General features: G+C 35.2%; 364 protein-coding genes, 8 tRNA genes and 29 pseudogenes (1 of these 401 cut by a window edge). 227 read left to right on the top strand and 174 right to left on the bottom strand.

The window, feature by feature from the left end:
* Nucleotides 1-111: 111 nt before the first annotated feature.
* The 3 pseudogenes from BAR153v2_RS07575 to ssb (BAR153v2_RS05395) form a co-directional block, all read right to left on the bottom strand.
* A pseudogene (locus tag BAR153v2_RS07575) lies at nt 112-474 on the bottom strand (hypothetical protein).
* 900 nt (nt 475-1,374) lie between these two features.
* Nucleotides 1,375-1,925 (bottom strand): annotated as a pseudogene (locus BAR153v2_RS05400) (hypothetical protein).
* A pseudogene (ssb, locus tag BAR153v2_RS05395) lies at nt 1,926-2,376 on the bottom strand (single-stranded DNA-binding protein).
* A gap of 570 nt (nt 2,377-2,946) precedes the next feature.
* Here ssb (BAR153v2_RS05395) and BAR153v2_RS05385 point away from each other — a divergent pair.
* Nucleotides 2,947-3,375 (top strand): type II toxin-antitoxin system HicB family antitoxin, encoded by a 429-nt coding sequence (locus BAR153v2_RS05385; RefSeq protein ID WP_078680637.1) that lies wholly within the window; start codon nt 2,947-2,949, stop codon nt 3,373-3,375.
* Nucleotides 3,376-3,401: 26 nt separating this feature from the next.
* Here BAR153v2_RS05385 and BAR153v2_RS05380 read toward each other — a convergent pair whose 3' ends face one another.
* From BAR153v2_RS05380 to BAR153v2_RS07560, 5 genes and pseudogenes are all read right to left on the bottom strand, one after another.
* Nucleotides 3,402-3,848, bottom strand: a complete 447-nt coding sequence (locus BAR153v2_RS05380; RefSeq protein ID WP_078680969.1) for a hypothetical protein — start codon at nt 3,846-3,848, stop codon at nt 3,402-3,404.
* 178 nt (nt 3,849-4,026) lie between these two features.
* Nucleotides 4,027-4,476, bottom strand: coding sequence for a hypothetical protein (locus tag BAR153v2_RS05375; protein WP_198934313.1), 450 nt, complete (start codon nt 4,474-4,476; stop codon nt 4,027-4,029).
* Nucleotides 4,436-5,511, bottom strand: a pseudogene (locus BAR153v2_RS07565) (YdaU family protein). Before BAR153v2_RS07565 ends, BAR153v2_RS05375 begins: the two are co-directional and overlap by 41 nt.
* Nucleotides 5,504-5,985: pseudogene (locus BAR153v2_RS05360) on the bottom strand (crossover junction endodeoxyribonuclease RuvC). The pseudogenes BAR153v2_RS07565 and BAR153v2_RS05360 overlap by 8 nt, the downstream one beginning before the upstream one ends.
* Nucleotides 5,975-6,145: pseudogene (locus tag BAR153v2_RS07560) on the bottom strand (dATP/dGTP diphosphohydrolase domain-containing protein); the annotation flags it as partial. The pseudogenes BAR153v2_RS07560 and BAR153v2_RS05360, both read right to left, overlap by 11 nt.
* Before the next feature lie 104 nt (nt 6,146-6,249).
* On the opposite strand from BAR153v2_RS07560, the gene BAR153v2_RS05355 reads away from it, so the two are divergent.
* Nucleotides 6,250-6,873, top strand: coding sequence for a lambda exonuclease family protein (locus tag BAR153v2_RS05355; RefSeq protein ID WP_078680635.1), 624 nt, complete (start codon nt 6,250-6,252; stop codon nt 6,871-6,873).
* 70 nt (nt 6,874-6,943) lie between these two features.
* Nucleotides 6,944-7,147: an AlpA family transcriptional regulator gene (locus tag BAR153v2_RS05350; protein ID WP_078680634.1), complete on the top strand. Its 204-nt coding sequence runs from the start codon at nt 6,944-6,946 to the stop codon at nt 7,145-7,147.
* Between the two features lie 98 nt (nt 7,148-7,245).
* On the opposite strand, the gene BAR153v2_RS05345 is transcribed toward BAR153v2_RS05350, so the two are convergent.
* The 8 genes from BAR153v2_RS05345 to rpmH all read right to left on the bottom strand — a co-directional run bounded on the left by BAR153v2_RS05345 (nt 7,246) and on the right by rpmH (nt 13,937).
* Nucleotides 7,246-7,330: transfer RNA gene (locus tag BAR153v2_RS05345), tRNA-Leu, on the bottom strand.
* A 665-nt stretch (nt 7,331-7,995) separates the two neighbouring features.
* On the bottom strand, nt 7,996-8,616 hold the full coding sequence (locus tag BAR153v2_RS05335; RefSeq protein WP_078680632.1) for a 2,3-bisphosphoglycerate-dependent phosphoglycerate mutase: 621 nt from the start codon (nt 8,614-8,616) through the stop codon (nt 7,996-7,998).
* A 35-nt stretch (nt 8,617-8,651) separates the two neighbouring features.
* On the bottom strand, nt 8,652-9,458 hold the full coding sequence (dapB, locus tag BAR153v2_RS05330) for a 4-hydroxy-tetrahydrodipicolinate reductase (RefSeq protein WP_078680631.1): 807 nt from the start codon (nt 9,456-9,458) through the stop codon (nt 8,652-8,654).
* Nucleotides 9,459-10,007: 549 nt separating this feature from the next.
* Complete coding sequence (locus BAR153v2_RS05325) at nt 10,008-10,700, bottom strand: glutathione S-transferase family protein (RefSeq protein ID WP_078680630.1); 693 nt, start codon at nt 10,698-10,700, stop codon at nt 10,008-10,010.
* A 133-nt stretch (nt 10,701-10,833) separates the two neighbouring features.
* The gene (gene yihA / locus BAR153v2_RS05320) at nt 10,834-11,478 is read right to left on the bottom strand and encodes a ribosome biogenesis GTP-binding protein YihA/YsxC (RefSeq protein ID WP_078680629.1); all 645 of its coding nucleotides are present in this window, start codon (nt 11,476-11,478) and stop codon (nt 10,834-10,836) included.
* Entirely contained in the window at nt 11,475-13,313 is a 1,839-nt protein-coding gene (yidC, locus tag BAR153v2_RS05315; RefSeq protein ID WP_078680628.1) for a membrane protein insertase YidC, read from the bottom strand. Before yidC ends, yihA begins: the two co-directional genes overlap by 4 nt.
* Before the next feature lie 5 nt (nt 13,314-13,318).
* Nucleotides 13,319-13,693: a ribonuclease P protein component gene (rnpA, locus tag BAR153v2_RS05310; RefSeq protein WP_078680627.1), complete on the bottom strand. Its 375-nt coding sequence runs from the start codon at nt 13,691-13,693 to the stop codon at nt 13,319-13,321.
* 109 nt (nt 13,694-13,802) lie between these two features.
* A complete protein-coding gene (gene rpmH / locus BAR153v2_RS05305; protein ID WP_078680626.1) occupies nt 13,803-13,937 on the bottom strand; it encodes a 50S ribosomal protein L34 in 135 nt (44 codons plus the stop codon).
* 507 nt (nt 13,938-14,444) lie between these two features.
* On the opposite strand from rpmH, the pseudogene BAR153v2_RS05300 reads away from it, so the two are divergent.
* The 7 genes and pseudogenes from BAR153v2_RS05300 (at nt 14,445) to BAR153v2_RS05270 (ending at nt 20,370) form a co-directional block, all read left to right on the top strand.
* A pseudogene (locus BAR153v2_RS05300) lies at nt 14,445-15,544 on the top strand (P-loop NTPase).
* Between the two features lie 64 nt (nt 15,545-15,608).
* Nucleotides 15,609-16,310 (top strand): orotidine-5'-phosphate decarboxylase, encoded by a 702-nt coding sequence (gene pyrF / locus BAR153v2_RS05295; protein ID WP_078680625.1) that lies wholly within the window; start codon nt 15,609-15,611, stop codon nt 16,308-16,310.
* A 54-nt stretch (nt 16,311-16,364) separates the two neighbouring features.
* Nucleotides 16,365-17,273, top strand: coding sequence for a 16S rRNA (cytidine(1402)-2'-O)-methyltransferase (gene rsmI, locus BAR153v2_RS05290; protein WP_078680624.1), 909 nt, complete (start codon nt 16,365-16,367; stop codon nt 17,271-17,273).
* Nucleotides 17,254-17,625, top strand: coding sequence for a YraN family protein (locus tag BAR153v2_RS05285; RefSeq protein WP_078680623.1), 372 nt, complete (start codon nt 17,254-17,256; stop codon nt 17,623-17,625). The genes rsmI and BAR153v2_RS05285 overlap by 20 nt, the downstream gene beginning before the upstream one ends.
* Before the next feature lie 93 nt (nt 17,626-17,718).
* Nucleotides 17,719-17,964: a hypothetical protein gene (locus BAR153v2_RS05280; protein WP_078680622.1), complete on the top strand. Its 246-nt coding sequence runs from the start codon at nt 17,719-17,721 to the stop codon at nt 17,962-17,964.
* A 264-nt stretch (nt 17,965-18,228) separates the two neighbouring features.
* The gene (locus BAR153v2_RS05275) at nt 18,229-19,023 is read left to right on the top strand and encodes a pyrroline-5-carboxylate reductase (RefSeq protein WP_078680621.1); all 795 of its coding nucleotides are present in this window, start codon (nt 18,229-18,231) and stop codon (nt 19,021-19,023) included.
* 147 nt (nt 19,024-19,170) lie between these two features.
* Nucleotides 19,171-20,370 carry a flagellin gene (locus BAR153v2_RS05270; protein ID WP_078680620.1) on the top strand — a complete coding sequence of 400 codons (1,200 nt, stop codon included), beginning with the start codon at nt 19,171-19,173 and terminating at the stop codon, nt 20,368-20,370.
* A gap of 273 nt (nt 20,371-20,643) precedes the next feature.
* Here BAR153v2_RS05270 and BAR153v2_RS05265 read toward each other — a convergent pair whose 3' ends face one another.
* From BAR153v2_RS05265 to BAR153v2_RS05255, 3 genes are read right to left on the bottom strand one after another with little or no spacing between them, the layout of a single operon-like run.
* Nucleotides 20,644-22,305, bottom strand: coding sequence for an electron transfer flavoprotein-ubiquinone oxidoreductase (locus BAR153v2_RS05265; RefSeq protein ID WP_078680619.1), 1,662 nt, complete (start codon nt 22,303-22,305; stop codon nt 20,644-20,646).
* Nucleotides 22,306-22,308: 3 nt separating this feature from the next.
* Complete coding sequence (locus BAR153v2_RS05260) at nt 22,309-23,238, bottom strand: electron transfer flavoprotein subunit alpha/FixB family protein (RefSeq protein WP_078680618.1); 930 nt, start codon at nt 23,236-23,238, stop codon at nt 22,309-22,311.
* Nucleotides 23,239-23,289: 51 nt separating this feature from the next.
* Nucleotides 23,290-24,036, bottom strand: coding sequence for an electron transfer flavoprotein subunit beta/FixA family protein (locus BAR153v2_RS05255; RefSeq protein WP_078680617.1), 747 nt, complete (start codon nt 24,034-24,036; stop codon nt 23,290-23,292).
* A gap of 327 nt (nt 24,037-24,363) precedes the next feature.
* Here BAR153v2_RS05255 and BAR153v2_RS05250 point away from each other — a divergent pair, with 327 nt between their 5' ends.
* The 11 genes and pseudogenes from BAR153v2_RS05250 to BAR153v2_RS05200 all read left to right on the top strand — a co-directional run bounded on the left by BAR153v2_RS05250 (nt 24,364) and on the right by BAR153v2_RS05200 (nt 36,868).
* The gene (locus BAR153v2_RS05250; protein ID WP_078680616.1) at nt 24,364-25,020 is read left to right on the top strand and encodes a hypothetical protein; all 657 of its coding nucleotides are present in this window, start codon (nt 24,364-24,366) and stop codon (nt 25,018-25,020) included.
* A 217-nt stretch (nt 25,021-25,237) separates the two neighbouring features.
* Nucleotides 25,238-26,152, top strand: coding sequence for a sulfite exporter TauE/SafE family protein (locus BAR153v2_RS05245; RefSeq protein ID WP_078680615.1), 915 nt, complete (start codon nt 25,238-25,240; stop codon nt 26,150-26,152).
* A 7-nt stretch (nt 26,153-26,159) separates the two neighbouring features.
* Nucleotides 26,160-26,960 (top strand): TIGR02186 family protein, encoded by an 801-nt coding sequence (locus BAR153v2_RS05240; protein ID WP_078680614.1) that lies wholly within the window; start codon nt 26,160-26,162, stop codon nt 26,958-26,960.
* A 355-nt stretch (nt 26,961-27,315) separates the two neighbouring features.
* Nucleotides 27,316-28,742: pseudogene (gene xseA / locus BAR153v2_RS05235) on the top strand (exodeoxyribonuclease VII large subunit).
* A 14-nt stretch (nt 28,743-28,756) separates the two neighbouring features.
* Complete coding sequence (locus BAR153v2_RS05230; RefSeq protein ID WP_198934323.1) at nt 28,757-29,347, top strand: DNA-3-methyladenine glycosylase I; 591 nt, start codon at nt 28,757-28,759, stop codon at nt 29,345-29,347.
* A 358-nt stretch (nt 29,348-29,705) separates the two neighbouring features.
* Nucleotides 29,706-31,325 (top strand): ABC transporter substrate-binding protein, encoded by a 1,620-nt coding sequence (locus BAR153v2_RS05225; RefSeq protein WP_078680613.1) that lies wholly within the window; start codon nt 29,706-29,708, stop codon nt 31,323-31,325.
* A 156-nt stretch (nt 31,326-31,481) separates the two neighbouring features.
* Nucleotides 31,482-33,131, top strand: coding sequence for an ABC transporter substrate-binding protein (locus tag BAR153v2_RS05220; protein ID WP_078680612.1), 1,650 nt, complete (start codon nt 31,482-31,484; stop codon nt 33,129-33,131).
* 90 nt (nt 33,132-33,221) lie between these two features.
* Nucleotides 33,222-34,298: an ABC transporter permease gene (locus BAR153v2_RS05215; protein WP_078680611.1), complete on the top strand. Its 1,077-nt coding sequence runs from the start codon at nt 33,222-33,224 to the stop codon at nt 34,296-34,298.
* A 3-nt stretch (nt 34,299-34,301) separates the two neighbouring features.
* Nucleotides 34,302-35,219, top strand: a complete 918-nt coding sequence (locus tag BAR153v2_RS05210; RefSeq protein WP_078680610.1) for an ABC transporter permease — start codon at nt 34,302-34,304, stop codon at nt 35,217-35,219.
* Nucleotides 35,212-36,081 (top strand): ABC transporter ATP-binding protein, encoded by an 870-nt coding sequence (locus BAR153v2_RS05205; protein ID WP_078680609.1) that lies wholly within the window; start codon nt 35,212-35,214, stop codon nt 36,079-36,081. Before BAR153v2_RS05210 ends, BAR153v2_RS05205 begins: the two co-directional genes overlap by 8 nt.
* A 1-nt stretch (nt 36,082) precedes the next feature.
* A complete protein-coding gene (locus BAR153v2_RS05200) occupies nt 36,083-36,868 on the top strand; it encodes an ABC transporter ATP-binding protein (RefSeq protein ID WP_078680608.1) in 786 nt (261 codons plus the stop codon).
* A 482-nt stretch (nt 36,869-37,350) separates the two neighbouring features.
* Here BAR153v2_RS05200 and BAR153v2_RS05195 read toward each other — a convergent pair.
* Nucleotides 37,351-37,424, bottom strand: a tRNA-Met gene (locus BAR153v2_RS05195).
* Nucleotides 37,425-37,593: 169 nt separating this feature from the next.
* Between BAR153v2_RS05195 and BAR153v2_RS05190 the strand changes: the two genes are divergently transcribed.
* Together BAR153v2_RS05190 and BAR153v2_RS05185 are read left to right on the top strand one after the other, a co-directional pair.
* A complete protein-coding gene (locus tag BAR153v2_RS05190; RefSeq protein WP_078680607.1) occupies nt 37,594-38,550 on the top strand; it encodes a Gfo/Idh/MocA family protein in 957 nt (318 codons plus the stop codon).
* Between the two features lie 45 nt (nt 38,551-38,595).
* Nucleotides 38,596-39,714 carry a DegT/DnrJ/EryC1/StrS aminotransferase family protein gene (locus BAR153v2_RS05185; protein ID WP_078680606.1) on the top strand — a complete coding sequence of 373 codons (1,119 nt, stop codon included), beginning with the start codon at nt 38,596-38,598 and terminating at the stop codon, nt 39,712-39,714.
* 480 nt (nt 39,715-40,194) lie between these two features.
* Here the strand turns inward: BAR153v2_RS05185 and BAR153v2_RS05180 are convergent, their stop codons facing one another.
* Nucleotides 40,195-40,851: a hypothetical protein gene (locus tag BAR153v2_RS05180; protein ID WP_078680605.1), complete on the bottom strand. Its 657-nt coding sequence runs from the start codon at nt 40,849-40,851 to the stop codon at nt 40,195-40,197.
* 23 nt (nt 40,852-40,874) lie between these two features.
* Nucleotides 40,875-41,471 (bottom strand): DUF1134 domain-containing protein, encoded by a 597-nt coding sequence (locus tag BAR153v2_RS05175; protein WP_078680604.1) that lies wholly within the window; start codon nt 41,469-41,471, stop codon nt 40,875-40,877.
* A 211-nt stretch (nt 41,472-41,682) separates the two neighbouring features.
* Between BAR153v2_RS05175 and chpT the strand changes: the two genes are divergently transcribed.
* Nucleotides 41,683-42,321: a histidine phosphotransferase ChpT gene (gene chpT / locus BAR153v2_RS05170; protein WP_078680603.1), complete on the top strand. Its 639-nt coding sequence runs from the start codon at nt 41,683-41,685 to the stop codon at nt 42,319-42,321.
* Nucleotides 42,322-42,470: 149 nt separating this feature from the next.
* On the opposite strand, the gene ctrA is transcribed toward chpT, so the two are convergent.
* Entirely contained in the window at nt 42,471-43,172 is a 702-nt protein-coding gene (gene ctrA / locus BAR153v2_RS05165) for a response regulator transcription factor CtrA (RefSeq protein WP_078680602.1), read from the bottom strand.
* A 460-nt stretch (nt 43,173-43,632) separates the two neighbouring features.
* Here ctrA and BAR153v2_RS05160 point away from each other — a divergent pair, with 460 nt between their 5' ends.
* Complete coding sequence (locus BAR153v2_RS05160; protein WP_078680601.1) at nt 43,633-44,019, top strand: flagellar export protein FliJ; 387 nt, start codon at nt 43,633-43,635, stop codon at nt 44,017-44,019.
* A gap of 114 nt (nt 44,020-44,133) precedes the next feature.
* Here the strand turns inward: BAR153v2_RS05160 and BAR153v2_RS05155 are convergent, their stop codons facing one another.
* Nucleotides 44,134-44,409 carry a DUF1153 domain-containing protein gene (locus tag BAR153v2_RS05155; protein ID WP_078680600.1) on the bottom strand — a complete coding sequence of 92 codons (276 nt, stop codon included), beginning with the start codon at nt 44,407-44,409 and terminating at the stop codon, nt 44,134-44,136.
* 309 nt (nt 44,410-44,718) lie between these two features.
* Here BAR153v2_RS05155 and mnmA point away from each other — a divergent pair, with 309 nt between their 5' ends.
* On the top strand, nt 44,719-45,948 hold the full coding sequence (gene mnmA / locus BAR153v2_RS05150) for a tRNA 2-thiouridine(34) synthase MnmA (protein ID WP_078680599.1): 1,230 nt from the start codon (nt 44,719-44,721) through the stop codon (nt 45,946-45,948).
* Between the two features lie 50 nt (nt 45,949-45,998).
* On the opposite strand, the gene BAR153v2_RS05145 is transcribed toward mnmA, so the two are convergent.
* Nucleotides 45,999-46,814 (bottom strand): RNA methyltransferase, encoded by an 816-nt coding sequence (locus BAR153v2_RS05145; protein ID WP_078680598.1) that lies wholly within the window; start codon nt 46,812-46,814, stop codon nt 45,999-46,001.
* Between the two features lie 361 nt (nt 46,815-47,175).
* Between BAR153v2_RS05145 and BAR153v2_RS05140 the strand changes: the two genes are divergently transcribed.
* Entirely contained in the window at nt 47,176-48,084 is a 909-nt protein-coding gene (locus BAR153v2_RS05140) for a cation diffusion facilitator family transporter (protein ID WP_078680597.1), read from the top strand.
* A 290-nt stretch (nt 48,085-48,374) separates the two neighbouring features.
* Here the strand turns inward: BAR153v2_RS05140 and BAR153v2_RS05135 are convergent, their stop codons facing one another.
* The 5 genes from BAR153v2_RS05135 to BAR153v2_RS05110 form a co-directional block, all read right to left on the bottom strand.
* A complete protein-coding gene (locus BAR153v2_RS05135; protein ID WP_078680596.1) occupies nt 48,375-49,271 on the bottom strand; it encodes a metallophosphoesterase in 897 nt (298 codons plus the stop codon).
* Nucleotides 49,272-50,144: 873 nt separating this feature from the next.
* Nucleotides 50,145-52,244, bottom strand: coding sequence for a hypothetical protein (locus BAR153v2_RS05125; RefSeq protein ID WP_078680595.1), 2,100 nt, complete (start codon nt 52,242-52,244; stop codon nt 50,145-50,147).
* Nucleotides 52,241-55,039: a DUF4159 domain-containing protein gene (locus BAR153v2_RS05120; protein ID WP_078680594.1), complete on the bottom strand. Its 2,799-nt coding sequence runs from the start codon at nt 55,037-55,039 to the stop codon at nt 52,241-52,243. Before BAR153v2_RS05120 ends, BAR153v2_RS05125 begins: the two co-directional genes overlap by 4 nt.
* Complete coding sequence (locus tag BAR153v2_RS05115; RefSeq protein WP_078680593.1) at nt 55,036-55,947, bottom strand: DUF58 domain-containing protein; 912 nt, start codon at nt 55,945-55,947, stop codon at nt 55,036-55,038. Before BAR153v2_RS05115 ends, BAR153v2_RS05120 begins: the two co-directional genes overlap by 4 nt.
* Complete coding sequence (locus BAR153v2_RS05110; protein WP_078680592.1) at nt 55,947-56,978, bottom strand: MoxR family ATPase; 1,032 nt, start codon at nt 56,976-56,978, stop codon at nt 55,947-55,949. Before BAR153v2_RS05110 ends, BAR153v2_RS05115 begins: the two co-directional genes overlap by 1 nt.
* Before the next feature lie 248 nt (nt 56,979-57,226).
* Between BAR153v2_RS05110 and BAR153v2_RS05105 the strand changes: the two genes are divergently transcribed.
* Nucleotides 57,227-58,480: a CCA tRNA nucleotidyltransferase gene (locus BAR153v2_RS05105; RefSeq protein ID WP_078680591.1), complete on the top strand. Its 1,254-nt coding sequence runs from the start codon at nt 57,227-57,229 to the stop codon at nt 58,478-58,480.
* 456 nt (nt 58,481-58,936) lie between these two features.
* Here BAR153v2_RS05105 and BAR153v2_RS05100 read toward each other — a convergent pair whose 3' ends face one another.
* Nucleotides 58,937-59,413, bottom strand: coding sequence for a tRNA (cytidine(34)-2'-O)-methyltransferase (locus BAR153v2_RS05100; RefSeq protein ID WP_078680590.1), 477 nt, complete (start codon nt 59,411-59,413; stop codon nt 58,937-58,939).
* A 549-nt stretch (nt 59,414-59,962) separates the two neighbouring features.
* Here BAR153v2_RS05100 and BAR153v2_RS07375 point away from each other — a divergent pair.
* The 4 genes and pseudogenes from BAR153v2_RS07375 to BAR153v2_RS05080 all read left to right on the top strand — a co-directional run.
* Nucleotides 59,963-60,695, top strand: a pseudogene (locus BAR153v2_RS07375) (cytochrome b N-terminal domain-containing protein); the annotation flags it as partial.
* Nucleotides 60,696-60,969: 274 nt separating this feature from the next.
* The gene (locus BAR153v2_RS07700; RefSeq protein ID WP_339373816.1) at nt 60,970-61,218 is read left to right on the top strand and encodes a cytochrome c1; all 249 of its coding nucleotides are present in this window, start codon (nt 60,970-60,972) and stop codon (nt 61,216-61,218) included.
* 182 nt (nt 61,219-61,400) lie between these two features.
* Nucleotides 61,401-61,550, top strand: a complete 150-nt coding sequence (locus tag BAR153v2_RS07695) for a cytochrome c1 (RefSeq protein ID WP_339373808.1) — start codon at nt 61,401-61,403, stop codon at nt 61,548-61,550.
* A gap of 79 nt (nt 61,551-61,629) precedes the next feature.
* The gene (locus tag BAR153v2_RS05080) at nt 61,630-62,076 is read left to right on the top strand and encodes a PRC-barrel domain-containing protein (RefSeq protein ID WP_078680589.1); all 447 of its coding nucleotides are present in this window, start codon (nt 61,630-61,632) and stop codon (nt 62,074-62,076) included.
* A 137-nt stretch (nt 62,077-62,213) separates the two neighbouring features.
* On the opposite strand, the gene ychF is transcribed toward BAR153v2_RS05080, so the two are convergent.
* Nucleotides 62,214-63,317: a redox-regulated ATPase YchF gene (gene ychF, locus BAR153v2_RS05075; protein WP_078680588.1), complete on the bottom strand. Its 1,104-nt coding sequence runs from the start codon at nt 63,315-63,317 to the stop codon at nt 62,214-62,216.
* Nucleotides 63,318-63,576: 259 nt separating this feature from the next.
* Here ychF and BAR153v2_RS05070 point away from each other — a divergent pair, with 259 nt between their 5' ends.
* Nucleotides 63,577-64,260, top strand: a complete 684-nt coding sequence (locus tag BAR153v2_RS05070; protein WP_078680967.1) for a L,D-transpeptidase — start codon at nt 63,577-63,579, stop codon at nt 64,258-64,260.
* Nucleotides 64,261-64,359: 99 nt separating this feature from the next.
* On the opposite strand, the gene pth is transcribed toward BAR153v2_RS05070, so the two are convergent.
* Together pth and BAR153v2_RS05060 are read right to left on the bottom strand one after the other, a co-directional pair.
* Nucleotides 64,360-64,953 (bottom strand): aminoacyl-tRNA hydrolase, encoded by a 594-nt coding sequence (gene pth / locus BAR153v2_RS05065; protein ID WP_078680587.1) that lies wholly within the window; start codon nt 64,951-64,953, stop codon nt 64,360-64,362.
* Between the two features lie 69 nt (nt 64,954-65,022).
* Nucleotides 65,023-65,640: a 50S ribosomal protein L25/general stress protein Ctc gene (locus tag BAR153v2_RS05060; RefSeq protein WP_078680586.1), complete on the bottom strand. Its 618-nt coding sequence runs from the start codon at nt 65,638-65,640 to the stop codon at nt 65,023-65,025.
* A gap of 318 nt (nt 65,641-65,958) precedes the next feature.
* On the opposite strand from BAR153v2_RS05060, the pseudogene BAR153v2_RS07690 reads away from it, so the two are divergent.
* A pseudogene (locus BAR153v2_RS07690) lies at nt 65,959-67,418 on the top strand (ATP-binding protein).
* Here the strand turns inward: BAR153v2_RS07690 and BAR153v2_RS05050 are convergent.
* The 4 genes from BAR153v2_RS05050 to lgt all read right to left on the bottom strand — a co-directional run bounded on the left by BAR153v2_RS05050 (nt 67,415) and on the right by lgt (nt 72,097).
* Complete coding sequence (locus BAR153v2_RS05050; protein WP_078680585.1) at nt 67,415-68,347, bottom strand: ribose-phosphate pyrophosphokinase; 933 nt, start codon at nt 68,345-68,347, stop codon at nt 67,415-67,417. The pseudogene BAR153v2_RS07690 and the gene BAR153v2_RS05050 sit on opposite strands and share 4 nt — an antisense overlap.
* A gap of 969 nt (nt 68,348-69,316) precedes the next feature.
* Nucleotides 69,317-70,099 (bottom strand): peptidoglycan editing factor PgeF, encoded by a 783-nt coding sequence (gene pgeF / locus BAR153v2_RS05040; RefSeq protein WP_078680583.1) that lies wholly within the window; start codon nt 70,097-70,099, stop codon nt 69,317-69,319.
* Between the two features lie 16 nt (nt 70,100-70,115).
* Nucleotides 70,116-71,240 (bottom strand): class I SAM-dependent methyltransferase, encoded by a 1,125-nt coding sequence (locus BAR153v2_RS05035; protein WP_078680582.1) that lies wholly within the window; start codon nt 71,238-71,240, stop codon nt 70,116-70,118.
* Nucleotides 71,240-72,097, bottom strand: coding sequence for a prolipoprotein diacylglyceryl transferase (gene lgt / locus BAR153v2_RS05030; protein ID WP_078680581.1), 858 nt, complete (start codon nt 72,095-72,097; stop codon nt 71,240-71,242). Before lgt ends, BAR153v2_RS05035 begins: the two co-directional genes overlap by 1 nt.
* 219 nt (nt 72,098-72,316) lie before the next feature.
* Here lgt and BAR153v2_RS05025 point away from each other — a divergent pair, with 219 nt between their 5' ends.
* Entirely contained in the window at nt 72,317-72,571 is a 255-nt protein-coding gene (locus tag BAR153v2_RS05025; protein ID WP_078680580.1) for an accessory factor UbiK family protein, read from the top strand.
* 393 nt (nt 72,572-72,964) lie between these two features.
* Nucleotides 72,965-73,465: a YbjN domain-containing protein gene (locus tag BAR153v2_RS05020; RefSeq protein ID WP_078680579.1), complete on the top strand. Its 501-nt coding sequence runs from the start codon at nt 72,965-72,967 to the stop codon at nt 73,463-73,465.
* 50 nt (nt 73,466-73,515) lie between these two features.
* Here BAR153v2_RS05020 and BAR153v2_RS05015 read toward each other — a convergent pair whose 3' ends face one another.
* Entirely contained in the window at nt 73,516-74,856 is a 1,341-nt protein-coding gene (locus tag BAR153v2_RS05015; protein ID WP_078680578.1) for an ATP-binding protein, read from the bottom strand.
* A 7-nt stretch (nt 74,857-74,863) separates the two neighbouring features.
* On the bottom strand, nt 74,864-75,565 hold the full coding sequence (locus tag BAR153v2_RS05010) for a response regulator (RefSeq protein WP_078680577.1): 702 nt from the start codon (nt 75,563-75,565) through the stop codon (nt 74,864-74,866).
* 157 nt (nt 75,566-75,722) lie between these two features.
* On the opposite strand from BAR153v2_RS05010, the gene BAR153v2_RS05005 reads away from it, so the two are divergent.
* Nucleotides 75,723-76,367 carry an MBL fold metallo-hydrolase gene (locus BAR153v2_RS05005; RefSeq protein ID WP_078680576.1) on the top strand — a complete coding sequence of 215 codons (645 nt, stop codon included), beginning with the start codon at nt 75,723-75,725 and terminating at the stop codon, nt 76,365-76,367.
* Between the two features lie 56 nt (nt 76,368-76,423).
* Here the strand turns inward: BAR153v2_RS05005 and BAR153v2_RS05000 are convergent, their stop codons facing one another.
* From BAR153v2_RS05000 to BAR153v2_RS04985, 4 genes are all read right to left on the bottom strand, one after another.
* Nucleotides 76,424-76,954, bottom strand: coding sequence for a BA14K family protein (locus BAR153v2_RS05000; RefSeq protein WP_078680575.1), 531 nt, complete (start codon nt 76,952-76,954; stop codon nt 76,424-76,426).
* A gap of 183 nt (nt 76,955-77,137) precedes the next feature.
* On the bottom strand, nt 77,138-77,353 hold the full coding sequence (locus BAR153v2_RS04995; RefSeq protein WP_078680574.1) for a cold-shock protein: 216 nt from the start codon (nt 77,351-77,353) through the stop codon (nt 77,138-77,140).
* A gap of 477 nt (nt 77,354-77,830) precedes the next feature.
* Nucleotides 77,831-80,254: an excinuclease ABC subunit UvrB gene (gene uvrB / locus BAR153v2_RS04990; RefSeq protein ID WP_078680573.1), complete on the bottom strand. Its 2,424-nt coding sequence runs from the start codon at nt 80,252-80,254 to the stop codon at nt 77,831-77,833.
* Nucleotides 80,255-80,552: 298 nt separating this feature from the next.
* The gene (locus tag BAR153v2_RS04985; protein WP_078680572.1) at nt 80,553-80,870 is read right to left on the bottom strand and encodes an SH3 domain-containing protein; all 318 of its coding nucleotides are present in this window, start codon (nt 80,868-80,870) and stop codon (nt 80,553-80,555) included.
* A gap of 310 nt (nt 80,871-81,180) precedes the next feature.
* On the opposite strand from BAR153v2_RS04985, the gene greA reads away from it, so the two are divergent.
* Nucleotides 81,181-81,654 (top strand): transcription elongation factor GreA, encoded by a 474-nt coding sequence (greA, locus tag BAR153v2_RS04980; protein ID WP_078680571.1) that lies wholly within the window; start codon nt 81,181-81,183, stop codon nt 81,652-81,654.
* Nucleotides 81,655-81,660: 6 nt separating this feature from the next.
* Entirely contained in the window at nt 81,661-82,719 is a 1,059-nt protein-coding gene (locus BAR153v2_RS04975; RefSeq protein WP_078680570.1) for a glycosyltransferase family 4 protein, read from the top strand.
* 202 nt (nt 82,720-82,921) lie between these two features.
* Here BAR153v2_RS04975 and BAR153v2_RS04970 read toward each other — a convergent pair whose 3' ends face one another.
* On the bottom strand, nt 82,922-84,316 hold the full coding sequence (locus tag BAR153v2_RS04970) for a TrkH family potassium uptake protein (RefSeq protein ID WP_078680569.1): 1,395 nt from the start codon (nt 84,314-84,316) through the stop codon (nt 82,922-82,924).
* Between the two features lie 297 nt (nt 84,317-84,613).
* Here BAR153v2_RS04970 and trxB point away from each other — a divergent pair, with 297 nt between their 5' ends.
* Nucleotides 84,614-85,561, top strand: coding sequence for a thioredoxin-disulfide reductase (gene trxB, locus BAR153v2_RS04965; protein WP_078680568.1), 948 nt, complete (start codon nt 84,614-84,616; stop codon nt 85,559-85,561).
* A gap of 58 nt (nt 85,562-85,619) precedes the next feature.
* Nucleotides 85,620-86,525: a LysR family transcriptional regulator gene (locus BAR153v2_RS04960; RefSeq protein ID WP_078680567.1), complete on the top strand. Its 906-nt coding sequence runs from the start codon at nt 85,620-85,622 to the stop codon at nt 86,523-86,525.
* A gap of 670 nt (nt 86,526-87,195) precedes the next feature.
* On the opposite strand, the gene BAR153v2_RS04955 is transcribed toward BAR153v2_RS04960, so the two are convergent.
* The 6 genes and pseudogenes from BAR153v2_RS04955 to BAR153v2_RS04930 all read right to left on the bottom strand — a co-directional run bounded on the left by BAR153v2_RS04955 (nt 87,196) and on the right by BAR153v2_RS04930 (nt 97,070).
* On the bottom strand, nt 87,196-88,398 hold the full coding sequence (locus BAR153v2_RS04955) for a pyridoxal phosphate-dependent aminotransferase (protein ID WP_078680566.1): 1,203 nt from the start codon (nt 88,396-88,398) through the stop codon (nt 87,196-87,198).
* Nucleotides 88,399-88,989: 591 nt separating this feature from the next.
* Nucleotides 88,990-89,199, bottom strand: coding sequence for a cold-shock protein (locus BAR153v2_RS04950; RefSeq protein ID WP_078680565.1), 210 nt, complete (start codon nt 89,197-89,199; stop codon nt 88,990-88,992).
* Nucleotides 89,200-89,458: 259 nt separating this feature from the next.
* Nucleotides 89,459-92,944 (bottom strand): carbamoyl-phosphate synthase large subunit, encoded by a 3,486-nt coding sequence (carB, locus tag BAR153v2_RS04945; protein ID WP_078680564.1) that lies wholly within the window; start codon nt 92,942-92,944, stop codon nt 89,459-89,461.
* Nucleotides 92,945-93,535: 591 nt separating this feature from the next.
* Nucleotides 93,536-94,725, bottom strand: a pseudogene (carA, locus tag BAR153v2_RS04940) (glutamine-hydrolyzing carbamoyl-phosphate synthase small subunit).
* Nucleotides 94,726-95,248: 523 nt separating this feature from the next.
* A complete protein-coding gene (locus BAR153v2_RS04935) occupies nt 95,249-95,500 on the bottom strand; it encodes a GlsB/YeaQ/YmgE family stress response membrane protein (protein WP_078680563.1) in 252 nt (83 codons plus the stop codon).
* Between the two features lie 337 nt (nt 95,501-95,837).
* Nucleotides 95,838-97,070, bottom strand: a complete 1,233-nt coding sequence (locus tag BAR153v2_RS04930; protein WP_078680966.1) for a mechanosensitive ion channel family protein — start codon at nt 97,068-97,070, stop codon at nt 95,838-95,840.
* Nucleotides 97,071-97,205: 135 nt separating this feature from the next.
* Here BAR153v2_RS04930 and dnaG point away from each other — a divergent pair, with 135 nt between their 5' ends.
* From dnaG to BAR153v2_RS04915, 3 genes are all read left to right on the top strand, one after another.
* Complete coding sequence (dnaG, locus tag BAR153v2_RS04925) at nt 97,206-99,113, top strand: DNA primase (protein ID WP_078680562.1); 1,908 nt, start codon at nt 97,206-97,208, stop codon at nt 99,111-99,113.
* 364 nt (nt 99,114-99,477) lie between these two features.
* Nucleotides 99,478-101,487, top strand: coding sequence for an RNA polymerase sigma factor RpoD (rpoD, locus tag BAR153v2_RS04920; protein ID WP_078680561.1), 2,010 nt, complete (start codon nt 99,478-99,480; stop codon nt 101,485-101,487).
* Between the two features lie 110 nt (nt 101,488-101,597).
* A complete protein-coding gene (locus BAR153v2_RS04915) occupies nt 101,598-102,059 on the top strand; it encodes a YcgN family cysteine cluster protein (RefSeq protein ID WP_078680560.1) in 462 nt (153 codons plus the stop codon).
* A 27-nt stretch (nt 102,060-102,086) separates the two neighbouring features.
* On the opposite strand, the gene BAR153v2_RS04910 is transcribed toward BAR153v2_RS04915, so the two are convergent.
* Nucleotides 102,087-102,830 carry an SIMPL domain-containing protein gene (locus BAR153v2_RS04910; protein ID WP_078680559.1) on the bottom strand — a complete coding sequence of 248 codons (744 nt, stop codon included), beginning with the start codon at nt 102,828-102,830 and terminating at the stop codon, nt 102,087-102,089.
* A 168-nt stretch (nt 102,831-102,998) separates the two neighbouring features.
* Here BAR153v2_RS04910 and BAR153v2_RS04905 point away from each other — a divergent pair.
* The 3 genes from BAR153v2_RS04905 (at nt 102,999) to rnhA (ending at nt 105,318) form a co-directional block, all read left to right on the top strand.
* Nucleotides 102,999-103,072 (top strand) — tRNA-Ile (locus BAR153v2_RS04905).
* A gap of 363 nt (nt 103,073-103,435) precedes the next feature.
* The gene (gene ispH / locus BAR153v2_RS04900) at nt 103,436-104,491 is read left to right on the top strand and encodes a 4-hydroxy-3-methylbut-2-enyl diphosphate reductase (protein ID WP_078680558.1); all 1,056 of its coding nucleotides are present in this window, start codon (nt 103,436-103,438) and stop codon (nt 104,489-104,491) included.
* A gap of 359 nt (nt 104,492-104,850) precedes the next feature.
* Complete coding sequence (gene rnhA / locus BAR153v2_RS04895; protein ID WP_078680557.1) at nt 104,851-105,318, top strand: ribonuclease HI; 468 nt, start codon at nt 104,851-104,853, stop codon at nt 105,316-105,318.
* A gap of 9 nt (nt 105,319-105,327) precedes the next feature.
* On the opposite strand, the gene BAR153v2_RS04890 is transcribed toward rnhA, so the two are convergent.
* A complete protein-coding gene (locus tag BAR153v2_RS04890; RefSeq protein ID WP_078680556.1) occupies nt 105,328-106,206 on the bottom strand; it encodes a protein-disulfide reductase DsbD domain-containing protein in 879 nt (292 codons plus the stop codon).
* A 69-nt stretch (nt 106,207-106,275) separates the two neighbouring features.
* Here BAR153v2_RS04890 and BAR153v2_RS04885 point away from each other — a divergent pair, with 69 nt between their 5' ends.
* Nucleotides 106,276-106,860, top strand: coding sequence for a YqgE/AlgH family protein (locus tag BAR153v2_RS04885; protein ID WP_078680555.1), 585 nt, complete (start codon nt 106,276-106,278; stop codon nt 106,858-106,860).
* Nucleotides 106,861-106,886: 26 nt separating this feature from the next.
* On the opposite strand, the gene BAR153v2_RS04880 is transcribed toward BAR153v2_RS04885, so the two are convergent.
* The 3 genes from BAR153v2_RS04880 to BAR153v2_RS04870 form a co-directional block, all read right to left on the bottom strand.
* Nucleotides 106,887-109,760: an EAL domain-containing protein gene (locus BAR153v2_RS04880; RefSeq protein WP_078680554.1), complete on the bottom strand. Its 2,874-nt coding sequence runs from the start codon at nt 109,758-109,760 to the stop codon at nt 106,887-106,889.
* A 473-nt stretch (nt 109,761-110,233) separates the two neighbouring features.
* Complete coding sequence (locus tag BAR153v2_RS04875; protein ID WP_078680553.1) at nt 110,234-111,517, bottom strand: pitrilysin family protein; 1,284 nt, start codon at nt 111,515-111,517, stop codon at nt 110,234-110,236.
* Between the two features lie 825 nt (nt 111,518-112,342).
* Nucleotides 112,343-113,038 carry an HAD family phosphatase gene (locus tag BAR153v2_RS04870; protein WP_078680552.1) on the bottom strand — a complete coding sequence of 232 codons (696 nt, stop codon included), beginning with the start codon at nt 113,036-113,038 and terminating at the stop codon, nt 112,343-112,345.
* A gap of 297 nt (nt 113,039-113,335) precedes the next feature.
* Here BAR153v2_RS04870 and BAR153v2_RS04865 point away from each other — a divergent pair, with 297 nt between their 5' ends.
* Nucleotides 113,336-114,472 carry a site-specific DNA-methyltransferase gene (locus BAR153v2_RS04865; RefSeq protein WP_078680551.1) on the top strand — a complete coding sequence of 379 codons (1,137 nt, stop codon included), beginning with the start codon at nt 113,336-113,338 and terminating at the stop codon, nt 114,470-114,472.
* Between the two features lie 67 nt (nt 114,473-114,539).
* Here the strand turns inward: BAR153v2_RS04865 and mutY are convergent, their stop codons facing one another.
* Entirely contained in the window at nt 114,540-115,598 is a 1,059-nt protein-coding gene (gene mutY / locus BAR153v2_RS04860) for an A/G-specific adenine glycosylase (protein ID WP_078680550.1), read from the bottom strand.
* Between the two features lie 201 nt (nt 115,599-115,799).
* Between mutY and BAR153v2_RS04855 the strand changes: the two genes are divergently transcribed.
* The 3 genes from BAR153v2_RS04855 to ppdK all read left to right on the top strand — a co-directional run bounded on the left by BAR153v2_RS04855 (nt 115,800) and on the right by ppdK (nt 119,901).
* Nucleotides 115,800-116,294 (top strand): DUF721 domain-containing protein, encoded by a 495-nt coding sequence (locus tag BAR153v2_RS04855; protein WP_078680965.1) that lies wholly within the window; start codon nt 115,800-115,802, stop codon nt 116,292-116,294.
* A gap of 89 nt (nt 116,295-116,383) precedes the next feature.
* Nucleotides 116,384-117,034, top strand: coding sequence for a DsbA family protein (locus tag BAR153v2_RS04850; protein ID WP_078680549.1), 651 nt, complete (start codon nt 116,384-116,386; stop codon nt 117,032-117,034).
* Nucleotides 117,035-117,228: 194 nt separating this feature from the next.
* Complete coding sequence (gene ppdK, locus BAR153v2_RS04845; protein ID WP_078680964.1) at nt 117,229-119,901, top strand: pyruvate, phosphate dikinase; 2,673 nt, start codon at nt 117,229-117,231, stop codon at nt 119,899-119,901.
* A gap of 603 nt (nt 119,902-120,504) precedes the next feature.
* On the opposite strand, the gene BAR153v2_RS04840 is transcribed toward ppdK, so the two are convergent.
* Together BAR153v2_RS04840 and BAR153v2_RS04835 are read right to left on the bottom strand one after the other, a co-directional pair.
* Nucleotides 120,505-120,579 (bottom strand) — tRNA-Gln (locus BAR153v2_RS04840).
* 509 nt (nt 120,580-121,088) lie between these two features.
* Nucleotides 121,089-121,874, bottom strand: a complete 786-nt coding sequence (locus BAR153v2_RS04835) for a DUF1499 domain-containing protein (protein WP_078680963.1) — start codon at nt 121,872-121,874, stop codon at nt 121,089-121,091.
* A 272-nt stretch (nt 121,875-122,146) separates the two neighbouring features.
* On the opposite strand from BAR153v2_RS04835, the gene BAR153v2_RS04830 reads away from it, so the two are divergent.
* The 3 genes and pseudogenes from BAR153v2_RS04830 to BAR153v2_RS04825 all read left to right on the top strand — a co-directional run bounded on the left by BAR153v2_RS04830 (nt 122,147) and on the right by BAR153v2_RS04825 (nt 126,073).
* Nucleotides 122,147-123,268: an outer membrane protein gene (locus tag BAR153v2_RS04830; RefSeq protein WP_244548639.1), complete on the top strand. Its 1,122-nt coding sequence runs from the start codon at nt 122,147-122,149 to the stop codon at nt 123,266-123,268.
* A gap of 689 nt (nt 123,269-123,957) precedes the next feature.
* Nucleotides 123,958-124,083, top strand: a pseudogene (locus tag BAR153v2_RS07685) (helicase HerA-like domain-containing protein); the annotation flags it as partial.
* Nucleotides 124,084-125,470: 1,387 nt separating this feature from the next.
* Nucleotides 125,471-126,073, top strand: a complete 603-nt coding sequence (locus BAR153v2_RS04825; RefSeq protein ID WP_078680548.1) for a superoxide dismutase — start codon at nt 125,471-125,473, stop codon at nt 126,071-126,073.
* 84 nt (nt 126,074-126,157) lie between these two features.
* Here BAR153v2_RS04825 and BAR153v2_RS04820 read toward each other — a convergent pair.
* Nucleotides 126,158-128,250: pseudogene (locus BAR153v2_RS04820) on the bottom strand (S9 family peptidase).
* A 516-nt stretch (nt 128,251-128,766) separates the two neighbouring features.
* On the opposite strand from BAR153v2_RS04820, the gene BAR153v2_RS04815 reads away from it, so the two are divergent.
* Nucleotides 128,767-129,204: a MucR family transcriptional regulator gene (locus tag BAR153v2_RS04815; RefSeq protein ID WP_078680547.1), complete on the top strand. Its 438-nt coding sequence runs from the start codon at nt 128,767-128,769 to the stop codon at nt 129,202-129,204.
* Nucleotides 129,205-129,310: 106 nt separating this feature from the next.
* On the opposite strand, the gene BAR153v2_RS04810 is transcribed toward BAR153v2_RS04815, so the two are convergent.
* Together BAR153v2_RS04810 and BAR153v2_RS04805 are read right to left on the bottom strand one after the other, a co-directional pair.
* Nucleotides 129,311-129,721 (bottom strand): SufE family protein, encoded by a 411-nt coding sequence (locus tag BAR153v2_RS04810; RefSeq protein ID WP_078680546.1) that lies wholly within the window; start codon nt 129,719-129,721, stop codon nt 129,311-129,313.
* Nucleotides 129,722-129,849: 128 nt separating this feature from the next.
* Entirely contained in the window at nt 129,850-130,206 is a 357-nt protein-coding gene (locus BAR153v2_RS04805; RefSeq protein ID WP_078680961.1) for a DUF5330 domain-containing protein, read from the bottom strand.
* A gap of 1,129 nt (nt 130,207-131,335) precedes the next feature.
* On the opposite strand from BAR153v2_RS04805, the gene BAR153v2_RS04800 reads away from it, so the two are divergent.
* Complete coding sequence (locus tag BAR153v2_RS04800; protein WP_143245217.1) at nt 131,336-131,689, top strand: hypothetical protein; 354 nt, start codon at nt 131,336-131,338, stop codon at nt 131,687-131,689.
* Nucleotides 131,690-132,188: 499 nt separating this feature from the next.
* Here BAR153v2_RS04800 and BAR153v2_RS04795 read toward each other — a convergent pair whose 3' ends face one another.
* From BAR153v2_RS04795 to BAR153v2_RS04785, 3 genes are read right to left on the bottom strand one after another with little or no spacing between them, the layout of a single operon-like run.
* A complete protein-coding gene (locus BAR153v2_RS04795; RefSeq protein WP_078680544.1) occupies nt 132,189-132,728 on the bottom strand; it encodes a hypothetical protein in 540 nt (179 codons plus the stop codon).
* Nucleotides 132,721-133,314 (bottom strand): DUF1214 domain-containing protein, encoded by a 594-nt coding sequence (locus tag BAR153v2_RS04790; RefSeq protein ID WP_143245216.1) that lies wholly within the window; start codon nt 133,312-133,314, stop codon nt 132,721-132,723. Before BAR153v2_RS04790 ends, BAR153v2_RS04795 begins: the two co-directional genes overlap by 8 nt.
* Nucleotides 133,315-133,324: 10 nt before the next feature.
* Nucleotides 133,325-135,487 carry a transglycosylase domain-containing protein gene (locus tag BAR153v2_RS04785; protein WP_078680542.1) on the bottom strand — a complete coding sequence of 721 codons (2,163 nt, stop codon included), beginning with the start codon at nt 135,485-135,487 and terminating at the stop codon, nt 133,325-133,327.
* 567 nt (nt 135,488-136,054) lie between these two features.
* Between BAR153v2_RS04785 and BAR153v2_RS04780 the strand changes: the two are divergent.
* The 12 genes and pseudogenes from BAR153v2_RS04780 to BAR153v2_RS04725 all read left to right on the top strand — a co-directional run.
* A pseudogene (locus tag BAR153v2_RS04780) lies at nt 136,055-136,498 on the top strand (winged helix-turn-helix domain-containing protein); the annotation flags it as partial.
* Between the two features lie 3 nt (nt 136,499-136,501).
* Nucleotides 136,502-137,905 (top strand): annotated as a pseudogene (locus BAR153v2_RS04775) (ATP-binding protein).
* 209 nt (nt 137,906-138,114) lie between these two features.
* On the top strand, nt 138,115-138,537 hold the full coding sequence (locus BAR153v2_RS04770) for a hypothetical protein (RefSeq protein ID WP_078680541.1): 423 nt from the start codon (nt 138,115-138,117) through the stop codon (nt 138,535-138,537).
* A gap of 74 nt (nt 138,538-138,611) precedes the next feature.
* On the top strand, nt 138,612-139,391 hold the full coding sequence (locus tag BAR153v2_RS04765; protein ID WP_078680540.1) for a tetratricopeptide repeat protein: 780 nt from the start codon (nt 138,612-138,614) through the stop codon (nt 139,389-139,391).
* 151 nt (nt 139,392-139,542) lie between these two features.
* Nucleotides 139,543-140,040, top strand: a complete 498-nt coding sequence (ccmE, locus tag BAR153v2_RS04760) for a cytochrome c maturation protein CcmE (RefSeq protein ID WP_078680539.1) — start codon at nt 139,543-139,545, stop codon at nt 140,038-140,040.
* Nucleotides 140,030-141,994: a heme lyase CcmF/NrfE family subunit gene (locus tag BAR153v2_RS04755; protein WP_078680538.1), complete on the top strand. Its 1,965-nt coding sequence runs from the start codon at nt 140,030-140,032 to the stop codon at nt 141,992-141,994. Before ccmE ends, BAR153v2_RS04755 begins: the two co-directional genes overlap by 11 nt.
* A complete protein-coding gene (locus BAR153v2_RS04750) occupies nt 141,991-142,419 on the top strand; it encodes a cytochrome c-type biogenesis protein (RefSeq protein WP_078680537.1) in 429 nt (142 codons plus the stop codon). Before BAR153v2_RS04755 ends, BAR153v2_RS04750 begins: the two co-directional genes overlap by 4 nt.
* Nucleotides 142,420-142,625: 206 nt before the next feature.
* Nucleotides 142,626-144,131: a Do family serine endopeptidase gene (locus tag BAR153v2_RS04745; RefSeq protein WP_078680536.1), complete on the top strand. Its 1,506-nt coding sequence runs from the start codon at nt 142,626-142,628 to the stop codon at nt 144,129-144,131.
* Between the two features lie 79 nt (nt 144,132-144,210).
* Complete coding sequence (locus BAR153v2_RS04740; protein ID WP_078680535.1) at nt 144,211-144,897, top strand: response regulator transcription factor; 687 nt, start codon at nt 144,211-144,213, stop codon at nt 144,895-144,897.
* Nucleotides 144,894-146,285: a HAMP domain-containing sensor histidine kinase gene (locus BAR153v2_RS04735; RefSeq protein ID WP_078680534.1), complete on the top strand. Its 1,392-nt coding sequence runs from the start codon at nt 144,894-144,896 to the stop codon at nt 146,283-146,285. The genes BAR153v2_RS04740 and BAR153v2_RS04735 overlap by 4 nt, the downstream gene beginning before the upstream one ends.
* Nucleotides 146,286-146,379: 94 nt before the next feature.
* Entirely contained in the window at nt 146,380-149,304 is a 2,925-nt protein-coding gene (locus tag BAR153v2_RS04730) for a bifunctional [glutamine synthetase] adenylyltransferase/[glutamine synthetase]-adenylyl-L-tyrosine phosphorylase (RefSeq protein WP_078680533.1), read from the top strand.
* 356 nt (nt 149,305-149,660) lie between these two features.
* On the top strand, nt 149,661-150,227 hold the full coding sequence (locus BAR153v2_RS04725) for a methylated-DNA--[protein]-cysteine S-methyltransferase (RefSeq protein WP_078680532.1): 567 nt from the start codon (nt 149,661-149,663) through the stop codon (nt 150,225-150,227).
* Here BAR153v2_RS04725 and BAR153v2_RS04720 read toward each other — a convergent pair.
* The 10 genes and pseudogenes from BAR153v2_RS04720 to BAR153v2_RS04675 form a co-directional block, all read right to left on the bottom strand.
* On the bottom strand, nt 150,224-152,533 hold the full coding sequence (locus BAR153v2_RS04720; RefSeq protein ID WP_078680531.1) for an ATP-binding protein: 2,310 nt from the start codon (nt 152,531-152,533) through the stop codon (nt 150,224-150,226). The two genes, BAR153v2_RS04725 and BAR153v2_RS04720, sit on opposite strands and share 4 nt — an antisense overlap.
* A gap of 296 nt (nt 152,534-152,829) precedes the next feature.
* Nucleotides 152,830-155,457, bottom strand: a complete 2,628-nt coding sequence (gene pepN, locus BAR153v2_RS04715; RefSeq protein WP_078680530.1) for an aminopeptidase N — start codon at nt 155,455-155,457, stop codon at nt 152,830-152,832.
* An 83-nt stretch (nt 155,458-155,540) separates the two neighbouring features.
* Nucleotides 155,541-156,362, bottom strand: a complete 822-nt coding sequence (locus BAR153v2_RS04710) for a uracil-DNA glycosylase family protein (protein WP_078680529.1) — start codon at nt 156,360-156,362, stop codon at nt 155,541-155,543.
* 126 nt (nt 156,363-156,488) lie between these two features.
* Nucleotides 156,489-157,247 (bottom strand): hydroxymethylpyrimidine/phosphomethylpyrimidine kinase, encoded by a 759-nt coding sequence (locus BAR153v2_RS04705; RefSeq protein WP_078680528.1) that lies wholly within the window; start codon nt 157,245-157,247, stop codon nt 156,489-156,491.
* On the bottom strand, nt 157,238-157,843 hold the full coding sequence (locus BAR153v2_RS04700) for a thiamine phosphate synthase (protein WP_078680527.1): 606 nt from the start codon (nt 157,841-157,843) through the stop codon (nt 157,238-157,240). The genes BAR153v2_RS04705 and BAR153v2_RS04700 overlap by 10 nt, the downstream gene beginning before the upstream one ends.
* On the bottom strand, nt 157,840-158,613 hold the full coding sequence (locus BAR153v2_RS04695; RefSeq protein ID WP_078680526.1) for a thiazole synthase: 774 nt from the start codon (nt 158,611-158,613) through the stop codon (nt 157,840-157,842). The genes BAR153v2_RS04700 and BAR153v2_RS04695 overlap by 4 nt, the downstream gene beginning before the upstream one ends.
* A gap of 4 nt (nt 158,614-158,617) precedes the next feature.
* The gene (gene thiS, locus BAR153v2_RS04690; protein ID WP_078680525.1) at nt 158,618-158,815 is read right to left on the bottom strand and encodes a sulfur carrier protein ThiS; all 198 of its coding nucleotides are present in this window, start codon (nt 158,813-158,815) and stop codon (nt 158,618-158,620) included.
* A 3-nt stretch (nt 158,816-158,818) separates the two neighbouring features.
* Nucleotides 158,819-159,769, bottom strand: a complete 951-nt coding sequence (locus tag BAR153v2_RS04685) for an FAD-dependent oxidoreductase (protein WP_078680524.1) — start codon at nt 159,767-159,769, stop codon at nt 158,819-158,821.
* A pseudogene (gene thiC, locus BAR153v2_RS04680) lies at nt 159,766-161,591 on the bottom strand (phosphomethylpyrimidine synthase ThiC). Before thiC ends, BAR153v2_RS04685 begins: the two are co-directional and overlap by 4 nt.
* A gap of 575 nt (nt 161,592-162,166) precedes the next feature.
* Entirely contained in the window at nt 162,167-163,402 is a 1,236-nt protein-coding gene (locus tag BAR153v2_RS04675) for a porin (RefSeq protein ID WP_078680523.1), read from the bottom strand.
* A gap of 351 nt (nt 163,403-163,753) precedes the next feature.
* On the opposite strand from BAR153v2_RS04675, the gene BAR153v2_RS04670 reads away from it, so the two are divergent.
* Nucleotides 163,754-163,844 (top strand) — tRNA-Ser (locus BAR153v2_RS04670).
* A gap of 162 nt (nt 163,845-164,006) precedes the next feature.
* Here the strand turns inward: BAR153v2_RS04670 and BAR153v2_RS07270 are convergent.
* The 10 genes from BAR153v2_RS07270 to BAR153v2_RS04625 all read right to left on the bottom strand — a co-directional run bounded on the left by BAR153v2_RS07270 (nt 164,007) and on the right by BAR153v2_RS04625 (nt 173,305).
* Nucleotides 164,007-164,429, bottom strand: a complete 423-nt coding sequence (locus BAR153v2_RS07270; protein WP_244548637.1) for a tyrosine-type recombinase/integrase — start codon at nt 164,427-164,429, stop codon at nt 164,007-164,009.
* Nucleotides 164,422-165,069, bottom strand: a complete 648-nt coding sequence (locus BAR153v2_RS07265) for a lambda exonuclease family protein (protein ID WP_143245215.1) — start codon at nt 165,067-165,069, stop codon at nt 164,422-164,424. The genes BAR153v2_RS07270 and BAR153v2_RS07265 overlap by 8 nt, the downstream gene beginning before the upstream one ends.
* A gap of 37 nt (nt 165,070-165,106) precedes the next feature.
* Nucleotides 165,107-165,862 (bottom strand): phage recombination protein Bet, encoded by a 756-nt coding sequence (gene bet, locus BAR153v2_RS04660; protein WP_078680522.1) that lies wholly within the window; start codon nt 165,860-165,862, stop codon nt 165,107-165,109.
* 131 nt (nt 165,863-165,993) lie between these two features.
* Nucleotides 165,994-166,257 (bottom strand): hypothetical protein, encoded by a 264-nt coding sequence (locus BAR153v2_RS04655; protein ID WP_244548636.1) that lies wholly within the window; start codon nt 166,255-166,257, stop codon nt 165,994-165,996.
* 193 nt (nt 166,258-166,450) lie between these two features.
* Nucleotides 166,451-166,762, bottom strand: a complete 312-nt coding sequence (locus BAR153v2_RS04650) for a transcriptional regulator (protein ID WP_078680521.1) — start codon at nt 166,760-166,762, stop codon at nt 166,451-166,453.
* 240 nt (nt 166,763-167,002) lie between these two features.
* Nucleotides 167,003-167,797, bottom strand: a complete 795-nt coding sequence (locus BAR153v2_RS04645; protein ID WP_078680520.1) for a heme ABC transporter ATP-binding protein — start codon at nt 167,795-167,797, stop codon at nt 167,003-167,005.
* The gene (locus BAR153v2_RS04640) at nt 167,794-168,891 is read right to left on the bottom strand and encodes an iron ABC transporter permease (RefSeq protein ID WP_078680519.1); all 1,098 of its coding nucleotides are present in this window, start codon (nt 168,889-168,891) and stop codon (nt 167,794-167,796) included. The genes BAR153v2_RS04645 and BAR153v2_RS04640 overlap by 4 nt, the downstream gene beginning before the upstream one ends.
* 5 nt (nt 168,892-168,896) lie before the next feature.
* On the bottom strand, nt 168,897-169,799 hold the full coding sequence (locus tag BAR153v2_RS04635; RefSeq protein ID WP_078680518.1) for a hemin ABC transporter substrate-binding protein: 903 nt from the start codon (nt 169,797-169,799) through the stop codon (nt 168,897-168,899).
* 16 nt (nt 169,800-169,815) lie between these two features.
* Nucleotides 169,816-170,859 (bottom strand): hemin-degrading factor, encoded by a 1,044-nt coding sequence (locus BAR153v2_RS04630; RefSeq protein WP_078680517.1) that lies wholly within the window; start codon nt 170,857-170,859, stop codon nt 169,816-169,818.
* A gap of 247 nt (nt 170,860-171,106) precedes the next feature.
* Nucleotides 171,107-173,305, bottom strand: a complete 2,199-nt coding sequence (locus BAR153v2_RS04625; RefSeq protein ID WP_078680960.1) for a TonB-dependent hemoglobin/transferrin/lactoferrin family receptor — start codon at nt 173,303-173,305, stop codon at nt 171,107-171,109.
* 233 nt (nt 173,306-173,538) lie between these two features.
* On the opposite strand from BAR153v2_RS04625, the gene BAR153v2_RS04620 reads away from it, so the two are divergent.
* The 7 genes and pseudogenes from BAR153v2_RS04620 to BAR153v2_RS07680 form a co-directional block, all read left to right on the top strand.
* Nucleotides 173,539-174,294, top strand: coding sequence for an energy transducer TonB (locus BAR153v2_RS04620; RefSeq protein ID WP_078680516.1), 756 nt, complete (start codon nt 173,539-173,541; stop codon nt 174,292-174,294).
* Nucleotides 174,295-174,979: 685 nt separating this feature from the next.
* Nucleotides 174,980-175,618: a ribonuclease HII gene (locus BAR153v2_RS04615; protein ID WP_078680515.1), complete on the top strand. Its 639-nt coding sequence runs from the start codon at nt 174,980-174,982 to the stop codon at nt 175,616-175,618.
* Nucleotides 175,618-176,580, top strand: a complete 963-nt coding sequence (locus BAR153v2_RS04610) for an L-threonylcarbamoyladenylate synthase (RefSeq protein ID WP_078680514.1) — start codon at nt 175,618-175,620, stop codon at nt 176,578-176,580. The genes BAR153v2_RS04615 and BAR153v2_RS04610 overlap by 1 nt, the downstream gene beginning before the upstream one ends.
* 2 nt (nt 176,581-176,582) lie before the next feature.
* Nucleotides 176,583-177,992: an FAD-binding oxidoreductase gene (locus BAR153v2_RS04605; RefSeq protein ID WP_078680513.1), complete on the top strand. Its 1,410-nt coding sequence runs from the start codon at nt 176,583-176,585 to the stop codon at nt 177,990-177,992.
* Between the two features lie 151 nt (nt 177,993-178,143).
* The gene (locus BAR153v2_RS04600; RefSeq protein WP_078680512.1) at nt 178,144-178,674 is read left to right on the top strand and encodes a DUF6101 family protein; all 531 of its coding nucleotides are present in this window, start codon (nt 178,144-178,146) and stop codon (nt 178,672-178,674) included.
* Between the two features lie 257 nt (nt 178,675-178,931).
* A complete protein-coding gene (locus tag BAR153v2_RS04595) occupies nt 178,932-179,114 on the top strand; it encodes a hypothetical protein (RefSeq protein WP_078680511.1) in 183 nt (60 codons plus the stop codon).
* A gap of 39 nt (nt 179,115-179,153) precedes the next feature.
* Nucleotides 179,154-179,354 (top strand): annotated as a pseudogene (locus BAR153v2_RS07680) (YcxB family protein); the annotation flags it as partial.
* A 4-nt stretch (nt 179,355-179,358) separates the two neighbouring features.
* On the opposite strand, the gene purD reads toward BAR153v2_RS07680, so the two are convergent.
* Nucleotides 179,359-180,633: a phosphoribosylamine--glycine ligase gene (purD, locus tag BAR153v2_RS04590; RefSeq protein ID WP_078680510.1), complete on the bottom strand. Its 1,275-nt coding sequence runs from the start codon at nt 180,631-180,633 to the stop codon at nt 179,359-179,361.
* 90 nt (nt 180,634-180,723) lie between these two features.
* Here purD and ubiA point away from each other — a divergent pair, with 90 nt between their 5' ends.
* On the top strand, nt 180,724-181,731 hold the full coding sequence (gene ubiA / locus BAR153v2_RS04585; protein WP_078680509.1) for a 4-hydroxybenzoate octaprenyltransferase: 1,008 nt from the start codon (nt 180,724-180,726) through the stop codon (nt 181,729-181,731).
* A 91-nt stretch (nt 181,732-181,822) separates the two neighbouring features.
* On the opposite strand, the gene pdxH is transcribed toward ubiA, so the two are convergent.
* Complete coding sequence (gene pdxH / locus BAR153v2_RS04580) at nt 181,823-182,446, bottom strand: pyridoxamine 5'-phosphate oxidase (RefSeq protein ID WP_078680508.1); 624 nt, start codon at nt 182,444-182,446, stop codon at nt 181,823-181,825.
* 309 nt (nt 182,447-182,755) lie between these two features.
* On the opposite strand from pdxH, the gene BAR153v2_RS04575 reads away from it, so the two are divergent.
* The 7 genes and pseudogenes from BAR153v2_RS04575 to BAR153v2_RS04540 all read left to right on the top strand — a co-directional run bounded on the left by BAR153v2_RS04575 (nt 182,756) and on the right by BAR153v2_RS04540 (nt 191,376).
* Entirely contained in the window at nt 182,756-183,646 is an 891-nt protein-coding gene (locus BAR153v2_RS04575) for a DnaJ C-terminal domain-containing protein (protein WP_078680507.1), read from the top strand.
* Between the two features lie 131 nt (nt 183,647-183,777).
* Entirely contained in the window at nt 183,778-184,596 is an 819-nt protein-coding gene (gene fabI / locus BAR153v2_RS04570; protein ID WP_078680506.1) for an enoyl-ACP reductase FabI, read from the top strand.
* Between the two features lie 1,056 nt (nt 184,597-185,652).
* Nucleotides 185,653-186,765, top strand: coding sequence for a 3,4-dihydroxy-2-butanone-4-phosphate synthase (ribB, locus tag BAR153v2_RS04560; protein ID WP_078680505.1), 1,113 nt, complete (start codon nt 185,653-185,655; stop codon nt 186,763-186,765).
* 7 nt (nt 186,766-186,772) lie between these two features.
* Nucleotides 186,773-187,027: an exodeoxyribonuclease VII small subunit gene (locus tag BAR153v2_RS04555; RefSeq protein ID WP_078680504.1), complete on the top strand. Its 255-nt coding sequence runs from the start codon at nt 186,773-186,775 to the stop codon at nt 187,025-187,027.
* 437 nt (nt 187,028-187,464) lie between these two features.
* Nucleotides 187,465-189,387: a 1-deoxy-D-xylulose-5-phosphate synthase gene (gene dxs, locus BAR153v2_RS04550; RefSeq protein ID WP_078680503.1), complete on the top strand. Its 1,923-nt coding sequence runs from the start codon at nt 187,465-187,467 to the stop codon at nt 189,385-189,387.
* Nucleotides 189,388-189,389: 2 nt separating this feature from the next.
* Nucleotides 189,390-190,130: pseudogene (locus tag BAR153v2_RS04545) on the top strand (TlyA family RNA methyltransferase).
* Nucleotides 190,123-191,376, top strand: a complete 1,254-nt coding sequence (locus BAR153v2_RS04540) for a class I SAM-dependent RNA methyltransferase (RefSeq protein ID WP_078680502.1) — start codon at nt 190,123-190,125, stop codon at nt 191,374-191,376. Before BAR153v2_RS04545 ends, BAR153v2_RS04540 begins: the two are co-directional and overlap by 8 nt.
* Nucleotides 191,377-191,443: 67 nt before the next feature.
* Here the strand turns inward: BAR153v2_RS04540 and tldD are convergent, their stop codons facing one another.
* Both tldD and BAR153v2_RS04530 read right to left on the bottom strand, forming a co-directional pair.
* Nucleotides 191,444-192,862 carry a metalloprotease TldD gene (gene tldD / locus BAR153v2_RS04535; RefSeq protein WP_078680501.1) on the bottom strand — a complete coding sequence of 473 codons (1,419 nt, stop codon included), beginning with the start codon at nt 192,860-192,862 and terminating at the stop codon, nt 191,444-191,446.
* A gap of 112 nt (nt 192,863-192,974) precedes the next feature.
* A pseudogene (locus BAR153v2_RS04530) lies at nt 192,975-193,507 on the bottom strand (invasion associated locus B family protein).
* A 407-nt stretch (nt 193,508-193,914) separates the two neighbouring features.
* On the opposite strand from BAR153v2_RS04530, the gene cyoE reads away from it, so the two are divergent.
* Nucleotides 193,915-194,835 carry a heme o synthase gene (gene cyoE, locus BAR153v2_RS04525; protein WP_078680500.1) on the top strand — a complete coding sequence of 307 codons (921 nt, stop codon included), beginning with the start codon at nt 193,915-193,917 and terminating at the stop codon, nt 194,833-194,835.
* Nucleotides 194,836-195,362: 527 nt separating this feature from the next.
* Here the strand turns inward: cyoE and BAR153v2_RS04520 are convergent.
* The 4 genes from BAR153v2_RS04520 to murJ all read right to left on the bottom strand — a co-directional run bounded on the left by BAR153v2_RS04520 (nt 195,363) and on the right by murJ (nt 199,238).
* Nucleotides 195,363-195,935 (bottom strand): NifU family protein, encoded by a 573-nt coding sequence (locus BAR153v2_RS04520; RefSeq protein ID WP_078680499.1) that lies wholly within the window; start codon nt 195,933-195,935, stop codon nt 195,363-195,365.
* 57 nt (nt 195,936-195,992) lie between these two features.
* Nucleotides 195,993-196,484 (bottom strand): universal stress protein, encoded by a 492-nt coding sequence (locus tag BAR153v2_RS04515; protein ID WP_078680498.1) that lies wholly within the window; start codon nt 196,482-196,484, stop codon nt 195,993-195,995.
* A gap of 46 nt (nt 196,485-196,530) precedes the next feature.
* Nucleotides 196,531-197,601, bottom strand: coding sequence for a tryptophan--tRNA ligase (gene trpS / locus BAR153v2_RS04510; protein WP_078680497.1), 1,071 nt, complete (start codon nt 197,599-197,601; stop codon nt 196,531-196,533).
* Between the two features lie 74 nt (nt 197,602-197,675).
* Complete coding sequence (murJ, locus tag BAR153v2_RS04505) at nt 197,676-199,238, bottom strand: murein biosynthesis integral membrane protein MurJ (protein ID WP_078680496.1); 1,563 nt, start codon at nt 199,236-199,238, stop codon at nt 197,676-197,678.
* A gap of 884 nt (nt 199,239-200,122) precedes the next feature.
* On the opposite strand from murJ, the gene BAR153v2_RS04500 reads away from it, so the two are divergent.
* From BAR153v2_RS04500 to BAR153v2_RS04465, 8 genes and pseudogenes are all read left to right on the top strand, one after another.
* Nucleotides 200,123-200,968 carry a TIGR01459 family HAD-type hydrolase gene (locus tag BAR153v2_RS04500; RefSeq protein ID WP_078680495.1) on the top strand — a complete coding sequence of 282 codons (846 nt, stop codon included), beginning with the start codon at nt 200,123-200,125 and terminating at the stop codon, nt 200,966-200,968.
* The gene (locus tag BAR153v2_RS04495; protein ID WP_078680494.1) at nt 200,968-201,960 is read left to right on the top strand and encodes a bifunctional riboflavin kinase/FAD synthetase; all 993 of its coding nucleotides are present in this window, start codon (nt 200,968-200,970) and stop codon (nt 201,958-201,960) included. Before BAR153v2_RS04500 ends, BAR153v2_RS04495 begins: the two co-directional genes overlap by 1 nt.
* A 927-nt stretch (nt 201,961-202,887) precedes the next feature.
* Nucleotides 202,888-204,963, top strand: coding sequence for a flagellar biosynthesis protein FlhA (gene flhA / locus BAR153v2_RS04490; protein WP_078680959.1), 2,076 nt, complete (start codon nt 202,888-202,890; stop codon nt 204,961-204,963).
* Between the two features lie 14 nt (nt 204,964-204,977).
* On the top strand, nt 204,978-205,757 hold the full coding sequence (locus tag BAR153v2_RS04485; protein ID WP_078680493.1) for a flagellar biosynthetic protein FliR: 780 nt from the start codon (nt 204,978-204,980) through the stop codon (nt 205,755-205,757).
* Nucleotides 205,754-206,140, top strand: coding sequence for a hypothetical protein (locus BAR153v2_RS04480; RefSeq protein ID WP_198934322.1), 387 nt, complete (start codon nt 205,754-205,756; stop codon nt 206,138-206,140). The genes BAR153v2_RS04485 and BAR153v2_RS04480 overlap by 4 nt, the downstream gene beginning before the upstream one ends.
* A gap of 154 nt (nt 206,141-206,294) precedes the next feature.
* Nucleotides 206,295-206,730, top strand: a pseudogene (locus tag BAR153v2_RS04475) (rod-binding protein); the annotation flags it as partial.
* Between the two features lie 197 nt (nt 206,731-206,927).
* Nucleotides 206,928-207,371: a flagellar protein FlgN gene (locus BAR153v2_RS04470; protein ID WP_078680492.1), complete on the top strand. Its 444-nt coding sequence runs from the start codon at nt 206,928-206,930 to the stop codon at nt 207,369-207,371.
* Nucleotides 207,368-207,835, top strand: a complete 468-nt coding sequence (locus tag BAR153v2_RS04465) for a hypothetical protein (protein WP_078680491.1) — start codon at nt 207,368-207,370, stop codon at nt 207,833-207,835. The genes BAR153v2_RS04470 and BAR153v2_RS04465 overlap by 4 nt, the downstream gene beginning before the upstream one ends.
* Before the next feature lie 616 nt (nt 207,836-208,451).
* On the opposite strand, the gene BAR153v2_RS04460 is transcribed toward BAR153v2_RS04465, so the two are convergent.
* The 7 genes from BAR153v2_RS04460 to motA all read right to left on the bottom strand — a co-directional run bounded on the left by BAR153v2_RS04460 (nt 208,452) and on the right by motA (nt 214,044).
* Nucleotides 208,452-208,877 carry a hypothetical protein gene (locus BAR153v2_RS04460; protein ID WP_078680490.1) on the bottom strand — a complete coding sequence of 142 codons (426 nt, stop codon included), beginning with the start codon at nt 208,875-208,877 and terminating at the stop codon, nt 208,452-208,454.
* Nucleotides 208,878-208,985: 108 nt separating this feature from the next.
* Nucleotides 208,986-210,056, bottom strand: coding sequence for a flagellar type III secretion system protein FlhB (gene flhB, locus BAR153v2_RS04455; protein WP_078680489.1), 1,071 nt, complete (start codon nt 210,054-210,056; stop codon nt 208,986-208,988).
* Nucleotides 210,057-210,074: 18 nt separating this feature from the next.
* A complete protein-coding gene (locus BAR153v2_RS04450; RefSeq protein WP_078680488.1) occupies nt 210,075-211,157 on the bottom strand; it encodes a flagellar motor switch protein FliG in 1,083 nt (360 codons plus the stop codon).
* A gap of 28 nt (nt 211,158-211,185) precedes the next feature.
* Nucleotides 211,186-211,590, bottom strand: a complete 405-nt coding sequence (gene fliN, locus BAR153v2_RS04445) for a flagellar motor switch protein FliN (RefSeq protein WP_339373815.1) — start codon at nt 211,588-211,590, stop codon at nt 211,186-211,188.
* Nucleotides 211,591-211,749: 159 nt separating this feature from the next.
* A complete protein-coding gene (locus BAR153v2_RS04440; RefSeq protein ID WP_078680487.1) occupies nt 211,750-212,205 on the bottom strand; it encodes a BAB2_0123 family type IV secretion system effector in 456 nt (151 codons plus the stop codon).
* The gene (locus tag BAR153v2_RS04435; protein ID WP_078680486.1) at nt 212,198-213,166 is read right to left on the bottom strand and encodes a FliM/FliN family flagellar motor switch protein; all 969 of its coding nucleotides are present in this window, start codon (nt 213,164-213,166) and stop codon (nt 212,198-212,200) included. The genes BAR153v2_RS04440 and BAR153v2_RS04435 overlap by 8 nt, the downstream gene beginning before the upstream one ends.
* A gap of 2 nt (nt 213,167-213,168) precedes the next feature.
* Nucleotides 213,169-214,044 carry a flagellar motor stator protein MotA gene (gene motA / locus BAR153v2_RS04430; RefSeq protein WP_078680956.1) on the bottom strand — a complete coding sequence of 292 codons (876 nt, stop codon included), beginning with the start codon at nt 214,042-214,044 and terminating at the stop codon, nt 213,169-213,171.
* Nucleotides 214,045-214,293: 249 nt separating this feature from the next.
* Here motA and BAR153v2_RS04425 point away from each other — a divergent pair, with 249 nt between their 5' ends.
* From BAR153v2_RS04425 to BAR153v2_RS04360, 14 genes are all read left to right on the top strand, one after another.
* On the top strand, nt 214,294-215,094 hold the full coding sequence (locus BAR153v2_RS04425) for a DUF1217 domain-containing protein (RefSeq protein WP_078680485.1): 801 nt from the start codon (nt 214,294-214,296) through the stop codon (nt 215,092-215,094).
* Nucleotides 215,095-215,133: 39 nt separating this feature from the next.
* Nucleotides 215,134-215,868 (top strand): flagellar basal-body rod protein FlgF, encoded by a 735-nt coding sequence (gene flgF / locus BAR153v2_RS04420; RefSeq protein WP_078680484.1) that lies wholly within the window; start codon nt 215,134-215,136, stop codon nt 215,866-215,868.
* A gap of 40 nt (nt 215,869-215,908) precedes the next feature.
* Complete coding sequence (locus tag BAR153v2_RS04415; protein ID WP_244548635.1) at nt 215,909-217,438, top strand: FliI/YscN family ATPase; 1,530 nt, start codon at nt 215,909-215,911, stop codon at nt 217,436-217,438.
* A gap of 606 nt (nt 217,439-218,044) precedes the next feature.
* A complete protein-coding gene (gene flgB / locus BAR153v2_RS04410; RefSeq protein WP_078680483.1) occupies nt 218,045-218,431 on the top strand; it encodes a flagellar basal body rod protein FlgB in 387 nt (128 codons plus the stop codon).
* Between the two features lie 2 nt (nt 218,432-218,433).
* Nucleotides 218,434-218,850 (top strand): flagellar basal body rod protein FlgC, encoded by a 417-nt coding sequence (flgC, locus tag BAR153v2_RS04405; protein ID WP_078680482.1) that lies wholly within the window; start codon nt 218,434-218,436, stop codon nt 218,848-218,850.
* A 58-nt stretch (nt 218,851-218,908) separates the two neighbouring features.
* Complete coding sequence (locus BAR153v2_RS04400; RefSeq protein WP_078680954.1) at nt 218,909-219,253, top strand: flagellar hook-basal body complex protein FliE; 345 nt, start codon at nt 218,909-218,911, stop codon at nt 219,251-219,253.
* 46 nt (nt 219,254-219,299) lie between these two features.
* Nucleotides 219,300-220,088 carry a flagellar basal-body rod protein FlgG gene (gene flgG / locus BAR153v2_RS04395; protein ID WP_198934333.1) on the top strand — a complete coding sequence of 263 codons (789 nt, stop codon included), beginning with the start codon at nt 219,300-219,302 and terminating at the stop codon, nt 220,086-220,088.
* A gap of 5 nt (nt 220,089-220,093) precedes the next feature.
* Nucleotides 220,094-220,552 (top strand): flagellar basal body P-ring formation chaperone FlgA, encoded by a 459-nt coding sequence (gene flgA, locus BAR153v2_RS04390; protein ID WP_078680480.1) that lies wholly within the window; start codon nt 220,094-220,096, stop codon nt 220,550-220,552.
* A 5-nt stretch (nt 220,553-220,557) separates the two neighbouring features.
* On the top strand, nt 220,558-221,778 hold the full coding sequence (locus BAR153v2_RS04385; protein ID WP_078680479.1) for a flagellar basal body P-ring protein FlgI: 1,221 nt from the start codon (nt 220,558-220,560) through the stop codon (nt 221,776-221,778).
* A 71-nt stretch (nt 221,779-221,849) separates the two neighbouring features.
* Complete coding sequence (locus BAR153v2_RS04380) at nt 221,850-222,482, top strand: MotE family protein (protein ID WP_244548634.1); 633 nt, start codon at nt 221,850-221,852, stop codon at nt 222,480-222,482.
* A 28-nt stretch (nt 222,483-222,510) separates the two neighbouring features.
* The gene (flgH, locus tag BAR153v2_RS04375; protein ID WP_371325861.1) at nt 222,511-223,248 is read left to right on the top strand and encodes a flagellar basal body L-ring protein FlgH; all 738 of its coding nucleotides are present in this window, start codon (nt 222,511-222,513) and stop codon (nt 223,246-223,248) included.
* A gap of 115 nt (nt 223,249-223,363) precedes the next feature.
* Nucleotides 223,364-223,864, top strand: coding sequence for a flagellar basal body-associated FliL family protein (locus BAR153v2_RS04370; RefSeq protein ID WP_078680477.1), 501 nt, complete (start codon nt 223,364-223,366; stop codon nt 223,862-223,864).
* Nucleotides 223,861-224,613 carry a flagellar type III secretion system pore protein FliP gene (gene fliP / locus BAR153v2_RS04365; protein WP_078680476.1) on the top strand — a complete coding sequence of 251 codons (753 nt, stop codon included), beginning with the start codon at nt 223,861-223,863 and terminating at the stop codon, nt 224,611-224,613. Before BAR153v2_RS04370 ends, fliP begins: the two co-directional genes overlap by 4 nt.
* A gap of 561 nt (nt 224,614-225,174) precedes the next feature.
* Nucleotides 225,175-227,439 carry an autotransporter outer membrane beta-barrel domain-containing protein gene (locus BAR153v2_RS04360; protein WP_143245213.1) on the top strand — a complete coding sequence of 755 codons (2,265 nt, stop codon included), beginning with the start codon at nt 225,175-225,177 and terminating at the stop codon, nt 227,437-227,439.
* 145 nt (nt 227,440-227,584) lie between these two features.
* Here the strand turns inward: BAR153v2_RS04360 and BAR153v2_RS04355 are convergent, their stop codons facing one another.
* The 3 genes from BAR153v2_RS04355 to BAR153v2_RS07250 form a co-directional block, all read right to left on the bottom strand.
* Nucleotides 227,585-230,728, bottom strand: a complete 3,144-nt coding sequence (locus BAR153v2_RS04355; RefSeq protein WP_078680475.1) for an autotransporter outer membrane beta-barrel domain-containing protein — start codon at nt 230,726-230,728, stop codon at nt 227,585-227,587.
* Nucleotides 230,729-231,238: 510 nt separating this feature from the next.
* Nucleotides 231,239-232,582: an autotransporter outer membrane beta-barrel domain-containing protein gene (locus BAR153v2_RS07255; RefSeq protein ID WP_143245212.1), complete on the bottom strand. Its 1,344-nt coding sequence runs from the start codon at nt 232,580-232,582 to the stop codon at nt 231,239-231,241.
* A gap of 57 nt (nt 232,583-232,639) precedes the next feature.
* Nucleotides 232,640-233,839, bottom strand: a complete 1,200-nt coding sequence (locus tag BAR153v2_RS07250) for a hypothetical protein (RefSeq protein WP_143245211.1) — start codon at nt 233,837-233,839, stop codon at nt 232,640-232,642.
* 405 nt (nt 233,840-234,244) lie between these two features.
* Between BAR153v2_RS07250 and fliF the strand changes: the two genes are divergently transcribed.
* From fliF to fliQ, 15 genes are all read left to right on the top strand, one after another.
* Nucleotides 234,245-235,909 (top strand): flagellar basal-body MS-ring/collar protein FliF, encoded by a 1,665-nt coding sequence (gene fliF / locus BAR153v2_RS04345; RefSeq protein ID WP_078680474.1) that lies wholly within the window; start codon nt 234,245-234,247, stop codon nt 235,907-235,909.
* Between the two features lie 14 nt (nt 235,910-235,923).
* Nucleotides 235,924-236,685 carry a hypothetical protein gene (locus BAR153v2_RS04340; RefSeq protein WP_078680473.1) on the top strand — a complete coding sequence of 254 codons (762 nt, stop codon included), beginning with the start codon at nt 235,924-235,926 and terminating at the stop codon, nt 236,683-236,685.
* Nucleotides 236,682-237,836, top strand: coding sequence for a flagellar motor protein MotB (locus BAR153v2_RS04335; RefSeq protein WP_078680472.1), 1,155 nt, complete (start codon nt 236,682-236,684; stop codon nt 237,834-237,836). Before BAR153v2_RS04340 ends, BAR153v2_RS04335 begins: the two co-directional genes overlap by 4 nt.
* On the top strand, nt 237,833-239,179 hold the full coding sequence (locus BAR153v2_RS04330) for a chemotaxis protein (RefSeq protein ID WP_244548632.1): 1,347 nt from the start codon (nt 237,833-237,835) through the stop codon (nt 239,177-239,179). The genes BAR153v2_RS04335 and BAR153v2_RS04330 overlap by 4 nt, the downstream gene beginning before the upstream one ends.
* Complete coding sequence (locus tag BAR153v2_RS04325; RefSeq protein WP_078680471.1) at nt 239,163-240,431, top strand: flagellar hook-length control protein FliK; 1,269 nt, start codon at nt 239,163-239,165, stop codon at nt 240,429-240,431. Before BAR153v2_RS04330 ends, BAR153v2_RS04325 begins: the two co-directional genes overlap by 17 nt.
* A 49-nt stretch (nt 240,432-240,480) precedes the next feature.
* On the top strand, nt 240,481-240,957 hold the full coding sequence (locus BAR153v2_RS04320; protein ID WP_244548657.1) for a transglycosylase SLT domain-containing protein: 477 nt from the start codon (nt 240,481-240,483) through the stop codon (nt 240,955-240,957).
* A gap of 261 nt (nt 240,958-241,218) precedes the next feature.
* Nucleotides 241,219-241,914 (top strand): response regulator transcription factor, encoded by a 696-nt coding sequence (locus BAR153v2_RS04315; protein ID WP_078680470.1) that lies wholly within the window; start codon nt 241,219-241,221, stop codon nt 241,912-241,914.
* A gap of 197 nt (nt 241,915-242,111) precedes the next feature.
* The gene (locus BAR153v2_RS04310) at nt 242,112-243,320 is read left to right on the top strand and encodes a flagellar hook protein FlgE (RefSeq protein WP_078680469.1); all 1,209 of its coding nucleotides are present in this window, start codon (nt 242,112-242,114) and stop codon (nt 243,318-243,320) included.
* A 190-nt stretch (nt 243,321-243,510) separates the two neighbouring features.
* On the top strand, nt 243,511-244,278 hold the full coding sequence (locus BAR153v2_RS07545; RefSeq protein WP_244548631.1) for a hypothetical protein: 768 nt from the start codon (nt 243,511-243,513) through the stop codon (nt 244,276-244,278).
* Between the two features lie 197 nt (nt 244,279-244,475).
* The gene (locus BAR153v2_RS07540; protein ID WP_244548630.1) at nt 244,476-244,718 is read left to right on the top strand and encodes a flagellar basal body rod C-terminal domain-containing protein; all 243 of its coding nucleotides are present in this window, start codon (nt 244,476-244,478) and stop codon (nt 244,716-244,718) included.
* A gap of 7 nt (nt 244,719-244,725) precedes the next feature.
* Entirely contained in the window at nt 244,726-245,808 is a 1,083-nt protein-coding gene (locus tag BAR153v2_RS04300) for a flagellar hook-associated family protein (protein WP_078680468.1), read from the top strand.
* Between the two features lie 17 nt (nt 245,809-245,825).
* Complete coding sequence (flaF, locus tag BAR153v2_RS04295) at nt 245,826-246,194, top strand: flagellar biosynthesis regulator FlaF (protein WP_078680467.1); 369 nt, start codon at nt 245,826-245,828, stop codon at nt 246,192-246,194.
* Nucleotides 246,191-246,634: a flagellar biosynthesis repressor FlbT gene (gene flbT / locus BAR153v2_RS04290; RefSeq protein ID WP_198934320.1), complete on the top strand. Its 444-nt coding sequence runs from the start codon at nt 246,191-246,193 to the stop codon at nt 246,632-246,634. The genes flaF and flbT overlap by 4 nt, the downstream gene beginning before the upstream one ends.
* Nucleotides 246,635-246,651: 17 nt before the next feature.
* Complete coding sequence (flgD, locus tag BAR153v2_RS04285; RefSeq protein WP_078680466.1) at nt 246,652-247,161, top strand: flagellar hook assembly protein FlgD; 510 nt, start codon at nt 246,652-246,654, stop codon at nt 247,159-247,161.
* A 3-nt stretch (nt 247,162-247,164) separates the two neighbouring features.
* Complete coding sequence (fliQ, locus tag BAR153v2_RS04280) at nt 247,165-247,431, top strand: flagellar biosynthesis protein FliQ (RefSeq protein WP_078680465.1); 267 nt, start codon at nt 247,165-247,167, stop codon at nt 247,429-247,431.
* A 273-nt stretch (nt 247,432-247,704) separates the two neighbouring features.
* On the opposite strand, the gene BAR153v2_RS04275 is transcribed toward fliQ, so the two are convergent.
* The 6 genes from BAR153v2_RS04275 to BAR153v2_RS04250 all read right to left on the bottom strand — a co-directional run bounded on the left by BAR153v2_RS04275 (nt 247,705) and on the right by BAR153v2_RS04250 (nt 254,212).
* On the bottom strand, nt 247,705-248,067 hold the full coding sequence (locus BAR153v2_RS04275) for a hypothetical protein (protein WP_143245210.1): 363 nt from the start codon (nt 248,065-248,067) through the stop codon (nt 247,705-247,707).
* A 561-nt stretch (nt 248,068-248,628) separates the two neighbouring features.
* A complete protein-coding gene (locus tag BAR153v2_RS04270) occupies nt 248,629-249,387 on the bottom strand; it encodes an ABC transporter ATP-binding protein (protein WP_078680463.1) in 759 nt (252 codons plus the stop codon).
* On the bottom strand, nt 249,384-250,334 hold the full coding sequence (locus BAR153v2_RS04265) for an iron chelate uptake ABC transporter family permease subunit (RefSeq protein WP_078680462.1): 951 nt from the start codon (nt 250,332-250,334) through the stop codon (nt 249,384-249,386). Before BAR153v2_RS04265 ends, BAR153v2_RS04270 begins: the two co-directional genes overlap by 4 nt.
* Complete coding sequence (locus tag BAR153v2_RS04260) at nt 250,327-251,283, bottom strand: ABC transporter permease (RefSeq protein ID WP_078680461.1); 957 nt, start codon at nt 251,281-251,283, stop codon at nt 250,327-250,329. The genes BAR153v2_RS04265 and BAR153v2_RS04260 overlap by 8 nt, the downstream gene beginning before the upstream one ends.
* Before the next feature lie 108 nt (nt 251,284-251,391).
* Complete coding sequence (locus tag BAR153v2_RS04255; RefSeq protein WP_198934319.1) at nt 251,392-252,312, bottom strand: siderophore ABC transporter substrate-binding protein; 921 nt, start codon at nt 252,310-252,312, stop codon at nt 251,392-251,394.
* 586 nt (nt 252,313-252,898) lie between these two features.
* On the bottom strand, nt 252,899-254,212 hold the full coding sequence (locus BAR153v2_RS04250; protein ID WP_078680460.1) for an NAD(P)H-dependent oxidoreductase: 1,314 nt from the start codon (nt 254,210-254,212) through the stop codon (nt 252,899-252,901).
* A 167-nt stretch (nt 254,213-254,379) separates the two neighbouring features.
* On the opposite strand from BAR153v2_RS04250, the gene BAR153v2_RS04245 reads away from it, so the two are divergent.
* The gene (locus BAR153v2_RS04245; protein ID WP_078680459.1) at nt 254,380-254,868 is read left to right on the top strand and encodes a MaoC family dehydratase; all 489 of its coding nucleotides are present in this window, start codon (nt 254,380-254,382) and stop codon (nt 254,866-254,868) included.
* Here BAR153v2_RS04245 and BAR153v2_RS04240 read toward each other — a convergent pair.
* The 3 genes from BAR153v2_RS04240 to BAR153v2_RS04230 are packed head-to-tail and all read right to left on the bottom strand — an operon-like array spanning nt 254,865 to nt 257,376.
* Entirely contained in the window at nt 254,865-255,524 is a 660-nt protein-coding gene (locus BAR153v2_RS04240; RefSeq protein WP_078680458.1) for a methionine ABC transporter permease, read from the bottom strand. The two genes, BAR153v2_RS04245 and BAR153v2_RS04240, sit on opposite strands and share 4 nt — an antisense overlap.
* Complete coding sequence (locus BAR153v2_RS04235) at nt 255,517-256,551, bottom strand: methionine ABC transporter ATP-binding protein (RefSeq protein WP_078680457.1); 1,035 nt, start codon at nt 256,549-256,551, stop codon at nt 255,517-255,519. Before BAR153v2_RS04235 ends, BAR153v2_RS04240 begins: the two co-directional genes overlap by 8 nt.
* Before the next feature lie 6 nt (nt 256,552-256,557).
* Nucleotides 256,558-257,376 carry a MetQ/NlpA family ABC transporter substrate-binding protein gene (locus tag BAR153v2_RS04230; protein ID WP_078680456.1) on the bottom strand — a complete coding sequence of 273 codons (819 nt, stop codon included), beginning with the start codon at nt 257,374-257,376 and terminating at the stop codon, nt 256,558-256,560.
* A 521-nt stretch (nt 257,377-257,897) separates the two neighbouring features.
* Here BAR153v2_RS04230 and BAR153v2_RS04225 point away from each other — a divergent pair.
* Nucleotides 257,898-258,551 (top strand): SH3 domain-containing protein, encoded by a 654-nt coding sequence (locus BAR153v2_RS04225; RefSeq protein ID WP_078680455.1) that lies wholly within the window; start codon nt 257,898-257,900, stop codon nt 258,549-258,551.
* Nucleotides 258,552-258,635: 84 nt separating this feature from the next.
* On the opposite strand, the gene BAR153v2_RS04220 is transcribed toward BAR153v2_RS04225, so the two are convergent.
* From BAR153v2_RS04220 to BAR153v2_RS04210, 3 genes are all read right to left on the bottom strand, one after another.
* Nucleotides 258,636-259,667: an aspartate-semialdehyde dehydrogenase gene (locus BAR153v2_RS04220; protein ID WP_078680454.1), complete on the bottom strand. Its 1,032-nt coding sequence runs from the start codon at nt 259,665-259,667 to the stop codon at nt 258,636-258,638.
* Between the two features lie 537 nt (nt 259,668-260,204).
* The gene (locus BAR153v2_RS04215) at nt 260,205-260,399 is read right to left on the bottom strand and encodes a Trm112 family protein (protein ID WP_078680453.1); all 195 of its coding nucleotides are present in this window, start codon (nt 260,397-260,399) and stop codon (nt 260,205-260,207) included.
* 13 nt (nt 260,400-260,412) lie between these two features.
* On the bottom strand, nt 260,413-261,075 hold the full coding sequence (locus tag BAR153v2_RS04210) for an LON peptidase substrate-binding domain-containing protein (RefSeq protein WP_078680452.1): 663 nt from the start codon (nt 261,073-261,075) through the stop codon (nt 260,413-260,415).
* A gap of 532 nt (nt 261,076-261,607) precedes the next feature.
* Between BAR153v2_RS04210 and gcvT the strand changes: the two genes are divergently transcribed.
* The 3 genes from gcvT to gcvP are packed head-to-tail and all read left to right on the top strand — an operon-like array spanning nt 261,608 to nt 265,904.
* On the top strand, nt 261,608-262,729 hold the full coding sequence (gcvT, locus tag BAR153v2_RS04205; RefSeq protein ID WP_078680451.1) for a glycine cleavage system aminomethyltransferase GcvT: 1,122 nt from the start codon (nt 261,608-261,610) through the stop codon (nt 262,727-262,729).
* A 6-nt stretch (nt 262,730-262,735) separates the two neighbouring features.
* Nucleotides 262,736-263,104 (top strand): glycine cleavage system protein GcvH, encoded by a 369-nt coding sequence (gene gcvH / locus BAR153v2_RS04200; RefSeq protein ID WP_078680450.1) that lies wholly within the window; start codon nt 262,736-262,738, stop codon nt 263,102-263,104.
* A gap of 4 nt (nt 263,105-263,108) precedes the next feature.
* Complete coding sequence (gcvP, locus tag BAR153v2_RS04195; protein WP_078680449.1) at nt 263,109-265,904, top strand: aminomethyl-transferring glycine dehydrogenase; 2,796 nt, start codon at nt 263,109-263,111, stop codon at nt 265,902-265,904.
* Nucleotides 265,905-266,031: 127 nt separating this feature from the next.
* On the opposite strand, the gene alr is transcribed toward gcvP, so the two are convergent.
* On the bottom strand, nt 266,032-267,153 hold the full coding sequence (gene alr, locus BAR153v2_RS04190) for an alanine racemase (protein ID WP_078680448.1): 1,122 nt from the start codon (nt 267,151-267,153) through the stop codon (nt 266,032-266,034).
* A gap of 979 nt (nt 267,154-268,132) precedes the next feature.
* A complete protein-coding gene (locus BAR153v2_RS04185; RefSeq protein ID WP_078680447.1) occupies nt 268,133-270,247 on the bottom strand; it encodes a lytic transglycosylase domain-containing protein in 2,115 nt (704 codons plus the stop codon).
* Nucleotides 270,248-270,501: 254 nt separating this feature from the next.
* Between BAR153v2_RS04185 and dapA the strand changes: the two genes are divergently transcribed.
* Together dapA and smpB are read left to right on the top strand one after the other, a co-directional pair.
* A complete protein-coding gene (gene dapA, locus BAR153v2_RS04180; protein ID WP_078680446.1) occupies nt 270,502-271,386 on the top strand; it encodes a 4-hydroxy-tetrahydrodipicolinate synthase in 885 nt (294 codons plus the stop codon).
* 18 nt (nt 271,387-271,404) lie between these two features.
* A complete protein-coding gene (gene smpB, locus BAR153v2_RS04175) occupies nt 271,405-271,884 on the top strand; it encodes an SsrA-binding protein SmpB (RefSeq protein ID WP_078680445.1) in 480 nt (159 codons plus the stop codon).
* Between the two features lie 36 nt (nt 271,885-271,920).
* Here the strand turns inward: smpB and BAR153v2_RS04170 are convergent, their stop codons facing one another.
* Nucleotides 271,921-272,589 carry a uracil-DNA glycosylase gene (locus BAR153v2_RS04170; RefSeq protein WP_078680444.1) on the bottom strand — a complete coding sequence of 223 codons (669 nt, stop codon included), beginning with the start codon at nt 272,587-272,589 and terminating at the stop codon, nt 271,921-271,923.
* 875 nt (nt 272,590-273,464) lie between these two features.
* Here BAR153v2_RS04170 and rpoZ point away from each other — a divergent pair.
* From rpoZ to panB, 11 genes and pseudogenes are all read left to right on the top strand, one after another.
* A complete protein-coding gene (gene rpoZ / locus BAR153v2_RS04165) occupies nt 273,465-273,863 on the top strand; it encodes a DNA-directed RNA polymerase subunit omega (protein WP_078680443.1) in 399 nt (132 codons plus the stop codon).
* A 118-nt stretch (nt 273,864-273,981) separates the two neighbouring features.
* Nucleotides 273,982-276,210 (top strand): bifunctional (p)ppGpp synthetase/guanosine-3',5'-bis(diphosphate) 3'-pyrophosphohydrolase, encoded by a 2,229-nt coding sequence (locus BAR153v2_RS04160; protein WP_078680442.1) that lies wholly within the window; start codon nt 273,982-273,984, stop codon nt 276,208-276,210.
* A gap of 13 nt (nt 276,211-276,223) precedes the next feature.
* The gene (pyrE, locus tag BAR153v2_RS04155; RefSeq protein WP_078680947.1) at nt 276,224-276,802 is read left to right on the top strand and encodes an orotate phosphoribosyltransferase; all 579 of its coding nucleotides are present in this window, start codon (nt 276,224-276,226) and stop codon (nt 276,800-276,802) included.
* Nucleotides 276,803-276,902: 100 nt separating this feature from the next.
* A pseudogene (locus BAR153v2_RS04150) lies at nt 276,903-277,515 on the top strand (DUF2062 domain-containing protein).
* Nucleotides 277,493-277,894 carry a holo-ACP synthase gene (gene acpS, locus BAR153v2_RS04145; protein ID WP_078680441.1) on the top strand — a complete coding sequence of 134 codons (402 nt, stop codon included), beginning with the start codon at nt 277,493-277,495 and terminating at the stop codon, nt 277,892-277,894. Before BAR153v2_RS04150 ends, acpS begins: the two are co-directional and overlap by 23 nt.
* Nucleotides 277,895-277,973: 79 nt before the next feature.
* On the top strand, nt 277,974-278,756 hold the full coding sequence (gene lepB / locus BAR153v2_RS04140) for a signal peptidase I (RefSeq protein ID WP_078680440.1): 783 nt from the start codon (nt 277,974-277,976) through the stop codon (nt 278,754-278,756).
* 14 nt (nt 278,757-278,770) lie between these two features.
* A complete protein-coding gene (gene rnc, locus BAR153v2_RS04135; RefSeq protein WP_078680439.1) occupies nt 278,771-279,478 on the top strand; it encodes a ribonuclease III in 708 nt (235 codons plus the stop codon).
* Nucleotides 279,471-280,373, top strand: a complete 903-nt coding sequence (gene era, locus BAR153v2_RS04130) for a GTPase Era (protein ID WP_078680438.1) — start codon at nt 279,471-279,473, stop codon at nt 280,371-280,373. Before rnc ends, era begins: the two co-directional genes overlap by 8 nt.
* A 4-nt stretch (nt 280,374-280,377) precedes the next feature.
* On the top strand, nt 280,378-281,124 hold the full coding sequence (gene recO / locus BAR153v2_RS04125) for a DNA repair protein RecO (RefSeq protein WP_078680437.1): 747 nt from the start codon (nt 280,378-280,380) through the stop codon (nt 281,122-281,124).
* A gap of 19 nt (nt 281,125-281,143) precedes the next feature.
* Nucleotides 281,144-281,989 (top strand): pantoate--beta-alanine ligase, encoded by an 846-nt coding sequence (gene panC / locus BAR153v2_RS04120; protein ID WP_078680436.1) that lies wholly within the window; start codon nt 281,144-281,146, stop codon nt 281,987-281,989.
* Nucleotides 281,990-282,001: 12 nt separating this feature from the next.
* Nucleotides 282,002-282,817, top strand: a complete 816-nt coding sequence (gene panB, locus BAR153v2_RS04115; protein WP_078680435.1) for a 3-methyl-2-oxobutanoate hydroxymethyltransferase — start codon at nt 282,002-282,004, stop codon at nt 282,815-282,817.
* A gap of 137 nt (nt 282,818-282,954) precedes the next feature.
* On the opposite strand, the gene BAR153v2_RS04110 is transcribed toward panB, so the two are convergent.
* A complete protein-coding gene (locus tag BAR153v2_RS04110) occupies nt 282,955-283,584 on the bottom strand; it encodes a YfbR-like 5'-deoxynucleotidase (protein WP_078680434.1) in 630 nt (209 codons plus the stop codon).
* Complete coding sequence (locus tag BAR153v2_RS04105) at nt 283,584-284,450, bottom strand: folate-binding protein YgfZ (protein WP_078680433.1); 867 nt, start codon at nt 284,448-284,450, stop codon at nt 283,584-283,586. The genes BAR153v2_RS04110 and BAR153v2_RS04105 overlap by 1 nt, the downstream gene beginning before the upstream one ends.
* Nucleotides 284,451-284,513: 63 nt before the next feature.
* On the opposite strand from BAR153v2_RS04105, the gene BAR153v2_RS04100 reads away from it, so the two are divergent.
* Entirely contained in the window at nt 284,514-285,842 is a 1,329-nt protein-coding gene (locus BAR153v2_RS04100; protein ID WP_078680432.1) for a dihydroorotase, read from the top strand.
* Between the two features lie 686 nt (nt 285,843-286,528).
* On the opposite strand, the gene BAR153v2_RS04095 is transcribed toward BAR153v2_RS04100, so the two are convergent.
* A complete protein-coding gene (locus BAR153v2_RS04095) occupies nt 286,529-286,906 on the bottom strand; it encodes a TIGR02301 family protein (protein WP_078680431.1) in 378 nt (125 codons plus the stop codon).
* An 873-nt stretch (nt 286,907-287,779) separates the two neighbouring features.
* Between BAR153v2_RS04095 and cysS the strand changes: the two genes are divergently transcribed.
* From cysS to pssA, 5 genes and pseudogenes are all read left to right on the top strand, one after another.
* The gene (cysS, locus tag BAR153v2_RS04090; protein ID WP_078680430.1) at nt 287,780-289,288 is read left to right on the top strand and encodes a cysteine--tRNA ligase; all 1,509 of its coding nucleotides are present in this window, start codon (nt 287,780-287,782) and stop codon (nt 289,286-289,288) included.
* A 44-nt stretch (nt 289,289-289,332) separates the two neighbouring features.
* The gene (locus tag BAR153v2_RS04085; protein ID WP_078680429.1) at nt 289,333-290,001 is read left to right on the top strand and encodes a DUF421 domain-containing protein; all 669 of its coding nucleotides are present in this window, start codon (nt 289,333-289,335) and stop codon (nt 289,999-290,001) included.
* Nucleotides 290,002-290,125: 124 nt separating this feature from the next.
* Entirely contained in the window at nt 290,126-292,009 is a 1,884-nt protein-coding gene (locus BAR153v2_RS04080) for an ABC transporter ATP-binding protein/permease (protein WP_078680428.1), read from the top strand.
* A gap of 102 nt (nt 292,010-292,111) precedes the next feature.
* Nucleotides 292,112-292,810, top strand: coding sequence for a phosphatidylserine decarboxylase (locus tag BAR153v2_RS04075; protein ID WP_078680427.1), 699 nt, complete (start codon nt 292,112-292,114; stop codon nt 292,808-292,810).
* An 8-nt stretch (nt 292,811-292,818) separates the two neighbouring features.
* Nucleotides 292,819-293,648, top strand: a pseudogene (pssA, locus tag BAR153v2_RS04070) (CDP-diacylglycerol--serine O-phosphatidyltransferase).
* Nucleotides 293,649-293,742: 94 nt separating this feature from the next.
* Here pssA and BAR153v2_RS04065 read toward each other — a convergent pair.
* The 9 genes from BAR153v2_RS04065 to rpsF all read right to left on the bottom strand — a co-directional run bounded on the left by BAR153v2_RS04065 (nt 293,743) and on the right by rpsF (nt 302,186).
* Complete coding sequence (locus BAR153v2_RS04065; protein WP_078680426.1) at nt 293,743-294,492, bottom strand: SDR family NAD(P)-dependent oxidoreductase; 750 nt, start codon at nt 294,490-294,492, stop codon at nt 293,743-293,745.
* Nucleotides 294,493-294,494: 2 nt separating this feature from the next.
* Nucleotides 294,495-295,988, bottom strand: coding sequence for an amidophosphoribosyltransferase (gene purF / locus BAR153v2_RS04060; RefSeq protein WP_143245209.1), 1,494 nt, complete (start codon nt 295,986-295,988; stop codon nt 294,495-294,497).
* 130 nt (nt 295,989-296,118) lie between these two features.
* Complete coding sequence (locus BAR153v2_RS04055; RefSeq protein ID WP_078680424.1) at nt 296,119-296,658, bottom strand: CvpA family protein; 540 nt, start codon at nt 296,656-296,658, stop codon at nt 296,119-296,121.
* A gap of 92 nt (nt 296,659-296,750) precedes the next feature.
* Nucleotides 296,751-298,184, bottom strand: a complete 1,434-nt coding sequence (gene radA, locus BAR153v2_RS04050) for a DNA repair protein RadA (protein ID WP_244548629.1) — start codon at nt 298,182-298,184, stop codon at nt 296,751-296,753.
* A 6-nt stretch (nt 298,185-298,190) separates the two neighbouring features.
* Entirely contained in the window at nt 298,191-299,690 is a 1,500-nt protein-coding gene (locus BAR153v2_RS04045; RefSeq protein WP_078680423.1) for a replicative DNA helicase, read from the bottom strand.
* 109 nt (nt 299,691-299,799) lie between these two features.
* A complete protein-coding gene (rplI, locus tag BAR153v2_RS04040) occupies nt 299,800-300,381 on the bottom strand; it encodes a 50S ribosomal protein L9 (protein WP_078680422.1) in 582 nt (193 codons plus the stop codon).
* Nucleotides 300,382-300,407: 26 nt separating this feature from the next.
* Nucleotides 300,408-301,385: a hypothetical protein gene (locus tag BAR153v2_RS04035; protein ID WP_078680421.1), complete on the bottom strand. Its 978-nt coding sequence runs from the start codon at nt 301,383-301,385 to the stop codon at nt 300,408-300,410.
* A 145-nt stretch (nt 301,386-301,530) separates the two neighbouring features.
* Nucleotides 301,531-301,779 carry a 30S ribosomal protein S18 gene (rpsR, locus tag BAR153v2_RS04030; protein WP_078680420.1) on the bottom strand — a complete coding sequence of 83 codons (249 nt, stop codon included), beginning with the start codon at nt 301,777-301,779 and terminating at the stop codon, nt 301,531-301,533.
* Nucleotides 301,779-302,186: a 30S ribosomal protein S6 gene (gene rpsF, locus BAR153v2_RS04025; RefSeq protein WP_078680419.1), complete on the bottom strand. Its 408-nt coding sequence runs from the start codon at nt 302,184-302,186 to the stop codon at nt 301,779-301,781. The genes rpsR and rpsF overlap by 1 nt, the downstream gene beginning before the upstream one ends.
* 397 nt (nt 302,187-302,583) lie before the next feature.
* Here rpsF and BAR153v2_RS04015 point away from each other — a divergent pair, with 397 nt between their 5' ends.
* The 7 genes from BAR153v2_RS04015 to gmk all read left to right on the top strand — a co-directional run bounded on the left by BAR153v2_RS04015 (nt 302,584) and on the right by gmk (nt 308,732).
* Nucleotides 302,584-303,168: an undecaprenyl-diphosphatase gene (locus tag BAR153v2_RS04015; RefSeq protein ID WP_078680418.1), complete on the top strand. Its 585-nt coding sequence runs from the start codon at nt 302,584-302,586 to the stop codon at nt 303,166-303,168.
* A gap of 80 nt (nt 303,169-303,248) precedes the next feature.
* Complete coding sequence (gene fabD, locus BAR153v2_RS04010; RefSeq protein ID WP_078680417.1) at nt 303,249-304,193, top strand: ACP S-malonyltransferase; 945 nt, start codon at nt 303,249-303,251, stop codon at nt 304,191-304,193.
* A gap of 18 nt (nt 304,194-304,211) precedes the next feature.
* On the top strand, nt 304,212-304,949 hold the full coding sequence (fabG, locus tag BAR153v2_RS04005) for a 3-oxoacyl-[acyl-carrier-protein] reductase (protein WP_078680416.1): 738 nt from the start codon (nt 304,212-304,214) through the stop codon (nt 304,947-304,949).
* A 254-nt stretch (nt 304,950-305,203) separates the two neighbouring features.
* Complete coding sequence (locus BAR153v2_RS04000) at nt 305,204-305,440, top strand: acyl carrier protein (RefSeq protein ID WP_013544895.1); 237 nt, start codon at nt 305,204-305,206, stop codon at nt 305,438-305,440.
* Nucleotides 305,441-305,543: 103 nt separating this feature from the next.
* Nucleotides 305,544-306,803, top strand: coding sequence for a beta-ketoacyl-ACP synthase II (gene fabF, locus BAR153v2_RS03995; RefSeq protein ID WP_078680415.1), 1,260 nt, complete (start codon nt 305,544-305,546; stop codon nt 306,801-306,803).
* A 107-nt stretch (nt 306,804-306,910) separates the two neighbouring features.
* Complete coding sequence (gene mltG, locus BAR153v2_RS03990; RefSeq protein WP_078680414.1) at nt 306,911-308,014, top strand: endolytic transglycosylase MltG; 1,104 nt, start codon at nt 306,911-306,913, stop codon at nt 308,012-308,014.
* A gap of 52 nt (nt 308,015-308,066) precedes the next feature.
* Complete coding sequence (gene gmk, locus BAR153v2_RS03985; RefSeq protein WP_198934318.1) at nt 308,067-308,732, top strand: guanylate kinase; 666 nt, start codon at nt 308,067-308,069, stop codon at nt 308,730-308,732.
* A 50-nt stretch (nt 308,733-308,782) separates the two neighbouring features.
* Here gmk and rsmA read toward each other — a convergent pair whose 3' ends face one another.
* From rsmA to lptF, 6 genes are all read right to left on the bottom strand, one after another.
* Nucleotides 308,783-309,613, bottom strand: coding sequence for a 16S rRNA (adenine(1518)-N(6)/adenine(1519)-N(6))-dimethyltransferase RsmA (rsmA, locus tag BAR153v2_RS03980; RefSeq protein ID WP_078680412.1), 831 nt, complete (start codon nt 309,611-309,613; stop codon nt 308,783-308,785).
* The gene (gene pdxA / locus BAR153v2_RS03975; protein ID WP_078680411.1) at nt 309,607-310,617 is read right to left on the bottom strand and encodes a 4-hydroxythreonine-4-phosphate dehydrogenase PdxA; all 1,011 of its coding nucleotides are present in this window, start codon (nt 310,615-310,617) and stop codon (nt 309,607-309,609) included. The genes rsmA and pdxA overlap by 7 nt, the downstream gene beginning before the upstream one ends.
* Nucleotides 310,617-311,573 (bottom strand): peptidylprolyl isomerase, encoded by a 957-nt coding sequence (locus tag BAR153v2_RS03970; protein ID WP_078680410.1) that lies wholly within the window; start codon nt 311,571-311,573, stop codon nt 310,617-310,619. Before BAR153v2_RS03970 ends, pdxA begins: the two co-directional genes overlap by 1 nt.
* Nucleotides 311,574-311,665: 92 nt before the next feature.
* Entirely contained in the window at nt 311,666-314,017 is a 2,352-nt protein-coding gene (locus BAR153v2_RS03965) for an LPS-assembly protein LptD (protein ID WP_078680409.1), read from the bottom strand.
* A gap of 6 nt (nt 314,018-314,023) precedes the next feature.
* On the bottom strand, nt 314,024-315,115 hold the full coding sequence (lptG, locus tag BAR153v2_RS03960; RefSeq protein ID WP_078680408.1) for an LPS export ABC transporter permease LptG: 1,092 nt from the start codon (nt 315,113-315,115) through the stop codon (nt 314,024-314,026).
* Nucleotides 315,116-315,640: 525 nt separating this feature from the next.
* Nucleotides 315,641-316,789: an LPS export ABC transporter permease LptF gene (gene lptF, locus BAR153v2_RS03955; protein ID WP_078680946.1), complete on the bottom strand. Its 1,149-nt coding sequence runs from the start codon at nt 316,787-316,789 to the stop codon at nt 315,641-315,643.
* A 771-nt stretch (nt 316,790-317,560) separates the two neighbouring features.
* On the opposite strand from lptF, the gene BAR153v2_RS03950 reads away from it, so the two are divergent.
* Both BAR153v2_RS03950 and BAR153v2_RS03945 read left to right on the top strand, forming a co-directional pair.
* A complete protein-coding gene (locus tag BAR153v2_RS03950; RefSeq protein ID WP_078680407.1) occupies nt 317,561-318,010 on the top strand; it encodes a DNA polymerase III subunit chi in 450 nt (149 codons plus the stop codon).
* 155 nt (nt 318,011-318,165) lie between these two features.
* Nucleotides 318,166-318,432, top strand: coding sequence for a hypothetical protein (locus BAR153v2_RS03945; protein ID WP_078680406.1), 267 nt, complete (start codon nt 318,166-318,168; stop codon nt 318,430-318,432).
* Here the strand turns inward: BAR153v2_RS03945 and BAR153v2_RS03940 are convergent.
* Nucleotides 318,424-319,712 (bottom strand): annotated as a pseudogene (locus BAR153v2_RS03940) (MFS transporter). The gene BAR153v2_RS03945 and the pseudogene BAR153v2_RS03940 sit on opposite strands and share 9 nt — an antisense overlap.
* 534 nt (nt 319,713-320,246) lie before the next feature.
* On the opposite strand from BAR153v2_RS03940, the gene BAR153v2_RS03935 reads away from it, so the two are divergent.
* The 5 genes from BAR153v2_RS03935 (at nt 320,247) to bafA (BAR153v2_RS03915) (ending at nt 330,705) form a co-directional block, all read left to right on the top strand.
* On the top strand, nt 320,247-322,121 hold the full coding sequence (locus BAR153v2_RS03935; RefSeq protein ID WP_078680405.1) for a BID domain-containing T4SS effector: 1,875 nt from the start codon (nt 320,247-320,249) through the stop codon (nt 322,119-322,121).
* Between the two features lie 847 nt (nt 322,122-322,968).
* On the top strand, nt 322,969-325,338 hold the full coding sequence (bafA, locus tag BAR153v2_RS03930; protein WP_078680404.1) for a BafA family autotransporter: 2,370 nt from the start codon (nt 322,969-322,971) through the stop codon (nt 325,336-325,338).
* A 376-nt stretch (nt 325,339-325,714) separates the two neighbouring features.
* Nucleotides 325,715-326,293 (top strand): hypothetical protein, encoded by a 579-nt coding sequence (locus BAR153v2_RS03925; RefSeq protein ID WP_078680403.1) that lies wholly within the window; start codon nt 325,715-325,717, stop codon nt 326,291-326,293.
* Nucleotides 326,179-328,662 (top strand): BafA family autotransporter, encoded by a 2,484-nt coding sequence (gene bafA / locus BAR153v2_RS03920; protein ID WP_244548628.1) that lies wholly within the window; start codon nt 326,179-326,181, stop codon nt 328,660-328,662. Before BAR153v2_RS03925 ends, bafA (BAR153v2_RS03920) begins: the two co-directional genes overlap by 115 nt.
* 90 nt (nt 328,663-328,752) lie before the next feature.
* The gene (gene bafA / locus BAR153v2_RS03915) at nt 328,753-330,705 is read left to right on the top strand and encodes a BafA family autotransporter (RefSeq protein ID WP_078680402.1); all 1,953 of its coding nucleotides are present in this window, start codon (nt 328,753-328,755) and stop codon (nt 330,703-330,705) included.
* Between the two features lie 499 nt (nt 330,706-331,204).
* Here the strand turns inward: bafA (BAR153v2_RS03915) and BAR153v2_RS07535 are convergent, their stop codons facing one another.
* Nucleotides 331,205-331,390: a hypothetical protein gene (locus tag BAR153v2_RS07535; protein ID WP_244548627.1), complete on the bottom strand. Its 186-nt coding sequence runs from the start codon at nt 331,388-331,390 to the stop codon at nt 331,205-331,207.
* Between the two features lie 248 nt (nt 331,391-331,638).
* Nucleotides 331,639-331,839 carry an ATP-binding cassette domain-containing protein gene (locus BAR153v2_RS07530; RefSeq protein ID WP_244548626.1) on the bottom strand — a complete coding sequence of 67 codons (201 nt, stop codon included), beginning with the start codon at nt 331,837-331,839 and terminating at the stop codon, nt 331,639-331,641.
* Between the two features lie 250 nt (nt 331,840-332,089).
* Here BAR153v2_RS07530 and ndk point away from each other — a divergent pair, with 250 nt between their 5' ends.
* Complete coding sequence (gene ndk, locus BAR153v2_RS03905; RefSeq protein ID WP_078680401.1) at nt 332,090-332,512, top strand: nucleoside-diphosphate kinase; 423 nt, start codon at nt 332,090-332,092, stop codon at nt 332,510-332,512.
* Nucleotides 332,513-332,759: 247 nt separating this feature from the next.
* Here ndk and pgsA read toward each other — a convergent pair whose 3' ends face one another.
* From pgsA to BAR153v2_RS03885, 4 genes are all read right to left on the bottom strand, one after another.
* On the bottom strand, nt 332,760-333,341 hold the full coding sequence (pgsA, locus tag BAR153v2_RS03900; RefSeq protein ID WP_078680400.1) for a CDP-diacylglycerol--glycerol-3-phosphate 3-phosphatidyltransferase: 582 nt from the start codon (nt 333,339-333,341) through the stop codon (nt 332,760-332,762).
* 71 nt (nt 333,342-333,412) lie between these two features.
* A complete protein-coding gene (gene uvrC, locus BAR153v2_RS03895; protein WP_078680399.1) occupies nt 333,413-335,392 on the bottom strand; it encodes an excinuclease ABC subunit UvrC in 1,980 nt (659 codons plus the stop codon).
* Between the two features lie 163 nt (nt 335,393-335,555).
* Complete coding sequence (locus BAR153v2_RS03890) at nt 335,556-336,401, bottom strand: 23S rRNA (adenine(2030)-N(6))-methyltransferase RlmJ (protein ID WP_078680398.1); 846 nt, start codon at nt 336,399-336,401, stop codon at nt 335,556-335,558.
* A gap of 420 nt (nt 336,402-336,821) precedes the next feature.
* Nucleotides 336,822-336,897, bottom strand: a tRNA-Lys gene (locus BAR153v2_RS03885).
* Nucleotides 336,898-337,384: 487 nt separating this feature from the next.
* Between BAR153v2_RS03885 and BAR153v2_RS03880 the strand changes: the two genes are divergently transcribed.
* Entirely contained in the window at nt 337,385-338,935 is a 1,551-nt protein-coding gene (locus tag BAR153v2_RS03880; protein WP_078680397.1) for a TerC family protein, read from the top strand.
* A gap of 224 nt (nt 338,936-339,159) precedes the next feature.
* Here the strand turns inward: BAR153v2_RS03880 and BAR153v2_RS03875 are convergent, their stop codons facing one another.
* From BAR153v2_RS03875 to secD, 3 genes are all read right to left on the bottom strand, one after another.
* Nucleotides 339,160-340,113 (bottom strand): YbhN family protein, encoded by a 954-nt coding sequence (locus BAR153v2_RS03875; RefSeq protein ID WP_078680396.1) that lies wholly within the window; start codon nt 340,111-340,113, stop codon nt 339,160-339,162.
* A 27-nt stretch (nt 340,114-340,140) separates the two neighbouring features.
* Nucleotides 340,141-341,895: a YbaL family putative K(+) efflux transporter gene (gene ybaL, locus BAR153v2_RS03870; protein ID WP_078680395.1), complete on the bottom strand. Its 1,755-nt coding sequence runs from the start codon at nt 341,893-341,895 to the stop codon at nt 340,141-340,143.
* A gap of 98 nt (nt 341,896-341,993) precedes the next feature.
* Nucleotides 341,994-344,519, bottom strand: coding sequence for a protein translocase subunit SecD (gene secD / locus BAR153v2_RS03865; RefSeq protein ID WP_078680394.1), 2,526 nt, complete (start codon nt 344,517-344,519; stop codon nt 341,994-341,996).
* A 575-nt stretch (nt 344,520-345,094) separates the two neighbouring features.
* Here secD and BAR153v2_RS03860 point away from each other — a divergent pair.
* Both BAR153v2_RS03860 and ilvC read left to right on the top strand, forming a co-directional pair.
* Entirely contained in the window at nt 345,095-347,479 is a 2,385-nt protein-coding gene (locus BAR153v2_RS03860; RefSeq protein ID WP_244548625.1) for a mechanosensitive ion channel family protein, read from the top strand.
* A gap of 527 nt (nt 347,480-348,006) precedes the next feature.
* Nucleotides 348,007-349,026 carry a ketol-acid reductoisomerase gene (gene ilvC / locus BAR153v2_RS03855; RefSeq protein WP_078680393.1) on the top strand — a complete coding sequence of 340 codons (1,020 nt, stop codon included), beginning with the start codon at nt 348,007-348,009 and terminating at the stop codon, nt 349,024-349,026.
* Between the two features lie 63 nt (nt 349,027-349,089).
* On the opposite strand, the gene BAR153v2_RS03850 is transcribed toward ilvC, so the two are convergent.
* Nucleotides 349,090-350,499: an amino acid permease gene (locus BAR153v2_RS03850; protein ID WP_078680392.1), complete on the bottom strand. Its 1,410-nt coding sequence runs from the start codon at nt 350,497-350,499 to the stop codon at nt 349,090-349,092.
* Between the two features lie 1,728 nt (nt 350,500-352,227).
* The gene (locus BAR153v2_RS03845; protein ID WP_078680391.1) at nt 352,228-354,117 is read right to left on the bottom strand and encodes a peptidyl-prolyl cis-trans isomerase; all 1,890 of its coding nucleotides are present in this window, start codon (nt 354,115-354,117) and stop codon (nt 352,228-352,230) included.
* Between the two features lie 154 nt (nt 354,118-354,271).
* Here BAR153v2_RS03845 and tpiA point away from each other — a divergent pair, with 154 nt between their 5' ends.
* The 13 genes and pseudogenes from tpiA (at nt 354,272) to BAR153v2_RS03780 (ending at nt 367,567) form a co-directional block, all read left to right on the top strand.
* Nucleotides 354,272-355,036, top strand: coding sequence for a triose-phosphate isomerase (tpiA, locus tag BAR153v2_RS03840; protein WP_078680390.1), 765 nt, complete (start codon nt 354,272-354,274; stop codon nt 355,034-355,036).
* 79 nt (nt 355,037-355,115) lie between these two features.
* The gene (secG, locus tag BAR153v2_RS03835; protein WP_078680389.1) at nt 355,116-355,553 is read left to right on the top strand and encodes a preprotein translocase subunit SecG; all 438 of its coding nucleotides are present in this window, start codon (nt 355,116-355,118) and stop codon (nt 355,551-355,553) included.
* Between the two features lie 139 nt (nt 355,554-355,692).
* Nucleotides 355,693-357,321 (top strand): CTP synthase, encoded by a 1,629-nt coding sequence (locus tag BAR153v2_RS03830; protein WP_078680388.1) that lies wholly within the window; start codon nt 355,693-355,695, stop codon nt 357,319-357,321.
* A gap of 35 nt (nt 357,322-357,356) precedes the next feature.
* Complete coding sequence (gene kdsA / locus BAR153v2_RS03825; protein WP_078680387.1) at nt 357,357-358,193, top strand: 3-deoxy-8-phosphooctulonate synthase; 837 nt, start codon at nt 357,357-357,359, stop codon at nt 358,191-358,193.
* 81 nt (nt 358,194-358,274) lie between these two features.
* Nucleotides 358,275-359,552 (top strand): phosphopyruvate hydratase, encoded by a 1,278-nt coding sequence (gene eno / locus BAR153v2_RS03820; RefSeq protein WP_078680386.1) that lies wholly within the window; start codon nt 358,275-358,277, stop codon nt 359,550-359,552.
* A gap of 102 nt (nt 359,553-359,654) precedes the next feature.
* Nucleotides 359,655-360,058, top strand: a pseudogene (locus BAR153v2_RS03815) (hypothetical protein).
* A 124-nt stretch (nt 360,059-360,182) separates the two neighbouring features.
* Entirely contained in the window at nt 360,183-360,524 is a 342-nt protein-coding gene (locus BAR153v2_RS03810; protein ID WP_078680385.1) for a septum formation initiator family protein, read from the top strand.
* Between the two features lie 111 nt (nt 360,525-360,635).
* Nucleotides 360,636-361,676, top strand: a complete 1,041-nt coding sequence (gene pdhA / locus BAR153v2_RS03805; RefSeq protein ID WP_078680384.1) for a pyruvate dehydrogenase (acetyl-transferring) E1 component subunit alpha — start codon at nt 360,636-360,638, stop codon at nt 361,674-361,676.
* Between the two features lie 16 nt (nt 361,677-361,692).
* Nucleotides 361,693-363,045, top strand: coding sequence for a pyruvate dehydrogenase complex E1 component subunit beta (locus BAR153v2_RS03800; RefSeq protein WP_078680383.1), 1,353 nt, complete (start codon nt 361,693-361,695; stop codon nt 363,043-363,045).
* Nucleotides 363,046-363,059: 14 nt separating this feature from the next.
* The gene (locus BAR153v2_RS03795) at nt 363,060-364,382 is read left to right on the top strand and encodes a pyruvate dehydrogenase complex dihydrolipoamide acetyltransferase (protein WP_078680382.1); all 1,323 of its coding nucleotides are present in this window, start codon (nt 363,060-363,062) and stop codon (nt 364,380-364,382) included.
* Between the two features lie 224 nt (nt 364,383-364,606).
* A complete protein-coding gene (lpdA, locus tag BAR153v2_RS03790) occupies nt 364,607-366,067 on the top strand; it encodes a dihydrolipoyl dehydrogenase (RefSeq protein ID WP_078680381.1) in 1,461 nt (486 codons plus the stop codon).
* Between the two features lie 73 nt (nt 366,068-366,140).
* Nucleotides 366,141-367,097, top strand: coding sequence for a lipoyl synthase (lipA, locus tag BAR153v2_RS03785; RefSeq protein WP_078680380.1), 957 nt, complete (start codon nt 366,141-366,143; stop codon nt 367,095-367,097).
* A gap of 8 nt (nt 367,098-367,105) precedes the next feature.
* Nucleotides 367,106-367,567 carry a type II toxin-antitoxin system RatA family toxin gene (locus BAR153v2_RS03780; protein WP_078680379.1) on the top strand — a complete coding sequence of 154 codons (462 nt, stop codon included), beginning with the start codon at nt 367,106-367,108 and terminating at the stop codon, nt 367,565-367,567.
* Nucleotides 367,568-367,590: 23 nt separating this feature from the next.
* Here the strand turns inward: BAR153v2_RS03780 and BAR153v2_RS03775 are convergent, their stop codons facing one another.
* From BAR153v2_RS03775 to rirA, 3 genes are read right to left on the bottom strand one after another with little or no spacing between them, the layout of a single operon-like run.
* Nucleotides 367,591-368,079: a CinA family protein gene (locus BAR153v2_RS03775; protein WP_078680378.1), complete on the bottom strand. Its 489-nt coding sequence runs from the start codon at nt 368,077-368,079 to the stop codon at nt 367,591-367,593.
* Complete coding sequence (locus tag BAR153v2_RS03770) at nt 368,076-369,269, bottom strand: bifunctional 2-C-methyl-D-erythritol 4-phosphate cytidylyltransferase/2-C-methyl-D-erythritol 2,4-cyclodiphosphate synthase (protein WP_078680377.1); 1,194 nt, start codon at nt 369,267-369,269, stop codon at nt 368,076-368,078. The genes BAR153v2_RS03775 and BAR153v2_RS03770 overlap by 4 nt, the downstream gene beginning before the upstream one ends.
* A 28-nt stretch (nt 369,270-369,297) precedes the next feature.
* Nucleotides 369,298-369,753 (bottom strand): iron-responsive transcriptional regulator RirA, encoded by a 456-nt coding sequence (gene rirA / locus BAR153v2_RS03765; RefSeq protein WP_078680376.1) that lies wholly within the window; start codon nt 369,751-369,753, stop codon nt 369,298-369,300.
* Between the two features lie 169 nt (nt 369,754-369,922).
* Between rirA and BAR153v2_RS03760 the strand changes: the two genes are divergently transcribed.
* The 8 genes from BAR153v2_RS03760 (at nt 369,923) to BAR153v2_RS03725 (ending at nt 381,100) form a co-directional block, all read left to right on the top strand.
* Nucleotides 369,923-372,160 carry a PAS domain-containing sensor histidine kinase gene (locus BAR153v2_RS03760; protein ID WP_078680375.1) on the top strand — a complete coding sequence of 746 codons (2,238 nt, stop codon included), beginning with the start codon at nt 369,923-369,925 and terminating at the stop codon, nt 372,158-372,160.
* A 29-nt stretch (nt 372,161-372,189) separates the two neighbouring features.
* A complete protein-coding gene (locus BAR153v2_RS03755; protein WP_078680374.1) occupies nt 372,190-373,548 on the top strand; it encodes a sigma-54 dependent transcriptional regulator in 1,359 nt (452 codons plus the stop codon).
* Between the two features lie 3 nt (nt 373,549-373,551).
* Nucleotides 373,552-374,928 (top strand): Trk system potassium transporter TrkA, encoded by a 1,377-nt coding sequence (gene trkA, locus BAR153v2_RS03750; protein ID WP_078680373.1) that lies wholly within the window; start codon nt 373,552-373,554, stop codon nt 374,926-374,928.
* Between the two features lie 10 nt (nt 374,929-374,938).
* Entirely contained in the window at nt 374,939-375,745 is an 807-nt protein-coding gene (locus BAR153v2_RS03745; RefSeq protein WP_078680372.1) for a hypothetical protein, read from the top strand.
* Between the two features lie 146 nt (nt 375,746-375,891).
* Complete coding sequence (clpP, locus tag BAR153v2_RS03740; protein WP_078680371.1) at nt 375,892-376,524, top strand: ATP-dependent Clp endopeptidase proteolytic subunit ClpP; 633 nt, start codon at nt 375,892-375,894, stop codon at nt 376,522-376,524.
* A 194-nt stretch (nt 376,525-376,718) separates the two neighbouring features.
* Nucleotides 376,719-377,993, top strand: coding sequence for an ATP-dependent Clp protease ATP-binding subunit ClpX (gene clpX / locus BAR153v2_RS03735; protein ID WP_078680370.1), 1,275 nt, complete (start codon nt 376,719-376,721; stop codon nt 377,991-377,993).
* A 171-nt stretch (nt 377,994-378,164) separates the two neighbouring features.
* Entirely contained in the window at nt 378,165-380,588 is a 2,424-nt protein-coding gene (gene lon, locus BAR153v2_RS03730) for an endopeptidase La (RefSeq protein WP_078680369.1), read from the top strand.
* 233 nt (nt 380,589-380,821) lie between these two features.
* Nucleotides 380,822-381,100: an HU family DNA-binding protein gene (locus tag BAR153v2_RS03725; protein WP_078680368.1), complete on the top strand. Its 279-nt coding sequence runs from the start codon at nt 380,822-380,824 to the stop codon at nt 381,098-381,100.
* Between the two features lie 648 nt (nt 381,101-381,748).
* Here BAR153v2_RS03725 and trmFO read toward each other — a convergent pair.
* Nucleotides 381,749-383,131, bottom strand: a complete 1,383-nt coding sequence (trmFO, locus tag BAR153v2_RS03720; RefSeq protein ID WP_078680367.1) for a methylenetetrahydrofolate--tRNA-(uracil(54)-C(5))-methyltransferase (FADH(2)-oxidizing) TrmFO — start codon at nt 383,129-383,131, stop codon at nt 381,749-381,751.
* 178 nt (nt 383,132-383,309) lie between these two features.
* On the opposite strand from trmFO, the gene BAR153v2_RS03715 reads away from it, so the two are divergent.
* From BAR153v2_RS03715 to glnA (BAR153v2_RS03690), 6 genes and pseudogenes are all read left to right on the top strand, one after another.
* Nucleotides 383,310-383,392 (top strand) — tRNA-Leu (locus tag BAR153v2_RS03715).
* A 134-nt stretch (nt 383,393-383,526) separates the two neighbouring features.
* Nucleotides 383,527-384,954, top strand: a complete 1,428-nt coding sequence (gene tig / locus BAR153v2_RS03710) for a trigger factor (protein ID WP_078680366.1) — start codon at nt 383,527-383,529, stop codon at nt 384,952-384,954.
* Between the two features lie 116 nt (nt 384,955-385,070).
* Nucleotides 385,071-386,570 carry an Asp-tRNA(Asn)/Glu-tRNA(Gln) amidotransferase subunit GatB gene (gatB, locus tag BAR153v2_RS03705; RefSeq protein ID WP_078680365.1) on the top strand — a complete coding sequence of 500 codons (1,500 nt, stop codon included), beginning with the start codon at nt 385,071-385,073 and terminating at the stop codon, nt 386,568-386,570.
* A 190-nt stretch (nt 386,571-386,760) separates the two neighbouring features.
* The gene (locus tag BAR153v2_RS03700) at nt 386,761-387,159 is read left to right on the top strand and encodes an NADH:ubiquinone oxidoreductase subunit NDUFA12 (protein WP_078680364.1); all 399 of its coding nucleotides are present in this window, start codon (nt 386,761-386,763) and stop codon (nt 387,157-387,159) included.
* A gap of 52 nt (nt 387,160-387,211) precedes the next feature.
* A complete protein-coding gene (locus tag BAR153v2_RS03695; RefSeq protein ID WP_078680363.1) occupies nt 387,212-387,631 on the top strand; it encodes a DUF2155 domain-containing protein in 420 nt (139 codons plus the stop codon).
* Between the two features lie 145 nt (nt 387,632-387,776).
* Nucleotides 387,777-388,123 (top strand): annotated as a pseudogene (glnA, locus tag BAR153v2_RS03690) (glutamine synthetase); the annotation flags it as partial.
* Between the two features lie 209 nt (nt 388,124-388,332).
* On the opposite strand, the gene BAR153v2_RS03685 reads toward glnA (BAR153v2_RS03690), so the two are convergent.
* Nucleotides 388,333-389,094, bottom strand: a complete 762-nt coding sequence (locus BAR153v2_RS03685) for a thermonuclease family protein (RefSeq protein WP_078680362.1) — start codon at nt 389,092-389,094, stop codon at nt 388,333-388,335.
* Nucleotides 389,095-389,431: 337 nt separating this feature from the next.
* Here BAR153v2_RS03685 and BAR153v2_RS03680 point away from each other — a divergent pair, with 337 nt between their 5' ends.
* The 17 genes from BAR153v2_RS03680 (at nt 389,432) to BAR153v2_RS03600 (ending at nt 410,248) form a co-directional block, all read left to right on the top strand.
* Nucleotides 389,432-389,749, top strand: a complete 318-nt coding sequence (locus BAR153v2_RS03680) for a TrbC/VirB2 family protein (protein WP_078680361.1) — start codon at nt 389,432-389,434, stop codon at nt 389,747-389,749.
* Nucleotides 389,750-390,058: a type IV secretion system protein VirB3 gene (locus tag BAR153v2_RS03675; protein WP_078680347.1), complete on the top strand. Its 309-nt coding sequence runs from the start codon at nt 389,750-389,752 to the stop codon at nt 390,056-390,058.
* Between the two features lie 17 nt (nt 390,059-390,075).
* Nucleotides 390,076-392,433 carry a VirB4 family type IV secretion/conjugal transfer ATPase gene (locus BAR153v2_RS03670; RefSeq protein WP_078680348.1) on the top strand — a complete coding sequence of 786 codons (2,358 nt, stop codon included), beginning with the start codon at nt 390,076-390,078 and terminating at the stop codon, nt 392,431-392,433.
* The gene (locus tag BAR153v2_RS03665) at nt 392,430-392,888 is read left to right on the top strand and encodes a type IV secretion system protein VirB5 (protein WP_198934317.1); all 459 of its coding nucleotides are present in this window, start codon (nt 392,430-392,432) and stop codon (nt 392,886-392,888) included. The genes BAR153v2_RS03670 and BAR153v2_RS03665 overlap by 4 nt, the downstream gene beginning before the upstream one ends.
* 228 nt (nt 392,889-393,116) lie before the next feature.
* A complete protein-coding gene (locus BAR153v2_RS03660) occupies nt 393,117-394,112 on the top strand; it encodes a type IV secretion system protein (RefSeq protein WP_078680943.1) in 996 nt (331 codons plus the stop codon).
* 192 nt (nt 394,113-394,304) lie between these two features.
* Nucleotides 394,305-394,616, top strand: a complete 312-nt coding sequence (locus BAR153v2_RS03655) for a conjugal transfer protein TraJ (protein WP_078680350.1) — start codon at nt 394,305-394,307, stop codon at nt 394,614-394,616.
* Nucleotides 394,606-395,274, top strand: coding sequence for a virB8 family protein (locus tag BAR153v2_RS03650; protein WP_078680351.1), 669 nt, complete (start codon nt 394,606-394,608; stop codon nt 395,272-395,274). Before BAR153v2_RS03655 ends, BAR153v2_RS03650 begins: the two co-directional genes overlap by 11 nt.
* A complete protein-coding gene (virB9, locus tag BAR153v2_RS03645; RefSeq protein WP_078680352.1) occupies nt 395,271-396,134 on the top strand; it encodes a P-type conjugative transfer protein VirB9 in 864 nt (287 codons plus the stop codon). The genes BAR153v2_RS03650 and virB9 (BAR153v2_RS03645) overlap by 4 nt, the downstream gene beginning before the upstream one ends.
* A complete protein-coding gene (virB10, locus tag BAR153v2_RS03640; protein ID WP_078680353.1) occupies nt 396,131-397,354 on the top strand; it encodes a type IV secretion system protein VirB10 in 1,224 nt (407 codons plus the stop codon). Before virB9 (BAR153v2_RS03645) ends, virB10 (BAR153v2_RS03640) begins: the two co-directional genes overlap by 4 nt.
* Entirely contained in the window at nt 397,351-398,421 is a 1,071-nt protein-coding gene (gene virB11 / locus BAR153v2_RS03635) for a P-type DNA transfer ATPase VirB11 (protein WP_078680360.1), read from the top strand. The genes virB10 (BAR153v2_RS03640) and virB11 overlap by 4 nt, the downstream gene beginning before the upstream one ends.
* Nucleotides 398,422-398,547: 126 nt before the next feature.
* Nucleotides 398,548-400,233, top strand: a complete 1,686-nt coding sequence (locus tag BAR153v2_RS03630; RefSeq protein WP_078680942.1) for a BID domain-containing T4SS effector — start codon at nt 398,548-398,550, stop codon at nt 400,231-400,233.
* A gap of 232 nt (nt 400,234-400,465) precedes the next feature.
* Entirely contained in the window at nt 400,466-402,091 is a 1,626-nt protein-coding gene (locus tag BAR153v2_RS03625) for a BID domain-containing T4SS effector (RefSeq protein ID WP_078680359.1), read from the top strand.
* Between the two features lie 164 nt (nt 402,092-402,255).
* Complete coding sequence (locus BAR153v2_RS03620; protein ID WP_078680358.1) at nt 402,256-403,848, top strand: BID domain-containing T4SS effector; 1,593 nt, start codon at nt 402,256-402,258, stop codon at nt 403,846-403,848.
* A gap of 145 nt (nt 403,849-403,993) precedes the next feature.
* Nucleotides 403,994-405,916, top strand: coding sequence for a Ti-type conjugative transfer system protein TraG (traG, locus tag BAR153v2_RS03615; RefSeq protein WP_078680357.1), 1,923 nt, complete (start codon nt 403,994-403,996; stop codon nt 405,914-405,916).
* A 263-nt stretch (nt 405,917-406,179) separates the two neighbouring features.
* On the top strand, nt 406,180-407,790 hold the full coding sequence (locus tag BAR153v2_RS03610; protein WP_244548624.1) for a BID domain-containing T4SS effector: 1,611 nt from the start codon (nt 406,180-406,182) through the stop codon (nt 407,788-407,790).
* Between the two features lie 157 nt (nt 407,791-407,947).
* Nucleotides 407,948-409,861, top strand: coding sequence for a BID domain-containing T4SS effector (locus BAR153v2_RS03605; RefSeq protein WP_158078275.1), 1,914 nt, complete (start codon nt 407,948-407,950; stop codon nt 409,859-409,861).
* Nucleotides 409,862-410,041: 180 nt separating this feature from the next.
* A complete protein-coding gene (locus BAR153v2_RS03600; protein ID WP_078680355.1) occupies nt 410,042-410,248 on the top strand; it encodes an antitoxin VbhA family protein in 207 nt (68 codons plus the stop codon).
* 637 nt (nt 410,249-410,885) lie between these two features.
* Here BAR153v2_RS03600 and BAR153v2_RS03595 read toward each other — a convergent pair.
* The 11 genes and pseudogenes from BAR153v2_RS03595 to BAR153v2_RS03545 all read right to left on the bottom strand — a co-directional run bounded on the left by BAR153v2_RS03595 (nt 410,886) and on the right by BAR153v2_RS03545 (nt 420,841).
* Nucleotides 410,886-412,559, bottom strand: coding sequence for a BID domain-containing T4SS effector (locus tag BAR153v2_RS03595; RefSeq protein ID WP_078680354.1), 1,674 nt, complete (start codon nt 412,557-412,559; stop codon nt 410,886-410,888).
* A gap of 49 nt (nt 412,560-412,608) precedes the next feature.
* Nucleotides 412,609-412,923, bottom strand: a pseudogene (locus tag BAR153v2_RS03590) (ATPase, T2SS/T4P/T4SS family); the annotation flags it as partial.
* Nucleotides 412,920-414,143, bottom strand: a complete 1,224-nt coding sequence (gene virB10 / locus BAR153v2_RS03585; protein WP_078680353.1) for a type IV secretion system protein VirB10 — start codon at nt 414,141-414,143, stop codon at nt 412,920-412,922. The pseudogene BAR153v2_RS03590 and the gene virB10 (BAR153v2_RS03585), both read right to left, overlap by 4 nt.
* On the bottom strand, nt 414,140-415,003 hold the full coding sequence (gene virB9, locus BAR153v2_RS03580) for a P-type conjugative transfer protein VirB9 (RefSeq protein ID WP_078680352.1): 864 nt from the start codon (nt 415,001-415,003) through the stop codon (nt 414,140-414,142). The genes virB10 (BAR153v2_RS03585) and virB9 (BAR153v2_RS03580) overlap by 4 nt, the downstream gene beginning before the upstream one ends.
* The gene (locus tag BAR153v2_RS03575) at nt 415,000-415,668 is read right to left on the bottom strand and encodes a virB8 family protein (protein WP_078680351.1); all 669 of its coding nucleotides are present in this window, start codon (nt 415,666-415,668) and stop codon (nt 415,000-415,002) included. The genes virB9 (BAR153v2_RS03580) and BAR153v2_RS03575 overlap by 4 nt, the downstream gene beginning before the upstream one ends.
* Entirely contained in the window at nt 415,658-415,969 is a 312-nt protein-coding gene (locus tag BAR153v2_RS03570) for a conjugal transfer protein TraJ (RefSeq protein ID WP_078680350.1), read from the bottom strand. The genes BAR153v2_RS03575 and BAR153v2_RS03570 overlap by 11 nt, the downstream gene beginning before the upstream one ends.
* A gap of 192 nt (nt 415,970-416,161) precedes the next feature.
* Nucleotides 416,162-417,156, bottom strand: a pseudogene (locus BAR153v2_RS03565) (type IV secretion system protein).
* A gap of 228 nt (nt 417,157-417,384) precedes the next feature.
* Nucleotides 417,385-417,843: a type IV secretion system protein VirB5 gene (locus BAR153v2_RS03560; RefSeq protein ID WP_198934317.1), complete on the bottom strand. Its 459-nt coding sequence runs from the start codon at nt 417,841-417,843 to the stop codon at nt 417,385-417,387.
* Nucleotides 417,840-420,197: a VirB4 family type IV secretion/conjugal transfer ATPase gene (locus BAR153v2_RS03555; RefSeq protein WP_078680348.1), complete on the bottom strand. Its 2,358-nt coding sequence runs from the start codon at nt 420,195-420,197 to the stop codon at nt 417,840-417,842. Before BAR153v2_RS03555 ends, BAR153v2_RS03560 begins: the two co-directional genes overlap by 4 nt.
* A gap of 17 nt (nt 420,198-420,214) precedes the next feature.
* The gene (locus BAR153v2_RS03550; protein ID WP_078680347.1) at nt 420,215-420,523 is read right to left on the bottom strand and encodes a type IV secretion system protein VirB3; all 309 of its coding nucleotides are present in this window, start codon (nt 420,521-420,523) and stop codon (nt 420,215-420,217) included.
* The gene (locus tag BAR153v2_RS03545; protein WP_078680346.1) at nt 420,524-420,841 is read right to left on the bottom strand and encodes a TrbC/VirB2 family protein; all 318 of its coding nucleotides are present in this window, start codon (nt 420,839-420,841) and stop codon (nt 420,524-420,526) included.
* A 376-nt stretch (nt 420,842-421,217) separates the two neighbouring features.
* Here BAR153v2_RS03545 and BAR153v2_RS03540 point away from each other — a divergent pair.
* Nucleotides 421,218-421,978 (top strand): annotated as a pseudogene (locus tag BAR153v2_RS03540) (hypothetical protein).
* 209 nt (nt 421,979-422,187) lie between these two features.
* Here the strand turns inward: BAR153v2_RS03540 and glnA (BAR153v2_RS03535) are convergent.
* The 3 genes from glnA (BAR153v2_RS03535) to uvrA form a co-directional block, all read right to left on the bottom strand.
* Nucleotides 422,188-423,597, bottom strand: a complete 1,410-nt coding sequence (glnA, locus tag BAR153v2_RS03535) for a type I glutamate--ammonia ligase (protein WP_078680345.1) — start codon at nt 423,595-423,597, stop codon at nt 422,188-422,190.
* A gap of 53 nt (nt 423,598-423,650) precedes the next feature.
* Entirely contained in the window at nt 423,651-423,989 is a 339-nt protein-coding gene (locus BAR153v2_RS03530; RefSeq protein WP_078680344.1) for a P-II family nitrogen regulator, read from the bottom strand.
* 242 nt (nt 423,990-424,231) lie between these two features.
* Nucleotides 424,232-427,144: an excinuclease ABC subunit UvrA gene (gene uvrA / locus BAR153v2_RS03525; RefSeq protein WP_078680343.1), complete on the bottom strand. Its 2,913-nt coding sequence runs from the start codon at nt 427,142-427,144 to the stop codon at nt 424,232-424,234.
* A gap of 225 nt (nt 427,145-427,369) precedes the next feature.
* Between uvrA and ssb (BAR153v2_RS03520) the strand changes: the two genes are divergently transcribed.
* The 7 genes and pseudogenes from ssb (BAR153v2_RS03520) to BAR153v2_RS03490 all read left to right on the top strand — a co-directional run bounded on the left by ssb (BAR153v2_RS03520) (nt 427,370) and on the right by BAR153v2_RS03490 (nt 435,731).
* Nucleotides 427,370-427,858: a single-stranded DNA-binding protein gene (gene ssb, locus BAR153v2_RS03520; protein WP_078680342.1), complete on the top strand. Its 489-nt coding sequence runs from the start codon at nt 427,370-427,372 to the stop codon at nt 427,856-427,858.
* Nucleotides 427,859-428,142: 284 nt separating this feature from the next.
* The gene (gene gyrA / locus BAR153v2_RS03515; RefSeq protein WP_078680341.1) at nt 428,143-430,911 is read left to right on the top strand and encodes a DNA gyrase subunit A; all 2,769 of its coding nucleotides are present in this window, start codon (nt 428,143-428,145) and stop codon (nt 430,909-430,911) included.
* Nucleotides 430,912-430,944: 33 nt separating this feature from the next.
* On the top strand, nt 430,945-431,439 hold the full coding sequence (gene coaD / locus BAR153v2_RS03510) for a pantetheine-phosphate adenylyltransferase (RefSeq protein WP_078680340.1): 495 nt from the start codon (nt 430,945-430,947) through the stop codon (nt 431,437-431,439).
* Nucleotides 431,440-431,447: 8 nt separating this feature from the next.
* Nucleotides 431,448-432,053 (top strand): peptidylprolyl isomerase, encoded by a 606-nt coding sequence (locus tag BAR153v2_RS03505; protein WP_078680339.1) that lies wholly within the window; start codon nt 431,448-431,450, stop codon nt 432,051-432,053.
* A gap of 4 nt (nt 432,054-432,057) precedes the next feature.
* A complete protein-coding gene (locus BAR153v2_RS03500; protein ID WP_078680338.1) occupies nt 432,058-432,570 on the top strand; it encodes a peptidylprolyl isomerase in 513 nt (170 codons plus the stop codon).
* 398 nt (nt 432,571-432,968) lie between these two features.
* Complete coding sequence (gene tgt / locus BAR153v2_RS03495) at nt 432,969-434,087, top strand: tRNA guanosine(34) transglycosylase Tgt (RefSeq protein WP_078680337.1); 1,119 nt, start codon at nt 432,969-432,971, stop codon at nt 434,085-434,087.
* Between the two features lie 455 nt (nt 434,088-434,542).
* A pseudogene (locus BAR153v2_RS03490) lies at nt 434,543-435,731 on the top strand (MFS transporter).
* Between the two features lie 232 nt (nt 435,732-435,963).
* Here the strand turns inward: BAR153v2_RS03490 and BAR153v2_RS03485 are convergent.
* Entirely contained in the window at nt 435,964-437,178 is a 1,215-nt protein-coding gene (locus BAR153v2_RS03485) for an NADP-dependent isocitrate dehydrogenase (protein ID WP_078680336.1), read from the bottom strand.
* Nucleotides 437,179-437,367: 189 nt separating this feature from the next.
* Here BAR153v2_RS03485 and BAR153v2_RS03480 point away from each other — a divergent pair, with 189 nt between their 5' ends.
* Entirely contained in the window at nt 437,368-438,015 is a 648-nt protein-coding gene (locus BAR153v2_RS03480; protein ID WP_078680335.1) for a hypothetical protein, read from the top strand.
* A gap of 607 nt (nt 438,016-438,622) precedes the next feature.
* Nucleotides 438,623-440,539 carry a BID domain-containing T4SS effector gene (locus tag BAR153v2_RS03475; RefSeq protein ID WP_158078274.1) on the top strand — a complete coding sequence of 639 codons (1,917 nt, stop codon included), beginning with the start codon at nt 438,623-438,625 and terminating at the stop codon, nt 440,537-440,539.
* 211 nt (nt 440,540-440,750) lie between these two features.
* Here BAR153v2_RS03475 and BAR153v2_RS03470 read toward each other — a convergent pair.
* Nucleotides 440,751-440,825: transfer RNA gene (locus BAR153v2_RS03470), tRNA-Glu, on the bottom strand.
* Nucleotides 440,826-441,558: 733 nt separating this feature from the next.
* Between BAR153v2_RS03470 and glpX the strand changes: the two genes are divergently transcribed.
* A complete protein-coding gene (gene glpX / locus BAR153v2_RS03465; RefSeq protein ID WP_078680333.1) occupies nt 441,559-442,548 on the top strand; it encodes a class II fructose-bisphosphatase in 990 nt (329 codons plus the stop codon).
* 105 nt (nt 442,549-442,653) lie between these two features.
* On the opposite strand, the gene BAR153v2_RS03460 is transcribed toward glpX, so the two are convergent.
* Nucleotides 442,654-443,760 carry a branched-chain amino acid aminotransferase gene (locus BAR153v2_RS03460; protein ID WP_078680332.1) on the bottom strand — a complete coding sequence of 369 codons (1,107 nt, stop codon included), beginning with the start codon at nt 443,758-443,760 and terminating at the stop codon, nt 442,654-442,656.
* A 284-nt stretch (nt 443,761-444,044) separates the two neighbouring features.
* On the opposite strand from BAR153v2_RS03460, the gene BAR153v2_RS03455 reads away from it, so the two are divergent.
* Nucleotides 444,045-444,296 (top strand): hypothetical protein, encoded by a 252-nt coding sequence (locus BAR153v2_RS03455; protein WP_078680331.1) that lies wholly within the window; start codon nt 444,045-444,047, stop codon nt 444,294-444,296.
* Between the two features lie 180 nt (nt 444,297-444,476).
* Here the strand turns inward: BAR153v2_RS03455 and BAR153v2_RS03450 are convergent, their stop codons facing one another.
* The 3 genes from BAR153v2_RS03450 to BAR153v2_RS03440 all read right to left on the bottom strand — a co-directional run bounded on the left by BAR153v2_RS03450 (nt 444,477) and on the right by BAR153v2_RS03440 (nt 450,110).
* Nucleotides 444,477-446,969, bottom strand: coding sequence for an SPOR domain-containing protein (locus tag BAR153v2_RS03450; protein WP_078680330.1), 2,493 nt, complete (start codon nt 446,967-446,969; stop codon nt 444,477-444,479).
* A 142-nt stretch (nt 446,970-447,111) separates the two neighbouring features.
* A complete protein-coding gene (argS, locus tag BAR153v2_RS03445; RefSeq protein WP_078680329.1) occupies nt 447,112-448,878 on the bottom strand; it encodes an arginine--tRNA ligase in 1,767 nt (588 codons plus the stop codon).
* Between the two features lie 2 nt (nt 448,879-448,880).
* The gene (locus BAR153v2_RS03440; protein ID WP_078680328.1) at nt 448,881-450,110 is read right to left on the bottom strand and encodes a deoxyguanosinetriphosphate triphosphohydrolase; all 1,230 of its coding nucleotides are present in this window, start codon (nt 450,108-450,110) and stop codon (nt 448,881-448,883) included.
* Nucleotides 450,111-450,230: 120 nt separating this feature from the next.
* On the opposite strand from BAR153v2_RS03440, the gene BAR153v2_RS03435 reads away from it, so the two are divergent.
* The 5 genes from BAR153v2_RS03435 (at nt 450,231) to glmS (ending at nt 455,776) form a co-directional block, all read left to right on the top strand.
* The gene (locus BAR153v2_RS03435) at nt 450,231-450,554 is read left to right on the top strand and encodes an iron-sulfur cluster assembly accessory protein (protein ID WP_078680327.1); all 324 of its coding nucleotides are present in this window, start codon (nt 450,231-450,233) and stop codon (nt 450,552-450,554) included.
* Nucleotides 450,555-450,614: 60 nt separating this feature from the next.
* The gene (locus BAR153v2_RS03430; RefSeq protein ID WP_078680326.1) at nt 450,615-451,577 is read left to right on the top strand and encodes a carboxypeptidase-like regulatory domain-containing protein; all 963 of its coding nucleotides are present in this window, start codon (nt 450,615-450,617) and stop codon (nt 451,575-451,577) included.
* Nucleotides 451,578-451,626: 49 nt separating this feature from the next.
* The gene (locus BAR153v2_RS03425; protein ID WP_078680325.1) at nt 451,627-452,415 is read left to right on the top strand and encodes a cytochrome c biogenesis CcdA family protein; all 789 of its coding nucleotides are present in this window, start codon (nt 451,627-451,629) and stop codon (nt 452,413-452,415) included.
* Nucleotides 452,416-452,434: 19 nt separating this feature from the next.
* Nucleotides 452,435-453,784 (top strand): bifunctional UDP-N-acetylglucosamine diphosphorylase/glucosamine-1-phosphate N-acetyltransferase GlmU, encoded by a 1,350-nt coding sequence (gene glmU / locus BAR153v2_RS03420; protein ID WP_078680940.1) that lies wholly within the window; start codon nt 452,435-452,437, stop codon nt 453,782-453,784.
* Between the two features lie 171 nt (nt 453,785-453,955).
* Complete coding sequence (gene glmS / locus BAR153v2_RS03415) at nt 453,956-455,776, top strand: glutamine--fructose-6-phosphate transaminase (isomerizing) (RefSeq protein WP_078680324.1); 1,821 nt, start codon at nt 453,956-453,958, stop codon at nt 455,774-455,776.
* A gap of 213 nt (nt 455,777-455,989) precedes the next feature.
* Here glmS and recG read toward each other — a convergent pair whose 3' ends face one another.
* On the bottom strand, nt 455,990-458,095 hold the full coding sequence (recG, locus tag BAR153v2_RS03410) for an ATP-dependent DNA helicase RecG (protein ID WP_078680323.1): 2,106 nt from the start codon (nt 458,093-458,095) through the stop codon (nt 455,990-455,992).
* A 377-nt stretch (nt 458,096-458,472) separates the two neighbouring features.
* Between recG and dnaE the strand changes: the two genes are divergently transcribed.
* Nucleotides 458,473-461,373, top strand: the 5' portion of a protein-coding gene (gene dnaE / locus BAR153v2_RS03405) for a DNA polymerase III subunit alpha (protein WP_078680322.1). The gene runs 588 nt beyond the window's last position; only the first 2,901 of its 3,489 coding nucleotides appear in the window; it begins with the start codon at nt 458,473-458,475; its stop codon lies off the right edge, out of view.

The following is a 461,373-nucleotide window of genomic DNA, read 5'->3' as shown; positions in this document are numbered from 1 at the left end:
CTCAAACTTATTCCTATTTTTACAGGTAAGGCAGTGGTCCATGTGGCTTGGGGCCGGTAAAGAAGCTGATAAAATAAGATCCTTTGCCTTGATGACTGCTTTAAAGAGCTATCAGTTTGGGGTACGTGGATCTCGAGGATTATTCTGTGCGCTCGTCGGTTTTTGCTCGATGGGTGTTGAAGGCTTAGAAACTTTAGATACTTTTGGCTGTTCAAGTGGAATTTCCTCGGCTGCTGATTCAGTTGATGTTTGTACGGCTTCTTGTTCTATCTGCTTAATTTGTTCAACTGCCTTGTCGGGTGTTGCTGTTGTCTTGACTCCAACAAAAGGTTTGGCAAGCATTAGCACGCTTGAGACGTATGTAGACTTGATTGGAAACTCAACAAATGGGTTATTGGGTGTTGAAGGTTCAAAACGAACGGTGCTTTTATTATCGTCAATAACACATATTGGCTTAGTGATGACAGCTTTCATTTTCGCTCCTTTTGGAGAATTATTTAATGACATAATGAGTCAAATATTGATTTTTACTCTTTGAAAAATAGGTTAGTCCAAGTTAGCAAGAAACAGGGCTTTTCCGCCACGCTTTCAAGAGCTTATATTTTACTGAATTTTGAGGAGATATTTTTGAATTTTGGACACAATTCAACTACTGAAGTGATGTCATTAAATATGACTTTTCACATTTTGATCAAAACCTAGTATTTTAAAAGATGTCTTTTATTTTCTTTTAGAACAACATAATTGCTGTATTGAAACATTTTACATTATTATCAAAAACTGAGAAGATATTTTATAAAGTATGGTTGCAGTTTTACTTCAGGGAAGGGAAGGCATTTGCTTGTAAAGTGTGGTTTTAAAAAGTCCGTTTTATCTATGCATGCTACGCGCAAAGAATTAGGAACAGGATTAGTTCAGAAGATTCTTAAAGACCTTGACCTAAAATAAATCTGAATATGGAGATGTAAATGGAATAGGCAACCAAATTTATCAAAGATAACAATGATACTCTTCTTGTCGTCTCCAAAGACTTTCAGGAATTTATTACTACGGTAACGACGAAAAAGAAGCTTTAGAACAGGCTAAAAATGCACTTTTAACAGTTATTATGGAACGTTTGCAAGATTGTGAAGCTGTTCCCTTTGGACATCGTAATATTGCCTATTCTTTTGTTAAAGCATCTTCATTGATGACTTTTAAAATTGCAATACATAAACTATGATTGAGAAAAACCTACGCAAAGCTGGTCTCGTACGTCTTTTAAAACTTCATCCAGTACAAAGTGACCCGATTTTTGGATTTAAAGCACGCAACAAAATTAGATGCCTTAGAAGCCACTCTCATTGCTCTTGGAAAAGAGGTTGCCGTTGATATTCAAAATGCCGCTTGAAAACTACCGGTTTTCGTAAAATGTTTATAAAGCGCATTAAGAACAGTAGTGAGCACGCAAGACGTGGTAGTGATTGATCTTCTACAACAAGATACTGTAATGCGGTATGCAGGTTGACGGTATAAACATTGAGCCTCTTGAACAACATCTTTTACAGCTGATAGATGTTCTGTTGCCATCTGTGTCCATTTCTCTCTTGCTCCGTTATCAGAAATTGTAAGCGTTTCATCATAAAACAGCGCCAGGCAATCCTTTTGCACAGAGGTAATTGTTTTTCACTTCAAGATACTTTTGTGCAGCATCATACTGATCTTGATTGAGCTCACCTTCCAAACAAAGCCGCCCTATGTAAGTAATGGAAAGCATATTTTTTGTCTCTTCTATGGTCAAGGCAAAGCGTTTGGCACGCATCTCAATTGCCAATTATCCATGGGTTTACGCGGTGTTTTATTCTTGAGATACGTCTACTTTGTTCTCTTGGACGTCTCTTAAGTTGTGGACGTCCACGTTTTTTCTCTTTGTCATATTTTATCAATCAAAATGGCATGCTATCATTAAGAGTTGTATTATAATCAGCAGCTCTTGAAGTGGTGGCATAATTTGGGGAAGTGACAGATGAAGGGACAGGGGATGCAGGTTGATTGTTCTTTGCATCAAGTAAATACAACTCACTTCTGTATTGAGGCAGGATAATCACTGTTGTGGGATGATCTTGTCCATTTTTATCTTACCATTTACGTCTCTGAAGCTGGCCTTCAAGGTAAATTTTACTTTCTTTCTTGAGATATTGAAGAGCGATTTTTGCAAGCTGAGGATTAAAAATCACCACAGAATGCCATTCAGTTTTTTATTTTCTGATTGATTCCTTTGTCTGTATAACTCTGCGAAGTGACCATACGAAAATTCACAATCTCTGAACCAGAAGACATCATTTTTCCTTCTGGATCAGCACCAAGGTGGCTGATTAAAGTCACTTTATTTAGTATGTTTGTAGCCTTTTAAAAGGAAAATAAGTAATGGGTTGAAGCTAATTTTATGCATTAAAATACTTTTTTTACCGGTATTTATTATAGCATGTTTCTCTCTTTCTCTTCAACAGAAAAACATTATAAATAGCTGAAAATAATATATTTTTTCATTTCTTTTTTGTATGTTTTGTATTATTTCATTTTAGCTGATTGTTCTTCAAAAATATCCTCTATAGCAAGGCTGTATCAAACTTTTTTGTTCGACTTATTATTGATTATCGAACCTTTTTGTGCGATGTTTGTTTTATAAAGATGAAGGGGAGGATGAGTTGAAAGGAGAAGCGCTGCTTAGGGAATTGCGTAAAGAAGCCAGAAAAGAGGTGTTCATTACAATGAAGTCCCTGATGCAGGTAAAGGATCACATTATTTGATAACTTTTGGAGACAAAACAACAGTTATAAAATCTGGTGAATTAACTCCACTTTACGTGAAAATAATAAAAAAAAGTTGAGAGTGTAAATATAACCATCTCAAACACTTTCAATTCTTTTTTGTAAACGGATTTTGATAATGGCAAGGAGATTAAATATGGAATATATTTATCAAGCAAAACTGAAATCTGATCCAGATGGTGGTTTTGTAGTAACTTTTCCGGATATACCGGAAGCAGTTACAGCTGGAGAAAATCGAGTTGAAGCGTTAGAAAATGCTACCGAAGCTTTAGCACTAGCATTACGTAGTTATCTTATGCGTGGCCTATCTTTACCAACAGCACAACAATACAAAGATCTTGTCGCAGTAACAGTAGACGCATGGAACGCTCTTAAATTAGCAGTCATAGAAGCTTTTATTGGAGCAGGTATCACAAAAACAGAATTGGCTAATCGTCTTGGCAAAAAAGAAACAGAAGCACGTCGCATTCTTGATCCAAACCATCCAACTAAGCTTCAAACATTAGAGCAAGCGCTAGCTGTACTTGGCAAACGAGTAGTGATTACAATAAAAGATGCGGCTTAAAACCTCTGAACACTGTCAATGTACTGTCAAATTTCTTTTGAAATGCTTTTTTTTGCGGATTTCTTAAATTCTTGATGAAGAGCTTTCTCTATCTCCTTATCCATTTTCTTCAACATGGGTTCATCATCTCGATCGTCCATCACCATCTTTACAGAATGTTTTTTGATATTTTTGTTCACCTCTTCTATGAGAGGCTCGACATTCAGAATATTCCGTGGCACATTTCCACCATAGATCCAAGCCTTTACCTGCGCTTTGGTACTGAAATCCGCATTTTCTGGTATGGTATAATACTGGCCACCATCAAACTTTTCACACTCTCTTGTGCCATCTTCATATTCGTAGAGATTGTAAAAATATTCTGCCACTCCATCTCCCCATGGCACATGACCAATTGCCGTTGCTACAAACTTCTTTTGCATCGGCTGTTGACGGTTTGTTAAGAACAACTGTTTTAAATTTAAAATCTGCATCTTTTTTCCTATTTTTGCATCATGCTCTGTTTGACTCAAATTTGACCACACAGCGACTTGCATGTTTCTCATGTTGAATTCATCAAAAAACTATTAAATCTCTTTCCAAGGTGCCTTTCTATCGATTTAAACACATATCCAATCACAAAACGATCAGCACTTTTCGCTATTTTGCTGTTTATCCTTCAATCCCTTTTAAAACCTCTGCAAGCTCTTTTTGAAACTTTTCTATGCATTCTGATGGTATCGAGGGCTTTTGATAACTTGCCTTTATCTCAGGCTTTTCAAGATTCTTTAGAAGGCGATTAGCTTGCAAGCGAATGCTATTTTCAAGATTTTCGCAATAACGATAAAAATCTGCTGTTGAGGGCATAAAGGTCGGGTTTAAGCCCTCTGCTTTGCCTTTCAAAACTTTCTTTGTTGCTGTTTGCAATACCCAACTGCTTATGCCTTCAAGGGCGTAAAGATACGCAAGCGCTGTTGCTTTTTCGTCCGTTTGTGATTGGTTTTTGAGACCATTCGATAGCACAAGATACGTTGTTTGGATTTCCTCTTCAGTGGCTTTTTTCTCAAGTTTTTTCAATGCGTCATGGACTAATGAAGTAATTCTCTCCGCTTCTGCAATCAAGGGTTTTTGCCCCGTTTTCCAAAGGAATGGTGGTTCGGTTGTCATCCTCGAATAAAAATTTGTACACACTGTCTGAATTTTTGATATCGGACATGTACTGTGCAATTCGATAAGTTTTGCTACGCTGTTCTCCTGTGTGATATCCGTTGCCTTTCCCATAGTTTTTTCCTTTTTCTAAATCGTCGATCGCTTTTCGCACCCAATTACGCCATGTCGCTGGCCAATCAGTTTTACATGCATCCTTGCCTGCTTTAGCTTTCCAAAAATCTCGAAATTTTGCTTTCTCGATGTTCACACGCTCTGGAGGCAAACCTTCTGCAATGGCAAACTCGTAATCAGGCTCAAAATCCTCAGGCAATCGACAGCCTCGATCACTTCTTGACCTTTTTGCTTTTTGGGAAATGTTCTCTTGCTCGTGAATGGGAGGTTGGTTGTCTGATGAGGTTGCGATTTGCTCTGCTTGGTTCTCAACAGCATCAACCTCAATTGGCTCATCAACCAAATCGATAGGTTCTAAACTTTCAGAACCAATTTCTTTTTTTGCTAATACGATAGTATTAGTTTTTTTATATATATCTATATTCTTATTCTTTATAGCTTGATTTTGCTTAGCGTTTGCTTCAGCAAAAAAACGTTTTGCTTGTCATTTGCTTCAGCAAAATTATTAACATGCTGTTTTATAGTGTTTTTTGCTTGCACACCTTTTTTGCCAGCTTCACTACGAACTTGGGATATGTGGTCTTTTTTATCAGAAAAATCTCTCAGCTCCTCTTCACCGCGCATATTCCACAATCCATCATCTGTCTCAATAAGTTTATCATTCCTCATGAGATATTCGACGATAGCTGCAAACTTTTTTTGTGAACAATTACAAACGCGTGCAAGCGTTCCAAAATCTTCTCTAATTGGTGTTTTCTTATCATACATACGAACAAGAAGTGTTATATAAACACCGCGTTGTTCCAATGTCATGCCATCTGTACTGCTTATCCAGTCATCCAAATGGAATCTTATCCATGGCATCGCATTAGACATAGATTTCCCCTTCTTTCTTTAAATATAAAATTGCCAAAGCATCGGCTTCATTATCATCACAAGGCGCATGCCCTTTGGAACACATTGCCTCTATCATCTCTTCTTTCGAAGCATTTCCTTTTCCTGTTGTTGCTTTCTTTATCGTACCAACAGGGATCCCTTCATGCGGGATCTGATGATGTTCACACCACGCCGTTAACGTTGCTAGAAAGCCGCCATAAATATGGGCTGCATCCGTATCCGTACCTACATGACGCCTCACCTCTTAAAATACACCGCGTCAATTCCATCAACGGACCGATTGATTTCCATAAGCCACTGCTTAAAACGCAAATAACGCATTCCACCGCCTTCAAAACAGCGTGATGGAAAATGTTCGGTATCACTTATTATATGACCATCTGCACTACATATTGCCCACCCGGTCTTAGTGCCTAGATCAAGGCATAAAATGTTTTGTGCGTTAGTGATCATGATACTTCAGCCTTTCTTTTGACCGATTATCACAACCAATCTGTTGGGTTTCGTACTCCATGAGAAAAAGAAGACAGCAAGCTGCATGAGCTAAGTGTGGCAATCCGCTTTCAAGATCCTTATCCTCTCCACCAAACCAAGCTAATAAATGATGTAGAGAAAAATAAGCTCTTCAAGAACAACAGCCAGTTGATATTGTCTATGACTATGATGACACCTACAGTTAAGATAGTGTTCATCACCCAGAGAAAAGGGCGGTGTGAAATGAAGCAAAGAACTGCAGAATGGTTTCAAGCACGTTTAGGGAAAGTCACCTCTTCAAATATTTACAACGTCCTTAGTCGAACTCCTAAAAACTTGCCCACAAGCAAATATGAAGAATACAAAATCAAACTCATGACAGAACGTTTAGTCGGTGAAATAAGCCAATCTTATACAACAGCAGCGATGCAATGGGGCATTGAACATGAAGAGAATGCATTGAAAGAATATGCCTTCATTTACGATACAGAGGTCACTCAATGTGGTTTCATCCAACATCCTACCATTCAAATGGCCGGAGCAAGTCCTGATGGGCTCATTGGTGAGGACGGGTTAGTTGAGATTAAATGTCCCCAGTCTGCAAACCACCTTCGTTTCTGGATGACAGAAACAATCAAACCAGAATATTTAGCACAAATGCATTTTCAAATGGCTTGTACAGGACGTCAGTGGTGTGATTTTGTGAGCTATGATCCTCGGTTTGCAGGACAATCGGCTCACTTACGTCTTAAGGTTCAGCGTATTCATCGCAATGATGAGCAGGTTGAAGCCATCAATCAAGCGGTTGAAACCTTTTTAGAAGAAATCGAACAGGACATAAAACAGATTACAGCTCAAGCTGCTTAAAGTTAGGGGGTGCTCTCTCCTCCCAGCACCTCCACCCATTTAATTCATATAAAAAGAGAAAGGTCATGAGATGATATTTGATGATGGTGATAGATATGTAACAACCCGTGAATGCGCACAACTCTTCAGCATATCCAAAACAACGATTCGCAATTGGGTGCTTCAAGGGTTGTTTCCTGAACCCTATAAATTAGGTAGAGCAGTGAGGTGGAGAAAAAAAGAGATTTTAGCATTCACTCCAAAGAAAAGTAAGGAGCAAATAAAAACAAATTAGGTAAAATTGTATAAACTATAGAAGGTGGTCTAAAAGGTGGTCTAAAAATTATTGTTTTAATAAAAATATATATATTTCAATATGTTAAAGACACAAAATGGTGCCCAAAAGAGGATTCGAACCTCCACGCCTTATGGCACAGGTACCTGAAACCTGCGCGTCTACCAATTCCGCCATTTGGGCAATAAAATTCATCTAAGGCTATGAAATACTTCTGTCAATGTAATGACACTTAAATTTTTTTAAAATCTTCAAAATAGTTTTATTTTCAGTTTTTTGATATAATTTTATATATCTTTTGAGATATTTATATCTTGTATGTTCTTGTAAAAATTAACTGAAAGATAATTATTTAACTAATTATACAGTAGAAGGCTATCTCTGTTTCAGAAATCAAATTCTTTAAGAGTTATCAAGGAGAATGAATCTGTGCAGAAGAATGGTAGAAATGATTTGCAAACCGCTACAACATATTCTTCATATATCAGTATCAGAAAATATTGATATGAAAATTTTAAAGTCTTGATCCTTTGTTTTACAAACACTTCCAAGATTTATCATCAAAATAGAACTCATCTTGCACTAAGTAAGCCTAAAGCAATTAATGGTAATAATTGTAGGAACTTACTTAAAATGTTAGCGTATCAATTAAAGAAAGCAAAAGAAATTACAAAAATTATTAAGAAAGCCAAAAAAGTATACCAGAAAGAAAAAATACTCAGAGCTCATTATTCTAAAACGATGATGATGGTTTTTCAAAGTAAGGTTTTAGTTTTTTATATTCATGGAGAGAGCTGTTATTGGACATATTCGTTTGAAATAATTGTTTCTGTATTTATTTTAGTAGTTTAAAGCGCAATGACTTCTTTTGATTTAATTGTTGAATCGGTGTTGAATTCATAAATAATAGGAATTCCAGTTTCTAATTCTTGCGACATAATTTCTTCATTATTTAGGCCTTCAAGTGCCATAATAAGAGCACGAAGAGAATTACCATGCGCCACAACAAGAACAGTCTGAGAACGTAAAATATGAGGTTGAATATGATAAAGATAATAGGGCCAAACACGTGCACCAGTATCACGCAAGCTTTCTCCATTAGGAGGAGCAATTGTGTAAGAACGACGCCAGATATGCACTTGTTTGTCTCCCCATTTTTGACGTGCTTCATCTTTATTTAAACCGGATAAATCACCGTAATCCCGTTCATTCAATGCTGTATTTTTTACTAAGTGAAGATTTGATTGCCCTAACTGCTCTAAAATGTGCTCTGCAGTTTTTTGAGCACGTTGTAAGACAGATGTATAAGCGATATCAAATTTAAATCCGGCTGCTTTTAAATTTTTCCCTGCTGTTATTGCTTCTTTATGGCCTTTTTCTGTTAAAGCTGGATTTTTCCAGCCGGTGAAGCGATTAGCTAGGTTCCATTCGCTTTGTCCATGACGAATTAATACAAGTGTGCGTCTCACGTTGAAGTTCCTATGATCATTGTTGATTATGAAGGTTAATCTTTTAATCCTAGAACATCAAGCATTGAATAGAGGCCATTTTTACGTTCTTTTGCCCATAATGCTGCTTTTAGTGCACCATTAGCAAAGATAGAACGTTTTTGAGCTAAGTGTGAAAGAACAATGCGTTCATTTAAACCTGCAAAAGTAACACTGTGATCGCCAATAACTGTTCCACCTCGCGAGCAGATAAAGCCAATAGTGCCTTTTTTACGTTTACCTGTATGGCCATTGCGTTTGCTAATATTGATATCTTTAAGTATCATGTTACGCCCTTTAGCTGCTGCATTGCCAAGAAGAATGGCTGTACCAGAGGGAGCATCAACTTTTCCAGCATGATGCATTTCATAAATTTCAATATCAAAATCATCAGCCTCTAACGCTTTAGCTGCTTTCTTTACAAGATTAGCTAAAAGATTAATACCAAGACTCATATTGCCAGATTTGACAATAGTTGTGTGTTTCGCAAAAGCAGCAATTTGTCTTTCCTCTTTTTTACTAAATCCAGTCGTTCCAATAATGTGGATAAGGCCTTTTTGGGCTGCATAATCTGCATAAATGATACTAGCTTGGGGTTGAGAAAAGTCTAAAATACACTCTGCATTAGAAAAGGCATCTTCAAAATCATCAGTGATGCAAATTTTCAGTGGATTTGAACCAATCAATATGCTAGCATCTTTTCCTACAAAAGGTGATCCTTTGCGTACAATTGCAGCACTCAGTTTTACGTCTTGTCTATATTGGAGAGCTGTAATCAGTTCTCTTCCCATTTTACCATTAGCACCAACGATTGCAAGGCGCATATTTTTCTCCTTATGACATTTTATTTTAAATTATAGGCAAATTTTCTTTTTTTTTCCAACTGTCCTTTAATTTATATAAGGATTAAGAAACAACCTTAATGCATTGTTTTATTATAAATTACTGCGTTGTTTGTTCTCCTATTTTGTCATTTTAATCGTTATAATGACATTCTAAATTTGCCTTTGAAGATTATTACCTCAGTTGAAGAAGAGGAATCTCCATTTGATATTAAAGAAATAGAAGCACTCAATCTTTCTAGAAAGAATGAGTGCGAAACAATGATTAGATTATCAGATATAAGCATTTGCATAAAAGGTATAGGCTACTTTCAATCAGACAGAACATTTATGTATTAAAACTAATCTAAACAGGAAAGTAATATCTAGTTTAATAATTAATATATATTTTTAATTCTTTATTTAGTTCATACTACTGCTTTCACAGCAGCTTTTATTGGGAAATTGAAGAAAAATTTTATTTGTACGAAAGGCAGTTTTAATCGTATATAGATATCACCTTTAAAATAAAAGATTGAGCTATGCTTCTAGTTAGAAGTCGAGATCAGTATAGTGAGAACTAGGAGCAGTTCCCCGAACACGGTCCATTAAAAGAGGCCGAAAAGAAGGGCGAGATTTAATTCGCATATACCATTCACGGGCAGCAGGAAAAAGCTTCCAATCAATTTCTGCTAAAAAGTCAAGTACAGAAACAGAAGCTGCAGCTGCTAAATCGGCATAAGATAGTTCCGATCCAGCTAGCCAGTTGCGGGATGCACAAAGCCAATCTAGGTAATTCATATGTGGTGCAATATTAGCCCGAGCATTCCGTAAAATTTGCGAATTGGGTGCTCCACCACCAATAGCTAACGGCATTTCACGTTTATAGATACGCTCTCGTACAATATGGCGTGTAGCTTCATTTTCAAATTTATTTAAGAACCAATCAATAAGGCGGCGTACTTCCGCTCGCTCTAAAGAAGTTTCAGGAAAAAATCTCTTTTCTTGCCGTAAACTACCACGTGTTTCATCTAAATACTCGTAGATTACAATGGCACCTGATAATGGAACTTCACGTTCAGCAAGAAGGACGGGTAAATGTCCTGCTGGATTAAGCGTAAGAAACTCATTCCTTCTTGCCCACTCATGTTCTTCAATTAGGTGAGTAGCCGCACTATATTCTTCAAGAACAATGCGTATAAAACGGGAAGCAGAAGAGAGAGGGTAATGAAAAAGTGTTAGCATAATTTATACGATCAAATAGAGACGGTGGATTCTTTTAAATAATAAAACACTTTTATAAAAGTGCTTTGCTATAAGCACAAGACTATTAACAATTACCAGCTATGTTTATAACACATTAATTAAGACGTGTTTGTTATGTAATGGCTTGTATAATAGCTGTGCGTAATTCTTCTAACCCAGAAGCTTTTTCCGCGGAGGTTACTAAAATTTCGGGATAGGCTGCTGAATGTTTAAGAAGTTTGGTTTTTGTCATTATTATTAAAGCTTCAAGCGTATTTAATTTAATTTTATCACTTTTGGTTAAAACAATTTGATAAGAGACTGCTGCTTTGTCAAGAAGATTAAGAGTATCAGTATCGTTCTTTTTAATTCCATGACGTGAATCAATCAAAACATAAACACGTTTGAGTGTTGTACGACCTCGTAAATAGTCAAAAATTAAATGTGTCCACGCATTAATTAGATTTTTTGGAGCTTCAGCAAAACCATAACCTGGCATATCTACAAGTGCGACAGGAGGAAGATGGTGTGTTTGTCCATTAAAACCATCGGGTATGAAATAATTTAATTCTTGGGTACGCCCTGGTGTATTAGAAGTACGTGCCAAATTTTTTTGTTGAACTAACGCATTGATAAGAGAAGATTTTCCAACATTAGAGCGTCCTGCAAATGCAATTTCTGGTGGTCCTTCGGGTGGTAGAAATTTCATTGTAGGTACACCGCGAATGAAAATCCAATTACGGACAAAAAGTCCAGAAAGATCATGATATTGTGTCATTTATGTATTTCTTTTTTAGATTTTTTCTGCACAATAGCTTTCAGATTATCAAAAAATTCAATTTTTACACCCTGACATTTCATTATAATACTTTGCTGAATAATTGATAATATATTGTTCCATGCCCAATAGATCACAAGGCCAGCTGGGAAAGAAGCTAGCATAACGGTGAAGATAACCGGCATCCATCTAAAAACGATAACTTGTGTTGGATCTTGGGGAAGCGGATTCATTTGCATTTGTAGGAACATCGTTATTCCCATAATTAAAGGCCATGCTCCTAGAATAAGAAATGTTGGTACTGCATAAGGTAATAAGCCGAATAAATTAAAAATAGAAGTTGGATCAGGTGCTGCTAAGTCTTGAATCCAACCAAAAAAAGGTGCATGTCGCATTTCAATGGTAATATAAAGAACTTTATAGAGAGCAAAAAATATAGGGAATTGAACGAGTATGGGCCAGCAACCTGCAAAAGGATTAATTTTTTTTGTTTTATACAATTCTATTATTGCTTGTTGTTGTTTATTCCGATCATTTGCGTACTTTTCTTTAATTTCTAGCATCATTGGTTGTATAAGTTTTATACGCGCCATAGATTTATAAGATTTATGGGCAAGTGGAAATAAAAGTATTTTTAAGAGCACTGTAATAAGAAGGATAGCAATACCAAAATTTTCTGTATATTTATAAAGTATGTCAATAAGAGTGAACATCGGTTTGGTAATAAAATCGAACCAACCCCAATCAATGAGAAGACTGAATTTATTAATTTTTAATTGATTTTGATAGTGATTAATGATTTCAACTCGTTTTGCGCCAGCAAAAAAACGGTTGATGATGGTTTTTGTTTCATGGGGAGAAACTGTTAAGAGTGCACTTTGCAAATCGGATTGATAATGGGTGTTCAATCGATCAAAATAAACAAAACGACTTGTATATTCCTTATCTTGTGGAGGAATAACTGCTACAGCCCAATATTTATCGGTTATACCAATCCACCCTCCTGTAATATTGGGAAAAATTATACTTTTCTGACCATTTTGAGGATTAGGGCTAAGTTCTGCTAAGGCTGTATATTTTTCAGTTTTAAGGGAATTACCTGCAATACCAATCATACCTTCATGGAGTAAATAGGTTGCATTTGTATCTTCTGGTGGAGCAGTGCGTGCAACTCGAGCATAAGACGAGATATATATAGGACTACTACTTTCATTGCTAATAGAATCTTTAATGGTAAACATGTAATGGTCATCGACTGAAAAAGTACGATGAAAAATTTGTCCCTGTCCATTATTATAGACTAAGGTTATGGGTGTTGAGGGTGTTAATATTGTATTGTAACCTTCAAGTTGCCATTTTGTATTAGATTGTGGCAAGGCTTTTGCTGGCAAGGATGAACTCGTAAAACCGAATTCAGCAAAATAAGCTGTTGGAAGTCCGCTAGGATTCAATAGTATAATTTCTGGTGATTTTTTATCTACTTTTAGGCGATATTTTTTGAGCAGAAGATCGTCAAATTTCCCACCAACAAGATTAATGGATCCCTCAAGTTCATTGGTTTTGATCAAAATACGGTCTGTTTTGGCTAATTCCGCTTTACGCATTTCAGGTGTTATAGGGCGATTAGTTACAGGTACTGTATCATCTGTTAATGCATTATTAGAAAAATGCATATCATTCGTAGGAAGTGCTGCATTATGATTTGATAATTTTTGCGCTATTATTTTTGATTCTTGTAATTTTGCTTGTTGAGGAATAACGTACAAAAAATGCCATGCAACGAAAACCACAAAAGATAGTCCAATGGCGATAAAAAAATTGCGGTTATATTCCATTTATATTATCCTACTACCGTTGTTTTTTTCGTTTTTGATTTTATTCGTCGGCTTAATTCGCTAATGAGAAGTGTAAAAGGTGCATGAAGAATATTACGGTGGGCGATAATAACATAATCAGTCCCTGCTTCCATCTCATTTGTTAGTCCAACTCGGACAGCTTCACGCAAACGTCTTTTAATACGATTACGTTGAACAGCATTGCCATTTTTTCGTGTTACAGTAAAGCCTACACGTGCAGTAAGAGGATATTTGGTTTTTGCTGTCTGTTCACGGCGCTTTATTTCAAGTAAAAACAAAGGACCACGCCGCTTTTCTCCTGTATGTACAGCCAAAAAATCTACTCTCTTGCGAATGCGACAAGGGTACTTTTGTTTCATATAACAGATTCTTTGCAGTTTTGCTAAATACTTGTTCTATAATTTATATACCTGATACCTGATTTTTATGTACAAAAGCAAATATTTCAGTTTATTATGAAATTTACACTTAAGCAGATAACCGCTTGCGACCACGAGCGCGTCGAGCTGCAATAACTTTACGTCCACCAGCAGTTGCCATACGAGCACGGAAACCATGACGACGTTTACGAATAAGTTTAGAGGGTTGGTAAGTACGTTTCATTTATTTAAAACCGCGGTGTACGGCCCTTCTTGGTTCTATTATATGCTTGATAAGAAAAATTATTTACCAAAAATTTCTAAAGTGAACATTGTTTCCAATAAAAGAAAACATCAAAAAAGTCAATTATAGAGTATTTGTCAGCAATGTGAAAACAAACTGTTATTAATGTGCGTTTAAGTTATTTAATATGCAATTAATTTGTCGCTTTATTGAGAAAAAATGATAATTTACTACATAATTAATTTATCTTCGTTTTTTGCATTATAGTAAATATTAAAAATTGAGATGTAAGATAAATTCTGCATTGCTTTTGCATACGAAAAAGGCTTTCATTTTCATAGTTTTATATTTTTAAATTGTTTTATTTCGAATTATCGGATTTGGATTTATTGTGTTTTTGGGTACAATATCATTGTTTTCACAGGAGAAAATTAGATAAGCAGTTGACTTGAATGTTTTTCATCCTTATTGCTGCATTATCTAGTATTTGTATAGAGAGGAAAGAGCGTGGGTTCTATTACACGCGAGGCTATCCGTCAAGAACTACATAAAGTTAAAAGTCCTAGTTTTGAGAATGATATTGTATCACTAGGGCTTCTTTCAGAAATATTTATTGCTGATGGAAAGGTTTTCTTTTCAATTACTGTTCCTGATGGATGTGTGCAGGAATTTGAACCATTGCGTTGTGCTGCTGAAGAAGTTGTGTCTGCCATAGAAGGAGTTAAAGCCGTTATGGTTACGCTTACGGCAGAAAAAAAACCGAGGGTGTTTTCTTCTCATGTAAATAAAAATACAACTGTTTATACACCAAAACGTAAAGGAGGTGGTGCTTTACTCATGAAGACACCAGTAGAAGGTGTGCGACATGTTCTTGCAGTTGCTTCTGGAAAAGGGGGGTTGGTAAATCTATAATGGCGATAAATATTGCATTAGCTCTACAAGATGCTGGCTTTAAAACGGGTTTAATGGATGCAGATATTTATGGTCCATCTCTACCACGTTTGATAGGACTTATTAATCAAAGAACAAGAATAGTTAATGGTAAAAAGCTACAACCTCTTGAAAAATTTGGTCTCAAATTAATGTCGATGGGTTTTTTGATTGAAGAGGAAAAACCGATAGTCTGGCGTGGTCCTATGGTAATGGCTGCGGTAACTCAATTACTTAGAGATGTTTTATGGGGACCTCTTGATGTTTTGGTGGTTGATATGCCGCCAGGGACAGGAGATACGCAATTAACACTTGTTCAGCAGGTTCAGTTAACAGGTGCATTGATTGTTTCTACACCACAAGATCTTGCTTTGGTTGATGCACGTAAGGCAATAGAAATGTTTATGAAAGTTGAAGTTCCTATTTTGGGGCTTGTTGAGAATATGAGTTATTTTATTGCTCCTGATACTGGAAGACGCTATGATATTTTTGGTTATGGTGGAGTGCGATCAGAAGCAGAAAGTCGGGGAATTCCTTTCTTGGCCGAAATGCCACTTGATGCAATTTTACGGTCTTCTTCAGATGATGGTGTACCAATTTTTGTTGCTGATCCTGAAGGGGAGTATGCCAACCTTTATCGTACAATGATTCAACAGATGAAAAATAAACTTTCTTGAATTTTTATTTTTTTCGTATGGTTCGTTGAGATCAAATGATCATGAAATTTAAGGGAGTATTTTTATGGGAGCGGCAATGAGTGGACGTCTTATTGTTGGATTAGATGTTCCAGATATGAAGCAAGCAGAAAAAATAGTTATACAATTAGGTGATTATATCAGTTTTTATAAAATTGGTTATCAATTTGTTTTTTCCGGAGGAATCGAATTCATTAGAGATCTTATTCAGGCGCGAAAAAAAGTATTTTTTGATATGAAACTATTAGATATTGATCATACGATTGCGAGAGCTGTAGAGAATATTGCAAAATTGGGTGTTTCAATGCTAACGATCCATGCTTATCCAACAGCGATGCAAGCAGCTGTTGCTGCTGCTCAAGGAAGCGACTTATGTTTGTTGGGGGTGACGGTATTGACATCAATGGATGAAGTTGATCTGAAAAATGCCGGTTATAGAGAGAACTTAGCGGATTTAACAGTTAAAAGGGCTGAACAAGCTCGAGAAGCAGGAATGGGTGGAATTGTTGCATCAGCCCGTGAAGCAGCTAATTTGCGGAAGATTATTGGAACTGATATGGCCTTAGTAACGCCAGGGATTCGTCCTACAGGAAGTGATAGAGGTGATCAAAAACGAGTGATGACCCCAAAGGAAGCATTAGATGCTGGTGCAAGCCATCTTGTAGTAGCACGACCGATTATTCAAGCGGTCAATCCCTTAGCTGCAGCAAAAGCGATTTTGGCAGAAATGGCCGATCATCATCAGTGAAGGTTATGGATGTAATCTTGTAGAAAAAGAGAACACCTAGGATAAAGAAAGAGCATGAGTGAAAAAACGTATTTTATAGGTGCTCACGCTTATTCTGCACCTGTTATAGAATTAGGGCTTTATTTGGTAGCAACTCCTATTGGCAATCTAGCAGATATAACTATTCGTGCTTTACAAGTGCTTGCAGGAGTTGATATTTTAGCTTGTGAGGATACGCGAGTAACGCGTGTTTTATTGGATCATTATGGTATTCGGAGAAAACTCTTTCTTTATCATGAACATAATGCACAAAAAGCACGATTGATGTTGTTAGCAGCGTTGGCAGAAAATAAAACAGTGGCACTTGTATCAGATGCTGGAACTCCTCTTATTTCTGATCCTGGATTTAGATTGGTAGAAGAAGCACGGAAAGCAGGTCATAAAATTATCCCGATTCCTGGTGCATCAGCTTTTTTAGCAGCTATTGTAACGACAGGTCTCCCTACGGACAGTTTTTTCTTTGTAGGTTTCTTGAGCGCGAAAAAAGCGCAACGTCGGAAGCAGTTAGAACAATTAAAGGCTGTTCCTGCAACTTTAGTTTTTTATGAATCTCCCCATCGTCTTGTAGAAGCTTTACAAGATATGGTTACTATTTTTACAGCTGATCGTCCGGCGGCAATATGTCGCGAATTAACCAAGAAGTTTGAAACAGTGGATGTTTCTACTTTAGGAAGTTTAGTTGAAAATTATCAAAAAAAAGACCGTATTCGTGGGGAAATTGTTGTACTAGTTAGAGAAGAAATCAATTCTTTCGAGGCAATAGGCTCTCATGAGATTAATAAGATATTGCTAGAGTTAGCAAGTGTTTATCCTGCATCTAAAGCAGCTGCTTTAGCTGCAAAGAAAACAGGATGTAAAAAACAGGAACTTTTTCAGCGTTTAACTCTTTTAAAGGGAAGAAGAGATGAAGCAAAAAAAACGTAAGCAAGTCTCTTTTTATCGGGGTCTTCGTGCGGAAAGGTGGGCAGCTTGGTGGTTGCGTTTGAAAGGGTTTCGTATTGTTAAAAGGCGTTTTAAAACAAAATGTGGTGAAATTGATTTAATAGCAAGACGTGGGAATCTTGTTTTAATTGTTGAAGTAAAAGCACGTTCAACATTGGCAGAAGCAATGACTGCTGTTTGTCGAACAAGTGAAAAACGTATTGAGGCAACAGCTGATATTTGGCTTGCTCAACAAAAGGATCGTTCCCTTTTATGTGTGCGGTTTGATTTGATTGCAATTTTACCATGGTGTTGGCCTCAGCATATTCCGGCATTTTTTGAGCCTTATCAATAAACATATTTCACCCTAGTGGCTAAAGATATTTTGTCTTGTATGCGCATAGATTGAGAGAGAAGAGGAGATATTTTATCAAGATGAGGAAAAAATATGGATGATTATGAAAAGCTTGCAGCAGGATTACTAATTGTTTTTGGAATGCTGATTATTAGTGGTTTAATGGCAGTGCATATTGTGACTATGAATAAACCCGGTTTTTTATTTGCATTATTAGCGGCTATTATTGGTTGGTTTTCTGCTTTCCCAATTTTATTAGATAAACCTAAAATTTATTTAGGAATGATTATTCTTGCCATTTTATCTGTTGCTGCTTCTATCAGCTATTATATTAAATGAAACAGAGCGAGCTAAAGCGATTTTTATTTATATGCGTGCCTATCTGATAAGCGCGCGCTATCCATAGCGTATATGAAGATAAAAGATTTTTAAAGATAAAAACAGAAAAAGCGAATATTTGTTTTTTTATTATGCTATAATGTTAGGACTAAGCTATAGAGATTTTTACAGAACAAAATTTATAAAAAATGTTTTTTTGGAGAGCTTTGTGTTACTATTTAGAGTAATAAGCTTTATTTATGATGATGGGGATGAGAAGTAGAAATGAGAATTGGTTTTCTTGGAACTGGTAAAATTAGTGCTGCAATGGTGGATGGTTTAATGGCCAGCACTTTTGATGTACAGTCAATTATCATTTCTCCGCGTAATGCACAGAGGGCAGAGCATCTTGCGCGTGTATATGAAAAGGTCACCATTGCGGAAAATAACCAAAAATTATTGGACGTGAGTGATTGTGTTTTTCTGTGTTTGCCCAATCAAATTGCAGAAGAGGTATTGCGTTCTCTTTCTTTTCGTTCGGATCAGCTTGTTGTTTCTGTTCTTGCAATGGCACCAACGGTAGAAATTGAGGGATGGATCGACCATAAAGTTTATCGCGCTGTTCCACTGCCTTTTATTGCAGAATGCAAAAATATAACACCAATCTATCCGGATCATCCATTTTTACGTACGATGTTTAATGCATTGGGGGGTGTAGTCATTCTTAATGAAGAAGATCAGTTTAATCTTTTCATGACGGCTGGTTCATTGATGGGGGTTTATTTTAATTTTATAGAAACAGCATATCAGTGGTTGGTCAACAAGGGATTAGATCCAATTTATTCAAGAAATTTTCTTGCTATGATGTTTGGTAATCTTTCCGATGAAATGCGCAAGGAGACAGAAGCCAGTCATTCAACAGCTGTTAATTTTTCTTCTTTTGAAAGAGAATTTTCGACGAAAGGAGGCACCAATGAATTTTTATCAGACTGCTTTTCTCATCAAGGTGGGCAACGTGCTTTAACAATGGCTCTTGAGAAAACTTTGCAAAAAATAAAGGTTTATCCACAGACTGAATAAAAAACTTGATTAATCATTTTTTATTTGATATCGTGGCTCCAGTGATAGGTTGAATTCAATTTTATTCAATAGGCATGATGTCGCTCTATCATTCGCTGCGTAGAACAGCATGTCCCTTTTTTATTTTTTCGTTATAGGGACGATATTATGGGTACAAGTTTACTTACAAATAAATCCGCAATAACTGCATTGCAAACTTTACGTAACATTGATGCTAATTTAGATCGGTCGAAAGATCGTGTTTCGACAGGTTTGCGTATCAATAATGCTTCTGACAATACTGCATATTGGTCAATTTCATCAATGATGAGACATGACAGCAACACAATGAGTGCTATTGTGGATGCAATTAACTTAGGTAAGGAACAGGTTGGTATTGCTGATACGGCAATTGGTCTTACAAAAGAAGCTCTTGATGATATCCAAAAATCAATGGTTTCTGCTCGTGAAAAAGGAAGCGATGACATTGCTAAGATTCAAGACTCCATTCTAGGAAATATGAGAAATATTTCTAATGCAGTTCAATCCGCTTCTTTTGGTGGAAAAAATATTCTCTCCAATGGAGGTCAGACTGTTGGTATGGCAGCAGGGTATCGTCGTGAAGGTACAGCTGTTTATGTTGATATGATTGATGTTGGTGGCCCAGAATTGAACTTTGGTGTTATTGGTCCTGATGGTGCGATTGATATGTCTCAAGGTGTCTTGGGAGGTATCTTTGGCAGCAGTAAAGGAGAGGATGCAGAAGATGTAGTTGCGAAGGGTATTGAGGAATTCAGTACTGCGCATGCTACATATAAGGAACTAGAAGATACTTTAAGGAAGGCAGAAGCTGATTATGCTAAGGCAGTAGCTAAGTATGGTGAGAGTCCTGAAGATGAAGCTGCTAAGGAAATTGTAGACAAAGCTAAAGAAGCTGTAGAAACTGCTAAAAAGGCTGTCGAAGACGGTCAGGAAGCATATGATAAAGCAAAAGGTGAATTCCAAGGTGTGCTTGATGGTATGACTTTGACTGATTTTACTGAATTAAAAGGTGTTGGTGAGTTACATACAGATATACAACGTATGATCATGACAAGTGTTCAGAATACAGTACGTGATGCAGTTAATGTGACTTTGACTGCAGGTTCTAAAATTGGAGCCGCTGTTAATTTGGTAAATATTCAGCTAAACTTTGTTAAAAAGTTACTAGATAATATTGAAGTAGGTATTGGTGCGCTTGTTGATGCTGATATGAATGCAGAATCTGCTAAATTGGCTGCTCTGCAAGTTCAGCAGCAGCTTGGGATTCAGGCTCTTTCTATAGCTAATCAAGGAAGTCAGAATATTCTAGCTTTGTTTCGTAATTAATTTGAGTATAGTTTCAGTAGTAGAGTAGAAGGGCTATGCATTGCGTAGCCTTTTTTTGGTTGTTGCAAATAGAGTAAGTGATGAAATGAGTTAGATAAGAAATTTTACTGTAATTATCCAAAGCTTATATTTTAAGATATAATGTACAATGTTGTTCTTTTTGTTTTAGGAATTGATTACATCAATTATGCAATATTAAATTAAGAATTGTTTTGAATATAATACATTCTTGATTGAATTTATAATATCCAATTTTGTAGCAAAGATGCTTCGTTACATATTTTGATAAACAGGCCCTTCATTTCCCTGCGGACAGATCCAATGAATGTTTTGATTAGGATCTTTTATATCACAAGTTTTGCAATGTATACAGTTTGAAGCATTGATCATATAAGTTTCATGATTATCATGTTTTATCCATTCATAGACAGCAGCAGGACAGTAGCGTGTCGAAGGACCTCCATAGACCGCATATTCAGAGCTTTTTTGTTTTTCTATGGAAATGACTTTGAGATGGCAAGGTTGGTTCTTTTCGTGGTGTGTATTTGAAAGAGCTACACTAGAAAGACGATCAAAGGTTACAACACCATCTGGTTTAGGATAAGCAATAGGATAAAATTTTTCTTCTGGTTCGAGACATTCATAGTCTTCTTTTTCATGAGAAAGTGTTCTAAATAAAGAAAAACGGAAAAATTGTTGCCACCATAAATCAAAACCCGCTAGAATGATACCATATTTGGTACCGTATTTTGCCCAGAGTGGTTTAACATTTCGTACTGTATAAAGATCTTTGCCAATAGGACTTTTGCGCCAGTGGTCTTCAATTTCTGTAACTTCATCATGAGCACGACCTTGGGCAAGGGCTGTGGCGATTTTTTCAGCCGCTAATATGCCAGATAATATAGCATTATGTGAGCCTTTGATACGGGGTACATTGACAAAACCGGCAGAACAGCCAATAAGTGCTCCACCAGGAAAAGTAAGTTTTGGAACAGATTGCCATCCTCCTTCACTGATGGTGCGTGCACCATAAGCAAGGCGTTTTGCGTCTTTAAAGAACTCGTAGAGTTTAGGATGCGTTTTAAAACGTTGAAACTCTTCAAAAGGAGAGAGATAAGGGTTTTTATAGTCCAAATGCACGACAAAACCAACAGAAATCAAATTTTCTGCTTGGTGATAAAGAAAACCTCCACCACCAGTATAATTATCTAATGGCCAACCAGTGAAATGTTGAATTAAACCGAGCTTGTGTTTTTGAGGATTAATTTCCCATAATTCTTTAAGTCCGAGACCAAATTTTTGTGGTTCCCTATCTTTGCTAAGATTAAATTTTTGTATGAGTTGCTTAGCAATGGAGCCACGTGCTCCTTCTGCAATCAAGGTATATTTTGCCAATAAAGCTGTTCCTGGTATATAATTTGTTCCAGGAGTTCCATCTTTTTTAACACCCATATCTCCTGTGAGGACACCAATAACAGCTCCGTGCTCATTGCAGAGAATATCGGATACTGGAAAGCCAGGATAAATTTCAACACCTAATTCTTCAGCTTTTTTGCTTAGCCAACGACAGACGTTTCCGAGAGAAGCAATATAGCAACCATTATTTGATAAAACTGGAGGGCGGAGAATATTAGGAAAAATTTGGGCATTTTGGGGAGTGAGTAGAAAAAGCTGATCGCTACTAACAGGCGTTGTGAAAGGGTGATTTTGCTCATTTTTCCATTTTGGCAAAAGTATATCGATACCAATGGGATCAATAACTGCTCCTGACAGAATATGCGCCCCAATTTCTATGCTTTTTTCTAGTATTATAATAGAAAGTTTAGGATTGATCTGTTTTAAGCGGATAGCAGCAGAAAGCCCTGCTGGCCCTCCACCTACAATGATGATATCGCATTCTATAGTTTCATGCTGGGGATGTATCTCTGCACTCATGTTTTACAAAGCTTTTTCCAGTTCGGGAATAATATGATGAAGATCACCTACAAGGGCGTAATCAGCAATATGCATAATGGGAGCCTCCTTGTCATTATTAATAGCAACAATGGTTTGTGCATCCATTATTCCAGCTAGATGTTGGATAGCACCGGAGATGCCGATAGCAATATAGAGTTTAGGAGCAACCACTTTTCCTGTTTGCCCAATTTGCCAATCATTAGGGGCATAGCCTGCATCGACGGCTGCTCGGCTTGCCCCTAAGGCAGCTCCGAGCTTGGTTGCAAGCGGCAAAAGTAGTGCTTTAAACTGTTCTTCCGAACCGAGACCTCGTCCACCTGATACAATAATGTGTGCTGAAGTAAGATCTGGACGATCACTTTTGTTTGTTTCTTCTTTGACGAAGAAAGAAAGATTTGGGTTAGGAGCTGGTGTTATTGTTTTAATAGGGGCAACATTTCCTTTGGATGTTGGCGGGAAAGAAGCTGTACGTACTGTTATAATTTTTTGACGATCATTTGTACGTACGGTTTCAATAGCATTACCAGCATATATTGGCCGTTTAAAGGTATCAGATGCGACAACATCAATAATGTCTGAAATTTGCATAAGATCAAGAAGAGCAGCGACGCGTGGCATGACATTTTTTCCAGTTGTTGTTGAAGCCGCCATGATCACATCATAAGCGTTCGCTTGTTCAACAATTGTTGCTGCCATGGGCTCGGCTAATTGATGCGCTAAATAATCAGCTTCAGCAACAAGTACCTGCCGAACGCCAACCAGTTGAGCACAGTTTTTAGCAATAGCATGAACCTTCATTCCACAAACGAGAATGTCTATATCATTACCAATTAATTGAGCAGCAGTGAGAGCCTTTTCTGTTTCTTGTGCTAAGGAATGGTTATTGTGTTCCGCTAATAAAAGAATTGCCATAAGTTGTTGCCCTTTTATGCATTATTACTTTTGATTATTTGTTAGCATACTTTAAATGCAATTTATTTTTTTGAGTACATTAATAAGCTCAGTAACATTTGCTACTTTTATACCAGCTTGACGGGGTTGGGGTTCTTCAATACTAAGCATTGTGAGGCGTTTTTGCGTATCAACACAAAGATTAGCAATATCCTTTTGCTCAATGGGTTTCTTTTTAGCTTTTATAATATTAGGAAGAGAGGTATAGCGTGGTTCATTAAGCCGCAAATCAACAGTCATAACCACGGGAAGAGGAAGACAAATAGTTTGTGTGCCGTTATCTACTTCTCGGGTGATTTGAGCTCGTCCATTTTCTATATTTAAACATGAAGCAAAAGTTGCTTGTCCCCAACCAAGAAGACCTGCGAGCATCTGGCCAGTTTGATTGCATTCATCATCAATGGCTTGTTTCCCTAAAAAGACCATATCTGGTTTTTCTTCAAGAATAATAACTTTTAAAGTTTTAGCAATTGCTAAGGGTTCGAGTATTTCATCAGTTTTTACAAGGATAGCGCGATCTGCTCCCATTGCAAGTCCTGTTCGTAAGGTTTCTTGTGCTGCTTCTGGTCCAATTGAGACAAGAATAATTTCTGAAATTTTTCCAGCTTCTTTTTGTCGAATTGCTTCTTCTACAGCGATTTCATCAAAAGGGTTCATAGACATTTTAACATGGGATAAATCAACACCTGTGCTATCAGATTTAACACGTATTTTGATATTGTGATCAATAACACGTTTGACAGCGACAATTATTTTCATGACGATCCTCTTTGTTTATGTGCCTACGAGTTTATAGTAATCATTATAAGAAACCAAATTATTTAAAATTGAATTTTATCATAGTTATTTTTAGTTATATAAGCTTCTCTGTGTTTATTTGTATTATTCTCTTTCTATTTTTAACGCATAATTTTTGTTTAATCTCAATATTTATTATATTTGATTGTAAAAATACGTTTAGCCTACTTAATCTTATACAATTATTTTTAATTTTTTTATTATTTTTAAAGCTCTATTTACTAAAATGGATCACATTTTTCATTAATTAATGTGATTCATATTGAATATAAGTAAGAGGTAAAATCTGTGAATATTAAACATGATGTGCTGAAGCCAGTTAAGCAAAAACATTGTTTTACTTCTACTGTTAATCAAATGCAGGAAATACAAGCACCTTCTGAAATAAGGATGTCAGATATTTCTGCTAAGCTACGTTATGTTTATAAAAAAATGCAGATAAAAAAAAAGCATAGTCAGTTGGCTAAGCAGAGCTCTGTAGATGATAGTCTAAAATCTTATTTAAATGAAATTAGTCGGGCAATTTTAGCTGAGCATTACGCTCGGAAGCAGAAAGAAAAAAAGCTTTTTGAGGATTTAGAGCAGATTAAAACATTAGTTCAGACTCTTCTTTACGAAAAAGAAAGTTCACAAAAAACAATAATAAAACAGTGCAAATCTTCTTCCAAATCAATTAATTCAGCTGTACGCTATCTTGCACATATGGCTTGTGAAGAAAATAAGAATTCTCAATCTTATGCAACATCCAATATTTTGAAAAAAGATAAGATGCAGCCAGTACAAATAAATAACGAGGATACATTAGAACAAGAGAATATAAGCTCCTTATCAACGGATTTTGCAAAAGCATTGAAAAATTCTCTAACAAATAAAAATTCACCTGATGTTCAATTCTTAAGTGGTTTTTTTACAGGGGTTCGGCGTGCATTTTCTTTCAAAGAATAGTCGTTAAAATATACTTTCACGTTATTATGTAATCTTATCTGTTATTAGTTTTTGTATGTTGCTATTCAGTTATATCAAAGGATATAAGAGATGTGTTATGAATATTCATTCATAGCTTGGCGGAAATAGGCACGATGTCAAGATTATATTATAAAAATAAAGAATATTAAAAGAAGAAGTTAAAAACAAATCTTAAATTTTTGAAGATTTTGAATTAGTGAGTATTTATTTACCAATTGCTGAATTGTCATTGAGTATGCTAATTTTAATTGGCATGGGAGCAGTCGTTGGTTTTTTTTCAGGACTTTTTGGAATTGGTGGTGGTTTTTTAATTACGCCTTTATTGATTTTCTATGATATCCCTCCTACCATTGCTGTTGGAACAGGAGCTAATCAGGTAATCGCGTCATCTGTAACGGGGGCAATTACGCATTTTAAAAAACGTACTCTTGATGTTAAACTTGGTATTCTTTTGGTAATTGGAGGGGGAATTGGATCTTTTATCGGTATTCAAGTTTTTTCTCTTCTTAGGAAAGTAGGGCAGTTAGACTTTATTATTTCACTTCTTTACGTCTTGCTTCTTGGAAGTATTGGGAGTTTGATGATGGTTGAAAGTCTATGTACTATGATGCGACAGCACGAAAAAAAAGAAATCACTCCTCATCTTCCTAGTTATTATAATTGGATTGGTCGATTGCCGTTTAAAATTTATTTTCAAACATCGATGATTTGTGTAAGTATTATTCCAGTTTTAGGAATTGGTTTCGTTGTGGGGCTATTATCTTCTATTATGGGCGTTGGTGGGGGATTTATTACGGTGCCAGCACTGATTTATCTTTTACGTGTTCCAACTAGTGTTGTGGTTGGAACTTCACTTTTTCAGATGACATTCGTATCAGCTTTTACTACTGTTTTGCAAAGTGTTAGTAACCAGTCAGTTGATATTGTTTTAGCTCTTTTACTTACAATTGGAGGAGGGATTGGAGCCCAATACGGAGTAAGGGCTGGACAAAAGTTAAAGGCAGAACAATTACGTCTGGCACTCGCTTTTCTTGTCATAATTGTATGTATGCGTTTAGCTTTCCAATTATTTATACGCCCTGATAATCTTTTTTCTCTTGTTATTTTATGAGATGGTAATGGATAAATTATTCCTCTTATTTATAATGACAAGCTGGTTTTGTGTCGTTTCTTTTTCTATAAAGGCACAGGGCAGTGAAGGAGTTATATCAGGAGAGAAGGAAGTTGTTCAAATTATTGTTACAACAAATACGATCACAGTTGGTGCAAATTTTTCTGGTCATGATCTATATATTGCTGGTGTTTTAGAAAATATGAATCCGTTATTTCGTCAACAAGATCGTTACGATGTCATTGTTAGTTTAGAAGGGCAAACTCGATCGATGATTGTGCGAAAAAAGAAACGTAAGGCAGGAATATGGATTAATGCAGATTGCGTAACTTTTAAAAATGCTCCTCTATTTTACTCAGTGGTAACGACGCGTGAAGTTGATGATGTCACTGATGCTGAGAGTTATAAACGTTTAGGTTTAGGATTATCTTATTTTTCTCTTTCAACTGATGAAAAAGATCAAGAAAAAATACAAAGTTTCCGTAATGAGTTGATAAATTTACAGAAAGCTAAGAATCTCTATCATGAAGAAGTGGGTGGTGTTTATTTTGGTTCTGGTTCATTATTTACAGCACATTTTCAATTACCTGCAAATATTCCTGTTGGGCGTTATCATGTGAATGCTTACCTTTTCCGTGATGGACAGTATATAAGTAGTGCGACAACTACTCTTGAAATTGTTAAAGCACATATTGTCTATACAATTTTTCATGAAGCGCGCAAACATAGTTTTTGGTATGGAATAGTTGCAGTGTTTGTTGCTATGGCTACAGGGTTTTTATGCCGTTTTGCTTTTCGGAAAGACTAGAATAAAGAAAAACTCTAAGGTGTTTAATTTTTTGGTTGAATGATTCTATAAAGAAGAAAAATAATATTGTTGTACTGCCTAAATATAAACTTCCCTTTCTGAAAAATTATTCAATAAATCAATATTTATATGCGATAAGTGAATGTGATATTGATGCTAAAATAACACGGAAGAAATTTAAAAAAAAATTATAATTTCCGTTGTCGGTAAAGATTAAAAAGTTTATTTTATTCTAAAATAAGGTGAATAGGTTTTTCTTCAAAAAGATGTGCTATATACAAAAAATAATGACAACATATTTAATCTTATCACTGCACTTTAGTCTATCATCAATATAAGCGAATTGAATAATACGATGGATTTGTTTCTTGAAAAATCAGTAGCAACAAATGTGGCAGAGTTTAGTGTTTCTGAAATAGCAGGAGCTTTAAGACGTATTGTTGAAGAAAAGTTTGGTTATGTACGAGTGCGTGGGGAGATATCAGGTTATCGCGGTGTACACGCTTCAGGACATGCCTATTTTGCTTTAAAAGACGATAAAGCTCGATTAGAAGCTGTTATTTGGCGAGGTGTAATAGAAAAGCTCCAATTTCCTCCTGAGGAAGGAATGGAAGTGGTTGCTGTAGGTAAGTTAACAACTTATCAGGGATCATCAAAATATCAAATTATTATTGACACTCTTGAGCCAACAGGGGTTGGCGCTTTGATGACTCTTTTAGAAAATCGTAAGAAAAAATTTGCAGATGAAGGCTTGTTTGATGATGCGAAGAAGAAAAAATTGCCTTATATGCCTCGAATTATAGGAGTCGTGACATCACCAACAGGAGCTGTTATCCGTGATATTATTCATCGTATATCAGATCGTTTTCCTTTACATATTTTAGTTTGGCCTGTACGGGTTCAGGGAGAGACCAGTGGTCAAGAAGTTGCCGCTGCTATTGCCGGTTTTAATGCATTGCCTTTAGGGAATGTTCTATCTAAACCTGATCTTATTATTGTGGCGCGTGGTGGGGGAGTCTAGAAGATTTATGGGGATTTAATGATGAAGCAGTTGTGCGTGCCGTTAGTGCATCTGCTATTCCAATTATTTCTGCAGTTGGACATGAAACAGATTGGACACTCATTGATTATGTTGCAGATTGGCGAGCACCCACTCCTACAGGAGCAGCAGAAAGAGCTGTACCAGTTAAATTAGATCTTGAAACGCAATTAGCCTCACTTAATTTACGCTTTTTTGTGGGATCAGCGCGTTATTTTAGTTTTTATAAACAAAAATTATCCGCTGTTGTACGAGGTCTTCCTACTGTTGATCAGTTATTTGCTTTGCCGCGGCGTAACTTTGATGAAATTTCGAGTCGGTTGCAACGCGCTCTTTGTGTTAACTATGATAAAAAACGTTTTTGTTTTTATACACTTGTTATCCGGCTTTCCCCACGTTTGTTGAATACTAAAAAAGCCCAACAAAATACAAAAGAGTATACAGTACGTCTTCATCACGCTTTTTTACGTAATGTTGAAAAACAACGTGTCCAAATAGAAATGGCATTTAGACTTTTAAAAAGTACATCTTATCAAAGTATTTTAGAGCGTGGTTTTGTTTTAGCTTTAGGGCAAGAAAACAACCCAATTAAACGATTAGTACAGTTCCCTAGAACAGGACAGATAAGCTTACGATTTTTTGATGGTGAAGTTAATGTTTCAACCTGTAATTCTGTTTCTAAAAATTCTCCCAATTCTAAGCAATTAAAGCGGCAGAAAGATGATCAAGGAACGCTTTTTTGATATGGTGAATGTTCATGCTTGATGAAGGTCTTCTTATGGGGAAGGATGGAAAAATTCGTTGTTCGTGGGTAGGGACTGACCCACTTTATTGCGCTTATCATGATGATATATGGGGTAAACCTGTTTTTGATGATCGTCGTTTGTTTGCACAAATATGTCTTGAAGGTTTTCAAGCAGGACTTTCTTGGTTAACAGTTTTAAGAAAAATATCCAATTTTCATCATGCTTTTGATTATTTTGATTTTGAAAAGATTGCACAGTATGATGAAGAAAAAATAGAAATATTAATGCAAGATAAAGGCATTATTCGCCATCCAGGTAAGATTAGATCAGTTGTCAATAATGCTCTTAAAGCCCAGGAAATTATAGCAGAATGGAATAGTTTATCTAGTTATTTTTGGTCTTTTCAGCCACTACAGTTTGAAAGATATGGAAAGACAGATTTTCAGATATGGAAAACTAATTCTGTAACTCCTACGTCTATTCGTCTTTCTAAAGATTTAAAAAAGCGTGGTTGGACATTTGTTGGTCCTATTACTTGTTACGCTTTTATGCAGGCAGTAGGGATCGTTAATGATCATCTTGAAGGATGTTTTTGTCGATAAATTTGTAAAATATTTAAGTACTGTTGTAAAATTTTTATAATACGAAATAATATGGAGAAACTAATATTGGGCTGTTTATGGAGGGTGTATTAGATCTTAATGATAGAATCTATTTTAAATGAATAAAATGCATTGAGTTGTCTTTTATCTTTTGATTGTGTTAGTCTTGAAAAGTGGTCCGAGGGATTGGTATTCTGTATTTTTATAGAATTTTGAAAACTTTGAATGCAAAGAGGGCTTGCTTTTTTTAGTTTGGTCTTTAAAAGTTAAATAGCTTTTAATCGAAATTTTCTGATGTGAATTCACTGATTTAAAGTAAGTAGCTGATATATATAATAAAATTCTGTAAGGAAAGTCCATGGATGTGAAAAAGAGTGTATTTAAAGCGAGCTGTTTTTTTGTTTCTATTCTTATATTTATGAACATCTTTTGGCAAAAAACACTAGCGAAAGTACCTGTTGATACGTTCATAATGGCATGGAATCTTGATGCAATCAAGACGTTTGATCCAGCACAAATAAATGATGTTTATAGTCACGAAATTATTCTCAATATTTGCTCTAGCTTGGTTGATTCTTCTCCCGATAATGCAACTAAAATTGTCCCTAGTTTAGCAAAGAGTTGGGATGTTTCTGGCGAGAATAATACAGTAATTACTTTTCATTTGCGCGATGATTTAAAGTTTGCTGATGGTCGATCTGCTAGTGCTAGTGATCTTGTTTGGAGTATGAAACGGATTATTAAATTGGATATGGCAGGCGCAACGGCATTTAAAGAGTATGGTATTAACCAAGAAACATTTGATACTGCTATTCAAGCGCTAGATGAAAAAACTGTTGTGATGAAATTTGATAAACCATATCCAGCAGAGCTCATTCTTAATAATATTGCTGCTAATCTTTCTGCTCTTTTACTTGATCGTGAAACAATTATAAAACACGAGAAGAATGGTGATATGGGAAGCCAATATCTAACGACTCATTCTGCTTGTGTTGGACCCTATCAGTTAATAAAGTGGCGTGCAGGGGAAGCAGTGTTGTTGGGGGCTAATCCTCATTATTGGGGAGAAAAGCCGAAACTCAAAAAAGTTCTGATTCGTCATGTTGCTGAGCCAAGTACACAACGTTTGTTACTAGAAAAAAAAGATGTCGATGTAGCACGTGATTTGACGGTAGAGATCTTAGAAGATCTTGAAAAAAAAGCAAATGTTAGGATTGAAAGAAAATTGCAGCCAGGGATGTTTTATTGGGGATTTAATATGACACATCCTATTTTAGCCCATGAAAAAGTGCGTTTGGCTATGCGTTATCTCATCGATTATGAAGGGTTTGGCAAAACAGTGTTGAAGGGTGTTGGTATTCCTCGTGCTAGTTTTATGCCTATCGGAAGTCTAGGTGCTTTAAATGAAAAGGAAGGATTGCCTTTTAAGCTTGATCTTAAGAAAGCTAAACAGCTTTTAACTGAAGCAGGGTATCCAAATGGATTTGAAATAAGTGTTCTTATAGGGTTTTCTAATTCTTTACAGATTATTCAAACTATTCAAGATAATGCAGCAAAAGTTGGTATCCGTCTTAAAATTAATCGTCTTGCAGGAACACAGCTTTTTTCAAAAGTTTCTGCACGTGCTTTTGAAACGGTTATACTGGGATGGAATAGTGAATCTCTAGATCCTCATACGACAGCTTCACGGATTGTTTACAACCCTGATAATCGGTTTGAAGCTAAAAATACAGCTTATCCTAGTTGGCAACATGGGTATTTTGATGAAGAGATGAATCAACAAGTTCAAGACGCTTTATTTGAAAAAGATGAAGCAAAACGAGTGCAAAGATATGTTGATTTACAAAACAAATTTATGCAAAAAGGACCTTATGCTTTTCTATATCAGAAATATAATATAATAGCCATCTCCCCTGTTATTAAAAAATGGGTTTGGAATAGTGCACCGCGCGTTTTCTATCATGCAATTGAAAAATAAATGCATATTGGGTTATGTGAAATATAAAGGACAGGTAATTAGGGAAATGGAGTAAAAGTATATTTCTCTATACATAGGAAAATAAGAATAAAGTGCTGTATTATAATTGAAAAGTCATCATTGGGGTTTGTTTGAAAGGGTGAAGTAAAATACAAAATGGAAACAGAATGGCTATATAAGAAAATATTTAAGAGAATTTGTGCTTTATTAGGATTAATTGTTTTTTTTAGTGGATTAATGCCAATAATGCTGCATGCATCACCTAAAAATACATTGACGATGGCATGGAATATTGATTCAATCACCAGTTTTGATCCAGCACAATCTGTGGAAGTAGTAACGAGTGAATTATTAACTAATATTTGCAGTGCATTGGTACAGTATGATCCACATAACTTTACAGAAATTCAGCCTGCCATGGCCAAATCTTGGGATGTTTTAGATGACGGGAGAAAAATCATTTTTCATCTTCGTGATGATTTAAAATTTGATGATGGAAGATTAGCTACTGCACAAGATCTTGCTTGGTCAATGCAACGGGTTGTTAAGTTAGGATTGGGTTACGCTCAATCTTTAAAAGATTATGGATTTACTAAAGATAATGTTAAAACAAATATCCAAGCTCTTGATGATAAAACGTTACAAATGCAATTTGATAAAGTTTATCCTCTACGTCTTATATTGACTGTAATTGGGCAATCTTATGCCTCTGCTTTGCTTGATCGGCAGAAACTCGAAATGCATGCTGTTAATGATGATATGGGAAATAAATATTTAGCTACTCATTCAGCTTGTGTCGGTCCTTATAAATTAGTGCGTTGGTCTCCTGGAGAGCGGGTTGTTTTACAGGCAGCACAACATTATTGGGGAGAAAAGCCAAAAATTGAGCAGATTTTAATATTTCATGTAGCTGAATCAACGAGTCAGAGATTCCTTTTGGAAAAGGGTGTTGTAGATATATCCCGCGATCTCTCTTCAGAGGATATATTGGATATTGAGAAACAAGAAGGGCCTCTTGCAATTCATCGTGTTTTGCGTCCACAGTCTGTTTATCTTTCATTGAATAATAAGAATGTAATTTTTGCCGATGAAAAAGTACGTTTGGCATTTCGTTATCTAATCGATTATGATATTCTCGGTGAAACTGTTTTAAAAGGAATTGCTATTCCTCGTGCAAGTTATATGCCCTTGGGGATACCAGGCGCTTTAGATGAAAAAGAGGGTGTGCCATTTAAGCTGGATTTGAAAAAAGCAAAACAGTTAATTAATGAGGCGGGCTATGTAAATGGCTTTAAGGCTAATCTTTTAATTGGTAGTTTGTCCTATATGTCATCTGTTGCGCAGATTATTCAAGAAAATGCACATAAAATTGGCATTGAACTTACCATTGAAAAAATGTCACAATCTCAATTATTAAGCCGCGTTCGCGGTGGAAATTATGATATTGCTATTATGAGTTGGAATACAGCTGATCCTGATGGACATGCATCTTCATGGAATCATGTTTTTAACCCTGATCCAACATTCACTAAACCGCATAATATGCATTTGGCTTGGCGGGTTGGATATTATGATGCAAAGGCAAATAAGATGGTGATGGATGCTTTATTCGAAGAAGATAAAAATAAACGCTTTGAACAGTATCGGGAACTACAAAATTATATTTTAAATCACGGTCCTATGGCTTATTTATTCCAGACCTATTATACTATTGGGGTAGGGCCTGCAGTGAAAAAATGGGTCTGGAATAGTTTCAGGCTTTATTATGATAAAGCTGAAAAATATATGCAATCAAATGATGAATGAAGTCATATGTGATGTATGGTTAAAATTTTTTTGACTGTGTGGTGGGAAATATCACCAGACTTATGTCTCATAAGTGAGTAGGGGAATATTATGATAATTTCATCATTGTCAAAAACGGATATAGCAGTATTACCAAATCAGAAAAATTTTTATATATGGGTCTTTTTTTTGAAAATTTTTAAGCTTTTGATTTCGGTATTTATTACGTTAATTGGTTTAATAACAATTACTTTTTTTATTGGTCGCCTTCTTCCTTTAGATCCTGTTATTGCTATTCTTGGAGATAATATCAGTCAAGAAGCTTATGATAAAATGTTCTATCGCTTGGGCCTCGATCAGCCATTGATTATCCAATATTGGACCTATCTTCAAAATATTTTTTTGTTTGATTTTGGGGCTTCTTTGATTTCAGGGCGTCCTATTTTAGCAGATATCATGCACGTATTTCCTCCAACGCTGGAATTAGCAACAGTTGCTATTATTATTGGTACAAGCTTTGGTATTCCATTGGGTATCGTTGCAGCAATGTATCGTAATTCACCCACTGATTATTTTGTACGTCTTTTTACATTGTGTATTTATTCAACGCCAACTTTTTGGCTTGGCTTGATGGCATTATTGGTGTTTTACGCTAAGCTCAATTGGATTGGTGGTCCAGGACGTATTGATTTTATTTATGAATATTCTTTTGAAGTTAAAACGGGATTTTTTCTTTTGGATACTGCAATGCAAGGGCAGTGGGAAGCTTTTGGCAACGTTTTCAGTCATATTATTATGCCTGCTTTAATTTTAGCTTTTGGTGCTATGGCTTATATTAGTCGTATGACTCGTGGATTTATGATTGAACAGCTAAATCAAGAATATATTATTACTGCACGTGTTAAAGGATTATCATGGCGACAAACGGTTTGGAAGCATGCTTTGCGCAATGCTGCTGTTCAAATTGTTACTGTCGTTGGACTTTCTTATGCTTTTTTATTAGAAGGCGCTGTCTTAACAGAAACCGTTTTTGCTTGGCCTGGATTTGGACGTTATTTAACTAATGCCCTTTTAGCAGGTGATATGAATGCGGTTGTAGCCTGTACATTACTTATAGGGTGCTTCTTTATTGTTATTAATTTATTTTCTGATTTACTTTATAATATCTTTGATCCAAGGACACGTTAAATTATGGCAATATTGCACGAGAATAAATCACAATTAAGACATTGGTTAAATGAGCCTGTTCCACATTCAGTTATTCAGGCGAATATACAGAAATTTTATCACTTATTAATTAGGTTTTTTCATAATATTTCTGCTTTATTGGGTTTTGTTATTATTTTTTCTGTTATTTTGTGTGCGATTTTTGCACCTTGGATTGCTACCCATGATATTGTAAACAATGATCTTGCTCATCGACTTCTTCCACCATCTACATCGCATTATTTGGGAACAGATGAGTTAGGACGTGATATTTTTAGTCGCTTAATTTTTGGTATGCGTATTACCCTTTATATTGTTTTTTTAACTACGATTATTGTGGCACCTATAGGCCTCATTGTAGGGACGACAGCTGGATATGTAGGAGGATGGGTTGATACTATTTTGATGCGCATTGTTGATATTTTTCTTGCTTTTCCAAGTTTGATTTTAGCACTTGCTTTTTCAGCTGCTTTAGGGCCAGGTATTGAAAATGCTGCAATTGCGATTTCAATTGCAGCATGGCCACCAATTGCACGCTTAGCACGTGCTGAAACTCTGACAATACGCTCGTCTGATTACGTTTCCGCCGTTCGTCTACAAGGAGCATCTTCTTGTCGAATTATTCTATTCCATATTGCACCAATGTGTATTCCATCTGTAATTGTACGGTTAACATTGAATATGTCTGCGATTATTTTAACGGCTGCAGGTCTTGGTTTTTTAGGATTAGGCGCTCAGCCACCCAGTCCTGAATGGGGGGCTATGCTTTCAACTGGTCGTGAATTTATGATGACAAGTTGGTGGTTGGCAGCAGTTCCTGGTTGTGCAATATTGCTTACAAGCCTTGCTTTTAATCTTTTGGGCGATGGACTTCGTGATATATTGGATCCGCGTAATGGATAAAAAATTATTAGAGATAGAAGATTTATGCATTTCATTTCCTATAACAGGTGGCATTTCAGATGTTGTGCGTGGTGTTAGCTTTTCTGCTGGGAAAGAAAAAATTGGAATTGTTGGAGAATCTGGATCTGGAAAATCAATCACTGGACGTGCGATTTTAAAACTAAATCCGAAGTCAGCAATCGTTAAAGCTAAAAAAATGCGTTTTGATGATATAGACTTATTATCTGCGAATGAATCTCAGATGCGTACTATTCGGGGAAAACGTATTGCAATGATTTTACAAGATCCAAAATATTCACTTAATCCGTTAATACGAATTGGGGATCAGATCATAGAAGCTTACCGTGTTCATTATCGTGTTTCAAAAATGGATGCATGGGAACAGACAATTTCTATGTTAGAATCTGTTCATATTCGTAATCCTGAACATGTTATGCGATTATTTCCTCATGAAATATCAGGTGGAATGGGACAGCGGGTTATGATTGCTATGATGCTTATTTCAAAGCCTGATTTAATTATTGCTGATGAGCCAACATCTGCACTTGATATCACAGTTAGATTGCAAGTTTTAATGGTGTTGGATGAGCTTGTAACAAAATTTGGAATGGGACTTATTTTCATTAGTCATGATTTGAATATGATTGCTAATTTTTGTGATCGCGTTTTAGTAATGTATGCTGGTCGTATATTGGAAGAATTGTCAGCATCTGATTTGTCTCATGCATGTCATCCCTATACAAAAGCTTTGTTAGCAAGTTTGCCACGGCTTGATAATCCAGTTGATGTTTTAGCTGTTCCTGAGAGGGATCCTAGTTGGTTACATGGACCTACGATTGTTAATGGTGTTGAAAGAGGTTAGCATGACCAATTATGAAAATATTGTTGAGGTTTCTGATTTATCTGTGACTTTTGGACGTGGTTATCGAGCAGCGCCGGTTGTAAAAAATGTCAATTTTTATATTAGACGCGGTGAGGCTTATGGTTTGATTGGTGAATCAGGGTGCGGTAAATCAACTATTTTGAATGCATTAGTTGGATTGGTTCCCTGTTCTAGTGGACGTTTCATTTTTGATGGAAAAGAAGTATCACAGAAAAAAGACAAGGCTTTTCTACGTCGTATTCAAATGGTCTTTCAAGATCCTTATGCATCACTTCATCCAAGAAAAATGATTTATACTGCTCTTTCTGAAGCTCTTTCGATCCATAACATGGACAATAAAAAAGAACGGATAAATGATGTTTTGGATTCTGTTGGTTTAGGTTCTTCATTTTTTTATCGTTATCCACACGAGTTATCTGGAGGTCAACGTCAGCGTGTTGCTCTTGCTCGTGCTTTGATTATTGAACCAGCAGTTTTGTTACTTGATGAACCAACATCTGCATTGGATGTATCAGTGCAGGCTGAAATTTTAAATTTATTAAAATCATTACGAAAAGAAAAACGCTTGACTTATTTAATGGTTTCTCATGATCTTGCTGTTATTGCACATATATGTGAACGTGTTGGGATTATGCACAAAGGTATGATTATTGAAGAGCTAAGCAACAACGATTTGCGTCGCTTACACTCAAAAAATGACTATACAACAATGTTTTTTAAATCCAGTATTGAGGTTATTGTTCATAAAGAAGAGAAAACATTATAAGTATTATGAAGAGGCCAACTTTCTTTCTTAGATAGCTCTTTCCAAAGCTCGGTATTTAAAAAATATAGGGTAAGAAGTTACAATTTTAATGATAAGGTTATGTCCTGTGTATACGATTACACATGGCTTTATTACAAATCTAAACAATCAATTCTGAACAACTAGTATTATTATTGTGATGATACTGCTTGTAACAATTTTCTTATTAAAATTGAAAATAAAAAAATGCAAAATAATGATTTATTTTTCTATGATTATGTTTTTGTCATTATCTTTTCTCTAATATAATTACATTAAGTCCTTGAGTGATTAAAGGATAGTATTGCTATAGAATTTTTCTTAGTAATTTTTTTGAGAAGAATTTATATATTTCTTCTTGATTTCTATTCATTGATTATAAAAAGTTATTTATAATATTCAGTAGAATTAATAGAATTATATAATGAAAAATTTTCTAAAAAATGTCATAAAACAAACATCGGTAGCGGAGGAGGGATTCGAACCCCCGACACAAGGATTATGATTCCTCTGCTCTAACCTACTGAGCTACTCCGCCAAAATAGATAAATCTTATAAGTCATTTTATCTTCGGCGGATACTAAAAGGTAGAATAGTGAGATGTCAAGCATCGTTTTTAAGCTTTTCTCTTGTTATTCTATTTCATCCCGGATATGGAATGAGTGAAAGTATGAATCTTATATTATTGACAGAATAAGGCATAAGAAATGGCGCCACGTGTAGCGGTTTTAGGGTGCGGTTATTGGGGTAAAAATCATATACAGACCCTTCAAAATCTTGGAGTTTTAGCAGCGGTTTCTGATGCTGATTTCAATCGCGCTGCGCATTTTGCAAGTACATATGGTGTTCTAGCTATTACACCCGATAAGCTTTTTACTCATAAAGAGATTGATGCGCTTGTTTTAGCTCTACCTCCACAATTTCATACAGAAAATGCACTACGGGCTCTTAAGAATGGTAAGGATGTTTTGGTTGAAAAACCAATTGCTTTGAATGTAGCTGATGCTGAACTTCAAGTTCAGATTGCTAATGAATATGGGCGGGTTTTTATGGTAGGTCATATTTTATGTTTTCACCCTGCCTTTGAAAAATTATGCGAGTTAATAGAGCAAGAAGTGTTAGGGGATATTCGTTATATTTATTCTCATCGGTTAGGCTTTGGTAAATTTCATACACAAAGTAGTGCTTTATGGGACCTTGCACCCCATGATCTTTCAATGATTTTAGCTTTAACAAAATGTGAACCTGCTCAGGTGCATGGAGAAGGATCTGCAGTAATTAACCAGCTTTCTGATTTTGCACATGTTCATATGATATTTCCAAATGGTATACGTAGTCACCTTTTTACTTCACGTCTTAATCCTTACTGTGAAAGGCGCTTAACAGTTGTTGGGACAAAGGCTATGCTTGTATTCGATGATATGGAACCGTGGAATCGCAAATTAGCATTTCACCGTTTTTCTGTTTGGCAGGAGAATAAAAAATGGATTTCTAAGGCTGATAAGATAAATTATATTGATATTTGTGAAGGTTTACCGCTTACCTACGAATTGCAGCATTTTCTAAATTGTATTGAGACACGCCAATCGCCTCGTACAAATGGAAAAGATGCTATCGCTATTTTGAAAGTTTTAACTGCAGCTAGTACCGATCATTATGGATAAAATGAAGTATACTTTCATATTGTTCTGATTATCAACGGAGTTAATATGCAATTCATTGACCTTAGAGCGCAGCATGCGCGCATCGAAGATAAAATTAATGCTGCAATTGCACATGTTATAGCTAGTGGTCAGTATATTTTAGGACCGAAAGTAACAGAATTTGAAGAAAAGTTAGCAGACTATCTTAGTGTTAAACATGTTATTGCTTGTGCTAATGGAACAGATGCATTGATGATGCCTCTTATGGCTAAAAATATTGGTCCAGGTGATGCTGTCTTTTGTCCTAGCTTTACTTTTTCTGCAACTGCAGAAGTTGCGGCTTTGGTGGGAGCAGAGCCTGTGTTTGTTGATGTAAAATCTGATACATTCAATATTGATGTTGATAAACTTTGTGAAGCAATCGAAATGGTTAAACAAGAGGGACGTCTTAAACCAAAAGCTATTATTGCTGTTGATTTATTTGGGCTTCCTGCTGATTATGATCAAATTTCTCTAGTAGCTAAAAAGGAAGATCTTCTTGTTATTGAAGATACTGCTCAGTCGATAGGTGGTAAAAGTGGCAATGTTATGTGTGGGGCTTTTGGTGACGTTGCAGCAACTAGTTTTTATCCAGCAAAACCTCTAGGGTGTTATGGCGATGGGGGAGCTATGATGACCAATGATGATGATATGGCAGCTCTTTTACGTTCAATACTATTTCATGGTAAAGGTAAAACGCAATATGACAATGTACGTATTGGTATAAATTCACGATTAGATACAATTCAAGCCGCAATTTTGTTAGAAAAGCTTGTTATTTTTGAAGATGAGATAGAAAAACGTGCAGCAATTGCACAACGTTATTCTGAGAATTTAAAAGATATTGTGGCAGTTCCAGAAGTGAAAGAAAATATTCGTTGTGTTTATGCACAATACACTATTAAGGTAAAAAATCGCGATCAGTTAAAAGCATATTTACAAAAAAATAGTGTTCCTACAATGATTTATTATAATACTCCATTACATTTACAACCAGCTTATAAAAATTTCTCCTATGTAAAAGATTCTCTTTCTGTTTCTGAATATTTGGGAAGTTGTGTCTTAAGTTTACCTATGCATCCTTATTTATCTCAAAGTAATCAAGATAAAATTATTCAATGTATAAGAGATTTTTATAGTGCGTAAAATCTGTAGAAGAATCGCTCTATTTATATAATATATCATATTATGAGATTTTGATTATTTTAGTCTATATCGTTTTTCATGTTTTACATATCTATTAATGATTTTATACATGCTTCCACTTATGAGGCTGATATCAAGCGGATTATGGAAGTGAGAAGTATAGTATTATTCATAGAAAAAGAAACAACAAATATCTATGTCAGTATGAAGAAAAACATAAACATCTTATTATTATTACTAATATTTTGATAACATTGTATATTCTGAAGGATTGAAAAAAAATTAAAATAAGAAAAAATTATAAAAAAAAATACACTGTTTTGCAGCTAAAACTTGAATAATAAGAGTTTATTATTTGCAAATTGGCTATTGTTGATAGTGCGAGCTCATAATGACAAAGTTTTCATGGCATTTATATTAATCAATTATGTCAGTCGTTGTTCTTTTAGTCATCGGCTTATCAAGGATATCTTTTATTATTTAGCTATGATTTAATTTTTCAATATTAGCAACTTTTTTGCGAATATAAGATGCAAGATCGTTTTTGTTTTTAGAGTCTTTAGTTAATTTATTAATAGATGAGTTTTTACCTTCTTTTACGGCGATATGAGCCGCTAACGTGGCTGCTAATTCTTTTGTTTCTTCGCATAATTCATGCAATAATTGATCTTTAGCAGCAGTATCAAGCTCATCGATTTGAATGTTTTTTAGACGTTTTTTATAATGTGCTATTTTTTCGTGCATAGCTTTAGTTTCCTTTATAAAAGTATTTTTTGCAAGGATGTTGTTTTCTTTTTCTACTGATTCTATTTTAGTAGAGAGAAGAGAAGTACACTGCTCGGAAAAATATGAAGGGCAAAGCTGTTCTTGTTGGGGACTAAGTTGTATTTTTAGTTGAGCATATTTCTTTTGTAAAGAATCATATCTTTGTGTATGACGTGCTAACTCTACAGCATGCTGGGCACAAAGAAAGTTGTGATTTGCTTGTACTTCAATAAGTGATAACGGAATTTTTGCAGAAACAGACTGGTATGCAAAATGAAGCATTTTACGCCAAATGAGAGGGGAAACAAGGACTAACAACCAAGAAATAGTTGCAATTCCGAGAATGAAAAAAAGAATTGATTGGGTAAACATAATGCCTCTTTTCAGTAACAGTTTTAAAATGGGTTCCACGTTGGCGCAGGTGTTAATTTTAAATATCCCATATTGATGCCAAGGCGTGCACCAACGCCTGTGCGTATCGGAATTAACAGAGTATTGTTCCTTTTAAGAACATGAAAGCCGACACCTGCAATTAAATAGGCCGAACCCGAAATACCTCCATAGCGTCCCCATAAATTATTTATCTTATCAAGATCATAAACTAAGATCATTAAACGGGATCCTTGACCGCCAAAATCCCATCCTAAAGATGGACCTTGCCAAAAAATTTTATGTTGGCCATAATTTTTTGTGAAGATTTTTCCTTCACCATAAGTTAATCCAGCAAAAAAAGCTCCAGATGCTTCTTCTCCTAAAATATAAGCATTTGGATGTCCATATCGTGAAAAAATATTTTCAATTGCGGTGGCTATGCTTCCTGTTGTTTTACCAAAAAAATTATGACCAGAAGCAATAATTTCTTGTAATGAGAAATTTTGATTATTCTCTTCTATTGGTGTGAGCTGGGCATTTGCTATATTTGTTATTATAAATAAAAGGGACGTAAAGAATACAATATTCATATACCAACGTGATAAGGGAGAGTGTGCCATGGGATTTATCTCTTTTAATTTTTATTAATTATATACAAGAGGATAGAATTATAATATTTATCCAATAAATAGAAAATAAAGCATAAAGTTATTTAAATTCTTAAATTTATTCCTAAAAAAAGATTTTAATGTGATTGTTAAATTTCTGTACATGCATTAGGTGTTAAAGGTTGCAGTTGAAAAGATTCAGAATTGAGGAGCTATAATAAATATGACGTTAGCTGTTTCTTTGAAGTCGACTGATCTGGCTGCTTTGCTTTGTAGTCGTATTTGTCACGATTTAATTTCTCCTATTGGTGCTATTCAAAATGCTATGGAACTTTATGATGAAGGAAATGCTGATGAAGATGCTTTGCAATTAGTACGTCTATCTGTTGCAAATGCTTCTGCACGTTTACAATTTGCGCGGATGGCTTTTGGATCTATAGGAGGGATAGAGGACAAAATAGATACGAGTTTTGCTGAACAGGTGTCTCAACAATATATGAAAGAAGAAAAAGCAGTTTTGAAGTGGCAAGCTGCTTCTTTTCTTCTACCAAAAGATGAAGTTAAGCTTTTGCTAAATTTATTATTGATTGCAAATGCAACGGTTGTTCAAGGTGGTGAAATAGGTGTTGTAATTTTACAAGATACAGATCAACGTTTATTTCGCTTCAAAATTTGTGGTAAAATGTTACGTGTCCCTTCTCATTTTATTGAATTATATAACGGAACAATGCCGAAAGAGCTAGTTGATGCACGTGTTGCTCAATTATATTATACGGTATTACTTGCTGAGATAACAGCTATGAAAATAAGCATACATGAAACCAGTGACTGCATTATTTTAGAAAGTATAAAGAAATTCTGAATAGAATGAAATTTTTCATTATACTAAAATTAAAATAAGACAGCGAAATGCTGCTTGATAAATGACAATTGTAGAATTTTTCTTGATAGACAACAAAAAAAATCTCAGCATTTGATATCCGAGATTTTAATAGTTATAAGTCTTATCACTTAAGCAGTTTTTCGTATGTTTTCTTTAATGGGATCACGTAATACGTAGCCACGTCCCCAAACTGTATCGATATAATTGACGCCAGAAGATACTGCATCTAGCTTTTTCCGCAGTTTGCAGATAAAGACATCAATAATTTTGAGTTCAGGTTCGTCCATGCCACCATAGAGATGATTGAGAAACATTTCTTTGGTTAGTGTAGTACCTTTGCGTAGAGATAGAAGCTCGAGCATTTGGTATTCTTTTCCTGTGAGATGAACAGGATGACCTGCAACTTCAACTGTTTTAGCATCAAGATTAATAGTAAGATCGCCAGTAGTGATAATTGATTGTGCATGACCTTTAGAGCGGCGTACAACAGCATGAATACGCGCAATTAATTCATCTTTATGGAAAGGTTTAGTCATGTAATCATCAGCACCAAAGCCAAAACCACGAACTTTATCTTTAATATCTCCCATACCAGAAAGAATAAGCACGGGAGTCTTTATTTTTTCTAGTCTTAAGGTTCGTAAGACATCATAGCCTGACATATCAGGAAGATTCAGATCAAGCAAAATGATATCGTAATCATAGAGTTTCCCTAGATCGATACCTTCTTCACCTAGATCAGTAATGTAAACATTAAAGTTTTCTGATTTTAGCATCAATTCGATACTTTTAGTGGTTGTTTTATCATCTTCAATTAATAATACGCGCATTTCATTTCCTCATCTAACTCCTTCCGAATCAAGTGGAGCTTTTTTTATTTCATAACAGTTAGTAAAATTACTGTTCATAAAAAAAATAATTCATAAAATCAGATACCTAATACTGAAGTCCTGATAAATAATTCAGCAGTACGCGTAACAATTGCCGCTGTTTCCCCTACTATCTTAGATAGTGGTTAACAAAATATTTTTGTTTTTGAAAGAGGTTAATGAAATTATTTTAAAATTTTTATATTTATTTACCGAGATTTAAGTCTCTTTGATTTAGTAAAAGCATAATGTGCAAGAATAGTTAGTGCTTTTAAAATAAGGCTCTGTTCCGAGTATTTTAAAAATGCTAAAGAAATTTAAAAACTACTTTTTGTTTTCAATGAAAATAGTGAAAATGAGAGTGTAGAGGGTGTATGTGAGCGCTAATTTGAGTTTTGGTATAGTTAAGGAGTATTTAGGTATGAAATCGCGGCAGAATATGGTGCAATTAAAGATGTTTCAAGTGCGAGAGAAGCGCCGTGAAATTGCACAGCTTGAGATGATGATTACAGAATTTGAACGAATAGTATTAGAACTTGAAGAGCAAATTGTTAGTGAAGAGCGTAGATCTGGAAATAATGACATTCATCATTTCGCTTATTCAGCTTTTGCTCGTGCAGCACGACAGAGGCGTGATAATCTCACAGATTCGATTCGTGATTTAAAGTTGCAGAAAACAAATGCTAAAATTACCTTAAAAGAAATTGATACAGAGCTTCAACGTGCGCAAATGCTTGAAAAGAATGGTGATAGGCCAGTAACAGATGATCAGCACACTTTTTCTGAACTCCACTCGATGGTTGGATAGTTAAAACTAAAGATTCTATACAGATCTTTAAATTTTATATGCTGAAGGAAAAAATAAGCCATGCTTTTTAAGCATGGCTTATTTTGAAATAAAATTTTGGACCGACATTATTCCCTAATGCCTATATTGTTGAGTTTTAGTTGTCCGTAATCCAGCCAAACCGTGCTCATCAATCGAACTTTGCCATGAAAGAAATTCTTCTACGGTTAAAGTATAACGTTGACACGCTTCATCCAGGCTTAATAATCCACCTCTCACAGCTGCAACAACTTCAGCTTTGCGACGGATAACCCAACGCTTTGTTGTTTTGGGTGGTAAGTCAGTAATTGTTAGTGGATTCCCATCCGGACCAATAACATATTTCATTTGTGGTTTTATCAAATCAGTCATTATATTTTCTACTGTAATATTCAAGAGTTAGATACCTTAATATAATACATGAGTTTTAAAAAAGAACTAAACTTGTTAAAAGAGAAAATTAATAAAATCAGTTGTAGATATTATAAATAAACAATGTGCTATAATCTTTATAGTCATTTTTGATAAAAGAACTTTTATTCTAATTGATTGCTTTTTAATTTAAACTCCTTCTGTGACAATCTGATATCACTCGTTAGTTGTAGGAAAGACAAAAAAATAATATAAATGAATTATAATGCATAATATTGAGCAGGCATTTAAAAAATAGAGAGTAAATGTATGCGTTTGAATAGTCTTGATTTGCCAGGGTATCCTGAAAATTCTCGTATTGTTGTTGCGATGTCTGGAGGAGTTGATTCGTCAGTTGTTGCAGGCCTCTTAAAAAAAGAAGGTTATGATGTAGTGGGGATCACATTGCAGTTATATGATCACGGTGCTGCAACACATCGTGTAGGTGCCTGCTGTGCAGGACAAGATATTGAAGATGCGCGTCGTGTAGCAGAAACTTTGGGTGTGCCTCATTATATTCTTGATTATGAAGAACGATTTCGCGAGGCTGTGATTAATCCTTTTGCAGAAAGCTATGCGCATGGAGAAACACCCATTCCATGTGTTGCTTGCAATCAAACTGTTAAATTTGCTGATTTGTTAACAACTGCGTATGAGTTAGGTGCAGATGCTTTAGCAACAGGTCATTATATTCGTAGTCGTCTTCATGGGGCGCATCGGGCATTATTTCGTTCTCTTGATGCTGATCGTGATCAGAGTTATTTTTTGTTTGCTACGACGCAAGAACAAATCGATTATTTACGCTTTCCATTAGGTGATCTTTCAAAGGAGCATGTGCGTGAAATAGCCGCCGAAATGGGTTTAGTTGTTGCTAATAAACATGATAGTCAGGATATTTGTTTCGTTCCACAAGGAAAATATTCTGACGTTATTACAAAGTTACGTCCAGAGGCTGCAAATCCTGGAGTTATTGTGCATATTGATGGACAGATTTTGGGAGAACATTCAGGAATTGTTAATTATACTGTTGGCCAGCGTCGTGGAATTGGCGTTGCAACTGGTGAAGCACTTTACGTAATTTATCTTGATGTAGAAAATGCATGCGTTATTGTCGGCCCACGTGAGATGTTGGAAACACGTAAACTTTTTTTACGTGATGTGAATTGGCTTGGTGATGAACAGTTAGATAATTTTCCTCTTGATGGTATTGATGTCGCAGTAAAGGTTCGTTCGACGTGTCCTCCACGCTCAGCACGTTTACATTATAAACAAGGATTATTTTTTGTGGATTTATTGGAGAGTGAGAGTGGTGTCGCACCAGGTCAAGCTTGCGTTCTTTATAATGATAGTAGCCATGAAGCGCGTGTTCTTGGAGGTGGATTTATTACATGTGCAGAACGTGCAGCTGACACTGAAAAAATGTTGAAGAGAGTTTTATGCAATTTGAAAACGAAAACTTCTCCCTTTTTCAGAGATGAAACGGCCTTTGTCCGTAAATAAATATATAACGATAAACAGAATATCATTTGATAATTTGAAATGTTAATATCTTAATTCAGTTTATCAAAATCAGCAAAATGTGCCAGGGCAAGACCCGATGCTGTGGCAACGTTAATGCTATCAAATCCATAAGCCATAGGAATCCGCAAAGTTTCTGATTTTTGTAGAATATGTGCTGGTAAACCATTGCCTTCTGTTCCAAAAATAAGTGCTGTGTGTTTTGTTGCTTTTGCATCTTTAAGATAACGGGAAGCAGAAGGGGAAAGCGCGTAAAGATGAAAATTCGCATTACTTAAAGCTGTTACAATGCTATCAATATCATCTCCTTGTGTATAGGGTACGTTTAAAGCTGCGCCAGCAGAAACTCTGATTGATTTTCTGTAAAGAGGATCACATGAAGTTTTATCAATGATAATACCAGTACTAGCAAAAGCAGCTGCATTACGAAAAATAGCTCCCATATTATCATGATTAGAGATGCCACATAAAACTGAAATCAAAGCTTTTTCGGGAAGATTTTGTAAAAACTCTTTTAATAATGGCAGTTTTTTACGTTCCCCAATGCCAAGCATACCACGATGAACATGAAAGCCAGCAATATCATCCATGATTTTTTGCGGAACGCAATAAATAGGGCATGTTGGTTTTGTTTCTTTTAAAATGGGCATAATACTTAGAAGGCGTGCTGCAACAACAAGCAATGATAAGGTAGAAAATTCTTTTGAGCGCAGCAATGATAATAATATCACTTTTCCTTCAGCAATAAATTGATGCTGTCGTCCAACGAGATCTTTTTCACGAATATTACGGTAAGCTTCTAAACGTGGATCATCGGCTTCGTGAATTGTAGTGATATTCAAAGTCATGTAGCATCTTTAACATTATTTTTTTGAAATCACCAGATGAAGATAAAAACATTATTTTTTAACGTTAAAGTAGAATTTTATTGACAAAATACAATTAATAGAATATATAGCACATACCGAATGCGGCAAATATATTGTTTTCATGTCGGGTACAGAGCCTTAGGTCCCCGCTATTTCCTAAGCCTGTAAACTCCTATTTAAAAGGGAAAAGAACCTGGGTTCCCAATGCCCAGGTTCTTTTTTTTTTATATTAGGAGATGTTTATAGAACTTATTTCTTATATTTCTTCTTGTTTTCAGAGAGTTTTGGAAGATATATTAAAAATATTGTCGCTCATTATAATCAAAAAGATCATTGAGTTATGGATAAAAAAATACAAATACAGAGATTGACTATATTATCTATTTGGACGGCTTGTATTGTATTTTTTTTGAAATATTGGGCTTATTACATCACTAGTTCAGTTGCTCTTTATTCTGATGTACTAGAATCTATTGTAAATATCCTTGCAGCCTTAGCAGCTTGGTGGGCGGTTAAAATAAGCATGAAGCCAGCTGATCAAGATCACCCCTTTGGACATCATAAGGTAGAGTATTTTTCTGCTCTTCTTGAAGGTGTCTTTATTATTATTGCAGCAATTTTGATTCTAAGAGAAGCATGGCTAGCATTCATAACAGTTGAAGCACCAAAAAAACCTGGAATATGGCTTTATCCTTATTTGATAGCATCTATTATAAATTTTTTTTGGGGATGGCTTCTTATTCGGCAAGGAAAAGTTCACCGTTCTCCTGCTCTTAAAGCTGATGGAATACATTTAATGACAGATGTTTTAACTTCATTTGGCATTTTAATTGGGTTGGTTTCTGCGTTTATAACTGAATGGGCTGTTTTAGATCCAATTTTAGCAATAATCGTCGCTATTAATATTCTTTTGCAGGGAGGCAAGGTGATTTACAATGCTATTCAGGGGCTCATGGATGTTGGGGTTGAATTAAATGAGACTGTTCGGATTCGTGATCTTATTTCAGTTAGTGCACACGGTGCAATTGAAGTCCATGATTTAAGAACGCGTGTTGCTGGTAGGGTTACTTTTATAGAGTTTCATTTAGTTGTACCAACTGTAATGCAAGTAGGAGAGGCGCACCAGATTTGCAATAATATTGAGAGTGCACTTGAAGCAGAATTTAAGAATGCGCGTGTTACTATTCATGTAGAACCTGAAAATGAGGCTAAATTGCCTCTTGGCACAGCGGTTGTTCCTTTTGTGTAAGAATTTTATTATTTTATCAACAGAGAAATTCTCAAAGATAAGGTGAATATATGCTATGTTTATTGATATTGTTTTTGACATTTCTTCATCCAGGCAAACAGTATCACTGGTCATAGCCTATATAAATTAGTAGATTAAGATAGGTATGTTTATGTGTTTCTATTGCTTAATGTTTAGTTATATTTTTATTATTCTCTTCATCGATAATTTACTCAAGGGGAATTTTAATACAATAACTAACTATTATAGAATAGCACATCTGAGTAAAGAACATTTTGTTTTTTGAAATATTAAAGATCAATGGTTTCAATACATGCTATTTCATTATTGTGATTAATAATACCGTAACGCTGCAATTGGCAGTGCCATTGATGATGCAAATATTCAATAGCAAATAAGTTAAAACTTGCAGGGGGTTTTTTGCTTCCGAAAGATTGTGATGCCGAAGAAACACCAACAATAGGAATCTTGCTCATTTCTCCTTCAATGGTATTCAACGTAGGTAAATGAGTATGACCATGGAGAATAAGTTCGCAACCATGTTGCTTAACTACTTTTAGAAAACGCTCTATACCCCATAACTTTTTATGCCAAGAAGTGGCATGGTGAAAAGGAGGATGATGAATTATCACAACACGGAAGAAACCACGTGTTGCTGCTTCAGTTAAGAATTGAGATAAAATTTTTGCTTGTTGCTTATCAAAGTAGCCAGAAGCTTGAAAAAATGGTGTAGCAATGGCTGAAGATGCCCCTATAATCGCTATATTATCACGAATACGCATATAGGGAAAAGGATTTTTTTGTGGGAAATCACTTTTAATCCAAGGTTGGAAGTAAGTACAGGCTTTTTGGAATGCTCCTCGAACGTAAGCATCGTGATTTCCAAATGTTAGGGAAATATTTTGAGGATTATTTTGAGCAAGTAACCAGCTGCGAGCTTGTGTAAATTCTTTTTCCAAAGCAAGATTAACGAGGTCACCAGAAATAACAATATGATCAGGCTTTTTTTGTTTTAATGCACGCATTAACGTTTCTAAAGCGTCTGCTTTCATTTGATTGTTACGTTTTTTTTTCCAATTAAGATACCCAGTTAGACGTTTCCCACAAAGTTCAAATAAGGAAGGCTGTGGCAAGGGTGAAAGATGTACATCTGATATATGAGCAAGATAAAACATAAACGCTAGCATAGCGTTGAAAATAATTTAGGCAATAAAAATGAGCAAGGCAAACCAATTGATTGTTACAGATAATGGAAAATTGTAAAATGCAAAACAGTTCGCTAAGGATATTAGATAGGTTTTGGATATTGATTTTGATAGAAAAAAATATGCAAAATAAATTGTTGCAAGGGGAGGACAATGTTTTATGAAGAACAAGCGATAGCAAATCAAAGCGTTTAAAATGAAACCATTTGGTATTTTTGTTACATATGAATTTTTCTAACTATTCTTCATGATGGATACATCATTTGTTTCTCAATCTTTTTTCCTTTTTCTGCAACTGGTGATATAATTAGTTATTGGTCTGAAACAATGAAACATGAGGTTCAGATTGAAAAAATTAGTCAGACGATTTTGAGTCCAGATTTGTTTTACACGTACAAGTTATTTGCTAAGAGAAGCTGGAAAGCATGATTAGCAGCTTTCTTTCTTACTTGCATGAGAGATTATGTTATTGGTTCAGTGAGGATGATGCCTATATAAAAAAATACATCAACAAACTGCTTATTTGTTAGGGCTTTCTGTTGTACTCTGATTATACAAATATTGGCGTGGGAAATAGCTTAATGCGTTTAATATTAAAAGCAGCAGAAAATTACGCTGTTATTTTGGTGATTTTGATTGGAGATGAAAAATATTATAGTTGTTTTGAATTTCAACAGATAAAATTCAATAGATAAAGCATGAGCCAATACAAATTCTTGTATCCATAAACAAAAACGATTGTCAGGTTTGCAGTTACAAGAAGGTATGTTAGCAAGATATAGAATAAAATATATTATTGTGAGCACTCAATAAATATAAGTTATGTTTAAGTAGTTATAAAGTTGCTCAGAATTTTTAATGATTTTCACGATACCATACGCTGCTCAACAATAAAAGACAGGTAAGTAATGCTAAAAATCCAGAAAAAATAGGGAAGTGAGAGATATTAACCAAACGAGTTTCTGTTGCTTCTTTCAGAACAATGGAATGAGGAGAAGATGATACTTTTCCTGTTTGCGATTGAATTAGTTTAATGGGAGGAAGATGAATATCATTTTTTTCTCTATTCCATAAACGCACAACATGACCACCAGTTTGTTTACTGATAGGAGTCAATTTTTCTTCTGTTGAAATTAAATCAGATAATTCAGGATTATTGACTGATCCTACAGTAGAAAGCACTGTTTGATCACCATTGCGAATAGTGAAAATCCCTGTTTCATCGGTCTGAATATTGCCTGTGAATACACCTTCTTGTTCTTTAGTAAGAGTGATATTCCTTTTTTTGCCAGAGGGAAAAATTACCTCGACTGATTCTGGATGATTTTGGAGCGTTTGTCGACGAATTGTTAAATGATGATGATGATCATTCAAAGCACTTAATTTTTCTTCTTCAAGTTCTGGTTCTTTCATAAGCCAATGGGCAATTCTACGATAAAGAGCTGCATAGGGACCTCCACCTTCAAAACCTCGCGCCCAAAGCCAGCTTTCATCAGAAAGTAACATTCCTACACGACCTTTATCAACATGGGAAAGAAGCAAAAGTGGTTGTTCATCAGCTCCTTTCATGATAGTAATCGCTTTTCCTGTATTGTGGACTACAATTTGTCGCAACCATCGTCCCCATTGATGAGCAGGATGGGTGGGCGTTGCAAGGCCTCGCGTAACAGGATGACGCTCACCTTCTTTAGTTAAGGTAGGGCGAAAAGGTTTTTGAATAATAGTACCATTTGGCAGTGCTGGTAGAACACTTATTAGAGGTGTTTTAGCTAGTGAAAATTCTGTAGTAAATTCAGGCCCTGTTACTATCAGCAATGCTCCACCTTTTTGTACATATTGGGCAATATAATCGTAGTAAATCAATGGAAGAACGTTGGAATATTGGTAGCCATCAAGAATAACAAGATCAAAATTATTGATTTCTTCAACAAATAATTTTGTGGTAGGGAAGACTACAAGTGATAATTGATTGGTAGGTGTATTGTCGGCTTTTTCAGGGGGACGCAGAATAGTGAAATGAATAAGATCAATATTAGAATCACTTTTTAAAAGATCACGCCATGCACGTTCGCCATTATAGGGTGCACCTGAAATTAGAAGAACTCGCAGATTTTCTCTAATGCCTTCAATAACAGTTATGGCACGATTATTATCAAGACTTAGTTCACCTTCATGTGTGTCAGTTGTAACTTGAATGATATTTTTTTCTGCATGAGGTAAGGTGACTTCAGTTTGAAAGATAACACCAGGTGTTATAGAATGATGACTGACTTCTTGACCGTTAATGCTTATGGTAATATTTGCTTGTGCTGGTATGGGCTTTTTAGGATGTCCTTTATCTTCTACTAAAATGGAAAGCATAAATGGCTTATTGACAAGAGCAAAACGGGGCGGAGCAATAAATTTAATTTGGCGGTCAAATTCATCTGCTTTACCCGTTATCAAAGCATTAATTGGAGCATCATGGTTTAGTTTTGATAGCTCTGGTATATCATGCACTTGTCCGTCCGTGATCAAAATCGTTCCTGCATAGCGAGAGGGTGGTATACTGGATATAGCCTGTGTTAAAGCGTGAAATAAATTCGTTGATGGTGCATAATGATTATCAGAAAGCTTTCCAGCTTCAATAAAGCGTGGTTCGAATTGTGGGTAACGTGCTAGCGCATTTATTAGTTGTGTATGTGCTTTATTGCTATCTTCTTCACGTGTTCCAAATGTTTGGCTTTCGCTATGGTCAAGAACAATGCCTACAACACTTTTAACAGGTTCACGTTGTTCTTTTGAGATCATTGGATTAAGTAGTGCAAGGATAAGAGAGATTAATGCGAGAAAGCGTAAAAAAGCTCCGCGGCGTCTTGTAATAAGCCCAATGATTATAAAAAAAGCGGGAAGACCTCCTAAAAAAAGAAGCCAGATATTAGGCAAAAAAGGCTGAAAGATGAGAGATTGTATCATTGCCTTCTTTCTCTATTAAAACGCTCTAATAATGCAGGAACATGAATCTGGTCGGCTTTATAGTTTCCCGTAAGTATATAGATAACAATATTCAATCCTGCGCGAAATGCCCACAGACGTTGCATAGGGTCATTAGGAATAAGAGGATATTTCCATGTGCCTTTTTCGTTTAGCGCCCAAGCAGCAGCAAAGTTATTTGCAGTAATGAAAAGAGAGCTAACATTATCACCTGCAGTGATAGAGTTTTTGTTTTTTTTGTTTGTTGAGGATGATTCAACCCATAAGGGGGAACCACGATAGAGTCCTGGAAAATCAGGCATAATATAAAAAGAGCGGGCAATAACATGTTCAGTTGATACTGGTTCCATTGTTGGAATATTTAATCCGCTTAATATAGTACGCAATCTTTGTATGGCTGGGGTAGCTGTTTCTTCAAGGGTAAGATTAGCGTTTATTTGGTCACGAGTGTCAAATAAAACTGCACCACCATTTTTCATGAAGGCATTGATTTTTTCAAGACTTTTTTGTGTTGGCATAGGACTATTTGTATCAATTGGCCAGTAAATAAGAGGATAGAAAGTGAGCTCATCCTTATCAAGGTCAAGCCCTATAACAGGACCAGGTGAAAGCATTGTACGTTCTGCTATAAATTGGCTGAGTGCTTCTAGTCCGCTTTTACTTGTTGCATCGATTTCATGATTGTTGGTCACGACATAAGCGAGATGAGTAGCCCCTGCTGCTTGTATGATGGTGTTATCATAGTTTTCTATAATTTGTGCCTGCACAGTTGATGGATACGGAAAAGAATCAATAAAAACTGCTATGAACGGGAGAAGAAGTAGCATATTGCTTTGCCTCTTAAAAAGGAAAACTCTACCCGTCCATAGAACTAAAAAGCTATCGAGGGCTAATAATAAACTAGTTATTCCTAACAGAAATCCAGTGAAGTGTTTTTCTTGTGTATTATAAGGTAGAGATTTATCACTCAAGAAGTAAGGTGATGGTGATTGTATCATTAGGCGTGATGCATGATTGAGTAGATTGAGAGCATAGAAGTTGTTTTGAGAACCATAGAGTCCAGGTGGGGTATGGTAGGATGGAAGAGGAGCTTTTTGTTCATCAGTAATGAGTGGAATAACATGAGAGGGAGCTGTTTGTAATTGACCGTTGGCATTAAGTGTTTGCCAAGGATTGTGTATTGTTTTTATGTGCGTTTGAGTTTCTTTTGCATGTGTACTAAGGGTAATAAGTTTTTGTAACATTTGTGTAAAAAAACCAGAAAGAGGAAGATTTGACCATGTAGGATCAGGTGCGGTATGAATAAGAAAGAGCATACCCTTACCTTGGTTGGCAGCAGTAATAAGAGGAGTTCCATCTTCGAGGCTGAGCCATGTTTTTTCAAAAAGATCTGAATTTGGTTCTGCAAGAATTTGGCGCGAAACAGTAATATTTTCTGGAAAAGGAAGGTCAGAAAAGAAGCTATTTTTTGCAAAAGGTGCTAATTTTTGTGGTTTTGTCCACGACATAATACTGCCAAGTAACCGTTCACCAGAACGTAATGATACAGGTAATAAGCTATCATAATGTTTTGTAGCGCTCAGATTTTCTCCAGCAAAACGGATAAGTATCCCTCCTTTATTTACAAAATGAGATAGCTTTTTTTCTGCTTCTTTTGATATATTAACTATGTCACCCATAATGAAAACGGATGGATTTTGGGTAAGTAAACGATCAATATCACTTGAAAGCTCTCCTCCTCCGCTCGTTATAAGTTGTGTGTGGCCTTGTAATGCTTTGATAACGTAGTACATGGGAGAAAGTAAAGGCTGCACCATTTCATTGATGTTGGGTGATAAAAGGGCAACGCGGTTTACTCGGCTGCGGTTATCGATTAAAAAGGTTGCAGCAGCGTGGGCCTGGTCGTCGATTTTAATCCAAGCGATGTGATTACGTAATTCAAGTGGTAGATTAAAAGGAACAAGTGCTGTTGTTTCTCCTTCATGAAAGTTTGTCGTAAAACGAGCAAGGAGTTGATTTTTTAAATCATAAAGGCTGAGTGTTATTGGAGTCTTGCCATAAGTAGTCGTACGAATGACACGTGCTGCCATATTTCCATTATTATTTTCTATGTTTGTTATACCAGTTATGTTGGAAACGTCATTCGCATACCATAAGAATGTTTTCAGCTTTAACTGTTTCATAAGGGTAAAAGCCTGACTATCTTCGTTTGTTTGCAAACCATCACTTAAGTATGCAATATCAAGAGGTTGTTCACCAATCTGTTCTATGAGTTTTTGAAAGGATTGGATGCGGTTAACAGGCCAGGGACGGGCACGCAAATGCAGTAAATGTCGTTTTATGACTTCCGCAGGAAAAGGACCGATATCGTGGGTATTATTTTCAGCTGTTGCAAGAAAATAAATATTTTTTTGTTGTTTCTCTGCTTGTGTAACTAAAGATTTGGCAACTGCAATGCGTTTCTCCCATTCTTCAGCGGATGCCCATCCATTATCAATGATGAGTGCAAGAGGATGGGAGTCAGAAAATACAATCGGTTTTTGAATCCAAGTAGGACGTGCTAATGCTATTATGATCAGTGCGGCTATGGTTAGTCGTAACAATAATAACCACCAGGGCGTATGATTGATAGTTTCCTGTTGATTAGTTTTTTTAAGTAGAAGGCGCAAAGGAGGAAAAAGTTCTTTATGAGGGCTTGGAGGTGTCGTTTTTAACAACCACCAAATAACTGGTAAGGCCAAAAGTCCAAGCAAAAGTAAAGGAGCATCAAAACTCAAAGTGATCTCCTTAGGGAAGATTTAGAATATTTCATTTTGTTTGCGAGGTGTACAATAACTTCTGTTAGGGGACGATCCGTTAAGCTAACTTGGTAAGTCCATCCTTGATGTAAGCAAAATTCTATTAATTTTTGTCGCCTTTCTTGGTAGAGCTTTTGATAATTCTTACGCAAGTTTTCTGCTTTTTTCACTAGGAGTTTTTCCTTTGTTTCAGGATCAAAAAATTCTGTATGGCCTGTGTAAGGGAAATGTTCTTCTGCTGGATCAGCAACTTCAATGAGATATGCATTGACTTGTTTTGTCATTAACACTTTCAGCTGATCGATAATTTTTTCGGGATGATCAAGAAAGTCACTCATTATTATGGCTTGTGAAAAACGAGTTACAGTTGAGAAATTTGGAAATGAATTTTCAACTTGATGATTTGTTAGAGCTAAAGCCATACGTTCCATTACATTAGAGGCCATATTTGGAGCCATCAAGTCAGGAATAGCAATATGTTCTCCACTTTTTGCGAGAAATTTTGCCAATGCAAGGGAGAGAATGATGGCATGATTGCCTTTAGAGATTTTTGAAAAGCATGAACAATATTGCATAGAAGCACTTTGATCAGGCCAGATCCAAACGGTTTGCATCCTTTCCAATTCACGTTCACGTAGGTAGGTATGTTCATCACGTGCTGAACGACGCCAGTCAATATTTGTAATGGATTCGCCTTGCACATAAGGACGAAATTGCCAGAAATTTTCTCCGTTGCCGCGTTTACGTTGACCATGTCTTCCGGTTATTAATGTATTGGCAAGACGGTTTGCTTGTAAAAGGAAATACGGCATATTAGCTGCATCTTTTTGTAGTGTTGCAACAAGTGATTGTGGGCTTTCTTTAAAAGTTTTTTTGCCAATAGCCATTAGAGAGAATCTTTCACGAGATTAGCAATAATCTCTTTTATAGTTATATTTTCAGCATGTGCAGAAAAATTAAGTGCCATACGATGCTGTAAAACAGGTTGGGCAAGTGCTTGAATATCATCAAGCGAAGGGGATAAACGTCCGTAGTAAAGGGCACGAGCACGAACGCACAGCGAAAGTGCTTGTGATGCCCGGGGACCAGGGCCCCAAGAAATATAAGTGTTTGCAAGGGAATTCTCTTTATGAGGACGAGCTGAACGCACTAACTTCAAAATAGCTTCGACAATACTTTCAGAAATTGGCATTTGGCGGACAATTTTTTGGATTTTTTGTAATTTTTTGATAGATAAAACAGGTTTTGCAATTTGGCTTTTTTTACCTGTTGTTTCTAAGATAATACGTCGTTCTGTCGCTAGATCAGGATAGTCAATGTCAATTTGCATCAAAAAGCGATCGAGTTGAGCTTCAGGAAGAGGGTAAGTGCCTTCTTGTTCAACAGGATTTTGAGTTGCAAGCACATGAAAGGGCTGTGGTAGATCGTAATGTGTTCCAGCAATAGTGACATGGTATTCTTGCATGGCTTGTAAAAGGGCTGATTGAGTGCGAGGCGAAGCGCGGTTAATTTCATCTGCCATGAGAAGTTGGGTAAAGATAGGACCTTGAATATAGCGGAAAGAACGTCGACCATTCTTATCTGAATCCATGATCTCAGAACCAATAATATCTGATGGCATTAAATCTGGTGTAAATTGAATGCGTTTTGCATCAAGTCCCAAGACGATTCCGAGTGTTTCAACAAGACGCGTCTTAGCAAGTCCTGGAACACCAACGAGAAGAGCGTGTCCACCTGCTAAAATAGCTGTTAAAGTGTATTCAATTACATGGCTTTGTCCAAAAATAACTTTGTCAATTGCTTTTTGTAGAATATCAAGTTCTTTGTGTGCTTCATCAATATCTTTAATAATTAATGAGGCATCGTTATTGATACTCGCCTTTTCAGTAGAATGGGATAGTGTATCATGTTGACTCATATTTTTTCCTTAAAGTCATGTGTCGTAAAATAATAATTTCTTCTATATGATTATAAATCTTTTTATGGTTTGTAACAGAAAATAACAAGAAGAGAAGCGTAATAAGCTGTTTTTTATATTCTTCTCGCAAATTAAGGATATTTTTACGGAGAAAGATTGTAGTTTATAAGAAATATATTATGCGTTGTATTTATTGAAATTTACAAGTTTGAAGGCAAATAATAAAAATTGGTTTGAAAGGTTAAGGGGTGAATGTAACATACAATTTCAAACAGGTTGCATGGTTGCAGTCTAGCAATATTCAAACACTTCTTCGTGTTTTGTCGCTGGATGGTGAGGAAGCTCGTATTGTTGGTGGTGCTGTGCGTAATCAGCTTTTGCAACAGCCTATTAGTGATATTGATATTGCAACAACCTGTTTGCCACAACAGATTATAAAGCGTGTAGAAGAAGTAGGATTTAAAGCTATTCCTACAGGGATTAATTTTGGTACAGTAACAGTAGTTGGTGAATCGTGTTCTTATGAGGTTACAACTCTTCGTTCTGATATTGAGACGGATGGTCGTCATGCGAAAGTTATCTTCAGTCGCGATTGGAAAAAAGATGCTGAACGTCGAGATTTTACTATCAATGCACTCTATTGTAATGCAGCTGGTGAAGTTTATGATGAAGTAGGAGGTTTAAACGATATTGCAACTCGGACGGTTCGTTTTATTGGTGTTGCGGAACAGCGTATTTGTGAAGATTATTTACGTATTTTGCGTTTTTTTCGCTTTTTTGCTTGGTATGGAATAGGGCGTCCTGATGCAGAAGGGTTGAAAGCATGTACTCGTTTAAAACATGGTTTACAAAAGCTTTCACCAGAGCGTGTTTGGGGAGAAATGAAAAAACTTCTAACTGCTTTAGATCCAACACGTGCTCTTTTATGGATGCGTCAAAGTGGAATTTTGACGCTCATTTTACCTGAGACAGAAAGATGGGGTATTGATGCAATCCACTCACTTATTAAAACAGAGCAGGCTTTTGGTTGGAAGATTGATCCGTTTTTGCGGTTAGAAAGTCTTATTCCTCCTGATGTTATGCGTCTTCACGATATGGCTCGTCGTTTATGTTTATCGAATAAAGAGAAAATACGGTTAAAGGAATGGGCGGAATTAGAACTGATTAATCATGACTGTTCAGATATTTTTATGCAAAGACTGATTTATTTTTATGGTCGGCAACCAGTTTTAGATCAATTAGCTTTGTCTTTAGCAGCTGCACGTGACCACACTTTAAAGGATAGTAAAGTCGTTCAAAAAGAAGAATGTTATATCAGGCTTTATCAGCTTGCTCGAGAATGGCAAATTCCAACTTTTCCTATCAGTGGCAAGGATTTATTGGAAAGAGGTTTGGTAAAAGGGATGTTTTTAGGAAAAAAACTCAAAGAATTGGAAACATTATGGATTGAAAGTGGCTTTTTGATTGATCGTAATAAATTATTAGAAAAAATTGAGCAGTAATATTATGTTTTTTGTTGGAAGTTTTTTGAAATTTTCTTTTAAAGATTGTCTTACTTATAGACTTTTTTATTTGGTGTGTGATTATGTAATTTTATTATCATGTAATTATTTGTGGTGTAAAATATGTTTTTGCTAATTCGCAATTTATATAACTCTTGGGCCGATTTTTCTATAGAGTCCTATATGCTCATCGTTTAATTTGATAGCTATCTTGAAGCAATAACTGAGTAAAACAAGCATACTGTAAAATGTATTCGCATTAAAAATATAAAAAATGTGATGCTCTTCCTTGTGCTATTTGTTACTAAAATCATTTTGTAAAGCTGTTGTAACAATAGGACAATAAAACTTAATTTCATTTTTCCAACGTAATTTCTAGCATCTGTTAAAAACTTTATCGTTTGCTAAAATAGCTGCTGTGATGAAGATTGGCAGTGCTATGAAGTTTAGTTTTTATTATAAGATTTGTCTTATTTCATTATAACCAATTTGACGAAGTGCTTCCCCTGTTGTCATAGCAACACTGATTGCAAGATTTAAAGAGCGTGCGTGTGGCAGCATAGGAATTGTTAATGTACAATCAGCTGCTTTATAAACATAATCAGGGACACCTGCTGATTCACGACCAAAAAGTAAAACATCGTTTTTCTGATAACATATTTCTGTATAATACGTTTTTGCTTTTGTACTTAAGAGCAAAAGACGACGATTAAAGCGCTGCATGGTATCAATAAAGTTCTGCCAATCAAGATGGCGTTCTAAGGAGGCTCGTTCAAGATAATCCATACCTGCACGTTTAAGATTGCGATCGGATATATCAAAGCCTGCAGGTTCAATAATGTGTACATGCAGACCAAAACAAGCGCTAAGACGTAAGATTGTTCCTGTGTTACCAGCAATATCAGGTTGAAAAAGAGCGATGTGAAGTGCCATATTTTAGTATTTGTAGATTGATTTATAAAGAAGCTATTTATAGCGATAGTGTTTTCAAAGAGATAGTTTTTATTTAGCGATTCAATTTATTAGTCAATGGTGTCCTAATCAAGCTGTTTGATCTATTGTTTCTTGAAGTTTATCTATCAAGCATTGAGTAAGGCATTTCGGTGACGGTAAATGGCGTGGATAGACCGTGGTCATTCGTAATCGTACTGCAAGAGAAATAGCTGAATCTCAAGCGATTAAATTGAGTGAGCTTAAAGCTTGTCAAGCACACGATCCTAACCTTAATGATAAAAAAAGCAACGAATTTTGTGTGTTCAGCAGGAAAGAGAGGTAAAAATTGGCTGATTATAATCAAGTTATCTACTTATCTGAGCTGCGTAACAGTTGGCTAATTAGATCAATTTTGTGAATGGTTGCGCCTTTATCACCGATCTGTTTATGACACAGCTGGAAGGATACGAGCAGAATCAGCTAATTACAATTTAGCTATTCCATCTTATCAATTTCTTTCTGATATTTTACTGAGAATAGGATAATGTAATGAGAAAATTTTTCACTTATCTCCCTAAAAGCACTCTTGCTCTTTGGTTTGATAAGCGTTTGCCTCTTCCTTATTTTTTATACAATACGTTTATAATTATTCCTATTTTACGTAACCTTAATTATTTTGATACATTTGGTGGTATTTAAACCATTATAGCTTTTGACAGGCATTGTATTAGCTACGCACCATGTATCAGATGTTTGTTTAGTTTTTGAAACAGGTGAATGATTTAGGCGTGAAGGGCAGTTTGGTTAGCTTTTTCGTCCCTGATTTTTGTGGCATCTTCTTTTTTATTGTCGTCTACATCCATTTAGCACAAGGGCTTTATTATGGTTCTTATAAAAATATGCAAGAAATGATTTGGGTGATAGGTATTTTCGTTTATATCATTATGATGGTGGTTGCATTTTTCCGTTATGTATTGGTGCGGGCGATGATGTCCATTTCTCTAGCATTGGTAGTTACTGGTTTTTTAAAAGTTATTCCTTTCTTTAAGACATGGTGATATGAAACTCTTCTTGGTGGGTAGTATGGAGTAGCCGACGCTTAACCATTTTTATGTTTTTCATTATGTACTGTCGTTTTTTATTTTTTCTTATAGGCCTTCATATTGAGGCAATTCAACAAGTTGGGCAGAGCAATATAACAGGAATTGACGTGCAATTCGATGAGGAAAGTGTGCCTTTTTCTCCTTATATACTTATAAAGATATTTTTTGATTATTCCATCAATTATACTCTCTGTTGAAAAGAGAAGATCTATGTATGCATCAATTATGGAAGATCTAAAATAGAGAACAAATCGACTATGATAAAGGCTTTCATTGGATTGATCTTAATAGGGGTTATGGCATTTTCTTTCAAAACATTGCCCAAAATATCGTTGATAAGGGAGAATATGTTTTTTTCTTCGTATGTGCCTCAAAAACAAGATTGGAATTTTTCGGGTTCATTCGGTATTTATGATAAAGTGCAATTACGACGTGAGTGAAGATTTATAAAAAATATGTGCTAGTTGCCATGGGCTAAAATATGTATCTTTTCGTGCTTTAAAAGTACTGGGTTATAATCAGGAACAGGGTAAAGCTTTTGCTGTGCAATATGAAGTAAGCGATGGTTCCAATCGAAAAGGAAAGTTTTTAAAGAGATTTGGTTCTGCTATTGTATTAGATTATTTTTTCTTTCCCCTTTTGCTAATATTGAAGAAGACAAATTTATACGTAATGATGCTAAACCTCTTGATTTATCATTAATGGTACGTATGCGTTCTATTTCTTTACTATTCCCTGCTTTTGATTATTGACGTTTTGAACAATTATAACACTGCTGCTCTTGATTATATTACAGCTCTTTTAACAGGATATCAGGGGGGCTCCAAAGGATAAAGATTGCTAAAGATTATTGGTATAATCCTTATTTTATTGTAGGTGATGTTTTGTCTATTTTAATATGGATAGCTAATCCTCATATGGGACTTCGTAAGAAAACTAGCTTTTGTGTTACCTTATTTTTAATTATTTTGGGAGTGCTTGTTTATAGTGTGAAAAGAAAAACAAAAAATGAAAAAAACAAACACATAGAATAAGCTATCTTAAAAGCGTGTAGGGAACAAATTTTATAATGACGCATTGAGAGCTTATAAAGTAAAAACGGAGAATTATAAAATGAAAAAAATTGTGTGCACTGCTTTTGTGTCAATTTTTATGGTTTCTGGTGCGTATGCTCAGTCTTTTACAACAACAACGCCTTTTGAAACTGAGGTGATTTCATCAACAGGTATTGTACAGATTGGTTCAGATATGGCCGCGCGTTATATTACGCCTTCAGCAGCTGATTTTGTTGCTTCAAGCCTTATTGGTGCTAATGTATACAATATGGAAGATGAAAATATTGGTGAAGTGAAAGATATTATTTTACGTGAAAATAGTGTCGAAGGAATTGTCATTGGTATTGGTGGTTTTCTTGGGATAGGAGAACGTTATATAGTTGTTTCTCCTGATACAATTCAGAAAACAAATGATTATGGTAAATGGAAATTTATTATCAATGCAACAAAAGATTCCTTAAAAAGTGCTCCAGAATTTAAATATGAAGGTCACTGGAAACGTTAATTTTGTCTTAATCAAAAATAAAATAGCCGTTTATAATGCGGCTATTTTATTTGAAAGTTTTCCTAAGAACGCAGAAGTAGTTGATACAAAGAAGAATTTTAAAGGGTTAAGATATTTAAGGCTTTAAAAGAAATGCATTAAGTATTGTGCCTAAAGAATATGATATCACCATCTTGCACAATATATTCTTTACCTTCATCGCGAGCTTTTCCTGCTTCTTTTGCTCCATTTTCTCCACCCAAGGCAATATAATCTTCATAGCTAATAGTTTGGGCACGAATGAAGCCACGTTCAAAATCTGAATGAATAACACCTGCAGCTTGCGGTGCTTTTACTCCGCGCACAATTGTCCATGCGCGTGTTTCTTTAGGGCCACAAGTAAAGTAAGTAATTAGGTTAAGTAAATCATAACCAGTGCGAATGAGTCGATTAAGGCCGGGTTCAAAAAGCCCTAAAGCCTTAAGATACTCTAAAGCTTCTTCGTCAGTAAGTTGGGCAATTTCAGCTTCGATAGAAGCGGCAATAATAATAGTTTGTGCATTCTGTGCTGTTGCCATTTTCTCAACTGCTTGAGTAAAGTCATTACCATGAGCGGCTTCATTTTCACTTACATTGCAAACATAGAGCACGGGTTTTGATGTTAAAAGATTCAAACCATTAAGAATGCATTGTTCATCGGCAGAAATATCTTTGAGCATTAACCGTACAGGGTCTCCTTTTTGCAACAATTTTAATGCAGCTTCCATGATAGGGAGAATAGCAAGAGCTTCTTTATCTTTTCCAGTTGCACGTTTACGAACTTGTGTAATTCGTCGTTCAAGGCTTTCAAGATCCGAGAGCATGAGTTCGGTTTCAACCGTTGTAGCGTCAGAAATAGGATCAATTCGTCCTTCTATATGTGTAATATTTTCGTCTTGAAAACACCGTAAAATATGGATAATGGCATCAACTTCACGAATATTCGCTAAAAATTTATTTCCTAACCCTTCACCCTTTGAAGCACCACGTACAAGTCCTGCAATATCAACAAAACTAATACGTGTAGGAATTATTTCTTTTGATCCGGCAATAGAGGCGATTTTTTTCATCCGTGGATCTGGGACAGCAACTTCACCGGTATTAGGCTCAATTGTGCAAAAAGGATAGTTGGCTGCTTGTGCTGTAGCTGTTTTTGTTAATGCATTAAAGAGAGTTGATTTACCAACATTGGGTAATCCAACAATACCACATTTAAAGCCCATAAAATTCTCTTCCTTTATTAATTGTCATTTATTCTTGGGGTCAAAATAAAGCTTTATTGTTATTTCTATAGCATGTTTTGAAAAGAGTTCTAGTTTGTAGTTGTTGTGATAGTGTGAAAAATATAATGAATAATTGCTATAATTTTTTTTTATTATTACACTATTTTAAATAATGATTTTACTAATAAATATTAATATTGCAGTAATTTTTGCGTAGTATGTAAAATTTTCGAAATAAATAATCGGAGAAAATATGAGATTGTTATCTCGTCGAACTTTTTTAATAGCAACGCCTTTGGCTTTGGTTGGATGTCTTACACGTCAATCAAATATACCTATTTTTTCTCAACAGGCTCAGTATGTTCCACCCGAAATACAGGATTTATATGGGCCTGTAACAAATGAACCTTATTTTTTACCTGCGGTTAATCTTTCAACAATTGACCCAAAATTTTGGCGTCAACAAGTCAATTATCAGGCAGATTATTCTTCTGGCACATTAGTTGTAGATACTCAAGCATGTTTCCTTTATCTTGTTGGTGAAAATGGCAAGGCTTTACGTTATGGTATTGGTGTTGGCAAAGAAGGGTTGGCATTTACGGGTGTTGGGATTGTACAATATAAGCGCCGATGGCCGCGTTGGGCTCCTACTAAGGCAATGATGGAGCGTGAACCAGAACGGTATGGTCATTTAGGGCAGGGTATGCCCCCTGGTCCTGAGAATCCATTAGGGGCACGGGCATTTTATCTTTTCAAAAATGGGAAAGATACTCTCTTCCGTATTCATGGTTCACATGAAGCCTGGTCAATTGGCCGCGCTATTTCTAGTGGATGTATTCGTCTACTCAATCAAGATATTATTGATCTTTATAATCGCGTTCCTGATGGCTCACGTGTAGTGGTATTGCAAAATAGCGAAAATACATTAAACGGGCTTATTTAGTCGTAATAAGTTATAGGATTTATTAACTGATTTTATACATCACTTAACTTTGATATCTTCTTCAGGGAAAAATATCAAAGGGCGTGTGTATTTATGTATTCAAGTGAGATGATGCTTTATTGTAAATCTTTCCATTGCCAATGTAATTTTATTCATAAAACAATTATTATTTCTTTTTATTAAGAGTTCCATATTATTTGCAATTGCATCTAGTAAAGGGGTTAGCCATTCTTGATCAGATTTGATAAAATTTCCCAAAACATACTGATTAACCAGCTCTTTGGGACCAGGGTGCCCAATACCTAAGCGTATACGGCAGTAATTAGTGCCGCAATGACTATCAATAGACTTGATACCATTATGTCCATTACTTCCTCCTCCAATTTTTATTCTTATTTTACCAGGTAGTAAATCTAGTTCATCGTAAATAACAATAAGATTATTCAAGTCTAATTTATAAAACCGCAAGGCTTCGCGAATTGATTGACCAGATAAATTCATAAAAGTTTGCGGTTTTATAAGAATAATTTTTTCATTGTTTATAAAATTGGTTGAGATTTCAGCCTGAAATTTTTTTGACCATGGAGGAAAAGAAAAGGTTTGGTGAATAACATTAACAGCCATGAAACCAATATTATGGCGGTTATTTTTATAGTGAGCACCCGGATTGCCAAGACCAGCAATGAGCAACATGTGCACCTCCGGTAAAGTATAAGAAAACAAAAAGTGTTAAAAAGATGGAGGCTCATCTAATAAAATTTTTTAGTTTTTTGCATTGTTCTCTTTGTCTGAAGGAACATCACCCACACTGGTGTTAGCAGGGGCAGCAATGGTAGCAATGGTAAAATCTCGTTCCTGAATGACTGGTGTAACACCTTTTGGTAATTGTACTGCGGAAATATGAATAGAATCACCAATAGAATAACTGGAAAGATCAATCTCAATTGCTTCAGGGATAGCATGCGCTAGTGCAGTACATTCAATTTCATGGCGCACAATATTTAAGATGCCACCTCGTTTAATTCCTGGAGCTGTATCTTCATTAAGGAAGTGTACAGGAATGTGCACATGAACAACGGATTTTGCTGAAATGCGTAAGAAATCTACGTGTATAGGAAAGTCGCGGACAGGATCAAGTTGATAATCTTTTGGTAAAACTTGAATTTTTTGTTGATCAATTTCAATAGTTGCGACAGTAGTACGAAATCCACCAGCATGAATTTTATAGAAAATATCTTTATAGGGAACTGAAATTGCTAAAGGAGGCTGTTTATCACCATAAATAACAGCTGGAATGAAACCATTACGACGAAGTTTGCGGGAGGAGCCCTTACCAACCTGCTCGCGTATCTCGGCTTTAAAAGTATAGCTTTTGCTCATAACTAAAGTCCTTTTTATATAATTTGAGAATCATGAAAACCAGTAGTGGTTTTGCATGAATACGAAGATATACGCTGTACAACGGCGATTACCCTATTCTATGTTGCCTCCAAGGGTGTCTACACAGAAGCTTGTTCTATAATTCAAACCATTAGGAGATGCAAGAGTTGTAGGAAAAATCCTTGGTTTCTAGCCTTATGGAAGAGGAAATGTTACAAGTATGTTGAAAAATGTAGAATCAATATCAATTTTCAAAGATTGAATAATGGAGATCTTGTGAAAGTTGAAATTACCTTAGGGGAAGTGCCAGAATATGGCATGTTACGTAAATCAGTTCCGGCGTTCGTTAATCTCGAGGAATTATTAGCAACACGTCTTTTCGTATAAGGTAATTCTAGTTCAGGAAAATCACATCTTCTTCGGCGTCTTCTTGAACAGAGTTCTTCATGGGTGCAACAGTGTGATTGATCCAGAAGAAGATTTTGTGACTTTGGCTGATAAATTTGGCCATATTGTTGTTGAAGCACAACGGAACGAAAAAGAATTGATACAAATTGCTCATCGGATTCGCTAGCATCGGGTTTCAGTTGTGTTCAATCTTGAAAACCTAGATATTGCACAACAAATGCGTGCTGTTGGTATTTTTCTTGGAGCACTTTTTGATATTGAGCGTGATTATTCCTATCCTATTTAGTTGTGATTAATGAAGCGCAATTGTTTGCTCCAACTTGTAGCAGGGGAGATTTCTGGTGAAGTGCGTAAGATTTTGCTTAGTGCTATGACCAATTTAATGTGTCGAGGACGTAAACGTAGTCTTGCTGGTGTTATTCTACACAACGTTTAGCTAAGCTTGCAAAAAACGTGGCTGCTGAAGCATCAAATTTTTTAATAGGACGTATTTTGGGATATTGATATGATACGTACTGCTGATCTTTTAGGAATGGAGCATTTTCAAGCAGAAATGTTTCAAGATCTTGAGCGTGGTCATTTTATTGCTTTAAGACCTGCTTTATCACGGCGTTCTTTAGCGATTATTGTTGGTCCTGTTGAAACATCAGCGCGTTCTTCCGGTCCGAAAATAATGCCGCTTTCAACGGAGAGAACTGATGCAAAAAACTTGTTTTTACTGCTTTATCTAAAAAAAACCAACGCCATCTCATTATTCACTAGAGTTTGTAAAAGAACAAGAAATTCATGAAATATTAGAAGAGGTTGTGCACAAAAAACAAAGATTAATAAAGGAAGATAAACACTCCTCTCCACAGATTTCAGCAATTGATTACAAAGTGCAGGTAACGTATTATTCCTGAAATGATAGATGATCCTGAGGTTGCTTATCGTTCAACAGCAGTATTTTATCAAGATTTTTTGATACGTTATCGTATTCATAGTGTATCAGAATTCCTTCCTAATATTTCACAATTTTGTCGTAAATTGGTTATTGCTCAAACTTCTATTCAAACCTCTATTGATGAAGAAGATGCTGTAAGAGAAGAGTGGAAGCATGTCTTACATCTATCAAAAAGTTTAGAAAATGATGTTCTAAGCTGTATTTTACCTGTCGCGCAGGTAGCAGTAACAGGGAAGCTTTGCCCATCAGATGCAGTGTTAACGAGTCTTTATGGGACTTATTCTTTAAGTCGTGCACGTCGTCTTTTAATTTATTTTGAAGACCATGGGCTTATTGTTATTCATACTGATTTTAGTGGTAAGCGCGTGGTAACTTTTCTTGTCTCAATTTAGAAACAGCACCAGGAGATCCAAAGGCACCAATTTAGCCAAATAAACTTGAAACAGACTGCTCTGCTGCTGTCCTTGCAATAGCTTCTCCGATTAAATCAGCAATTGGCAAGATACGCATATTATGAGCTTGTTTAATTGCTTTGGTTGGCATGATTGAATCAGTAATCACTAATTCTTTCATTTCTGAATTGGTAATGCGTTCTATAGCATTACCAGAAAGCACACCATGTGTAATATAAGCAGTGACGCTTCTTGCGCCATGTTGCAAAAGAGCGCTTGCTGCGTTACATAGAGTACCGCCTGAATCAACAATATCATCCAGCAAGAGACAATCTTTTTCAGTCACATCACCAATGATGTTCATTACTTCTGATTCACCTGGGCGTTCACGGCGTTTATCAACAATAGCAAGGAGACTATTTAAGCGCTTAGCTAAGGAGCGTGCACGCACCACACCACCAACATCAGGTGAAACAACAATGACATTTTCAAGAGAATAATGCATCTTAATATCGCGAGCAATAACGGGAACAGCGTAAAGATTATCCGTTGGGATATCAAAGAAACCCTGGATTTGTCCTGCATGAAGATCTAATGTCAAAACGCGATGAGCGCCTGCTTGAGTAATGAGATTAGCAACAAGTTTTGCCGAAATAGGAGTGCGTGGTCCAGGTTTACGATCTTGGCGAGCATAACCAAAATAAGGTACGACAGCTGTAATACGACGCGCTGAAGACCGACGAAGTGCATCAATCATAATGAGCAATTCCATTAAATGATCATTCGCTGGATAGGATGAAGATTGCAAAACAAATACATCTTGTCCACGTACGTTTTCATGCAATTCTACAAAAATCTCTTGATCAGCAAAACGTTTTACAGTTGCTTTGCCTAGAGGAATACTTAAATAGTTTGCAACATCTTCAGCAAGACATGGATTAGAATTGCCGCAAAAAAGTTTCATAATAGAACCTCTAAGTAATTACGATTAAATATGAAGCGATTTTTAACTTTTTACTATCAGATTGCAAGTGAACAATTATAAAAGAATAAAAAATTAACTATCATTATTTAAAATGAATGTAGTTCGTTGGTTTATGTCAAATACTTACTGTTTGTAGACTGTTTAAAAAATTATGAAAAAACAGCTAACAAGAGACAAATTGTTTAAAAATAATCAGTGTTATGAGAAAAAATACTGTTTTATAAAAAATTTTGAATATAAAATAGGCAAATTATTTATGCTCAAAAAATATGAATTTACAGATGAAAAATAATAATTGGTTCTTATAAACTTTATTGTATTAGAGCTCTTAAAGACTTTGAAAACGTAAAGACAGGTGATCTTGGTGGTTTTATTGAGGATGAAAAGAATTTATCACATGAGGGAAATTGTTGGGTTTATGATAATGCCAAAATTTTTGGTAATGCTATGATTTATGATAATGCTAAAGTTGCTGAAAATGCTGCAATTTACGATGAAGCAAGAGTATTTAGAGACGTTAAAATTTGTGGTGAAAACACTGTTTCTGGTAATACCATGATTTGGGGTAGTGCTAATGTTTGTTGCAGAACCAAGATTTGTAACAATGTCAAGGTTTTTAAAAATGATCGAGTTTACAAGATGTGTTTATAACATATCAGGATTTTGTGAAATTAATATTATATGGCGTTTTGAGATTGAAGACTATTTACTAAGAGTTGTTAAAACAAGAAGATATAATTGTATCAAGAGATTTGATTTAATATAAATTGATAATTATTAACATTGAAGAGTTGTTTTTTGGAATATAGCAAAGATTATTTGCAACGCCGCTAGAATTTGCGTATAAATAACTTATTTGAGAAGAAAAACCAATAATAAAAATTTCCACAATTTATTAATAGGAATTTTTTTATATTTTTTAGTATTTCTTTGAAGTAAAAAGCAACTTTACTCTTTATTTTTTAGCATAATGGCAGAAATTTGTCGTCCATAATTGGGCTCATTACGATGTATTGCACGTCGATAGGAGAAAAAACGCTTTTCATCTTGATAAGTACAAAGTTTTAGACAAGAAGTACGGAGGATTCCCGCTTGCTCGAGTTTGTTTATAATGAATGTCCATAGATTAAAATTAAAGTGGTGTACTTTATCTGTTTTTGAAAAATATTTTTCAAACTCGTTATTGTGCTCGATGAATTGGTTATAAAATTCACTTGTTACTTCATAATGACATGGACCAATGCATGGTCCAAGTACTGCTGTTATTGATTGCCGTTTGGCTCCTTGTTCTTCCATTACTGAGATTGTTTTTTCTAAAATTCCGTTCAAGCTCCCTCGCCAACCAGCATGTGCAGCACCAATGACACCCGCTTGTGGATCAGAAAAAAGAATTGGTCCACAGTCTGCTGTCAGAACACCAATTGCTAATCCTTTTTTTGTTGTAACCAGAGCATCAGCTTTTGGAAGTTCTCCAATAAAAGCTTGATCAACGACGATAACTTCACAAGAGTGTATTTGGTGAACAGTAATTAAATTTTGCACTTCAATATCAAAATAATTAGCGATTAAGGTACGATTTTGCATAACATGTTCAGGAGAAACGTTGGAGTTTTGTTCGACATTCAGGCTCTGATAAGAGCTTTTTGATAGATCTCCTTGGCGTGTAAAAAAGCCATGTTTGATATTATGTGAGTGTAAATTGCAAAAATCTTGTGCAAGAATAGGTTCCATAAAGGTTCCCTTATGATTATTTGAAACGAAAATGGTATCTGAATTGGTTTGTTATTGTTTGTGGTTGAAAATAAGGTATTTGTAAGTTTTTATTACTGATGTGAAGAACTTTAAAAAGTTTACCCATTTGTTTTAGACCAGTTAATCGTTCGATATCTTGGTGAATTTTTTTCTTCATTACTGTGCTTTTGTTGATACTAAGCTTTTTGGCACGTTCAAGCACTCCCATTTTGAAAAGAAAATCTCTTTGTTCTAGAATTTCAGCAAAACAGCCCTGTTGAATGGCGATTGTTTTCAAAGAAAAAAAATCAACATGTGATGTTAAATCATGTTCACCAGGAGCAGAAAAAATATCGCAGAATTTATGTTTTGATACGGCTTGTAGTGTGTCTCCAAACGCAAAATCGGATGCACCATAATCGATGAGTAAAGCAGAGCCTTGTGTTTGCATTAAACGGCTACTAATTTTTTGTGCTAATTGGTTTCGTAAGGGCGCATATTCTACAATTGTTCCATTGGGCATTTGAGCACAGTGGGGTGGTAAGAAAGTAGCAGGAAACTTATGTACATCAATGGTAAATGTAAAATCACCTTCTTGATTAAGTGTAATGCGACGTTCTCTCCATTCTTCATTGATTTTTATATATTGGTTAATTGGGAGTGCATCGAAAAGCTCATTTGCAATTATAATAAGAGGTTTTAAAGGAATTTGTTCAAAATTTTCAATACTATAAATTTGTTTTTGGTAAGAGAGAAGACGTTTTTTTTGTTTTGCTGCAAGGCGTTGGCTTATCTCAATAAGAAAGATGTCAGCAGCGTTGAATGCTGTCATACAAATTTTGCGAATAGTACGTAAAACATCATCCATAAGAGTTCCGCGTCCTGGGCCTATTTCAGCCAGGATAAAAGAATTAGGGGAACCATGAGCTCGCCAGCTCATAATAGCCCAAATGCCAATTATCTCTCCAAATAATTGGCTTATTTCAGGTGCTGTGATGAAGTCACCATCATGTCCAAAGGGTTTTTGTTTTTTATAATAGCCAAATTGAGGATCAGTAAGTGCTAATGCCATATATTGGCTAACAGAGATTGGTCCATTGAGAATGATAATTTCTTTAATTCTCTCTTTTAGATTAGACATTATTTTGTAAGCTTATATTTAAAAGTTTGAAGAAGTGCATAAAAACCGAAAAGAATCATCGGCAGAGATAAAGCCATGCCATAAGTAAATCCAGTAGAGTGGAAAAGAGATGCAAACCATTCTGGATCTTCTTGAGGGGCACGGAAAATTTCTGAAATGCTGCGTGCTATTCCATAGCTTATATTAAATATTCCAGTTATCACTCCAGGATGTTTTAATGCTTTGAAAGAAAAAATAGCAATGGCTAAAATGATAAAGAGAAGAAATCCTTCCATAGATGCTTCATAAAGTTGACTAGGATGGCGTGGAAGATATTGAGGATCATTATAAAAACAAACTGCCCAAGGGACAGTAGTTACATTTCCCCATAATTCTTGATTAATGAAATTGCATATCCGTACAATACCAATGCCAATGGGAACGGCTGCGGCGATTGTATCAAACATTCCCCATACGTTAATATTGTTTTTATAAGAAAACCAAATCATGGCAATGATTATACCTATAAGTCCTCCGTGAAATGACATACCACCATTCCATACGGCAATGATATCGACCGGATGATTGAAATAATAAATAGGGTCCCACATAAGTACCTGTCCTAAGCGGCCACCAACCACAATCCCAAGAGTACCTAAAGTAACAAAATCACTCATTTTTTGTGGGTGCATAGGTGCTTGATTTTTAGGCCACAAGGACTTTTTTTTAAGTAATTTTTTTGTATACCACCAGGCAAACAAAATGCCTACAACATAACCAAATCCATACCAATGGAATGCTATCGGCCCTAAACGGATGATCACTGGATCAAGAAAGAGAGGAAAAGCAATAGCTTGACAAAAAGGGAAATCATTCATGAGGGGGAACTTTACATTTATGAAGTTATATGATTATCAAACCATGACAGAGGAATACAAAATGGTCAAGTTGGGGTTAGAGGTTAGTTGCTGTTATTGGTGGAGGTAAAGAATACTGATACATTAAAGTAATATCTATTAGAAAAACAAGTACAATCTTTCAATATTATAAAATGTATTACAGTACGTATATAAAAAATGAAAATTAAAGGAAAGCTTATGTATAATGGATCGAACCGTATTCTTGATGAACTGGCAAAATTAGCAACGGATGCAGCAGGTATTGCACAAGGTGTACGGCGTGAAGCTGAAACTGCTGTCCGTTTACAGGTTGAAAAGATGATCAATAAACTTGACCTTGTTTCACGCGAAGAATTTGAAGTTATCAAGGAAATGGTTCTTAAACTCTATGCCGAAAATGCTGATTTGAAAAAACGTCTTGATGGTTTAGAAAAACACAACAGAAAAAAGTGAAAACAGATACAGTCTAAGCAACAAAGAGTCTTAGAAAAAATAATCCCCAATTTTTCCATACCATGTATGAAACCGAAAAATGCTTAGTCATGAGTCTGTTAGGGCAGATGAGCAATTTATTTTTAGTTCATTTTTTATAAAAAATTATTTTTTTTTAATTAAGGGACTAGCGCTACGAAATTGTATCAATACACTAAGTTTGTTTGATGATTCGTTTTTTCTTTATCAAGCTATGTTATTATAGGAAATATTATCATTTATTTCCTGGTGTTGTGTGTTGGCTATGTTTTAATGTGTATTTGTTTGGTGTAAAGGCTTTGATTGTGGCGAGTATTGTTATGATGATAGTTTTTCCATTGTATTAGTAATATTCTTAATTATTGAGGGTTCATGATGAGGCTTGCCATTGGAGCCACAGAGCGAGAAGAGCATCCGGTTGATTTTATAGAACAAATTGCTTGTAAGTATGATTGGTCTTTTGAGCGGAATGCACAAGATGAAATTAGCGTTTGCGTAGAAGGAAAACGAGCTTGTTATCGTCTTTCTTTTTCATGGATGGAGGAGCAAGAGGCTCTTCATTTAGCTTGTGCATTTGATCTTTTTATTGAAAATACTCGTATAGCAGAGATACAGCGTTTGTTGTTGACAATTAATGAGAAATTGTTACTAGGACATTTTGATTATTGGCAAGGAGATAATACGGTTATTTATCGGCAGGGTCTTCTTTTAGCAGGTGGTGTACACCCATCACATACACAGGTAGAAACATTATTGATATATGCACTTAAAATTTGTGAAAGTCATTATGCTGCTTTTCAAATGGTTGCTTGGGCTGGTGAAAGCGCTCATAAAGCACTACAGTATGCTTTGTTTGAGACCGTAGGAAATGCTTAAAGTCTTCATATTGCTCTTATTTACTCTTTAAAAAAGTTTTTGAATATGTTTTATAGAGGAATATCTATAATAGCGCGCAAACCTCCTAATGGACTATCATCTAATTGAATATTACCTCCGTGGCTACGTGCGATATCTTGGGCAATAGAAAGACCAAGACCTGTTCCACTGGCATCTTGATTTCGTGATTGATCAAGCCGAAAAAATGGTTTGAAAACTTCTGTATGCATGTCTTTTTGAATACCTGGTCCATCATCATCAATAGTAATAATAAAAGATTCTTTTTGGGGTTTAGCTGTGAGTTGGATGGTATTTGCATAATAAAATGCATTTGATAGAAGATTACTAATCAAACGGGTAAAAGCATAGGGGCGTACTTGTATCTGTGGAGAGCCTTCAATAGTATAGGAGAAGTTACGTTGATGAAGATGAGCATTAGTGGAGAACTTTTGCATCAAGACATTTAAATCAAGGGTGCTAATATTTTCGCTGCCTTCACCACGGGCAAAAGCAAGATAACCCTCTAACATATTTTGCATATCGCTGACATCTTGCTCAAGCGGTTTAATATCAAAATCATTACTTACTAATGCGAGTTGAAGCTTGAAACGTGTGAGGATGGTTCTTAGATCATGACTTACACCTGAGAGCATCATAGTGCGTTGTTCGATTTGGCGTTCAATTCGTTCACGCATACGTAAAAAAGCAATACCAGCACGGCGTATTTCATCAGCTCCTTGTGGTTGAAATCCTTCTGGTAAAGGATGGCCACGTCCAAAACTTTCTGCTGCTTTTGCTAATTGTTGAATTGGTTTGATTTGATTACGTAAAAAGTAAATAGCTATTAACAGTAAAACAAGAGCTGTTCCTACCATCCAGCTTAAAAAAATACTGGTATTAGAGGCATAGGCTTGACTGCGCATGGCAAAAACGCGCAAGATATTGTGATCAAGGCGGATACGAATTTCTACAAAATTAGAATCGCCAACTGTATCAATCCAGAAAGGACGATTAATTTGGCGAGTGATTTCTTCACTTAAAAAGTAATCAAGTATGGCAAAAAAAGGTTTGGGGCCTGGAGGAGGAAGAGGATCAGGTGGGAGAAGAGAGATGTTTATTCCCATGCGTTGTTGTGCAATACGCTTAATTTCTTCATAATTATGCTGTTGTGGATATGTTTCAATTATATCAATAATAGCTGCAATATCATGGACAACAGTGGTCGAAAGACGTTTTGTTACCATTTGCCAATGGCGTTCCATGAAAACATAGCCAATTACTGTTTGTAAGAGTACCATAGGAGCAATGATGATGATCAAAGAACGAGCATAAAGCCGTTTAGGCATTTTCTTAGATAACCATAGCGCAATTTTTTTTGCAGGTTCGATCATCTCAGGCCTATTCAATTGAAAGCTTATAACCAATCCCTCTCACGGTTTGGATCCATATAGGATTTGTTGGGTTGCTTTCGATTTTACGACGAAGACGGTTGATTTGCACATCAATAGAACGTGCACTATTGTTATCATCCATCGCAAATTTGTGGCGTGGAATAGTATCTCCTGCATGTTCAGAAAAAATGACCATCATTTCCTGTTCTTTATCTGTCAGTTTAATGATCTCTCCTGCTTTTTTGAGTTCACGTCGTGAAATTGAAAAGATATAAGGTCCAAAAATAATCTGTTCAATTTTGGGTTGGGGAGAAGATGAGCCACGTCGCAAAATGGCATTAATGCGGAGTAAAAGCTCGCGAGGATCAAAGGGTTTGGCAAGATAATCATCTGCTCCTGCTTCTAATCCATGAATACGATTATCTATTTCTGATAAAGCTGTTAACATTAAAATAGGAACATTTTTTGTTTGACGGAGTGAATAGGTTAGATCAATACCGGTTTCACCAGGCATCATGATATCAACAATAAGAAGATCAAAATCTAAGCTTTTAAGTTGGCGTTTAGCTTCATTAGAGTTGGCAGAGACTGAAACACGAAATCCATTTTTAATGAGAAATTGAGATAAAAGGTTGCGAATGCGGGTATCATCATCAATCACGAGAAGGTGGGGTGCATTATCACATAAAGTCTGAATGTGATCAGCCATGATTCAAACCCTTAACAAAAATTCAGTTTACATAAATTGTACTTTACATAAGTTATATATAGCTGTCGAGCGAACAATTTTTTGCTTTATAAAGACAGAAGAAATGTTATCTATAAACTAAAAGATTTTAAAATATTGAATTTTAAAAAGGGTTCTAATGAGCGATTTCAGTGTGTATATTATTCCAGTTACGCCTTTTCAACAAAATTGCACTTTACTTTTTGATAATGAAAGTAAAAGAGGTGTTTTAGTTGATCCGGGTGGTGATTGGCCTAAGATACAACAAACTATTCAAGAAAAAGGGGTTATTGTTGAAGCTATTTGGATAACACATGGTCATATTGATCATGTGGGAGCAGCCATGCAGGCTAAAGAAGCGTTGGATATTCAAATTATTGGTTCACATCGTAATGACAAACCAGTAATGGACGATGTCAGTGAAAGAGCAAAAATCTATCACATGCCTGATGCACGTGTTTGTATTCCTGATCAATGGTTAGAAGATGGTGATAGTGTTGATTGTGCTGGACATACGTTCAGTGTCTTTCATACGCCTGGCCATTCGCCTGGTCATGTTATTTATTTTAATGAAAAAAGGCGTTTCGCTTTATTAGGGGATGTGCTTTTTCGTGGTGCTATTGGACGCACTGATTTTCCATTATGTTCTCATGAAGAATTAATTAAATCAATTAAAGAAAAAGTCCTGCCATTAGGCGATAATGTCAGCTTTATTTGTGGGCATGGGCCAGGAAGCCAAATAGGTTATGAACGCCAATACAATCCTTTTCTTCAGGGGGTTTAATAGTTTATTATACTCAAAAAAAAACCGCTTTAAAGCGGTTTTTGGTGTTGTGTAAATTACTGTAGTGGGGCATAACAAACATGATCTAAGCCATCATGACCTCGAAAAGTTCCTGTTTTTGAATTAAAGGAACGGTATGTTTTTTTACAATATTGATACCAACTTGTTGTATTTAACGGCTGAGAAGATTGATATGTTACTACTGGTTGCACTTGATAAACCGTTTGATTTGATGGTGGGGTTTGATAGACAACTTGTGGTTGTTCAGGTTCTTTTAAAGCATTTTTGATAATTATACCTGCTGTCAAGGCTAGAAGACCTGCAGCAATAACACCACCTACATTACCACTACTACTACGGCTTATATGACGTTCGTGAATGTTTTTCTCTGTATATTCGAAATTCCTTTGTACTGAAAAAGTCTGACTGGAAGATTGGAGAGGAGTACGTCCAGTTCCACTTGTTGTGCGCGTAATTGTTTGTTGGTATGATTGTATTTGTGCAGCAGCAAGTACTGTCTCTAACGGTACTGAAATAGCTGCTGTCAACATTGCTGATAACACTATTAATTTAGTTAATTTTATCATAGCAATACTCCTTATACAAATTTATCTTGGTCTGCACTTTAAATGTTCTAGGCTGAATATAATTTGAACAATGCTCGATTTTATTTTACTAGAACGAATAAAGAAAGAGTCTATTATATAATTAAATATAGTAAAATGGAACCGGGATTTAAACCCGATTCCACAAAACGGACTTTGCTTAAATTAACTCATAACATTAATATTTATAGCTTTTGGTCCTTTACCACGGCGGTCAGGCTCTATGTCAAATGATACTTTTTGTGCATCATTTAAGCCAGTAAGGCCTGAGGCCTGGACATCAGAAATATGAACAAAGATATCAGTACTCCCATTATCAGGTTTAATGAAACCAAAGCCCTTGTTATTGTTAAAAAATTTTACTTCGCCCGTTTGAGCCATAGAATATTTCCTTATTTGATTGCCTTTGTAAGGCAGATAGTCAACAACCGTATTACGCACCTTACGTAAACGGTATTTTTAGGCAAGTTACGATATCTGGAAAACGTTTTTATTATTTTTTATCAACTCAGAACTTAGAATCATTTCTAGAAGACTTTTTATATCACCTTCCAATGTTCGCAATTTATCTAAAAAACAAGATTGCTTGAAAATAGAATATTTGACAAGAGTTTTCTTTATAGAATCTGTTTTCTTATGTTATTTTTTAGTTCATAATAAGTATAGCGGCTTATTAATTTATCTTAGATAATGGATGGAAAGAGAAATATTTTATTCCAATTTTTATGATATGTTACTATTTTGTGGACTTATTGGCAGGGTTTTTTATAAGAGCTAATTATTTTGTAGCAATTTGTAGATTTTAGACTGTTTATGGCAAGAATCTCTTTTAAACATCTCATTTAAAGTATTTTTTGATCATTTTCTTTCTTTTTTGCGTTTTGCTAATAAACCAACATCCGTAGTATTAGGGCCCATTTGAGCAAGATTTGGTTTAGTGAAAAGACTTGAGTGTTCTATGGATTTATCAAGGGAATATTTGTTATTACACACTAAAGAATCACTAGCGATAGTTAATTCTATTTCTTGTAATCGTTTAATTTCATCACGCAATTGAGCAGCTTCTTCAAAGTTGAGATCATCAGCTGCTTTACGCATTAGTTTTTTGAGATGTTGAATATGGTTGGTTAGATTGTCGCCAACTTTATTATTTTGCGTGATAAAATGAGAGATCTTGATATTATGATCATTTTCGTAAACTGAACTAAGAATATCATCGATATTCTTTTTAATACTAGTCGGTGTAATTTGATGCTCTTCATTATAGGCTATTTGTTTTTCTCGACGTCGTTTCGTTTCTTGCAAAGCACGTTCTATAGAACCAGTAATTTTATCAGCGTAAAGGATAACCCGACTCTCTACATTACGTGCAGCTCGTCCAATCATTTGGATAAGTGAAGTTTCTGAACGTAAAAAACCCTCTTTATCAGCATCGAAGATAGCAACAAAACCACATTCTGGAATATCTAAGCCTTCTCGAAGTAAGTTAATACCGATTAAAACATCAAAAGTACCAAGGCGTAAATCTCGAAGGATTTCAATACGCTCTAGTGTATTAATATCAGAATGCATGTAACGCACACGGATATTTTGTTCATGGAGATATTCGGTCAGATCTTCTGCCATGCGTTTTGTAAGAACAGTTATTAATGTACGATAACCCTTTTTGATTGTCTGGTGAATTTCGTTGATGACATCATCAACCTGTGTTTTGACTGGGCGTATTTCTGTTGGTGGATCAATCAGCCCTGTGGGACGAATGATTTGCTCTACAAAGATGCCACGCGATTGTTCTATTTCCCAGTGTCCAGGTGTAGCTGAAACGGCGATAGTTTGTGGGCGCATTGCATCCCATTCTTCAAAGCGTAAAGGACGATTGTCCATACAGGATGGCAAGCGGAAACCATATTCTGCTAAGGTAGCCTTCCGTCGGAAATCACCTCGATACATACCACCGATTTGAGGAATTGTTACATGACTCTCGTCAATAAAAACAAGAGCGTGGTTAGGAATATATTCAAACAGAGTTGGAGGTGGTTCGCCTGGTTTTCTTCCAGTCAGATAGCGGGAATAGTTTTCAATTCCTGGGCAGGATCCGGTAGTTTCTAGCATTTCTAAATCAAATATTGTCCGTTGTTCTAAACGTTGCGCTTCCAAAAGACGACCAGCTGCATTTAATTCATCGAGGCGTTTTGTTAATTCTATTTTGATTGATTTTATCGCTTGATTTAATGTGGGTCGCGGTATTACATAATGTGAATTAGCATAAATTTTAATGGATTGAAGATCTCCTGTTTTTTGTCCCGTTAAAGGGTCAAACTCAGTAATTGTTTCAATTTCATCACCAAACAGTGAAATACGCCAAGCACGGTCTTCAAGGTGGGCAGGGAAAATTTCAATTGTGTCGCCTCGAACACGAAAAGAACCACGAACAAAGTTTATATCTTGTCGCTGATATTGTTGAGCAACTAAATCAGTTAGTAATTTCTGTTGATCGAGTTTGTTGCCTTTTTGCATTTGGAAAGTCATTGCTGTATAAGTTTCTACTGAACCAATTCCATAGATGCAAGATACAGATGCGATGATAATGACATCATCACGTTCAAGTACAGCTCGTGTTGCAGCGTGGCGCATGCGGTCAATTTGTTCATTAATAGAGGCTTCTTTTTCAATATAAGTGTCAGATCGTGCAACATAAGCTTCAGGTTGATAATAATCATAATAAGAAACAAAATACTCGACAGCATTATTGGGAAAAAAGTTTTTGAATTCTCCATAGAGCTGCGCAGCTAGAGTTTTGTTTGGTGCTAAAATAAGGGCGGGGCGTTGTGTTTTTTCAATGATTTTTGCCATTGTGTATGTTTTACCTGAACCAGTAACGCCCAAAAGTACTTGAGTGCGTTCCTTTTTCTTAATTCCCTCAACTAAAGATTTGATTGCAATGGGTTGATCACCGGCAGGCTGAAAAGATGTTTTAATTTGAAATTGAATTCCACCTTCAGATTTTTCAGGGCGAATAGGACGATGAGGTGTCCATAATGCACCATTTTTAAAAAGGGGATTACTTGAAGCAATGAGTGCAGAAAGTGTTTCAACTGTTGCTGTAACACCGTTTGTTGTTGTTATGTTTTTAGGTGATATAGTATTTGTGGTTTCAGATGAAACATCATGGTTTTTGATTGTATGAAGTTTGGTATTAGAGCATTGTTTCATAACTGCAGATGGATTTATTAATCCTTGATTGAATTGTTTTTGATTTTTTTTTGACTTTTTATGTGACATGATAAGAACATTTTATACAGTTATTCTAAATATAATTTAGAAAAAAAAATTAAAAGCTTTTGGTTGAATTTGTTTTTGAAAGAAATTTCTTTTTTGTCATTTGATAATTAGTTAAAATATTTTTTGTGGTATAGTAGAGGTGACTATAACTATTTTTGATACTGATCCTAGGAAGTTATACTTCTCTATAAGTAAAGTGAAAGGATGGCTCAGGTCAAAATCATACTTTTTGTACTAGCAAGGTTGAGACTAGTGCTAATAATGTTCGGTAAAGCAATCTTCGTAATGTTTTTGGCTATTATTTTTTGATATTGGGAGTGTGTGCTCTAATCGACGGCTTTATATACATTTGGTAAAGATCATTTCCATTTTTGAATGAAAGGTAACGGGATGATACCCAACCTGTTCGTGAATTATAATCAATTTGGCACCAGTTGCCTCTGCATGTTCGGATCGAAACTGCTTGGTTTACAGGAATCCACCCGAGAAGCGGGTGTTGTGTGCTCGGACCTATCCTGAAATTCAAATTCTTTATTACGATGGCATTTGTAGCATCGGCGGGTGTTATTACTAAAATGAAGGAGCCAGCTATAAAACAATTAATCAAATTTTTCATTTTTCTTCTAACATAGATTCTTGATACTGTATTTTCATTTTTATACAATGTCTTTATAATAAAACAGAAAACAGGTAATTACATCCTTTAATATATAGATAATAACAGAGATATTCCTGAACATTTAAAATATAAATTCACTGTTAAAGTAACTAAAGAGTTTTCTATGCTCTTTTTATTTTTATATGGAAAACAAAATTTCTGTATTATATAATAAAAGGCAATTGTAATTTTCGGGTTCCAAGAGTCATCTTGGAGGCCGATTTTTATATCTTTATAAGGTCTTTCGTGTACAAGAAAGGGACGGATCATGGAAAAAGTTCCGATGACTACAGCTGGTTTTGAAAGTCTCAAAGAAGAGTTACGGTGGCGTCAACAACAAGAGCGTCGACGGATTATTGAGGCAATTTCTGAGGCACGTGCACATGGTGATTTGTCAGAAAATGCAGAGTATCACGCTGCTAAAGAAGCACAAAGTCATAATGAGGGGCGTATAAACGAGCTTGAAGATTGTATTGCGCGAGCAGAAGTTATTAATGTTTCACGTCTTTCAGGTGATAAAATTAAATTTGGAGCTACTATTAATCTTTTGGATGAAGACACTGAAGAGAGAAAAGTTTATCAGATCGTTGGTGATCAAGAAGCTGACGTAAAAACTGGTAAAATTTCTATTTCTTCTCCTATTGCACGTGCACTTATTGGTAAGCAAGAGGGTGATGTAATTGAAGTAAATGCACCAGGTGGTGCGCATAATTATGAAATTATTAAGGTTCAATATATCTAAATTGTTATGCGTGTGTTTTTAAAAGAAACTGACATTATTGTTCCGCATTTTAAGAAACGTTTATCAGGAGTAACAACAACGATTATTCATCTTGTTCCATTGCAACGAAAACAGGGTATTTATATATCCACTTTAGGGATAGGGTTGCCAAAAAATTTACCTGCTCTTTCTTTTAAAGATCTTTTCGGTCTATGGAAAAGTCCAGTAGGAAAATCATTTCGGATTTGGCATGCACGACGCAATATTGAGATGCTTTGTGGGATTTTTTTACGGGATGTTTTAAAAATGAAACTTAAACTCATTTTTACATCGGCATCTCAACGTTATCATAAGCCCTTTACAAAATGGTTAATTCGCCGCATGGATAAAGTGATTGCTACAAGTGAACGCACTGGAAAGTATCTTGAAGTTCCTCATAAAGTTATTATGCATGGTGTGGATCTTGAGCGTTTCTCACCACCGAAAACCATTGATGATTGTTTTTCAGCTTCCGGATTATCTGGACAATACGCAATAGGATGCTTTGGACGTATACGCTATTTGAAGGGCACTGATTTATTTGTGGATGCAATGTTAAAATTATTGCCTCGTTATCCAGATTGGACAGCGATTATTGCTGGTCGTACTACAGTAAAACATTATAACTTTGAAAAACAATTACGTCGGAAAATTGCTACTGCTGGTTTAAGTGATCGTATTATTTTTCTTGGTGAGATCCAGGATACACCTTTGTGGTATCGTCGTCTTTCACTTTATGTTGCTCCCTCTCGTAGAGAAGGATTTGGTTTAACACCATTGGAGGCAATGGCATCTCAGACTGCTGTAGTGGCTAGTAATGCAGGGATGTATGAAGAATTAATAAGAGAAGGAACAGGAACAGTTGTTTCTGCAGGAGATCGAGTAGCTTTGACAGAAGCGATTGAATTATATTTTTCTGATTTAGAAAAAACAATAATGGCAGGGAAAAAAGCGTTAACCTATGTTCAGACACATTTCCCTTTAGAAAAGGAAGCAATAGCAATTGGGCATGTGTATAAAGAAATGTTTGCAGAGAAAATATTTTAAAAGCAAGATGCATGCGTTCATACATATGGTGCTAAGATTCTAGTTTATACTCGTTTAAAATTTTTAATGCACTGATTTATTAAAAGCTCTTTTGGCATTCTATATTAATTACATTAGGATTGGTTTTAAAATTTATGTCATCTATAATGCTGTATTCTGTGAATTTTCATATTATAAATATAGAAAACTGTACAACTGTACATTAGAATTGTTCGTTCCAAAAAGAACGGGTAAAAAGTACAAAGATAGTTATAATTTCAAGGCGGCCGGCGAGCATTAGAGCACTCAAAATCCATAAGGCCTGATCATTAATGGTTGAGAAATTTCCAACAGGACCGATAATGCTTCCAAGACCTGGACCAATATTTGAAAGCGCTGTTAAGGCGCCTGTGCAAGCAGAAGTAAAATCAAGTCCAGTAGTGAGTAAAAGTGCAGTACCAATAAGAAGACAGAACATATAAAGGCACAGAAAAAGTAAAACTGCCTTAGTAATATCATTAGAGACATTTGAGTGATCATAGCGCACTTTTACAATCGCATTAGGGGAAAGAAGTTGTGTCATATTTGTTTGTGCAATACGCCATAAGATAATTAAACGGTTAACCTTTATGCCACCAGAAGTGGAACCAGCACAGCCACCCATAAAAGAAACAATAAAGAAAATACCAAGTGCAAAAGGTCCCCAAAGTTGGTAGTCTTCAGCACTGTAACCGGTAGTGCTAATGACAGATGTCAGATGAAAAATGACATCAAGAAAAATTTTGTGGAAGGGAAGATGATTATGAAATCGTAACCAGGTTGCGAGTGCAAAGCTAAAGAGAAAAACAATGCTAAGAAAAACGATAACTTGTGGATCTATGGAACGTTTAGAGTATCCAGGAAGTAGCAGTTTTATATAAAGAACAAAAGGTAATGCAGAGAGCAACATGAAGATTGTAGCAACAATTAAAATAGCTGGTTTATCAGAAAAATAACCAAAGGAGGTATCATGAGTTGAAAACCCAGCCGTTGCTATCGTTGTCATTGCGTGGTTGATAGCATCAAATAATGTCATGCCAGCAGCAAAATAAGAAAGCATGCAAGCTAGTGTTAATCCAATATAGGCAATAATAATTCCATTGGCGATTTGGTGGATACGCGGTAATATTTTTTCGGATTTATCAGATGATTCCATGTGGAAAAGTTGTATACCGCCAACCCGTAATGAGGGTAGAAGTATTAAAGCTAAACCGATAAAACCAATACCTCCAATCCAGCATATGATGGAACGCCATAATAAAATGCTTCGTGATAGATGGTCAAGGCCAGTAATAACTGTAGAGCCTGTTGTTGTAATTCCAGAGATGGATTCAAAAATTGCTCCTGCTAAGGAAATTGGGAGTGAAGAAAGATAAAAAGGGAGAGCTGCCACTATACTGCCTGTTAGCCATAGACAAAGAGTTAGTGTAAAGCTAAGCCGTGTTGAAAAACGGCAGGTAGCTCCTCTAGTTGCTAAAAGAATAAGTGTTGCTAGTACAGTTGTAATAGCACAAGGGTAAAGAAAAATTGTCCAATTGTGATTGTTATCCCGCAAATCTGCAAGAGCTGGCAAAAGCATGGTTCCTCCCATGATTAATGCAAACCGTGCGCAAATATTAATAATAAACTGAAAAATAACTGCTCCTTGTCTCTAATTGTTTCTATTATAACGTTTACCTAATTAGAATTTATACGCCTATGTAATATAAATTTAATGCTTATACTAAGCAAACTATGATAAATTAGCAATGTACTTTTAATCAATCTTGAAAAAATACAACTTTGCCATAATTCGAGTTCTTAAAAAATGTATTTTTAAAGACATATTTTGTTATAAACTTATAAAGTTTAATCAAAGGCCGAAAAAAGGAGTTTTATTGTGCAATTGCATAGTCGTGTTCTTATTATTGGCTCTGGACCTGCTGGTTATACAGCGGCTATCTATGCTGCTAGAGCAATGCTTAAACCAGTGTTAATTACTGGAACGCAGCAAGGAGGGCAGTTGACAATTACAACTGAGGTTGAAAATTATCCAGGTTTTGCTGATTCAATTCAAGGGCCATGGTTGATGGAGCAAATGGCAAAGCAAACAGAAAATATGGGTACAAAAATTATTTATGATAATATTGTAAAGGCCGATTTATCTAAGCGCCCTTTTATTTTATTTGGGGATACAGGAACGCAGTATTGTTGTGATGCGCTAATTATTGCAACAGGGGCAAAGGCGCGTTGGCTTGGTTTGGAAAGTGAACAAACCTTTATGGGCGGTGGTGTTTCTGCTTGTGCTACTTGTGATGGTTTTTTTTATCGTGGCAAAGATGTAATGGTAGTAGGTGGCGGTAATACAGCTGTTGAAGAAGCTCTTTATTTATCTCATTTGGCTAAAAGTGTATGTGTGGTTCATAGGCGTGATCATTTTCGGGCAGAAAAAATCTTGCAAGATAGGTTATTTTCTCGTGATAATGTTTGCGTTATTTGGGATCACATAGTGGAAGAAATTATTGGGTTGCCTGTTCAGTCTTCAATGGGGGCTGTTGTAACAGGTGCGCGTCTAAAAAATACAAAAACAGGTCAAAAAATGCAAATGGATGTGGATGGAGTATTTATCGCCATTGGTCATGATCCTGCTGTTTCTTTATTTGAGGGGCAATTAAAACAAAAACCAGGGGGATACTTATGGACTGCACCTGATTCAACAGCAACAAGTATTGCTGGCGTTTTTGCTGCAGGGGATGTCGCTGATAATTTATTTCGTCAAGCTGTAACTGCAGCAGGGAGAGGATGTATGGCAGCGTTAGAGGTGGAACGGTTTTTGGCTTCATAGATGTATATCTTAAAAAGATGGTTTTTATAAATAACGTTTAAAAATTAGGAAGAAAATTGTGTCATTGCCATTGGATTGGAATAAATTAAGAGTTTTTCATGCTGCGGCAGAAGCAGGTTCGTTTACACATGCAGCTCAAAGGCTTCATTTATCTCAATCTGCAATTTCCAGACAAGTTTCGTCTTTAGAGCAAGATGTTCGAGTACCTTTATTTCAGCGTCATGCACGCGGTTTAATTTTAACAGAGCAGGGCGAAATACTTTATCGTACAGCTCATGATATTTTGATGAAGCTTGAAAATACGCGTCTGCAATTAAGTGAAAGCTGTGAAAAACCAACAGGACATTTACGTGTAACATCGACTTTTGGAATAGGAGCAGGATGGCTTGTGGAGCATATACCTGAATTTTTGAGTCTGTATTCTGATATGCAAATTCAACTTTTGTTTGATGATGAAGAGCTTGATTTGACAATGCGCTATGCAGACTGCGCTATTCGTTTACATCAGCCTCAACAGCCTGATCTTATACAAAGAAAATTATTTACAGTTCATATGCATGTTTATGCTTCAGAAAATTATATTGCAAATTATGGTAAGCCAGAAAAATTATCTGAGCTGGATCAGCATCGCATTATCTCATTTGGCGAACCTGTGCCACCTTATTTGGTTGGCTTGAATTGGTTGCAAAGAGCTGGGAAAAGTGGTGATTCCGTCCGTGTTTCAATTTTGCAAATTAATAACATTATTTCAATCAAAAATGCACTTATGCGCGATCTTGGTATTGCTGTACTTCCTGATTATATTGTGAATAATGATGAGAAACTTATGCGTCTTTTTCCTGATATGAGTGATATTCCTTCTTTTGATACTTTTTTTTGTTATCCTATTGCTTTGAAGAATTCAGCAAAATTGAATGTTTTTAGAGATTATATCTTTTTAAAAGCACGCAAGTGGTCCTTTTAATAATATTTTATAGATTATTGAAGAGTAGAGGTGAATAATCTAATGAGCTATGTGTTTATTTTTATAAAATGCAAGAAAATATTATCTCTTAGTTATGTTTCCTCCTATTAAGTTTTTTGAGTGATTTCTTTGAGGATTTATAGGGTTGTTAATTTTATCTCTCAAAATCTTCTGAATTTGCTGGGCTTTAGCTTGGTTTTTTATTTCTGAAGAAAATCTCTTTGAACTTTTTCTATGGCTATTTTTTATGTTTATTAAGGTTTAATCGTACACTTATTTACAAAGCCTAAAAAATCTAAAATACTAAAGAAAGTAGACAGTTTATAGATCACCTTTTTTATTATGGAATAATCAAAAGGTGTGCGAGTAAGCTTATCTTATTAAGAATTTCTGTTATCTCTTGTTTATGTGCAATAATATCTAATATATATATAATCTAGCTACTACCTTTTCTCACATCGTTTTGAGAAATTTCGAGAATATCAAAAAGTATTATTTCCGTTATGAACTTATATTATTTAATGTCTATATTGTATTATTAAACTAATTTATTGTTCATCTTGAATAATAAAATATTCTTTTTTTCTTTTATTAAAATACATTCAATAATTAGAGCTATCATTTATTTTAAATTTATTAATACTACCTGGATAGATGGTGCTCCATAATTTCAGGACAAACTGTTACAAAAGCGCTGAATACGAAAACAGGCTTCTTCAAGTATTTCATCTGATGTTGCATAGGAAATACGAAATGCTGGTCCAAGTCCAAAAGCAGATCCATGAACTACAGCAACGGACTCTGTTTCCAAAAGAGCTGTTACGAAATCCTCATCATTTGTAATAATTTTGTTTTGAGGTGTTTTTTTACCAATAAGCTTTGTACAGGACGGATAAACATAAAATGCACCTTCAGGTGTTGGGCAATCAATACCATAGGCTTGATTGAGCATAGAAACGACAAGATCTCGACGTGTTTGAAAAATATTTTTATTTTTAGCGATAAAGTCTTGTGGACCATTAAGTGCTTCGACACCTGCCCATTGTGAAATGGAACTTGTACCAGATGTTTGTTGACCTTGAATAATATCCATAGCTTTAATTAATTTATGCGGACCACCTGCATAACCAATTCTCCACCCTGTCATGGAATAGGCTTTTGAAAGACCATTCATTGTCAGTGTACGGTCATAGAGTTGTGGTTCTACTTGAGCTGGAGTGACAAAAGTAAAATCTTTATATGTTAGATGCTCATATATATCATCAGTGAGAATATAAATATGAGGATATTTCATTAAAACGTTAGTTAATTTTTTTAATTCATCGTTTGTGTACGCAGCACCTGATGGATTCGAGGGAGAATTAAAAATAAACCACTTAGTTTTTGGGGTGATAGCAGCTTCTAGATCTTGTGGTTGGAGTTTATAAAAAAATTCAGCTTTCGTTTCTACGAAAACAGATTTACCACCGTTAAGAGCAACCATTTCAGGATAACTGACCCAATAAGGGGATGGAATAATAACTTCATCACCTTTGTTTAAAGTTGCCATTAATGCATTAAAGAGAATTTGTTTGCCACCTGTGCCAACAATGATTTGCTCTGGCGTATAAGTAAGATTATTTTCTCTTTTAAACTTTACAGAAATAGCTTGACGCAATTCTGGAATACCAGATATGGGTGTATATTTTGTTTCTCCACGTCGAATAGCTTCAATAGCAGCATTTTTGATATTATCTGGTGTGTCAAAATCTGGTTCTCCAGTACTTAAAGAGATGATATTACGACCTGAAGCTTTTAGAGAACGCACTTTTTGAGCTACAGCAATTGTTGCAGAGGGCTTGATGGAAGAAAGCTTATCAGCAATGAAAACCATCCATTTCAATTCCTTATAATATTAGGCAGGGAACTCTTAATTATAAAATACATAAAAGATTATGTAGTAGAAAACACAAAACTGCAAGAAAACTGCCAGCAAATTTTATTGTAAACTCAAATTTATTGATTTTAGTTTTTATACTGAGTAATTTTTGAAAAATCAATTCCAAAATAAATCTCATTTTATGCTGATAATGAGGTATTTATTGGACTTTATTTCTAAAAGGCACATCAAATTATATAGGCAACCTGATTGATGGCCTATAATTTGGTGGATGAGATTAAGCAGATAAAGTTGACTGCGAAGGTAAAGATGACTGGTTGATTGAGGAATAAAATATATTAAAATTTTTTGTTTTGTAGAACAGTGTGATTTTATTAAATTTTTTAGTTTTTTTGTTATTATTCAATAATAAGTTTTTTATAGTTACTGGTTTATGTGTCATATTTTTATTGAAATTAGTAATGATTAATTTAAATAAAAGAGAGAGAAAAACTTAAATAATTTTGAAGAAAAAATAATCAATATTTTATAATACTTGAAAAACCTCGCCTATGAAGGCGAGATATTTTATGAAATACTCAAATTTTAAAGAGCAGAAAGATTTCCCGCAGAAAATTTTCCTGAACGACGATCTTGAAGAATATCATAAGAGATTTTTTGTCCTTCATTGAGGTCATGTAAACCAGAGCGCTCAAGAGCGGAAATATGTACAAACACATCTGCACTTCCATCATTAGGCTGAATGAAACCAAAACCTTTGTTTGTATTAAACCATTTAACTGTTCCTGTAGACATAGGAAATTCCTTAGTATATATAATATTATGTACTGAGATTTAAAATTCTCACTACGAGTTCAAATCGAAATTAGGCAGAAGAGATTTCATCAGAAGTGCGATTGCACAGAAAAGAAAGATCGCGTAACCAAAAATACGATAAAAGGGACTATAAAAGGTTTTTTGATATAAAGCAAGCCCTATTAATTTTTTGTTATATTAATCAAAGATTGATAAAAAAATGAAAAATATTACATTTTGTGGGTGCGTCAGAAAAGCTTTAAGTAAAGTAGTTTTGCAAAGAACGCACTTCAAGATTACTGGTTTTGAGTGCTCGAATAGCCTGTGCTGCCGATTCAGCTCCAGCTACTGTTGTGTAGTAAGGAACTTTTTGCATAAGTGCTGCATGGCGCAATGATTTGGAATCTGAAATGGCACTAGCAGTATTAGTTGTATTAAAAATCAGTTGAACTCTTAGATTACGAATAGCATCTTCAATATGAGGGTGACCTTCTAGAACTTTATTAATTTTTTCTGCCTTAACGCCGTTTTCAGCAAGAAATTTTTGTGTTCCAATTGTTGCTAAAACAGAAAAACCAAGCTTAATTAAACATTTGACAGGTTTTAATATACGTTCTTTATCTTCATCTCTTACAGATACAAATAAGGTGCCTTCTTTAGGAAGATCAACACCAGCTCCAAGCTGCGCTTTAGCAAAGGCAAGGGCAAAATCATAATCAAGTCCCATTACTTCACCTGTTGAACGCATTTCAGGTCCAAGTAGTGTATCTACACCTGAAAAACGGGAAAAAGGAAAGACTGCTTCTTTAACAGCAATATGTGGTTTTTGTGGCGTAGACGGTACTCCACCATAAGCTTTAAGTGCACTTTGGAGATTTTCTCCGATCATGATACGTGTTGCGATTTTAGCAATTGGTCGACCAATAGTTTTTGCAACAAATGGAACAGTACGGGAAGCACGAGGATTGACTTCTAAGACATAAATTGTTTCATTTTTGATAGCATATTGTACATTCATCAAGCCGCAAACGCGTAGTGCTTTTGCTAAAGCTTTTGTTTGATTCTCTAATTCATTAACCAATTTATGTGAAAGTGTGCGGACTGGTAAAGAACACGCTGAATCACCAGAATGGATACCTGCTTCTTCAATGTGCTCCATAATACCAACAACTAGTGTTTTTTCTCCATCACACAAACAATCAACATCAACTTCTATAGCTTCTGTTAGATAGGTATCAAATAGAAGCGGATTTTTACAAAGTAATGTGTTGACCTGATCTGTTTTGTTATGAGGATAACAAGCTTTAATATCTTCTGGCACTAATTCAGGGACTATTTCGAACAAATAATTCCGCAAGTCACGTTGGTCTCGAATAATTTGCATAGCACGCCCACCTAAAACATAAGAGGGGCGTACAACTAATGGAAAATTTAGTTCGTGAGCTATGAGTTGTGCTTGTTCAACTGAATAAGCAATACCATTTTGGGGTTGGGTTAAATTAAGTTGGCACAACAATTTTTGAAAACGATCTCTATCCTCTGCAAGATCAATAGCATCAGGTGAAGTGCCTAAAATAGGAATGTTATTTTTTTCGAGTGCGCTTGCCAATTTCAATGGTGTTTGTCCACCGAATTGAACGATAACTCCGACTAGTTCACCTTTTTCTTGCTCTGTTTTTAAAATTGCTAAAACATCTTCAGTTGTTAAAGGTTCAAAATAAAGACGATCAGAGGTGTCATAGTCTGTTGAGACAGTTTCAGGATTACAGTTAATCATGATAGCCTCAAAGCCTGCATCTCGCAAAGCAAAGGCTGCATGGCAACAACAATAGTCAAATTCAATGCCTTGGCCAATTCGGTTTGGACCGCCACCTAAAATAGCAACTTTTTTGCGTTCAGAAATGTTCGCTTCTGAGCACTCCACACCTGCAAAGGGTCTTTCATATGTTGAGTACATATACGCTGTAGGTGAAGAAAATTCAGCTGCACAGGTGTCAATTCGTTTGAAAACACTTTTAATATTCAGGGATTGTCGTAAGGCAAAAATATCATCTGGCGTTTTTCCAGCAAGATTTGCTAAGCGTGCATCTGAAAAACCCATAGCTTTTAACATGCGTAAATTATCTGCATCATGGGGAAGTCCATAGATGCGAATACGCTGTTCTGTTTCGATGATAGAGGCTATTTGTTCCAAAAACCATGGGTCAATTTTGCTTATTTGGTGTATCTCCTTCAAGGATAAGCCCATACGTATTGCTTGCGCTATATAACGCAAACGATCGGGACTTGGGATAGCAATAGCCGAACGGATAGAATTTTTTTCATCACCTTCAGCGTGCTCAGGGAGTATGATTTCATCAAGACCTGTAAGACCTGTTTCAAGTCCACGGAGTGCTTTTTGTAAAGATTCTTGGAAAGTACGACCGATTGCCATAACTTCTCCAACAGATTTCATTGCGGTAGTCAATACAGGCGATGAAGCAGGAAATTTTTCAAAGGCAAAACGAGGGATTTTGGTGACAATATAGTCAATAGAAGGTTCAAATGATGCTGGTGTTGCACCGCCCGTAATGTCATTTTTTAATTCGTCAAGTGTATAACCAACTGCTAATTTAGCTGCTACCTTTGCAATTGGAAAACCAGTGGCTTTTGAAGCAAGCGCTGAAGAACGAGAAACACGTGGATTCATTTCAATAACAATTAAGCGGCCATTTTCAGGATTGACGGCAAACTGTACGTTAGATCCACCAGTTTCAACACCAATTTCACGAAGTACAGCAATTGAGGCATTTCGCATAATTTGATATTCTTTATCGGTTAAAGTAAGAGCAGGAGCAACAGTAATAGAGTCGCCGGTATGAACACCCATAGGATCAATGTTTTCAATGGAACAGATAATGATACAGTTATCCTTTTGATCACGAACAACTTCCATTTCGTATTCTTTCCATCCCAAAATACTTTCTTCAATCAAAACTTCTGTCGTTGGTGACGCTTCAAGCCCACGTTCGATAATTTCGTAAAATTCAGAGCGGTTGTAAGCAATGCCACCACCTGTGCCACCAAGTGTGAATGAGGGACGGATAATGGCTGGCAGTCCGATAATATCAAGAGCTTGAACTGCTTTTGCGGTGGCATGAGCGATATAATGTTGCTTACGATTGGCTTCTGTATTACACCAATCTTGTTCAAGCTTTTCTAACGCTTGATCAAATGCATCACCGGAAAGTTCATTTTTAAGTTTATTATATGATTTTTCATATAATCGGCGATCTTCTTCTTTGAGCTCAGTTGCATTCGCTAATATAGAACGCGGTGTTTCTAAACCAATTTTTGCCATTGCTTTACGAAATAGAGCACGATCTTCTGCCTTATCAATAGCGTCAGCATTGGCGCCGATCATTTCAACATTATAGCGGTTTAAAATTCCCATTCGCTTTAAAGATAAGGCAGTATTAAGTGCTGTTTGTCCTCCCATTGTTGGTAAAATTGCATCTGGGCGTTCATGAGCAATAATTTTAGCAACTATTTCTGGAGTAATGGGCTCAATGTAGGTTGCATCTGCCAAATTCGGATCAGTCATAATAGTAGCAGGATTAGAGTTCACTAGGATAATTCGGTAGCCTTCTTCTTTTAAGGCTTTACAGGCTTGTGTGCCTGAATAATCAAATTCACATGCTTGACCAATAATAATAGGTCCTGCTCCAATGATAAGGATAGACTTTATATCTGTACGTTTTGGCATGGCTTTTCCCTATGGCAAACATTTATGCGCAGTTGTAGTAGGCAGAAATATTAGAATTTTGGCTAAACTCATTTTATAGGTTAATAGACAAAGAAAGTAATCCATAAAATATCTTTTTTATGCTTTTTCTTTGGGGATAATGTTTGAGAACAGTATACTTTTATAAATAATGGTTAACTGATTTTAAAATAAAAAGGTGAAAGTATTAGTGGATTTCAGCAGTGTTAGCTGAAATAGAAGATATTTCAAGCATTATCCTTTTGCTAGTCTAACATGTATTATAAAAATATGTTAAAATATTATTATATAGCTATGATGATAATTATTGTGATATTTCAAAAATGAATTATGTCTGAATATGATTATGGAGCTTGTTTTGACTATAATACTGTTTAGGCAGATTTTATATTAGACAGGTTTAAGAATAACCATAACACTGTTTTTAGAATTATAGGAGTTTATAGTAAATTATCTTTTTATGATTATTATGCTAATAAAGTATCTTCGGTAAATGGGAAGGAATTGCCTATGCCAGTTCGCAGAGAATACGAGTTATAAGGAGAATCTAGATACTAAAGCTACGCGATTAGGTTATTTTTTATAATCCATAATCAAATTGCGAAAATGTTGAAAGAGATAATGACTATCTTGAGGCCCAGGGGAAGCTTCAGGATGATATTGAACAGAAAAAATCGGTTTTTCAATAATTCGAATGCCGCAGTTTGAACCATCGAAGAGGGAAATATGTGTCTCTTCAACATGTTGTGGTAGCGATGTTTTATCTACGGCGAAACCATGATTCATTGATACAATTTCGACTTTGCCGGTAGTAAAGTCTTTAACAGGATGATTTGCACCATGATGCCCTTGATGCATTTTTATAGTTTTAGCTCCCATGGCAAGAGAAAGTAGCTGATGACCAAGGCATATGCCAAAAAGTGGTATGTTACAATCGATGAGTGTTTTGATGGTTGGAACAACGTATTTAGCTGTAGCAGTTGGGTCTCCAGGACCATTAGAAAGAAAAATACCATCCGGCTTCATAGATAGAATTTTATTTGCATTTGTGGATGCTGGTACAATAGTTATGTGTGCACCTAAAGCCGATATAAGACGGAGGATATTGCGTTTAATACCATAGTCAATTGCGACAATGTGAAAATTACGTTTGTTATTTAAACTATAACCTTTATTCCATGTCCACGGTTTTTCATTCCATTCTATCAATTGCTTTGATGTTACTTCTTTTACGAGATCGAGATTGATAAGGCCAGACCATTTTTGTGCACGCTTTTTTAAAGCATTAATATCAAAATTTCCATTTGGATCATGAGCAATGATGGCATTTTGTACACCTTTTTCGCGTATAAGAGTGGTTAATGCTCGTGTATCAATATCGTAAAGTGCAATAATTTTTCGTTCTTTAAGCCACTGGTTTAAATTTTCATGTGCACGGTAATTGGAAGGGCCCGTAATATCTGCTTTGAAAATAGCACCAACTGCGCCATGATAATTGAGGGTGTAAGGTCTTCAATATCTTCTCGATTAGCTCCTACATTACCAATGTGAGGAAAGGTGAAATTAATGATTTGTCCTGTATATGATGGATCTGTGAGTATTTCTTCATAGCCTGTTATGGCGGTATTAAAACACACTTCGGCTTCAACAGTTCCTGTAGCACCTGCACCTTTACCTTCGATCACTGTACCATCGGCTAAAACCAAAAGAGCTGTAGGTTTATTTGTGCTCCAAGGACAGGGAAGTGAGATGGTTTGTGTCATTATTTGGGCTCACAATTTGCTATTTGAAGGCATAATACTCAAAGTTATGCAAAAACCGCGCAACTATAATAAATGCTGTATATTGTTATTGTAATTTTCACTTAGAGTTAAAGTATAAGTATATTCTATAAGGAGGTAAAGAGCCAGTTTTGAGTTTTCTAAAACTGTATTATGAATTTCTTTTATTCTATATTATTTATAGAGAAATTAATTACTTAGAATGAAGCAAAAAAACAGTGAGGTGTCACAAGTTGTGAACTTTTCTGCATTGGATTGATGAGAAAAACATTGCATAGGATTTTGTTAAGTTTGAAAGAAAACTAAATACACGATATAGAAAATCGAGATACTGTAAAGGAATGCTATGCGAGGTATCTTTTTTATACTAGGTAATGTTGTAAAAGAGTTGTAAATAAGGCAATTATATCCTGAATTTATTATTGCTATAGTTCAACAACAAAAACAGGGCTTAATTTGCTTTAAAAGGCAATAGAGAACACTCTTAAAAAGATGAGTAAGTATTTTATGATCGAACTTTTTTGCCAATCCATATAAGGATACAGGCTCCAATAAAGCCGGAAATTAGATAACCAAGCCAACCAGCAAGATTAATTTCTAAAAAGCTTAAAAGGAAACTGGCTAATGCAGAACCAGCAACACCTAAGATAATATTTAAAAATATTCCTGTTCGACTTTTCATAAAATATTGTGCAATCCAACCTGCAAGTCCACCAACAATAATAGCTAAGATCCAGCTGATATACGTATCTTCCATTTCACTCTCCTATGTCTAAACTTAAACTATTATCTTTAACTGAAGTAGAACTTAGAGTAAGTCTTTTCAAAGTCAAGGTTTATTTGTTGTCTTAATTAAAGAGAACTTGTTGTTTAGAAATTTATGATGGTTTTTTGTTGATTTTCTTACGCAATGACTGAATTGAATTTATACTGAAAAGATAATTATTCTTTCAAAGAAAGTAAGGATTAGCTGTTTATTTGCGCAAAAAAATCTCTTAGATAAGAATTTGGGAGCATTCTTCGTTCTTCTAAATTGAATAAATTGTTATTTTATGACTTCAAGTTTTTTAAAGAATAGACGTAATTAAAGTTTATTATTTTGTTTTCAATGTATTTTTTAGATTATAGCTTGCACGTATTAAGTCATAGCCACATGGATTTTGAAAAATTTTGAGACCAAATTCAGGGAGAACAGAATAAAGGTGATCAAAAATATCAGCTTGAATTTGTTCATATTCTTCCCAAACGGTGGTATTCGTAAAGCAATAAATTTCTAAAGGTAAACCATTCGGCGTGGGAGGTAATTGCCGTGTCATTAAAGTTGTATTTTTTTTGATATTTAGATGCTCTCTTAGATAAGATAACACATAAGCTCGGAAAGTACCGATATTAGTTAAACGGCGAGTATTAGCTGGTATGTTGTTATTTTTTTCTAAGCGAGTATTCCATTCATTAATTTCGGGTATTTTTTGTGCAAAGTAGTTTTCTAGTAGATTAAATCGTGCCAAATATTCTTCTTCTTTTTTTGTATGAAAGCGGATACTTGCTTGATCAATAAATAGGGATCGTTTGATACGTCGCCCACCTGACTCTTGCATACCACGCCAGTTTTTAAAAGGATCAGTTACCAGTTTACGGATAGGAACTGTGGTAATTGTTTTATCAAAGTTTTGAACTTTCACAGTATGGAGAGCAATTTCAATGACATCACCATCCGCGCCAAGATTAGGAATTTCAATCCAATCTCCGACGCGTACCATATCGGTAGATGAAATTTGAATTCCTGCAACAAGAGAAAGTAATGTATCTTGAAAGATCAAGATCAAAACGGCTGCCATTGCACCAAGACCAGAAAAAAGGATAAGAGGCGATCGGTCTATTAATGTGGCTAAGATAAAAATAGCAGTAAGAGTAAAAAGCGCAATTTTAGCTATTTGAATGTATCCTTTTATTGGCTTTAACCTCGCTGCAGGTCTTTGTTCGTAAAAGGTATTAATGATATTAAAAAGAGCAGAAATTGTTAAAGCAACGATAAAAATGATAAAGGCATTAGAAACATTTCGGATAATTGTACTGAGTATGTTGGGCAATGTAGATATAAAATTGATACCCGTTAAAAGAATAAAAGCCGACGCAATATGAGCTATATACTTAGTAATATTTTCAATGTCGGTAGTTGTATTTTGGTGGAGAAAAGTAGCGAGTTGTTTTTTTCCACGAATAAGTAAGATACGTGTTAAAAAATTAACTAAAAGTGCAATGAGAACTAGAACAATTAACCAAGATATCATTTCTAGTGATGGATATTGAACAAGAAATTTAGGCACTTTTGCTGTCTCCATTTTTGAATCATATGTGGTTATTTATTTAGAAATTCATTTATTATTTAAGAGGAAGTATTGGAATTATGCTTTAAAGTAATTAAAATGCAAATAAAGAATTTTTAAACTCTGTGAGAGATAATGCGTATTCCGCCTGATTTCCTTGATGAGATTCGTGCCAGGTTACCAATTTCAGTAGTTATTGGTCAAAGGGTGACATTTGATAAAAAAAAAAGTAAGCCTTCACGTGGTGATTTTTGGTGTTGTTGCCCATTTCATGGTGAAAAGACTCCAAGTTTTCATTGTGATGATCGTCAGGGTCGTTATTATTGTTTCGGCTGTAATACAAGCGGTGATATTTTTACCTTTCTTTGCGAACTTGATGGATTGCGTTTTTCCGAATCTGTAGAGCGCTTAGCTAATTTTGCAGGTATGAAATTACCTACCTTTGATTTACAAAATCATAAAGATGAAATGAAAAAAAATGATCTTTATGATGTCATGAAAATAGCTACGGATTTTTTTCAAAATAACTTACATCATCAAATTGGAGCCCAAGCACGTCATTATCTTTATGAACGTGGTGTTACATTAGAACTTGCAAAGCGTTTTCAGATTGGTTTTGCTTCGGTGGGGCGTACAACTTTGAAAGATGCCTTGAGTGTACGTGGTATTTCGCTAAAGCAAATGGAGGATTGTGGTCTACTTATATCTGGTGAAGATATTTCTACTCCTTATGATCGGTTTAGAAATCGCATTATATTTCCTATTCAAGATTTACGCGGCCGTGTGGTTGCTTTTGGCGGGCGCTCGTTAGATGAAAATGCACGAGCAAAATACTTAAACAGTCCTGAAACGGTTCTTTTTCATAAGGGTAATATGCTTTATAATGCAGCATCTGTCCATAAAAATAGTCGTATCTCCGAAAAGGGAGAAGCATATTCCGTTCTTGTTGTTGAAGGCTATATGGATGTAATTGCTTTAACTAAGGCTGGTTTTGAAAAAGTTGTTGCTCCTTTAGGAACAGCATTAACAGAAACGCAAATTAGACTTTTATGGCAAATGGAATCTGATCCGATTTTGTGTTTTGATGGAGATAGTGCTGGTTTAAAAGCTGCTTTCCGTGTTGCTGATCGTGTGCTTCCTCTTTTAAGAGCAGGAAAGTCTGTGCGTTTTGTTCTATTGCCAAATGGGAAAGATCCAGATGAAATGATTCGTGCAGGAGATGCACATCTTTTTTCTTCTTTTGTTCAAAAATCAATTCCATTGATTGAGCTTTTATGGTGGCGCGCTACTTTTGGAAAACATTTTCCAACTCCAGAAGCACGTGCTGCATTAGAGCGAGAACTAAAACAGCAGATATCAACGATTAAGGATCAAGATATACGTCGCTATTATTTTCAAGATATAAAAAGACGACTCTTCGATTTTTTTCGTTCATCTTTTTTAAAGCAAAAGAATCAAAGGGAATATATTCAAAATCAAAAAGATGGAATGTTTAACGACCAATCTTTTTCTGCATTAGAAAATTCTAATATAGTTCGTAGTTCAAAACATTTTATTCCTTTACGTGAAGCAGTTATTTTGCTGATTTTAGCTTACTATCCTGAGCTATGGTACGAGGATTTTGACGTTTTTGCAGAATTAGAATTAAAAAATGCTCAATTAATAAGCTTACATCAATCCATGTTAGAAATTCTTGGGAGTCAACAGTTATGTGATAAAGAAACAATGTCTGTACTTTTAGAAAAAAAAGGGAAAAAAACTATTTTAGAGCATATAGATAACCTTGCGCAAAGAGTTGGTATGCGGATTACTTCCGGAGGAGCTCCTATAGAGGACGCTCGTGCTGTATTAAAGCAAGCTATCTACTTGCATCTCCAAGAACACCACCTACATAAGAGACTACAAGATATCGAAGAACAACTCATAAAAAATCCTAGAGATGAAGTTTTTGATTTACTTCGTGAGGTAAAAGCTGAATTGGAACGAACGAAAGCATTAGAAGCTTTAATTGAGGGATTTGGATCCTGGTTTTGCGAAAAATAGATGAGGGTAAGCTGAAATAGAATAAAATGATTCGCTTTTTAAAAGCGAATCAGTCACCAAGTCTGATATAAAAACCCTATTATTGAAATGAAGTTTTTGTAAAGAATGATGATGAAATTTTAGGAAAAGCGGGAAATTGGTTCTTATTATGTGGTGCAGATATTATCTCAGAAAGACTGAGATATATTGGGGTGGTTTCTGTAGTTTTCCCGTGTTTTTGCGTAAAAAGGTGTATACAAGAGTGTGTCTTTTTGAATAGAAGATTAATCCTGTAAAAAGTGCATATAAAAATTTTAATGTGCTAAGTAAGAATAAATAAGCTGATCACATGAAGCTTACCGAGTGATCAAGTGGAGTTAACAGTATGGCAACAAAGGTTAAACAAAAAGATAATGTGGAAGAAATGGGCAAAGTGAGCTCGGATGGTTCTCTTCTTGATTTTTCCGATGATGCTATCAAAAAAATGATTAAACTTGCCCAAAAAAATGGTTACGTGATGATGGATGAGTTGAATGCAGCCCTTTCTGCTGAAGAAATCACATCTGAACAAATTGAAGATATATTGGCAATGTTCTCTGAGATGGGTATTAGCGTTATAGATGATGAAGATGAAATTGAGGCTGAACAATATGAGGAAGAAATCACAATAGAAGGGGGCGATTTAGTAGAAGCTACAAATTATGCGGTTGCAACAACATCTAAACGTGAAGTAGCCGACCGAACTGATGATCCAGTTCGTATGTATTTACGTGAAATGGGAGCTGTTGAATTACTCTCGCGTGAGGGTGAAATTGCTATTGCTAAACGTATTGAGGCTGGACGTGAAACGATGATTTCTGGTCTTTGTGAGAGTCCTTTAACATTTCAAGCTTTAATTATTTGGCGTGAAGAGTTGCAAGAGCAGCGTATTCTTCTTCGTGAAATTATTGACCTTGAGATGACTTATTCTGGTCCAGAAGCGAAGCAGGCTCCCATTATTGATGGAAGTGAAGTCAAAAAAATAAAAGAAGAAACACCATCTTCTAGCATGCATGATGTGAATGATCTTAAAGAGGATATAAGAAGTGAAGATGATGACGAAGAAGACGATGAAGTTAATTTATCGCTTGCGGCAATGGAACATGAGTTGTGTCCTCAGATTGTGGAAACTTTAGATTTTATTGCTGAAACTTATGTAAAATTACGCAAGTTACAAGATCAACAAGTTGAAAGCAGCCTATCACATCGTAAAGAAAAGCTTCTTTCATCTGCACAAAGGAAACAATATACTCAATTGAAAGATGCTTTAATCCAAGCAGTAAAATCTCTTTCTTTAAATCAAAATCGTATTGAGGCATTAGTCGAGCAATTATACGATATTAATAAGCGGTTAATACATAGCGAAGGTAAATTGAAGAGGCTTGCTAGTAACTATGGCATTGGGCATGAAGATTTTTTAAGAGAATATCAAGGTCGTGAGTTGGATGTGGATTGGATTAATTATATTACAACTTTATCAGGGCGTGGTTGGAAAGAATTTTCAACTTGTGAAGCTAAAGCCATTCAAAGTTTGCGTAGTGAAATACAAAATCTTGCGCAAGAAACTGCTATTTCAATTAGTGAATTTCGCCGAATTGTTACGCAAGTACAGAAAGGGGAGCGTGAAGCGAATATTGCTAAAAAGGAAATGGTGGAAGCTAATTTGCGTCTTGTGATTTCAATTGCCAAAAAATACACTAATCGTGGTTTACAATTTCTTGATCTTATTCAGGAAGGCAATATAGGCTTGATGAAAGCTGTTGATAAATTCGAATATCGGCGTGGATATAAATTTTCAACTTATGCGACATGGTGGATACGTCAAGCAATTACGCGGTCTATCGCTGATCAGGCACGTACCATTCGTATTCCTGTTCACATGATTGAGACAATTAATAAAATTGTTCGTACATCGCGCCAAATTTTACATGAAATTGGGCGTGAACCAACACCAGAAGAACTCTCTAGCAAGCTTTCTATGCCGTTGGAAAAAGTGCGAAAAGTGCTTAAGATTGCAAAAGAACCTATCTCACTTGAAACACCTGTTGGTGATGAGGATGCTTCTCATTTAGGTGATTTTATTGAGGATAGAAACGCATTATTACCAATTGATGCAGCTATTCAGGCTAATTTACGAGATACAACAACGCGTATTCTTGCTTCATTAACGCCACGTGAAGAGCGTGTTTTACGAATGCGTTTTGGTATTGGAATGAATACTGATCATACATTAGAAGAAGTTGGTCAACAGTTTTCAGTTACCCGCGAGCGTATTCGTCAAATCGAAGCAAAAGCGCTTCGTAAGTTGAAACATCCTAGCCGTTCACGGAAATTACGGAGCTTTCTTGATTCTTAATTAAAAAGAACAGCACATTTAAATATAGATAAAAAATGTGATCTGAATAATAGATTGAATTTTATTTATTCTTTAAAAGAATTGTCTTATGAAAAAAGTAGATCCTGTTTATGAGTAAAGAGCTTCCCTTTTGGAAAAGTAAAAAATTAGAAGAAATGTCTATTACTGAGTGGGAAAATCTTTGTGATGGTTGTGGGTGTTGTTGCTTGCATAAATTAGAAGATGACGATACTGGTGATATCTATGCAACTAGTGTTGCATGTCGTCTTTTGGATAAATATACGTGTCAATGTAAGAACTATAATCACCGTAAATCAATTATTCCAGATTGTATATTATTAGATATTATTACGGTTAAAACAGCTCGTTGGTTGCCAGAAAGTTGTGCTTATAGGCTGGTGAATGAGGGTAAAGATCTTCCGTGGTGGCATCCATTAGTCTCAAAAGATTTTCAAACAGTACATCAAACTCAATTTTCTGCACGTGAGCAGATTAAAATTCATGATGATGAACTATCATCAATAGAATCTTATTGTCAATATATCATCGGAATTCTCTACAAAAGCCGATGATATAATTTTTTACTAAGTGATTGATGATTATTCGTCGATAGCAAATGTTATAGTGACACTAACATGATAATTTAATTCGCCTCCTGAAAAATTTGTATCTGCATAGTCTGCAGGTTGCGCTCTACTCATGAGGCGTGGTGTTGGATAGTATTCGTTATTACTTTCATTAATTTTAATAATCTTTCCTAATTTCACATTGGCTGCTTGAGCTAAAGTTTCTGCTTTTGCAATAGCTTCAGTAACAGCTTTTTTACGTGCTTCTTTATACAATGGCTTTGTATTAGCATTGGTAAAGGTAATTCCATTAACAGAATTAACACCAAGTGCCATTGCTTGGTCAAATAGTTTACCGGCATTGGCTAAATCACGGATATTTACTGTTAAAGAATTTGAAACATGGTAAGTTATTTCATTGTTCTTTTTTTCTTGTTTTTTGTCTGAGGTTATTTGGTAAATAGATAAGCCTGATGTTTGCAAGTCATTTGCGTGAATACCATTATTTTTAAAAGTATTCATAATATCATTCATAAATTTATTATTTGCTGCTAAGGCTTTTTGAGCAGTTACGTCATAAGTAACAACAGCTAGATTGATAATCGCCATATCTGGTGTTGCCTGGTTTTCACCAGTTGCTGTAACTGTAATTGTTGATGCATCTTTGATTGTTTCTTCCGCATGTACGACGAGTGAAGTAGTGAGTATAGATAATACAGTCAATATCGACAACTGAATTCGGTAGATATTGGACAGTTGGAAAATTATTTTAGTCATGTTCATTCCTTATAATATATGTACTCTATTACTTTTCCATTTTTGGTGCTCATTGTAAAGTAATTAGAGTGTTGGAAGAAAAAAACAAAAAGAAAGAAAAAAAGACGCAGTATAATTAAAGCAAGCTCTTGTATAATAGGATATTTTAGTTTAGAGAAAATCTCTGTGGGGCCTGTAGCTCAATTGGTTAGAGCCAGCGGCTCATAACCGCTTGGTTGGGGGTTCGAGTCCCTCCGGGCCCACGTTCCCCTAATAAATAAACATCTTCATTTAAATATGAGGGATTTTGTAGGTATTAATTCCGTTAATCTATTTCTGCTATGAGAAGATAATGATTAAAAGTTCTTAATTAGATATTACTAATCAACGGTTTGTATGGTGTATACAGTTATTTCTCTGATTTTAGCGAGAATAGTGACCTGCTACCGCTTTATTTTACAAAAAGAGAAGTTGTAACTAACGTTTATTGCGCCATTTTTTTAGATAAATGGTGATTATTAGTCTTTTAAGAGAAATCATCTTGTATATAGGAAACATTTCGTATATTAAAGTAACAATGATATATTATAATTTGGGTAAGAATTTATAAATATTGAAGGTAAATTTTGTCTATACTTCCTCCTTTAATAATTCGCCTTTGTGGACCACGCGGGTTTTGCGCTGGTGTTGATCGTGCTATCCAGATTGTTATTCTTGCATTGAAAAAATATGGTTCTCCTGTGTATGTTCGTCATGAAATTGTACATAACCGCTATGTCGTTGAGGGGTTGCAGCAACGAGGCGCCATTTTTGTTGAAGAACTTTGTGAGATACCTGAAGTGCATCGTAGTCGACCTGTTGTGTTTTCTGCTCATGGTGTGCCAAAATCTGTAGAAGAAGAAGCTATTCGTTATAATTTATTTTATCTTGATGCGACATGTCCGTTAGTTTCTAAAGTCCATAAGCAAGCAATTCGTCATCAACGTCATGGCCGTCATGTTATATTGATTGGTCATGCAGGCCATCCTGAAGTAATTGGAACTATGGGACAGCTTGAAGAAGGGAATGTTACATTGATTGAAACTGTAGAAGATGCTTTATGTTATCAACCAAATAATCCAAATAAATTAGGATTTGTAACACAAACAACACTCTCTGTTGAAGATACAGCACAGATTCTTAATGTATTACAACAGCGTTTTCCTGCGTTAGCAGCTCCAGCAGCTGAATCAATTTGTTACGCCACTACTAACCGACAAGATGCTGTTAAGGCAGCGGCATTAGGAAGTGATTTATTTTTAATTGTTGGTTCGCCGAATTCATCTAATTCTAAACGTTTGGTGGAAGTTGCTGAGAGATTTGGCGCGCGTCGATCTATTTTAATACAGCGTGCTGATGAAATTGATTTTGATAATCTAGGTGTTCTTTCAGTCATTAGCCTTTCAGCGGGAGCATCAGCTCCTGAAATTATTGTTGATGAAATCATTACAGCGTTTCGTGCACGTTATGATATCAAAATAGAATTGGCTGAAACTATAGTTGAGACGGAAACATTTCTAGTAAATCGTGAATTGCGTGATATCAGTCTATCCTCTCAAGATATAGCCTTTATTAAGGGACGAGCAGAAGTATTAAAAAACAAAAGTAATGATAATGGCATTTATAAAATAAAAGAAGAATAGTAGCAGTTATATAGGATATTATAGCCCAACGCATTTTAGCATGTTAGTCAGTAAGTTTGCTTTTAAAAACGAGGAAAAAGAGAGGATGCTGGAAGTCTAGGGTTTTATAAAATACAACAACTATTCACTTTATGTTTCTTAGAAAATAATTTATCTTTTATGTATCCCTATACGACATTTGTATCCGATATAGTTTTTCTTGTTATGATCAGTGTTTCAAAAAGTAATTATATCATAATTATGTTATATTGGACAGGCAATGTAGTTTTGTTATTCAAAAAAAATTGTTGAAATATTGGCATGAACTTTATTTTTGCAGTAATTGAACTTCTTGGCTGAGGTAGAGTTGTGTTTATGTTATGTTAGATCAAAAAAAAGTCGTTGAAATTTATACAGATGGTGCTTGTTCGGGAAATCCTGGCTTGGGAGGATGGGGGGCAGTTTTACGCTGGAATGGTCATGAACGTGAGCTTTATGGTGGAGAAGTATATACGACCAATAATCAAATGGAACTTATGGCGGCAATTCGCGCGTTAAATGCTTTGAAGGAATCATGTTTGGTTGATCTTTATACAGACTCAGCCTACGTACGTAATGGGATTTCTACGTGGATTGAGCGATGGAAAAAAAATAATTGGTGCGCTGCATCGAAAAGTCCTGTTAAAAATATGAAGTTATGGCAAGCCCTTGATGATGCCTGTTCTCACCATAATATCAGATGGTACTGGATAAAAGGACATGCGGGCCATCCAGATAATGAGCGCGCAGACGCACTCGCACGTAAGGCAATTACTGAATATCGTGAGAATAGGTATTTTTCAACATAATTTTTTATTTCATGGAATGATAGTATGACTTGATTGTGTATTTATTGTAAATGTTCCGCTGAAGGCATGGTCTTGATAAGAAACAGTATAAAAAACTGTTTTGTTCAATTCATCTGAATCGTAATATATCGGTGCATTAAAGACTGCATATCCTTCGTGATCACTTATCTTTTTTGTTGGTCCAATTTGCATTAAACCTCCATCTAAAAAGAGAGCAGAAGTTGTGATTATTTTATTATTTTTTATTTTTATTAAGAGGGTATTTTCATTTTTTTCAGCATGTATTTTAAATGCATTATGGGCTGTACGAGGTAAAGCATCTTGAGCTTTTTTTAATAAGGATAGAGAAAGAGAAGTATTATTTTGAGTAGATGAGGAAAAATTAAAATTGATAGTAAGAGGGATACAAATTTCATTACACATTCCAAGGGTTAAAGAACCACTTAGATTTTCGTCTGAACTAGAGATATTAAAGGGAAGTACGACTTTATTTTTATAACCTAATGACCAATCATTTTCTGTTTGATAGAGCTGTGGTGTAGGATAAAAAATTTCATAAGATACTTGTTGGTTGAAATTAAAAAATGGTGCCATACCGGAATCTCCTGGGTTTCGCCAATAAGTTTTCCATTTTGGTCTTAACGTAATTTCAATAATACCACTTTTTATTCCAGAAAGGGAAGATGAAGTTATAGCTAATCTAGCATAGCCACCTTCTGATTCATGCCAAGGTGTTGCAATAAGATATGGTTTTTGTTTTGCTTGAGCATTAGCAAGAAAGTAGAAAAATCCTAAAAATATGAGTATTATTTTCAAAGTTACTAAGAGATTTTTCTGAAAAATATTTGTAATTTTTTGTAAATTTTGAAATATTTGCAATTTTTTCATTTGATCTTTATTCTTTACTGATACTGATTTAGTTGAAGTCAAAAATTAGATTGTGGAGACTATCAAATTATGAAACAGCATGAAGGATTTTTGAATGGACAGTTGCTGATAGCAATGCCTGGAATGAATGACAAGCGCTTTGTTCGTTCTGTTATCTATATTTGTGCCCATTCTAATGCTGGTGCTATGGGAATTATTCTCAATCAGTTACACAATATTAATTTTCCTGAACTTTTGCTTCAGCTAGGAGTGATTAACCAAAATCAAAAAAATTATCTTTCTGAGCCAATTAAAAAGTTTCCAATACGCTGTGGTGGGCCTATTGATACGTCTCGTGGTTTTGTATTGCATTCAGATGATTATGCTGGTGAAGCGACTATATCTGTTACAGACGAAATTTATCTTACTACAACCCTTGATGTATTAAAAGCTATGAGTTGTGAGAGAGGGCCTCAACATGCTCTTATAGCTTTGGGCTATGCTGGGTGGAAAGCAGGACAGCTTGAAACAGAGATTTATACAAATGGTTGGTTAATTAGTCCTACATCTCCTAATTTTCTTTTTGAAAGCGATATTAGTAGTAAGTATGATGAAAGCCTCATTCGCATTGGAATTAATCCAACTTCTCTTATTTCTGAAGTAGGTCATGCATAGATTATTCGTTTTATAACGTTACTTAATTATAAAGAGAAGTGATTTTGAACAAGAGCAATTAATTCTTCGACGGCAATTGGTTTAGTGACGGTTGTGCTTTGAACATATTTACAACCTTCTTGTCTTAAAAAAATAGCTTCTTTTTCGTTTTCTACGCCTTCTGCTATGATTTGTAAATTAAGATCAGTAGCCATTCTGATAATTGATTTAAGTACAAGTTTTTTATTATGTGAATCGATAGAGATAAGTGAACGATCTAATTTGACCATGTCGAATGGATAACGGACAAGATATGTAAGTGGTGAATAACCTGTTCCAAAATTATCTAATGCCAGATTCATTCCCAATGCTTTAATCTGTTCAAAAAAATGAGCTGATTGTTCAGGATTTTTTCGTAAAACAAGCTCAGATATTTCTATCATCAATCGTCCTTTACTGACCGGATTGCGAAGAAGAGAAGAGCGTAGTTGACTTATAAAGTCAGGATGAATCATTTCTGCACTTGGTAAGTTGATAGAAATAAAGAAAGGATTTTTAGCACATTTTTCTTGTATATTTATAAGATCTATTATAGCGCGATCAACGATGAATTCTACTAAATCCATAACGAGCTGTTCGCTTTCTACGATTTTGATAAAATCATGGACATTTAAATTTCCGTGATTTGGATGGTGCCATTCCACGATTGTTTCAAAACCAATAATTTGCCCATCTGATAAATTAAGAATAGGATGATAGAGAATTTTTATTTCATTACGCTTGATAGCGTGATGAATATCTTTGTTGATATTATTATGCTCGAGGTTTAAAGTACGAAAATTGGGACGGAAAGGTTCAATGTGATTACCACCCATTTGTTTTGCATGGATCATTGCCAGCTCACTGTCATTGAAAATATTTTGAGCAGTTGATTTGTTATCACTCCACGTAACCAATCCAATGGATGAAGAAAGCGTTATAGTTTTTTCTTCAAGAGTAATAGGAGCTGAAATTGTTTTGTGCAGATGATTTGCGAACATTGCAATTTTTTGGGGTTCTGTTTCGCTGAGTAAAATAATTGCAAAACGGTCTGCAGAAAGGCGTGATAAGCTGTCTTGTAGGTTAATAAGGCGGCTCAAACGACGCGCAATTATTAAGAGGACAGTATCCCCAACCGCTATACCTAGTTTACGATTAATTTGACGAAAGTTGTCAAAATCAATCATAAAAATTGTTGGTTTAATTTTTATATTTGCTTTAGCTAAAGAGCTATAATTTTGTAATCTATCGAGAAAAATTTGTTGATTAGGAAGACCGGTCAAGCTATCATGAATTGCATCGTATAGTAAACGTTCTTCGGCTTTTTTGTGATTAGTGATATTGACAATACTCCCGATAACGCGAGTAATCTTTCCGTCTTTTTGGATAGCTGGGCGTGCACGCAGAGAAAACCAATGATAATGGCCCCCACCGGAAGAGAGCCGAAAAATCTGATCAATACGTCCTTTTTTATGTGCAAGAATAATATTTAAAACAGCTTGAAAGCGCTCACGATCATCATAATGCAAGGCTGAAATCCAGTCGCTCATAGTACCGTTGAGTTTGCAGTTGTTAGCACCAAAAATGGCTGCCATATCTGGGTGAACAACAATGCGGTCACGTTCGACATTCCAGTCCCAAATAATACTTCCGGCTCCTCTAGCTGCCAGAACTTGTCGTTCGAGATCGGAAAAAATGCCCTCATAGAAAGCATCATTAGAAAATGTTTGTTGCATGACAAGAAAGCTGATAAGAAGAACAATGAGCACCAATCCTCCTGCTAGAGCTGGTTGAACAATATCATTATCTAAATATCCTATTATGCAGGCATAAGCTTCAAGAGACCAAAAGCTAATTAATAACCATGTTGGAATAAGCATGATTGCACGGTCATATCTACGGATTGAAAAATAGCTGATCAATATAATCCCGAGTATAGCTGTAAGCCCAAATGATAAGCGAGCGATTCCAGCTGCTCTAGTGGGATCATAAATAGCAAATGCTCCTAATCCGCAGAGAGATATAATCCATATAATTGCACCGTAGCTAAAGTGATAATGCCAGCGGTTAAGACACAGATAAGTAAATAGAAAAATAGAGAGTGTTGCAGCAAGTGCAACTTCTGTACCAGCACGCCAAATTGGTTCTGTTATTGGTGTAATTGCAAAGAGCTTATTCCAAAAGTTAAAATCAATACCAATGTAAAAAAGAACAGCCCAAGCAACAGCAGCTGTTGCAGGGAAAAGACTTGTCCCACGAACGACAAATAAAATAGTTAATAGGAGCGCCAAAAGTCCTGATATACCAAGAAGAATACCATGATAAAGTGTATAAGAATTAATTGTATCTTTGTAAGCTTCAGGCTGCCATAAGTAGATTTGTGGTAGATTTTTAGAGCTTAACTCTGCAACAAATGTAATTACAGTGCCAGGGTTGAGAGTGATACGAAAAATATCTGCATTTGCATTAGTTTGACGATCAAGGGAAAAACCTGCACTTGGAGTGATGGATTCAATACGTACTGATCCAAGATCTGGCCACAGAAGACCCGAATGAGCCATACGATAATGGGGTACTACAATGAGACGATCAATTTGTTCATCTGTTGGATTCGCAAGGGAAAATACTGCCCAGTTTCCGGAAAAATTTTCACTTTTTGCCTGTACTTCAATACGCCATATAATACCATCCGGTCCTGGTGCTGTACTGGTTTGGAAGATAGGGTTATTAGTGCGATGAATTTCAATAGCTTTAGACAAATCAAGAGCTATATCCTGAGGAGAAATTTTGATTGGTTCGATTGCTTGTGCTGATGAAAGGCATACAAAAAGACTAATTATTATGACAAGGACAATATTGATTATTTTTCCAAAACTCTTCACGCTGCCTCACTCTCAGTATTTGAAGCTATTTAATCTTAAACGAGATTTTCGAGGAAATTCTTCCACTTCATTAGTTATTCTTTTTATAAAGAGCGGTTGTCATTTTCTTTTGAAAAAATCACATAGATTTTATACAAAAATAGACCAGATATCTGCTCATACTAACGAGTCCCAAAATTAACGGAATTTTGTTCTTTTTAAAAGGAAAAATATCAACCATTTATTGTTAGATTTTACGCAATGTATTCTTGTTGATTAAATTATTTATCATATGAGGTGTTAATTAGGCAGTTTTGCTCGTTTTTTTGATAAAAATTTTTCAAATTTATTTAATTTAATAAAGAAAAGTTTTTATGATGATTTTCATTAAAGATGTGTGCATATTTTGGGGCTTATTGGGTTTTAGAGTAATTTATGCGTGTTCAATTATAATTTTATCTAATTAAAGTATTAGAGAGTGCTCTTCGTTTCTTTTAGAGAAGACAGTTCATAGTGGGCGAAAGAGTTGATACTAAGTCGTCAAAATTCATGAGTGGACCAATAGGGCCAACAGCTGCTAATGTTGGGCTAGAATTGATAAAAAGATGTTTAGCTAGATCAGTTAGCTGTTCTAAGGTAATAAGTTCTAAACATTCAGTCATTTCAGAAATTGGAATTGGTCTACCATAAAGGAGCATTTGGCGAGCGATAAGATGTGCTTGACTAGATGGATTTTCTTGTGACATTGTAAGATTAGCGCGATATTGTGCCTGTGCTCGTTGAAGTTCATTTGTATGAATATTTTTACTTATTTTGTAGAGCTCATCAAGAATAACAGGTAAAAGTGTTTCTAATCCTTCTTGTCCTGTAGCAGCATGAAGACCGAAAAGCCCAGTGTCTGAAAATCCCCAATGGAAAGCATAAATAGAATAACATAACCCGCGTTTTTCTCTTATTTCTTGGAATAAGCGTGATGACATACCTCCTCCAAGAATGATTGAAAGAATCTGAGCAGTATAAAAGTCATGCGCATGATATGGACGCCCTTCAAAACCAAGTACAATTTGTGTATCCATTAGATTACGATATTCGCGAAAGTCACCACCGATATAATTAGCAAGATTGACTAAAGGAGCTGTTGAATGGGGGCGGAAAGTGCCAAGACAACTTTCTACTTGACGCAGAAAACTTTCATGTTCTATAGATCCTGCAGCAACTACGATCATGCGGTCTGCACTATATTGTTGATTCATAAAATTGCGAAGATCAGCAGATGTGAACGATTGGACTGTTTTCTGTGTTCCTAAAATAGAACGGCCGAGAGATTGATCACGAAAGGCGGTTTCAGTAAAATGGTCAAAAACGATATCATCAGGAGCATCACAAGTAGCACCAATTTCTTGGAAAATGACTTGTTTTTCACGGTCTAATTCATCTTCATCAAATTTTGAACATGTCATAATATCGGCTAGAATATCAATAGCAAGAGGAATGTCTTTTTTTAGAACACGTGCAAAATAAGCGGTTGTTTCAATACTTGTGGTAGCATTGATTTCTCCACCAACATCTTCAATATCAGTTGCGATTTTAAAAGCTGTACGGTTTTCTGTTCCTTTAAAAGCCATATGTTCAAGTAGATGGGCAATGCCATGTTGTATAAAGGTTTCGTTACGTGAACCAACTTTAACCCATATTCCAAGCGCTACACTTTCAATTTGTGGCATTTTATGTGTGGCGATAGTCAAACCATTACTAAGGCGGCTGATATCTACACCCATGTATCATTACTCCGTTTAATCAACCAAATGCACAATTATAACAGCATTGGAATATTTTTTATTTAAATAAATGCAGCTAATTATAATAAGATGCACACGATTTTAAAGAAAATAGTCTTTTACTATTTTTCTATCATTAGCAATGGTTTGTAAAGTACTCTCTATAATCTATGAGATTTTTTAGACACATTAGTCATGGTAGATGAGTAATATTAACAATTAACATTAATTGAAGTAATGTAAGCAGCAGTAAGAGTAATCATCATTATAGATGTATGATTGTTTATTGTTATGGGTAATTTTGAGTGCAATTTCTGTATATAGATTAGTGAGATAGTTGCTGTCTTGATACATGCTATTAATTATCATATCATTTTAAGGATAGAATAAAAATATTTTTGAGTTATTTTCATCAATTTTGAAACAGCTGAATTCAAGATTTCAATAATATTGAAAGTCTAAATTAATTTAAATTTGTTGCTTTCAAGTTAATAGATATCCAAATTAGAAAAATTCAATTTTCATAGGATATAAAGAGTAATATTATATTGCTTACAGGTATATTGCATAAGTACAACTGAGCACTCTTCATATAAGGATGTTAATATCGTTCATTGTAATGATTAATTACTCTATGAGTAATGCGTATAAATTTATATTTTATTTCGATATATTTCATTTTTTAGCATGTATGATTTACTCTTCACTGCTGATAGGATGCTATTAATTTTACGGATATATTCTAGTTTTTATAGTAATTGTTGAATTTTTTAGTCAAAAATTACTGAGAGAGTATATGAGCCAATATATGTTGGAGGTATCTTTTTATTGCGAATCTTTCCATATTTTCATTGCTTCTAAGGTTTCGGGTAAATGGGCGTGTTTTGTAATAACCGTTTCAGCACCGGCTTCTATAAGAGCATTAGAGTGGCCAAGATAACTGTGGAGGCCTCCAGTAAAGCCGATAACACGCATTCCTGCAGCAGCAGCAGCATGTACACCATGAATAGAATCTTCTACAACAATAGTATTTTCTGGTCGTACACGTAATTCTTGTGCAGCAAAGAGAAAAACATCAGGTGCAGGTTTAGGTTTTTTAGTTCCAACTTCAGGTGCTGAAAATATTTTATTGTCAAAAAGGTGATAGAGTTTAACAGTGTTAAGCATATCTTTTATATCTCTGCTCATTGCATTAGAGCAAATACAATAGGGATAAAGGGATTTAATAATTTCTATTGCTTCTTTTACACCGTTAATAGTATGTAATTCAGTTTTCATTTGTGCGCGAAACAGATGTGCCATTTGATCTATGAGATTAGCAGAAATTGGTCTCTTAATTTCTTGTTCAATTTTTTTAAGAATATCTTGAAAAATAAGTCCTGAATAGCGTTCGCTTAATTCTTCGGGCGATATTTTATATCCTATTTCTTTAAGTAATTGTGATCCAATTTTTGCTATAAGATATTCGGAATCTACTAAAACTCCATCACAATCAAAAATAATAAGATCAATTTGTAGCATAAGACATTCCTTATTATAACGGGTTTAAGAATTTTTATAAAATAATATTAAAAGCTCTCGTTTTATAAAGATATAACTTGAAAGATTTTTCTCATTAATTTGATAATATGAACAATATGCTACAAAGGAGTAAAATAAAGATTTATCAATATGAAATTATTTTGCTTGCATTGAATAAAATAAATTTAAATTAGCTTAACGATACATTTACTCTATTTTGTGAAGATGGTGGACAATTAGATTAATTAATCATTTTAATTATAGAGTTATTTCGGTTCGTGTTGTTGAGTTTTTTTTATGACAATTGTTCAGCTACAAAAAAATCGGGTTTGTACTTCTTCACAGACGCAGTGGCGTAATAAAATCTTTAAAGGAGATTGTGTTGCAGTATTAGAAAAACTTCCTAAACATTCTGTTGATGTAATTTTTGCAGATCCTCCTTATAATTTGCAATTAGAAGGTGTATTGTATCGTCCAGATTACTCGCGCGTTGATGCAGTTGATGACGCATGGGATCAGTTCGAAAGTTTTTCTGCTTATGATGCTTTTACACGCGCATGGTTGCTTGCGTGTCGCCGTGTATTAAAACCTAATGGGACAATTTGGGTTATTGGATCTTACCATAATATTTTTCGAGTTGGTACGGCGCTACAGGATTTAGGTTTTTGGATGCTTAATGATATCATTTGGCGAAAAAATAATCCTATGCCAAATTTTCGAGGGCGTCGCTTTCAAAATGCTCACGAAACGCTTATTTGGGCTGTTCGAGATCAAAAGGATAAAAAATATACATTTAATTATGATGCTTTAAAAGCCGCCAATGAAGATCGACAAATGCGTTCAGATTGGCTGTTCCCTCTCTGTACAGGTGCTGAACGTTTAAAAGATAAAGTAGGACGTAAATTACATCCAACACAAAAGCCTCAATCCTTATTAGCACGTATTATTATGGCTTCTAGCAAACCTGGCGATGTTATTCTTGATCCATTTTTTGGTTCAGGAACGACAGGTGCTGTTGCCAAACTTTTAGGTCGTGATTTTGTAGGGATTGAGCGCGAGCAACATTATATTGATGCAGCCTGCGAGAGAATTGCTGTAGTTAAACCTTTAGCTAAATCAGAATTAGAAATTTTAAAAACAAAAAGGACAGAACCACGCGTAGCATTTTCTAGCTTGCTTGATGCAAGATTGCTTTATCCTGGGAGCATTCTTTATGACAAGAAGAAAGAAATATCTGCTATTGTTAGAGCTGATGGGACTATTATGTATGATGGTGAAGCGGGATCTATTCATATGATAGGAAGAAAGGCTCAGGCTTCGCAAAGTTGTAACGGTTGGACATTTTGGTATTATGAAGAAAATGGTCTATTAAAATCGATAGATGATTTAAGAATGATGATACGCTCACAGATGTTGAAAGCTAATATTATATGAGTTGCACTGATTTTAATTGCTGATAAAGCATTATTATAGTCAATTTTTATTTTGTGTAGGTGGGAAGTTATTTGAATTTAAAAGGAGAAGAAATAGCTATAGCAATGGCTTTTTTCATAACAGTAGGGAGTGCCTCTTTGCTAAGATGATGAATATCACACCACCAACCATTTTTAAGCTTTGTTCCCCGAATATTATCTGCACAGTAGACATTAAGTTTTAAAGAAAAGTGAGTAAAAATATGTGTAATTTGTCCCATAAATTTCCAATTAGCAGAACAGGGAGCATTTTGCAGTCCATTTTCTTCATTTATTCCGATATTATTAGGAATTTGGGTCATGCCGTTGAGTAATTTTGTATGCTGTCGTTTTTCTAAGTAAATTTGTTTATTTTCATTGAGTATTACAAAAGCAGCACCAGTTTTTAAAGGACGTTCTTTTTTAGGAACTTTTACTGGGAAAGCTTCTGTTGCCTGCATTTTCATTGCTGTGCACAAATTTTGAAGAGGGCAGAGTAAACAAGATGGCTTACGGGGAGTGCAAATTGTTGCACCTAAATCCATCATAGCTTGAGCAAAATCACCAGGACGTTTTACATCAGTAATTTCAAATGTTTTTTCTTTGATCTCAGATTTTGCTTTGGGTAATGTTGAAGTAATGGCAAATAAGCGCGTTATAACACGTTCGACATTACCGTCAACAACGGCTACAGGATGATCAAAGGCAATTGCAGCAATAGCTGCTGCAGTATAGTCTCCAATACCCGGTAAAGTGCGTAATATTTTTACCGATTGTGGAAATTTACCTCTATGATTTTTAACAAGTTGAATAGCACAATTTTTAAGATTACGTGCACGTGAATAATAACCAAGACCCGCCCATGCCTTCATGATATCATCTTGTGATGCTTGTGATAAAGAGAAGAGATCAGGCCAAAGTTTTAGAAATTTTTTAAAGTAAGGTTTAACAGTTTCAACTGTTGTTTGTTGCAGCATAACTTCGGATAACCAAATTCGATAAGGATCAGGATAAATGCCTTTTATTTGTTTTGTAGGGGGTATACGCCATGGTAAATGGCGATAATTTTGATCATACCAAGAAAGGAGAAGTGAAGAAATTTTATACATCGTTGTTTTTAATCATAAACAAGTCTAAAATACAAAAAAGCATATATTTTGCAATTTATAGTTTGCTTTTAATAATTAATTATAAAAATTCTAATTCAGTAAACGCAGTTTTTTAAAGTTGTATTTATTATTAATTTTCAAAGTAGTGGCTTTAAATATCGAAAAGAAAACAATTATGATTTAATAATGGCCCAGGATGGAATGAGCAAAAACACACAAAAATATCATTTTTATTCTATTGCTGAAATGGTATCCGAAATGCTTGATCCGATTTTACGCAAAAGAACAGGACTTAATATAGCGCTCATAGAAAATTGGTCACAGATTGTCGGGCAGGATATTGGCGAACATACCATGCCGATCAAAATTATTTGGAAAGGTCGTGCAGATCAAAATGAAACATTTCATCCTGCGACACTTGTGGTAGCATGTGAAGGAATCGCTATGTTAAAGTTAATGCATGAAACAAATGAATTGATTCAAAGAATTAATAGTTTTTTTGGGTATATCGCTATTGACCGAATCAAAATTGAACACAAGCAGGTATCAGTTTTCACGGATTATTCGGAAGTAGAGCTATTCCCAAATAAAAAAAATAAACAACGCTTAAAAAAAATGCTTGAAGAGATTGAAGATAAAAGTTTACACCGATCACTTTATAAGCTTGGATATTGCATTTTGACGGAAAAAAAATAATAAAGAAGGAAAACCATTTTATATTTCTTTCCCTTAATGAAGAGGTATTAGATTTTTATTTGTTTAAGTCGAACAGAAAAGTGTTATTTATGATTAATTATCGTTTCATTGTATCTTTCGTAATAATTTTTATTTGGGGTGTAACTGCACAGGTTCATGCAACTACAACTTTAGTAAGTAAAGCTAAGCCAGTAGCAACCATTGATATGGCTGAGCTCCTTAAATCGGGTAAAGTTAAGGATAAAGTTGAGGGTGAAGACAATGCTCCTGTGATCATTATTGAATATGCTTCACTTTCATGCGCTTTTTGTGCTGATTTTTACAATGTAATACTTCCTCAACTTCGTAAAAAGTATATCAAAACAGGTAAAGTAAAACTTATTTTTCGGGATTTTTCTTATGATCCTCGGGCAACAGCGGGTTTTATGTTGGCTAGGTGTGCTCCAGAAGATCGTTATTTTCCTTTGATAGAAGTTTTGTTTCAAAAACAAAATGAGTGGGTTATGGCAGCAGACGCTTTGGAGCCATTGAAAAAAATTGCCTTTATGGCTGGTTTTACTGATGAAAGCTTTAATGCGTGCCTAAAAAATCAATCTATTTTGGACGAAGTGAATGCCTCTTTTGAACGTGGAAAAGAGCTTGGTGTTACAGCAACACCAACCTTCTTTATTAACGGTAAAAAGTATGAAGGTGCTATGTCAATGCAAGATTTCTTTTCAGTAATTGATAGTTTTCTTTAACAATATACATTGTTTCCAAAATGAAGATTGGTAATTATGATTGTTGGTCTTCTTATTGGAGAGGGGTACTTTTCATACCTTACTATAAGGCAGTATTTTATTTGGCTTCATTAATTTTAAAATCGAAAGACTATTTTTAATGATTAGCTTGGTCAAATAATATTTTGATACTGATAATTGAACGGATTTATATGATGGCAAAATGGGTTTATAGTTTTGGTAATGGTCAAGCAGAAGGAAGTGCGAGTGAATGTAATCTTCTTGGCGGTAAAGGAGCTAATTTAGCAGAAATGAGTAATCTTGGTTTGCCTGTTCCTCCTGGATTTACTCTTACAACAGAAGTTTGCAATTTTTATTATACTCATGGTGGTACATACCCAGAAGAATTGCAGGAGAATGTTAGACAAGCGCTCCAACGTATTGAAGAACAGACAGGACGGGAATTTGCTCATAAACAAGTGCCGCTTTTGCTTTCTGTCCGTTCAGGAGCTCGGGATTCTATGCCAGGGATGATGGATACGGTTCTTAATCTCGGTATGAATGACGATACTGTAAAAGCAATTGCTATACAAGCCAATAATGAATGCTTTGCTTATGATAGTTATCGTCGTTTTATTCAAATGTATTCCAATGTTGTTTTGGGGTTAGATCATTCACATTTTGAGGAAATTCTTGATGAAGTAAAAGCACGTAATGGTTACGGTGTTGATACAGAAATAACAGCAACTGATTGGAAAAACATTATTATTCTTTACAAAGCATGTGTTGAAGAGAAGTTAGGAGAACCTTTTCCGCAAGATCCTGAAAAACAATTATGGGGTGCAATTGGAGCAGTTTTTTCAAGTTGGATGACAGCACGTGCAATTACTTATCGTCGTTTACATAATATTCCTGAAAGTTGGGGAACAGCAGTTAATGTGCAAGCTATGGTGTTTGGCAATATGGGTGAAGATTCAGCAACGGGTGTTGCTTTTACACGTAATCCATCAACAGGGAAAAAAGAACTCTATGGTGAATTTTTAGTTAATGCACAGGGTGAAGATGTTGTAGCAGGTATTCGTACACCTCAGAATATTACCGAAGTTGCTCGTGTTGCTGCTGGTTCAAATAAACCATCATTGGAAAAAATTATGCCAGAAGCTTTTTCACAATTATGCCAGATTGCGCATAAGCTTGAACAGCATTATCGAGATATGCAAGATTTAGAGTTTACAATTGAAAAGGGTAAATTGTGGATGTTGCAGACTCGTTCAGGAAAACGAACAGCACGTGCAGCTTTAAAGATAGCGGTTGAGATGGTTGCGGAGGGGTTGATAAGCTGTGAAGAAGCGGTGATGCGGATTGAACCAAAATCACTTGATCAGCTTTTACATCCTATGCTTGATCCCAAGGCAAAGCGATGTGTTATAGCGCGTGGTCTACCTGCTTCCCCAGGGGCTGCAACTGGTGAAATTGTTTTTACATCTGAAGAAGCAGAAAGAGCGTCAATAGAAGGACGGAAAGTTATTTTAGTACGTGTAGAGACAAGTCCAGAAGATCTTCATGGTATGCATGCTGCAGAAGGAATTTTAACGACACGTGGTGGGATGACGAGTCATGCTGCTGTTGTCGCTCGCGGTATGGGAAAACCCTGTGTTTCTGGTGCCAGCAGTGTGCGGATTGATTATAAGACAAATACGATGATTGCTTCAGGTCAGAGCTTTCAAAAAGGCGATATTATTACAATAGATGGTGGAGTGGGAGAAGTTTTAGAAGGAAAGGTTGCAATGTTGCAGCCCGAACTTTGTGGAGATTTTGCTCAATTAATGGAATGGGCTGATGGAATGCGGCGAATGAAAGTTCGCGCTAATGCTGAAACAGTGACTGATGCACGTATGGGGCGTTCTTTTGGAGCTGAAGGTATTGGTCTTTGTCGTACTGAGCATATGTTCTTTACTGGTGAGCGTATCGTTGTTATGCGTGAAATGATTTTAAGTAATGATGCAGATGGACGTCGCAAAGCGTTGGATAAGCTTTTGCCAATGCAACGATCAGATTTCATTGAATTGTTTGAAATTATGTCTGGTTTACCTGTGACTATCCGTTTTTTAGATCCGCCTTTACATGAGTTTTTGCCAAAAACAGAAAAAGAAATTCTTAGTGTTGCAATGGCAATGGGGATTCCTTCTGAACTACTTGTAGAATGTGTGCACCAATTGCATGAATTTAATCCCATGCTTGGTTTACGGGGATGCCGTTTAATCATCACTTATCCTGAAATTGCTGAAATGCAAGCGCGAGCAGTTTTTGAAGCGGTAGTAGAATCAGCTAAGAAAACAGGATCTCCTGTCATTCCCGAAATTATGATACCACTCGTGGCTCTTAAGTCTGAATTGGATTTTGTTAAAGCGCGTATTGATTATGTTGCTGGTGAAGTGATGAAGGAAAAGAATGTTAATATTCAATACATAGTTGGGACAATGATTGAATTGCCAAGAGCTGCTCTTCGAGCGGATGAAATTGCAGAAACCGCAGAATTTTTTTCATTTGGAACAAATGACTTGACACAAACTACTTTTGGTATTTCGCGTGATGATGCAGCACCATTTTTGACAACTTATTTGCAAAAAGGACTTTTGGAAAAAGATCCTTTTGTATCGATTGATCAAGATGGAGTAGGAGAACTTATAGCTATTGCTTCAGAACGTGGGCGTTCTCAACGTGCGAAAATTAAACTGGGTATTTGTGGTGAACATGGAGGTGATCCTCATTCTATCGCTTTTTGTGAAGAAAATGGTCTAGATTATATTTCATGTTCGCCTTTTCGGGTACCGGTTGCACGTTTAGCAGCAGCGCAGTCAGCAATCGCCAAAAAAACTTTTTATTGAAGTGGTACAATCACTCATCGAGTAAAGTTGATATCTCCATTGTATAAAGTTGCTTTTGTTACAATCTTTTATATTCATTTTTAATTTTGCATGTTTTATCGATAGTTTCGATAGTATCTTTATAGATTAAAACAGCGCTTTAATTCTAAATGCTAGCAAGTTTTTTTTATAAACGATTAATAAGGAGCTATAAATTTATACTATTAAAATTTGTTCAAATTAATTATTACATAAATAATTTCTATCCTTTTCGACCTTGTCCTTTAGTAATAGAGCTACTACTTTCAATAATTTAATCTGGAATAGATATGAGCTTTTATAAATTAATCGGAACAAATTTTACTCTAAATTATTGATTGAATATCATAAACTTTCTTTTAATATAAAAATATAACTATAAAATTATTAGGGTATTAGTTTTGTTATCAGCAAGTACATATTCTTTAAATAAAGTACACTAGGTCTATTAAAGAATCTTATTGATTAGTTGTTATAATCTTTACATAGTACACGATGATGCAGTCAGCTATAAGTTGAAAAACAATTCAACAAAAATTAGGAATAGAGCTATAAATCAACACCTAAATTTTAATTAGGAGAAACTGGCTGGGGTACCTGGATTCGAACCAGGGAATGCCGGTACCAAAAACCGGTGCCTTACCGCTTGGCTATACCCCAAAGACAACATAATTACACTAGCGTTCGCGCCTTATAACGATTTTTACAACTGTACGCAATATGTGAAAGCAGAAGTGCTCATTTTTTCTTCTTATAAAAACTTATTTTTATCATGATATCATAAAAATACATTACTAGCTTCTAAGAAAATTACACTAAAAAATTAATTTGGTGTATATCAATTAAATCTTACATTTTCCTTATAGTAATTATTCTAACATTCAATATCTTATTATTTATAGTATAAAATTCATAAATATCTACATTTACGAGCGTATACAAATCAAAAAATATTGTATTTTAAAAATAATTGAAGAATCATAATTATAATCTATAAAAATACTATTTTGGTAAATGTAATTACAGAAATTATTCAATTACAAAGCTTATAAAATAATTTATTGTGGCATTAATTTAAAATTGTAGAAAATATCTCAATTATCTGTCTTTTTCTTATATCAAAATAAAATAATTATTTACTTTGAAAATGCAATCATATTTTATAATTTTTATTCATCGCTTGAAGAAAAAGGAATAGAAGCTATTTCTGTATCAAGTGCATCCATAAAAGCGATGATGAAAGCAGCATTCGTACCAAAATCTCTTGGCAAATGACGCGAAGTAGCACGCATATCAACAAAAGTTGTATCTCCTTCATCTGTTAAGCGAATTACAATATCGGAAATAAAACCTAGGCAAATAGTTTTTGCTATCGTCGCAATATAAAATTCATTATCTTCGCTTTTGATACTTTGTTGAGCTAGCACAGGCCAGCCGCGGGCTGCTAAGACATTAAAAACTGATTTACGAATATAATCAGGAGAGCCGTCATAACGACGTCCTGACATTTCTGGCCATTGTGACATTTGTACTGTTGCTTGTTTAATTAAATCATTTTTGAAAGGTAAAGAATCACTAGGACGCAGAGTACGGAAAAAAACTGGTGGTTTCTGTGTATCAGTAGAAACATCATAAATAGCTGGTAAGGCAAACCACCATCCAGTAGATAGCACCAGTGGTGTGGCAGTGATTAACGAAAAAATGATACCTTTCAGTGCTTTCATTCCACCTCGAATACCATGTGTCCATAACCTATAGAGTGCTTTGATGGCAAGAAAAAGAGAGAGAAAAATACAGCAAGCAGAAAGGCTTACTAAAACGATAAAATCACTGACACGAAGCATAGAATATCGTTGTAAAAGTGTTGAGAATAATAAAATAAGAAATGCCAATCCACTAAAACGAGGAGACCATACCGCTGCTCTTGAGGTAAACCAAACATATTCCTTTTTCATGAAACGTTTTTTCCCCAATAAAGTACTCTATTTATGTTTAATGGTATAAGTAAATAGAGCACTTACTTTTGAAATCAAGGGTACTTTAAGCAATATACATTCTCAATAATTAAAACTGATTTATTCATATGAATAACTATCAATTTGTTTTTTAGATAATTTATGTTAAATAGAGATATTCTTTAGAAAAAAGAAACAATTTGTTAGTAATATTATTTTGTTTATGATTCTTTAAACAAAATGTATTTTATTTAAATTTGGATTTTTGATAGATGAATATAAAATATTTAATGACAGTATCCATTTTAGCTATTAGTTTAACTTCTAGAATACAGGCAGCTGATATCGTAGTTCCTTCAAATTTAAAGTCAATTTCTGCTCCTGTTTATTCTTGGGAAGGCTTTTATCTTGGGGGACAGATGGGGAGCTTTTCTAGTTTTACTACTTTACAATATAATGATATAGATAAAACTAAAAAATGGAATTCGATTGATGAAGATTTCTCATCTGATCTTTCTGGAATCACGGGTGGTTTCTTCGCCGGTTTTAATTTTGATTGGGGTAATCGTTTTGTGCTAGGTATTGATACAGATATCGTTTTCTCTAATAAAAGGAATACAAAAGTTTTTGTTAAAAACAAAAAAAAACCAAAAGAGTTAGCACGCAGTCAAGCGCCTGTACGTGCAATGTCGATTCGTACACCATCGGGTGAAGAGATAGTAAGTGCTACGGGTAAGGAAATGGTAATTGTCTATCCACCTGTTTCTTCAACTCCAAGTTCTTTTCCAGTCGTTACTCATACAGTAAGTACTATAATAAATCCTAGAGGAGATACTCGTAGTGCAGAGAGTGGAGTAACTACTTCTTCTTCAGGACAAGCACGATCAAAAAGAAGTCTGCCTCAAGCTAATGTTGGTCAATCCTCTCAGTCTATCGTGAAAAAGGCTGTTGCTCCTGAGGGAATATCACCAATACCTGCTGCGAGAAATGTAAGTTCGCCAAACCCAACGTTAAGACAGCCTAATCTTGTTGAAACATATACTCATACTTTGAAACAGAAATGGATTGGTACTTCACGGATACGTTTAGGTTTGTCCGCTGGTCGTGTTATGCCTTATATTGCTGGTGGTATTGCTTATACAAAAATTCAAGGTACTTTTGCGAAGTCAATTAAGGAAATAGGTAAGGAAAATACTTCTGCGAGTTCGTTCGATAGTGCAGAAACAATGATTGGTTATACTCTTGGGGGTGGTTTTGATTTTGCCATGACTGATCGTATTCTGCTACGCTCAGAGTATCGTTACTCGGATTTTGGTGAGAAAAAATTCAACAAAATAAACCTAAAATACTATAAAACTAATGATTTTCGTGTCGGTTTAGCTTATAAATTTTAATTCGTTAAAGTATGAAGTTACTTAAAAGTTATATTTTTCTGAATGAAAGCCTTCTTTAAGGTAGTTGGGAAGGAATTTTCAGATAGCTATAGAGGTAAGTTTTGCAGAGTGAGAATTAGAAAATCCTATTTAAAATTTCATTATAAGGTTTCTATAATTAAAGGATGTAATGCAATAGAAATATTATGATGTGTAAATTTGCTGTTGGAATATAGACTTTTCAGATGAATTGTAGGAAGAGTCTAATGCAAGGTGATTGATTAGGCTAGAAATAAATTTATAGATAAGAAAGGCACAAGACTGATTTAAAAAATATAAGTTTTTCTAAATTTTATCTCATTTATGAAAAGTGTATCTATATTTTTATGGATAAAGCTGTGAGTTTCTTGAATAAGGAAAGAAGGTAGAGAATTTGGAAGTTTTGATTTTTTATTTCCAATATTTTTGTTCTTGTTTTGGTCTATTTCTGCAGTAATTATTAAAATATTATCAAGCGATAGGGGATAAAAAATGTTGATGTAGAAGACAATCGGGGCATTTTTCTTGGTATGCACTGTTAAAAAGAGAATAATAAATTTTAGTTTATACGATTTGGTTTCAGTATAAAAGCCGTCGTTGTTTAGTGATAGGGATAATAGGCAGGGCGTACAAGTTTTGGCGGAGTTTTTTAGTGGAAGGTATCCCAATTTTATACTGATATCAAAGGTGATTTATCTAGTATAGCAAAAGCTGTGGTGATGAGTGACAATATAAAAGAGAGAGCTGTTGAAATCGGGTTAAAAACGATGGAAATAAGCGATAATCTGGTTATTTGATTTATTGTAGGAACAATAGCATTCAATTTGTACAACAATAGCAGGTATGAAATTGCTGGTTTTGTTAAGCATATTAAATTAACGCTAGTACAGAAAGGTATACTGAATAGTATCTTTCGTATTGCTATTGATTAAGTTCTTTTCTTATTGGCTTGAAAGATCTGCAAGCACTATTTGTTTATAGTGCAGATTGTTTTTTCACTTGTCAGCTTGCTATAAAATATAGCTAAGGCGCTTGTTGGAGCCATTAAATAACGGCTTTTTGTTTTAGAAACGCAGGGTAGAAATCATTTTTTGGGTAAATTTATTATTGAGCTTTTTAATATTATGCTTACGCAAATTGATGAACGGAAAGTATAAATATATGTGTAGCAGATAAATGATTTTTTATTTGAGATCATATTCAATATTTCTTTTATAGTTACTGTTAAAACTTTTGGAACAACTTGCAGAAATTGGTAATTTAAAAAATTACGCTTGATTTTTTCTTTGATGAAGCACAGTTAATTTATTAATAATCTTCTTAAGATTACAATTAAGAAAATTAAACAGATTTTTTGCTTAATTTGGTTAAAAGGTGTTGGAATTTATTTTACAGAATCTATTTAATATTCCAGAAGCTATTTAAACTGAGTTTGGAAATTGTTTCAATATGTATTATATTCCATGTGAAGTTAAGGTGGTTAAGAGTTGCTGCTTCAACTTTTTGTGTTAATTCGTAGTTTGATACAATGAGGGCAGTAGAATAGTTTTCTATAGGAGAAGAACTTATTCCAACTTTAGAAAAAGAAGCAGTTCTATCGGTTGTGCAACATATATTAATTTTTCTTCCACATTCATAAATTAGGCCAATAATACAAAAGAAAGTGAGAAATTTATTGCCTCTAGTTTTTTTGGGATCAGTATGAACAAGATATTAAATGTGCTTCAGTTTATGGGATGTTATCAAGATCTAGAAGAAAAAACTTTAGTTTCTAAAAAGTAGTCGCTAGCAACCTTATTTTGGCTGCAGTGATAAGAGGAGTAACAAGTTCAATCATAATATGCTAGAAAGAATTTTGTAAAAACAGGTAAGAATATTTTCGTGGTGTGTTGGGCAATATTTTATGTCGAAAATTTAAGGGCCGATAGCTATTAACTATTCTTCTTTTTGTTATTTAAAAGTAATTTGATATTCTGTAGATAATCAGATTAGGAATATTTATCAGAATATGATTGTATTCAAGGTAGTATCATTGATTAATGATCAAATATCTTCAAAGAGCTATTATAGTATATATTATTCAGTTGATATCAAACATTATTAGATATTTGCGCTTAAAAATATTATAAGTATCAAATTAGATTTAGGAGTGAGATTAATAATTAGAAACGAGGAGATTTTTAGATGACTTTTAAATTAGCTGAGTTGCCTTATGATTATGATGCCCTTTCGCCTTATATGTCACGCGAAACACTTGAATATCATCATGATAAGCACCACCTTGCTTATCTTACAAATACTAATAATTTTATAAGAGATTTAGGCTTAGAAGATAAGAGTCTTACAGACCTTATTAGGGAAAGCTTTGGAAAAAATCCTGGTTTGTTTAATAATGCAGCTCAGTATTATAATCACAACCATTTTTGGAATTGGATGAAGAAAGGTGGTGGAGGACAAAAACTTCCTGTAAAATTAGCTAAAGCTATCGAATCTGATCTTGGTGGTTATGATAAATTCCGTGCAGATTTTATGGCAGCTGGTGGTGCTCAATTTGGGTCTGGTTGGGCGTGGGTTGTTCTTAAAGATGATAAACTAGAAATTATGAAAACACCAAATGGTGAGAATCCTTTAATTCATGATGCGCAACCTATTCTAGGTGTTGATGTGTGGGAGCACTCCTATTATATTGATTATCGTAATGCTCGTCCAAAATATTTAGAGGCATTTGTGGATCATTTAATTAATTGGGATTATGTTTTAGAACTTTATGAAAGCTATGGATTATAGAAGCAGGAGTGTATAGTTCATTATAATTAATAAAGGCTTCAAATTTATAGTTTATGAAGCCTTTTATAGGATAAAATATTGAAGTTAGAAGTTATTTTTTCCTACTATTTTTAGAATGTATGCGTATATATATGCAATTTCTTCTAATTTTGAGAGACGTCCAGCGGCACCTGCATGGCCTGTATCCATATTAATACGCAATAAAACTGCATTATCATCTGTTTTTAAATCACGTAATTTCGCTATCCATTTGGCAGGCTCCCAGTACGTTACGCGAGGATCTGTTAATCCTGCAATGGCAAGAATAGGAGGATATTGTTGAACCTTGATATTATCATAGGGTGAATAGGAGGAAATAAGATGATAATCTTCTTTAGATTCAAGAGGGTTACCCCATTCTGGCCATTCTGGGGGAGTTAGAGGCAACGAAGCGTCGAGCATTGTTGTTAGGACGTCTACAAAAGGAACATTCGCGATAATAGCAGCAAAATCCTGTGGGGCTATATTTGCTACGGCACCCATTAACATTCCTCCTGCTGAGCCACCATAGGCAATTAGTCGGTCATGAGCAGTGAACTTATTATTGACGAGATGACGTCCACAGGCAATAAAGTCTGTAAACGTGTTTTTTTTAAAGTGGTGTTTTCCTTTTTCATACCATTCTGTCCCTTTTCTTTTCCTCCACGAATATGGGCAATTGCATAAATAAAGCCTCTATTGACTAGCGAAAATATATTACTATTGAAATTTGCAGGAATTGAGATTCCATAGGCGCCATAGCCGTAAAGAAGGCAAGGCGCATTACCATTAAGATCAGTAGTCTTATGATAAAAAAGGGAGATAGGGATTTTCTCTCCATCACTTGCAGTTGCCATAATACGTTGTGTTATATAATTATCTTGATTATGCCCAGAGGGAATATTTTGCGTTTTTAAAAGAACTTTTTTACGATTTTTTATTGCATAATCAAAAACTTGATTAGGGGTTGTCATAGATGAATAAATAAATCGAATAGTCTGGCTGTTGTATTCAGCCGCCCCTTGCAGATCTAAAGAATAAGCCTCTTCTGTAAAAGCAATAGAATGAGTTTTTTTAGTGCTCCGCTCCATGATTTGTATACGGGGGAGTCCCTCAAATTGTTCAAGCCAAATTAGAAATTCTTGATAAGCATCATGCGAAAGGATGAGACGCCCAAATTGATGTGGTACAATTTCAGACCAGTGTTCTGATTGCGGTGATGTATATGGTGCTACCATAATTTTGAAGTCTTTTGCATTATCTCGATTAGTGAGAATATAAAAGACATCGCCTCCTTCTGTGAGTGAGTATTCAATGCCTTTTTCTCTTTTTCGTACACATTGAGGAGAATTGAGAGGAGCATTGGCAGAGATCAGCCAGACTTCTGAAGTTTCATGATCATGAATATTAATATAAATAAAGTCATTCAGTTTAGAACCACTCACATATAGAAAAAATCCTGGGTCATTTTCACAAAAAATAAGTTTATCTTGAGCTTGATCAGTACCTAATCGGTGATAATAAAGTTCTGAAGGGCGATGATTTTTATCCATTTTAGTATAAAAAAATCCTTCAGAATTGGCATCCCACACGATTTGTCCGGATGTATTAGTGATTGTATCAGTATAGTGAGGCAATACTCCAAAATTATGAATTTTAGTTGTATAATATTCAGAGCCTTTATCATCATAAGTCCATGCTGCATATTTATGATTGGGAGATATTTGAACTGTACCAAATTTGAAATAATCTTTACCATTCGCCAAAACATCACCATTAAGGTAAATGTTTTTTTCTCCACCATTTCTTGGTGTGCGGAAATAATGTGGTTGTTGACCTCCGGTTACATAAGAGAAACCATAGGCAAAAGGTCCATGTTTTATAGGAACAGAACTGTCATTTTCTTGAATACGGTTTTTCATTTCTGAAAAAAGTAAGTCTTGTAATGGTTTTGTATCAGCCATTTGATCAGCCTGGTAGGCATTTTCTGCTTCGAGGTGTTGTTTAATATTGTTATCAAGACAGCTGGTTTTTTTTAAAACATCTTGCCAGTTTGAGGCCCGCAGCCAATGATAAGGATCTTCGCGGTAAATACCGTGATGAATTTCTTTATGAATAATTTTTGGTGCTTTTGGAGGGAGTATAGACGAACGAGACATGCATAGCCCTATGAAGATATCAGTATTTTCTATGTGTTAAATCAAGATTATTGATAGATTAATTCAAGTCCAATGCCTAGTAGGATTTTATTTATTTGTAAAAATATAAATTAGATAGATTTTACAATTTATGTACTACATTTTTATTCATGATATTTGTTTTTTATTATTGAAATTAAAAATAATTCCTTAAATTATTTTTTTGTTAAGAAAAGACTAATTTTTGATACCAAAATTGAAATTGATGGAACTAATACAGGATGTGGCGTTATTATTTAAAACGAAAAATTTTTTTATATTATAAATTTGCATTTGGCATTTCTAATTCTATGTTTTTTTATTATATAATATGACAACAAAGAGAAGTTTATTTGATTTTTTTGTGTTAACGCAATTTTATAGAATAATTGAATTGACAAAAAATATTTTTGTACAATATGAACCTTATATAGGTATAATCTCGTTATTACGAGTGTAAATACAATGATGTCTCGGTTAAAATTAAAGGAAATAAGAATGGAACATCGTCCAGTCCTGGAGACTGAAAGCAATTTAGTTATTACGTTGGTTGCCGATATTGTTGCTGCTTATGTGAGTAATAATTCGATACGGCCGGCGGAAGTGCCAAGTTTGATTGCTGATGTTCATGCTGCTTTTCTAAAAGCGGGGAATATGACATTAGCGGAAGTTGAAGTCGAAAAACAAAGGCCTGCTGTTAATCCAAAACGTTCAATCTTTCCTGATTATCTTATCTGTCTTGAAGATGGAAAGAAGTTTAAGTCTTTAAAGCGTCATCTCATGACTCATTACGGGATGTTGCCCGAGGAATATCGTGAAAAGTGGCAATTGGACAGCTCTTATCCCATGGTTGCACCTAATTATGCGAAAGCACGTTCAGCTTTGGCTAAAGAAATGGGGCTTGGACATAAAAGCGAAAGAAAGAAAATCAAATGATTGCGTTATTTCAAAGATATTGTCTTAATTTGAAGTCTAGAAGTATTTTTTAGAAAGCATGTTAGTGATAAAGATTTAATGTATTTTGGAGAAAAGAGTCTTATTGTTATAGAAAACTTTCTGCACGAATTCGTTTAATCATTGCTTTAAGGCCATTAGATCGTTGTGGCGTTAAGTTTTCGTTTAGACCAAGCTTTGCAAGAAGTCCTTCAACATCAGCTACACGGATTTCGGAAGCTTTTTTGCCTGAATAGAAAGCAAGAAGGATGTAGATCAGACCACGCACAATGTGAGCATCAGAATCTCCTTGGAATGTTAATATTGGATTTTCTGAGTTATCGCGTGAGGAAAAAAGCCATACTTGACTAACACAACCACGAACTTTGTTAGTATCGTTTCGCGCACTTTCTGGAAAAGATGGTAATCTATGACCAAGCTCAATTACATAGCGATAACGATCTTCCCAGTTATCAAGCTGGGAAAAATCCTCTATAATATCATCGATCGTTCTTGTCATAATAAACTTTTTCCTTGTTTTCTGAAGCGCTTTTATGATACTTCTTGTTGACAGAATTACTTTATTTTTAATGAAGTCAATGAGAAGTACTAGAAGAAATAAGAGTATTTTTATAAGATAAGTTTGTATTATTTATTTTCTTTTGTTTTTTGTATCTGTGCTGGAGCTATTTTTTGGGGGGCTCTCGTGTTTTTATTGTTAAATGTATGGTCAAGATATTCATAGATAATTTTTGAACCATTACGTGCGCGTTCACCCATTGATCCTAAAAAGGATTTTCCGATTCTACAAGCCTCTATGTTTCGTTCACAGAACATTCCTAAATCATTTATAGTTTCCTTAAAAGCAATAATCATATCTCTTGTTGTTGTATCAGTTTCTTTAGAGGAGGAAGAATTATTATTGTTTTGCTTCGTTGTAAAAAACGAGATGATTATAAAAATAAAAAATAAAAAAAATGCTGATTTTATTAAAAAACGTATCATATGAGACCAATCTGCTGCTATTATAAATGAATATAAGGGTAACTTATAATATTTTTGATGCGACATTCATAATGCTTAATATTTTATGAAATTGAGCATTCGTTTTGAAGGATTTATCTCGTGAATGATATTATAAAATATATATTTGGATTGTATATAAATAATATTTTACCATTGTTTCATTAAAAATTGAACATTAAATTTGTCTGTAGATAGAAAGTGTTGAGAACGTATATCATTTGTATTCTAAGTAGAATATAAATAGGATGATTACCTTATAAGAGGTATGAACAGTAGGCATTTAATGATATTTAGATAATATGCGAAGTTGCTGTACAGCCTTTGTATGCATTATGCTGTTTTATGGATAGTTTTAAGCAGAAAAGTGTTTTATAAATACTCTCTTCTAAAATGATTGAATGAAATTTTAGGCTTTTGAAATTAATCGGAGAAATATAGAAAATTCTAGTAAAATACAGTGCATTTTTAATATTATAACGTAAAGCTAATATTAAATTATAGATTAATCCAGATAAGAGACTGATTTAATTTTTAGTATTTTTTAAGTTGTTTTTCTCATTGTTCAAATTATTCGTGGGACTTTCATATTTTTGCGAGTGAAATTTTATTTTATGGCAAAAGAAAAAATAACCAATTTGTGTTAAAAAGATTGAGGAGTTTTTTTATTATCTTGAAAATTTCAAATACAGTTATAGATGAAGTCTATGAAATTTATTAAATACTAACAGCATGGGTTGCCATTTGCATATTATATTATATCTGAAATAATTATACTAATTTATTGTTATACAAAGATGTAAATTTATTATTACATTATCTTTGAGAAGTGTATGTTGTGTTTTACGATAAAGCTTAATTTGATTTTAAATGTTATCAAATATGGGTACAAAAGGAGTGTAATCAAATTAATTATACAATGCGACTGAGATAGTAATAGAAAAAATAATTGGATGAAATAATAGCTTAATATGAAATAAAATGCTGTATAGTAGGAATTTCTTTTAGTCGTGTTAAAGTTCTGTTGAATGTAAGATCAAGGGATAGAGAATGTAATATAAATATATCTTTCATTAACTGAAAATGAAAATAATATATGTTAGTTTCTATTATGGCAAATAAACGAAAGAAACAAAAAAATAATTCTGTAAAACAGAGGATTATTACTATAGCGTTCTTGGCAGGAATGTTCCGTTTTGTTTTTTGGCTAATAAAACAGTTTTATCGCCATACATGTGCAAATGCTTGTTTAGTTATAGGATTATTTATTTTTATTATAAGTTTTGGATTTTTTATCATTAATGCCTTGTTTTCACAAATGAAAACGCATCAAGATGTATTGACTAATATAAATTTAGCATTGGTTCCAGCTGTAATAGAAGATTCTATTTTATCTGAAAAACAAATAAGAAACAAAGTGGGTTCTCATATCGTTTCTGTTTCTATTTCAAGTAGTTTATATTAAGATTTATCTTCGTGCTTGCTCAAAGAGCTATATCAGCAAATCTAATGGATATGCAGAAAAAATTAGCAAAATTAAATTTTATGGTGGTCTTCTAGATGAAGTAAGTAGCGCCAATATATATCATATTAGAGCATAGTAAGAATAGAAAATGATCCGTAAGGATTTATCAAAAAAGTCTTTTATTATAAATAATCAGAGAATTATAGTTTTTATTTATTAGGTATAGTGGCATTAAGATAGCAAATGCTTCAATAACGAGATTGAATGCTTTACTCAAAGAAGCCATTTAAATGTTGTGTTGTCGATATTATTTTGAGAAAGAGAGCTTTATATATTGTTTAGCTCTTAGAGAAATAATCATTTGTATAGAAGATTAAAAAACTAAAAATGATTTTAAATAGTCAAAAATATTTATACTCTCCCATAATAGAAAAATTGATTACAAGACTTTGATTAAAATACTAAAGTTGGTTTGTTAAATTAAAGATCAGGGCAATTTTCATTTATTGAATATATGACAAGTTGCTTTTGCAAGAAAGGATTCACTTTCTTTTTTTTCAAGTGGAGATGGAGTGAATACACGTAAAATAGTAAAACCTTCATTTGATTTTTGAGAGACTAAAACTGAATTAAGAGTATGCTCAATTTTTGATTGTTTGAGTTTTGTTATTTGTAAAGGGCTTCCGATAATAAGATTGAGTTTAGCATTTGGGGTTGTTTTATCATTGAGATTGTAAAAAATAATTCCTTCGCTTGTATAGGCTGACAATGACCAAAATTTTGTTGTTTGCGGAGTGGTTAAGTGAACAGGACCATTTTCCAGATTAAATTTGCATACTTTAAGAAGAAATAAAGGATCCATAGATTGGCGAATAGGATTATATGAAGCCAGGTCAACAAATTGATAAGGAGGCCCTATTTTTTCAAGGCTTGTCCATATATTATTTTGTGTGTAATGAGGAATTAACAGTAAAATACCAATATGAACAATGATCGTACTGAGGCCTATAAGAAGAATTGTATGAATGAATTTAAACACATTTTTCTCCTGATGGAATTCGTTCTACAGAGGGCATCATAGGTTTTCGTAATGCTGTTGTAGAGAGAATTGAAGTGTCATATAAGTTCAGGATAAGTCCAAATTCTTTTTTACTAGTTGATGCAAGCCAATTGCCTGTTTGCGGTGTTGATGAGATATTTATCCGTAATGAACCATCATTTTCATAAATTACGTTGTAGGTGTGGAGTGCAGAAGGCGTATTTTTCGTTGAAGTGTATGGTCTAAGGAATTTATCAGCTGTATACAGAGTAAAGAGACGCGTTTCAGGAATGTGTCCTTTAAGTAAATAATGGCAGCCGGGGCGTAACGGATGCCCCTGGTTATCTGTCCAAAGTTGGAAAATGAGATTTTCTGGATATCCAAGGGAAATATTACCATGCTTTGCAGTGCGTGCGCGGATGTAAGGATCAGCTTTAGCTGTTCCTATGTGTAAATAGCTCTTCCATTCTTTAATCTTTAAATACTCAAAATTGATGGCATTATTAAGCATATAATTAACGCTGAATATTCCACATAAAATGGAAACAATGAAGATTAGAAAAGTAAAAGTGATATTAAAAAGCACTGTAGGATACTCAAATTGCATTTGTTGAAGAAAAAATAGTTTTCGTATTTGATAAGGTCATATTTGTTAGTTTTTGTAGGTCTTTGTTGATAGAACGTATAGCGTTTAATGTTGCTGGTGAGAGTATTTGCGGCAATTTAGAATTGATATAAGGATTATTATCATGGGAAGAATTAATCGGCGATTGATAAGGTAAAATAGAATTTTTTACTCCATAGAGTGGTTGAAGAACTGTATTTTGATGGGCATAGAGCATAATGCGATGCCATATCATGGCAGGAATAACACCACCAAAAGCGCGATTCATAGGTGAGAAATCATCGTTTCCCATCCATACAGCACCGGTATAATTACCAGTAAAGCCAACAAACCAAGCATCACGGTAGGCTTGTGATGTTCCAGTTTTTCCAGCAACAAGTGACATGGGCAGCGCTGCACGTTTACCAGATCCTCGTGTTGTAACGCCAACCAGCATTTGATTCATATAAACAGCGGATTGTTGACTGATAACTTGATATGATTTGTTACCATTACGTGCCCAATCCCATATTACATGACCATCTATTGTGCTGATTCGTGTAAAACCGTGGCGATTTCCAGCTATGCCTCCATTAGCGAAGACATTAAAACCAATTGCTTGATCCATTGGTGTCATATTGGATGTTCCTAAAACCATGGTTTTGTGTGATAAAATATGAGAATTAATACCCATATTTTTAATCAAATTTCTAATTGGTTGAGTATCACGATTAAGATACTGGTAAGTAATATGGACAGGTACTGTATTAATAGAAAAGGCTAAAGCAGTTGCTAAATCGACATTGCCGATATAACGGCCAGAATTATTTCGTGGCGACCAACCGCCCCAATTGATAGGTTTATCAGATACTATAGTATTGGGGGATAAACCATGTTCCATTGCAGTTGCATAAACGTATGGTTTGAATGAAGAACCAGGCTGTCGACCACCTTGTGTTGCTCTATTAAACTGGCTTTTTTCATAATCAAGTCCTCCGACAATTGCGCGTACAGCTCCGTTATTATCAAGAATAACGGTGGCTGCTTGTGTTACGCGATATTGTTGACCGTATTGGTATAGATAATATTCGATTGCTTCTTCTGCTGCTCGTTGAATATTGGGGTCAAGAGTGGTTTGAACAATTAAGGTATGGCTTGGTAATTGATTGCTGATTTGGCGTATTTCATCAAATATCCAATCAAGAAAATAATTAGGCTGACTGTTTTTTACTTTTGTAATAATCTTAGCAGGGTGGCGGTATGCTTTGATAATTTGGCTATCCGTCATAAAATTACTGTCAACAAGATTAGATAGAACTGTATTTGCACGTGCTTGTGCAGCAGGTAAGTTGCTATGGGGAGCATATTTTGTTGGTGCTTTAAAAAGACCAGCTAATATCGCAGATTCTGCTAAAGATATGTTGCGTACATTTTTATCAAAATAAAATTTTGATGCCGCTGCAATACCAAAATTATTTCCTCCCATGTATACGCGTTCAAGATAGAGTTGCAAAATTTGTTTTTTGCTGAGATTTGCTTCCAGCCATAGAGCAAGGTAAGCTTCTTTAATTTTGCGTGTTATAGTTCTTTCATGTGTTAAAAATAAATTTTTCGCGAGTTGTTGTGTAAGAGTTGAACCACCTTGAACGATAATTTTAGCTTGTATATTTTGTGTAATTGCTCGTATAAGACCATAAAAATCAATTCCCCAATGATGAAAAAAACGGCGATCTTCTGTTGCAAGAACTGCTTTGATAAGATACTCAGGCATTTCCTCGACAGGGACAGATAGAGCTGGTAAAGCTCCACGGTGTCCAATAGAATTTCCATAGCGGTCTAGAAAAAGAATGGAAAAATTCTTGGATGAATACCAATCTTTTTTTGTTAATTCAAAAACAGAAAGACCAACGATGGTGAATAAAGTAAAACCAATCAACCCTAATGTTAATGTTTCATCGAGGATTTCAACGATACACCGTTTCCATCCTCGTACATGAAAACGTTGCGAAATAAGAGCTGTTCTATTCCAGAAGAAATTGTGAGAAGTACGGATATTGTAAAGTGTCGTGTCTAGCCATGCGTCTAATTCAATAAGTTTAGGGCTATGGAATGGTTTATTTTGTTGGATTTTCTTTTTTTTCAAAAAATCAAACATAAAAAGCCTATGCTAAAGTAGTGCAATTAAATAATCTAATAATAATTATATGGAGTATAAGAACTTTTTTGCTATAGGCATGACAAAAAAAGAATGTATTTAGAACTTTGATACTTAATTTATTTGACATATATATTTAGTTTTGCAGGTCATTTAAAAATGAATTTATAATTATTAAAATTTTAATATTACGATATATATAATAAGATTATATTTTTCTTTGTGTAATTTTAATTTAAGAAATAAACTAACTCGTTTATTCGTTTTCTATTCAGATAATATGACTTATAAAAAATTTTCTTTTTTGTGATATTCATAAGCCTTATGGATCTAGATTTTGTTTTAGCAGCTGACTGTATTAAAATAGGAAAAAAAGTTGCTATGCAACAAAGAGGAACATTAACTCGTTCAACACCGAGTGTTGAAGATAGCAAAAATATGTGTGTGGTTGTGATTGTTTTTTCTCTGCATAATGGAGATAAATCACGACGTGTTAAGGTTGTTATTGCTGCCAATTCACTTTTTTCAGGTATAGTGATGCCTATTTTGGAGGTACAAAGCCTTATGATGCTTGTTTTAATGTTAGCAGTGCGTGATCTTTGGTCTGATAAGGTATGTGGTGTTGATGCGGTTGTTGGTGATTATGTCGTTAAGTCATTCCATTTAGAGGAAGTGCTGGTACGGTTGTGTGCTTTAATTCGCCGTTCAATGGGACATGCAACAAATATGTTTTTTGTGGGGAGGTTTTATTAGCTGTTAAAACTTCTCGTGTTTTTATTGGTGGACAATTATTAATTAACATCATATGAATTTCGGCTTCTGTCTTATACCATGCGTCATAGCGATAAGGTAGTTTTAAGGACAGAGTTGATTGAGCACCTTTATGATCAGGATTTTGATAAAGATTCGAATACGATTAAAGTGTTTATAAAGCAGTTGCGTAAAAAACTCGGAGTAGATTTAATTGAGACTGTTCGCGGGCTAAGCTATAGAATAAATAATGTTAGGTGACAAATGAGAGTTTCGAAGAATAATAACCGATTGAAACAGTTATTATTTTATTGAAAAATTTCTCAGTCTGTGTGTTATGATTTTATCAACATTATAAGTCATTATTTCATTTTTATCTATTTCAGCAGTCAGTATTTATTCTATAAGTGTTCAAGCTAACAAAGTTTGGATCGTATTCTTTCTTTTCATCTTTATAGTCTGATTACAGCTGTAACTTTTACATCTGAGGGATGTTTGAAAGGGAAACTTAAATTTGGTGATATTCGTTATTCAGATTCAACATCTGGATGCTATTGAGAGGTTTTGCCTGTATCACTCTAATTGACATGGAAGATTGGTATCACGATTATTAGGAACTAAAGAAATTTTTTCACCAAGCTTTGTTAATGCCCCTTTTAATAGTCAATTTTTTCTCTCTTATCAAATAAAGGTGTAGATGGGGAAAACATGAAAGTTATTGAAAGTGCTGTTATTTTTGATAATCAGAATCATGTTGCTCGTTTTCGCCTTGTTGGAAATATTAATGAAGTGTATGCACAGGTAAATAATTTGTAACAGACTTTGAAATTCTTCTGTGGAGTTTTGGTATAGGTAGTGTTCTGATTAATTTTATTTTTATTTTTTAGTTTTCAGCTATTGAAATGAATTCAACAAACATTGAATGATATTCGCATAGAAAAACTGATTATATAAGTACAGATTTATTGAGTAATGGTATGTTGTTGGCGCAAGAAATGAATGCTCTTATTGATAATAATCAGCGTATTATTGAATGATTTCGAACTCAGGTTGGTAATCTTGCTCATTCATTAAAGGCACCTTTATCAGTTATCATTAATGAAGTCGATAAACATGGCAGAGGAACCAGCCTTCTTATTGCGCGAGCAAGCTAAAATAATGCATACCCAAATTGATCATTATTTGCAGCGTGTCCGGATTGCAGCGCAGCATGATAGTATTGTTTCTCACACGGCTGTTCCGGAAACATTTAATTGTTTGGTTAGGGTCATGAAGAAGCTTAATCCTGGTAAACATATTCAATTTACTATGGATGTTCATGATATATTTTTTTCTGGTGAAAAGGAAAATTTAGAGGAAATTGTGGGTAATGTGATTGAGAATGCTGTTCAGTAGTTTCGCACTAAAATCTTAATCTGTTGTTCTTGAGAAGAAAGTTTTGAAGAAACAGCATTTTTTAGTATGATTATTAAAGATGATGGTCTTAGTTTGACAGAAGAGCAAATTGATAAAGCTTTTAAAAGAGATCAACGGTTTGATGGAAGTAAGCCAGGAACAGGATTAGGATTAGCGATTGTTTCAGGCATGGTCAGTGAATATGGCGGAAGCTTTTCTTTGTCGCGTTCTGAGCTGGGTAGATTATATACAAAAATTGTATTACCAAGATGATAAATGTATTTTCTTTCTCTTGGTGCATATATCAAAGACGACATCTATAATAACAAAGCAATATTTTGTATACAGCTTAGGATAGCAAGTAAAAGTATCTTCGTGCCTTAATAGTTTTCTTTGTATATAATGGAGAATATAAATGAAAATTTTGTTTTTATGGTTTTATAGATATCAGAAAAATTGATGATGAGTTTTATGGTGTCATAATGCAGAAAGTTTTTTTATTATTGGTTGGTATGCTGATTGTCAGTCTGTTAGGATGTAGCCATACATTGAAGTTAGAGACAAGGGATCTCAATGTAGAAGTAGAAGAAGTTAATTCTGATAAGATTAATGGCATGGGGACTGGTCTCCTTGGATCTTCTTTTATGCTATTATCTTTGGGCGATCGTTATAAAGTTTTGCAAGCAGAATATAATGCATTAGAATATGCTAGTGCTGGAAAAAAAGTGCGTTGGATATCTACAAAAAGAGGTATTTTTGGTGAAGTAAGTGCAGGACAATTTTATCAAGTTGGTTCACAAAATTGTCGTCAGTATAGTCATTCTTTTACACTTAATGGTATATCTGAAATAGTTTACGGTAGCGCGTGTCGCAATCCTGATGGAAGCTGGATTCCTCTTATATAAGTGCTACAATTAATATAAGAATATGAAAGAAATTGGTTGTAGTTTTTTGATTTCTATACTGGTGTTAAAGTGATATGCTATTATCGGTCTTAGCTGCATTTTTTTTTACTTTTTTTACAATTATTTTTTTTCTGCTTTTTTATTGTAGAATAAAGCAAGAGAAAATTTCTTTTTTCAGTATTGATCAAATCCAACACTGCGAGAGTAAAACTGATTTTAAACGTTGCACTTTTGACGAAGAAAGTATACGAAAACTTTATAAGCATCCAAAAAGTTTTTGTGCACTTATAGTGCTGAGTCTTTTATTCATTTTTTTTGTAACATGGGGTGTTTATAGTCTAACGGGTAATCCAAGAGTCAAAAGTTATTTTTTTAGTGAACTGATGGAGAGAGAGCCCAATACGTTAAATGAATATGAAAGACTTATCCGTTTAGAAGTACTTTTTTTTCGTATGCCTCATGATGGAAAGATAGCAGATGCATTGGCAGTAGGGTATCTTGAGGCAGGTCGTTTTCAGGATGCTGTGAATACCTATTTATATGCACTTCATTTAAATGGAGAAACAGCTCCAAGACTGGTGGGATATGGTTTAGCGTTAGTTAATTACGAAGGAGGAAGGATTACACAAGAAGCACAGGATGTTTTTCAAAAGGCTGTTAATTTAGCGCCAAAAGATTTTTATCCTCATTTACTTTTAGCGAGCGCTTTTCATCAAGCAGGCCGATCTTCTCAAGCGGTTCAACTTTTGCAAAATTTCCTTAATAAAACACCTAACAATATTAAAGGAAGATCGCGTATTGAAGAAATGATTATTCAGTTGCGTAGTGTTTCTGATGAGCAAGATGTAGACTAGTTTATAATTGCATAATTAGGTGAGTTTATTCAGAGATAGAAAAATACGTATAATAAGTTTTACTTATATCAAAGGATATACAAAGCTATTTTAGTAAAAGGTGGGGCATGTATACAACATACATTGATGAAAATATTTTCATGAGTAGACCATGAACAGTCGACCTTTAAAGGATTTTTATTCACTTGAGCTTGTTTTGCAGAAGCGAAAAAAAAATAGGCTACTTATGATTTTGTCATGTCTTTTTATTATGGCAATTGCTACGGGTTTCATATTGTATACGATTCGTAATACAGTGAATTTTTTTCGCACGCCATCCGACATTACAAGAGAAGATATTTTAACGGGTCGTTCCTTACGTTTAGGTGGTTTTGTTGAAAAAGGAACTGTTGAATACAGTGGAAATATGCAGGTTACCTTTTTTGTAACTGATAGTCTAAAACGTGAAAAGGTTGCTTTTACTGGCATATTACCGGATCTTTTTCGTGAAGGGCAAGGCGTTATTGTGGAAGGATATTTTAATAAACAAAGGCTTTTTATAGGTACGCGTATTTTGGCAAAACATGATGAGACTTATATGTCTAGAGAAATGGCTGATCGCGTAAATAAGTGTCAGAATATGAAGAGGCAATTCGATTGTGCTCGTTGAGTTAGGTCATCTTTTTTTAGCTGCAGCATTGGCAGTTAGCTTGTTGCAGGCATTTGTACCAACTTTTGGTGCTTTACAAGAAAAGCCTTTATTGGCGCAATCAGCAGTGCCGCTAACGTATATCATTTTTATATTATTGCTCTTATCTTTCTTGATTATTGTTTATTCTTATATTGTATCTGATTTTTCTGTTCTTAATGTTGTTGAGAATTCTCATTCAGAAAAGCCAATTCTTTATAAAATCGTTGGTGTGTGGGGTAACCATGAAGGGTCAATGTTATTATGGGTTTTGCTTTTAGCGTTTTTTAGTACATTGATTGCATTATTTTCTCGACAATTACCAGAACAGTTTAAAGCATTAGTTTTAGGTTGCCAAAGTTGGATTATAAGTGCTTTTCTTTTGTTTATTCTCTTTATATCTAATCCATTTATACGTGTTCATCCACCATTATTGCAGGGAAATGATCTTAATCCTGTGTTACAGGATATTTCTTTAGCAATCCATCCTCCACTTCTTTATTTAGGCTATGTTGGTTTTTCGGTTTGTTTTTCTTTTTCAATAGCTGCATTGATTACAGGATATCTTAACAAGATTTGGGCCTATTGGATACGGCCATGGGTTTTGCTTGCGTGGATTTTTTTGACAGTTGGCATTACGGTCGGGTCTTATTGGGCCTATTATGAATTAGGTTGGGGTGGTTATTGGTTTTGGGATCCAGTTGAAAATGTTTCATTGATGCCGTGGCTTTCGGGAACTGCACTTTTACATTCGGTGATTGTTTTTGAAAAAAGAAACTTATTGAGAATCTGGACCTTATTTTTAGCTATTCTTACGTTTTCTCTTTCTCTTATGGGAACTTTTCTTGTTCGTTCGGGTATTTTAATGTCTGTGCATAGTTTTGCTGTTGATCCAACACGTGGGAAGGCAATTCTTGCTATTTTGTTTTTTTTCACAGGAGGTGCGCTTCTTCTTTTTGCTATACGGATGCCTATTTTGAAAACAGGGGGATTTTTTTATCCAGTTTCGCGTGAAGGTTTTATTATTTTAAATAATTTGCTTCTCATAACAGCAACAGCAACAGTTTTAATTGGTACACTCTACCCTTATTTTTTTGAGACATTAACGGGGCAAAAAATTTCTGTAGGCGCTCTTTTTTTTAATTTTACATTTGGACCTTTAATGATGGTACTCTTGCTATTTGTTCCATTTGGCCCGATGATAGCTTGGAAACATGGCGATTTTTTTGCAGTTTTCGAACGATTATGGTTTGTATTTGCATTAGCTTGTGTAGCGTGTTTTATAACATTTTATGTAGATTCTTTACGTGATATTTTTGCCGCTTTAGGCGTTGGACTCGCGGTTTTTGTTTTTTTGGGTGGTTTAGCTGATCTTTGGAGTAAGAGTGGCTATCATAAGGTGCCTTTTTTAGTACGAGTTAAGAGATTTTTGGGATTACCGTTGTCTGTTTTTGGTGCTGCGTTGGCGCATATGGGATTAGGAGTTACATTATTTGGCATTATCTGTGTTGCAACTTTTGGGCAAGAACGTATTTTAATTATGCAAATAGGAGAAACAGTTACGATAGCTGGTAAGACTATTCGTTTTGATGAAGTTCATAATATTGCAGGTTCAAATTATTCGGCAATACAATTTGATTTTAAAATATATGATAACAAAAATATGATAAGTAATGTGATAGCCTCGAAACGTTTTTATTCAAGCCAAAATAGATCAACAACGGAAGTTGGTATCAAAAGTCATGGATTTTCTCAATTTTATATTGCTCCTGGTCGTATAAATGATCAAGGGCTTGTTGTGCATATATGGTGGAAACCTTATGTGATATGTATTTGGTTCGGTGCATTCATGATGGCAGTAGGAGGAGGATTATCTCTTTTAAATTATTGGATGCGTGGAGGTCGGTTGCAATCGATTATAAAGGGATCAAGATGAGGAAGCTTTTCTTTTGGACTTTTACATTCTTTGTTCTCATTTTTCCTATGCAATTAGTGAGAGCGGTAGAGCCAGATGAGATTTTAATGGATCCAGTACTCGAAGCGCGCGCTCGTGATATTTCATCATATTTGCGTTGTCCAGTTTGTCAAAATCAAACAATTGATGATTCAAATACTTCATTAGCACGTGATTTACGTCTTTTAGTTCGTGAACGCTTGAAAGCAGGCGATAATAATCAGCAGGTTATTCATTTTCTTGTTGAGCGGTATGGTGAGTTTATTTTACTAACACCACCATTTAATAAAACGACGTGGTTTTTATGGTTATCACCTTTGATCATAATTATTATTGGTATAAGCTTCATTTTATTTCAAATAAAATGGACAAGCAGAAAGACATTCATCTCTTTTGATGTTAATTAATGGAAGCGGTTTATAATATTATTGCAATTTAATATGGATAAAAGAAAAGCAAGGAATTTAAACGGATAGTTTAGATTTATTATCGTTTGAATTTATTTATCATTGACTTTACAAAACTTTAATAATTTAGACAGGAAACGGTAATATTTACTGTTTTATTGTTAATTACGATATGATTAAAATATTACTGAGTAGGAGCATAAAAAATGGTCAAATCAAATTTTCGTATGATGTTAACAGCAGTAAGTTGTTCTGCGTTTTTAGCAAGTACGATGTTTTTTAATGGATCAAACTTTTGGGTGACAACTACCCATGCAAATCCTGTATTTGTTCCTTCAGTACAACAACAAGGATTTGCAGATGTTGTATCTAAAGTAAAGGCAGCTGTTGTTTCCGTGCAAGTGAAAAGTAATGCCAAAAAAGAAGAACGGTTCTTTAGTAATTTTTTTAGTAATCCAGGGATTGATCAGTTGCCAGATCAACATCCTTTGAAAAGATTTTTTAAAGATTTTTATAATCATACTCTTCCTAATAATAAGCCTTTGAATCGTTCGCGTAAATTTCGTCCTGTAGCCTTTGGATCTGGCTTTTTTATCTCCCCTGATGGTTATATTGTTACTAACCATCATGTAATTGTAGATGGAACGAGCTATTCTGTTATTCTTGATGACGGTACAGAATTTGAGGCAAAACTTATTGGAGCAGATCCCCGAACTGATCTTGCCGTATTAAAAGTAAATGATAAACGGAAGTTTCCATATGTTGGTTTTGCAGATGACTCGACAATTCATGTGGGGGATTGGGTTGTTGCTGTCGGGAATCCATTTGGCCTTGGTGGAACTGTAACAGCAGGTATTGTTTCTGCTCGTGGACGTGATATTGGTGCTGGTGTTTATGACGATTTTATTCAGATTGATGCTGCTGTTAATCGTGGTAATTCTGGTGGTCCAACTTTTAATCTTAATGGACAAGTTGTTGGAATTAATACAGCAATTTTTTCTCCTTCTGGCGGGAATGTTGGGATTGCTTTTGCGATTCCTTCAGCAACAGCGAAACAAGTTGTAAAACAACTTATGGAAAAAGGTTCCGTTCAGCGAGGTTGGATCGGTGTTCAAATTCAACCTGTTACAAAAGAAATTTCTGATTCAATTGGTCTAAAAGAAGCTAAAGGTGCTTTAATTACTGATCCGCTCAAAGGGCCAGCAGCAAAGGCGGGTGTTAAAACAGGTGATGTAATTATTGCGGTTAATGGCGAAAAAATTAATGATGCACGTGATTTAGCAAAGCGTATTGCAAACACTACACCCGGAGAAACTGTTACTTTGGGAATTTGGAGATCAGGTAAAGAGGAAAGTGTTAAGGTTAAGCTTGATTCAATGCCAGCAGATGAGGGACAACGAGAGAGAGCAAAATATTCAAGTGAGCACGGTAATTCAGATGAAACATTAGAAGATTATGGTTTGATTGTAGCTCCTTCTGATGATGGTATGGGATTGGTTGTAACTGATGTGGATTCGGATACAGATGCAGCTGATAGGGGCATACGTCCTGGTGATGTTATCGTAACTGTTAATAATAGACCTGCCAAAAAAGCATCTGATATTACTGATGCAATCAAAGATGCAAAAAAATTAGGGCGAAATGCGGTATTATTGCAAGTGCGAACAAATGATCAGAATCGTTTTATTGCTCTTCCAATTTTAAAAAAATAACATTTATGAGAAGTGAAACAGAAACTTATTGAAATTTCTGTTTCATTAATCATTTAGTAAAATAATGGAGATGCGTTTTATGAAGATACTCATTATCGAAGATGATCGTGAGACAGGGCGTTATCTCGAAAAAGCATTTTTGGAAGCAGGGCATGCAGCTGATATTGCTTATGATGGAGATACTGGTTATGCTTTGGCAGAGACGGTAAATTATGATGTGATGGTTATTGATCGCATGCTTCCATATCGTGACGGTCTTTCTATTGTTACTGAGTTGCGTGCAAAAGGCAACGAAACACCAGTTCTTATTCTTTCTGCTTTAGGCCAGGTTGACGATCGTGTAACCGGTTTGCGTGCGGGTGGAGATGATTATCTGACAAAACCTTATGCTTTTTCTGAGCTTCTTGCGCGTGTTGAAGTTTTACAACGGCGAAAAAATCCGAAAGAAGCAGAAACTGTTTATTGTGTTGGTGATCTCGAACTTGACCGGTTAGCACATATAGTGAAACGTCGTGATAAGAATATTATGTTGCAACCGCGTGAATTTCGCTTACTGGAATATTTAATGCGATACTCTGGACAGGTTGTCACTCGTACGATGCTTTTGGAAAATGTTTGGGATTACCATTTTGATCCGCAAACAAATGTTATTGATGTTCATATATCTCGTTTAAGAGCAAAAATTGAAAAAGATTTTGATGTTCCGCTTTTACATACAGTTCGTGGAGCAGGATATATGCTAAAGGCACCAGAAAAAAAAATATGAACCGTTTAATCAACATGATGCGCACGACTACGTTGAGGCTTTCTGCGCTCTATATTTTGCTTTTTGGATTAGTTGCAGCGGGACTTTCTCTTTATATGACGGCATTCGCTATTTCATTACTGATAGATCAGACGGAGCAAGCTTTACGTGAAGAATTAAGGAATATCGAGAGTACTTATAATTATGGTGGACTCCCTTTATTAATGCGGACTATTAATTATCGTTCACGACAACCAGGGGCTTTTCTTTATCTTGTCACTGATCCAATGGGCCGTGTTTTGGCAGGGAATGTTGCCCATATTGAACCTGGGCTTCTTCAGTATAAGGGCTCTCTTTCTCATTCTTTTTTGTATTCACGCTTTGGAGAAAATGGCCAAATAAATGGACCAAATAAACATCGTGCTTTAGCGTTCATTATTGATTTACCCAATACTATGAAGCTTCTTGTTGGGCGAGATTTGGATGAACCGGAACGGTTTGTAACAGTTATTCGTAAAGCCGTTATGATTGCTCTTGCAGCAATGGTTGGAGGCGCTTTGTTAATATGGTTTTTTATTGGTAGGCGGGCATTACAAAGGATTGATCGTGTAACAGATGCATCACAGCGTTTGATGAATGGTGATTTTAGCGGACGCTTACCTGTTTCTGGGGCGGGTGATGAGTTTGATCGATTATCAGTTAATCTTAATGTTATGTTAGATCGCATTGAAGAATTAAATACCGGTTTGCGTCAGGTATCAGATAATATTGCCCATGACCTTAAGACACCACTAACCCGTCTTCGAAATCGTGCTGAAGAAGCCCTTTTAGGGAAAAAAACAGAGCTTGAATATCGGCAAGTTCTGGATGATGTTATTGCTGAATCGGATTATCTTATTCGTACTTTTAGTGCTATTTTAATGATTTCGCGTATTGAAGCAGGTAGTTCAATTGAGAATCTTGAAATAATGAATATAAAATTGATTCTTGAAGATGCAGTTGAATTTTATGAACCTTTTGCCGAAGAAGCTGGTATTTTACTTCGATTGGGACATACTTTTGATAAAGAGCTCAAGCTGAATCGTGAGCTTATTACACAATCAATTTTTAATCTTATTGATAACGCAATTAAGTATGCATCTATAGGTGAAAAGAAGGCAGAGGTTTCTTTGTCAATGGAGCATGATGGCAGACGTTTGCTTGTTGTAGTTAGTGATAATGGTCCAGGAATTGCAGAAGATAAGCGTGAAAAAGTGATAGAACGATTTGTTCGTCTTGAAGAAAGTCGCACACAACCTGGTTTTGGTATTGGTTTAAGTATAGCAAAAGCTGTTATGAAACTTCATGGAGGCGAATTGTTGCTTGAAAATGCAAATCCAGGATTGAGAGCTGTTTTATTGTTTCCTTAAGTTATTATTGCTTGGTTATTTTATAGGTATTGCCTTATTCTAATTTTGTGATCCAATAAAATGAAAATTAAAATGCTTTCTTGATGGAATGCAGATGAAAACAGCTTTTTTAAAAACACAGCTTTTTCCTTTACGCCCTCTTGATGAGAGTGGTTCGCAGTGGTTGAAAGATATTGAAGAACAAGCAAGGAAAGAGAATTTAGAAGCATTGGTTTCCTATATTGTAGGTGGAGGAGAGCAAGTTGACTTCATCTGTGCGGTTATGACCTTGTCTCCTTTTTTGCGTGGAGTTTTGATAGCAAATCCCTCTTATCTTAGTCCTTTATTGACTGTAGATATAGAAACAAGGCTAAGTCAAATTATAGCAGATATTGCTTCTACTGATAGAGCTGAAATGCTTCATGAAACTTCATTAATGGCAGCTTTAAGGTGCAAAAAAAGAGAAGCACATACTCTTATTGCTTTAGCTGATTTAGCTCGTGTTTTTACTTATAAGGTTTCTTGTGTATGGCTAACACGTCTTGGTGAAGCAGCATTAGGCGCGGCTTTACGTTTTCTTTTGAGAGAAGCACATGATTGCGGAAAAATAAGTTTAGCTAACCGTGATACACCAGAGAAAGATTGTGGTTTAATTGTTTTAGGTATGGGAAAATTTGGTGCTGAAGAACTTAATTATTCTTCTGATATTGATCTGATTATTTTAATTGATGAAATGTCTCCTCATGTGGGAGATCTCTATGAAAGTATTGATATATTTTCAAAAATGGTGCGCCGATTAATCCATATCATTCAAGAACGTACTGCTGAAGGGTATGTTTTTCGGCTCGATTTGCGACTACGACCGGATCCAGGTTCAACACCTTTAGCATTGCCTGTTAGGACTGCTCTGCGTTATTATGAAGGACGTGGTCAAAATTGGGAACGTGCAGCCATGATTAAAGCACGTCCAGTAGCAGGTGATATTGATGCAGGTTTTAATTTTCTTAAAGAACTTTCTCCTTATGTATGGCGAAAATATTTAGACTATGCAGCTATTGCTGATATTCATTCTATTAAACGCCAAATCCATACCTATAAAAATTATGGGAAAATTGCTGCTTATGGTCATAATATTAAGTTGGGACGAGGGGGCATTCGTGAGATTGAGTTTTTTGTGCAAACACAACAGTTAATTGCTGGAGGACGCTTACCTCAATTACGTGGACGTGAAACAGTTGAGATGTTAGCAGAGCTTTGCAAGCTTGGTTGGATTGGAGAGGAAATTAAAGATAGTCTTATAAAAAGCTATACTTTTTTACGTAATGTTGAGCACCGTATTCAAATGCTTGCAGATGAACAAACGCATATTTTGCCAGAAGAAGTTGCTCGATTTACAAGCGTTGCATATTTGATGGGATATCAAGATAGCCGCTGTTTTATTCATGATTTGCTAGAAACACTTTTGATAGTTGAAAAGCATTATGCTGCACTGTTTGAGCATGAGCAAGAACTTGGCTTAGAAATTGGTAACTTGGTTTTTACAGGTGAGGAAGATGATCCTGAAACACTTATTACATTAAGTCGTTTAGGCTTTGAAAGAGCAAGTGATATTTGTCGTATTATGCGGACGTTACATTGTGGGCGTTATAAGGCGACTCAATCTGCTGAAGCGCGTGAAAGATTAACAGAGCTTACACCATCGCTTTTAAAGGCTTTTGGTGCTACCAAAAGAGCAGATGAGACAATGTTGTGTTTTGATAGTTTTTTGCAAGGTTTGCCTTCGGGAATACAGCTTTTTAGTTTGTTGCAATCGAATCCACCACTTTTAGATATGTTGGTTTGTATTATGGGTGCTGCACCACGTCTTGCTGAGATTATTACACGTACACCACACGTTTTCGATGGGATGCTGGATCCAGCAATTTTTTCAGAATTACCAACAAAAAATTATTTAGAAAATCGTTTAAAATATTTTCTTGAAGGTGTCACTACTTGTGAAGAAATTCTTGAACATCTAAGAATTTTTGCTGGTGAACAGCGTTTTTTGATTGGTATTCGGCTTTTGAATGGTACAATTAAGGGAGATAGAGCAGGCCTTGCTTTTACTGCGCTTGCTGATCTCATGATTGCAAAAACACTTATTGCTGTTCAGGAAGAATTTTTTCATCACCATGGCCATATTAAAGGGGGACGTATTGGCATATTAGGTATGGGTAAGTTAGGAAGCTGTGAATTAACTGCAGGATCGGATGTCGATCTTATTTTATTGTATGAACATGACGAAGATATAGAAATGTCTGATGGAGAAAAGCCACTCTATGTCTCTCAATATTATACGCGTTTAACACAACGTTTTGTTTCTGCTTTATCTACTTCTACAAATCAAGGAATTCTTTATACTGTTGATTTAAGACTACGCCCATTGGGTAATAAAGGGCCTATTGCTGTTCCTTTTCAGGTTTTTAGAAAATATCAGCGCCAGGAAGCTTGGATATGGGAACATCTTGCTTTAACCCGTGCAAGGGGCATAGCGGGAGATGCCGATTTTTTGCGAAAATTAGAAAATGAAGTAAGCGCGATTATTGCACGTCCTTGTGATAAAAAGAGAGTTGCAAAAGAAGTGAGTGAAATGCGTGCTTTAATTGAAATAGAAAAACCACCGGCGAATCGATGGGATTTAAAAACTATACCTGGTGGTATTATGGATCTTGAATTTATTGCTCAGTTTGCTCTTATAACTCATGTTATTGATTTTCAAATTGGAGCAACTACAGCTGATATTCTTTCTCGTTTGCCAACGGATTTTCTAAGTCAATCATTGATTTCTGATTTACATTACGCTTATTGTCTTTATACAAATTTGAATCAAATTATACGTCTTTGTTTAAATGGTTCTCTTAATCCTGATGATATACCATCTGGGTTGAGTGACCTTTTGTTGCGTAGTATAGGTGAGCCTGATTTGCCACGTGTTGAAAAATTAATTGAAGAAATAGGACAATCAGTACGTACAATCTTTACACAAGTCATGGGAAGCTAGATATAATGCTCTTATGTAATCACACATTGACTTTTTAGTATAAAAAATCAACGTATGTTAAAATAAGCCATGAATATTATAATATTCCTTATTTCCTTCTGATTAATAAATAAAATTTTTTATTGTCAATCAGTAAGGCAGGTGAGTTTATTAAATAGATAAGCTTTCTTTTAAGCAACTATTCTCCTCTCTATTAACTAAAAGCGGTTGTTAAAAGTACTTCTTATAATTTATCTTTATGTTCAATTTAATTATGCATTTTATATGTAAAATTGTAGCTAAAAGAGTAACAGTATTTCACATTTGGAATAAGGTTATTTGTTTATGGATAGAGGTTTAATTTTTAGGAGATTTTTGTGAATTTAAAGATATCACAAGATATAATAAAGAGGAGAAAAAACAAGAGCAAACAGGCTGTAGTTATTGTGGTAGCTAGGGAAACATCGATAGGGAATCTTACGGTGGTGAAGTCTCATAAAGGTCTTTGTTATATTGCTTTAGGAGATGTAACTACACAGTTGTTTCAAGAATTAGAAGTGCGTTTTACTGATATAAAACACGATGTGGATGATTTTGCATTGCATCAAGATATAGAGTGTATTGTAGAAATGATTGAAACTCCTAAATTGGTGAAGAAACACAATTTTCTATTAGATATAAATGGTACGGTTTTCCAGAAGAAAGTTTGGGCTGCGTTATGTGAAGTACAATGTGGAGAAACAATTTCTTATGAAGAGTTAGCACAAAATATTGGTATGCCAAAAGCATACCGTGCCGTTGCTAATGCATGTGCATGTAATAAATTAGCATTAGTAATCCCTTGCCACCGTGTAGTTCATAAGAATAGTGCTTTGTCTGGTTATCGTTGGGGTATTCAACGCAAACAAATTTTGCTACAACGTGAACGATATTTAAAGAGTTAATTTTGTTGAATTGGCATTATAATCGTTACGATTGTGCCTTTTGCTTCTTTAGAAGTGATTTCTAGTTTCCCTTTATGTAATTCTAGTAAAGAACGGGATATAGCCAGTCCAAGGCCTGAGCCGGGGTGGGTTTTGGTAAATTGATTTTCAACTTGTTCAAAAGGCTGTCCAAGTTTTTTGATTGCTTCTTGAGGAATACCGACACCTGTATCTTTAATACTAAAGATAAGATTATTATTTTTCTGGAAAGCACGGATATCAATACTGCCGCCAGAAGGTGTGAATTTAACAGCATTAGAGATAAGATTAAGAAAAATTTGTTTCATAGCGCGGCAATCAACATTAGCATGAAGTTTTTGTTCAATATTTGTTGTAAGAGAAATCTTTTTCGCTTGTGCTTGTGGTGTTAGCGTACGAATTGTTTCACTGATAATTGGTTCAAGGTTGATATTTTTACGGTCAAGAGTGAATCTTCCAGCTTCGATTTTTGACATATCAAGGATATCGTTGATAAGAGTTAGAAGATGGGTTCCTGAATTATGAATATCATGCACATATTCTTTATAGCGTTGTGAACCGAGGGGGCCAAAGGTAGATTGCAACATGATTTCTGAAAAACCAAGAATAGCATTAAGAGGAGTACGCAATTCATGGGAGATATTGGCTAAAAATTCTGATTTAGCTTTGTTAGCACTTTCGGCTCGCTCTTTTTCTTCTTGTAGGCTTTTATTAAGCTTTTCAACTTCTGTAGCACGTTGTTGAGCATTTCCTCGGGCACGTTTTAGTTCTTGAATAAATGAAAAAAGTCGCCTTTCACTGTCTTCAAATTTTTCTTGTTGTTGTTTAAGTTCAGATATATCAGTACCAACACAAACAAGCCCTCCATCTTGTGTGCGTCTCTCATTAATTTTTAGCCAGTAGCCATCTGCAGTTTGGCGAATACTCGTTAAGTTGCCAGTTTCATCTATTTTGAGAGGATATTCACTGATAGCAGGACGTGACATGGCTTCAACAGTTGCACGTTCGATTCCTGATTGTAGCATCTGTTTAGGGATAGCAGCATATTCACAAAATTTGCTATTAGACATAACTAGACGCCCTTCTGAATCCCACAAAACAAAAGATTCAGAAATATTTTCAATCGCATCACGAATACGAAGATCAGCTTGTGCAGTTTGTTCAACAAATTGATGTTGTTCACTAATATCAAAGGAAATGCCAACCAAGTGAGGTTCTTCTTCATCGGTTACTTCGGCACGAATGCGCATCCATACATAATAGCCTTTAGCGTGACGCATAGGTACATTAATGTCGATATATTTTTTTTTGCTATCCATTAATTCTTGAGCGAGTTCAAAAAAATTGGCATCTTTTGGGTCAATGATAGCAGTAATTTGAGAAATTGATAACAGCGCATTTTGAGGTTCATAGCCAAGCATTTCATACATTGCTCGTGACCAATAAACGCGTCCACTTGCCATATTCCAATCCCATAATCCGCAACGTCCGCGCATCATAGCCATATCAATTCGATTTTGAATTTTTTCTGAAATCAGATCTGTATTACGCGCTCGTATGATTTGGTTATAATAAGCATAGAGAAGAACTAAAATAATACTCACTGTTCCTATAAATAAAGTTATATTTAATGAGAGTTTTTTTTGCCATTCCGTATAGATATGTTTTTTTGTTGCACTAATGAATACCCTATATTGGCCATTGTCTGTTTGGTTGAATGAAGCGAGAGCAAGTTCTTTCCCTATTGTAATTTCTATTATTCCAGTATTTTTTTTGAGAGGCAATGAATCGATATTTTCAGAAATAAAATCTTGTAAAGATTTTTCTGAAATTATTTCTGAATTAGATGAGGTTAAGATATTTCCATTGCTATCAAGGATAGCTATCATAGGATTGATGTTAGGAAAGCTGTGATGATGAAAGTTTATCAAAATATTTTGTAAATGATTATGAGAAAGACCAGCTACTTTTTTTGGTTGAGTAAAAGCCAGTAAATCATAGTTGATTTTATTTACGATAGAGGAGGATAAAAGAGAAAGCGTAGAGCGCGCATTATTGTCAATTGTATGGCGCCAATCATAAAGTGATGCAAAGCGTATTATTGCTAATACAATCAAAGATATAATAATGGCGAACGGAATAGAACGTCGCAACCAAGGTTCGATAAAGAGGAGTTTCTGGTAAGTTGAACTAGAAATACCTGCTACTCCTACCTTGCAGTTTGAAGTGCTTGGTTTTGAATCAGAACGCATTCTTGTGGCCGCGTTATACGCGTCCAATTTAGCCATTTCTGGGGTCCTTTAATCATGAATAATGTAACTAGCAAACTGTTTTGGTACTTATAACAGTTCAACAAGCCTAATGAATCAAAACAAGAGTCTTCTGTCTAGTCTTTTTTTTTAAAAAAAAGAATAATTTTACTCTAATGAGTATAAATTGTGAAACTTAAAAGAACTTTAATATTACTTATAAACAGGTTAGAATAGCTTATTTATAGGCTTATTTTTATGAAAGCCTCAAAAGAACTAAATTCGATTCATTAATAGAGCAATATTACAACGATTTAATTATCAATATTTTTATTTTAGGCAAGGATACGATTAATAATATCCGTCACATCGCTTGATAATTTTGCTGCTGTTGCGATTGTTTTTAATGCAGATTCGAGTTTTTTCTGTCGAATAGGTTCCAATTGTTTCCAAGAGCGCATAATTGTTAATAATCGTGAAGCAAGTTGTGAATTTTTAGGGTCAATTTCTAAAATAGTTTGGCATAGGAAATGATAAGATGCACCATCAATCCTGTTAAAACCCGTTTGGTTACCAGAGGCAAAAGCGCCAATCAAAGCACGTACTCTATTAGGATTATCTTGTGAAAAAAGCGGATGTGTTATGAGTTTTTGAACACGATCAAGTGTTGATGCTCCTGCAACCATTGCTTGAATTGAAAACCATTTATCCATGACCAAAGGATCATGATAATATCGATTCTCAAAATCGTTTAAAGCATTTTGCGCTTGTTCGCTTTTGTTAAAGCGTTGTACTAAAATTGTTATGCTGGCAATACGATCGGTCATATTATCAGACACTGCATATTGTGTGGCAGCACGCTTTGGATTAGCTTCGGCAATAGAGAGATAGTCTAATATAGTATTGCGTAGTGCTCTTTTTCCAGTTTGTTTAGCATTTGGCGAATAAGATTCTTGTACCTGCATCTGTACATAGAATTTTGTGAAAAGTTCTTGATGGGTGTGTGCAATAGAAGCTAAAAATTGATTACGTACATCATAGATTCGATCTGGATCGATATTTTTCCCAATTGCGTGTGCAAGTTCACTTTCACTTGGTAAATTTAAACAAAATGCCCGAAATTCCGGCTCTAGGCTTTCATCTTTGATGATGGTTTTAATCAGCTTTAATAAGTTAGAGGGCATGGTTGCTTTTTCGAGTGTTTTATCTTGAATGGCTCTAATAAGGGCTTGTGTTATTAGAGTATTCAGTGACTGCCAACGATTGATTTGATTGCTATCATTTTGAGCAAGAAAAATCAGTTCGTTTTCATTAAATGGAGTTTGTAAAATAATAGGGGCAGAAAAATCTCTCAGGAGTGATAAGACAGGTTTATCATGCAGTTCTTTTAATTGAAAGGTTTGAGCTTCCTTAGAAAGTAACATAACATCTGATTGAATAGTTGTATCACCTTCATAGGTGAGTGATTGTCCCTCAGGTCCTAATAGACCAAAGGCAATAGGGATAAGCATGGGTTCCTTATTATTTTGGTGTGGTGTTGGTGGAATATATTGCTTTGCATGAATTGTTAAAGTACCATCATTATAGTAGCTATCAATTTCTACATGAGGGGTGCCTGCTTGTTCGTACCATAGCATAAATTGTGAGAAATCTTGGTCCGATACTTCAGCAAAACAAGCGATAAAATCTTCAATAGTACAAGCTTGTCCATCATGACGTTGAAAATAGAGATCCATACCTTTACGAAAGAGTACAGCGCCTAATATAGTACGTATCATACGCACTACTTCTGCTCCTTTTTCATAGATAGTTGTAGTATAAAAATTATTGATTTGACTATATTGACGGGGGCGTACAGGATGAGAAAGAGGACCAGAGTCTTCAGGAAATTGCGTAGCTTTCAACGTTTTTATGTTTTCAATCCTTTGCAGACTACGTATATTTTGATCTGCAGAAAATTCCTGATCACGGTAGACAGTTAATCCCTCTTTTAAACAAAGTTGAAACCAGTCACGACAGGTAATGCGATTACCAGTCCAATTGTGGAAATATTCATGTGCAATGATGCGTTCAATATTTCTATAATCTTTGTCCGTTGCTGTTTCAGGATCTGCAAGAACATATTTATCATTAAAGATATTAAGACCTTTGTTTTCCATTGCACCCATATTAAAGTCAGAGACAGCGACAATATTGAAAACATCTAAATCATATTCACGCCCGAAACATTGTTCATCCCAATGCATGGAACGTTTGAGGGCATCCATAGCATAAATCGCTTGTTTAGTTTTACCTTTTTCCACATAGATACCAAGTTTGATATATCGTCCGGAAGCTGTGATAAAATGATCTTCAAGTTTGTCAAGATTTCCACCAACTAAAGCAAAAAGATAAGATGGTTTTGGATGAGGATCCTCCCAAAGAGCAAAATGCCTGTTATTCTCAAGAGTTCCTGTTTCAATGAGGTTACCATTAGAAAGTAAGATTGGAATCGTTTGAGAATCTGCTTCAATTTTTACTGAATAGGTAGAAAGAATATCGGGACGGTCATAAAAATAAGTAATGCGACGAAAGCCTTCTGCTTCGCATTGTGTACAGTAAACACCATTTGAAAGATAAAGTCCCATAAGTTGATGGTTACTTTTAGGATTCAATTCTGTCACTATTTGTAATGTGAAAGGAGTTGCGGGAGGAGCAATAATTTCTAAGTTCGAAGGAGTGCTTTTATAAGCATTTTGGGCTAATTTTTCTCCATTGATAGTAACAGAAACTAATGTCAGTTCGTCACCGGAAAGTATAAGGGGCGTTAACTCTTTTGTATGTTTACGAGGTTCAATAGATAATGTTGCTTGGACGACAGTTTTTGTTGGTTCCAGACAGAAATTAAGTTGTGTTTTAGGTATAGCATAGGGTGTTTGTTGGTAATCTTCTAAATGATAAACAGGAATTATTTCTTGCTTCATAATTGTTTTCCTTGCTATATTGGGGGAGGTTAATTTGTTGAAAGGCCACTTATTTATTAAGAAAAGGCAGAATTTAAAAATGATTAAAGATTATTTAAACGGTTTTTTACTTCTAAAAAGTCTATCCATGTGAGCTTTTTTTGACTAGGCGTTCGTAAAAGATAAGCAGGATGAAAAGTTGGCATAACAGGTATTTTAAGATCTTCATTTTCATAAGTAAGCCATTTTCCTCTTATTCGAATAATGCCACTCTGAATTCCCGTAAAAAATTGCACGGCAGTGCTTCCCAGCGCTATGAGAATACGAGGCTTTGCTAATAAAATTTGACGTTCAATAAAAGGGCGACATAATGCAATTTCGCGTGGTGTTGGTGTGCGGTTTCCTGGTGGACGCCAGGGAATAGTATTTGCTATATAAACATTTTGTCTTGTGAGACCAATTGATGCGAGTATTTTGTTGAGTAGTATGCCTGCTTTTCCTACAAATGGAATTCCTTGTATATCTTCTTCTCGTCCTGGAGCTTCTCCTATGAGCATAAGAGGACTTCCTGCTGTTCCATCAGAAAAACAGGTATTTTGGGCTGTTAGTTTTAATAAGCAGCCGTTAAAAGAAAGAAGGGCAGATTTCAGCTCATCAAGTGTTTGAGCATTTTTTGCTATCTCTACAGCTGAGAGCACGGGTTGCGTTTTATCCGGATTATTAAGTAAAGGAGTATGCGATTTTATAGTTGGTGATATTTTTTGATGATAGGAGATATCGCATGCTTGGTTTAATTGCGGTTCTAAAGGGATAGCTTGATTAAAGTGATCAATAGGAACATCAGTAAGCGCAGTGTCAACACCACTTTCTTTATAGAAGCTGAGTAGATCTTCATTTAAGATTACATCTTTATCTTTTTTTGACATTTTTCTTTTTGCTTTGTATTGATCTATAAAGCAATAGACTAAGAAGGATTATTCTTCAAGATTTATAATATGTTTATTGCGAATAGAAGTTCAGTATATTTTCGGAAAATGGAGTGGTATTAGATTTTAATGATCCTTTTGACAATGCTCCAGAAATAATGTGTAAGTGTATGCTTTCGCATTTTTTATGGCTTCAATCATCGATTGTTTTAACGCTAGATTTGCAGCAATAGCGCTTGAAAGAATGCAACCTGTTCCGCGCATTGTTCCTTTTAAACGCGGAGAGGAAATATTTATAACTTCAGTTTTGTTAATTAAGCTGTCTGTTGCGAAATTACTTTCGGTATGTCCACCTTTTATTAATATATGGCGTGGACCAAATGAAAGAAGTTTTTGTGCTTGGTGGATTGCTTCTTCATGATTAGAAGTCAAAGAGCTTTTACTGAGAAGAGCGAGCTCTGCCATATTGGGTGTTAAAAGATCAATGTGAGGAAGCAATTTATTGAGCATAATATCTGTGATTTTTTCTGTGGTAAGTTGCCCTCCTGATGAGGCAATAAGCACGGGATCAAGAATGGTTGGAATATGGTGATAATCTTTTAAGATATCACAGATCCCTTCTATAATTGCTTGGGTTCCTGTCATACCGATTTTGATTGCATGTATTGAATTGTTTTTGAGGGCAATACGCATTTGTGCAGCAACAGTTTCTTTGCTCATGGGCACAATTTCAGCAACATGGTTGTTATCTTGTACGTTGACAGCTGTGATGGCTAAACTTGCTTTTGTTTGAAAATGTGTTGCTGTTTCTATATCACGAACAATACCGGCTCCTCCTGTTGGATCAGTACCTGCAACAATAAGTATAGAAGGCATTAGCGCCATGCTTGAGTCACCTTTATCCACTGTTGGACACGTTCTTCTGGCTTTTTATTTAAAATAACATCAGTGACAACAGCGGCACTATTTGCTCCAACTGTTAAAATATTGATTGCACGTTCTGGTGTTAAACCACCAATACCTACTAAAGGCAAAGAACCAATTTTCTTTCGCCATTGCTTGATTTTTTCTAGTCCTTGTGGAGCCCATTTCATTTTTTTAAAAATTGTTGGATAAATAGGACCAAGTGCAATATATTCAGGAGATATAGATAAACTTATATCTAATTCGTGTTCATCATGAGTGCTAAGGCCCAATTTTATATCACTTTTACGGATTGCCAAAATATCAGCATTTTTTAAATCGTCTTGTCCAAGGTGAATAAAATCACATTTTTCGTCAATGGCTATTTTCCAATAGTCGTTAATGACTAACTGGGCTTTAAATTTATTACATATATTCTTTGCTCGTTTTATATGTTGAATAATTGTTTCTGTATCTTCATCTTTTATGCGTAATTGTATCAGCTTAATCCCAAAGGGAACTAAACGTTCAACCCAATCTGCACTATCAACAATGAGATAAAATGGGTCAAGTTTCATGAAAATATTGCTTTTCCAATAACTGGTGTTGAAGGAACTGCTACGTTGCGTGCTTCAAGTAATCCTGCTTTGTAACCCATACGTCCTGCTGTAATAGCTTTAGAAAATGCTTCAGCCATTAATACAGGATCACCAGCTTTAGCAATAGCTGTATTGAGTAGTACTGCATCATAGCCAAGCTCCATAGCAATGGTAGCATGTGATGGACGTCCAATACCAGCATCGATAACAAGAGTAAGATCAGGAAGATATGCACGGATAGAACGTAATCCATCAGTATCACGGGGACCTTTAGCAGATCCAATAGGCGCACACCAAGGCATAATGACACGGCAGCCAACTTCAAAGAGTTTTTCAGCAACAATAAGATCGTCTGTTGTATAGGCAAAAATTTGAAATCCTTCATTATTTAAAATTTGCGCTGTTTCGACTAAAGTAAAAACATTTGGCTGTAATGTATCTGGATTACCAATAACTTCTAATTTAATCCAATGCGTTTTAAAGAGATCTCGTGCTAATTGGGCTGTTGTTACTGCTTCCTTAACAGTATAACAGCCAGCAGTATTCGGCAGCACAGTTACGTCAAGCTCTTTAAGAAATTGCCAAAATTGTCCGCTCTGTTTTCCTCCTGCAGTTTCTCGGCGTAATGAAATTGTTATAATTTCTGTACCAGATTTATGAATAGCTTTACGAAGAACTTCTGGTGAGGGATATTGACCTGTACCTAATAAAAGACGGGAAGAGAATTCGCGTCCATAAAAATTCAACATCGCTTTAGCCTCCTTGCATTGGACTTAGAATTTCAATTCTATCTCCTTCGTGCAAGACAAATTGATTTCGTTCATCAACAGAAACAACTTCAGCATTAACAGCTGTTGCTAACCAATTACCTTCATAACCTAATTCGTCAAGAAGTAATTTGAGGGAGGTTACTTTTGTTTCAATTATTTCACCGTTAACAGATATTTTCATGTTTTATTCCAACGCTAATTTTACTGCTTGTTTTGCCATTTCTGGAGATAAAAGGAAACCATGTCTATAAAATCCATTAATAGAAATATGATTATCATGTTTGTGAACATAAGGTAAATTATCAGGATAGCACGGGCGAATACCAACACCAGATTCAATAATTTCTGCTTCAGCAAAGGCAGGGTGAAGAGTATAAGCTGCGTTAAGAAATTCCATCATTGATCTTGCTGAGATAGCACCACTAAAGTCACTTTCAATCATTGTTGCTCCAATCATAAAGACATTATTTTGTCTAGGGACTACATAGAGTGGAGTACGTGGGTGGAGAAGACGAATTGGACGAGAAATTTTAATATCTGTGCTGCGTACTAGAAGCATTTCACCGCGAACTCCTCGTATATTTTTGTCTTTGCCTAAACGTGCTATCCCTGTTGCATCAATGACAGTATTAAAATTCTCTTCGCATATTCCTATATCAACAAAACAAGCTCCATTTTTTATAAGAATCTCTTTTAAAGTGATCAGTGCTTTGCGTGGATCAATGTGCGCTTCAGTTTCGTAAAAAAGTGCACGGTTAAAACGTCCAGCAAGATCGGGTTCAAGATGTGCTATTTCTGTATTGTCTATGATTTTGTGATTATTTGTACGCATTGAGAAGCGTTCGAGCTCTGTTATATCTCGCGTAGGAGCAACAACCAGAGTACCTTTTTGTGCTACAATATCAGGAAGTATTTCTTTCCACCATTGCATAGCTTGTATACCAAGATCTTCGATGATTTGTTCAGAGCTTTCTTTTTCACAGTAAGGTGCTAACATACCTCCTGCATACCAGCTTGCGGTCCCTATAGGAGAATGGAGAGGGGCAGATACAGTGACAGGGATACCTTTTCGTTGTAGCATAAAAGCAGCTGTTAAACCGCCTATACCTGCACCTTTGATAAGAATATTTTTCAATTGTTTGCTTTCTCTTTTCTAGAGGGAGCATTTTCTATGTAGAGATCACCATTTTTTTGATATTTTTCAGCCATAGCAATCATACCTTCTTTTTTTCTTTTTGTTGCTACACCACGGATATCATGGGAAATACGCATTGAGCAGAATTTAGGTCCACACATAGAGCAAAAATGCACCAATTTATGCGCATCTTTAGGCATTGTTTCATCGTGAAAAGAGCGTGCTGTATCTGGATCAAGAGAAAGATTAAATTGATCACGCCATCGAAAGTCAAATCGTGCACGTGAAAGGATATTATCGCGCAATTGCACTCCGGGCAAACCTTTAGCAAGATCGGCGGCATGAGCCGCAATTTTATAAGTAATTACCCCAGTTTTTACATCATTTTTATCTGGTAGCCCTAGATGTTCTTTAGGTGTTACATAGCAAAGCATGGCAGTACCAAACCAACCAATCATGGCGGCACCAATCGCTGATGTTATATGATCATATCCAGGAGCAATGTCAGTTGTAAGAGGGCCCAAAGTATAAAAAGGTGCTTCATGGCAGAGGATTAATTGTTTTTCCATATTTTCTTTAATTTTATGCATTGGTACATGACCAGGTCCTTCAATCATAACCTGTACATCTTTTTCCCATGCAACTTTTGTTAGTTCTCCCAAAGTTTTAAGTTCTGCAAATTGGGCTTCATCGTTTGCATCCGCAATAGAGCCTGGACGCAATCCATCTCCTAATGAAAGAGAGACATCATACATGCGTGCAATGTCACAAATTTCATCAAAATGTTCATATAAAAAATTTTCTTTATGGTGATGAAGACACCACTTAGCCATAATAGAGCCACCTCGTGAAACAATACCTGTTATGCGATTAATTGTTAGGGGATGAAGGGTAATCTTAATCCTGCATGAATAGTAAAATAATCAACACCCTGTTCTGCTTGTTTAATTAAAGTGTCACGAAAAATATCCCATGTTAAATTTTCGGCAATGCCATGTACTTTTTCGAGTGCTTGATAAATCGGGACAGTTCCAATGGGAACAGGAGAGTTACGAATAATCCATTCACGAATATTATGAATATTACGACCTGTTGAAAGATCCATAACTGTATCCGCACCCCAACGAATGGCCCAAATCATCTTTTCAACTTCTTCTGCCATAGATGAAGTAACTGCTGAATTACCGATATTAGCATTAATTTTAACACGAAAATTACGCCCAATAATCATTGGTTCGCATTCTGGGTGATTGATATTTTTAGGAATAATAGCGCGTCCGCAAGCAATTTCATTACGAACAAACTCTGCAGTATAGGTTTCTGGTATTGATGCGCCGAATGTTTCACCCGATATTTTTTTTTGATCTTTTGCTACCAAACCTTCATTTTCACGTATAGCAACATATTCCATTTCTGCGGTAATAATACCTGCACGTGCATAAGCCATTTGTGTAACTGCTTTATCATTTTTTGCGCGGAAAACAGGGCGAATTTGTTCAAAAGTTGGTGCAAGATTTTTATCATGAGTAAAACCATTATCTGCAGGTTGAATTAATCGAGCCGGATAGGATTCGATATCAGAACGTTCGGATAGCCAAGGTGTGCTAATGTCAGGCAATCCTTTTGTAATATCAAGAGTTGCATCTTCATCGGTATAAGGACCTGAAGTATCATAAACCTTTAAAGTTTTTTCATGATTATTATCTACCAGAGAAATCTCACGGAATGGTACGTGCACGTTGGGAAAGAGAAGGCTCTTTTGATAAATTTTGCGTGAAGCGGGGAACGGAGAAAAACTAATTAATGGAGTGTTTTTTTGCACAAACTTTTTCCTTATAGATTCGTAGTGAAAAAACGCTTTTGCAAGGTTATCAGGGATGCGTTCAACTCAATAAATTAAAGATTATGCACAATATCATTTTTTGTATCAATACAGATTTGATAAAGTTCAGAAAATTTATTTTGAGTAAATCAATAAAAATATTTTTGTAATGTCTATATATGTAATCCATTCCCAATCAGAGCATTTATTTATATAATTATGATCAGCTGAAATACTCATATTGTCAATTGCAAAGATGTATTTTGAGTAATTTAAGAATGTTTTTTGAATGGGCTCAAGAAAAATTGTAAGTAATCAACCTACAATATTAGAGAAATAGTATAAATAAAAAATATATGCTTATGATTTATTTCATAAGTAATCCATTGATATAAAAGGTATAGCAATATTATTAGTAGAACACTTGTAATATATATAGTGAAGTTGTTACTTTATTAGATAATTATCAATGAGTTCAATATTATAAGAGATTTGTAATTATTACAAATGTTATCAGTAAAAAAGAAACTGGTAACCTAAAGTTACCAGTTTCTATAAGCATAATTTGTCAGGGATTAGAATGAACGTTGAAAACGAATCATACTTTGCAAAGCACTTTTTCCATTCAAAGCATTGCTATAGTGTGTGTCATTACTTGCTTTACCTTTGAAAGTACGGTCATCCTTCCAAGAAAGATAAGTTAGTTCAGGTGTAATAACAAATCCTGGAATCAGTTTATATGCAATATTAACGGATGTTGCGAAAGTTTTTATAGCACTATAAGATACTTGAGCATTCAAATTTGCTTTTGGATTGATTTTGTAAGTTGCGCCAGCCCACGCTGCCCATTTACCACCCCAGTTTGCATAAATGGTCGTATTCTGACGTGATAATACATTGTTAGAACCCTCTACAGTATTTACTATATAGTAATCTAGGTTGTTTTTATAACCTCCCATTGCCCAAAGATTCAAATTATTGTTAACATTAAAATCTACACGTGTCTTAGCAGCCCATTTTTTGTAGTAAGCGTCATAAGCGAAAATAGTTGAAACACCACCCCATTTTTGCATAAATTTCATACCAAATAAGACATTGGGATTATAGTCTTTTGTTTGTTTGCTAGGAAGATCTGTATCATCAACACGAACAATTTTGCTATTTTTATCGATATAATAATAGTCGATATTATCACCAGCGTTTGTTTTAAGAGAAGGGCCTGAAGCATTACCCAATTCAACTCCGACAATAGCGGAAAAACCAGAGTCAGCATTAAAAGTGTAAGAGATAACGTTAGTGCGTATATCACCTGCTGGTGCTATGCTGTCATTATTTATAACTTTACCATAACCACCGGTCCAACTGTCGAAAATCGTTTTATCAAGACCTACACGAAAACCACCAATTTCTATATAAGCAGCACGAAGTTGTCCACCGGAATTATCTTTTCCTTTGCTCCATTGTGAGCGAAGTTCTGCATATGAACGGAGTGTTCCTAATTCCGTTTCAGAAGCAGCTTGGAAAATAAGAGTTAAACGTGAAGTTGTGCGATAAGTTTTTTTACCATTTGCTAATTCCGCATCGGTTATTGCATTAATATTATCACCACCTGCGAAATCAGCACGGACATTACCAGATATGCGAATACATGTTTCTGTTCCAGGAATATAGAAATATCCTGCACCGTATGCATCACATGCACGTACGTATTCTATAGGTTCAGGTTCTGCTGGAATAGTTGAAGCCGCTTGAGATCCAGAAACTCCAGAGAGAGCTAATGTAGAGCTTAAAAGGAAAGTTTTAATATTCATAAAGGATCTCCAGTTGGTTTATTTATAGAACGAATAAAGTGTATAAAGAATATAATTATGTCTTTATGTCTGCTTACTGAGAAAGTGCGAAGTAATTAAACAGAACATTACATATTATTAACTATACAAATCTTTATTTGAAAATACAAACATAAATTAATCTGGTTGAAAAAATAATCTTGTTAAAAATGATTTATGTACTATTTAGATTCGTGTGATAAAAAAGACACAAATTCCCATTATTTTATTTTTTTATTTAATCTAATCAATTAAAATGAAAATTTCAGATATTTTTGAAAAAAATTGAAAATATCTTGAATTTTTTATTGATACTGTTTATGCACTTTAGCCGGAGAGGTGGCCGAGTGGTCGAAGGCGCTCCCCTGCTAAGGGAGTAGGGCTCAAAAGGCTCTCGAGAGTTCGAATCTCTTCCTCTCCGCCAGATATCAATAAAATCAATAGGTTATATAAAGGTTAGGAATTTTTGTTTCTATTGATTTTATTATGTTTTTTCTGTTTTATCCCTAACCTTTTTGATAGCTTCTATTGCGAGGCGTTTTTTGTCAGCTGTTTGAGTATAGAGTGATGCCCCACTGTCTTCTGTTCAGCCAAAATTGCTTTGAGTTGTGAGACTGTACCCTGAATTTTCGGCACTTGTTGCTGCTAATTTTCTTAATCCATGAGCTGATTTTTTAATACTTGCTATATTACAAGCTCCTCTAAATAACTTGCCAAAGCTTTCTTTTGTTAATTGTTTATTACCTTTGCTGCGAATAAATGTTTCATTTCCAATAGGACCAATTTTAAGAGTTTCTGCGAGTTTTGGTAAAATGGAAAGAAAAACGTCTGTTTTGAATTGGCTCTTTTCTGTTTTGAGATGAATGATGTTATCTTTAACGCATTTCCAGGCAATGCGAACAGCATCATCACGCCGTAAACCAGTGTACAGAAGAACGTCAATCCATACGCGCTCATGAGTAGCATGAGCCCAACAGTGATAATATTGGTCAATATCTTCTCTAACCATGGGGTAAAACCTTTTTATTAGATGGCTTGGGTGCTTTTATATTAAAAGCAGGATTTCTGTTTAAAAGAGCGTTATCAACCGCTTGATTGATGGCTTCAATCTGCTCATCATTGCGATGAATACGCTGAACCTTAAGACGTAAGTGAGCGGATTGTCCTGCAAACCGAGGATCATAGCTTACAAAATCACACCACTGACGTCCTGTACAAGCCATTTGAAAATGCATTTGTGCTAAATATTCTGGTTTGATTGTTTCTGTCATCCAGAAACGAAGGTGGTTTGCAGACTGGGGACATTTAATCTCAACTAACCCGTCCTCACCAATGAGCCCATCAGGACTTGCTCCGGCCATTTGAATGGTAGGATGTTGGATGAAACCACATTGAGTGACCTCTGTATCGTAAATGAAGGCATATTCTTTCAATGCATTCTTTTCATGTTCAATGCCCCATTGCATCGCTGCTGTTGTATAAGATTGGCTTATTTCACCGACTAAACGTTCTGTTATGAGTTTGATTTTGTATTCTTCATATTTGCTTGTGGGCAAGTTTTTAGAAGTTCGACTAAGGACGTTGTAAATATTTGAAGAGGTGACTTTCCCTAAACGTGCTTGAAACCATTCTGCAGTTCTTTGCTTCATTTCACACCGCCCTTTTCTCTGGGTGATGAACACAGTCTTAACTGTAGGTGTCATCATAGTCATAGACAATGTCAACTGGCTGTTGTTCTTGAGGGGGTTGTTTTTCTCTTTTTTTCTGTAAGAGCTGCAAAACAATTTGCCCTTCTTGCAGAGAAAGATCTGTTATATTTTTGACATTTGCAAAGCTCAAAACTTTTGTTTCATCTGTTTGTGTTTCATGCATGAGGCCTTGGATTTCCATGATCATTTCATCGGATACAAGCTGCCTTTGTGAATGAGAGCCTTGATTAATCCGTTCAGCTTCATCTTCATCGTAAATACCAGAAAATCCGAAAGCATAACGGGCACATTGGATGACCGCTTTATGACGCAACATGCGTGCAGGATACTTTTGCCACGGGTCAGTTTTTTGTTTGCATTCGTTAAGATATTCAGTGACCTCAATAGGATCTTTAATTTCTTTCAAACGAATAGCACATTTGATAGCTATCAGCTGGCCATTCTTGTCAAGTTGATCTTGAAAGGTCATCCCATCAAATTGAGGATTTGATTTGATAATCTTGATCCATCCATCAATAGAAACAACAGGAATAATACCGCCCCCTCTTTTAGGAAGAGCGTAAATCTCTTTTGTGAGTGGATTTAGTCCATAAGTATTAGCGACGGAAATAAAAGCAGCAAACTCTTCATCAGAGAAGTTATGGCTGATACAGGTTTTAATAATGGTTTTACGAAACTCTTGTTCTGAGAAGCCATATTTTTGTGAAATAATGGCTAAAGGAGAATGTGTCATGTTAAAGATTCCTCTTTAAATCACATCAGAGAGTCTGAGGTGGTGCTGCTCTTCATAAGTGCCATAAATCTCATCATCAATTTTTTGATCTTCTAGATCTTTTTTAAAGATTTCATAGGCATCGCTGTATTCTACAAAGGAGGAACATCGCTTTCTTCATCCAGCATCCATCTGCTTTGGTCTAAATATTCTTCAGCAATTTCTTCGGAAATATCTTCCCATCGATTTGTTGAGAGTTCGATGCGAATAATTTTTTCAACATCATCGATACCCGATAAAAAGTTCAATACTTCTGTTGCATCATAAAAAGGCCCAGACCGTGCAGTGTTTTCACTTTCATTACTGCACATTGCTAAAAGAATTTCATCTGAATTAATAAAAATCAGCTTTTTCATTATTTACCCCATCTAATGCTTCATGGCTGTTGTTTGTTTTCAGTTTATGGAATATGTATATTTCATATTAAATGAAAAATATCAATTATAAATTTCATAAAAAACAAAATATCTGCGTATGGAGGCTAATAGTGGATTAAAGAAATGCTAGAAAAACTTTGGAAATATGGGGATAAAAAGGTGATAGCTGCTATTATTTTTTGTCTAATTGGCCAGAATTCTGAAGAATCGTTAAAACAGCTTGCTGAACTTCAGGTTTTGCTTGATAAAAAAGGCGAATAAATTGACCAGATTCCTCAATTAAAAAAGGTGGTATTTCACCAATGAAATTAATAATTTTTATTAATTCATCTGCTTTTATTGAGCGGTTTGTTCCTGAGCTATTTAATATGCTAGTAAGAGTAGAGGGTAATATTCCTAAATGCTCAGCTAGCATTTTTTTACTGCCATGCCCTTTTTTAGCTAATTGCTCATTGAGCCATAATCTTAATTGTTCACGTTCCATGAAATAAAAATCTTTTAGATTGAATGAAAAATCAATGTTATAAATTCTGAAATTTATTCTTGATAAAATTCATTTTTTATGAAATGTTGTTATTATGAGACAAGAACCTGCATATACTATTATACAATATTTGGGAGGACTATATTAAGAACAATAGTTTATATGAAAAACTCTATTCGAAAATCTTGATTTTCCGATTGAAACAAACCTTTTTCAGGAAAAGATGTTGTATTACATGTGTTATAAATGAGATGCTGTTTGTGGTAGTATGAAAGGGATGTTTTTTTTAGGTACTTCAGAAACTGTGAGCGAGCAATTATAAGCTTTACGCAGATTTTCTGTTGTTAAAACAGTGGAGGCATCTCCTTCACAACAAATTTTTCCTTGTTTTAATAATATTATTTTATCGGCATAGTGAGCGGCAAGATTGAGATCATGTAGAACAGCAAGAACACCACCGCCAGAACGAACAAAATTTTTTATAATATTCATAACAATCAACTGATGTTGTATATCAAGGTTGGCAATAGGTTCATCTAATATCAGCCAACGAGCAACTCCATTATAAATAGGCTCCCATACTTGGCAAAGAACACGGGCAAGCTGGACTCTAGCTTGTTCGCCACCAGATAACTGGTGATAATATCGGTTTTCATAGTTTTCTAGACCAACACGTTTTAAGGCTTTTTGAGGGAGGCTTTTAAATTGAGCTTTTGTGATGTTAACTTTGTTGATAGAAAGACCAAGTCTTACTACTTCATGAACAAAAAATGGAAATGCTAATGTTGTTGATTGGGGTAAAACTGCACGCATCATTGCTATTTTATTTGCTTGTGTTTGTTTAATATCATGGCCATTTAGAGTCATTTTACCATTATAAGGAATTTCTCCACTAAGTGCTTGTATAAAGGTACTTTTTCCAGATCCATTTGGGCCAATAATTATAGTGAGAGCGCCACTTCTAGCTTGAAGATGAATATGATTGAGAATATGTGTTTTCTCGCGCTGAATACAGATATTAATTGCCTCAATCATAAAAGATTTATTCCTCGTTGGTATATAAGGATCCAAAGAAAAAAAGGCGCGCCAAAAAGTGCTGTGACAATTCCAATGGGTAATTCTGCTGGAGCAATAATACAACGCGCAAAGGTATCAGAAAAAATGAGTAATACTGCTCCTAAGAGAGCTGAACAGGGAATGAGATAGCGATGATCATGACCAATAAGCAGACGTAAAATATGTGGAACAACAATACCAATAAAACCAATACCACCACTGATAGCAACTGCTCCTCCACACATGAGAGCAACAAGCAAAACAGCAACATTTTTAATTCGTTGAATATGAAAACCAATATGTTGAGCGACAGCTTCTCCGAGTGCAAGTGCATTGAGCGCACGTGATAAAAATGGAGAAAAAAGCAAGCCAATCCAAACAATAGGTAAAATAAGATAAACTTTTAACCATGTGGCACCCGAAAGAGAACCAAGATTCCAAAAAGTAATATCACGCAATTGTTGATCATTGGCAGTAAAAATTAAATTTCCAACAATAGCACTACTGAAAGCACTGAGAGCAATGCCTGCAAGAAGCATCGTTGCAATAGAGGTAAAATTGTGTCGTGTTGCTATTACATAGAGGATCATTGTTGATAAAAGGCTACCAAGAAATGCACCTATGACAATTTTGTAAGATTCTAGAAACGGAATAAAGAAAGGTGGGAAGGAAACACCAATGACAATGACTAATACAGCGCCGAGACTCGCACCTGCTGATACACCTACGATTCCAGGATCTGCAAGAGGATTACGAAAGAGTCCTTGCATAAGAACGCCAGAAACAGCAAGAGCTGCTCCAACCAATGAACTTAAGATAATACGAGGTAATCTGATATCAATAAGTATAAGGTAGTCATATGTCTTACTAGCTACTGAAAAATTTTGCGTAAGAATTATATGAATGAGATTAATGAGAGAAGCATTTGATGCACCACTGAATAGTCCACTAAAAATACTGAAGATAAGGAGCACTATTAAACTTAATAGCGCAATTTTTCCCCGATTTATGGTTTTTTCTTTTGAATTTTCTATTATTTCAGAGATATGCGTTGTGGCAATATGCTTAACCATTTCTATCAACTCTTACCATTTTGTTCTGTGTTATAAAGCATATTAATCAGCTCTTTTGATGCATCTGCAGTGCGTGGACCAAAACCTAAAAAATACATGGGCTCTATTTGTCTAATAGCATGGTTTTTAGCCGCAGGTGTTGCTTGAATTGCTGGTATAGCTAAAATTGTATCAATTTTAGTTGAATTTCCATTATGATTTATAAACAAGATGAAATCAGGATTCGAGTTTAATAAGGCTTCATTATTTAAAAATTTGTATCCTTTATAATCAGAAATGGCATTTATACCTCCTGAAAGTTTTATCATACCATCAGCTGCAGTATCTGTTCCAGATACCATAACACCTCCGTTTTGTACGGAAAAAATAAAAAGAACACGTTTTGGTTTAGTTATTTTTGTTAAAAGCATATCGTTGTTCATAAAGTTGCGGTTCAATTTTTCAATCAGTTCAGTTGCTTGAGCCTCTCGATGTAGAGCTTTACCAACAAGGTGAATTTTTTCTATGACACTTTCACGTGAAAAGTTTTCTGGTATGATTATGAGAGGTATTGATGTTTTTTTGAGAACATCAATTGTTGAAGGAGGACCGCTTCCTTCAATAAGTAATATACCTTCTGGAGAAAGAGATAAAATACCTTCAAGGGAAAGGTTACGCATATACCCAAGTTCAGGAAGTTTGAGTGCAGCTTGTGGATAGATACTTGTGCTGTCACGAGCTACAAGTTGGTCTTGAGCTCCTAATGCATAAACAATTTCTGTAAGAGAACCACCTATGGAGATAATTCGCCCATTTTCAGGAAAATTTGTTGTCGGTTCGGCAATTACTTGTCTAGAAAAAAAAGTAAAGAAAAACAACAAACCTAAAACAGAAAGGCCTGATAGTTTATGGAAAAAAGGTCTCAACATATCTAAGTCTTATCCTTTAAGTAATGTTTGTTTCTTGGTACAAAGGTAAATCATTCAATAAAGAACGCCATTTTTCGCATTCTTTTTGACCTTCTTTTCTTAGACCAAAGAATTGAACAATCATTTCGCCATTTTGATCAAAAACTTCAAGAGAACTAACATAACCCTCACTTATAGGTTTACGAACGTGCCATACTTTGTAAACGCCAGCAATAAGCATATGTAAGTGAAATTTTTCATCAAGAATATTGAGCCAAGGTCCCATTTGTTTAATGTTTTTAATTGGTCCACTGAAAATTTGGATGCAGCCTGCATTACCGACAAAACACATAATTGGTATTTCTTGTTGAACGGCCTTATTCAGCATAATTTCAATAGATTCTACACTTAATTCATCGGTAAACTCGTTTCCAGCGAGTTTTACAGCATCATGCCGACCAATCTTAAATTCAGAAGTAATTTCATGGAGCTGATGCACATCAGTCATTTTTCTCCAACGGTTACGGAATTTCTCAACATCTAAATTTGTTATATTGTGTTGTATAGGCTTGGGGGTAGAAAGAATATGAAGAGCAGATGATTGATCTTCATGAAGCAATTTTTCAACAAGCTTATTCCATTGTTCCATATTTGTCATATCTTTAGAATAGACTTTAAAAATAGCAGTGCCGTATTGATCGAAAAATTGTAAACTTTTTGTTGGTTTTCCAAAAACCATCATTTCATATTCAAAACCGAATTCCCATTTTTTGGGAAAAATTCGCAAATCAATTTCCCCAAATGTCATAGGGATATGTTTATTCAGAACAATTTTTTCAAAACATCCTGTTTTTTCATGAACGGCATATTCATTGCGTGTTAATGCCATAACGGTTTCAACTTTAGGAGCTTTTTCAAGGAGAGTAGGAATATCAACTTTTAGTCTTTTTGCTTTTCCGATTGTACGATAAGCTGCGATGAATTCTGCTTCAGATATACCAATCGAAGTAGCAAAATCACGATTACGCATATCTTTTTTTTCTTCACGCAGTTTAATAATCATTTCAGCTGTATAAGACATAGATTTTCCTTACTTTATTTAGAGTCAATTTTACTTCATTTAAAAAAATTACACTGAGCCATTGTTTACAATGACTCAGCCTACCAATAAATCGCTCCTATCAATAATAAAAATTGAATCTGATAAATTAAAATATTTATAATCCTTTTCCCAATTTTGGGCTTAGAATAAAGTAAGGATTAAAATGGAATAACGTCCTTTTTATCAATTATGATTTCCTCAATAGTTTAAAGATTAACAGCAATAATTAGAATTTTTGTACATAAGATACCTTAAAGTTACGACCCGGCTGACTAAAATAATCTTTTGGTGGTAGTGACTGGCGTCTAGGGATAGGAGAAGGAGAAGGTAGATCAGTTGCATTCCAGTATTTTTGGTCAAAAAGATTATAAATACCAGCTCTTATAATTGGGCCTTTTTCACCGAAAGGTTTCCACCAACCCAATATATCAACTACACCATAACCTGGAACTGTATTGTAATCAGAATCTCCTTTTACTTTATCACGCTTAGCTGCTAAAGTAAGTACAATGTCTGTTCCCCAAAGTTCTTTTTCATATCCTAAACCAAAGACTGTTTTAAAAGCTGGGATTGAGTTAAGATATTCATTTTTATCAAGATCTTTTCCTTGTGTATAAGCAAGGGCAACATTGCTATAAAGACTATTCACCAAGATGAAATGTGCTCTTGTTTCGACACCAGAAATACGCACATGAGCACGATTTATATAATGTTTGCGCGCATATATAAATTCTTTTGAGGGCCCCTTATCTATAACATCAATAAGGTTTTTATATTCATTGGTAAAAACACTGAAAGAACCATTAAAATGCATGTTGTTGTATTGTACACCAATATCATATCCATTACTGGTCTCTGGTTTGAGATTAGGATTTCCAATCATATAGTAAAAAGAAGGTTTGACAAAGGTTAAGTAAAGCTCTGAAACGCTTGGTGCGCGAAAAGCTTGCGCCCATTGAGTATAAAATAATACTTGATTATTAGCATCCCATTCTATCCGCATTTTAGGAGATAAATGTGAACCGCTATTTTCTTTGGGCAGTACTCTGGAACCTAATGTTTTTTCAAACGCAGGTGTCTTTTGAGGGATATGTTTATACCAATCATAACGTATTCCGGGGATAAGACGGAGACTATTGTCAGAAAAACCAATTTCGTTTTCGAAAGCCAAACCAAAAGTCTGGCTATTTGTATCTGGTGCATCTGATTTGTTTGTACTTAGGAATACACATGCATGCTCACTTCCTTTTAAATGACAATTATCTTTCCCCAATGCATATTGATGAAATTTAGAAGCAAAAATATTTGCAGCGAACTTTAGCTTATGACTTACAGAACCACTATCTAATTTTTTGAAACTATGAGCATTAAAGCCATAACCAATATTGCGCATAAAATTATCTCTTAAATAGTCTCCTTTTGGTGTTTGTATACGATATCCATTTAAGATGTGATTATTTGATAGTTTTTGCCAATAAAGCTGTCCATGAAATGCGTCAAAAATAGCATCTTCATTACCATTATAGTCATAGGAGACAGAAAAACGTTTACGATGTGTGTATTTCTCATTGTAAACAGATTGTGGCAAAAATATTTCAGTTGAAGTATTTAATGAATGAGTGTCCTTATTATAAGCAAAACGCTCTGCTGTAAAGCCAAATCGGTGATTATCATTAAAATATTGGTGGACTTTAAAAAGCAAATTATTTTTATCAAAATCAGCTGGATTTTCTCGTGTACGTTTCTCTCCATAACCCTCTACAGTACCCATATTTTTACGTTGATGACCTTCTGCACGAGAACCTTGAAAAAGCAATAAAGTTTGATTAGTTCGCACTGCAAAAGCTTGATCTACGTGCCAACTTTTATCAACAGAATTATAGCTACCTTTTGTAAGAGCCCCCCATTTTTTTTCTTTTGTAAGAAGGTCTTCAGGATTAAGAGTCCGTAAGGCAATAATCCCACCTAGTGCACCAGAACCATGAAGACTAGAATCTGAACCACGAACAATGTCAATTGCAGAAAGCGCATTAAAAGCAAATGCAGAACTTCCACCTTTAATACCACGCACTCCATCGTCAAGCCATGGAAGAGGAATACCATCCATTGTTGTTAAAACACGATTGGCATTTAGACCACGAATTACAAAGCTGTTATTATCTGCACTATAGTTTATAGATGGATTAAGATGGTTAACATCGCGAATATCATTTATTTGTTTCTTATCAATATTTTGAGCAGTGCTACGATCGGTCAAAACAGTTGTTTTATTGAAGGGATTTTCTATTTTTTTTTCAATTATGATTGGCTTAAGTTTAGTTATAGAACCCTTACTGCTGTTTTGTGCAAAAACAAATGAAGGTATATAAACTAAGAGCGTAGCTAAAATCACATACTCTTTATAGATATTCCGTTTTATTCGCATAGCCCACCATGGTCCTTTTAATAAACGCCCCTCTCTATAAGTTCTCACATATAAAATAAACACATATAAAAATATTTGCCTTACTAATTACACAATGTAATCACATAATCGGTAAGCCAAGCACTAACTCAGTTTATAATATTAACGCGATCATATTAAACATGATAAAAATCGTCAAGAAAAAAGTTGTGCTTTAAAGACGAGTTGTTTTAATAAAATTAAGCACCGATTATATGGTGATAGATGAAATGATGAAGGGTGCAAGTATTTGGCGAATATCAGCTCTTTGGATAGGTGCTTTTGGATGTGCTCTTGCTTTACATGTTGGAGTAGGAGCACTATTTTATTCTAAGAGTATTCATGTAAATGGGTTTGTATTCTCTCCGATGGCTATGTTAACTGTTGTACCAGAAATTATGCACCTTGCTGTTAATCCAGATTCAGAAATATTAGAGTTTAATGTTTTTAAGGAAGAAGAAATATTAAAACCAAAACTTAGTGCAGTTCGACCAGAGAATTCTCTATCAAAAGAGCATCAGATTACGAAAGAGCTTCAGTCTACCGTAAAAAAAGATGATTTTACAGTGCTGAAACCTTTGGAGAGATCTTCTTCGTCAAAGATAAATCGTAAAGTTTCTATAAAAAAGCGCTCATCAATACTGAATATTACAGAGAAGAAAATTAATGGAAAAAAAGCACATTCATTTGCTGTAAGGAGGGATAGTAATACAATGGTACGTGATAGTGCGTTATCAGCACATTGGTTAGCAAAGTTACAAAAACAGTTAGAAAAACAAAAAAGTTACATTGTAGGACAGCGTATTAGTAGCGTACAGGGAGTCGTGCAGTTGGAATTTAAGGTGCGTGAACAAGGAGATATTTTTGCCAACCGTGTTATATTTTCTTCTGGTAGTCGGGAACTTGATTGGTTGGCTATGACAGCACTTAAACGTATTGATATGTTTCCCCCCCACCACGTGAAATGGTGAACAAAACTATAAGAGTATCTTTGGTTTTTAATTAAAGGAAGTAAAATTACTATACAAAATCATATCTTATATCGTATTTACGTTTTTCAGGGGGATAATATTATTGAGACTTGTGGTGTTCATGGTCGTATCGAGAATGGGATTAACTGATTTTATGATAGTCCCTGTTAGATTTATAGAGATAAAAAAGTTTATAACACTATCAATATTTCTGATTACATATCTACGTTACTAAAAATATTTACGTCTATAAAAAAGACGCAGTTATGACTATATGGGGATTTATGGAAGAGAAGGTTATTGAAAACGCTTAACTCGCTTTGCGAGATTTACGAAACTGAGATTACTTTGAATATGTCTTCGAAGAAAAAGTGTATATTACCTAATAAAAACTAATTAGCTTATAATTTTTGTTAAGATTGAAGGGCTAACTGAAATTTATATGCATATTCTTTCTAGATACTCAATGGGAAGAGATAGAGAAGGTCAGTAAAAAGGAAGGGAGTAATTACTTTAAGAGTAAAACTATTTTATTGGACAAAGAAAATAAGCAATGCGTTTACATAAAAATTAAGGTAAGTTATTGAACTGTTATGCTAAATGGTAATATGATTATAAGGTTTGCAGAAAATGGGTAGTGATGCAAAAATGGATGCATGTTTTTTCGTATTCGTGATTTTCAGATATGTTTAATGTACCGTTTCAGCCAAATTTTTCATATGAATTGGATTTGCAAAAAAAAGGTTTCTTTTATGTAGCAGGTGTTGATGAAGTTGGACGTGGGCCTTTAGCTGGGCCTGTAGTGACAGCAGCAGTTGTATTAGATAAAAGCCGTATTCCTGAAGGCTTGAATGATTCAAAAAAGCTCTCTAGACAACAACGTAATAGACTTTATTATGAAATTTTGCAAAATGCATTAGCGATTTCAGTTGCTAGTCTTTGTGCTCGGACAATTGATAAGTCTGATATTAGAAAAGCGACTTTAGAAGCAATGCGACGTTGTGTTACAGGGCTTGCCATTTCAGCGCATTACGCGTTGATCGATGGGCGTGATATTCCTTCTAATTTGCCCTGCCCTGCAATTGCTTTGATTAAAGGTGATCAGTCTTCGGTTTCAATTGCGGCGGCATCTATTATAGCTAAAGTGATCCGTGATAGGATGATGCAGTATGCTGGACGGGTTTATCAAAATTATGATTTAGAGAAGCATGTGGGTTATGGAACGGTAGCACATCGTGCAGCTATTGATAAGTATGGACCTATTGTAAGATTACATCGTTATAGTTTTTCTCCTCTTAAAGAACGCTATAAGGATAATATTTAATGGCAATTTTACCATTTAATAGTGCTGCAATAAACCAAGCAGTTACGATTCTTCAACAGGGACAATTAGTAGCTTTGCCGACAGAAACTGTTTATGGATTAGCTGGTGATGCGACAAATGGAAAAGCTGTCGCATCTATTTTTTCTACAAAGGGGCGTCCATTCTTTAATCCCCTTATTGTTCATGTAAGTGACATAGTTATGGCAGAGTGTTATGTGAAAATTGATTTTCTTTCACGTCGGTTAATGGAGGCATTTTGGCCAGGTCCTTTAACCGTGGTTCTACCGTTAAAGGCTCATCATAATATTCATCCTTTGACAACTGCTGGTCTTAATACATTGGCTGTTCGTTTCCCCAAAGGAGGCTTTGCAGAAGTTATTCGGCATTTTGGCCGTCCTTTAGCTGCACCTAGTGCTAATCAATCAGGAAAATTGAGTCCTACTTCAGCTATATCTGTATTTAAATCTTTAGGGACATTAGTGCCTTTAATTATTGATGGTGGAGCTTCAAAAATAGGGCTTGAATCAACGATTATTAAGATTTGTGATGAAAATGTTTATTTATTACGTCCGGGAGGATTAGCTATTGAAGAAATTGCAAAAGTGGCAAAGAAGCCTGTAAAACGTTTGGACCAGCAAGCTGCAATTGAAGCTCCGGGGATGTTAAAGTCACATTATGCACCTAATACTTCTATGCGTTTAAATGTAAAAAAGGTGGAAAGCGGCGAAGCATTGTTAGCATTTGGACCTAAACGTGTTGAGGGTGTTGAAAATGCTGTTGCTGTTCTAAATCTTAGTGAAAGTGGTCGATTAGAAGAAGCTGCTTTCCATTTATTCCAGTATATGCAGCAATTGGATTTACCTAAAGTGAAGTGCATTGCAGTGGAGCCTATCCCATTTTATGGATTGGGGGAAGCTATTAATGATCGTTTAATACGTGCTGCAGCTGCAAAAGGAAAATAAAAATGGAGCAAGGTTTGATTGAGTCTTTTAGAAGCATTGTCGGTTCTGAGTATGCTATAACAGATCAAGCATTGATTACACCTTATTTATTTGAAAACCGCCGACTTTTTCATGGAAAAACACCATTACTTTTACGACCATCTTCTACAAAAGAAGTATCACTGATTATGCAATTGGCTAGTCAAACATGTACGCCGATTGTTCCTCAAGGAGGAAATACTGGTCTTGTAGGTGCTCAGCTGCCAGATGATAGCGGGCACAGTGTTATTTTATCTATGGAACGTTTAAACAGGATTCGATCATTGGATCTTAAGGGTAATTTTGCTGTAGTGGAGGCTGGAGTCGTTCTACAAACATTACAAAAAAAAGCCGATGAAATAAATCGTTTTTTTCCTCTTTCTTTGGCTTCTGAAGAATCTTGTCAGATAGGAGGAAATCTATCTTCTAATGCCGGAGGAACGGGGGTCTTAGCTTATGGTAATATGCGTGATCTTTGTCTTGGTCTAGAAGTCGTTTTACCTGATGGACGTGTTTTGGATGATTTGCGATTTGTTAAGAAAGATAATAGCGGTTATAATCTGAAAGATCTTTTTATTGGTGCTGAAGGGACTTTAGGGGTTATTACTGCAGCAGTTTTAAAGCTTTTTCCAAAACCAAAAGGGAAAGAAGTTGCTCTTGTAGGCTTAGATAGTTCAGCGAAAGTTGTAGAGCTTTTGTCTCTTGCTCAATGCTACGGGGGGACGTTATTGACTGGTTTTGAGCTTATGGGGAAACTAAGTTTCCAAATGGCTTTAAATTATGAGATGTGTACCCAATCTCCTTTTGATCATGAGCATGAATGGTATGTTTTGATTAATATGTCATCATCACGGAATGACAATGATGCGTTATCAGCATTGCATGTTGTTTTAGAAATGGCTTTTAAAAGTTCTATTATTGATGATGCAGTTATTGCACAATCATTAAAACAGCAAGATTTTTTTTGGCAATTGCGTGAAAGTATATCATCTGCACAGAAATTAGCAGGAGGATCTATTAAACATGATATTGCTGTACCTATTGCTTTCATTCCTGATTTTATTGCTGAGGCTGCTCTTATTATTGAAGAAATTATACCAGGTGCACGAGTAGTTTGTTTCGGACATGTGGGTGATGGGAATCTTCATTATAATATAACGCAACCAATTGGCGCGGATACTGCAGCATTTTTAAAATTATGGCCGAAAATAAGCCATCGTATTCATTGTTTAGCAATGCAATATCAGGGAACATTTTCTGCTGAACATGGAATTGGTCAGCTTAAACGAGAAGAACTACGTACTTTTAAATCTCCTGTTTCATTAGAAATTATGCAAGAGATTAAGAAAGTATTTGACCCTTTAGGAATTATGAATCCTGGAAAAATATTATAATTCCAGAAGAATAAATATTTTTTGGCATTTTTATTTAGAATTTAATAACCAAAAAGAAACTAAGTTTTTTTTATATAATTTTGTTAATAATCCAATGAAGAAAATCTGCTAGATTGCCTGGGTTATTGAAAAAAAATTGGGAACAGTGTACATGGCTAATCAATGCTTTAATCAGGCAAAGGCGGTGCTTGAGTTTCGACTAGATCCGTGCCATTTGCCACAAATAACGACATATTTTGTATCAAAAACGGGTAATCAAATAGTTTGTTCGTTAAATAAGTGTGGTGTTTTTTTTAAATTTGGGGCTTCTTCAGGTCTGCCACATTTGATCCCAGCTCACCATTTTAGGGGAATTGCAGCGCGTATAGTAGACACTCTCTCAGGTGAGAAGGCCATAACATTAGAGTTATTCCACGTAGATGAGGAGATTTGTATTCCACTTTTAGTTTCTAGAAAATTAAATAATATTTTTCTGGATTGGCGATTGTGGACGCAGATTTACAATCTGCCTATGCTTATGATTGATGAATATAACAGTATTATTAAGGTTCAAGATCGTTCTGTTATGCATCAATTTTTTCATATAGTATCACCTAATTCTGTACAGAAACGTTTTTTACTTCGTGGTCATAATTCATTAGGTTTACGTTTGAGGATTGACAATCAAACTGTGTTGCAGTGAGATATGTGTTAATTTTTGTATGCTGTGCAGTCATGTATATTTACTTCATTTGTGTTTTGACTTTTTATTTAATGATAATTAGATTCCTATCTAATAAAAATAGAAAAGAATTTTATGTATTTGAGACATTCAGAAAAAATGAAAATGCGTGTGCTTGTTTTGAGCTTGGTCAAGAGAATGCAATAGAAGCGCAAAAAGCACATTGTCGTCATCATATCAGAAGATTGAAGACGTTTTTATATTTATGAGTATTGTGGTTGATTTGTGTCGTTGTTGATTGTGGTTTTCTCATTATGATTGAGGGGAAAAATTGGACGCATTATTGGGGAAAGTCTTTTATCAAAACGCTTGATGCTACAATTATTTGTGTTATTTGGGCATTGAATTATTATGTTTTAGTAAATCATAAAGCATCTCGTTTAGTAAAAAATAATCAATAAGTAAGCCTTAAACGAATATAACAATGAGATGATCATGCTTTTGCGATTCGAAATTCTTATACACAGGGTACTTATCCTTTTTGTCTGTTTTATGATTGGCGTGAGCGTCCAAATTTTATAGCACTTTATATTTCAGAAGAAAAATTCAACATTCTTCCTAAAGCTATGATGATTAAAGAGCAGTTAGCCGATTTACGTACTATTCTATCACGTGAAATTACGAGTCCTAAAAAACTTTAAAAATCTAGTTTTCTCGCATAATAGCACGCCATCCAATATCACGGCGTACAAAACCCTGTGGCCAATCAATATAGTCGACCGCTTCGTAAGCGCGTTTTTGAGCGAGTTTTATGGTTTTGCCTATTGCTGTTATATTTAAAACACGTCCACTATTCGCAATTAATTCCCCATTACATAAGGCCGTGCCGGCTTGAAAAATTTTTACATTAGGAAGAGAATCTGCTTTATCAATATTGCGAATCACACTACCTTTTTGAGGAGAAAAAGGATAACCATTAGCGGCCATAACAACTGTTAAAGCGGTTTCTTCAGACCATCGAAGATTTTTCTTTTTAAGATTTCCTTGAGCAGCTGTAAGAAAAAGTGGAAGAATATCATCTTTTAGACGCATCATTAAAACTTGGCATTCAGGATCACCAAATCGCACATTAAATTCAATTAATTGGGGACCTGTTTGTGTTATCATCAATCCAACGAAGAGAATACCCCTAAAAGATATATCCATTTCAGCTAGACCGCGTAAAGCTGGTGTAACAATTTCTTGAAGAGTACGGTTAACCATTTTTTCGGTCATTATAGGAGCCGGTGAATAAGCACCCATACCACCTGTATTGACACCCGTATCACCATCACCAACACGTTTATGATCTTGTGCAGAGCCAAAGGGGATAGCTACTTTACCATCACAAAGGCAGAAAAAACTTGTTTCTTCTCCTTCTAGATAAGCTTCAACAACTACTTTTTTTCCTGCATCGCCAAATGTACCTTCAAAACAGGCATCAATTGCATCAAATGCTTCTTCCATTGTTCTAGCAACTACAACGCCTTTACCGGCAGCTAAGCCATCAGCTTTAATAACAATAGGAATACCTTGTCGATGAATATAAGATTTAGCTTTCAAAGCATTATCAAAGCGTTGATAAGGAGCTGTAGGAATGTTATTTCTGTAACACAAATCTTTTGTAAAACCTTTTGAGCCTTCTAGCTGAGCAGCTTTTTGATTCGGTCCGAATACACAGATATGAGCTGCATTAAGAGCATCTGTTATACCCGCTATTAATGGAGCTTCTGGACCAACAACTACGAGATCAATGGCATTTTTTTTACAAAAATCAATGACACTATAATGATCATCAATGTCCAAATTAATATTTGTGCCAAATTCCATTGTTGCAGGATTTCCAGGAGCACAATATAATTTCGTTAGTAATGGAGATGCTGCTATTTTCCATGCTAAAGCATGTTCTCGTCCGCCTGAACCTATAAGAAGAACGTTCATTGCTTGCTCCTATCATAGAAGATGGTTAAATTAATTATTTGTCATAAGAATGAAATATTTCCATTGCAAGTTTAAAGGTAAAATCATTTAATGAAAAAAAGTAAAGATATTTTGCATATTCAGTCCTATGAGAAGCAGGGACGAGTTATGGATGCAGCTCCAAAACAGTGGGTTTATGATTTTCTTCCTTGTTCTTTATGGTTATATGCTCAATTAGCCCGATGGGATAGGCCTATTGGATGGAAATTATTGATGTGGCCCTGTTTTTGGTCAACAACTATGGCTATTTTTTCTTATGAGATATCACAATTATCTATTTTGTCGATTGTTATTAATTGGATTTGGTATCTTTTTTTATTCTTTGTAGGCTCTATAGCTATGCGGGGTGCAGGTTGTACATGGAATGACCTTGTTGATCAAGAAATTGATTCTCAAATAGAGCGAACACGTTCTCGTCCATTGCCTACGGGGCAAGTGAGTCGGTTTCAGGCAAAAATTTTCATATTAATACAATGTATTATAGGCTTAGGTGTTTTATTGCAATTTAATGTATTTACTTTTTTTTTAGGTCTTTCATCATTGGTTGCAGTTGCATTTTACCCTTTTATGAAACGTATAACAAATTGGCCTCAATTTTTTTTAGGTGTTGCGTTTAATTGGGGAGCGTTAATGGGATGGGCTGCTGTGCATGGCAGTTTAAGTTGGGCACCAATAGCACTTTATATAGGCTCAATTTTATGGACGATAGGCTATGATACAATTTACGCTCATCAAGATAAAGATGATGATGTAATTGTTGGTGTTGGCTCTACGGCACTTCTCTTTGGTAAAAAAACTAAATATGCATTGGTACTTTTATATGGTGGTTTTGTAATTTTAACCAGCTTGGCATTTTATCTGGCGCACGTCCCTATTCTGAGTTTTTTAGGGATTTTAATTGCAGCTATCCATATGTTTATACAAATTAAAGTTATCGATATCGACAACAGTTTGCAATGTTTACAGCTTTTCAAGTCTAATTCGTTTGTTGGTTTTTTGATCTTCGCTGGTTTGGTGTGTGGAGGAATTTCAACAATATTATATTCGATAATTTTGTGATATTTATGGTAATATGAAATAATCTATAATGTTATTAAACAGAAATTTGTTGTAATATAAACAGAAGTGTATTGCTTTAAGAGCTTGAGAATTAGGGGTAAAGTTTTTGCTTCTTCCAGTTATTTTGTTTAATTGAGGCTCGTGTAAAGAGTAAGCGATCATGTAAACGGAATGGACGATCACACCAGAATTCAATAGATAAAGGATTTACACAGAATCCAGACCAGTGAGGTGGGCGTGGGATTTTTTTTGCAGCATATTGTGCAGTATATTTAGCAATTGCTTTTTCAAGGGTAAAGCGGTTGTCTAATATTTGAGATTGTTTAGACGCCCATGCACCAATTTGGCTTTCACGTGAACGTGATTGAAAATATGCATCTGCTTCTTGAGTGTTGACTTTCTCAACGATTCCTCTGATTCTAACTTGACGATGGAGTGATTTCCAATGAAAGCTTAAGGATGCTTTCATTGATGCTAAAATTTCTTGTCCTTTGCAACTTTCATAGTTTGTATAGAAGATAAATCCTTTAGAACTAAAATCTTTGAGAAGAACCATACGAACATTAGGTAAGCCTGTTGCATCTACTGTTGCTAAAGCCATAGCATTTGGATCATTGATTTCGCTTGTCGTTGCTTCTTTAAGCCAACGTGTAAAAAGTACAAAGGGTTCTTGCATTAGCGCAAAATTATCGTCTGTTTGTGTTGTGTTGTTCATAATGGATTTGTACCAATTAGCTCGAATGGCAGGTTGTCTGAATTCGTTTTTTCTATTAGCTGACAATGACAAAAGGCTGTTCTTTTTTATTTTTTAAAATTAATTTATCATAATTTTTCAACGATGTTAGTTTTAGTGCAGATTACAATACATTATATTGGATATAAAATATTTATTCCATATGGTATTTTCATTTATTTATAAACATATAGATAAAATAGAAATTACTTTAGTTAAATTGATGCAAGAATAAAGTTATAAAAATATACCGGTTAATATTAAAAATGACAAAGCTGGAAAGAGGACAATATGCGCGATCCTTATACGGTTCTAGGTGTGGCACGTACTGCAAGACCGCAAGAGATTAAATCTGCATTCAGAAAACTAGCAAAAAAATATCATCCAGATCATAATATGGGTGATGTGAAGGCTAAAGAAAAGTTTGCTGAAGTGAATCAGGCCTATGAAATTATAGGAGACAAAGATAAAAAGATACAATTTGATCGCGGTGAAATTGATGCAGAAGGAAAACCACTTCATCAAGCTTATGGTGCTAGAGGACATTTTAAAGATGGACATAATCCTTTTTCAGGAAGTACAAGGGGATTTGATTTTAGTTCTTCAGGTGGTGTAGGTTTTGATGCAAGTGATATTTTTCGTGATTTATTTGGAAGAGGAAGAAATTTTTCAAATTCTACACAACATAATCAGCCCCAACAAGGAGCTCATATTCGTACCAGTCTTTCCGTAACCTTGGAACAGATGGTGAGTGCAGAAAAGGTAGAAACAATTTTTCCTAATGGAAAAAGATTAAAAATTAAGCTCCCAATTTATGTTGAGGATGGACAAACTATCCGTTTAAAAGGTCAGGGAGAAAAAGTACCGTATGGACAATCAGGAGATGCGTTGGTAACGGTTTATATTCAAAAACATCCTCATTTACGAATTGAAGGAAGGGCACTTCATCTTGATTTGCCAATTCCTCTTAAGCATGCTGTGTTGGGAGCAAAAGAGGAAATTCAGACATTAGAAGGACGTGTTATTGTAACAATTCCTCCATGGTCAAGTTCTGATCGTGTTTTACGGTTAAAAGGGAAAGGGCTTCATTTTAAAAATGGAGAAAGAGATGACCTTTTTGTGCATATTCGTATAATGTTACCGCAAAAAGATCCCGCATTAGAACAGTTTTTTCAAAAATAAAAGATTAAGATTTTTTGTAGTACAAAATTATAGTTTTAAGTTGATTTTAAACCAACTGCTTGAAGAAAAAGTTTACCTGTGCCATAGGCAAATGGATAATGTTAATTTTTAGTTGCAATGAGGCAATGCTAATGGCTAATAGTAGTAATTTATTATGCGGTAAGCGTGGTCTAATTTTAGGGTTGGCCAATAATCGATCTATCGCTTGGGGGATAGCTAAGGCAGCAAGTGCTGCAGGGGCAGAGCTTGCTTTTACCTATCAAGGTGAAGCATTGAAGAAGCGCGTTGAGCCTTTGGCTGAAGAAGTGAGAGGAATTGTTTGCGGTCATTGTGATGTGTCTGATAGTAAATCTATTGACGCAGTTTTTGATGAAATAGAGCAAAGATGGGGCAAGCTTGATTTTTTAGTTCATGCTATTGGTTTTTCTGACAAAGATGAATTAAGCGGTCGTTATATTGATGTCAGCGAATCAAATTTTATGATGACAATGAATATTTCTGTTTATTCTTTGACAGCTCTTACACAGCGTGCAGAACAATTGATGTTAGATGGTGGTTCAATTTTAACACTGACTTATTATGGTGCTGAAAAAGTTGTTCCTAACTATAATGTGATGGGGGTTGCTAAGGCTGCTCTTGAGGCTAGCGTAAAATATTTAGCTGTAGATTTGGGGCCGAAGAATATTCGTGTTAATGCTTTGTCGGCAGGGCCTATAAAAACGTTGGCTGCTTCTGGTATTGGTGACTTTCGTTATATTCTTAAATGGAATGAGTATAATGCTCCTTTACGTCGTACAGTGACAATAGAAGAGGTTGGTGATTCTGCGCTATACTTTCTTTCTGATTTATCTCGTTCTGTTACGGGAGAGGTGCATCATGTAGATTCAGGGTATCATATTATAGGTATGAAAGCTGTTGATGCACCGGATATTTCCGTTATTAAAGAGTAGGGAGGAAAGCCCACTTTATCAGCGGCGATTTGACTAAAGTTGAAGTGGTTCAATAATAGTATTAGGTGAGATAGTTCTCTTTGCCGCTCAATGTACAATGGTTATATGTATTTTGTACTCTGTGGTTGGGTGTATTTTAAGAATGAAACTGTTTCCATGTCCCATATACATTAGGGTCATTTGTTATCATGTGATAACATGCTATGAGAGTTATAGAGTTACGTTAAGTGTATTATTGATAGTTGTTTCCAGGAATTATTTTCACTCTTAAAGGAATTCAAGCATATCTTGATAACAGTGATCAGGGCAATCAAAATATAGAGCACAACGTTGAGAATTAAGCCAGATAGAGCTTCTTCTTTCGGGAGTTATAACTCAGGTTGATGTTACAAACTTGGTAATAAGAGGAACATCAGTTACAATTTTCTCTAAGATACAGCTAGCAATCAAAGGATTATAATATAGAATTCTTTATTATTGAGTGGGCGTGCTTCAACACATGAAACAGTCGAGCATGTTGCAGCACACATATTTGTACGTAAAATTATTCTTGATTTGATTATTGGGGGAGCTGTGATAGTGGTTGTCCCCCATCATATTAATTGTGGTCGATGGAATTGGTCAAAGGTCTATAATAATCCTTTTTTACACTTGCTGCTTATGGAGCAAGTGTTTTTATTGATTATATGGATAAATTACTTAAAGGTGGATTGTTTGTTGATACTGTTATTGAGATTATTACAGAAAATGTTTCATATGGTTAGGAATACCTAATTTGTGCAAGACTGCAGCAGGATATTGTATTGTTTTGAATGTTAATTAATGCAGTTTTAATGGTGCTGAAATTGGTGATGGTGAGGTATTTTGCAGTTAAGCTCATTCATCGATTTTAACTTTCCGTTGTTCAATTGATGTTGATGGTAAAAATGTGGATGTTATCACAAACGAGTGCTATGATTCGGGTTGTTTCTGTTGGTGAAGCAATGATTCCTTTTGCTATTGCTGATCATTAGCTGAGGTATTGCGGTCAAATCAGTTGTATAGGAAGGAAAAGCAATGATTTATAATCAGAAAAAAGTTGTTTCTGCTATTCAAGCTTTTGAACGCGGTGAAATTGTTGTGGTTATGGATGATGATGATCGCGAAAATGAAGGCGATTTAATCGTTGCTGCTATTCATTGTACAGAAAAAAAAATGGCATTTATTATGCGTTATACATCCGGTATTGTTTGTGCGCCCTTATCGAAGGAGAAAGCACGACGATTAAATTTAGCTCCTATGGTATCAGATAATGATTCAATGCACTGTACCAAGTTTACTGTTACTGTTGATTTTAAATATGGAATAACAACAGGAATTTCAGCACACGATCGTACATTAGCAGTTCGTAATCTTGCTAATCCAAATGCTAATGCTAATGATTTTATGCGTCCGGGACATATTTTCCCTTTAATTGCACATGAAGGTGGTGTTCTGATGCGGTCAGGACATACTGAGGCTGCAGTTGATTTATGTAAATTAGCTGGTTTACCGCCAGTTGGTGTGATTGGCGAATTAGTCAATGATGATGGGAGTGTTAAACATGGAGATGAGGTTATAAAGTTTGCACAGGATCATCAGTTGCATACAATAACAGTTGCAGATCTTATTGCTTATCGTCAGCGTAAAGAGACGCTGATAAAACATGTCGGAGAAATGCAAATTGAAACATTTGTAGGGCCGGCTGTAGTTCAAAGTTATCAACTGCCTTGGGAGACGGTCCAGCATGTTGCGATTGTTTTTGGTGATATCCGTGATGGTGAGGATATTCCGGTACGTTTGCATCGTGAAAACATTTTAAATGATGTTTTTGGTCAAGCATCAAATATTGAAGTTATTATGCGTCGTATGGTAGAAGAAGAAAAACGCGGTGTGTTTGTTTATCTGCGAGGAGGGTTTGTTGGTATTGATTGTCAATCAGCTATTGATAATCAGGAAATAACGAAAAGAGATTTAGAAAATCATATGCAGGCGATTGAACGTGAAAAAGAGTGGCGCCAAATTGGTTTAGGAGCACAAATTTTGAGACATTTAGGGATCAGTTCTGTTATTGTCTATGCTTCTAAAGAACGTCATTATGTTGGTTTAGAGGGTTTTGGAATTCGCATATCTAGAACAGATATCTTATGAGGATTATATGAAGCAAGATGCAAAAAAAGAAGATATTGCTACGTTGAGTTTTGAGGATGCACTTAAACAACTTGAAGCGATTGTTGAAAATTTAGAACGTGGAGATGTTCCTTTGGAACAGTCGATTGATATTTACGAACGTGGTGAAGCTCTTAAAAATCATTGCGATAGGTTACTAAAAGTAGCTGAAGCTAAAGTTGAAAAAATTCAACTTTCAGATGAGGGGAAACCCGAAGGTGTAAAACCACTAGATCCTGAATGATATAAATGATTTTTTTATTTTATTGGGTACAAGAAGTACAAAAAACTCATATGAAATAAACTTATTAATCTCATTTTTTAATATAAGCGAGTCAAAAGTATGCATATGAACGGTCAAAACATATGCTTATAATTATGTCCATATAATTACCACACACTATATTTAGCAATATTTTCTTTTTCTTGATAATAAGTGATTGATAAAAATATTATTATGCAGGGTATAGATTGTTGCGATAGGAGCTATCTACACTTCATTGAATATTCGCATACATCATGATATCTAAATCATTATTTTTTTTATATTCTGTCCATACAGGGCCATTTTTATAAAGAACCAGCAATTGCAACACTTGTTAAGGCTTGGATTCTAAAAAAGTATAGAAAGAATAAGATAACATAATTGATTGCTCTATATAATAATATAAGGAGTTCTTTTTGTCTCGCCCATTAACGCCACTGCTTGATCTGATTCATTTACCGCAAGATTTGCGAGTGTTACCGGAGTCTGATTTGCCACAGTTGGCTCATGAATTACGCGCCGAGACAATTAATGCAGTTTCTGTAACAGGCGGTCATCTTGGGGCAGGGCTCGGTGTTGTTGAACTCACTATTGCACTACATTATGTTTTTAATACACCTGATGATAGGATTATTTGGGATGTTGGTCATCAAACCTATCCTCATAAAATTTTAACTGGTCGCAGAGATAGAATTCGCACATTACGTCAAGAGGGTGGTCTATCAGGTTTTACAAAACGTTCAGAAAGTGTGTATGATCCATTTGGCGCAGGCCATTCTTCCACTTCTATTTCAGCGGGTCTTGGTATGGCAATAGTTAGTGCATTGGAAGCTGAAGAAAGACGCAACATTATTTCTGTGATTGGTGATGGCGCTATATCTGCAGGTATGGCTTATGAAGCGATGAATAATGCTGGTGCTTTGGATGCGCGTTTGATTGTTATCCTTAATGATAATGATATGTCTATTGCATCTCCTACGGGTGCTATGAGCGCTCATCTTGCACGATTGGTTTCACGTCCATCTTACCGCAATTTGCGTGAACGAATAAAGATTTTAAGCAAAAAGTTACCAAAATTCTTTTTGGAGAAAGCACGTTATTCAGAAGAATTTGCACGTAGTTTTTTTGTTGGAGGGACCTTGTTTGATGAGCTTGGCTTTTATTATGTTGGACCGATAGATGGTCATAATTTTGGGCATTTGTTACCTGTTCTGAAAAATGTTCGCGAATGTCCTAATGGTCCTGTTTTAGTGCATGTGGTAACGCATAAAGGGAAAGGATATCCACCTGCAGAAGCGTCATCTGATAAATATCATGGTGTTAATCGTTTTGATGTCATTACCGGTAAACAAGTTAAAGCACAAAGTAACTCTCTTTCTTATACTAAAGTGTTCTCTCAAGCTTTAATAGAAGAGGCTCAACATGATAATAAAATTATTGGTATCACGGCAGCAATGCCAAATGGAACAGGGCTTGACTTTTTTTCTGAAAAATTTCCCAAAAGGATGTTTGACGTTGGTATTGCTGAACAGCACGCTGTAACTTTTGCTGCAGGTATTGCATGTGAAGGGTATAAACCCTTTGTTGCGATTTATTCTACCTTTTTACAGCGTGCTTATGATCAGATTATCCATGATGTATCGCTTCAAAAATTACCGGTGCGTTTTGCTATTGATAGAGCAGGCTTTGTTGGAGCAGATGGTGCAACGCATGCGGGGAGTTTTGATATTGTTTTTTTGACAACTCTCCCTGATTTTGTGGTTATGGCACCTTCTGATGAGCTTGAACTTATGCATATGGTGCGTACGGCGGCAGCTTATGATCAGGGACCTATTTCTTTTCGTTATCCACGTGGTGAGGGTATTGGTATGGATTTGCCGCAGCGTGGTGAAGTGCTTGAAATTGGCAAAGGGCGTGTTTTATGTGAAGGAAGTAAGATCGCTCTAGTTTGTTTTGGGACACGATTGTCGGAGGTATTGATTGCAGCTGATGAATTAGTGGCAGAAGGATTATCTACGACGGTTGCAGATGCGAGATTTGCGAAGCCTTTGGATAAGGATTTGATGCGTCGGTTAGCACGGGAGCATGAAGTCTTAGTGACAATTGAAGAAGGAGCGGTAGGTGGATTTGGAGCGCACTTACTACAGTTTTTGGCGCAAGAAGGACTCTTAGAGCATGGCCTAAAAGTCCGTACCTTGAAGTTCCCTGATGAATATTTAAATCATGGTTCGCTAAATAAAGTTTTCTCACAGATTGGGCTTGATGCAACAGGTATTATTAACACTGTTTTTAGTGCTTTAGGACGTAAGCTTCGACCTATATTGCAAAAACGAGTATAAATATGACAGTCACAAAAAGACTGGATGTTTTTTTAGTTGAATTTTTTTGCAATTCATTCACGGGCACGTGATGCAATTGCACGAAAAACAGTTAAAGTTGATGGAAAAATCGTTTTTAAAGCTGGAGAAATGGTTTCTGATGGTGCAACAATTACAGTTTTGCTCCTGCCGCAAAGTTATGTATCTCGGCCAGCATTAAAGCTTATTTATGCACTTGATATGTTTCCAGTGATGACAAATAAAGTTACTGCAATTGATGTTGGCGCATCGACAGGTGGTTTTACGCAAGTTCTTTTAGAACGAGGAGTTGCTCATATGATTGCTCTTGATGTTGGTCACAATCAATTTGATGCTCGTTTATCTGCTAACAGTGCAGTAACCTTATTAGAGGGCCTGAATGTTAGGGATTTGAAACAGGAACATTTAAGTGGTCGTGAGATTGATCTTATTGTATGAGATGTCAGTTTTATTTCTCTTAACTTGCATTACCATCTGTTTTGTCTTTAACAAAAAAGAGCGCCCAAGCAGTTTTATTGGTAAAACCTCAATTTGAAGTCGGTCGAGCGAGTATTGGTAAGGGAGGAATATTGAAAGATCCATTAATCGCAAAAAGAACCGCTGAAGATCTTTTTGATTGGCCGAATATTCAGATAGGATGGACGGCAAAAGGTTTGCTTCCTGCACCTATCACAGGTGGTGACGGTAATATAGAATATTTGTTATTCGGAGAAAAAAGTGAGTAATGATGTTATAATTGATCATATTGGCGTGAACGGCTATGGTATTGCCAAAACAGCATATGGTTTAATTTCTGTGCCTTTTACTTTGCCTGGAGAGGTAGTTAATATTGCTCTTCATGGAAAATACGGTACGCCTATTACTCTTAAAAAAAAATCATCAGAGCGTGTTGATGCTGTTTGTCAACATTTTGAGACATGTGGGGGGTGCATGCTTCAACATTGGCATTTGAATGCTTATCACTTTTGGAAGCGACAATTGGTTGTTGATGCGTTTAAAAGATATGGTCTTGATGCTGTTATTTCTCCATTAATTGAATGTAGAAATCATACCCGTCGACGAGTTACTTTAACAGCGTCTGTGACTCAAGAAAGCTGTATTATTGGTTTTAACCGCTATCAATCTCATGATATTATAGCTATTAAAGAATGTCCAGTTACTCGTTCAGAGATTTTGTCTAAACTTGATGATATTAGGGCTATATGCGCTCTTTTAAAAAATAATGCTAAGCGATTTCATGTGACAGTGACAGTTGTTGAAAATGGTTTTGATGTTGCTTTAAGTGGTTGTGTTGTACAAAATGAGTTTGTTCGTCAAAAAATGATACGTGTAGCTCTTTCATGTGGAATTACACGTTTATCTGTTCAAGGTGAAGTCTTAATTGAACAAGAAAAGCCGGTGATTTACTTTGGAGATATTTGTGTTGAATTTCCTATTGGTGGTTTTCTTCAAGCGACTTTTGAAGCGGAAACTATTATGGGTGATATTGTTTTAACTCATTTAAAAAAAGCAAAAAATGCTGCTGATTTATTTGCAGGAGTAGGAACTTTTACTTTACGTATGGCGAAAAAGATGAATGTTCGTGCAATAGAAAATGATGGAAGAGCATTAGCCAATCTGGATCAAGCTGCGCGTATTGCTACTGGTTTAAAAACAGTAGTTTGTGAAAAACGTGACTTATTTCGTCGTCCACTTTCTGCAAAGGAGCTTGAATGTTTTGATAGTGTTGTTTTTGATCCACCACGTTCTGGTGCAGAGGAGCAGGTAAATGAGTTAGCAAAGACAACGGTAGCACGTGTGGTAGCTATATCATGCAATCCTATTACATTAGCTCGTGATTTATCTCTTCTTGTTGCTGGTGGTTATACAATAGAAAAAGTTGTACCAATTGACCAATTTTTATGGTCGCCTCATATTGAAGTTGTTGCAACTTTAAGCAAACGAAAAACGAAGAAAAGTTGGAAGCTTTAGCTAAACAATAAAAAGACTCTTTTAAATAAGACTAGGAAATTTCCAGATTAAGTTTATCCAATTCATTCTACGAAACTGCTGTTCCACCAATTGTCATATTATTAATTCGCAAATGAGGTTGCCCGACGCCAACAGGAACGTTTTGTCCTGCTTTTCCGCATATTCCTACGCCATTATCAAGTGTGCTATCATTACCAATCATTGTAATGCGTTTCATAGCATCTGGTCCATTACCAATAAGGGTTGCACCTCTGATTGGAGCTATGATTTTACCATTTTCTACCCGATAAGCTTCGGTACATTCAAATACAAATTTTCCAGAGGTAATATCGACTTGTCCGCCACCAAACGAAACAGCATAAATACCGTTTCTTAATGAGGATAAAATTTCTTCGGGTGTCTTATCTCCACCCAACATTATTGTATTGGTCATTCGCGGTATTGGTGCATGTGCATAGGATGCACGACGTCCATTACCAGTTGGTTTCATTCCCATAAGCCGAGCATTTAGTCTATCTTGCATATAATTAACGAGTTTTCCATCTTCAATCAAAATATTACAATTTGATGGCGTTCCTTCATCATCGACTGTAAGTGAACCACGACGTTCGGGGATTGTACCATCATCAACGATGGTAACACCTTGTGCGGCAACCTGTTGGCCTAAAAGCCCAGAAAAAGCAGATATTTTTTTACGGTTGAAATCTCCTTCCAAACCATGTCCAACAGCTTCATGAAGCATAACACCAGGCCATCCATTACCTAATACAACATCAAATGTTCCTGCTGGTGCTTCTTCTGCTTCTAGATTGACTAAGGCTATTCGTAAAGCTTCATCAGCAGCTTTTTTCCAGTTTTCTTCACAAATAAATTGGTTAAATGTTTGTCGTCCACCACAACCATAGGAACCATTTTCGCGTCGATTACCATTAGCAGCGACCACGGATATAGAGAGCCGTACAAGAGGACGAATGTCACGAACAAGATGTCCATCAGCTCGTAAAATTTCAACATGTTGTAGTGAACCGGAAAGAGTAACAGTTACTTGATGCAATTTGTCATTTTTCTTACGTAAATATGCATCAATTTTTTGCAAAAGCGCACTTTTTTTTTCAAATGAAGGAGAGACAAGAGGATTTTTTGATTTATAAAGACTTTTATTTCTTGATTTAGGAGCTGCACTATAAGGTCCTGCATGATTATTATAGGTTGCAGTTTTAGCTGTTTCACTCGCACGTTTGAGTGCGGCAGCAGATAGTTCACTAGAGTGGGCATATCCAGTGGTTTCTCCAGCAACAACACGTAAACCAAATCCTATATCTTGGTGAAATGAACCATTTTTAAGCCGTCCATTATCAAATAGAAGAACTTCACTTTCTGTATGTTCAAGATAAAGCTCGCCATCATCAGCTTTATGAAGAGCTTCTTGTACAAGTGATTGTACTTTTGATGCAGAAATATCAAAATGGTCAATCAGCGATTTCATAGTGATTATCCTATTTTGTTAGTACTCAAAATTTATCCATTGCATTTGTAAAGTTAAAAGCGAAAACTATTTGATTTGATATGCTATATCAATCAATAGTAGTGAATATTTATTATGACAAAGTCGCATAGGCATCTCTAAGACCATTAAGATCAACTAGACCTCCGATTCCTTGTTCAGGAGTTGTAAAGATAATATAGGTTGCTACTTTACCTTCTAAAAAGTGTTTTATTACATCTTCTTTAAGAAGTGCTTCAGCAACACAATTATTACCTAGACAACGACGATATTCCATTTTTCCTACATTTTCATTATCAATTTTAATTCTAATTCCAGATTGCAATTCAACTCGGATCGGAACAAAAACACGCATCAAAACTCCTTGGTTTTGAGGTAATTTGTAAAATGTTACACGAAAGGTAATATCACGACGCTTTTGTGTACGAACATCTTGTACAATTTCACATTGTACGTTAGGTGTGCCCGGTGGCAAAGAACAAATTTTGGTCCATGCACCATAAGTTTGCGGGCAGGAACACTCTGTGTATTGGGCGTTTGTGCAATAACGTGATTGGCAAAGACATTGCAAAATGCGTAAATAAGAATGCTAAAAAAGTTTTTTTTGAGAAATTGATAAAGTGTCATAAAAAGCCCTACTCGAATCGTTATCATGTTATTGTGTATAGTTTTTCATGAAAAGTGAAATTTTTATTTTTTTGCAAAATAATTACAAAGTTAGAGTTTTTCCGAAGATATGGGGTCGTAATATATAGAACAAAAATAAAAATTTAAAAAGCATAGTAAAAGAATAGTATTTGATGAAAACATAATCTCTTAGTGTTTGCTATACGATATTTGGTAGAGTGTTTCTGGAGTACATTTCTTGAATACACTTAAAAAGTGTGCTCTTATTATAATTATTTCTAATTTACATTAGGTATGTATAAAATTAAATGTATTGTACATTTTTTAAAAACTGTAACGCTAATTGGTTATTCTTATATTTTAGACAATATTTTTTTTGGTGATATAGATAAAGGTTCTTTGACGGAATGTCTGCTTCAAAAGAATTACTGGTTAAAAATGGTAAAATAGGCTCGATAGCAGCTATTATTTGTAATTATATTACATTAATGAAACCACGAGTTATGTTGCTTGTTATATTTACAGCTCTGGTTGGATTAATGTTATCGCCTGTTACTATGAGTCCATTGTATGTTTTTTTAGCTATTTTGTCTATAGCTTTAGGTGGTGGTGGTGCGGGAACACTTAATATGTGGTATGAATCTGATATTGATGCGGTGATGAAACGTACCCAAAAGCGTCCTATTCCAACTGGTAAAATCAGCCGTAGGAAAGCGTTTATTTTTGGTTTAGCTCTTTCTATCTTTTCAGTTTTGGTTATGGGAATTTTCATTAATTGGTTTACGGCGTTTTTTCTTGCTTTTACAATTTTCTTTTATGTTGTTATTTACACAATTTGGTTAAAGCGTATAACATCTCAGAATATTGTGATTGGTGGTGCAGCGGGAGCTTTTCCACCAATGATTGGATGGGCAGCTGCAACAGGTACAGTAAGTCTTGAGAGTTTTCTTTTATTTTTAATCATTTTTATGTGGACACCACCACATTTTTGGTCTCTTTCTCTATTTTCATCTTTTGATTATGATGTAGCGGGTATTCCTATGATGCCTAATATGCGAGGAGAGCAATCCACGAAAAACCAAATTTTAATTTATACTATTATTATGGCAATATGCGCTATTGGACCTTGTATTATAGGTTTTGCAGGTATTATCTATGGTATTTTTTCAACAATTTTAAGCGCTGTTTTTGTTTATCTTTCTTATTGTTTATGGAAAACTAAAGAATATGATGAGACAACTGTTATGGCTAAAAAAGTATTTTTCTTTTCGTTATTTTATTTATCTGCTATATTCGGGACTCTTTTAGTTGAATCCTTTATTGGGTGATTTATCATTCTGTAGTGTTTTTAATTTATCAAAAAGTTATACATTAATAGAATTTATAATTGCATATCATGGATATGGCATTTTTTAGAGATATATAAAGTTTCTAAAAATAATAGATTTTATTGATAGGCAGATATTTAACATTACATCTTCTGAAAGTTCAGAAATGTTAAGAGCTTTTGTTTTTGTACTTGAAACTGCAAAAAAGGGTATTTTAAAATCGTTATGAATAGATTTCATATAACACTCTTAGATTGATTATCTGTTTAACCATGAACAATATCTTCCTGGTATCGAAAGAGTGTAAAATAAATACTGTAAGGTCATATGATAACGCGTTCCTTTATATATAAGGCTTAAAATCACAGGCAGTAAATGAGTGAAGCAATATTACACTTTATGAAATATTGGTACCCTATATTATTTTATAATCTTTCTCATAGAGTGCAATATTTGTGATATAGGATACATTAAATCATATTATAAAAATTTTCCCTTTAATTATAAAGTTTTTAGTGAACGCTCTTTCATAGGTCAGTATTTTGCGGCATAGCTTCAACACCTAATACCTCAGGAATAAAATGCCGTAAAAGATTCTCAATACCATGTTTAAGGGTTGCTGTTGAAGAAGGACATCCAGCACAAGCACCTCGCATATTGAGATAAACAATCCCATTTGCAAAGCCGCAGAAGGTGATATCACCACCATCATTCGCTACAGCTGGACGTACACGTGTTTCAAGCAATTCTTTGATGACAACAACAATATCAGTATCTTTTTCATCAAAAAATTCTTTATCAGATATATGGACTTCTGTGGTGATAACAGGATCATTGGAAAGAAAATGTTCCATAATTGTACCTAAAATTGCTGGTTTGAGATGTTTCCACTCTCCATCATTCTTAGTTATAGTAATGAAATCATATCCCAAAAAAACGCTTTTTATATTTGGAATATTAAACAATTTTGCAGCAAGAGGAGAATTTTTAGCAGCTTCTTCACGATTGTGAAATTCTAGGACGCCTTGAGAAAGAACAATACGGCCTGGTAAAAATTTAAGTGTTGTAGGGTTCGGCGTGTTTTCGGTTTGAATAAACATACATTATTCTTTCATTACTTACAGTTGCAAAAGAGAATTCATATAGAAGTATTGTTTCTAGGCAACAACTTCAATTTCTTCCTCAGGGAGATCACTTGGGATAATAGTAACGGGGATAGGAAAAGTACTTCCGCGATGCGCAATGGATTGGATAAGCGGTCCTGGTCGTTCTGTATGACAACTTGCAGCTAAAACAATGAGGGCGATATCCTGATCTTCATTAATTAGTTTGAAAATTTCATTAATTTTTTCTCCTTCACGCATAATTGTTTCTGCTTCAAGAGCTTGAGTAGCGCGTACATCATCAGCTATTTTTTCTAGAATTACATAGGCGTGTGCTGTTGATTCCATCCGCATAACTTTGTCGACGCCCAGAAAATGCTGAAATCTTGAGTTGTCAATAACAGAGAGCAAAATTAAAGAACCATTCGTGTTTTTGGCATGCTGCGCAGCAAAAATGACAGCACGCCGACATTCAGGTGTTTCATCAATGATGACCAAAATTTTTCGTTTATGATTTATTTCTTGACTTTTTCGCTTAGAGAGCATGTCATTTTATTTCTAATTTTTAAGGTTAAAGTTTGACCATTTTATTTTATATATTATCTACAAAACCGACAATTTCACGAACTTTTTTCATATTTTTTTCTGCTAAAAGACTTGCACGTTGTGCGCCATCACGCAGAACAGAATTAATATAGGTTTTTTCTTGATATAGACGGCGTAATTCTTGTGTTATTGGTGCAAGTTTATAAACAATGAGATCAGCTAAAGCTGATTTAAAAAGTGAAAATTGTTTTCCTGAAAACTCTAACAGTGCTTTTTCTTTGCTTATTTCAGAAAAAGCAGCATAGATGCCTAATAAGTTATTAACTTCTGGACGTTCTTGTAAGTCGCTCAACTTATCAGGAAGAGGAGTGGAGTCGGTTTTTGCCTTGCGTATTTTTTGTACGATAAGATCAGCATCGTCGATTAAATTAATCCGTGAAAAGTCGGAAGGATCTGATTTTGACATTTTTTTTGTGCCATCACGTAAGGACATAATACGCATAGCTGTCTTTTTGATAAGAGCCTCTGGCATTGGAAAAAAAACTTGTTCGTTTTTTTCACCATTTTGCACAGAAACACCAAAATTTAAATTTGCAATACGATCGGCATAAATGTTGTTGAACTTTTGTGCAATATCACGTGTTAATTCAATATGTTGTTTTTGATCTTCTCCTACTGGAACATGTGTTGCGCGGTAGATTAAAATATCAGCAGCCATTAAGCTTGGATAAGCAAAAAGTCCAAGAGATGTTTGTTCACGGTTTTTACTTGCTTTATCTTTGAACTGAGTCATGCGGTGGAGCCAGCCAATACGTGCAATACAATTAAAAATCCATGCCAGTTCAGCATGTTGAAAAACACGTGATTGGTTGAAAATAATCTGTTTTTGAGGATCAATCCCGGCTGCTAAAAAAGCTGCTGTCATCATACGAGTAGACTCTGCTAAACTAAGTGAATCTGGATTAATGGTCAGAGCATGCATATCGACAACACAATAGAGACACTTATAGGATGTTTGTAGATCTACCCACTGTTTGATGGCTCCAAGATAATTGCCAAGATGCAGGTGACCACTCGGTTGTACACCAGAAAAAACAAGAGGTGTAAAAGCGTTCATAGAAAATGCCTTTCTTATGATATGATGTGCCTAATATATTGTGATAAAGCATAGTTCTGAAAATAATAGAAATATTAGAAGTGCTGTTTCACATTTTTACGGAGGAGCGACAAATAATTTGTTCCAAATAAAAGACAAATGATAAAATAAACCGATGTTGAGGTAATAAGTAGTCCTGCTAAGATGCTTGCACGCAAGAAAAATGAAGTCTGTGATGATAAAGGTCCAGAGAAAAAGCTAATGGAATAGTACAAAGTGAGCGCCATGAAGAAAGAGGCGATTATGAGAGATGCCATCCGCTTTATTAGTTGTGCATCATATTTCCAGTAGCCTCGTTTAAGAAGGGTGCTACACAGTAATAAGATGTTAACCCAGCCGGCAGTAATTTCAGCGATGACAATACCCCGTGCCGACAAAAATGAGAATAATGTTAAGGCTAAGCTGATATTGATAAAAACACAAACGCCTGCAAAAACCATGGGTGTTTTTGTATCTTCGCGAGCAAAAAAATTAGGAATAAAAACTTTTATGAGTACGAAAGCTGGAAGACCAATTCCATAAAGCTGGACCAATTGAGCAACACTGTTTGTTGAGTCACTGGTAAATTGACCTCGTTCAAAGAGAAGACTGATAATGGGATTAGATATAAGCAGAAAAGCAACTGATGCGGGTAAAGTTAAAAATAAAGAGAACTCAATTGCACGATTTTGCAATTCATCAGAGTCTATATTTTTTTTGTTGCGTAGCGCTTTTGTTAATTCAGGAAGAAGAACTGTTGCAACAGCAATACCAACCACTCCGAGGGGAAATTGGTAGAGACGATCAGCATAAACAAGAGAAGAGACGGCACCTGATTGGCTAGAAGCGATATTGGTATTAATCAATAAATTAATTTGTGTAATTCCCCCTGTGATAGCAGCAGGGAAGGCTAAAATTAACAGTTGGCGGACATTGGGGCTAAAATGAGGTAGGCGGAAGGAAAGTTTCATTCCGCTTTTACGTAAGGCTATTGTCATAAGAGCTAATTGAAGGAGTCCTGCTGCTGTTACCCCCCAGGAAAGATTTAACCCAATATGCCAAGTGTCAAGTTGATAGATCCAAGCATAAGCGAGCACGCAGATCAAGATAATATTTAGAAAGACAGGGGCAATAGCTGCAACAAAATAGTGTTGGAGTGCATTCAGCATTCCTCCCATCATCGCTGCTAAGGACATGCATGCTAAATAGGGGAACATAATAGTAGTAAAACGGATTGTAGCGTTAAATTTTGTAGAATCTTCTGCAAAACCTGGTGCAATTAGTGTGCGGACCAAAAAAGGCATACTCAGTTCCATAGCGATAGTGAGAAGTAAGAGTAATGAAAACAAAACACCAAAAACTTCTTCTGCGAATTTGCATGCATTTTCTGATCCATTTTCTGAGATTTTTTTAGCAAAAAGAGGAACAAAAGCTGTTTGAAAGGCTCCTTCAGCAAAAAAACGACGGAAGGTATTAGGAAAGCGAAACGCAGCGTTAAACGCATCAGATACAGGACCTGTTCCAAGAGCCGCTGCCATGAGCATTTCACGAATGAAGCCAAAAAAACGGCTTGTGAGAGTTCCAGAAGCGACTGTTATAAATTTTTTAATCAGGTTCATGAGGATATATTGGGTTTGTAATAAAAGCTATTCTCGATAATAAATATGATAAGTATATTATAGAGTATTTTATGATGATATTTGTTTTTCTGTCAATAAGAGTGCATTTGCATCATTGACGCTATTTCTATACCTTTTTTCTCATGGATAGAAAGCAATTAGTTATTTTTTATAAAGAGAGTTGTATGGATTGATAGGAAAAAATTTATGTAAATGCTTTTTTGTTAATTTAGTACTTTTTTATGAAGAGACTATCTCCTATAAGCTCTTTCTTTTAAAAAGTAAAATTCTGGATAAGATCGCCTCTTTTATATTTTAGTTTGTAAATCTTATTTTAAAAGTCTTATAATTCTTTTTGCAACTTGTAGATAAAGAGTCATTGTTTGAACAACTCTAAAATTTTCTTACAATTTATGTGCTTTCTTACTACAAGCTCTACTTTTTATAGACAATTTTAATAGTTTTTCTCATCATCTATAGAGTGGGCCGAATTCTATAATTTTTTTATACATAATTTCAATAATAGAGAAATTATTCACTTTATTTTTTATTATAAGATAAATTTATATCGTGAAATAATTTATTTTACTATATTCGAGAGTTAGCTTATTTTTTGATTTGTTTTTGTATTCATAATATTTCTGATTGCCTTGCACGAAAGACATAAAAAAAATCCAAAAAATGAATAGAAATAGTTTAAAGAATAAAGAGGCATTGTGTAGAGCTTTGTAGAAGAGAGTTTGAAAATGCTTTTCTTTAGTCTTATGGTATTTGTAAATATAGATAGATCAATATATTAAATAAAATAATTGGCATATGTCGATATGATACATAAACATTAAGAGATAGCTTAAGAAATAGTGAACACATCAACGGGTGTATTTATGAAAGAACTCACACATATCGATCCTCTCATAAGGCAATATGATGCTGTTTTTTGTGATGTTTGGGGCGTTGTGCATAATGGTGTGCAGGTTTTTGAATCGGCAGTGCAAGCATTGCAAAAAATTCGACAAATGGAAAAAAGTGTTGTTTTGTTGACAAATTCTCCTCGACCAAAAGAAGATGTGGTTGCCCAATTACGAATGATGCAAGTCGATACAGAGTGTTATGATGAAATCGTCACTTCAGGTGATGTGACACGCGATCTTATTCGTTCTGCTCCACGTAAAGTTTTGTTCATTGGTCCACAACGTGATTTAGTTTTATTAGAAGGATTATCTTGCGAATTAGTTGAAGAATGGGAAGCTTCTGCGATTGTTTGTAGTGGTTTTCTCGAAGATTTAGAGGCGGTACCAGATGCTTATGAAGAGATGTTTTGTCGTTTACGAGAAAGGAATTTGCCTTTTATTTGTGCCAATCCTGATATTATCGTTCATTGTGGAAATCAAGAAATTTGGTGCGCTGGTGCTTTGGCGCGCTTGTATCAACAATTAGGAGGTGAGGTGCGTATTGCTGGAAAGCCTTACGCTCCAATTTATGAATGTGCCTTTAAAAAATTACAGAAAATCCGTGGAATAGTAGATAAAAATCGGGTTTTAGCTATTGGTGATGGTCTTTTGACCGATATTAAAGGAGCTTTTCATTTTTCTCTTGATTCCCTTTATATTATGGGGGGTATTCACCATCATGACTATGAGCACAATGGTATTGTAAACAAAAAAGCTTTGCATGCTTTTTTTGACCGTTATGGTTATCAGCCACATGCAATGATGTGGATGCTTCAGTAATGTTCGATTTTTTGCGTCTTCAGGAATATAATCTTCTTCCTTTAGCGTGGCGTGGTGCGGTGCTCGCGATTGGCAATTTTGATGGTGTTCATCTTGGTCATCAAGCGGTTTTACAAAAAGCTCTTGATTTATCACGTGAAAGAAAGAGGCCGTCCCTTGTTTTAACGTTTGAACCACATCCAAAAAGTTTTTTTCAGGGTTCAACTTCTGTTGATCGTTTAACACAAGCTGCTGAAAAAGCTGAAATTTTTAAAATTCTTGGTTTCCATGGAGTAATAGAGCAGCCTTTTGATGCACAATTTTCTGCTCTTTCAGCTGATGAATTCATTACTGTAATTTTAAAAGAAACTCTTGATGTTTCTGTTGTAGTAACGGGGGAAAATTTTCGTTTTGGCTGTCAAAAAAGTGGAAATGTGAGTTTTCTTTGTCAAAGAGGTGAAGAATATGGTTTTGAAGTAGTGCAAATCCCTTGCCTATGTAATGCACAAAGACAAACGATTTCTTCAAGTTTTATTAGGAAGCTCTTATTAAAAGGACAAGTATCACAAGTAGCTCATTTGCTAGGCTATCATTATCGGATAAGCTCAAATGTTATACAAGGTGAAAAACTGGGGCGGAGGTTGGGCTTTCCTACAGCCAATCAGTTTGTTCCTATTCAGACGAGTTTAGCTCATGGTGTTTATGCAGTAAAATTTCGTCGTGCTAATGGTGTTTTATATGATGGTATTTCAAGTTTTGGATGCCGGCCAACTGTTGTTAGTAATGGAGTACCAGTGCTAGAAACTTATTTATTTGATTTTGATGGTGATCTTTATGGTGAAAATTGTACGGTTTCTTTTTTGCAGTTTTTACGGAGGCAAGAAAAATTTTATGAGTTAGAATCTCTGGTAGCACAAATGCAGCATGATGAAAAAGAAGCGCAAGCAGTTTTGAGGACAAAACAACCACTTTCATTGTTAGATGAAGCATTAACTTTCAAAAATATATCTTAAAAATGATCTAAAAAGGAAAAGAGAGCAGAAAAAATAACGCTTAAACTCACTATGAGCACAAGACTATATTCCAAAATATCATGGACAATGTGAAGTTTCCGTTTATAGGTGGGTGAAACAAATATTTTAAGATCTGAGTTAATCATTGTGTATTTCTTTCTAGTTAATAAAAAAGTTAAAACATGTCTAATAATCGCAATGCATTGTGCACATTCGTATTCTTTAGTGGTAATCAGTTTAGGAAAAGAGACGACTTTCAAAATAACTAATGGCCTTAATGTTTCTTTTCCTGTATTATAAGGCATAGGGGTACAATAGTCTTTGTTTTGTGGCGATGAGTTGCTGTTTAAAAATAGAATTAAGTTAATAAAAACTTTTTATATAGACTTAACTGCAGACTACCCTTTAAAAGACGATTTTCGTTTGTATCTTAATATTTTCAACCCTAATCTACACATTGATACAAAATAATTTCCAATTTGCTATCAACTTTTTCCAATACACTGGATGTTTATCTTTATATTAGGATCATTTAAAAATGGAGTATAAAAACAAGAAAAATATTCCAAAAATCTATAGCTATTAACTGTTTGTTATTTATTGCGCCCCCACAATTAAGGCAATATGTTACATGATGTAATATATGCTGATATGAGATACTCAGCAAGCTTAAAATAATCCTTTATTTATTATAGTTTGATATGTTTTATATTTAGCTGTTGTTTTGATATAGAGAGATTGCGTGGTACAGCACCATTTTCACACAAGCTTTATCATTTAATGTGTACCATGAGGTAATGAACTAGAGAGAAAAGGTAACTCTAGGAAAATAAAGTGGATATGCTTTAAAATAAGCTAAATAAAGCTTTGCATAAAAGGTATTTAGTGTGATTGTATAAGGAGAAAAGTGTGCAGCAGCATGGTTCAATGGTCAATATTGCTCACCAGGATAAGTTTTCTGGTCGAGATGTTGCGTTTGCAGCAGGAATTATCATTATTCTTACAGTTCTCTTTTTACCAGTTCCTGCTTTTATTTTGGATTTAGGACTTTCTTTTTCTATTGCATTTTCTGTTTTGATTTTGATGGTTTCGTTATGGATCCAACGGCCCCTTGATTTTTCAGCCTTTCCAACAGTTTTGTTGATTGCAACTTTATTGCGTTTATCGCTTAATATTGCAACCACCCGTGTAATTTTGACCCATGGTGATGAAGGATATAAAGCTGCAGGGCATGTGATACAAGGTTTTTCACAATTTGTTATGGGTGGGGATTTTGTTATTGGTCTTGTTGTTTTTGCTATTTTAATTATTGTCAATTTTTTGGTGATAACTAAAGGTGCGACGCGTATTGCTGAAGTGGGTGCGCGTTTTACATTGGATGCTATTCCAGGAAAGCAAATGGCCATTGATGCTGATCTTTCATCAGGCCTTATTGATGAAAAAGAGGCGCAGCATCGCCGTCAAGAGCTTGAGGAAGAAAGTTCATTTTTCGGGGCAATGGATGGGGCATCAAAGTTTGTGCGTGGTGATGCTATCGCCGGTCTTATTATTACGGCTGTTAATATTTTTGGTGGTATTGTTATTGGAGTAACGCGGCATGGAATGTCATTGTCTGGTGCCGCGGATGTTTTTACTAAGCTTTCTGTAGGAGATGGTCTTGTTACGCAGATACCTGCATTGATTGTTTCATTGGCAGCTGGTCTTTTGGTTTCAAAAGGGGGAACACGCGGCTCTGCTGAAAAGGCTGTTTTGGGTCAACTTGGAGGATATCCTAAAGCTCTTTTTGTATCATCATTACTGTTATTAATGCTAGGATTGATGCCGGGTTTACCCTCTTTTCCTTTTTTACTTTTGTCTACTCTGATGGCTTCAATTGGTTATTCTATTCCCCGTCGTTTAAAAAGGGAAGCCCTTGCGAAAGAAGCTTTACGTGAACAAGAAAATCAGATAGCTTCCCAGGAAGAGAGTCAATCAGTAAAAGCATCTCTTGAAATAGTACAGATTGAAATTGCTATGGGCAAGCAATTATCTCAACGTTTATTGTCGCAAAAAGTTGAATTAGCTAATCGTGTTGCAAAAATGCGCCGCAAATTTGCACAGGAGTATGGTTTTGTTATTCCTGAAATTCAAATATCCGATGATTATACAGTTCCGGGAAAAAGCTATTGGATCAAATTATATGGTACGGTTATTGCTTCTTACGAAATGCGTATTGGTGATGTTCTTATTATGCCAGGTAATAAGCCTATTCCCAATATTCCAGGTGAATACGTATCTGAGCCGGCTTTTGGGATGCGTGCTTTTTCGACCTCAGAGACATTTCGTTCTGAACTAATCCGTGAAGGTTATATGGCAGTCGATAATCTTTCTGTATTATTAACGCACTTAAGTGAGGTTTTACGCAATAATTTAGCACAATTATTTTCTTATAAAGATATGCGCATTCTTCTTGAGCGTTTAGGGAGCGAATATCGTAAATTATTAGAAGAGATTTGCCCTACACATCTTTCCTATTCGGGTTTGCAATCGATTTTAAAACTTTTATTATCAGAACGTGTTTCTATCCGTAATCTTAATCTTATTCTCGAAGCAGTGGCTGAAATAGCACCTCATGTGCGGCGTTGTGAACTGATTGCTGAGCATGTACGGTTGCGTATGTCACAACAAATTTGTGGTGATTTATCTGAAAATGGCATTTTGAATGTTTTGCGGATGGGAAGCCATTGGGATCTCGTTTTTCATAAGGCATTAAAGCGTGATACAAAGGGCGACATTATTGAATTTGATATTAACCCAGTTGAACTTGAAAAATTTGGGACGGATGCGACGGTACTTATTCGACAACATATGGAAAAAGCAACACGTTTTGCACTGATCACATCTCCTGAAGCGCGGCCTTATATCCGCATGATTATCGAACGTCTTTTTCCAACTTTGCCTGTGCTTTCTCATGCAGAAATTGCTCGTGGAATTGAAGTTAAAACATTGGGAACTATTTCTTAAAAGGTAAGGGGTTTATGTCATTAACATCTGCTCTTCCCTTAACATCTTTCTCAATTGAGCAATTGGTAACAATTGCTTTGTTAGTTTTTTCGCGGGTTGGAGCTTGTTTAATGTTGATGCCGGGAATGTCTAGTGTACGCATTCCTATGAGTTTGCGTTTATTTATTGGTATTTCTTTTTCACTTGCTATCCTTCCTTTGGTTACAGATTCTTTTAAGACTCTAGGTGATAAACCCGATCTTGCATTGCTTGTTCGCGCTTTGTTTGCTGAGATGTTAATTGGGGCTATTTTAGGGATAATTGCTCATGCTTATTTATGGGCTTTGCAATTTATGGCCTCAATTATTGGGATGTCAATAGGATTTTCTGGCCAGCCTAGTCATAGTATCACTGAGTCGACGCCAGAATCACATGTTGCAAATGTATTGGTTTTTGCGACTATCATTCTTTTTTTTGCAAGTGATTTACATATTATCACCATTCAGAGGCTCTTAGCATCTTATGATATCATTCCTCTAGCTTTTATTCCAAATCCAGAAGCTGCTTTGACAGATTATCATGAGGCTTTATCGCGTGCGTTTTTAACGACATTGTCGATAGCAGCGCCTTTTATTATTTATGCAATTTTGATTAATATTACGATAGGATTGCTAAATAAATTAACACCTACCATTCCAGTTTATTTTATTTCATTACCTTTTGTTATGTGTGGGGGCTTGTTTTTAATTTATATTTTGATGCCAGAACTTTTACATTTGTTTAATTCTGAATTACATGATTGGCTTAAGAAATGATCTTAACGGTGCAGAAAAGAAAACGTTATGGAAGACTTTTAAAAGTACAAAGTCTTATTGAAACACATCGTAAAGCTGAATTGGAACATATGAAGGGGCAGCTTTTTTCTTGTCAGGAAGAGATGCGTGCGCTTTTCTCTTTGATGGAAAAAGATTCAGCTTTCAATTTTTGGAATGCTTCTTTTTTAGCAAAACGTTTGCATCATATTGCTAAGTTTGAGAAGAAACTTCAAGAACAAATTGCACAACAAAAACAAGTTGTGTGTGAAGCTTCTAGCCGTTCGAAAAGATTAGAAGATAAGTATAAAGAAATGCAATCAATAGAAAAACAGAAACAATTTAGTGATATGCTAGAAGAGTATATTGCAAATAAAATGTGTTAGACGTCAGCTTGACATAAGTTTGGACGTTTATACCTATTACCTTAATTATGAGGATTTTTCTTTCTGTAAAGAGCTATTGAAAGAAAAAAGAAATCTTATAAGCTAGAAATTTGATTGCAAAGAAAAGCGAGAGTTAGGTAAAAAGGGGAAATCTATGGCTATTCAGCCTCCGTCTGATATTGTGCTTGATGTTGCTCGTGCAGCAGATCCACTTGAATATCGGGCTTCTGTCGAAAAATTGTATTCTTTACAAAAAATTGCTCGTGTACAGACAACTGAAAGAGAAGGGAGTAGTTTTGCTGATTTAGCACACGTTAATTCGGCTTTAGCAGTACAAGATGATTTAGTTTCTGATGGGATTGTACAACAGACTCATATCAGGCCACAATCTATAAAAAGTAAAGAAGCTGCAGTTTTTAGAGATTTTGAAGCTTTTGTGTTGCAAACTTTTGTTGAAAGTATGTTTGCAAGCGATATACAATCGATTTTTGGAAAAGGGCAAGCAGGCCGAATTTGGAAGTCAATGATGGCTGAACAATTAGCTAAAGAATTTGCGGTGTCTGGTGGAATTGGCATTGCACAGATGTTAGTTTCTGATCAAATGAGAAAAGAAACGGGCACATCATTGTCTGCGCTAGAAACAGATCAGGTATTGGATGCCAAAGTGTATTAGCGGGTGCAGTTATTTACAAAAATAAACTAGGTTTGATGCGTTAGGATCAAATGAAAACGAACTGAATATCTTATTAAGATGAGAATTGAATAAATATTTTAAAGGGGAATGGAAATGTCTGTAGTACAATATGATGATGAAAATGTTGCATTGAAAACAAAAATCCTTAACAATAATCTCATTGGTCGTGATTGGGCAATGACTAAATTTAATGCTGCCATTAAGGGGTTATCAGAAGTTGTTGACTATGAAAGCAATATGCTAGAAAATCATGGTTCTCCAGATTATGAAGAAATTAATTTGCGTAAAACACGTGGTTTGCGTGATCTTAATAAATCAATGAAAGATGTAAAACGTTATATGGACCAGGATATTGAAATTGAGGTACAGCGCTTGTTAACGGATTTACAAGAAAAATTAAACCGTAATAGTGAACTTCTTCGTATTCACCTGGAGGCAGTAAAAGACTTGTCTCAAATTATGCGGGTTGCTGCTCGCGCTGAAGAAACAGATGGAACTTATGATCCAGTTTTGGTTAATGCTGGGCATTGTAGATGATTAGAATGATTGCAATGGGCTTGTGGATTTGTTTAGTGGCTTTGGGCGCTTTAGTTTTTAGCCTTAAAGTGAATGCAGTCGATCCTAATAAGCCGGAAGAAACCACTCCCATTGCTATAGAGATTGGTTCTAATAATACGGAAATCATGAGTGTTCCGATTTTTGTTGATGGTAATGTACAGGGGTATATCATTGTGCAGCTTGCCTATATAGTAGATAAAACAGTTGAAAAAGAGATATCTATTTCTGTAGGGACCTTGATTAATGATACTATTTTTCAATATTTTTGGGGTAGCTATTCTGATGTGCGTGAAATCGAAAAAGTAAAATTTGAGATGATCAAAGAACGGATTATTGATGATGTTAATCAACGTTTTTCAAAAGCTGTCCTGAAAGATTTACTTGTCAAACAGTTTAACTATCTTTCAGTTGATAAAATACGTAGCATGAAAAATACCCGATAAAGATGTTTGTCAGTTTTTAAAAGGCAATAAAATATAAAAAACAAATTTCCAAATCTGTTAATTAATTTTTATCAGTTTGTCTATCACTCTTAATGCTCTGCGTAAGCGTTAAAATTTGATATCTCTAAACTAAAACTTTATAGGCTTCATAAAAGCAAGCCCATGTCTCATGGGAGAACGTGTAATCAAACTAGCGCTTATAGCCAGTATACTTAACATTCTTATCTCTATTATATTTACGAATATTTATTCTTAAACCTTATGATAAATACCGTAAAAGTTAGCCGTTACTATCTAAAGTGATTATATGAATTATGAATAAAGTTTATATCTATTTGCATACTTCTGCATTAATTTGATCTGAAAGATGAACAACAATTTATAAAAGTGTTATGTGAAGGTTGCCTTTCTAAAGACATATGAGATTGGATCATAAAAAATAGAATAGAGACAAAAGTGTTTCAACTTACCTTATTAGTTTACATTCAGATTTCAGATCTATTTCTAAAATGCAGAGTGTTTTAAGTTTTTACTTATTCATGAAGAGAAGAGAATTTTTTTACGCATAATTTTTTCATTTTGTGAGTAAACACATTTAGATAAATATAGTTTTGTCTTAATGCGTAAGTGGTTTTTGTATTCGTGCATTATTGAGCGCATTCATGAAAGCGCTGGTATTGCTTTCTTCATCGGAGGGATTATCAAAAATACAATTATCTAGCTCAACTCCAAATTCTTCAGCAGACATAAAGATGCGGAAAAAAGCATTAACTCCTTCATTAGAAAACTCCATGTGAAGTAATATGTTGGGCGTGGTATTCCAGTCCAGTTCATAACTTGCGTTACGAGCAAAGCGCATTGTATGAGGATAAAAACGCAATTCTGTTGCACTCTCAATGAGGTCAGAAAGATAATTGAAGCGTTCAGTATGGATACAAGCAATAAAGTCACCTACGTCAATTAATCGTAGTTCTGGAATAAATTGCGCAACCTGTTTTGCCAGAACCATTTCACGAATTTCAATTATATAATCTTTTTTCATCTTTTAACTTTATATCATTGTTTAAACATTATTGACTAATTCTTTCTTTTTCCTAATTTATGCTTTTTATTGTTAAATTTTAAGAAAGAAAATTAATAAATTATTATTTTAGTAATTTTTTTGATTGTTAATAAAACGAATTAAAGCGGCAACACTTTCATATAATTCTGTTGGAATTGTTTGATCGATTTCAACTTGTTTGTACAGCGTTCGTGCTAAAGTGATATTTTCAAAAATGGGGATGTCATGTTCTATGGCAATTTCACGAATATGTAATGCTAGGATATCTTGCCCTTTTGCAATTACAACTGGTGCATAATCAAGCGGTGGTTTATAGCGTAAAGCAACAGAGAAGTGAGTAGGGTTTGTTACAATAAGGGTTGCTGTAGGAACATTGGCAATCATTCGGCGGCGAATACGGTCCCGTGATAACGAACGCATTCGTGCTTTCACTACAGGATTCCCCTCAAGGTTTTTATGTTCTTCTTTAATTTCTTGTTTGGTCATGCGTAATTGTTGACGCCAGTGAAAACGTGACCATGCGATGTCTAAACCCACAAGAGCAATAACGGCTGTAGTAAAAGAGAGGGATAGGTTAATCAATTCTTTATGAATATATTTTGGTAAAGCTGATGCATCTGTTAAAAGTGCATTAATGAAAATTGTGTTGCTTTTGAAAAATATCAAATAAATAATTAAACTAACACCAATAAGCTTAGTGAGTGATTTTAAAAATTCAACTAATCCTGCTTTACTATAGATTCGGTTAAATCCATTGGCAGGAGAGATACGCGACCATTGCGGACGAATACGCTCTATGATAAATTTTGGTACATTCTGTACCGCTGATGCAGTAATGCTAAGTAAGGGGATAAGAATTAAGATAGGGGCCAAGGCTAATCCTACATTTCCACCTACTAAATAAATCAAGTGTTTGACATCTTCTGCAGTATTAATACGCCAGGATTCTGGACGTTCAAGCCATTGGACCAAGAAATATGTAAGTTTTGAAATAGCTGGAAAGGAGATAAAAACACAAATGAGACTAAAGCTTACAAGTGAAGCAAAGATAGGTAATTCACGAGAAAAAGGAAGATTTCCTTTTTCCTCTTCTTTACGAATTTTATATTCGGTTGGTTCTTCTGTTTTACTTTCTTTATCGGGTTTTGCATCTGACATGCTGGTTCAGTGCGTCCTTTAGGACGTTCCCTCTTCACCTAAAAGGTTTATTGTTCCTTGTTCTGATAGTTTAATAGCTGTTTGAGCAATGCTACGGCGTGCGTTGTTAATTGCTTCTTGTTGAATAGCTTCATTCTTTACAGAAAGCTCTGTTTCTACCATACGGCGTGTCCGTTGTGAAAGAGAATTCAAAATGAGTTCTTTCATAAGGTCTTTTGCGCCACGCAAAGCTGTAATGATAGTATCGGCTGCAATTCCATCAAAAAGAAGCAATCGTGCTCGTTCTGTCAAACGTGGAATATCCTCAAAAACAAAAAGTTTTGCTTTGATTTTTTCTATATCTTCTGGATTTAGATTATCAAGATTTGCCAACATTTCATCAATATCTTCTTTATCAAGCTCATTAAAAATGACAGCCACTTGGTTGTGATGCGCTTTGTCTCCTTCATCATTGTTCTTTAGGAGTGCAGGTCGTAGCGCTTGATCAAGAAGTGTTTCTATTTCTGGCGAAACTGTGCGCAGGTGTAATCTTCTGCGTGTAAGATTACTACGCATAGACATTGGTTGCGCCATCAAAATTTTTGCTGCTATTTCAGAAGGAAGGCGAGAAATAATATAACTGATTACTTGTGGATGTTCTTGTACAAGATGCTTTTGTAAAACATCAATGTCTAATTTTTTAATGATATCCCAAATACTTTCTTGAGGCAGTGTTGGTGCTTTTGAAGGATCAAAAACTAAAGCAGCTTCGTCTTCTGGCAATGTTTCTTGTATTAAATTATCGAATTTTGCACCAGCTTCTGAAAATGAGACACCTTCTGCAAAAGCATCTTCGAACTGACGAACTAAAATTTCAAAATCAGCAAGAGAAATATTGGGTAAGGTATGTGCTTGCCCACTAAGACGGCGTAAATCATCTGGTGTAAAGTGTTTTAAAAGACGCGCAGCAGCAGGTTTCCCTAAAGCAACAAGCAGAGCTGCAACCTTTTGTTGTCCAGAAAGCGTATTGATAATTGTCGAGGAGCTTTCTCTATCAGAGGGTATATTCTCTGATACAGCATTGAGCTCTTCTGTAGTTTTTGTTTGCTTTACCTGCGTCATATTTATCTTTCATAAGATTTGAAATCAGTTATTTATCAATAATTTCGGTAAGGCTAACCCCAAAACGAGAAGGATCATCCTCTAGAACAATGACTTCGCCGCGGGCGATAACACGGCCATTAACGACGATATCAATAGGATCTCCAATTTGTTTGTCAAGTGTAATAACTGCACCTCTTCCCAAATCCATTAAGGTCGAGACTGGCATTGTTGTTGAACCAAGTACCACTTGAACTTCAACAGGAATACTCATAATGAGTTCTGTATTACTGGATGTGTCACCTGCGTTTTGGGGTACTTTTGAAGCACCTGAACTTCCAATAGTTGTTTTTCCTGCTGCGCCAGCTCCAAAAGCGGGAGCGCCTGGTTTTGCTCCAGGAGTAGGTGTTGCTGCTCCTGATAGTGGTGCTCCAGCTCCAAAACTTCCTGGCATTCCAGGTTTTGGTGCTATACCCTCTCCAACTTTTGGTGTTGTAAGATTGGGTGCTGCTGTAGGATTGATACCTTTAGGAATTCCAGGTTTGTTTATGTCATTCGTCATTTTGTCACCGTACTATTTTTTCTACCTTTAAAAATTTTAAAATTTTGTTTTTTAAAGTTGTATTTTGTTGTTAAGGGGAGTTTTATGAACTTTGCGTTGTACAAAAACAGGTAGGCTTTTAGGAACAATAGGTTGCCGGTGAAGAGTAGGTATTGCACCAGATGCTATAGAGGGCCCATGAGCTTGCGCGGCTAAAATGCCGCGGAATTGATTGAAATCACTTTTCAATTGATCACGGACATTTTCCATATGGGAGATCGAGCGGTCAATATCACGCCGAATACGTGTGGATTCAATCATACGTGCATCCATTTTTTTATTTTCATCGCGGAACTCTTGATGTTCTTCACGCAGGGTTGAAAGAGCTTGGTCAAGACAAGCTGTCCCCATTTGAACTTGTTTTGCGAGCTCACGTCCCATTTGGATAGTGGCAGCGAGTTTGCGTATTGTGATAATCAAAACACTTAATGAGGCTAAAGCCAAAAGTGCACTTACAAAATTAAACATGAACCAACTCATCAATCATTTCCTCTTCTTCATCAATAGGGTTTGTAACTCGGATAGAAAAACTTGTCCCAATTTTACCAAGGGAGCATTTATAAAGTGATTTATTGCCACTGCGTAATTTAATTTTTTTCACAGCATTGGCAGGAAGGGGTAAAATCTGCCCTACTTTGAGGGTGGATAATTCATTTAAAGTCATTGAGCCCTGTTGAATAAAAGCTTCAATGTGTACACGTGATCGACTGACTTCTTGTTTTAAACGTTTGGCCCAAAGGGGATCAGTGCGTTTTGCAGGGGTGCGGAGCGCACGCGTAACAGCTTCTTGGATAGGGCGATGGCAACTGCGTGGCATTAAAATATTCACGCGTGTTTCCACTTCACCGCATTTAACTCCGAGAGTGCAGGAAAACATTTGTGATTGGTTAAATGTTTCTGCATTAAATTCTTGTGCTTTACATGTTTGTTTAAAAATTAAAAGTGATCCATCACCGATACCAAAGACACCATCTAATGCGTAGGCTAACAATTTTCCAAAAGTTGCGCCGACTTTGCATTCTACCGGGCTAAAAGGGCGTCCATTACGATTTGTTACCATGGGTTCTGAAGCCCCAAAGAACACTTCCGTTGCGAGTTCTACAAGTGTTGCATCAAGAACAAAAATAACATCATCTCCCCAATGATCGGAATTAAAATAAATCAGAAGTGCTTCTGTTCCAATCGCTTGAGTAATCTGATTTGCTTTGAGTGTATCAAGCGATTGTACATCTGTCGTAAATTTTAAAGATGTATAATTGCCCAATCGCATACAAAGGTTACTTGCTGCATCACGGAAAACATATTGAAATGACATGAGGTCATCACTTGATAGGCCAGCTGCACGCAAAATATGTTGAGTCAGTGCATCTTGTTTTTTATCTTCTTGCTCTTTTTCTTCGTTTTCTTGTTTTTCGATCGGTTCAGTCATATTTAGGCAGCCTCTTTTTCAGTACCTTGACCAGCGATTGCATGTTGTTCCATAACATCGATTGTTGGACGGTCTTTTGCTGAGATGGTTTTACGACCGTACTCGATTGCTATTTGGGGTATTGCTCCGTTCATGTAAGCCAACAATGTTTGTTTAACAACAATGTAAATACGCACTTTTTTATTACGCACTGTTTTGATTTTTGAGGCTAGAGGGCCAAAGATACCATAGGCAAAAAAAATACCAGCAAAGGTTCCTACAAGGGCAGCTCCAATCAAGTGTCCTAACACTTCTGGTGGTTCGCTAATGGCTCCCATGGCTTTAACTACACCTAAAACAGCTGCGACAATTCCAAGAGCTGGAAGAGCATCAGCCATGGTTTGCATTGCTTGATAGGGTTTTTGAGAATCGTATGAAATTGTATGGATTTCTTCATCCATCAAAGCTTCAATTTCAAAATGGCGTGTATTCCCCATGACAATAAGACGGCAATAGTCACAAATAAAATTGGTTAAAGATTCATCTTTTAAGATCAGAGGATATTGCTGAAAGAGTGTAGATTCTTTCGGATTGTCAATATGATTTTCCATTTCAGATCTTGATTTTGAACGCATTTCGCGCATAAGCACGTAAAGTAAACCCAATAGTGATAAAAAATCTTTTTGTTTTGGGACAGCATCTTTCATTGCTTCTATTGTTGCTTTCAGTGTATCTTTAATAGCAGAAAAAGGATTGGCAACAATAAATGTTCCAATGGCTGATCCTAAAATGATAACAAATTCCCATGGTTGTATTAAAACATCAATATGGCCTCCCATGGCAACATAACCACCAAGTATGGATCCAAAAATAATTACTAACCCTATAATAACACCCAAGGCTGTAAGCTCCTTATTTTCAATTTTTGTGGAAATATAAATATTTATGCTTGTGTAAAACTTACCATTTATTTGCTTAATATTATAAAAAAGTGTTAAGAGATATAACAATTTATAAAATACAAAGCATTTAGTCTATTAACAAAGGCTTATAAAATAGTTCTTATTAATAATAACAAAGTGATTTTATCATAAGTTTTAGACAAGTTTTATGCTTTAAATGGGGGCATGTGTAGAGAGGGGTTTCCTATGATTAGCACATATACGAGTTACAGAAGTACAATTGATAATATGAAACAAACGTTTGATCGGCTTTTCAAAAAGCCACAAGTTAAACATGAGACAGATTATTACGTTAAGCATATTATTGGTGTGAAATCAGTTGATGATTTTTTGGCAAATGATAAGATTTATAATTATGCTATGAAAGCTTATGGATTGGAAGATATGATTTTTGCTAAAGGCATGATTCGTAAGGTGCTTTCAGATCCTCAGTACGCTGCTCAATTAGTAGATAAGCGTTATCAGCAATTTGCAGAGGCATTTAATTTTAGCAAATATGGTGAAAAAACGACACAAAGAGAGAGCGCGAAAACAATTACCGTGAATAAATATATACAACAAACATTGGAAGTTGAAGCAGGACAAGTTAATGAGGGAACACGTCTTGCTTTGTATTTCACTCGAACTGTTGGCGGAATGGTGAAGGATAATATTCTGACAGAAAAAAATTGGGCTTATCAGATCCTCAGTGATAAGGCTTTGTCCGCTGTTATTTTTAAGGCCTTCAATATTTCTGAGAATGTGCTTACATCGCCAATTGAAGCGCAAAAATCTTTGTTAGAGTCACGTATGTCGCTTAAGGATTTACAAGATCCAAAGAAATTAGAACATCTCATTGCAAAATTTTCTGCTATGTATGATGTTCAAAATCAAACAGTTGTTAATCCCGCTTTAATGATTTTGCAAGGATCAAATGTAGGCAGAGGATTAACTTTTTCAAATGAAACAATAATGGCTTTACAATTTTTCAAACAGGGTGGTCTGTAAGCAAGTCGTTGATAAGATTCCAGAAAAGGGACTAGGTATATGCAAAATCCGATTTATGTGGGTGTTTCAGGCCAAATTGGTTTGGAACGGCGAATGGAGACTATTGCGCAAAATATGGCGAATGTGAATACACCAGGTTTTCGTGCGGGTGGTATGAAGTTCGATACATTAGTGTCTTCTGTTGCACATGAACAGGGGGATCATGTTTTTTTCACAAGTGCTGGCAAGGGATATATTTCCACTGATCGTGGTTCTTTGATACAAACGGGTAATGCACTTGATATTGCTGTAACAGGCGATTCCTATTTTTCTATGCAAGCATCTTTCGGACAAGTTTATACTCGTGATGGACGAATGATCATGACTCCAGAAGGGGGGTTGGTTTCTGTGACAGGGTTGCCTTTTTTAGATGAAGGAGGTGCACCAATTCAGCTTAATCCAGCAGGGGGAATGCTGCGTATTGTAACTGATGGGAGTATCTATCAGGATAATGTCTTTGTTGGAAAAATTGGTTTATTTCAATTTCAACCAGGTACCCAGTTGCGTTATGGACCGAATTCTTCTGTGATTCCTGATAGAGCTGCTTTTCAGTCAGAAGAGGGCAACGGTGATGGCGTTGTCCAGGGATATATTGAAAGTTCGAATGTGAATGGTGTTATAGAGATGACTCGTCTTATTGAAGTAAGCCGTGCTTTTGAACGTGTTGAAGCAATGCTTCGTCAGCAAGAAGAAATGCGTTCTAAGTCTATTCAAATTCTGAGTGGAAAAATATAAATATTTGATCATAGAAGTTTTGTGTTAAAGAGTATGTACAATGCTAGAGAGTAAAAATGGTTCTGTGCCAGAAATTGTTTTAGCCAATGCTATGCCAACAATAGATACAGTTATAAATTCTTCTCTTACTGATGCAAAAGACACTGATACTAATGCTGAGGAGTCAGATGGTACGGCAAATTTTTCCAAAGAGGCAGCAAATGCTGATTCAAATACTGACATAATTGAGACAACTCCTTCTCCTACTGCTTTAAATCGATTGCTTGATTTTGCAAAACGCAAAAACGACCATTATTCTCATCTTGTGAGTCAAGGTGGTGTTATTAGTGATGTAGCACGAGGGACATTAGTTGCACGTGGTTTATCACAATCTGTCTTATTGGGTGATACAGTTTGTATTGAGTGTGAGACACAGCTTCTACGAGGTGAAATTATTCGTGTTAATGAAGAAAGTGCTTTAATTAAACCTTATGATGAAACTGTTGTTCCTATACTTGCTGCTTCCGTTTTTCCAAAAGGGCCTCTTTTTGTTGCTCCAGATCGCTCTTGGTGTGGACGGATTGTTAATGCTTTTGGTGAGGCTATTGATGGCAAGGGGGTATTGTCTTCTGGTCCGCGAAATATGGCGATTGAGGCTTATGCACCTCCAGCATTGAAACGTGCACGTGTGGGTGCAGGATTGCGCACGGGCGTTAAGGTTATTGATATTTTCACGCCCCTGTGTTTTGGGCAGCGTATTGGAATTTTTTCTGGTTCTGGGGTAGGAAAGTCGACTCTTTTGTCTATGATGATGCAAGCTGATCATTTTGATACGGTTGTTTTAGCGCTTACAGGAGAGCGTGGTCGTGAAGTACGTGATATGCTTGATGATATAGTACAAGATAAATTACACAAATTGATTGGGGTGATCGCAACAGGTGATGAAAGTCCAATGATGCGGCGTTTAGCTCCAATTATGGCTACAACAATTGCTGAATATTTTTCTTCTTTAGGGGATAATGTTTTGCTTGTTGTTGATTCTATTACGCGTTATGCTTTAGCAGCCAGAGAAATTGCTATTACTGCTCATGAGCCACCTGTTTCACGTGGATTTCCTCCACGAGTTTTTAGTGAATTGTCCCGTTTGTTGGAACGTGCAGGTCCAGGTAGGGAAAGGAAAGGATCTATTACAGGTGTTTATGCAGTGTTGGTTGATGGTGATGACCATAATGATCCTATTGCTGATACTATTCGTGGAATTTTGGATGGTCATATTGTTCTTGATCGTGCTATTGCTGCACAAGGACGATTTCCTGCTGTTGATATTCTTTCTTCTATTTCACGTTTGGCATCTCATAGCTGGACACCTGAACAATGTACATTGGTTAAAAATTTAAAAGAGATGATTTTTCGCTACGAAGAAACACGTGATTTACGTGCTATGGGTGCTTATCGTCCAGGGATAGACCATGTTCTTGATCAAGCAGTCTTTTTAGTTCCCTCTGTATATACTGCAATAAAGCAAAATCCTGATATGCCACTTATTATTGATCCCTATGAAGAATTAGCTAGATTATTGAAAAGTCAATAACAGCTGATAGGAGCAAAAGATAAAATTCTTTTTCAAGAGATTATATTTTGTTGTGTACAGGTTTGTGTTTAGTTAGTATTTTTTCTTTTTATGGCTTATGATTTGTTCAGAGAAGTCTGGAGAAGACAACATGAGATATTTTAGAGAGCTTGATCGGTTTTCTTATAAACCTAATAAATTAAGGGTATGTTTGCAAAGTTCTGTGTGAATCTTCTGATAGAAAAAGGAATGCTGTTTGAAAAGGTTATTCTTTCATTGATGATAAGCTGTATAGATTGATTTTGTGTCAAGCCTTAACGAACAAGATGAGGTTTTTTCTTGGTTTCTTGGTTAAGTGTGAAAAATTCTTCTTATCAAAGAGATGAAGAGTAGTATCGCGATGGTTGAGTGTGATGCTTATGTTGTTTATTAAATCAGGAAGTTAATTCATTTATGACAGTTAACTCCTTGCTATTATAGCTAATAAAAGCAAGGTGTATGGTAAAAAAACATCTATAGTGCGGGGCCGGGATATGATTTCATTTTCTTGTAGATTTAAAAATGCGAAGACAAGTCTCGCACAAGTTTTCTTTCTTATGATGGTTTGAAATAAAAAGGATAAGAATTATGGATTCGGTTAATTTTTTTGAGATGGCAAATAAACAAGCAAATTGGTTATCTGTTCGTCAAAAGGCGATTGCGAGTAACGTTGCGAATGCAAATACACCTGGGTATAAAGCTCGTGATGTAGAGGACTTTACAGCTATTTTACAAAATAAAACGATTTCTATGGCTGTAACGAATATTCATCATATGGATATAACCGAAAATGGTATGGAAACGCATGTTATCCGTCCTGAAAGTATTATGGAAGTTACTCATTCAGGGAATGATGTCAATTTAGAAGAAGAAATGCGTAAAGGAGGAGATGTTAGCCGAGAAATATCTCTTAACACGGCTATTGTAAAAGCTTTTCATCGAATGACAATGGCAACAGTTAGAGGAGGAGCTTAAGGATGTCTGATCTTCTTATTGCGGCAGAACAGATTGCTACAACTGGTTTGAGTGCTCAGTCAACACGTTTGCGTGTTATTGCTGAAAATTTAGCCAATGTCAATTCAACGGGAAAGTCAGCAGGTGCTCGACCTTATCAGCGCAAAACAGTGAGTTTTGAAGCGATACTTAATCCTTACCTTGACGCACAAGGTGTGCATGTGACACGTATTAGCACTGATAAAGCGCCTTTTATTATGCGTTATGAACCTGGCCATTTAGCTGCTGATAGTAATGGTTATGTGAAATATCCTAATGTGAATTCAATTATAGAAATGGCAGATATGCGTGAAGCAAATCGCTCATATGAAGCAAATTTACAAGTAATTCGCCAAGCACGCGATTTAGTCTCACAGACGATTGATTTATTAAAAGGATAAGGCGTTTTATCACCTTAATTAAATGGGTTTTAGTTTGAACTTTGTAGGAGCGTATAAAATGATTGAAGCACTTACTTCTGTTGTGTCACATAATGTTCTTGATCCGTTAGGGCAAGGCAGTGCGCAAATCAATAGTCTTAATGGGCAGCAGGTATCGCCTGGTATAATTGAAAGAGGAAACAAAGTCAGTTTTGATCAGGTTTTATCTGAGATTGTAGAAGTTGTTGGTACAAAATTACAAACAGCAGAAAGTCTTTCTATAGGTAGAATCTCTGGGAATGATGTTGGTGTGCGTGAGGTTGTGAATTCGGTAATGGCGGCTGAACGGTCTTTAAGTACAGCTATTGCTCTTCGTGACAAGCTTGTACAAGCATATCTTGAAGTAAGTCGGATGCAAATTTAGTATGAGCACAATAGCGCTTAGAAAAGTATAGGAAAAAATTATGGTCATGAAATCATTGTCAATTGCAGCAACGGGTATGGCTGCCCAGCAAACTAATCTTGATGTTATTGCTAATAATATGGCGAATATTAACACAACGGGTTTCAAGCGTGGGCGTGCAGAATTTGCAGACTTGATGTATGTTGCAGATCGTGCAGTTGGTGTTCCTAATATGCTTAATCAAGCTATTATACCTGAAGGAGCAATGATTGGGATGGGTGTGCGTACTGCTGCTGTTCGTACGGTTAATACGCAGGGGGCTTTTGTGCAAACTGGTAATGCTTTGGATCTCGCTATTAATGGAAATGGTTGGTTTGAAATACAAGATCCTAATGGGAATGTTTTTTATACTCGTTCAGGTGCTTTTAATTTGAGTGAAACAGGGCAGATAATAACGTTAGATGGCAATTTAGTGCAGCCTGTTGTTACTATTCCTATAGGGAGCAAAAATATTACAGTCAGTTCTGATGGGACAATTTATTATCAAACGGATACAGATCCTAATGCTGTAGAAGCGGGACGGCTTCGTTTAGTGAATTTTGTTAATGAGGTAGGTCTAGAGCCGATAGGAGATAATCTTTTCCGTGAAACACAGGCTTCTGGTGCGCCGGTTCCAGGAGATCCAAAGGAGGATGGATATGGCAGCATTATGCAAGCAATGCTTGAAACTTCTAATGTTGATCCAGTCAAAGAAATGACAGAGCTTATTGCAGCACAGCGTTCTTATGAAATGAATTCTAAAGTTATTCAAGCATCAGATGAAATGGCAGCGGTTGTTTCTAAAAATCTGAGGTAAATGGTATGAAAAATCTTTGGCTTTTGCTTATAAATTTTTTGCTTTCATTTTGTTTATTAACAGCAGCTTATGCTGATCGGATTAGTTTTCTGGTTCCTGATAAGTCTATTTATGCTGGTCAGCGTATAAGCGATATAGGTTTAAGCGAAAAGCATTTTTTTATTAAATCTGATGCAGCTTCCTTGTATGTGATGGATATGAAACAAATTCTTCATAAGGTGGCAAAACGTACTTTAACAGCAGGCCGGCCTATTTCTCTTTCTTCTTTGGGAGATCCAGTTTTGGTCGAACGTGGTCAGGCAACAAAGTTGATTTTTCAAGCACATAATTTGCAAATTACAGCTCTAGGGGTTGTTTTACAGTCGGGATCTTCTGGTGATGTCATTCGTGTTCGCAACTCCGATTCAGGGCGTGTGGTTACGGGAACCGTTTTGCAAAATGGTGATGTAAGAGTAGGTTTTTAATAGTTATGCGTTTTTTTGCTTGTTTTTTATCTTTTTGTATTCTCTTTATTCCAGCATTTGCAGATGAAGGTGGGAAAAATGTTGAACAATATAACTCTACAGCGGAAGCTGATGCTGCTTGGTTAGGTTCGGGCGGTCATCCCGCACAAATGCATTATTCGGATTTAGCACGTTCAAGTGCAGTAGCCCGTTTAAAAGATATTGCGGTTGTTCAGGGTGTTCGTTCTAATCAATTGGTGGGTTATGGTTTGGTAATTGGTTTAAATGGTACGGGTGACTCTTTACGAAATGCACCTTTTACAGAGCAATCTATGAGGGCTATGCTGGATAATTTAGGAATTAGCCCTCCTGCTGGTGCATCGCGTGTCAATAATATAGCTGCTGTTATTGTAACTGCTGAAATGATGCCTTTTGCAACTCCAGGATCACGGATTGATGTAACCGTTTCTTCTTTGGGAGATGCAACATCTTTACAAGGGGGCACATTAGTGATGACGCCGCTTCTTGGAGCAGATGGTAAAACTTATGCAGTGGCACAAGGTAATATGGTTATTTCTGGTTTTGCTGCTAAGGGAGCGGCGGAAAGTGTAACCCAAGGTGTACCTACATCGGGTCGTATTCCAAATGGTGCACTTGTAGAACGCAAGGTTGATGGAAATTTCAATCATAGTAACGAGATTATTATAGAGTTACGGAATTCTGATTTTTCAACAGCAGTTCGTATGTCTGATCTAATTAATATTTTTGCTAATAAGCGTTATAAACAAAGTGTTGCTAGAGAGCGTGATGCAAAAACCATTGTTTTAAACAAACCACGCAATATTTCAGTTGCACGCTTTATTGCTGAAATTGAAGGCTTACCTATTCCTACTGATGAGATAGCACGTGTAGTTGTTGATGAACGTACGGGAACTGTTGTTATTGGTGAAAAAGTACGCGTTTCACGTGTTGCTATTTCACATGGTAGCTTAACAGTACGTGTAACGGAGGAACCGAGTGTTTCACAGCCCAATCCTTTTAGTGAAACAGGTGATACAATTGTGGTTCCGAGAACATCAATTGATGTTGATCAGTCACTATCTAATATTGGTATTTTGAGTGGTGTTGATTTAGATAGTCTCGTTAAAGGATTAAATCAAATTGGTGTCAAACCAACAGCAATTATAGCAGTTCTGCAGGCAATTAAAACCTCGGGCGCTCTTCATGCGGAGCTTGTTGTGCAATGATAAAATTACAATTTTATATTTTTTCCCTATTTATAGCAATATTCGTGGCTTTGCCCGTCGGGAGGGGGGACGTGAAAAATGTACCTGTGCCAATTCCTACACCAAATAAGATTCCTTCATCTGAAGAGAATGCAAAACAGACACCAGTGTCTGCTGAAGTCGCTAAACCAAAAATTGAAACTGTATCTCATCAGTCAGCTCAGTTGAAGGAGCCAACAGAGGCTGTGGTAGAGACAAAAGCTCCTATTATTTCATTGATACAAGAAAAATCTGGAGAAAAATCTGAGGGGATATCTGGGATAAATACAAAAGAAATAGAGCGTTTTTGTAGCAATATTGGGAGTCAGGCAGCAGATGCGCGTTTTCAGCTACAGCGTCAACAATTACAAGAATTACGCGATCAAATTAATGAACGTGTGAAGACTTTAGAAGAAAAACAGAGTGAATATCAAGTTTGGCTTAATAAGCGCAATGAGTTTTTATCAATGGCAGAGAATTCTTTAGTTGAAATTATTACGAAAATGCGCCCTGATGCTGCAGCTGCTCAATTGGCTTTGATGAACGATCTTGTTGCAGCTTCGCTTGTACTTAAATTGAGTCCTAAAGTATCGAGTGCCATTATGAATGAATTACCGCCTGAAAAATCAGCTGGATTAACTCAAATATTAATGAGTGCACAACAAGTATCTACAAAAAAGAAATAAGCACGATAGAAGTAAAGATAAGATAATTATGCAAGTAAAACAGATAAAAAGTAAAAACAAATACTCTTCTTTTTTGTGTGTAGCAATTAAATTGACTACCATTTCTATAATATTGACCAGTTGTTCTTATAATGTAAAAGATTTTAATTCAGCACCAAGTTTTTCACCGGTTCGTGCTGATTTAGGATATGCTTCTTCGCATACCGCAAGTGTTTATCCACCAGCACCAAGTGAAAGTCGATATTCGCTTTATCGTTCAAGCGCTAATAGCTTTTACCGGGATCCTCGTGCAATGAAGCCGGGTGATGTCTTGACTGTGCAAATCTTCATTAATGATCGTGCTAGTTTGAACAATAAAAGTGATTTAAAACGTGATTCCAGTTCCAAATATACAATTGGAGCTGGATATTCATTCATGGATAAGCTTGCTGGTAGTATTGAAGGTGAGTCATCGAGTCAGTCTAAAGGGGATACTAAAGTAGAAAGACAAGAAAATATTCGTTTGTCTATTGCAGCTATTGTAACAAATGTTTTGCCAAATGGTAATTTGGTCATTAATGGTTCACAGGAAGTTCGGGTTAATAATGAATTGCGTATTCTCAATATTGCAGGATTGGTTCGTCCACGTGATATTTCAGGCAATAATATGATTGACTATGATAAAATTGCTGAAGCGCGCATTTCATATGGAGGCCGTGGACGTATGAGTGAAATACAACAACCTCCTTATGGTCAGCAATTGCTCAATCAGATTGCACCTTTTTAAGGAATGAGTATATAAGTTTTTAATTTTATTGTTTATTATCAAAAAATAGAAGATTGTCAAAAGTAACTTTTATTGCATTGTTTATATAAGAAGATTTATGTAACAGGGAAATTTTATGGCAGAAGAGCCGAAAAAAGAAAAAAACATTGTGCAACAAGAAAGTAGCTTGAAAATCTTCTTGGTTGTTGTATTTGTTTTGACATTAGTTGCTGTAGCTTCTGGGTGGTTTTTAGGAGCATGGGTGAGTCGGGAAATGGCGCCAACTTCTAGTAATTTTAAAGAATTACCAGTGACAAAAACTTCAGAGAATCTTATTGCTGCTGATTCTCATATCGTTATTTTGCCTCCTATTGTGACCAATATTGCAGTACCAGAAAATGCTTGGATTCGAATGGAGGTCTCTTTAGTTATTAAGCCTGATGAGAATATTGCAGCTACTCTGACAGCGGATATATCAAATGATTTTTTAGCGTTTTTGCGACAAGCTACAATCGATCAGATCAAAGGGCCATCGGGATTAATGAATTTGCGTGCTGATCTTTTAGATCGTGCTAGAATTCGTTCTGGCAACAAAGTAAGTAATATTTTGATTTCAAGCTTGGTGGTAGAACAATGAAGCAGCTTGGCGGTTTTGTATTGATGATATTGTTGTTAACAACAACAGTCGCTTTTGCACAAAAAACAGGTCCTGAAAATGCTAGTAGTCTTGCTGGATTATTTTCTTATCCTGAAGGCTCAATTAGTGGGCGGATTGTCCAATTTTTCGGCTTATTGACTATTTTATCAGTGGCTCCTGGTTTATTAATCATGGTTACCAGTTTTACTCGTTTTGCTATTGCTTTTTCACTGTTGCGGACAGGTTTAGGGTTACAGACAACGCCTTCTAATCTTGTGATGATTTCATTAGCTTTATTTATGTCCTTTTATGTAATGGCTCCGACATTTAATACGGCATGGGAGCAGGGAGTACAACCTTTAGTAAGTAACAAAATCAGTGAACAACAAGCGATAGAAAAAATTAGCCAGCCCTTTCGAGAATTTATGATATCACAGGTTCGCGAGAAAGATCTTGATTTATTTGTTGATCTCTCTGATCCTTCTCTGCAAGTTAAAACAGGCTCTGATGTTGATTTTCGAGTTTTAATTCCTGCTTTTATGATTTCTGAATTACGTCGTGGATTTGAAATAGGTTTCCTTATTGTTCTCCCTTTTTTAGTGATAGATCTTGTGGTCGCCACGTTGACAATGTCAATGGGAATGATGATGTTGCCACCAACGGTTATTTCTCTACCATTTAAAATTCTTTTTTTTGTATTAATCGATGGATGGAATTTATTAGTTGGAAGCTTAGTAAGATCGTTTTAAAGTTGTATTTAAGCTTATAAATTAATAGAATTATAATTTATTACTCCTTGAATATTCAGTGTTTGAACCTCTAAGACTGATTGGAAAAGCGTCGTAAGTGACTAAACCGGTTGGCTCGTTATTATTGAACCTACACTAAGTCACTAACATTTCATAAATCTTGATAAACCTTTATTTAAGTTTATTTATTATAAATGGAGATCGTATTCTTTTCATAACAATTCCGCTTGTAACATTATATTCAAATAAAATAGTTGCTATAAAATCAATCGCTTTTGATATTATTTTCAGTAAAAGATTAGCACTATTGTCCGCTGTGAGCTCGGTGTCAGGAAAATGTTGTAAATAAACAACAATTTTAGATAATTAAAATTCATTATGATCCTAATTATCAAAATAAATCAACAGTCAATATATATATTAAATGCTTGAATTTATTCTGGAATTTTAAATTATTAACATGTCTCTAATAGAAATGATAACTAAGCTTTTCGATTTTGACATTAAATATTTTTTATATTAAATCCATTTTAAGTTCAACTATTGCGTAAGGCGGTGAGTATGGCCATGAATAAGGTGTTGTGTTTTATTATATCGTTTTTGTTTAATGCGGTTTGTGCTTTAAGTGTAGGCTTAGCAGAAGCGGCACAAGGTCAAGTGACACAAAGTAAGAAAAATTTTGTTAGTAATGATTTAGTTGCAGTCATTGCAGTTGATGATGCTGTTGTAATTAATGAGGAGCAACTTATATCAGAATATGTGGGGATTGCATCTAGGGCTAAAAAATTCGATGCTACAGGGATTAATTTACGAACGGGGCTTATAGGTGTAATGCCTGCATACGTATCTAGAATGTCTTTTAAAGATTCAACTATAGAAGTTAGTGGTATTAGTTCTGGGCGTAATAATTATTTTGGCTATGGTATTCGCTTCGGATATGAGCGCTTTTTCTGCAAGAAGAAAGCACAAGTACAAAGAAAACAAGCACAAGCAAAGCTTTGCTTCTATTCTCCAAGTCAGGTACAGCTTACCAATACAAAAATTTTATCTGACAGAGGGATTGCTGCATTAGGATCAGGTATTGTAGTCCTTAATGATTCAGAAATCCGTTCTAGGATTTTATTAAGCAGCAAGGCTTTTTATAATGATCAAACGAATATGAATTATTCTGAGATGTTGAGAGTTAATGCAGATCATTCTGTTTTAGAAGGCCAGGCAGAGGCTTTCGGAGCACAATATTCATTTTTGACTCTTCAAAATGGTTCAAAATGGATCATACCAGTTATTAGAAAAGAAGCAGTTAGTAGACAGGAAAAAAGGTCTATAACGGAACGGCAAGAATCTGTTTTGCATATGCTTGTACTTGATAACAGTGCTATTATGTTCGATCAAAAAAAGAATTATTTTAAAGATGATATTTACCAAACTTTGCACATAAAAGCTCCGTACTCAGGTGGTGTTGCACGGTATGTCGCGATTAATGATGCGAATATTTATTTTAATACGGGATTGAACGATTCTGATAAACTTGTAATTGAAGCTGATGTAGAGGGTATTACTACAGTTCATATTAATTACGTTGAGCCGCAGACTGAAGTAAATGACACAGAAAACTCAGAAAAAGTCTATTTAAAATCTATTACTAGAGGTGGAGTTACTTTTTCACCGGAAGGAGTAACAATTGTTGAGGTTAAAGGGCATGCAAATGAAGATTCTTTCCAATTAGCTCATGGTTATACTGTGATAGGCGACTTGCCTTATAAGTATGTTCTTAATGCTACATCTAGTACGGAAAAAGGGACTTCTAATATTTTGAAGTTCAATTTTAAAAATGACTATGTTGATTCTGAAGCACAAGTCAAAGCTCTTGTACCACAAATGGCTAGTTATTTGGTTACGCCAAATGCTCTATTCTTTGCTGGTTTCTCTGATATGAGCCATCAGAACGGTATATTAGCTGATATGCCAGAAACATTAAATTCTGTAGGAAGCAATAGAAGGAATTCCTTCTTTTTATCCTCTTATGGTAATGTAGTAGCTTTCTCATCTACTCGCAATCCATTACAATATGGTTATGGTGCGGATATGGATTATGCTGCTCTCCAAACTGGTATTGTGTTAGGTTCTTTTGAAAATAGAAATACGGTTGCACGTGTCGGTTTGTTTGGAACTTATGGTCAGCTATTTTTTACTCCAAAAGATATGAAAGATTCTGCTAAAAGTACCCTTGATAAGTATTCGATTTCAGTTTTCAGTAATATGCAACATGATAACAATTTGTATATGAATACACTCTTTTCTTATGGTATCGTGAAAGGGCATATTAAAACTGCTGTTATCAATAATGTGGCGAAACTTGATGATACAAAGATGTTAAATTTATCTGCAACTATTGGTCACAGATTAGCAACTGGCGTTAAAGGTGTATCTTTTGAACCGCAGGCACAAATTGCTTATCAACGTTTGATGTTTGACATTATTTTAGATCGTGATAACCTTAAAGTTAATATGAAGGATCCTAATCAATGGTTAGTGCGTGTAGGGGGGCGTTTAACTAAAACTGTTCCTGTTATTGAAAAGGATAGTTTCATTTCTTATTATGGAAAAATGAATATTATAAAAACTCTTAAGTATAGCAATGCCATAGAAGTTGGTGACACTTTTTACCTTGATTCTATGGGATCTGCTATTGAGGGTGGTTTAGGCGTTAGTATGCAGTTAACTAAGAATATTCTTGTGCATGGTGATGCTAGTTATCAGCAAAGGTTATCAAAAACTGGTATATCTGGAGCATCTTTTTCCGGAAAGCTACGTTATCGTTTTTGATACATAATGCTATTTTAGTAAAGAGGTAATATAATTTATTTTTCTCTTTATAAGGATAAAAGAAGATAGGTTTCGTGAATGGGATTATTATAAAAAAGGCAGGATAAAATCCTGCCTTTTTTATCTAAGTTAATATCAATATTGTTTAGAAACGATAACGTATCCCACCTGAAAAAGAAGTTGATGATATACCTGCTTTTTGAAGTTTGTGTTGGTGGCTGATATCACCATGCAATCCAATTTTTTTATTTAATTGTGCGTTAATCCCTACACCACCTTCAACAGAGGCCCCCATAGGATCAATATGGAAGTTATCGCCACTTACCTGTATTGTTTCACCATCACCAAAAGTATTAATCATGTTTAATTTTCCATAAAGGGAAATGACACAACCGTTTTCTGCTGCAGTGACAGTTTTGGTTAAACGTCCACCAATCCGAACTAACCATTGATTAGGATTGTCCATATCTATTTCAAGGTTATGGCTGTCTGAAATGCTATCAAACATCAACCGTTGATAAGCAAGTTGTGCTTGTGGTTCAAAGACCAATCCTTCAACACCGGTTGAAAATTGTTGACCAATGGTTGCAGATGCACTCAATGTATTGGCATCACTCAATTTTGCAACATTACCGATATTAGCTACTTTAATATGCCCTTTCACAAGACCATAGGAAAGGAGTGTGTCAAGAAATAAGCCATTCTGATGCTGTATACTACCGAAAGCTGAGATTGACCATTTATCAAGCGTACTCTTATCAGCACCTTCCATGTCTTTTGGCGTGAAAGATACTTGTCCGTAAGTGCCTAACAAGCCAAAATTTGTTGTCGTATTTTGATTTTCCAGAACGCCTAATGCAACACCTATTTGTAGAGCATTATAGCGAAGATCAGCTCCGTAGCCATACTCGAGAGCAGTATGGTTGGATGATAAAGTCCCTGTATTGCCATAGGAGGATAAGAAGAAAGCATTTTTCTTATTGTTTCCATTGGCCAATGACATTGTTCGTAGAGATGCATTTTGCTGATTCATATCAGAAAAACCAGCAGAGAATAAAGCATTTGGCATAACCAAATAACTAGCCATTTGTGGTACAAGAGCTTTCACTTTTGATTGAGAGTCAAGATAGGCGTTTTGCAAACGGAAATCCCAATATTCTTGATCTTTATCAAACATACTTTGATTTTCACCGTGAGAGGAAGCTTCAGGACCGTAGGCATTAAGAGTATATTTATAAGGAGCATTATTTATTGTGGTGTAGCCATTTGCCAATTTAAAGGAGTCTTTATTTGCTTCTCCAGAAACTTGGATGAGTGAGACACCGCTTTCATTTGCAGGAACAGAGGTGTTTTCTGTTGTTTGCTTCTTTCCCTTGATACCATTGACATAGACTGTCGTTGTTCCTGAAGCATCACCATTAATGACAAGTCGATCTGTTTTTTGCTCTTTTGCTTTAAGTCCGCTGCTCCATTCAGTATTGAAGTAAATTTTTGCATCGCCTTTTGCATTATAGATTTTTGATGAGTTATTTGGGTCATCTCCGTTACGGTAAGCTGGATTTGGCTCCGCTTCTGGTATTGCAGGGCCTACATGTAATATCTGATATTGATCATTTGTTGGCTTGTCAAAAACAATGGTACTGTTATCAAGATTAAGCACAGAAACAGCAGAGCGTGATCTAGTAGAAATATCAAGCAATTCTCCCGGGTTTCCATTTTCACCTGGCTTTCTTTCTTCTTTACTGATTTTAAGCGTCCATACTGTACCATTACTCAGATTAAAGACTGTTTCAGTTTTTTCTCCGGTTTCAGCACGACCTTCTAAGACTGAATGATCTGCGTTTAATGTAAGAGCTGCTGCTTTGTCTTCTTCGCTAGTATATTTTAATAAAAGATCAGCACGTATTTCTGAATTTTTGAGGTTGACAACATCTTTTCCAGATTTTTCTCTAAAAATACCTACGCCCTTTGCAACAGTGAGCTTTGTATTAGTGAAATTAACATCATTATTTATTTCCTTGCCTTCTTCCACTTTTGCATCTGTATTATTTGTAAGTACTAGACCATTTTTAGAAGCTGTTGCAGAAACATTGGAGATATTAATTTTTGCACCGTCTTCTATAGCGAATGCAGCCTTGCTTGCATTAATTGTACCACCTGTCATTGTAACATCTGTTTTCTCACCAGAGGCATAAAGACCACGGCCTTCTTTAGATTGAATGGAGACATTTTCTAAAGAAACTTTGCTGTTTTCAACTTTTAATCCAACTCCTTTGGTAATGGTAATTTTTGTATCTTTCAGTTTGTTTTTATCACTTTCACTGTTTGCAAGAGAAACACCGGCTCCTTCACCTTCATATCCTTCACCGGCTTCTTTAGCTTCATGTCCTTCAGCTTCAATGGAACCACCGGTCATATTTAATGTTGCAGTTTCAGCTATCTCAATACCATTTTTATTTGAAGAAATTTTTACATCATTTAATGTAACGCTAACTCCTTTTCCATAAGCAGTAATTGCTACCGCAGCATCAGGAATGTTACCATCTTTCATTGTAATAGAACCACCATTCGCTACAATTTGAGCACCATTTGCTATGTTAAGGGCTGTATCTTTTGAAGTAATGTCTACATTACCAAGTGTAATTTTTGTATTTTCATTCTCAGCTTTTATAGCAGTTTTTTCAGCTGTAATAGAGCCGCTTTCCATCTCAAAATTAGCACCTTTTGCTATTTCAAGACCTTTATCATTTGAAGTAATCTTTACATTGCCCAGTGTAATTTTTGTATCTTTATCCTCAGCTGTTACGGCAGTATCACTGACATCAATCGTACCACTCGCCATTGTGATTGTACCACCATTACCTGCAGAAAGACCAATTGCAAGATCTCTAATAGTTGTTGTGCCATTTAGAGTAATTGTGCTATTCGACCCTTCAACTGTTGCACCTTTTCCTTTTTTATCATCAGTACCAATTAGTTTTAAATCTTTACCTATGATTGTACCACCTTTGCCAGCGTCATCATTAATTTCTGGCAAAGGAGAAGCACCACCTTCAACAGGAGGACCACCACCTTCAACAGGAGGAGCACCACCTTCTGCACCTTCTGCTTTTTCACCTACATAAAGAGCACTTGTCTCAGCAGATTTAGCTTGATAAGTTTTATTTTCAACGTTTTTCAGACCGCCGTCAATTACAGCTAGGCTGTCAGCAGCAGCAATATTAAAATGAGCACCAAATAAAACTATAGCAGCCGCAGCTGTACACGATAAAAGATAATTTTTACACATAAGGATTGTCCTAACTTATAAAGCCAACAATATCCCCCCTGCTTATAAGAAGGATATCGAATAGATAATTTTCATTGATTGAAGTAAATTATTTTTTCTTATATGTAAAGATAAAAATCATTTTATATAAAGATAAAAATATTTATTATTTATATACATAATGTATTAAATGTCGTTCTTATTAACAATACATAATGTATTAAATTATTATTTAAAATAAAAATGATTTCTTCGTATTTATATTTAAAATAAATGGCTAATATAATAGCGTAATATTATCTTTAATAAAATATAATCCTGCTAGTATATAGAATTATTATGAGTTAAAATTTAAAATACTGATAAGTGTTTTATTTTTATAAAAATGATGGAATGATGGAAAAGCGCCAATCAAAGAAATAAGATATAAAGAAAATTTAATATTTTTATATCTCTTTAAGAGAGGAAACTAAAAAAATAAAAGGCAGGATAAAATCCTGCCCTTTTTATCTAAGTTAATATCAATATTGTTTAGAAACGATAACGTATCCCACCTGAAAAAGAAGTTGATGATACACCTGCTTTTTGAAGTTTGTGTTGGTGGCTGATATCACCATGCAATCCAATTTTTTTATTTAATTGTGCGTTAATCCCTACACCACCTTCAATAGAGGCCCCCATAGGATCAAGATGGAAATTGTAATCACTTACCTGTAGTGTTTTATCATCACCAAAAGCCTTAATCATGTTTAATTTTCCATAAAGGGAAATGACACGACCATTTTCTGCTGCAGTGACAGTTTTGGTTAAACGTCCACCAATCCGAACTAACCATTGATCAGGATTGTCCATATCTATTTCAAGGTTATGGCTGTCTGAAATGCTATCAAACATCAACCGTTGATAAGCAAGTTGTGCTTGTGGTTCAAAGACCAATCCTTCAACACCGGTTGAAAATTGTTGACCAATGGTTGCAGATGCACTCAATGTATTGGCATCACTCAATTTTGCAACATTACCGATATTAGCTACTTTAATATGCCCTTTCACAAGACCATAGGAAAGGAGTGTGTCAAGAAATAAGCCATTCTGATGCTGTATACTACCGAAAGCTGAGATTGACCATTTATCAAGCGTACTCTTATCAGCACCTTCCATGTCTTTTGGCGTGAAAGATACTTGTCCGTAAGTGCCTAACAAGCCAAAATTTGTTGTCATATTTTGATTTTCCAGAACGCCTAATGCAACACCTATTTGTAGAGCATTATAGCGAAGATCAGCTCCGTAGCCATACTCGAGAGCAGTATAGTTGGATGATAAAGTCCCTGTATTGCCATAGGAGGATAAGAAGAAAGCATTTTTCTTATTGTTTCCATTGGCCAATGACATTGTTCGTAGAGATGCATTTTGCTGATTCATATCAGAAAAACCAGCAGAGAATAAAGCATTTGGCATAACCAAATAACTAGCCATTTGTGGTACAAGAGCTTTCACTTTTGATTGAGAGTCAAGATAGGCGCTTTGCAAACGGAAATCCCAATATGCTTGATTTTTAGCAAACATACTTTGATTTTCACCGTGAGAGGAAGCTTCAGGACCGTAGGCATTAAGAGTATATTTATAAGGAGCATTATTTATTGTGGTGTAGCCATTTGCCAATTTAAAGGAGTCTTTATTTGCTTTTCCAGAAACTTGGATGAGTGAGACACCGCTTTCATTTGCAGGAACAGAGGTATTTTCTGTTGTTTGCTTCTTTCCCTTGATACCATTGACATAGACTATCGTTGTTCCTGAAGCATCACCATTAATGACAAGTCGATCTGTTTTTTGCTTGTTTGTTGTAAGGCCACTACTCCATTCAGTATTGAAGTAGATTTTTGCATCGCCTTTTGCATTATAGACTTTCGATGGGTTGCCTGGATCATTTGCATTCTAGGAAGCTGGCCTTGAAGCAGCATTTGGTATTGCATGTCCTACATGTAATTCCTGATATTGATCATTTGTTGGCTTATCAAAAACAATGGTACTGTTATCAAGATTAAGCACAGAAACAGCAGAGCGTGATCTAGTAGAAATATCAAGCAATCCTCCCAGATTTCCATTGCTAACTGCCTTTTTTTCTTCTTTACTGATTTTGGGTGTCCATACTGTACCATTGCTTAGATTAAAGATTACTCGCATGTAATCCGTTGGATTAACTAAGGCACCACCTTCTAAAATTGAGTGATCTGCGTTTAATGTAAAATTGAACCTGGAATTTACATTATTTTTTATTAGAACATTAGAATGTATTTCTGAATTTTTAAGATTAAAGTTAACTTGACTTGCATAAGTTTGTGTACTAATACCCGCTTTTCCTGCTTCGATCACCACATCAGTTAATTTAATTTCAGTTCTTTTCTCAGCAATTCCAATTCTGGAATCATTATTTTTACCAGTTAGAGATTCTAGATAAATCCCTATACCATCTTCTTTCGCTTTGATAAAGCTTTTATTCATTATGAGAGTGCTTCCATTTGTGACGAAAGCACCTTGTTGTTTTGCTTCAATCTGTACATTATTTATTTTAACTATGGATCCGTTTTCAAGATCTATACCTCTTACCCCCTTAATAGAGCCTTTCTCCATTGTAACGATGCTTTTGTAATGAGCAGAAATACCTCCATCTTCTGATTCGATTTGTATATCACCTAATTTAATCATACTATTCTGACCATTAGCTTGCACAGCATAACCTTGTGCTTTGATCGAACCTTTTTCCATTGTGATGGTAGCGTTATGTCCAGTCTGAAGAGCTGCTGCGGTAGCCTCGATTTGTACATTACCTAATTCGATTATACTGTTCTGACCATGTGCTTCTACGGCAGCTTGATTACCACTTTTAATAGAGCCTTTTTCCATTGTGATAATATTGTGCTTCTTTACAGTAGCAAGAGCCGTGGCTCCTGATTCGATTCGTACATCACCTAACTTAAGTTTACTTCTTTCTCCCTTAAAGGAGACAGCAGTAGTATAATTATTTGCGGTTTTGATGACACCTTTTTCTATCACAGTCATAACATTGTTTTCTGTAATAGAAACACTGCTATGGCTTGTACCACTTATTATCTTTACTTGTGTAAATATCATCATCCCGCTCATTACCCCAACTTACATTTGTTGTATGAAACAACATTCCAATATTTACAAATGTAGAACACACTAAGATATATTTTATGGATCGAAAGCTCATTATTATAACTCACAAAAAACCCCCCTATAAAAAACTTCATTATTAAGAAGATAATTTCTAGCTTAAATTGTGTCTAAATTATGTTGAATTAAAATAAAAAAAGATGACATGATAGCGAAACATTACTTTTAATACTTTTAAATAAATCTATGATATATTCATATCACGGGCTTTTTCTATCAAAAGCAGACATCATTTTCACGCAAGTTTTGTTTTTTATGATTTAAGCAGTAGGAGTAGGGAAACAGTTGTTTCTCTTTAGTTTTACGTGAGATTTTCTTATTCAATAATAATGGTGCAAATCTATGTTTGATAAATTTTTGGCTTTTCTTTCTTCTTCTGGAAATGCTCTTTATAAACTAGGAGTAAAGCGCCTTATTGCGCTTGGTATGGTTGGATTAACTTTGTTTGGAACAATTTTGTTTTCTAGCTTTTATTTAACACGTCCTGTTTATGAAACACTTTATGTTGGTCTTTCTCGTGATGATGTGAATCGAATGGGAATGGCGTTGGGTGAAGCGGGGATTGCTTTTGATGTTTCTTCTGATGGTAGTGTTGTTCAGGTTCCTGTAGGACAAGCAGAGCAAGCACGAATGTTCCTTGCTGAAAAAGGACTGCCAACATCAAACAATGCTGGATATGAATTGTTTGATAATATGGGGTCTTTAGGGCTTACATCTTTTATGCAAGAAATTACACGCCAACGTGCTTTAGAAGGTGAAATCGCACGGACGATTCAAGTTGTGCAAGGTGTAAAGGCTGCACGCGTCCATATTGTTTTACCAGATAAAGGATCATTTCGTAAGGCTAATCAGAAGCCTACTGCTTCTGTTGTAATTCGTACTAATAGTGGTTTTGCAGTTGAATCTGCTCAGTCTATTCGTCAATTAGTAGCGGCAGCTGTTCCTTCACTTGAAGCAAGCTCAGTGACAGTAATGGATACGCGTGGACAGTTGCTTGCTTCTGGAGTGGATGCAATGAATGGAGCTTCGATAATGATGGCATCTCTTGAGCAACAGGTTGCTTCGCAAATTGACGCGAATATTCGTAAACAATTGGTTCCTTATCTTGGTCTTGATCATTTTCAAACTAGTGTGCAAGTTGTTTTAGATACAGACCGCCGTCAAACGAATGAAACCGTTTTTGATCCAGAATCACAGGTTGTGCGTTCTGTCCGTTCTGTCCGTGATCAAGCTGATAGCCAAAATAATCGCAATAGTGATGCTGTTGGCGTAGAACAAAATATTCCGCAAGAAGAAATTGCTAATGGTGGTGGAGAAACATCAACGGATAAAAAAGATCGTCGCGAAGAGATCACTAATTATGAAATTAATTCCAAGACTATCTCTACGGTTAGTGATGGTTATAGTGTGAAAAAATTAGCTGTTGCTATCGTGGTAGATCGTGCGCGTTTGATTCTTCCAGATGGTACAAAGCCAACCTCTGAAAATGCTCTTAATGATGAAGTAAACCGTATTCAGCAGATGGTAGCAGCGGCAGCAGGTCTTGATCCAAAACGTGGTGATATTATTAATGTTACAGCCGTTGATTTCGTCGGTCATTCTGAAGCCGATATGGCACCTGTTCAAACACCTATTTGGAAATCATTGTCACGTTATACATCTGGTTTGATCAATGGAGTTGCTTTAGTGATTGCTGTTTTCTTGATTTTATTCTTAGGTGTGCGTCCTTTGATGCGTGAAATGCGAGAAGGAAAAAAGGCACTTGAAAATAATGAAAATACTGTAGCTGGTCTTGGAAATATACCTGCTTTGGAACACCAATATCAAGCTAATGCAGAATTCGGTAGCGTTAGAGGGACAAATAATGATACACTCAACAATTTGCGTAATCGTATGCGTGTTCCACCACAGAATCGTCTTGAGCAAATGATTGCAATGGATGAAGAACGTTTTGCTGGAGTTTTGCGTGAATGGGTCAATGACACCAATACAACTATGGCTGCGTAGAAGTGAAATGTTAAATGGAAGTGGTAAATGGAATGGAACAAATAGGTGAAAAATTTGAAAAACAAGTAAGTCTTCCATTATCTTCTTTTCTGACTGATTTTTCATCGCGCTATATTTCTCCTGAGGATATAGAGATTTTGCCTTTTGATAATGAAAGCAAAATCATACATAATAACGAGAAGCAGGAAGATTTTTCATCATCTAATATTGAGTTTTCAAAAGAATATATGGAAGAAATATTATCTTTCGATCTTTCTTCTGAAGGCGTTGTCGATGTTGAAGCGGTCCGAAAGGAAGCTGTTGATCAAGCTGTGCAAGAGGTAACAGAAAAATTGCAAAAACAGTTTGAAGTGGAAAAAAAATGTATGGAAGAGGAGCATGCAAAAGCTATTGAAGCCGTTAAACAAGGTTTTATTGAAACGCTAGGAGCTAATGTACAGCATCAATTAACAAAGGGTTTTACTGATTTACGTCAAGAAATTTCTCAAGAAATTGCACAGATTCTTTCCATATTTATTGGTGAAAAAATTACAGAAGATGCGCTTCAGGAATTTGCTACAAAAGTGTTAGATCAGGCTCTTGCTGTAGAGAAACCTTTAGTCCTTGAGGGGAACGAAGCATTATTTGAACAACTCAAAAAACAGCGTGATTTTGATGCAGCTCAATTTGAATTTCGACCGACCAAAAGTACAGAGATACGTTTACATCGTGGTGAAGTGGTTATTGCTACACAGCTTACTCCATTGTTGATGGCGTTGAAGGAGTTGATACAATGAAATCTGATGATCAACAATCTTCTTCTGAAATTATTATTGTTCGTCGTGGGAGACACGATGATCATGATGATCATCATGGTGGTGTTTGGAAGATTGCTTATGCTGATTTTATGACAGCAATGATGGCGCTTTTTCTCGTTTTGTGGCTTGTTAACGTCCAGGATGATGAGGCAAAGGAGGCTATCGCGAACTATTTTAATCCAATCAAACTTGTAGATCCCCAAACAAGTAATCGTGGTATTCAACAAAATGATATTGAACAAGATAAAAAAAGCTCTCTTGATCAAGAGCATAGAGATGATGCTCAGTCAGAAAAATTAAATACTACAGAGGAAGCAGAATTAATGCTCAATCCTTATCCTGGATTGGAAAAGATTGTTCAGTCAGAATACTCCGCACAAAATTCTGCTGAGCAGCAGTTTAAACAAGGGGATCTTGTAGGGCAGGGAGCTGGTGATACTCAAGAAAATTTACAACTAGGAACAGAGCATCATGATCCTTTTTCACCATATTATTGGAAAGAAAATATTGATTCTTCTCAAAAAAGAAAAAATCAAAAGCAAAAAACACTGGTAAAAGAAACCACACAAGAAAATAATTTTTCTGAGAATTCACGTGCGCTTGCAAAAGACTTAACAGATTTAATAGAAGAGACAAATAGTGATATATTGGTTCATGTGAAGCCGATTAAAGAAGGAGTTATGATTGAATTAATGGATCAGCCGAAATATGAAATGTTTAAAGTTGGTCTGTCTGTTCCAACGGCGCGGACTATTGATTTGATTGCTAGCATGGCAGGAATTATTGCCAAGCATCAGGGAGATATCGTGATCAGTGGGCATACTGATGCGCGGCCTTATCGTAGTACTGTTTATGATAATTGGCAACTTTCAACAGCACGTGCACAGATGGCTTATTATATGCTGGTGCGTGGTGGTTTGGATGAGAAACGAATTTTGCGTGTTGAAGGTTATGCAGATCGGGATTTGAAAAATAAAAAGGATCCATATGCTGCTGAAAATCGGCGTATATCCATTTTTATACGAGATCCAAAAGATGAACAGATACAGGAAAAGTCGACATTAGGAACATTTTCTTTTGAGAGGTCTATACAAGACAAATTAGTTTTTAAAAAGGAAAAAACACCATGATTGTGAAAAAGACATACTATGTCTATTTTCTATCTTTTATGGTCTTTATTCAAGGAGCTCTTATACAAGAGGGTAGAGCTTTTTTACAAAAGATAGGAGGAGATTCTCAGGAAGTTTTTGTTGCACAGGCAGAGCATGAAAATAAAGAGCTCTCTATATTATCAACAAGTATTGTCTCTGAGCCAGTACACCTTGTGCGTTCTTTACAAAATTTACAGGATAAAATTATATCAGGACAAGAGAAGGAACTGCAAAAACAACTGCAGCTTTTGGAAGAAATTGGCGATAAATTTTTAACTTTTGATTCTAGTATTTGGAAAGATAAGAATAATCTTTATGCGTTATTGATCTATCTTTTTAATGGTGGAAATCCTCGAGTAGTGCAAAGTATCTTAGAGAAATATGGAAAGGGAGTGATTCCACAAAATATAATAGATGATGCTTTGGCTTATGTATCTCATAAAAAAAACGCTTTTTTAAAGGCATATACACAATTAACTGTAAAAGATGTTCAATCTATTCCTCCTGCTTTATTTGCATCTATTGTGCTTTCTACAGTTGTTAATATTATAGAAAAAGATCCTGTTTTAGCTTTGAATACACTAGATCAAGTAAGGCTTTTTGCTCCAGGAACTTTATTTGAAGAGGGTGCTATTCGTCGAGAACTAAAAGTTGCATCAATACTTGGTGAAATAGATCTTATGGCTTTATTAATTCGTCATTATGTGCATCGTTTTTGGAAATCACCTTATGCTTGTGATTTTTGGTATGAGTTTATTCCCGCTATATTGCGGGTTGATGAAAAATTAAGTATTGAGCAATTGGAAACATTGCTTGTCTATGCACCGACAAAAGTGCGGTTTATGACATATATGGCAGTGAGCCGTGCTGCGTTAATTGATGCACGTATGGAAAAAGCGCAAATAAGCGCTCAGAAAGCTTTGACATTAGCACGTGAGATCGGTGTAGATGATACCTCCGCACATCTATATTATGCTATGAGTCTTGCTGGTTCAATCGCTGCAGAAGAAGCTCTACAGATGATACAAAATATCGTCTATAAAGATTTGTCAGAAAAAGATCGTTTTTTATTTATTGCTGCGCAAGCTGTCGCGCAAAGAGTTGTTTCTTTTCCATTGGGTATTCTGGAAAAGAAAAAGGAAAAACTTGCATTACAACCGCAAAGTTATGAAGAATTGAAGTTAACCTTAGAAAAAGATGCTAAACAACAAAACACAATATCTCCTATAGAAACGGAAATAAAGGAATTTATTCAACATACACGAGAAAAGATAAACGAAATCGACCAATTATTAGGATACAAAAATGATGATAAACGCTGATGGGCTGTGTAGTCTCCTTTCTGTGCGAATGGCTACAGTAAATAAAACTACAGCAGATAAAGTCGCAGTTCAATCAGAAGATTGTGCGGATAATCAATTACCTAAAACGTTTGATAGGTTGCTTAAACAGAGTAAATTTGTACAAGATAAAAATTTTCATGAAGATTCTTCGTTTATGTATAGGGGGAAAGACGCTTTAGGAGAGTCTCTAAAACAGACAATTCTAGATGACGATGTAGAGTATTTAAATGAAGTTATAGAACAGGATTTTTTAGATAAAATTATAGAGTTGGAAATATCAAAAGAGATTATGGAACAAAATGTAATTAAAGCTTTGGAGAAAAAATTGCAAAAAGCAAAGCATAGTTATATTGGCAATAAAGAAAATATTTCTCTTCAAGATTTTTTGAATCCACTCTATTTAGTGCAGAGGTTTATAAGGCAAGAGAAAATTGGAGAAAAAGTTAGTGAGTATATAAAAAATGAGGGCATTACAGCCTCTATAAATGCTGATATACAAGATCAGTGGGTTGCAGATATTCAAAAAGAATGTGCTGTTGAAGAAAGGATTCAAGTTAAAGCAATCGACAAACATTTTCTTACACAACAAAAAGTACCACAGTATAGTACACAAAATTTTGCACATGGAAGTGAACCTTTGACACTACGTGTAGGTATGGAGATAGAAAAAGCTCAATTTCTTAAGAATTTGGAAATAGGGAATAGGCTTATTTTTCAAGAAGAAAAACCTGATTTTATGATGCAGTTAAGTGGTATTGATATTACGTGCAATAAAAAGGTTGGGGATGTAAGGATTCTGCATTTAAAGCTCACACCCATAGAGCTTGGGACAGTTGCTGCTAAAGTGAGAATGACTGCGCAAGGGCTTCATATTGAATTATGTACTCACCATCGAGAAACAGCGCGTCTTTTAATCAGCAATCAGCAGATGTTATCATATGTTTTAGAAAAGGCACAGGTTCATGATGGTGGTCATTTATTAATTAGTGTTGTCGATAAAAGTGCTCAAGTTATTCCCCAAAGCCAATCTTTGCAAATAGAGCAAGGATTAGAGCAGGATAATAGTAGACAACATTTTGATGATCAACGTCAAGCATTTGATGATAATAAACAGAATGGAAAAAATGAAACAAAACAATTTTTCAAACAATTTTCTTTATCAGATGCATCGTTTTTGGATATTCCTTTTGAAGATATTTCTTCACGCACTTCTTATCGGTTGGTCGTATAGCATTATAGTATTGAATTGTGCGGTAGCTAAAAATATTTGTGAAGCGGAAATGATTACCGCTTCTAAACGCTATGGTGTCCCGCTAGGCATATTGTATGCAGTTGGGTTAACAGAAACAGGCCATAAAGAATCGCTCCAACCTTATGCATTGAATATTGATGGCAAAGCTATTTTTGCAAAAAATCAAGCAGAAGCTCTACATATCTTTAAAAATGCTAAGCGTTATGGAGCGAAATTGATTGATATAGGTTGTATGCAAATTAATCATTATTACCATGCTAAAAATTCTTTTTCTGTTGTAGAAATGTTAAAACCTCGTCTTAATGTTGATTATGCTGCGCGCTTTTTAAAAAAATTATACCAAAAAGAAGGCAGCTGGACGATGGCAGTCGCCCGTTACCATGCAGGACCTAATAATGATCCAGCTCAAAAGCGTTATGTATGTCGCGTTATGCGTAATATGATTGCTAGCGGGTTTGGTCGATGGACTCCTAATTCTCGAGCATTTTGTAAAGGAGTTTCATGAATCATTATGACAAAAACAGTGAATCATTTTGATAAAAAAATGAAATCTTGTATCATTTTGAAATAACAACAACTTAAAAAAACAATTAAAAATTGTTTTTTGTATTGAAAAATACAACTAAAAATAGTAATTATGTTTTTATGGATAATAAATCGTAAAAATGACTTGTGTTTTTAAAAATTAAAGTTGTATAAATTTAGTATGTAGATTTTCCTGCGTATGCATTTTAAATTTTAGTTCTAAATTGCTGAGTGAGTGCTTATGATTGTTGTAGTAGATGACCGTAAATTGGTAACAGATGGCTATGCTACCTTATTTTCTCGTGAAGGAGTTGCTGCAACAGGTATACTTCCTTCTGATTTTAGTGAATGGATCTCAACCGCCTCAAATAATGAGATATCCTCAATTGAAGCAATTCTTTTAGGAAAATGTAAAAACCAAATCGAATTACCTAAAGAAATTCGGAATTACAGTCTAACCCCAATTTTAGCCTTAACAGAGACAAACACTTTAGATCACACCATAGAACTTTTTCAATCAGGTATCGACGATGTAATCCGTAAACCAATTCACGTTCGTGAAATTTTAGCGCGAATTGCCGCTATTCGGAGACGAATTGGAAGTGATATACGAGCAACAAATACCGCCATCGAAATCGGCCCTATCAGCATCTTTAACGATGGACGCGACCCACAAATTAATGGAATAAATTTCCCTCTTCCACGCCGAGAACGCCGTATTCTTGAATATCTAACGTTAAATCCTGGCAGACGTGTTAACAAGACACAGATATTTAACGCTGTTTACGGAATCTTCGACGATACAATAGAGGAAAACGTTATTGAAAGCCACATCAGCAAACTTCGCAAGAAACTAAAAGCAAAACTCGGCTACGATATAATAGACTCAAAAAGATTCCTTGGCTACAGTTTACAAATTAAAAATCACTTAGATTAAATTTATACAAAAACCTCCTCTGATATTTTAAAAAATATACTTCACGCTAACGTTTCAACTCAATTCAGACTTGTAAAGATAAATTATGTTTTTTTTATGATCATATAATTTATTTTTATAAAAGCATTTAAGCAAAAGCTTCACGCAAGGAAGTTTATTTATGGTAGTGTTATAGGCTAAAAATCATAGGAGATGATATGAGTATTTATGGAATGATGCGTACTGGTGTTTCTGGTATGAACGCTCAGGGAACGCGGCTTTCTGGTGTGGCTGATAATGTCGCTAATGTTGGTACAGTTGGGTATAAACGTACGAATGTTCAGTTTTCTAATTATGTAACGCCTTCAGGACAATATGCTTATGTTCCTGGTGGAGTGAAGAGTCATATTGGTCATGATATTTCGATTAGTGGTCCGGCGCATGCAACAGGTCGTTCTGGTGATGTGATGATTCATGGAAGTGGCTTTTTTCGTGTTGCAGATGAAAATGGAAAAGAATTTTTAACGCGTGCAGGGTCTTTTACACGCGATAAGGGTGGGTATCTTCGCAATACTGCAGGGTATTATCTTTTAAATGAAGATGGAGAAAGAATCCAGATTAAAGGTGGTCCAACCGATTTATTCGGTCCTGAAGCGACGACGAAAATTGATTTTAAAGCAAACTTTAATCCGAGTGCGAAAGTTGTGGAGTCGGAGGATGGTGAAATTGATCCTGATGATCCTAAAAGTTATAGTCAGAAAAAGTCAATGACAACTTATGACAGCCAAGGTAAAAAGGTTCAGGTCGATTTCTATATGAGAAAAACCGCTGAAAATAAGTGGGTTGTTGATGCTTATTCTAACGGAGAAAAAGTTGGTTCTACAGAGTTTAACTTTGATAAAGAAGGAAATCTTATAGAGCCTACAGAAGAATTTAAATTAACATTACCAGATAGTGAAGGGGAAACTTTTGAGGTCGATGTTAATTTTGGCGGGGTGGGGGCAGATTCCCTGGTGACGCAAAAGGGCAATTTATTTGCTTTTGAAGCGGAAGCAGATGGTATGGAGTCGGGTGCCTTTGATGGTTTCACCTTTGGTAAAAATGGTGAAATTGAGGTTATGTATTCCAATCAAAAAACGCGGATTATTGGATACGTAGGCATGACGACTGTGGCTTCCCCAGAAAGTTTAACTTTTTTAGGTGGTTCTGTTTTTGAAACTAATAGTCAGACGGGAGCTCAAATGATGGGGCGCCCTGGTGATGGTGTCTTTGGTACTCTATCTTCTGGTTATTTGGAGGATTCAAACGTTGATATAGGCGATGAACTGACAGATATGATTGAAGCGCAACGGAATTATACAGCGAATTCCAAAGTATTTCAAACGGGTTCGGAGTTGATGGATGTTATTGTTAATTTGAAACGATAATGTAAACACAGTCAAAAGGGGATAAGATTATGTCGCTTAACTTAGCACTTAACTCAGCCCGAAACTCGCTAAAAGCAACTACAGGTCGACTTGATACTGTTTCGCGTAATGTCGTGAGAGCAGGAGATCCGAATTATACGCGTCGCACTTCATATTTAGAATCGGGGCCGGGGGGGCGGTTCATGTTGTTGTGCGTCGTGATGGTGATATCCATTTATTGAATAATTATTTGGTCAAAGCAAGCGAAGCTGCTGCTTCTGGCACTCTTTCTAATGGGCTTAATCGTTTATCTGATATTTATGGAGCGGATAAATTTTCAAATTCACCTTCTAAATTGCTTGGTGAATTTCAAAAAGCACTTCAGTTGTATGCTAATGATCCACAACAGCGTTCTAATGGAGAAGCAGCAGTTGATCGTGCTCGTGATTTGGCCAAAGGGTTGAATGCAGGAAGTCGTGAAATTGAAAAATTATGTAATGATGTGAATAGTGATATTGAAGATTCTGTTAATTACATCAATGGTTTATTGCAAAAATTTCATGAGCTTGATCAGCTTGTGGTGCGGGAGAGAAATGCAAATCGAGATGATAGTGTTTATATGGATCAAAGAGATGCTGTTTTAAAAGAGTTATCTCAAGAAATTGGTATAAATACAGTTAATCATTCTGATGGAACAATGTCCATTTATGGTATGGATGGTAGTACTTTGTACGATAAAATACCACGGACAGTATCTTTTCAATTCAGTACTTCTTTGCCACCTGGTATTTCTGGAAAACAGATTTTCATAGATGGTGTCCCTTTAGGTCATTCATCTTTTATTGATCCTAATGGAGGAGGTAATCTCGGCGGTTTATTGCAGCTATGTGATGATATTATACCACAATATCAAAAGCAGTTAGATGAAATAGCAAATGCTTTAATACAGATGTTTCCTGGCCCCCTTCTTTATTTTTAGATGGAGATCAGCCGAGTGGTCAGATCAGTGCTCTTGAGGGTTTAGCAGGAAGAATACAACTTAATCCTATATTTGACAGCAAAACAGAGGGTGGTGGTCCAGAACATTTTAATGATAATCTTCAAGAATTAGTAGATGCTTTTAATAAAAAACAGAAATTTGGAACAGGCACAGGTTTGGATACAGAGCAGTCAATTATGGATTTTGGTAAAAACTCTGTAAGTTGGCTTGAAGGTTTACGGTCAAACGCAGACAAAGAAACTAGATATCAGGGTGCAATGTTTTTGCATGCAGCTGAGGCATTATCCAATGCAACAGGTGTTAATACGGATGATGAATTAGCCTTGATGTTACAATTAGAGCAGACATATGGAGCAACCTCTCGTATTATTAGTACGGTTGGTAAAATGTTAGATGATCTTCTAGCAGCAGTTAGGTAGGTGTAAAGTGAGAGTTTCTTCAATTTCGACATATGTGTTAAACAATGCACGGCGTAATATAATTTCTGAAGGGCAGTCTGATTTGATGAAAGCGGGCTATGAAATGGCTACTGGACAGGTATATGATCCAGGTCTTGAATTGGGGCGTAAAACAGGACGCTTAATGGATATTGAGAATCAGATGAGTTATCTCGAAGGTTATAGTACGAGCAATAAACTTCTTTCATTAAGATTATCTTCTGTGCAGGTTGCTATTCAAAGCTTAATTGCATCAGGTGATAAAGAAGCAACACCAGGGGCATTGACTATTTTTAATAATATGCTTGTAGGTGATGCAGGAAATGCAACACCATCTGTAGCACAATCTGTTGCCCAAAATTCTTTGGGTGCATTTATTTCAGCTTTAAATACCAATTTTAATGGTGAGTATGTATTTGGTGGGATAAATACGAGTGAACCACCGTTAAAGTTTTATAAAGTAGGTGGTGAAACGGGTCCCAGTAAAATTGTGCAAGAGACGTTTGAGAATTTTCTAAATGGTAGAAAACTAGAAGATCTCACCAGCGAAGAGATGGAAGAATTTATTGATGGGCCCTTTAGCGATTTATTTAATGAAGAGAATTTTAAGGAATTTTTTTCAAATGCTCAGGGTGGTTCTATTGAGAAACACATTGCACCCAATGGTGATAAGGTAGATGCTGCGGTAAGTGCTAATGAACAAGGCTTCCGTGACGCTATGAAAAATCTGATTTTAGTAGCAGAATTTGGTGATATCGGTTTATCAAAAGAAGCACAAGAAAGTCTCTTTTCAAGGGCACGAGTGTCTGCTGATGATACATCTACAAGCAGTGCTGTGGATAAAATTATTGCAACAGCTTCTAAAGTGGGAAGTACAGAAGCAAGGGTGAAAGCGGCTACGCAACAAATTGAAACTCAAGTAGGCCTTCTCAAAGGAGCAAAAATTAATATGATTGGTGTTGATGCGGCAGAGGTCGCTCAAAAAGTCAAAGCTTTGGAGGCTATGTTAGAAGCTTCTTATACTTTGACAGATATGATAAGACGATTAAGTCTTATTAATTATTTAAAATAAAGAGGTTAAGCTGTTTAATGTATCAAATGCGATATGAAGATATCATGGAAGATGATGCAATGAGCGCACGTGAACGTGAACGGTTTTTGTTTGATCGTTGTATTAAGCTTCTTTTAGCCGCAAAAGCGAAAGGTCCTGGTACGTGTGAAGCTAAGGATGCAGTTCAGTTCGCTCGAAAGCTTTGGGTTATTCTTATTGAAGATCTTGGGCAAGCAGCAAATGCTTTACCACAGGCATTGAAAGCCTCTCTCATTTCTATTGGCTTTTTTATTTTAAAAGAAATTCAAAAATTGGATGAAGGAGAGATTACTGATTTTGATGTTCTTGTTGAGATCTCTGAATCTATTCGTGATGGTTTAGCAGAAAATGCGGAGATATATGAATGAGCAAGAAAACAATTCATTTGACACTCAAACCAAATGAAAGGATCTTTCTTAACGGTGCTGTATTACGGGTGGATCGTAAAGTAACTTTTGAATTATTGAATGATGCAACTTTTCTTTTAGAAGGGCATGTTTTGCAAGTTGAAGATACTGATACCCCTCTTAAACAGCTTTATTTTTCTGCTCAGCTTATGTTGATTAATCCAAATGAAGCGGAGAAGGCATTAACTGTGTTTGTTGATCTGTTAAAAAAATTACTTCAAACTTTTACTGATTGTGAGCTTTTGAAAGGTTTAAAGGAATGTATTTATTTAACTGAGCAAAATAAAATTTTTGAGGTATTAAAAGTTCTCCGTAGTTTGTTTCAGAAAGAAGCACAAATTATGGATAAAATATCCTCAACGAATTCGACAAGTATGAATGTAAAGCAAGTTGGAATATAATATTAACGAGGTGTGATATGGCATTGGACGCGGTTAGTGCTCTTAGAAGTTATTCTCAAGATAGTGGTGAACAGACAGAAATGGTCGGAGCAAAGAAGAATGCAGATTATGATACGTTTATAAAGCTGTTGGTAGCGCAGATGAAAAATCAAGATCCAACAAAGCCTATGGATTCAACAGAATTTGTGGCGCACTTAGCAAGTTTTTCATCTGTTGAACAAGCTATAAAAATGAATGAGACACTTGCCCAGATGCTTTCTAATGGATCAATCAACGGGGCAGAGGGATATGTTGGCAAATATATTCAATTTACAGATGAAAAAGGTACAGTTATTGAAGGATATGTAGTTTCTATTGATATTTATAGTGATGGTATAGTTGCGACATTGGACAATGGTGAAAAAGTTGTTATTGGTCCAGGTGTTAAAGTTATGGCTGAAGAACCTGATATAGAGGGTGATAAACCTGGTGGAAATGGTGATAAAAGTGAAGTTGATGGTCCTAAATCTTATGTTGGTAGGCTTTAGAGTATGAATGAAGCTGATGCTATTGATATGGTAACAGCAGCTATATGGACTGTTTTAACTGCTAGTGGTCCAGCTGTTTTTGCTGCAATGTCTACAGGTATTATTATCGCTTTATTTCAAGCGCTGACGCAAATTCAGGAAATGACTCTGACATTTATTCCTAAAATTATTATTATTTTTTTAGTGTTAGCATTTACAGCTCCATTTGTTGGAGGGCAGATTTATGCTTTCACACAATTGGTTTATAATCGAATAGAAACGGGATTTTAGAGATTTTTTTAAAAGTATATCATAAGATACTGGAATGTTTTTTCTTATATCTACATATGGAAAGCTATTAATTGATAGGCTTTCTTATACAAGCTAAATTATTATGGTTATCGCACAAATAAAATATAATAGCATTACAAATTTTTTAGAAAATTCTTTGTAAGACACACATTAAATTTTTTTGAAAAACCCTTTTTGTTTTTATAAATAATAATTATCTATTTCGCACTGATTATTTTAATTCAATTACCATTCTGCAAATTTCGCATATATTTATGCAGCACTTTCTTTCTCTACCGCAATTAATTCCCCATCTGTTCTTTGTGCTGTAGGAGACTCTTCTTTTTTTATTATTTCACATTGTTGCATTGACTGCTTCTTATACTTTTCTGCTGCATTTAAAAAGAAAAAATCATCATAGCTTGTGACTGGTTTCATTATTTTCTGACGAATAATCTCATTAATATGTGTAAGCATATCAGAAATATTTGCTGAAAGAGGATAATGGGGCATGGGTTCAACAACAGGAGCCATTTTTGTAAATTTCTGAGTTGATTGCACTCTATTTTTAGAAAATGTCACTGGCGGCATTGATATTGCAAAGCGCACTGTTGAAGTAACTTTCTCTGGCTTCATAATCATTACCCCTCATTGCATTAACTATCTAATGATTCATAAAAACCACGCGAAGGTAATCAATTTTTTTCATAAAATCAAGCAGCTAATAGATAATATGGGAAAAGGATATATAAATAAAGCACTTAGATTAAGAATATTAAGAGAAAAGCTGAATGTTCATTTTATAAATATTCAGGAGTTATCTAACATTAATTTCTTTGTATAAAAAATGACTGAATTAGAATTTTTTTACGTACACTTGTTTTGTTTTTGGTAACACTGTTTTCTATTTTCGGGAATAACAATTAGCAGATTATTTGAAATGGTGTTGCTACTTTCTTGCCATTAGGTTGGTATTTTAATGATTACAAAATTTCAGGATTGAGAAAAAATTAGTTAGATGAAGAAAAAAAGATAAAGATTTCTGAATGTAGAATATAAATTACTAATTTTATTAAATTTTTTAAAATTTAAATTTGTTCCAAGATTGATGATCTCAAAGTTTACTATTACTCAATATTCAAATTTTACTTTTTCTAGAAAGTTTTGAAGAATATGCTAGTTCTAAAGAAAAGTTTTTTATTGGTAATAAAGAGCAATAGGTACATCATTGATGGTTGTAACTTGAATATCCATATCATAAATGTCTTTAAGAATTTTGGGCTGGATAATTTCTTTTGGACTCCCACAATAAACAGCTCTGCCATTTTTGATTGCGACAATCAAATCTGAGTAATATGAGGCAAAATTAATATCATGCATAACAAGAAGAATGGTTTTTTTTAATTCATTGGCTGCACGGCGTAGTTGCTTCATCATGGAAACGGAATGTTTCATATCGAGGTTGTTCAATGGTTCATCTAATAAAAAATAGTTAGTATTTTGACAAATGACCATTGCAATAAAAGCACGTTGACGCTGTCCTCCAGATAGTTCATCTAAAAAGCGCGTTTCTAAGTTTTTTAAACCAAGATATTGAATAGCACTATTGATAAATTGTTTATCTTCATTGTTATATCTACCTTTAGAATAAGGATAGCGCCCAAAACTTACTAAATCACGAACTGTTAGGCGAACAGATAAAGGATTATCTTGACGTAAAAGTGAGAGCTTTTTAGCTAAAATATCGTATGATGTCGTTTGAATATCAAAGCCATCGACATTAATTGTGCCTTTAGTAATCGGTAAAAGTCGTCTAATCATCATCAAAAGAGTTGATTTTCCTGAACCATTAGGACCAATAAGAGAAATAATTCCCCCTTCTGGTAAATGAAGGCATAAATTATCAATAACCGTCTTAGCTCCATAGGTTTTGGAAAGATGATTGATTTCAATCATTTTAATTGTCCCTTCATCAATAGACTTAAAAAGACGATACCACCAAAAAATTCAATAATAAAACTTAGTCGTCCTCCCATATTCAAAATTTGTTCTAAAATAAATTGTCCGCTTACTAAAGAAATTATGGTTAATAATATTGTAGTAGGTACAACAACATGGTGTTTTGCTTGAGGTGAAAGTTCATAAGAAAGATTGGCAACTAATAATCCCAAAAAAGTGATTGGTCCAACAAGTGCCGTAGAAATCGATACAAGAATAGAGATAAAAATAAGAATAGCTGTAGCACTTTTCTGATAATCAACGCCAAGATTAAGAGCAGCTTCACGTCCAAGAGAAAGAACATCAAGCGAGTGACGTAAACGCCATCCGATCAAGCTTACGATGAAAACAATGATTGTAGCAAAGCCAATTAATGATGTATTGAATTTATTAAAATTTGCAAACATAATATCTGTCAAATTCATCATTTGATCTGGATTTAGTTGTAATTGCATAAACATGCGTAAGCTGAAAAAAAATCCACCAAAAACGACACCAATCAATAAAGTTAGATGAAGACCTTGAATGTTTCCTGAGAATAACCAGCGAAAGAGACTTGTTGAAAAAATAATAAGAATAAGAGCTTCAAGAATTAATTGCCCTTCTTCATTTAGGAATGGTAGGGAAAGAGAGTCGAGAGAATAAAGAATAACGGTTTTGATTAAAATATAAAGTTGATCAAGTCCCACGATTGAAGGCGTCAAAAGACGATTATTAACGACTGTTTGAAATAAAACAGTAGAGATAGCAATTGTATATGCAATGAGAAGAAGAGAAACAAGTTTTGCGAAACGAAACTTCCATGTAAAAATAGTTATATTCCATAGCATATAAAGACTACTCATAACACATGCTATTATGGTCAGTGCTGTCAATATCAGTATAGTTGTTTTTTGTCTATCCAAGACGCTTCCTCCAGTGTAAAAGCAGTATGATAAAAATAAAGCTACCAATGACACCCATTACAGTGCTGATAGGAATTTCAAAATCATGGTGAAGGACTCGCCCTAAAAGATCACAGATTAATACCAGTCCAGCACCGCTAATCATTACCCAGGGAGCGCTATGACGCATATTATCCCCCATGAAATTTGAGATAAGATTTGGGATAATCAATCCGACAAAAGGAATACGACCAACTGTACAAGTGACCAAAGCGGTAATTGATGCAACGATAAAGAGCCCCAAAAACATGACAATACGGTAATTAAGACCAAGATTATTCGTCAAATCTTCCCCAAGGCCAGCTACAGTAAAGTGATGGGCAGCAAAATAAGCAAGAATGCATAAAGGAAAAGACAACCATAAAAGTTCATATTTCCCATCAATAATCATTGAAAAACTACCGAACAAATGGGCTTGAAGAGAAGGAAGCAGCATTTCATGGTCAGCAATAGCATTTGTTAGGGCATTAATAACATATCCCAGCATAATTCCTATAAGCGGTACGATGAGAACAGATTTTAAAGGAACCTTGTATAATAAAAACATAAAAATTAATGTACCAATCATGGCAAAGGCTGTGGAAACAACCATTTTTCCAAGTACAGGTATGTCAGGGATAAAAATCATAACGAAAAGGATGCCGAGTGATGCGGATTCAACTGTTCCAGCGGTTGAAGGTTCGACAAAACGATTACGTGTTAACAATTGCATAATTGTTCCTGAGAGAGCGAGTGACATACCCGTCAAGAGTACTGCAATTGTTCGAGGAAGACGCGTTTGCCAAAAAAGAAGCCACGCTTTTAAATCGCCTGATAATAAATCAGCAAGTGTCATATCAGAATAACCAACGAAAATGCTACAAGCAGAAAATATTGCAATGATTGCTATGGCTATCCAATAATTTGTCACATCAAATTCTTTTTTTAAATAACAGAAGCTTTTTGGTATAATAATATAAAAACTTCTGTTATTAAATCTTATTTTATAACGAGCAAGTTATTTTATATTTAACCGTTCTTATTTACTTTCTGTAAAAGCTTTGCTGATTTGCTTTGTTGCTTCATTCAGTCCAGTTAAACCACCACTTGCACGATACCAGCTCCAGGAATCTAGGTAAATAATTTGATTTTTTTTCCCAGCAGTTGTGCGGTGAACAAGTTCATTGTCTAACAATTCTGCTGCAGATTTTCCTTCCCGTCCAATTGCAGCATCGCGATCAATAACTAATAACCAATCAGGATTGGTTTCAAGAATAAATTCAGGAGAAATAGGTTGTCCATGTTTGTGCACAACTATTTTATCAGTTGCAGCAGCGATTCCAAAGTTAGTATGAATAATATCTATACGTGATTTTGGACCCAAAGCATTTATTTTTCCACCTGAAGTCATCAGAACGAGTCCTGTACCTTTCCCTTCTGTGCTTTTACGAACCATTGCTAAATTTTCTTTGAGCGTTGCAATTTCTCGTTCCGCTTCTTTTTCTTTCCCAAAAATTTTTCCAAGAATGGTGATATTCCGTTCAATATTTTGAAGAGCATTTTCATACCCTACTGTCAAATCAATCGTTGGAGCGATTTTGGATAAATCGTGATATTTAGATTTCGTTCTTGAGGAAATAATAATAAGGTCAGGCTGAAAAGCAGCGATTTTTTCATAATTAGGTTCAAAGAAAGTACCAATTTTTTCATATTTTACATCATCGAAATGTTGCAAATATATGGGTTTTTTTCCTTCAGGAACACCAACCTCAGTATTAATGCCTAAACGATTTACATTATCGAGCGATGCAAGATCAAAGAATACAACCTTTTTAGGGTTGTTAGGAACAGAAGTTGTGCCTGAAGCGTGTTCAACCGTTAGATTTGCCCATGCGGCGGTTATAAAGCTCATTATTACAGTTAAAATAGAAACTGCCTTTATTATACGTTTAACAATCATTATTTTGTCCTTTTTTAAAACATTTTTGAAATTTTAGGATTAAAACCCTTATATTAAGTTTTTTTACACAATAAATATACAGCAAGAATACATTACGTTATCAAAATGACCTAAGATATGTAATGTTTAATGTATAATTCAATGTCAATCAAGGATTAAATTTGTTTTGTATTTTTCATGTTATACAAACTTTTTATGGCTAGTTTACAGAGAATTATTGAGTGAAGCTGATAAAGTGTATCTATGTTTTTTATTTTTTCACAAAGGTTGTTTCTTGCCCTTTATTTCATATACTTTGTAAGCGTGATGTGCAAAGCGAATTTGATACTTAAAAGAGTGACGGTTTATAAGATTGTTTATAATTTTATTTCTTTTATTGATTAAGGCTTGTTAATATTTTCGTTTTTTTAAAAGAATGAGCAACTGAAAGAAAATTTGTGATTATTAAATGCTTTGATTTAAAAAGAATAAGCAATGTTTTTCTCTTTGAGACTAAGAAGTGATTTAGTTTTTTTTTCTATATCTGGATTATTTTATACGGTTTAGTACTTTTAAATGGACAGTATGGCTTATACGAGAAGAATATTTAATGTAGTAAGAGGTCTTGTTTCTTACGCAGTTGTGCAATCCATTGATTTTCGCGAATAGTTGTATTGTGTATTGTAATGAGCTCATTCTTTTTAATTGCAGCTGTAACCGTTGCTTTTTCTAGAAGTCCACAAGGGATAGCTTGATGAGCGCGTGCTTCTTCAACGCTCATTGTCCAAGCACGATAGCTGTAAAGACCTATAAAATCTAATTGTTCACCAGGGTATAAGTTTTTTTTAGCAACAGCACAAACCTCCGCTACTGGGTGTTTAAGTGGTGCCATATCTGTTTTACCATACAACATAATGCGTGCGCAGGTAAGTGGAACTTCCATTGCAGTTAAGTGGTAGGGGCGGTGAAAGGTAAAGTAAGGTCCTTGACCGATTTTTAAATCTTCCATACGTTCACGTAAACGTGGATGTGCTATTTCTGCAATAACAAAAACACCAGGGGCAACTCCTTTGCCTATTGAATAATCTACAACACCACATCTGTTTAAAATGCCACCATCTTGTTTTGGAATAAGTACTTTATTTAAATCTTTGAGTGCAGCATTAGGACCATGCATTCCTGGGCAATCAGGAAGGAGCCCTGTTGCATTAGCAATTGCTGCCATTTCAACCATTGTTTTAGATCCATCAATAAATTCAACTAACATACGAACATTCATATTGCGTTTTCTGGCTTCTTCTTCGTACTCATCAGGAGTGGCATCTAAAATAAGTGGATTATTTTTTCCTTTACCTACTGCGACAATCTTATGCCCGAGTGCTGAGACAAATTCAATGAGTTCCATACAAGATGTCGGTTCATCGCCAGCACCAAGTGTATAAATAAGACCTCGTTTATCTGCTTCATATTTGAGATAAGCACCAATCGTAACATCAGCTTCCACATTCATCATGACAAGATGTTTATTGTTGCTAAGTGTTTTGAAACCAATTTCTGCGCCTGCTTCAGGATGACCTGTTGCATCAACAATAATGTCAATTTGCTCATGGCCTAAGACAAGGTCTAAATCATTAGTAGCAGCAATTAAGCCTTTTTCAATAGTTTGGGTTAAGGCAGTAGTGTTTTCAACTTCACATACATGGCCTTCTTCTCCATAGGCTAATGCAGCAGCATCAAAAATACGAGATGGTGTGCGGCTAGCAACAGCCGCAATTGTTATGCCATCCATATGTGTAATACTAGATAATAAATCTGTTCCCATTTCACCACAACCAATTAGTCCAATACGAATGGGTTTATAGCTTTCTGCACGCTGTTTCAAATCACGTGCTAAACCTGTTAGATTTATATTGCTGGTCATTGTTGTTTCCTATTTAAATTTTTCTTTAAGAAAACATTTTATTATTAATAAATGCGTTTATCTATGAGACATTTAAACTTTATGTTGTTGATGCTCTAAACAATGGCTTTTATAAAAGCAAGAGAGAAGGCATTTAGTCTTTTGTCTAGTAAAACAAGGATAGTGTTATGCAACGAAAAATAGCAGTGAAAGATATAGCCAATTTCATTGGAAAAGAAATTGGCTTATCACAGTGGCGTCTTGTTACACAAGATATGATTAATCAATTTGCATATGCAACGGATGATCATCAATGGATTCATGTAGATGAAGAAAAAGCGAAAGAAACGCCTTTTGGAGGGACTATTGCTCATGGTTTTTTAACATTGTCACTTTTGTCTGTGTTAGCTTATGAGGCATTGCCAAAGTTGGAAGGCGCGACGATGGGGATTAATTACGGTTTTAATAAAGTTCGTTTTATGAATCCTGTAAAAACAGGAGCACGAGTGCGTGCTCGTTTTATTTTAAATAATGCTAAAGTTCGTCCTTCTGGTCGTGTTGTTTTTCATTATGAAGTAACAATGGAGATTGAACAATTAAAAAATCCAGCTTTTATTGCCGACTGGCTTATTATTGCTATAATTGACGAAAACAAGTCAGCTTGTGAAACTTTTTAATATTTTGCTTTATCCAATTTCTGTGCAATTTTATCACCAGTCCATTGAACAATTATATTGAGAATAATTAAAAAAATAATTACTATTGTCATGATAATAGGATTGTAGCGTTGATAGCCATAGCGAATTGCTAGATCACCCAAACCGCCACCACCAAGATATCCAGCAAGCGAAGTAGCACTGATTAGAGAAATGACCATGACTGTAAAACCAGTAATGAGGCTAGGGAGTGCTTCAGAAATAAGAACATGTCTGATGATTTGAAAGCGATTAGCTCCCATAGAACGAACGGCTTCAACTAAATTATGATCAACTGTTTTAAAAGATAATTCTGCTATGCGCGCATAAAAAGGAATAGCTGAAATGGTAAGAACAAAAATTACTGAAGAAATTCCTATGCCGCTTCCTATTACCGCTCGGGTAATGGGTAAAAGATAAAAGGCCAGTATAATAAAGGGAATAGCACGAATACTATCGATAATAATAGTCAAAAGGCAATGAATAAGGAATGACGGAAAAAGTTCTTCACGTGTCGTTGTATGAAGCAACAAACCAAGCGGTAGTCCGAAAATAAGGGCCATAAAAGAGGCACTTATTGTCATGAATAATGTATCAAGAATAGCATTAGGAAGCTCATGATATAGAATATTAAACATACCCCAAAACCTCACAATATTGTCCTTTTTCAGTTAACCATTGGACAGCTTTTTTAAAAGCTACTTTATTGTGTCCAGGAAGTCCTAAAAAAAGACGTCCGATAATTTCTCCTTGGATTGTATCAATGCTACCATGAAGAATACGCGCTCTTAAACCTGTTTCATCTTCAAGGAGATTAAGAAAAGGTTGTTGAGCAATTTCACCGGCAATATTGATTTCGATAATCGCTTCTTGACCTATTAATTTAAGATTTTGTGCAAATTCCATAGGAAGTTGTGGTGTTACAAGTTTTAGCATAGCAATGGTTGTATCTTCTTGGGGTGATGTGAAAATGTTTTTGACACATCCTTCTTCTACAATTCGTCCTTGGTTAAGAACAACAACGCGGTGCGCAATAGTACGCACAACTTCCATTTCATGAGTAATGAGAACAATAGTAAGATTAAAACGTTTATTAATATCGGCAAGAAGTTCCAGAATAGATTGTGTTGTTTCAGGATCAAGAGCAGAGGTTGCTTCATCTGATAACAAAATTTTGGGGTTTGCTGCTAAAGAGCGGGCAATACTAACACGCTGTTTTTGTCCTCCCGAAAGTTCTGCAGGGTAACAATATTCTTTTCCGCATAATCCCACTAATTCAATGAGTTCAGAAGCTCGTTGGCGGCGTTTTTTTTTGTTCATGCCTGCTAATTGGAGTGGTAAAGCGATGTTGTCAATAATGTTTTGCGACGATAAAAGATTGAAATGTTGAAAAATCATTCCAATATGTTTGCGGTAGGAAGTCCACTCTATTTCTGATAAGTTGGAAACATTAACACCATCAAAAAAGATATATCCTTCATCAATTTTTTCTAGGCCATTTAAGCAGCGAATAAGTGTTGATTTTCCTGCACCACTGCGTCCAATAATACCAAGGATTTCACCAGCATGGATATCGAGAGATAAATTATCAATAGCTGGAATACCTGTTGTTTTTTTGAAGCGGCGGCTAATGTTCTTTAGGGAAATAAGAGTGGTTTTTTCCATTCACAATTACCAAGATATTTGAGCAGCTGTACCAAAAATTTCTTTAATTTTTGTACGAACAGGTTCACTATTATAAGCATCAACTAATTTTTTAACCCATAATGCATCTTTATCGATAGTGCGCACAACGATGATATTGTTATAAGGGTTATCATCTGTTTTTTCCCATGCGATAGCACTTTTGTGTAAGTTTAATCCAGTGGTCAAAGCCCAGTTCGTATTGACAATTACAATATCAAAATCGTTGATTACTCGCCCTAAAATACCGGCATCTAATTCACGAATTTTCAATTTTTTAGGGTTTTCAATAATATCAAGTGGAGATGCAAGAATATTCTTAGGATCTTTCAATTTAATAAGACCTAAGGAATCAAGAAGAAGCAAAGCTCTCCCACCATTTGATGGATCGTTAGGAATACCAACAGTTGCTCTATTCCGAAGCTCTTTTATATCTTTGATTTTATGTGAATAGATACCCATTGGAGTGATAAATGTATATCCAGCAATTGAAAGTTTATAATTACGCTGTTCAATTTGATTATTCAAATAAGGTGTATGCTGGAAGGCATTTGCATCAATATCTCCCATATTAACAGCATCATTAGGGAGGGTGTAATCAGAAAAATAAACAAGTTCAATATCTAAATTAGCCTTTTTTGCTTGTTCAACGGCAACTGACCAAATAATCGCTTCTTTTCCTTCCATAACACCAAGTTTAATTTTTGATTTATCTTCTGCTATAGCATAGGAAGCATGAAAGATAAAGGCAGAGATAGAAAGGAATAATCCAATGATTGTGTATTGAAACAGTTCATGCAATTTCATACGTGTTTATCTTTCTTTTGTTTTTGTATAAAGGGTTTAAAGGGAAAATTTTATATATTCGAATGGTCTTGAAAAAAATTAAAGAATATAAAAGCTTCAAAAAATGTTCAATCATTTTTATTTTAAAAATGATATTATTTTTTACCCTCTGTTACAAAGTGTTTATTTTTGAGCAAATACACCCTATTGGGAGAAGAACTTTACTCCAACTTAGGTCAATATAGTCTACGTTGTGATCTTTTTTTGGAACCAATAGTATTTTCAAAACTTCTTTAAGAACTGATGATCAAGTGAGCAAATGATATTTTGCACGCAATGATCGATAAGGTCAGCATTGTTTGCAAGAGAAGAGCTTGTGTCTATAGGGTGGTGGGAGACACGTAAGAGAGCTTTTGCAATTTTCTCAAGATGTAGCAGACTTTTGAGAAGCTAGAAAATTTACCACCATTTTATTGAAACGAGACAAATTTTTGCAAAGACAAATTTGAGTCTCTGAATACTATGAATAGGAAAAAGAGAGAATGTTTAAAAAGAATTTTTTATCAACGACAATGATGTTGACATCTTTGATGGGAGCTGGGCTTATAATGGTTACTGGTGATGCAGCTGCTGGAACAGTTGCTAAAATAGAAAAAGGCAAAGCAATTTTACGCGCAGGGCCAGCTACAACTTATAAAGTTACGGCGATAGTTCCTACTGGAACGAAAGTACAAATTAATGGTTGCCTTGCTAATAAAGTATGGTGTTTACTTCAACATAACGAAATGGTTGGTTGGGCATCTGCAAATTATTTTAATGTTCACAATGTTCCCATAATTTCTTTTATACAGATGAAAGAAAAGCTGAAACCTGTAATTCAAAAGCAAATAGTACAAGAAAAAAAGGTTGTCTCTCATTCAAAAAACGTGCCCACTGCTCCAGTGGCAGAAAAGAAGATGCAAAAAAAGGATGAAACAAGCGTGATGGTTAATAAACCCACAGATATTAAAGATATTGTGCATACAGGTGTAAAAAAAACTGATGATCGAATAATTTTAAAGCCGTCTGAAAATACACGTGAAATATCTATAAAACGAGTGACAGCTTATAATCCTTTGTTTCCAGATAATGTCAATTTTGAAAATGCTGAACGCAATGAAACACGCTATCGTGTTATAACATATCCTACTTTATAAAAATTAAGAAAACTTTCTTGTATTTTCTGAAAAAAAATAAAAAAAAATAGCAGTATAAAGAGATTTTTATGCTGCTATTTCCGTTTAAATAGCTGATTTAGGTGTGATTAAATTACGAGAGATGAGAAGTTCAGCAATTTGAACCGCATTCAATGCTGCTCCTTTTCTTAAATTATCAGCAACAATCCAAAAAGCTAAACCATTTTCAACTGTGGCATCTTCACGAATACGGCTAATAAAAATATCATCCTCTCCTGTGCACTCATAGGGAGAGATATAACCACCATCTTCTTGTTTATCTATGATTTGGCAACCAGATATGTTGCGTAAGAGAGTGCGCGCTTCATGAGCACTTAATGGCTTTGCAAATTCAACATTAACAGACTCAGCATGACCAATAAAGACGGGAACTCGAACAGCCGTAGCAGTTAATTTTATCTTGGGATCAAGAATTTTTTTTGTTTCAGCCATTATTTTCCATTCTTCTTTAGTATAGCCATCTTCCATAAAAACATCAATATGAGGAATGATATTAAAGGCAATGCGTTTAGGAAACTTTTTTAATAAGATTGGATCAGCGACAAAAACAGCTCGTGATTGTTCAAATAATTCATCCATTCCTTCTTTACCAGCTCCGGATACTGATTGATAAGTGGATACAACAACGCGTTTGATAATTGCTGCATCATGGAGAGGTTTTAAAGCAACAACAAGTTGAATGGTTGAACAATTAGGATTGGCAATAATGTTACGTTTAGAAAATGCTTTAATGCTTTCTGCATTTACTTCTGGCACAATCAAGGGAACATTGGCATCATAGCGCCATGTGGAGGAGTTATCGATGACTATACAACCAGTAGCACTAATCTTAGGAGCGTATTCCTTGGAAATATTTCCTCCGGCAGACATAAGACATAAATCAGTGTCAGAAAAATTATATGTATCAAGTGCTTTGACTTTTAAAGTTTTGTTGCCATAAAAAACACTTTGCCCTAGTGAGCGTCGTGAAGCTAAAGGAACTATCTCGCTAGCTGGAAAGCAACGCTCTTCTAGAATTGTTAATATTTCACGACCAACATTTCCAGTAGCACCAACAACTGCGACTTTAAAATTCATATTTTAACTGCTTTCTCTATTTTATAAAATAGATATGAGGCTGATCTTTTTGCTTAGATTAAAGCTAATAAAGAGGATAAATTAGCCAAGAAATTTGTATATTTTAAATCATTACTTCCTTAGGCTCAATTGTATGTCCACAATTATTATAATGAAGGTACTATAGATCATCTTACTTGACAATACACTGTTTCCTTAGTCCTTTTAGAATTGGAGAGAGTCTGCTATTAATTATCATTCTTTTAGGATTTTTTTGTTGCGTAAGGATCAGAATTTAAAGGAATCAGTCTGTTTTGGTTAGCAGATGATAAACCAAACTGTTTACGCATTTATCAATGGGTATTCAAAGAAATAATATGAGTTTTTATGGAAGCAGAGAATGAGTTTCTTTATTGAAGAAAATTAAAACTTTAACGTTATTAGTAAGTAAAATAATTTTTTGAGATTCTTTTTTGAGTATGCGTTGAAAAAAGCTGATCGAGAAAAAATATATTTTAATATAAATTATAATCGGTTTTATAAAAAGGGAAATAAAAATTATTTTTTTTCATTATATCCTAAAGGACGCGCTTCTGAAGTGAGCATAATAGGGACACCACTACGAATAGGATAGGCTAGTTTTGCTTTTAATGAAATTAATTCTTGTTTTTTTTTATTTAAAGAAAGAGGCTCTTTTGTAATTGGGCAAACCAGCAATTCAAGCATTTTAGGATCAGTTGTCATTTTTTTCATATTTGAAAATCCATTAATGTAAGCGATGATATGCCCCTGTTTGTTTCATAAGTGAACGCTCAGTTAAAGCAAGGAGAGTTTGGGCGCGACTTGCTATATCTGGTGCTTCCAGTAAAGCTTGTTTTTCTTCTGGAGCAAAGGGAATAAGAGTTGAAAGAGCATTAACGAGTATAGGTGTAGGCGTTTGTACAATGTTATTCCAATTATGTTCAATTTCATGGAGTACAAGATAGTTTTCAATCGTATTGAGTAAATTTTCTCGATTAACATTCTCTGAATTTTCATGTTCTTGTAAATCTTTTATATTAAATTCAATGATGGCAATTCGATAAGGCTTTTTGCTGACTAATTCTTTTTTTAAGGTAAAACGACAAACACCTTGTAATACGATAAGAAGTCGTCCATTTCCTGTTTCATTATAATTTGTAATACGACCAACACAGCCCATTTCATAGAGTTTTGAGGAAAAATTATCTGTACCCGATGATAACGGCTGAATAATTCCTAATAGACGATTGGACATCATGGCGTCTTCAATCATTTCAAGAGCATTTGGTTCGAAAATGTTAAGTGATAAAAAACCTCCAGGAAGCAATAATGCGCCTTCTAAAGGAAAAAGAGCAATTTGTTTTGGTAAGTCATTTTCACAATTATAGTGGATATTACCAGCTTTCATGAGTGTTCTGTAACCTTTATTTAATGCAGTTTCGTATGTAAAATTATTATAGTTTTTTATTTATAAGGAAAATTATATTATTGTGAGCAAGATAAAATCACATAATATAAGTTATTATAATGAGGAAAGCTATAATCCTTCCTTATAGAGAAAAGGAGAAGAAACGACAATATCTTGGGTTGTATTCAGCAAGATTTTAAAGAATATGAATTCCCTTTAAGTAAAGGTTTATGATGATAGTTTGAAAAAACAAGATTATTATAAAAAAGTTAGAAATTTAGAGGACTATAATCAGTTTTTTAATGACAGTGTAGAGAAGATAAGTTATAGCGAAAATATGTTGGAAAGAATGTCATTGCTTCTTTAATTCTTTTAATTCTTTGCGGGAGAGTGCAAAATACTAACTTTAACATCTGCTGCTAAAGAGTAAAATAATTTGTAATCTTGCAGGTTTGAGATAAAGGATAAGAAAGAAGACCACAATATAGAGTAATAAACCCGATAGAGTAGTAAACGCGGCTGTGGAGAAATTATGAGCACCGATTTGCTGGCATTTGAGACATTGCCTTTAAAAAAGCTCCCCTTACATGATCTGCATGAAAAAGCACACGCGAAATTTGGTGCTTTTGCTGGTTGGATGATGCCTTTAGTCTATCCTCTAGGTGTTTTGAAAGAGCATTTGCATACACGTGCTCAGGCTGGTCTTTTTGATATCTCTCATATGAAGTTGATAGCTATTGAAGGGCAAGAAGCAGCTGAATTTTTATCTTATGCACTTCCTATTGATGCATCACTTTTACAAAAAGGCCAATCACGCTATAATTATTTGCTGAATGAGCAAGCTGGTATTCTTGATGATCTTATTCTTACTCGTTTAGATGAATACCGTTTTGTGCTGGTTGTCAATGCAGGGAATGCACAGGTTGATTTTTCTGAACTTAAAAAACGTGCTGTTGGTTTTAAGTGTCAAATAATTACGCTTGAGAGAGTATTGCTTGCTCTTCAAGGTCCGCAGGCTGCATCTGTTATGGCTGATGTAGGTTTGCCTGGGAATGAGCTTTTATTTATGCAAGGATTTGAGCCACACCAAGATTGGTTTTTAACACGTTCTGGTTATACAGGAGAGGACGGTTTTGAAATTGCACTTCCGGAAAATCAGGCGCGTTCATTAGTTGAAAAATTACTCGATGATTGTCGTATTGAATGGGTCGGTCTTGCTGCGCGTGATAGTCTTCGATTGGAAGCGGGATTGTGTTTACATGGCAATGATATTACACCTGACACTACTCCTATTGAGGCTGGGCTGACATGGGCTGTATCCAAAAGTGTTCGGGAAAAAGCTAAGTTTTATGGAGCAGAAGCTTTTCTTAGAGCATATCAGAAGGGCCCTTCTCGTTGTCGCGTTGGTTTAAAACCACAAGGACGTCAGCCTGTACGTGCAGGTGCAGTTCTTCTAGATAATAAAGGGACGCAGATTGGAATAGTAACATCGGGTGGTTTTGGTCCTTCTTTTAATGGTCCTGTAGCAATGGGCTACGTTCCTATTGATTGGAAAGTCGAAGGAACAGAAATTTTTACTGAAGTGCGTGGCAAAAAAATCATGTTGTCTGTTCATTCGCTTCCTTTTGTTGTACAACGTTATATTAAGGGATAATTTTTTATGTCTGAAATTTATTTTACACAAGATCACGAATGGGTAAGTGTTGAAGGACAGATTGCTACGGTTGGAATTACTAATCATGCTCAAGAGCAATTAGGTGATTTAGTTTTCGTTGATTTGCCGCAGAACGGAACACATTTTTGTAAGGGAGATTCAGCTGCTGTTGTTGAGTCTGTTAAAGCAGCATCAGATGTTTATGCACCTATTGATGGAGAAGTGATTGAAAGTAATAGAGCTTTAGCAGATGATCCTGCATTGGTAAATCGGCAAGCTGAAAAGGAAGGCTGGTTGTGGAAAATGAGGATACAGGATAAGACACAGCTTGATGAGCTGTTAGATGAGCCTTCTTATCATGCGTTGATTGGGTAAAATCATGCAAGGACATCGTTTTGTTTCGCGACACATTGGGCTTCGAGCTAATGAAATACAAAAAATGCTTAGTGTATTAGCAGTTGATTCAATAGAAGCTTTAGTTTCTCAAGCTGTCCCCCAGTCTGTTCATTTGAAACGATCACTTAATTTACCAGAAGCAGCAAATGAAGCACAAGCTTTGGAAGAATTATCGAAGATTATGGAACGCAATCATGTACGGAAGAGCTTTATTGGGCAAGGCTATTATGGAACATCTGTACCACCTGTTATTTTGCGTAATTTTTTTGAAAATCCAGCTTGGTATACCGCTTATACACCCTATCAGGCAGAGATTAGCCAAGGCCGTTTAGAACTTTTGTTTTATTTTCAAACATTAGTAAGTGAATTGACAGGATTACCTATTGCTGCTGCTTCACTTCTTGATGAGGCAACGGCTTTAGCTGAAGCTAATGCGGTGGCTGTCCGTTTTGCACGTGAGAAAAAAACAAAGATTTCAATTCAAGGTTTTTTGCATCCTCAAACATTGAGTGTTGCGCAGACACGTGCTCAAACACAAGGAATTCATATGAGTGAAAAGAGCAAAATTTGCTCTGATACGGCGGCTATTATTTTACCATGGCCAGACACAAGAGGATGTTTTAATGATTACAGTGAAGTCATTAAAGAGGCAAAGGAGAAAGGTGCTCTAGTTATTGTTGTTGCAGATCCTTTAGCACTCACTCTTATGGAAGCACCAGCAAAATGGGGGGCTGATATTGTTGTTGGTTCTATGCAGCGTTATGGAGTCCCAATAGGTTTTGGCGGTCCTCATGCAGGCTATCTTGCAGTGAGTGATGCTTTAATGCGTTTAATTCCAGGGCGTATCGTTGGACAATCAACGGATACGAAAGGGCGTATTGGTTTTCGATTAGCATTGCAAACTCGTGAACAACATATTCGACGTGATAAAGCAACGTCGAATATATGTACTGCACAGGCTTTGTTAGCTAATATGGCGGCGGCTTACGCTATTTGGCATGGACCACAAGGTTTACAGGAAATTGCCAAACGTGTTCATCATTTAACATGTCGTTTTGCAGCCGGTTTAGAAGCGGTGGGTGTTCGTTGTGAAGGTAAATATTTTTTTGATTGTATTAGTGTTTTTGTTGAGAAGAGAGCTCAAGATATTGCGGATCAAGCAAAAATGGATGGGCGGCTTATACGTATTCTTGACGATGATTGGGTTGCAATTAATTTTGATGAATTGTCAACAGAAGAAGATGCTATTGCTTTAGCACGGCTTTTTAACGCTCAATTAGCTGATGAAACTGTTTCAAGGCTTTTTGGTAGAGGGCGCGATTCTACTTTTCTTTCGCAGTCATTTTTTCATACAGTGTGTTCAGAAACAGATATGATGCGTTTTTTACGTCGTTTATCAGATAAGGATTTAGCACTAGATCGGGCGATGATTCCACTTGGTTCTTGTACAATGAAACTCAATGCTGCTGCTGAATTAATACCTGTGAGTTGGCCTACAGTGGCCAATATACATCCTTTTGCACCTAAAGATGATGCGTTGGGATATCAGGAAATGATGAATCAGTTAAATGCATGGTTATGTGAAATTACAGGATTTTCCCAAGTTTCTTTCCAGCCTAATTCTGGTGCTCAGGGTGAATATGCTGGACTTTTAGCTATTCGCCGATATCATCAATCTCGTGGTGATTATCAACGTAACATTTGTCTTATTCCTGCATCAGCACATGGAACCAATCCAGCCTCAGCACATATGGCAGGGATGGAAGTTGTGGTAGTGAAATGCTTGAGCGATGGTGATGTTGACATTGATGATCTTAAAGTAAAAGCGCAATTACATAAGACTCATTTGGCAGCTTTAATGATTACTTATCCTTCAACACATGGTGTTTATGAGGAAAACATTAAGGATATTTGTGCCATTATTCATGAAAATGGTGGACAAGTCTATTTCGATGGAGCTAATTTAAATGCACTTGTAGGTCTTGCACGTCCTGCAGATATGGGGGCAGATGTTTGTCACATGAATCTTCATAAAACATTTGCGATTCCTCATGGTGGCGGAGGTCCTGGTGTTGGTCCGATTGGCGTTGGAACGCATTTAAAACCATTTTTACCTGGCCATGAACAAGATAAGACGACGCATGCCGTTTCCGCGGCTCCCTACGGAAGTGCTTCTATTTTAGTGATTACATGGATGTATATTCGGATGATGGGAGCTGATGGATTAAAATGTGCAACACAGATAGCAATATTAAATGCTAATTACGTCGCTGAGCGTCTCTCAAAAGCTTATTCTATTCTTTATAGGGGTAAACATGGGCGTGTTGCACATGAATGTATTGTGGATACACGGTTGCTGAAAGAGCAATATGGAGTCAGTGTTGATGATATTGCAAAACGTCTCATTGATTATGGATTTCATGCTCCAACAATGTCATTTCCAGTTCCTGGAACTTTGATGATTGAGCCAACTGAATCAGAACCAAAGGCAGAAATTGATCGTCTTTGTGATGCTTTGTTATCTATTGCCGAAGAGTCTAAGAAAATTGGCGCAGGCATTTGGCCAAAAGATGATAATCCATTGGTGAATGCACCGCATACGTTAGCAGACACTTTAGATGATAATTGGAAACGAGCTTATTCACGAAAAGAAGCTGCTTTTCCTAATCCTCACTTTGATCCAGTGAATAAATATTGGCCGCCTGTTTCACGTATTGACAATGTTTCTGGTGATAGAATATTAATTTGTTCTTGCCCACCATTAGTGAATACTTTTTAAATTTATTTGCTTATGTTTCAATCAAATAAACCTATATAAAATTTGTAGAATTGGATATAAGTTATTTCGATTTTTGTTTAAGTTTCGTCATGGTTATCTTAGATTCGCTTTATAAGAATTCGAAGATTTAAATGTAAATACGTTTATAACGAGAGCCAAGTGAGGTAAGAATTTCATAAGGAATGGTTCCTGCATCTGCAGCAACATTTTCGATAGTTTGATGTCTTCCAATAAGCTCTACCCAATCACCTCGTTTTGGTTTTTCATGTTTAAGATTGGTTGCGTCAACGGTAATAGAATCCATAGAGATTTGTCCAATGATGGGTAGTTTATGTTTTTTAAAATAAACGAAGCCTTTATTAGAAAGATTGCGTAGCCAGCCATCAGCATAACCAATAGCAATGGTGGTAAGAATGCTGGGCTTTTGGGTGATGAAACTTCCTCCATAACCAACAGGAGATCCTGCTTCAGTGTAACGGCTCTGAATAACTTGAGCCTTAAGTTTTAAAACAGATTTAAGAGATGTAGGATGTTTTTTATGGGGATCAATTCCATAAAGTGCAATGCCTGGGCGAACAAGATCAAAATAAAAGTCTGGACCAAGAAAGATTCCTCCAGAATTAGCAAGCGAGGCTTTACAGGCAGGAAGTTGTGCAAGCGCTGTTTTCATAGCATTTTTTTGGGCGCAATTGGATGCGTGTGTTACATCATCTCCGTTAGCGAGATGACTGATAATATATTTTATGTCTATTCTTTCGAAAAGAGTAGGATTTTGAATCAACCATTTTAGCTCTTCTTGATCGAGTCCTAGTCGATTCATATTAGTATCAATTTGAATGATTGCTGGAAATTTTTTACCATTTTTTTGACAATGCATTTGCCAGTTTTCAATTTCATGCCGAGAATTAAGAACAGGAACAATACCAGCTTTAGTTATGAGTTCTTCTGCATTAGGGGGAAGACCATTCAGAAGAACAAGGGTGATATTTTGTGGTAAAATAGCTTTTAGTTGAAGTGCTTCTTTAAGGTGGGCAATAAAAAAAGTGCGGCAACCAGCTTGATAAAGTGCTGGGGCAACTTTTTCAGCTCCTAGCCCATAGGCATCAGCTTTTACAACAGCTGAACATTCTATAGGAGCAACACGTTGAACTAAAGTTTTATAATTAGCGATAATTGCATTAATATTAATAATTGCTATGGCAGTATAAGGTAAAGCTACATTTGCTTCATAGCCAACGAATTTGTCCATTTTGTAATCCTATCTCTATATAATAAGATATGAATTCCCTTTTAAATTATTATCCTTATAACTATGCCTATAATACACAAAAATGCGAATATTATCTTTATGAAATATATAAGTGGTGAAAGCAATTATTAAAGTGAGAGATGCAATTTTGATATAATGAATAAAAGTATTATTTTCTTTAAATAATAGTTCATACTGGAAAAATGTTTTTTATTTCAATTTATCTTTGAAGCAAAAAACATGTATCTAAATGTTATAAGAAAAAATAATAGATGATAAATTATTTGGAAAAGAATTTTGCAATACCTTTTAGGAGATATCTGTATAGTTATAATATTATAAGAAAATAAAATATAGAAGTAATGGTGATATTGGTTTTTGCTTCATAAATATAAAGGTGGTAACAATCCAGTTGAGTTTGCGTTATATTTTCCATGGATGGTGTTAAGAAATAGGTTTAAGAGAAAATGTAAGATCTTTTAAAACAGATTTGTAAAGTGATTGTGCACTGTTTTTTCATAAGAAATACGGTTCTCTTAAAAAATACGAAAAAATGTGCAGTTATTGGCAATCTTAATTATTTTAAATATTGCTTTAGATAATTTTTAAAGCCGTAAAATTGAACTTAAAAAGGTAATAAGGTTGGACATTGCTGTTATTTTGATCATGTTTTTAAAAATTAGGTTGCCTCTCTGTTGTAGAGATAGGCTAAATTGATGTATGTAACATTTTCATTTCAATCTGTTATATATAAAGTTAGAATAGCAGTGAGAGCTCTAAACTGTTTCAGTGTATCACTGCATTAGAAGTAGATTCTTAATTTACAGGTAAAAGTTAAAGTATATTCTTCAAATTAGGCCAATAATATAATAAAAGATATCACCGCTATGAACTAGAGGGATATTCGAACTTTATTAAACATTTCAAAAGCAATCACATATATGACTTTGTGTTTGTTTATTTTGAAATCTATGAGAGTTTATGGTTTTTTGTAACCAGCAACGAGATCAGACTTGATATCTGTTGTTCCAGTGAGGCGCGCTTTGTAAATTTCATAATTTTCTATAACACGCATCACATAGTTACGCGTTTCTGTATAGGGAATACGTTCAATCCAATCGACAACATTATCAAGAGATTGTCCTCTAGGATCACCATAACGTTTTATCCATTCATTTGCACGACGAAAGCCTGCATTATAGCTAATAAGAGCCAATATATAAGATCCGTTAAAACGTTCTAATTGTTCACTTAAAAAATGAGCGCCTAATATAGTATTATAACTGACATCACTGCTAAATTTTTTGTGAGACCACGCTATTGAATGTTTTTTAGCTAATGCTCTTGCTGTGGTAGGCAGCAATTGTAACATACCTTGAGCTCCTGCTTTTGATATAGCGATAGGATTAAATTCGCTTTCTTGGCGTGCAATGGCGTAGATGAGTGCTTTTTTTGTTGCAGAAATGTTGATGGATGTTGGAATAGCACCGATAGGATGAGAAAGAGCACTGACAGCCTTACCTTGAAAAGCAGCAGTTTTACCAATTTTGAGGCTGGTATAATAGTCACCATTTTTTTCTGACATAACAGCCAAAAGAGCTAGTTCACCAGAGTTTTCTATTGTTTTGCTGAGTTCTTGATAAAAAATTTTAGCGAGATTAGCATAGCCAGCAGCTTCAAGCCTTTGGATAACGTGGACACCTTTTCGTGCACTAAAACTTTGTCGTTCATTCATTGTTGGTTTAGGAAAATGAATTTCAAGTTTTTTTTTGTTAAGTCGAGAAGCTGCTAATTGACCATAATAAGTTGTACTAAAATGAGCAGCACGGTGAAAATAATGCTGAGCATTTTTATGTTCACCTAAGGCTTCTGCTGTTCGCCCCATCCAGTAATAGCCACGGGATGTTGAGAGAGGAGAAGAAGAGAGTTGAGAAATACGCGCAAAATGGTGCATTGCTGTCTTGGGATTATGCAAAAACCGAAGTGCATACCATCCTGCATGAAATGCAGCATCAATTTCTAATGAAGATGTTCCTCCAATATGAGCTGAAACAAGTTGATAAGCGATTTTAGGTTTGTTTAAGTCAAGCATTTCTCGAGAAAGAACACGTCGTTCTATCCACCATGCATCAGGGTTAATCAGATTTATTGCATCTCGCGGTGCTCGCATCATGAGTTGTGCAGCAGTATGGTATTGTCCAGTTCGTCGAAAATAACGAATTTTAGCAAATTGTAAGAGAGGATCTTTTCTCCATGATTGATCAACAGCTTTTAGTTTTTGTGCGGCTTGGGGCTCATTTTTTTCAACAGCAGCAAAAGCATTAAAGAGAGATTGAGCATAGGCTAATTTTGCAATTCGCTGGGCTGAATCGATACGATTTGCATAAAGCATAATCTTCATACGTTTTAAATGATCACTAGGTTTTAATGCAGTGCTTGCATTTTTAAGAATAAGATCTTCTTCTTGAGCATTGAGCTGTACTGTATGCCACCATGGCGCAATGATTTGTCGCGCACGGGTGGTTTGCCCAGTTGCGATAAGGGCTTTAGCAAGTGCAGCCATTCCTTGTACTGTGAGGGGGGAGTGGTGAATAAATTTTTGAATAATAGCTTGTGTAGAATTGTTTTCATTAATGAAGGCACGTTCAGCATTGCTTTTCATTATATTCATACCTGGCCAATCTTTTAATTCATTGATGGCACTTAATATTTCAGAGCTTGGTATATTCGTTTGATATGATGTATTGATTGCCCACGTTAAGATATGGCGATCAAGACTGTTTTGAGGCATTGTATTGCGAACTGCTATTGTTTTTGTAATATTTTTGTTTGAAAGAGTATCTAAGCCGAATTTAAGTTGACTAGTTCTAGTAATATTAATTCTTGTTGGGGTATTATTATTTATAGGATGAATAGGCTCAAAAGATTTTTTAAGTTTTTTTATGGTCGTAAGAGAATGAGGATGAACTAAAGGGATTGGCCCATTTTGTGGTAGAAGAACTGCTTGTGCTGAGGCGTTTGAGAGTAAAATTATAGCTACCGATTTGAGTATAATAAAGATTAATACAAAAAAGTGAGCAGAGATTATACGCATGGAGGAAAGACCTTTAGATATTGCTTTTTAGGCAACATTTTATAATTTTAAAAGAGAAGCATGAAAGACATGTTAACGGATTGGTTGTGTTTTTAAGAAATGTTCAGCGTACAGAAAATATAGATTAATAATATAGATTAATATTGTAAGATCTTTATGAAATTCAACTTGCTTTGGCTATAGAGCAAGACTATGTTTTGTAATAAGGTGACTATTGAAAATAAAATAAAGTTAAATATTATCGGGAGTTTATTATGCTCAAGGGAGCACTAACTGCATTGATTACACCGTTTAATGAAGATGGTGTTATTGATGAAAAGTCATTTTGCAATTTCGTTGAATGGCAAATTGAACAAGGTATTCACGGTGTGAGTCCCGTTGGAACAACAGGCGAGTCAGCGACTTTAAGTCATGAAGAACATAAGCGAGTTGTAGAATTATGTGTTAAGCAAGTTGCTAAACGCGTTCCTGTTGTTGCTGGGGCAGGATCAAATAGCACAGATGAGGCTATGAAGCTTGCACAGCATGCAGAGAGAGTAGGTGCAGACGCAGTATTAGTGGTAACTCCTTATTATAATAAGCCTAATCAAAAGGGATTATATGCTCATTTTTCTGCTGTTGCGAAAGCTATTTCTATTCCCATTGTTATTTACAATATTCCTGGGCGCTCTGTTGTTGATATCGCTGTAGAAACTATGAAAAATCTTTGTCAGGATTTTAAAAATATCATTGGTATCAAGGATGCAACAGGTAAAATTGAGCGTGTAAGTGAACAACGAGAAAAATGTGGTCAGAATTTTATACAGCTCTCCGGTGATGATAGAACAGCGCTAGGTTTTAATGCACATGGAGGTGTAGGGTGTGTTTCAGTTGTATCCAATGTTGCTCCAAAGCTTTGCGCAGAACTTTATACTGCTTGTCATCGTGGTGATTATAATACAGCCTTAGAATTAAATAATCGTTTAATGCCCCTCAATCGCGGAATATTTATTGAACCCAATCCGGCAGGTATTAAATATGCTGCTGCAAAATTAGGGCTTTGTAGTGATATTGTTCGTTTACCGATTGTTCCATTAGAAGATACTACAAAGAAGATTATTGATTCTGCTTTACAATATGCAGGTCTTATTAAAGAATAAAATGGTGTTGAAATAGCCATGAACAACAAAAAAAAGACTGCATCAATACGAAAAGTTATCGCAGATAATCGTAAAGCACATTTCAATTTTGAAATTCTTGATACTCTTGAGGTCGGTATTGTTCTTCAAGGAACAGAGGTTAAGTCTTTACGTTCCAGTCATGCTAATATTTCTGAAAGTTATGCTGGTTTTGAAAAGGGGGAATTATGGTTGATTAATTCTCATATTCCTGAATATACACAAGCGAATCGTTTTAATCATGAGGCACGTCGTTTACGTAAATTATTACTTTCAAAGCGTGAAATGGCACGTTTTTTTAATGCAGCTTCTCGTGAGGGTATGACGATTATTCCACTTAAACTTTATTTTAATGAGCAGGGGCGTGTTAAACTGGAGATTGCTTTGACGCGTGGTAAAAAACTTCATGATAAACGTGAAACGGAGAAAAAACGGGATTGGGGGCGTGAAAAGGCACGGCTTTTGAGAAGGCATGGATAATAGGAAAGCAATTTACATATTTTGGTTAGAGGGATTTCAACATTGATTTAAATAGGTTTTTGCAGCTTGGAAGACTTGATAAAACATAGTATCTGTCAAGCGACCGGTATTAGTATTATAGCGTGAACAGTGATAGCTTGAAAAAATACGTAGTCTACCTATATCACTGATTTTTCCATGACCAAAAGGGTGTGCTAAGATTTTTGCGTTTAAAGCTCGTATAGTGGAGTTATGAGCGATGCTGCCAAGAGTAATGATGGCTTTAAGTTGAGGAAGATTTGTTAAAAGAGGTGAAAAAAAATTCCGACAAGTGTTGATCTCGGCGCTAGTGGGTTTATTCTCTGGTGGGACACAACGTACTGAATTAACAATTGCGGCATCGATGAGCTCGAGGGTATCATCTGCTCTTTCTGCAAAGGTACCTTGAGCAAAACCAAATTTTTTTAAAGTGGAATAAAGGAGATGTCCAGCATAATCGCCTGTGAAAGGACGTCCAGTTCGGTTTGCACCACGTAATCCAGGAGCAAGTCCGACGATTAGAAGGCGTGTTGTTGCAGCTCCTTTATGAGGGAAAAATGGACTGACAGGTGCATTGTGCCAATGAGGCTCTTTAATACGCCAGTCAGCGATAAAGTTGTTTAGGCGAGGACATAAATTACAATTTAGGGGCGGTTCTGGGCACAATGATGTTAATTTACTATTCATAGATTGCAGGGACCAATTATGTTTTATCAAAAATCTTTTAAGTTATTTTATTTCATATTCAGTAGAGTATATTTTCGTAAACAATCTTATAATATGTCTACAAAGATTTTTTCACAATAGATTAAGATGAATTTGTTGCTGATTGTATAATAGGGAGAACATGTATTGCTATGATTAGTTGCCAATACATTGACTGATATAGTATCAAATGAGTTTGAAACTCTTTCTATAAAATCCGTGATGTTGATGACTTAATCTAGAGCTAGAGATTGATAGATAGTATATTATTGTGAGTGCTTCATTAAGTTTTTTCTCTTCTGAAAAAGGACATGTTATTTCCTTAATTATAGTAAACCTAATTTTTTGTATAGTTCTGGATTTAAAAATTATATCTTTTAAAGATTCTTGTGGATTAGGTATGTTTAGTTAACGATGAAAAAAGGTTTGGATATTTATGCCTAATAGCCTTTTATATAGTGTTTATAGTAGTCTATTATATTCATAAAGTTGATTAAAGCTTTATTCTCTGCAATCAGTTTTCATTATATTTTAAGTAAATTTTTATGAACGTAGAGAGAAGGGATATAGCAATGCGTTATTGTAATTTTTTTTGATAAACGCGCTTATTTTTTTGTACAATCCATTTTCTTTAATTATGATAATCACTGTGTTATTAAGAATGCAATAGTTTGAGATTATTTTATTGTTAAAAACTTAGGGATTTTCGTGTCTTTGTAAACTTAAATTTTTTCAAGAGTTTTGATGTATTGAGAAAAAATAATAAGGTATATGTTGTTTTTCTTGTTTTTTGTTTTGATTATTGTATATACTCTGCGGCAATCATTAATTTTTGAACCTTGAAGAAAGGGACATGAATGGCCCGTGTAACAGTAGAAGATTGTATTGATAAGGTTGATAATCGTTTTGAGTTGGTGCTTTTAGCTGGGCACCGGGCTCGTCAGATTTCACAAGGTGCACAGATTACAATTGATCGTGATAATGATAAAAATCCAGTTGTTGCTTTGCGTGAAATAGCAGATAAAACTTTATCCCCCGCTGATTTAAAAGAAGATCTTATTCATTCTTTGCAAAAGCATGTAGAAGTCGATGAACCAGAGGGAACAATGGAGTTTATTTCTCACTCAGGTGAAGCCGGAGATATTTTGGGCTCTTCATCAGAAGAGACTAGTGGTTCATTTGATTACATGTCAGAAGAAGAGCTTTTGGCAGGTATTGAAAGTTTAGTTGTGCCAGAGAAAAATGATGATTATTAATGATCGTATCTTAGTGAAAAAGTAATACATAGATTATCATTTGGTGGATTTATTTTTTCTTTTAGTAGTAAGGTATTCAATAATAATTCAATTACGAAATTTCTGAGGATATATCTATATGATGCGTCAGTGTGAGCTGATTGAGCGTGTACAGCGTTACAAGCCTGACGTAAATGCGGCTTTATTAAATAAAGCCTATGTTTATGCAATGAGGAAGCACCGCCATCAAAAGCGTGCTTCAGGTGATCTTTATTTTTCTCATCCTTTAGAAGTTGCTGCTATCTTAACGGATATGCACTTAGATGAAGCAACAATTGCTGTCGCTCTTTTGCATGATACAATTGAAGATACAAATGCTACAAGAGCAGAAATTGATCAACTTTTTGGATCTGAAATTGGTAAATTAGTTGAGGCACTTACAAAGCTTAATAAGCTTGATCTTGTATCGAAGAAAGCTGTGCAAGCAGAAAATCTTCGTAAACTTCTTATTGCTGTTTCTGATGATATTCGTGTTCTTTTAGTTAAATTGGCAGATCGTCTTCATAATATGCGTACCCTTGATGTTATGCGTGATGATAAGCGTCGATGGATTGCTGAGGAGACAATGGATATTTATGCGCCGCTTGCTGGCCGTATGGGTATGCAGGATATGCGCGAAGAGTTAGAGGATCTTTCTTTTTTTTATTTAAATCCAGAGGGTTACCGTACTATTACTGATAGGCTTTCAGAATTATCAGTACGCAATCGCGATTTGCTATCCACAATTGAAAAAGAATTGACAAAACTTTTTTTAAAAAACGGTATTAAAGCCAATGTTAAAAGTCGTCAGAAAAAATCTTATTCAATTTTTCGTAAAATGGAAAGCAAGATCTTATCTTTTGAACAACTATCTGATATTTTTGGGTTTCGTGTAATTGTTGAGAGCGTGGATAATTGTTATCGTGCTCTTGGTATTATACACACTACGTGGCCAATGGTTCCTGGGCGTTTTAAGGACTATATTTCTATACCTAAACAAAATGATTATCGTTCAATTCATACAACAATTGTTGGGCCTTCAGGGCAACGCATTGAATTGCAAATTAGAACTGGTGCAATGGATAGGATTGCTGAATATGGTGTTGCGGCACATGCCATTTATAAAGATTATGGTTCTGATTATTCAACATCAAGATTATCAAGTGAGGCTAATGCTTATGCATGGTTGCGTCAAACAATTCAATCTTTGGCAGATGGCCATAATCCGGAAGAGTTTCTAGAATATACAAAACTTGAGCTTTTTCATGATCAAGTTTTCTGTTTTACGCCGAAAGGGCAGCTAATTGCGTTTCCAAAAGGCGCTACACCTATTGACTTTGCTTATGCAGTACATACCGATATTGGTAATTCTTGTGTGGGAGTAAAAATCAATGGTCGTATTATGCCTATAATGACCAAATTAAAAAATGGTGATGAAGTTAATATTATATGTTCGCAAACTCAAACTCCACCAGCAGCCTGGGAATCGCTAGTTGTAACAGGCAAGGCACGTTCTGCAATTCGTCGAGCGACACGTTCAGCAATACATAAGCAATATTCAGGTTTAGGATGTCGTATTCTTGAACGTTCATTTGAATGTGCGGGAAAACAATTTTCGCAAGATATGCTTAAGCAAATTTTACCGCGTTTAGCCCGTAAGGACGTGAATGACGTTTTAGCAGCTGTTGGGCGTGGTGAATTAGCTGCTATAGATGTAGTTAAGGCAGTTTATCCAAATTATCAAGATCATTCTGTGGTGAGAAAGCCATCGTTTAAGTTTAGGGAGAAAAGTTGGTTTAATATTGAAAATGCTCAAGATATGATTTTTAAAATTCTTGAGAATAAAAAAAACAAAAATTTAAAGAAGAAACATAAGTATAGAGTATTACCTATTCAAGGTACAAAAGGAGATATTCCAGTACAATTTTCTCCTGAGGGAGCTGTGCCGGGAGATCAAATTATTGGTATTATGCAGCCGGGTGCAGGTATTATTATTTATCCGATACAATCTTCAGCTTTAATGGCCTATGATGATCAACCAGAACGATGGATTGATGTACGCTGGGATATTGATTCTGAGATGAATGAACGTTTTCCTGCTCGCGTCAATATTGTAGCTGTAAATAGTCCTGGTTCTTTAGCTGAAATTACTCAGATTATTTTTGCAAATGATGCCAATATTGAAAATTTATCTTGTGTTCATAAGGCGATAGATTTTACAGAAATTATCATTGATCTTGAAGTTTGGGATTTAAAACATTTAAATTCTATCTTTTCTCAGTTAAAAAGAGCAAGATCAGTGAATATGGTGCATCGGGTTTATGGGTGAAAGAGATTTTGTAATGAATACACAAGATGTGATTAATATTTTTAGACAAGCAGATGCTATTTTAGAAGGGCATTTTATTTTAACATCAGGTCGTCATAGTGCTACTTATTTACAGAAGGCAAGAGTGTTTATGCATGCTGATCTTACCGAAAAGCTGTGTCATGCTTTGGCTCAAAAAATTAAGAAATATGTGGAAGGAAAAATTGATTACATAGCTGGGCCTGCAATCGGTGGTCTCATTCCTTCGTATGAGACTTCACGTCATCTTTGCGTTCCTTCTATTTGGGTAGAGCGTGTGAATGGTATATTCCAATTACATCGCTTTGAAATTGAAAAAGGTGCACGGGTTGTTATTGTTGAAGATATTGTAACAACTGGTCTTTCTATTCGTGAGACCATTGAAGCATTGGTTGGAGCAAAAGCCAATGTGGTAGCGAGTGCATGTATTCTTGATCGATCTGGTGGTAAGGTTAATGTAGGAGTTCCCCTCATTTCGCTTGCCGAGTATGAAATTGCATCCTATGATGCTAATGCTGTACCTCCTGAGCTTGCTACACTTCCAGCGATTAAGCTAGGGAGCCGAAATATTTGATTTTTATTAATTTTTCTATGAAAATGCTTGATAAAGTAAACCTGAATAAAATAAAATATCAGTATTATTTAGTATGTACAGGGTATATATGAGTAACCATATGTTTTTTAGTTATCGAACAGCGATGAATTTTGGAGAGCGTATTCGACGTAAGTTTAGTTTGTGTCGTTTATTTTATTATATACGTAAACGTATTTTACGTATATCAGCAACGCCCCATGAAGTAGCATTGGGGTTCTCTATTGGTATTTTTACAGCCTGTTCGCCTCTTTTGGGATTGCACATTATTTTAGCAGCATTTTTTTCTTGGGTTTTACATGGTAATTTTGCTGCAGCAATTATCGGGACTGTTTTTTCTAATCCATTGACATTTTTTCTTATTATTATGGCTGATTATAAGGTGGGGCGCCTATTTTTAGTATTTTTTAGTAATAAAGATGAAATTTCTTTTTCAGAAATTCGCACTATGTTGGGTGATTTGACGTTTTCGCAAGCATGGTCATTTTTGGGGGAGACATGGGATTTGATTATGATGCCAATGTTTGTGGGTGGAATGTTTTTAGGTGTTATTTTTGGTAGTTTGTCTTATATAGGCGTTTACAGAACAATAATCCATTTTCAAAAAAAATCGCTATCAAAAAAAGATGGTAAAAGAAAGATGTTCAAAGCAAAAAAGCTTAGGTAATATTTATGATTATTGGTCTTGGCAATGATATAGTTGATATAAGGCGGATTGAGAGGATGTTGGTTCGCTATGGTGGCCGTTTTATACAGCGTATTTTTACAGATGTTGAACAAGAAAAATCTGAAAGTCTCTATCACCGATCTAGTTCCTATGCTAAAAGATTTGCTGCTAAAGAAGCATGCGCTAAAGCTTTAGGAACAGGGGTTGCTTGTGGTGTTAGTTGGAAAGATATGGGGGTAGTTAATTTACCATCTGGTAAACCGACTATGAGATTAACGAATTGTGCGCGCGTACGATTAAAAAAACTGTTACCCCCTCATCATGAGGTGATGATTCATCTCAGTATAACAGATGATTTTCCTTGGGCACAGGCGTTTGTTATTATAGAAGCACTTCCATGTGTATAGTTTCGTAAGAGATTGTGCTTTTATTATTTGGGCATTATGATGACAAAATAAGTTTTATCTATAAATAAGGTAGTGCAGGATGAAACAAGAAGAGAAAATGAAAAAAAAAGATAAAAAAAGTGAAATTATTGAATTTTTTTCTGTTTTGATACAAGCGTTGTTTTTGGCTGGGGTTATTCGTACACTTTTTTTTCAGCCTTTTACTATTCCTTCTGGTTCAATGCGTCCTACTTTGCTAGTGGGGGATTATCTTTTTGTTTCTAAATATGCATATGGGTATTCTCGTTTTTCTATACCTTTTTCTCCTCCTATTTTTTCAGGACGGATTTGGGCATCTCAACCTAAGCGTGGGGATGTTTTGGTTTTTCGTTTACCGAGCAATCCGGATATTGATTATATTAAACGTGTTATTGGATTACCCGGTGATCGTGTTCAAGTCCGTCAAAGTGTTATCTATATCAATGGTGAAGCGGTTCAACGCCAGTTTATGGGGAAAATCGATGATCCTGATGTGACAGAGGTTAGTCGCCCTGTTGATGTTTATCGCGAGACAATGTCTAATGGCGTAAGTTACGATACGCTTAATTTAGGTTTTATTCCTCCGGTTGATGATACAAAGGTTTTTGAGGTTCCACCAGGACATTATTTTGTGATGGGTGATAATCGTGATAATTCAGATGATAGTCGTTTGAGTGTAGGATATGTTCCGGATGAGAATCTTATTGGCCGAGCCAATTTGATTTTTTTCTCTATTAGTAATGGTTCTAGTGCGTGGCAGATTTGGCGTTGGCCGTTTGATGTACGCTGGGATCGTTTATTTTCTTTCATTGATGCAATGCGCTATTTTCCGCTTGATAAATAAGTAGGAATTTGCTGATGAAGTATCATGTTATTGATCAGCTGGAAAAGCTGACAGGGCATAGTTTTAAAGATGTAGACAGATTAAAAAGAGCATTAACACATGCCAGTGTGCAAAGTTCAGAGAATGGTAATTATGAGAGATTAGAGTTTTTAGGGGATCGAGTTCTTGGGCTTTTAATTGCTGAAATGCTTTATAAAATTTTTCCACAAGCAAGCGAAGGTGAATTATCCGTACGTTTAAATGGTTTGGTAAATGCGCAAACATGTGCCGATATTGCATTAGAAATGGGATTATCCGATATGGTTCATGTTGGTTGTGAAATGAAAAACTTAGAAGGTCGTCGGTTAGCTAATGTGTATGCCGATGTTATTGAAGCCTTAATCGCTGTGATATATCTTGACGGAGGTTTAGAGAGCGTTCGACCTGTCATTCAAAGATATTGGCAAGATCGAGCAAAGAAAATGAATGCTGGTCGGCGTGATGCCAAAACGGAGTTACAGGAATGGGCTCATACACAAGATAATGCACAACCTCATTACCAGGTTGTGCAGCGTTATGGCCCAGATCATGACCCGATTTTTATAGTTGAGGTAAGTATTTGTGGTTATGCACCTGAGATAGGGCGAGGTAGTTCTAAACGTCAAGCCGAGAGAGATGCTGCTGAAAGAATTTTGCGACGTGAAGGTATATGGAAAATAGAGGGGCAACATAGTCATGAATGATCTTATTAAAACGCGTTCAGGTTTTGTTGCTCTCATTGGTGTGCCTAATGCTGGAAAATCAACGTTAGTTAATCAGTTAGTTGGAACTAAAGTATCAATTGTAACACATAAAGTACAAACAACACGAACTTTAGTTCGTGGTATTGTAATTTATGATAAGACCCAAATTATTTTGATTGATACGCCAGGTGTTTTTCGTCCTCATAAGCGATTAGAGCGAGCTATGGTTTCTGCTGCTTGGGGTGGCGCGAAGAATGCTGATATTCTTTTGGTTCTTATTGATGTCCAGAGCGGTCTTTCAGATGAAGTTAGTGCAATGTTAGATATTTTAAAAAGTGTTGAACAGGATAAAATTCTTGTTCTGAATAAAATTGATACAGTTGTTAAATCATCTCTTTTGGCATTAACAGCTCAAGTGAACGAACAAGTGAATTTTTTGCAGACATTTATGATTTCAGCTTTAAATGGTTCTGGGTGTAAGGATTTGCTGCATTATCTTAGTACAATTATGCAGGAGGGGCCATGGTATTATCCAGAAGATCAAATTTCTGACATGCCTATGCGTCAGCTTGCTGCTGAAATTACGCGTGAAAAACTTTTTCTTCGTCTCCATCAAGAACTTCCTTATTCTTCAACAGTTGAAACAGAAAATTGGGAGGAGTGTACAAATGGTTCGGTTAAAATTAATCAAGTCATTTATGTAGAACGTGATAATCAGAAAAAAATTGTTTTAGGAACAAAAGGTAGCACTATTAAAGCTATTGGTCAGGCAGCACGTAAAGAATTAATGGATATCATGGGACAGAAGGTTCATCTTTTTATATTTGTGAAAGTGCGTGATAATTGGGATGCAAACCCAGAGCGTTATCGCGAAATGGGATTGGATTTTTTTTAATGCAATGAAATGGAAAGAACCAGCTATCATTCTTGGTACACGCCAACATGGTGAAACGAGCGTTATTCTTGAAATTATGACGCGACAGCATGGTCGCTATATGGGAATTGTAAAAGGTGGACGTTCTCGTCGTATGGCTCCTCTCCTTCAGCCTGGAAATTTTGTTGAAGCTGAATGGTGGGCACGTTTAGATGAACATTTAGGATTATTTAGGCTTGAAGCACTTGATTCGCATGCTTCAAGATTGATAGTTTTGCCAGAGGCACTTTATTCTCTGCAATTGATGGCTTCTCATTTACGGCTTCTTCCTGAGCGTGATCCTCATCCTGTTTTGTATGATATGTTATATTTTTTTATGCAAAATTTTGATGATCCATTTATAAATGCTGAATTACTTGTACGTTTTGAGCTTCTACTGCTTGAAGAACTTGGTTTTGGCCTCGATTTGTCTTGTTGTGCTGTAACAGGTCGCCAAGAAAAACTTTGTTATGTTTCTCCAAAATCGGGACGTGCTGTATGTGAGGAAATAGGACGCCCTTGGAAGGATAAGCTTTTACTTTTACCGCAATTTCTTGTACAAAAAACCGCTTGTCCTATTGATTTTGATGATATAAATAAAGGACTAACTCTGACAGATTTTTTTTTAACACGCTATGTTTGGGAGGCGAGAGGTATAAAACAGCCGTCTTTGCGTGTTAGTTTGATACAATTGTTTGAACGGCGGTTTTGTATGGAAGTGTCAACATTTTGATTTTGTGAAAGTAGATAGAATGCAAATTTTGCAAACAATTGCTGAGTTACGTCAATACCTCAGAGAGGAGCGACGTCTAGGGCTGTCAATTGGTTTTGTACCAACTATGGGGGCGTTACATGATGGCCATCTTGCATTGGTACGACAGGCACGGGCAATGTGTGATCGTGTAGTGGTTTCTATATTTGTTAATCCCAAGCAATTTAGTCCCCATGAGGATTTTAATATATATCCAAGAGATCTAGAAGGAGATTGCTCTTTATTGAAAAGAGCGAATGTTGAGTATATTTTTGTGCCTTCTGTAGAAGAAATGTGGCCGCTAGGCAATGAGACAATTGTAGAGGTAAAAAAATTATCACGTATTTTGATGGGAAAATTACGTCCAGGACATTTTTGTGGTGTGACCAGTGTTGTTGCTAAACTTTTTAATATTGTTCAACCAGATAAAGCTTTTTTTGGGGAAAAAGATTTTCAACAGCTTTTGATTATCCGTCGTATGGTCAAAGATTTGGCTTTTCCTGTTGAAATCGTCGGTGTCCCTATTTTACGTGATGCAGATGGAGTTGCTAGTTCTTCACGTAATCAACTTTTGACATTAGAAGATCGCAAAGCTGCAAAAATTATTCCTGAAAGCCTTAAAGCTGTTAAGAGACTTTATGAGCAAGGTGAACGATCCGTTGATAAATTGTGTGAAGTTGTCCGCTCTGTTTTACAAAAAGAACCACGTGCTGTTATTGAATCAATAGATTTACGTGATATAGAAACTTTGTGCGTGATTAAAAAGAAATTAAACACGTCTGCGGTTTTGTTGCTTACCGTTTGCTTTGGTGAAGTTAGACTTATCGATCAATATATATTACAATAAAGAGGCTGAAAGATGAGTGTTCATAAAGATATAAAGCGTATTACTGCTTCTGAAATACGTTTGAGAAAGAAACAAGAACCTATTGTTGTTTTAACAGCTTATCAGGCTTATAGCGCTCGGATTGCTGATGCACATTGTGATATGCTGTTGGTTGGTGACAGCGTTGGTATGGTTATATATGGGTTTGATACAACGCTCCCTGTAAGTGTGGATATGATGATTTTGCATGGACAAGCTGTTGTGCGTAGCTCTAAACGAGCTCTTGTTGTTGTCGATATGCCTTTTGGTTCTTATGAGCAAAGCCCAGAACAAGCTTTTACTAATGCATCCCGTATTATTGCAGAAACAGGATGTGGTGCAGTGAAGCTTGAAGGTGGTGCTTATATGGCAGAAACAATTAGTTTTTTATGCAATCGTGGTATTCCAGTTATGGCGCATATTGGTCTCACACCACAAGCGGTGAATCGTTTTGGCGGTTTTAAGACGCAAGGGCGTAATAAAAATGATTGGTCACAAATTGAAGCGGATGCTACAGCTATTGAAATGGCAGGTGCTTTTTCTGTTGTTGTGGAAGGGGTGGTAGAGCCATTGGCGGTAAAACTTACAGAGAATCTTTCTATTCCTACTATTGGTATTGGTGCGTCTAATCAGTGTGATGGACAGGTTTTGGTGATGGAAGATATGTTAGGTTATGGCACTTATGTACCTAAATTTGTGCGTCGTTATGGTGTTTTCGAGCAAGCGATGGATACAGCAATTAAGAATTATGCGAATGATGTTAAATCACGCATTTTTCCAGCCGATTCAGAGGTTTACAAGTTCAAGTAAATTGAATTTAAAAAGGAAATTCTGAAAAAAGGTGAAAAGATTCATAGGGAGAGATACGATAGAATCTTAATATTTCATCGAAGTAATGGCCGTGTGATAGTAAGAAATTTTATATTTTTTCAGTTATGACAAAAAAATCAGCAGCCAGAATATGGCCTTTGAACATCGAGATCATTAAAACGAATTAAAAAGGCGTTTTCAATTTGTTGCGTAGGACATGGTTGTAAATTGAAACCATCAGCTAAAATATTACTTGGATGACCAAAATAACGAAGAGCTTCTTCTGTACTAAAACCAGCAAGAGCGGTGGCTTCATAGAAAGCAGCGATACGATCAGCTTGTTTGATTTTTTTTAGGATCTTTTGAGGTGGATTGACAGGTAGAGAAAAGCGTATGTGAATAATATTTTGTATACGTTTTTCTACGCGCTCATAATGTTTTCCTATCACAGCTTTAAACGGTGAAATTATATCGCCAATAACATATTCTGGTGCATCATGAAGAAGAGCAAAAAGACATTCTTCATTGGAGGACTGTGGGAAAAGTTTCTGAAATATTTGTTCGACCAAAAGTGAATGTTGTGCGACAGAATAAGCATATTCTCCTTTTGTTTGTCCGTTCCAACGCGCAACGCGAGCGAGGCCATGGGCAATATCTTCAATTTCAATATCAAAAGGAGAAGGATTAAGTAAATCAAGTCGTCGACCAGAAAGCATTCTTTGCCATGCACGTATTGTTCCATCTTGTGATAATTCAGTTTTAGCCATTAGTCAGCCTCTACGGAGCTTTTAGGGAAGGTGAAATTCATATTTTCAGCAATACTAATTGTTACAGGAATATCATCTACTGTAAATTGAAGGTTTTTTTCCATAGCTTCTTTGACATGATCAATACGCATTAGGGCTAAAGCTTCATTTTTAGCGCATGTTCCTAATTGACTAAGTATTTTTGTACCTGCTTTAACAGTAGAGCCTGAGGTTAAGGGATATTGGCTTTTGACCACTAAAAAACGGCGGCGAGCTGTTCTACGATGATGTATTCGTGAAATAACCTCTTGCCCAATATAACATCCCTTATTGAAGAAAAGTCCATGAATTTGATCATAATTAATATCATGAGGAAAGACTTTACCTATTTCATAATCTTGATCACTTTCTGCTATCCCATAATGGATGCGCATTCGATCCCAATAAATATTATACTCTGGAATAAGAAAAGGAGTTTTTCCATAAGTCCGTACTACTTTTTCTTTCTCTGGAAATCGCTTATCTATAAAACTTAAATTAAAATTTAAACTATCTAATTCATTTTGCCAAAAAACATTTATAATCTCTTGTAATGGTTGCGTAATTTCTATTTTTTTATGGAGTTTATAGAGGATAAGACGCTTATGAAAAGCATCAGCTAAGGAAGCCGTAATATCAATCATATAGTTTTGGTCTATTTTGCCAATGAGAAAATCAGCAATGACCTTTCCCTGTGGGGATAATAGGGCACCAGGAAAGAGCTCCTGTGAGTTTATTTTTGTTACATCTGTAGTAATAAGAGCTTGCAGAAAATGTGTTGCTTCTTCGCCTATAACTTTAATAATTTTACGGTTTTTTAAATTTATGGCATTCTGTTTTTCAATCATGGTTCTTGCCTTTCTGCCCAGAGTTACATAACGATGGAGAAGCAATATATAAGGAGCATGGCTATGTTTAAAACATTTGATACAATTTTTAAAGGTGCAACGCTTGTTAATCATGATGGTAGCAGTAAGCGCGATATTGGTGTTGTGAATGGTCGTATTGTTGAAATTGGTGATCTCACATGCGCATCTGGTGGAGAGGTAATTGATTGTACAGGACTTCATATTTTGCCTGGTATAATTGATAGCCAAGTTCATTTTCGTGAACCAGGTAAGGAATATAAGGAGGATCTGGAAAGTGGTTCTCGTTCTGCTGTTTTAGGAGGAGTTACAGCAGTATTTGAAATGCCAAATACCAATCCATTAACGATATCGAAAGAAGCTTTGAATGATAAGATTAAACGTGGATTTCATCGAATGCACTGTGATTATGCATTTTGGGTTGGAGCAACACGTGATAATATTTATGAATTAACAGAGTTAGAAAGACTTCCTGGTGTTGCTGGTATTAAAGTATTTATGGGATCATCAACAGGTAATCTTCTCGTGGAGGATGATAAAAGTGTGCGTCTTATTTTGCAAAATACACGCCGTCGCACAGCTTTTCACTGTGAAGATGAAGCACGGCTTAAAGAACGTAAAGCTTTTTGTGTTACAGAGGATGTATCGTCACATCCAGTTTGGCGTGATGAGGCTACGGCTTTACAATGTACACAGCGTTTAATTAAAATAGCACGCGAAACAGGAGCGCGTATCCATATATTACATCTTTCTACAGCGGAAGAAGTTGATTTTTTGAAAGAGCATAAAGACATAGCAACAGTTGAAGTTACGCAGCATCATTTGACTTTGAGCGCTGATGATTATCAACGGTTTGGTACATTTATCCAGATGAATCCACCTATTCGCGAAAAACGTCATCGTGAAGGTCTTTGGTATGGGGTTCAGCAAGGTATTATCGATATTTTAGGTTCTGATCATGCTCCACACACGCTTGAAGAGAAACATAAGCCTTATCCCTCATCTCCTTCAGGTATAACAGGTGTGCAGACAACAGCAGCAATTATGCTTACCCATGTTAATGCAGGGAAAATGTCTCTTGAGCGTTTTGTTGATCTTACTTCGCATGGTCCTAATCGGGTTTTTGGTATAAGCTGTAAAGGGCGTATTGCTGTTGGATATGATGCTGACTTGACTATTGTTGATCTTAAACGTCAGGAGATTATTACGAATACGTTAGTTGGTTCACGCGCTGGTTGGACACCCTATGATGGTAAAAAGGTAAAAGGATGGCCAGTAGGGACAATTATCCGTGGTATGCGGGTTATGTGGGAAGGTGAAATTATTACACCTTCACAAGGTGAGCCTGTTAAATTTACAGAAGTCTTATCGTAGCACCATTTACAAATGGATGAGTGCTATTGCATAATTTTGTAATTCAAAATATTCAATTAAGTTATTATGCAGTAGGATATATTAGTTTTATTCGTATAAAAAGCTTATAATAAAAATGGGATTGTAAACTACGCTTTCATTAAAATACATTCTGTTTGCCAATTGTTTCTTTTAATTTTTATATTATTCTCAATAAGAGAACGAATATCGTGTCTATAAAACAAATCGACTGCGGAGTAATACGCATACTCGCTAGAAAAGGATGTATGGGGATAGTAGGATCGTTTTTTTAATTACTTTGCTAGAAGTAATAATTATTAGAGTATTACTTTCTTGTTGTAAAGATGGTGATCCGCAAGAATAGTTTACTTAAATTTCTTCTGCAGCTAATAGTGTATTTTAGAAGTAATTATCTCATACTTCATTTGACAAGTTGGCGAGATTTGAAAATTTAAAATTTGGCTTATTTCAGAAAATCATAAGATATTATTATTTTATGATAGGTATATCCTTATGGTCCTAAGGATTCTAGATAGAATGCATTTCCTAGCAATAAAATTGCTGGGTAAAGTCGATAAATAGCATAAAATCATGTTTATCAGAAATAAAATCTCTTGTATTTTCTATAGGTTAATTTATTTTTTGGGATTGCTTATGTCAGTTAAATAAGGGATCTATCGATTTTTCTAGTTTTCATTATTGAAATGCTTAAGTAAGCTTGTAGATAAAGCGTTGCCTTCTTTTACATATCTTTGATCTGCTTCGATTGCTGAATCTGTACAACGATGATAATTTTTTGAAAAAGAACTGTAAGCTGCATTAAACGTTTCATATAGATGAGCACGTATTTGGGGAGTCGGTTTTTCTGCTTCAATCAATGCAACCATATGGTCATACCATTGATTTGTTGGATAGCTACAAAGGTTACGTAGATAATGCAGAGATCCTAAAATTTCTGCTAATCGTGCAAGTTTGATATAATAGGGTGGAGATTGTTGCGTAAAGGTTGGTGTTGGAATTAAAAAAAAAATTAAAAAAATTATATTTATCAATATATTATTCATTATTTTTATTGCTCTTTTTTAATAGTATTTCTATGAATTTCAATAATGAATAGAGGAGTTTTATTACGGACTATATCTGATAAATAGAGTCAAAAAATAGCTCACTCATTCTTATTCGTTATAGATGTCTAATAAGTATTTAGAGCATGATAGACATAAGAAAATAAATATGAAAATATTAAAATTGAGTATTTTAAAATATTTGTCTTTTATGCAATCAATGTTCTTCTCTCCATAAAATTACATAGTATTTCTTATTCATAATTCTATCTTGATGGAAATTATTTCTAACAGATAAAGGCAGTTAATATTTGCTCATAACGAATAAAATGACTTTGCTTCATTAATAAAAACGGATTATTGTTTTTAGCATAAAATAGATATCTCTTTATTGAATTGAAGCACAAAAGAAAATAACTTTGAATTTTATAAAAAATGTATGTGTAGTTTTTATTTTTATTACATTTATTGTACGGTGGTTTGATTGTTCTCTTTCAAGGGAAATGATGTTATGGCCCTTATGATAAGCTCAGTATATGATGATTTTGAGTTTTACCATATTTCAAATAAAGTTAATAAGACAACTTATATGTTATCAGTTATTTTGAGGCTATATCTTTTACCAAACCAAATAGCCCATTTTTAGATATTCAAAACAATGAACAGTTTGATTTGTTTTAATTTTTTGAGTGTCTGCACAGTTAGTGTGTTTGCTAATGAGCATTTATGACTATTTTTTTGTTATATATAAAAAAATTGATGTTAGCAGTAGATGCAACAGAACAATATTTCTTTTCAAACAGTGCTATTAGTGCGATGATATAAATAATTTTTAAAGGAATGGCTAAGAAGTATCACGAATGGAGTGTAATGATGGGAGAGTTGCGGTTTTATAATACGCTGACACGGAAAAAAGAGGATTTTATACCGATCGATGCTACTAAAGTACGCCTTTATGTTTGCGGTCCAACAGTTTACGATTACGCCCATATCGGTAATGCTCGTCCTGTTATTGTTTTTGATGTTTTATTTCGTTTATTACGTCATGTTTATGGCGAGAACCATGTTATATATGCTCGTAATATCACTGATGTGGATGATAAAATTAATGCAAAAGCAGCTTTTCAGTATCCCAATCTAGAACTTAATGATGCTATTCATCAATTAACAGAGCATACATCTTATCAATTTCAGCAAGATACATTGGCACTTGGTTGTTTGCCACCGACTAGTCAACCGCGTGCAACGGATCATTTGGAGGAAATACGGTTTTTGATTGAAAGGCTTCTTGAAAAGGGCTACGCTTATATAGCAGACAATCATATATTATTTTCTGTTGGCAGTATGGGAGATAACCCTCGTTATGGTATGTTTGCAAAACGGTCGCTTGACGAAATGAGAGCGGGAGCACGCATAGAAGTGGCTTCTTATAAAAAGGGAGAAATGGATTTTGTTTTGTGGAAACCTTCCGCTCAAGGAGAACCAGGCTGGACATCACCAGCAGGAATTCCTGTTTTAGGTCGTCCTGGTTGGCATATTGAGTGTTCAGCAATGTCGATGGCGAAGTTATTATCTCCTTATGGTGGTGGTTTTGTTTGTGAAGATCCAACTGCAAATATTTTTGATATTCATGGTGGTGGTATTGATTTGATTTTTCCTCATCATGAAAATGAAATTGCGCAAAGTTGTTCAGCTTTTGGGACAGAACGAATGGCTAATTTTTGGATGCATAATGGTTTTTTGCAAGTTGAAGGCAAAAAAATGTCTAAAAGTCTTGGGAATTTCGTCACTATTCGTTCACTCTTAGAGAATGATTTTTTCGAGTTTGCAGGTATTTTATCAGACGAAATAAAACGGATCTGGGCTGGTTTATCTATACGTTTTTCGATGTTACAAACGCATTATCGAGAGCCTTTAAATTGGACAATGCAGCGCTTAGTACAGTCCAGTAATGAGTTATATCACTGGTATGAATTGCTTCGTAGTGAAAAATGGTGTTTGGATGATAAACAATCTGTTGATTCTTCTTTAATTAAAACATTAAGTAATGATCTTAATACTTGGAATACAATTACTATTTTAAGAAAATTTTATAAAAAACACAATGTTGTAGCTCTTGCACGGGGTATGGATTTTTTGGGGTTATTGCGACAGGAGTTTATTAAGGAAAAAGAATGTCCACTCTTCATTAGTAAGATGCATTTTGATTTACAATTTATTGATCAGCGTATTGCTGAAAGGCTTTGTCTTATCCATAATAAGGAGTGGGCAGCTGCAGATAAAATTCGTGATGAGCTTGCAGCAGGGGGGATCTTCTTAAAAGACAGTAAAGATCCGCAGACTGGTGAGCGTATAACCACGTGGGAGACGAAACAATTCTAATTCCTGTATTCGAGTAGCTCTCGTAAATATGAGGAGAGATTTTTATGGAATTATATGGTTATGGATATATCGCACTGAAGCTATTTGTGGGTCTTATCGCTTTTTTGTTTATTTTAAGAACAACAGGTCGTGGCAGTCTCAGTCAAATGACACCAATTGATTTGGTGAGCAATTTTGTTCTGGGAGGCATTATTGGAGGAGTTATTTATAATTCAAATATTAGTAGTATCCAGTTGTTGCTTGTTTTATTTATTTGGCAAATTTTAATTACATCTTTTAATTTTTTGGCACGATATTCAGTATTTTTTCACCGACTTATTGCGGGAGGAAATGCCAAACTTGTTGTAGATGGTGTCTTTCAGCTCGATGAGATTAAGCGTTTAGGGATCTGTGTGAATGATTTGGCTACGATTTTAAGTATTAAAGGGTGTAGTTTACATGAAGCAGACTTTGTTCGATTAGAGACAAATGGTGATTTTTCTGTTGTTAAAAAAGAAGAAGGTAAGAGGTCTGTTATTTTAGTAACAAATGGTGAAATCCTTGAAGAAAATCTTAAAGAGATTGGTAAAACAAAGAAATGGCTTAAGACAAAGTTAAAAGAGAAAGGTGTAAAAGTTGAAGATTTATTTGTTGCAGAGTGGTATGAGAATATAGATAAAAACAATAAGTTCTATAGTGGATTATTTCTTGTTCCTTTTCCAAGGACGGTTTAATTTGAAATGATTTGTATTGTGTAGTTTACTAGAGGTAAATAAAAGGTATTATATATTCTATGAAAGAGCAATAGAGGAGCTGTGCTTGTGCGTATTAAATGGGTAATAAAGAAGTAAAGATTTTATGAAACAGAATAGAATCATAAAAACTGTGTCAGCGACTTCAGGTCAGACCCTACGCACACTTTATAATTTATGGCCTTATATGTGGCCATCAGATCGATCTGATCTAAAAATGCGCGTTGTGTGGGCGGTATTTTACCTTATTTTAGCAAAGCTGATTCTCATGTCTATCCCATATTTCTTTAAGTATGCGACGAATGCACTTGATATGAGTTTTAGGCCACCTGTGTGGCCTTCATCGACTTGGGCGGTGCTTATCATATTAGTTTTAGCTTATAACGTTGCGCGTATTGCTCAGGCTGGATTTAACCAGCTACGCGATTCTCTTTTTGCGACCGTTGGTCAGCACGCTATTCGCCAATTAGCATATAAGACCTTTGTTCATCTTCATGAATTGTCTTTACGTTTCCATTTGGAACGGAAAACTGGTGGCCTTTCTCGTATTATTGAGCGTGGCACAAAGGGGATTGAGGCCGTTGTTCGATTCTCGATTCTTAATACAATACCAACTATTTTAGAATTTATTCTAACAGCATTTATTTTTTATATAAGTTATGGATGGTATTATTTTCTTGTCGTTATGATAACAGTTGGTTTGTATACCTGGTTTACGATTAAGGCAAGTGATTGGCGCATTAATGTCCGGAAAGAGATGAATACGGCGGATACAGAAGCAAATACACGTGCAGTTGATTCTTTGTTAAATTTTGAAACAGTTAAATATTTTTGCAATGAAACTCTAGAAGCACGTCGATTTGATGCTTCTATGGCTGGTTATGAAAAAACTGCGGTGAAGATTTGGACTTCTTTAAGCTGGCTTAATTTTGGTCAAGCCCTTATTTTTGGTATTGGAATGACGATTCTTATGTTAATGTCAGCTTACGAAGTCGCTTACACGACGCAGACTTTGGGGGATTTCGTCTTTATCAATGCGCTTTTAATGCAGCTATCCATTCCATTGAACTTTATTGGATCAATTTATCGTGAAGTTCGGCAGGGGTTAACGGATATTGAAGCGATGTTTGATCTTTTGGATGTTCCGCAAGAAATTATTGATAAGCCAAGTGCTAAATCGCTTGTGGTGACTCATGGTACTATCCGGTTTAATCGAGTGAAATTTTCCTATGATTCAGCTCGTCCAATTCTTAAAGATATTGATTTTGAAGTACCTGGAGGAAAAACTGTTGCAATTGTAGGGCCTTCAGGCGCTGGTAAATCAACTATTTCTCGATTACTTTTTCGATTTTATGATGTTAATGAGGGATCAATAACCATAGATGGGCAGGATATCCGTGATGTCACTCAGAGAAGTTTACGTGAAGTGATTGGCGTGGTGCCACAAGATACAGTTTTATTTAATGATACAATTGCATATAATATTTGTTATGGGCGCCCAAATGCTACAGATGCAGAGATGCGCAAAGCTGCTAAAATGGCTCAGATATCGAAATTTATCGAGATGCTTCCAGAGGGATTTCAATCTCTAGTTGGTGAACGTGGTCTTAAATTATCTGGGGGCGAAAAACAGCGCTTAGCTATTGCACGAACACTTTTAAAAGCGCCACCGCTTCTTATTCTAGATGAAGCAACTGCAGCTCTTGATACAACGACAGAGCAGGAAATTCAGCAAGCATTGAATATTGTAAGCAGCGGGCGTACAACATTGATTATTGCCCATCGTCTTTCGACTGTGGTTGGCGCAGATGAGATATTGGTGCTCAAAAATGGTCGTATTATTGAAAAAGGTACACATACTGCTCTTTTATGCAAAAAAGGTTTATATGCATCAATGTGGAATAAGCAGCTTGAGGCTTCACAAGCTGAAGAGAAATTACGAAAAATGCGTGAAGAGGATGAACTAGGTGTTGTTAATCGTGGTAAATAAATTACATAAAATGGTAGCTGATTTTTGTATAGTGATTGATTAAATATATAAGTGGGGGAAAAGAATTTATTAGTTATTAATCATCTATGAATAGGAAACTATATGACTATTGTACAATCTATCCAAAATGGATTCGTCCCAATTCACAAAGAAGGCTATCCATTTATTATAGTACTTTTTATCATTTCACTCATTTTAGGCTTAATCTGGAGTCCATTGTTTTGGTGTGGTCTTGTTCTAACAATGTGGTGTATATATTTTTTTCGCGATCCAGAACGAGTGATCCCTATGAATTCGAATTGGGTTCTTTCTCCTGCTGATGGTCGTATTTCTTTTGTTGAGCCATGTATTCCACCTGCAGAGTTGGGATTAGGTGATCAAGAAATGGTACGTGTTTCTGTATTTATGAATATTTTTGCATGTCATATCAATCGTGTACCTATGAGTGGCACGATAGAGTCTATCTTTTATCGTCCGGGTAAATTTTCTAATGCTGAATTTGATAAAGCTAGTCAATTTAATGAATGTAATGGAATGGTTATTAATGGTGAACATGGAAAAATTGGTGTTGTACAGATAGCAGGATTGATTGCTCGTCGGATTGTTTGTTGGCAGAAACAAGATGACTCAATTATTTCTGGACAACGTTTTGGGTTAATACGTTTTGGTTCTCGTCTTGATGTTTATATGCCAGCTAACGTAAAATTGCGTGTTGCAGTTGGTCAGATAGCAATTGCTGGAGAAACAGTTTTAGGCTCTTTTGGTGATGACGTTGCTGTAAACGACTTTAGGCTTGATTAGGATGAGACATGAAAAATTCTTCACCATTTTCTTCATTTGAATCTGAAAGAAAAAGTGATGATGTTGCTCATCGGCGGCGTTCACCTATACCGATGCGATGTATTATTCCTAATATTATTACTGTTTTAGCAATTTGTGCGGGAATGAATGGTATTCGTTTGGCTTTTGAGAATCGCTATGAAACAGCTATTTTAGTAATACTTTTGGCAGCAATTTTAGATGGAGCTGATGGCCGTGTTGCTCGTTTGATGGATGGTACTTCATCTTTTGGAGCACAGATGGATTCGCTTGCTGACGTTATTAATTTTGGTGTTACTCCTGCTCTTGTTATTTATTCTTTTATATTGTCTCAGGCTCATCAGGTGGGTTGGGTAGCTGCGCTTGTTTACTGTGTTGCGTGTTGTTTGCGGTTAGCTCGTTTTAATGTGATGCTAGATGATTCTGATATACCGGAGTGGCAGAGAAATTACTTTATTGGTGTTCCTGCACCAGCAGGTGCATTAATGCTTTTATTACCTGTTTATTTAGGGGAATAGGTTTAGTTCCCGATTGGGGATGGGCTTTATTCTTTAGTTTTTATACTGTGATTATTGCCTTTCTTTTGGTAAGCCGTTTACCAGTATGGAGTGGAAAAACAATAGGTAATAATTTGAGGCGAGATATTGTAGTACCATGTATGCTAGCCATTGTTATTTATGTTGGTTTTTTGGCTACTTATATGTGGTATACTTTATTAATAACGGTTCTCAGTTATATGGCTTTTCTTCCTTACAGTGCTTGGATTTATAGTAAACGAGCTGTTTTGGAAGAAAAAATGAAAAACATTATAGATAACTAATTAATAATCCGAGAGTTCTATAACTCGCTTAAAAAAGTTAGAGTATCTACTCTAGAAAGGCTACAATTAGTTTTGTAGTATATACAGATTGCAGTTAATCAGGAGTGTGATAGTTCATAAATCGTTTTTTACGAACATCAAAAAGCCTGCCTGTTTCTTGTAAGTGAGGTGATGAGAGATAGACTATCTCTGCTGCGACTTCTTGTGGAGAAGGTAAGGTTTGAGGATCTTCACCAGGTAGAGCTTGTACGCGCATTGCAGTGCGTGTAGCACCTGGGTTGACACAATTAACTTTAATAGGTGTTTGTTTGAGTTCTTCTGCCCAGCAACGAGCAAGAAGTTCTAAGGCGGCTTTAGAAGCTGCATAAGGTCCCCAGAAAGCGCGTGCGCAATGAGCAACACTTGATGAAAGAAGAATAGCACGTCCAGCATCAGATTTGAGCAATAAAGGTTCGATCGCTTTCATTAAACGCCATTGACTAGTAAGATTTATTTGCAATATATCTTCAAACATTGCATTTTCGATATGAGTTATTGGTGAAAGAACCCCTAAGATTGCAGCGTTTGCAACTAAAATATCAAGTTTCTTCCAACGTTTCTCAATTGATGTATTTAATGCATCAATAGCTTCCATATTATGCAAATCGAGTGGTATTAGCGTTGCAGAAGCACCTTTTTTTCTAATTTCGTTATTAAGCGTTTTTAAACCACTTATTGTTCGTGCAAGTGCAATAATATGAGCGCCACGTGTTGCTAGCTCTAATGCTAAATGATAACCAATTCCTTTAGAGGCGCCTGTGACAAGAGCAACACATCCAGTAAGATCAAAATCAGATTTTATCATTATTAATTTCTTGTTTTTAGAACAGACAATTTATGAATTATTGGAGTACTTTTTCGATCAGTAAGATGTGTAGGGTAATGGCCAGTAAAATAATGATCAGTAAATTGTGGGTGAGAGTTATTTCGTTTTTCTCCTATAACCGCAAGATATAGACCATCAGTTGAAAGAAAGTCTAATGAATCAGCACCAATAAAATTGCACATGGATTGCAGGTCTGGATATTGATTAGCTAAAAGATTCTCAATTGCAGGTGTATCGATACCGTAAAAATCAGGATATAAAATCATTGGGCTGGAAACACGCATATGAACTTCTTTTGCTCCTGCATTGCGAAGCATTCTTACAATTTTTACAGATGTTGTTCCGCGTACAATTGAGTCATCGATTAAAATAACACGCTTTCCTTCAATAATAGAACGGTTTGCAGAATGTTTTAATTTAACACCGAAAGCACGAATTTGTTGAGTTGGTTCAATAAAAGTACGACCGACATAATGATTACGAATAATACCTAGCTCAAAAGGAATTCCAATTTCTTGCGCGTAACCAATTGCTGCAGGTGTACCTCCATCAGGAACAGGAACCACAACATCAGCATCACAAGGCGCTTCTCGTGCTAAATGTATACCCATATTTTTCCGGACTACATAGACACTTCGTCCTCCGACGATTGAATCAGGACGAGCAAAATAGACATATTCAAAAAGACAAAGCCTTTCTGGTTTCTCTATTTCTGGTTTAATAATTTCTGTAGTAATTTGACCGTCTTTTTGTATTTCACATATGATGATTTCACCATTTTTAACATCACGAATATATTTTGCTCCGATAATATCAAGAGCACAGGTTTCTGAACAAAAGATTGGTTTACCATCAAGTTTACCCATAATAAGCGGTCTAATGCCTGTTGGATCACGTGCTGCAATGAGTTTAGTACGTGTTAATGCTAACATAGCATATCCACCTTCTACTTGTCGAATAGCATCAACAAAGCGGTCAGATGATGATTCATGGCGTGAGCGGGCAATAAGGTGGAGAAAGACTTCAGAATCTGATGTTGATTGGCAGATAGCACCAGAGGCAATTAACTCACGGCGTAATGTAAGGCCATTTGTTAGATTACCGTTATGAGCAATAGCAATACCTCCAGCATTTAATTCTGCGAAAAGAGGTTGTACATTGCGTAATGCTACTTCACCTGTTGTTGAATAACGGGTATGTCCAATAGCGCGATCTCCTGGTAGACGAGCTAATGTTGCAGAATCTGTATAGTGATCACCTACAAGACCTAAGTGTTTTTCTTGGTGAAATATCTTGTTATGATAAGAAACAATTCCTGCAGCTTCTTGACCACGATGCTGTAACGCGTGCAATCCAAGAGCCGTCACTGTCGCTGCCTCTTCATGTCCAAGGATACCAAATACCCCACATTCTTCATGAAGTGTATCGTCATCTAATGAAAATTCCTGACAAGAGGCTTTGATTTCTGTCATCATATTCTTTCACTTATGACGTAAAGGATAGCTAACATCATACACTCCATATTATTTAAAACTCATTCTTTAAAAAACTATTTCTTATTTTGCGAATAATAGCATCGTTAATTGGTTTAATAATATTTGTAGTTTAATTATCTGTTGTGTCATCTTTTTTAAAGAATTTTTCTATTATTTCAAAGGTATAATCGAGATCTTTTGGCATCATTTGTACCATTTTTTTACTCAGTGAATCTAACATAGGTTTTGTTTGTGCATTTTTTAGCCAGTCGGATTGTTGTTCAGGTTTAATAAGAGCATTGATAAGCAGCACGCTGATAACAGTAATCAATAAGCCACGGAATGCTCCGAAAATAAATCCAATGGTACGGTCGAGTGCACCAATACGACTATCAATAATAAAATCGGCAATTTTCATAGTGATTATAGAGGCAATGATAAGAACAATAATAAAAATCATGAAAAAAGTGATAACTAATGCTATCATTTTATTAGAGAGATATTGCTCAGTGAAGGGTAATACAAGTTTAAATGAATAAAACGTTGAAACTGCTGCAATTATCCAGGAAATGAGTGATAATACTTCACGTGAGAAACCGCGAAGCATAGCTAGAAAAGAAGAGAATAGGATGACTCCTACGACAATACCGTCTAGAATTGTTACACTCATTTTTTGATTCCTTATATATGCGTTGCATTTCATTGTAATTAGTATGAAAATACATTTTTGATTTTTGGTTATGTCGACTTTCTATTTTTATATCAAGAATCTTTATCATTTTGTAGAATTTTCTCTTTGATTATTTTTCTCTGGTACAGATCGTTTTTATCTGAAGTAATGGCCGCAATCAATTCGGGAAGATCAGAGAATGTGTGTTGTTGAAAACTTTGTGATTTTATTGTTTCGGTTGTTGCTGTAGGTTGAAAAGCTCCTTTAAAGCCTAGCTTTTTTGCTTCTTTAATGCGTTGTCCTGAATGTGCAACGGAGCGGATTGCTCCTGAGAGACTGACTTCACCAAAATACACATAGTGAGTCGGAAGAGGGATGTTTGTAAGAGAAGACACCAAAGCCGCTGCAACTGCTAAATCAGCTGCAGGTTCTGATATTCGGTAACCACCTGCAACATTAAGGTAGACATCATGTTGTCCAAAGCGGATACCACAATGAGCTTCTAATACGGCTAGAATCATTGCAAGACGATTCCCATTCCATCCCACGACAGCACGTCGTGGTATACCAAGTGAAGAGGGAGCAACAAGAGCTTGAATTTCTACTAATATAGGGCGTGTACCTTCCATTCCTGCAAAAACGGCAGCTCCTGGTGCTTTTTCATTACGTTCACCTAAGAATAATTCAGATGGATTAGAAATTTCCTGTAATCCTTTGTCTGACATTGCAAAGACACCAATTTCGTCCGTTGGGCCAAACCGGTTTTTCATAGTTCTTAAAATTCGATAATAGTGTCCACCTTCACCTTCAAAATAAAAAACACCATCAACCATATGTTCAACAACACGAGGTCCAGCAATTTGTCCATCTTTTGTGACGTGACCAACAAGAACAACAGAAACTCCTGTTTTTTTTGCAAAATGGATCATCGCTTGAGCACTGATACGGACTTGTGTTACGGTTCCAGGTGCTGAATCTGCTAGATTCGACCACAAGGTTTGAATAGAATCAACTATAACCATATCAAGTTTTTTATGTGTGTTTAAAGTTGCGAGAATATCTTCAACATTGGTTTCAGCAGCGAGTTGAACCGCTGTATTTGTTGCATTCAGTCTTTGTGCACGTAAGCGAATTTGTGTAATAGCTTCTTCACCTGAGACATAGATGACATTATATTTCTTTTGCGATAAGGCTGCTGCTGTTTGTGTTAGCAATGTTGATTTTCCTATGCCCGGATCGCCGGCAATAAGTAATGCTGATCCACGGACAAATCCACCACCGGTAACACGATCGAGTTCGGCAATGCCAGAGTGGATACGCGGAATATTTTCTATATCTCCAGAAAGAGATGTAAGTGTAACTATATGACCTTTACAAATATTTTTAGGAGGGCCGCTACCTACACCACTATTTATACTCTCTTCGGTAAGAGAATTCCAGTCTCCGCAGGAGTGACATTTTCCAGTCCAGCGCGAATGGATGGCTCCACAATTTTGGCAAATAAATTGAAGACGATTACGTACCATAATAGTTTAATCATATCGTTCTGGAAGATAATTACTATCTGCCAGATCACTGAAACGTGTGAAATCAGCTTGGAAAGAGAGTTTGACTGTACCTGTTGGTCCATGACGTTGCTTTGCTACGATAATATCAGCTTTCCCAAAAACTTCATCCATTGATTCTTGCCATTTTAAATGTTCTGGGCCTCCTATCTTAGGTTCCTCATTTTTAAGATAATACTCTTCACGATATACAAAGATAACAACATCAGCATCTTGCTCAATTGAACCAGATTCACGTAAGTCTGATAGTTGTGGACGTTTATCTGTCCGATTTTCGACTTGGCGTGAAAGCTGTGAAAGAGCAATAATGGGAACGTTAAGTTCTTTAGCTAAAGCTTTTAATCCCGTGGTGATTTCTGTAATTTCTTGAACACGGCTTTCAGATGAGCGTCTTGAATTGCTTGTCATTAGCTGTATGTAGTCAATAATCAAAACATCTAAACCATGTTGTCGCTTAAGACGACGTGCACGTGCAGCTAATTGAGTAATAGATATGCCTCCAGTTTGGTCGATATAAAGTGGGACTTTTTGGAGACGATTCATTATGCGTAATAATTTTGCGAATTGCTCTTCTGAAATATTGCCTCGACGAATGTTAGAAGAAGAAATCTCTGTTTGCTCAGAAATAATACGTGTTGCAAGTTGTTCTGATGACATTTCAAGCGAAAAGAATCCGACAATTCCTCCCTCATTTTCTGGCGATGAGTCTTTTTTTGCATCACAGTTATAAGTGTTGGCAATATTGAAGGCAATATTGGTCGCGAGAGAGGTTTTTCCCATACCAGGACGTCCAGCAATGATAATTAAATCAGAAGGTTGTAAGCCTCCTATTTGTTCATCAAGTTTTTTTAGGTGAGTAGCGATACCTGATAATCGTGAAGATCGCTTTTTTGCTATTCCTGCCATATCAATAGCTTTTTTAATAGCTTCATCAAAACTCTCAAATCCACCACCATATTTTCCCTTTTCTGCCAGCTGAAATAAATCATGTTCAATTCTTTCAATTTGCTGAATAGGTGTTAATTCTAAAGGGGCATCAAATGCGGTATTGACAACTTCATTTCCAAGATTAATTAAAGAACGCCGGATAAAAAGGTCGTAAATTACTCGTCCATAATCTTCAGCATTAATAATTGTTACTGCTTCTTTAGCCAAACGAATAACATAATTAAATACAGTAATATCTCCGATTTTTTCTTCAGCTGGAATAAAAGGTTTGATAGTAACAGGGGTTGCTAATTTTCCTTTTTTGATAATTTGCGATAAAATTTCAAAGAGTTTTTGATGTAATTGTTGGAAAAAATGTTCTGATTTTAAAAAATCTGACACGCGATCAAGTGCATCGTTATTAATAAGAATAGCACCAAGCAATGCTTGTTCAGCTTCAATATTATGTGGCATCTGCCGAAAAAAAGTGGATTCTTGTTTTTGCTGAGGAATGAGATTAGAGATGCCAGTTTCTTCCATAACAATCTTTCTGTTAATAATATTCAGCCTTTTGGCTGAATATTATCATGATATATCAATTTTAATGGGAGAAAAGAAAAAAAACAGTCAAATAGGCACAAGATATTCATTAACTTTGACTTTCTTCACTAAGATTATTTTCTTCACGGTCATCAGTTTCTTTTGCTAATGGTTGCTCTTGAGCACCATAATATATTGCTTCAATAGAAGTCAGATTTTCACCTTCTGCTTGACGCTGTGCTTCATTAGCTGAACGTGCAATATTAATTGTTACAGAAACCTGAATCTCGGGGTGTAAGTTAAGCGAAATTGTGTGAAGACCGATGGTTTTAATTGGGTGATTAAGTTCAATTTGATTACGTCCAATAGAAAAACCGTTTTCTGTTATAATATCAGCAATATTACGTGTTGATACGGAACCGTAAAGCTGTCCTGTTTCACCAGATGAACGGATAATAATAAATGATTGTCCCTCAAGTTTTTCAGCAATTTTTTTAGCTTCGTTTTTGCGTTCAAGATTACGTGTTTCAAGCTGTGCGCGTTGTGTTTCAAAGTGTCTTTTGTTGGCTTCGTTGGCACGTAAAGCTTTCCCTTGAGGTAATAGAAAATTGCGTGCATAGCCATTTTTAACGGAAACAATATCGCCAATCTGACCAAGATGAGTGATGCGTTCAAGCAAAATGATATCCATAGTTTTTTCCTTTCGAATTAAGTCAATTAGTAAGATTTGCGTGATTGGCTATTATATTGAATGGTTGCCCAAATACCCATAAGCAGCAGCATAAAAGAAATAGGTACAGTAAAAATAACAGTTAAAATAGCAATGTAAACAATGGATAATATTATCATTCGGCCACTTATCTCTTTTGTAATATTATGGAGATATGCTAGACCACTAATTGATATGACAAGTGTATAAGCGGTAATAAAAACATTTGCGCTCAAATTAAAAATGAAACCAATTTCAATCGTTGCGGCTATAAAAGCAGCAATGAAAATGATGAGACCCCGAATTGGAAGGCGGAAATTTTGTTTCCAATCATCACGAGGTCTTTTTAGCCAATCTATATGATGTGCTATCATCATTGAAAAGTAAAGATTAGCAATAAAAAACAATAAACTGTAAACAGCCAATATTACTGCTGTAAGAGTTGCTGTATGTGTTGTTAAGAGCTCACTAAAAGAAAGAATATCAGTTTCTTTTATAGACTGCGATTGTCGCATAGTTTGTACTATATTTTCGGTAATTTTTTTTGCAATAATAGGAGAAGTTGGATGATTTTGAACATAAACTCCAATAAAAGTTGATATACAAGCAATAAAATTTGTTAAAAGAAAAATGATTGATGATAACGGATACCATATCAATGAATTTTCTTCCTTTGTTGATTGCGCAAGCCCAAGAAGCCAAGAAGCATAAACAGCAGGAAGAAAAAACAGTAACATAAAACTCAAACCAATATAAATATTATTGGTCACGGAGAGAACAAAGGTAGCGCTAATTAAAGCGACAAGACTAGGTAATGTACCATATCTGAATGCTGTGGCGAAGATAGGAAGCGAAATAAAACAACCTAAAAGAAGAGAACAATAAGGAATGATATTTGAAACGCTTATGATTGCCATTCCTATAATAGCAGTAAACAGCCCTGCTAAAACACCAATTATTGTTTTATAAGAATAGGAGTCTTCCATTGATCGCTGTCCTGCTTTTTGCAGTTAGAGGTATATAATACCCCAACTTTTTTGGATATATTATAATTAAAATGTTCTTTTTAAAGCATTAAACAAAAAGAATAAGTAGCCAGAAGAGATTCTGGCTACACAATAAATTAAAAATTCATTTGACAACGTACGGAAGTAAGCCAAGGAAACGAGCGCGCTTAATAGCAGTGGCCAACTCACGTTGTTTTTTCTGACTAACAGCCGTGATGCGCGAAGGAATGATTTTCCCACGTTCTGAGATATAACGCTGTAACAGCTTGATATCTTTATAATCAATTTTAGGGGCATTTGTACTTGAAAATGGACATGTTTTACGACGGTGATGAAAAGGACGACGTGTCGGAGTTTGGTGAATGTCAGTCATCATGCTATTCCTTCTATTGGATTTTCGTGTTGACGGCGTAGATTTTGAGCTTTCTCTTCATTTTGAGCAGGAAGGCTATCACGGTTGAATCGTGAAAGTGTTGTCGATTGTTCTTTCTCGTGTTTTTTTACGTGGATAGTCATATAACGTAAAATATCCTCATTAATACGCATTTGACGTTCAAGTTCAGCAATTGCTTGAGCTGGAGCATCAATATTTATCAATACGTAATAAGCTTTACGATTTTTGCGGATTCGGTAAGCAAGAGAACGAAGCCCCCAATTCTCTATACGCCCAACTTTTCCACCATGCGCTTCGATAACACCTTTATAAGTTTCTAAAAGCTCATCAATTTGCTGTGGTGCAATATCTTGTCGGACAAGGAATATGTGTTCATAAAGAGCCATTATTTTGCCTTTCTTCAATTAAATTCTACTAGGTTTGGCGCAAAGCCTCTGCGACTTGTCTTTATTGGAAGACCCAAAGAAGAAAGGACGCGTTTGCAATTCGAGACACTCGAGAGCGGAGATACAGGAGGCCGGAATATTATATTCCCACTGGTTGTTTCCCAGCCCTCCGTTCAACCCCCAGCCAAATACCGGTAATGAACACTGGATACTTACAGCTTATCTTTTAAAATAGCAAGTTTGTGTTTACAAAAAATATGATTTATTAAATCTCGGGATATTTTTATATATTTCACGTTTCACTCTACTCCATTATATCACCGTTTTCTTTACCAAACAGTGATATGATGGAGTGGAGTAGAAGATAATGATATAAGATATAATAAGTGAGATAAGAATGAATTTTTTACACCAGACTGATATAGCTCTTTTCGAAATGCTTGCTGGTAATTATCAAACGAGGTTAGTCTTGATTTGGTTTGGTATTATTTGTGCAAAGTTTTTAGTTTATATTATTCCTATACATCTTTGTGTATTATGGTTTTGTGGTGGATATATGGAGAGGCGTGTTGCTTTAAGTATTGGTGTTAGTATTTGTGTTGCTCTTGTTATAGGTTATATTATTTCTCTTATTTATTATCGTCCGCGTCCATTTGTTGTAGGTCTTACGCGACCTCTTATTAAACATGGGGAAACAGCTTCTTTTCCAAGTAATCATGCATTAGTTATTGTGTCTTATTTTGTTAATCTTTATTTATATAGATACAAAATTATCTCTAAGTTTGCATTGATATTTTTGTTATTAATTTGTTGGGGGCGTGTTTTTGCAGGTGTACATTATCCTTTTGATGTTTTAGCTGGTATGGTTTTAGGAAGCCTCGTGAGTTGGTTTATTATTCGGTTTGTTGCGTCATATTTTCCTAAATTTCTATATCAACTTCCACCTTTGAAATATAATTTTCATATAGGTATTCAATTCTAAATAAGTTGATTTGTTGTAATTTATGTTTATTGAATTGCTTGAAAAGAAGATAAATCTAAAATTTAATTTTGGAGATGATGATGGTAGCAGCATTCACTTTCCCAGGACAGGGGAGCCAAGTTGTTGGTATGGGAAAAGTACTTGCAGAGCAATTTGTTGAAGCGCGTATGGTTTTTGAAGAAGTTGATGATACTTTAGGTGAGAAATTATCACGAATTATTTTTGAAGGACCAGAAGAGGCTTTGACGTTAACAGCGAATGCACAGCCAGCATTGATGGTTGTGTCTATAGCGATTATTCGTGTAATGGAAAAGTTGGGATTTAATATAGCAAAAAAGGTGAAATTTGTCGCAGGCCATTCTCTAGGAGAATATTCGGCACTTTGTGCTGCTGGTACATTTAGTTTAGCTGATACAGCAAAGCTTTTACGGATTCGGGGAAATGCTATGCAAACAGCTGTTGCGGTTGGTGAAGGTGCAATGGCGGCAATTATTGGTTTGGATGAGCGAACTGTTGAAGAAATTTGCAAGCTCGTTTTAGGAGAGGGAGTGTGTCAGATTGCTAATGATAATGGCGGTGGACAGATTGTTATTTCAGGTGAAGCAAAAGCTGTCCAGTTGGCGATCAAGATTGCTCCACAAAAAGGAGCTAAACGTGCATTGCTTCTTTCGGTATCGGCACCGTTCCATTCAGTTTTGATGGCTCCTGCCGCTGATGCGATGAAAGATGCTCTTAGAGCTGTTAAGATAAAAGCACCTGTTGTTCCGCTTATTGCAAATGTTTCTGTTACACCAGAAAGTGATCCAGAGCGTATTCTTATGCTTCTTGTTCAACAGGTGACTGGGCGAGTGCGATGGCGTGAAACAATCGAGTGGTTTGGAGCTAATGGGGTTGATGTTCTTTTTGAAGTTGGTTTTAGAAAAGTATTAACGGGCTTAACACGCCGTGTTAATAAAGATATCAATGCTTTAACAATTGGGACGGTTGAGGAAATTGAAAAAGCATTACAAATTCTAGGTATTTAATCTTAGGGAGTCTAAAAGATGTTTAAATTAACAGGTCGCAAAGCTCTTGTCACAGGAGCATCAGGAGATATTGGTGAAGCAATTGCACGTGCTTTACATGCACAGGGAGTGATGATTGGGCTACATGGGACGCGTGAAGAAAGGCTCAAAGAAGTTGCTTTAGATCTTGGTAAAGACGTTTTTATTTTTCCTGCTAATCTTTCTGATCGTGGTGCTATTAGACAATTGGCTGAGACAGTAGAAAAAGAGATGAATGGGGTTGATATTCTTGTTAATAATGCCGCGATTACTCGAGATGGCCTTTTTGTACGTATGCAAGACCAGCACTGGGATGATGTGCTGACAGTTAACTTGACAGCTGCCTTTACTTTAACGCGTGAACTAATATATAACATGATGCGTCGGCGTTATGGACGTATTATTAATATAACTTCTATTGTTGGTGTTGTTGGTAATCCTGGACAAACAAATTATTGTGCTGCGAAAGCTGGTTTAATAGGTTTTTCCAAGTCATTAGCACAAGAAGTTGCATCACGAAATATAACGGTTAATTGTATTGCTCCAGGATTTATTAAATCTGCGATGACCAATCAATTGAATGAAAAGCAGAAAGAAAAAATTATATCTACGATCCCGATGAAGCGTATAGGAACGGGGCAAGAAATAGCTTCTGCGGCTGTTTATTTAGCGAGTGATGAGGCAGGATATGTGACTGGACAAACAATACATGTCAACGGTGGTATGGCAATGATTTGAGTATTTGCTTTATTCTACATTGATTTACAGCCATTATTATTTTAGATAACGATGCAAAAAATAGAACAATAAGTTTGTTTTTTAAGTATGATAATTGTCCATCAGGATATAAATTTAGTGCATTTGAGAGGCGATAGCCATGGAATATTGTGTATTTATCGCTAAAGTTTTGGAGCAATGCATCTATTACTTGATTATATGAACTTATATCGCTAACCAAGTATAGGAAAACAATATAAATTCGAGGATACAATATGAGTGATACAGAAGAGCGCGTTAGAAAGATTATCGTGGAGCATCTTGGAGTTGACGCAGATAAAGTAGTAGAAAATGCAAGCTTTATTGATGATCTAGGAGCAGATAGCCTTGATACAGTTGAGCTTGTTATGGCTTTTGAAGAAGAGTTCGGTATAGAAATTCCGGATGATGCTGCTGAGACAATCTTCACAGTTGGTGATGCAGTGAAGTTTATTGATAAAGCTTCTGTATAATTTTACTTAAAAGGCAAAAGTATTTTATGCTTTTGCCTTATTTCCTAGTTAGGTCATATTGTGGCAATATAGCTTCTAGCGGTAGGTGTTCAAGGTTAAAAATATGAGACGTGTTGTTGTTACTGGTTTGGGATTAGTATCTCCACTGGCTGGTGATGTTGAATGGAGTTGGAAGCGGCTTCTTGAAAGAAAAAGTGGTGTTCGGCGCATCACTGAGTTTGATGTTACCGATTTACCATGTCAAATTGCTGGCCGTATTCCTTTAGGGGATGGAACAAATGGTACATATAATGCTGATTTACATATGGAACCTAAGGAACAGCGTAAGGTTGATGCATTTATTACTTATGCAGTAGCTGCTGCTGATCAAGCACTTGCAGATGCTCAATGGTTTCCAAAAAGTGATGAAGATCAGATACAAACAGGTGTTATGATTGGTTCTGGTATTGGTGGCGTTGAGGGCATCGTTGAGGCTGGTTATACACTTCGTGATAAAGGTCCACGGCGAATTTCTCCTTTTTTTATTCCAGGGCGTTTGATTAATCTTGCTTCTGGTTATGTTGCTATTAAGTATGGCCTGCGTGGTCCTAATCATTCGGTCGTAACAGCTTGTTCGACTGGTGCTCATGCAATTGGTGATGCAACTCGTTTAATTGCATTGGGTGATGCGGATGTAATGGTAGCAGGGGGAGCTGAATCCCCAGTTAATCGTATATCTCTTGCTGGTTTTGCTGCTTGTAAAGCTCTTTCTACTGGGTATAATGATGAACCTGAGCGTGCATCACGTCCTTATGATGCAGATCGTGATGGTTTTGTTATGGGTGAGGGAGCTGCTGTTGTTGTTTTGGAAGAGCTTGAACATGCAAAAAAGCGGGGTGCTCGTATTTATGCAGAAGTGATTGGTTATGGTTTGTCTGGTGATGCTTATCATATTACAGCTCCTTCGGAGAATGGTGAAGGTGCGCAACGTAGTATGATATTGGCTCTTAAGCGTGCGCAAGTGAATGTGTGCGATATTGATTATATTAATGCTCATGGTACATCAACGATGGCTGATGTCATAGAACTGGCTGCTGTTGAGCGTGTTTTAGGTCATCATGCGTTGAAGGTATCAATGTCATCAACGAAATCATCTATTGGGCATCTACTTGGAGCAGCTGGTGCAGCTGAGGCTATTTTTTGTATTTTAGCTATACGAGATAATATAGCTCCGGCAACACTCAATCTTGACAATCCGTCTGTTAAAACAAAAATTGATCTTGTACCGCATATACCACGTGAAAGAAAAATTGATATAATTCTTTCTAATTCATTTGGTTTTGGTGGAACAAACGCATCTTTAGTAATGCGGCGCTTTAGTTAATCATAAACAATTTTATTTGTTATGGCTGCTTTTATAAGTTTTTTAATTATAAGATTTTGATGAGAAATTATTAGTAAAATACCTAGAATGATTAAGGTTAGTAAGTTATGTCTAATGTAAAAGGTAAGTCATCATTGCAGGATATAGATGATTTTTCATTAAATTATTCGCTACATAATAATGGATTGTCACATGAAAAACGGAAAAGATCGCGTATTTTGCGCAATCCGTTTATTATTCTTGGTAATTTCTTTCTAATGCTTATTGTGGTTGTTCTTTTGGTTGTCGGTATTCCTCTCTATCTTGTAAAGAACATTTTTGAGGGCAAAGGGATAGCTGAGAAAGAACAAGTTATTCTTATTGATTCTGGAAAAGGAATTCGTGAAATTGCATCATTGCTTGAAAAACGTGGTCTTATTCGGTCATCTGATATTTTTATTTATGGGGTTGGTTATTACCAAAACGCAAAACGTCTTAAAGCAGGTGAATATTTAATTCCAGCATATGCTTCGATGTATGATATTATGAATATTTTTGTAAAAGGAAAATCTATTGAATATAGCTTTACAGTGCCTGAAGGTTTAACGGTTCAACAGGTATTCGACCGGTTATCAGCTAATGAAATTTTGATTGGTGATCTTCCAGAAGTTTTCCCCCCAGAGGGCAGTTTAGTAACTGATACTATTCATTTTGTTCGCGGTACAACGCGTGCGGAAATTATAAAAAGGTTACGTGAAGAACAAACAAAATTAGTTAATGCGATATGGGCTGCTCGTTCACCAGATTTACCCATCAAGTCTATTGATGAATTTGTTATATTAGCATCAATTGTTGAAAAAGAAACAGGGATTGCAGCAGAAAAGCTGCAAGTGGCTGCAGTATTTTATAATCGTCTTGCTAAGCGTATGCGTCTTCAATCTGATCCAACAGTAATTTATGGTATTTTTGGTGGAAAAGGTAAACCTGTAGGTCGTCCAATTTATCGGTCAGATCTTGAGAGAGAAACACCATATAATACTTATAAAATTAATGGGTTGCCACCAACAGCTATTGCAAATCCAGGTCGTGATTCTTTAGAGGTGGTGGCAAGTTTTCCAAAAAGTGATGCGCTTTATTTTGTAGCTGACGGTTCAGGTAGACATATTTTCTCTAAAACTTTGGATGAACATAATGCAAATGTTCGTAAATGGCGTGCATTAGAAAAACGATAAATCTTCTTAATTTTAGAATTCATATTTAGAAAATTTTGAAAAGAGTAACATTATGACATTATTTGATCATGAATTGAGTGCTCAAAAAAAAAATAAACGTCGCGGTTTTCTATTTATTCTTTCTTCTCCTTCAGGTGCTGGTAAATCAACAATTTCACGGTTAATTCTAAAAGATCAACAACTAGAGCTTTCTATCAGTATGACAACGCGGGCAAGGCGTCCTAGTGAAGTAGATGGTGTCCATTATCATTTTATTTCAAAAAAAGAATTTGAACGTAAGTGTGCTGGAGAGGAATTTATTGAGTGGGCAGAAGTGCATGGGAATTATTATGGAACTTTACGTGAAAGTGTTGAAAATGCATTGAGTGCTGGTCGGGATATGTTATTTGATATTGATTATCAGGGGACTGAACAACTGCAAAAAAAAATGCCAGGTGATACTGTTTCTGTTTTTATTCTTCCTCCATCAATGAAGGAGCTTGTTGCTCGTTTACATCGTCGAGCAGAAGATAACCAAGACATTATTAATTTGCGATTAAACAATGCACGAACAGAAATTCAGCAATGGCACTCTTACGATTATGTCGTAATCAACGAAGATTTGAATCAATCATTATTACTTATTAAATCGATTTATTTAGCAGAAACAATGAAACGTAAGCGTTGTCATTTTCTTAAATCTTTCGTTGATAAGCTTATCGCTGAAAAAATTGATTAATATGCTTATCATTTTAAGAGAAACTTTGAATTAAAAAGGGTTCTATTTCTTTAAGTGATTAGGTTAGCTAAAGTTACAAATTCAAAAATAGAAAGTGTTTCTGCTCGGCGTGTTCCATCAATGCCAGCTTTTTCTAAAAGTGTTTTGCCTCCAATAGTTTTAAGACTTTGGCGCAGCATTTTACGTCTTTGTCCAAAAGCAATTTTTGTTACGAGGCTTAATTTTTTTGTAGAGCAAGCGAGAGGTTGTGAGCGTGGAATAATGTGAACAACGGAAGAAGTCACTTTTGGCTCTGGTATGAAGGCTTGAGGAGGAATATCAAAAGCGATTTTTGCAATGCTACGCCAACCAGTCAATATGCTAAGACGACCGTAGTAAGGAGATTGAGAAGTTGCTGTAATACGCTTTGCAACTTCACGTTGAAACATTAAAGTCATTGATTCATAAAAAGGAGGCCATGATTTCGTTAAAAGCCAATTTAATAAGAGTTGTGTTCCAATATTATATGGCAGATTTGCAATAATTCGCGGTTTTTCCGGATATGCTTCAAAAAGTTTTGAGAAATCTTCTTTTAGTGCATCATTAAAAATAAGTTTGAGTTTTTGTGGATAGTGCTCTTTTATTTCTAAAAGAGCTGGCATACAACGTTCATCACGTTCTATCGCTGTTACAATAGCACCTTTTGCTAGTAAAGCACGAGTCAAACCACCAGGACCAGGACCAATTTCAAGAACAGGTTTTCCTTCTATATTTCCTGCTTGATGAGCAATCTTAGTTGTTAAATTAAGATTGAGAATAAAATTCTGTCCCAGAGATTTATTTGCTTGTAACTTATATTTATTGATGACGTTACGGAGAGGAGGAAGATTATCTATTAGCATATGATTGGATTGTTTTTTGTGAGTTGAGCTGCAAGTTTAAGAGCAGAAATAAAACTTTCGGGAGAAGCTATTCCTTTATGTGCAATATCAAAAGCAGTGCCATGGTCTGGAGAGGTGCGAATGAAAGGTAATCCTAAGGTAACATTAACAGTAGTATCAAAGTCTAATGTTTTAACAGGGATAAGAGCCTGATCATGGTACATACAAAGAGCAACATCATATGCTTTCCTTATACGTTCATGAAACATTATATCAGGAGAAAGGGGACCTATAATATTCAGTCCTTTTTTTTTAAGATATTCAATAGCAGGAATAATAATTTTTTTCTCTTCTTTTCCTATTGCTCCATTTTCTCCAGCATGAGGATTAAGACCAGCAATAGCTAAGCGGGGTGAATTCATTGCAAATCTAGTTTTTAAATCATTTTCAGTAATTAATGCAGTTTTAATAATTAAATTACAGGTAAGAGATGAAGACACTTTATTAAGTGGAATATGAATAGTAATTGGTACCGTTTTTAATTGAGGTCCAGTTAACATCATAACTGGATGATATTGTTGATTAGAAAATTTTTGAGCAAGATAAGCAAGAAATTCAGTATGGCCTGGAAAGTGAAATCCAAAATCGTAAAGACTTTTCTTTGCAATAGGGCAAGTAATTAGTGCACACCCGTAACCACTTTGAATCAATTGAACGCTGCGTTCAATTGATTCAATTATTCCAGCAGCATTATCCGGTGAGGGTAATCCTAGTTGATCACTTTGTCGATTTTTTAAGGGAATTATAGGAAGAGATATTGGAAAAATTTCTAAAACATTATGAGTAGAAATAGATTTTATATCAATATTAAGTTGTAAAAAATGAGCGCGCGAACGAATAATTTCAGGATCGGCTAAGAGAACAAAAGGTGGAATTTGACGTATGTTACGCATATTCCACGTTTTTATAACAATCTCAGGACCAATTCCTGCGGGATCGCCACTGCTAACGATTAGCGGAGTCATTATGAATTTTGAATACGTGCTGTTTGTCTCAATTCTTTTAAATATTTTTCACTGATAGCTTCAAGAAGTTGCGGAATATCTTTTTTTTGATGATCTTGGATAGAAAATATCAGTCTGGCTACACGGTCATCAGAAACTCTTTTTATTTGACAGACAGCAATTGCTTCAATACCACGCTGTGTTTCTTGAAGATTGGTCATTTTTCCGGCTGGTGTTGCAAGGATAGCTTTTTCCCAGTTTCGAGGAAGTTGAGGTTCCAAAAATTTTCCCAAATGACGGATAGTAATATCTAAAATACCTTTTACCTGGTGTTTAGCGCTATTACATCCACGGAAATTTGCGCGGAACTGATTTGCTTCTTTTATGCGTTTTTCTAGAATTGCTGACCGCCGATGTTCAGGAATAACAAAAATAATTTGTTGTAGTGTATATTCGTTTGTTGAAGGTTTGACACCGCCATTTTTTAGTATTCTATGGACAGCTTCTTGTTCTGTAAGAATGCCGCCTTCAGCTTGATAACGCGCGTTAACAAGACGTCCCCACCCCATTTGTCCAAGAATATATGCTTTAAAGTGCTCCACTGTAACGTCAGTTTGAGTGAGCATTTGACTGAGCTGCTCAACAGTCATATTATTTTGTGTTGCGAAATTCTCAAAAGCACTCTCAAGTTCATCTTTGCTAACCTCAATATTCCGCCGCTTTATTTCATTATTTTTAAGGGTTTCATCAATAAGCTCATTTTTAGCTTGTACAGCAAGATTTCCTTGTCTCTGTTGCAATTTAAGAAAAGCAATGCGCCTTTGAATATCATAACTTGTAATAGCACTCCCATTAACTGTGACGACAACTGAAGTTTGTGCAAAAGCTTGTGATGTAAAAAATATGCTTATGGATATGCTTACACTCAAAAAAGTGATACAAAATAAAGCAAGAGCACTATTTTTTAGTATATTCATGTAAGTAAACCTTTACGATCAATTTTCACTTGTTACCCAAAATATATGTTTTTCTGCATAAAAACAATGATAAGTTAAGATCTATATGTCCTCTATTGTAAATCTGATTTTATTTTTTTGCCAATATCTGTGATTGTACGTAATGAAAAAGAAAAATTAAAGTTTTTTAAAGGCATATTTCTCGTTGGATTTTTTACTTGTTGATAGCCAATCGTTATTCCAAAACATTCATCTATATAACTTAGATTTATTCCTTTTTTTACTAAAGCGTTAGATACTAAATCATAACTAGCATTATTATTAATGGACCAATAGTTGGAAAATTTAAGTCCTACTTGAAAAGAAATCTCTTGTTGATCTTGCGTATATTCATCATTTTGTTGATGTGAAATGTAAGCATATTGCATAGATGCCCAAAGATTCGACCATTTTTGTGATGCTTCTAATTCACCACGACGGATTTTCCCTGTTTTTTTATTAAAACGTCCACGAGATGCTATAGAAAAACCACGAGTATGATTTGCTTCAAACATTGTCACATAGTCTGAGCGAGCTGTTTCAAGACCAGAGTATGCACCTAAATTGACAAGGTCTTTCTCTGCGAACGAATTTTTTCCTGCGAGATGAAATGACTGTCCAAAAAGCCCATAAAGAGACCAATTATTATTAAAACTTCCAGAATATCTAAGACCTATATTTACTCTTGTTCCACCTTCTACACGATCATAACCAGAGAATTTATCTCTTTGAAATAAGGTAGTTGCATCAAATACAAGGCTTTGCGCGTCTTCGTTTGGTAATTGTCTTACATATTGTTCGTTATTGCTTATAAAAATTTGTGCTATTGGTTCTAGTATATGTGTGGATATTGGGGCAGTAATAAGAAGAGGATACCGTAACTCCAAGCCTGCTGTTGCCATACTACGAATTGTTGAGGAAGCAATATTAAAATTTTTCGAAGAGATATTTTCTATGCCAGTAATATAATTATTGTGAGTGTTTATTGCACTTGTATCAATGCGTAAAGCAAAGATGGGGGTTAATACTAAACCATTTTTTGTATTGAAACGTTTTTTCCATTCTAGTTCATTTGTTAAACGAAAACTGTTTCCAGCTATACCGGAAAGCTGAGGGGCATTACCGGAATAATCTGGCAAATTTGTATTATTAAAGTCAGCATGACGACGATAAATTGATTGTATATTACTACGGAAGGTAAGATTTCCAGTACAAATTGATTGATTTGGTGTCAAAGAATAATCAATAGTAGGTAGAACCCATGCTTGCTGAGAATGACGATCGTTAAGGGTGTTTTTAAGCATTGAATTTTGAATATTGAAACGGTAAAAACGCATGTCAAAATAATTTTTATCTGCAAGACCATTTAAATAAAACTGAGAAATTTTTACAGGGTCACTATAATTTTCAAGTTTGTATGTACGGCTAAAATTTCTGTCTGATTGTGCAAAGATATCCCACCCGTAAACCCATCGAGAATTAATACGAAAATCACCTCTTGTTGCTACCATATAACGATTGGTATTTTGTGAATCAATCCTGTCATTATTAAAGTTGTAAGGATTGATTTGGTATATATGAGCAAAGTGGATGTTATAATAGCCTGTTTTTAAACGCTGATGCCATGTACCTTCCGTTAAAAGCCCCTGTTTTGTATAAACTGTAGCAGAAAGTGTGAAATCATTATAAAGTGATAAGTTCCAGAAATAAGAGTTTTTTATGCCAATACCAAGGTTATCAGCATAAAAAAAATGAGGAGCCAGGAAACCGCTGATACGTCTTACTGTTGGGTCAGGGAATTCGATAATTGGAAAATATAAAATTGGGATGCCAAAAGCTTCAAAATAGCCGTTTTCAAATCGAATTGTTTTTTTAACATTGTCCCATATAATTTTTTTCGCTTTAATTTGCCACGAGACAGCTCTACCTGATTTTTTATGACAAAGTTCACATGCTGTATAGATCGCATTATTAAAAATTGTTATTTGCTTCTTGTTGCGGTTAGCATTTTCAGCTGTGAAGTATGTATTATTAGTTGTTTTGATGCGTAAAGAATTTACAAATCCTTCTCCAAAGTCTTTTGTCATATCAATATAATTAGAATAGATTTTATTTCCATCCTTTTGAGTAATCTTAACATTTCCTTGAGCTATGACGCGTCCTGTTTTTTGATTATAAGTGACTCTCTGAGCGACAGCTTTATTGTTGTTATATTCAATTTGGACATTTCCTTGTGCAGAAATGATATTTGAATCACGATTGTAAATAAGTTTATCAGCAGAGAGTAAGAAAGGACTTTTTGTATTTTGGAGATGATTTTGAAAAAAAGGATTAGAATTTTGTGCTATTGCAGAATAAGATATAAGGGTTCCTCCAGAAAAACTGATGAGGCTTTTTATAACCAATATTCTCAGTTTTGCTAACATTTTTATTTAACCATCTTCTGTATAAAGTAAAAAGGATATTCCAAAAAACAATGCCACTATAACTGGTACCCAAGCAGCAATGATTGGAGGAATGTAACCGGCGTTACCAAAACTTCGGACAAGCATAGAAATAACATAAAGTATAAATCCCGCAATTATGCCACCAAGAATTAATGTTTTGGATTGTCCAAAGCGTGGAATTTTTAGTGATACAGTTGCTGCAATGAGAGTCATTGCCACAAGTAACATTGGTAACGCAATAAGTGATTGTAAATGCATATCAAATTTATTGGCAGAATAACCAAATGAGCGTGCAACAGCAATTTTTTTTGGTAATTCGTAAAATGGAATAGTTACAGGCTCGGCTAAATATTCAGTTAAAAACTCAGGTTTTAAGTGAGTTTTTATTCGTAATTCAGAGAATTTTTTAGGAGGTTGTCCTATTTTATAGATTGTTCCATTTATTAATAACCAAGCACCATCTGTTAACATTGCTTTTTTAGTATTAATCCAGTTCTTTACTGTTGCATTCTCATTATATTGTACAAAGGTTGCATCAATAAGAGAAAGATCTTTATGTATGATTGATTTAGCGCCAATGGTTGTTCTTCCTAAATTTGTGTGTTGTGTTAACCATGGAATACGCGTGTTACTGATAGATATCTGGTTATTATTACTACGCCATGCTGCTACAATTTTTTCTGATTGGGAAGAGCTCCATGCAGCAAGTGGATTAATAAAAAGAATCGAGAATAATCCAAAGAGAAAAGCTCCGAAACAAGCTGGTGTGAGAAATTGCCATGCGGAAATACCGATTGAACGAGCAATAACAAGTTCAAGTCTTTTATTAAGGGAGATAAGCATTGTTATTGCAGAAAATAATGCAATAAAAGGAAAGAGTTGTTGTATAATCAAGGGAGTTCGCAGCAATGAAATAAGGAATGCTCCTTTTGCTGTATAATAAGGAAGCAACGCTAGTTTACTAAAGTTTTCTGTAAAGTCGATTAAGAGGACGAGAATAAAAACACCTAGCAAGAAACAACAGGTTGTTTTGAGATAAAGCATGAAAAAATATCGTCCGAGCGTCAATCCAATCATGATACCTTATCCGAGAGATATTAAGAGTTTCGATGTGTAGATATCATGATGCATGCGGATATTCAATGAAACGCAAACTAGCTTTATCATAAGAGTTTGTAGACTGCATGATATGCTTTTATCACAACGTTAAAAAGCATTAATTAAGGATTCAGTGATTTATAATTTCACCAATCTAACATCACTTTAATTTATAGTACATAAATGATTTTACATGACCTACAATTTTAGATACTAATAATTCTTTAATATTTTGCATGTCTGCTTTATATAAAAAAATATCTTGTAATTTATTAGAAATGATAACTTCTTATAATTATAATTTAGGTTTAATCAGTTTTCTGTATTTTGTATCAGTATTATCTGTAGAAAATTCTATGTCATAATAAAGTACGCATCACACTGAGCTTGAGGATGGGAAAATGGATAATAGGAAACTCAGCTATTATTAATCGTTTCCAGAGTGATACATTATCATTGATGTAAGTTATGATTTAGTTTGAATAAAAAAATCATCTTTGTAAATTAATTCTTGGTAATTTTTTGAAAAATTATTTGAATGACATTATTAAATTTTTCAAGGAAACCAATTTTATGATCTGTTATCAGCATAAAAAAGGTTAATGAGCATATTCCTATTGGAATGATATAAAGTAGTGGAATATAAGAGGGATTATTTTCTGCTTTCTGTGCAAAAAAATATCCTAACCAATAAATCAATAAGGAAAAAGTAATCGTAGAAAAAGTTTCAAATATATGTGCTTGTCGATATGAGCGTGCATTTCCTACTATGACTATTGCAATTAATGCAAAAACAATAGGATAGAGACATTCCGTGAAACGACGGTGGAATTCAGCTCTATATTGAAACGGTTTTCGTTGATAATGAGGATCGTTTGGACTAGGGTTGGATAAATAAGAAAGAGGACGATCTTTAGGATAAATATTAGGTGTTTTCTTATTGGGAATAAATTCGCTTAGACTAAAAGTATAGGAGCTAAATTTGATAATTGAAACATTATCATTTTTATAATCAATTCTTTCTATCTCGCCATCATTGAGGATTAAAAAATTGCCTTTTTTATTGTTAACAATAGCTCCTTTTGCTGCATAGTAAAAAAGCCCAAGCTGGTGATCGCGTTGATCAGCAATGAAAAGACGGCCAATGGTTCCATTTGCATTTCGTTCACCAATTTCTATGTAAAGATTTTTAGCTAATTCTTGGAAGCTACCCTCACGAATGAAAAGGCTAATAAGATCAGAATGAGCATTTGCTAACATTTGTCGCATATTAAGACGTGCGTGAGGGGCAATAAAATTAGTAATGGAAAAGGAAGTAAATGAAGCCAAAATTGCTAAAAGAAGAATTGGCTTCCAAACAATATTTTTGGATATGCCCGAGGCGCTGATAACAGCTAATTCTGTATCTTGATTCATTGTTGAAAGGATGATTGTAATTGCAATAACTAATGCGAATGGTATAACAAGAGAAGTGACAGAAGGAATTAACAGAGATGAAAAATATAAAATTGTTAAAAATGTTTGTCCACTTGTTGTAAGAAAATTGATTCGTGCAAGAATTTGTACAGTCCAACTGATGCCAATTGCTCCAAGCATCACAGCACTAAAAAGAATAAAAATGCGTTTTAATATATATAATTCAAGAATCCGCATAGAATAAATGTTATCCTCAGTTTTCACTTCAAAATAGATATTCTATAATGCGTTAAATTTAAGCATATAATCAAAATTTAAAGATTGTTTCTATGTGCGTATTCTTGTTTCCCATTAGCAATAGAAGATGATCTACTTATCTTAAATATGGTTAGCCTCATATGGGCGATTCATTTATTATTTTGAGTAATAAGTTTCCAACAGAATAATATTTTTCAGTCTTTCTTATTTTGAATTAACAAGGTATTTTATGTATGCATTACGTAACGAGACTGCTATATGAATAAAATCGTTTGAGAAAAGAATCAAGACATTTTGTATGAAATATTTAAATGCAAGGAAATTATAATATCAGGAATTAGTAAATATAGTGGTAGTGTTGGCTTGTTACTCTATAAACAGAGTATTATTCTAAGTGCTTTTTACATTTGTGGATATTTTAGAGAAATAGGATTAGGCGAAAGTAAAAATTCCTCTTTAAAAGTTATATGAATTAGCTACATCAAATGATATGCAGCTTTATGTGAAAGAAGCAATCTTATTAAAGAATGCAAAAAGAAAAGCTATGATTGCAATTATATAATCATCTTATTTTTTGGCTTATATGAGAATAATATAATTTTATAAATATCAATATATGATATTATTTTTCAGAATATAATCATTAAAATAAAACAAGATTTTCAACTCTAACTTACTTTATTATATAAAATATTGAAGACTTAATGAAGAGCTAATAGTGCGTTATAATGAAAAGCGTTGAGGATTAAAATGGTTGATATTCTTTTCTATCATTTAACGAAGTCAACTTTAAAAGATACTTTGCCTGTGTTGGTGGAGCGTGCATTGAAACGTTTTGGTAGAATAACAATACAATGTATGAGTAAAGAACAATGCAATTTTATAGATACTTGTTTATGGGTTTATTCTGATGAATCATTTATTGGGCATGGGACGGAATATGATAACTATCCAGATCTGCAGCCTGTATTTCTTACTACAGGACAAGAAAATCCCAATGATTCACAAGTGCGCTTTCTTATAGAAGGAGCTGTTTGTTCAGATATTGATATTTATCAACGAATTGTGATTATGTTTGATGGTCATAATGATGCACAATTGAATCTTATTCGCGAACAGTGGAAAGACTATAAAACAAAAAATTATAATTTAACTTATTGGCAGCAGACTGAAGATCATCGTTGGGAGCAGCAGGTTTGAGGCATAGGATAACTTTATTTTGATTTTTTTAGTATTGAGCTCTCATAAATCAGTGCTCTTGTTTGGGAAATAATCAGGTTGAGTTTTTCTTATGATTTTTATTTTAGGGGTGATAAAAATATAGCCTAAGATTAAAATATTCAAATGGAATGATAATGATATTTGATCGAGTTTTACTTATTCTGTGGGCTGTAATATTAGCTTTTTTTTGTGTTTCATGGTTGGGAACAACAAATATTCTATCGCAGATATTTTCTGTTTCTCATATTAATACCATTATTATTGATATCTTATTCTTTTTCCTTTGTGCATTATTTGCTGGAATATTATGGTGGACTTTACCTAAACCGATGCCTTTACGAATGAAATTAGCGGCATCTCTGCCGCTAATATTAGTTTCATTATATTGTATTTTAGTGTGATATCTCTTCATCTGTAAAGCCAATAAAGCAAACGAGTGAGATAAAAGAAGATAAGAAGAGATAATAACTAATATAAGAAGTACTAAAATGTTGTACTAGATATTCTGCAATATAAGGTGCAATAGCTGCGCCTAAAATACCAGCTAAATTAAAGGTTATAGAAACACCACTATATCGAACTTCTGTTGGATATGCTGATGAAAGAACTGCTCCAATCTGACTATATGTCATTCCCATCAGAGATAAACCAATAACAGACATTGCACAAATACCTAAAATTCCATTATCGAAGAAGTAAGGAATTGCAAAGGAATAAATGCCAGTAGCTATTGTAACCCAAATCATCAAACTTCTGCGTTTAATATGATTAGCAATTTTTCCTGTAAGAATAGTAAAAATACCAAAAAAAACAGCACCGATCATTTCCACTTGAAGTGCTTCATTAAATGATAATTGCAGATGATTTGTTGAATAACTTAGCAAATAAGTAGTAACCAAGTAAAATAAGACAAGAACTGTCATGCTACAAAATGTACCAAGAAACAAAATTCGTGGGTGTTTGAAGAATACATCTAGCATAGGTATTTTAGAGACTTTTTCGTGGCCTACATTTTTTTTGAATTCAATTGTTTCATTGATCGACATACGAATCCATAATCCTAAAATAATGAAGACAATTGAGCCAACAAAAGGAATACGCCATCCCCATGAAAAAAGTTGCTCTTCATCAAGCACATGCCATAATGCTAAATAAACTATAATAGATACACATAAACCGATTGGAGCGCCTAATTGCGGAAACATTGCATACCAACTACGTTTTTCTGGGGAGCATTTTCTGTTGCGAGTAACACAGCTCCTCCCCATTCTCCTCCTAATCCGATTCCTTGTCCAAAACGACACACTGTTAAAAGGAAAGGTGCAAACCATCCAGCTGTTTCATAAGTAGGTAAAATGCCAATAATAATTGTTGAAATACCCATTGTAAGAAGAGAGGCAATGAGTGTTATTTTTCGTCCAATTTTATCACCAAAGTGTCCAAAAATAACTGATCCTATAGGGCGCGATAGGAAGGCGACACCAAAAACAAGGAAGGATTGCAAAATAGCGAGCTGTTCATTTTGAGATGGGAAAAATAATCGAGGAAATATGAGGGCTGCGGCAGTTGAAAAAACATAAAAATCAAAATATTCTATTGTTGTGCCGATAAAACTCGCGAATAAAACTCGACGGGGTGAAGATTCTCGATTAGTGCTGCATTTTTCTATGCTTGTAGACATGGATAGAAAGTTCCTTTATGTGTGAAATTAAATTACAAATTTATAATTATAAAAAATTCATATCAATATCGAATCATTAGCCTTGTTGATTTTATGCTGTGAATTCTAAATTAAACAAAAATGAAAAACTATATATTTGCATAAAAAAATACATATTTGCATGAAATACGCGTTGCTTTTGTTAATCAGATTTGTAATTACATTTTGATATTTTCAATTGAGTATAAAATCCATATAATAAAGTGTTACCTATAAGTCAAGAATGTATAATGTTCTTGATTTTTATTGTATTTTTTATTGAAATTTTGTTATACTTTCATTTTATTTCAAAAAATCAAAATGTTTAAATTAGTAAATTAGTAAATTGGTATGAAACGCTAGTAACTAGCTTTAATATTTGCAAGGCGGTGAGAATTTGTGCCTAGTTATAAGGAGCTTTTTATGATGATTTTCTGAAGTGGTGTGTAAAAGTATGTTTTTATGTTTTAGGGCAAATTTGAAGAGAGAAAGAGTTTCTTAAAAGGGATCTGTTAAATGTTTAAAAGAAAGATACAGGAACAAGCAGTTTCGAAATATGCTTCGGATTATGCTATACCTCGAAGTCTAATGATAAAGCGTCGTGCAACAGTTAATTCAGTCATCAGTGCGTGTATGCTTGAAGGGTATATTCTTGCCCCTAAAACGTTAGACATTTTAAAGAAATATGCGAGCGGAGATTATTCACTAAAGCAGTTTAACACTCAGATGGATTCTTCTGTGAAAGAAGTAAAGGTGCGAAAGAAATATTCAACCCATGGTGTTATTACTACTAATGGAATGCTGGTAAATAAATATGGAATAACAGATGCAGTTGCTCTTCATAAAAGAAGTGCACATGATATAGCAAAAGCAATTGTTAATCTATCTTGTGAAGAGGTACCAGAACAATTTGATTCCTCTTATCTTAAATGTCTTCATAAGCGCTTATTTGGGAATATGTTTGAGTGGGCTGGGCAGACACGTGACGAAATTTCATATTTAGAGGATATAAAAAAAACCAAGCTGTTACCAATGGAAAAATTGAGCTCTGTAAGCAGTAAGGAAATTCAAGAACGTTTTAAAAAAATTGACAAAATTCTTTTCGAGAAGAATAATCTGAAAGATTTATCGTGCGAAGAATTCTCTCATAATGTAGCAAGAATCTTTTCTTTGCTTAATGATACATACCCTTTTATCAGTGGGAATGAATGTACGCAAATGGTGTTTTTTGAGCAGCTTGCTCAAGTTGCCAACTATAAACTTGATTTTTCAGTTATAACAAAAGAACGCATGAAACTTGTCAGCGATGCTGCAAAAACTTTAAAAGGCAACATAGGCGATCTAGCTCCTATAGAACACTTTTTTGAAGATGTTTCTGATCCAAACAAAGTGTGTATGCTGAAAGAGTTTATCAAAAATAATAAATGTCAAGATAAAAATATAAAAAATCAGATTATTGTAGCTCCTCGTAAAGATATTGTTTATGGTGGTATCTGTAGAAACTGGAGTTCAAATGCCATCCTAGTCGAAACGGAAGATGCGTACGTCGTATGTCATAAAGATTATTTAATGGCAGAAGAATTAAAAACATTAAAATTAGGTGATAAAATGTCTTTTACAGCTGTAATACCTGAGGATTTTGGAGACATTCTCATTCCAGAAGGAGTATTAGTTTCTTTGGCGAAAGAAGAAATTATTAAAAGAGTTAAAAAAGATTCTTTTGTTCAAAGAAGCTTGGAAAATGTTGAGTATTATTCAAGAGTTGTTTATGATGATTCAGAAATATTGAAAAAAAATATGGAATTTATTAATGAATTTGTATGTTTTGATACGCAGGTTGCGAAGCGGAATACGGAGAGGCTTGTGGATAAAATTATGGAATCTCCTCAATCTATTCATGTGCTTGCAGGTGTTGAGATATTTGGTATGAAAAATTCAAAGCGCAAGAAAGCTGAAGAATGTTGTGGTGACCTTAGGCTTGCAATTAATCAATATATAGATAATGTAATATACGCTAGAGATGCAATTTTACAACAATACGAAGCACACAATAGTTTTAAAAGGAAAGCTGTAGCAATGCCCCATAAGGAAATACAAGATGTTTTAAATTTGCCAGAAAATATGCGGCAAGAAGTATTAGACACTTCTTGTTCATTACAGCAGGAGATTTGTGATTTTGTATCTGACGTCATGAAGCGTCTTTCATTTAGCGAGTATCAAGCACTTCATGATAATAATTATGAAAAGCTCGCTCAAAATTTGGGCGTGTCAGTGAATAAAGCAGAGAAAATTACAAAACTTTTTAAAGCGGGTGAGAAAGTGTATCTGCAAGCTAAAAATCTCAAAATTAATCACTCAGAAAGTATGGCTATAACCCAGAGAGCCAGTTAAATTGTAAATTATTGCTTCTTTATTTTTATGCATGGATGGCATTCAAGAAAATAAAGAGGCTACTTTTCAAAAATTTTTGCTTTATTTTAGGTAAAGCAGAAGAGTTTTTTACGATTGAGTGTAGTGAAAAAGTGAATGGATACGCTTATATTTTTTGCATGAAATTACCAATGATATTAAAGCTTAGCAGTTTTCATAAATTTTGCAGACGCATATATTAAGCGATATAGTTTAGATTTTGATAGTTTATTTGCGCAGGTAGTTTAGTTATAGCCTATTCTGTATTGACTTATAGTGATTTTGCTAATTTGTTGTATTTTTGTTTCATATCATTTCAAAAATCAGATTAGAGCTTTATACAGAATCTTTGATTTATTCGTGTCGGATGGATATTATTAATAATATTAGTAAAAGTCTTATTTTAAAGTTTTCTGTACTAATTATGTTACACCAGAGCTCAGAATAGCATATTGAAATTGCTATTAAAAGTTCTAGTTTCTGATTTTTATGTGTAGTGTATTTTTTACCTAATAATAAAAATGAGTAATTTAATATTTTAAAAAATATCAAATGTACAATGTATATCGTTTAATTCTGAAGAATGTTTTCTGAAAAGATGAAGCAATAAAAATATATGCTTGTTAAAAAATTCTTTTTTATAAAATGCTGAGAGGGTGGAGCCAAAATTTGGAAAGATGGAATGGTTTTGTATTTTAAAACACAAGCTATTAAAGGTCTGTACACTTTATACTTTTTGTAAATTTTGATGGGTTCTGGTTGAAATGTAATTTTGCAGAATTATTTACTCCCATTAGTTTGTCCAAGACGGAATAATAAGGGTGTAGTTATGCAATATAAGTGGAAGTTAGGTTATTGGATACTTATGATTAGTAGCTCTTTTGTGGGAGCTGCGAATGCAGATAAGAATGCAATGCAGAGATTTGATGGCAGTTATAGTGGTAATGTTGTTTATGATCAGAATGAGAAAGAAAAAAATACTGAATTTGTTAGAAAAGGTGAAATTACTGTTATTGAAGATGGAGCAATTTTAAAAAATTTCATAATAGGTAATGATGTTAAAATCTACGTTGGTAATGATGGCGAGCAAGATAATCCAGGTTGGTCTATCAATAACATAGTTAGAAATTCTGGAAACCTTTATATTTATGCAGGCGGTTTGAGTAAAGGTACTAAAATTGAAAATGGCGGTGTTGAAACTGTTATGGCGTTCAAAGATAAACAAGGTTTTTCAAGGAATGCTACTATTTACAAAGATGGACAACAGCAAGTTAGGGATGGAGGAAAAACAGAGGGAACGAAAATTTATGGTGGTAAACAGTTTATTTTTGGGGAAGGCAGTGTTGGAGGCAAAATAACAAACAGTTCTGCTTATGATACTATCATTTATGGTGAAGGTGCTATAAGTGGAGAGCAACATATATATGAAGGTGGTGTGGTATGGAATGCAAAAGTAATGGAAGGAGGAATACAAAATCTTTATGCAAAAGATAATGGAGAGGGAGGTAGTGCAGTAAATACTGAAATTTTTAGAGATGGAAGGCAGCGCGTTTTTGCAAAAGGTACAGCTATCACTGTTGCTTTACATGATAATGCTGTCCAAGAAATATATAAGGGCGGTTATGTATACGGTCTAACTATTAATGATCATGCAAGTTCATGGGCATATGCTGGTGCAATATTAGAAGGAGATACAACAATTAATAATTCTGGAAAGTTTTTTCTTTATGCTGGTGATGAAAAAAATCAATCTACAGTAGAAAACTTTATTTTAAATGGAAAAGATACAGGATTATTTGTTATTAGTGCACGTGATAAAGACAGCGCTTTGATTAAGAAACTAAGTGGTAAGGAGGGGATTGTTAGTTTTGTCTTTGATCAGCCTCAAGCACGTTATTCTCGTCTTCATATTGAGAACCTTTCTGGTGAATTAGGAAGTTTACATTTTAGATTTAATACTACTATTGCAGAGGATCGTGGTGATTATCTTTTGATTGACAAGGGTGATGGTAATCACATGATAAGCGTTGTTGATTCAGGTGCTGAAATTACCAATCCTCTTTCACAACAACGTGATTTGGTTACCGATAAAAGTGCAGGAGCTCATTTTACTCTAGCAGATTTTTCCGGAGCAAAAATTAATGCTGTTGATGGTGGCACTTATATGTATAGTTTGAAGCAAAGAAAAAATGATTCTGAAAAGATTTGGTATTTAGCAGCAGATCATTTTGATAAGCCAAGTCCTCCAGATCCAGATCGAGTGCCAAAACCAATACCGACACCGCCTACAACACCATCGACGGATGCATTGTTATCTTTGGCAGTAGCTCCTGAACTAGTTTTTAATAATGAGTTGCAAAGTTTGCGTTTTGGAAGAGGTATTTTGGGAAGGAACAAGAAGAATACAGCGTTGTGGACATATGGGATCAAGGGTAGAGATCGTTTGGCTACAGATCATACGCATTTTAGACTTGATCAGACGGGTATAATATTAGGTGTTGATTGGTTGAAAGAACTAATGAATGGGGATTTTTATGTTGGTGGTTTTGGAAGTTATGATCAAGCGCGTATTACTCATGCGCGAGGCGGTGTCAGTAGTATGGATGCTTACAGTGTTGGGGCTTACGCGACTTATTTTGATAATCAAGGATGGTATTTAGATAGCGTTTTGAAATATAATTATTATATCAATAATTTGAAGACTATTTCAACGAATGGTTTGGGTGTTCAAGGCGATTATAATCAATGGGCTATAGGTAGCTCATTTGAGGTAGGTTATTATTTTGATGTAGCGCCAGATACCTGGATACAGCCTTATACTCAATTAACAGGAATACGTGTTTCAGGTCAGGAAGTAAAACTTTCTAATCAGATGATCGGTGATATGGATAGCTCTCTTTCATTACGCAGTGAAGTTGGAGTATCTGTAGGTCATAAGTTTAGTTTAAATAGTGATACTCACTTAATGACTTATATAACAGCGGCTTGGTTGCGTGAATATATAGATAGCAATCATACGATAATTAATCAGCAACATGAATTTACCACTGATTTGTCTAGGAATGCAGGTAAATTAGGAATTGGTTTGAATAGTTTTGTTGGTAAAAACTTATCATTTTATGCTGAAACTCATTATCTCAAAGGAGAGAAGGTAGAACAGTCCCTTCAAGGTGCTGTAGGGTTACGTTATAGTTTCTAGAATCTAGATGCGGTTTGTTTTCTGATCATTTTGTAATTATATTTTTATAAGCCAGATATTAATGATCAGAAAACTCTTTTTGAGAGAAGATAGATCTTGAGTGTTTCTGCAATTTAATCTGCAATATCAATCTTCAATTAATTAAATCCATTTTGTATAATAATAGCAAACGTATATTTTTCTCTTTAATTTTTCAATAGTGCTGATAATCCAATATAATTTGTTATCATAGTTCTTTGTTAGATATTATTATGTTGTAATATAAAACACATTATGATACATATATTGTAATATAAAACACATTATGATATATATGAACGAGCTATTTGATAATCAGGGGGGTATTAATCTAGTTTTTGGTGATGGAGTGTAGATCGTGCGATATTATAAATTAAGTTTTTCAGTATTAATGATCAGTACTTTTTTCATAGAAAGTGTGAATGCACGGGAGCAGATGCAGGAGATGTCTGATGAAACTTTGGATTTAAGTACAACAATAAGAGATTTCTCCTCTATGTTTGTCAAAGGAAAGGTATTGAAAAACTCTTCAATTGTTACTCAAGGTATCAGTATGCACACTAAAATTGAAGAGGGTGGTCTTGAGATGGTTGAAAATAATGGAGCTTCAACGAGTGCTACTGTTTCTAAAGGTGGAAAACAGCTGATTACACGGGGAGCTACTGCAATATCAACTCGAGTTGATGGTGGTTCGCAGTTTATTTTTGAAGAAAAGCCTAGAAATCTTGGTACAGAAGTTAAGCGAAGTAGTGCTTATGATGCTATAATTGTTGGGAAAAATGGAAATAGTGGGCAACAAAATGTGTATGATGGTGGGGAAGCATGGAATACAAAAGTCATGGGAGGGGGATACAATATCTTTATAAAGGAAAAACAGGAAAAGGTGGTTTTGCATCAAATACTGAAGTTTCTTCGAATGGTAAACAACTTGTTTTAGCAGGAGGTGAAGCTTCGGGAGTTACTTTGAAAGATAAAGCTCTTCAAGTGGTATATCCTGGTGGGACAGTAAAAGGTTTAACAATTCAAGATCAAGCGCAATCATGGGTACATGTTGGTGGAAGTTTAACGGGAGTCACAAGGGTCAATGGTCAAGGATATCTTCATTTTTATGCTGGTGATGATATAAGTTATATTACAAAAGAGGATATTACTTTCAAAGGGCGGAGTGCTGAAAAATTATTTTCTGTTGGTGCACGGAATGGTAACCGTAATTCTGAGATTAAGATTGAGGATTTAGGTGGGGATGGTGGAACAATAAGTTTTTCTTCCGTTGAATATGATAGACGTCATTCTAAAGTTCATATTGAGAAGCTGTCAGGGCATTTACATTTCAATTTTAATATTAGTGATGTAGGGGAGGGAAGCGATCGTATATTCATTAAAAATGGCTCAGGAACGCATACAATAAGTGTTGCCGATTCTGGTCGTGAAATTACAACTTTTTTTTCGCAAAGTCATGGTCGTGTTGCTGAGATCAATTTAGTTATTGATACAAGTAAAAATGGAGAAGCGAGTTTCACTTTGGCGAATAGTGCGGGTGAGTCAATTAGGGCTATCGATGGTGGAGCTTATATGTACACTTTACAACAGAGAAGAAAAAGTGGAAATTGGAAGGTGTGGTCTTTATCTGCAGATACCGGTCAATCTCGTTATATAAGTCCCCCTCCTAAACGGTTAATTCAAAAACCAGTTCCAGATTTCCCGTCTACTTCTAATGGTAAATCGGATAAAAGTAAACTAAAAAACAACAAAAATTCTCGTCAACATTCAGAGATTTTGTCTCGCCCTCCTCGGCATGTAAGACAGTTTGAGCAGGGTTCTCTAGAGATTTTGTCTCGCTCTCCTCGGCATGTAAGACAGTCTGAGCAGGGTTCTCTAGAGATTTTGTCTCGCTCTCCTCGGCATGTAAGATCGCGTAGTTTGGATGGGGCGCCGGTTTCTGATTCTCATGATAGTGGTGTGCAGAGTTATCCAATACTGACTGGTTCTCCAATCTTGGACCCAACGCAATTGCAAACGCCTGATTTTGAAGTGGTTTTAGCACAACAGGTCGATGTTAATAGAGAGATTTCAGCATATCTAGACCCTAAAGATGGGGCAAAAAGTCGCAAACGTGTTTTAGAGTCTCATGATAGTGTTATGCCTAATGATTTAGGATTGAGTGATTCTTCAATCTTGGATTCACAGCAGTTGCAAAAGCCTGATTTTGAAGTGGTTCCATATATATTGACACAACAGATGGATGTTAATGAAGAGATTCCGGCTTACTCGGATCATTTGTATTTAGAAGAAAATGCCAGTTTAGAAGAACAAGAGCATTCTCCACAAGTGATGAAGCAAGATGATGAGGAACAGTTTCCAATATTAGATTTGATATCTACGTCTGTTTTATCTACTACTCCATCGACAGACGCGTTGCTATCCTTATCGGTAGCTCCTGAGCTTGTTTTTAAAAATGAGTTACAAAGTTTGCGTGCTGGAAGAGGCTTTTTAAGAAGAAATAAAAAGAATACTTCTTTATGGACATTTGGGATCAAGAGTAAAGAAGATCTTTCTACAGATCATACGAATTTTAAGTTGGAGCAAACTGGTATAATCCTAGGAATTGATGGGTTAAACGATTTAATGAACGGACAAATTTGTATTGGTGGTTTTGGTAGTTATGACCAATCAGATATTGCTCATGCACGAGATGGTATTAGTCGTGTAAATGCTTATGGCGTTGGGCTTTATGCGACTTATTCTAGTGATCGCGGTTGGTATTTAGATAGCATTTTAAAATATAATTATTATCAAAATAATTTGAAGGCTATTTCGACGAATGGTTTAAATATCAAAGGAGATTATAATCAGAAGGCGATAGGTACTTCATTTGAAGTAGGTCGTCATGTTAAGTTAGCACAAGATACTTGGGTTCAACCTTATGCCCAATTAATTTGGTTAAAAGTTGAGGGTAAAGAAGTAAAGCTTTCCAATGAAATGACAGGTAATATTAGTCCATATACTTCATTGCGTAGCGAAATTGGGATATCTATAGGTCGTGAATTGAATTTAGATACTTCTGCTCAGATGATGACTTATCTAACAACAGCTTGGTTGCGTGAATATATAGATAACAATCATACAATAATTAATAAACAGCATAAATTTAACACTGATTTATCCGGTAGTACTGGTAAACTTGGTGTTGGTTTGAATAGTTTTTTTAGTGAGAATTTGAATTTTTATGTTGAAGCTCATTATCTCAGAGGGAAGAAGACAAAGCAATCACTTCAGGGTGTTTTAGGAGTGCGTTATAGTTTTTAAACAAGAATAACCTCATTCTCTGTTTTGAGATTTTTCATCGTGATGATTGAGGCTACTTAATTCATTAATTTTGATAGTAGGGTTTGGACAATGCGCTATAAATTAGTTTCTGGAATGTTAGTCATGAATATTTCTCTTGCACAAGCTGCTTCATCTAATGCTAATATGGGCGTAGAAAGGCAGGAGCAGGTATTATTATCTGCATCTTCAAATAATCTAGAAGCTTACCCTTATGGTGAAGGTTATATAAGGGAAGAGCAGCATATATATGGAGATGGTGTGGTATGGAATGCAAAAGTAATGGAAGGAGGAATACAAAATCTTTATGCAAAAGATAATGGAGAGGGAGGTAGTGCAGTAAATACTGAAATTTTTAGAGATGGAAGGCAGCGCGTTTTTGCAAAAGGTACAGCTATCACTGTTGCTTTACATGATAATGCTGTCCAAGAAATATATAAGGGCGGTTATGTATACGGTCTAACTATTAATGATCATGCAAGTTCATGGGCATATGCTGGTGCAATATTAGAAGGAGATACAACAATTAATAATTCTGGAAAGTTTTTTCTTTATGCTGGTGATGAAAAAAATCAATCTACAGTAGAAAACTTTATTTTAAATGGAAAAGATACAGGATTATTTGTTATTAGTGCACGTGATAAAGACAGCGCTTTGATTAAGAAACTAAGTGGTAAGGAGGGGATTGTTAGTTTTGTCTTTGATCAGCCTCAAGCACGTTATTCTCGTCTTCATATTGAGAACCTTTCTGGTGAATTAGGAAGTTTACATTTTAGATTTAATACTACTATTGCAGAGGATCGTGGTGATTATCTTTTGATTGACAAGGGTGATGGTAATCACATGATAAGCGTTGTTGATTCAGGTGCTGAAATTACCAATCCTCTTTCACAACAACGTGATTTGGTTACCGATAAAAGTGCAGGAGCTCATTTTACTCTAGCAGATTTTTCCGGAGCAAAAATTAATGCTGTTGATGGTGGCACTTATATGTATAGTTTGAAGCAAAGAAAAAATGATTCTGAAAAGATTTGGTATTTAGCAGCAGATCATTTTGATAAGCCAAGTCCTCCAGATCCAGATCGAGTGCCAAAACCAATACCGACACCGCCTACAACACCATCGACGGATGCATTGTTATCTTTGGCAGTAGCTCCTGAACTAGTTTTTAATAATGAGTTGCAAAGTTTGCGTTTTGGAAGAGGTATTTTGGGAAGGAACAAGAAGAATACAGCGTTGTGGACATATGGGATCAAGGGTAGAGATCGTTTGGCTACAGATCATACGCATTTTAGACTTGATCAGACGGGTATAATATTAGGTGTTGATTGGTTGAAAGAACTAATGAATGGGGATTTTTATGTTGGTGGTTTTGGAAGTTATGATCAAGCGCGTATTACTCATGCGCGAGGCGGTGTCAGTAGTATGGATGCTTACAGTGTTGGGGCTTACGCGACTTATTTTGATAATCAAGGATGGTATTTAGATAGCGTTTTGAAATATAATTATTATATCAATAATTTGAAGACTATTTCAACGAATGGTTTGGGTGTTCAAGGCGATTATAATCAATGGGCTATAGGTAGCTCATTTGAGGTAGGTTATTATTTTGATGTAGCGCCAGATACCTGGATACAGCCTTATACTCAATTAACAGGAATACGTGTTTCAGGTCAGGAAGTAAAACTTTCTAATCAGATGATCGGTGATATGGATAGCTCTCTTTCATTACGCAGTGAAGTTGGAGTATCTGTAGGTCATAAGTTTAGTTTAAATAGTGATACTCACTTAATGACTTATATAACAGCGGCTTGGTTGCGTGAATATATAGATAGCAATCATACGATAATTAATCAGCAACATGAATTTACCACTGATTTGTCTAGGAATGCAGGTAAATTAGGAATTGGTTTGAATAGTTTTGTTGGTAAAAACTTATCATTTTATGCTGAAACTCATTATCTCAAAGGAGAGAAGGTAGAACAGTCCCTTCAAGGTGCTGTAGGGTTACGTTATAGTTTCTAGAATCTAGATGCGGTTTGTTGTGTTGTGATTTCTATTGTATGAGAAGTTTTTAAAGGTCTTTTTTGTGGAAGAGCTGTTATGCTACTAAGCGAGATAGCTAATGGTATGGTGGCGATGTTTTTGCGTGATCTTTTGTTTCGTATTGATTAGATAAATCAAACCAAAGTGTTTCCGCTTCTTTTAGTTTTTTCATTGTTTTAGCGCGTTCTTTTTCTTTTTCAGAAGACTGATTATGGAAAAAGCAGGAATTAATTCTTAGTCAAATTATTTAATGTTTTTGAAGAGAAATTGATTAGTGCTTCAGTCTCAGCGGTTTGTTTGCGTAATGGTGTAAGAAGAGAGCGATTTTGTGTGTTGATCTTTCTTCGCTCATTTTTAGAAATGAAAAAGTTCTTTTTTAAGAGAGGTATTTGTTTTTTTTTAGAGGAAAGGCCAAGAATTTCTGTACGGCAAGTGTTGATATCACCATCATAAGGTAGAATGGTTCTATTTTTACAAGCTAAAACTGTTCCATTGATACTTCAATAAGGTGACGATCATGAGAAATGAGTATAATAGCTCCGTTAAAATTATTAAGTGCATGGATTAGTTCTTTACGACTATCAATATCAAGATAATTTGTTGATTCATCGAGCAATAAAAGATCAGGTTCAGTAAAAAGCACAGCTGCCAATGCAATACGCATGCGCCATCCACCAGAAAAAGAGGATAAGGTTGTTGGTGTGTATGATGATCAAACCCTGGATCGGAAAGAATTTTACTAGCGCGTGCTTTTGCGGAATGAGTATTAATATCATTTAAATGTAGATGAATATTCGCAATATGCATCGGGTTAGTAGTTGTTTCTGATCCACGGAGAAGATTAATAAGTTCTTTGTCTGCGTAAAACAATTTCGAGTAAGGACTGTTCGGTTGCTGATGCTTCCTGGAAGACTAAACTAATTCCTGCTTTTGTGGTATAAGAACCTCACTATTTTCAGGCGAAATTACACCTGTAATAACGCGAAAAAGAGTTGATTTGCCAGCCCCACTATTCCCAACAAATCCAGTTTTTGAACTAGCGGGAAGTGCAACATTAGTGCGATTGATCAAAAGACATCCAGTTATCCGTATTGTAATATCATTCAATACCAATATAATGAAAAGTTTCTTTTCATGATTTTTAAATAAGCACAAGTTTATTCAATTTTTGAAGGAAAAATGATGATATGATTATTAAGATAAATGACTACTAACATTTTTATTATATGAAGATTACGATCTTTAAAAGAATTATACAATTGAAAATTAATACAAATTTTCTTACCGTTACTTGGTAGAAGGTTCTTTACTTGTTATAGAGAAGTGAAGACAGTTTTTAAATGAAAGAAAGGTAGATAATCAAATGGCTGTAGAGCGGACTTTATCGATGATTAAACCGGATGCAACACGCCGTAATTTGACAGGGGCAATTACAAAAATGCTTGAAGATGCTGGATTGCGTGTTATCGCATCTAAGCGCGTGTGGATGAGTCGACAGCAAGCAGAGAGATTTTATGTAATCCATAAAGGGCGTCCATTTTTTGAAGAGTTGGTAACATTTATGTCTTCTGGCCCAACTGTTGTGCAGGTTTTAGAGGGGAAAAATGCAATCGTTAACAATCGTGAAATTATGGGAGCCACAAATCCTATAGATGCACAGGAAGGAACGATTCGCAAAGTACATGCTTTATCGATTAGTGAAAACTCTGTCCATGGTTCAGATAGTGCTGAATCTGCAAAAACGGAGATAGCTTATTGGTTTTCCGACATTGAAATTGTTGGTTAATAAAAGGACATTTAGAAAATGAAAAGTTCTGAAATATATTGCGGGACTTTTTTAGCAAAATTATTCGCTTTAAAAAGAGCATGTTGATATGATTATGTCTAAAAAGTATTTTTCTACCTTCTTAGATTTTAATTATATATATGCCTTATTTTCCAAATGTTCTATGTGTCAGTTGAAGTAATGGTAAATGCCTTATTATTTAGTGTAATGAGCCTTTATTCATGTTGTAGTTTTGTGGTTTATTTTTTTATGTGATAACATGCTTCAAGCCGGCGCGGAAATAATCCCATCCTGTCCATAATGTAAGCAAAGCAGCAATCCATAGCATAGCAATGCCGAATTCTGTTGTGTAAGGAATTATTTTATTAGCGGCAGGCCCTGCTAAGAGTAATATAATAGCTATCATTTGTACAAAAGTTTTCCATTTTGCAAAACGAGAGACAGGAACACTTACTTTTAACTCAGCTAAATATTCACGTAATCCAGAGACAAGAATTTCTCGGCAAAGAATAATAATCGCTGCCCAAAGTGTCCACCCGGCGATAGTGCTTTCTGCAGCAAGTAAGAGCAGGCAGGCAGAGACGAGAAGTTTATCTGCAATTGGATCTAACATGCGACCAATATTAGAAGTTTGTTGCCAAATACGGGCAAGATAGCCATCCAAAAAGTCAGTAATAGATGCAATAATAAAAATAGATACAGCAGTCCAACGAGCAATATCACTTGATTGTAGTCGCCCTTCTAAGAAAAAACATGCTACAACCAATGGAACAGCAATGATTCGTGCATAAGTCAGAATATTAGGAAAAGAAAAAGTATGATTTTTCATAGAGCAATTTTCAGTTTTTAGAGTATAATTTATTGTATGAACGTAACAAGGCAAAGCTTATGAAACAAGCCTTATTTTTTATTAAAATAGTTATGAATTTTGTACGCAATTGCTTTAGAAATACCTACAACTTTTGTTAAGTCTTCAACAGATGCTCTGGAAACTGCTTTAGAGCTTCCGAAATAGTTAAGCAAAGCACGCTTTCTCGTAGGACCTATTTTTTCAATTTCATCAAGTGGATTCTTGAATGCTTCTTTTTTTCGTTTTGCTTTATGAGTTTCAACTGCAAAACGATGTGCTTCATCGCGTAAACGTTGTAGAAAATAAAGAATAGGATTGTCTGGGGGGAGTGTAAAAGGTTGTTTTCCTTTTACAAAAAACCGTTCTAGACCGGCTTTCCGATCAACGCCTTTAGCTATGCCGATTACAGTGATAAAATCACCTAAATCTAATTCAGATAACACTGCGTTGGTAATATTTATTTGTCCTTGTCCTCCATCAATTAATATAAGATCAGGCCATGGGGGACAAGAATCTTCATAGCCAATATTTTTATTTTTGTTAGGTAAACCATACGTTTTGAGAAGGCGTAAAAATCTTCGTTCAATTACTTCTTTCATCATACCGAGATCATCACCAGGTTTGATATTGGTCGAGCAAATATTAAATTTACGGTATTGATTTTTTACAAAACCTGTTTGGTCAACAACAATCATTACACCCACTGCATTAGTTCCCATAATATGTGAGTTGTCGTATACTTCTATACGGCGTGGGGTATGGGACAGTTGAAATGTTTTAACAATACTATGAAGGAGTTTTTTGTGTGCTGATGTTTCAGAAAGCTTGCGTTGGAGTGCTTCATGGGCATTAGTGTAAGCATGATTCACAAGAGCTTTGCGTTCTCCTTGTTTTGGTAAAGATAAAACTATTTTGTGGTTTGCTTTCAGGCTTAATGCTTGAGTGATAAGTATTTCTTCTTCAATTGTATTAGACAAAAGGATAAGCTTTGGAATTGGCTTATTATCATAAAATTGTATAAGAAAACTTGCTAGAATTTCAGAGCTGGAAAAAGACGGATCTGCTTTTGGAAAATAGGATCGATTTCCCCAATTTTGGCCCATACGGAAAAAAAATACTTGAATACAAGTCATTCCTTCTTGTTGTGCAATTGCGAAAACATCTGCTTCTTTCACAGTTTGAGGATTAATACTCTGACGGCTTTGTATGTAAGAAAGAGCTGATAAGCGGTTGCGATAGGTTATAGCGCGTTCAAAATCAAGGTTTTCTGCAGCTTTATGCATAGCTTGAACCATATCATTTTTAATTGATTGACTTTTTCCTGAAAGAAAAGCTTTTGCTTTTTTAACAAGTTGTAAATAATCACTATTGCTAATTTCATATGTACAAGGAGCTGAACAGCGTTTAATTTGATAAAGCAAGCAAGGCCGTGTACAGTTTTCAAGAACTGAATCAGTGCAAGTTCGTAATAAAAAGGCGCGTTGTAAAACATTGATTGTTTGTGTAACCGCTTCCGAAGAAGCAAAAGGACCAAAATAATGGGCTTTTCGTGTTCGGGCACCACGATGTTTGTAGAGTGCAGGTGCTCGATGATCATCTGTGATAATGATATAAGGTAAAGTCTTATCATCACGCAATAAAACATTAAAACGTGGATGTAATCTTTTAATTAAATTGGCCTCTAAAAGGAGGGCTTCTGTTTCTGTATGCGTAACAACAAATTCCATATGATTCGTTTCACGAATCATGCGTATGATACGGTTATTGTGGCCATGTTCATGGCTATAATGTGAAACACGTTTTTTGAGATTTCGCGCTTTGCCAACATAGAGAATATCGCCATTTTCATTGAGCATCCGATAAACTCCTGGTTTATGAGGGAGATTTTTGACAAACTCTTGGATGAGTGCAACACCTTTAGATTGGTTATTCTTGTTTTTTTGATGAGCATTGTGCCATGTAATGTCAGATAAAGAAGGCAATTTTTCTTTGTTTTTTGTACAGGGGAGTATATGATTGTCTAAGCTCATTAATTTACCTGAAACTATTTTATATTTGAAATATGAAATGTTTGTTTTTAGTCAAGCGCTTTGTTTATGAATTGCTATTTTTTTTATTTATGGCATCAAAATTGATAATTTTTAGCATGAATTTTTATTTAAAATACAAAATAATCAATATCGTAGGTTAGTTCTATGAAAGCCATTTTTGTATAATATGTGCATACTTATCTTGTCCAAGATGATTGATAAGGAAAGGACCAATTTTTTTTATTTCGTCTTCAAGAAGATAAGGAGGATTAATAAGAATCATGCCACTACCATCCATTTTAGGTGGGGATGCGCTTTTCCGAATACGCATCTCGAGTTGTAAAATTTTGGGAATTTCTGTTTTTTGCAGTGCATGAAGAAAAACCTCAATCTCTTTATCATATTTAACAGGATACCATAAAGCATATACTCCTCCAGAAAAACGTCTATATGCTTTCACTATTCCTTCAATAAAACGGGAAAATTCCCCTGGTTGTTCAAAAGAAGGATCAATGAAAATGAGTCCACGCCTTTCTTTTGGTGGTAGGTGAGAATTTAAAGAAAGCCAACCATTTAGATGCAGAATTTTTGTTTGGTAATCACCAGAAAAGTGACGGGCTAGAATTTGGTAATCTTCACGGTGCAATTCAATTGCGGTTAGACGATCTTTTTTACGCAGTAGTTGGCGAATGAGAATAGGTGATCCAGGATAGAATACAATCTCTTTAGCTCCTTTATTGAAGGCAAAAATAACACTATACCATGGAGCAAGAAGTTCTTTTAAGTCTTGGGGGATAGGAATTGAAAGAAGTCGCTTGACGCCTTCACACCATTCTTCTGTTTTATGTGCTTCTACAGAAGAAAGATCATAGAGTCCAATGCCCGCATGCGTATCTATAACGCGAAAGGCTTTTTCTTTGCGCTTAAGATATTCTATGATGCGTGTGACAATAATGTGTTTAAAGACATCAGCAAAATTGCCAGCATGATAAATATGCCGATAATTCATGAGTAAAATTTATCATATATATAATTGTTTCCCAAATTTCTTTTTAAGTAAATAATAGCTTTTGTAGTAGTAAAAGATCTAAACCTAGAAAAATTTAAATCTTTAAAATCTATGGAGATTATTAGAGTTTTAATAGCGTTGAGGATTTTATTGTCAAATTTTTATGATCTTTAATGTAAAAGTAAAATTTTTAGAATAATAAAAATTTTAAAGACCATTGATATTTTCGAGTAGCTTAAACGCATTCTATTATGTTTCTGATATCAAGATATTTTGCAGAGATAAACTTTAAAAATATTCTTTAGATTTAAGAGCACGCTGAATTTAAAGTAAATCAATTGTAGATAGAAAAGATATTTGAAGCTAATAACAGTTTTTTATAATTTTATTTATGTTTCTTTATTAACAAATGAACTTTATTGGTGGGTGATGAGGGAATTGAACCCACGACCCGCTGATTAAGAGTCAGCTGCTCTACCAACTGAGCTAATCACCCACATTTTTCAAGAGGTAAAAATGAGCACTCTCCTATAACGTCTCAAAAAGAAGATGTCTAGATAGGCTTGTTGTTTTTAATCTATTTATAGGGAATAAAGAGAGCTTATAGTTATGTTATAGGTTAAAAAATATTCTTCTCCTCTTGATATTATATAAAAATAAACCTATTAGTTAAGATATTCTGTAAATAGATGTTCTACTTAATGTAGAGCCATAATTGGAGGGTCGTCGAGCGTAATGCCCGGGCAAGATTCAGGAGAGCCTTCTTGTAGTGTCAAGCGGTGTAGGTTATTATTGTTTTTTATATATTCCATCAATAACCATATGGGTTCAAACGCTGCTTTGAAGATACTTACTTTTGCATGTAATTTATTTGTACTCAATATTATTGATTACTTATGCGGATGAAAGTTTATGATCTTTTTCATCAGCAACATGTACTTAAGCTTTTTAATTTTAAAGATATTTTTAAAGGGTGAGCTATAATGGAATGGATCACTGATCCCCATGCGTGGTTTGGCTTGGTTACATTAATTTTTCTCGAAATTGTTTTAGGCATAGATAATCTTGTTTTTATTGCGATCTTAGCAGAAAAATTACCGTTACATTTACGTGATCGTGCATGTTTTATAGGGCTAACTTTAGCGTTATTGATGCGACTTTGTCTTCTCACGGTTATTGGTTGGGTAATGAGTTTTGATAGGGTAATTCTTTCCATCTCATCCTTTGTATTTAGTTGGCATAACCTAATCTTGATTGGTGGTGGAGCTTTTTTATTAGCGAAAGGAACATTGGAATTACACGAAAGATTAGAAGGTACAATGCATACACAAAAAAAAGGAGTTATTTATGCTGTTTTTTGGCAAGTGATTATTCAAATTGTTGTGCTTGATGCAGTGTTTTCTCTTGATAGTATTATCACCGCAACGGGTATGATTGCTAAAGACCAAACAATGGTTATGTATATAGCGGTTATTATCGCTATGGGTGTGATGATGTGGGGATCAGGAATCCTTATGAATTTTGTTAATCGTCATCCTACTATTGTGATTTTGTGTCTTGGCTTCTTGATGATGATTGGTTTTGCTCTCATTGTTGAGGGCTTTGGCTTTCATATTCCAAAGGGTTATTTGTATGCTGCAATTGGTTTTTCAGTTGTCATTGAAGTTTTTAATCAAATTGGACGTCGTAATCGTGAAAAGATGATTACGACAAATGATCTACGTGAACGGACGGCTGATGCTGTCTTGAGGCTCTTAGGAGGTGGAAAAAAAGCTGGAAATCTTAGCGAAACTGTAGATGTCATTGTTGAACAAGCTACTACTTCAGAAATTTTTCGGCCAGAAGAAAAAGAAATGATTCGTGGTGTTCTTGATTTAGCAGATCGCCCTGTGCGTTCTATTATGTCACCACGTAATGAAGTTGAATGGTTAGATTTAAATGGTGACGAAAATGCAATGCGTGAAGAATTGCAACGAGTTAAGCATAGTCGCTTAATTCTTGCGCGTGAAAAAGTAGATGAATTTGTCGGTGTCGCTTTGACGAAAGACCTTCTTTTAAATTTAGCTGAGGGTAAAAAAATTAATTGGCAAAAAGCTATGCGTGAGCCACTTGTTGTTCATGAAAATACAGGTGTTTTAAGATTAATGGAGAAATTACGTCATTCTCCAATTCAACTTGCGATTATTGTTGATGAGCATGGATCTTTGAAAGGTATTGCAACACCAACAGATATTTTTGAAGCGATTGCAGGTGATTTTCCTGATGATGATGAATCTGTTGTGGCAGAAAAACTCGAAGACGGAAAGCTACTTGTTGAGGGATATGCTGATATCCGTCGTTTAAGCGGTTATCTTGAACGTAATCTTGTTGATGACGCAGACCGTTATACTACGCTTGCAGGGTTTATGCTTTGGCGTTTGGGGTATTTACCAAATGAAGGTGAAAGTTTTGAAGCTGAAGGTTTATGTTTTAAAGTCGTTGAAATGGATCGCCGGAATATCTCTAAAGTTCTTATTTCTCCAATTGTTGTGTAGTAGAAATACTAATTGTTGTGGTAATAAAATAAATGGAGAAGAAAACTTAATTATAATCAATAACTGAAATAATGAAAAAATTATTTGTATCGATTACTCAAGTATTATCACAGTAGTAGATTGCTAATCATATGTGAAGGAATTAAGCTTTAAACGAGTTCTCCTGTGGAAATCTTATTAGTTAAGTTAGATATTAGTTTGTATCAACATAATATAATTCTTTTTTATTCAGGCGGTTTTTTTTGTATGCGTTTAAAATATTGGTTGGTTTCAAAAATTGCTATAAAGAATAGTGAAATGATAAATGGTATGATCAAATAAAGCATTCTAAATACGATAATTGCTGCAATAACATCGGTGGGGTCTATATTAGGCATACCTGTTATAAATAAAGCCTCAAGTACTCCTATACCTCCTGCGGGGGCGTTAGAGAGAAGAGTTATGGAGAAAGAGGCAAGGAATACGCCAAGTACAGAGATAAAATTAATATCAGCATCATGTGGTAGTACAGCATATATAATTCCTGCTGCTCCTAAAATCTCTAATGGGCTAATAATAAGTTGTCGAATAACAATTTTAAGCCGTGGATAAAAAAGCTGAATTTTTTTGCTTATACGTAAGGGTTTTAACTGCAACCAACTGCCGAAAATATAAAGAGCTATACAGGTCAGTAAAATTACACCAATTATCTTTCCTAGCCACTTGGGAAGATCATTGTGAATGAGGGTAATAATTTCTGGTTGTAAAATTAAGACAATACCAGAAAGTAAGATTGTACCAATTACAAAAGTGAATGAACAAAAGGCCACTAATATAGCAATTTCTGTTCCACTTAGCCCTTTTATTGTATAAGCGCGATAACGTACGATAGCACCAGAAAAAACTGATGCACCGATATTATGTGAGAGCGCATAAGTAGTGAATGAACATATAGCTATAAATATCCAAGAAATTTTACGACCAAGATGTTGCAAGGCAATTCGATCATAACCAGCAAGAGCTGTATAAGCAATGAATGAACAAAGACAGGCTAAAAGCCAATGATGCGTGCTTAAATTAGAAAGACGTTCTAATACAGCACTAAACGAAATAGCAGATAACTTTATATAAAGAATGCGAATCGATATCAACATTGCTAAAATGCCAATAAATGGCCATATAAATTTCTGTAGTTTCACACTTCATTTACCCGTTTTGGTTTTTGTTTACATTTTTTGTAAAGTTAATTCGTTATTAAGCGTATTTGTTACAGATCGCTGTCCAATTATATACTCAATAAAACCATTAGCGATTTCTTTGTCATTCGTTACTACAATATCTGCTCCTAAATCCATTAAATAAGATGTTTCTGATTCAGATAGTGCATGAGCGATTATTTGAAGGTTTTTGTTCAGATGGCGTATATTTACTATACATTGTCCCGCTTCAATGGTACTTCGCATTGTAATAACGACTTTACATGCGCTTTTAATATTGGCTGCATTAATAATTTCCTTTTTAATGATATTACCACAAATGGTTTCTATTCCATTTGCTATTGCTTTATCAGCAAGACGCTTTGATTCTTCAACTACTATAATAGGCTGACCTCTTTCTATTAAAGGCAGTGTTATGTATTTTCCAATACAGCTATAACCAATAATCACAATATGGTTAGTTTTTGAAGTAATTGATAGAGCTTCTTCATCGAAATCTTCAGGATTGATATTAATAATTGTTTGTTTATCTTGCGAGTTAGCAGAAGAATTTTCTAGATATTTTTTAATTTTATCAACAGCAATAAAAACAAGAGGATTGAGCAAGATAGAAAGAATTGCACCTCCAAGAATTAAATCGCGAGCGTTGTTATTTAAAAGTCCAAGGCTTGAACCCAGTCCTGTAAGGATAAAAGAAAATTCTCCAATTTGTGCCAGGCTGGCCGAAATAGTCAAAGCTATTCCATTGGAATAGCGGAAAGCTTTAACAATAAAAAAAGCAACAGCAGATTTTCCTACGATGATAATCGATAAGGTTGCGAGAAGAGAAAAAAAGTTGGTCAGAATTTTCGTAGGATCGAATAACATGCCCACAGAAACAAAAAAAAGAACTGAGAATGCATCTCGCAGTGGTAAAGATTCTTCTGCTGCACGATGACTTAATTCTGACTCGCTCATCATCATACCTGCAAAAAAAGCACCAAGAGACAGTGAAACACCAAATAAATGAGCAGCTCCAAAAGCTACTCCTAATGCAATAGCAAAAACACTAAGGCGAAACAATTCACGCGATCCAGATTGTGCGCTCACTTTTAGTAACCATGGTATAAAACGCTTGCCAATAACGAACATTAGAGCAAAAAATATAATGATTTTTAAAATTGTTAGGCCAACAATTCCCCAGGTGTTTAAATTGAGCCATTGAATAAGAGGATCGATTGGTTCCTTTTTTGTATTACCAAGGATGTTTGCTAGTGCAGGCATAAGAACTAGGATTAGAACCATAGCTAAATCTTCAATAATTAACCAACCAATGGCAATACGTCCTTTTTCTGTTTCAATCAAGTATCGTTCTTGCAGAGCACGCAGCAAGATTACAGTACTTGCTGTCGATAATGCTAAACCAAATACTAAACCATCACTAAATCCCCATCCCATAATCCAACCGAGGCATAAGCCAAGAAAAGTAGCAAATACCATTTGTATAATAGCTGCAGGAATAGCTATGGCTTTAACAGATAAAAGATCTTTTAATGAAAAATGCAATCCAACACCAAACATCAGCAAAATAACGCCGATTTCAGCAAGTTGGTTGATCAAAACAGAGTCTACTTTAAAACTCCCAACATTAGGTCCTACAATGACACCAGCTAATAGATATCCTACTAATGGAGAGACACGCAAACGGTTAGCAATCATTCCGAAAATAAATGCTAAACATAAACCTGCAACAATAGTTGTAATTAATGGCGTATCGTGAGGCATAATTATAGTATAGTGCTTTCTTTAGAAATAGTTGTCACAATGATTATAATTTTTAAAAAGAAAAAAGAATAACATATTATATAAATTAACGCGCTATTTTAATTAGTAGTTATATAATTTGAATTGTTGTTTCTTTTATTTTTCCTATAGCACCAATTATTTAATAATAATAAAATGGGAGCTGCAATAAAAATAGAAGAGGATGTTGCAATAATAATCCCAAAGACTATCGGCCACGCAAAATTATTAACAGCACTTCCTCCCCATAGAGCCATAGGTAACATAGCTAATACCGTAGTGGCTGATGTAAAAATACAGCGTATAAAAACCTGATTAATTGAAAGATCAATTATTTCACGCAGTGGTGTTTGTTTATAAAGACGCATATTTTCACGCATTCGATCATACACAACGACTTTATCGTTAATTGAATAACCAACAATTGTCAAAAGAGCAGCAATGGCTGTTAAATTGAAATCAAATTGAAATAAAACAAAAAAACCAATCATTTTTGTAATATCAAGGATAAGTGTAACTATTGCTCCGATCGCAAAAAACCATTCAAAGCGCCACCAGATATAGAGAGACATAGCGGCTATTGCTAGAATGACAGCAGTAACACCAGCTGTAGCAAGCTCACCTGAAATTTTAGGACCAACAATTTCTGTTTGATCAAATATTGTATCTGGGTAAATGCTTTGCAAAGTTTTTTTGACTTTATCAATAGCAATAGTGTGTTGAATTTCTCCACCACTTTGTTGCTGTATGCGAATCAGTATCGTATTTTCATTATCAATATTCTGTAGTGTAACTTCACCAATATTAAGAGCAGAAAGATGTGAACGCAAAGTTGCCAAATTTGCAGGTGTTTTTGTCGTAATGGTCATTTGGCTGCCACCAACGAAATCAATTCCAAAGTTTAAACCAGGTTTAAAAAACAAAAAAATTGAAAACAGAGATAAAACAATTGAAATAGCAATACCAATGAAACGAGCATTCATGAAACGAAAAGTGGTATTTTTAGGGATAAAATTGAAAAAAGACTGAAGTTTCAGTTTTTTTATTTTCCATTTATTCACTACCCAAATCATCATAATTCGTACTATGGTGATTTCAGTAAACATCGATATAATAATGCCAAGCAACATTGTTACAGCAAAACCGCGAACTGGGCCGGTACCAAACCAAAATAGTAAAACAGTTGCAATAACAGCTGTCACATTGGCATCAAGAATAGTTGCAAAAGCTTGTTTAAATCCACGATCTAAAGCAGCGAAGGCACTTATATCTTTTTGGCTTTCTTCGCGAATACGTTCATTAATTAAAATATTGGCATCAACAGCGATACCAATACCTAAAATAATACCAGCAATGCCAGGTAAGGTAAGTGTTGCACCAAGAAGACTTAGAGCAGAGAATATCAAAATAGCATGCAATGCTATTGCTATATCAGCAATAATACCCCAGATGCCGTATAAAAGAAAAATAAAGACTGTAACGAGAATAAAGCCTATAATGCCTGTATATAAGCCCATTTTGATAGAATCAGCACCAAGATTTGGACCTACAGTTCTTTCTTCAATAACAGTTAATGGTGCCGGTAAAGCACCAGCTCTTAGTAGAGCAGCAAGAGTTGATGCTTCTTTAGAATCAAAATTGCCTGTAATTTGTCCTTGTCCATTAGGGATGACACTATTAATGACGGGAGCAGTTAAGACTTTATTATCAAGAACAATTGCAAAAGGACGATTAATATGTTGGCGTGTTATTTCTGCAAATATCTTTGAACCGATAGAATTCATAGTGAATGAGATGATAGAGCGCCCTGGTATTTGCGGATCAAATCCTGCCCGTGCATCTTTAAGAACATTTCCATCTAAAGCAATTTGGTCATAAATTGCATATTTTTGATTTGCATCAGTATAACCAGAAAGAATTGAAACACCTATAGGTGGATTATTGATATCGACATTAGAAGCTACAAGATGAAAAGTCATTTTAGCAGTAGTTCCTATAAGATCACGTAATTGTTTTGGATCTTGTAGGCCAGGCAATTGAACCATAATACGATTGGTTCCTACCTTTTGGATAGCAGGTTCAGTAACACCGACTTGATCAATACGACGGCGAATAATTTCCAAGCTTTGCTCGATAGCTTTGCTAACACGATCATTTATACCAGATTCAGTTAATGTCACACGAATAGTTTCATTTTGATTATTAATCGCAATGTCACTAGTTGTCGTACCAAAGCTATTGTGTATAGGCGTGATCAATGTTTCTAAAGTAGTAACGGTTTTTTTATTTTGTGTGGTATCATAAAGAACAACAACAATACTATCTTCAATGATGCGAATACTGGATGTATGAATTTTTGCTTCACGCAATTTTGTACGTACATTACTTAAAACTGTACGTAACTGATCTCTCTTTAATGTTTTGGTATCTACTTCGAGTAAAAGGGAAGAGCCTCCCTGAAGGTCAAGCCCAAGTGTTACATGGGTATTAGGCAGGAATTTTGAATTTTTGATTTGCTCTTGCGAAAATAAGTTCGGCAAGGCAACATAAATGCCGCTTAAAAGAATGAAACAATAAATAGTAGCCAGCCAAGCAGGTGTACGCATGATATATTCCAATTAGTAGATACGTTAAAATAACCAAAATTAGACAAGAAAAAAGTAAAATAAAATTGTTTTTATAAATCAAGTAAAAGGAGGTAAATGTCGATTTAAAAATTTTGCGTTTAAAGACTTTGAAAGTATATAGAAAAATTATGGCAAGAATTGAAAACACATTCAATACTAATATATTTTGAAGAAGTACAGCTATTAAGTTATGGTATTCATAGGATATTGCAATTTTTTATTTACAACTTTTATAATGAAACTGATTATATCTGTTTCTTTGAGAAAAGAGCACTATTTAAATTTTACAATCATTGAGTTGTTTAGATAGATATAGGTTTTTGAACCAAATATTATCCAAAATGCTAGAATTGGATAAAAAAGACAAATTATAAAGAAAAAGAATTTCTTTTTTACAATGTGAATGCAAAAAAACACAGTTAAGTGCTTTTTTCTATTGTTGATTTTAACTTATACTTATCAGCATTATTGGATGAGAGAAGGTTTTTATAAGCTTGTTTTATAAAAAACGAGATGTTTATCGCATATCATAATTTTAAGGGAGTACTCAATAAATGCTTATTCTTAAGATAAATATGTCTTCACTTTTAAATAGAAACTTCCTTTTTTCCTTAGTTTTTCTAATCAATGTTTTCTCTAGTTTTAGTGCATGCGGAGATTTAGTATCACCAACTGCGACAGTCGTACAGTCGTCAATAGGTTCACAATCAGTTGATAGAATTATTCAACAACAGGAAACGGTTATTGAGACTCTTGTGCAGAATATTAAAATTTTACAAACAAACTTAGAAAGCAAGTCAGAAGATATACATGTTTTAACAAAATGGAGATTACAGGCACGAGATGTCAGTAAACGAGCTATAGATGGGGTATTTGTTTTGCGTACTTCTCTTAATGAAGTTAATGAGATTATCGATCAGTCGACTGCATTAGATGATAATCCAAAAAAATTGGAAAGCGAAAGAAAAAAATACTCAAATATCATAGAGCAAAAAAATAGAATTAATAAAGCAATTCATCAATTGGAGGAAATATTTTTAGCTGCAAATGAGATAGAAAAACTGACAATTCCTCAGTCTCGAGAACTTTTTGTATATATGTTTAAACAAGTTAAATTTTCAATATCAATGCTTCAAGAGGTTGTTGAAAAAACAAAAGAGGCCTTTTTTGAATTTATTTTATTATTTGATTCTTGGTGGAAATTTGTATTTTATTTTAAACCTTTACAATTATTTTATGCTTTTTTTATTCCATCTGTTGTTACTTTAGGTCTTTCATATTTTTCTAGTAAATTTATTACGTATGTAAAGTCTTATGTTTTCAAAGAGAATGATGAGGTATCTTATCTACAGCGTTTATTGATTGTTTTGATTTCAATTTTACTGCCTTCTTTTGTATGTGCTATTTATGTTTATTTAACCTTATTTTTATTTCGTAGTTTTGGTGTAGATGTAGGAATAATTACAGACGTATTTCATACAATTGGGCATCAAATTATATTGATCTTTTTACTCAATCGTACAGCAGTCATTCTTTTATTACCGTATAGACCGAAGATACGTCTTTTAAATGTTACGCCGTTGGCTGCATATCAATTGATAATTTGTGTGACTCTTTTAGGTGTAGTGTTTGCATTGGATGCGGTTCTGGATAGTATTTATCGAATAATATCAGCGTCTTTTTCTTTGATTATTGCAAAAAGCTTTATTGCTGTTTCTCTTGTAGGAATTTTGTTGTTTATTATCTCGTTTATACCTTTGCAATTTAAGCACAAAAGTACAAGAGAGGAAACTCCATCTTGGTTGTTTTATATACGTATTTTGCTTATTATACTTGGAGTATTGCTAATTATAATGAATTTCTTAGGTTATATTGGTTTAGCTCGTTTTATTATGCAACAAATTGTGATTTGTAGTGTATTTTTGGTGTTAATGTATCTGGGAATGCGAAGCGCTTGTGCTATGGGAAACGAAGGAGAGCTTATCAGAACGGGTGTTGGTCGCGCTTTGATGAAAAAGTTGCATTTAGAAGAAAAAGCAATGAATCGATTGGGGATTATTAGCAGCATTTTTTTAAATTTGGTTGTTATTGTATTTTGCGCAATACCAATTGTTATGCAGTTTGGTTTTTCATATTCAGATATGAAAACAATATTATGGCAATTAATGACTAATATTCAAATTGGGAATATATCTATTTCTTTGATTTCTATTATCATGGGAATAATCGTTTTTTTTATTTTTTTGTTTTTTAGCCGCTTATTTATTAGTTGGTTAGATAGTACGATAATGGTGCGTGGAGAGTTCGATTCTGGTGTACGTAATTCTATCAAAACGGTCATAAATTATAGTGGTATTGCTTTATCAGCCTTAGTAGGATTATCAATTGCAGGATTCAATGTTAGAAATTTTGCACTTATTGCTGGTGGGCTTTCGCTTGGTATTGGTTTTGGTCTGCAGAATATCGTCCAGAATTTCGTGTCTGGCCTTATTATTCTGATTGGGAGGCCGTTTAAATTGGGAGATTATATAGAAGCTGGGGCAGTGCACGGTATTGTAAAACGTATTAGTGTACGTGCGACAGAACTTGAAACATTTCAGCGACAAACAATTATTGTTCCCAATTCAAGCCTTATTAATAATAATGTGAGTAATTGGACTCGTCCTAGTAAAATGGGGCGAATTGATGTACCTTTAACTGTTTCAACTAACGTTGATCCAGAACGTGTTGTTGAAATATTGTTGGAAGTTGCTTCAACAATAGAAGGAGTTTTAAAAAATCCTGAGCCACAGGCCAGTTTTACGGCATTTGATAGTAAAAATTTTTCATTTACGTTAGCTGTTTATGTGCCCAATATTACCTCTACATCTAAAGTTACTAATGCACTTCGTTTTATACTTTATAAACGTTTTGTTAAAGAAGGAATTGTGGAATGCTAAAACATGATTGTATTTTTTGCGATAATCTTATTAGATATTTTTACTACAAAAATTTTTTATGCAGTGATTAAAGATGCTCATTCAAAAGTGTAGCTTCTTGTTTTGCTAAAAGGAAAATTCTTTCAGATATTCACTTAGTTTCACTCACACAGTTATAAGAGTTGTATGAAAAACTATTTTATTGCTATTTGCTAATAGACGAGCATTTTATAATGAAAATGGATAGTAATATATATTAAGGAGGGTAAGGTATTTCTAGAATAGGATAGTTTATTATTTTGCATAATATATTAGTTCCTATAAAATTATCACTAAATTTTATTTTTAGATCTAAATATACTTTTAAATTTTTTCCAATTTATAATTTGTTGTTTGCAATATGAAAATTTAAATTTATTAAACCTCATCTTATTATAAGTAATGGTGTGATTATTTCCGAGATATAAAGTACTTAAGAGGAAGAGATTGCTTGTTGTCCATAAAATTTCTGAGCTTAAATTTAAATATGGTTATAAGGAAGTATTGTTATGCATGTTTATTATGATAGTGATGCAGACGTTAATTTAATTAAGAGAAAAAAAGTAGCAATTGTTGGTTATGGTTCTCAAGGATGTGCACATGCCTTAAATCTTAAGGATTCTGGTGTTAAAGAGCTAAAAATTGCTTTGCGATCAGGGTCAGAAACAGTTAAAAAAGCTGAAACAGAGGGTTTTGAAGTTGTTGATGTTGTTGATGCAGCAAAGTGGGCAGACTTCATTATGATGGCAGCACCTGATGAATTGCAGGCGGATATTTATAAAGATTTTATTCATGATTATCTACGTGATGGAGCAGCAATTGCTTTTGCTCATGGATTTAATATCCATTTTAACTTAATTAAAGTTAAAAAAACAATCGATGTTGTAATGGTTGCACCTAAAGGGCCAGGTTATGCGGTACGTAGTGCATATCGACGTGATAGTGGTGTACCTTGTTTAATTGCAATTGAACAAGATAGTTCAGGACAGGCTCATGATATAGCATTGTCTTATGCTTGTAATATTGGCGGTGGGCGTGCTGGTGTGATTAAAACAACGTTTAGAGAAGAATGTGAAACGGATCTTTTTGGTGAACAAGTCGTGCTTTGTGGTGGGCTGGTTGAGCTTATTCGTGCAGGATTTGAAACGCTGACAGAAGCAGGTTATGCGCCAGAAATGGCTTATTTTGAATGCTTACATGAAGTTAAATTAATTGTTGATCTTCTTTATGAAGGTGGTATTTCCAATATGAATCGTTCGATTTCCAATACAGCTGAATGGGGCGAATATATATCTGGTCCACGTATAATTACTGGTGAAACTAAGGCTGAAATGAAACGTATTTTGAAGGATATTCAGACAGGTAAATTTACATCAGATTGGATACAAGAGTATAAAACCGGAGCAACTCATTTTAAAAGTATGCGACATTTAAATAATGTCCATCCCATTGAAGAAGTTGGTAAAAAAATTCGTAAGATGATACCATCTTTTAAATCTGGTATGTTAGTTGATAAAGAAGGCTATTAAATTTTTATTGAATTAGTCCAAAATGATAGATTATATAAAAGAGTAAAGAAGTTATTCTTCTATTTAATGTGTAAGTTTCTTATCTCTGATAAAGCCTTTTGTTCCAAAAATAGAATACATAATTCCTAAGAAAATAAACCACAATGGGGTGCATTTTAAAGCTATTAAAGTATCGGATTCTAGTGTTAATAAAAAAAGAATGAAAGCGAAGAAAGCTAGAATAATCCAACACATAAAAGTGCCTCCCGGCATTTTATAGGTAGAAGTAATGTGTTGTGCAGGATAGTTGCGACGATAAATCATATAACTAATTAAAATTATAGACCATACAAATATAAATAAAATTGCTGCAATAGTGGTGATAATTGTAAAGGCGCTTATAGTTGTTGGAGATAATAACAAAAGTGTATAGCTTAATACAACACATAAACAAGAGAAGAATAGTGCATTAGCTGGAACATAATTTTTAGAAAGTTTCCCTAAAAAACTAGGAGCTCCTCGTTTAGTAGCAAGGCCATATATCATACGGCTAGTAGAAAAGATTCCACTATTTGCAGAAGAAGCAGCTGATATGAGAACAATAAAATTAACTAATCCAGCAGCAGTTGGAATACCAGCTAGCAAAAACATGTCCACAAATGGACTTTTATCTGCAGAAACCTGATTCCAAGGTGTAACTGACATAATTACAATGAGAGAAAAAATATAAAAAAATACGATACGGATAGGAATTGAGTTGATCGCTTTTGGGAGGACTTTTTCTGGTTCTTTGACTTCAGCTGCAGTTATTCCAGCTAATTCAATACCAACGAAAGAAAAAATGCTAATTTGAAATCCTGCAAAGAAACCTGCAATACCTTGAGGAAAAATATCTCCATTATTCCACACATTACGGAGAGAGGAAATGGTACCATATGGAGAAGTGAAGCCAATAAAGATCATATAAGATCCAATAACGATTAATGCTAGAATTGCTATAATTTTAATAAGGCCAAACCAAAATTCAAGCTCGCCAAATAATTTTACTGCTATGAGATTAAATATTAAGAAGAAAACAATACAAATGAGAACAGGAATCCATGGATTAAGTTCATACCACCAAAATTGTACATAATTGGTTATTGCAATAATATCTGCTGTTCCGGTTACAATCCAACATAACCAATAAGTCCAGCCGATAAAGAATCCAATCTTTGGTCCTAAAAAATGAGCTGAAAAATCAATAAAAGACTGGTATTCTGTATTTGAGAGAAGCAATTCTCCCATAGCGCGCATTACAAAATAAAGAACACAACCGATAATAGCGTAAACTAATATGATTGAAGGACCAGAAATACTAATTGTTTTTCCTGAACCCATGAATAGACCGGTTCCAATAGCACCGCTGATGGCAATGAGTTGTACATGACGATTGCCCAATCCACGTTGTAATTTCTTTTGATGATTTTCAGCTAAATTTTGTTTATAGTCCATTTTTATGAAGACCTCCTTATTATTAAGGCTTAAATTACGCTAAAAAAGGCGATTACTCATATAGACGCATGATATAAGTGAGTCGTAAAAAAGAAAACATTTTTAATGATTTTAAATGACCTATAAATTCAAAAATGCAGTGAGCTGATAATGACTTTATTATTTTATTTGGATGAGTAACAATAGAAACTTAGCTATAGCACTCTAACTACTCTTTGGAACTTGAATTGTTTTTTTCTGGGCTAATGCATAAATGTCATTCTCGTTTATATAGAAAAAACTATTTTCATGCTATCCATGTATTCTGATATCTGTTTGGTTGTAGGAGCTTTTCAATTATCTCAATCATTTTTTCTAAGTCATTGACTGCATCTACTTTCATTATTCTCTGTACTTGAAATTCAAAATACTATCAATATTATAGGCTTATATTGGGATTATTATTTTATCTTTATACACTTAAAATTTTAAAAAAAGCAATAAAATACTTTTTGTTTTTTATTGTTAATATTTTAGGAAGGAATAAGTCCTCTTAAATAAAATAGCAGATTTATGAATGAAGCAGTTGAAGGTTAAGAGGCATATATATTAGTTTATAATTTCCTCTTTTATAAATTAAAGTGGTTAAAGCTAATTGTAGTAACCATTTTGCTTGTTGTGTTTGTGGGAATAGGAGTCTTACACGCTATAAGAGATAAAATTTACATATCAAGTCAAAAAATTTTTCTAAAAAGGTAAGTAAATCCAGTATAGTTTTGAGGAAAATAATATTACTAATGATAATGCAAAAAAGCATAAATTATGTTCTGCTAGTATTAAATCAAGAAAAAGTCATGCTGAGGAGGAAGAGTTTAGGTTTATCAGATGTTTTAATAGCACTTGAAAAGAAGGGGCACTAATTAATATACAAGGATAAATAATTAGAGAAAGTCCTCCTAAATTGAAAGTGGGAGCCATTGCTCCACAAGTTTCGAGCTATCTTCTTTTTCCTATATGTTTTTACTTAATACTTTTTTGAATAGGGAGTAAGTCTCAGTAATAAGTTATGTTGTTCTTTTTATTGGCAGTATAATTTTGGATACTTACCAATCTCTCAATATTTGGGAAAGCTCATAATGTTTGTTATTTCGATTAGGGAGACCGTAATCAATAATATTGTGTGATTGGTAGTTATTTAACAAAATTATGATCATTTCTAAAAAAGAGCGTGTTGTTTTCTTTAATAGTAAATTTCATTTTACATAATTTATAGAGGTAAATGGAAACTACATTTTTGAGGTATTTTCCAGTTCGATATACTTAGTTTGAGTATAGAAGCTACTTTGAAGATTAATATCTAATTATTTAATATAATGTGTAATTTTATCGTGATCTTTTATTTAGCACAAGCTTTTAAAAGTAGGAGATTCTCCAGACTAGTTTTTCAGTTGAAATATACTGTACAGTACTAATTAATCTATCGGGAAGCTATGCAAGAAAATTAAAAAGAATATAAAAAGGGTAAAATATATCAGGAACTACACTAGTTATAATATCTTTTGCTTAGCTAGGCGTTATTGCTCTTTATATTCAGCAATTATTCTCACAAGGAGAATGAAGGTTTAGTTGAAGATCTTTATATAAAATCAGATTGATGTACGTTATATCAATAGTCTATGATAAATGTGACCATTAGGTTAGACAAATATATATTTTTATTTAGACAAGAAAAAATTATAATTTTATACTTTATTGAAAATTATTGAAAATCCGAGTGTAATTAGAGTTATTGATTTCTATAGGATATTCTTTATTTGCAACTTGTAACATTTCTAATTTTAAATCTTCTCTTATCATCATATCTATATTAGTACGTATATCAGGTAAAAGAGTATGAGCTGTAATATCTTCAGGTATGATTGATGTCGTTATTTTATAAATAATACGATTTTCCGCATTTACACCTTTTACTACGCCGTAATGATCTTGGGGATCATAAAAAAGTGCTTTAACTCCTTCAACGCCGAAGATTTGTGATGAATCTTGGCGTCGCAGAGCTGGAGTTGTTTGTTTTATAATACCAAGCTCTGTTGCAAGAGCATCAAGGCTTTTTCCGTTAGCTAGTTGTTTGAGAATATCTTGAGCTTTTTCATCAAGAAGACGCTGAATTTCTTCCTCTCTCCATTGAATAATGACGTTTTGTTTTGCTTCTGAAAGTGTTCTATCACGGGCAGGAATAATCGTATCTACTTGATACCAGAGATATCCTCCTTCTGGAAGAGAAAGTGGGTCCATATCGATATTTTCACGTGATTGATAAATAGCATTTAATAAAATATCTTTTTGAGGTAAGTCTGTGAGTGATATTCCTTCGGTTGTCTTTCCTGTTTTATCAATAGTAATTTTGCGTAGAGGCAATTTATACTGTTTTGCCAGCTCTGCAAGAGAAGCACCTTCAAAACGAGCATTTTCAATTTCTGTATACTTATTACGTACATGAGTTGTAGCATAGTTTTTGGCAAGTATTTGGCGAATCTCCTTTTCTACCTTTTGAAGGGGAATTTGAGTTGAAGGCGTAATATGTGCGACGCGAATAATTACAGGACCTTGCAAATCATTAATGACAGCACTAATTTGCCCTTTTTTGAGCTCAAAAATTTCAGATGCTAAATGATTAGGAAGCTCATTTTCTGCTAGAGGTCCTTTCGTTATATCACTGAGTTTTTTTTTCTCTTCTTTAACTAAGGCATCAAAACTTAAGCCCTCGGCTATTTTTTTTGCTGCATTATCAGCGGCCTCACGTGTAGAGAAACGTAGTTCTTCAATTGTACGTTTTTCAGGAATAATAAAACGCGAAGCATTTTGAGTATAATAAGTCTGTATTTCATTTACTGAGACGTCTTGTGGTTTTAAAAATTCTTCTGATGTTATAGATAATAAAGAGACAGTACGATATTCTGGAGCACGAAATTTTTTCTTGTGGGTATTAAACCATTTTTCTAATATCTCTTGATTAGGATCAGCAACTTTTTCCTCTTTTTTTAGATCTATAACGAGATAATCAGCGATGCGTTTTTCTTCGTGATAAGTAGCAAGTGCTTTGTAGAAAATATTTGGTGCTTTCATACCAGATAATGAAGCTAAAATAAGCTGCTTACGTTTTTCTTTTTTTGTATAATAGTTTAAGAAATTCCTTTCGTTAGTATGTAATCGTTGGAGATAGTTGAGAAATAAATCGCGATTAAAGGCTCTATTACGTTGAAAAATATTATCGTTACTAATGATTCGGGCTAGCATATCTTTTGAAAGATTAATTTTCATTTTACGCGCTTGTTCATCAAAAAGGACATCCTGTTGCAACTGATTTAGCACAAAAACGGGAATTTTATATCTCTGTATTTCATCTGGTGTAAACATTCGTCCAAGATGAGAAGTAATGGCTAAACGTAAACTTTGATCAGCAAGTGCGAGACGATAATTATCAATAGTTATTGTAGATTTCCCAGAAGTAAGAAGCTCCTTTTCATTCATTATATGTAATTGTGGTACACCCCATAGAAATATAAAGCATAAAAGCAAAGTGGTAAGAAAAATCTTGGCAACCCAAGAATTTACAGCGTTTCTTATGGTCTCAAGCATTATTCTATTAATCCTACAATTGGGTATATTGATTATTAACAGTGATAGAATTTGCAATAAAGATGAAGAAGATGCAAGCTTAAAGACTTGCTTTTGTTGTATAATTTGATACTTAACGCAAAAAATATATTAAGATGGCCTTTGAGGTGAAAATATGGTTTCGGATCTCCAACCTTTGATTGCTGGAAATTGGAAAATGAATGGAACAGGCGAATCTCTTGGAGAGCTGCGGGCTATTGCTGCTGGTGTTAGCTCTGATTTGGGTCGTTTGTTTGAGGCACTTATTTGTGTTCCAGCGACACTTTTGTCACGTGCTTCTGATATATTACATGATGAAAAGCTTTTTTTAGGAGGACAAAATTGCCATTTTGACAGGAATGGCCCTTATACTGGAGATGTTTCAGCATTTATGCTTAAAGAGGCTGGAGCTAGGTATGTTATTATTGGACATTCAGAGCGTCGTATAGCCTATCATGAAAATGATGCTGTTGTTTGTGCTAAAGTAAAAGCTGCATGGCGAGAAGGTCTTGTTTCTCTTGTTTGTGTTGGTGAGACGTTAGAGGAACGTGAAGATGGTAAGGTATTTGATGTCATCAAACAGCAGCTTGAAGATTCTTTGCCAGATGGTTCAACAGGAAAGAATACAGTTATCGCTTATGAGCCGGTGTGGGCTATAGGTACGGGGAAAATTCCTACTTTGACAGATGTTGAGAAGATCCATAGTTTTATTCGTGAAAAGATTAGCTTTCGCTTTGGTGATAATGGGTATAAAATACGCCTGCTTTATGGCGGATCAGTAACGTCGTCTAATGCATTTGAGCTTTTGAGCATTCCCCATGTTAATGGTGCTTTGATCGGTGGAGCAAGTTTGAAAGCAGTTGATTTTTTAAATATTTGCGATGTTTATCGTAGATTATAAGGAGTAAATCATAATTACCTCTTGGATTATATTTAATTTATGTGTAGGTAGTTGTGAGTAATTATAAAGAGCAAAATTTATGCAAACAGTACTAATTGTTATTCATTTTTTGGTTGTTATCGCTTTGGTCGGTGTTGTGTTACTCCAGCCTTCGGAAGGCGGTGGATTTGGTGGTAGTTCAGGCTTTATAAATACCCGTGGTACCAAAAGCGCATTGACGCGCTTGACGACTCTTTTAGCAATTTGTTTTTTCGCAATATCAATTGGCCTTATTGTGATTGGAAATTTATCAAATTCTGGTTCTGATATTCTCAATCGTATTCCAATTAACTCGGAACAAAATTCAATAAAAGAGAATACGTCAGAGAGTACACCATCAGTTGGGGATGAAGCTCAGCCTTCTATTATTGATCAATTGGGTAGTATTCCTGGATCTTCTCAACAACAAAATGGTTCAGCTGTACCTAAAAATGAAGATCCACTTCCTCCACCAGTGGGTAATCCGATTTCTAAATAATAAGCCTAAGTGGTTTTATATAAATTAGTATAGATCATTATGAAGTATTGTTTTCCGCACTTTTGTTTTGTGAAATAAAGATTGTTTTTTTAATTTTTTACTAGAAAAATCATCATGGATTATTTATCATCACGATCCCATGGCACGTTATATTTTTATTACTGGTGGTGTGGTTTCTTCTCTTGGAAAAGGCATTGCTGCGGCAGCTTTAGCGGCATTACTTCGGGCTCGTGGTTATCACGTACGGATCCGAAAACTTGATCCTTATTTGAATGTTGACCCAGGGACAATGTCGCCTTATCAACATGGTGAAGTATTTGTTACTGATGACGGTACAGAAGCAGATCTTGATCTTGGCCATTATGAGCGTTTTACTGGTTGTTCTACGAATAGCCAAGATAATATTACGACGGGGCGTATTTATCGCAATATCATTGAACGAGAACGGCGTGGTGATTATTTAGGGGCAACTGTTCAGGTTATTCCACATGTTACAGATGAAATTAAGAAATTCATTACTACGGGTAATGAAGAGTTTGATTTTATTTTGTGTGAAATAGGTGGAACCGTTGGTGATATTGAGGCTATGCCTTTTCTTGAAGCAATTCGTCAGCTGCATAATGAATTGCCAAAGCAAAGTGCTATTTATGTGCACCTTACATTAATGCCCTATATTTCTTCTTCAGGAGAATTAAAGACAAAGCCGACACAACACTCTGTTAAAGAGTTACGAGCAATTGGTATTGCTCCTGACATTCTTTTAGTGCGTACAGATCGATCTATTCCAGAAGCAGAACGGCACAAGTTATCGCTTTTTTGTAATGTTCGTCCAAGTGCAGTTATTCAGGCATTAGATGTTTCAACGATTTATGATGTGCCTATGGCATATCATAAAGAAGGCTTAGATTCGCAAGTTCTTTCTACTTTTGGAATTGATTGTGCTCCTGAACCAAAAATGGATTGTTGGGAAGATATTACATATCGGATTCATCATCCTGAAGGAGAAGTTACAATTGCGATTGTTGGAAAATATATTGGTTTTAAAGATGCTTATAAATCTCTTATCGAGGCGATTGTGCATGGTGGGGTAGCAAATAAAGTAAGGGTTAATGTTGAATGGATTGAAGCAGAGCTTTTTGAAAAAGAAGATCCCATATCTTATTTAAAAAAAGTTCATGGGGTTTTAGTTCCTGGAGCTTTTGGCGCGCGTGGTGCAGAGGGTAAAATCGAAGCGATTCGATTCGCACGAGAAAATAAGATTCCCTTTTTAGGTATTTGCTTGGGTATGCAATTAGCCTGTATTGAGGTTGCACGCAATGTTGCAAATATTAAAAATGCTTCATCGAGTGAATTTTGCAACACAGAAGATGCAGTTGTGGGTTTAATGACCGAATGGTTTAAGGGGGATGTTTTTGAAAAGCGCACTGCATTTGGAAATCTTGGTGGCACGATGCGTCTTGGTTCTTTTGTGGCTGAATTAAAAAAAGGTAGCCATATTTCAAAAATTTATGGTGCTACAAAGATTTACGAGCGGCATCGTCACCGTTATGAGGTGAATATTCATTATAAAGATAGACTAGAGCAATGTGGATTAATTTTTTCTGGTATGTCGTTAGATGGCATGCTGCCAGAAACAGTAGAATATCTAGATCATCCATGGTTTATAGGTGTTCAATATCATCCAGAATTAAAATCGCGTCCATTTGATCCTCATCCACTTTTTTCTTCTTTTATTAAAGCTACTATAAAGCAAAGTAAGTTAGGATAGTTTATAAATTTATTTGCTTACTTTCGAGGAATGAAATGTTTAAATCAGACATCACTGTTAAAGTTGGAAATGTTGTTTTTTCAAATGAGGCACCGCTTTCTTTAATTGCAGGTCCTTGTCAAATGGAGAGTCGAGATCATGCTTTTGAAATGGCAGGACGGATTAAAACAATTACTGATCAGCTTGGTATTGGCTTTGTTTATAAATCTAGTTACGATAAAGCCAATAGAACATCTTTAAATGCGACACGTGGTATTGGTCTTGAGAAAGCAATAGCTATTTTTTCTGATCTTAAAAAGGAATTTGGATGTCCAGTTTTGACTGATGTGCATACAGAAGAGCAATGTATGAGAGTTGCTTCAGTTGTAGATGTTTTACAAATACCAGCTTTTTTATGCCGTCAAACAGATCTTTTAGTTTCAGCAGCTAGAACAGGATGTGTTATTAATATTAAAAAGGGACAATTTTTAGCTCCTTGGGATATGGAAAATGTCTTAGAAAAGGTGACTAAAAGTGGTAATCCTAACGTTATGCTTTGTGAGCGAGGCACTTCATTTGGTTATAATCATCTAGTTTCTGATATGCGTTCATTGCCAATTATGCGTTCATTTGGTGTTCCTGTTATTTTTGATGCTACGCATTCTGTGCAGGAACCAGGTGGCAGAGGGAGTTCATCTGGTGGACAACGTCAGTTTGTCGAAGTATTAGCACGTGCTGCCGTTTCTATTGGAGTAGCCGGTATTTTTTTGGAAACACATCAAGATCCAGATAACGCGCCCTCTGATGGTTTGAATATGATCAAAATTGATAATTTATATAGGTTACTTGAAATTTTGATAGATTTTGATCGTTTAGCAAAAAGAACAAATTAAATATCGAGCATAGGAAGTATTTTGCACTATGGTATTTGTGGATAAAGTTAATAAAGATTTTCGTTGAATGAGAGGTCTCGTATGACTGTAATTGTAGGTATTATTGGGCGTGAGGTTCTTGATAGTCGCGGTAATCCAACTGTAGAAGTTGATGTTCATTTAGAAGATGGAGCTTTTGGTCGTGCTATTGTTCCTTCAGGAGCATCGAGGGGTTCGCATGAAGCTGTAGAACTTCGTGATGGTGGTCTACGTTATCAAGGTAAAGGTGTTGAAAATGCTATTGCTGCAGTTAATGGTGAAATTTTTGAGGCCCTTATCGGACAAGATGCAAGAAACCAAAGAGCAATTGATCAAACAATGATTGCTTTAGATGGAACGCCTAATAAAGCCCGTCTTGGTGCTAATGCTATTCTTGGTGTTTCATTGGCAGTTGCAAAAGCCGCAGCAGAATCATTAAACTTACCCTTGTATCGTTATATTGGTGGTACGCAAGCACATGTTCTTCCCACTCCAATGATGAATATTATGAATGGGGGTGTTCATGCTGATAATCCAATCGATTTTCAAGAATTTATGATTATTCCAATTGGGGCACCTACACTGAAAGAAGCAGTTCGTTATGGTGCTGAAGTTTTTCATATGTTAAAAAAACATTTGCAAAATGCAGGCTATAATACCAATGTTGGCGATGAAGGTGGCTTCGCACCACATCTTAGGAATTCTAGTCAAGTAATTGACTTTATTGTAGATTCTATAATATCATGTGGATATAAACCGGGTGAACAAATTGCTATTGGTTTAGATTGTGCTTCAACAGAGTTTTATAAAGATGGTTCATATTTTTACACAGGTGAGAGTAAATATCGTAATACACAAGAACAGATAAAGTATTTGACTCAACTTGTTGATACTTACCCTATTATTACAATTGAAGATGGGATGGCTGAAGATGACTGGGAGGGTTGGAAGTTGCTGACCGATTCGATTGGTAAAAAATGTCAGTTGGTTGGTGATGATCTGTTTGCTACAAATTCAGCACGTTTACGGAATGGTATCAAAATGGGTGCGGCTAATTCTATTCTTATTAAAGTGAATCAGATTGGGACTCTAAGTGAGACACTTGATGCTATAGAAATAGCCCATAAAGCAGGCTATCGTGCTATTATTTCTCATCGTTCGGGTGACACAGAGGATTCTCTGATTGCGGATCTTGCAGTTGCGACTAACTGTGGACAAATTAAGACAGGTTCATTGGCGCGTTCGGATAGATTGGCGAAATATAATCAGCTTATTCGTATTGAAGAAATGCTAGGAACACAGGCTCGTTATTCAGGTAATTTTATTATTAATGGCTTTTAGTAGAAAGATAGAAAAACATTGTATTTTAAATATAATTTACACTGATAAATTAAGTATTTATGCATAGCGTTTTAATGTCCCGATTTTTTTTGAGAGGTAAGAATAAGGGGTATAGTTATTAGCCAAGAACAGGGCGTTTATCTTATATCAGGTGATGATGGTAAGCCTTATCAATTTGCAATTTGGGATTGCTTAGGAAAAAGTTCACTAGCAATTGGTGACTATCTTTATTTTGTATGTGAAGCTGGAGTTGTTAAGTCTGTATTTCCGATTTTAAAAAAGGAAATAAAACAATTAAAATTGATGCTTGCACTTATTTGTTGGTTTACTGGTATATTTGGTACTCGTCGCTTTATATTGGTAAAGTTGGGACTGGTATTGTAGTGCTTATTCTTTCTTTATCAGTCGTAGGGTTAATAGTTACTGCGGTTTGGGCAATTATTGATTTTGTCTTTATTTTAGCAGAAAGCTTTACTGACAAAAATGGGGACAAAATTACACATTAAAGAGCTTTATTATGGCAAGATAGCTTAAAAATAGCAATAGATCACTTGTATATGGTTGTTTTGGTAATGAGGTGTTAATTAAAGTAATGCATAGTTGAAACAAATATTAAAAAGACTATGCTGTATGTGGACAAAACAAAAACAGAGATCAATAAAAGCGCGCTTTATATTACCACTGGTAACAGTGGGAGTGTTGAGTTATTTTAGTTATCATATTTATCATGGAAAATATGGACTTTATTCACGTAGCAAAATTAATCAACATATCATTGAGTTAAAAGAAGAACTTCATCAAATAAAAACTGAGCGGATATCTATTGAAAAGCGTATTTCTCTTTTACGTGATGGGCATATTGAGAAGGATATGCTCGATGAGTATGTGCGGAAAAATTTAAACTTTTCCAAGTCGAATGAGCTAACAATTTTAATTTCTCCTACTGATCTGAATGAACTAAAAATTAATTAAGTTTAAAAAGATATTTAAACAGTTACTATAGTATAGTTGAACTGATTTATAATGCTTGTAACTTTTATTCGTAGAGGTTATTTCTAATAATCATCGAAGGGAGTTTAAAGTATGGTAGGACGGGCTAAAAAAAATTCTATGTCGACAGTGTATGCTGCATCATCAGATACCACTAAAACGGCAAAGATAGCTAATTTCACCAAAGAAGAAGAAATTGATGCTTATCGTGAAATGCTTTTGATTCGGCGTTTTGAAGAAAAAGCGGGACAACTGTATGGTATGGGCTTGATTGGTGGCTTTTGTCACCTTTATATCGGACAAGAAGCTGTTGTTACTGGTACATTAAAAGCAACAAAAGTAGGTGATCAAATTATCACATCTTATCGTGATCATGGTCATATGTTAGCTGCTGGTATGAGTCCACGTGGTGTGATGGCCGAATTAACGGGGCGTCAAGGTGGTTTTTCCAAAGGGAAGGGGGGCTCGATGCATATGTTTTCTAAGGAAAAAAATTTTTATGGGGGACATGGTATTGTTGGTGCGCAGGTTCCAATTGGCTCAGGTTTGGCATTTGCGAATCAGTATCTTGGTAAAGATAATGTAACGTTAGTTTATTTTGGTGATGGAGCCGCAAATCAAGGACAGGTTTATGAGAGTTTTAACATGGCTTCGCTTTGGAAACTCCCTGTTATTTATATTATTGAGAATAATCAGTATGCTATGGGAACATCAGTTTCTCGTGCATCTGCAGAAACTGATTTTTCTCGCCGGGGTCTTTCTTTTGAGATTCCAGGCATTGCCGTTGATGGTATGGACGTTCGTGCAGTGAAGGGGGCTGCTGATGAAGCAATTATTTGGGCCCGTTCGGGTAAAGGACCAATTATTCTTGATATGCAGACTTATCGCTATCGTGGCCATTCTATGTCTGATCCAGCGAAATATCGATCAAAAGAAGAGGTAGAAAAAATAAAATCTGAGCAAGATCCGATTAATCAAGTAAAAAGTCGTTTGATTAAACAAGGTTGGGCAAGTGAGGATGATTTAAAATTTATTGATAAAGAAGTACGTGCAATCGTAGCTGATGCAGCGGATTTTGCACAAAATGACCCAGAGCCAGATTCTTCTGAACTCTATACTGATATTTTAGTTTAAAACAGGGGAAGCAAGTATGCCCATTGATATTCTAATGCCGGCACTTTCGCCAACAATGGAAGAAGGTAAGCTATCTAAATGGCTTAAGAAAGAAGGTGATAAAGTTAGCTCTGGTGATGTAGTTGCTGAAATTGAAACGGATAAAGCAATAATGGAAGTGGAAGCTATTGATGAGGGTATTGTTGGTAGGATTTTTGTAGCTGAAGGTACTGAAAATGTTAAAGTGAATACTGTTATTGCAGTATTATTAGAAGAAGGTGAAAGTGCTGAAAATATTTCACAAACTTTAAAATCACAAGGAGGAGAGGCTGCTACTATGCTATCAGTCCCTGTACAACCTATTTTTGAAATCGCTTCTGATCCTGATATTCCTGGAAACACCGAAATGATTATGATGACAGTGCGTGAAGCCCTTAATCAGGCTATGGCTGAAGAAATGAGGCGCGATGAGACAGTTTTCTTAATGGGAGAAGAAGTAGCCCAATATCAGGGGGCCTATAAAGTTAGTCAAGGTTTATTAGAGGAATTTGGTGCACGCCGAGTTGTTGATACACCTATTACAGAGCACGGTTTTGCAGGGTTGGCTGTTGGTGCTGCATTCGGAGGCTTGCGTCCTATTGTTGAGTTTATGACATTTAACTTTGCTATGCAGGCGATAGATCAAATTATCAACTCAGCGGCAAAAACTCGTTATATGTCTGGTGGACAAATGTCTACTCCTATGGTTTTTCGTGGTCCCAATGGCGCTGCTGCGCGTGTTGGTGCACAACATTCGCAGTGTTATGCTGCATGGTATAGTCATGTGCCAGGCCTTAAGGTTATTATGCCTTATAATGCAGCAGATGCTAAGGGTTTGCTTAAGGCTGCTATTCGTGATGACAATCCTGTTATTTTCTTAGAAAACGAAATTCTTTATGGTCATCAGTTTGAAGTGCCAAAGATGGATGATTTCATTTTGCCTATTGGCAAAGCGCGGATCCATAAATCTGGTAAGGATGTAACAATTGTTTCTTTTGGAATTGGAATGCATTATGCGCTTCAAGCATTGCCGGAAATTGAAAAGCTTGGCATTGATGCTGAATTAATTGATTTACGAACTATTCGTCCAATGGATTTACCAACAATTATTGCTTCAGTTAAAAATACAGGTCGTTTGGTAACAATTGAAGAAGGCTATCCTCAGTCATCTGTTGGCACTGAAATAGCAACACGTGTTATGCAACAGGCTTTTGATTATCTTGATGCACCAATTGCTACAATTGCTGGAAAGGATGTACCTATGCCTTATGCAGCAAATCTTGAAAAATTGGCTTTGCCAAATATTGCTGAAATTGTCGAAGCCGTTAAGGCTGTAACTTATAAAGCATAATTGAGGAGAACACTATGCCTATTAAGATTACGATGCCTGCGCTTTCTCCTACAATGGAAGAAGGAAATTTATCAAAGTGGAATATCAAAGAAGGTGATAAGGTTGCATGCGGTGATATTATTGCTGAAATTGAAACAGATAAAGCAACAATGGAAGTAGAAGCTATTGATGAAGGAACGGTTGCTAAAATTGTTGTACCTGCTGGAACACAGAGAGTTAAAGTCAATAGCCTGATTGTTATTTTAGCAGAAGAAGGTGAGGATCTATTTGAAGCTGCAAAAATTGCAGAAGAAACTTCTTCTGTTGTAGTGAAAGAACCAAATATTAAACAATCGGTGGAATCAGTAAGTGTGCAAGCTGCTCATTCATCAACAAATCAGCAATTAGTACGACAAAATGTGGATAATAGACGTCTTTTTGCATCTCCTTTAGCGAGACGATTGGCAGCTCAGATGGGAATCGATTTATTACTTATTTCTGGCACTGGTCCTCATGGGCGTATCATTAAACGCGATGTGGAGAAAGCTCTGAATAATGGTATTGCAAGTTCTCATTCATTGCATATCGATCAGTCGATATCTTCAGGCACTTCTGATAGACAAATTTTACAATTGTTTAAAGAGAGTGAATATACATTCACACCTCATGATAATATGCGTAAAACAATTGCTAAGCGTTTAGTTGCATCAAAGCAGATGGTACCACATTTTTACGTAACTATAGATTGCGAATTAGATGCGTTATTGGAATTACGTACGCAATTAAACGCTGTTGTTCCAATGGTTGAGATGCAAGAAGGTATGAAAGCTGCTTATAAGCTATCCGTCAATGATATGATTATTAAAGCTGTAGCGCTTTCTTTGAAAGCTGTACCTGATGCTAATGTATCATGGCTTGAGGATGGAATGCTGTATCACAAACACTGTGATGTTGGTGTTGCTGTTTCTGTTCCGAATGGGTTAATGGTACCGATTATTCGCTGTGCAGAAGAGAAATCTTTGTCAATCATTTCTAATGAAATGAAAGATCTTGCAACGCGTGCTCGTGAACGTAAATTGAAAATGGAAGAATACCAAGGAGGGACAACAGCTGTATCAAATATGGGGATGTACGGTATAAAAAATTTTTCTGCTATTATTAATCCGCCGCATGCAACGATTTTTGCAATTGGTTCAGGCGAGAAGCGTGCTATTGTTAAGGATGGTGCATTAGCAATAGCAACAGTTATGTCAGTTACTCTTTCAGTTGATCATCGCGCTATTGATGGAGCACTAGCGGCAGAAGTTGCTCAGACTTTTAAGAAGGTAATTGAAAATCCATTAACGATGTTAATTTAAATTATTTTTAAATATTGTGCTCATGTGCTTAAGAGTGTGGAAGAATGTACTGAAAGAGATGGATCTCAATAATTTGATATGATGGTTTATAATCTCTTTTGATTTAATAAAGTTTTTCTATAGTATTTGAAACGGTATACATGAAAGAAGTTTGTCTATTAATTTTCAGTTTAAAGTTTGGATAATACATATCCATTTTTGCATATATCCATGGAGGGATTATTGTGGCAGGTCTTTATGATGTGATTGTGATTGGTTCAGGACCAGGTGGATATGTAACTGCGATTCGTGCGGCACAATGTGGTTTTAAGACTGCAATTGTTGAACGTGAGCATTTAGGCGGGATCTGTTTAAATTGGGGGTGTATCCCAACAAAAGCACTCTTACGTTCAGCAGAAATAAAACATTTTGCTGAGCATGCAAAAGATTATGGATTAAAGCTTAATGGTTCCATAGAAGTCGATATTAAAGATGTTGTACTACGTTCTCGCGGGGTTTCGGCGCGTTTAAATGCTGGTGTTGGTTTTTTATTGAAAAAAAACAAAATTGATATTATTTGGGGTGAAGCGAAACTAACAAAGGCAGCTAAAGGTAATCAGCCTGTAGAAATTATGGTTTCTGCATCATCAAAAAAAGTTATGCAGCCACAAAATCCAGTTCCTAAAGAGGTATTAGGGGAAGGAGCTTATCAGGCAAGGCATGTAATTATTGCTACTGGTGCACGTCCTCGTGTTCTTCCTGATATTAAACCAGATGGAAAACTCATTTGGACTTATTTTGAAGCTATGGTTCCTCCTGCTATGCCAAAATCTCTTTTAGTGATGGGATCTGGAGCGATAGGTATTGAATTCGCTTCTTTTTATCATGATATGGGTGCTGAGGTAACTGTTGTTGAAATGATGCCTCAAATTATGCCGGTTGAAGATATTGAAATTTCAACATTCGCTCGTAAACAGCTAGAGAAAAAGGGTATACGTATTCTTACTGAAGCAAAAGTGATCAAAGTTGAAAAAACTGCTGATTTTGTTACAACGCATATTGATGTTAAGGGTAAGATAGAAACAGTAATAGTTGATCGATTGATTTCAGCCGTTGGGGTTCAAGGTAATATTGAAAATCTTGGATTAGAAGCATTAGGTATCAAAACTGATCGTGGATGCATTATTACTGATGAATGGAGTCGGACAGGAGTGAAAGGAATTTACGCTATTGGTGACGTTGCTGGTCCTCCTATGTTGGCCCACAAGGCAGAGGAAGAAGGTGTAATATGTATTGAACATATTGCTGGTTTGAAGAGTGCTCATTCTCTTGATAAAACGAAAATTCCAGGATGCACATATTGTACGCCACAAGTTGCTTCTGTAGGACTTTCAGAAATGGCGGCAAAAGAAGCAGGTTATGATATACGTATTGGTCGCTACTTTTTTTCAGCGAATGGTAAGGCAATTGCTTTAGGAGAAGATCAAGGATTAGTTAAAACTATTTTTGATAGAAAAACAGGACAGCTTCTTGGTGCGCATATGGTAGGAGCAGAAGTGACAGAGCTCATTCAAGGTTTTGTTATTGCTATGAATCTTGAGACAACAGAAGAAGAATTAATGCACACTATTTTTCCACATCCGACATTATCAGAAATGATGAAAGAGAGTGTGTTAGATGCTTATGATCAGGTTTTAAATGCTTAATGATTAGGTTATATGCAAATCTGGATTATGTGATTTTTATCAACGTTTTATATCTAAAAGACAGAGGTCTTGAATGGTTACGGTGCTTGATAAAGTTACGAGTAGACGTATGCGGCATCCTGAAAAGGCGCATCTTCCTGATACAAGTATTCAGAAAAAACCGAATTGGATTCGTGTAAAAGCACCAGTGTCGCCAATATATAAGGAAACCTATAATGTGGTGCGTACCAATAAATTAGTTACCGTATGTGAGGAAGCAGGTTGTCCCAATATTGGCGAATGTTGGAGTAAACGACATGCCAGCTTTATGATTTTAGGTGAAATATGTACACGAGCTTGTGCTTTTTGTAATGTTGCAACAGGTATTCCATTTGCAGTTGATAATAATGAGCCAGAACGCGTAGCCGATGCTGTTGTGCAGATGGAATTGAAGCATGTTGTTATTACATCTGTTGATCGTGATGACCTTTCTGATGGTGGTGCACGGCATTTTGCCAAAGTTATTTACGCTATTCGCCAGAAAGCTCCAACGACAACAATTGAAGTATTAACGCCTGATTTTCGTAATAAGGATGGTGCATTGGAAATTGTTGTTGCTGCTAAGCCTGATGTTTTTAATCATAATTTGGAAACAGTGCCATCAAAATATTTGAAGGTACGTCCAGGAGCACGCTATTTTCATTCGATTCGGTTATTACAACGCGTTAAAGAACTTGATCCAACAATCTTCACAAAATCAGGAATTATGGTTGGGCTTGGGGAAGAACGGAATGAAATTCTTCAACTGATGGATGATTTGCGTTCTGCAGATGTTGATTTTATGACGATTGGGCAATATTTGCAGCCTACGCGAAAACATCATCCTATCATTCGTTTTGTAAATCCTGAAGAGTTTGAGTCATTTGCCAAAATTGGCAAAGTAAAGGGTTTTTTACATATGGCTTCTCACCCTTTGACACGTTCATCTCACCATGCGGGAGATGATTTTGAAGCTTTGCAAAAAGCACGTGCTGAAAAATTTTCCCAATAGAGATAATTATGCCGACTTTTACAACACATCGGAAAATTGCTCATACTGCTCGTGAAATGTTTGAGCTTGTTGCCGATATTGAATGTTATCCTGAATTTTTACCCATGTGTGAGGCTTTAATTATACGTTCTCGAAAGGAACGTGAAGAAAAGATTTTGCTTTTTGCTGATATGACAGTGGGTTATAAGATGTTTAGAGAAACTTTTACAACTCAAGTGCTTCTTCATCCGAAAGAAAATCTTATTGAAGTGAAATATATTGATGGTCCATTCAAATATCTTGATAATCGTTGGGTTTTTCATGATGTTAAAAATAAAGATGCATGTGATATAGAATTTTTTATTGATTATGAGTTTAAGAGTAAAATGCTTGGGTTAGCTGTGGGGTCAATGTTTAGTATTGCTTTTAATAAATTTACTGATGCTTTTGAAAAACGTGCACATCAAATTTATGGTTTTCCAACAGTATGATTTTATCAATTATTAAAGGGATATTATTCGAAATATTTAAGAATAAGATTTAAAGCATTTTCAACAGTCATGTGGCGAATGACATTCCGATCAGAATTACCAAAACGCATTTCTTGATGCATGGTTGCGTGCTTTTTATAAGCTGTTGCACAATGGACCAGTCCCACTGGTTGATCTAAATATGCTCCTCCAGGTCCAGCAATGCCTGTTACAGCGACTGAAATTGAAGCTCGTGAATATTTCAGTCCACCTTCAGCCATTGCAATAGCAACTTCTTTTGAGACTGATTTATATGTTTTGATAAGTTCAGGGGATACACCAACGAGATTAGTTTTAGATTCGTTTGAATAAACAATAAATCCACAGTCGAATACATCTGATGATCCTGCAATGCTGGTAAGATTTGCAGCAATAAGTCCTCCTGTGCAAGATTCTACAGTGGTTAGAAGCAAATTTCTTTCACGACAAACTTTAAGGACAGCATTCGCTAATGTTTCACAAAAGTGTGTCACTGTGGAATTTCTCCTGGATAAATAACTGTGGTAACTGCAAGAGCTGCAATTCCTTCTTCACGACCAATGAAACCAAGTTTTTCATTGGTTGTTGCTTTAATAGAGATGCGATTGGTTGAAAGTGTGAGTATGTTCATCAAGTTTTCTATCATTATATGACGATAAGCGCTAATTTTAGGTTCTTCAGCAATTAAGGTAATATCCACATTAGCGATACGACCACCTGCTTTTTTAATTATATCAATGGCATAACAAAGAAAAACTTCTGATGATGTATCTTTCCATTGAAGATCAGAAGGAGGAAAATGGGTCCCGATATCTCCTGCTCCTTGAGTTGCTAAAAGAGCATCTGTTAAAGCATGAAGAGCAACATCAGCATCAGAATGTCCACTTAATTTCTTTTTAAAAGGGATGTTTATACCACACAAAGTGAGATAATCACCTTTTTCGAAAGCGTGGACATCATAACCATGTCCAGTACGGATATCGGGGAACATTTGCGTCCTTTTTTTTAAATATGAATAGGCGGTTTCAAAATCTTCTGGCCACGTAATTTTTATATTATTAGGATTTCCAGGAATTGTTCGCATAGGGATTCCAAACCATTCAGCAATCGCTGAGTCATCAGTAAAATTTTTTTGGTGAGATTGTATTGCTTTTTCATGAGCTGCTAAAATGAGTTCAAATGGAAAACACTGTGGTGTTTGTGCAGTATACATATTTGTCTGTGGGATTGTATCTATAACAAGGTCTGTATTATCTAAACGTTTAAGGGTATCGGAGACAGGAATGACGGGGAGAACACCTTCTCGATGATTAACAATAGTATGTATTCGTTCAAGAAGCTTTTTTTCTACAAAAGGACGTGCACCATCATGAATATGAATATATTCTGGCTTGATATTTTTGAGTGCATTTAATCCATGTAAAGTAGAAATTTGACGTGTATCACCTCCTTCAACAATGATAAGGTGTTCTTTCAAATCAGCTATAGCATTTTCACATATTTGGCGATCATCTGGATGGATAACCAAAACGATAGCTGTAATAGAAGCATGTTGTAAAAAACAATGTATAGTATGATAAATAACCGGTTTTTGTCCTAAAATCCGGTATTGTTTAGGGCCATTTTCTGGAGACCCTGCCCTTTTGCTGCGTCCGGCAGCTAATATTATCGCTGCAATAGAAATATCGAGTTCCTTTTTGAAATTTTATCTCTTAGTTAGCTAATTGTCTATTTTTTCCTGTATCAATTTTAAATTGATGTTGAGAGGATAATAATTGCAGATCAGCAATTGATGTCAGTGATAATACATCAAAAAAAGAGTCTAAAGCTTTTTTCAATACAATATTTAAACCACAGAAATTTATTAGTGGACAATTACTTAATTTATTATCGAAGCATTCTGCCATGTAAAAATTATCTTCTGTTATCTTAATAACATCAGCTACTGAAATTTCTGTTGCAGGTTTAGCTAATTTAACACCGCCATTACGCCCTCTTACTGTTTTCATAAAGCCCGCTTCGACGAGCGGTTGAAGGATTTTGAATAAAAAAAGTTCAGAAACAGCATATGCTCTGGCGATTTCAGGAATACGGCTTAGTGCTCCCTGATTAGAGGCACAATACATGAGCATCCGGAGTGCATAATTTGTTTGTTTGGTTAATCGCATTGCAAGTCCTATGAAATATCACTGAATAATATGGCCTATTTAAAAGCTACTATTAAAAACATGGAAGCTCTTTCTTAATTTAGATTAGTTATATTTTAAATCATAGTATTGTCAATTTTTGACATAAGGATTTATATGAGAACAATGAAGTAAGTGACATAAGGTAATTATGAATATAACATCCGTGACGAAGCTCCAAGACTTAAATCAAAACATCTGTAAAGATGAGTCGCGACGTTTGAATAGTGTGTATACGTTCTTGGGTATCACAATTATTGTATTAGCTTTACTGACCGCTTCTATCTCGTTTATCATTCTTATTGGATTAACGCCTGTTGTTCCCACTAGGGCTGTAACATTATTTTTTATAGCTATTAATAGTATTTGGGTTTTGGGACTTATAGCCATTGTTTTGTATGAGGTAATTCCCATTATTTATGCTTGGCGATCTAGGCGTGCTGGTTCGCGTCTTCATGTACGGCTTATTTCTTTGTTTGCGCTTGTTGCAACATTGCCAGCTGTTGCTGTCGCCCTTATATCTGGTCCTGCTCTTCATCTAGGTCTTGATCGATGGTTTGATACGACGACTCGACAAATTGTAGGTTCCTCTATTGATCTAGCAAATGCTTACGCAGATGAAATGCTTCAAAATTTGAAGAATTTATCCTATGCTATGGCATTAGCACTGGATGATAAAAGACTTCTAGCACGTAATCCAGCTGAGTATCGAATGCAATTAACACGTCATGCTGTAGGGCGTAATCTTCGGGGGGTTTTTTTATTAAGCTCAAATGGAACTGTTTTTGCATCAAGTGATCTCGGTGATGAGGAACAGCTCCCTATTCCACCACCTTATCTAATTGGTCAAGCAACTAGTGCAAGGCCTTTCTCTTTTCAGCCAGGAGTTCACGATTATTTTGGTATTATTTTGAAATTTAATAATATTTCAAATACATTTTTGTATTTAGTGCGTGATGTTGATCAAAGTGTTTTGTCTGCTTTGCGTTTGACGGAAGTTAATACAGAGCGTTATCGTGATTTGAATGAAAATCGGTTACCAACACAAATTGCATTTGGTATGCTTTATTTGTGCCTTTTTTTAAGTTTATTCTTATCAGCTATTTGGACTGGTATTGCTGTAGCTGATCGTTTGGTGTGTCCTATTCGGCTTCTTATTAGTGCAGCTGATGATGTTGCTTCTGGAAATATGGAAGTTTTTGTACCAGTACGTGCAAGAGATGGGGATATTGGACAGCTGTCAAAGACTTTTAATTATATGGTCAGTGAGCTTAAAAGCCGACGTAATGAGTTGATTGCGGTTCGTGATCAAATTGACGAGAGACGGCGATTTTCTGAAGCGGTTTTATCTGGTGTAACAGCAGGAGTAGCTGGAATTGATGTTAATGGGGATATTACAATTATTAATCGGTCTATTGAAACAATGTTTGGTATTCATTCTGAGCAAGTTATTGGGCGTAATCTTGTATCGTTAAGTTCTGAAATTGGACAGGTTTTTAAGCTTGCTTGTTCATTAGGGCGTAAGAATTATCATGAGCAAGTGACTTTAAAAGTTGCAGGACAGGAACGTGTTTGTAATGTGCAAATGACAATGGAAGAGAATGATGGACAGGAACAGTCATGGGTGTTAACAATTGATGATATTACGGATCTCGTAGAAGCACAGCGTTCATCAGCATGGGCGGATATTGCGCGTCGTATTGCGCATGAGATTAAAAATCCCCTTACGCCTATTCAGTTATCAGCTGAGCGTATTCGTAGGCGTTATAAAAAAATTATCACACAGGATCGAGAAGTTTTTGATCAGTGTATTGATACGATTATTCGGCAAGTGGGAGATATCGGGTGTATGGTCGATGAGTTTTCTTCTTTTGCACGTATGCCCAAACCGCAAATGCGTATTTTAGATATACGGCAATTATTGCATGAAGCGTGTTTCTTGATAGAAGTTACTCGTCGTGATATTCATTTTGAGAAAGATTTAGGGGATGTACCACTGATAGGTGCATTTGATAATCGTCTTATTGTTCAGGCTTTTGGCAACGTTATCAAAAATGCGAGTGAAGCAATTGATGCAGTGGCGCGAGAAAAAAGTGTTTGTGGTCATATTCTGATACGCTCTTATCGTCAAGAAGAGTGTTTAATTATTGAGATTATTGATAACGGTAAAGGATTTCCTAAGGAGCAAAGGCATAAATTATTAGAACCTTATATAACAACGCGGGAGAAGGGAACAGGGCTTGGGTTAGCCATTGTACGTAAAGTTATTGAAGATCATGGTGGTTACATGGAGTTGCATGATGCATTAGAAAGTTTTTATGAGGGCCGTGGTGCGATGATTCGTATGGTGTTTCCGGTAGATAAAGCAGAGCATAAAAGTATTACATAGATCACAAATCATGAGATAGGTGAGTAAAGATGGTATCAGATATCTTAATTGTTGATGATGAAGCAGATATTCGTGAACTTGTTGCTGGTATTTTGAATGATGAAGGTTATGAAACGCGTGTTGCATGTAACTCTGATGAAGCGTTAGCACAAATTAGTGAACGTGTTCCAAAGTTAATTTTTTTAGATATTTGGTTACAAGGGAGTCATCTTGATGGTCTGGCGTTGTTGGATGAAATCAAAGTTCAATATCCTTCTCTTCCGGTAATTATGATTTCCGGTCATGGTAATATTGAAACAGCTGTTTCTGCTATAAAACGGGGAGCGTATGATTTCATTGAAAAACCCTTTAAAGCTAGTCGACTCCTATTGGTCGCAGAACGGACACTTGAAAATTCTAAATTAAAGCGTGAGCTTTCAGAATTACGAGAGCGCTCAATTGAAACACCAGAATTGCTTGGAACATCTAGTGTTATGAAGCATTTGCGCCAAGTTATAGAAAAAGTAGCTCCTACTAATAGCCGAGTTATGATTGTTGGTCCTTCTGGTGTAGGAAAAGAGATGGTTGCTCGTTCTATTCATGCACTTTCAGTACGTTCTAATGCTCCATTTATTACAATAAATGCTTCAATAATTACCGCCGAAAGAATGGAAATAGAGTTATTTGGTAGTGAATTGGAGGGAGAAGAACGCAAGATTGGTGCATTAGAAGAGGCGCATGGTGGAGTATTGTATATTGATGAAGTCGCTGATATGCCCCGTGAAATTCAAAATAAGATTCTTCAGGTATTAACGAATCAAACATTTGAAAGAGTTGGTGGGACAAAACGTGTGAAAGTAGATGTTCGTGTCATTTCTTCAACAGCGCAAAATCTTGAGCCTCTTATTGCTAATGGAAAATTTAGAGAAGATCTATTCCATCGTCTTTCGATTGTTCCTATTTTTGTTCCACCACTTTCTGCACGCCGTGAAGATATTCCAGAACTTGTACATCATTTTGTTAAAAAGATATCGCAGCAAGTTGGCATTAAACCTCGTGAAATTAGCAATGACGTTATAACTATTTTGCAGACACATACTTGGCCAGGTAATGTGCGTCAGTTACGCAACAATATTGAACGCTTGTTGATTCTTGTGCGTGACGATGATGGACCAATAACAAAAGAATTACTTCCTGCTGAAGTCAGTGATTCTATCCTGCAGATTCAAATGGATACAGATAAAAATATAATGGACTTGCCACTACGTGAGGCACGAGAGTTATTTGAAAAGAGGTATTTGATGACACAGATTGAACGTTTAGGAGGGAATATATCGCGTACTGCTGAATTTATAGGTATGGAGCGTTCAGCTTTGCACCGTAAACTTAAGGTTCTTGGGGTTTCATAAGTTATGCATGTTATTATTTGTGGAGCAGGGCAGGTTGGGTATGGGATAGCAGAACGTCTTGCTGCAGATAACCATGATATTATTGTTGTTGATACTGAAGCAAAATTAATCGAAAAAATTCATGATACATTAGATGTTAGATGTATTATTGGCCATGGTTCAAGGCCTGAAGTTCTTTTAGCTGCAGGTGCTGATGAGGCTGATATGTTAATCGCAGTGACTTTATCTGACGAAGTTAATATGGTAGCTTGTCAAGTAGCGCATTCATTATTTAATATTCCAACTAAGATAGCCCGTATTCGCTCACAATCATATTTAGAACCACGTTATAAGAATCTCTTTGCAAGAGAGAATATTCCTATTGATGTAGTTATTTCTCCAGAAGTTGAAGTTGGAGAAATGGTCTTGCGTCGTATTACTTTGCTTGGAGCTATAGATGTTCTTTATTTTTGTAATGATGCTGTTGTTGCATTAGCTTTAGAATGCATGGAAGATTGCCCGGTTATTAATACGCCTTTACAGCAGTTAACAGAGCTTTTTCCTGATTTGCAAACAACGGTTACTGCTATTAAACGTGGTTCAGAATTGTTAATAGCACATTCAGATACACAATTACATGTTGGTGATATCATTTATCTTGTTGCAGCTCGTGATCAAGTGCGTCGTGCACTTAGACTTTTTGGTCATAAAGAACAAGAAGCACATCGTATCGTTATTGTAGGTGGTGGTCATATTGGTCTTTATGTTGCTCAAGCTATTGAAAAACGATTGCATAAACTAAAGTTGAAGATTATAGAGGTAGATAAAGAAAGAGCACTAACTATTGCTGATCAACTAGAAAAAACAACTGTTTTATATGGGAACGTTTTAGATCCTGTTATTCTTCAAGAGGCTGGAATTGGTCAAGCTGATTTAATGATTACATTGACCAATCAAGATCAGGTGAATCTCTTGAGTGCTATTATAGCGAAAAGACTAGGATGCAAAGCTAATATGGTGTTGATTAATAATGTAGCTTATCAAGAGTTTAGTCGTGCGGTTGGTGTAGATGCATATTTTAATCCTCGCAGTGTAACTGTATCAAAAATTTTACAACAAATGCGTCGTGGACGTATTCGCGCTGTGCATTCTGTTTTTAATGGTGCTGCGGAAATTATTGAAGCTGAAGCAATGCATACATCTTCATTAGTTGGTAAACCGTTGAGAGAGCTTAATTTACCAGAGGGTTTGAGAATTAGCGCTATTTATCGTAATGAAACAGTAATACAGCTTTCAGGAGATACACGTATTTTGCCTGGTGATCGGATAGTAATTTTTGCTCTTGCTGATAGTGTACGTGATGTTGAACAATTATTTCGTGTAAGCTCGGAATATTTTTGATAGATTATCTATGGATATTTGTACTTTTTGGTATGGAAAACAATTGAGACTAGTTGATTGGTTGTGTTTGGCATCGATGGTTAAGGTTGGTCAGCGTGTTAAGCTTTTCAGCTATGAAAAAGTAGATAACATACCTGTTGGTGTTGAATCGCATGAAGCCGAATCAATTTTGCCACGTTCAGTAATTTATCGCCTTGATCCCAATTTCCCTGACTATGAGCCTGGTCTTACAATTGTTCAATTTTCAGATCTTTTTCGCATTATGTTGATGAAATATGAAAAAGGAGTTTGGTTAGATACAGATGTTTATCTTGTTAAACAATTTCGTCCAGAAGTAGGTCGGGTTTGGTTAGCAAAAGAAAATGCTGCAAGAGTAGGAGTCTCTGCACTTTATTTACCACCTGATAACCCTATTATAAAAGCCTTTGAGGATTATTTGGCAAATGCAGAGATTATTCCTGATTGGTTAGGTTTTAAACGTCGTGTTTGGATGCCATTTTGGCTGAGGAGACGAAAATTGCCGGTTTTACCAGGAAGGATTGGAATTACTATATTTGGTAATGATGGTATTTCGCGGTTAGCTAAAAAGAGTGGTTTTTTTCATGAAGCAAAGGAGAAAAACACTTTTTATTATTGGACAGGACGAAAAGCTGAAAGAATTTTTGATCCAGCTTTTGGTATTGAACCAATGCAAGATCCACATTTCATAGGGTTTCATATTCACAGAAAGGAAAAAACAATCCAGAAGCCTCAGAAAGGAAGCTTTTATCATTGGGCAGTATCACGTATTTCTGGTGCTCAGAATTTATTTGATTAGGTATTATTATTGTCATTTTAACCATTAATATTTTAATCTTACTAAAACATAATTGATTGTGGCTTGCGTAAGAGAGTATTGTTAGCTTATGGATAAGCTATTGAAAATGTAAATGGCGATTCTTAATTATTAATGGAAGTGAAGATATGAGAGATCCAACAAAAAAAGTCTTAAGTTTAGTTCCTATGGTTATTGAACAGACTAATCGTGGTGAGCGAGCTTATGATATTTTTTCTCGTCTCTTAAAGGAGCGGATTATTTTCATTAATGGCCCTGTTGAAGATAATATGGCAATGCTTGTGTGTGCACAATTGCTTTTTTTAGAAGCAGAGAATCCTAAAAAAGAAATTAATCTTTATATCAATTCTCCAGGTGGTATGGTGACATCTGGTATGGCAATTTATGATACTATGCAATTTATTCGTCCTTCTGTTTCTACTTTGTGTATGGGACAAGCCGCGTCTATGGGATCATTACTCTTGACAGCTGGAGCAGCAGGTCGCCGTTTTGCCTTACCAAATGCACGTATCATGGTGCATCAACCTTCTGGTGGTTTTCAAGGACAAGCCTCGGATATTGAACGGCATGCGCAAGATATTATAAAGATGAAACGACGTTTAAATGAAATTTATGTTCAACATACAGGGCAGAATTATGAAGTCATTGAAAAAACTCTTGATCGCGATCATTTTATGACAGCAGAAGAAGCTAAACAGTTTGGTTTGATTGATGATGTTATACAATATCGTGCAGAAACTGAAAAAGAAGAAAAAGATTAAGAGTTTTTATAGAAAAGGTAGTTATTTGTGAAGTGTATAAGAATTGCCATTAAAATAGCTATTTTTAAAAATACGATCTCGTAAAAATAATAAAGAAAATTACCTAAAGATATTATGTATGTTTTTAATTTTAGTTAAGAAAAGTTATTTTTAAATAAAAAAATATTCATATATCGCAGTGAAAGGAAAGTGAAATGAGCAAAACTAGCAATAGCGAGAGCGAAGCGAAAAATACTCTCTATTGCTCATTCTGTGGCAAAAGCCAGCATGAAGTACGTAAGCTTATTGCAGGACCTACCGTATTTATCTGCGATGAGTGTGTAGAGCTGTGTATGGATATTATTCGTGAGGAAAATAAATCTTCTGGAATTAAGGCGCGTGATGGTGTTCCTACTCCGCAGGAAATTTTGACAGTTCTTGATGACTATGTTATTGGCCAGCGTCATGCAAAACGTGTTCTTTCTGTTGCTGTTCATAATCATTATAAACGCCTCGCTCATCAATCTAAAAGCAATGATGTTGAGTTAGCAAAATCAAATATTCTTCTTGTTGGGCCGACAGGATGTGGTAAGACATATTTAGCACAAACATTGGCACGTATTATTGATGTGCCTTTTACTATGGCAGATGCAACGACTTTAACTGAAGCGGGTTATGTTGGTGAAGATGTTGAAAATATTATTTTGAAGCTACTTCAATCTGCTGATTATAATGTTGAACGTGCGCAACGTGGTATCGTATATATTGACGAAGTTGATAAAATTTCTCGTAAAGCTGATAATCCTTCAATTACAAGGGATGTTTCTGGTGAGGGTGTTCAGCAAGCACTGTTAAAAATTATGGAAGGGACAATAGCATCTGTTCCTCCGCAAGGAGGGCGTAAGCATCCACAACAGGAATTTCTTCAGGTTGATACAACAAATATTTTGTTTATTTGTGGAGGCGCTTTTGCTGGTTTAGAGAGAATTATTTCAGGACGTGGTGAAAAGACTTCAATTGGTTTTTCCGCTGCTGTTAAGGCTCCTGATGAGCGTCGTGTTGGTGAGATTTTCCGTGATTTAGAACCTGAAGACCTTATAAAATTTGGTTTAATACCAGAATTTATTGGTCGTCTTCCTGTTATAGCTACTTTGGAAGACTTAGATATTTGCGCGCTTGTTCAAATTTTATCACAACCAAAAAATGCATTAGTTAAACAGTATCAACGTCTTTTTGAGATGGAAAATGTTCAGTTAGTTTTTCATGAAGATGCTTTACGTGTTATTGCCAAAAAGGCTATTGAACGTAAAACTGGTGCACGTGGCTTACGCTCTATTATGGAAAGAATACTTCTTGATACTATGTTTGAATTACCAGCTCTTGTGGGTGTTCAAGAAGTGGTGATTTCTAGTGATGTAGTTGAAGGTAAGGCTTGTCCTCTCTATATTTATTCAGATCATGTAGAAAATAAAGAAAATGTATCGGCGTGATCTATATTATAAATTCAGTTATAATGTTATTTGGGTGTAGATATTTTGAACATGACAGCGTAATGACTTGATTTATTGGTCCATAGTTATCACTTCATTTATTGTAGAGAGTTGGCTTTTTAAAGGGTGACTTGTATTGTAAACGAGTTAGAGGCTCTAGAAAGGAAAAATATGCAATATATTGATGAAAAGACAGGCAAGGAGATAGAAGAGTTTTATGCTGTTTTGCCACTTCGTGATATTGTTGTCTTCCCGCATATCATTGTTCCGCTTTTTGTAGGCCGAGAAAAGTCAATTTGTGCTCTTGAAAAGACGATGGTAATGGATAAACAAATATTACTGGTGACGCAAAAAAATGCTGCTGATGATGATCCAACTTCGGCAGATATTTATGATGTTGGTACTATCGCTAAAATTCTTCAACTTTTAAAGCTTCCTGATGGAACTGTAAAGGTTTTGGTTGAGGGGACTGCACGTGCAAAAATTAATCAATTTATTGAGAACGATGATTATCTTCAAGCTTATGTAACTATTACAGAGGAAACGAAGGATGATGGTGTTGAAATCAAGGCGCTTTCTCGATCGGTAATTTCTTACTTTGAAAATTATGTAAAACTAAATAAGAAAATTTCTCCTGAAATTGTCAGTGCTATTAGTCAGATTGATGATCCTTCTAAACTTGCTGATACTATTGCATCTCATTTAGTTATTAAACTTGCAGAAAAACAAAAAATATTGACATTATTGCCTATACGTAATCGTCTTGAGCGTGTACTTTCTTTCATGGAAGCAGAGATTTCTGTTTTACAAGTCGAAAAGCGTATTCGTTCACATGTCAAACGGCAAATGGAAAAGAATCAACGAGAATATTATCTTAATGAGCAGTTAAAGGCTATTCAGAAAGAATTAGGGGCAGGTGATGAGGGGCAGGATGAACTATCTGAACTAGAAGAGCGTATTAGAAAAACTAAGCTTTCGAAAGAAGCACGAGAAAAAGCTGGGTCAGAACTCAAAAAATTACGTAATATGTCTCCCATGTCTGCAGAGGCAACAGTTGTACGTAATTATCTTGATTGGCTTTTAGCTATTCCTTGGAGCAAAAAATCAAAAATTAAAAATGATCTTAGTTTTGCTGAAAAAACTATGGATAATGAGCACTTTGGTCTTGAAAAAGTCAAAGAGCGAATCGTTGAATATTTAGCAGTGCAAAGCAGATCATCAAAAATACGAGGTCCTATTATTTGTTTGTTAGGTCCTCCTGGTGTTGGAAAGACATCACTTGCGCGTTCTATTGCAAAAGCAACAGGTCGAGAATATGTTCGTATCTCATTAGGAGGTGTTCGCGACGAAGCTGAAATTCGTGGGCATCGTCGGACTTATATTGGTTCTATGCCTGGAAAAATTATTCAGTCTATGAAGAAAGCTAAAAAATCTAATCCGCTTTTTTTGCTTGATGAAATTGATAAAATGGGGCAAGATTTCCGTGGAGATCCCTCATCAGCTTTACTAGAAGTTCTTGATCCTGAACAAAATAGTACATTTATTGATCATTATTTAGAAGTAGAATATGATCTGTCTGATGTTATGTTTATTACAACTTCCAATACATTGAATATTCCAGGGCCATTAATGGATAGGATGGAAATCATTCGCATTGCTGGTTATACTGAGTGTGAAAAAATGGAGATTGTTAAACAGCATCTTTTGCCAAAAGCATTAAAGGATCATGCTCTTTCTAAAAAAGAATTAAGTATTTCTGATGATGCAATAAGATCAATTATTCAATTTTATACGCGTGAGGCTGGTGTTCGAAATCTTGAACGTGAGTTGATGAAAATAGCGCGTAAATCAGTTACAAAAATTCTTAAAACTAATCAAAAATTTATAGAAATTAGAAAAGACAATATTAATGATTTCTTAGGTGTTAAACGTTATCGCTTTGGACAAGTTGATGGTGAAAATCAGATTGGTGTCGTTACAGGGCTTGCTTGGACTGAAGTGGGTGGGGAGTTGCTGACTATTGAAGGTGTTATGATGTCAGGTAAAGGTAAGATGACTGTGACTGGTAATTTGCGCGATATTATGAAAGAATCAATTTCTGCAGCAGCATCTTATGTGCGTTTTCGTGCTGTTGATTTTGGTATTGAGCCTCCATTTTTTGATAAACGTGATATTCATGTTCATGTTCCGGAAGGTGCTACACCTAAAGATGGTCCATCAGCTGGAATTGCAATGGTAACAGCAATTGTTTCAGTGTTAACAGGAATACCTGTTTATAAGGATGTTGCTATGACCGGTGAAATTACCTTGCGTGGATGTGTGTTACCGATTGGTGGATTAAAAGAAAAATTGCTTGCGGCTCTTCGAGGGGGAATCAAGAAAGTGCTTATTCCTGAAGAAAACGCGAAAGATCTAGTTGATATCCCCGATGATGTCAAAAATAATATGGAGATTATTCCGGTAACTCATATAAGTGAAGTTCTTAGACACGCTTTGATTTGTTTTCCTAAGGCTATAGAATGGACAGAGCCTTCTACAATATCTGAAACTGTTAAAACAGAAAGCGATAATGAGGGAATCTTAGTTGCGCACTGATTCACATTATAAGCTATAATTATGCTGTAAAAAGCACATGAGAGCCATTTGGGGAGCTATAATTTTATCTATTTTAGAGAAATAATAAAAAAATTCCGTGAATAACTACGATTATTTCTAAAAAAACAATGTGTTGAAGAAAAATAGCACTTCTGTTTCCTGTACTTTTCAATAAAATCACTCATAGTCGGTAAAATTTTATTATTCGGCAATATAGGGAAAGGAAATGTTAAATGAATAAAAGTGAATTGGTTAATTCAATTGCTGAAAAAGCAGGTATCTCGAAAGCTCAAGCTGGTTCTTCTGTAGATGCTTTTATCGCTTCTGTTACAGAAGCTTTAGCTTCGGGAGGTGACGTTCGTCTTCCAGGTTTTGGTTCTTTTGAAGTTTCTCATCGTGCTGCTACAAAAGGACGAAATCCTTCAACAGGTGCTGAAATTACTATTCCTGCACGTTCTGTGCCTAAATTTTCTGCAGGAAAAAGTCTTAAAGAAGCTGTTAATAACAAATAATTCAAACTACTTTTTAAAGAGCCGGTTTATAAATAAGCCGGTTCTTTAGGAATGCCTAAAAGTAGTTGGCACATGTTTATGAAATATATTATTTAGCTTTATGGATGAAAATGTAAGAGCTGTAAATGTTGGTCTATATAGTAGGAATTCAAGCAATGACTCGAGTATTTATATTAAAAAGTAACTGAGATATACTAGTTGATTATTTTTTATTATAATCATTCAAGCATAGTCATAGCCGTTTTTAGTTCATTGAGATAATGCGCTCGTTGGATTTTTTGTGTAAAAAAACATAGATACTCTTACTTATATCTTAATATTGGTTAGTGTATATAACTGATAAATAGCATCTTTTGATTTATTATATTAATAAATTTATATAAATTATTGTTAATAATATTTAATAGCGTAGGAGTATTTATAAATATAGCAATAAAAAAGTAAGTTTTTTATCATAATAGAAATGTATTGTTGAGCTTATTAATATCTATATAATCGCGATGTTCTCTTCTTATTATAGTAGAAGATAATACACACGTTAATAAAATGAATAATCTTACATTATTTTTTAGCAATAATCCAAATTATTTAATAGATCAAAAGTCGGATTAGCAAGTATTATGGTTATAACCAAATACAACAATTCAGTTAAAAGCTATTTTTTAACCATTGAATACAATCATTTAAAGCTCGTTCAATTATAGCTTGTTTTTTTTCTTTATGTGGTAAACTTTTTTCTAAAGGATTGGTGGAAATAATAGGTGGAAAAAGACCAAAATTGATATTCATTGGTTGGAAGGATCTTTTTCCTGTTTCATTAGTAACAATATGACCACCAGTAATATGGTTCAAAAGAGCTCCAAATGCTGTAGTTTTTGGTGGTAGAGAAGGGCAAGCATGATTATATTCAGCAGCAGCGAAACGTCCAGCGAGCAGTCCTATCGCTGCTGATTCTATGTAACCTTCACAGCCTGTAATTTGTCCAGCAAAACGCAGTTGTGGTTTTTGTTTTAAACGAAGACTCTCATCAAGAAGAATTGGTGAATTGAGATACGTATTGCGGTGAAGACCACCAAGGCGTGCAAATTCTGCTTTTTCAAGACCAGGAATCATTCTAAAAATACGTGTCTGCTCACTATATTTCAGTTTTGTTTGAAACCCGACCATATTGTAAAGCGTACCCAGCTTGTTATCTTGACGTAATTGTATAACAGCATAAGGTTTGATTTTAGGGTGATGAGTATTAGTGAGCCCCATAGGTTTCATAGGGCCATATCTTAGAGTTTCAAGCCCACGTTCAGCCATAACTTCAACTGGTAAGCATCCATCAAAATAGGATATGTTTTCAAATTCACGAAATTCTACTTTTTCTCCACTTATCAAGGCTTGAACAAAAATTTTATATTGTTCTTGATTAAGAGGACAATTAAGATAATCTTTCCCCGTTCCTTCAGGACCAATTTTGTCATATCGAGATTGGTACCAACAAATGTTCATATTAATACTTTCAGTATAAATAATAGGCGCAAGAGCATCAAAAAAAGAAAGCGCTTCTGTTCCAGTTATTGCTTGTATCGCTTGAGAAAATTTTGGTGAGGTAAGAGGACCAGTAGCAATAATAACATTATTCCAGTCTTCAGGAATCTCGTGAATTTCTCTGCGTTGTATGGTTATAAAGGGATGTTTTTCAAGTGTTTCTGTAATAGTTTTTGAGAATTCATTACGGTCAACAGCAAGTGCACCTCCAGCTGGCACTTTATTACTATCTGCAGCTTTCATAATTAAGGATTTGGCTAATCGCATTTCGGCATGTAAAAGTCCTACAGCATTTTTTGATGCATCATCTGAGCGAAATGAATTTGAGCAGACGAGCTCTGCAAGTTTATCTGTTTTATGAGCATCAGATTTTCTTTTTGGGCGCATTTCATGCAAGACAACAGGAATCCCTAATTGAGCAATTTGCCAACTTGCTTCACTGCCTGCAAGACCACCGCCGATAATATGGATTGGAGTTTTTAATTTATTTAACATGATTTACTTGTAGCGGAAGGAGTGCTTTCTGAAAAGGATGAATTTTATCTCTATAATTTTGTAAAGAGAATTGTTTATTGAGTTAATAAAGGATATTCATTTGCTTTTTTTCTTTAATTGCTTGGAATTGAATGCTATAAAAATGCCGCTTACACGAATTTTTGGTTTATAAGTTTGAGCGGATGTGGCGAAATTGGTAGACGCACCAGATTTAGGTTCTGGCGGGAGACCGTGGGGGTTCGAGTCCCTCCATCCGCACCAAAGTAATAGTTTTAAACGCTACGGATGTTTGTATATACAAGGTCCGTTTATCTAGGTCTAGCATTAAGTGTTAGAATTATGATTGTTATCCGGAGTAGGTTTATCCATCTCCTCAGAGAAATAAAGGTTGTTCGATGCAGGTTACCGAGACGCTTAATGAAGGACTGAAGCGCGAAATTAAGATTGTGGTTCCGGTGAAAGATCTGGAAGAAAAATTAAATGAACGGTTGGATGATGCCAAAGGTAAGATCAAACTTAAAGGATTCCGTCCTGGTAAGGTTCCATCTGATCATCTCCGAAAAATGTACGGTAAATCTTTTATGGCTGAAATTATTAATGAGATCATTAACAATGTTCCGCGTTCTGTTTTAGCAGAACGTAATGAATATTCAGCAACACAACCGCAAATTGATATAAATGAAGATACAAAAGTTATAGATGGTAAAGCTGATTTTGTTTTTAGTTTAAAGTACGAAGTTTTGCCAAAATTTGAGGTTAAAGACTTCAAAAATATTAAAATCATTCGTGAAATTGCTGATGTACCTGAACAAGAAATTGATGAGCAAATAACGCATATTCTTTCTTCTACTCGTAGTTATTCGCCCAAAAATGCTCCTTCAAAAGAAGACGACCGCATAACAATTGATTATTTTGGGAAAATTGATGGCGTTCCGTTTGATGGTGGTACTGATAATAATGCACAATTGATTCTTGGTTCGAAACAATTTATACCCGGTTTTGAAGAACAATTAATTGGTCTAAAAGCGGGCGATGTAAAAACAATTTCTGTTAAATTTCCTGATGATTATAGTGCTACGCATTTAGCTGGCAAAAATGCAGAGTTTGATGTCACTGTTAAAACTGTTTCTAAACCAGACGAATTGAAGATTGATGATGAAGCAGCAAAAAAACTTGGTTTAGAATCTCTTGATCGCTTACGTGAAGTCGTTCGTAGACAGGTTGAGAGCCGATATGGTTCTATGACACGTCAAAAAATTAAGCGACAAGTCCTTGATGCTTTAGATGCAGATTATAGTTTTGATATTCCTGAACAGCTTTTAGAAATTGAATTTAATAATATATGGAAGCAGATTAATGAAGATTTAAAAAGGATGGGTAGAAGTTTTGAAGATGAAAATATCACAGAGGAACAAGCGCGAGATGAATATCGCATGCTTGCGCAGCGTCGTGTTCGGCTTGGTTTAGTGCTTTCTGAGATTGGTACAAAAGTTGGAATTCAAATAAGTGAGGATGAATTAAAGGCTGCAGTTTTTGAACAGGTTCGCCAATATCCTGGACGAGAAAAAGAAATGATGGATTTTTTTCGCCGTACACCAGAAGCTGTTGCTAATCTACGTGCTCCAATCTTTGAAGAAAAAGTTATTGATTATTTGCTTACACAGATAAAAATAACGGATAAAAAAGTGACAATCGAAGAGCTAATGAGAGAATATGATGAATCAGATTTAACTGATAAAACTTCTACCAAGAAACAATCAGCAGTAAAAGAAAAAGGTACAAAAAAGACTTCAATTAAAAAGAAAAGCCCTAAAACAAATTAAAATCTATACCAATAAAATAATTCTGATAACTCTTTTATATGTATTCTAGACTTGCTCTGGCAATCGTTTTAGGTTAGCCATTGGATGTATTCTGAAATGTTGATAGTGAATTGATAATGAAAATCGTTGATAGTCGTCTTCCTGATCCTAAGCGTTTTATTTCTGGAGTTACAGGCGAGTGGGAAGTTATTATTGGCATGGAGGTTCATGCACAAGTCATATCAAATTCAAAACTTTTTTCAGGCGCATCGACTAAGTTTGGTGCTGAGCCGAATAGTCACGTGTCGCTTGTTGATGCAGCGATGCCTGGTATGTTGCCTGTTATTAATCAAGCGTGTATTCGCCAAGCTGTTCGAACTGGTTTAGGATTAAAAGCTAAAATTAATTTAAAATCTGTTTTTGATCGTAAAAACTATTTTTATCCAGATTTACCACAGGGATATCAGATTTCACAATTTCAGTATCCTATCGTAGGTGAAGGGAAAGTAGTTATATCTATTGGACCAGATTCGAATGGTCAGTTTGAGGATATTGAAATTGGGATTGAAAGGCTGCACCTCGAGCAAGATGCAGGAAAGTCTATGCATGATCAGCATCCAACAATGTCTTTTGTAGATCTTAATCGCTCAGGTGTAGCTCTTATGGAAATTGTTTCTAAACCAGATATGCGATCATCAGAAGAAGCAAAAGCCTATATGACAAAATTGCGTACGATTGTTCGTTATTTGGGTACTTGTGATGGCAATATGGATGAAGGCTCTATGCGCGCAGATGTAAATATATCTGTGCGTCGTCCTGGTGAGCCTTTTGGAACACGCTGTGAAGTTAAAAATGTTAACTCGATTCGTTTTATTGGCCAAGCAATTGAATATGAGGCACGTCGCCAAATTGCAATTTTAGAGGATGGGGGTATAATAGATCAGGAAACTCGGCTTTTTGATGCAATAAAAGGTGAAACACGATCTATGCGTTCAAAAGAGGAAGCATATGACTATCGTTATTTTCCTGATCCCGATCTTTTACCATTAGAGCTTGATCAGGAATTTGTAGACACTTTAGCTTTAGAGTTACCTGAATTACCAGATGATATAAGGGCGCGTTTTATCAATGAGATGGGGTTAACTGCATATGATGCTTCTATTCTTGTAACAGAAAAAGCAATTGCAGATTATTTCGAAGAAGTAGCACATGGACGCGATGGAAAAATGGTTGCTAATTGGGTGATCAATGACCTTTTAGGCGCTTTAAATAAAGATAATCGTGTGATTGAAGATACTCCAATTACAGCAAACCAATTAGGAGCAATTATTGATCTTATCAAAGACGGAACTATTTCTGGAAAAATTGCAAAAGATCTATTTGAAATTGTTTGGAACGAAGGTGGAGACCCATATCAGATTGTAGAAAAACGTGGCATGAAGCAGGTAACGGATGCAGGAGTGATTGAAAGAGCTGTTAATGAAATTGTCATCAATAACCCTGATAAAGTTTCCCAAGTACGAGAGAAGCCTGCTTTGGTTGGGTGGTTTGTTGGACAGGTAATGAAGGCAACAGAGGGGAAGGCAAATCCTCAAACCGTTAATAAATTGGTTAAAATTAAGCTTGGAATAGATTAATATATTCGGGATGGAAATTCTGTAAATATGATATTAACTTGTGATATAATTTATATGAGTTGACAGTTGGTTTTTAATTCAACTGCAATTAGAATCTCTGAAAATTTCTTGCTTTTGATACTTTCAAATACCATATAAATTTATTCTTGATAGAGTTATCTTATGGGTTTCCAAAGAAATAGGAGAAGAAATGTATAGTTTTTTCAAGCAAATTTTTACATGGTGGAATGGTAATACTATTAATACACGCTTTTTTACATGGCGCCATGGTAAACGTATAGGAGAAGACCAGTTTGGTAATATATATTATGAAGGCAGTCGCCATAAGGATGGTTATTTACGTCGCTGGGTGATTTATAAAGATTACTCTGAGGCTTCTAGTATTCCTCCAGGTTGGCATGGATGGATTCACCATCGTTATGATATACCACCTACGGAAGAAAATTATCAATCATATAGTTGGGAGAAATCGCACACTTTAAATATGACGGGCACAAGCGAAGCTTACCGACCAAAAGGATCTATTGCTTATAATCATGGATATTTTTATGCTCGTGAGGATTATGATGCATGGTTACCTGAGGAGTAATGGGTGTATTGTTTTCTTTGTTATGTTTGTTAGCTGTGATTAATTTGATATTATGAAGTTTTTACGATCAAAATCTAAGTATTTTTTTTATACTTATTTATTAGTAGGGATAGCAGTTTTATTTACAGTTAGCTGTGTACAAGCAGAACGTATTAGCAATGAAATTGTTATTTTTACAGGTCTTGATAAGATTACTGGTCAAGTCACTAGTTTTGAAGTCCATATAGGTCAGGTTTATCAATATGGTGCTTTGCAAGTAATACCCCGAGTGTGTTATACAAGTTCTAAAAATGAAGCGGCTCGTACTATTGGTTTTGTCGAAGTTAATGAAATGACATTGGAGAAAAAGACACGGCGTATTTTTACAGGATGGATGTTTGCAGATAGTCCTGGCCTAAATGCTGTTGAGCATCCTATCTATGATGTATGGTTAAAAGATTGCAAAAAAAGTTCTGATACTCTTATACATTAATGATTGTTATCACTTTGTTATGTCATTCAAAAAATATGTGGTTACTTTTGTGGTTAGCGATAAGTGATTTACTTGTAGTGATTTACTTGTATTGTGAAGTGTTAATTATCAAGCCAAAAAAGCATTTAAGCATAATAGTTATACGCAAGTAATAGAAATTCGTTTTCCGGATCCAGCGTCGAATCCATATTTTGCATTTTCAGCCCTTATTATGGCTGGTCTTGATGGTATAAAGAATAAGATTCATCCTGGCCCAGCTATGGATAAAGATCTTTATGATCTTCCCCCAAAGAGCTCAAAAACATTCCTACAGTTTCCAGAAGCCTACGTGAAGCACTTGAGTTTCTTGATAAAGACCGTGATTTTCTTAAATCTGGAGATGTTTTTGACGATGACCAAATTAATTCCTTTATTGAATTAAAACTGAAAGAAGTTCTGCGTTATGAAATTACCCCTCATCCTGTTGAATTTGACATGTATTATTCTGTTTAATGTACATAAAAGTTTTGTTTGATTTTCATGGGATGCCTGCCTCAGCTATAATTAGACGATTATTCTTATATCAAATAGATTTTTTTAGAATGTGTTTATTAGGAAGCAAATAATATAGATCATTTTGAGATTGGTGATGAGAAAATTATTATTACGAGCTTAGGCGATTTTTGGGAAATTATGGTTGGCTTATTTTTGTATTTTGAAGTTTAATAAGATGTTTCTATATTTTTTTTTGTTTCAGACATGAATTTATGGTGATTATCGAAAGGATTGTAGGTTCCGTACTTTTTTTGCCACTGTATAGGATCAATAAAATTGCTGGACCAAAGGCCGATTTTATTTTTATAGGCGTTTTGTTCAGCGCTTAGATATGTTGTTGGGATGGGGTATTTATTGTTTTTTGATATTATCAGCATACCTTCTGCAAGTCCTATTTCTGCTAAATCGATTCCTTGAACAAAACACTGAGCATAGAGGGTTTCTTTTTCTATAGCAGTTTGCTTACAAGATAAGTTATGTCCTAAAGTTTTGGTAACCAGCCACGCTGTTGTGACAGCTCCACATGGCCATTCTTGGTTATTTAATTTTGCTTTTTGACGGGGGGCACATGTATCTACACCATATAAGTGAATATTTCGGATGATAGGTTTATGTTCAGAGTTTTCAGGAGGGGTTATTAATTTGAATGTGACACCACTGGTAACAGATGCTATACCATTAAACATATTTTCATAATTGTTTGAAGCACTATTAATCCAATTGAGATCTAGTTTATTCTCTTCTAATTCTTTTTGAATATTCGCTTCATAGTGCTTATTTTGTTCGAGATACATATTCATTGTATGTTGGTTTTCTTGCATTTTTAATGGTTCGAGAACATCTAAATTTGTTTTGTTCTGATTTTGGCTTATTATCCATATTCCTATAGAACAGACAATATAGAGAACAATAATCGGTTTAAATCGCATTTGCTCAATCCTTATTGTTTTTATGCCCTATAAATTTTTTTATGCATCTCTGCTTTTCTCCTAATTTTCAAGAGAGAGTTTCAATAGTGTTTGTTGTAAATTAAACACATTTTGCTAATAAAAACATTATTTTTGTATTTTTAATATTGTCATTTTGATAAAATAAAAATATCTATGCTGGCTCTTCTGTTATTTCTATCTTTGGTTCTGAAAAGATTCTTTGATAGTTTGATAGAATATTACGACTGAATAAGCTTAAAGTTGTAAACTTGAGTATTATTTGTAGAAATAAAAGAATGTTAAAGTGTAATCAATCTTCTTTTTGAAGAGAGGGCAAATGATAAACAATATATCTAAGAATATTTACTATATCGCCTTTACACTACTTTTAACCATGTTCGTTGTATTAAGTCCTGCTTACGCTGATGCTACTGCTGGCGGTATGGGGAATCTTGATACGGTTTTGCGAAATATTGTTACTATGATGACAGGTACAACAGCGAAGCTCATTGCAACCATATGTGTTGCAGCTGTGGGTATTGGTTGGATGTATGGTGTTATTGATTTACGCAAAGCAGCATATTGTGTTCTTGGTATTGGTATTGTTTTTGGTGCTTCGGCTCTTGTTAATTTATTAATGGGGACTACATCATAAATGAACGAAGATACTCTTTTTCTTGCCTGTACACGACCAGCCATGTTTGCGGGTGTTACAGTAGAAGCGATGGCGTTAAATGTCATAGCAACGTCTACTCTTTTTATCATTACAAGTAGCTTTTCAATGATCGGTCTTGGTGTTGGTTTGCACTTTATCTTACGCGAAATCACGAAACGCGACCATAACCAATTTCGTGTTCTATTTGCTTGGCTCAATACTCGAGGCAAACAAAAGAACCTGACGAGATGGGGGGGAGGATCTACATCTCCCTTACGTCTTATCCGTACTTACAAGGAGCTACAATAAAGGAGATAAATGCAGTGATGAAACGGGAATCGAAACGGGAATCTCTGCCCGAAGAATATATTCCCTATGTCCGTCATGTCAATCAACACGTGATTGCATTGGCTTCACGTTGCTTAATGACAGTAATTACTATTGAAGGTGTAAATTTTGATACTGCAGATATCAGCCAATTAAATTCTTTACATACCCAATTAAACACGCTTTTGAAGAATATAGCAGATGAACGTGTCGCTTTATATTCTCACATTATCCGTCGACGTGAAAAGATTTATCCAGAGAGCCAATTTTCTTCATCTTTTGCAACAGTCTTAGATCAACAATATAAACAAAAAATGGTTTCGCAAGATCTTTATCAAAATGATCTATTTCTTTCGGTTCTCTGGAATCCTGCAGCAGATAAAACTGAACAGCTAGCTTCTTTTTTTCACCGTTTAACACAAGCAAAGAAGATGCAATCGGAACCAGACTTTGAATCTATTCGAAAAATCGAAGAGTTAAGTCAAGATCTTATACAAGGTCTGGAATGCTATGGTGCACGACTTTTATCCACTTACGAATACAATGATATTTTATTTTCTGAGCAAAGTGAATTTCTTCATCAATTGGTGGGAGGAAGGCGTGAACGCGTACCCCTTACCTTTGGGACTATTGCCTCAACGATTTATTCAGATCGTATTATCTTCGGCAAAGAAATTATCGAAATACGTCACGAAAGCAATGAACGCTTTGTTGGTATGTTTGGCTGGAAAGAATATCCTTCTAAAACACGTCCTGGCATGACAGATGGCTTGTTGACAGCGCCCTTTGAATTTATTTTAACGCAATCCTTTGTTTTTAAAAGTAAAGCAGTCGCAAATGCTATTATGAGCCGTAAACAAAATCAAATGATTAATGTAGCGGATCGTGCCAGTTCGCAAATTGGAGCTCTTGATGAGGCCCTTGATGATTTAGAGTCCAATCGTTTTGTTTTGGGAGAACATCATCTCTCTTTAGCCGTTTTTTCTGATCGTCCACAAGAATTGGCAGAACATCTCTCCAAAGCGCGTTCATATCTTACTAATGGTGGTGCAGTTATAGCCAGAGAAGATCTAGGATTAGAAGCAGCATGGTGGGCACAACTTCCTGGAAACTTTAGCTATCGAGCACGCTCTGGAGCTATTAGCAGCAGAAATTTTGCAGCATTATCCCCCTTCCATTCATTCCCCGTTGGCAAACTAAAAGATAATGTTTGGGGCTCTGCTGTCGCTTTATTACAAACGCAAGCTGGCTCTCCTTATTATTTTAATTTTCATTGTGGTGATGTCGGGAATACTTTTATTTGCGGTCCGTCAGGATCTGGCAAAACAGTCATTGTTAATTTTCTTCTTGCACAATCGCAAAAACACAACCCAACAATAGTCTTTTTTGATAAAGACCAAGGAGCAGAGATTTTTGTTCGCGCTGGAGGTGGCAAATATAAGCCTTTGAAAAATGGTAAACCTACCGGTATTGCACCATTAAAAGGTATCGAATATACAGAAAAAAACAAACTCTTTCTTCAGCACTGGATCTTAAAGTTGGTTACCACGGACGGCCAAACAGTGACAGAACAAGAGCGACAAGATGTCGCGAGAGCGATCAATGCCTTAGAAACTCTTCCTTTAGCACAACGCTCCCTCGGTGCACTCCAACTGTTTTTTGATAATACCTCTACAGAAGGTATTGCTATACGTTTAAAACGTTGGATCAAAGGCAATCCTTTAGGGTGGGTCTTTGATAATGATCACGATGATCTCAATTTAGATGCTCAATTCATAGGTTATGACATGACCGATTTCTTAGATAATGAAGAAATTCGTCGCCCTTTGATGATGTATCTGTTTAACCGTATTCTCGATCTTATCGATGGTCGGCGTATCATTATTGTTATTGATGAATTCTGGAAGGCCCTTGAAGATGATTCATTTAAAGCTTTTACTCAAGATCGTCTTAAAACAATTCGTAAACAAAATGGCATGATGCTCTTTGCAACACAAAGCCCCAGAGATGCTTTGAATTCAACAATCGCTCATACAATCATTGAACAATGCCCCACCCAAATATTTTTTCCAAATCAAAAAGCTAATTACAATGATTATGTTGAAAACTTTAAATTAACTGAACGTGAATTTGAACTAATCCAATCAGAATTAAGCAGAGAATCTCGCCGCTTTCTTATTAAACAAGGTCAAAATTCTGTTGTTGCAGAACTCAACTTACGTGGAATGGATAATGAAATTGCTGTCTTAAGTGGAACAACCAGAAATATCGAACTCGTGAATCAAATTATAAGTGAACACGGAACAAATCCCAATGTATGGCTACCTATATTTTATCGAAGGAGACACACTCAATGAACCCATTGTATCTGATTAAACTTTTATCATTATGCTCTACCTCTCTTTTATCATTATGTTCTATCTCTTATGCAGCATCGTCAACAGATCCTGAGGCATATTATCAAAATGTCATACAAGATTCATCAGGATCAGAAATCTCAGATTTAGAAACAGCTAAATCTGCTTATGCTTCGGCAATTGCAAATCAAGAAAAGATTAAAGAAATAAATGAGAAATTATCCTCACAGACGCTTAAGGCAGAAGAGAAAGAAGCTCTTCAAACGCAGTTGGCTATTCTTCAAGCTAATCTTCAAGCGGATATTCTAAGACTTCAAGCTTCTGTCATTATAAAATCCGAAAGTGCTCAATCAAAAGAACAAGAACGTGAAAAAGAACAACAGAAAAATCATGAAGCTGTTCAAAAAACACTTCAAGAGCAGTTGGATCAAGCTAAAACTAAGCTCAAGTTATAAATTGACTCCAATTAGTACAAAAGAAAAAAGGAAAGCTCTTCAAATGTAGTTTGCTAGTTTTCAAATGAAAACTCTAATACAGGCTGACTTTATTATTCAATGGGAATACTCAATCACAAGAAGAGCCTGAAGAGATGCAAGAAAGATGATAAACTCATATTTATCAAACATTAAAGGCAAAATTAGAACAAGATAAAACTAATGTCAGATTTTACCAAGATAAAAGTAATGTCAGATTTTTCATTTACTCCGTTTGAAAATGTTTCTTCGTATATTTTAACACCACTCAACAATGTAGTGGATACAACAGTCAGTAGCTTGTCTTCTGCTATTGCAGCGCCATTAAATCTTGCTGCAATCATTTTTATATTTTTATATGGCTATAATGTTATGACTGGCCACGTCGCCCTTTCAATGCATAGTCTCCTTAATAATGTCATTAAAATCGTTGTTGTGACAACAATGGCAACAAATGCAGATGTATTTAATATTTACATCAAAGATATATTTTTCGGTAATTTAGCCAATGCTATTGGGAATGCGTTCAATAGCAGTCCCGTCGACGCTAATGTTTTCGATTATCTCTTGTTAATTACGAATACGCGCTATCAAGAATTTCTAGGTAGAGTTGGTCTTTTTGAAAAGGTTTCGGTGGGATTGGTCGGGGGTTTAATGCTTTTGGCGGTTGTCTTTTTTTGTACAGTTGGTTTTATTATCCAAATGTTTGCAAAAATTACATTAATCATGGTGATAGGTCTTGGTCCTCTTTTCATTAGTTTATATTTATTCAATGTAACTCGCAGATACGCCGATTCATGGATTTCAACATTAGTTAATTTTACAGTTTTACAAGTTCTTGTGATGATGCTTGGAACAATGATGTGCAAAATTATGCTGTATGTTTTCGATGGCTCATATACTTCAATCTATCTCTTGCTTCCTCCTGTCCTTGTAGTCTCAATAGTAGGAGTTATTCTCTTCCAATCACTTCCTACCATTGCTTCTGCACTCTCTAGTGGAGGGCCATATTATCATGCTGGAGTATCAGCAGGATCAGAAATGATCTCAATGGCTTCTGGTGCCTTGAACGTTGTTAGAGGAGGCTTTTCACTCGGTAGCAGTGCGGCAAGAGGAGCAACTGCAGGAGCTTCTCAAGCTGCACAAGCTGCACAAGCCGCACAAGCTGCTCGAATGATGGGTGGAGGTGGTCGTGGCGCATTTTAATATCAAATGTTTCTCCAACACAGCTATAGTCAGTGCCTTCACACAAAAGGTATTAGCCATACGCATAGCCGCTGAAAAGCTCTCTTCGCTTTTTCAAAAAATCAGTTCTCATGTTTTGCTCCCTGTTTCGGTAAAATTATGCACTGAAAAACCCCAATATTTTATTTTTCAAAATATTTGCGAGTTCAGATAATGAAACTAAAAATAACTATCATTTTAATTCTTTTGATAGCCCTTACGGGTTGCGCTTCTTTTAAAAATGGCCCCAAAAAACTTCCACGCTGTAATGGACAAAATACCCGTATGCTCAATCAAGGGAAATGGAATAATAATAACACCTTCCTTCACAATATGGCGATCAAGCCAATCACAACTCCTGTTATCCTCAACACACAAGAAAATGAAGCACCAGAAGCTCATGTCGCACTCCCTACACTTCCTGGAAATACAATAAACCCTCAAACGCCCTCTTATAAGAATGCGGAGATCACACATGAAAAGTGATGAATTTAAAGAATATATAAGAGAAGCGCGGTCATTCGATATTGATCGTATGCGTAGTACGCGACTGCAAATGAAAATGGCCATAGCTTTGGCCGTGCTTTTGGGGTTGATGACAATAGCTTTGGCTTTAGCCGTGGTAACTTTAACACCCTTAAAAACCGTAGAGCCTTTCGTTATCCGCGTAGATAATTCTACAGGTATTGTCGATGTTGTTAGTGTTCTAAAAGATGAACCTCAAAATTATGATGAAGCAATAACACGTTACTTCGCGAGCAAATATATTCGTGCACGCGAAAGTTTCCAATTATCAGAAACAGAAAATAACTTTCGTATCACTTCTCTTTTATCTTCCGTAGAAGAACAAAATCGCTTTGCCAAATGGTATTCGGGAAATAATCCAAATAGTCCGCAAAATATCTATAAAAATATGTCCGTGACAGTTACAATAAAATCCATTTCTTTTTTAAGTAAAGATCTCATTCAAGTGCGTTACTATAAAACGATTAGAGACTCTAATGGAAAAGAAGATATTTTCCATTGGGTTTCGGTCTTAAATTTTTCCTACGTTAATACACGCATTTCAGTAGAAAATCGCTTAATTAACCCGCTTGGTTTCCAAGTGTCAGAGTATAGATCTGATCCAGAGGTAGTTCAATGATTAGAGTAGTAAAAATATTCTTTTTAACTCTCATCGTTGCAATAAGCTATGATGCATCTTTATCATGGGCAGAAATTTCTCCCGTGAGTGCACAAAAAGATAATCGGATCAGATTTATTAATTATGACCCGTATAATATCACAAAAATCATTGGATCTATTCGCTCTTCAGTGCAGATTGAATTCGCTAGCGATGAAAATATTGCTTATATTGGAATTGGCAATTCCGTTGCTTGGCAAGTCGCACCAGCCGGTCACTTTGTCTTTCTCAAACCTCGTGAAGTTCAGCCTAACACCAATCTACAAATTGTCACAACTCGCCAAGATGGGACAAAACGATCTTATCAATTTGAACTTCAAGTGCGTGAAGGCGATGTTTCTGTCGGTAATGACACATATTTCCTTGTAAAGTTTCGTTATCCAGAAGATGAAGCCTTGCGTGAACAATTAGCTCAAGAAGCTAAAGCACAAAAAAATGCAGAAGAATTTGTCGATGATATCCTCAATATGCATGAAGATTTTGGACCGCGCAATTGGGCTTATACTGCTCAAGGTTCCCCCCTCATTGAACCAAGCTCCGTCTATGATAACGGAAAAACAACAACATTTACCTTTTTAGGAAATAATGAAATCCCTGCCATTTATCTTGTCTTACTTGATGGACAAGAAACTATCGTTCCAAAAACAATTAAAGGAAACCAGGTCATTGTCCATGCCATAGCCATGCAATTCACTCTGCGACGTGGTAACGAAGTTCTGTGTATCTTTAATAAAGGTTTCATCCCAAGAGGGATTAATCCCGGAACTGGAACAACATCACCTTCTGTCCAACGTGAAATAAACGTAGAGAAACAGCCATGAATAATGATGAAGTGGATGAAATAGATCTTGATAAGTATGATATGATAAAGGATCGTGATACAATAGAGGATGGTCAAGAAAAAAAAGAGGGCTTTAATTTAGGAAAAGCCCTTGCTCTTCTTATTCTCTTTGGTGTCTGTATTTATTTAATATATACAATCCTTTCATCTTCAAAAGATACAAAAAAACAGCTCATAGAATTACCTAAAGAAGCAAGCAGTAAACAAACAGAACTGTTCCAATCGATAAAACCCACGATGGCTCCTCTAGAGTTAGCTGATAAAAATAACCCCTTATTGCCTAAGGTCGAATTACCAACACCAACAATCAATCAACCAAAATTTGATCATAAATTATTAGAAGCAGCACAACGTGCTCCCGTTTTAGCCTATATTAATCCAAATCAGCAACAAGTTACTCCAGAAAATAATAATAATGCCGTTTCTCTGGATCAAAATAACAATCGCTCAAATAAAACAGCACAATCCTTTAATCACCTCCTCGAAGCAACAAAGTTAGACGGTGTTCATGCATCAACACTCGGGAACCGAAATTACATCATTGCAATGGGAGCTTCTATTCCATGTATCTTAGAAACAGCAATCAGCAGTGAACAACAAGGTTTTGTTAGCTGTATCGTTTCCAGAGATATCTTGTCAGACAATGGTCGCATCGTCCTGCTCGATAAAGGAACACAAATCATCGGTGAATATCGTAGCGGTTTAAAAAAAGGCCAATCGCGTCTTTTCATATTATGGAATAGAGCTAAAACACCAGAGGGTATCATTATAACATTGTCCTCACCAGCAACAGATTCCTTAGGCCGATCAGGTGTTGATGGTGATATTGATAATCACTGGTTTGAACGACTTGGTTCTGCATTTCTTGTTTCAATCGTCAGAGATGCAACAAGTTACGCAAATAACCGGCTAAATTTACTAAAAACACCAACACAAGAAGAACAAACAACAGAGACCTTGTCTTCAGGAACACATAGCCTTTATGCAGGAATAGATATGGCAAAAATTATCGCGGAAAATTACGCCCATATCCCTCCAACCTTGACCAAAAATCAAGGTGAAATAGTTAATGTTTTTGTTGCCCGCGACCTAGATTTCTCAACTGTATATAAATTGAAAATTGTCGAAAATAACAAGCAGGTTATTCGTCGTGCTTTTTCGGGAGACTTTCATAAAAATTCTACGGTGACATTGAAATGAAACAAAACTGCCAAAATGTAAATGATGAAACTACTGCCATCGTTTTAACAAAGCTCAAACCAATTCATAACTTTCTCAAAGATGAAAATCTTTTCGAAATCGTTATTAACCGTCCTTATCAGGTCATGATTGAAGGAATTACAGGATGGAAAACAATAGAAGTACCAGAGCTCTCTTTTAATGAACTTATGGGGATGGCTAAAGTGATCGCTGCTTATTCTAAGCAAAGTATTTCCGATAAAAATCCAATACTATCAGCTACCTTGCCAAATAATGAGCGTATTCAAATCGTCATTCCTCCAGTTGTAGAAAAAGACACTGTTAGTATGACAATTCGTAAACCATCATCCCAAAGTTATTCACTCGAAGATCTAGCCGGTGAAGGTCTCTTTTCAATATGTGAACAGCTTTCTTTCACTCCATTGCATGACTACCAATTGCGTTTTAATGAACTCAAAAACATCGATCATGAATTAGCAATCGATTATCATAATAAAAATTTTGTTTCTTTTTTAAATCAAGCTGTGAAACTGCAAAAAAATATTCTTATTTCAGGGAAAACAGGATCTGGTAAAACAACGCTGTCAAAAGCATTGATCACTAAAATTCCTGATGATGAGCGTATTATAACTATTGAAGATACACCAGAATTAGTCGTACCGCATCCTAATCATGTCTCTATGATCTATGCAAAAGATAGGCATGGTTTAGCTTCTATCGGGCCAAAAGAATTACTAGAGTCTGCCTTACGAATGCGTCCTGATCGCATTCTTCTACAAGAATTGCGAGATGGTACTGCCTTTTATTATATTCGCAATGTTAATTCAGGACATCCAGGTTCAATTACTACAGTTCACGCATCAACAGCACTCGCTGCATTTGAGCAAATGACGCTATTGGTTAAAGAAAGTGAAGGAGGAGGAGATTTAGAGCGCGATGATATTCGTGGGTTATTAATTTCAATGATCGATATTATCATTCAATGCAAACGGATTGAAGGAAAATTTAAAGTTACAGAAATTTATTATGATCCTTTTAAACAACGAAATATCTTTGGAGGTAACTAAATAAAAAAGTGTAATAAAAAAAATTTCACTCTTCAAGAGCAATATCTATACTAAAACGTCTGAAATTTTACAAGAATACATGTGAAAGAGTTGTGTTTATTAAAAATAATATTTGTGTAAATGATCATGAAAAAAACAAATTTAAAATCTCTAAAAAAAGTTTTTAAGCCTTTAACAAAAAAAATAGAACCATTAAACTTATTGTCTTGCGATTATACTTATCCTGACAGTAATACATTAATAAATAAATATGGAACAAAAGATTCTCGGGTTCTTGAAGCAATGTGCGCAGCTGATGCAGAAAGAGTAGCTGTTCATTTGCGTCAAGAAGCATTGCCAGAGAAGTTTGATTCCACTTATTTAAAATATCTTCATAAACGCTTATTTGAAAGCATATTCGAATGGGCAGGCTGTACTCGCAATCTTACATTTAAATTTGAAAATGGTACAACCGCTAGCATCTCAAAAATGCAAATACCAAATTCAGATGCTTTCTTCAAAGATAGTAAAAAAGTAGGAAAAAGCTTACATAAATTTGATCAAATACTTTCTGACAAAAATAATTTGCAAAACTTATCGCGCAAAGAATTTGTCGAGGAATCAGTAAAGCTTTTTTCTTTTCTTAACTATATACATCCCTTCAGAGATGGCAATGGGCATGCACAACAAATGTTTTTTGAAAAACTCGCACAAGCTGCAGGTCATCAGCTTGATTTTTCAGTTGTGACAAAAAAACGCATGATACATGCCTGTAATAATACAATACCTGCAAAAGGTAATGTAAATTATGAAGCAATGCAACATTTGTTCGAAGATATCTCCAATCCAGAAAAAACGCGCCTTTTAAAGGACTATTTATGTTCTGCATCTGAGCATAGACGTAAGCTTTTGAATGATCAAATTATTATAGCACCACGTGAAGATATAGACTATACGGGTATTTATAAGAGTAGTAATGCGGATTCTATTATAATTGAAACAGTAGACTTACATATCGTATGCTGTAAAGATTATTTTGCACCAGAACAACTTAAGGCATTGAAATTTGGTGATAAGATTACCTTTAAAATTCCAATAAATAAAAATTTAAATCAAGTTCTTATCCCAGCAGAAAAACTCACTTCTTTGACGTTAGAAGAAATGCTTAAAAAGGTTAAGGACAGTGCTGTGCTTAAAGAAGATCAAAAAGAAATCAAGCGTTTATCAAAAATTGTTTATGGAAGTTCAAAAGTATTAGATCAAAGTATCGATATGATTAATCAAGAGCAAGAAATGAGTGAAAAAATTGCCCAACAAATTTTAGAACATCCTCGATCTATTTCTAAACTCGCTGGCTTTAGAATATGGTTTATAAAGAGCCCAAAGCGCATAAGGGCTGAAAGAAAGCTTTCATTACTTAGTCAAAAAATTAAAGATTACGGGTATGGTGTAGGACTTGTTAAAAATATGATCATTCGAAATCATGAAGTAGAAAAAAAACGCCTTGCACAAGAAGTAAGGTTGCCTAGTGAAGCAGTGCAAAATATCCTTAACATGTCTCAAAGTGAAAGACAAAAAACTTTAAGCGGAGAAGATTGTGTTAAAATCAAAAAAGAGCTCTTCGACTTTTTATTGAAAATCGATTCTCGTCTTACAAGGGATGAGGCTAAAGCGCTCAGAATAGGTGATTATCAAACAATCGCTCAAAGTATTAATATATCAGAACATAAAGCAAAAATACTTATAGAAACTGTTAGAGAAACAAAAAAAGTGCATCGACAACTTCAACAATGCAGAATGGATAAGTTAATACAGATGGCTGTGGCAGTCTAACATACAGGATTTTTTATGATGAATTTATAAATTATTTCCATGAAGAAAAAATTGTTTTTATAATAAAAAAAATAATATCAAAATAAAGGTATAACAAAGTAAAAACATATTTCTATTTTATCAACAGAACAGAAAAGAAGGGAGTATGCTAATGAAATTGTGTAGTTCGTACCCTATCAATAGCAAGCTCCTCACTTAATGAAATAATTAATTTTTTAGGATTTAAATAAAAATGGGAGTACTCATTACATCTCCAGTGCTGAATTATTTTTATCCTGGTACTAAGACGTTAAAGAATAAATTGGGTATAATGGGCTATAAACAACTTGAAAAAAGATGCAAGCGTAATGCGAAAAAAGTGATCAATAGTCTGCGTAACGAACCACTACCAGAAACATTTGATTCTTCCTATCTAAAATATCTTCATAAACGCCTGTTCGGGAGTGCATTCGAATGGGCTGGATATACCCGTGATCTTTCATTTGCATTTGATGATGGTACTATTGCTCAAATGTCAATGATGAAAATTCCGGGAACAGATATTTATTTTGCACATGGTGATAAAATTCAAGAAAACTTAAAGGAATTTGATGAAATACTTGCTTCGAAGAGTAATTTGCAAGGTTTATCGCGTGAAGATTTTATTGAGGAAACAGTAAAGCTTTTTTCTTTTCTCAACTATATACATCCTTTTAGAGCTGGTAATGAAGCTGTACAGCACATATTTTTTGAAAAACTTGCTGAAGCTGCGGGCCATAAGCTTGATTTTTCGGTTGTGACAGAAGAGCGTATAATGCGTGCCTGTAATGATGCAATGGCTCTAAAGGGCGAGGAAGCCCATCAAGCAATGAAGTCTTTGTTTGAAGATATCTCTAATCCAGAAGAAGTAATTATTTTAAGAGATTTCTTTAAACACATACCTAGAGTTGAGCGCCAACGTTTGAATGATGAATATGTTACAATGCCGCGGGAAGGTACAACTTATACAGGTATTTATCAACTAGGTAGTCCAAATTCTCTTCTGTTTAAAACGGTGGATTCGCATATTCTATGTCTGAAAGATTATTTTACGCCAGAACAACTCAAGGCATTAAAATCTGGTGGTAAGATTACATTTACAGTTCCAATGAAAAAAGACTTAGATCCAATTCTCATTCCAGGAGAAAAATTAGCTCCTTTGAAGGAAGAAGAAATAATCAAACGGACTAGAAGGGCTGATTGTATTAGAGACCACCAAAGAGAAATTGATCGTTACTCAAAGCTCATTTATGGAGACAGCACGATATTAGATAAACATATGATGCGTATTCATGAATATCCTGAAACGGGTATGCAGCTTGCCGAACAGATTAGAACATCTCCTCAATCTATTGCTAAGCTCGCGGGCTTTAAAATATGGTTTATAAAGAGTCCAAAACGTAGAATGGCTGAGAATAGTATTTTGGGACTCACTGAAAAAATTGAAAAACATGCGCAAATTGTGCGATCTGTTAGGGATAAAATTTTTATGGAGCATCAAAAAGAACAAAAACGTATTGAATGCGTAGTAAAAAAACCCAGCAAAAAAATACAAGATATTCTTAATTTGCCAAAAGATGAACAAAAAAAGGTCTTAGAATCCTCTCCTACACTTTATAAAGATTTCTGTAGTTTTCTAGATGAAGTAAATTCTCGTCTTACAGTAGATCAGCAAAATTACATCTTTGATAAAAAGGAGATAGAATTTTCTGACAGTGTTGGCATGTCAAGAAAGAAAGCAAGGATGGTTATGAACATAATTGATAAAAGTGTAAGATTACACAAGCAAATTACAGCAATTAAACCTGATTGTTCGCAAGTAATGGCTATGACTATTTGAAAATACGAATTTTTGTTTTTATCTTGTGTGGATAGGTGAAGATTGTGTGATAATAACTATCTGATCAAGGAAGAGGGCTCGTTTTTCTGAGTGGCTAAATAATGTCACAAGAATATAACAAATCAAAAATATGTTTTTTAGAAAAGTAATAAAAAAGAGAGATTATGTATTCTGGTTATTATTATGCTGATAGTAAAATATTAAAAAATAAATATAACATAATAGATGAAAAAAAATTAAACAAGCGATGTGCTCATGATGCAAAAAGAGTAATGGTTGATTTGTATCAGGAGCAACCGCCAAAAGAATTTGATTCTTCTTATCTAAAGTATCTTCATAAACGCTTATTTGAGAGATCTTTTGAATGGGCAGGATATATTCGGGGTCATCCGTTTAAATTTGCAGATGGTACAATTGCCAAAATGTTGGTAATACGAACACCAGATTTACAACATAAGTTTTTAGTTGGTCATAAAATCGAAAAAAGCTTACATCAATTTGATCAAATGCTTTCTGACAAAAATAATTTGCAAAACTTATCGCGCAAAGAATTTGTTGATGAAGCAGTAAAGCTTTTTTCCTTTCTCAACTATATACATCCATTCAAAGATGGCAATGGGCGTGCACAACGAATATTTTTTGTAAAACTCGCACAAGCTGCAGGTCATCAGCTTGATTTTTCGGTTGTGACAGAAAAACGCATGATACATGCCTGTAGTAATACAATGCCTAAGCATGCAAATTATGAAGCGATGCAGCATTTGTTCGAAGATATCTCTAATCCAGAAAAAGTAGATATTTTACGAAAGGCTATTTACTGCGACACTAAGAGTAAGAGAAAAGATTTGATAAATAAAATTGTTATGGTAGCACGTGAAGGTATTTCCTATAGCGGTCTTTATAAAGAAAGTAATTTTGATTCTATTATGATCGAAACAATGGGTTTTTGTATCCTATGCTGTAAAGATTATTTTCCACCAGAAAAACTCAAAGCACTAAAATCCGGTGATGAGCTTACCTTTACAATTCCAATGAATAGAAAAAACTTAGATCAAATTCTCATTCCAAATGAAAAATTAGCTCCTTTAAAGGAAGAAGAAATAATTAAAAATATTGAAAATGATTGCCGTGTTCAAGAAAGCATAAAAAAAATCGAAGAGTTATCAAGATTTGTTTACGGTAAGCCTCAAGTGCTGGAAAAAAGTATAAGTCTTATTAATGCAAATCCTAGAGTAGTCGAAGAGATTTCTCGACGTATTATGAATACTCCTCAATCGCTTGCTAAGGTAAAGGGTAAAAAAATTTTGGGCATAAAAACATCAAGATACAAAGCCTCTGAAAATAATAGTAAAATACTTGCTACTGAAATTTCTAATTACGCAGATATAGTATCAGAGATCAGATCTACGGCTCTTAGAATACATAAAGCAAAAGAAAAACGCCTTGCACACGTAATAAAGATGCCTAGTGAAAAATTACAAAATGTACTTAGTTTGTCCACAAGATTCCAACTAAATGCTTTAGATAGCTCTCCTGAAATTTATGTAGAAATGAATAGATTCATACGTTCAATTAGCTTGCGTTTATCACCAGACGAAAATCGCGAGATGAGAAATGCTAATTATAAAGCGCTTGCTGAAAGCATTGGAATATCAGAAAATAAAGCAAAAGTAATTGCAGAAACTGTTAAGAAAATCGACACAGTTTTGGACATAATACAACCTAAGAGGCCACAAATGCAATATATGAGCATCTAAAATAAGGCTTTATATTTCATTTAACATTTATGAATAAGAGTTATTTGTAATAATATTATGACTTTTAGCAGATATCGCTTACATTATATACATTCAGCTAATAAAGTGCAATTTTATGGCATGGTAAAAGCAAAAGTAGGTCGTAATGAAATATACTAAAACACAATTATTTCTTATTTTAATGCCAATAATTTTAGGTAGTTTAATAATATTCCTTGTTCCTTATGTGTTATTATTTCTAATAAACGGATTACAAGATTATGAGAAATATTGGTATATCCGTTCAGAACCATTATTAATGCAACTACTCGTTGTTGCTGTATCATTTATTTACACTATATCGCAAAAGCTATATCTACGCAGAGCAATTACAATTGTTACAGCATTTTTTTTTACTGGTGTCTCTCTTTACTATCTTAGCTGCGAAATTAAACGCTTAAGCCCTTATATCGGCCAACAAGGAATAACATGGAGCTATGCTTTGCAGTTTATTGATGTCATGGTTATCTTTGGCATAATTGGTGGTATTCTTCTTTTAATAGCTCAATTCTTAACAACTACTTCGCTTAAAAATACAAAAGGAGTGAAGCGTGCCAAAAAAGGAGTTTTTGGTGATGCATCATGGATGAATTTAAGCGAGGCAAAAAAAATTTTTCCTGCAAACGGTCAAATTGTTATTGGTGAAAGATACCGTGTTGACAAAGATAGTGTGCGTAATATTCCCTTTGCCCCTGGAGATAAGGCAACATGGGGAAAAGGTGGAACGTCACCCTTATTAACCTTTAATCTTGATTTTGGTTCAACTCATATGATTTTTTTTGCTGGTTCTGGCGGATATAAAACAACAAGTACAGTGATTCCAGTATGTTTAAAATATCCAGCTTCTATTATTTGTCTTGATCCTTCAACAGAAGTTGCGCCAATGGTTCAATTGGCGCGTAAAAATATGGGGAATAGAAATGTTATTGTTCTTGATCCAACTTCAATATCAAGCAAAACTTTCAATGTTCTTGATTGGCTTTTAGATGATAGCGTACCTCGCACACAACGTGAAGCGAATATCGTAGGTTTTTCAAAACTGCTACTTACTGATAAAAAAACAGAAAATTCTTCAGCAGAATACTTTTCAACACAAGCGCATAATCTTTTAACTGCTCTTCTTGCACATGTCATATTTTCTGATGAATACGATGACAGTGAGCGTAATCTAAAAACATTGCGAAAAATTCTTTCTCAATCAGAAACAGCTGTTATTAATCAATTGCGCAATATTCAAGATACATCACCTTCTCCTTTTATTCGTGAAATGGTTGGTATTTTCACAGAAATGGCAGATCAAACTTTTTCAGGTGTTTATACAACTGCTTCGAAAGATACTCAGTGGCTTTCTTTATCTAATTACGCAGATCTTGTTTGTGGTGATGATTTCCTGTCCTCAGATATAGCAGATGGGAATACAGATATTTTTCTTAATCTTCCTGCAAGTATTTTAAATAGTTATCCAGGGATTGGACGTGTGATTATTGGTGCTTTTTTAAATGCAATGGTTACAGCTGATGGGAACTATAAAAAGCGTGTTTTGTTTGTTTTGGATGAGGTTGATTTGCTTGGCTATATGAACGTTTTAGAAGAAGCGCGTGACCGTGGACGTAAATATGGTATATCTTTAATGTTATTTTATCAATCCTTTGGTCAGTTAGTAAATCACTTTGGAAAATCAGGAGCGCAATCATGGTTTGAGAGTTGTTCGTTTGTGAGTTATGCTGCTATTAAAGATTTACAAACAGCTAAAGATATTTCAGAACGTTGTGGTCAAATGACTATCGAAGTGACTGGAGAAAGTAAATCTAAAGGACAATTTTTAAAAGGCTCTAAAAATATAAATTATCAACAAAGAGCGCTGATTTTACCTCATGAAATTATTCAAGAAATGCGACAAGATGAACAAATCATTCTTATGCAAGGGCAACCGCCTTTACGATGTGGACGAGCAATTTACTTCAGAAGAAAAGAGATGTTAGCTGCTACTGAAAAGAATCGCTTTGCTCCAAAAGGAAAGAAAGACTGATTAGAGATTGTAATGGGCACATATAATAAATATTTTTAAAAAATTCGCTGAAATTGCAGATCAATAACTGAATTTTTAGTTATTATAGCAGAGCGCATAGTGACCCTGCAATATGGTTGTCTATAATGGATATAGAATACATGTGAAAGAGTTGTGTTTATTAAAAATAATATTTGTGTAAATGATCATGAAAAAAACAAATTTAAAATCTCTAAAAAAAGTTTTTAAGCCTTTAACAAAAAAAAATAGAACCATTAAACTTATTGTCTTGCGATTATACTTATCCTGACAGTAATACATTAATAAATAAATATGGAACAAAAGATTCTCGGGTTCTTGAAGCAATGTGCGCAGCTGATGCAGAAAGAGTAGCTGTTCATTTGCGTCAAGAAGCATTGCCAGAGAAGTTTGATTCCACTTATTTAAAATATCTTCATAAACGCTTATTTGAAAGCATATTCGAATGGGCAGGCTGTACTCGCAATCTTACATTTAAATTTGAAAATGGTACAACCGCTAGCATCTCAAAAATGCAAATACCAAATTCAGATGCTTTCTTCAAAGATAGTAAAAAAGTAGGAAAAAGCTTACATAAATTTGATCAAATACTTTCTGACAAAAATAATTTGCAAAACTTATCGCGCAAAGAATTTGTCGAGGAATCAGTAAAGCTTTTTTCTTTTCTTAACTATATACATCCCTTCAGAGATGGCAATGGGCATGCACAACAAATGTTTTTTGAAAAACTCGCACAAGCTGCAGGTCATCAGCTTGATTTTTCAGTTGTGACAAAAAAACGCATGATACATGCCTGTAATAATACAATACCTGCAAAAGGTAATGTAAATTATGAAGCAATGCAACATTTGTTCGAAGATATCTCCAATCCAGAAAAAACGCGCCTTTTAAAGGACTATTTATGTTCTGCATCTGAGCATAGACGTAAGCTTTTGAATGATCAAATTATTATAGCACCACGTGAAGATATAGACTATACGGGTATTTATAAGAGTAGTAATGCGGATTCTATTATAATTGAAACAGTAGACTTACATATCGTATGCTGTAAAGATTATTTTGCACCAGAACAACTTAAGGCATTGAAATTTGGTGATAAGATTACCTTTAAAATTCCAATAAATAAAAATTTAAATCAAGTTCTTATCCCAGCAGAAAAACTCACTTCTTTGACGTTAGAAGAAATGCTTAAAAAGGTTAAGGACAGTGCTGTGCTTAAAGAAGATCAAAAAGAAATCAAGCGTTTATCAAAAATTGTTTATGGAAGTTCAAAAGTATTAGATCAAAGTATCGATATGATTAATCAAGAGCAAGAAATGAGTGAAAAAATTGCCCAACAAATTTTAGAACATCCTCGATCTATTTCTAAACTCGCTGGCTTTAGAATATGGTTTATAAAGAGCCCAAAGCGCATAAGGGCTGAAAGAAAGCTTTCATTACTTAGTCAAAAAATTAAAGATTACGGGTATGGTGTAGGACTTGTTAAAAATATGATCATTCGAAATCATGAAGTAGAAAAAAAACGCCTTGCACAAGAAGTAAGGTTGCCTAGTGAAGCAGTGCAAAATATCCTTAACATGTCTCAAAGTGAAAGACAAAAAACTTTAAGCGGAGAAGATTGTGTTAAAATCAAAAAAGAGCTCTTCGACTTTTTATTGAAAATCGATTCTCGTCTTACAAGGGATGAGGCTAAAGCGCTCAGAATAGGTGATTATCAAACAATCGCTCAAAGTATTAATATATCAGAACATAAAGCAAAAATACTTATAGAAACTGTTAGAGAAACAAAAAAAGTGTATCGACAACTTCAACAATGCAGAGTGGATAAGTTAAAACAGATGGCTGTGGCAGTCTAACATACAGGATTTTTTATGATGAATTTATAAATTATTTCCATGAAGAAAAAATTGTTCTTATAATAAAAAAAAATAATGTCAAAATAAAAGTATAACAAAGTAAAAACATATTTCTATTTTATAAACAGAACAGAGTAGAAAAGAAGGGAGTATGCTAATGAAATCGTATAGTTCGACATCCCTATCAGTGGAAGAGCTCCAAAAGCGTCGTCAAATCGTTGAGGCAGCGGTTCATACTCATACTATTGAAAACATCGCTTTGCATTCGGATACAATTACAATTTTAGAACAATATGCAAAGGGAAATTATTCATTGAATGAATTTAATGCTATCATGGATAATTTTGAGAAAACTATTCTAGGTGATGTAAAAAAAGTGCGAGTGGAAGACGCTGAGCTACCATTTCACTCTGACCGCCCGTCATCCTACAATTATGTTTATCCTTTCACCTTTGTATTAAAAAATAAATATGGGGTAGCAGACATGGAAATTCTGTCCACAGTAGGCGGACATTCCACGGTAAAAGCACTGGTTAATTTATACCATGAACCATTACCGGAAAAGTTTGATTCCACTTATTTAAAATATCTTCATAGACGCTTGTTCGAGAATACATTTGAATGGGCTGGACACAGCCGTGACCTTCCATTTGTATTTGATGATGGTACTATTGCCATTATGCCAACAATGAGAAAGATAAGCAAGGAAAGCGATTTTAGAAACAAAAAAGGTGATGGTTTTGTAGAAAGTGCCAAAATTGTTGGCTGCTTCGATTATATGGATAAAACACTTGCAGAACAGAATAATTTGCAAGGTTTATCGCGTAAAGATTTTGTTAATAAAGCAGCGCATATGTTTGCTTTTCTTAATTATGTCCATCCCTTTAGAGATGGGAATGGTCGCACGCAACGAATATTTTTTGAAAAATTAGCAGAAGCTGCAGGCCATAAGCTCGATTTTTCGGTTGTAACAAGAAAACGCATGGTAGTTTGCAGTAAGCTCTCCATGGGGTGTGCTGATACTTCGGACGATATAAGTGTTATGAGACATATGTTTGAAGATATTTCAAATCCAAAAACAGTAAGTATTATGAAGGAGTTCATAAGCTCCATGAATAATATCGAGTATCAAGAGGCTCAAAAAAAGATTATTGTAATGCCAAATAAAGGGGATAGCTATGTAGGCGTTTATGAAAATGATAGCCCGGAATCTATTCTAGTCAAAGTGGATCGTGATTATATTTTAGAACCAATTTATATGATATTTAAAAAAGATTATCTGTCACCAACGCAAATTAAGGCATTAAAATCTGGTGATACACTAAATTTTGTATTTCCAACAAACGAAGATATAAAAAGCGTTCTTATTCCAGAAGAAATATTAGCTCCTTTAACATCAGATCAAATTAGTCAAAGGGTTATGGTGCATCCTACTATCTTATCAAAAGAAAGAGACGTTAATATTTATGCAAGACGTGTTTATAAACAGGTAAAAGAATTCAACGAAAAAATGGCTCTCATTAATAAAAATGAAAATTTTGATAAAGTGCTTATAAAGCAAATAACTGATTCTCCTGAATCTATTTCTAAATTAGCAGGTAAAAAAATATTAGGCTTTAAAAATTCAAAATACAAAACAGCTCAACGAAATATTGAAGCACTGACTCAACAGATTAGTGGCTATGGCGCTACTGTAAGAGATGTGAGGCATGAAATTGTTCAAGAGCATCTAGTCCAACAAAAACGTTTGATGACAGTAGTGAAAATGCCCAGCAAAGAATTACAAGATATTTTCAATTTGTCGGAGGATATGCAGAAAGAAGCTTTAAATTTCTCTCCTTCATTGCAAAAAGAACTCGATACTTTTATACGAGAAGTTCGTTCCCGTCTTACACCAAGCGAGCATAAATGGCTATGTGATGCTAAGTATACATTACTAGCCGAAAGCATTGGTATATCAGAAAGTAAAGCGAAGACAATTCAAAAGCTTTTTGTGCAAGGCAAGCAACTACAGAGCTTGTTAAAAAGTGTCAAGCTTAATGATGTAGGAGCAATAAATATGGCTAGTTAAAAATGGAGGGTTTATAATTCATTTAATATTTATAGGTGACGCAATTGTTGTAACAATATTCTATTCATAAAAAAGCAGAAATGTTTTACATAAGTTATTTAGGTTTCTAAATAATAATAGAGACGTGACAAGCAGACATGCATCTATTTTATAGAAATAAGTAAAGGAAAGGAAGATTTTATGGAAAAAAAATCAACTGATTATTCTGCATCTTTGATACCAGAAGAATTACAAAAACGCCGTGAAGCGGTTGATGCGGCTATCAGCACACATACAATTGAAGGAATCACTCTTCATTCTAAGACGCTTGAAATTTTAGAAGGATATGCTAAGGGAGAGTATTCATTAGAAGAGTTTAATACTCTTATGGACAATGCAACGCTCTAAAGAGTTAATCATAGAGACAATAGATGTTGAGATAAACAACTAAGAGTGCTTTGTTATCTTTAGCTTACAGTTATATTTATTTTGACAGCAATATATTAAGAAATAAACATGGCGTAAAAAATCTCAGTATTTTAATGAGAAGGGCGCATGTGATCGGAATCCGCAGCTGTTTATTTTTATCAAGAAATGCTGTCAGAAAAGTTTGATTTTTCCTATTTACAATATCTTCATAATTGCTTACTTGGGGACATATTCGGATAGACTGAGTGTATTGCAATTTTACATTTAAATTTGAAAATGGCATAATCAAATAATAACATCTCAAAGATGCAAATACAAAACTCAGGTGCTTTCATTAAGATCTATATTATTTTATGAGTAAATCAATTTACTCTTCTCACCAAGAGAACGTAGTACACTCAATGATTATATAAAAATTCGCTAAACGCTGCTTAATCATTATAAATGTTTTATCATCATTTTTTGATTGATTTATTTTGAACTTTGAAAATCTAAAGTATATTTTTGAAGTTTTATCAAAAATTTCTGCAATTGTCTTCGTTGTACTTTCTGATATGCTAATACTTTCAGAGAGTATTTTATATGCGATATCACATGAAGGAAGAATTTTTATATTTTAGTTTGCTACAATAAACTGTTTTTCAACACTAAAGGCTAGTTTTTGTATTTGTTGGGATACCTCTTTAGCTTCTTGAGCAACTTTGATGATTGTTGCTGCTTTATTTTCTGATATGCCAACACTTTTAGCTAATTGTTGATGATCACTTTCATGAATGTTTTTACGCTCGCTTGGTGAAAGACGAGTATTGAGTGCATGCATAAATTCATCCAGTTCTCTGGCAATAGAAGAAGATAACTTTTCCTCTGATAACAATTCCTTTCGCTTTTCTTCTGATAAGTTAAGAATATTTTGCAATGTTGGGCTGGGTAGTTTTACCGTTGTTTGAAGGCGTTTTTGTTCTGATTTGTACTGTTGGATTATTGTTGCCTTAACATTTTTTATAATAGATGCATAAGTGTCAATCGAGTTAGCGAGTTTGATAGCATGATCTTCAGCTTTTTTACGCGCTGGGCTTTTCATACCCAATATTTCAAAGCCTGCAAGATTAGCAACAGAGTTGGGAGAAGATATAATTTGTGAGGAAAGCTGTTTGCTTAGCCTTTGATTATTATTAATTACCTTTATCTGTTGATTTAATGTTTTAGCGCTAGCATATACAAGTTTTGATAAATGTTTGATTTCTTTTTTTTTGTTTTGAATGTCAGTATTGTTTTGAATTTTTTTTAATATTTGTTTTGATGTCAAAGGAGCTAATATTTCTTTTGGAATTAAAACATTTTCTTTATTTTGAGTGGTTGGAATTTTCAGGGTACATTCATTATTAAGATTTAATGTTTTTAATTGTTCTGGTGTGAGATGATCTTTGCTACAGATCGTATAAGTATTTTCTGTTTTGATTATAATACTATTTGGGCTTGCACCTTTATAAATTCCTGTATAGGTTACACCTTTATCCGCTGCTACAATAATACAATCATTAATATCTTCTTGATCAATATTTTGTATATTGCTTATGAATTCCTTTAAAATAGCTGTTTTGTGAGGGTCGGAGATATCATCAAAAAGCTTTTTCATCGGTTCTAGATTGCCATCTTGTGCTGCTGCAATACTGACCTCAGACATACGCTCTTTTGTTACAACTGAAAAGTCAAGATTATAATTTGCAGCTTGAGCAAGTTTTTCGCAAAATAGCCGTTGTGTACGTCCATTGCCTTCTCTAAAAGGATGCGTGTAGTTGAGAGAAGAAAATATTTCGGCTATATGATGAATAAACTCTTGGCGTGGTAAGTTTTGTAAATTATCCTTTTCGATGAGCATTCTATCTATATTTTTCAAACCATCTTGCACTTTATTACCGGTTGCAAAAACAATAGGTTTGTCTGTTTTCCAATTTGATCTCATCATTTCTGGCATAACAGCAAGTGTACCATCTTTAAATGGAAAAGGGATATCACGAGTACAACCAGCCCATTCAAACGAGCTTTCAAATAAGCGTTTATGAAGATATTTTAAATAGGAAGAGTCAAACTTCTTTGGCAGTGCTTCTTGACGCAAATTAATGGCTGCTTTTGCTGAATCATGTGCACATTTATCCATAAATTCTTGATGATTTATGATTCCATATTTATTCTTTAATGTAAGACTATTGGGATAGTTATAATTATTAGGTGAAGGCAAACTAGATGCTGATTCTGTCATTATTGCTTCGTTTGAGAGTGTTTGTTTCATAATGATTTTCTCATAATGTAGTTTTTTATATATAGTGTTCAATCAGTGTTTCTACAACTGGAGGAATGACGATTTGAATACGCTCATTATTTGGCAAGGTAGCTGATAGTATTGGATTTTTATCGGAAATACTTTGCTTAGAATAAGCAGCGATCACTTTAGCCATCCCCATAAGTTCATTAAAAGAGAGCTCTGGTACTTCTATTGTTTTCCATCCTGTAATTCCTTCAATCATGACCTGATAAGGACGGTTAATAACGATTTCGAAAAGATTTTCATCTTTGAGAAAGTTATGAATTGGTTTGAGCTTTGTTAAAACGATGGCAGTAGTTTCATCATTTACATTTTGGCAGTTTTGTTTCATTTCAATGTCACCGTAGAATTTTTATGAAAGTCTCCCGAAAAAGCACGACGAATAACCTGCTTGTTATTTTCGACAATTTTCAATTTATATACAGTTGAGAAATCTAGGTCGCGGGCAACAAAAACATTAACTATTTCACCTTGATTTTTGGTCAAGGTTGGAGGGATATGGGCGTAATTTTCCGCGATAATTTTTGCCATATCTATTCCTGCATAAAGGCTATGTGTTCCTGAAGACAAGGTCTCTGTTGTTTGTTCTTCTTGTGTTGGTGTTTTTAGTAAATTTAGCCGGTTATTTGCGTAACTTGTTGCATCTCTGACGATTGAAACAAGAAATGCAGAACCAAGTCGTTCAAACCAGTGATTATCAATATCACCATCAACACCTGATCGGCCTAAGGAATCTGTTGCTGGTGAGGACAATGTTATAATGATACCCTCTGGTGTTTTAGCTCTATTCCATAATATGAAAAGACGCGATTGGCCTTTTTTTAAACCGCTACGATATTCACCGATGATTTGTGTTCCTTTATCGAGCAGGACGATGCGACCATTGTCTGACAAGATATCTCTGGAAACGATACAGCTAACAAAACCTTGTTGTTCACTGCTGATTGCTGTTTCTAAGATACATGGAATAGAAGCTCCCATTGCAATGATGTAATTTCGGTTCCCGAGTGTTGATGCATGAACACCGTCTAACTTTGTTGCTTCGAGGAGGTGATTAAAGGATTGTGCTGTTTTATTTGAGCGATTGTTATTTTGATCCAGAGAAACGGCATTATTATTATTTTCTGGAGTAACTTGTTGCTGATTTGGATTAATATAGGCTAAAACGGGAGCACGTTGTGCTGCTTCTAATAATTTATGATCAAATTTTGGTTGATTGATTGTTGGTGTTGGTAATTCGACCTTAGGCAATAAGGGGTTATTTTTATCAGCTAACTCTAGAGGAGCCATCGTGGGTTTTATCGATTGGAACAGTTCTGTTTGTTTACTGCTTGCTTCTTTAGGTAATTCTATGAGCTGTTTTTTTGTATCTTTTGAAGATGAAAGGATTGTATATATTAAATAAATACAGACACCAAAGAGAATAAGAAGAGCAAGGGCTTTTCCTAAATTAAAGCCCTCTTTTTTTTCTTGACCATCCTCTATTGTATCACGATCCTTTATCATATCATACTTATCAAGATCTATTTCATCCACTTCATCATTATTCATGGCTGTTTCTCTACGTTTATTTCACGTTGGACAGAAGGTGATGTTGTTCCAGTTCCGGGATTAATCCCTCTTGGGATGAAACCTTTATTAAAGATACACAGAACTTCGTTACCACGTCGCAGAGTGAATTGCATGGCTATGGCATGGACAATGACCTGGTTTCCTTTAATTGTTTTTGGAACGATAGTTTCTTGTCCATCAAGTAAGACAAGATAAATGGCAGGGATTTCATTATTTCCTAAAAAGGTAAATGTTGTTGTTTTTCCGTTATCATAGACGGAGCTTGGTTCAATGAGGGGGGAACCTTGAGCAGTATAAGCCCAATTGCGCGGTCCAAAATCTTCATGCATATTGAGGATATCATCGACAAATTCTTCTGCATTTTTTTGTGCTTTAGCTTCTTGAGCTAATTGTTCACGCAAGGCTTCATCTTCTGGATAACGAAACTTTACAAGGAAATATGTGTCATTACCGACAGAAACATCGCCTTCACGCACTTGAAGTTCAAATTGATAAGATCGTTTTGTCCCATCTTGGCGAGTTGTGACAATTTGTAGATTGGTGTTAGGCTGAACTTCACGAGGTTTGAGAAAGACAAAGTGACCGGCTGGTGCGACTTGCCAAGCAACGGAATTGCCAATTCCAATATAAGCAATATTTTCATCGCTAGCGAATTCAATCTGCACTGAAGAGCGAATAGATCCAATGATTTTTGTGATATTATACGGGTCATAATTAATAAATCTGATCCGATTATCTTTTTGTGCACTCACGGGAGAAATTTCTGCCCATGATAAAGATGCATCATAGCTTATTGCAACGATGAGAGTTAAAAAGAATATTTTTACTACTCTAATCATTGAACTACCTCTGGATCAGATCTATACTCTGACACTTGGAAACCAAGCGGGTTAATTAAGCGATTTTCTACTGAAATGCGTGTATTAACGTAGGAAAAATTTAAGACCGAAACCCAATGGAAAATATCTTCTTTTCCATTAGAGTCTCTAATCGTTTTATAGTAACGCACTTGAATGAGATCTTTACTTAAAAAAGAAATGGATTTTATTGTAACTGTCACGGACATATTTTTATAGATATTTTGCGGACTATTTGGATTATTTCCCGAATACCATTTGGCAAAGCGATTTTGTTCTTCTACGGAAGATAAAAGAGAAGTGATACGAAAGTTATTTTCTGTTTCTGATAATTGGAAACTTTCGCGTGCACGAATATATTTGCTCGCGAAGTAACGTGTTATTGCTTCATCATAATTTTGAGGTTCATCTTTTAGAACACTAACAACATCGACAATACCTGTAGAATTATCTACGCGGATAACGAAAGGCTCTACGGTTTTTAAGGGTGTTAAAGTTACCACGGCTAAAGCCAAAGCTATTGTCATCAACCCCAAAAGCACGGCCAAAGCTATGGCCATTTTCATTTGCAGTCGCGTACTACGCATACGATCAATATCGAATGACCGCGCTTCTCTTATATATTCTTTAAATTCATCACTTTTCATGTGTGATCTCCGCATTCTTATAAGAGGGCGTTTGAGGGTTTATTGTATTTCCAGGAAGTGTAGGGAGTGCGACATGAGCTTCTGGTGCTTCATTTTCTTGTGTGTTGAGGATAACAGGAGTTGTGATTGGCTTGATCGCCATATTGTGAAGGAAGGTGTTATTATTATTCCATTTCCCTTGATTGAGCATACGGGTATTTTGTCCATTACAGCGTGGAAGTTTTTTGGGGCCATTTTTAAAAGAAGCGCAACCCGTAAGGGCTATCAAAAGAATTAAAATGATAGTTATTTTTAGTTTCATTATCTGAACTCGCAAATATTTTGAAAAATAAAATATTGGGGTTTTTCAGTGCATAATTTTACCGAAACAGGGAGCAAAACATGAGAACTGATTTTTTGAAAAAGCGAAGAGAGCTTTTCAGCGGCTATGCGTATGGCTAATACCTTTTGTGTGAAGGCACTGACTATAGCTGTGTTGGAGAAACATTTGATATTAAAATGCGCCACGACCACCTCCACCCATCATTCGAGCAGCTTGTGCGGCTTGTGCAGCTTGTGCAGCTTGAGAAGCTCCTGCAGTTGCTCCTCTTGCCGCACTGCTACCGAGTGAAAAGCCTCCTCTAACAACGTTCAAGGCACCAGAAGCCATTGAGATCATTTCTGATCCTGCTGATACTCCAGCATGATAATATGGCCCTCCACTAGAGAGTGCAGAAGCAATGGTAGGAAGTGATTGGAAGAGAATAACTCCTACTATTGAGACTACAAGGACAGGAGGAAGCAAGAGATAGATTGAAGTATATGAGCCATCGAAAACATACAGCATAATTTTGCACATCATTGTTCCAAGCATCATCACAAGAACTTGTAAAACTGTAAAATTAACTAATGTTGAAATCCATGAATCGGCGTATCTGCGAGTTACATTGAATAAATATAAACTAATGAAAAGAGGACCAAGACCTATCACCATGATTAATGTAATTTTTGCAAACATTTGGATAATAAAACCAACTGTACAAAAAAAGACAACCGCCAAAAGCATTAAACCCCGACCAATCCCACCGAAACCTTTTCAAAAAGACCAACTCTACCTAGAAATTCTTGATAGCGCGTATTCGTAATTAACAAGAGATAATCGAAAACATTAGCGTCGACGGGACTGCTATTGAACGCATTCCCAATAGCATTGGCTAAATTACCGAAAAATATATCTTTGATGTAAATATTAAATACATCTGCATTTGTTGCCATTGTTGTCACAACAACGATTTTAATGACATTATTAAGGAGACTATGCATTGAAAGGGCGACGTGGCCAGTCATAACATTATAGCCATATAAAAATATAAAAATGATTGCAGCAAGATTTAATGGCGCTGCAATAGCAGAAGACAAGCTACTGACTGTTGTATCCACTACATTGTTGAGTGGTGTTAAAATATACGAAGAAACATTTTCAAACGGAGTAAATGAAAAATCTGACATTACTTTTATCTTGGTAAAATCTGACATTAGTTTTATCTTGTTCTAATTTTGCCTTTAATGTTTGATAAATATGAGTTTATCATCTTTCTTGCATCTCTTCAGGCTCTTCTTGTGATTGAGTATTCCCATTGAATAATAAAGTCAGCCTGTATTAGAGTTTTCATTTGAAAACTAGCAAACTACATTTGAAGAGCTTTCCTTTTTTCTTTTGTACTAATTGGAGTCAATTTATAACTTGAGCTTAGTTTTAGCTTGATCCAACTGCTCTTGAAGTGTTTTTTGAACAGCTTCATGATTTTTCTGTTGTTCTTTTTCACGTTCTTGTTCTTTTGATTGAGCACTTTCGGATTTTATAATGACAGAAGCTTGAAGTCTTAGAATATCCGCTTGAAGATTAGCTTGAAGAATAGCCAACTGCGTTTGAAGAGCTTCTTTCTCTTCTGCCTTAAGCGTCTGTGAGGATAATTTCTCATTTATTTCTTTAATCTTTTCTTGATTTGCAATTGCCGAAGCATAAGCAGATTTAGCTGTTTCTAAATCTGAGATTTCTGATCCTGATGAATCTTGTATGACATTTTGATAATATGCCTCAGGATCTGTTGACGATGCTGCATAAGAGATAGAACATAATGATAAAAGAGAGGTAGAGCATAATGATAAAAGTTTAATCAGATACAATGGGTTCATTGAGTGTGTCTCCTTCGATAAAATATAGGTAGCCATACATTGGGATTTGTTCCGTGTTCACTTATAATTTGATTCACGAGTTCGATATTTCTGGTTGTTCCACTTAAGACAGCAATTTCATTATCCATTCCACGTAAGTTGAGTTCTGCAACAACAGAATTTTGACCTTGTTTAATAAGAAAGCGGCGAGATTCTCTGCTTAATTCTGATTGGATTAGTTCAAATTCACGTTCAGTTAATTTAAAGTTTTCAACATAATCATTGTAATTAGCTTTTTGATTTGGAAAAAATATTTGGGTGGGGCATTGTTCAATGATTGTATGAGCGATTGTTGAATTCAAAGCATCTCTGGGGCTTTGTGTTGCAAAGAGCATCATGCCATTTTGTTTACGAATTGTTTTAAGACGATCTTGAGTAAAAGCTTTAAATGAATCATCTTCAAGGGCCTTCCAGAATTCATCAATAACAATAATGATACGCCGACCATCGATAAGATCGAGAATACGGTTAAACAGATACATCATCAAAGGGCGACGAATTTCTTCATTATCTAAGAAATCGGTCATGTCATAACCTATGAATTGAGCATCTAAATTGAGATCATCGTGATCATTATCAAAGACCCACCCTAAAGGATTGCCTTTGATCCAACGTTTTAAACGTATAGCAATACCTTCTGTAGAGGTATTATCAAAAAACAGTTGGAGTGCACCGAGGGAGCGTTGTGCTAAAGGAAGAGTTTCTAAGGCATTGATCGCTCTCGCGACATCTTGTCGCTCTTGTTCTGTCACTGTTTGGCCGTCCGTGGTAACCAACTTTAAGATCCAGTGCTGAAGAAAGAGTTTGTTTTTTTCTGTATATTCGATACCTTTTAATGGTGCAATACCGGTAGGTTTACCATTTTTCAAAGGCTTATATTTGCCACCTCCAGCGCGAACAAAAATCTCTGCTCCTTGGTCTTTATCAAAAAAGACTATTGTTGGGTTGTGTTTTTGCGATTGTGCAAGAAGAAAATTAACAATGACTGTTTTGCCAGATCCTGACGGACCGCAAATAAAAGTATTCCCGACATCACCACAATGAAAATTAAAATAATAAGGAGAGCCAGCTTGCGTTTGTAATAAAGCGACAGCAGAGCCCCAAACATTATCTTTTAGTTTGCCAACGGGGAATGAATGGAAGGGGGATAATGCTGCAAAATTTCTGCTGCTAATAGCTCCAGAGCGTGCTCGATAGCTAAAGTTTCCAGGAAGTTGTGCCCACCATGCTGCTTCTAATCCTAGATCTTCTCTGGCTATAACTGCACCACCATTAGTAAGATATGAACGCGCTTTGGAGAGATGTTCTGCCAATTCTTGTGGACGATCAGAAAAAACGGCTAAAGAGAGATGATGTTCTCCCAAAACAAAACGATTGGACTCTAAATCATCAAGGGCCTCATCAAGAGCTCCAATTTGCGAACTGGCACGATCCGCTACATTAATCATTTGATTTTGTTTACGGCTCATAATAGCATTTGCGACTGCTTTACTTTTAAAAACAAAGGATTGCGTTAAAATAAATTCAAAGGGCGCTGTCAACAAGCCATCTGTCATGCCAGGACGTGTTTTAGAAGGATATTCTTTCCAGCCAAACATACCAACAAAGCGTTCATTGCTTTCGTGACGTATTTCGATAATTTCTTTGCCGAAGATAATACGATCTGAATAAATCGTTGAGGCAATAGTCCCAAAGGTAAGGGGTACGCGTTCACGCCTTCCTCCCACCAATTGATGAAGAAATTCACTTTGCTCAGAAAATAAAATATCATTGTATTCGTAAGTGGATAAAAGTCGTGCACCATAGCATTCCAGACCTTGTATAAGATCTTGACTTAACTCTTCGATTTTTCGAATAGATTCAAAGTCTGGTTCCGATTGCATCTTCTTTGCTTGTGTTAAACGGTGAAAAAAAGAAGCTAGCTGTTCAGTTTTATCTGCTGCAGGATTCCAGAGAACCGAAAGAAATAGATCATTTTGATAAAGATCTTGCGAAACCATTTTTTGTTTATATTGTTGATCTAAGACTGTTGCAAAAGATGAAGAAAATTGGCTCTCTGGATAAATCTTTTCACGTCGACGGATAATGTGAGAATATAAAGCGACACGTTCATCTGCTATATTCTTCAAAAGCGTGTTTAATTGGGTATGTAAAGAATTTAATTGGCTGATATCTGCAGTATCAAAATTTACACCTTCAATAGTAATTACTGTCATTAAGCAACGTGAAGCCAATGCAATCACGTGTTGATTGACATGACGGACATAGGGAATATATTCTTCGGGCAGAGATTCCCGTTTCGATTCCCGTTTCATCACTGCATTTATCTCCTTTATTGTAGCTCCTTGTAAGTACGGATAAGACGTAAGGGAGATGTAGATCCTCCCCCCCATCTCGTCAGGTTCTTTTGTTTGCCTCGAGTATTGAGCCAAGCAAATAGAACACGAAATTGGTTATGGTCGCGTTTCGTGATTTCGCGTAAGATAAAGTGCAAACCAACACCAAGACCGATCATTGAAAAGCTACTTGTAATGATAAAAAGAGTAGACGTTGCTATGACATTTAACGCCATCGCTTCTACTGTAACACCCGCAAACATGGCTGGTCGTGTACAGGCAAGAAAAAGAGTATCTTCGTTCATTTATGATGTAGTCCCCATTAATAAATTAACAAGAGCCGAAGCACCAAAAACAATACCAATACCAAGAACACAATATGCTGCTTTGCGTAAATCAATAACACCATACATCCAACCAATACCCACAGCTGCAACACATATGGTTGCAATGAGCTTCGCTGTTGTACCTGTCATCATAGTAACAATATTTCGCAAAACCGTATCAAGATTCCCCATACCGCCAGCAGTAGCATCAGCATAAGCAGGACTTAATACAACGAACACGGTTAAAAGTAGTGTAAAGGCGATATAGTAAATATTCTTAGATATATTGTTTATCATTTGCTCTCTCTTCAAAAAGAAGATTGATTACATAGTTTCCTCTAAAGGTTAGGAATTTTTGCCGTCTTAGATTCATAGCTTAACTCCTATGGATTGTTGTCTTCGTTCTCTTAAAAAATTTTAATATTAAACTTTGTGCATTCTCAAAATTTTCTATCTAAAAAACGAAACATTTTTACTATCATTTAATATAGACAATTTTAAGTTGTCTCATTCTGTCAAAATGATAATATGAAAAATACAAAAATAATGTTTTTATTAGCAAAATGTATTTAATTTACAACAAACACTATTGAAACTCTCTCTTGAAAATTAGGAGAAAAGCAGAGATGCATAAAAAAATTTATAGGGCATAAAAACAATAAGGATTGAGCAAATGCGATTTAAACCGATTATTGTTCTCTATATTGTCTGTTCTATAGGAATATGGATAATAAGCCAAAATCAGAACAAAACAAATTTAGATGTTCTCGAACCATTAAAAATGCAAGAAAACCAACATACAATGAATATGTATCTCGAACAAAATAAGCACTATGAAGCGAATATTCAAAAAGAATTAGAAGAGAATAAACTAGATCTCAATTGGATTAATAGTGCTTCAAACAATTATGAAAATATGTTTAATGGTATAGCATCTGTTACCAGTGGTGTCACATTCAAATTAATAACCCCTCCTGAAAACTCTGAACATAAACCTATCATCCGAAATATTCACTTATATGGTGTAGATACATGTGCCCCCGTCAAAAAGCAAAATTAAATAACCAAGAATGGCCATGTGGAGCTGTCACAACAGCGTGGCTGGTTACCAAAACTTTAGGACATAACTTATCTTGTAAGCAAACTGCTATAGAAAAAGAAACCCTCTATGCTCAGTGTTTTGTTCAAGGAATCGATTTAGCAGAAATAGGACTTGCAGAAGGTATGCTGATAATATCAAAAAACAATAAATACCCCATCCCAACAACATATCTAAGCGCTGAACAAAACGCCTATAAAAATAAAATCGGCCTTTGGTCCAGCAATTTTATTGATCCTATACAGTGGCAAAAAAAGTACGGAACCTACAATCCTTTCGATAATCACCATAAATTCATGTCTGAAACAAAAAAAAATATAGAAACATCTTATTAAACTTCAAAATACAAAAATAAGCCAACCATAATTTCCCAAAAATCGCCTAAGCTCGTAATAATAATTTTCTCATCACCAATCTCAAAATGATCTATATTATTTGCTTCCTAATAAACACATTCTAAAAAAATCTATTTGATATAAGAATAATCGTCTAATTATAGCTGAGGCAGGCATCCCATGAAAATCAAACAAAACTTTTATGTACATTAAACAGAATAATACATGTCAAATTCAACAGGATGAGGGGTAATTTCATAACGCAGAACTTCTTTCAGTTTTAATTCAATAAAGGAATTAATTTGGTCATCGTCAAAAACATCTCCAGATTTAAGAAAATCACGGTCTTTATCAAGAAACTCAAGTGCTTCACGTAGGCTTCTGGAAACTGTAGGAATGTTTTTGAGCTCTTTGGGGGGAAGATCATAAAGATCTTTATCCATAGCTGGGCCAGGATGAATCTTATTCTTTATACCATCAAGACCAGCCATAATAAGGGCTGAAAATGCAAAATATGGATTCGACGCTGGATCCGGAAAACGAATTTCTACACGTTTTGAATGTGGCGAAGCACCAAATGGAATACGGCATGCTGCAGAACGATTGCGTGCAGAATAGGCAAGAAGAACAGGTGCTTCATACCCAGGAACTAAGCGTTTGTAAGAATTAGTTGATGGGTTTGTGAAGGCATTGAGTGCTTTTGCATGCTTGATAATACCACCAATAAAAAATAAACAGGTTTCTGATAGTCCAGCATATTCATCACCTGCAAATATTGGTTGTTTATCTTTCCAAATTGATATGTGAACATGCATGCCTGAACCATTATCTCCTAGAATTGGTTTTGGCATAAAGGTTGCTGTTTTTCCATAACTATTAGCAATTTGATGCACAGCATATTTAAAAATTTGCATTTTATCAGCTTCACGAACCAGCGTATCAAACCGAATACCTAATTCATGCTGAGCTGCTGCTACTTCATGATGATGTTTTTCAACATGTACCCCCATATTTTTTAATGCAGTAAGCATTTCAGAACGTATATCTTGGCAAGAATCGATAGGAGGGACTGGAAAATAACCACCTCCCATACGTGGGCGATGACCAAGATTGCCCATTTCATATTCAGTATCATCATTTGATGGATTTTCACTTGAGTCGAGTTTAAAACCTGTATTATAAGGATCAGTTTTATAGCGTACGTCATCAAATATAAAAAATTCCGCCTCCGGTCCTACATAGATTGTATCACCGATTCCTAAAGATTTCATATAAGCTTCAGCTCTTTTAGCAATAGAACGTGGATCTCTATGATAGAACTCTCCTGAAACAGGATCAAGTATATCACATAATATAGTCAAAGTTGATTGAGCAAAAAAAGGATCAATATAAGCTGTTTCTGCATCGGGCATCAAGACCATGTCCGATTCATTGATTGTTTTCCAACCAGCAATTGAAGAACCATCAAACATAATACCATCGATGAATGTATCTTCGCAAATTTCAGCAATATCCATTGTAACATGATGCAATTTGCCTTTTGGGTCGGTAAAACGTAAATCAACGAAGCGTATATCATTATCTATAATTTGTTTAAGAATGTTTGAAGCGGTAGTCATATTCAATTTCCTTATTGAATTGGGTGAATAGAAAAGATAAAAATTATAGATATTTAAAGAGCGCCAATACCGGTTTCACCAGTGCGAATACGAATAACATCATCGATAGGTAAAACAAATATTTTTCCATCTCCTATTTGTTTTGTTTGAGCTGCTTTACGAATTGCTTCAATTGCTTTCTCTAGAATTTCATCAGTAACAACAACTTCAACTTTGACTTTAGGTAAAAAATCAATAACATATTTTGCACCCCGGTAAAGCTCTGTCTGTTCTTTTTGGCAACCAAAACCTTTTGCCTCTGTTATTGTGATACCTTGTAGACCAATTTCTTGAAGTGCTTCTTTTACTGCATCAAGCTTAAAAGGTTTTATGATGGCTTCAATTTTTTTCATATTGAAATTATCTCCAACGATTTTATTTTATAAGTTTATATATACCATTATACTATTTACGATTACGATAATAAGATATTTCAAAAAAGCACTTTCTTCACGAAAAAATCAAAAATAATGCAATATAGAATATAGCATTATTATTTTATAGGATAAAAAATTATAAAATTTATAAAAGGCAATAATAATATAAATTAAGGCGTTACTTTTTATAGTGCTTTATTAGGTATTTGTGATCTATTTTAAGATTTTAAATTATGTAAAGGTTGACGTAGCAAGAGTTCTTTTAAAAATTTACCAGTATAAGAGGAGGGGACATTAATAATGTCTTCAGGACGACCGACAGCAACAATTTCACCACCATTATCTCCACCTTCCGGTCCCAGGTCAATAATCCAGTCAGCTGTTTTTATAACTTCAAGATTATGTTCAATAACTATAACTGTATTACCTTGTTCGACGAGGTTATGGAGCACTTCAAGAAGCTTGGAAATATCGTGAAAATGTAAACCGGTTGTTGGTTCATCTAAAACGTAAAGTGTACGACCAGTCGTTTTGCGTGAAAGTTCTTTAGCGAGTTTTACGCGCTGGGCTTCACCACCAGAAAGCGTTGTGGCTTGTTGCCCGATTTTAATATAACCAAGACCAGCTTTAACGAGGACTCCTATTTTGTTATGAATAGTAGGAATAGCTTGAAAAAATTCTTCTGCTTTTTCAACTGTCATATCAAGTATATCAGCAATAGACTTGCCTTTAAATTTCACTTCAAGTGTTTCTCTATTATAACGTTTTCCTTGGCATACATCACAAGTAACATAGACATCAGGTAAGAAATGCATTTCGATTTTGATAACACCATCTCCTTGACATGCTTCACAACGTCCTCCTTTAACATTAAATGAGAAACGTCCAGATTGATAACCGCGAGCTTTTGATTCTGGAAGTTCTGCGAACCAATCTCGAATTTGAGTGAAAATGCCAGTATAAGTTGCTGGGTTCGAACGTGGAGTACGTCCAATAGGTGATTGGTTGATATCAATCACCTTATTAAGAAACTCTAATCCTTCAATTTTATCGTAGCTTGCTGGGATTTGATGGCTTCCCATGATATGACGCGCTGCAGCTTTGAAGAGGGTTTCAATAAGAAATGTTGATTTTCCTCCACCAGAAACACCAGTTATGCAAGTAAAAGTTCCAAGAGGAATATTTACACTGATATTTTTCAAATTATTACCTCTGGCTCCAATTACTTTAAGTGTTTTTGATTTTGATATTTTGCGTCGTTGAGCAGGAAAATTAATTGTTATTTTTCCTGAGAGATATTGCCCTGTAAGTGAAGATGGATTGTCCATAATTTTTTGTGGTGGTCCTTGAGCTATGATTTGTCCACCATGAACGCCTGCAGCAGGACCGATATCGACAATATAGTCTGCAGTGAGAATAGCATCTTCGTCATGCTCAACAACAATAATTGTATTTCCAAGATCACGTAGATGGCATAGCGTTTTTAAAAGACGTTCATTATCACGTTGATGTAAACCAATGGATGGTTCATCTAATACGTATAAGACTCCTGTGAGACCAGAACCAATCTGCGATGCTAGTCGAATACGCTGACTTTCTCCACCTGAAAGTGTGCTTGAAGCTCTGGATAAGGTAAGATATTCGAGGCCCACACGATTCAAAAATGTTAAGCGCTCGCAGATTTCTTTTAAAATTCGTGCTGATATATTACGCTGTTTTTCATTGAGATATTGATGGACATTGGAAAACCAATGACTTGCTTTTAAAATGGAAAGTTCTGATACTTGCCCGATATGCATTCCATGAATTTTGATAGAAAGTGCTTCCGGTTTTAAACGGTAACCATTACAGGTTGGGCAGAGTGAAGAAGATATGTAAGGTTCAATTTCTTCACGAAAACGTGTAGAATCTGTTTCTTTCCATCGCCGCTCCATGTTTGGAATAACACCTTCAAAGATTTTTTTTGTAGTGTAAGAATGTACACCATCTTTATAGAAAAAGGAGATCTCTTTTTTTGTTCCATATAAAATAGCGTGTTGTGCTTCATTTGAGAGCCTATACCATTTATCTGTGAGCTTAAATCCATAAACTTTTCCTAATGCTTCTAAAGTTTGATGATGATAAGATAAGGACGATTTGGACCACGGAGCAATAGCTCCAGCTTTTAAAGTAAGATTTTCATTTGGTATGATTCTTACCGGATCAATTACTTTTTTTGTACCAAGTCCATCACAAGTAGGGCAAGCTCCAAAAGGATTGTTGAATGAAAACAAGCGTGGTTCAATTTCAGGGATTGAGAAACCAGATATAGGACAAGCAAACTTTTCTGAAAAAATGAGTCGTTTGTGGCTTTCATTTGTTGATTTATTGAAAGATCCTTTTACAGTCTCCTTTGCTGTTAAAGGTTGATCTGTCATTTCAGCAATTACAAGTCCATCTGCTAGTTGTAAGCAAGTTTCTATACTATTAGCTAGTCTAGCAGTGATATCATTACGTACGATAATGCGGTCTACTACTACATCTATATCATGTTTATATTTTTTATTAAGAGGAGGGACATCAGCTATTTCATAAAATTTCCCATCAACTTTTGCACGTTGAAATCCTTTTCTTAAAAGTTCTGTTAGTTCTTTTTTATATTCACCTTTTCTTCCTCTAACTAAAGGTGCCATAATAAAAATTCGAGTACCTTCTGGAAGTGTCATAATTTGGTCAACTATTTGACTCACTGTTTGGCTCTCAATTGGGAGACCCGTAACAGGCGAATACGGAGTACCAATACGAGCAAAGAGTAGGCGCATATAATCGTAGATTTCAGTGACAGTCCCAACTGTTGAACGAGGAGTGCGGGTGGTTGTTTTCTGCTCAATGGAGATAGCAGGGGAAAGTCCATCTATTTGATCGACATCTGGTTTATGCATCATTTCTAAAAATTGGCGTGCATAAGCGGAAAGGCTTTCAACATAACGACGTTGGCCTTCAGCATAAATTGTATCAAAAGCTAAAGATGATTTTCCTGAACCAGAAAGACCCGTTATGACGATGAGTTTATCACGTGGGAGATCAAGATCAATATTTTTTAGGTTATGTTCACGTGCGCCGCGAATAGAGATATATTTTTGATGAGACATGTCAACCTTCAGCGTATATGAACAAAAATTAAGTCATGAATATATGAAATAAGATTATTTTTTGAAAATTACAATGTGTTCAATTGCTGCATCTAGGAAAGAATGCAAATTCGGGTAAATGATAAAGTTAAGATAGTGGTTTTTTATTTTTTATGTGGAATAAACTATACGTTATTGTTAGCTTTTGCTATAATGGAAATGGTTTAAATTTGTGGAGTTTATACAATGGCTGGGAGCCTTAATAAAGTTATGTTAATTGGTAATCTTGGTGCGGACCCTGAAATTCGCCGTTTAAATTTTGGTGATCAGGTAGCAAATTTACGTATTGCTACTTCAGAGAGTTGGCGGGATCGCAATACAAATGAGCGTAAAGAGCGAACAGAATGGCATAATATCGTTATCTTTAATGAAAATCTGATTAAAGTTGTTGAGCAATATTTAAAAAAAGGAAGTAAAATTTATATTGAAGGTCAGCTGCAGACACGTAAATGGCAAGATCAAAACGGAAATGATCGTTATACAACAGAGGTTGTTTTACAAAAATACCGTGGTGAATTACAAATGCTTGATAGTCGTGGGCTAGGAAGTGGAGAACAAATATCCAATGCAAATCAGTCCAGCAGTAATTTTGATCAAAAAGATGATTTTGATCAAAAGAATAATCAATTAAAAGGGAATTTTTCACAGCAATTGGACGATGATATTCCTTTTTGATAATCTTATAGCGATATTCTATTTCGGAAGTATTCGTTTATTTTATCATTAAGATAATGGTTAAAATAAAATGGAGGATGTATCTACGTAGCTATTTATTTTACTTTTTATTGAGGAGAGAACGATCTATTTATTTCATATACGATTACGATTTTTAATAAAAGCAAATAACATATTGAAAATTATCGTTAAATTTTTACTCTTTGTAAAGAGGGAGATTAGCATTTTACAATTTTTTTCGATATAAAAGATCAAAATGATTCTTTTTTGAAAGTATTGAAGTTGTGACCGATCTTACTACACAATCAGAATATGATGTGCTGACCGGTATTGAGCCAGTTAGTATTATTGAAGAAATGCAACGCTCTTATCTCGATTATGCGATGAGCGTTATTGTATCGCGTGCATTGCCTGATGTGCGCGATGGTCTTAAGCCTGTTCATCGACGTATTCTTTATGCAATGAATGAAATGGGTCTTTCTTTTAATAAATCTTACCGTAAGTCAGCAGGTGTTGTTGGGGAAGTTATGGGGAAGTTTCATCCTCATGGTGATGCTTCAATTTACGATGCATTGGTGCGTATGGCACAGGATTTTTCCTTACGAAATCCATTGATTGATGGACAGGGAAATTTCGGATCGGTTGATGGTGATCCTCCTGCGGCAATGCGTTATACAGAGTGTCGTTTAGAAAAAGTTGCAGAAGAACTTTTAGCTGATATCGATAAAGAGACAGTTGATTTTCAAGATAATTACGATGGACGTGAGCGTGAACCTATGGTTTTACCGGCACGTTTTCCTAATCTTTTAGTTAATGGATCAGGTGGGATTGCTGTAGGAATGGCCACCAATATTCCCCCACATAATCTTGGTGAAGTTATTGATGGATGTATTGCCTTAATTGACAATCCTACTATAACGCTTGATGAAATAATTGAAATTATTCCTGGTCCGGATTTTCCTACGGGTGGTATTATTCTCGGTCGTTCAGGTATTCGCTCAGCTTATGAAACAGGACGTGGTTCAATTATTATGCGTGCTAAGGTTGATATTGAAGAAATTCGCAATAACCGACAGGCAATTATTGTAAGCGAAATCCCTTATCAGATTAATAAAGCAACGATGATTGAGAAGATAGCTGAATTAGTACGTGATAAGCGCATCGAAGGAATCTCTGATCTACGTGATGAGTCTGACCGTGATGGGTATCGGGTTGTTATTGAACTTAAGAGGGAAGCTGTTGCAGATATTGTTTTGAATCAACTGTATCGCTATACGCCATTACAAACTTCTTTTGGTTGTAATATGGTTGCGTTGAATGGGGGAAAGCCTGAGCAAATGACGTTGCTTGATATGCTTCGTGCTTTTGTTTCTTTTCGCGAAGAGGTGGTTAGTCGGCGCACAAAATATCTTTTGCGTAAGGCACGTGAGCGTGCGCATGTTTTAGTTGGTCTTGCTATTGCTGTTGCTAATATTGATGAAATTATAGCATTAATTCGTACGGCACCTGATCCTCAGACAGCCCGTATACAGTTAATGGAGCGGCGTTGGTTGGCTGCTGATGTGGCATCTTTAATTAAGCTCATTGATGATCCTCGTCATATTATCCATGAGGATAACACATATAATTTATCTGAAGAACAAGCTAGAGCTATTCTGGAGTTACGTTTACAAAGGCTCACTGCACTTGGACGTGATGAAATTGCTGATGAATTAAATAAAATTGGGGTAGATATTACAGATTATCTTGATGTCTTGGCATCACGTTTGCGGATTATGGGCATTGTTAAGGACGAACTAAGCACTCTTCGCAAGGAATTTGTAACTCCCCGACGTACTATCTTTGGTTTTGGTAATGCTGAGATGGACAATGAAGATCTAATTGTGCCGGAGGATATGGTGGTAACGGTTAGTCATAGTGGTTATATTAAACGTGTACCTCTCAGTACATATCGTGCTCAGCGTCGTGGGGGTAAAGGGCGTTCTGGTATGTCCACAAAGGACGAGGATTTTGTAACCCGTTTGTTTGTAAGTAATACACATACATCTGTTCTTTTCTTTTCATCACGTGGGATTGTTTATAAAGAAAAAGTTTGGCGTTTACCTATTGGTACACCCCAGTCGCGTGGGCGCGCTTTAGTCAATATGCTTCCTTTACAGGAGAAAGAGCGTGTAACAACAATTATGCCATTGCCAGAAGATGAAGCAAGTTGGAGTAAATTAGATGTTATGTTTGCAACAACTCGTGGAACAGTACGCCGCAATAAATTATCGGATTTTATTCAGGTAAATCGTAATGGTAAAATTGCTATGAAACTTGATGACGAGGATGAAATTCTATCTGTAGAAACTTGTACAGAGCGTGATGACGTTGTTCTGACAACAGCCAATGGACAATGTATTCGTTTTCCAGTCATTGATGTTCGTGTTTTTATGGGGCGTAATTCAGTAGGGGTACGTGGTATCAATATGGTTGATGGTGATAAGGTTATTTCTATGACTATATTAGAGCATGTTGAGGCAACATCAGTCGAGCGTTCTGCTTATATTAAACGTGCAATTAATGAGCGACGTGTTGCTGGGGCAGATGCGGAAGATGTTGTAATTGTTGATGAAGATGAAGAGGAAATAGAAACAGAACTAACAGATGAGCGTTATGCAGAGCTTGCTTCTCGTGAACAAATGCTCTTAACAGTTAGCGAGTTTGGATATGGAAAGCGATCTTCTTCTTATGAATTTCGTATTTCAGGGCGTGGTGGAAAAGGAATTCGTGCAACTGATCCAACTAAAGCTACTGAAATTGGTAAATTAGTAGCAGCTTTTCCGGTTAAAGCGCAAGATCAAATTATGCTGGTTTCAGATGGAGGACAACTTATTCGAGTACCCATTGAGGGTATTCGTATAGCTGGTCGTTCTACAAAAGGGGTAACAATTTTCAATACAGCAAAAGGTGAAAAAGTTGTATCGGTTGAGCGTATTTCTGATCCTGAGGATGACGCAAACAAACTAGATGATGACAGTGAAAAACATTCTGGTATGGTTGATGTTAATTAAGATAAATAACTCTGGGATTATCGGAAAAAATAGATGAAAATTGCTCTTTATGCAGGATCTTTTGATCCTATTACAAATGGTCACCTTGATATTTTGCAAAGTAGTTTAATTTTTACTGATAAAGTAGTGGTGGCTATTGGTATACAAGCTACAAAAAAGCCATTTTTTAGTTTTGAAGAACGTGCTGCTTTAATTACGCAAGTGAGAAAAGATTTATTGAATATAGGTTCCGATCGATTACAAGTTATTTCATTTGATAATCTCCTCATTGAGAAAGCGCGTGAAATTGGTGCTTCGTTTCTTATTCGTGGATTGCGTGATGGTACTGATTTTGATTATGAAATGCAGATGGCGGGAATGAATGAAGTAATGGCTCCTGAGTTGCGAACAATTTTTTTACCAACAAGTATTTCTAGCCGTATGATAAGCTCTACATTGGTGCGTCAAATTGCCACTATGGGGGGAGATGTTACGCCTTTTGTTCCTCAAAATGTTGCACAAGCTTTGTACTCAAAATTTAAATTTTAAAGGAAAGAATGATTGTGTTTTTTAGAGTTTTTACTGTTTTAACATGTATTTTTTACTTATTTTCATTTAGTGCTGCTGCAGATGATCATAATATTCTTGTTTTATCTCTTAAAAATGGTGATGTCATTATTCAACTGCGTCCAGATCTTGCACCAAAACATGTTGCTCGAATTAAGAAATTAACAGAAGAAGGTGCTTATAATAATGTTGTATTTCATCGCGTTATTCCCGGTTTTATGGCACAGACTGGTGATGTAAAATTTGGAAAAAAAGATAGTGTTGATTTTGATCTCAAAAATGTTGGTAAGGGTGGTTCAAACTATTCTAATTTACCGGCAGAATTTTCAAAACAACCTTTTAAGCGTGCTACTGTTGGTATGGCTCGTTCGCAAGATCTACATTCAGCAAATTCTCAATTTTTTATTTGTTTTGAGGATGCTACTTTCTTAAACAGTCAGTACACTGTTGTTGGAGAAGTTGTAAAAGGAATGGAATTTGTTGATAAAATTAAAAAAGGAACCGTAGACAATAATGGGTCTGTAACAGACCCTGATGTTATTTATGCTGCCTATTTGCAAGTTGAGAAAAAAGTGAAAGTAGAAATAAAGGAATAACACTATGGTCGAGCATAAAAATCCGGAAAATACTTTAATTCTTGAAACAACAAAAGGAAAAGTAGTAATTGAGCTTTTTGCTGATTTAGCTCCCGCCCATGTTATACGTATCAAAGAACTTGTGCGTGAGGGCGCATACGATGATGTTGTCTTCCATCGTGTTATTGACGATTTCATGGCTCAAACTGGTGATGTGCAGTTTGGCAAAAAAAATGGTGAAAAATTTAATTTATCACGTGTTGGTATGGGTGGTTCAGATAAACCTGACTTAAAAGCAGAGTTTTCAAATCTTCCTCATAAACGTGGTACAGTTTCTATGGCACGTAGCCAGAATCCAAATTCCGCTAATTCGCAGTTTTTTATTTGTCTCGCAGATGCTCCTTGGCTTGATCGTCAATATTCCATATGGGGACAGGTGCTTAAAGGGATGGAAAATATTGATAAAATCAAGCGTGGTGAACCTGTTATGGATCCAGATGCAATTATTAAAGCTACAATTGTTGCAGATGCCAAATAATAGAGATGTTACGTAACATTTTTTGCAATTTTACAGCATGAGAGCAGCATATAAAAGGTGTATTTTCATGCAGAAAGAGTTTTGAATGTTGAGATTTCAAAATAAAAGATTGCACTAAAGACTAGCTTATTTACGTGAAAATACATTTTTCATAAGATTTTCAATTAATAGAAAGCACATCTGCTAGAATCATAAAATGTTAAATATTTTTATTGCGTTAAATAATTGTTTTTATTTTGTTGATCATTTAAGAGCAGATTTTATTTATTTTCTTTAATTTTTTTGACTAATTTTAGTATTAGTGAATAAAAGAGATCCGTGATTTATAACTGCGGTAAAGAGGCGATTGCTTTTATTTTGAGAGTAATATGGGTTTTTGAGATCAAAAAGATAAAATAATGATAAAAGCATTTCACTATAAAAAAAATTCTCAAGATGGATGTGCTCGTCAAGGTGAAATTATAACGGGACGAGGACGTATTCGCACACCTGCATTTATGCCAGTTGGGACGGCTGGAACCGTTAAGGCTATGTATATGGATCAGTTGCATGCTCTTGGTGCAGATATTATTTTGGGCAATACTTATCAATTAATGTTACGACCAGGAGCTGAGCGTATTGCTCGTTTAGGGGGGGTACACGAATTTGTTCGTTGGTCTGGGCCTATTTTAACGGATTCTGGTGGTTTTCAGGTTATGTCTCTTTCAGGGATATGTAAAATTACAGAGCAGGGCGTTATTTTTCGCTCTCATATTAATGGGGCATATTATGAAATGAGTCCAGAGCGTTCTATCGAAATCCAAGGTCTTCTTGATTCTGATATTCAAATGCAACTTGACCAGTGTATTGCATTACCGGCATCAGAGAGAGAAATAGAAGCTGCTATGGAACTTTCATTGCGTTGGGCAGAGCGTTGTAAAAAAGTTTTTGGCACTCAACCAGAAAAAGCAATTTTTGGTATTGTTCAAGGCGGAGATAATATGAAATTGCGTGAACGCTCTGCTCAAGCATTAAAAGAAATGGATTTGAAAGGCTATGCCATTGGAGGTCTTGCGGTTGGTGAACCTCAGGATGTTATGACAGCTGTCCTAGATGTTACTTGTTCAATTTTGCCGGAGGACAAGCCGCGCTATCTCATGGGAGTAGGGACACCAGATGATATCTTAAAAAGTGTAGCTCGAGGAGTAGATATGTTTGATTGCGTTATGCCAACGCGTGCAGGGCGTCATGGTTTAGCTTTTACTCGTTTTGGAAAAATTAATTTGCGAAATGCACGTTATGCAGAAGATCCAAATCCTCTTGATTCACAATCACCTTGCTCTGCTGCACGTGATTATAGTTGTGCTTATTTGCATCATTTAATCAAATCTGGTGAATCTCTTGGAGGCATGTTATTAACTTGGAATAACCTTTTTTATTATCAGCAGCTAATGCAAGGTATCCGTGACGCTATTAAAGCAGGACGTTATGCTGACTTTTGCTCTGATACTGTAGCCTTGTGGATGCAAGGGCGATAGATTGTTTGTAAAGAAAGCTTTGTTAATACAATAAAAAACGTTCAGATAGCTCTTTCAGAGAATATAGATGCACTACTCTAAGTAGATATACAGATAATATTATTTATTCCTCTATGGTATTCCCTGTTGAACAAAAAGTATTGCTCCGGTACGCACTACCTGATCCGGAGAGAAGCAGCTTATTTCTGTTTCTAATAACTATCTAAATTAACAATGTTAATTCTAAGTTAGTAAATCCTTAAAGAAGTATGAAAATTATCTTTTTAAAATGCTTTGTGTTTATTTTTATGAAATATCATAAAAGTACAACGTGGAAGCTGTATATCTTTTGTTTTTAAAAATTGCTTTTTGATATTTAAAACGTATTATTTGCTCATTTTATAGCACATTTAATAAAATAGTATTCAAAATATAAAAATAATAAGATATAGATTTTCTAAGGATAAAATTTTTTAATGTCTTTTAGGATTGATTTTAAAACCAAGCGTTTGGGCATTTTAGCTCTTGCAGTAGGAAGCTTTGCTATTGGTACTGCTGAGTTTGTTGCAATGGGTTTACAACCAGAGATGGCGCATAGCTCACATATTAGTATTGCTATAGCGGGACAATATATTTCTTCTTATGCTTTGGGAGTTGTGATTGGAGCACCTATTTTAGCTGTTGTAACAGCTAAGCTGCCACATAAGGCTGTTTTGATAGGATTGATGTTTTGTTATGCTTTGGCAAATATTGTTAGCGCATTTTTTTCTGATTTTAATGTATTAGTGATCTTACGATTTATTAGCGGTCTTCCACATGGCATTTATTTCGGTATTGCGACTATGGTTGCATCTTTTATGGTAGAAAGAAATGAAAGATCAAAAGCTGTTGCAGTGTTATGCTTGGTTTGACAATTGCAACAGTTATTGGAGCACCAAGTGCAACTTGGATCGGCCAATTTATTGGGTGGCAGGTTGCATTTTTTTTTGTAGGTATTGTTTCTTTGGTGTGTTGTTTTCTTATTTGGAAATTTTTACCTCCTGTTTCTAACATTGCCAAAACAAGCATTTTAACGAATTAAGCGCATTAAAGAAAAAGGAAGTATGGTTCCTTTTAGCTATGGTTTCAATTGGTGCATCAGGATTATTTTCTGTGTTTACATATATTAAGTCAACATTGCTTTATGTTTCTAATGTTTCTCTTGAATGGGTACCATTTATTATGCCGTTGATGGGATTGGGAATGGTTGTGGGTAATATTTTAGGTCCTAAATTCGCGGTTAAGATTGGTTCTTCAGCAACGATATTTTTTGGTATGCTTTGGAGCACATTTATTTTTTTTCTTTTTTTTCTCTTATCATATACTCCACTAACAGCAGCATTAGGATGTTTTCTTATTGGGACTTCTTTTGCATCTATGCCTTCTATACAAACGAAAATCATGGATATTGCTGGATCTGCACAGATGTTAGCAAGCGCTTTGATGCAATCTGCTTTTAATATTGCTAATGCTCTTGGTGCGGAATTGGGAGCATGTGTTTTGAAATTAGGCTATAGTTACGAATATACGGCTATCCTTGGAGGTATTTTAACTTTGTGTGGATTGTTGATTTTCTGTTTTTTATGGTACATAGAAAAATATAATCAATATTTTCTGAGTAAGTAAAGAGGTTTTTAAAGCTATTTTAGTTTTTTATAAAGCGTAAGAATAATCAAAAGAGAGCAGCATAGTAGTGACCTCGTTAGAAAATAATACAACAAAGATAATAAAAAGTGTTTTTATACATATAAAGAGACTTCTATTAGAGCGTGTCATAAAATGTGTATTAAACAATTTAACGATTTATAGAAGAAAACTCAAAGCTTTCCATTTAGAAAGCTTTGAGTTTGTAATGATATTAGTGAGTCATTTCTTTTTTTAGGTTTTCATCAATTTTATCAAGAAATCCTGTTGTAGATAACCATTTTTTTTCGGGACCGATTAAAATAGCGAGATCTTTTGTCATGAAACCTTCTTCAACAGTATTAATACAGACTCTTTCCAATATAGTAGCAAAATTTTTTAATTTTTCATTATTATCAAGCTTGGCACGATGCATTAGTCCGCGTGTCCAAGCAAAAATGGAAGCAATAGAATTTGTTGATGTTTCTTTATTTTTTTGATGCTGACGGTAATGACGAGTTACTGTGCCATGTGCAGCTTCTGCTTCAACAATTTTACCGTCTGGTGTCATGAGAACAGAAGTCATAAGACCGAGAGAACCAAATCCTTGAGCAACGATATCTGATTGAACATCACCATCATAATTTTTACACGCCCAAACATAACCACCTGACCATTTAAGTGCAGAAGCTACCATGTCATCGATAAGACGATGCTCGTAATATAATTTACGATTTTCAAATTCGGTTTTAAATTCTGCGTCAAATACTTCTTGAAAGATATCTTTAAAGCGACCATCATAGGCTTTCAAAATAGTATTCTTTGTCGAAAGGTATACAGGGACATTGCGTTGAAGGCCGTAATGAAAGGACGCGCGGGCAAAGTCGCGGATTGATTCATCAAGATTATACATCGCCATTACAACCCCTGCACTTGGAGCATTAAAGACATCGTGTTCGATAATCTGACCATCATCACCAACAAACTTGATACTTAATTTTCCTTTACTCGGAAATTTGAAATCCGTTGCTTTATATTGATCACCAAAGGCATGACGCCCGACAATAATTGGTTTTGTCCAACCTGGAACGAGACGTGGAATATTTTTACAGATAATAGGCTCACGAAAAATCACACCTCCCAAAATATTGCGAATTGTTCCATTTGGTGACTTCCACATTTTTGTTAAGTTAAATTCTTTAACGCGTGCTTCATCAGGAGTAATGGTTGCGCATTTCACACCAACCCCATATTGTTTGATAGCATGAGCAGAATCAATTGTTATTTGATCGTTGGTTGCTTCTCTATTTTCAATGGAAAGATCATAATATTTAAGATCAATATCAAGATAGGGATGAATGAGCTTATCTTTAATATATTTCCAGATAATACGAGTCATTTCATCGCCGTCAATCTCGACAATGGGATTTGTCACTTTAATCTTTGCCATTAGGAATCCTTTTTTTATTTAAACAATATTTTTTTCTATAGCATTTTCAGATCCATGATGGAAATTAAAAACAGAAATCCAGAAAAAGCTTTTTGCATGTATAACTAAGTTTTTATTTTAAAGTTTTTTTATCTGTGTTATATTAAACACATAAGGTATTGAGCTGCATCATTTCAGTGGGGGAAGACAATGGTTTCTGTTGTTTCATTTCAGATAAGTCCAAGAATTGATGGTTACCAAAAATATAGCTCACAGAAAGAGCAGAATTTCAATGAGATGATTAAGGATACTATTCAAGTGCCATCTGTGCACATTAGTAGTAAAAATATTATTCCTTCGATTTTGTATGATACATTATCATCTTTTCAAGAGTTTTCCGATAATTCTGATAGTAAAGTTCAATTTACAGAAATCTTGCCTTCTTTAATTGATAGTACTCATTCTCTTTCTTTATGGGATACTTTAATTGAAGCTGATGCATCACAATTTCAAGATTATGATGGTGTTCCAAGTGGTCGTTTTCAGGTTTATGTTCCTTTGGTAATGGACAGTAGTCAATTGAAAGATCTTATACATTCTTTAGCAAGAGAAGGGAAATTGCTTGGAGGACCACAAGCTTTGTTTACAGCTCTAGAACGTGATACTGCTAGAATATATAATCAATCAGATATAGAAAATCTTATTGGAAAATCAGTTAATTGGAAACAAGGTCATGTGTTTGGCACAATGTGGGATCGTCGTGTGGTTGATGAGCAATTAATTCAAAAATTTCAACAGGAAGGTAAGCAAATATTTACTGGAGCCATAGGATCTCTTCGTTTTTCTATTATTTATTAAATAAAATAAAAAATTTATTTATATCAATTTCTTTGTTTTATTATTAGAGATTGCATTAGCTAAACTAAAATTTTTAATTAGTTATTATACAATTAGAGACTCTTTGTAGTAGTATAAATATGAACTACTACGAGCATTATGTTTACCTTCTAGTATCTAACAATACACATTAGGAATGCTGATTGTTTTATCACAACTGAAATTTTCATATAACAAGTTTGGTTATAAAAAATTTACAAAGAATGTTAATTTATACTCAAGATAAAAAATAATAAAATAAATACCTCATCGTCAAAGTCAGAATTTTATAGTTTATTGGTTTTGTTTTTTCTTCACTATTCTTGACCTTTTTGTGGCTTTTTTTTATAGTTTAACTTTCATATCAATAAGCTTTGATAAATATATAATAATATTTTTTATCATAAAAAAAGCCATATTGATAATAATAAAAAAAGTAATGTAAATATTAAAAGTTTATATTTTTTACCTGTTAAAAATGATTAATAATATTTATCAAAGCTTATTGAAATTAAAGAAACACATACAAAAGAAATCAACTCGTAATTTTATATCTTTTTTGTTAAAGGAAGAACAAAAGTTCAATGAAATGGTTGATATAGACAATGGGGACGGTGTAGAAACAACGCATATAGAAATTTTTCGAAAAGCACCAGAAGAGCTTCTTAGAATGATTGATGCAAGAATCAATATGTATATGGTTTATGGGCTTGATATCTCCCCTGAAAAATTCGCAACTATAAGAAAATATGCTGCTAATGATTTTTTACGCAGATATTCTTCATCTAAATCTGATGATTTTACACTTAGGGATTTTTTCTTGAGAGATTTATTCCTTAGGGATTTGTCTTTTATAGATTCTTCACTGGAGAAATCTAAGATTCCAATGGATGATGTTTTAAATGGTTATGCCTATTTAAATGCTTATACCTATTCTAATAGTTTAACGATAAAAAATAAATATGAATTGCGTGGTATAGATTTTCAGGAAAGATGTGCGCATGATGTAATACAAGCGAGTGTTAATCTGAAAGAAGAGCCACTGCCAGAAAAATTTGATTCTTCTTATCTAAAATATCTTCATAAGCGCTTGTTTGAGAATACATTTGAATGGGCTGGTTATACCCGGGAGCTTCCATTTACATTTTCGGATGGTACAGTTAAGCTAGATACAACAATAACAATACCCGATCTGGGTTGCTCTATAGGCAGTGATAAAATTACAAACGGTTTAAAGGAAATTGACCGAATACTTGCCGAAAAAAATAGTTTGAAAGATTTATCACGTGAAGAATTTGTTCGTAAAGCATCAACAATATTTTCTCACTTTTATAGTATATATCCTTTCTGTAGTGGAAATGGATGTGTACAACGTATATTTTTTGAAAAAATGGCAGAGGCCGCAGGGCATAGACTTGACTTCTCAGTTATAACAAAGAAACGTTGGCAATATGCTCGCTATGCCGCATTATTACCTACTAGAGGTGATAAAGCTATTATACACGATCTTTTTGAAGATATCTCTAATCCAGAAAAAGTAAATATTTTAAAGGAATTCATACGATATGAAAATATGTCCATAGATATCAAAGATAAGTTTGTTGTAGCAGCAAAAGCAGGTTTTCCTTATACGGGTCTCTGTAAAGGTTATAGCGGAGATGCTGTTATGCTTATGATAGATGATCAGTATGTTTTATGCAAAAAAGATGATATTGCACCAGGAACACTAAAGACATTGAAGCTTGGTGATAGGATTACTCTTACAGTTCCAAGGTCCAAAGCAATTGCTGAAGATGTTCTTATCCCAGAAGCAAGAATAGCCCCTTTGACGGAAAAAGAAATTATTTCAAGAATTGAAAAATATGGCTCCATCCAAGGGATTACACGAAAAATCAGAGCTTTATCAAAATGTGTTTATGGAAGCTCGAAAATGTTAGATAATGATATAAATCTGATACTTGTAGATTCAGGTCTCGGTGAACAACATATCAGGCAGCATGTGAGTCTTTTAAGATATCAGCTTGTAGGTGTGACAGTATTAGGTGTCGACAATCCAGCGCGCAAACAAGCTAGGATAGATTACTTTAAGCTCGAGCAAGCATTGGATGATTATATAAGTGCTGTAATTTATACTAGACAAATAGTACTGAAAGGGCACAAAGAACAACAAGAACGTGGCGAGCGAATGGTAAAAATGCCTAGTCAAGCAGTGCAAAATATTTTTTCTTTATCTGAAGAAGATCAGATCAAAGCTTTAAATGGCAATCCTTCCCTTCACGAAGAGATTAAAGATCTTGTGAATAAAGTCAAAGATCGCCTTACATCATGGGAGCGTCAAGTACTTAAGGAAGAATGTTGTGTTCAGTTGGCTGATAGTATAGGCATATCACTAAGTAGAGCGCGGGAAGTTACAGCAATTGTTAAGAACGCTCATAAAGTATGTCAGCTAACAACAAACAGAGAGCATGAGCCGAAAGCGATGAACTATAACCTGATAGAACTCTAAAAGCCTTTACTTTTTTATATTCATGGATGAGTTATTTTTATAAAGTATCCATATAAGAGTTCGTATCTATCTCTATTATAATAATCTAAGGCGCATTGTTTCTTTACAGAAACTTTGATTTATGGTTATTAAAGGAAAACGTAAAGCCCTATCCCTTTACCTTTAAAAAAGATCAATAAAATCAATATATTATCTAAAGGAAGAAAGCATCTGGTACGCCCAAGGGGAATCGAACCCCTGTTTCCGCCGTGAAAGGGCGATGTCCTAACCGCTAGACGATGGGCGCAGTCCAGTGATGAGGCTTATAGAGAGGATCCTTTTACTTCGCAAGTCCTATAAGTGATTTTTTTTAAAAAAATGCATTTTTTTTGAATTATTTTTTGAAATATACTTGGGATTATATAATCCAGATCATTTGATAAAATTACAAATGATACAATATCTTTAAAAATTGATAATATGTTTTAATGTGCAAAATAGTGATACTTTTATTTTTTCTGATAAAAAATAGATGAAGATAATCAAGCCAGGGATTTTATAATATGCAAAATACTTTTGAGTATCAGTCACTTTATTCGTTATTGTAGGATTGATACATACTACAAGCATTACTTGACACAAAAAAATTACTCCCCAAAATTATTATCTGCATTTTTAAATCAAATTGAAGATTGCTTATAAAATAATTTACTAAAGTGCAGTGATATACGTGTTTATTAATCCGTTAATAAATAAATTACAAGCTACAGTTTATTTGATGTAATTGAGCTGGGAGAAATATGCATCGCGAAGCTGAAATACTGTATGATAAGGTGAGAAAGGGTCATTAAAGCAGATAAAATATTTACAAGACTCAATAGTATATAAAGATTCTTGATTTAGTTAATGATCATTAAAGGGAGTTAGATTATAGTTTTCTCTTGTGAAAATCTTTCATCTTTGCAAAAGCTGTATTATTGATATTTAGGAATAAAATGCTAATGTCGTTTTATGAATACTAATCCGGTAGGACTTTTTATATGACACAATCAACTCAAAAGATCTTAAATGGACTCGATCGTATTTTAACCCTCGAATTAGTACGTGTGACTGAGTATGCTGCTGTTGCAGCTGCACATTGGCGAGGACGTGGTGATGAAAAAGCAGCCGATCAAGCTGCTGTGGATGCGATGCGTCGGGAACTTAATCGTTTACCTATTGATGGTATGATTGTAATTGGCGAGGGAGAGCGTGATGAAGCTCCTATGCTTTATATCGGAGAGAAAGTAGGACTTCAAAATGGAGTAGCTGTTGATATTGCACTTGATCCACTTGAGGGAACAACTATTTGCGCAAAAAATCTTGTTAATTCACTTTCCGTGATTGCGATTGCCCAAAAAGGGAATTTACTTTATGCTCCTGATGTTTACATGGAAAAAATTGCCATTGGTCCTGGTTATCCAAGGGGAGTGGTTGATATAGATGCTAAGCCTGATGATAATATTCATGCTCTTGCAAAAGCTAAAGGGGTAGATGCTAATCAAATTACTGTCTGCATTATGGATCGGCCTCGTCATGCAGAATTGATTAATAAAGTGCGTATGACTGGTGCATCAATTCGTCTAATTGGTGATGGAGATATTGCTGCTGTTATTCATACAACTGATCCAGATGCAACAGGTATTGATATTTATATGGGCATTGGTGGAGCACCAGAAGGTGTATTAGCTGCGGCAGCTTTACGTTGTACTGGTGGACAAATGCAGGGGCGTTTACAGCTTAATACAGAAGAGCAAATTGCTCGTGCTGCTAAGATGGGCATTAAGAATCCTAATAAGGTTTATACAATGGAAGAAATGGCCAAGGGTGATGTTCTATTTGCAGCAACAGGTGTAACTGATGGTAACATGTTATCTGGCGTCAAATTTACTCGTGATTATATTCAAACAGATAGCCTTGTGATGCGTTCATATACTAGGACAATTCGAAATATTAAAGCACAACACAGAAATCAATTGAAATTTGGCTGATGATTTTTTAGCCAATATTGTAACAATATAAGGGCGCACTACTCAGAGAAATATATCTTTATAAATTTTTGAAGATGTTTTTATTTTCTTATTCTTATATAGATATTATGATAGTTGAACAGAGTGTACCCAACCGTTTTTATCTTCTATATTTCCTTTTTGTATATCGATAAGTTGTTTGCGCAATTTTTCTGTAATCTCACCACATGTTTCATTTCCAATGATACATTCTCCACCTTTATATTTAATACGTCCGATTGCTGTTATAACAGCAGCTGTGCCACACGCAAAAACTTCCTTAAGGTGACCACTTTTCACATCTTCTTTAAGTTCTTCAAAAGAATAAGGCCGCTCTTCTATTGTTAAACCCATTTGTTGTGCTAACTTCAAAATTGAATGACGAGTTATTCCTGCAAGAATAGTGCCGTTGAGTGCAGGTGTTACAAGTATATTATTTGCCATAATAAAACAAATGTTCATTCCACCGAGTTCTTCAATCCATTTATGTTCAATCATATCAAGAAAGAGTACTTGACTACAATTGTTTTGAGTTGCATTGTTTTGCGCAATTAGGCTTGCTGCGTAGTTTCCACCACATTTAGCAGCTCCTGTACCGCCAGGGCCGGCACGACTGTAGTCTGCTTCAAGCCATACGCTAATAGTTGTTTTTTGTCCTGTAAAATACGATTCAGCTGGAGATGCTATGATACAAAAAATATATTCTCGAGAAGGATGAACCTTCAATAGGTTATCGTTGCCAAACATAAAAGGGCGTAAATAGAGGCTAGCATTTGGACGAGCAGAAACCCATTTTTGATCAATTTTTACTAATTGCTTCACTGCATCCAAAAAGATATCCTTTGGTAATTCAGGCATAGCCAACCGTTTCGCTGATTCCATAAAACGCTGTGCATTAATCTCAGGGCGGAATAATAAAATACGTCCATCTTTTGCACGATATGCTTTTAAACCTTCAAAAATTCCCTGCGCATAATGCAAAATGACACTTGCTGGACTGATTTCTAAAGGTGTGTACTGAGAAATAATAGCATCATACCAGCCTTTATCTTCATTCCATTTAATAATGACCATATGATCTGTGAAAAATTGACCAAAACCAGGACTTTTCAGAATTTCTTCACGCTTTTTATCTGATAAAGGTGATGGATGCTTGTTTATTTTAAACAGAAATGGCGATTTAGGAGAATTCATAAGTTAAACTTTCTGAAAGAAGATTTTATTTCTATGTTTTGGGGCAAAATAATAAAACGTTTCTATAATAATGTTATGATTAGCAACTTCTGTATGTCAATATTCTCTCACATGAGCTAGACTCTAGCAACTATTAATAGATATTTGTTCTTAAAATTTTTAATCATAATTCTTATAGGGGAATTTGGAACTTTTATAGATACATAGCGTTTTCTGAAATACCGTGAATGTTTTTATCATTAATTATGATTAAAAAATAAAGGAATTGAGAAAAGGAATACGCTATGATTGAAAAAAAATATCCAATACATGATCAGCAGGAAATTGTAGAAAAAAGAAATTGTCAATGGTCTAATTCAATTAGCAAAAGTATTTTTACTATTGTTCTTTCTCTTCTCATTATTTGGCTTATTGTAGCCTTTTTAGGATCTTTTTGGAACAAATCACAAAAAAACATACCTGATAATAATACAACAGGAGTAAATCAAACAACAACGAGTCCAAAACAAAACTCAACAGTGCCTTCAATACCTTAAAAGAAAGATGTGTTATCATTTCATAAAGTAGATTGTATATAGATAAAAAGATAAGATCCTGCACAAGTGAAGAAAAGTAAGCATCATAAAAGATAATTTATACATAAGTATAATCTCTAGAAAAAGAGAATAGAACAAATAAAATATAATAACAGTTGCTTAGACTGTCATTATATTTCTTTAGTTTGTGATAAAACAGCTTCCCCCAGATTGTTTAATATCTTCACAAAGGCTTACAGCTTCATTACGATTTTGTGTTTGAATTCGGACACGATAGTAGGTACCTTTCCCTGATATAAGGGCAGATTGAATATTTAATGGCCGAGGACCAATAATAGACCCAAATTTAGATTTTATTTCTCTCAAAGAATTTTGCGCTAATTCATGAGTGGGTTGGGATGAAAGCTGTACATAATATTTTTCCTCATTTTGCACTGTTGTTTGTTTTAAAGGATTTAAACGAGAAGAAGTGGGCATTGGAATTTTTGAATTCAACTGGGCAGATGAAGGAATTGGTATAGATGAATTTCGAGTTTTTTCTTGAACAGCAGAGATAGCATTGCTTTCTGTGATAACGTGATCAACATCAGTTATAAGAGCATGTTGCGTTTTTTCGCTAGTTGTAAAGCTATGTTTTTTTTCATTGTTCTTTACATCGGATAATTGTAGAGAAACAGATGATTGCTTTTGAGATTGTTCAGGTTCTGATTTATTAGTTATTTCAGATTGAGCAAAAGGCTCTTCATTTGTATAGTGAACTGGAGCTAATAGAGTTCTACCATCTGGTTTTACAACAACAGTTTTAACTTCATGTGTTGGAACAGTATGATTAAGCGCTGCAGTGATTGCATCTTCAACATAAGCTTTATTAAGAGAAGAAGGTGTAGGATTTTCAATTGTTTGTTTATTTAAGGCTGTTAAATCTTCAGGTGCTTCAGACTTATCAAAAAGAAATTGCTGCGCATTTTCTTGCTTCTCATTTTTTTCGGTTATCTGTTTGTAAAGGTCTAAATTATGAGTAATATTATCTTCAGATTCGGTTATTTCTGGTTTTACTTTAAAAGGTGTATTATCAGCACGAATAATATTTGGACTTTCATTCGTATCTGATAACATGAAAAAGTGAACATAGCTGAAAAGACCAATTGCAGCTAAGATAAGAAAAGCAACGCTTTTAGAGAGAATGCCTCCAATAGTAAAACTTTTTGGGGAAGAATTTGCTAACGTATTAGCAGGTATCTCATGTGCATATCCATATTGTGAATCTTCAGGAAAAGAAGAAGAATAATGTTTGCCATTGTCAGAAAAAGAATAGCTGCTATTTTGTTCTTGAGTATTTATGTGTAAATCTGCTGTTAGATTTTTTTTAGTAGGATAAAAAGCCTCACTTTGCTGTTTTTGAGAAAAATTCTTTGTTATATTGCCACCTAAGCCGAATACATCAGTAAATTCTTTTTCTAAGCTGTCATTAGGTACATCGTGTTTTGCTTCTTCATACGCAACATCTGACACCATAATTGGCTCAGTTCGTTCTACTATTTCCTCTGCAAATTTATAGGTATCAACATTAGGAGGAGAATTATAGCTATGTGAAGGATTTCCTATAGGAGAACTATCAGTTTGTGTAATATTCAAGGTCTCTAATGAGGTGCGTGTATAATTTGAATTGTTTTGGTTATATTGCTCCCTTTGTTCATTATTTTTAGAGTCGTTTTTAGTATATTGGATTTGAGCATTATTATATAATGAAGATTTTCTTACATTATCTTCTTGTGAAGTTTTTGTTTCATGATGATTAATGATATGCTTTTCTTGTGAAAAATCTTCTAAACTAACGGATTTATCAGTTTCTGACGAAACCATAGTAGATGCAACATTAATTGATTCATCCATTGTAACATTGTTTATATTTGAAATCGCGTTAGCAGATGAAGAAAATGTACGTGTATCCGTGGAAGAAATTGGTGTACTAGCATCATGATTTTCAACAAATTTTTGTTGAGCCGCCGGTATTTCATATGAGTAGTTTATAGATGTATTAATAAATGTATTATAAGTATTTTTCTGATAAGCGTACTTTGGTTTTAAATTATAAATATCCGGCTGTTGTTCATTCTTCTGTAAAGGAGTCTTAGTTTCTTTATAAAGAGCCGCATTAGATGTATATTCACTTTGTGCACTTACCTCATCAGGAAAAGAGTTTTGTATTTGTGTATTGAAATTATTGGTTTCAAATGAAGAATTAATATTAATAGACTCTGATCTATCTCCTGTTGCTTGGGTGTTTGGGATAGGCAAGGGGGAAAGTGTATCTAAAATTTTTTCTTCATTATTATTAGTATGAAGAGGATGCTCTACGACATCTGTATAGTTTTGATTATTGACATTTAATTGTGGAGACCATTGTTCACTATCATCAAATGGTAATTCGCCGGCTGAATTACTTTCAGTAATATCTTCCATAAAAGGTAAATCAAAACTATTAGTTGAAGAAGAAACATTAGAAGTTTGAGGTGCCAAATGCTCAGATTTTAATGAAGATTGGGTATGTTGAAAATTTTTTTGTTTATCTTCTAGGTTTGAATTGAAAATTTGCGTAAGTCTCTGCAATGGATCATAATGCTCATGATCTTGTTTCATTTCTTCTGGATTTTCGCTATCCTTATCGCTCATAAGTTTTCTCGCATGAAAATCTGTATCTTTTATTGTATACTAAATTAATTTACTGTATATTAAATATAGGACTTTATAAATTAAAGAATATACAAAAAATATTTTAAATTAAATACTCATTTTATACATTTATAGAACTTTTTCAACGCATTTCTGTTGGTGCTTTTACCCCAATAATTGTGAGACCCGATGATAAAATATTAAGAATAGCTTGAATCAACCCAAGTCTGGCTAATGATAATTCTTTATTATCAGGTATAATAAAACGTAAATTAGGATTGTCATTGCCTTTATTCCAGTGTCCGTGGAAATATGAGGCAAGATCATACAGATAAAATGCTAATCGATGTGGTTCTTTATGAGTGACAGCTTGTTCAATGATCCGTGGATATTCGGCGAGTTTGCGTATTAATAATATTTCACTCTCATCTATTAATTGGTCAAGATGTGCGGTCATTGTATGGTTTGAAGGGTTTTCATTAAGAAAGACTTCTTGGGCTTGACGAAAGATTGAATGACAACGTGCATGCGCGTATTGTACATAAAAAATTGGGTTATCTTTCGATTTTTCTGTCACTTTTGCAAAATCAAAATCAAGAGGTACTTCACATTTACGATAAAGCATCATAAAACGAATTGGATCGTGCCCAACTTCTTCGACAACGTCACGAAGAGTGACGAATGATCCAGCTCTTTTAGACATTCGTACGGGGCGACCATGGCGGAAAAGTTTTACTAATTGACACAAGAGAACCGTTAGTTTGGCTTTATTCCCAGAAATTGCTTTTGCTACAGCTTCTAATCGCTTAACATAACCAGTGTGATCTGCACCTAGAATATAAATCATTTCATCAAAGTGGCGATTAAATTTATCACGAAAATAAGCAACATCAGTGGCAAAATAAGTATAAGAGCCATCTGATTTAATTAAGGAACGATCTTGGTCGTCACCAATATCGGTTGAACGGAATAGAGTTTGTTCGCGTGGTTCCCAATCCTCTAAGTTTTGTCCTTTTGGTGGTGGTAGTGTGCCCTTATAGATATAACCACTTAAAGTAAGATCATTAATAGTACTACGGATGGCTTGCGCATTATTTTCGTAAAGCGTGCGTTCAGAGAAAAAGACATCATGATAAATATTAAGCGCAGCCAAATCTTTGCGAATCATTACCATCATTGCATCAATTGCATGTTCTGCCACTATAGATAAAGCTTCTTTTTGATCTATAATTAATAATTTATCACTGAATTTTTTAGCAAGAGATTGGCCTAATGGTATTAGATATTCACCTGGGTAAAGTCCTTCTGGAATTTCACTTATTTTTTCTCCAAGTGCTTCACGATAACGCAACATTACAGAACGAGCGAGTACTTTTATTTGTTCACCAGCATCATTGATATAATATTCTTTAGTAACTTCATAACCAGTAAATTGAAGCAAATTAGCAAGAACATCTCCAATAACAGCACCACGGCAATGCCCAACATGCATAGGTCCGGTTGGATTCGCAGAGACATATTCAATATTAACTTTTTTTCCTTGTCCTATTTGAATTTGGCCATAGGATATCCCTTTTTCAATCATTGATTTTAAGGCGTTTTGCCAAAATGATTGTGTAAATTTAATATTAATGAAGCCAGGACCAGCAACATCGATGTGATTAATGTTCTCAAAAGATTGATCACTATTGATAAGGTTTATAATTTTTTGGGCCAGAGCACGTGGATTTAGTCCAACAGATTTAGCAAGTACCATAGCGGCGTTTGTTGATAAATCGCCATGTAAAGAATCACGTGGAGGATCAGTGACGATTTTTGATAAATCTAAAATTTCTTCATTTTTTCCTTTTATATCAGATAATTCGATTAATTTTTTAATTTTATTTTCGAAATTATTAAAAACATTCATATTCAAATTCCATGTTGTATTCGAAATAGTGAATCGAAATCATCTTTATGATTAAATAACCGATGATATTCACGCAAAGCATAATGATCGGTCATACCTGACAAAAAATCAGCAATAAATCGCGCTAATTCTTGATCGCTTGAATTAGTTATTTTAATGTACCAATCTTCAGGCAATAAGTTTGGATTTTTATAATAACAGTCGAACAATCTTTGTACAATGCATTTTGCTGTATTACGACGTATAAGGACTTTACCGTGGTAATAAAGATTTTGAAAGAGAAAATCCTTTAATTCTTTTTCTTGAATAGTCATTCTTGGAGAAAAGGTAACAATGGTTTGCTTCGCTTGATAAATATCGTTGATGCTCTTTGGTTTAATGAGTGCTAAATTTTTTTGTGATTGTTTAATAACATCTTCAACCATGATTGTTATTTGTCGACGTACCAATTCATATCCGCGTCGAGTTTGATCAAGTTGCGGATATTTTTTTTCGATATCTTTTAATAATGAAGCGGTCAAAGAAACTTGCTCTAACTGATTAATTGTTAAAAAGTGCGAACGTAGACCATCATCGATATCATGAGCGTTGTAAGCAATATCATCAGCAATAGCTGCACATTGCGCTTCTAATCCAGCAAAGCAATTAAGCTCAAGATTCTGTTGTGCATTATAGTGCAAAATATCGGTAAAAACATTTTTATTGTTAGAGTAGAGACCTAAAAGAGGACCATTATGTTTCACAAGTCCTTCAAGTGTTTCCCAGGTAAGGTTTAATCCATCAAAATCCGCATAACGTTGTTCTAGTTTTGTAACAATTCGTAGCGCTTGTGTGTTATGATCAAAACCACCATAAGGTGCCATTGCTTCATTCAGTGCCTCTTCTCCTGTATGGCCAAAAGGCGTGTGCCCAAAATCATGTACAAGGGCAATCGCTTCTGCGAGATCTTCATCAAGCCTTAGTGCACGGGCTAATGTGCGTGCAATTTGAGAAACTTCGATTGAATGAGTAAGCCGTGTTCGATAATGATCACTTTCATCAGCAATAAAAACTTGAGTTTTATGTTTAAGACGTCGAAATGCATTGGAGTGAATAATACGATTACGATCACGTTGAAAAGGTGTACACCTAGTGTTTTCTTTCTCATAAAATAATCTACCACGACTTTTTTGAGGATTCGTGCTATACACCGCCCGAGATTGATAATTGTAATTGATATTTTTTATATCCATTGCAAGTTATCCATTCTCATCTTATCTTAAATTTAGAAACAGTCATCATTAACAAAATTCTATGTATTTTGATACTCTTTCTTTACAACTGGGTTCATTAATTCAAGGATTTACTAACGCATGAGTGTGAATATTTCAGATGTTGCTGCCAAACAAATTGCACAGATACTTGCAGAACAACCCGGAAAAACAGCTTTACGTATTACTGTTGAAGGGGGAGGATGTTCGGGCTTTTCTTATAAATATGATTTGGTCTCTGAAAATAAAGAAGATGATCTTATTATTAAAAAAGATGGAGCGATTGTATTTATTGATTCAATATCTCTTCCTTTTATGGAAGGAGCCGAGATTGATTTTGTCGATGATCTTATGGGGCAATCTTTTCAAATTCATAATCCTAATGCTACTTCATCATGTGGCTGTGGTATTAGCTTTTCAATTTAGAATAATTACTTTTCCGTATTACTCCTTGAAAAGATTATCAATTTGATCAACAATATAAAAATGAGAGTTTTTATAAAAAAATCATATCAGATTTTGTGGTTGATAATAACCTGTATCTTATTGATTTGGAGTAATTTCACATTTTCCGAAGAAGGAAAATTTCAAAAGAATCAACGAGAAAGATTAGCCATTTCTAATATAGATTCTCGTGATTATGAACAAGATAATTCATACTCGCAACTTATACTACACGCTCAACTAACAAATAAGAGCGAAAATATTATGAGCGGATTAGTATGGCGTGTTTATGTACCTATTTTAGGGAGTGATAATAAGTTGCCATTGATTGCGATTTATAAGGGTGGTACTGCCCGTTTTGATTTAAAACCAGGGAGCTATCTTGTTCACGTTTCATTCGGTCATGCAAGCGCTGTGCAACGCATAACTTTAGAAAATGGACAACAGCTTGTTAAAAATTTTAATCTTGATGCTGGCGGTATTATTTTCAATAGCACATTATTTAACGGTACAATCAATGAAAAAGAATTGCGTTTTACTATATATGAAGATGAAAAAGAAAATGATGATACGGGTGTAATCTTAGCAAATGTTAAGCCACAATCAATTGTACGTTTAAAATCTGGTCACTATCGTGTTGTTTCTCATTATGGTTCAGTTAATGCCATTGTACGTGCAGATATTCAGGTAGAGGCCGGTAAAATTACTGAAGTGACTCTTGAGCATCAAGCTGCTCAAATCATTTTAAAGTTAGTACGTCAAGAAGGAGGAGAAGCACTGGCAGATACAAGTTGGTCTATTACTAATGATTCTGGTGATATTATTTATGAAACAGTTGGTGCTTATGTTTTGCTTGTGTTAGTAGAGGGTGATTATATTGCTATTGCTAAAAATAAAGACAAAATTTATCAAAAGATTTTTTCAGTAGTTTCTGGCCATGATAAAGATGTGAATGTTATAGCAAATTCACAGAATATACAGCAATTTGATGAAACAATGGATTAATTTATTATTTTAAATGTAAACTGTAATTATAAAGGGGATATTTAAAGTTTTGGCTATAGAATTTTCAACATTTAGTGTTTTTTTTGCTGGTGCATTATCTTTTTTATCACCATGTGTTTTACCACTAGTTCCTCCTTATTTGTGCTATATGGCAGGTGTTAGCATTGATGATTTTCGATCAGAAAAACAAGATACAGGAGCATCTGTACGCTTAGTGCTTTTGTCTTCTGTTATTGCTTTCATTCTTGGGTTTACAACTGTTTTTGTTCTATTGGGTGCAAGTGCAAGTACACTTGGCAAATTCATCGGTTACTATCGTGATTGGTTTGCTATTGCTTCTGGAATTATCATTATTATTTTTGGTTTAAATTTTTTAGGTTTTTTCAAGATTGGTTTATTATTGCGTGAAGTGCGCTTTCAAACACGAAAAACGCCTGCTGGACCTTTAGGTGCTTATATTATTGGATTAGCTTTTGCATTTGGTTGGACACCATGTATTGGTCCAATTTTGGGGCCTATTATAACACTTGCAGGAACAAAAGAAACTGTAAGTGAAGGCGCTATACTTTTGAGCGTTTATGCATTAGGTCTTGGAGTGCCATTTCTGTTAGCAGCTTTATTTTCGAGTAGTTTCATGGAATTTTTAGGGGCTTTTCGTGTTCATTTAAGTAAAGTTGAAAAAATTATAGGTATTTTTCTAATTATTACAGGTATTTTATTTTTGACAGGTTCTATGCAAAACTTGTCTTTTTGGCTTTTAGAAAATTATCCTTTGTTGAGTAATATTGAAACGATTAGTTGGGATGATATTGTAAGTTTATTTGGATTTTTCCATTAAATTAATTATATGTGCTTTTATGGTTAGAAGTTGTCTTTCTATTGTTCTTGCCGCAGGTGAGGGGACGCGTATGCAATCGTCTCTTCCTAAGGTGCTTCATAAAGTAGCTGGATTGCCACTTGTGTGTCACGTGATAAGACAAATAAAATTATTAGGTTCTACACAATTAGCGGTAGTTGTAGGAGTTGGTGCAGAAGATGTTACTAAAGTTGTGCAATCATTTGTAGAAAATGCGATGATTTTTGAACAAAAAAAGCGTTTAGGTACTGCTCATGCTGTTTTATCTGCGCGATTTGCTTTGCAAAAAGAAGTGGATGATGTTCTCATTGTTTTTGGAGACACTCCTTTAATTGAGCAAAATACATTGGTCAAAATTCGTGAACAACTTGCTAAAGGAGCAGATGTTGTCGTGACTGGTTTTTATACTTCTAATCCAACAGGTTATGGTCGTCTTCTCAATAAAGATGGTAAGATTGTTGCGATTGTAGAAGAACGAGATGCAAGCGATGAAGAGAAAAAAATTTCTTTTTGTAATGGTGGAATAATGGCCATTAATGGCAAGTATGTTCTTTCCCTTTTAGATAAGGTTAATAATAACAATTTGAAAGAAGAATATTATCTGACGGATATTGTTTCTATTGCAGCGTGTGAGGGTTTAAATATTCAGGTTGTTGAAGTGTCTTTTGATAAGGTTGTAGGAATTAATAATTGTTTTGAACTTTTTGAAGTTGATGTTTTATGGCAAAAACGTAAAGCGCGCGATCTCATGTTATCTGGTGTTCGAATATTAAACCCAGAAAGTGTTTATTTTTCTTACGACACAGAAGTTGAAGCAGATGTTGTGATTGAGCCAAATGTTTATTTCGGATTAGGGGTAAAAGTGCGCTCTGGTGCAGTTATTCATGCATTTAGTTATTTAGAAGGTGTTGTTATTGGTACGAATGCGCAAATTGGACCTTATGCACGTTTGCGGCCTGGAACAGAGTTAGAACGGTCGGTTAAGATCGGGAACTTTTGTGAAATTAAGCAAACAAAAATAGGAGAATTCTCCAAGATTAACCATTTGAGTTATATTGGGGATGCAGAAATTGGGATGCATACTAATATTGGAGCTGGTACAATTACTTGTAATTATGATGGTTTTAACAAACATAAAATTGTGATTGAAGACAATGCCTTTATTGGTTCTAACTCAGCACTTGTTTCTCCTTTGATCATAGGGGAAGGAGCCTATATCGCTTCAGGAAGTGTTATCACTGGAAATGTGCCCGCTGATAGTATGGCTTTTGGTCGCGCGCAGCAGGTTATAAAAGAAGGTCGTGCAAAAAAATTACGTACACATTTATCAACAAATAAAAAAAAGAATTAATTGTTTTTATTTATCTCTCAGTTTTAATAGTGATCTAAGAATTATGAAGAGACTTGTTCTTAGTTATGATCATACCATATCAATTAATATGGCTGTTTAAAATCTAGAATGCAAATCGTTTGATTATGTTATAGTATTTATTATCAATTTGGGATGTAATTGGAGTTTTGAATGTGTGGAATTATTGGAATTCTTGGAAATAAATCTGTTGCATCCCACTTGATTGATGGTTTGAAACGTCTTGAGTATAGAGGATATGATTCATCTGGTTTAGCCACAGTGCATAATGGGCGTCTTCATCGTGTTCGAGCTGAAGGTAAATTGATTCATTTAGAGGAAAAGTTAGGAAAAAGACCTTTAAAAGGTGATTTAGGGATTGGTCATACTCGTTGGGCTACACATGGAACTGCTGTAGAGCGAAATGCTCATCCTCTTATGACTGAGCGACTTGCAGTTGTTCATAATGGTATTATTGAAAATTTTGTAGAACTACAAAAGGAACTCGTTGAGGACGGTTATACCTTCGAAACAGAAACGGATACGGAGGTTATTGCTCATCTGATTACGCGCGAATTAAAAAACGGTCTTTCTCCACAGGAAGCAACATATATAGGTTGGAAAAGACTTCAGGGTGCTTTTGCTTTTGCTCTTATTTTTGAAGGTGAAGACAATCTTATGATTGCTGTTCGCTCTGGTCCACCATTAGTAATTGGCTACGGCAAAGATGCGTTTTTTGTAGGATCTGATGCTATTGCTTTAGCTCCATTTACGAATCGTATCAGCTATCTGGAAGATGGAGATTATGCAGTTATCAAGCGTGAAGGAATAAAAATTTACGATACAGATAATCAACAAGTAGAACATCCTATTACGACCTTATTTGAAGGGTCTTTGCTGGTTTCTAAAGGTCATCACCGTCATTTTATGCGTAAAGAAATGTTTGAGCAGCCTGAAGTTATTTCACATAATTTGACGCACTATCTTGATTTGAGACAATATACTGTCCTTGAAAGTTTGATTGATTGGAGCAAGATTAATCGAATATTATTCGCTAGTTGTGGAACAGCTTATTATTCGACTTTAGTTGCACGTTATTGGTTCGAAAAATTTGCTGCTTTAAGTATTGATAATGATGTAGCTTCTGAATTCCGTTATCGTGAACCACCGATAGCATCTGATATGTTATCAGTATTTGTTTCCCAGTCTGGTGAAACGGCTGATACTTTAGCATCTTTGCGCTACTGCCGAAATCTTGGTGTAAAAACAGCAACAGTTGTGAATGTTATGCAGTCAACGATGGCAAGAGAAGCTGATTTTGTTTTACCGACATTTGCAGGTCCAGAAATTGGTGTTGCTTCAACAAAAGCTTTTACTTGTCAATTATCTACTCTTGCCGTAATGGCACTTAGTGCGGCTAAACAGCGTGGATATCTTTCAAAAACAGCAGAACAGCAATTAGTTCAGCAATTAGCAGAATTACCTCGGATTTTAAATGAAGTTTTAAAGCTAGATGAAAAAATTGAACAATTATGTCGTGGTTTAGTAAACGCAAAAGGTGTACTCTATCTTGGACGAGGCACTTCTTATCCAATTGCTTTAGAGGGAGCACTCAAACTGAAAGAGCTTTCGTATATTCATGCTGAAGGTTATGCTGCTGGTGAATTAAAACATGGGCCGATTGCGCTGATTGATGAAACAATACCGGTTATTGTTGTGGCGCCTTATGATAGATGGTTTGAAAAAATATTTTCTAATATGCAAGAGGTAGCTGCGCGCAATGGTCGTATTATTTTGATAACGGATAAAAGGGGGAAGGTAGCGGAAACTCATTTTACCTCTTTATCAACTATTATTTTACCGGAGGTCCCAGAATTTATTGCTCCTATTATTTATGCTTTGCCTATTCAATTAATAGCTTATCATACAGCTGTTTTGTTGGGAACAGATGTTGATCAGCCACGTAATTTGGCAAAGTCAGTTACTGTCGAGTAAAAATGATTTATTTTAAAAAATATAGAAATTATAAATGAACATCTAAAATAGATATATACAACATTTTATTTGATCGGAACTACTTTAAATCAAATATATCGAAATTTAAATTTTTTCAGAGGGTAATTTATTCCTTTATGCTTATTGCGATGTAATTGCAATGTATTGGAGTTTTGGCTAAAAAATGATTTGATTGACAAAATTATTAAAAAATTAACCTGCGCGTAATAGCTGAAGAGCATCATCACGTCCAAAAAGATAAAGAAGTAATCGTATAGCTTGTCCTTGTTCTGAAGAAAGATTAGGATCATGTTGTAAAAATAAATGTGCATTCTTCTTTGCTATAAATAAAAGCTCACGATGGACTGCAAGGTTTGCTATATAAAATTCAGGCATACCAGATTGTCGTGTTCCTAATAGTTCGCCTTCACCTCGTAGAAGCAAATCCTCTTCAGCAATTTTAAAGCCATCTTCTGTATTGCGCATAATGTTGAGACGTGCTTCAGCTGCTTTTGTAAGCGGAGCTTTATATAGCAAAATACAAGAAGATTTTTTATCTCCTCGTCCAACACGTCCACGTAATTGGTGGAGTTGTGCAAGACCAAAATGTTCGGCATGTTCGATAACAATGATTGAGGCATCAGGAATATCTACACCTACTTCAATGACTGTTGTTGCAACTAAAATATATATATTTGCATTTTTAAAAGATGTCATTGCTGCTTCTTTTTCATCAGTAGACATTTTTCCATGTATCATACCGACACAACTTCCAAATCGTTTTTGCAAGCTAGCAAAACGACTTTCAATGGAAGTAAGCTCAAGATTTGTAGATTCTTCTACAAGGGGACAGATCCAATAAATTTTTTCTTTTTTTTGTAACGCAGTAGCAATTCGTTCTATAAGCTCATTTATCCGCTCTGAAGAAATTGTTGCAGTTTTAATTGGTTGCCGTCCAGTTGGTTTGTCTGTAATTTGTGAGACGTCCATGTCACCATAAGATGTTAATACCAACGTACGAGGGATAGGGGTCGCTGTCATAACAAGTATGTCAGGTTTATTGCCTTTTTCTGTAAGGGTAAGACGTTGCTGTACACCAAAACGATGTTGCTCATCGATAATAGCTAAGGCAAGATTATTATAGGTAACATTTTCCTGTATTAGAGCGTGAGTGCCAATAATGATAGAAGCTTCTCCTGATAAAATAGTATCAAGGATATTGGCACGTACTTTCCCTTTTTCACGTCCAGTTAATAAGACTGTTTGTAAACCGATTTTCTCGGCAAGGGGAGTGATTGTAGCAAAGTGTTGTCTAGCAAGAACTTCTGTTGGGACCATTAAGGCTGATTGTCCTGAATTTTCAGCGATTTGAGCTATTGCCATCAGTGCCACTATAGTTTTTCCTGCTCCTACATCACCTTGAAGAAGTCTTAACATGGGGGTAGGTGAAGCTAAATCATTTGCAATATCTTTTATTGATTGTATTTGTCCACTTGTAAGCTGAAAGGGTAGGGCTTCAAGCAGTTTTTTAGTATAAAAACCTGTTGGTGGACGAGACGTACCTGAAAATAATTTAGTTTTTAATCTTACAAGACCAAGAGCTATTTGATTAGCGAAAAATTCATCATAAGCAAGGCGTTTACGTGCCGTACTTTCTAAAGCGAGGTCATCAGGGTTGATAGGAGCATGAATACGGCGTAAAGAAACAGGAAAAGAAGAAAAATTGTGCTCCTTTTTTATACTTTCTTCTATCCATTCTGGTAAGGAAGGAATATATTCAAGAGCTTTTTGCATTGCGCGTCTTAGTGTTTTTGTAGAAAGCCCTGCAGTAGAAGGATAGATCGGTTCAATGAATGGCATCTGATCTAATTGCTCATGGAAAACTATATGATCAGGATGAATCATTGAGAGCTGTCCTTTAAATCTTTCTACTTTACCTGATATGATTACTTTTTTTCCTTCTGGTAATTGTTTTTCTAACCAAGAGCGTTGGGCATGAAAAAATATCAAATTTATTGTACTCGTTTGATCATGGCCAATAACACGGTAAGGCGATTTGTTATGATTTGTTGGTGGTTTATGTTGGTCGATAGTGACCTCGAGAGTAACAATGCTTCCTTCTTGTGCGAAGGCAATACCAGGTTGCTTTCTGCGATCTATAACAGAATGAGGCATCAATCGGAGAAGATCAATAAGAGTAGGTTCACGTTGCGTAAGATTAATATTTAAAACTTTAGCAAGTAAAGAACATATTCTTGTATTGATTCCCGGGAGGGTACTAATAGGGGTAAAAAGAGGATTTAGAAGGCTTGAATGCATAGAAAAATTTAGCTTTCTTTCTTCGTTTTTTCTAGTATTTAGAAAGAATTTTTTGAGGATAAATCACTCAATATTATGAGAAGTTGTTGCATTATTGTTTCCTTAAGACTTGGATCACGAAATTAAATAGAAAGTGAGAATATGATAAAAAGGTAATCAACATTAGTTATTTTATATGATATTCTATTTTATATTTATATGAGTTTTTTATTATGGCTATAGTCTTTATGAGGGTCATTGTATGAATATCAATGAAATTAGTGCGTTTTTTAGATATGCTAGAGTGCTAGAATTGTGACTTTGATATAAGTCAAAGGTCATTCTTTACAAGAATAAAATTGCAGTTTGGCATCTATTTTTAATGGGCAATAGTGCAAATGTCAGGAAAAAAAAGAAAAACACTAAATAATAAAAATTCCTTCCCTCGCTTTATTCACTTGAGAGTGCATTCTGCTTATTCACTTCTTGAAGGTGCTTTAAAAATAAAACAAATCACTCAGCATGCAATTTCTGATAATATGCCGGCAATAGCTATTACAGATACAAATAATTTATTTGGTGCATTAGAATTTTCACAGTCCTGTTTTATTGATGGTATTCAACCCATTATTGGTTGTCAGCTTGCCATTGATTTTGGTGATGAAAATTGCAATTCGTCTTTGGCTAAGTTACGTCATTCTTCTGATTTTTCTTCCATCATATTGTTTGCTGCTAGTGAAATAGGTTATGCAAATTTGGTTCAACTTGTGAGTCGGGCTTATCTTGATAAGAGCGATGTTGATTGTCCCCATATTAAAGCTGATTGGCTCTTGACGCATCATAAAGGAATTATCGCTTTAACTGGTGGTCCGAGTGGTCCGATTAATTTGGCTTTAGCTGAAGATAGAAAAGAACGGGCTGTTAAGCGTTTAACTTATTTGAAAAAAATTTTTAGTGATCGTCTTTATGTTGAATTACAACGGTATAGCTCTTATGATCAGAAAGTGGAAGCTGCACTCGTTGAATTGGCTTACACATACGAGCTTCCTCTTGTTGCTACTAATGAGGCTTTTTTTCTCAATAAAGAAGGATATGAAGCTCATGATGCACTCATGGCAGTTGCAGAAGGGCAAGTTGTTTCTAATCCAGATCGTAAGCGTGTGACACCTGAGCATTATTTAAAATCGCAAGATGAAATGGTTTCATTGTTTTCTGATCTTCCAGAAGCTTTAGAAAATAGCGTTGAAATTGCTTTGCGATGTCATGCTTATGCACCAATTAGAAAACCAATTTTGCCCCGTTTTATAGAGAGCTCTGCAGATTTGTCTTCTGTTTTAGAAGCAGAAGCGAAAGAATTATTAGATCAAGCTGAATCAGGTTTAAAAATGCGTCTTGAGACAATTGGTTTAGCCGAAGGCTATACAATTGCAGATTATGAGCAGCGGCTTAATTATGAAATTTCAATTATTACACGGATGCAATTTTCTGGCTATTTTCTTATTGTTTCGGATTTTATCAAATGGGCAAAAGCTCACGATATTCCTGTTGGGCCGGGACGTGGTTCTGGTGCTGGCTCACTTGTTGCTTACGCATTGACTATTACCGATGTTGATCCGTTGCGTTTTTCTCTCTTATTTGAACGTTTCCTTAATCCAGATCGTATTTCTATGCCAGATTTTGATATCGATTTTTGTCAAGAACGGCGTGAAGAGGTTATTCGTTATGTCCAGGAAAAATATGGCTGTAATCAAGTAGCACAAATTATTACATTTGGTAAATTGCAAGCGCGTGCAGTGTTACGTGATGTTGGTCGTGTTCTAGAAGTACCTTATCGTCAGGTAGACTATCTGACAAAATTGGTTCCTGCTACTCCTGGCAGTAATGTTGAGTTAGCAAAGGCTATTATCGATGAGCCGAAATTTGAAGAAGAAAAGAAAAAAGATCCTGTTATTGGGCGAATGTTGGATATAGCGCTTCAGCTAGAAGGACTTTATCGTCATGCTTCCACTCATGCTGCAGGGATTGTTATTGGTGATCGTCCATTATCAGAGCTTGTGCCAATGTATCGTGATCCGCGCTCTGATATGCCTGTAACTCAATTTAATATGAAGTATGTTGAACAATCTGGGTTGGTAAAATTTGATTTTTTAGGTTTAAAAACACTCACTGTTTTGAAGATGGCTGTGGATTTTGTTGCACGAAAAGGTATAAAGATAAATCTATCATGTATTCCCCTTAATGATGAAGTAACTTATGCTATGATGTCACGTGGTGAGACAGTTGGCGTGTTTCAAGTTGAAAGTGCTGGTATGCGTAAAGCACTTATTGGGATGAAACCAGATTGCATTGAGGATATTATTGCACTTGTAGCGCTTTATCGTCCTGGCCCAATGGAAAATATCGCAACATATAATATACGTAAGCATAAAGAAGAAGAAATCACTTCTATTCATCCTAAAATAGATCATTTGGTTAAAGAAACCCAAGGTGTTATTGTTTATCAAGAACAGGTAATGCAGATTGCTCAGGAGCTTGCTGGTTATTCACTTGGAGAAGCAGATTTATTGCGTAGAGCTATGGGTAAAAAAATCCATAAGGAAATGCAAGAACAACGTACGCGTTTTGTAAGTGGAGCTGTTGATGGTGGCATTGATAAAGACCAAGCTAATGTAATCTTTGATCTTTTAGCAAAATTTGCAGATTACGGTTTTAATAAATCTCACGCTACTGCTTATGCGATTGTTTCTTATCAGACAGCTTATATGAAAGCACACCATCCCGTAGAGTTTTTGGCTGCATCTATGACATATGATATGACAAATACGGATAAGCTAAATGATTTTCGACGTGAGGCATTAAGGCTGGGAATTGAAGTTATTGCGCCTTGTGTGCAAACATCACACCGCATTTTTGAAGTTGGTGAGAATTGTATTTATTATTCACTTTCTGCTGTTAAAGGTGTGGGAGATATGGTCGTTGATCATATTGTAGCTCGTCGTGGGGATAAACCTTTTAGGGATTTAGAAGATTTTTGTGAACGTATTGATCCTCGTATTGTGAATAAGCGTGCTATGGAAAGTTTGATTTATGCTGGTGCTTTTGATTGTTTTAATATTGCACGTGAAGTTCTATTGGCAAGCCTTGCAACTCTTAATGCACGTGCCCTGCGTATTCTTGATAATAATTCTAGTGGTCAAATCGATATATTTGGGATGATAGGCGGATTAAAAGAGCCTTTAATTTTATCTCAAGTATCGCCTTGGTCTTCAGCTGAAAAGCTATATCATGAATTTCAGACA

It is taken from the genome of Bartonella sp. AR 15-3 (assembly GCF_002022445.1).
Lineage (GTDB): Bacteria > Pseudomonadota > Alphaproteobacteria > Rhizobiales > Rhizobiaceae > Bartonella.
The sequence above is the reverse complement of the archived record's forward strand: the minus strand, read 5'-3'. Positions and strand labels throughout refer to the sequence as shown.

Coding starts and splice junctions, on each gene's coding strand:
- BAR153v2_RS05385 (WP_078680637.1), top strand. CDS start 2,947: ATGGAATATATTTATCAAGCAAAACTGAAATCTGATCCAGATGGTGGT.
- BAR153v2_RS05380 (WP_078680969.1), bottom strand. CDS start 3,848: ATGCAGATTTTAAATTTAAAACAGTTGTTCTTAACAAACCGTCAACAG.
- BAR153v2_RS05355 (WP_078680635.1), top strand. CDS start 6,250: ATGAAGCAAAGAACTGCAGAATGGTTTCAAGCACGTTTAGGGAAAGTC.
- BAR153v2_RS05350 (WP_078680634.1), top strand. CDS start 6,944: ATGATATTTGATGATGGTGATAGATATGTAACAACCCGTGAATGCGCA.
- dapB (WP_078680631.1), bottom strand. CDS start 9,458: ATGCGCCTTGCAATCGTTGGTGCTAATGGTAAAATGGGAAGAGAACTG.
- BAR153v2_RS05325 (WP_078680630.1), bottom strand. CDS start 10,700: ATGCTAACACTTTTTCATTACCCTCTCTCTTCTGCTTCCCGTTTTATA.
- yihA (WP_078680629.1), bottom strand. CDS start 11,478: ATGACACAATATCATGATCTTTCTGGACTTTTTGTCCGTAATTGGATT.
- yidC (WP_078680628.1), bottom strand. CDS start 13,313: ATGGAATATAACCGCAATTTTTTTATCGCCATTGGACTATCTTTTGTG.
- rnpA (WP_078680627.1), bottom strand. CDS start 13,693: ATGAAACAAAAGTACCCTTGTCGCATTCGCAAGAGAGTAGATTTTTTG.
- rpmH (WP_078680626.1), bottom strand. CDS start 13,937: ATGAAACGTACTTACCAACCCTCTAAACTTATTCGTAAACGTCGTCAT.
- pyrF (WP_078680625.1), top strand. CDS start 15,609: ATGGGAGCGGCAATGAGTGGACGTCTTATTGTTGGATTAGATGTTCCA.
- rsmI (WP_078680624.1), top strand. CDS start 16,365: ATGAGTGAAAAAACGTATTTTATAGGTGCTCACGCTTATTCTGCACCT.
- BAR153v2_RS05285 (WP_078680623.1), top strand. CDS start 17,254: ATGAAGCAAAAAAAACGTAAGCAAGTCTCTTTTTATCGGGGTCTTCGT.
- BAR153v2_RS05280 (WP_078680622.1), top strand. CDS start 17,719: ATGGATGATTATGAAAAGCTTGCAGCAGGATTACTAATTGTTTTTGGA.
- BAR153v2_RS05275 (WP_078680621.1), top strand. CDS start 18,229: ATGAGAATTGGTTTTCTTGGAACTGGTAAAATTAGTGCTGCAATGGTG.
- BAR153v2_RS05270 (WP_078680620.1), top strand. CDS start 19,171: ATGGGTACAAGTTTACTTACAAATAAATCCGCAATAACTGCATTGCAA.
- BAR153v2_RS05265 (WP_078680619.1), bottom strand. CDS start 22,305: ATGAGTGCAGAGATACATCCCCAGCATGAAACTATAGAATGCGATATC.
- BAR153v2_RS05260 (WP_078680618.1), bottom strand. CDS start 23,238: ATGGCAATTCTTTTATTAGCGGAACACAATAACCATTCCTTAGCACAA.
- BAR153v2_RS05255 (WP_078680617.1), bottom strand. CDS start 24,036: ATGAAAATAATTGTCGCTGTCAAACGTGTTATTGATCACAATATCAAA.
- BAR153v2_RS05240 (WP_078680614.1), top strand. CDS start 26,160: ATGGATAAATTATTCCTCTTATTTATAATGACAAGCTGGTTTTGTGTC.
- BAR153v2_RS05230 (WP_198934323.1), top strand. CDS start 28,757: ATGCTTGATGAAGGTCTTCTTATGGGGAAGGATGGAAAAATTCGTTGT.
- BAR153v2_RS05225 (WP_078680613.1), top strand. CDS start 29,706: ATGGATGTGAAAAAGAGTGTATTTAAAGCGAGCTGTTTTTTTGTTTCT.
- BAR153v2_RS05220 (WP_078680612.1), top strand. CDS start 31,482: ATGGAAACAGAATGGCTATATAAGAAAATATTTAAGAGAATTTGTGCT.
- BAR153v2_RS05215 (WP_078680611.1), top strand. CDS start 33,222: ATGATAATTTCATCATTGTCAAAAACGGATATAGCAGTATTACCAAAT.
- BAR153v2_RS05210 (WP_078680610.1), top strand. CDS start 34,302: ATGGCAATATTGCACGAGAATAAATCACAATTAAGACATTGGTTAAAT.
- BAR153v2_RS05205 (WP_078680609.1), top strand. CDS start 35,212: ATGGATAAAAAATTATTAGAGATAGAAGATTTATGCATTTCATTTCCT.
- BAR153v2_RS05200 (WP_078680608.1), top strand. CDS start 36,083: ATGACCAATTATGAAAATATTGTTGAGGTTTCTGATTTATCTGTGACT.
- BAR153v2_RS05190 (WP_078680607.1), top strand. CDS start 37,594: ATGGCGCCACGTGTAGCGGTTTTAGGGTGCGGTTATTGGGGTAAAAAT.
- BAR153v2_RS05185 (WP_078680606.1), top strand. CDS start 38,596: ATGCAATTCATTGACCTTAGAGCGCAGCATGCGCGCATCGAAGATAAA.
- BAR153v2_RS05180 (WP_078680605.1), bottom strand. CDS start 40,851: ATGTTTACCCAATCAATTCTTTTTTTCATTCTCGGAATTGCAACTATT.
- BAR153v2_RS05175 (WP_078680604.1), bottom strand. CDS start 41,471: ATGGCACACTCTCCCTTATCACGTTGGTATATGAATATTGTATTCTTT.
- chpT (WP_078680603.1), top strand. CDS start 41,683: ATGACGTTAGCTGTTTCTTTGAAGTCGACTGATCTGGCTGCTTTGCTT.
- ctrA (WP_078680602.1), bottom strand. CDS start 43,172: ATGCGCGTATTATTAATTGAAGATGATAAAACAACCACTAAAAGTATC.
- BAR153v2_RS05160 (WP_078680601.1), top strand. CDS start 43,633: ATGAAATCGCGGCAGAATATGGTGCAATTAAAGATGTTTCAAGTGCGA.
- BAR153v2_RS05155 (WP_078680600.1), bottom strand. CDS start 44,409: ATGACTGATTTGATAAAACCACAAATGAAATATGTTATTGGTCCGGAT.
- mnmA (WP_078680599.1), top strand. CDS start 44,719: ATGCGTTTGAATAGTCTTGATTTGCCAGGGTATCCTGAAAATTCTCGT.
- BAR153v2_RS05145 (WP_078680598.1), bottom strand. CDS start 46,814: ATGACTTTGAATATCACTACAATTCACGAAGCCGATGATCCACGTTTA.
- BAR153v2_RS05140 (WP_078680597.1), top strand. CDS start 47,176: ATGGATAAAAAAATACAAATACAGAGATTGACTATATTATCTATTTGG.
- BAR153v2_RS05135 (WP_078680596.1), bottom strand. CDS start 49,271: ATGCTAGCGTTTATGTTTTATCTTGCTCATATATCAGATGTACATCTT.
- BAR153v2_RS05125 (WP_078680595.1), bottom strand. CDS start 52,244: ATGATACAATCTCTCATCTTTCAGCCTTTTTTGCCTAATATCTGGCTT.
- BAR153v2_RS05115 (WP_078680593.1), bottom strand. CDS start 55,947: ATGGCTATTGGCAAAAAAACTTTTAAAGAAAGCCCACAATCACTTGTT.
- BAR153v2_RS05110 (WP_078680592.1), bottom strand. CDS start 56,978: ATGAGTCAACATGATACACTATCCCATTCTACTGAAAAGGCGAGTATC.
- BAR153v2_RS05100 (WP_078680590.1), bottom strand. CDS start 59,413: ATGGCACTTCACATCGCTCTTTTTCAACCTGATATTGCTGGTAACACA.
- BAR153v2_RS05080 (WP_078680589.1), top strand. CDS start 61,630: ATGAAAAAAATTGTGTGCACTGCTTTTGTGTCAATTTTTATGGTTTCT.
- ychF (WP_078680588.1), bottom strand. CDS start 63,317: ATGGGCTTTAAATGTGGTATTGTTGGATTACCCAATGTTGGTAAATCA.
- pth (WP_078680587.1), bottom strand. CDS start 64,953: ATGTTGCTCATTGCTGGTCTTGGCAATCCGGGTGCTCACTATAAAAAT.
- BAR153v2_RS05060 (WP_078680586.1), bottom strand. CDS start 65,640: ATGAGCAAAAGCTATACTTTTAAAGCCGAGATACGCGAGCAGGTTGGT.
- BAR153v2_RS05050 (WP_078680585.1), bottom strand. CDS start 68,347: ATGAAACTTTTTTGCGGCAATTCTAATCCATGTCTTGCTGAAGATGTT.
- pgeF (WP_078680583.1), bottom strand. CDS start 70,099: ATGGAACCTATTCTTGCACAAGATTTTTGCAATTTACACTCACATAAT.
- BAR153v2_RS05035 (WP_078680582.1), bottom strand. CDS start 71,240: ATGTCTAATCTAAAAGAGAGAATTAAAGAAATTATCATTCTCAATGGA.
- lgt (WP_078680581.1), bottom strand. CDS start 72,097: ATGAATGATTTCCCTTTTTGTCAAGCTATTGCTTTTCCTCTCTTTCTT.
- BAR153v2_RS05025 (WP_078680580.1), top strand. CDS start 72,317: ATGTATAATGGATCGAACCGTATTCTTGATGAACTGGCAAAATTAGCA.
- BAR153v2_RS05020 (WP_078680579.1), top strand. CDS start 72,965: ATGAGGCTTGCCATTGGAGCCACAGAGCGAGAAGAGCATCCGGTTGAT.
- BAR153v2_RS05015 (WP_078680578.1), bottom strand. CDS start 74,856: ATGATCGAACCTGCAAAAAAAATTGCGCTATGGTTATCTAAGAAAATG.
- BAR153v2_RS05010 (WP_078680577.1), bottom strand. CDS start 75,565: ATGGCTGATCACATTCAGACTTTATGTGATAATGCACCCCACCTTCTC.
- BAR153v2_RS05005 (WP_078680576.1), top strand. CDS start 75,723: ATGAGCGATTTCAGTGTGTATATTATTCCAGTTACGCCTTTTCAACAA.
- BAR153v2_RS05000 (WP_078680575.1), bottom strand. CDS start 76,954: ATGATAAAATTAACTAAATTAATAGTGTTATCAGCAATGTTGACAGCA.
- BAR153v2_RS04995 (WP_078680574.1), bottom strand. CDS start 77,353: ATGGCTCAAACGGGCGAAGTAAAATTTTTTAACAATAACAAGGGCTTT.
- uvrB (WP_078680573.1), bottom strand. CDS start 80,254: ATGTCACATAAAAAGTCAAAAAAAAATCAAAAACAATTCAATCAAGGA.
- BAR153v2_RS04985 (WP_078680572.1), bottom strand. CDS start 80,870: ATGAAAAATTTGATTAATTGTTTTATAGCTGGCTCCTTCATTTTAGTA.
- greA (WP_078680571.1), top strand. CDS start 81,181: ATGGAAAAAGTTCCGATGACTACAGCTGGTTTTGAAAGTCTCAAAGAA.
- BAR153v2_RS04975 (WP_078680570.1), top strand. CDS start 81,661: ATGCGTGTGTTTTTAAAAGAAACTGACATTATTGTTCCGCATTTTAAG.
- BAR153v2_RS04970 (WP_078680569.1), bottom strand. CDS start 84,316: ATGCTTTTGCCAGCTCTTGCAGATTTGCGGGATAACAATCACAATTGG.
- BAR153v2_RS04955 (WP_078680566.1), bottom strand. CDS start 88,398: ATGGTTTTCATTGCTGATAAGCTTTCTTCCATCAAGCCCTCTGCAACA.
- BAR153v2_RS04950 (WP_078680565.1), bottom strand. CDS start 89,199: ATGTCTACAGGAACAGTTAAATGGTTTAATACAAACAAAGGTTTTGGT.
- carB (WP_078680564.1), bottom strand. CDS start 92,944: ATGCCAAAACGTACAGATATAAAGTCTATCCTTATCATTGGAGCAGGA.
- BAR153v2_RS04935 (WP_078680563.1), bottom strand. CDS start 95,500: ATGGAAGATACGTATATCAGCTGGATCTTAGCTATTATTGTTGGTGGA.
- dnaG (WP_078680562.1), top strand. CDS start 97,206: ATGCGTATTCCGCCTGATTTCCTTGATGAGATTCGTGCCAGGTTACCA.
- rpoD (WP_078680561.1), top strand. CDS start 99,478: ATGGCAACAAAGGTTAAACAAAAAGATAATGTGGAAGAAATGGGCAAA.
- BAR153v2_RS04915 (WP_078680560.1), top strand. CDS start 101,598: ATGAGTAAAGAGCTTCCCTTTTGGAAAAGTAAAAAATTAGAAGAAATG.
- BAR153v2_RS04910 (WP_078680559.1), bottom strand. CDS start 102,830: ATGACTAAAATAATTTTCCAACTGTCCAATATCTACCGAATTCAGTTG.
- rnhA (WP_078680557.1), top strand. CDS start 104,851: ATGTTAGATCAAAAAAAAGTCGTTGAAATTTATACAGATGGTGCTTGT.
- BAR153v2_RS04890 (WP_078680556.1), bottom strand. CDS start 106,206: ATGAAAAAATTGCAAATATTTCAAAATTTACAAAAAATTACAAATATT.
- BAR153v2_RS04885 (WP_078680555.1), top strand. CDS start 106,276: ATGAAACAGCATGAAGGATTTTTGAATGGACAGTTGCTGATAGCAATG.
- BAR153v2_RS04875 (WP_078680553.1), bottom strand. CDS start 111,517: ATGGGTGTAGATATCAGCCGCCTTAGTAATGGTTTGACTATCGCCACA.
- BAR153v2_RS04870 (WP_078680552.1), bottom strand. CDS start 113,038: ATGCTACAAATTGATCTTATTATTTTTGATTGTGATGGAGTTTTAGTA.
- BAR153v2_RS04865 (WP_078680551.1), top strand. CDS start 113,336: ATGACAATTGTTCAGCTACAAAAAAATCGGGTTTGTACTTCTTCACAG.
- mutY (WP_078680550.1), bottom strand. CDS start 115,598: ATGTATAAAATTTCTTCACTTCTCCTTTCTTGGTATGATCAAAATTAT.
- BAR153v2_RS04855 (WP_078680965.1), top strand. CDS start 115,800: ATGAGCAAAAACACACAAAAATATCATTTTTATTCTATTGCTGAAATG.
- BAR153v2_RS04850 (WP_078680549.1), top strand. CDS start 116,384: ATGATTAATTATCGTTTCATTGTATCTTTCGTAATAATTTTTATTTGG.
- ppdK (WP_078680964.1), top strand. CDS start 117,229: ATGGCAAAATGGGTTTATAGTTTTGGTAATGGTCAAGCAGAAGGAAGT.
- BAR153v2_RS04835 (WP_078680963.1), bottom strand. CDS start 121,874: ATGAAAAAGGAATATGTTTGGTTTACCTCAAGAGCAGCGGTATGGTCT.
- BAR153v2_RS04830 (WP_244548639.1), top strand. CDS start 122,147: ATGAATATAAAATATTTAATGACAGTATCCATTTTAGCTATTAGTTTA.
- BAR153v2_RS04825 (WP_078680548.1), top strand. CDS start 125,471: ATGACTTTTAAATTAGCTGAGTTGCCTTATGATTATGATGCCCTTTCG.
- BAR153v2_RS04815 (WP_078680547.1), top strand. CDS start 128,767: ATGGAACATCGTCCAGTCCTGGAGACTGAAAGCAATTTAGTTATTACG.
- BAR153v2_RS04810 (WP_078680546.1), bottom strand. CDS start 129,721: ATGACAAGAACGATCGATGATATTATAGAGGATTTTTCCCAGCTTGAT.
- BAR153v2_RS04805 (WP_078680961.1), bottom strand. CDS start 130,206: ATGATACGTTTTTTAATAAAATCAGCATTTTTTTTATTTTTTATTTTT.
- BAR153v2_RS04800 (WP_143245217.1), top strand. CDS start 131,336: ATGGCAAATAAACGAAAGAAACAAAAAAATAATTCTGTAAAACAGAGG.
- BAR153v2_RS04785 (WP_078680542.1), bottom strand. CDS start 135,487: ATGTTTGATTTTTTGAAAAAAAAGAAAATCCAACAAAATAAACCATTC.
- BAR153v2_RS04770 (WP_078680541.1), top strand. CDS start 138,115: ATGCAGAAAGTTTTTTTATTATTGGTTGGTATGCTGATTGTCAGTCTG.
- BAR153v2_RS04765 (WP_078680540.1), top strand. CDS start 138,612: ATGCTATTATCGGTCTTAGCTGCATTTTTTTTTACTTTTTTTACAATT.
- ccmE (WP_078680539.1), top strand. CDS start 139,543: ATGAACAGTCGACCTTTAAAGGATTTTTATTCACTTGAGCTTGTTTTG.
- BAR153v2_RS04750 (WP_078680537.1), top strand. CDS start 141,991: ATGAGGAAGCTTTTCTTTTGGACTTTTACATTCTTTGTTCTCATTTTT.
- BAR153v2_RS04745 (WP_078680536.1), top strand. CDS start 142,626: ATGGTCAAATCAAATTTTCGTATGATGTTAACAGCAGTAAGTTGTTCT.
- BAR153v2_RS04740 (WP_078680535.1), top strand. CDS start 144,211: ATGAAGATACTCATTATCGAAGATGATCGTGAGACAGGGCGTTATCTC.
- BAR153v2_RS04735 (WP_078680534.1), top strand. CDS start 144,894: ATGAACCGTTTAATCAACATGATGCGCACGACTACGTTGAGGCTTTCT.
- BAR153v2_RS04730 (WP_078680533.1), top strand. CDS start 146,380: ATGAAAACAGCTTTTTTAAAAACACAGCTTTTTCCTTTACGCCCTCTT.
- BAR153v2_RS04720 (WP_078680531.1), bottom strand. CDS start 152,533: ATGGCTAAATTGGACGCGTATAACGCGGCCACAAGAATGCGTTCTGAT.
- pepN (WP_078680530.1), bottom strand. CDS start 155,457: ATGAAGCAAGAAATAATTCCTGTTTATCATTTAGAAGATTACCAACAA.
- BAR153v2_RS04710 (WP_078680529.1), bottom strand. CDS start 156,362: ATGTCAAAAAAAGATAAAGATGTAATCTTAAATGAAGATCTACTCAGC.
- BAR153v2_RS04705 (WP_078680528.1), bottom strand. CDS start 157,247: ATGGCGCTAATGCCTTCTATACTTATTGTTGCAGGTACTGATCCAACA.
- BAR153v2_RS04700 (WP_078680527.1), bottom strand. CDS start 157,843: ATGAAACTTGACCCATTTTATCTCATTGTTGATAGTGCAGATTGGGTT.
- BAR153v2_RS04695 (WP_078680526.1), bottom strand. CDS start 158,613: ATGTTGAATTTTTATGGACGCGAATTCTCTTCCCGTCTTTTATTAGGT.
- thiS (WP_078680525.1), bottom strand. CDS start 158,815: ATGAAAATATCTGTTAACGGTGAAATAATTGAAACAAAAGTAACCTCC.
- BAR153v2_RS04675 (WP_078680523.1), bottom strand. CDS start 163,402: ATGAATATTAAAACTTTCCTTTTAAGCTCTACATTAGCTCTCTCTGGA.
- BAR153v2_RS07270 (WP_244548637.1), bottom strand. CDS start 164,429: ATGGTTAGAGAAGATATTGACCAATATTATCACTGTTGGGCTCATGCT.
- BAR153v2_RS07265 (WP_143245215.1), bottom strand. CDS start 165,069: ATGAAGCAAAGAACTGCAGAATGGTTTCAAGCACGTTTAGGGAAAGTC.
- bet (WP_078680522.1), bottom strand. CDS start 165,862: ATGACACATTCTCCTTTAGCCATTATTTCACAAAAATATGGCTTCTCA.
- BAR153v2_RS04655 (WP_244548636.1), bottom strand. CDS start 166,257: ATGAAAAAGCTGATTTTTATTAATTCAGATGAAATTCTTTTAGCAATG.
- BAR153v2_RS04650 (WP_078680521.1), bottom strand. CDS start 166,762: ATGGAACGTGAACAATTAAGATTATGGCTCAATGAGCAATTAGCTAAA.
- BAR153v2_RS04645 (WP_078680520.1), bottom strand. CDS start 167,797: ATGATTGAGGCAATTAATATCTGTATTCAGCGCGAGAAAACACATATT.
- BAR153v2_RS04640 (WP_078680519.1), bottom strand. CDS start 168,891: ATGGTTAAGCATATTGCCACAACGCATATCTCTGAAATAATAGAAAAT.
- BAR153v2_RS04635 (WP_078680518.1), bottom strand. CDS start 169,799: ATGTTGAGACCTTTTTTCCATAAACTATCAGGCCTTTCTGTTTTAGGT.
- BAR153v2_RS04630 (WP_078680517.1), bottom strand. CDS start 170,859: ATGTCTTATACAGCTGAAATGATTATTAAACTGCGTGAAGAAAAAAAA.
- BAR153v2_RS04625 (WP_078680960.1), bottom strand. CDS start 173,305: ATGCGAATAAAACGGAATATCTATAAAGAGTATGTGATTTTAGCTACG.
- BAR153v2_RS04620 (WP_078680516.1), top strand. CDS start 173,539: ATGGTGATAGATGAAATGATGAAGGGTGCAAGTATTTGGCGAATATCA.
- BAR153v2_RS04615 (WP_078680515.1), top strand. CDS start 174,980: ATGTTTAATGTACCGTTTCAGCCAAATTTTTCATATGAATTGGATTTG.
- BAR153v2_RS04610 (WP_078680514.1), top strand. CDS start 175,618: ATGGCAATTTTACCATTTAATAGTGCTGCAATAAACCAAGCAGTTACG.
- BAR153v2_RS04605 (WP_078680513.1), top strand. CDS start 176,583: ATGGAGCAAGGTTTGATTGAGTCTTTTAGAAGCATTGTCGGTTCTGAG.
- BAR153v2_RS04600 (WP_078680512.1), top strand. CDS start 178,144: ATGGCTAATCAATGCTTTAATCAGGCAAAGGCGGTGCTTGAGTTTCGA.
- purD (WP_078680510.1), bottom strand. CDS start 180,633: ATGAACGTTCTTCTTATAGGTTCAGGCGGACGAGAACATGCTTTAGCA.
- ubiA (WP_078680509.1), top strand. CDS start 180,724: ATGAAAAAAAGTAAAGATATTTTGCATATTCAGTCCTATGAGAAGCAG.
- pdxH (WP_078680508.1), bottom strand. CDS start 182,446: ATGAACAACACAACACAAACAGACGATAATTTTGCGCTAATGCAAGAA.
- BAR153v2_RS04575 (WP_078680507.1), top strand. CDS start 182,756: ATGCGCGATCCTTATACGGTTCTAGGTGTGGCACGTACTGCAAGACCG.
- fabI (WP_078680506.1), top strand. CDS start 183,778: ATGGCTAATAGTAGTAATTTATTATGCGGTAAGCGTGGTCTAATTTTA.
- ribB (WP_078680505.1), top strand. CDS start 185,653: ATGATTTATAATCAGAAAAAAGTTGTTTCTGCTATTCAAGCTTTTGAA.
- BAR153v2_RS04555 (WP_078680504.1), top strand. CDS start 186,773: ATGAAGCAAGATGCAAAAAAAGAAGATATTGCTACGTTGAGTTTTGAG.
- tldD (WP_078680501.1), bottom strand. CDS start 192,862: ATGAAATCGCTGATTGACCATTTTGATATTTCTGCATCAAAAGTACAA.
- cyoE (WP_078680500.1), top strand. CDS start 193,915: ATGTCTGCTTCAAAAGAATTACTGGTTAAAAATGGTAAAATAGGCTCG.
- BAR153v2_RS04520 (WP_078680499.1), bottom strand. CDS start 195,935: ATGTTTATTCAAACCGAAAACACGCCGAACCCTACAACACTTAAATTT.
- BAR153v2_RS04515 (WP_078680498.1), bottom strand. CDS start 196,484: ATGCTCTCTAAGCGAAAAAGTCAAGAAATAAATCATAAACGAAAAATT.
- trpS (WP_078680497.1), bottom strand. CDS start 197,601: ATGAACGCTTTTACACCTCTTGTTTTTTCTGGTGTACAACCGAGTGGT.
- murJ (WP_078680496.1), bottom strand. CDS start 199,238: ATGAACCTGATTAAAAAATTTATAACAGTCGCTTCTGGAACTCTCACA.
- BAR153v2_RS04500 (WP_078680495.1), top strand. CDS start 200,123: ATGAAAGAACTCACACATATCGATCCTCTCATAAGGCAATATGATGCT.
- BAR153v2_RS04495 (WP_078680494.1), top strand. CDS start 200,968: ATGTTCGATTTTTTGCGTCTTCAGGAATATAATCTTCTTCCTTTAGCG.
- flhA (WP_078680959.1), top strand. CDS start 202,888: ATGGTCAATATTGCTCACCAGGATAAGTTTTCTGGTCGAGATGTTGCG.
- BAR153v2_RS04485 (WP_078680493.1), top strand. CDS start 204,978: ATGTCATTAACATCTGCTCTTCCCTTAACATCTTTCTCAATTGAGCAA.
- BAR153v2_RS04480 (WP_198934322.1), top strand. CDS start 205,754: ATGATCTTAACGGTGCAGAAAAGAAAACGTTATGGAAGACTTTTAAAA.
- BAR153v2_RS04470 (WP_078680492.1), top strand. CDS start 206,928: ATGTCTGTAGTACAATATGATGATGAAAATGTTGCATTGAAAACAAAA.
- BAR153v2_RS04465 (WP_078680491.1), top strand. CDS start 207,368: ATGATTAGAATGATTGCAATGGGCTTGTGGATTTGTTTAGTGGCTTTG.
- BAR153v2_RS04460 (WP_078680490.1), bottom strand. CDS start 208,877: ATGAAAAAAGATTATATAATTGAAATTCGTGAAATGGTTCTGGCAAAA.
- flhB (WP_078680489.1), bottom strand. CDS start 210,056: ATGTCAGATGCAAAACCCGATAAAGAAAGTAAAACAGAAGAACCAACC.
- BAR153v2_RS04450 (WP_078680488.1), bottom strand. CDS start 211,157: ATGACGCAGGTAAAGCAAACAAAAACTACAGAAGAGCTCAATGCTGTA.
- fliN (WP_339373815.1), bottom strand. CDS start 211,590: ATGCCAGGAAGTTTTGGAGCTGGAGCACCACTATCAGGAGCAGCAACA.
- BAR153v2_RS04440 (WP_078680487.1), bottom strand. CDS start 212,205: ATGTTTAATTTTGTAAGTGCACTTTTGGCTTTAGCCTCATTAAGTGTT.
- BAR153v2_RS04435 (WP_078680486.1), bottom strand. CDS start 213,166: ATGACTGAACCGATCGAAAAACAAGAAAACGAAGAAAAAGAGCAAGAA.
- BAR153v2_RS04425 (WP_078680485.1), top strand. CDS start 214,294: ATGATTAGCACATATACGAGTTACAGAAGTACAATTGATAATATGAAA.
- flgF (WP_078680484.1), top strand. CDS start 215,134: ATGCAAAATCCGATTTATGTGGGTGTTTCAGGCCAAATTGGTTTGGAA.
- BAR153v2_RS04415 (WP_244548635.1), top strand. CDS start 215,909: ATGCTAGAGAGTAAAAATGGTTCTGTGCCAGAAATTGTTTTAGCCAAT.
- flgB (WP_078680483.1), top strand. CDS start 218,045: ATGGATTCGGTTAATTTTTTTGAGATGGCAAATAAACAAGCAAATTGG.
- flgC (WP_078680482.1), top strand. CDS start 218,434: ATGTCTGATCTTCTTATTGCGGCAGAACAGATTGCTACAACTGGTTTG.
- BAR153v2_RS04400 (WP_078680954.1), top strand. CDS start 218,909: ATGATTGAAGCACTTACTTCTGTTGTGTCACATAATGTTCTTGATCCG.
- flgG (WP_198934333.1), top strand. CDS start 219,300: ATGAAATCATTGTCAATTGCAGCAACGGGTATGGCTGCCCAGCAAACT.
- flgA (WP_078680480.1), top strand. CDS start 220,094: ATGAAAAATCTTTGGCTTTTGCTTATAAATTTTTTGCTTTCATTTTGT.
- BAR153v2_RS04385 (WP_078680479.1), top strand. CDS start 220,558: ATGCGTTTTTTTGCTTGTTTTTTATCTTTTTGTATTCTCTTTATTCCA.
- flgH (WP_371325861.1), top strand. CDS start 222,511: ATGCAAGTAAAACAGATAAAAAGTAAAAACAAATACTCTTCTTTTTTG.
- BAR153v2_RS04370 (WP_078680477.1), top strand. CDS start 223,364: ATGGCAGAAGAGCCGAAAAAAGAAAAAAACATTGTGCAACAAGAAAGT.
- fliP (WP_078680476.1), top strand. CDS start 223,861: ATGAAGCAGCTTGGCGGTTTTGTATTGATGATATTGTTGTTAACAACA.
- BAR153v2_RS04360 (WP_143245213.1), top strand. CDS start 225,175: ATGGCCATGAATAAGGTGTTGTGTTTTATTATATCGTTTTTGTTTAAT.
- BAR153v2_RS04355 (WP_078680475.1), bottom strand. CDS start 230,728: ATGTGTAAAAATTATCTTTTATCGTGTACAGCTGCGGCTGCTATAGTT.
- BAR153v2_RS07250 (WP_143245211.1), bottom strand. CDS start 233,839: ATGATGATATTTACACAAGTAAAGATAATAAGTGGTACAAGCCATAGC.
- fliF (WP_078680474.1), top strand. CDS start 234,245: ATGTTTGATAAATTTTTGGCTTTTCTTTCTTCTTCTGGAAATGCTCTT.
- BAR153v2_RS04340 (WP_078680473.1), top strand. CDS start 235,924: ATGGAAGTGGTAAATGGAATGGAACAAATAGGTGAAAAATTTGAAAAA.
- BAR153v2_RS04335 (WP_078680472.1), top strand. CDS start 236,682: ATGAAATCTGATGATCAACAATCTTCTTCTGAAATTATTATTGTTCGT.
- BAR153v2_RS04330 (WP_244548632.1), top strand. CDS start 237,833: ATGATTGTGAAAAAGACATACTATGTCTATTTTCTATCTTTTATGGTC.
- BAR153v2_RS04325 (WP_078680471.1), top strand. CDS start 239,163: ATGATGATAAACGCTGATGGGCTGTGTAGTCTCCTTTCTGTGCGAATG.
- BAR153v2_RS04320 (WP_244548657.1), top strand. CDS start 240,481: ATGATTACCGCTTCTAAACGCTATGGTGTCCCGCTAGGCATATTGTAT.
- BAR153v2_RS04315 (WP_078680470.1), top strand. CDS start 241,219: ATGATTGTTGTAGTAGATGACCGTAAATTGGTAACAGATGGCTATGCT.
- BAR153v2_RS04310 (WP_078680469.1), top strand. CDS start 242,112: ATGAGTATTTATGGAATGATGCGTACTGGTGTTTCTGGTATGAACGCT.
- BAR153v2_RS07540 (WP_244548630.1), top strand. CDS start 244,476: ATGGATTTTGGTAAAAACTCTGTAAGTTGGCTTGAAGGTTTACGGTCA.
- flaF (WP_078680467.1), top strand. CDS start 245,826: ATGTATCAAATGCGATATGAAGATATCATGGAAGATGATGCAATGAGC.
- flbT (WP_198934320.1), top strand. CDS start 246,191: ATGAGCAAGAAAACAATTCATTTGACACTCAAACCAAATGAAAGGATC.
- flgD (WP_078680466.1), top strand. CDS start 246,652: ATGGCATTGGACGCGGTTAGTGCTCTTAGAAGTTATTCTCAAGATAGT.
- fliQ (WP_078680465.1), top strand. CDS start 247,165: ATGAATGAAGCTGATGCTATTGATATGGTAACAGCAGCTATATGGACT.
- BAR153v2_RS04275 (WP_143245210.1), bottom strand. CDS start 248,067: ATGAAGCCAGAGAAAGTTACTTCAACAGTGCGCTTTGCAATATCAATG.
- BAR153v2_RS04270 (WP_078680463.1), bottom strand. CDS start 249,387: ATGATTGAAATCAATCATCTTTCCAAAACCTATGGAGCTAAGACGGTT.
- BAR153v2_RS04255 (WP_198934319.1), bottom strand. CDS start 252,312: ATGATTGTTAAACGTATAATAAAGGCAGTTTCTATTTTAACTGTAATA.
- BAR153v2_RS04250 (WP_078680460.1), bottom strand. CDS start 254,212: ATGACCAGCAATATAAATCTAACAGGTTTAGCACGTGATTTGAAACAG.
- BAR153v2_RS04245 (WP_078680459.1), top strand. CDS start 254,380: ATGCAACGAAAAATAGCAGTGAAAGATATAGCCAATTTCATTGGAAAA.
- BAR153v2_RS04240 (WP_078680458.1), bottom strand. CDS start 255,524: ATGTTTAATATTCTATATCATGAGCTTCCTAATGCTATTCTTGATACA.
- BAR153v2_RS04235 (WP_078680457.1), bottom strand. CDS start 256,551: ATGGAAAAAACCACTCTTATTTCCCTAAAGAACATTAGCCGCCGCTTC.
- BAR153v2_RS04230 (WP_078680456.1), bottom strand. CDS start 257,376: ATGAAATTGCATGAACTGTTTCAATACACAATCATTGGATTATTCCTT.
- BAR153v2_RS04225 (WP_078680455.1), top strand. CDS start 257,898: ATGTTTAAAAAGAATTTTTTATCAACGACAATGATGTTGACATCTTTG.
- BAR153v2_RS04220 (WP_078680454.1), bottom strand. CDS start 259,667: ATGAATTTTAAAGTCGCAGTTGTTGGTGCTACTGGAAATGTTGGTCGT.
- BAR153v2_RS04215 (WP_078680453.1), bottom strand. CDS start 260,399: ATGAAAAAAATGACAACTGATCCTAAAATGCTTGAATTGCTGGTTTGC.
- BAR153v2_RS04210 (WP_078680452.1), bottom strand. CDS start 261,075: ATGAAAGCTGGTAATATCCACTATAATTGTGAAAATGACTTACCAAAA.
- gcvT (WP_078680451.1), top strand. CDS start 261,608: ATGAGCACCGATTTGCTGGCATTTGAGACATTGCCTTTAAAAAAGCTC.
- gcvH (WP_078680450.1), top strand. CDS start 262,736: ATGTCTGAAATTTATTTTACACAAGATCACGAATGGGTAAGTGTTGAA.
- gcvP (WP_078680449.1), top strand. CDS start 263,109: ATGCAAGGACATCGTTTTGTTTCGCGACACATTGGGCTTCGAGCTAAT.
- alr (WP_078680448.1), bottom strand. CDS start 267,153: ATGGACAAATTCGTTGGCTATGAAGCAAATGTAGCTTTACCTTATACT.
- BAR153v2_RS04185 (WP_078680447.1), bottom strand. CDS start 270,247: ATGCGTATAATCTCTGCTCACTTTTTTGTATTAATCTTTATTATACTC.
- dapA (WP_078680446.1), top strand. CDS start 270,502: ATGCTCAAGGGAGCACTAACTGCATTGATTACACCGTTTAATGAAGAT.
- smpB (WP_078680445.1), top strand. CDS start 271,405: ATGAACAACAAAAAAAAGACTGCATCAATACGAAAAGTTATCGCAGAT.
- BAR153v2_RS04170 (WP_078680444.1), bottom strand. CDS start 272,589: ATGAATAGTAAATTAACATCATTGTGCCCAGAACCGCCCCTAAATTGT.
- rpoZ (WP_078680443.1), top strand. CDS start 273,465: ATGGCCCGTGTAACAGTAGAAGATTGTATTGATAAGGTTGATAATCGT.
- BAR153v2_RS04160 (WP_078680442.1), top strand. CDS start 273,982: ATGATGCGTCAGTGTGAGCTGATTGAGCGTGTACAGCGTTACAAGCCT.
- pyrE (WP_078680947.1), top strand. CDS start 276,224: ATGAATACACAAGATGTGATTAATATTTTTAGACAAGCAGATGCTATT.
- acpS (WP_078680441.1), top strand. CDS start 277,493: ATGATTATTGGTCTTGGCAATGATATAGTTGATATAAGGCGGATTGAG.
- lepB (WP_078680440.1), top strand. CDS start 277,974: ATGAAACAAGAAGAGAAAATGAAAAAAAAAGATAAAAAAAGTGAAATT.
- rnc (WP_078680439.1), top strand. CDS start 278,771: ATGAAGTATCATGTTATTGATCAGCTGGAAAAGCTGACAGGGCATAGT.
- era (WP_078680438.1), top strand. CDS start 279,471: ATGAATGATCTTATTAAAACGCGTTCAGGTTTTGTTGCTCTCATTGGT.
- recO (WP_078680437.1), top strand. CDS start 280,378: ATGAAATGGAAAGAACCAGCTATCATTCTTGGTACACGCCAACATGGT.
- panC (WP_078680436.1), top strand. CDS start 281,144: ATGCAAATTTTGCAAACAATTGCTGAGTTACGTCAATACCTCAGAGAG.
- panB (WP_078680435.1), top strand. CDS start 282,002: ATGAGTGTTCATAAAGATATAAAGCGTATTACTGCTTCTGAAATACGT.
- BAR153v2_RS04110 (WP_078680434.1), bottom strand. CDS start 283,584: ATGGCTAAAACTGAATTATCACAAGATGGAACAATACGTGCATGGCAA.
- BAR153v2_RS04105 (WP_078680433.1), bottom strand. CDS start 284,450: ATGATTGAAAAACAGAATGCCATAAATTTAAAAAACCGTAAAATTATT.
- BAR153v2_RS04100 (WP_078680432.1), top strand. CDS start 284,514: ATGTTTAAAACATTTGATACAATTTTTAAAGGTGCAACGCTTGTTAAT.
- BAR153v2_RS04095 (WP_078680431.1), bottom strand. CDS start 286,906: ATGAATAATATATTGATAAATATAATTTTTTTAATTTTTTTTTTAATT.
- cysS (WP_078680430.1), top strand. CDS start 287,780: ATGGGAGAGTTGCGGTTTTATAATACGCTGACACGGAAAAAAGAGGAT.
- BAR153v2_RS04085 (WP_078680429.1), top strand. CDS start 289,333: ATGGAATTATATGGTTATGGATATATCGCACTGAAGCTATTTGTGGGT.
- BAR153v2_RS04080 (WP_078680428.1), top strand. CDS start 290,126: ATGAAACAGAATAGAATCATAAAAACTGTGTCAGCGACTTCAGGTCAG.
- BAR153v2_RS04075 (WP_078680427.1), top strand. CDS start 292,112: ATGACTATTGTACAATCTATCCAAAATGGATTCGTCCCAATTCACAAA.
- BAR153v2_RS04065 (WP_078680426.1), bottom strand. CDS start 294,492: ATGATAAAATCTGATTTTGATCTTACTGGATGTGTTGCTCTTGTCACA.
- purF (WP_143245209.1), bottom strand. CDS start 295,988: ATGATGACAGAAATCAAAGCCTCTTGTCAGGAATTTTCATTAGATGAC.
- BAR153v2_RS04055 (WP_078680424.1), bottom strand. CDS start 296,658: ATGAGTGTAACAATTCTAGACGGTATTGTCGTAGGAGTCATCCTATTC.
- radA (WP_244548629.1), bottom strand. CDS start 298,184: ATGGTACGTAATCGTCTTCAATTTATTTGCCAAAATTGTGGAGCCATC.
- BAR153v2_RS04045 (WP_078680423.1), bottom strand. CDS start 299,690: ATGGAAGAAACTGGCATCTCTAATCTCATTCCTCAGCAAAAACAAGAA.
- rplI (WP_078680422.1), bottom strand. CDS start 300,381: ATGGATATCATTTTGCTTGAACGCATCACTCATCTTGGTCAGATTGGC.
- BAR153v2_RS04035 (WP_078680421.1), bottom strand. CDS start 301,385: ATGGAAGACTCCTATTCTTATAAAACAATAATTGGTGTTTTAGCAGGG.
- rpsR (WP_078680420.1), bottom strand. CDS start 301,779: ATGACTGACATTCACCAAACTCCGACACGTCGTCCTTTTCATCACCGT.
- rpsF (WP_078680419.1), bottom strand. CDS start 302,186: ATGGCTCTTTATGAACACATATTCCTTGTCCGACAAGATATTGCACCA.
- BAR153v2_RS04015 (WP_078680418.1), top strand. CDS start 302,584: ATGAATTTTTTACACCAGACTGATATAGCTCTTTTCGAAATGCTTGCT.
- fabD (WP_078680417.1), top strand. CDS start 303,249: ATGGTAGCAGCATTCACTTTCCCAGGACAGGGGAGCCAAGTTGTTGGT.
- fabG (WP_078680416.1), top strand. CDS start 304,212: ATGTTTAAATTAACAGGTCGCAAAGCTCTTGTCACAGGAGCATCAGGA.
- BAR153v2_RS04000 (WP_013544895.1), top strand. CDS start 305,204: ATGAGTGATACAGAAGAGCGCGTTAGAAAGATTATCGTGGAGCATCTT.
- fabF (WP_078680415.1), top strand. CDS start 305,544: ATGAGACGTGTTGTTGTTACTGGTTTGGGATTAGTATCTCCACTGGCT.
- mltG (WP_078680414.1), top strand. CDS start 306,911: ATGTCTAATGTAAAAGGTAAGTCATCATTGCAGGATATAGATGATTTT.
- gmk (WP_198934318.1), top strand. CDS start 308,067: ATGACATTATTTGATCATGAATTGAGTGCTCAAAAAAAAAATAAACGT.
- rsmA (WP_078680412.1), bottom strand. CDS start 309,613: ATGCTAATAGATAATCTTCCTCCTCTCCGTAACGTCATCAATAAATAT.
- pdxA (WP_078680411.1), bottom strand. CDS start 310,617: ATGACTCCGCTAATCGTTAGCAGTGGCGATCCCGCAGGAATTGGTCCT.
- BAR153v2_RS03970 (WP_078680410.1), bottom strand. CDS start 311,573: ATGAATATACTAAAAAATAGTGCTCTTGCTTTATTTTGTATCACTTTT.
- BAR153v2_RS03965 (WP_078680409.1), bottom strand. CDS start 314,017: ATGTTAGCAAAACTGAGAATATTGGTTATAAAAAGCCTCATCAGTTTT.
- lptG (WP_078680408.1), bottom strand. CDS start 315,115: ATGATTGGATTGACGCTCGGACGATATTTTTTCATGCTTTATCTCAAA.
- lptF (WP_078680946.1), bottom strand. CDS start 316,789: ATGCGGATTCTTGAATTATATATATTAAAACGCATTTTTATTCTTTTT.
- BAR153v2_RS03950 (WP_078680407.1), top strand. CDS start 317,561: ATGGTTGATATTCTTTTCTATCATTTAACGAAGTCAACTTTAAAAGAT.
- BAR153v2_RS03945 (WP_078680406.1), top strand. CDS start 318,166: ATGATATTTGATCGAGTTTTACTTATTCTGTGGGCTGTAATATTAGCT.
- BAR153v2_RS03935 (WP_078680405.1), top strand. CDS start 320,247: ATGTTTAAAAGAAAGATACAGGAACAAGCAGTTTCGAAATATGCTTCG.
- bafA (WP_078680404.1), top strand. CDS start 322,969: ATGCAATATAAGTGGAAGTTAGGTTATTGGATACTTATGATTAGTAGC.
- bafA (WP_244548628.1), top strand. CDS start 326,179: ATGGAATACAAAAGTCATGGGAGGGGGATACAATATCTTTATAAAGGA.
- bafA (WP_078680402.1), top strand. CDS start 328,753: ATGCGCTATAAATTAGTTTCTGGAATGTTAGTCATGAATATTTCTCTT.
- BAR153v2_RS07535 (WP_244548627.1), bottom strand. CDS start 331,390: ATGCGTATTGCATTGGCAGCTGTGCTTTTTACTGAACCTGATCTTTTA.
- ndk (WP_078680401.1), top strand. CDS start 332,090: ATGGCTGTAGAGCGGACTTTATCGATGATTAAACCGGATGCAACACGC.
- pgsA (WP_078680400.1), bottom strand. CDS start 333,341: ATGAAAAATCATACTTTTTCTTTTCCTAATATTCTGACTTATGCACGA.
- uvrC (WP_078680399.1), bottom strand. CDS start 335,392: ATGAGCTTAGACAATCATATACTCCCCTGTACAAAAAACAAAGAAAAA.
- BAR153v2_RS03890 (WP_078680398.1), bottom strand. CDS start 336,401: ATGAATTATCGGCATATTTATCATGCTGGCAATTTTGCTGATGTCTTT.
- BAR153v2_RS03880 (WP_078680397.1), top strand. CDS start 337,385: ATGGAATGGATCACTGATCCCCATGCGTGGTTTGGCTTGGTTACATTA.
- ybaL (WP_078680395.1), bottom strand. CDS start 341,895: ATGCCTCACGATACGCCATTAATTACAACTATTGTTGCAGGTTTATGT.
- secD (WP_078680394.1), bottom strand. CDS start 344,519: ATGCGTACACCTGCTTGGCTGGCTACTATTTATTGTTTCATTCTTTTA.
- BAR153v2_RS03860 (WP_244548625.1), top strand. CDS start 345,095: ATGCTTATTCTTAAGATAAATATGTCTTCACTTTTAAATAGAAACTTC.
- ilvC (WP_078680393.1), top strand. CDS start 348,007: ATGCATGTTTATTATGATAGTGATGCAGACGTTAATTTAATTAAGAGA.
- BAR153v2_RS03850 (WP_078680392.1), bottom strand. CDS start 350,499: ATGGACTATAAACAAAATTTAGCTGAAAATCATCAAAAGAAATTACAA.
- BAR153v2_RS03845 (WP_078680391.1), bottom strand. CDS start 354,117: ATGCTTGAGACCATAAGAAACGCTGTAAATTCTTGGGTTGCCAAGATT.
- tpiA (WP_078680390.1), top strand. CDS start 354,272: ATGGTTTCGGATCTCCAACCTTTGATTGCTGGAAATTGGAAAATGAAT.
- secG (WP_078680389.1), top strand. CDS start 355,116: ATGCAAACAGTACTAATTGTTATTCATTTTTTGGTTGTTATCGCTTTG.
- BAR153v2_RS03830 (WP_078680388.1), top strand. CDS start 355,693: ATGGCACGTTATATTTTTATTACTGGTGGTGTGGTTTCTTCTCTTGGA.
- kdsA (WP_078680387.1), top strand. CDS start 357,357: ATGTTTAAATCAGACATCACTGTTAAAGTTGGAAATGTTGTTTTTTCA.
- eno (WP_078680386.1), top strand. CDS start 358,275: ATGACTGTAATTGTAGGTATTATTGGGCGTGAGGTTCTTGATAGTCGC.
- BAR153v2_RS03810 (WP_078680385.1), top strand. CDS start 360,183: ATGTGGACAAAACAAAAACAGAGATCAATAAAAGCGCGCTTTATATTA.
- pdhA (WP_078680384.1), top strand. CDS start 360,636: ATGGTAGGACGGGCTAAAAAAAATTCTATGTCGACAGTGTATGCTGCA.
- BAR153v2_RS03800 (WP_078680383.1), top strand. CDS start 361,693: ATGCCCATTGATATTCTAATGCCGGCACTTTCGCCAACAATGGAAGAA.
- BAR153v2_RS03795 (WP_078680382.1), top strand. CDS start 363,060: ATGCCTATTAAGATTACGATGCCTGCGCTTTCTCCTACAATGGAAGAA.
- lipA (WP_078680380.1), top strand. CDS start 366,141: ATGGTTACGGTGCTTGATAAAGTTACGAGTAGACGTATGCGGCATCCT.
- BAR153v2_RS03780 (WP_078680379.1), top strand. CDS start 367,106: ATGCCGACTTTTACAACACATCGGAAAATTGCTCATACTGCTCGTGAA.
- rirA (WP_078680376.1), bottom strand. CDS start 369,753: ATGCGATTAACCAAACAAACAAATTATGCACTCCGGATGCTCATGTAT.
- BAR153v2_RS03760 (WP_078680375.1), top strand. CDS start 369,923: ATGAATATAACATCCGTGACGAAGCTCCAAGACTTAAATCAAAACATC.
- BAR153v2_RS03755 (WP_078680374.1), top strand. CDS start 372,190: ATGGTATCAGATATCTTAATTGTTGATGATGAAGCAGATATTCGTGAA.
- trkA (WP_078680373.1), top strand. CDS start 373,552: ATGCATGTTATTATTTGTGGAGCAGGGCAGGTTGGGTATGGGATAGCA.
- BAR153v2_RS03745 (WP_078680372.1), top strand. CDS start 374,939: ATGGATATTTGTACTTTTTGGTATGGAAAACAATTGAGACTAGTTGAT.
- clpP (WP_078680371.1), top strand. CDS start 375,892: ATGAGAGATCCAACAAAAAAAGTCTTAAGTTTAGTTCCTATGGTTATT.
- clpX (WP_078680370.1), top strand. CDS start 376,719: ATGAGCAAAACTAGCAATAGCGAGAGCGAAGCGAAAAATACTCTCTAT.
- lon (WP_078680369.1), top strand. CDS start 378,165: ATGCAATATATTGATGAAAAGACAGGCAAGGAGATAGAAGAGTTTTAT.
- BAR153v2_RS03725 (WP_078680368.1), top strand. CDS start 380,822: ATGAATAAAAGTGAATTGGTTAATTCAATTGCTGAAAAAGCAGGTATC.
- trmFO (WP_078680367.1), bottom strand. CDS start 383,131: ATGTTAAATAAATTAAAAACTCCAATCCATATTATCGGCGGTGGTCTT.
- tig (WP_078680366.1), top strand. CDS start 383,527: ATGCAGGTTACCGAGACGCTTAATGAAGGACTGAAGCGCGAAATTAAG.
- gatB (WP_078680365.1), top strand. CDS start 385,071: ATGAAAATCGTTGATAGTCGTCTTCCTGATCCTAAGCGTTTTATTTCT.
- BAR153v2_RS03700 (WP_078680364.1), top strand. CDS start 386,761: ATGTATAGTTTTTTCAAGCAAATTTTTACATGGTGGAATGGTAATACT.
- BAR153v2_RS03695 (WP_078680363.1), top strand. CDS start 387,212: ATGAAGTTTTTACGATCAAAATCTAAGTATTTTTTTTATACTTATTTA.
- BAR153v2_RS03685 (WP_078680362.1), bottom strand. CDS start 389,094: ATGCGATTTAAACCGATTATTGTTCTCTATATTGTCTGTTCTATAGGA.
- BAR153v2_RS03680 (WP_078680361.1), top strand. CDS start 389,432: ATGATAAACAATATATCTAAGAATATTTACTATATCGCCTTTACACTA.
- BAR153v2_RS03675 (WP_078680347.1), top strand. CDS start 389,750: ATGAACGAAGATACTCTTTTTCTTGCCTGTACACGACCAGCCATGTTT.
- BAR153v2_RS03670 (WP_078680348.1), top strand. CDS start 390,076: ATGAAACGGGAATCGAAACGGGAATCTCTGCCCGAAGAATATATTCCC.
- BAR153v2_RS03665 (WP_198934317.1), top strand. CDS start 392,430: ATGAACCCATTGTATCTGATTAAACTTTTATCATTATGCTCTACCTCT.
- BAR153v2_RS03660 (WP_078680943.1), top strand. CDS start 393,117: ATGTCAGATTTTTCATTTACTCCGTTTGAAAATGTTTCTTCGTATATT.
- BAR153v2_RS03655 (WP_078680350.1), top strand. CDS start 394,305: ATGAAACTAAAAATAACTATCATTTTAATTCTTTTGATAGCCCTTACG.
- BAR153v2_RS03650 (WP_078680351.1), top strand. CDS start 394,606: ATGAAAAGTGATGAATTTAAAGAATATATAAGAGAAGCGCGGTCATTC.
- virB9 (WP_078680352.1), top strand. CDS start 395,271: ATGATTAGAGTAGTAAAAATATTCTTTTTAACTCTCATCGTTGCAATA.
- virB10 (WP_078680353.1), top strand. CDS start 396,131: ATGAATAATGATGAAGTGGATGAAATAGATCTTGATAAGTATGATATG.
- virB11 (WP_078680360.1), top strand. CDS start 397,351: ATGAAACAAAACTGCCAAAATGTAAATGATGAAACTACTGCCATCGTT.
- BAR153v2_RS03630 (WP_078680942.1), top strand. CDS start 398,548: ATGAAAAAAACAAATTTAAAATCTCTAAAAAAAGTTTTTAAGCCTTTA.
- BAR153v2_RS03625 (WP_078680359.1), top strand. CDS start 400,466: ATGGGAGTACTCATTACATCTCCAGTGCTGAATTATTTTTATCCTGGT.
- BAR153v2_RS03620 (WP_078680358.1), top strand. CDS start 402,256: ATGTATTCTGGTTATTATTATGCTGATAGTAAAATATTAAAAAATAAA.
- traG (WP_078680357.1), top strand. CDS start 403,994: ATGAAATATACTAAAACACAATTATTTCTTATTTTAATGCCAATAATT.
- BAR153v2_RS03605 (WP_158078275.1), top strand. CDS start 407,948: ATGAAATCGTATAGTTCGACATCCCTATCAGTGGAAGAGCTCCAAAAG.
- BAR153v2_RS03600 (WP_078680355.1), top strand. CDS start 410,042: ATGGAAAAAAAATCAACTGATTATTCTGCATCTTTGATACCAGAAGAA.
- BAR153v2_RS03595 (WP_078680354.1), bottom strand. CDS start 412,559: ATGAAACAAACACTCTCAAACGAAGCAATAATGACAGAATCAGCATCT.
- virB10 (WP_078680353.1), bottom strand. CDS start 414,143: ATGAATAATGATGAAGTGGATGAAATAGATCTTGATAAGTATGATATG.
- virB9 (WP_078680352.1), bottom strand. CDS start 415,003: ATGATTAGAGTAGTAAAAATATTCTTTTTAACTCTCATCGTTGCAATA.
- BAR153v2_RS03575 (WP_078680351.1), bottom strand. CDS start 415,668: ATGAAAAGTGATGAATTTAAAGAATATATAAGAGAAGCGCGGTCATTC.
- BAR153v2_RS03570 (WP_078680350.1), bottom strand. CDS start 415,969: ATGAAACTAAAAATAACTATCATTTTAATTCTTTTGATAGCCCTTACG.
- BAR153v2_RS03560 (WP_198934317.1), bottom strand. CDS start 417,843: ATGAACCCATTGTATCTGATTAAACTTTTATCATTATGCTCTACCTCT.
- BAR153v2_RS03555 (WP_078680348.1), bottom strand. CDS start 420,197: ATGAAACGGGAATCGAAACGGGAATCTCTGCCCGAAGAATATATTCCC.
- BAR153v2_RS03550 (WP_078680347.1), bottom strand. CDS start 420,523: ATGAACGAAGATACTCTTTTTCTTGCCTGTACACGACCAGCCATGTTT.
- BAR153v2_RS03545 (WP_078680346.1), bottom strand. CDS start 420,841: ATGATAAACAATATATCTAAGAATATTTACTATATCGCCTTTACACTA.
- glnA (WP_078680345.1), bottom strand. CDS start 423,597: ATGACTACCGCTTCAAACATTCTTAAACAAATTATAGATAATGATATA.
- BAR153v2_RS03530 (WP_078680344.1), bottom strand. CDS start 423,989: ATGAAAAAAATTGAAGCCATCATAAAACCTTTTAAGCTTGATGCAGTA.
- uvrA (WP_078680343.1), bottom strand. CDS start 427,144: ATGTCTCATCAAAAATATATCTCTATTCGCGGCGCACGTGAACATAAC.
- ssb (WP_078680342.1), top strand. CDS start 427,370: ATGGCTGGGAGCCTTAATAAAGTTATGTTAATTGGTAATCTTGGTGCG.
- coaD (WP_078680340.1), top strand. CDS start 430,945: ATGAAAATTGCTCTTTATGCAGGATCTTTTGATCCTATTACAAATGGT.
- BAR153v2_RS03505 (WP_078680339.1), top strand. CDS start 431,448: ATGATTGTGTTTTTTAGAGTTTTTACTGTTTTAACATGTATTTTTTAC.
- BAR153v2_RS03500 (WP_078680338.1), top strand. CDS start 432,058: ATGGTCGAGCATAAAAATCCGGAAAATACTTTAATTCTTGAAACAACA.
- tgt (WP_078680337.1), top strand. CDS start 432,969: ATGATAAAAGCATTTCACTATAAAAAAAATTCTCAAGATGGATGTGCT.
- BAR153v2_RS03485 (WP_078680336.1), bottom strand. CDS start 437,178: ATGGCAAAGATTAAAGTGACAAATCCCATTGTCGAGATTGACGGCGAT.
- BAR153v2_RS03480 (WP_078680335.1), top strand. CDS start 437,368: ATGGTTTCTGTTGTTTCATTTCAGATAAGTCCAAGAATTGATGGTTAC.
- BAR153v2_RS03475 (WP_158078274.1), top strand. CDS start 438,623: ATGGTTGATATAGACAATGGGGACGGTGTAGAAACAACGCATATAGAA.
- glpX (WP_078680333.1), top strand. CDS start 441,559: ATGACACAATCAACTCAAAAGATCTTAAATGGACTCGATCGTATTTTA.
- BAR153v2_RS03460 (WP_078680332.1), bottom strand. CDS start 443,760: ATGAATTCTCCTAAATCGCCATTTCTGTTTAAAATAAACAAGCATCCA.
- BAR153v2_RS03455 (WP_078680331.1), top strand. CDS start 444,045: ATGATTGAAAAAAAATATCCAATACATGATCAGCAGGAAATTGTAGAA.
- BAR153v2_RS03450 (WP_078680330.1), bottom strand. CDS start 446,969: ATGAGCGATAAGGATAGCGAAAATCCAGAAGAAATGAAACAAGATCAT.
- argS (WP_078680329.1), bottom strand. CDS start 448,878: ATGAATGTTTTTAATAATTTCGAAAATAAAATTAAAAAATTAATCGAA.
- BAR153v2_RS03440 (WP_078680328.1), bottom strand. CDS start 450,110: ATGGATATAAAAAATATCAATTACAATTATCAATCTCGGGCGGTGTAT.
- BAR153v2_RS03435 (WP_078680327.1), top strand. CDS start 450,231: ATGAGTGTGAATATTTCAGATGTTGCTGCCAAACAAATTGCACAGATA.
- BAR153v2_RS03430 (WP_078680326.1), top strand. CDS start 450,615: ATGAGAGTTTTTATAAAAAAATCATATCAGATTTTGTGGTTGATAATA.
- glmU (WP_078680940.1), top strand. CDS start 452,435: ATGGTTAGAAGTTGTCTTTCTATTGTTCTTGCCGCAGGTGAGGGGACG.
- glmS (WP_078680324.1), top strand. CDS start 453,956: ATGTGTGGAATTATTGGAATTCTTGGAAATAAATCTGTTGCATCCCAC.
- recG (WP_078680323.1), bottom strand. CDS start 458,095: ATGCATTCAAGCCTTCTAAATCCTCTTTTTACCCCTATTAGTACCCTC.